Source organism: Streptomyces yongxingensis, from assembly GCF_055597465.1.
In genome coordinates this window covers 8,099,774-8,557,646 of sequence record NZ_CM145717.1, presented here as the reverse complement: position 1 = coordinate 8,557,646, position 457,873 = coordinate 8,099,774, and the positions used below count along the sequence as shown (strand labels likewise).

The following is a 457,873-nucleotide window of genomic DNA, read 5'->3' as shown; positions in this document are numbered from 1 at the left end:
ATCCGTCGGCGGCCAGGCGCAGCAGCTCCTCGTGGCAGTAGGCGAGGTGGTTGTGCTCGTCGTCGGCGATCATGCGCACCGCGCGGCCGAGGTCGGGGTGGTCGCCGAAGGACCTGCGCAACATCATCATCTGGGCGGAGGCACGCTGTTCGGTGACCCGGCTGTGGGCGAGGTAGATCACGATGTCGTGCTCGGTGAGCGGCTCGTCGCGGCGCAGCTTGTCATGGGCGAGGCCGATGCCGCGCGCCTCCAGGAGCATCGTGTAGTCGGTTTCGCGCGGCACCTCCATGGGTTCCAGACCGCGCTTGCGGAGCAGGGCGTTGAAGATCCGGCCGTGTTTGTCCTCGTCGGCGCCATGGCGGGCGATCTTGGGCGCGAGGTCGCGGCGGCTCTCGGGCACGAGGGCGGCGATCCGGCCGTTCTCCCAGCCTCCCTGGGCCTCCCCGCTGGCCGCGACGGAGCAGAAGAGCCGGAACGACTCGTCGTCGTCGAGGATCTCCTGGAACACGCTTTTCGCCGAGAGCATCGCCGCCACCTCCGTGCGCTGGTCGTGCGCAGGAAAAGTCAACGGCCCGGTGGCGGCGGCGGCAACAGCTGGGGCACCCGGCTCGGCCGAACGGGGGACCCTGCCGGGCGCCGCGTCCGCGTAACCCCTGGGCGTCGGAGGCGTTGTGCTGGATGACGGCCGTGGCGGGGAAGACCCCCGAGCCCCCACCACGGCCGCAGAACTTCTCCGGCTTTCCCGTCTTTCTCGGCTTTCCCGGCGTGGCGCCGGGCCGGCTCCTTGAACGCGGCGTGCGGACCGGCTCCTTGAGCGTTACGCGAGTCCGGCCCGCTCCAGGGCCTCGACGCCCGCCCGCAGCCCGGCGAGCCGCTCCTCCAGCGTGAAGCCCGCGGGCGTGAGCGACAGGGTGGTGACCCCGGCCTGCGCGTACGCCTGCATGCGGTCGGCAATGCGCGCGACGGGGCCGAGCAGCGCGGTGGAGTCGATCAGCTCGTGGGGAACGGCCGCGGCGGCGCCCTCCTTGTCCCCGGAGAGGTACTTCTCCTGGATCTCGGCGGCCTCCTTCTCGTACCCCATGCGCTGCGCCAGCTTGTTGTAGAAGTTCTGCTCGGCGCTGCCCATACCGCCCACGTAGAGCGCGGTGTACGGGCGGAACTGGTCGGCGAGGGCGCGGACGTCGTCGCCGAGGGCCATGGGGACGGTGGGCACCACGTCGAAGCCCTCGAGGTCCTTGCCCGCCTTCTCGCGGCCCGCGCGCAGCGAGCCGAGGGTGGTCTCCTCGGCGTGCTCGGGATCGTAGAACAGGACCAGGGCGCCGTCGGCGATCTCGCCGGTCTGCTCCAGGTTCTTCGGGCCGATGGCCGCGATGTACAGCGGGATGTACTCCCGCACCGGGTGCACGGTGAGCTTGAGGGGCTTGCCGGGGCCGTCGGGCAGCGGCAGGGTCCAGTTCCGGCCTTCGTGGGTCAGCCGCTCGCGCGACATCGCCTTGCGGATGATCTCCACGTACTCGCGGGTGCGGGCGAGCGGCTTGTCGAACCGCACCCCGTACCAGCCCTCGGACACCTGGGGCCCCGAGACGCCGAGCCCGAGGCGGAAGCGGCCGCCGGAGAGGGTGTCCAGGGTGGCGGCGGTCATCGCCGTCATGGCGGGGGTGCGGGCCGGGATCTGGAAGATGGCGGAGCCGACGTCGATGCGCTCGGTCTGCGCGGCGACCCACGCGAGCACCGTGGCGGCGTCCGAACCGTAGGCTTCGGCGGCCCAGCAGACGGAATAGCCGAGCCTGTCGGCCTCGCGGGCGACCGCGAGGTTGTCCGCGTCCATTCCGGCGCCCCAGTAGCCGAGGTTGATGCCGAGCCTCATACCGCACCCCTTACTGATCAGTAACGTCGCTGTTCCGGGGACTCTAGCGCGCATGGCCCGGATACGTCAGGGGCGGGTTATCCACAGGCTGCCACGGGCCGCTTTCCGGCCAGTAATCTCGACGTTCATGGAGCTAAGGCACCTCGGTCGCACGGGCCTGCGCGTCTCCCGGCTCGGGCTCGGCACGCTCACTTGGGGGCGGGACACCGACGAACACGACGCCGCGGATCAGCTCAAGGCGTTCTGGGAGGCGGGCGGGACACTTGTCGACACCGCGGATGTGTACGCGGACGGCGGCGCCGAATACCTCCTGGGGCAGCTTCTGGAGGGGCTGCTGCCCCGGCGTGATCTCCAGATCGCGACCAAGGCGGGCAGCGTGCCCGACCCCGACCGCCGCTTCGACGCCTCGCGCGGCCATCTGCTGGCCGCGCTGGACGCCTCCCTGGAGCGGCTGGGCACGGACTATGTCGACCTGTGGCAGGTGCACGCCTTCGACCCGTTCACCCCGCTCGAGGAGACCCTTCAGGCGCTCGACATCGCGGTGAGCAGCGGGCGGGCCCGCTATGTGGGGGTGTCCAACTTCAGCGGCTGGCAGCTCGCGAAGGCCGCCACCTGGCAGCTGGCCTCCTCGGGCGCGCACACCCGGCTGGCCAGCACGCAGATGGAGTATTCGCTGCTCCAGCGCGGTGTGGAGCGCGAGGTGCTGCCCGCCGCGCTCGACCTGGGCGTCGGGCTGCTGCCGTCCTCGCCGCTCGGCCGCGGCGTGCTCACCGGCAAGTACCGCCATACGACGCCCGCCGATTCGCGCGGCGCCTCCGAGCTCGCGGCGTTCGTCGAGCCGTATCTGGACGAGGAGGCGAGCCGGATCGTCGAGGCGGTCGCCATAGCCGCCGACGGCCTGGCGACCACCGCGCTCAATGTGGCCCTGGCCTGGGTCCGCGACCGCCCGGGCGTCACCGCCCCGATCGTCGGCGCGCGCAACGCCCAGCAGCTGAGGGCGGCGTTGTCGGCGGAGACCCTTAGTCTTCCGGACGAGATCTGCCAGGCGCTCGACGATGTGTCCGCGCCCGTGCACCGCTATCCCGATCAGGACTGGAGCACGCTGTGAGTACCGACCGCCTCGCCGGCGATGCCGCACCCGCGCCCGAGGAGGCCGACCCGAGTTCCCCGGAGCCGACGGTGCCGGCGGAGCCGGCGAACACCGGGGCCCGAGCGCCGGGTGACCCGGGCAACTCCGCTACCGCCGGGGCGGATCAGGACCGCGCCCCGGACGCCCGCGGCGAGCCCGGCGTCGCGGGCGCCCCCGCGGGGGCGGACCGGAACGACGCGGGGGCGGCCGCTGTCGCCGGACCCGCCGGGAAGGGCGGGGCCGACGAGGCAGGGGCCCCCGCCGCCGGAGCGAGCTCCCACGGCGCCCGAGGCACCGACGGCGAACAGCCCCCGGCAGGCGGGGCCGATGGGCCCGCAACGGGTGAGCGGGCCCCGTCCGCTGGGCAGGGCGGGTCCGGCGGCCCAGGAGCGCGCCGGGGTTCCGGGGACGCGGAATCGGGTCCAGACGGGGCGAGCGATGGCGCGGGAGCAGGTGCTCCCACCCCCGCCGGACAGGGCGAGTCCGGCGGTGCGGAGCCGAGCCCCCATGCCGAAAGCGCCGACCGGGAGCAGACTCCCGCCGGGCACGGCACCTCCGGCCCAGGAGCGGGCCAGGGCGGCGCCGGGGCGGGCGGCGACGCGGGCCAGGGGGCGGGAGCCGGTGCTTCCGCACCCGCCGGGCAGGACGCGTCCGGCGGTGGTGGCAAGGGGCGGCGGTCGGCGGCGGCTGAGGCGTTGGCTGCCGCCGTGCGGGCCGTGGAGAGCGGTGAGCGGTCGGCGGCGTCGTTCTTCAACGATGCCCCCGCCCCGCGTCCGGCGGCATCCGCCGCCCCCACAGCCCCCGCCGCTCACCGTGAGCGGGCCCGTGCGGCGGCCCCCGCCTCCGCGCCCGCTCCCGTACGTCCGCCGTCGGCCCGTCCGGCGCGTGGGCCGGGGGGCGAGATCCCCGGCAGCGGCGACGTCCGGGAGGTGCTCGCGGCGGGCGGGGCCCCCGAGACGCTGGCCGGGAAGGTCGCCGAAACGCTCGGTGAGCACGCCGCCGAGGCGCTGCGCGAGGATCCCTGGCGGCTGCTTGCCGTGCCCGGCGTACGCCCCGACCAGGCGGACGGATTCGCCCGCTCCCTGCTCGGCCCGGCCTGCGAGCCCGGCGACGAGCGCCGTGCGCTGGCGCTCACCGGCTGGCTGCTGGAGCGTGCCGCCCTCGAGGGGCACACCGCGCTGGAGTCCTCCGCGTTGCGCGAGGCGCTCGCCAAGGCGTCCGTGCCGGACCCGGACGAGGCGCTGCGCGCCGCGATCGCGGAGGGCGCGGTGCTGGTCTTCCAGGACGCGCTCGACGCCCCGGCGGGGGCCCGCCCCCGGGCGGCCGAGGACGAGGACGCCGAGCAGCCGGTGCGGGTGCTGCTGGGGCTGGACCGCTACGCCCTGGCGGAGGAGAGCCTGGCCGACGGCCTCGCCCGGCTGGCGAGCACCTTCGCCCCCGCACAGGACGGCGAGGCGACGACGGGCGATGCCGAGTGGGAGCGCGCGGCCGCCGCCGCGCCGTCCGCCTCCGCCGCGGAGCTCATCCGTACCGTCGCGGCCCACGGCCTGGTCGCCCACAGCGGTGGCGAGGCGGCGCGCGCCGAACCGGCGGCGCTGGTCGCCGCCGCCCGCGCCATGGGGCTGCGGGCCTACGCGGCCGCGCACGCCGAGGACGGCAGGCGGCGGCTGGCCGCGGCACTGAGCGAGGCCCCGGGCACCGGCTCGGAACCAAGCCAGGACGCGACCCCGGACGCCGCCTCGGCGGCCGTCACGGTCGCCGGGCTGCTGGCCGGCGCCGAGGGTCCCGGACGCGACGAGGAGGGCGCGCTGGCGCTCGATCTGCTCGCCGTGCTGGACGCCCCGCAGCTCGATGTGGAAACGGCCGCGATGCTGGTCGAGTCGCTGCCGGACGGCGCCCGTCTGGTGCTGAGCGGGGACCCCGGGGTGCTGTGGTCGGCCGGTCCCGGCCGGGTCTTCGCGGACCTGGTGGCGGCCCGCCGCTGCCCACAGGTCGTCTCCCGCACCCCCGACCCGGGCCCCATCGGCGAGCTGATCTCAGGCATCGGGATCGGCGAGCTCAACCAGGTGGAGGCACCCGGCAAGGAGGTCGTGATCGTGCCCGTGCGGGACGCGGGCGAGGCGGTGCACCGCACCGTGCAGCTCGTCGCCGACTCCGTCCCCCGTGCGATCGGCGTCCCGCCGGAGCAGACCCAGGTGATCACCCCGGGCCACGGCGGCGCGGCCGGCACCCGCGCGCTCAACGCCGCCTTGAAGAACCGCCTCAACCCCGGCCCCGGCCGCTTCGGCGGCTTCGATCCGGGCGACCGCGTGGCATACACCCCGGCCCCGGGCCGTACGGTGCCGGGCACCGTGGTCTCGGCGGACGCCGAGGGGCTGCGTCTGGACTGCGCGGGCACGCCGGTCGTGGTGCCGCGCGAGGAGGTCGGCGAGCTGGTGCGGCACGGCTGGGCCCTCACCGCCCACCAGGCGGCGGGTGCGCGCTGGCCCGCGGCCGTCGTGGTGCTGCCGGGCGACGCCACGGCGGGGCTGACCCGAGCCTGGGTCTACACGGCCTTCGGCCGCGGCGAGCGCCACCTGTCAGTGGTCCACGGCGCGGAGGCGGCACTGCCACGAGCGGTCGCGGAAACCCCCTTCAAGGACCGCACCACACGCCTGCGCGCCCTCCTCCAGGCCCAGGTCCCACCCGCACCCGCCGGCTGACCGACGGGCCCCGGGCCAGGACCCGCCCCGTAATGGACCCCCGGGCCGCCCGACCTCGCGGTCAGACGATCCGGGGCCGTGATCCAGGCCGGGCGATCCGGGGCCGAGTGATCCGGACCGGAGCGGCCCCACACCAAGCGGTCCGGAACCGAGCAGCCCAAAGCGAAACGGTCCCGGACCGAGCGATCCGGGACCGGCGGGTCCGGAGCCGAGCGGTCCCGACTCCCCGACCTCAGCTGCCCGGCTCCAGGACCTCCAGGTCGTCCTCGTCTTCGTCCTCGAGTTCCTCGTCGTCCTCGAGCTCCTCGTCGAAGACCGAGCTCACGTCGAAGCGGCACACGACCATATGCGGATCCGCCTGGTCGAAGGGGGCGGAGAGCCACTCCCCCGGTTCCGGGGGCTCCTCGGCCGCCACCACCCAGAGCGTGGAGTCGCCCTCCTCCAGCCCGAACTCCTTGTGCCGAGAGGCGATCTCGTCCGGCTCGAACTCACCGAAGACCACCCCCAGGGCGCTGTGCACGCTCTCCCCGGCGGCCGCCCCGCCGCCCTGCTTGTCGTTCCCCGTGTCGATGTCCGGATCCAGGTCGGCGATCCGCTGCGCCTGCGAGAGCAGTCGCTGCGGTTCGGCGACGACATAGTCCCTGCGGATCAGCACGCTCAGCGCGCTCGGCTCCTCCGGCCCGGCGTAGGCGGGGAGGCGGTCGTCACCAGGGATCTCGAAGGGCGTCACCTCGTCGTAGGCGTCATAGAGCAGCTCGTCGTAGACCTCGGCTGCCGCGGCCAGTTCGTTGAACGCGGCGTAGACGGCCGGATCGCCTTCCCCCGACCGGCGTTCGACAGCGTCGAGGTGACGATCCAGTGCGGCTTTCACCGCTTCGGCGGCGGCACGTACCTCGGCAGCGGATGGCTGCGCAGCATCAGACATAGTGCAGACGCTATCCGTAGCAGGGCAGTTCCCGCACAATAGATGCGATGCCGGAATACGAATTCTGTGATGTGTATGTGCCGCGCGGCGTTTCCCGCAAGGCCACTACCCGCCTGCTCACCGACCATGCCGAGTACGGACACTGGGAGTTGGATCGCTTGAGACTCAACCCCGACGGCAGCCGCAGAGTGCGATTGCGGCGCCGGATCATCCGCCAGCTTCGGGCGACCTGGTAGCGGACCGGGACATGACCGAGCGGGCCCCGCCGACTGCGGGGCCCGCCCAGAGTGACGCCACGGTCACCCGGTGCATGAGACCCGGTGTGTGATGCGCGGCGTGTGAGGTGCGGTGCACGGTGTGTGGTGCGGTGGGGCCACCACCCGGCACCGGTCAGCGCCCCTCGGCGCGAGGTGTGATCAGCGCTGTGCGGCGCGGGCCCGGCGGTAGAGCACCGTGCCCGCGAGCAGCATGCCCGCGGCGGCCGGGATGGCCAGCTCGACGGGGCCGGCGCCGGTGTGCGCCAGCTGCTCCTTGCTGCCGAGGTTCGCGGACGGGTCGAGGCCGTGGGCTCCCGCGTGCTCGGCCTGGTGGCCCTGCGGGGAGTCTCCGGGCTGTTCCGAGCCACCACCGGGGTTCGAACCCCCCGGGTTGCTCGGCTTCCCGGGGTTACCGGGGTTGCCCGGGTTACCAGGCTGACCCGGGTTTCCGGGGTTCCCCGGGTTGCCAGGGTTACCCGGGTTCCCGGGGTTACCCGGATTGCCAGGGTTCCCGGGGTTCCCCGGATTCCCGGGGTTCCCAGGGTTGCCCGGATTCCCGGGATTCCCCGGGTTGCCAGGCTCTCCCGGCTCCCCCGGGTTCTCCGGTACCGCCGGTACCGTCTCCCCGCAGTCGCCACCGTCACTGCTGTTCCCGGACCCGACCGCGCTGATGTTGTTCCCGCACACATTGACCGGAACGCCGATCGGGGCCTGGACGTTGTTGCCGGAGCCGATGCCCGACGAGCCGCCGCTGCTGCCCTGCGCCTGCGAGCCGCCGGACTGGGCGCCGCCGCCTCCGGACGAGCCGCCCGAGCCGCCGCCGGACCGGTCGCCGCACTGCGCGCCGTTGAAGACGCCGATGACGCTCACCGTGTTTCCGCACAGGTTCACCGGCACATGCACCGGGACCTGGATGTTGTTGCCCGAGACGACGCCCGGCGAGTAGGCGGCGCCACCGTCGGCGCCCGAGCCCGCCGCGTGGGCATAGCCGCCGGTCACGGCGAGAACGCCGCTGGCCGCGGCTACGGTGATCAGGCCCTTTTTCGCAACCTGTCGCATAACTTTCTGCTCCCCTAGCCTTCCGTCCCGGCCGGAGCGCGCGCGGGCGATCTCGCCCGCACCCCCATCCCCGGGCGGCTCCGGAGCGCGCACGCTCCGAAACCGCCCGGGATCACACCCCGGTGGACCGTGACCCGATGTCACGTGATCGATGCGGTAGTTGCCGAAGGCGGGGCACAGCACCCACCCCCTTGTCGGCATCGCGACCCGGTTACGAGCCGCACACACCATGTAACGAGGAGGGAGCAATCAAGCTATCAAGCTACGACACCATTCACCCTTTTTGGTCCCTTCGGTATGTGTGATCGATTAGGCCGATCGTGTCAGCCCCTCAGCGGGCCCAGCAGCCCCCTCAGCAGGCTCAGCCCCTCAGCAGGCTCAGCAGGCTCAGCAGCAGACCCAGTAGGCCCTCAGCAGGCGTCCAGGAACCGGTCCAGCACCCGCACACCGAACTTCAGCCCGTCCACCGGCACCCGCTCGTCGACCCCGTGGAACATCCCGGCGAAGTCCAGCTCCGGGGGCAGCCGCAGCGGCGCGAAGCCGAAGCAGCGGATGCCGAGGTCGTCGAAGGACTTCGCGTCCGTACCGCCCGAGAGGCAGTACGGCACGGCGCGGGCGATCGGGTCCTCGGCCTTCAGCGCCGACTGCATCGCCTCCACCAGCGCCCCGTCGAAGGTGGTCTCCAGCGCCTTGTCCGCGTGCACGTCCTCCCGCTTGACCCGCGGGCCGAGGATGCGGTCGAGGTCGGCCAGGAACTCCTCCTCGAACCCCGGCAGGAAGCGCCCGTCCACATGCGCCGTGGCCTGCCCCGGAATGACGTTGACCTTGTAGCCGGCGCTGAGCATGGTCGGGGCGGCGGTGTTTTGGAGCGTGGCCCCGATGATCTTCGCGATGCCGCCCAGCTTGGCGAGCGTCTCGTCCATGTTCTCCGGGTCGAGCGGGGTGCCGAGGGCGTCGGACAGCTCGTCCAGGAAGGACCGTACGGTCTTGGTGACCCGCACCGGGAACTTGTGCCGCCCGAGCCGCCCGACCGCCTCGGTCAGCTCGGTGATGGCGTTGTCGTTGTTGGTCATCGAGCCGTGACCCGCGGTGCCGTCCACCGTGAGCCGCATCCAGTGCATGCCCTTCTGCGCGGTCTCGATCAGATAGAGCCGCAGCTGCTCGTTGACGGTGAAGGAGAAGCCGCCGACCTCGCCGATCGCCTCCGTCACGCCCTCGAAGAGCTCGGGGTGGTTGTTGACCAGGTGCTTGGCCCCGTAGACCCCGCCCGCCTCCTCATCGGCGAGGAAGGCCAGCACGATGTCGCGCGGGGGCTTGCGGCCGCTGCGCAGCCGCTCCCGCACGACCGCGAGCGTCATCGCGTCCATGTCCTTCATGTCCACCGCGCCCCGGCCCCAGACGCAGTCGTCCACGATCTCGCCGGAGAAGGGGTGGTGGGTCCAGTCCTCGGCATTGGCCGGTACGACGTCGGTGTGGCCGTGGATGAGCAGCGCGGGACGGGACGGATCCTCTCCCTCGATCCGTGCCACGGTCGACGCCCTGCCCTTGTGCGACTCGAAGATCTTGGGCTCGAGCCCCACCTCGGCCAGCTTCTCGGCGACGTACTCGGCGGCCGCGCGCTCACCGGGGCCGGAGTGGTCGCCATAGTTACTGGTGTCGATCCGGATCAGGTCACGGCAGAGGTCGACCACCTCGTCCTCGCCCTTGACCGTCCCGGTCGTCGTCGCGCCCGAAAGCGACTCACTCACGATGCCTCCTCGTCGTTGCGCTGCCGCGGAACGCCCTGCCACGGACCCCGCGGCAGGGGTCACCCGCCCATCCTCCTCCGCTCGCCCGCCCAGCCCAAGGCGGCAATACCGCCGTCATGCCCCCGTCACACAGCCCGCCCACCCGGCCACCCCCGGGGCACCACCGGCCGTGATCGAGCACGTCCCGATGTTTGCTATGGTTTTCCCTGTCGGAACGGCCACGGGCCGACCGGCGGACACCTGGTCCGGGTGGCGGAATGGCAGACGCGCTAGCTTGAGGTGCTAGTGCCCTTTATCGGGCGTGGGGGTTCAAGTCCCCCCTCGGACACAGACCATATTCCCACCTTGTGCGGGTCGAGCTGAGCCTCGGCTCGCACAAGCTGTTTTCCGGGCTCGTAGATCAGCTTGAGCCCGAGCTGCTGGGACATCGGGGGGTGTGGACTCCTGAAGATCGGTGCGGTGGTCGGAGGCTACAACGTGGTGACATCGTCGACGACGCTCCCAGAGGACAAGATGTCCGGGCTGGGACGTCTGTGGCGGTGCCGACGCGATCCAGCCTTGATGCCGGTGTCTCAGGCCCGGGGATCTCTCTCGTTGAGTACGTCGAACTTGCGTACCTCATTGCGCATGTGCGGGCCCCACTTGGTGAAGAGCGCCATGACCTCCGGTGTGGCAAGGTGCCGATCGAGCGCCTCTTGGGACGCCCATTGCTCGAGCACCGTGACGGTTCCGGCCGCCGCGTCCTCCACACAGAACGAGATCAGCACGTTTCCCGGGTTCGCCGCAGCGATCGGGTAGGTCGCCTGCGCCTCGGCGATAAACGTTTCGATGTCGCCGACAGGGACGAAGACCCGGCCGGCAACGATGATGGCCGTCTGCTCGGTGTCCGCGATGGCGGCCGCCTTGTCCTGGAGCGCATTCATTTCTCATCCTTCGTGTTCCGGTGCGGAGCCGGACCGGCCCGCCTCGATGACGCCGTGCGCAGTCTGAGAGCCACGGCGCAGCCCGTGCAAGGTAAACCCTGACATCAGCGTCAGGTGCAAGAGCCAGTTGAGCGGTGCGGAAGTGGTCGGTTGTTCTCCAGTGCGGTTTTGCGATCTATCCAGTGGGTTCGTCGGCGGTTCGGCGGCGGCAGTGGCTGCGCCGGGCTGTTGCCTGATGGCGTCTGCGCCAGCCTGACTCTTGGCGGCCTGGAAGCACTCCTCGACGCTCCAGCGGACACCGGCGACGCGGACCAGTTCGGCCAGCGTCACCGCGATAGGTGACCAGCACAAGCAGAAGGCGAGTTCACCGGTGGTCCGGTTCCGGCGGATCAGCAGACCTGGCTGTTCGCGATGCGTCCCGCGGTGCCGGTGTACTGCCGCCGCACACCTGCCGAGGCGTGGCCCTTCTTTAGAAAGCCGGTCTCGTCGACGACGCGAACTCCGCCGTCGGTGCCGAGGTGTTCGGCGGCGTAGGAGCGGATGTCGTCACGGACGGCGTCGGCGTCCCAGCGGGCATAGCGCAACAGACGCTGCAGGGTCCGGGCCGGGCATGGCCGGCCTGTTCTGCCAGCCGCCAGCAGTTCTCGCGTTCGGCACCCGAGAGCAGTCCGAGCAAATAGGCACGGGCGGTTGCCCGGGGTTCCACGCGCCCGAACCGGCCCGCGATCCGGGCCATGACCTGGTCGACCATCGCCCGCCAGCGGGCAGGTTCTACGCTATGGCCTGCGGCCACCGCACGATCTCCAGGGTCCACACAACCCCCGATGATCACCGGTGGGCATACCCGTTCCCAGCCGGGACCGCGACAAGATCGCGAAACCAGACTGGAGTACTGGCTGATAGGTCCTTGGCCCAGGGGGGGGCGGGCACCACAGGGTGCCCGCCCCGCCGGGAGTTGCGGTATCGGTTGCGACGGGTGCGGTTCGCCAGAGCCGCGCCCATCGCTGTTATGTGGGGTCGAGGCCGTGGCCGCGAAGCCAGGTCAGAGGATCTATCGCATCACCGCCGCCGGGATGCACTTCAAGATGCAGGTGTGGCCCCGACGAATTGCCCGAGCTTCCGGCGTAGGCGATGACCTCTCCCGCCTTGACCTGGCCGGCCCGGATTTTGGCACTGGCAAGGTGGCAGTACCAGGTCTCGGTGCCATCGGGAGCGCTGACGATGACCATGTTTCCGTAGAACGGATTCCATTTGGCTTCGACCGTGCCGTCGGTGACGGCCATCACCGGGGTGTTCATGGGCACGGGGAAGTCGAGTCCGGTATGTCGGCTCGACCACATGGAGCCGGCCGCTCCGAACAGTTCGCCGACTCCTCGCTGTGCAACGGGAAGAGCGAACTTCGGGCGGAGCGCCTCCTTGCGTGCCGCTTCCGCCTTTCTGTGTGCGGCTTCGGCCGCCTTGCGCCTCTGCTCCTGCAGTTGACGTTGCTTGAGATCGATACGTTGCTGCGTACGGCTGGCGCGATCGGCGAAGTCATCTGCGCCACGTGTCACACCGGCGAGTTGCGCGTCGAGCTTGCCGTTGGCGGCCGATGGCTCGATGGCCGGTGCCGTGTCCGGGGCGGCTTGTGCGGCCTTCTCATCCTGGTCGTCGACGCTGACGGAGACGGCCGCCGCCCCTGTGATGGCCATAACGACAGCGGACGGAACGGCGACGGTCAGGAGCGCGGATCGCCGGGCGGACGCGCGGCGATGACGGACGTCGGCTCGGCACGGTCCGGGAGAGGCAGCCCCCGCATCCTCGGTGGCGTCCTGGACATGCCCTGCCTGGCAGGGCGACTCGTCGGCCTGAGCGGAAAGGAAGTTCGGTGATGCAGGAGAGCCGCGGGAAGCATCCCAATCCGCAGAGGTGCCCGTGCTCCACGTCTGCGTCTGCGTCTGCGTCTCGTACTCATCGAGGCATGCTGTGGAGTGGACTCCATCGCGCCATTGGCCGGTGGAGTCCTCCCACTGGGCTATGTGCCCGCTCGGGTCTGCCGGGCCGGGGCCGACCGCGGGTGAGTTCATCCCCTCATGGCCGGGGGCGTCCCACATCGTGGTGGGGCCGTAGCCGTGGGTGTTGTACGACAGCCGATGGGCGGACTCGCCGTAAAGGGCGGCCGTGGTGCCATACATGCTGGGCATCGCGCCGAACAGCGGGTCCTCGTCGTCGTAACCGCTAGGTGTCACACCGCCGTGCTGGGCACCACCGTGGTAGGGATCGTAGATCCCATACGCGGTGTCGGGGGCGTGACCGGTCTCGTCCGGGGCCCAGTCCCCCGACGACTGTCGCTCGTTAACCACTGGCTTCTCTTCTGTCCTGGCAGTAGGAGCACCGGTCGCGACGGTGTTCGAGCGGTACCCGGCATCGGTCATCGTCAACGGGTCTCAGTACTCCAGCGCAGCCATCCCCTCGTGAGCAGGCGCCTGAGGTGGGAGCGTCTCAGAGCGAGGCCGCAGATCCGCCGCACGGCTAATCTACTTAACAATATAGGGGATGATTGAAGCGGGGTGGTTGGGCGGGGACGACCCGCACCGATGCTGCTCTTGCCTGGCCTGGCCGCGATTCCTGGCCCGGTCGGCGAGACGTCGGCCCTCTACCGGTCAGGGCGATGTATCGGGCCTCGTCTCGGCGGTGGTGCACTGTGGCGGATATCGCTGCCGGCTGTGCTCGATGAACCGGTTATAGCGGCCCTGAAGACCCGGTTCATCAGCACCGCGGTAGGCCAGTGCCAGTCCGAGCGGGCGTTTGCCCTTCTGTAGCAGATAGCGGACGACTTCCCTCGGGGACGATCTCGTGATGCGCTTCCCGCGATGAGAGCTTATGTGCGAGGTCCATGCAGTAAGCGGTGCGGGTCGCCTGCCGAGGGAGGCAGGAATCCGTGGGAAATGGCCGGCGCCCGTCGATATCGAGACCGCGCCTGCGGCCACGGCAGCAGTGTCGGCGCGGCCGATATGGCGTTGGGTCGGGGTCAGTGGCCGCCGCTCGACTCGACGGCGAGGCGCTTGGTGAAGGTCTTGCCGCCGTCCTTTGACTCGTACACGCCGTTCTGGGTCGCGGCCAGGATGTGCCCGGTGCCGACGGCGGTGAGGGCCTGGGGCTGTCCGCCGGGGACGGTGGCGAGCTTCTTCCATGTGGCGCCGCCGTCGGTGCTGTGGCTCAACTTGCCGGAGGTATCGATGCCGTAGAGGGCGTTCTTGGCCTTCCAGGAGAGGAAGGCCATCACCGGCTGCTTGCCCTTGGCGAAGGTCGTGCTGCCGTCGGTACTGCGGGCGACGCCTTCCGCGGTGGTGGCGAGGACGAGGTCGGCGTTGTCCGGGTCGACCGCGATATCGAGCGCTTGGAGGGTCGCTCCGTCCTTCCAGGTGGTGCCGTTCTTGCTGGTGCGGAGCAGGCCGCCGGTGGAGTCGTAGCCGTAGACGGTGCCGTGTGCGTAGTCCAGCGCGTGGAAGTCGGACTTCCCCGAGAGGGAGAGCGACTTCCAGGTCCTGCCCGCGTCGGTGCTCTTGATCAGTCCCTTGTTGCCGGGGCCGTCCGTTCCGGAGGCGGGGTGGCCGCTGGCGTAAAAGGTCTTGCCCTGGGCCACCGTGAAGCCCATGAAGTCGTCCTTGCTGCTGCCCACCAGCTTGGGATCGCCCTTGGAATCGGGGGTGTAGATGCCTTCGTGGGTCGCGACGTACAGGCGCTGGTCGGACGGGTCCAGCCCGAGTCCGTGGATGTGACTGACCGTGGTGACGGCGGGGGACGAGTCCGTGTCGCCGTCACCGCTGGAGCAGGCGGCCAGCGTGAGCCCGACGGCGACGGCGGTGGCTGCCTGGACGGCGCGGTGCATCTTCATGAGTCCTCGGGAATCGTGGGGGCGGGCCGAGGCATGACTGCGTGCGGCCCACAAGTAGGGGGAGGGGGCGACCGCCCCGGGCTCCCGGAGTGACCGGCTGAGCCCGGAGCGGTCGGTGTGCGATCGGATCAGAGCTTGTCGAGGATGCCCTGGAGCTGCTTGACCTCGGCGGTCTGGCCCTTGACGACATCGTCGGCGAGCTTCTTCGCGGTGGCGTTCTTGCCGCTCTTCTGCTCGTTCTTGGCCATGTCGATCGCCCCGTTGTGATGGTCGATCATCATCTGCGCGAACATCTTGTCGAAGTCCGTGCCCTTGGCGGCCTTCAGCTCCTTCATGTCCTTGTCGGACATCATCCCGGCCATACCCGAGTCGTCGGAGCCGCTGGAGCCGTGATCCATACCGGGCATGCTGCTGTCGGAGCCGTGGTCCATGCCGGGCATGCTGTCGCCGGACTCGGGCTTGCCCCATGCCTTGAGCCAGGACTTCATCTTCTTGATCTCGGGATCCTGGGCCTTTTCGATGTCCCCGGCGAGGGTCTTGATCTTGGCGTCCTCGGCGCGGTCGTCGGCGAGCTTGGACATCTCGACGGCCTGCTCATGGTGGGGGATCATCATCTGCGCGAACTTCACGTCCGCGTCGTTGAACGTGCCCGGTGCGGGGTTCTCCCCGGTGGTCGCGCTCGCCGAGGCGGAGCTCTTGCTCTTGCTCCCGTGGTCCATGCCACTCATGTCGTCGTCGTTGCCACAGGCGGCGAGGACCAAGCCCGCCGCGGCGACGGTGCTGACGAGTGCGATGCGGCGGACGCGCGGACGGAGCGTGCTGCGCTTGATGGCGGTCATGTCGAAAACCTCGTGGTGTCTGTTCTGTGGAAAGGCTGGCGAACGGGTGGCGTGGGCAGCGCGAGCCGCCCACGGTGGCGTTCGGCCTAGATCCGCAGGACTGACAGTTGAGCGAGGTCAGGCGGTCTGGGCGGAGGGGGATTGGGGCGCAGGGCCGCCACGGCGCCATCGCGAAGCCGTGCCAGCCAGTCCGTCCCGCGGCTCAGGACCGCGCGGAGAAGACCGGCGAGAATCCACGTGCCGAGCACGGCCACGCACAGCGAGGCCATGTCCATCCCCATGGCCGGGGAGTGGGAGGACGCCTTGCCGTCCTGATGGGAATCCGAAGAGTGCGAGGAGACGACAACGGCCTGCGGCGAGGACATGCCGCCGCCTGGGTGGGCGGTCGTGGCCGATGTGTGAGCCGCTCCCATGCTCGTGTCGGCGGCGCTGTCGGGATGACCCATCGAGTGCATCACGAAAATGCCCATCGCGAGCACGACGACGAGCAGCAGGTGCCCGAGGGCACCTGCAGTTCGTACGTATCGGCTCACATGCACGTCGTGGCTCCGTCTGTGGTCGCTTCGCCCTCCGACAGTACCGAAGCGGACCGGATCATGCTGTGCGGGTCGGGCATTGGAGGCAATCTACTAAGCTGTTTGGCAGTAATGGTAACGGCAGAGAGGCTGGCGCATGCGTACGTGGACGCCACGTCAGTGGGTGGTGGCGGTGGCCGTGGCCCTCATCGCCGGTGTCGCGATCGGTGTGCCGACCGGAGTCGTACCCACGCCCTTCTACACCCGGATGACCCCGGTGCTGTGGTGGAACTATCCGGTCTGGGTGGCGTCATCGCTCCTCATGGGGCTCCTGGTGGCGACATACGTGGGCGAGCCTCCGGCCGCGCGGACCGACGGGCCGCGAGGGCGTCGGGCGCTGCTCGCGGGCGTGCTCTCCGCGTTCGCCGTCGGCTGCCCGATCTGCAACAAGCTGGTGGTGCTGGCTCTCGGGGTGAGCGGAGCGCTGTCGTACTGGGCCCCCGCACAGCCGGTCCTGGCCGTGGCCTCGCTGGCGTTGCTCGTACACGCTCTGGTGAGGCGTCTGCGTACGGCCGCCGCGTGCCCCGTGCCGACGGCATCCTCAGGGCGGGGTACGGAAGAGCTCCGGAGCACAGAAGAGCTCCAAGGCTCCGACCACTACGATGAACGCTCACTGGTACCGGAGGGTTCGCGTTTCGGGGGCGAGGGGAGCGATCGTGCGGCAGCTGGGTGAGCTCGAGGCGGAGATCATGCACCGCCTGTGGGCCTGGGGGCGGCCGGCGACCGCACGCGACGTACTGACAGACCTCAGCAAGAAGCGGCCCATCGCCTACAGCACCGTCAAGACCGTGGCCGACATTCTGCACAGCAAGGGCATGCTGAAACGGCACAAGGAGGGGCGGGCCTGGGTGTACGAGCCCACGTGCACCCGGCAGCAGTACACCGCGTCGCAGATGCAGGAAGCCCTCGGCGGCAACCCGGATCCGGCCGGAACCCTGGTCAGTTTCATCGAACAGATCACACCGGAAGAGGCAGACGCACTACGCTCGGCCCTCCGAGCGGCCAAAAAGCGGAGCGATGCGTGATCACAGCTGTGGCGCTGGCCGGATACGCGGCCCTGGTGGGCGCCGCGGCGCCACCTCTGCTCTCCCGAGCCCGGTGGACCCACCGTGCTCCGGTCAGCGCGGTCCTCGCATGGCAGGGACTCATGGCGACGTTCGTCGTCGCCACCGCGCTCACGGTGTACCACCTGGTCCTCACCGAGCAGCATGTGCACGACGGCCTCGTCGGGTTGCTCACCGCCTGCGGGATCGGCGCCGACGCCCCTGCGGCCGGGTCCGCGCCCACGCTCGGGGACGCCCTGGCGCTCGCCGCTCCCGCCGTGATCGTGCTCTTGCCCTTCGGCTGGCTCGTACGGTGCGCCTGGCGGGCGCGCCGGGCGCGGCAGCAGCACCTCGACATGCTCGCCCTGATCGGCGAGCCCGCCCCCGGATACGCCGCCACGGTCGTGGACCACGGGGCCCCGGCCGTCTACTGCCTGCCCGGACGCCATCGCCGTGTCGTCGTCACCCGGGGCGCCCTCGAGGTTCTGTCCGAGGCGCAGATGCGTGCCGTACTGGAGCATGAGCGCGCTCATATCGAGGGCCGGCACCACCTGCTCCACCTGCTCGTCGACGCGTTCTCCCGCGCCTTTCCCGGCCTGCCGCTCGCCCGGCACGCCAAGGAGCAGACCGCGCTGCTGGTGGAGATGATCGCGGACGACAGGGCCCTGCGATGTCACTCCAGGGATGTGCTGGCGACCGCACTGTGTGAGGTGGCGGCCGGCCAGGCGCCGCAAGCGGCTCTGGGTGCCGGTGGGCAGGGGGCCCTCATCCGGCTGCGCCGCGTCCTCACGCCGCAGCCCCGGCCGCATCGTGTGACATGGCTGGGTGTCGTGGCGGCCACTATCGCGGCTCCGCTGCTGCCACTGCTGGTGGCCTGCGGGCCCTGATCTCACCAGCCCCGCCCCACTCCTGTCCCGCACCTCCCGGGAGCCCCGGCCCGCCTTCCTGTCAGCGCCAGGGGCGCCGCTCGAGCAGAGACTCCCGGTTAGTGAGGTGCTGACGACAGCATACTGCTATGCCGCTTAGCAGCCAGTAGCGGGGTAGATCCGCACGGGGCTGCCTCGTCAGGGCGGCGACGATGCGTGTGACGGACGGGGTGCCGTGCTGATCATTGCCGTGCGGGCGTGCGCACCGGCGGGTATTCATGGCGCACCTTCAGGGTGCTTTGCCTGGCGTGATCCAGTCGAATTCTGCTAAGTAGCTTAGCGGCTTCGCTTATGCTGTCCGCATGCAACTCGCTTACCTGCCCAGTCCGGCGCAAGGAGTCGTACACCTGGGGCCGCTGCCTCTGAGGGCGTACGCCTTCTGCATCATCCTGGGCATCTTCGTGGCCGTGTGGCTCACTCGAAGGCGTTGGGCCGCCCTCGGGCGCGACCGCCATGAAGTCGACGACATCGCTATCTGGGCCGTCCCGTTCGGCATCGTCGGCGGCCGTCTGTACCACGTGATCACCAGTCCCGACGCGTACTTCGGCGAAGGCGGCGACCCGTGGAAGGCGCTGCGGCTCTGGGAGTGCGGACTGGGCTCTGGGCCGGCCGGCGATTCGCCATGAAGCAGGGCCAGACCTTCGCCCTCTACGCCGCCGCGTACGCAGTCGGCCGCTTCTGGATCGAGTACCTGCGCATCGACGAGGCCCATACCTTCAGTGGGCTCCGCCTCAACGACTGGACCTCGATCGCTGTCTTCTCCGCAGCCGTCGTCGTCCTCCTCCGTTCGGCGAGGCGAGACGAGGGCGACGACTCGGCGGACTCCGGCACCGTATCCGCACAGCCTGCCCCGGAAGAGAGAGCCGTGGTATGACCAAAGAAGCGCACAAGATCAAGGTGGGCCGACTGCACACCCGCTCCCGGACCTCCCGGATCGTAGGGTGGGCCCTTCTCGTGCTCAGCTTGATCACACTCGTGGTCAATTGGATCGAGGAGTTCACCGATGCCGTGACAATCCTCCCGGGTGGCCATTCACCCTTCTATCTGGCAGGAAGCATTTTCGTCGTTGTCGTCGGGGCATGGCGGGCCGGTGTCTTCGACGCCACATAGGGTCGCGACTACCTCGCAGAGCACAACCCGGTGGATACAGCTGAGGACGGCCGAGCCGAGGCCGACGTTCGCCTCGACGACGAGGTGCCCGGTCCACCGACCGGGCACCCCTGGTGGGCGATGCTGTGTACGCGCCCCTGTTATGTGTGGTGTGCGCGCCTCATGTGAAGGACCGCAGCCGCAGGCTGTTGGTCACCACGAAGACCGAGGAGAACGCCATCGCGGCGCCCGCGATCATCGGGTTGAGCATGCCGGCGGCGGCCAGCGGCAGGGCGGCGACGTTGTAGCCGAAGGCCCAGAAGAGGTTGCCCTTGATGGTGCCCAGGGTCTTCCGGGAGAGCCGGATCGCGTCCGCGGCCACCCGGAGGTCCCCGCGTACGAGGGTGAGGTCGCCCGCTTCGATCGCCGCGTCCGTGCCCGTTCCCATGGCCAGGCCCAGGTCCGCGGTGGCGAGGGCGGCCGCGTCGTTGACACCGTCGCCCACCATCGCGACCGTACGGCCTTCGCCCTGAAGGCGCTTGATCACCTCCACCTTGTCCTGCGGCAGGACCTCGGCGATCACCTCGTCGATGCCGACGGCCCTGGCGACCGATTCGGCGACGGCCTGGTTGTCGCCGGTCAGCAGCACCGGCCTCAGGCCCAGTCTCCGCAGCTCGGCCACCGCCTCGGCGCTGGTCTCCTTGACCGCGTCGGCGACGGTGAGCACCCCCCGCGCCTCGCCGTCCCAGGCGACGGCGACCGCCGTACGCCCCTCGGCCTCCGCGGCGGCCTTGGCCTCGGCCAGCTCCCGGGGCAGTTCGATCGCCCACTCCCGCAGGAGCTGCTCGCGCCCGACGAGCACCGCGTGCCCATCGACGACACCCTGGACTCCGAGACCGGCGACGTTCTCGAAGTTCTCCGGCACGGGGAGGCTTCCGGCTCGCGCGATGGCTCCGGCGGCGATCGCCTGGGCGATCGGGTGTTCGGAGGCGTACTCCAGCGAACCCGCAAGCCGCAGCAGTTCCTCCTCGTCCACCTCCGGCGCGCGGAAGACGTCCTGAAGCCGCATCCGGCCCGTGGTCACGGTCCCGGTCTTGTCGAGGACGACGGTGTCCACGCGGCGGGTGGACTCCAGAACCTCCGGTCCCTTGATCAGGATGCCGAGCTGGGCGCCACGTCCGGTGCCGACCATGAGGGCGGTCGGTGTCGCGAGCCCGAGTGCGCAGGGGCAGGCGATGATCAGCACCGCGACGGCCGCAGTGAAGGCGGCCGTGGCGTCGCCGGTGACGAACAGCCAGGTCAGCAGGGTGCCCAGGGCGATGAGGAGGACGACGGGGACGAACACGCCGGAAATCCGGTCGGCGAGGCGCTGCACCTCGGCCTTGCCGTTCTGGGCGTCCTCGACGAGCTTCGCCATCCGGGCGAGCTGAGTGTCGGCGCCGATCCGGGTGGCCTCGACGACCAGCCGTCCACCGGCGTTCACCGTGGCACCTGTGACGGCCGAGCCGACCGTCACGTCCACCGGTACGGACTCACCGGTCAGCATGGAGGCGTCCACGGCCGAGTTGCCCTCGACGACAGTGCCATCGGTGGCGACCTTCTCGCCGGGCCGTACGACGAAGCGGTCGCCGACGGCCAACTGCCGCACGGGAATGCGTACTTCCTTGCCGTTCCGCAACACCGAGACGTCCCTCGCGCCCAGCTCCAGCAGGGCCTTCAGCGCCGCGCCCGCCTTGCGCTTGGACTTCGCCTCCAGATAGCGCCCGGCGAGGATGAACGTGGTCACACCGGCCGCGGCCTCCAGATAGATGGAGGAGGAGCCGTCGGAGCGGGAAATGGTGAACTCGAATCCGTGGCGCATGCCCGGCATCCCGGCATGCCCGAAGAACAACGCCCATACCGACCAGCCCAGGGCGGCGAGCGTTCCGATCGACACCAGCGTGTCCATGGTCGCGGCACCGTGACGGGCGTTCGTCCAGGCGGCCTTGTGGAAGGGGAACGCGCCCCAGACCACGACCGGAGCCGCCAACGTCAGCGACAGCCACTGCCAGTTGTCGAACTGCAGGGCCGGGATCATCGCCATCAGGACGACGGGCGCGGAGAGTGCCAGTGACACGAGCAGGCGCTGTCGCAGCGACGCCGACTCGTCATCGGCCGCGGCGGGCCCGGATGTCGCTTCCTCTCCGCTCGGGGGCGCGGGAGGCAGCGGCTCCTCGGCGGTGTAGCCGGTCTTCTCGACGGTGGCGATGAGGTCGGTGACCGCGATCCCGTCCGCGTACGAGACCTTCGCCTTCTCCGTGGCGAAGTTGACGGTCGCCGTAACGCCTTCCATGCGGTTGAGCTTCTTCTCGATGCGGGCCGCGCACGAGGCGCACGTCATACCGCCGATGGCGAGTTCGACCTCAGCGGCGGGCGTCAACGTCTTTTCGGGAACCGTGCTGGTCATGAAGGTTCTCCTGGGGAGGGCCGGGACGCACGGCGTCCGTATCAGCGGAGCGATACGTCCCGGCGGGAAGGAATTCGCGTTCCTGAGGGAAGTGGCGGAGTGCGTCAGGCAGTGCCGACGAGCTCGTACCCGGCCTCGTCGACAGCGGCGCGGACGGCCTCCTCGTCGAGCGGAGCACCGGAGGTGACGGTCACCTCACCGGAGGCGGCGACGGCCTTGACCGCGGTGACGCCGTCGAGCGCGGATATCTCCTGCGAGATCGCGCCCTCGCAGTGGCCGCAGGTCATGCCGGACACCTTGTACACGGTGGTGACGCCGACGCTCTGGACGTCGGCCGTGGTGCCGGAGCCGCAGGAACCATCGGAACTGCAGCAGGAGCCGGAGTTCGGTTGTGAGGTCATGGCTTCTCCTCGGGGTGTCGTTGCATGCGGTCGTCTGCCAGGGGGCGCGTTCCCTTGCCCCCCAACGACACTCAATATACCCCCAGGGGGTATCTCTCGCGCCTGTGGTGCTGACCACACTGGATTTTGTTCAGCCGCCGTCCGGCCCCTGGCCGCCCAGGAAATGAGCGGATGGCACGGCGTGCGCGATGAGTCCTTCAAGCTGGGAGCAGCCCGAGGACCGGCCAGTGGCTCAGCCTTCCTCTCGCTCGCCGACCGCCGACCCCGCGCCGCTCGCCGGGGCCGGCTTCCGGGGGTACGCGCACAGGAACCGACGCCGTCAGACGACCATCATCAAGAGCATCGTGGACATGGTTCCGCCCATGCCGATGTGTGCTGCCAGCGCCGCGTCCGGTGCCGCACCGAGCTTGCGACGGCGCCCCTGGCCCGGCCGCTCACCAGTCCGGGTCCTGTCCCACACGGAGATCGTCAAGGAAACCAGAAAGACAATCACCGTGTCCGGCATGGAGAGCAGCCAGCGCCCCCAGTTGCGACCCCGGCCGCCCTCCCGGCTCGCAGCCGAGCCACCCTTGCCGGTGCCCCGAACCCGTGCCCACACGGAGGCGCCGATCGACAGCAGGAAGTAGACAGCCAGCGCCGCCACCGCGAAACGCCACACGGGAGTCGACCCCACAGCTCCCCCGTCATCGGCTGCGGCAGTGCTCATACCGGGCATGTCCATTCCAGGCATGGATCCCATGCCGTCCATGTGGCTCATGTCGGCCGCGTTCCCCATGTTTTCCATCCCCGGCATGTGTGCCATTGAGGAGCCACCCAGCGCGAGAACCGGACCGGACGACGTACTCGTCATGGCGAGCGTCATGATCACCATGCCGGCGCTGCCGACGATGAGGTGCACCCAGTGGCGGCCGTGCTTCCAGCCGCACTCACGCGTGTGCTTGATCGCCATGGTCACGCCGCCGAATCCGAGCACGGCGAACACCACCGCCCACCACATGCCGTAACTCGCGTACCAGGCGACCGTGGCAGGCAAAGCCATGGCGGCCATACACAGACCCATCAGCAGCTCACCCACAGCCGCGAACCGAGTTTCACCGCTGGTGGTCGCCACCCGGACCGCGCTGACGGCCGCTACGAGGACAGACACCACCGCCACGGACCAACTGAGAGTCAGGGTTCCCATTTTCACCTTCCCGAACGTCCAAACGCGGCCGGTCGGTGCTCGTGCACCGGCTCTCCGTGCGGCGCGCTGTCGGCCATCAACTGCTATGGCTCTTAGTACGTTTCGGCGGGGATCAGTGTTCACCGGAAGGGAGCGTTTTAGCGCCGTCCCCCTTCCGGTTGGCTCAGGCGGTCAGCTGCGATCAGGGCGTGGCGCCGAAACGGGCGCCGGGAATGGGGCGCGGTATGGCGGGAGTCGGCTCACGTTCCATGGTCAGCGGCCAGGGTGATGGACAGATCAGCAGAGTCCTGCACGCCAAACGGCCTGCTATGCGCCTTCGTGGTCGAGCAGACTGCGGAGGGCCCTTGGCGGGGCCGATAGAAGAGGGACGCCACCGCGTCGATCGCGGCGAGGACGGTCGGCCTGGCCCGGCCGCCCCCTCATCGAGCGGGACACTCCCCGGACAGCGTCACCTTCAGCCGCAGGCACAGCCCTGCCAGCCGCTTGAGAAGCACGATATCGACCGAACCGAGACCGCAGCCGACAGACCGTGCCGCCGACTCGGTGAGACCGACACCCACAGCACCGACGAGCCGCAGCAGGGCCACAGCTCGGTCCGAGTCTCGGTCGGCACCGTTTGGCTTTTCATGGTCGTACAGCGTCCGGTCAGCCAGGATCGGGCACCGTGGTGCGGCGGGGGAGCCGGGCCCGGACGACGGTGGCGCCCGGCTTGCTGGTCAGCATGACCGTGCCGCCGTGCGCCGCGGTGACGGCACGGACGATCGCCAGTCCCAGTCCGGTGCCGCCCGCGGTCCGCGCCCGCCCCGGGTCGGCGCGGGCGAACCGCTCGAACACCTGGTCCTGGAGCGACTCCGGGACCCCGGGCCCGTCGTCCGCCACGCTGAACTCCACCCAGTCCTCGCCGGCCGGCCTCAGCCGGACCGTGACCCGGGTTCCGACCGGGGTGTGGGTCCGGGCGTTGGCCAGCAGGTTGCCCACCACCTGCTGGAGACGGTGCTCGTCGCCGAGTACCGTCACCGGTTCCTCGGCCAGTTCCAGCGTCCAGCGGTGGCCCGGCCCGGCGGCCCGTGCGTCGCCCGTCGCGTCCAGCACCAGCCGGGTCAGATCGACCGAGCGACGGGCCAGTGGCCGTCCCGCGTCGAGCCGGGCGAGCAGCAGCAGATCGTCCACCAGCGTGGACATCCGCTCCGACTCGGCCTGGATCCGCTCCAGCGCGTGCCGCACGTCATCCGGCACCGGGTCCGGATGGCGCAGCGCCAGTTCGGCGTGGCCGCGGACGGAGGCCACCGGCGTCCGCAGCTCATGGCTGGCGTCGGCGGCGAAGTGCCGCAGCCGCTCCTCGCTCGCGTGGCGACGGGCCAGCGCGTCCCCGACGTGGCCGAGCATGCGGTTGAGCGCGGTGCCCACCTGGCCCACCTCGGTGCGCGGATCGGTGTCCGGCACCGGCGGCGGCATGGCCACCTCACCGCTGGCCAGCGGCAGCTCGGCCACTCCGGCGGCGGTCGCGGTCACCCGCCGCAGCGGGCGCAGCGACAGCCGTACCCACAGCGCCCCGGCCACCCCGGTGGCCAGCAGCGCACTGCCGAACACCACGGTCTCCACGATCTCCAGCCGGTGCACGGTCTCCTCCACCGGACGCAGCGGCAGACCGGTGACCAGGACATCCCCGTCGTCCCCGGGGACCGCGACCACGCGGTAGCCGCCGAGCGCGGACAGCCGCACGCTGTGGCCGTCGCCGTCCACCGGCAGCCCCGCCAGGACCCGCCGGTCGGCGCCGGTCAGCGGTACGGCGGCGTCCGTCTGGTCGCGCACCACCGCCGCGTCGGTCGTCGTGCCGCGCAGCAGCCGGGCGCCGAAGGTGCGGTCCGACTGACCGCGGGTGTCAGGCGCGTTGTCGGCGTCGGGGTGCCGCTCCCCGTGCTCCAGGCTGGCCGGGAACCGGCCTCCGGCCGCCGTGAGCTGCTGGTCCAGTCGGCGCACCAGAAACCCCTCCAGCGCGAACACCGTGGTCAGCCCCACCGCCAGGCTCGCCACCGCCAGTAGCACCACCAGCCCCGCGGTCAGCCGGGCACGCAGCGTACGGGGCGGCCACCAGGACAGCCCCTTGATGAGCGGCCGCCTCATGAAGCCTCCGCCTTCAGCACATAGCCGACCCCGCGCACCGTGTGGATCAGCGGCGCCCGCCCCGCGTCGATCTTCTTGCGCAGATAGCTGATGTACAGCTCGACCACATGGGCCTGGCCGCCGAAGTCGTAGCTCCACACCCGATCCAGGATCTGCGCCTTGGACAGCACCCGCCGGGGGTTGCGCATCAGGAACCGCAGCAGCTCGAACTCGGTGCGGGACAGCTCCACGGCCACGCCCCCGCGGGTCACCTCCCGCGCCTGCTCGTCCATCACGAGATCCTCGACCACCAGCCGGTCGTCGCCCGGCTCCCGCGCCATCCCGGCCCTGCGCAGCAGCCCGCGCAGCCGGGCCAGCACCTCCTCCAGGCTGAACGGCTTGGTCACATAGTCGTCGCCGCCCGCCGTGATCCCCGCGATCCGGTCCTCCACCGCGTCGCGCGCGGTCAGGAACAGCACGCACACATCCGGCAGCTCCGCCCGCATCGCGCGCAGCACCGCGAGCCCGTCGGTGTCCGGCAGCATCCAGTCGAGCACCACCGCGTCCGGGCGGAACGTCCGCGCGGCGTCCAGCGCGGACGCGCCATCGGCGGCGGTACGGACCTCCCAGCCCTCGTAGCGCAGCGCTCCCGACAGCACCTCGGTCAGATCGGGTTCGTCGTCGACGACGAGGACGCGGACCCGGGCGCCGTCAGGTCGCAGCAGAAAACGGCCGGTGGAGTGCGTATCCATGATGCGTCCAGCATCCCTCGCGGTGCGCGGTGCCGAGGCCCGCCCTTCCTCTGAGTTTCCTCTGAATCCGATGAGTTTCCTCTGAATCCGAAGGCGTCGGCTCGGGTTCAGAGGGTCCTCAGAGCTTCGCGGGTGACGCTGACCGGGCACGTCACCGAGAGGACTCCTATGACCAGCACGACGCCACCGGTCCCGGCCGCCACCCGCCCGTCCCGGTCGGCACCGCGCCCGCCCAGCCCCGTCCCGGTGCTCGCACACATGATGATCTGGGGCGGGGCCGCCGCCGTCCTGGCGCTGTGGTGGAGTGACACCCCCTCGGTCGTCGGCGCCGCCGGCTGGCTGACCGGCGCGGGGCGGATCACCGGGCTGCTCGCTGGTTACGCGTGCGCGGTCCTCCTGCTGCTGATGGCGCGCGTACCGCTGCTGGACCACGCCATCGGCACCGACCGGCTGGCCCGCTGGCACGCCCTGGGCGGCCGCTACACGATCTCGCTGGCCTGCGCCCACGTCCTGCTGGTCATCTGGGGGTACGCAGCGGAATCGCACACCGGTGTGGTGGACCAGGCCACCACCCTGGTCCTCCACTACCCGGACCTGCTCAAGGGGACGATCGGTTTTCTCCTGTTCCTCGTCACCGCGGTCGTCTCCGCGCGTGCCGTGCGCCGTCGCGTCCCCTACGAGATCTGGCACCTGCTGCACTTCGCGACCTATCTCGCGGTCTTCCTGGCCTTCGGGCACCAGCTCTCCGACGGGGCCGACTTCACCGGGAACCGACCCGCCCAGGTGGTCTGGTACACCCTCTACATCGCGGTGGCGGCGCTGCTGGCCTGGTACCGGTTCGCCGTCCCGGTGCGCCGGGCGCTGCGCCACCGGCTGTACGTCACCGAGGTCCGGTCCGAGGCTCCGGGCGTCGTATCGGTGTACCTGTCGGGCAGCGGGCTCGAGGGGCTGCGCGCGGAGCCCGGCCAGTTCTTCCGGTGGCGGTTCCTGACCCGCGGCCTGTGGTGGGCCGCCAATCCCTACTCCCTGTCGGCAGCGCCGCACCCCGCGTACCTGCGGATCACGGTCAAGGCGTCCGGTGGCCACAGCGCGGCCCTCGCCCGTCTCCGACCCGGCACCCGGGCATGCGCCGAAGGGCCGTACGGGGCCTTCACCGCACGCCGCCGCCGCGCCCGCAAGACCCTCCTGCTGGGTGGCGGCGTCGGGATCACCCCGCTGCGGACCCTCTTCGAGACGCTGCCCGGCGAGGTGATCCTGATCTACCGGGCCCGGCGCCCCGAGGACCTGGCGCTCCGCGCCGAACTGGACGGCGTGGCCGCCGCGCGGGGGGCGGTCGTCCACTACGTCGTCGACGAGCCAGCCGCCCACTCCTCCCCGCTGACCGCCGGGGCACTGCGCGGTCTGGTACCCGACCTCGCCGAACGGGACGTCTACGTGTGCGGCCCGCCGGGCATGACGCAGGCCGCGTCGCGCGCCCTGCGCGAGGCGGGAGTGCCGCGCCGCCGTGTCCACCACGAGTCATTCGCGTTCTGAGTCCGATCCGCGCCGCCTCCGAAGGAGATCCACCGTGCGCAAGGCCGCCGTGACCACCGTCTCGACCGTGGCAGGTGTGATCCTGCTGCTGTCGCTCAAACCGCACCAGAACCCGGCCCCGGACATGAGGGCATCGCCACCCTCCTCCGGGACACCGGGAGCGTCGTCGTCCTCCGCGCCGACCGGGCACCAGCCCTCGAGCGGCGGCGCCTCCGGCACGTACACCGGCAGCGTGATCAATACCTCGTACGGACCGGTCCAGGTGGCCGTCACGCTCTCGCACGGCAGGATCACCGCCGTCAAGGCGCTCCGGACACCGTCCGACCGGCCCCGCTCCCAGCAGATCGCCGCCGACGCCGTACCGCGGCTGACGCAGGAGGCGCTGAGCGCCCAGAGTGCGCACATCGACGCGGTCTCCGGTGCCACCTACACCAGCGAGGGGTACGCCCGGTCCCTGCAGAGCGCACTGGACCGGGCCGGTGTCTGACGCGTCCGCCCCCGCGCGCGGACCGCGCCACGTCGAGCACGCCATGGGCACGGTGTTCTCCTTCGACCTCCGCGACCCGGCCACCCCGCCCGTCCGCCGGGCCCTGAAGGAGGCCGTCGCCTGGCTGCACCACGTGGACGAGGTCTTCTCGACCTACCGCCCCGACAGCGTGATCAGCCGCCTGGGCCGTGGCGAGCCGGTCCCGGAGCGGTACGGGCCGGAGGTGGCCGAGGTGTTCGCGCTGTGCGACGAGGCGGCACACGCCACCGGCGGCTGGTTCACCCACACCCCCGGCGGCCGGCTCGACCCTTCCGGGATGGTCAAGGGCTGGGCGGTCGAACGGGTTTCGCGGATGCTGTACGCGGCGGGCGCCCACAACACGTGCGTCAACGGCGGCGGCGACATCCAACTGCGCGGCGAAGCCGCCCCCGGCACACCCTGGCGGATCGGCATCGCCCATCCCGCCCGCCCCGGGAAGCCGGCCGCCGTGGTCACCGGTCGCGACCTGGCCGTCGCCACCTCGGGGACGGGCGAGCGCGGCGCGCACGTGCTGAACCCGCACACCGGCCGGCCCGCCACCGCCCTGACCTCGCTCACCCTGACCGGCCGTCACCTCACCCGGACCGACGCCTACGCCACGGCCGCGTTCGCCATGGGTGCCGGGGCCCGTGACTGGGTCGAGGCGCTGGAGGGCCACGAGGGGCTGGGGATCACCGCGGCGGGTGAGATCTGGCGCACCCCCGGCTTTCCCGGGGCCACCTGGGCGGGGCCGTGAGGCCGCGCGGCCACCAGGGCGACGGCCATCCCGATCGCCTCCGGGAAGCCTCGAGGAACACCGCGCCCAGCAGCGCGCCCAGCAGGGCGACGGGGCGCACGCGGATCGCCGTATGGGACCCGTCAAAGGCGCGCTGATCGCCGTATGGGACCCGTCAACGACGGTCGGATCCGGCCAGGGAACGGGGTTTCCTTCTTGCGTTGTCCGTTCGATCCGCTGTTCGCGGATCTCCCCCGACCTCTTTCCAGGAGCTCGCGATGGCCGATGTGGCCTTCGTCGTCGCCACGATCGCGGTGTTCGCGCTGGTGGCCTTTGTCGCCAAAGGGGTGACGAAGCTGTGACCGCCGAAAACGTCGTCGGCCTGATCGTGGCCGTCGCCCTGCTGGGCTATCTCGTCCTCGCCCTGATCTTCCCGGAGAGGTTCTGAGAACAAGCATGGGTCCCGTACTCGCCGGCGTGCTGCAACTGCTCGCCCTCATGGGGGCGCTGGCCCTCGCCTACGTCCCTCTCGGCACCTACATGGCCAGGGTCTACTCCTCGGACAAGCACTGGCGGGTGGAGAAGTGGATCTACAAGGGCATCGGTGCCAACCCCGACGCCGAGATGCGCTGGACCGCGTATCTGCGCGGGGTGCTGGCCTTCTCGGTGGCCGGGGTGCTCTTCCTCTATCTGCTGCAGCGGCTCCAGGGCGGCCTGCCCGGTTCGCTGGGGTTCTCCTCGATCGAGCCCGCGCAGGCGTTCGATACGGCCGCGTCGTTCGTGACGAACACCAACTGGCAGTCGTACGCCGGTGAGCAGGCCATGGGCCACGTCGTGCAGACCGCCGGTCTGGCCGTGCAGAACTTCGTGTCGGCGGCGGTGGGCATCGCCGTCGCGGTGGCGCTGGTGCGCGGCTTCGCGCGCTCGCGCACCGGTGAGCTCGGGAACTTCTGGGCGGATCTGGTGCGCGGCACGGTCCGCGTCCTGGTGCCGGTGGCGGCGGTCGCCGCCGTGGTGCTGGTCGCCTGCGGGGCGATCCAGAACTTCTCCGGCATCCACGAGGTCGGCCAGTTCATGGGCGGTTCGCAGGCGTGGAACGGCGGCGCCGTGGCCTCGCAGGAGGCCATCAAGGAGCTGGGCACCAACGGCGGCGGATACTTCAACGCCAACAGCGCCCACCCGTTCGAGAACCCGACCCCGTTCACCAACCTCTTCGAGATCTTCCTGATCCTGGTCATCCCGCTGGCGCTGACCCGCACCTTCGGCGTCATGGTCGGCTCGGTCAAGCAGGGCTACGCGATCCTGGCGACCATGGTCACCATCTGGGTCGGCTTCGTCGCCCTGCTGATGTGGACCGAGTTCGCCCACCACGGCCCGGCGCTGCAGGCCGCCGGTGGTGCGATGGAGGGCAAGGAGACCCGCTTCGGGGTCGGCGCCTCGGCGCTCTTCGGGGTGTCGACCACGCTCACCTCGACCGGAGCGGTGGACTCCTTCCACTCCTCCTTCACCGGCCTGGGCGGCGGCATCACCATGCTCGGCATGATGCTGGGCGAGATCGCGCCCGGCGGTGTGGGCTCCGGCCTCTACGGGATGCTGATCATGGCGATCATCGCGGTGTTCATCGCCGGGCTGATGGTCGGCCGTACGCCCGAGTACCTGGGCAAGAAGATCGGTTCCCGCGAGATCAAGCTGGCGGCCTGCTACATCCTGGTCACCCCGGCGCTGGTGCTGATCTTCACCGCCGCCTCCGTGGCCCTGCCGACGCCGCCGCACTCGATGCGGGGCTCCGGTGCGCACGGCTTCTCCGAGGTGCTGTACGCCTTCACCTCCGCCTCGAACAACAACGGCTCGGCCTTCGCGGGCCTGAACGCGAACACCGACTGGTACAACACCACGACCGGGCTCGCGATGCTGCTCGGCCGCTTCGTGCCCATGGTCTTCGTGCTGGCGCTGGCCGGCTCGCTCGCCGGGCAGCAGCCGGTGCCGGCCACCGCGGGCACGCTGCGCACCGAGAAGCCGCTGTTCACCGGGTTGCTGGTGGGCGCGATCCTGATCATCACCGGTCTGACGTACTTCCCGGCACTGGCGCTGGGGCCGCTGGCCGAGGGGCTGGCGTGATGACCACCCGCACAGAAAACCACGAGGACTCCATGTCCACTGTCACTCCGACCAGGGCGCCGCACAGCGGCGTTCCCAGCGGGCACACCTCGGCCGAGAGCGGTGTCGGCGCGGGCCTCTTCGATCCCCAGCAGTTGCTCAGGTCGCTGCCGGACGCCTTCCGCAAGCTGGATCCGCGGGTGATGGTGAAGTCGCCCGTGATGTTCGTCGTGCTGATCGGGTCCGTACTGACCACCGCGTTCTCGTGTCAGGACCCGGGCGACTGGTTCGGCTGGGCGATCAGCGCCTGGCTGTGGCTGACCGTGATCTTCGCCAATCTGGCGGAGGCGGTCGCCGAGGGCCGTGGCAAGGCGCAGGCCGACACCCTGCGCAAGGCGAAGACCGACACCGTCGCGCGCCGGCTGCTGGGGGACGGCTCGGAGGAGCGGATCCCCGGCACCGGGCTGACCATCGGTGACCTGGTGGTCTGCGAGGCGGGCGAGGTCATCCCCGGCGACGGCGACGTCGTGGAGGGCGTCGCCTCGGTCGACGAGTCGGCGATCACCGGCGAGTCGGCGCCGGTGATCCGGGAGTCCGGCGGCGACCGTTCCGCCGTGACCGGCGGGACGAAGGTGCTGTCCGACCGCATCGTCGTCAGGATCACCGCCAAGCCTGGCGAGACCTTCATCGACCGGATGATCAACCTGGTCGAGGGCGCCGCGCGGCAGAAGACGCCCAACGAGATCGCGCTGAACATCCTGCTCGCCTCGCTGACCATCGCGTTCCTGCTCGCCTGCGCCACGCTGCCGCCGTTCGCGGATTACGCGGGCACGCGTCTGACGATGGTGGTGCTGGTGGCGCTGCTGGTCTGTCTGATCCCGACGACGATCGGCGCCCTGCTGTCGGCGATCGGCATCGCGGGCATGGACCGGCTGGTGCAGCGCAATGTGCTGGCGATGTCGGGCCGGGCGGTCGAGGCCGCCGGTGACGTCTCCACGCTGCTGCTGGACAAGACCGGCACCATCACCCTCGGCGACCGGCAGGCGGCGGAGTTCGTGCCGGTGCGCGGCACCACCGCGGCCGAGGTGGCGGACGCCGCCCAGCTGTCCTCGCTGGCCGACGAGACCCCCGAGGGCCGGTCCGTCGTCGTCCTGGCGAAGGAGGCGTACGGACTGCGCGAGCGCCACCAGGGCGAGCTGGTGGGCGCCGAGTGGATCGGGTTCACCGCGCAGACCCGGATGTCGGGTGTGGACGTCGGCGAGCGGAAGATCCGCAAGGGGGCGACCGGTTCGGTCATCGCCTGGGTGAGGGAGCGGGGCGGCACGGTCGCCGAGGACGCGGACCGGATCGCCCACCGGATCTCTGAGGCGGGTGGCACCCCGCTGCTGGTGGCGGTGCACGACACCGGCGGGGCCCGGGTCCTGGGCGTCATCCACCTCAAGGACGTGGTCAAGGAGGGCATGCGGGAGCGGTTCGACGAGCTGCGCCGCATGGGCATCAAGACCGTCATGATCACGGGTGACAACCCGCTGACGGCCAAGGCGATCGCCGAGGAGGCGGGCGTCGACGACTTCCTCGCCGAGGCCACGCCCGAGGACAAGATGGCCCTGATCAAGCGCGAGCAGGCGGGCGGCAAGCTGGTCGCGATGACCGGTGACGGCACCAACGACGCCCCGGCGCTGGCGCAGGCGGACGTCGGGGTGGCGATGAACACGGGGACGTCGGCCGCCAAGGAGGCCGGCAACATGGTCGACCTCGACTCCAACCCGACCAAGCTGATCGAGATCGTGGAGATCGGCAAGCAGTTGCTGATCACCCGGGGCGCGCTGACCACCTTCTCCATCGCCAACGACGTCGCGAAGTACTTCGCGATCATCCCGGCGCTGTTCGCGGCGGTCTACCCGGGCCTGGACAAGCTGAACATCATGCGGTTGTCCTCGCCGGACTCGGCGATCCTCTCCGCGGTCGTCTTCAACGCGCTGATCATCATCGCGCTGGTGCCGCTCGCCCTGAAGGGCGTGCGCTACCGGCCGATGAGCGCGGACCGGATGCTGCGGCGCAACCTCGGGATCTACGGTCTCGGCGGCCTGATCGCGCCCTTCATCGGCATCAAGATCATCGACCTGCTCATCTCCCTCATCCCCGGGATCGGCTGATCGCCATGAACCATTCCGTCACGAACACCGTCCGGCTGTTCGGCGCCGGGCTCCGCGCCCTCCTGATGCTGACCCTGGTGACGGGCGTCGTCTACCCGCTGGTGGTCACCGGCGTCGCCCAGGGGCTGTTCCACGACAAGGCGAACGGCTCCGAGATCACGGCGCACGGCAAGGTCGTCGGCTCCTCGCTGATCGGGCAGTCGTACGACCTGCCGCTGAAGAAGGGCCAGGAGACCCCGGACCCCGATCTGAAGTGGTTCCAGGGACGCCCTGCGAACGGCCTCGGCAGCAACAGCGTCAACACCCAGTACGCGCTGCTGCTGTCCGGAGCCACCAACCTCTCCGCCGACAGCAAGGACCTCCTCCGGCAGGTCCGGGACGCCAAGGCCGCGGTCGTCAGGAACAACTCGGTGCCCGGCTACACCGTCGAGCCGTCCCAGGTCCCCGCCGACGCGGTGACGTCCTCCGGCTCCGGGCTGGACCCGGACATCTCCCCGCAGTACGCGAAGATCCAGGTCCACCGGGTCGCGGAGCGGAACGGGCTGTCCGTCGCCCAGGTGGAGAAGCTGGTGAAGGACACGACCGAGGGGCGCACGGCCGGGTTCATCGGCGAGCCGCGGGTGAACGTCCTCGAGCTGAACGTCGCGCTCAAGGGTCTCGTGGCCCAGCGCTGAGGTTCGGGCGCCGAGGTTCGCGTGCCGAGGAGTGGTAGCTGTCGGCCGGAGGATTCTCCGGCCGACAGCTCCCGCCTGCGGCGGGTTGTTTCCCCTCCCCACCCCTTCCCACAACTGGGGCTCCGCCCCCAGACCCCGGGGTCCAGGGGCGGAGCCGCACTTACGCGGGGGAACCGCTGCGCGGCCGCTCCGGCAGCACGGCGCGGTCGGGCGGAGGCGCGGCGTCCGTGGTGGTCTTGGTGGTCTTGGTGGTCTTGGCTGTGGTGAGGTCCTCGATGCGGTCGGCGAATCCCGGCTCCGGCAGCGGGAGGTCGATGTCGGGGTCGTCGGTGAAGTCGACGGCCTCGGCGACGTAGTGGATGACCGCCCTGGTGGCGGGCGGGACCTCCTGCCCCCTCTTCAGGCCGTGCAGGATGCGGAGGGCGGCGGCCATCTCGTGGTCGGTGGCGGTCCAGTCCTCCACGGTGTCGGTGACCGGCGGGACGTCGTTGCCCGCCTGCTCGTGCCACCACTCGAGCCACGCGTGCGCCTGGCCGTCCTCGCCCAGGGCCATGTGGTGGAGGTAGAGGCAGTACGCGGCGGCGGGGTCGCCGGCGCCGGCGGCGAACTGCCACCAGAACTGGGCGTGGTCCTCATGCCCGGCCAACTGGAGCACGCATCCCAGGACCCGGGAGCCGGGCGGTTCGAGGATGCGGCGGGTGAGGAAGTCCCGCAGTTGGGTCAGGGCGCCGGGGCGGGCGATGATCGCCTCGCACAGGGTGTGCAGGTCCTGCGCCATCCGCTCGTCCACGCCCGGCGCCGCGGCTCCGGTGGCCGCGGCGGTCCGCCGGCCCTGTTGTGGGGGGCGCTCCTGGGGCGGGGTGCCACCGGGGTTGGCGTGGCGGGCGGCGAGCCGGGCCTCGGCGGCCTCGAAGTCGATGGGAGGGGTGGGGTTGAGCAGGGCCCGCGCGAGGATGCGGTCAATGGGTGAGGTCATCGGTTGTCCTTGGCCAGGAGTTGTTGCAGACGGCGGCGGGCGTAGCGGGCGGTGGAGCGGACGCCGGCCTCGGTGATGCCGAGGTGGGTCGCGGTCTCGGCGACGCTGTAGCCGCGGCAGTGGAGCAGGATGACCACGTCCTGCTGGCGCTCGGGGAGTTTCTTGATCGCCTGATAGAGGTTCAGGCTCTCCTCCAGTGCGGCGATGGGGTCGACCGCGTCCTTGAGGATCGCGGTCTCGAAGGTCGCGTTGTCCAGGAGGGCGGGGCCCCGGTTGCGGGCCCGCGCGAGGTCGATGACCCGGTTCTTCATGACCTTCCAGGCGTAGGCGGCCGGGTTCTCCATGGTCAGCACCTTGGGCCAGCAGCGCAGGAGTTGTTCGAAGGCGGCGTCGACGGCCTCTTCGGCGTCCGCGTGGTTGCCGAGGTAGACCATGGCCCGGTCGATGTACGCCTTCCGGTGGAGTTGGTGGAAGGCACGGAAGTCGGCGGGGAGTCCGGCGGTCATCGAGGTGATCTCGCGCGAGCGCGGGAAGTCGTTGGTCACCGCTCCCCTCCCTCCTGGTTGTTGCGATGCAGTTCCGATACGCCGACGCGGACTCCCATCGCGGCCGCGCGGCGCAGGAGGGCGATGGCGTCACTGCCGAATACCCGGGTGACGAGTACGGCGGTGACGACGTTCACCACGGTTTGAAGATTCACCGGACTTCGCTGTCCTTCTGTTCGTCGTACGAGGGTGGCCCCCACACGCCCCGCGAGTGCGCCGTGTTGCGCCCTCTGTTCAGATAGCGCGCACCAACGCCGGTTCGTGCATCGGATGAGCCTAAAATCTTACGGAACGCAGCGATCCAATTACGCAAATATGAAAATCCCATCGCCCGATTGGGGTGTGCGGTCCGACCCCGTACCACCCGCGCCGCCCCGCGGCGTCGTACGCGAGCGGCGGGCTACGGGGTGTCCGGCGGACCACGCGGCGGAGCCGCATATCGGCGCTTCCCTCTCCCCGCCCCTTCCCGCTACAGGGGCTCCGCCCCTGGACCCCAGGGGTCGACGAGCCGACCGTCACCGTCGTGACCACCTGCGCCGTCGGGCTGACCGCGGTTCGGCAGACCGGTGCGGCGGACGACCGCACACATCCGGGCCGCCCGGCCGGGGTCCGGGGCGGAGCCCCCGCGTGGCGGAGCCGCGTATCGACGGTGCGGGGAGGGGAGCAGCCCGTCGCGGGCGGCACGGTCCGTCAGAAGGGCCCTAGCCGGTGAGCGTCTGGGTGCCGAGCACGGTGAGCAGGGCGAGGCGTTCGGCGTCCTCGGTGCCGGGCTCGGCGGTGTAGACCACGATGCGCAGATCGCTGCCCGCCACGGTGAGCACATCGCAGTCCAGCGTCAGCGGGCCCACCCGTGGATGGTCGATGGTCTTGCGCGATGCCTCGTGGTGGCCGACCGCGCCGGAGTCCCACAGTTCGGCGAACCGCTCGCTGTTCGCGCGCAGCTCCGCGACCAGCCGCCGCAGCCGCTGGTCGGCCGGGTAGCGGGCGGCGGCCGTACGGAGATCGGCGACCAGCGCGGCCTGGAACTCGCTCCGGGCCTCGGCCGTCTGCCGGGACCCGCTGTCCTGGCTGACGAAGTGCCGCCAGACTCCGTTGCGCTCGTTGCCGCGCCACCGGGACGGATCGCCCCTCAGGGCCACATACGGCGGATTGGCCATGAGCAGCGTCCAGGAGGCGTCGCTCACGGCCACGGGCGTTCCGGTCAGCCGGTCCAGCAGCCGCTGGACGCTCGGGGTGATGTACGCCGGGACCGTCTCCGGGCCCGGTGGGACCAGCCCGGCCAGCCGGAAGAGGTGGGCGCGCTCGGCCGCCGACAGCCGCAGCGCCCTGGCCAGGGCCTCGACGACCTGGGTCGAGGGGTGGGACGCCCGGCCCTGTTCGAGGCGGGTGATGTAGTCGACGGAGATCCCGGCGAGCAGGGCCAGCTCCTCACGGCGCAGCCCGGCCGCGCGCCGCTGCCCGCCGGCCGGCAGCCCGGCGGCCTCCGGCGGGACCCGGTCCCGCCAGCGCCGTACCGCCTGCCCGAACTCCGTGGTCGCCATGGTCACCAGTGTGCACCTCGGCCGGGGGACGAGCCTGGTACCCGCGGTCCCAGGAAGACGGAGCACCTGGCTGCCCGCGCGGCCCCGGATGCAGCCTGGGGGCATGACGACAACACTTATCACCGGAGCGAACAAGGGTCTCGGCTTCGAGACCGCCCGCCGACTGATCGCCGCGGGTCACACCGTCTACCTGGGCAGCCGGGACGCCGACCGCGGACGCCGCGCCGCCGAGCGGCTGGGGGCGCGGCTGGTCGTCCTCGATGTCACCGATGACGCGTCCGTGGCCGCCGCCGCCAAGACCATCGAGGCCGACGGCGGACTGGATGTACTGATCAACAACGCCGGTATCGAGGCGCGGACGCCGGACGGCGGCGTGATCGGCGCCGCAGAGGTCACCGCCGAGATGATGCGGGAGGTCTTCGAGACGAACGTCTTCGGCGTGGTGCGGGTCACCCACGCCTTCCTGCCGCTGCTGCGGCGGTCCGCCGCCCCGGTCGTGGTCAATGTCAGCAGCGGGCTGGCCTCGCTGGAGCGGGTCTCCACCCCGGACACCCCCATGCACGCCTACCCGGGGGTCGCCTATCCGGCGTCGAAGGCCACGGTCAACATGGTCACCGTGCAGTACGCGAAGGCGTTCCCGGAGATGCGGATCAACGCCGTGGAGCCCGGCTACACCGCGACGGACCTCAACGCGCACACCGGTCACCAGACCGTCGAGGAGGGCGCCGAGATCATCGTCCGGATGGCGCAGGTGGGCCCGGACGGCCCGACGGGAGGCTACTTCGACATCGAGGGCCCCCTCCCCTGGTAGCGGGCGGCGGGCTCGCCGGCGCCGCCGCGCTCACCGCGCCCCGCTGTCCCGGGTGCGCCACAGCCACCTGATGTCGCGGGCGAAGGACCAGCCGAGCAGGGTCAGGGCCAGCAGGGCGGCGCCGAAGGCCGCCGGATACGGGAGCACATCGGCGCCGACGACCAGCAGCAGGACGCCCTGGAGCGCGGCCACCGTCTTGCGGGCCGTGCTCGGGGGCAGCTGGCCGTTCAGCCAGGGCAGCACCCATGCCGCGGCCACGAAGGCGTAGCGCATGGCGCCGATCAGCAGCACCCAGGGGCCGAGGAGGGTGGCCACATAGATGCTGAGCACCAGGATGAGGACGGCGTCGACCTCCATGTCGAACCGCGCGCCCAGGGAGGACGAGGTGCCGGTGCGGCGCGCCACCTGTCCGTCGACCGCGTCGAGGATCAGCGCCACCGCGGTGAGGGACACCAGGGCGGTGACCGGCGTCGGGCTCTCGAAGGAGTCGGCGACCAGCGCGGTCACCCCGCCGACGAGCGTGGCCCGCGCCAGGGTGACGCGGTTGGCCGCGCCGAAGGAGGCGAGCCAGGACCGCTGGAGGGCGCGGGTGAGCACCGCCCAGGTGGCGACCGCGAAGGCCAGGCCGGTCAGCCAGCCCGCGGGTCCCAGGTCGATCGCCGTGCCGAGCAGGACGAGCAACAGCAGCTGCGCGGCCGCGCCCGCGGCCGTCTCGTTGCGCACCAGCGTCGTGTTGTAGGGATTGTTCAGGGCCACCGTGCACCCTCCGGGCTGTGTGGCGGAGTGGATGGGTGCCGCGTACCGTGTTCGCGGCTTCATGGTCATCCGTACGTGGGCCACCGTCCGATTGTTCAGCCCCTCAGGAGAACGTCGTATGACGCGCACCGCCCGTGCCTTCTGGCTCCGCTCCCCCGGCCATGGCGAGATACGGGAGGTGGACCTGGACGAACCCGGGCCCGAGGACGTGGTGGTGCGCACGCTGTGCTCCGGGGTGAGCCGCGGTACGGAGACCCTGGTCTTCCGCGGTGGCGTACCGGAGAGCCAGCACACCGCGATGCGCGCGCCGTTCCAGGACGGCGAGTTCCCGGGGCCGGTGAAGTACGGCTATCTCAATGTGGGCCTGGTCGAGGAGGGGCCGGCGTCCCTGCGGGGGCGCGCCGTCTTCAGCCTGTATCCGCATCAGACCCGCTATGTGGTCCCGGCGAGCGCGGTGACCCCGGTGCCGGAGGGCGTGCCCGCGCCGCGCGCGGTGCTGGCGGGGACGGTGGAGACCGCGGTGAACGCCGCGTGGGACGCCGCGCCCCTGCTGGGCGACCGGATCGCGGTGGTGGGGGCGGGGATGGTGGGCGCCTCCGTCGCGGCGGTGCTGTCCCGGTTCCCCGCCGTACGGGTGCAGTTGGTGGACGCCGAGCCGGCGCGCGCGGAGGTCGCGCGGGCGCTCGGGGTGGACTTCGCGCTCCCCGGGGAGGCGGCGGGCGACCTCGATCTGGTGGTGCACGCCAGCGCCACCGAGCAGGGGCTCGCCCGCTCGCTGGAGCTCCTCGCCCCGGAGGGCACCGTGCTGGAGCTGAGCTGGTACGGGGACCGGCGGATCGGCCTGCCGCTGGGCGAGGCGTTCCACTCCCGGCGGCTGACGGTGCGCAGCAGCCAGGTGGGGACGGTGTCTCCGGCCCGGGGCGCCCGCCGTTCCTACGGCGACCGGATGGCGCTGGCACTCGAGCTGCTCGCCGATCCGGCCTTCGACGCCCTCGTCACCGGCGAATGCGGTTTCGAGGAGCTTCCCGAGGTGCTTCCGAGGCTCGCCTCGGGCGAGATTCCGGGGCTGTGCCACCGGGTTCGCTACGACGCGGAATCTGCCGTGTCATCCGTCTGAACACGGGGAACGCGACGGCCGTACTAGAGGGCGTGCCCCGGCCGAGGGCCCGACGCGCCGTATCTGGAGGGTCATCCGTTGTTCAGCATCACCGTTCGCGATCACATCATGATCGCTCACAGTTTTCGCGGCGAGGTCTTCGGACCCGCGCAGCGGTTGCACGGGGCGACGTTCCTCGTGGACGCCACCTTCCGCCGTGCCGAGTTGGACGACGACAACATCGTCGTCGACATCGGCCTGGCCACCCGTGAGCTGGGGGAGGTGTGCGGCGCGCTCAGCTATCGCAACCTCGACGAGGAACCCGACTTCAAGGGGATCAACACCTCCACCGAGTTCCTCGCCAAGGTGATCGCCGACCGCCTCGCGACACGGGTGCGCTCGGGGGCGCTGGGCGAGGGCGCCCGCGGGCTGTCCGGGATCACCGTCACGTTGCACGAGTCGCATGTCGCCTGGGCGAGTTACGAGCGTGGCCTATGAGCCCGGCCGCACCGCGTACGGTGCACTTCGTGATGCCCGGCGGGGTGGCCGACCCGGCCGCGCCGAGCGGCGGCAACGTCTACGACCGGCGGATCTGCCGGGATCTGCCCGGCTCCGGCTGGCGGGTCGAGGAGCACGCCATCGCGGGCGACTGGCCCCAGCCGGGCCCGGCCGCCCGCGCCGAGCTGACCCGCCTCCTGACCGCGCTGGCGGACGGCACGCTCGTCCTGCTCGACGGGCTGGTGGCCTGCGCGCTCCCGTACATCGTCGTCCCGCAGGCCCAGCGGCTGCGGCTGTCGGTGCTGGTGCATCTGCCGCTGGGCGACGAGACGGGGCTGGCCCCCGGCCGGGCCGAGGATCTGAGGGCGCTGGAGGGCCGGACGCTGCGCGCGGTGCGGACGGTGGTGGCCACCAGCGCCTGGGCGGCCGGGCGGCTGGTGGATCTGCACGGGCTGGTCCCGGACCGGGTCCATGTGGCGGCGCCCGGCGCCGACATCGCGCCGCTCGCCTCCTCCGGCGGCGATGGCTCACGGCTGCTGTGCGTGGCCTCGGTGACCCCGCGCAAGGGGCAGCTCCGGCTGGTCGAGGCGCTCGCGCGGATCGATGATCTGCCCTGGGCCTGCGACTGTGTGGGCTCCCTGGAGCAGGACCCGGAGTACGCCGCCCGGCTCCGGGAGCTGGTCGAGAAGCTGGGCGTGGCCGACCGGGTGCATCTGCTCGGCCCGAGGACCGGCGCCGAGCTGGACGCCGGCTACGCGTCCGCCGACGCGGTGGTGCTCGCCTCGTACGCCGAGACCTACGGCATGGCGGTGACCGAGGCGCTCGCCCGGGGGATCCCGGTGCTGGCCATGGCCGTCGGCGGGGTCCCGGAGGCGGTCGGGCAGGCACCCGACGGCAGGGTGCCGGGCATCCTCATCGACCCGGACGACCCCGACGCGCTCACGGCGGCGCTGCGCCGCTGGCTGGGCGACCCCGGTGCGCGCCGCCGGCTCACCGCCGCCGCGCACGAGCGGCGCACCGCGCTGGCCGGGTGGGAGAACACCACCCGCAATCTGGCCGGTGCGCTGGAACAGCTCCGAGACGAACCGCGGAGGGCCGCGTGAAGACGACCGACGTACCGCGTTACACCCCCGACTGGCTGGAGCTGCGGGAGGTCGCCGACGCGGCGGCCCGCTCCCCCGAACTCCTCGAGGCGCTCGGCCCCCGGCTGTCCGGCCCGCCGCTGGTGATCCACGACCTGGGCTGCGGCACCGGCTCCATGGGGCGCTGGCTGGCTCCCCGGCTGGGCGGCCCGCAGTTGTGGATCCTGCACGACCGCGACCCCGATCTGCTGGACCGGGCGGCGGTGCGGATGCCCCGGGCGGCCACCGACGGCAGCCGCATCACCGTCGCGACGGCGCGCGGCGACCTCTCCCGGCTGACCGCGAGCACGCTGGACGGCGCCTCGCTGGTGACGGCGTCCGCGCTGCTGGACGTGCTCACCCCCGAGGAGGTGGACGGGATCGCCGCGGCCTGCGCCGAGGCGGAGTGCCCGGCGCTGCTGGCGCTGTCCGTGGTGGGGCGGGTCGAGCTCACCCCGGCCGACCCGATGGACGCGGAGATCACCGAGGCGTTCAACGCCCATCAGCGGCGCGGCGGCCTGGTGGGCCCCGACGCGATGGCGGTGGCCTCCGAGGCGTTCGCCCGGCACGGCGCGACGGTACGCACCCACGCCAGCCCGTGGGTGCTGGGCGCCGAGCACTCCGCGCTGACGGCCGAGTGGCTGCGGGGCTGGGTGGGCGCGGCCGTGGAGCAGCGGCCGGAGCTCGGCGCGCACGCCGAGGCGTATCTGCGCCGCCGGCTGGCGATGGCCGCGGCGGGCGCGCTGCGGGTGGTGGTGCACCACCACGATCTGCTGGCGCTGCCCGCGCCCCGCACGCTGGGGGCGGCCGCGTGACCGCCGCGCTGCGGGCCCGGCTCGGGGCGGCCGCGGGCGTCGCGATCCTCGGGGTGGTGCTGTGGCGGCTGGGCACCGGGGCCTTCGTCGAGGCCCTGCGCACCATCGACGGGCTCACCCTGCTGGCGGCGGTCGGCCTCGGCCTGCTCACCACGGTCTTCAGCGCCTGGCGCTGGTGTCTGGTGGCGCGGGGGCTGCGGATCCGGCTGCCGCTGGGCCCGGCCGTCGCCGACTACTACCGCGCGCTGTTCCTCAACGCCGCGCTGCCCGGCGGGGTGCTCGGCGATGTGCACCGCGCGGTGCGGCACGGGCGGGACGCGGGGGATGTCGGCCGGGGCGTGCGCGCGGTGGTGCTGGAGCGGGTCGCGGGCCAGGTGGTGCTGATCGCGGTGGGGGTGGCGGTCCTGCTGGCCCACCCCTCGCCGGTCCTGGAGCACACCGGTCGGCTGATCGGCGGGCTGACCACGGCATGGGTACTGGCCGCGGTGGGCGTCCTGTCGCTGCTCCTCATGGTGGCTTTGGTGGCCGTCCGGCGCCGCCGCCGCGCGGCGCCGGTGGCCGGGCGGCGGCGGGGCGCGGTCCGCGGCGCGCTCCTCGAGGCGCGCCGCGGGCTGCTGGCCCGGGGCAACTGGCCGGGGGTGGTGATCTCCTCGGTGGTGGTGCTGGCCGGGCATCTGACGACGTTCGTCCTGGCCGCGCGGGTGGCGGGGTCAGACGCTCCGCTGACCGAGCTGGTGCCCCTGATGGTGCTCGCCCTGATCGCCATGGCCCTGCCGCTGAACGTCGGCGGCTGGGGCCCCCGCGAGGGCGTGACCGCCTGGGCCTTCGGCGCCGCGGGCCTGGGCGCGGGCCAGGGGCTGACCGTGGCCGTGGTCTACGGGGTGCTCACCTTCGCCGCGAGCCTCCCCGGTGTCGTGGTGCTGGCCGTCCAGTGGTGCGGCCGGCTGCGGGGCCGACAGGTCGAGTTCGAAGAGGGTGTCCTCGCCGAGGGTGTCGCGGCGGACCGGCGGGCGGAGCGCGTCCCGCATGACCGTCGTCCCGTCGAAGCGCAGCCCGGGGATGCCGTCGCCGAGCAGGACCGGGGCCACGGTGACGTAGAGCCGGTGCAGCGCCCCCGCGTGCAGGAAGCGCGACACGGTGACCCCGCCGCCCTCGACGAGTATCCGGCCGAGCCCGCGCCGCCGAAGCGCCCGCACCAGGTGGTGGGGGGCAAAGGCGTCCGGGTCGTCAAGCGCCAGCACGTCCACGCCGTCCGGCGGCGCCGGCCGGCGCTCACCGGTGGTGCCCACCACCCACAGGGTCGGAGCTGAGCCATCGGTGAACACCCGTCGGTCGAGCGGCACCCGTCCGCGCGGATCGAGAACGACCCGCACCGGGTGGGCGCCCGCGCAGGCGCGCACGGTCAGTTGGGGGTCGTCCGCGACGGCGGTGCCGGCCCCGACGACCACCGCGTCGGCGAGGGCGCGCAGCCGGTGGAGATGGCGGCGGTCCTCCTCGCCGGTGACGTAGTCGGCGTCGCCGGTGCGGGTGGCGATGAAGCCGTCCAGGCTCTGGCCGAGCTGAGCGATGGTCAGCCACGGCCCGGCCAGGCACAGCGGGAGGTAGCGGTCGACCAGGAGCCGGGCCTCCGGCGAGGCGGCCTCGCTCCACCGCCACCGGCCGTCCGGGCCCCGGACCAGACCGGCGGCCCCGGTGTCCGCCTCGGTCCGGACGGAGCGCAGCCGCTCCCATGCCTCTTCCGTCTCCAGGAAGGTCATCACGCCTCCTCCTCGGCACCGACCAGGGAAAGATACTCGGCGAAGCAATCGACGAGCCCGGCCAGAAGTTCCTTTCCCTTGCCCGCAGACGCCCTGGACGGACGGCCGATGACCCCGGACTCGGTATAGGCGGACATACCGAGGGTGAGCAGATGTTTCCGATCGTCGGATATCCAGTCGGAGGTTTCATGGCCGGGCCGTACGAGTTCCGGATGGGCATGCAGGAGGATCGATGTCTCCAGTTCACCCGCGTGCATATCACTGTTGGCCGGGGTCTCCACTCCGGCGCGTGTCCTGGCGGCATCCCAGTCCGCCGATCCGGGGAATAGCGCCATGCGGAAGTCAGTGCCCGCGGATTCCTGAACGATGTTGCGCAGTACGTAATTTCCGCCGTGTCCGTTCACCAGAATCAGACCGCGTATACCGGAGCGCCTGAGTGAGTCCGCGATATCGCGGACGACGGCGTGGAGGGTGGCCGCGGAAATCGACACCGTCCCTGGCCAGGCGGCGTGTTCATGGGAGCAGGAGACCGTCACCGGGGGCAGTTGGAGCACCGGATACGCGGCCGCGATCTCCCCTGCGACCGTGCAGGCGATGACCGTGTCGGTCACCAGCGGGAGAAATGCGCCGTGTTGTTCGAAGCTGCCTACGGGAAGAACGGCGACATCGGCCCGGTCGGCCCGCACTTCCTCCGTCGTCCGTGTCGGCAACACCATGCCGGCCTGCGGGCGCGTTCCCGAACCGCTCATATCTCGTGGACCTTTCATGTGTCGGCCGGACAGCTTGTTGCTGCGGCTTTCTCATTCTCCTGTACAAGGGCGGTGGTTTTCCAGATAAGATCGGGACATGACAGAAAGTGATGGCGTGTTCGATGTCGACACGCGCACCTCGGGTGTCGAACGAGTGGTGAATGTCCGGCTGGCCACGAAGCATGGCGACTTTCTCGCGATCGGCTATCGGGACCTCGTGCGCGGCGATGAACAAATAGCGCTGGTATACGGCGATGTCGGCGGGGAGGAAGCGCTTACCCGGCTGCATTCCGAGTGCCTCACCGGAGACGCGTTCGGCTCCCGTCACTGCGAGTGCGGCGACCAGCTCTCCGCGGCGCTGAAGGCGATCGTGGCCGAAGGCCGGGGCGTCCTGGTGTATCTGAGGGGCCATGAGGGGCGCGGCATCGGGCTGCTCGCCAAGCTCCAGGCGATGAAGCTCCAGTCCGAGGGGCTGGACACCGTCGAGGCCAACCTCGCCCTCGGCCTGCCGGCGGACGCCCGCGACTACAAGGTGGCGGCGGATGTCCTGCACGACCTCGAGGTGCGCTCCGTGCGGCTGCTGTCCAACAACCCCCAGAAGCGGGACGCGTTGCTGCGGCACGGCGTCCGGGTCAGCGAGCAGGTGCCGCTGCTGATGACTCCGCACAAGGAGAACCTCCCGTATCTGCTCACCAAGCGGGACCGCATGGACCACTATCTGCCCCATCTGGAAGCCGTGATCCAGCGCACCTGAAGGAGTCCCGGGCCCCGGGCCGCGGCCTGGTCCACCGGTGTCGGCCGGGCGTGGGCCGCGGCCCGTATCGGTACGGAGTTTCGGCGTGACCATACCGCCGAACGGGCGATCAGCGCCTATATGTCCGAGAATGGGGGTGCCGCGTGACGTTCCGAAGGACGACGATCAAGGGTAGGGACCATGGACCTCGAGATCGAGCTCCGGGTGGACGGGACCGAGCACCGCCTCACCGTCGACACCCGTACGACGCTGCTGGACGCCCTGCGCGAACGACTGGGGAACACCAGCCCCAAGAAGGGCTGCGACCACGGACAGTGCGGCGCCTGCACCCTGCTGCTCGACGGCCGCCGGATCCTCGGCTGCCTCGCGCTCGCCGTCGCCCACCAGGGCGCGGACATCGTCACGGCGGCCGGGCTCACCGACGGTGAGCTGCATCCGCTCCAGCGGTCGTTCATCGCCCATGACGCCTTCCAGTGCGGCTACTGCACACCCGGTCAGATCGTCTCGGCGGCCGGGATGCTCCAGGAGGCCGGGAAGGGCTGGCCCAGCGCCGTGGCCAAGGACCCGGGCGCCACCGATGTGGTGCTCGACGACGAGGAGATCGCCGAGCGGATGAGCGGCAATCTGTGCCGCTGCGCCGCGTACGCGAACATCGTCCCGGCGATCGCGGAGGTGGCTCACCGATGAAGCCCTTTCGCTACGAACGCGCCGATGAGGTGCCGGCGGCCGTCGCCACCCTGGTGCGGGAGGCCGAGGCGGCCTATCTGGCCGGGGGCACCAATCTGGTCGATCTGATGCGTCTTGAGGTGACGACCCCGGAGGTGCTGATCGACGTCCGGCGGCTGACCTCGGACCGGATCGAGGAGCTGCCCGACGGGGGGCTGCGGATCGGCGCGGCGGTGCCCAACAGCGATCTGGCCGCCGACCTGCGGGTCCGGCGGCGCTATCCGGTGCTCTCCCAGGCGCTGCTCTCGGGCGCCTCGGGCCAGCTGCGCAACCTCGCCACCACCGGCGGGAACCTGCTCCAGCGCACCCGCTGCCCGTACTTCCAGAACGTCACCACCCCCTGCAACAAGCGCGTACCGGGCTCGGGCTGCTCGGCGGTGGAGGGCTATCAGCGCGATATGGCGATCCTGGGCGCCTCCCCCGCCTGTGTGGCCACCCACCCCTCCGACATGGCCGTCGCGCTGGCCGCGCTGGACGCCGTGGTGACGGTGGCCGGTCCGGCCGCCGAGCGGCGGATCCCGCTGACCGAGCTGCACCGGCTGCCGGAGGACGCCCCCGACCGCGACACGGTCCTGGAGCGCGGTGAGCTGATCACCGGGGTGGAGCTGCCGCCCCCGCACTCCGCGGCCCGCTCCCGCTACCGCAAGGTGCGCGACCGCGCCTCGTACGCCTTCGCGCTGGTCTCGGTCGCCGCCGCGCTGGAGGTCACCGACGGGGCGGTACGGGACGTAGCGATCGCGCTGGGCGGGGTGGCGCACAAGCCCTGGCGGGCCACCACGGCCGAGGCGGTGCTGCGCGGCGCGCCCGCCACGCGGGAGAGCTTCGTGGACGCGGCCGCCGCCGAGCTGGCCGGGGCGCGGCCGCTGCCGGGCAACGCCTTCAAGGTCCCGCTCGCCCGCAACACGATGGTCAGCACCCTGCTGGAGCTGCTTCAGGAGGCGCGATGAGCGACGTCACGGCCCGCCCCCGCGCCATCGGCGTCCCGATGGACCGTATCGACGGTGCGCAGAAGGTCACCGGCACCGCCACCTATGCCTATGAATGGCCCCTGGACCGGCCCGTCTATCTGTATCCGCTGCAGTCCACGATCGCCGCCGGGCGGGTCACCGGGGTGGACAGCGCGCTCGCGGAGGCGGAGCCGGGAGTGCTGGCGGTGCTCAGCCATCCAGGCGCGCCCGCGCTGACCCGCCCGGACGATCCGGAGCTCGCGGTGCTCCAGTCCGACGAGGTCGCCTGGCGCGGCCAGTTCATCGGGGCGGTGGTCGCCGAGAGCCTGGAGACCGCGCGCCGCGCGGCGGGGCTCGTCCGCGTGGACTACGAGAGCCGGCCCCCCGATGTGGTGCTGCGCGCCGACCGCGACGACCTCTACTCCCCGGTGCACGCCGCGGCCTTCGGCTCGGGCGGCGGAGAGCTCCAGGACGGCTCGCCCGCCGACAGTGCGCTGGGGGACGTCGATACGGCGCTGGCGGCGTCGCCCACCATGGTGGACGCCACGTACTCCACGCCGATGTACCACAACAACCCGATGGAGCCGCACACCGCCGTGGTCACCTGGCTGGACGGTGAGCTGATCGTGCGCTGCTCCACCCAGGGCGCCTCCATGAGCCAGGCCCTGATCTCCGGGGTGCTGGGTCTTGAACCGGGGCGGGTGCGGGTGATCTCCCCGCATGTCGGGGGCGCGTTCGGCTCGAAGGTCTACCCCCACTCGTACGCCGTGCTCGCGGCGATGGCGGCCCGGAGGGTCCGGCGGCCGGTCAAGTTCTCCCTGACCCGGCAGCAGATGTTCGCCCTGGTCGGCTACCGCCCGGCGTCGATCCAGCGGATCCGGCTGGGCGCGGGCCGGGACGGCAGGCTGACCGCGCTCTCCCACGAGGTGATCGAGCAGACCGCCAAGGCCAAGGGGTACGCGGAGCAGGTGGCCGTCTGCTCCCGGATGATGTACGCGGCGCCGCACCGGCGCACCACCCACCGGCTGGCCCCGCTGGATGTCCCGGTGCCCACGATCATGCGGGCGCCGGGCGAGGCGCAGGGGATGTACGCGCTGGAGTCGGCCATGGACGAGATGGCGATCGCCTGCGGTCTCGACCCGGTGGAGTTCCGGATCCGCAATGAGCCGGAGGTGCACCCGGAGTCCGGGCTGCCGTTCTCCAGCCGCCATCTGACGGACTGTCTGCGCGAGGGCGCCCGCCGGGCCGGCTGGGACCACCGCGACCCGGTCCCCCGTTCACACCGCGAGGGGCGCTGGCTGGTGGGCACCGGCGTGGCCGCCTCGACGTACCCCTCCCCCCGCTTCCCCGGCAACGCGGCCACGATCCGGCTCGCCCCGGACGGCCACTACACGGTGCGGATCGCCGCCGCCGATCTGGGCACCGGCACCTGGACGGCGCTCACCCAGATCGCCGCGGACGCGCTGAGCGTACCCGTAGGGCAGGTGGAGATGCGGATCGGGGACACGGCGCTGCCGGCCGCGTCGGTCGCCGGTTTCTCGGCGGGCATCAACAGCTGGGGCACCGCGATCTGGGAGGCGGCCGACCGGCTGCGGGCCCGGCTCCAGGCCGAGCACGGCGGCATCGCGCCGCCGGAGGGGCTGGAGGTCACCGCGGAGCTGTCCGGCGGCAATCCGGAGGCCGAGCGCTATGCGATGCACAGCTTCGGCGCCCAGTTCGCCGAGGTCCGGGTGGACGAGGACACCGGCGAGGTGCGGGTGGCGCGGCTGCTGGGGATGTTCGACGTGGGCCGGGTCGTCAACCCCAAGACGGCCCGCTCCCAGCTGATCGGCGGAATGACCCAGGGGATCTCGATGGCGCTGTACGAACACAGCGTGCTGGACCCGCGGTTCGGCCATGTGGTCAACCAGGACTTCGCCCAGTACCACATCGCCTCCGCCGCCGATGTGCACTCGGTCGAGGCCCACTGGCTGGACGAGTCCGATCCGTACACCAACCCCATGGGGGCCAAGGGCCTCGGTGAGGTGGGCATCACGGGCACCGCCGCGGCCATCGGCAACGCCGTGCACCACGCGACCGGTGTCCGGATCCGCGAACTTCCCATCACCTTGGACAAGTTGGTGTCCTAGCCGTGCCCGATCCACCGATCCTGGTGACCGGCGCCGCGGGGAACGTCGGGGCCGTCGGCCGCACCGTGGTGGAGGAGCTGCGCCGGCGCGAGCTGCCCGTGCGCACCATGGTCCACCGCGAGGACGAGCGGGCCGAGGCCCTGCGCGCCACGGGCGCCGAGGTGGTGGCGGGCGATCTGACCCGCGCCCCGGATGTGGTCCGCGTACTGGACGGCTGTCGGCGGATGTACTTCGGCATGAGCGTCTCGCCGACGTACCTGGAGGCCACGATGACCACGGCGGCGGTCGCCCGCGACTACGCGCGGCTGGACGCGCTGGTCAACATGTCGCAGATGACGGTCTCCCAGATGGACCTCACCAGCACCTCGGAGTCGACGCAGCAGCGGGAGCACTGGCTGGCCGAGCAGGCGCTCAACTGGTCCGGGCTGCCCGTCACCCACCTCAGACCCACCGTCTTCCTGGAGAATCCGCTGTTCTCGGCCTTCGCCTACCGCTCCATCGCGGAGGAGGGCACGATCCGGCTGCCGTTCGGCGCCGGGCGCACCTCTCCGGTCGCGGCGCGGGACGTCGCCGCGGTGGTGGCGGAGATCCTGGTGAACCCCTCCTCGCACATCGGCAGGACCTACCATCTGACCGGCCCCGCCTCCGTCGACATGACCACCATGGCCGACGAGTTCGCCGACGCACTCGGCCGGCCGGTCGCTTATGTGGACGTCTCCTACGAAGCCTGGGTCAACCACGACCTGAAGGCGCTGGGCCTGCCCGACCACCTCTTCGACCACCTCGCCACGATGGCGCGGCTGCACGCGGAGAACCGCTACGACCGCTGGACCGACGACATCGAGACGATCACGGGAAGGCCCGCGACCGGGGTGCGGGAATTCGTCCGCGAGCACCTCGGGCTGTTCACGAACGCGGCCGGGAGCGGTGGTGCGCCGTGGTGACCCCTGCCCGGCCCCCGCCGCAGCACACCACCCGCCTGACCCCGCGCCGCCCCTGTCCCTGGTCGACCGCCGCCGCGCGACTCGTTACGGAGTGTCCGGGGGACCACGCGCGGGAGCCGCGTATCGATGCTTTCCCCTCCCCGCCCCTTCCCGATACCAGGGGCTCCGCCCCTGAACCCCCGGGGTGCGGGGCGCAGCCCCGGCTGCGGGGTCCAGGGGCGCAGCCCAGATCGCGGGAACGGGGGCAGAGCCCCAGCCGCGAGGCCAGGGGCGGAGCCCCCGGCTGCGGGGGCCAGGGGCGGAGCCCCGGTTTCGGGGGCTGGGGCGGAGCCCCAGGAATCGGGAAGGGGCGGGGAGGGGAGCAGGCCGCCGGAGGCCCCACGATCCGCCGGACACCTCTCGGCACACTCCCGTGCATACACCCCTAAGGGAGTAAATTTTCCCCATGGGCATGGACGTGGCCATCGCCGCACGGATACGCATGATCACCGAAGCGGGTGACGGGCTGAGCGGCCCCGATCTGCTCGGATTCGCGCTCGACCACGCCGTGACGCAGACCGGCGGTCTCGGCGGCATGGTGCATCTGCGCGGCCCCGGCACCCGATCGCCGCTCCTCGCGGCGGTGCACGGGCTGATCCGTACGGTCGCCCGGGACTGGGAGGAGGTCGAGCCGACCGGCGGCAGCGCCCCGGCCCGCGCGATGGCCCAGGGCGCACCGGTGTGGGCGCCGGCCCTCGGCGCCGGGGGTGGCACCGGCCCGGCGCTGCCCGCCGGAAGCGGACTGCTGGCGGTTCCGCTGATCACTCCGGAGGAGGTCACCGGCGCGCTGTCGGTGCTGATGGTCCCGGCCGAGCGGCCCGCACCGGAGCGGCGGGCGGCCGTCGAGGCGCTGGCCGCGTGGGCCGCCCCGCGGCTGCGGGGGGACCCTCCCGACCGGGGCCGGGGCCGAGGCCGGGGCCGGGACCGGGACGGCACCGGCACGTTGATGGCGGACGACCAGGTGAGCCAGGCGCTCTGGCATATGAGCGACGCGTTCTTCGCGGTGGACAGCGAGTGGCGCGTCACCTTCGTCAACGGCGAGGCGGAGCGGCTGCTCGGCGCCGCTCGGACGACTCTCGGCCGGACCCTGTGGGACGCCTTCGCGCGGCTGAGCGTCGACGACGCGGAGCCGGGCCTGCGGAGCCGCTACCGGCGGGCCGCCGAGAGCGGCACCCCGGTCGGGTTCGAGGTGCGCTGGCCCACCGATCAGCGCTGGTACTCCATGCGGCTGGTCCCGGTGCCGAACGGTCTGACGGTCTACGCCGCCGACATCACCGCGAGCCGGGCGCGAGAGGCGGAGCGGGCCGCGGCCGAGCGCGCGGCGGCCGAGCGCACCGCGCGGATCGGCGAGCTGACCGACGCCCTCGCGCAGGCGCTGACGATGCGCGACGTGGTGAACGCCATCGCCGACCGGGTGCTGCCGCCGTTCGGCGCCTCGGGGATCGTGGTGCAGCTCATCGAGGGCAGCGTGATCCGGATCGCCGGGTCCGTCGGCTATCCGCAGCCCTTCCTGGAGTCGATCGACGGGGCCTCGATCCATGATGTGTCGCCGGTCGCGGAGGTGTACCAGACCGGGGCGCCGGCCTTCGTCGAGTCGGCCGAGGAGTACACCGCGCGCTATCCCGCCATGGCCGGGCGGCCCGCCGCGGCGCACAAGCAGGCATGGGCCTTTCTGCCGTTGATCGTCTCCGGCCGGAGCATCGGTTGCTCGGTGGTCGCCTTCGCCGAGCCGCGCCGGCTCGACGCGGAGGAGCGGGCCCTGCTCACCGCGCTCAGCGGACTGATGGGGCAGGCCATCGAGCGCGCCCGGCTGTACGACATGGAGCACACCCGGGCCAAGGAGCTCCAGCGGGGGCTGCTGCCACGTGCTCTGCCGTCGCTGTCCTCGGTCACCACCGCCGCGCGCTATCTGCCCGCCAGCGAGGGCATCGACGTGGGCGGTGACTGGTACGACGTGATCCCGCTGTCCGGCGCCCGGGTGGCCCTGGTCATCGGCGATGTGATGGGTCACGGGCTGTCCGAGGCGGCCACCATGGGCCGGCTGCGCACCGCCGTGAACACCCTGGCCGAATTGGAGTTTCCGCCCGCCGAGTTGCTCACCCGCCTCAACGACCTGGTGAGCGACCTGGGGGACGACTTCTACGCGACCTGCCTGTACGCCGTGTACGACCCGGCCGGCGCCACCTGCGTCTTCTCCAGCGCCGGACATCCGCCGCCGGCCGTCGTACGCCCCGGCCACCCGGTCCGCTTCGCCGGCGGCGCCCCCGATCCACCGCTGGGCGCGGCCCAGCCGCCGTTCGAGACCACCGAGGTGAGTCTGGAGGAGGGCAGTCTGCTGGTGCTGTACACCGACGGTCTGGTGGAATCCGCCGCCCAGGACATCGACCGCGGGATGCGGCACCTGGCGAGCGCGCTGTCCAGCGCGGCCCGCGCGCCCGGCCCGGGGGACGCCCGGTGCGACGGGGACCGGGGCGAGAACGCGTCGCTGGAGCGGCTGTGCGACCAGGTGCTGGCCGAGTTGCTGCCGGAGAAGCAGCTCACCGCCGATGACGCGGCGCTGCTCATCGCCCGCACCCATGCGCTCGCCTCCGACCACATCGCCGCATGGCCGCTGTCCGAGGGGCCGATCGCCGCGGGCGAGGCACGCGATCACGTCCGGACCCAGCTCACCCACTGGGACCTGGCTCCGCTCACCTCCATCACGGAGCTGCTGGTCAGCGAGTTGGTCGCGAACGCCATCCGGCACGGCAAGGGCCCCATCGGGCTGCGGCTGCTGCGCGGCGAGGGGCTGATCTGCGAGGTGACCGACTGCTCTTTGACCACACCCCGGATCCGCCATGCCTCGGAGACCGACGAGGGCGGGCGCGGGCTCCAACTGGTCTCGGCCCTCTCCCAGCGCTGGGGCACCCGCTACACGTCCACCGGCAAGTGCATCTGGACCGAACAGCCACTCCCCTGACGCCCCGCGGACGTCAGACACCCTCCCGAAGACAGACGCCCTTCCGAGGACGGACACCCTCCCGAAGACAGACGCCCCGCGGCAGGCAGCGGCTTTCGGGCGCGCCTCAGCCGGACCAGACCCCGCCCCGCGCGGCCTGCCGCGCGTAGTCCGCGAAGTCCCGGGGCGCGCGGCCCAGGACGCGGTGCACGCCGTCCGTCAGGTGCGCGTTGCGCCCGTCCAGCAAGGTGGCGAAGAGTTCGGTCAGGAACGCCCCCAGTTCGTCCGGCAGCCCGTGGTCGCGCACCAGCGCGGCCCCGTAACTCTCGGCCGAGACCGGCGCATAGCGCACCGCGCGGCCCGTCGCCCCGGCGATCTCCGCGGCCGCCTCGGCGAAGGTCAGCAGCCTCGGTCCGGTGATCTCGTAGGTCCGGTCTCCTGGTCCGTCCCCGGTCAGCGCCGCGACCGCGACCTCGGCGATGTCGTCGGCGTCCACGAAGGGCTCCTTGACGTCCCCGGCCGGGAAGACGATCTCGCCGTCGAGCACCCCGTCACGCAGAATGCCCTCGTCGAAGTTCTGGAAGAACCAACTCGCCCGCAGCACGGTGGCCGCCACGCCCGGCACCCGCACCGCCTCCTCGGCGGGCAGCGCCGCCTCCACACCCCGGGCGGAGAGCAGCACCAGCCGCCGGGTGCCGCGCTCGGCCGCCCGTTCGGCGAAGGCGCGGAGGGTGGCGGCGGCGCCCGGGTCGCAGACGTCGGGGTAGTAGGCGACGTACGCGGCGGCGGCCCCGTCCAGCGCGGGCTCCCAGGTGCGCGAGTCCTCCCAGTCGAACGGCGTCTCGCCGGACCGGGAGCCGATCCGCACCGGGTGTCCGGCCCGGCTCAGCCGGTCCGCCACCCGGCGGCCGGTCTTGCCGGTGCCGCCGAGCACCAGGACGGTCGTGTGCTCTGCGGGCTGCGTTTCCGTGTGCTGTGTTTCCGTGGGCTGTGTCGTCATACGGCCAGTCAACTCGCGGACGGTGAGACGGGCCATGGCCGAGAGGCTCTGCCGCATGCGTGAGCGTCTACGCTGTGCGCCATGGACGCGCTGGCGAGTCTGCTGGACGGCCCGCGGGCCCGGGGGGCCTTTCTGCTGCGGGTCGTGATGGAACCACCCTGGGCGGTACGGATCGAGGACCGGGCCCCGCTGTGTGTGATGACCATGGCGCGCGGCGAGGCGTGGATCGTGCCGGACGGGGGCGAGGCGGTGCGGCTGCGCCCGGGGGGCGTGGCGATCGCGCGCGGCCCGGATCCCTACACGGTCGCCGACGCCCCCGCCACCGCGCCCCAGGCGTGGATCCTCCCCGGTGAGGTGTGCCGTACGGCGGACGGCGCCGATCTAGCCGAGTCGATGGCGCTGGGCGTGCGCACCTGGGGCAACAGCCCGGACGGCTCGGCCACGATGCTCATCGGCAGCTATCTGCTGGACGGCGAGATCAGCGGGCGGCTGCTGGACGCGCTGCCCCCGCTGCTGGCGCTGGACGGCGAGGTGTGGGACTGCCCCCTGATGCCCTGGCTCGGCGAGGAGATCGTCAAGGACGAGCCCGGCCAGGAGGCGGTCCTGGACCGGCTGCTGGATCTGCTGCTGATCTCCGTGCTGCGGGCCTGGTTCTCCCGGCCGGAGGCGCGGGCGCCCGGCTGGTACCGGGCGCTGGGCGACCCGGTGGTGGGCCGCGCCCTGCGGCTGCTCCAGAACAACCCGGTCCATCCGTGGACCGTGGCCGGGCTCGCCGCCGAGACGGGTGTCTCGCGGGCGGCGCTGGCCCGCCGCTTCACCGCGCTGGTGGGCGAGCCGCCCATGGCGTATCTGACCAGCTGGCGGCTGGCGCTCGCGGCGGATCTGCTCCGGGACCCGGAGCACACGCTGGCGGCGGTGGCCCGGCGGGTCGGCTACGGCAGCGCGTTCGCCCTCAGCGCCGCCTTCAAGCGCGAGCGCGGCCTCAGCCCCCGTGCCCACCGCGAAGCGGCCCCCGCCGACTGACCCGCACCCCCTCATGGGCAGCGGTCCGTCCCACGGACGCCCGGACACGGCCTCGCCCGCGGCGACAGGGGGCAGGGCACGGCGGCCGACATGGCGCGGACACGGCATCGCCAAGCCGGCCCGTGGCGCCCCGGGCAGACGACCCTCCCCCGAACGGCCGGGCGCGGCCGGACCGGGCGACGACCGCCCCGACCACGGCATGTGCGGGAACCACTCCGCGACCTGGCCCCGGCCCAGGCCCCCGCCGATGACCACGGCGATGCGGCAAATGCGCTGATGGCCCGTCACCGACCCGCCGGGAACGGCGAGAGGGCGCATGCGGTGGCGGCGCGGCGCGGCATGCGGGGGTTGGCGGGCGACACCCGCGGGCCGTGGTGCGGCCGACCGCGCGGCGGGACAGCCGGCACGGCCGGACGCGAACCGCGAGGGGCGCACGCCGGGGCGGCAGGGCGCGGAGGCCCGCTCAGCCCGCGGGGGCGCCGCGCCGCGGCATGCGGCTGACGGGCGGCACCCGCAGGCAGCCGTCCGGGCCGCAGGTGGTGGTGCGGTCGTAGAGGTCCATCAGACGGCGGGCGCCGCGGGCGATGTCGTAGCGGTCGACGGCGTCCGGGACCGGGAAGCGCAGGGGCCCCTGGGCGCCCTGCGCGCGCAGGGCGGCGGCGAGGGCGGCCGGGCCGGGGGCGATACGGCGGGCGCCGGGCGCGGCGCCGTCGGGGAGTTCGTCGAGGGCGGGGCAGACGGTGTGCAGCACCGGCAGCCCGGCCGCGAGCCCCTCCAGTGCCGCGAGGCCGAACGCCTCCTCGGCGGACGGCGAGACCAGGACGTCCATGGCGGCCAGCAGCGCGGGCAGCCCCGCGGGCCGGTCGTCGGCCGGGCCGACCGCGCCGTCGCGCTCCCCCAGCAGCCGGACCCGGTCGGCCACGCCGAGCCGGGCGGCCAGGTCCTCCAGGGCGGGGCGCTCGGGGCCCTCGCCGACCAGCAGCAGCCGGGCGTCCGGCACCTCGGCGACGGCCCGCACCGCCGTGTCGAACCGCTTGTCCGCCACCAGCCGGCCCACCCCGCCCACCACGAAGGCCCGGTCGGGGATGCCGAGGCGGGCGCGGGCGGCCGCCCGGGCGGTCGGCTCGAAGCGGAAGTGACGGGCGTCGATCCCGTTGGGCACCAGATGGATCCGGCGGTTGGGCACGCCCCAGTCGCGCAGCCGGTCCGCCACGGCCGCCGAGACGGCGACGGTCGCCGAGCCCAGCCGCTCGGCGGCGAGATAGCGGGCGCGGAGGGCGCCGTTGAGCGGACGGCCGTCGATCCGCCGCTCGCCCAGGCTGTGTTCGGTGGCGATCACCGCCCGCACCCCGGCCAGCCGGGCGGCGATCCGGCCGAGCACACATGCCCGGTACAGATGGGTGTGCACCAGGTCGTAGCCGCCGGACCGGATGATCCGCACCAGCCTGGGCACGGTGGTGAACTGCCGCTCGCGCCGGCCGTCCAGAGGCAGATGGGTGACCGGGATGCCGTCCGCGCGAATGCCGTGCGCGGTGGCGCCGGGGCCCGAGAGGGCGATGACGTCACAGCGCACCGGCATATGGCGCAGCAGCAGCCGCAGTTGCTGTTCGGCTCCTCCGGCCCCGAGGCGGGAGATGATGTGCAGGACTCTCATCGGGCGACTGCGCCCCATCCTCCGTATTCCGATGGGCTTCGATCGGTGCCGACCCTGCCAGACGGCGGGATGTAAATCACGTAAGACGCGCGCCGCTGGGCCGTCGGAGTGGATGCCTTACGGACCGTCAACAAAGGCGCGCCGAATATCCGATGTGCACGCTCATGCCCCATGGGATTGTTACCTTCTCATCTCGCGCGATGACCTGAAGAATATGGCCCGTATGGGTCATCGTGGCGCGACATTCGGTTCGAGCCAGCCCCGCGGGAGTGCCCAGATGTCTGCACCGACCCCCGTCAGAGATTCCCCCCGGAAAACCACCGCACGCGCCGTAGCCGGGCCGCCGCCCGCGCGTACCGCGTCGGATTCCCGCGTCCCGCACCACCGTCCCGCCCCGGCGTACGAGTACAAGCGGTACAGCGAGCTGGCGGGCCCGCTGACCAAGGCCCCCGCGGACCGCCCCTACCGGGTGCGCTGCCGGAGCCTGCTGGCGCAGGAGCCGCACCGGTTCCGCGCCGCGCTGCTGCTGTGCGCGGCACCGGTGTGCTCGGCGGTGCTGCTGCTGTGGCTGCTGCACCCGGACCACTGGGTGGAGCGCGACTACGCGCCGGGGTGGCAGCGGGCGGCGGACCTCGCGATGCTGGTCTCGATCGCGCTGATCGAGGGGTTTCGCCTGTTCACGGTCGTCTCCAACGCCCATGCCACGCTGGTGGCGCGGGATCCGGTGCCGGTGGTGGCCACGCCTGGGACCCGCGTGGCGTTCCTGACCAGCTTCGTGCCCGGGAAGGAGCCGATCGCGATGGTCCGGGCCACGCTGGAGGGGGCGGTGCGGATCCGGCACACCGGGCCGCTGGACGTCTGGCTGCTCGACGAGGGGGACGACGACGAGGTCAAGGCGCTGTGCGAACGGCTGGGCGTACGGCACTTCTCGCGCAAGGGCATCGAGAAGTGGAATCAGCCGAAGGGCGCTTTCCGGGCGAGGACCAAGCACGGGAATTACAACGCCTGGCTGGACGCGCACGGCGACGGTTATGAATTCATGGCGTGTGTGGACACCGACCATGTGCCGCTGCCCAACTTCCTGGAGCGCATGCTGGGTTACTTCCGGGATCCGGATATCGCCTTCGTCGTCGGTCCGCAGGTCTACGGGAATTACGACACTCCGGTCACCAAGGCCGCCGAAAGCCAGCAGTTCCTTTTTCACGCGCTGATCCAGCGGGCCGGAAACGCCTATGGCGGCCCGATGTTCGTGGGCACCAACAACGCGGTGCGGATCAGCGCGCTGCGCTCGATCGGCGGGCTGTACGACTCGATCACCGAGGACATGGCCACCGGTTTCGAGCTGCACCGCCACCGCAACCCGGCGACCGGGAAGAAGTGGCGCTCGGTCTACACCCCCGATGTGCTCGCTGTCGGCGAGGGGCCGAGCACCTGGACGGACTTCTTCACCCAGCAGATGCGGTGGAGCCGCGGCACCTACGAGACCGTGCTCAAGCAGTTCTGGAAGGGCCCGTTCACCCTGTCGCCGGGCAAGCTGCTGAACTACTCGCTGATGATCGCGTACTACCCGATGACCGCGGTCAACTGGCTCCTCTCCGCGCTGTCGTGCGCGCTGTTCCTGGTGCTGGGCGCCGCCGGGATCCACATCCCGGCCGAGATGTGGATGATGCTCTACAGCGACGCGGCGATGCTCCAGATCGGGCTGTACATCTGGAACCGGCGGCACAACGTCTCCCCGCACGAGCCGGAGGGCTCCGGCGGGCTGGCCGGGATGCTGCTCTCGGCGCTGTCCGCCCCGATCTACGCCAAGTCGCTGTGCGACGCGGTGCTGCGGCGCACCAGCCGGTTCGTGGTCACGCCCAAGGGCGACTCGTCCAGCCCCGACCGGCTCTCCACGTTCCGTATCCATCTGCTGTGGGCGGGGGTCTTCGGCTCCTCGCTGACCGGCTCGTTCTTCCTGGGGCACACCCATGCGGTGATGCGGACCTGGGCGGTGCTCGCCCTGGCCCTGTGTCTGGCTCCGGTGGCGATCTGGTCGGTGGGGCTGCTGCGCCGCGGCCGGAAGCGTCCGGCGCGTGGCACGGTGCCGACGGCGCGCGACGCGGCCAGCCCCTGCGCGACACCGAAGGAGAGGCGCCCCGAAGGGGCGCGGGGCGGTGTCGATGTGGGCTCCGCCGCGGCGGTGTCGATGTGCGGCTCCGCCGCGTGGGCGACCGGCCACAACGGCGCCGCGGCCGATTGACGGCGGGTCAGGGCACGTCCAGCGGAGCGCTCAGTGGCGGTGGGGGGCGTTGCGGGCCAGGTCGAGGGCGTACTTGGTCCACCAGTGACCCGCCGGAGGGCCGCCGTTGCAGGTGCCGTCGGACTCCCCGGGCCGTTTGATCCACAGATAGGCGTCCACGAGGGGGTCCCCGGTGTGGGTGCTGGGCGGCTCGCCCAGCGCCCGCCCCGGCGGGTTGCACCAGGAGTCCCGCGCCCGGATGCCGTGCCGGGCCGCGCCGCGGGCCCGCAGCGGACCGTTGCCGTTGCGGCTGGTGTCGATGATGAAGTGGGCTTTGTCGAGGGCGGTGGAGAGCCGGTGGCCGTACGCCTTGGTGCGCCGGGTCGGCTGGAAGTTGGAGACGTTCAGCGCGAAGCCGTCCGCCTGCTCGATACCGGCCTCGCGCAGCGGCCGCACCAGCCGGGCGGGATTCTTGATCCAGCCCGGGTTCCCCGCGTCCAGATACACCCGGACCTGAGGCAGCGCGGCGAACAGGGCGACCGCGTCGCGGAGCATCTCCAGCCGGGCCTTGCGCAGCCTGCGCGGCACACAGCCGTCGACGAGCTGGGCCACCGCGTCGGGCTCCAGGACGACGATCGCCTTGCGATCGCCGATCCCGAGGGTGAACTGTTCGATCCACCACCGGTAGGCCGTGCGGTTCCGCGCCCCGCCCGCCGAGTACCGCCCGCAGTCGCGGTACGGGATGTGATAGGCCACCAGGACGGGGGTGGACCCGGTTCGCGCCGCCGATTCGGTGATGGAGCGGGCCCGTTCCCGGGGCGGCGCCGGGCCGAACCATTCGGCGACCGGCTGCTGGGCGATCTGCCGGATGAGCGCGGCGTCGCCGTTCTTTCCCTCGTGTTCTCGCTCATGAGCCTGCCGCGCGGCGGGGCTGTCCGGGTTCACCCAGAGCCCGCCGCGCCGCAGCGGGGACTCGAACATGCGGCATCCACTCAACGGGAGCATCACCGCGAGGCATACGGCGACATGCAGCCAAAGCCGCATAACGGTCGTTCTTGCGCCTTTCTCTCGCATGCGACGCATCATGGCACCGGGTGTCACGGGATCGGCGGACGCGGCGTTCGTGGCCACCGGTTTGGGGCCCCACACCCCGGTCCGGGTGGCCGTCCCGGGTGTCCCCGGCGCCCTCGGCGCCCCCGCGCGTCCTCAGCGATCTTGGCGCCCCCGCGCGCCCTCAGCGGTCTCGGCGCTCCCGCGCGTCCTCGTCCGTACGCCACAGGGGGTGCTCCCGGGCCGCCCACGCCCGCTCGACCCGGCCCGTGCGCATCCCGCGCCGGGCCTCCGGATCGGCGAGCGCCTTGCCGATGTGGCCGAGCAGGACGATGCCGATGGCCAGCGCCAGCCAGTCGTGGACGAAGGTCGCGCTGGTGCGCCACACCAGCGGGGCCAGACCGGTGAACCACATCAGCAGCCCGGTTCCCGCCATCACCAGCACCGCCCCCGAGATGTACCCCGCGTACAGCTTCTGCCCGGCGTTGAACTTCCCCGCCGGGCGCTCCTGGGGCCGGTGGTCGCGCCGCAGCGCCGCGCGCAGCCAGCGGCGGTCGTGCGGGCCGAAGCGGTTGAGGCGGGTGAGATCGGCGCGGAAGGCGCGGGAGACGAGGCCGAGCAGGGCCGGGAGGGGCGTCAGGATGCCGGTCCACTCATGGACGGTGACGACGAGCGCGCGCCGGCCGACGAGTTCGGCGAGCGCGGGCAGATAGAGACAGGCCGCGCTGAGCACACACGCGCCCAGCAGGAGGGCCGTGGTGCGGTGGATCCAGCGCTCGGCGGGGCTGAACCGGAGCACCCGGGAGCCGCCGTCCCGGTCGTCGGCCCGCCGCGCCGGCGCCATCGCCTCCTCAGGCGGTGGGGTCATCGTCGCGTCCGTTCGACCTGCCGACCCAGGCGTCGACGTCATAGCCCCGCTCCTCCCAATAGCCGGGCCGCACCTCATCGGTGACGGTGATGCCGGAGAGCCACTTCGCCGACTTGTAGAAGTACATCGGCGCCACATACAGCCGCACCGGCCCGCCGTGGGAGTGGCCGAGCGGCTTGTCCCGCAGCTTCAGCGCCACCAGCACGTCCGGCCGCCGCGCCTGCTCGAGGGTCAGGCTCTCGCTGTACGCGCCGTCGAAGCAGGTGAAGCGGACCGCCTTGGCCTCTCGGCGCACCCCGGCGGCGTCGAGCAGCGCCGACAGCCGCACTCCCTCGAACGGGGTTTCGGGCACCCGCCAGCCGGTGACGCACTGGACGTCGCGCACCAGGCGGGTCTGCGGCAGCGCGCGCAGATCGGCGAGGCGGTACGCGCCGGGCTCGTCGACGAGTCCGTCGACGGTGAGGCGGTAGGAGCCGGCGTCCTTGTGGGGCACGGAGGAGGTGACGGAGTAGTAGCGGAAGCCGCCGCCGTTGGGGAGGAGTCCGGTCACCCCCGTCGGGTCCTTGTCGGCCACCGCGCCCAGGGCGGTCTCCAGCCGGCCCTGCAGCCAGGGGGCCGCGGCCATCGCGCCCGCGCCGAGGCCGAGCATGCCGAGGACGAGGCGCCGGCCGACGGGCGTGCCGTGGCCGTCGGGTCCGGCACCGGTGTTGGGGTCCATGGATCGATGAGAGCACCGGGCGGGGGCGGTGCGCCATCTCCTGCCGGGATTCGTCAGACTTCGGTAAGACTCCGGGGACCGGCGGCGTACGAGGGGTTACGCCGTTACTACCCCACCGCCTCGGCCGCCGCGCGGCCCGCCGTACGGCCCGAGAAGAGGCAGCCGCCCAGGAACGTGCCCTCCAGGGAGCGGTAGCCGTGCACTCCCCCGCCGCCGAAGCCCGCCGCCTCCCCGGCCGCGTAGACACCGGGCAGCGGTTCGCCGCCCTCGGTCAGGACGCGGGAGGAGAGGTCCGTCTCGAGGCCGCCGAGGGTCTTGCGGGTCAGGATGTGCAGCCGCACGGCGATCAGCGGGCCCGCCTTGGGGTCGAGGATCCGGTGCGGGGCGGCGGTGCGGATGAGCCGGTCGGCGATGTACTTGCGGGTCCCGCGCAGGGCGGTGACCTGGAGGTCCTTGGTGTACGGGTTGGCGATCTCGCGGTCCCGGGCGACGATCTCCCGGCGCAGTTCGGCCTCGTCGATGAGCGGCTCCTTGGTGAGCTCGTTCATCCGCCGGACCAGCGCCGGCAGCGACCGCTCGACGATGAAGTCCGCGCCGTGGTCCATGAACGCCTGGACCGGGCCCGGGGCCCCGGCCCGCCCACGGCCGATCACGTCGCGGACGCTCTTGCCGGTGAGGTCCGGGTTCTGCTCGGAGCCGGAGAGCGCGAACTCCTTCTCGATGATCTTCCGGGTGAGCACGAACCAGGTGTAGTCGTAGCCGGTCCGCATGATGTGCTCGAGCGTGCCGAGGGTGTCGAAGCCGGGGAACAGCGGCACCGGCAACCGCTTGCCGCGCGCGTCGAACCACAGGGACGACGGGCCGGGCAGGATGCGGATGCCGTGCCGGGGCCAGATCGGGTCCCAGTTCTGGATGCCCTCGGTGTAGTGCCACATCCGGTCGCGGTTGATGATCCGTCCGCCGGCCCCCTCGGCGATGCCGAGCATATGGCCGTCCACATGGGCCGGAACCCCGGAGATCATCCGCTCGGGCGGGGAGCCGAGCCGCTCGGGCCAGTTGGCGCGGACGAGGTCGTGGTTGCCGCCGATGCCGCCGGAGGTGATGATCACGGCTTGGGCGCGCAGTTCGAAGGCGCCGGTGACCTCGCGGCTACTGGAGGTGCCGCGCTCGGCCCGGCTCGGCTCCAGGATGTCGCCGGTGACGGTGTCGACCGCGCCCGCGCTGCGGGCCAGCCCCGTCACCCGGTGCCGGAAGCGCAGCTCGACCAGGCCGCGGGCGGCGGCCGCCCGCACCCGCCGCTCGAAGGGGGCGACGATACCGGGGCCGGTGCCCCAGGTGATGTGGAAGCGGGGCACGGAGTTGCCGTGCCCGGTCGCGTCGTAGCCGCCGCGCTCGGCCCAGCCGACGAGCGGGAACAGCCGCAGCCCCTGGGCGTGCAGCCAGGACCGCTTCTCGCCCGCCGCGAAGTCCACGTACGCCTCGGCCCAGCGGCGCGGCCAGTGGTCCTCCTCGCGGTCGAACCCGGCCGTGCCCAGCCAGTCCTGCCAGGCGAGTTCGCGGCTGTCGCGGATGCGCAGGCGGCGCTGCTCGGGCGAGTCGACGAGGAAGAGGCCGCCGAAGGACCAGTGGGCCTGGCCGCCGAGCGACTGCTCGGGCTCCTGGTCGAGCAGGATCACCTTACGGCCGGCGTCGGCCAGTTCGGCGGTGGCCGCGAGGCCCGCGAGCCCCGCGCCGACCACGATCACATCCGCGTCGTACGCCATGGTGTGGTGTCCCGTTCTCGTGAGCCCGCCGACGCCCGCCCCGGTGTGCCGACGGTGTGCCGGCGGCGTCATGACCGCGATCCTGCCTACCGGCCAGTACGGCGTCAACCCGGGGCATGGGAGCGGTTTCCGGGCCGGTGCCGACCCGTTCCGGCTCGTCAACTCCCTCCGTGAAACCTGGGCGTGGAACAAAAGGTCACAATCGTTCACCGACATTGGACACGGTTCGGCCAAGCGGGCATCATCATCGACCATGGCTGACCGCTCCGTTGAGCACTCAGGGCCGAGGCCCGATGTCGAACGTCGTGTGGTGAACCCGACGCTCGTGACGCCCGGCCCACAGCCCCTCGAAGCCGGGCCGTCCGCGGACGAGGCACCACAAGTGCTCCGCGGCGAGGTGATCGGACCCCGGCACGCCCGCCGCCGCCCGGTGGACAACCGGCGCAAGGCGGCCGCCGGGGCGATTCTGCTGTCGGCCACCGGCGCGGCCACCGCGCTCTTCATGCTCATGGGCAAGGACGCCCGCCAGGCGACGGCCGCCCCCGGACACGACAGCTCGTCGGCCGCCCCGGACGAGCCGGAGGGCCGTGCCGTCCCGTACGCCGAGTCGGCGGCGGGCGAGACCCCGTTACGCGGCGCGCGCGCCGAGAAGCCCGAGCCGCAGCAGCCCGCAGCCGCGCCGCCGGCGTCGCAGGCCCCGGCGGCCGACACCTCCGCGCAGGACAAGCCCCGGACGCCGCCGTCCGGCAAGGGCCGCTCGACGCCGTCCTGGCCGGGCTGGTCGTCCCGGGGGCCGGGGAGTGACGACGACTGGCAGGACGCGGTGGAGGCGTTCGACCGCTGGGCCGAGCAGCAGGCGAGGCAGCGCGGTGAGGACGGCGGCTCCGGGCCGTACGGGCCGGGGCCGGGCCAGGGCCAGGGCGGCGGTCACGGGGACGGCTACGGCGGCGGGTACGGGAACGGCGGGGGGAACGGCTACGGCGGCGGCTATGGGGGCGAGTACGGGGGCGGCTACGGCGGTGGCCACCGGCGCTGACCGCGCCCACGATCTGCTTGTATGGCGGTATGCCTGATCAGGAACCGCTTTCCGCCGACGAACTGCTGGACATCGTGGACGAGCGGGACCGCGTGGTGGGCCAGGCCCGACGCGGTGACGCCATGGCCCACCGGCTCCGCCACCGCTGCGTCTTCATCCAGGCGCGGGACGCCCAGGGCCGGATCTTCGTCCATCGCCGCACCGCCGAGAAGCTGGTCTTCCCCTCGCTGTACGACATGTTCGTCGGCGGGGTCGTCGGCGCGGGCGAGGGCTACGACGAGGCGGCGCTGCGCGAGGCGGAGGAGGAGCTGGGGGTGCGGGGGCTGCCCGCGCCCGTACCGCTGTTCTCCTTCCTCTACGAGACGCCCGAGCACACGTGGTGGAGCCGGGTCTACGAGGTGCGCTGCGAGCTGCCGGTCGATCCGCAGGCCGAGGAGGTCGCCTGGCACGCGTTTCTCACCGAGGAGGAGCTGACGCGACGGCTGCCGGAGTGGGAGTGGGTGCCGGACGGGTGGGAGGCGTACCGGCGGCTGGTGGAGTGGCGCCGTGAGAAGGTCGGAAAGTGACGGATTCTTCCGGACCCTCGGAGCCTTCCCGCCGTACCGAGCCGCGCGGGGCGGGCCACACCTCAGCGGTCTCGGACGTCCGGCTGTGGTTCGCGCCCGAACGGCTGCGGGCGGAGGGCAGCACCCCCGACTACCGCTTCTCGCTCGCCAACGAACGGACCTTCTTGGCGTGGCTGCGCACCGCGATGGCGCTGGTGGGCGGCGGGTTCGCGGTCGACCAGTTCCTCCCGGAGACCGGCCGCCCGCTGCGGCTCGCGCTGGCGCTCATCCTGCTGGCGGGCGGCGCGCTGTGCGCCCTGCGGGCCATCAGCCACTGGGTGCGCTGCGAGCGGGCCATGCGGCGCGGCGAGGACCTGCCGACGTCCCGCTTCCCGATCGTGCTGGGGCTCGCGGTCGGGGTGGTCGCACTGCTGATGGTGATCGTGGCCGCCTTCGGGTGGGGTGGGTGAGCGGGGAGGTGTGAGGCGATGCCGGAGGGGAAAGGGACCGACGGATCCCGAACGCGGGACCGGGACCCCGGCCTCCAGCCGGAGCGGACGCGGCTGGCGTGGCGGCGTACGACGCTGGCGTGCGCGGTGGCCGCCTCGCTCGCGGGCCGGCAGACGCTGCACAGCGGTATCGACCCGGTCTCGCTCGTGGTCCTGGCCCTGGTGGTGCTGGTCTGGCTGGCCTTCCTGGCCCTGGCCCACCACCGCATCCGGGCCATGCACGCGCCCCGGCCGCCCGCCCTGTCCCCGCGGGCGGCCGCGGCCGCGGTGGTCTGCACGGTCGCCTTGGCCGCCCTGGGAGCGGCGACACTGCGATAGGGCCGGCCGGGCCGGGGGCGGGGCCCGGCCGGCTGGAGCCGGGGGCACGAGTGCGGCCCGGGGACGCCTGCGGCGGGCGAAGCTCCCCGCCCCGCCCCTTCCCGATACGAGGGGCTCCGCCCCTCGACCCCACCGGGCTCCGCCCCGGGCCCAGCCGCGCCGGCGCGCACGCCGGCCCCACGCGGTGCGGCCCATGCGGGATCGGGCGGCGCCTTGGGGGTACGGCTAGCACTCGTAGACGATCTCGCCGTTCAGGATCGTCATGCCGAGTTCGCGAAGGTTGCTGATGTCCTGGGTGGGGTCGGCGTTCAGCACGATCAGGTCGGCACGCTTGCCGGGCGCCACCGCGCCGAGATCGGGGCGGACGCACTGCCGCGCCGCGCCGCTGGTGCCTGCGACAAGCGACTGGACGGGTGTCATCCCCGCCGCCACCATCAGCTCGGCCTCTTCCAGTGTGTTCGCCCCGAACTGACCCCGGCCACTGAAGGTGTCGCTGCCCAGGGCGATGCTCACACCGGCGTCGGCGACCTTCTTGACGTTGCCCCGAGCGTCGGGATGGCTCGCGTCGTGGGCCCAGAGCGTCGGCGTGTAGGTGACGTCGCGCTCAAGCATCAGATCGATGAGCGAGTCATCGGTGATGGGCTCGACCGTCACACCGTGCTCCAGGCCGTCGGCGCCGGCTTCGATCGCTTCGCGCGCCGCGACCTGCTGGGTCGTGTGCACGGTCACCCTGAGACCGCGCTCGTGCCCGGTTTCGATTCCCGCGCGAAGGAAATCGAGGGGGAGCCGCACAAGCTCGACAGCCTCCGGGAAAGCCGGTATGTGCCAGACGTACGTGGGTGAGCCGGAGTGCGCGCACGCACCTTCCGACAGGAGTTTGATCGCGTCCACCTTGCGGTCGGCCAGATGGTGCACCAGATCACGCATCTGCCGCACGCTGTCGATCTCGCCCGTAAACCGTGCGCGGGCCCAGGGATTGCCCCTGAAGACGGTGGCCGCGGGATGTCCGTCCCGTCCGGTGATGCCGCAGCCGGTCGCCAGGAGCCGCGGACCCCGTAGCGTGCCCGCGGCGACCTTGGCCCGCGCGTCCAGGATTCCGCCGGTCGGATCGCCCACCGACTTGATGGTGGTGATCCCGTGCCGGAGGAAGGAGCCAAGCCGTCCGGGAAGCTCGTTCTCCTCGAACAGCCGCATCGATTCCGGATCGGATACCGCGAACACGTCGTAGAAGTGGATGTGTGTGTCGATCAAGCCCGGCATCACCCATCCTTCCGCCGCGTCCACCTCCTTGACACCCCTCAGCGGCTCCGCCGATACGGCGGCGATCTCTCCGCCCATGACGGCGACGTCGTACAGCCCGGCGTGTGCCCTGTGGCCGTCGAAGACGTGTGCACGGCGAATGACGAGGTCGTACGTCGCGGGTTCGCGGACGTCGTCCCTCGTGATCACCTCGGGTTCATAGGTCATCGCTCTCCCTCCTGATCGGGGCCGTTCAAACTGACACCACGGTGGTTACATTTTAGGTATGGGTGACGACGGAGAAGGCACTTCCGTCGCCACTCGGTCAGCGCTTCGCCGGCGCGAGTTCGTGCTCGCCATCCAGCACGTGCCGGAGCAGGCTGGCGATCGTCGTGCGGCCGAGCCGTTCCTCCATGGCCCGTTCCGCGTCCTGGAACTCCACCTCGAGCACGTCGCAGATGTTGCGTCCGACCTCGCACGCGTCGCTGGGCGGATGAGCGTGCCGCGACAGGACTCGCCCGTCCTCGACGGCGGCATAGGCGTCGTAGAGCGTGATCTCCCGTGGGGCACGAGCGAGAGACCAGCCGCCACCGCGACCCTCGGTGGACCACACCAGGCCGGAGTCCCGCAGGCGGCCGAGGACGCGCCGCACGAGAACCGGATTGCTCGCCAGGCTCTCCGCGATCTCCGCAGAGGTCAGTGAGCCTCCACCTCGGTACGCCAGCATGGTGAGCGCGTGAATCGCGACCGCGCTCCTGCTGCTGAGGCCCGCCATCTCACCCTCCTGACTCGAGTGGATCACTCTAACTGAAACCACGGTAGTTACAGTTGTTTCGCCCGTCAATCCGGTACGGGCCGGGGCGGGACCGGCTCCCAGATCGCTCGGCTCAGTCCACCGTGATGGCGATCTTGCCCCTGACGTGGCCCTCCATGCTCAGCCGCTGCGCATCGGCCGTCTTCTGGAGGGGGAAGACCGCGGAGACCTCCACGCCGAGGGCGCCGCGTTCGGCGAGGTCGGTGAGGTCCTGAAGGTCGTCGGGGTCGGGGCGGACGAAGACGTAGCGGCCGCCCAGGCCGAGGACGGCGGGGTCGGCGATGGAGGCCAGGCGGCCCTCGGGGGCGAGGAGTTCGGAGGAGACGGCGAGCGCGTCGCCGCCGACGAGGTCGAGAACGGCGTCCACCCCGTTCGGGGCGAGGACGCGGACCCGGTCGGCGAGCCCGTCCCCGTACGCGGTCGGCTCGGCCCCGAGCGCCCGCAGATACTCGTGGTTGCGCTCCCCCGCCGTGCCGATCACCCGCGCCCCCATGTGCCGGGCCAACTGCACCGCCATCGAGCCGACCCCGCCCGCCCCCGCGTGCACCAGCACCGTGTCGCCCTCGCCGACCCTCAGCGCCCGCACCAGCGACTGGTACGCCGTCAGGCCCGCCAGTGGGATGCCCGCGGCCTGTGTGAAGGAGAGGTTCCGCGGTTTGCGGGCGAGGGTGCGGACGGGCGCGGCCACGTACTCGGCGCAGGTGCCCCGGGAGAGGAAGTCCTCCCGTACGTACCCGATCACCTCGTCACCGGGCTGGAACTCCGTCACCGCCGGGCCGGGCCGCTCCACGACCCCCGCGACGTCCCAGCCGGGGATGACCGGGAAGACCGCGTCCAGGATCGGTTCGAGGTATCCGGCCTGCGCCTTCCAGTCGACGGGGTTCACGGCGGCGGCCTTGACCCTGATCAGCACGGAGTCGGGGCCGACCTTGGGCTCCGGCCGCTCCCCGTACTCCAGGATCTCGGGGCCGCCGTAGCGGCGGTAGCTGATGGCCTTCATGGTGGCGCTCCTCGCGGTCTTCGCGGTTCGTGGCGGGTTCGCGGTTCGTTCGCGGGTTCGCGGCTTCCTTCGTCGGGCTCGCGGTTTCCTTCGTGGGCTCGCGCTTCGTTCACGTGTTCCCCGTCCCGGCGTGTTCTTGCCCGCTCCTCCCCTTCGACGCTCCTGCGCACCCACCGCCACCGCAAATCCGCGCCCCTCCGCACCCCTCCACACCCCATCCGCGCCACCCGCCCCCGCCCGCTACACCGGACCCTGCGCCGCCAGCGGCGGCAGCGCGGCGCGCGGCTCCACCCCGCCGAACCAGAAGCCCAGCAGAAACGCCACGGTGGACTCCAGCAGGCGGGCCCGCTCCAGTCCGCCGGCGTCCAGCGGTACGCAGCCCATGTCGCGGACCAGGGTCCGTACGGCCTCCAGGGCACCCTCGTCGTCCCCGCACAGCGGGACCGCCAGCGGGCCGTCGGCGAAGACCGGCGGGGTCATCCGCCAGACCGCGTCCGCGCAGTGGCAGAACCCCTTCACGACCCGCGCCCCGACGGCCCGCGCGGCGATCCGCTCGGCCATGCCCGGTCCGCCGTCCGTGGCGAGGGTGAAGCGGCCGGGGACGATCGCGTTGGTGCAGTCGATCAGCGCCCGGCCGCTCAGCGTCCCCTCGGCCGCGCCCGCCGCCTCCAGGGCCGCCTCGACGCCCTCGTACGCCACCGCCAGCAGCGTCACCTCGCCGAATCCGGCGACCTCGGGCAAGCTCCCCGCCCGCGCGCCGTGGCCGATCCGGGCGGCCAGCGCCTCCGCCTTCGGCCGCGAGCGGCCGCCGATGAGCAGCTCGTGGCCCGCCCGCGCCCACTGGGTCCCCAGCGCGTCGGCCATATTGCCCGTGCCCAGCACTCCGATCCGCATAGCGGTCTCTCCTCGTTCTCGCCCGTCGTTCTCACTTGCCGAGGGCAGCGACACTAGGAAGTCCGTCGCACACCGCGCGGTGTGCGACGGATGCGCTAGGACAGCCGCCAGGAGGTCATCAGTGAGCGAACCGGCGAGGACATCGCCGCCCACCGCCCCGGACGGATTCATCGCCGACTGCCGGGCGCGGCTGGGCTTCGATCTGCTGGCCCGCACCTGGACCGCCGTCGTGATCTTCGGGCTGCGGGAGGGGCCGCGCCGCCCCGGCGAGCTGCGCGAGGCCATCGGCGGCATCAGCGCCAAGGTCCTCAACGACACCCTGCGCCGCCTGGAGGACGACGGGCTGGTGGAGCGGCACCGGTACGCGGAGGCGCCGCCCCGGGTCGAGTACGGGCTGACCCCGCTCGGAGAGACCCTGCTGGGGCCGATCGAGGCGCTCGGCGCCTGGTCGGTGGAGTACGGGGACGCGGTCGTCGAAGCCCAGGAGCGGGCCGAGCGGCGGCGGGGGCGGTAGCCCCGGCCTGGTGGTCCGGACTGGTCGCCCGAAACCTGGGCCGGCCTGGTAGCCCCACCACCTGCGCCACCGATCCCGTACGCCCGGGAACGGAGTCCCACTGGACTACATACCGACTGGTCGGCATCATGAGGCGGGACGGACGGTCCGCCGTTCCCCGCATACGAGTACGAGAGAGGTTCGATGAACGCAGGCAATCCCCCAGGGCTCGACCTCGAACGGCTCCGCGCCCACCTCGACCGCGAACGCGCGGGGCTGGTGCGCGGGCCGCTGAGTGCCGAGCTGATCGAAGGCGGCCGCTCGAATCTCACCTACACCGTCACCGACGGCACGTCCCGCTGGGTGGTCCGCCGTCCGCCGCTGGGCCATGTGCTCGCCACCGCCCATGACATGGCGCGGGAGCACCGGGTGATCAGCGCCCTGCACCCGACGGCCGTGCCGGTGCCGGAGCCGGTGCTGCTGTGCCAGGACGAATCGGTCATCGGATCGCCCTTCTACGTCATGGAGTTCGTCGAGGGCACCCCGTACCGCACCGCCGAGCAGCTCGCCGGCATCGGCCCGGAGCGCACCCGGGCGGTCGTCCTCTCCCTCGTGGACACGCTCGTGACGCTGCACTCCGTGGACCCGGCCGAGGTCGGGCTCGGCGACTTCGGGCGCCCGGAGGGGTTCCTGGAGCGGCAGCTGCGCCGCTGGGGCAAGCAGCTCGCCGCCTCGCGCAGCCGGGAGCTGGCCGGGATCGACGAGCTGCACACCCGGCTCGCCAAGGCGCTCCCGTCCTCCCCCGCGCCCACGGTCGTCCACGGCGACTACCGCCTCGACAACGTCCTGGTGAACGCCGACGACCGGATCACGGCGATCCTCGACTGGGAGATGTCCACGCTCGGCGATCCACTGACCGACCTCGGACTGATCGTGATGTACAGCGGTCATCCGCAGCTCGCCGACTCCCCCATCTCCTCCACCCGGGGCGCCCCCGGCCACCCCTCCACGGACGAGCTGATCCAGCGCTACGCCGAGGGTTCGGGACGCGATGTCGGCGGCGTCTCCTGGTACACCGCCTTCGCCTACTTCAAGCTCGCGGTGATCCTCGAGGGCATCCACTACCGCTTCACCCTCGGCCAGACCGTCGGCGCGGGTTTCGACCGCATCGGCGACATCGTCCCCGCTTTCATCGACAGCGGCCTCACCACCCTCCAGGAGAGCTGATCCCGTCATGGACTTCGCATTCGACGCCCGGACCGAAGAACTCCGTGCCAAGCTGCTCGCCTTCATGGACGAGCACGTCCACCCGGCGGAGGCGGTCGTGGAGGAGCAGCGGGCCTCTCTGGACTCCCCGTGGCTCACCCCGCCGATCGTCGAGGAGCTCAAGGCCGAGGCCCGCCGCCAGGGGCTGTGGAACCTCTTCCTGCCCGACGCCGAGTACGGCGCGGGGCTGACCAATCTCCAGTACGCCCCGCTCGCGGAGATCACCGGCCGCAGCCCCCAACTGGCCCCCACCGCCCTGAACTGCGCCGCCCCGGACACCGGCAACATGGAGGTGCTCGCCCAGTTCGGCGACGAGCGGCAGCGCAAGCAGTGGCTGGAGCCGCTGCTCGCGGGCGAGATCCGGTCGGCCTTCGCGATGACCGAGCCCGAGGTCGCCTCGTCCGACGCGAGCAACATCGAGACCCGGATCGAGCGCGACGGCGACGAGTACGTCATCACCGGGCGCAAGTGGTACATCTCCGGGGCGATGAACCCCGACTGCAAGATCTTCATCGTGATGGGCAAGACCGACCCGGAGGGCGCCGATGTGCGCCGCCAGCAGTCGATGGTGCTGGTGCCGCGCGACACCCCGGGCGTCGAGGTGCGGCGGGCGATGCGGGTGTACGGATACGAGGACCACTACCACGGCGGCCACGCCGAGGTGGTCTTCGACCGGGCGCGGGTGCCGGTGAGCAACCTCATCGGCGAGGAGGGCGGCGGTTTCGCCATCGCCCAGGCCCGTCTCGGCCCCGGCCGGATCCACCACTGCATGCGGCTGATCGGCATGGCCGAGCGCGGTATCGAGCTGATGTGCCGACGGGCCGTGGACCGTACGGCCTTCGGCAAGGCGCTCGCCCAGCAGGGCCAGGTCCATGAGTGGATCGCGGACGCGCGGGTGGCGGTCGAGCAGCTGCGGCTGCTGGTGCTGAAGACGGCCTGGCTGATGGACACGGTGGGCAATCGCGAGGCGCACACCGAGATCCAGGCCATCAAGATCGCGACTCCGCGCACGGTGGTGGAAATCCTGGACCGGGCGGTGCAGTTGCACGGCGCGGGTGGGGTGAGCCAGGACTTTCCGCTGGCCGAGCTGTGGGCTGCCGCGCGTACGCTTCGGCTGGCCGATGGTCCGGACGAGGTGCATCAGCGGTCGCTGGCGCGGCGGGAGCTGAAGCGGTACGTGTAAGCGGGGCGGTGGCGGGGTTTGTTCCCCACCCCGCCCCTTCCTGTAACCGGGGGGCACCCCCGGCCCCCACCGCAGGGGCTCCGCCCCCGCACCCCCGCCGGGGCTCCGCCCCGGACCCCGCTCCTCAAGCGCCGGAGAGGCTGGAAGATGCTCCCCCCAGCTACCGCTGGGAGGTGCCCCCTGGACGGGCTGGAATTTCCAGCCCGTCCGGCGCTTGAGGACGCTTACGGCCGCAGCGCGCGCATCAGGAGGTCGGCCAGGTGGTCGGCGACCTCCTGGGGGGCCCAGCGGCCACCGGGGCGGTACCAGGTGCCCAGGTGGTGGACCGAGCCGAAGTGGTAGTCCACCACCAGGTCCGCCGGGGTCCGGGAGCTGAACACCCCGGCCCGCTGTCCCTCCTCGATCAGCGCGCGGAACCGCTCGTGGTAGCGGCGCCGCTCGGCGCGCACCTGCTTGTGCTTCTCCGGGCTGAGTTGGTGCATCGACCGGAAGAAGATGGTCGCGTCGTCGAGGTTCTCGATGGTGGTCACCACGACATCGGCCGCAGCGTCCCGCAGCCGCGTCTCCACCGGCGCGTCGGCGTCCGCGAAGGCGTCCAGCCGCTCCTGCTGGAGCCGGAGCACCCGGCCGTAGATCTCGTGGAGCAGATCGTCCTTGGAGCCGAAGTAGTGGTAGAGCGCGCCCTTCGTGACGCCCGCCGCCTCGACGATCTCCTGTACGGACGTCCGGTCGTAGCCCCGCTCCGCGAAGAGGCGGGTGGCAGCGGCCAGCAGCCGCTGTGGCACCGGCTGTCCGTCACCGTCCGTCGCTCTGGCCATGGTCGCCACCCGTTCTCTTCCTCTTCTCTCTCATCCTCGCAGTTCCCGCCGGAGGATCTTGCCACTGGTCGTCTTCGGCAGCTCGGGCAGGATCTCCACCTCGCGGGGGTACTTGTACGCGGCCAGCCGCTCCGCACAGTACGCGGCCAGCTCGTCCGGTGTGACCTCGGCCCCTGATCGGAGGCTCACATACGCCTTGACCGTCTCGCCGCGGTACGCGTCGGGTTTGCCGACGACCGCCGCCTCCCGCACGGCGGGGTGAGTGTAGAGCACGTCCTCGACCTCACGCGGCCACACCTTGAACCCCGAGGCGTTGATCATGTCCTTCTTGCGGTCGACCACGTACAGCCAGCCGCCCTCGTCCATGAAACCGATGTCGCCGGTGCGCAGTTCCCCGTCGGGGAGGGCGGCCGCGGTCGCCTCCGGGCGCCGCCAGTAGCCGGGCACCACCATCGGGCCGCGGACGACGATCTCGCCCTGCTCGCCGAACGGCACGTCCCGGCCCTCGTCGTCCGTGATGCGCACGACGGTGTCGGGGCCGGGGACGCCGACGGCGAGGGTGCCGGACACCGGGTCGACGGGGGCGCGGACCCCGGGCGGGACGCTGGCGCAGGGCGCGGTGCACTCGGTGAGCCCGTAACCGTTGTGCAGATACGGGCCGAAGCCGGTCTGGAACCGCTCGACCAGCGCGGGCGGCAGCGGCGCGCCGCCGGAGGAGATGATCCGGAAGGACGAGAAGTGGTCGCGGGTGGCCCGGGGGTGGGCCATCAGCGCCATGAAGGCGGTGGAGGGGCCCACGGTGTAGAGGGGGCGGTGCTCGGCGAAGGCGTCGAGGACGACGCCGGTCTCGAAGCGGTAGGCCAGGGCCAGGGTGCCGGCTCCGGACATGCACGCGCACAGCTCGCAGACCATGCCGGTGATGTGGAACAGCGGGGCCAGCGCGAAGAGCGTCGAACCGGTGGGCAGCTCATGGAGGATGTGCTGCCGGTCGGCGTTGTAGGAGATGTTGCCGTGGGTGTTGGTGGCGCCCTTGGGGGTGCCGCTGGTCCCGGAGGTGTAGCTGATCAGCGCGATGTCATCGAGGCCCGGGGCGGGGACGGACGGCGGGCGGGCCCCGGCGCGGGCGACGGCGAGGAGGTCCTCGGTGTCCTGGGGGACCGGGATGGGCCGGTCGCGCAGCACCCGCTCGTCATCGCGGGTCTGGAGGTCGCGGGCGTCGGCGGTGAGCGCGATGCGCACCGGGGACGCGGCGGCCGTCTCGCGTATGTAGTCCTCCCAGCCGTGGCGGGAGCAGACCAGGGCGCTCACCTCGGCGTCGCCGAGGATGTGCGCGAGCTCGGCGCCCTTGTACATGGGGTTGACCGGGACGACCGTGCCGCCCGCCTTCCACGCCCCCAGCAGCGCGAGCACGAAGTGCGGGGTGTTCTGGAGCATGATCGCGACGCGGTCGCCGGGCCGGAAGCCGCGCTCGGCGAGATGACCGGCTATGCCGTCGGAGAGCTCGTCGGTCTCCCGGTAGGTCAGCCGTCCGTCGAAGTAGGCGAGCGCCGGATGGTCGGGGGCGGTGCGCACCGCGTCCCGGAACGCGTGCAGCGGACTCGGCCGCGGGATGATCCTCTGGCGCTGTTTCTCAGTGAGCTGAGCGAGCCATGGCTGGTCCTGGTACGTCGTCATCGGGGCGGCCCTGTCTGGACGGGGGTGAGGGTGGTGGGCGGAGGGATACGCAAGATACGGGAGCGACCGGGCGCGGGGTCAGCCCGCCCCGGACGCCGCCTCGAGCCCTTCGAGCTTGCGCTGCAGCTTGTTGATGCCGCCCAGCCAGCGGTCGGTGTCACCGGCGCGGGAGGCGTAGTGGCGGGCCACCTCGGGGTGCGGGAGGATCAGGAAGCGCTCCTCGTCGATGCCCGCGAGGACGGCGTCGGCCACCTGCTCGGGCTCGATCGCGGTGGGCGCCAGCACCAGCTCCCCGGCGGTCCCGGAGGCGGTGAGCATGTCGGTGCGCACCCCCTGCGGGCAGACGGCGTGGACGCCGATGCCGCGGTGGCGGTAGGTGGCCGAGAGCCATTCGGCGAAGGCGAGCGCGGCGTGCTTGGAGACGGCGTACGGCGCCGAGCCGATCATGGTGAGGATCCCGGCGGCGGAGACGGTGGCCACGAAGCGGCCGCTGCCGCGCTCCAGCCACTCGGGCAGCAGCTCCCGGGCGGCCCGCACATGGGCCATCACATTGACGTCCCAGGACTGCTGCCACAGCGCCTCGTCGGCCTCGGGGCCGCCGTCGTGGCCGACGCCCGCGTTGGCGCAGAAGATGTCGATGGCGCCGCCCAGCGCCTCGCGCGCCGCGGGTACGACACCGGAGGCGTCCCCGGGGACCGGGATCCCGCCGATCTCCCCGGCGACGGCGGCGGCCTTGGCGGCGTCGAGATCGTTGACCACGACCTGGGCGCCCTCGGCGGCGAAGCGCCGGGCGAGGGCGGCGCCGATGCCGCCGCCCGCTCCGGTGACCACTACACGCGCCCCACGCACGGTACCCACGATTCGCAGCTCCTCGGATCGGCTCGGCTCGACTTCGATCGGCTTCCGCCCGGCTCGGCTCCTGCCCGGCTCGGCTTCCGCCCAGCGCAGACTAACCAGTCGGTATGTGCCAACGGAAGGGGCACATCCGCCACCTCACGGACGGCCGAGGGGTTACCCGCCGACGGCGGGCGGGTTACCGGCCGGGGCGTTCCTTGCGCATGACGCTGCGCCACCGCGCGTTCTCCCCGGCGAGCGCGCTCCACAGCACATTGAGCGGATGGCCGGCGTCCTGCGCGGTGCGCTCCCCGGCCCGTACGAACACCCCGACCAGCACTTCCAGCTCCGGCCCCATGCCGTCGGCCAGCTCCAGGGTGCGCAGCCCGGCCCCGGCCCGGATCCGTCCGTCGGCCACCGCGTCGCCGATGCCCTCGGTGACCAGCACACAGCCGCGCAGCACCCCGGAGGAGAGCAGCTCAAGACCGTACTGCACGGTGTCGATCTCGGCGGCGATGTGCAGCTCCTGGCGGTAGCGGGCGCCGAACCAGCCGCGCAGGAAGCCGGGTATGAGGCCGTCGGCCGAGACCGCGAGCGGCAGCCGGGGCAGCTCGCTCACCGGGACCGAGGGCCCGGGCAGCTCCTCGGCGTCGAGGTTGGTGACCAGGGAAAGGCCGCTGCGCCGCCACTCCATCACCTCGAAGCCGTCGAGCCGGCCGTCGTGGCCCGCCGTGGTGAGGACGCTGCCGCAGACCAGGTCGAGCTCCTTGGCGTCGAGCCGCTGGAGCAGATCCCGGGTGCGCACATGCTCGACCTTGAGCTCGACGCCCCGGCCGTCGAATTCCTCGGTGACCAACTCCACGGCATTCAGCAGAAAGCCGAGGGTGTAACGGGTCGAGCCGACCACGAGCCGGCTGCCGAGCCGGCGGCGGCAGTCGTGCAGCCCCTCCCGCCAGTCCTCCAGGGTGCCGCGCGCGAGTCCGGCGAGCGACTCCCCGGTCGCGGTGAAGAGCACATTCTGGCTGCGTCCCCGTTTGACCACCAGCGGCTCTCCGCACAGTGCGCCAAAGTTCCGGTTCAGGGTGTCCAGTTGTTTCTGCACACTGGACTGCTCCCGCCCCAGTAGCCGGGCGGCGCCCAGCGCGGTGCCCGCCTCATGGACCGCGAGCAACGTCCTGAGCTGGTCCATCGTGGTGTCCAGCAGCGCCGTCGGGTACTGCCATCGATCCTTTAAGGGCATTCCGGCCTTCCGCTCGAAGAGTATTCGGCACCCCAATGACGTTTCCGTTCGCAGCATAGTGCAGCGCCTTGTCATGAACTGATCCCGAGAACAGCGGCGATATTCTTCCGATGGATATTCGGGAATTCCCTATCGCCGGATGGTGACGGAGCCCGGCATTCCAGGTTCCGCCCGTCCCATTCCGGGTAAGTCGAACGGCTGGCCGATTGTCCGACGGCGACCGTATGCGTGTCGTATGGCCAGCGGTCCGGGCAGTTGGGACGATGCACGCACATCGGACCATCCGAGGGGAAAGAACGATGACGGGGATGAGCGTAAGGCCGTACTGGGAGCTGAGATTCGACGCGGACGGGGACGTCGACACCCGGCAGCGGGACCGGCTGCTGGAACAGGCCGCTCAGCAGGAGCTCACCGATCTGGTGGTGTTCTCGCACGGCTGGAACAACACCCGGACGATGGCCACACGACTGTACGACCGCTTCTTCGCGCCCTTCCCGGGGCTGCTCGGCGAGGCGGGCCCGGCGCGGCCGGGCTATGTGGGAGTGGTGTGGCCGTCGATGCGGTTCGCCGACGAGTCGCTCGGGGGTTTACCCCGGGAACAGGCGCCCGGCGCGCCCCCGGGGCTGGACGCGGAGACCCACCGGGCGCTGGACGCGGTCTTCCCGGGGCGGCAGCAGATCGTGGCGCGCCTCGCGGAGCTGCTGGCCGAGCGGCCGGAACGGCCGGTGGCGCTGGACGAGTTCGCGGTGCTGGTGCGCGGTCTTGTGCGGGTCCGCGGGATGTCCGGCGGCGCGGGGGACGCGGCGGACACGGACGCGGAGGCGGACGAGGACGGCGTACCGGCGATGTTCGGGGAGGACGTGACGGAGGTCTGTGAGCGGTTCGCCGCCGCGCTCACCGAGGCGCGCGGGAAGACCGACGCCGAGGACCGCGCCGTCTTCGACAGCGGGCTCGGCGGGCTCTGGGACGGGGCGCACGAGCTGCTGCGCCAGGGGACGTACTACGTGATGAAGCGGCGGGCCGGCACGGTCGGGCGCGAGGGCCTCGGTCCGGTGCTCGGCGCCCTCGCGGCCCTCCGGCCCGCGCCGCGGCTCCATCTGGTCGGCCACAGCTTCGGCGGCCGGCTGGTGTCGTTCGCGCTGACCGGGCTGCCGGAGGGCGCCGCGGTGGCATCGGTGACCCTGCTCCAGGGGGCGTTCTCGCATTACGCCTTCGCCGGGCGGCTGCCGCACGCCGCCGACCGCGGCGGGGTGCTGCACGACGCCACGCACCGGGTCAGCGGGCCCGTGGTGTCCTGCCATTCGCGCCATGACACCGCGCTGGGGCTGCTGTACCCGGTGGCGTCGCGGGTGTCCTGGGACGATGCCTCGCTGCTGCCGGGCGACATCCGCTGGGGGGCGATCGGGTACGACGGCGTCCAGGCGGTGGAGGGCTGCCCGCGGCTGGAGCTGGCCGAGGCGCTGGACGGCCCGTTCCCGGCCGGGGGCTGTGTGAGCGTCGATGTCTCGGAGGTGGTCCGGCACGGTGTGCCGCCGGCCGGGGCGCACAGCGACATCTGCCATGAGGAGCTGGCCCGGGTGGTGCTGCGCGCGGGCCGGATCGGAGAGGGGTAGCGGACCGGGGCGGGGCCCCGCCGGGTGCGAGGCCCCGCCCCTCATGGCCTCAGCGGTGCGCCGGGAACTCCACGACCTGCTGGAAGGTGGGCCGGTTCTGCCAGCTGATCTTGTCGTGGGTGAGCCCGCCGACCGGCCGGTGGATGATGGCGTCCGCGCACCACTGGTCGCCCGCCGAGCAGTTGTCGTCCCCGGGGTAGACCTGGGCGGCGGTCTTGCCCACGGCCGTCTTCAGGCCGGCCAGCAGGGCGTCACGGCAGGCGCTGAGCTGCCCGCCGCCGCAGTACGGGCGGGCCAGCGGGCCCTTGACGTCCTCGCCGAGGACCGTGCGCAGATCCTTGTCGACATAGGACCACCAGCCGTACTGGAACGAGGACCCGGCGTGCGAGCCGGTGGGGCCGTGTCCGGCCGAGGGCGATTCGTCGACGGTCAGATTGGTGCGCAGCGCGTCATAGAGCCTGTCGCCCAGGCCGGACTTGAACTCGGCCTCGACCAGCAGCGGCCACCAGGCGTCCATGATCCGTACCGCCTCGGCATGCCCGTAGGTGTGCGAGCCGGCGCTGGTCTCACGGCGCTGTGAGCCCGCCGACTGCCAGGAGTCCAGCCGCTGTACGGCCGCGGCAAGCTGGGGGTCGTCGATGGGCTGGGAGCGCACCACCTTCAGCAGCTCCGGCAGCACGTCCTCGCCGCGCAGATCGGTGACGGCGGCCTCGGCCATCGCCCGGGTGAGCGCGGAGCGGGTGACACCGCCCTTGCGGACCAGGGCGCGCACCCGGTCGTCGAGGAGATTGCCGCGGTGCACCGAGCCGTTGCCGAAGCCGGCCGCGCTGTAGTCCTTGGCCAGCTTGTTGTTCCAGCTGATGTAGTAGTCCTGGTCGACGGACTGGGGGTGTTCGGCGGGCGGGGTGGTGGCCGCGGTGTTGTCCTTCGGGTCGAAGTCCCGCCACTCATAGGCGGTTTCGGCCCTCACCGGCAGCGAGGAGTCGACGTCCGCGGCGCGCACCGGGTTGAGCCCGCTGTTGTAGTACCCGGTCTGGCGGGAGTCGGCGTAGAACCAGTTGAAGGTGTAGTTGATGTGCTGCGCCGCGCTCTGGAAGGACTTGGCGTCGGTCACATAGCCGGGGTCGTTGAGCATCTGGAAGCCGATGATGGAGTCGGCCTCGTGGCGGTAGGTGGAGCGCAGCATGGTGTAGGCCACCGGTTTGCCGCCGACGGTCGCGCGGTGGGTCACCAGCCCGTACTTGGTGCGGTAGACCTGCATCCGGTACGAGCCGGCGGCGGTGGAGTCGGCGAGGGTGGGCTTCCAGGCGTTGCGCCGCTCCAGCTTGTCCATCGGCACACAGTCGCCGCGATAGCGGTAGTACGTGGAGTCCTTGGACGGCGCGGAGCCGTCCGGGGAGCACAGCTCGACCGCGTAGGTGTCGGTGATGTCCTGGGCGGAGGTGGTGGCGCTCCAGGCGTAGTCCTGGCCCCGGCCGAGCTGGACGTACATCCCGACCCCCGCGAAGGAGGCGCCGCGGGCGCTGATCCCCGGGCCCTGGATCTCCTGGAGCATCAGGAGCTGCGGGGCGAAGTAGCCGGTCTGGGGGCCGAAGACGGCCACCGGGTGGCCGCTCGCGGTGTACTTGCCGGAGACCACGAGCGCGTTGGACATGCCCTTCTTACGGCTGAACAGATCGCGGGGCAGCACGCCGTCGTCGTAGATGCCGCGCAGCGGCTCCAGCGACGGCTTGGGGGGCTTGACCTGGGTGCGGGCCTTGGCGCGGGCCTTGGTGGCGGCGCCCTCGCGGTCGTAGACGAGCTGTTCGGGGGTGACCGAGCCGGCGTCGGGCAGGGCGGTGCCCTGAGCATGCGCGGGCTTCCCGGCGTACGGGAAGCTGCCGTCGCGTACGGTCAGCACCGCCTCCGGGTCGTTGCGCTCCCGGAAGGACTCCCACACCTTGGTGCCCTCGGCGAGGCCGTACTTCTGCTGGGCGGCGAGCAGCGAGAGCGCGCCCTCCACCTCACCGCCCCCGCCGTTGCCGAAGAGCGCGCCGACGACGGAGGCGAGGGCGATCAGGTCGGTGAGTTTGAACGGCTGGATCTCACCGGCGTTGGTGATCGCGTCGATATGGCCGGTGAGCACGTACTCCCCGGGGAAGTACCGGCCGTCCTTGGACTTCTTGGCGTAGGCGTTGATGCCGTCGACATACGCCTGGGCGTCGGCCAGCGCCTGGCGGCCGCGCTCTCCGCCGTGGGCGAGGATGTAGTCGATCTGCGCCTGGTAGTCCTCTTCGGTGTACGGCGCCTGGCGGAAGAAGTCCTGCTCCAGGCCCTGGTTGGCGGGGGCGCCGCCGGCGAAGGGGGTCAGCTCGCCGCGGCCCACGTGACGGAAGAGGTCCATCAGCCACAGCCGGTCCTGGGCGGCGGCGTATCCGGCGCCGAACTCGGTGCCCTCGCGGGTGGTGCCCTGGATGTGCGGGACGCCGGTCTTCTTGTCGCGGGTGATCGTGACGTCGTCGCGCGGCTTGGTCACCGAGGCGACCTGGTCGGCGGGGACTCCGAAGGAGGAGTCGTTGAAGAAGCTGTTCAGCTTGTCGTCGGTGAGGGTGGGGTAGCCGCTCGCCAGGTTGCCGTACGGGCCGAGCTGGTCGGCGCTGTGCTCGGGATGGGTGCCCAGCACCCGGTTGGCGAGGATGTCGGCGAGGGTGGCGTTGCCGGTGGCGCCCGGCGGGAGGATGTCGGAGCACTGGCCCCGGCAGTAGTCGGTGGCGGCCGCCGGGGCGGGCTCCGCCCGGGCCGGCTGGGGCACCGGGGCCGCGAGGGCGATGCCGAGGCCGAGCGCGGCGGCCGCGGCGAGCACGGTACTGGTGAGCTTGCGGGTCCTGGTGGGCCTGGGGGTTCGTCGTCGCATGTGCGCTCCTCCCGATTGCCGTCGGACGGAGGTTACCGGCGGTATTAGCGAGCCGGAAGATGAGCGGGCGTCAACTTCTTTCCGCTTGGGGACGGATGAGGACTGCCCGCGAAGATCCAGGGAATTCGATGGATCCGGATCGCGCTGCGTTACGTCCATTCGACAACGAGTCGGGTCCGCAATCGCGGAGGTGGTAGGAAGTGGCCGGTTTCAGAGCACTCGCCCGAGAGGTTCGCAATCCACGCAGACACATCACCGCTCGGCGCACATCGCTGCGCAAATGCCTGGAACGGTTCGCGCCGTACGGGCACCGGGCGACCTGGCACCATCTGTGCACCCGCTCCGGGATCACCCCGGAGGATCGCAGGCCGGACCCCCTACGGCTGCTCACCGCCCTTGAGGAGCTCGAGGAGGCCCGCACCCTGTGGCTCGCGTACGAGGCGGACTTCGCCGCCCGGCGCAGGCAGGAGAAACTTCTCGGCATCCGGCAGCCGAGCGCTGTCGACGACTGGCATCTGCGCACCTGGGGCGGATGCGACATCATTCCCTGCGAGAGCCCCTCGGCCCATCCCGACGACCGCCTCGCGGATGTGCTGCGACGGCTGATCGCGGCGATGGAGTCGGGCCCGGGGGCGGCCTGCCCGGTGTGCGCGCGGGCGGGCCTGGTCTGGCGCGAGGACCTGGACCGCTACCCCTCGGCCGGGCCGGTCTGCGCGGACTGCGGCATCGTGGTGCCGCTGCCGCTGCTGACCACCGAAGCCCTGGCGGCGGCCCGGCGCGCGGTCCGGATGAGCCGGTACGCCACCGTATGACACCCGGCCGCCCCGGCCGGGAGCGCGCTCGTCGGAGCCTTTGAGCACCGGACGACCGGCGAGCGCGCCGGAATCACCTGAGACTGCCGTCGATCGCTGACGCATGCCGATGGCCGCGTCGGCGCGGGCCGCGTTGACAGCGCCCAGGTCAGCCAAGCATGCTGAGCAGTCGCTTAGTGAGTGGTTGCCCGGGAGGCACGCATGGCAGAGCCCAGGATCTTCACCTCGCCCGATGAACTGCGGTCCGCGGTCGGCGAGGAACTCGGCCCCAGCGACTGGCTGGAGATCGACCAGAAGCGCATCGATCTGTTCGCCGACGCGACCGGCGACCACCAGTGGATCCATGTGGACCCGGAGAAGGCGGCCGCCGGTCCATTCGGCACCACGATCGCGCACGGCTATCTGACGCTGTCCCTGCTGCCGTCGTTCACCCCGCGGCTGCTGCGGGTCGAGGGTGTGCGGATGGGCATCAACTACGGGGTCAACAAGGTCCGCTTCCCCTCCCCCGTGCCGGTCGGCTCCCGGCTGCGCGCCACCGGCCGGATCGTGGAGGTGGCCGAGGTCAAGGACGGCGTGCAGATGACGCTGACGGTGACCGTGGAGCGGGAGGGCGGCGACAAGCCGGTGTGCGTGGCGGAGTCGGTCGTCCGCTTCTACGGCTGACGGCCCTGACCGCCGCCGGCCCCCACCATGCGCAGCACCAGACCCGCGTAGAGGTCGCCGACCTCGTCGGGGGTGCTGCGCCCGCCGGCGTTGAACCAGCGGGCGACGTCGATGCACAGGGACAGCACCGCGACCGTGGTGCCGCGGACGTCGGGGACGTCGAAGACGCCCGCCTTCACCCCGTCCTCGATGATCGAGCGCACCGCCCCGTCCGTGGCCTTGCGGACCGCGATGACCTCGGCGTGGTGCTCCTCCGCGAGCGCGCCGAGCTCGTACTGCACCACGCGCGCGGTCGTGTGGTGCTCGGCGTGCCAGCGGACGAAGGCGCGGACGGCGTCGGCCAGCCGCTCGGCGGGGGTGCCCTCGCTGTCCCGCGCCCGCTCCACGATCGTCAGGGCCCGCTCATGGCCGACCTTGCTGATCTGGTAGAGCAGCTCTTCCTTGGTCTTGTAGTGGATGTAGAGGGCGGCCGGGCTCATTCCGGCGCGGCTGGCGATGTCCCGGGTGGTGGTGGCGTGGTAGCCACGCTCCGCGAAGGCGTGCACGGCGGCGCTCACCAGCCGCCGGGCGGCGTCGGGGGTGATGTCGCCCCAGGGCTCGGCCTTGCCTCCGGTGTTCTTCGGCTCCGCGTCCATGGCGCACACCCTACACGGAGAGTGAGCAAGCGCTTAGCCGAGGCCGCGGCGGACGCTCAGCGGGCCGCCGCCGTCTCGGTGCCCACCCGGCCGGGGAACTCCGCGCCCAGCAGCCGCAGCAGCGGGGTCGCCTTCACCGCCGTCTCCTCGAACTCCTCGTCCGGGTCGGACAGCGCCACGATCGCCCCGCCCACCCCGTAGCGGACCCGGTCCGGGGTGACCACCAGGGTGCGGATCACGATGCTCAGATCGCACGCCCCGGAGAGCGAGAAGTAGCCGATGGCGCCGGAGTACACCCCGCGCGGCCCGGCCTCCAGATCGTCGATGATCCGCATGGTGCGGATCTTGGGCGCGCCGGTCATCGACCCGCCGGGGAAGGCGGCGCGCACGCTCTCGACCGCGGAGCCGGACGGCCGCAGGGTGGCGCGTACGGTGCTGACCAGTTGATGGACCGTCGCATAGGTCTCGACGTCGAATATCCTGGGCACCCGCACCGAGCCGATCTCCGCGGTGCGGCCGAGGTCGTTGCGCACCAGATCGACGATCATCAGGTTCTCGGAGCGGTCCTTCTCGCTGGTGGCGAGGTCCACCCGCAGCAGCTCGTCCTCGGCCGGGGAGCCGCCGCGCGGCCGGGTGCCCTTGATCGGCTGGGACTCCACGGTGCCGTCCCGGAAGACCCGTACGAAGCGCTCGGGCGAGGTGCTCAGCACGGACAGCGGGCCGAAGCGGAGCAGGGCGGCGAACGGCGCGGGGCTGAGCCGGCGCAGATACTGGTACGCGGCCCACGGGTCCACCGGGCCGTCGGCCTCGGCCATGTTCGTCAGGCACACCTCGTAGGTCTCCCCCGCGGCGATCAGCTCCTGGCAGGTGGCGATCATCTCCAGGTAGCGCTCGCGGTCGTGGCGCAGCCGTACCTCGTCCGGGCCGGTGGTGAGCGGGGTGGGGCGGGGCTCCCGCCCGGCCAGCTCCGCCAGCCGGTCGGCGGTCTCGCGCAGCCATGCCCGGGCCTGCTCCTCGCCGCCCCGCTTCTCGCCCTCCTCCGCCAGGGCGAGGAGGTAGGTGGTCGAGGTCTCGTGGTCGAACACCACGGCGCGGTCCGCGAAGACCATCGCGGCGTCGGGCTCCGAGGAGCGGTGGGTCCGCTCGCCGCCGCATTCGGCCTTGAGCTCGTACCCGAGGTATCCGGTCCAGCCGAGGGCGAAGTCGAAGGGCAGCGCGGGCAGTTGGACCCGGGCGCCGCGCAGGTCGCGCTCGATCCAGGTCAGGAACTCCTCGTGCAGCACCTCGCGGGTGCCGCCCGCGGTGACGGTGACCGTGCCCGCCCAGGTGTCGGCGGTGGCCACCCGGGCCAGCGGCCCGGAGGCGTCCCCCATCATCGAGAACCGTCCGCGCTCGCCCCCGGTGGCGCTGCTGTCCAGCCAGAAGGCGTGTCCGTCGGCGCGGAAGAGCCGGTCGAAGACCACCTCGTCGGACCAGCGGGTGGGCAGGGTCTCCACCAGCACCCGCAGGGACCGCGGGGTGGCGCGCGGCGCGGCGGTAGGCTCGGCGCCGCCGCGCGGGGAGCGTGTGCCGCGCCGCCGCGCCGCCGGTTCCACTCCCCGGCGGGTCTGCCAGGACCGGGTGAGGTCGGCGAAGTTGCCCAGCAGCAGCCGGCCGTGCTCGGTGCAGATGGACTCGGGGTGGAACTGCACGCCCCACAGGGGCCGTTCGCGGTGGGCGATCCCCATCAGCACACCGTCCTCGGTCCAGGCGGTGGCCCGCAGCTCCTCGGGCAGGTCGGTGACGGTGAGCGAGTGGTAGCGGACGACGTCGAAGGGGCTGGGCAGTCCGGTGAAGAGGCCGGTGCCGTCGTGGGTCACCCGGGACAGCCGCCCGTGCCGGGGCTCCGGCGCCCGGACCACCCGGGCGCCGCTCAGCAGGCCCACCCCCTGGTGGCCCAGGCAGACGCCGAGCAGTGGCAGGGCGCCGTCGAGGACGATGTCGCGGCAGACGCCGAAGTCGGCCGCGCGCTCGGGGCTGCCGGGTCCGGGGGAGATGACGACGTTGTCGAAGTCCCGCAGCATCTCGGGCTTCCAGCCGGGGTCGTCGTGCCGGATCACCTCGGGCTCCTGGCCGCCCACCTCGGCCAGGTAGTGGAACAGGTTGTAGGTGAACGAGTCGTAGTTGTCTACCAGCAGCGTGCGCATCGAAACCTCGAACCTATCGGAACTTAAGGATGACCGGCACGGTTCACCCCGCGCGGAGCAGCGAGGTGAACGCGTGGACCGTTTCGGCGGCCTGCTCGGGGTTCAGCCGGGGGTCACAGGGGGACCGGAACCGGGGGAACGCGGCGGTCCCGGCGTCCGCGGCCTCCGCGACGCACTCGGTGACCGGTTCCGGCGTCAGCTCCAGGTGCAGCCCGCCGGGCCACTGACGGCGGTCCCGCAGGATCCGGTGGAACGCGGCCATCTCGTCGCGGATCGCCCACAGGGTTCTGGTCTTGTGACCGCTTCCGGAGCGGATGGTGTTGCCGTGCATGGGATCGCTCAGCCAGACCACCGGGATCCCGGTCTCCGCGACCGCCTCCACCAGCGGCGGCAGCAGCCGGCCGATCCGGTCCGCGCCCATGCGCACGATGAAGGCCAGCCGGCCGGGCCGGTGCTCGGGGTTGAGCAGCCGGGCCAGCTCCACGAGGTCCGCGGGGGTCGCGGAGGGCCCGACCTTGACGCCGACCGGGTTGCGGATCGAGACGGCCAGCCGGATGTGCGGTCCCGCGGGGTCCCTGGTCCGCTCGCCGATCCAGCCGAAGTGGAGGGAGGAGGCGAAGCCGCCGCCGTCGGCGGCCGCCCGGATCAGGGGCAATTCGTAGGGGAGCAGCAGCAGTTCATGGGAGGCGTGGATCCGCTCCGCGTCGTCGTGGGCCGTCTGTTCGTTCCGCATCGTGGACAGCACGGCGGCCGCGGTGTCGTAGGCGGTGAGCAGCCGGTCCGGGTCGGGGATCCGGGCGTGCGGATCGGCGGCGGCGCCGTTGACCGCGTCTCCCCGGTAGACGGGTAACCGGCTCCCGTCGGCGAGCATGTCGTACGGCGCCGATCTGGGCTTGGCGTACTGGCCCGCGATCCGGCCCATCGTCACCACCGGAAGGCCGAGACCGGTGCGGATCACCGTGGACAGCTCGCGCAGCTGCCCCAGTTTGCGCCGCACCACCCGCGGTGCGGCGTCGGTGAACAGCTCGGCGCAGTCCCCGCCCTGGAGGACGGCGGCCTCGCCGCGCTGCACCGCGGCCATCCGCCGGGTGAGCTGCTCGGTCTCCTCCGGGGGGATCAGCGCGGGGCGGCCGCTCAGGGCGTGCCGGATCTCCTCGAGCCGGTCCGGGTCGGGCCACGGCGGCTGCTGAGCGGTCACCTTCTCCGCGGTCGGGCCGGGAGCGGTCATGTAGGAAGCCTCCACTGGTCGGGCCGGACACATCCTGCTGAAGCGCCGAGGCGGCGCGGGACACCCGTGAGGACCCCCGAACCGGCGGGCCGGACGGGTCGACGGAACCGAGGAAACAGACGCATCCGCTCCCGATCGCAAAACCGCGACCAGCGGAGATAGAAATGATGGATATGCGTCCATCACTCCTTCGAGTGAATTCACTCGAAGAGTTACCAGCGGTTACTACCGGAATTTCCGGCTCAGAGCCCCCGTTGCGCAGTCGACGACACGGTCGATTCAACGCGGCAGGGAGCTTAGCAATGGGGTGTAACCGTAAGCGACAGTTCCGCCGATATTTCGGAATGTGACGAAGGTCACATACGCAAGACTTGCACTCAGACTCGCCTTCTATAGTGTTTTCGGCCTGCGCTTATCCGACGGGGGAACTGCATCGGACGGCGTAGAACTCACATGAGACTTACGGGGGTAAGTGAATGTCTCTTCCATCGCATCGTCTCCGAGCGCCGGCTTCCGGAGACCGTCCTTGACGCCCTGCCTCCCGGTAGTGGCTTTTTCGGCATTTCCCCAGGTCAGCAAGGCCATCACGGCTGTGTGAGCAATTGCTGACCGCTGGGCCGCCGATCCTTCGACAGCCATCCGAAAACGCCAGGACAAAGCCATGCCCGCCCTACGGCGACATGGCCGCACAGTGACGCGCCCATTCTCATCCGAAGCGCAAGCCGGCGTTGGAGCAATACGTCATGCACTTCAGCACGAAGACTTCCCAGTCCGACACGAGAGCGCCCCGCAAACGCGTCATCCTCGCCGAACCCCGAGGTTTCTGCGCGGGCGTCCGCCGCGCCATTGCCATGGTGGAGCGGGCGCTTGAGGTATACGGCCCGCCTATTTATGTTCGAAAACAGATCGTCCACAACCACTACGTCGTCAGCCTCCTGGAGCGCAAGGGCGCACGCTTCGTGGAATCGGAATACGACGTTCCCGAAGGGGCCGTGTGCCTCTTTTCCGCACACGGTGTGTCGCCCGCCGTCCGCGCCGGTGCGTCCACAAGAAATCTGCAGGTCATCGACGCCACCTGCCCACTGGTGGCCAAGGTGCACCAACAGGCGCGCCGGGTGGTCCGGGACGGCCGGGTACTGCTGCTCGTGGGGCACGCGGAACACGAGGAAACGGAAGGGACTCGCGGGGAGGCTCCGCGGGAGACCCTGGTCGTGGAGACCGTCGAGGACGTCGAACGGCTGGACCTGCCCCGGGACACCCCGGTGGCCTATCTGACCCAGACCACCCTGTCGGTCGACGAGACCGCCGGCATCGTCCGCGCCCTCACCGAGCGGTTCGACGACATCGCTGGCCCCGGGACCGACACCATCTGCTACGCCAGCCAGAACCGGCAGAACGGCATCAAGTCCCTCGCCCGGCAGGCCGATCTGGTGCTGGTGGTCGGCTCGGAGAACTCCAGCAACTCCCAGCGGATGGTCGATGTCGCCCGCGACGCCGGAACCCCCGCCCAACTGGTCCCGGACGTCTCCCGGCTGGACAGCGGCTGGCTGGAGGGCGTGACCACCGTCGGCGTCAGCTCCGGCGCCAGCGTCCCCGAAGCCCTCGTCCACCAACTCCTCGACCGGCTGGCCGAGTTCGGCCATGACCAGGTCGACATCGAGTCCACGGCCGTCGAGGACGTGGTCTTCTCCATGCCCCTGCAGCTCACCGACGGCATCCGGTCCGACGACCGGGAACGGCTCGACGACGCCTGGTCGAAGGTCCCATCGGACGCACCGGCCGGAACCCCTAGGAGGACGAAGTGACGGTCCATACGATGGCGACCCCCCGCCCCGCCTCGGCCCCGGCCACCACCGCCCGCCGGACGCTGACGAGCCTGCTGCCCCGGGTCGAGGAGCGGCTGCACTCCTTCCTGTCCGCCGAGTACGAGCGCTGGCACGGTCTCGACCCCCGCTCCAGCGTCCCCATCGACGCGATCGCCGACCTGGTCAACGCGGGCGGCAAGCGCATGCGCCCGGCGTTCTGCCTGAGCGGCTATCTGGCCGCCGGCGGCGATCCGGAGGACGGCCGGGTCATCCCCGTCGCCGCCGCGCTGGAGCTGCTGCACGCCTGTGCGCTGATCCACGACGATGTGATGGACGAGTCCGCGGTGCGCCGTGGCGCGCCGACCGTGCACACCAGCCAGGCCGTGCTGCACCGCGAGCGCGGATGGCGGGGCACGGCGGAGCGCTTCGGGGAGAACGTGGCGATCCTCGCGGGCGATCTGGCCCTGGTCTACTCCGACGAGATCATGGCCGAGGTGGAGCCCGCGGTGGCCGCCGAGTGGCATCTGCTGCGCTCGGAGCTGATCGTCGGCCAGTACATGGACGTGGCGGCGTCCGTGGAATTCGAGCCGGACCCGGAGACCTCGCGGTGGATCGCCATCGCCAAGTCCGGCCGCTACACCATCCACCGCCCGCTGGTCCTGGGCGCCGCGGTGGCCGGCCGCGCCGACGCGGCGCCGGCCTTCGAGAGTTACGGGGCCGCGCTCGGTGAGGCGTTCCAGCTCCGGGACGACCTCCTGGACGCCTTCGGGGACGCCGAGGTCACCGGCAAGCCGAGCGGCCTGGACTTCGAGCAGCACAAGATGACGCTGCTGATGGCCCTGGCCATCCAGCGCGACGCGCACATCCGCGAGCTGGTGCCCGCTCGGCTGCGGGGCGCCGACCACCTGCGGGAGCTGCTGATCGAGACGGGTGTGCGCGACGACGTCGAGAAGCACATCGACGGGCTCGTCGAGCGGGCCTGCCGCGCCATCGCCGAGGCCCCGCTGGAGCCGGAGTGGCGGGAGGAACTGGCCGCCATGGCCCACGAGGTCGCCTACCGGAGCGCCTGAGGCCACCGATGGACACCGACAGCGACCGCACCCGGCGGCACCGAAGCTTCAGGGAGCAAGCCCGGATGACACTGCTGGAGACCATCCACGATCCCGCCGACATCAAGCACCTGGACGCCGGCCAGCTCACCGAACTCGCCCGTGAGATCAGGCACTTCCTCATCGACAAGGTGCTGCGGACCGGCGGGCACCTGGGGCCCAATCTGGGCACCGTCGAACTCACCATCGCCCTGCACCGCGTCTTCGACTCCCCCAGGGACCGCATCCTGTGGGACACCGGGCACCAGGCGTATGTGCACAAGATCCTGACCGGCCGCCGGGAGGGCTTCGACCGGCTCCGGCAGAAAGGGGGCCTGTCCGGTTACCCCAGCCGGGCGGAGTCCGAGCACGACACCATCGAGAACAGCCACGCCTCCACCGTGCTGTCCTACGCCGACGGCCTCGCCAAGGGGTTCCGGCTGCGGGGCGAGACCGACCGCGCGGTGGTGGCCGTCATCGGGGACGGGGCGCTGACCGGCGGCATGGCCTGGGAGGCGCTGAACAACATCTCCGGCGCCCCCGACCGTCCCGTCGTCATCGTGGTGAACGACAACGGCCGTTCCTACGCGCCCACCACGGGCGGCCTCGCCACCTATCTGGCGGGCCTGCGCACCTCCCCCGACTACGAGCGGTTCCTGGAGTGGTCCAAGCACCAGTTGCGGCAGACCCCGAAGCTCTACGAGGCGCTGCACGCGGTCAAGGCGGGGCTGAAGGACATGCTGGCCCCGCAGGGCCTCTTCGCCGACCTGGGCCTGAAGTACCTCGGGCCGGTCGACGGACACGACATCGCGGCGGTGGAGGCCGCCCTGCGGCAGGCCGCCGGGTTCGGCGGGCCGGTCGTGGTGCACTGTCTGACCCGTAAGGGCCACGGCTACCGGCGCGCGGAGGACGACGAGCGCGACCACCACCACGCGGTCGGCGTCAGCGACCCGGCCACCGGCGAACCGCTGGGTTCCCCGGGCCCGTCCTGGACCTCGGTCTTCGGCGCGGAGCTGGTCGCGATCGGCCGTGAGCGCCCCGAGGTGGTGGCGGTGACGGCGGCGATGCTCCAGCCCACCGGGCTCGCGGCGTACGCCGAGGAGTTCCCCGACCGGGTCTTCGACGTCGGCATCGCCGAGCAGCACGCGGTCACCTCGGCCGCGGGGCTCGCCATGGCGGGGATGGTGCCGGTGGTGGCCGTGTACTCCACGTTCCTGGGCCGCGGCTTCGACCAACTGCTGATGGATGTGGCGATGCACTCCTGCCCGGTGGTGTTCGTCCTGGACCGGGCCGGGGTCACCGGCGACGACGGGGCCTCCCACAACGGCATGTGGGATCTGTCGGTGCTCGGGATCGTGCCCGGCCTGCGGGTCGCGGCGCCCCGCGACGGAGCCTCCCTGCGCAGCGCGCTGCGCGAGGCGGTGGCGCTCACCGACGGCCCCAGCGCCATCCGGTTCCCCAAGGGCCCGGTGGGGCCCGACATCCCCGCCGTCGACCAGCACGACGGCATCGATGTGCTGCACCGCTCCCCCGGCGACGACGTCCTGCTGGTGTCCGTGGGCGCCATGGCCGCGACGGCGTGCGAGGCGGCGCACCGGCTCACCGAGGAGGGCCTGGGCGTCACCGTGGTGGACCCCGGCTGGCTCAAACCGGTCAGCCCGTCCCTGATCAAGCTGGCGGAGCAGTACCGGCTCGTGGTGACCGTCGAGGACAACCTGCGCGTGGGCGGCTACGGCTCCCTGCTCGCCCAGGAGTTGCGCGACGCCGGTGTCCCGGCCCCGGTCTCCGGTTTCGGGCTTCCGCAGCGCTTCCTGGACCACGGCAAACGCGCCGACATCCTCGCCGAATGCGGCCTGAGCCCCGAAAACCTGGCCCGCTCGATCCGGACGCGGATCGCGGCCGACCGTACGCCGGGCGTCCGGCGCCTTGAGGAGGATTCCCGATGACCGTCGATCTCGGCCTGCCCGCCGCGCCGCCACCGGTGCTCGGCAAGCGCCGTGTCACCCGTCAGCTCCGCGTCGGCCCGGTGGGGGTCGGCAGCGACTTCCCCGTCTCCGTGCAGTCCATGACGACCACCGTCACCGCCGATGTCAACGCCACCCTCCAGCAGATCGCCGAGCTGACCGCGACCGGCTGTGACATCGTCCGGGTGGCCTGCCCCAGCCAGGACGACGCCGACGCGCTGCCGCGGATCGCCCGCAAGTCCAAGATCCCGGTGATCGCCGACATCCACTTCCAGCCCAAGTACGTGTTCGCCGCCATCGAGGCGGGGTGCGCGGCGGTGCGGGTGAACCCGGGGAACATCAAGAAGTTCGACGACAAGGTCAAGGAGATCGCCCGCGCCGCGAAGGACCACGGCACCCCGATCCGCATCGGGGTGAACGCCGGCTCGCTGGACGCGCGGCTGATGGCCAAGCACGGCAAGGCCACCCCCGAGGCGCTGGTGGAGTCGGCGCTGTGGGAGGCGGAGCTCTTCGCCGAGCACGACTTCCACGATCTGAAGATCTCGGTGAAGCACAACGACCCGGTGGTCATGGTGCGCGCCTATGAGCTGCTCGCCGAGTCCTGCGACTATCCGCTGCACCTGGGGGTGACCGAGGCGGGCCCCGCCTTCCAGGGCACCGTCAAGTCCGCGGTGGCCTTCGGCGCGCTGCTGCGGCAGGGCATCGGCGACACCATCCGGGTGTCGCTGTCGGCGCCTCCGATGGAGGAGGTGAAGGTCGGCACCCAGATCCTGCAGTCGCTCAATCTGCGGCCGCGCAAGCTGGAGATCGTCTCCTGCCCCTCCTGCGGCCGGGCCCAGGTGGATGTGTACAAGCTGGCCGACCAGGTCACCGCCGGTCTCGAGGGCATGGAAGTGCCGCTGCGGGTCGCGGTGATGGGGTGTGTGGTGAACGGCCCCGGGGAGGCGCGGGAGGCCGATCTCGGTGTGGCCTCGGGCAATGGCAAGGGCCAGATCTTCGTCAAGGGGAAGGTCATCAAGACGGTCCCCGAGAGCAAGATCGTGGAGACCCTGATCGAGGAGGCCATGCGCCTCGCCGAGGAGGCGGGCCCGCAGGACACCCCCGAGTCCCCCACCGTCAGCGTGGGATGAGGGGGCATCCGTGAAGCGCCTGACAACGCGGGTGGCGATCGTCGGGGCGGGCCCCGGCGGGCTGCTGCTCTCCCATCTGCTCCAGCTCTCCGGGGTGGACTCGATCGTGCTGGAGCGGCGGAGCCGGGCTCACGTGGAGCGGCGGGTGCGGGCCGGGCTGCTGGAGGGCGGCACCGTGGACTTCCTGCGCGAGGCCGGTCTGGCGGACCGGCTGGACCGCGAGGGGCTGGTCCACGAGGGCTTCGTCTTCCGGTTCGGCTCTCGTGCCCACCGGATGCCCTTCACCGAGCTGACCGGCCGGACCGTCCACATGTACGGCCAGCAGGAGCTGGTGAAGGACCTGATCCGGGCCCGGACGGAGGCCGGGGCCCGGCTGTGGTTCGACGTGCCCGACGTCGAGCTGCGGGGCCTGGAGACGGACGCACCGGCCGTGCGCTGCACGGTGGCGGGCGAACCGGTGGAGATCGCCTGTGACTTCGTCGCGGGCTGCGACGGATTCCACGGGGTCTCCCGCCGGTCCGTGCCGCCCGGCGCGCTGACGACCTACGAGCGCGCGTATCCGTACGCCTGGCTCGGGGTGCTGGCCCAGGCCCCGCCCGCCGCCGAGGAGCTGATCTACGCGGTGCACGGCCGCGGCTTCGCGCTGCACAGCATGCGCTCCCCCGCGGTGAGCCGGCTCTATCTCCAGGTGGAGGCCGGTGAGTCGGTGGAGAACTGGCCCGATGAGCGGATCTGGAAGGAGCTGCACACCCGTCTGGACATCGACGGCGCCCCGGAGCTGGCCGAGGGCCCGGTCCTGGAGAAGAGCTGTGTGGCGCTGCGTGGCTTCGTCACCGAGCCGATGAGCTACGGGCGGCTGTTCCTGGCCGGTGACGCCGCGCACATCGTGCCGCCGACCGCGGCCAAGGGGCTCAACCTCGCCGTGGCGGACGTCAAGGTGCTCGCCGCGGCCCTCCGGGAGTTCTACGAAACCGGCGACCGCGGCCCGCTGGACGGCTATTCGGCCGCCTGTCTGCCCGGGGTCTGGCAGGCGCAGGAGTTCTCCGACTGGATGTCGCGGCTGCTGCACCGGCCGGCGGAGGGCCGGGTGTTCGACGGGCGGCTGCAGTACGCCCGGCTCGAGGCCGTGGTGCGCTCCCCCGCCGCCGCGCGCGATTTCGCCGAGAACTATGTGGGCCTGGCGCGGGAGCGGACCCCGGCCCGGGGAGGACGGCCGTGACCTCGCTGACGAGCGAGAGCCGGACGACGGCGCGCACCCGCCGCGGCGGGGACGTGGCGCGCGGTCTGTTCCGGCTGTCGAAGATCTTCGTGTACCAGAACTACTTCGGCTGGGGCATGGCCTGGCTCACACTGAGCCCGCAGGCGCGCGACCGCCCGGGGACCACCGCCGCGATGCTGCTGTTCCTGCTCGGCTCCATGGGCATCGTCACCTGCACCTGCGCCACCGATGACCTGGTGGGCTTCCGCAACGGCAGCGACGCCCGCAACTACAAGGCCGGCGACACGGGGCGCGACATCCGCGGCAAGCCGCTGCTCAGCGGGGCGGTCACCGAGCGCGAGGCGGTGCGGTTCATCGCCTGTGCGGCCTCGGTCGCGGTGCTGGCGGGGATCGGCGCGTTCTGGGCGCTGGACTGGCGGGCCCCGGCCGTGGCCTACCTCCTCTACGGGGTCGGGTTCTTCTTCAGCGTGCAGTACTCGGCCGGGCTGCGGCTGAGCTATCACCAGGGCGGTGCGGAGACCCTGCTGTGCCTGGCCACCACGGCCGGGCTGCTGGCCCCGTACCTGGCGGTGGAGCGGCACTGGTCGTCCCCCGCGGTGCTGGTGGGCCTGTTGCTGGGGCTCTGGCTGGTCATGGTGAGCAGCTACTCCAACGTCAACGACGCGGACGGGGACCGCTCGGTGGGCCGCCGGACGCTGGCCGCGTCGACCGGGCCGCGGGTCTACAAGACCGCCATGGCCGTCTTCTTCCTGGCCTCGGCCACGCTGATCTGCGTCCTGGGCCTGGCCACCCGGTGGCCGTGGTGGACCCTGCTGACCCTGCTGCCCGCCACCGCTCTCCACGCGGCCCAACTGCGCGAGGGCCCGCTGCGGGGGCGCTGGCTGAGCGCCCGCAAGCTCGGGCTCTACGCCTACGACCTGGGCTTCCTGGGCCTACTGGCGCCCGCGCTGTACGTCCTGTCCTAAGGGGTGTCCGACGGTACGCGTACGCCTGCGGCGTGCTGCTCCCCTCCCCGCCCCTTCCCTCAACTGGGGCTCCGCCCCAGACCCCGCTCCTCAAGCGCCGGAGGGGCTGATTTCAGCCCGTCAGGGGGCACCTCCCAGCGGTAGCTGGGGGAGCTTGAGGACACGCCCGAAGGGCGTCCGGGGTCCGGGGGCGGAGCCCCTGGTAACGGGAAGGGGCGGGGAGGGGAAAGACCCGCCGGACACCCCCTGGCCATACCCCCCGTCCCAGCCCTACGCACCCCTATCCAAGGAGATGAGCATGGCGGCGCGTTCTCAACGGCCCGTCAACGTCGGCCGGTTGTTCCACTGGGCCGCCGAACAGGGCAGGCCGACGGTCATGCATCTGGACCGGCCCTTCGACATCGCCCCGGACTCCGGCACCCGCTTCGACGTGCCCGCCCTGGCGGCCATGGTGGAGGACGCCGCGGGCTGGCTGCACGGGGCGGGGCTGCGCCACGGCGACCGGCTCGCCATCGTCAAGGAGAACCACTACGACTTCATCCTGCTCGCCGCGGCCGCCGCCCGGCTCGGGGCGCTGCCGGTGATGATCGCGCCCATCCGGTCGGAGGCGCATATCCGCACCCTGCTCACCAGGATCTCCCCGAAGGTGCTGGTGATGGGCACGACGGTGCTGGAGCGGATGACCGCCGCCGGGATCGCGCTCGACGAGCCGGGGATGGCGCTGGTGGCCGTCGGCGAGGACCGCCCCGGGCTGCCCGGGGATACGCTGCGCATCGACGATGTGCGCGGCGGCGCCCGGCCGCCGGTGCGGTTCCGCGGCCGCCATGAGCCCATGCTGGTCACCCACACCTCGGGCACCACCGGCGTGCCGAAGCTGGTGGTGCACTCGCCCGCCACCACGCTCGCGGCGGTGCCGTTCCGCATCGAGTCCTACCGGCTCCCGCTGATGACCTCCCGGCCGGCGGACGTGGTGGCCAGCGGGATCTCCTTCGCCCACAACCGCAATCTGTCCTGGACAGGCGGGACGCTGTTCCGCGGGCCGCGGAAGATGGTGATCCTCTCCGATCCGGGTCTGGAGAACGTGGCGCGCATGCTGGCCGCGCACCCGCCCACCTCGCTGGAGGCATGTCCGAACGTCTTCCAGTACTGGGAGGAGCTGGCCGACACCCGGCCCGAACTCTTCGCCGGGGTAAGGCGGTTCATCAGCACCTTCGACGCGGTGCACCCCAGGACGGTCCGCAAGTTCCTCGGCGCCTCCCGGGTCCGGCTGCCGCTGTGGGCCTGGGGCGTGGGGCAGTCGGAGATCGCGGGCATCGCCGCCGGGGTGGCCACCCGCTCCATGGTCCGCCCGGGGAAGCCCCGGGCGCACGACGCCACCAATGTCGGGTTCCCGCCCCTGGTCCGGGTCAAGGTCGTGGACCCGGAGACCGGCCGCAAACGCCCCCGGGGGAAGCCGGGGCTGCTGATGGTCAGGACCAGGTCGCGGTGTCTGACCTATCTGGGCGAGGACGACCGGCACCGCGCCAAGGACCAGGGCCGCTGGTGGAACACCGGCGACCTGGGCGAGTACGCGGGCTACGGCCGCATCCGGCTGATCGACCGCGAGGTCGACATGATCCCCGGGATGAGCAGCATCGAGCTGGAGTCCACCCTGCTCGACCGGCTGGACCGGGCCTCCGAGGTGATCGTGCTCGGGGTCCCCGGGCAGCTGCCGATCCCGGTGCTGTGCATGCGCGACGACGTCCTGGACCCCCAGGAGTGGGACCGGGCCTGCCGTGGCCTGCCCGAGATGGACAAGCCCCGGCTCGTGCCCTGGGACGAGCTGCCGCGCACCGCCACCTGGAAGGTGCGCCGGGGGGAGCTGCGCGAACAGCTGCTGGGCAACAGCGACACCTACGGCACCGGCCAGTGGACCTGACCACCTGACCGCCTGACCGCCTGACCAGCACCCGCGTCACATGACGCAACGCATCGAGACGACCGCATCCACCGTGAACGAGGGGTAATTAGCCGTGTGGTTCCCGCCCGCTCTCATCGACCTCCCGAACGTCGCCCCGGTGACGCTCCCGGAGGCGGACCGGCCGAGTTGGCTGTTCTGGATCCTGATGGGCCCGTGCGCATCGGGCTGGCTGGTGGCGTACGGACTCGCCATCTACCGCGCCAAACTGGACAAGCGGGTGGGGATTCCCGTCTTCGTGGTCGAGGTCAACCTCGCCTGGGAGTTCACCCTCTCCCTCGTCCTGGACCAGGCCGATGTGCAACGCCCGATCAATCTGAGCTGGTTCCTGGTCGACTGCTTCATCCTCCGGCAGACGCTGGCCTACGGCTGGAAGGACTATCCCGGCATGAGCCGGCGGGCCTTCCGGTGGATGGTCTTCGGCGTCATCGGCTGGTCCGCGGTCTTCCACATCATGACGACCTATGAGCTCAAGGACGCCACCGGCATCTACACCGGCACCGGGCTGAACGTGTTCCTGAGCCTGTCCTTCATCTTCATGCTGAACCGCCGCGGCTCCTCGCTCGGACAGTCGATGTACGTGGCGCTCGCCAAGGGCATCGGATCGTTCTTCGCGGGCTGGACGGTGCTGGTGATGTACCCGGGCCACCACCTGTTCATCTTCCTCTTCCTGTCCGTCTGGACCATCGACGCCACCTACTGCGTGCTGCTGTACCGCAAGGTCCGCGAGGAGGGCCGCTCGCCGTGGGCCTGGAACCGGGGCCCGGCCGAGGTCCCCGACGACTCCGGGGTTCTGACAGCCGTTCGGTGAGCCACGCGGCCCGGGGATGTCACATCCGGGAGGGGCTCGGCGTCTGGGATGCCATGACGGGATTCCAGACGCGGTGCGTTTGAGGAAGGAAGAGGGAATGCTGGACAGACTGGCCGGTTTCGTCGTGCGGAAGCGCCTGGCGGTGTTGGTCGTCGGCCTGCTGCTCGCCGTGGTCGGCGGGGTGGCGAGTACGACGTTGTTCGACAAGCTGACGGCGGGCGGTTTCGACGACCCGAAGTCGGAGTCATCGCGGGCGATCACCGCGCTGGACAAGAGGTTCGGGCAGGGACTGCCCAATCTCACGCTGCTGGTGACGTCGGAGGGGCGGGTGGACGACCCGTCCGTGACGGCGGCGGGCACCGAGCTCACCCGGAAGCTGGGCAAGGAACCCGGAGTGGCGAACGTCAGCTCCTACTGGACCACCGGGAAGGCCCCGCAGCTTCGCGGCAAGAGCGGTCACAAAGCCCTGATCATGGGCACGGTCACCGGGGACGACACCACGTCGCAGAAGCGCGTCGCCGAACTGGCGGACCGCTATGAGGGCTCGCGGGACGGGCTGGAGGTGACGTTCGGCGGCTATACGAAGTTCCAGCGGGAGCTGCTGGAGCAGGGCCAGAAGGACGCCACCACCGGCGAGACGGTCGCCATCCCGATCACCCTGGTCGCGCTGGTGTTCATCTTCGGCAGCGCGGTGGCCGCGGCGCTGCCGCTGGCCGTCGCCCTGGTGGCGATGATGCTGACGATGGGTCTGACGTGGATCCTGGCGAGCGTCACGACGGTCGGCTCGCTCGCGGCGAGCGTGGTGACCCTGCTCGGTCTGGGCCTGGCCATCGACTACAGCCTGCTGATGGTCAGCCGCTACCGCGAGGAGCTGCGGTCGGGGCTCGCCCCGCAGGACGCCATCCGGGCGACGCTGACCTCCGCCGGGCGCACCGTGACCTTCTCGGCGCTGACCGTGGCCGTCTCGTCCCTGGCCATGGCCTGGTTCCCGCTCCAGGCGGTGCGGTCCATGGGCTATGCGGGGGCGCTCACGGCGCTGCTGTCCGGCGCGTCCTCGCTCATCGTGCTGCCGGCGCTGCTCGCCCTGCTCGGCGACCGGATCGAGAAGGGGCGGGTGTTCCGCAGGCGGCGGACCGCGGCGGCCGGTGCGACGGCCGGTGGGGCGGGTTCCGAGGCCGCCGCCCGGAGTGTGGAGAGCGGCTTCTGGCACCGGCTGGCCACCACCGTGATGCGGCGCCCGGTGCCGATCGTGACCATCGTGACCGCGTTCCTGCTGCTGCTCGGCGCGCCGTTCCTCGGCATCAACCTCGGCATGCCGGACGAGCGGGTGATGCCCGCGTCCTCGTCGGCACGTCAGGTGGCCGACACCGTGCGCGCCGAGTTCGACAGCAGCGAGCAGAACGCGCTCCAGGTCGTGGCGCCCGAGGGGGGCTCCGACCGGGCGGCCGTCGGCGCGTACGCGAAGCAACTGTCGCGGTTGCCGCACGTGGCGGCGGTGCGCACCGTCACCGGCGGCTACGCGGAGGGCCGCCGGGCCGCCCCGCCCGACCAGCGGTACGCGCGCTTCGCCTCGGGTGACGCCGTCTACTTCTCCGTGGTGCCGGAGACGGCCAGCGCGGACGACGCGGACCGGCTGGTCGGCGAGATCCGCTCGCAGAAGGCGCCGTTCGAGGCGCTGGTGGGCGGGGCCGCGGCCACCAACCACGACGCCGCCGCGGCGCTGGAGAAGTGGCTTCCGTACGCCCTGGGCACCGTGCTGCTGACCATGCTGGTGCTGCTGTTCCTGGTGACCGGAAGCGTCATGCTGCCGTTCCTCGCGCTGGTGCTCAGCGCGCTGAGCCTGACGGCCACCTTCGGCGCGCTGGTGTGGGTCTTCCAGGACGGCCATCTCGCGGGGTTGTTCGGCGACTTCACCCCGACCGGCAACATCGCCGCCACGATCCCGGTGATGCTCTTCGGCCTCGCCTTCGGGCTCGCGATGGACTACCAGGTCTTCCTGCTGTCCCGGATGCGCGAGGAGTACGAGCTGACCGGCTCGCCGACGGCCGCCGTCGCCCAGGGGCTGGAGCGCACCGGGCGGATCGTGACGGCGGCGGCGGTGGCGATCTCGGTGGTCTTCCTGGCGTTCACCGTCTCCGGCATCTCGCTGGTGAAGGCGTACGGGGTCGGGCTGCCGCTGGCCGTGCTGATGGACGCGACGCTCATCCGCGGGGCCGTGCTGCCCGCCGCGATGCGGCTGGGCGGGCGCGCCACGTGGTGGGCGCCGGCGCCGCTGCGGCGGCTGCACAGCCGGTACGGCCTGCGCGAGGAGCCCTCGGCGCCGGCGCCCCGCCACGACGGCGACCGGGCCCTCACCGGCTGACCGACCCACCACGCATGGCCGCTCACGGGTCCGCCGCCCACCACCCGGGCGGCGGACCCGCCGCATGCGGCCCCTTACGCCGGGCGGCCGCACGGCAGCCCTCTCACGGCAGCCCTCTCACGGTCGCCCCACACGGCCGTCTCACGCAGGTCGTCTACGGGGCGTCCGGTGGGTCTTTCCCCTCCCCGCCCCTTCCCGATACCAGGGGCTCCGCCCCTGGACCCCGGGGTCCGAGGCGGACCCCCGCCACGCGGCGGAGCCGCACATCGATGCTGCGGGAAGGGGCGAGGCCCGGCCTCGGGTCTGGGCGAAGCCCTGCCACGCGGCGGAGCCGCATATCAATGCTGCGGGAAGGGGCGAAGCCCAGGCCCCGGGTCGGAGCCCCGCACCGGAGCCTGGGACGGAGCCCCGCACCGGGGTCTGGGGCGGAGCCCCGCACCGGGGTCTGGGGCGGAGCCCCGGTTTTGGGAAGGGGCGGGGAGGGGAGCAGGCCGCCGCAGGCGGCGCGATCCGCCGGGCGCCCCCTCATGCGGGCCGTCCTACAGCGGTTCCGCTTCCGTCGTGGCGTACTCCTCGCGCAGGGCGTCCAGGACGGGGTGCTCCGGGTCGAACTCCACCCCGTCGATCGACCGGATCGGCCGTACGCCCACCCCCGCGTTGAGGGCGAAGGCCGCACGCAGTTCACCGAGCCGCTCGCGGTCGATCCGCTCGGTGTGCTGCGGTCCGCCGTGGCCGCGGCGGAGCAGTTCCTGGGTGACGCCGGGCAGGCACGCGGCGTCCGGCCACAGCAGGCGAGCGCCGTCGAAGAACCCCACGTTCCAGGTCGCGCCCTCGGACACCGCGCCCCGCTCGTCCGTCAGCAGCACATCGTCGTAGCCGTCGAGCTGGGCCAGGCGGCGCAGCCGCAACAGGCCGAACAGCCCGACGTGTTTGACCTCCGGCAGGTCGCGGTGGTGCGGTGCGGTGCGCACGCTCAGCGGCGGCAGCGAAGGGGCCGCGGCGGGCCGGGTGGTGACCAGGATCCGCGGCGTGGCCTCGGCCCCGGGCCGCTCGAGACCGAGGTCGGGGTCGTACACGGTCACCCGGACGGTGAGCGGCCCCGCGGTGTCCGCGACCGCGCGCCGGGCCAGTTCGCGGATCCGGTCGCGGTCCGGGTCGGTGCCGAACAGCACACCGCAGTCCCGTACCAGCCGGTCCAGATGGAGGGACAGCCCGCGTACCCGACCGTCCTCCACCCGCATGGTGGTGAAGTGGCCGTAGTTGGTCATGGCCAGCGCCGTCAGCTCGCGGATGCCCGCCGGTTCCCCGTTCAGCTCTGTCATCGGGCCAGTCTTCCAGCCGGGGGGTGGACGGACTCGGCGAGTCGCCCGAGCTTGTCGGGGTTGATCAGGCCGTAGATGCCGCGCACCCGCTCACCGTCGGGCGCGGGGTCGAACACCGCGGCCGCGTACAGCGTTCCGCCGATGAACAGGACCACCCCGGGGCCCCCGTTGATCTGCACCGGGCGCGCGTGGAAGGTGGGCAGTTGAGCGCTGACGGCGGCCACCAGGCGGGCCACCTTCTCCCGGCCCTCGATCACCCGGAGGGCGGCGCGGCGCTTGCCCCCGCCGTCGCTCCACATGACCACTTCCGGGGCCAGGACGTCCATCAGGGCGTCGAGGTCACCGCCGATGGCCGCGTCGAGGAACCGCTCGGTGACGATGCGCTGGGTGGAGCGGTCGAGGTCGTAGCGCGGCCGGCGGGCCTCGACGCGCTCCTTGGCGCGGTGGGCGAGCTGGCGGACGGCGGCCGGGCTGCGGCCCAGGATCGCGGCGATCTCCGCGTGGTCGTACGCGAACGCCTCGCGCAGCACGAACACCGCGCGCTGCAGGGGGGTGAGGGTCTCCAGGACCACCAGCATCGCCAGGGACACCGATTCGGTGCGGATCGCGGTGTCGGGGGTGTCCGGTCCGGTCAGCACGGGCTCGGGCAGCCAGGGACCGATATAGCTCTCCCGGCTGCGGCGGGCCCGGCGCATCTGGCTGAGCGCGTGGTTGACGGCGATCCGCACCAGATAGGCCCGGGGGTTGGCGATCTCCTTGTCCTGGACCGACGCCCAGGACAGCCAGGTCTCCTGCACCACGTCCTCGGTGTCGGCGACCGTGCCGAGCATGTTGTAGACGATGGAGAAGAGCAGCTCACGGTGGTGGAGGAAGTCCTCGCTCCCCGCATCCGGCACCGGTCTGTCCTGCGGTCCCGCGCGGTCCTTCCACGGCGATACGGGGGTGTCCATTGCACTGATGGTAGGCGGCACGCCCCTCCGGCCACCGCATAGGATCGGCTCATGCCCGATCTCGTATCCGTCAACTACCGCAAGTACGACGGCACTCTGCACTGGAACCTGCGGATGCGCAGGCTGGGCGAGGACGACCACGGCGTCTGGCTGGGGCTGCCGGGCGGCGCCGTCATGCGCAAGGGGTACGGTCCGATGGTGCCGATCGCCTGCGCGCATGTGATCCTCATCCCGCGCGGCGCGTGGTGGACCGCGGCGTTCAACGCCCCGCCGCGGGAGACCGAGATCTACTGCGACATCGCCACGCCTGCCGAGTGGCTCTCCTCCCACGAGGTCACGATGGTGGACCTGGACCTCGATGTGATCCGCAAGCGGACGGACGGCTCGACCCTGATGGACGACGAGGACGAGTTCGCCGAGCACCAGGTGCGGTACGGCTATCCGGCGGACGTCATAGCGGAGGCCGAGGCGGCGGGGCGGTGGCTGATGGACGCGGTCGACGGGCGCGCCGAACCGTTCGGGGACGCCGCCAGGGCGTGGCTGGCCATGGTCGACGGCGAGCGGCCCTGAGACCGTCTCGCGGTCGGCTCACCGGGGTGGCCGCCCCGTGCTCACCGGGGTGGCCGCCCCGTGCCCCGCGAGGCCGACGACGACTCCTCCGTACGCCCCTTGGCAGGCCGCTTCTCCGGCACCGGCCGGTCCTCGTCGGGATCCGCGGCCGGGCGACCGCGCAGCGGCCGGACGGCTGTCGCCGCCGATATCAGGAGCAGTCCGCCCAGCATGACGAAGGGGGCGGCGGTGCCCGCGAGCCCCGCCAGCACACCGGCGGAGGCGGGCGCGGCCACCTGGCCGAGCCGGTTGCCGGTGAGCCGCAGCGCGAGGGCCGTGCTGCGCGCCCCCTCGGGGGCCGCCTGGACGACGGTCGTCATCGACAGCGGCTGCCCGACGCCGAGGCAGAAGCCGAGCCCGGCCAGCAGCAGCCCGAGCGCCCAGGCGGGCACCGGCAGGGCGATGCCCGCGCACAGCAGCGCGGCCCCCAGACAGCTCACGGCCATCAGCACGGTGCGGCCCATCAGCCGGATCATCGGGGTCATGGCGAGCCGGCAGGCCACGGTGGCGGCGGCGCGCAGGCTGAGCAGCACACCGACGACCGCGGGCGAGATGCCGCGCTGTTCGCCGACGACCGGCAGATAGGCGGTGAGGATGTCGGTGGCGGAGAGCACCGCGAGGCTGATGAAGATGCCGGAGGCGACCCCTCGGGTGGTCAGGATGGACCGTACCGAGACCTTGTGGGCCGGTGCCTCCTTGGCGGGCCCGGCCGCCGTTCCGTCCGGGCGGCGCTCGATGCGCCACAGCGAGGTGACGGAGAAGGCCGCGAGGGCGGCGGCGACGAACAGCGCGGCGGCGCTGGTGCGGCCCATCGCCCCGTCGTGTTCGGAGACCACCAGACCGGCCGCGATGGGCCCGATGAGCTGGCCGAGCGAGGCGCCGATGGTGAAGTGGCCGAAGTTGCGGTCCTGGTCCTCGGGCGCGCTCTGGCGGGCCACGATGGACTGGGCGCCGATGACGAACGCCAGATGGCCGAGGCCCATCACCCCGCTCCACGCGGCCATCGCGGGCAGCGATCCGGCCGTGCCGCTGAACGCACAGCCGGTGGCGATGAGGGCGACCCCGATGGGCAGCAGCGGGGCGCACCGCCCGTGGTCGGTGCGCCGCCCGAGGGGTACGGCGGCGAACAGCGGCAGCAGGGCGTAGATACCGGCGATCACACCGATGGCGCGGGCGTCGGCACCGAGCGCCAGCGCCCGGTAGGAGACGGCCGGCCGCGCCATGCTCACCGCCCCCTGGGTGAACGAGAAGGCGATGACCAGGCGCAGCAGCCAGCCCCTACCGGGCTCCGAGATCTTCACGGGTCAGATGATGCCGAACGCGAGACCCGCGGCGAGCACCACCAGCGAGGTGAGCGCCGCCCATTTCACGGTGAACCGGGTGTGGTCGCCGAATTCGACCTTCGCCATGCCGACGAGCACGTAGACGGCGGGGACCAGCGGGCTCGACATGTGCAGGGCCTGTCCGACGAGCGAGGCGCGGGCGATCTCCAGCGCGGAGACCCCGTGCGCGGCCCCGGCCTCGGCGAGGATCGGCACGATGCCGAAGTAGAAGCCGTCGTTGGACATGAAGTAGGTGAGCGGGAGGGACAGCACACCGGTGACGATGGCCATGTGCGGGCCCATGCCCTCGGGGACGCCGTCGACCAGCCAGCGGGCCATGTGCTCGACCATGCCGGTGCCGGTGAGGACGCCGGTGAAGACGGCCGCGGCGAAGACCATTCCGGAGACGTTGACGACGTTCTCGGCGTGCGCGGCCACCCGCGCCTTCTGGTCGTTCATGTTCGGGAAGTTGACGGTGAGCGCGACGGCGGCGGCGAGCAGGAAGAGGACCGGGATCGGCATGGTCTCGGTCACCATCAGGGCGAGCAGCGCGACGGTCAGGGCCGCGTTGAACCAGTAGAGCTTGGGGCGCAGGGTGGCGCGGTGGGGGTCGAGCCCCTTGAACTCGTCGGCGTCCTCGTCGGAGGCGTCCGAGGAGCCAGCGCCGTCCGAGGAGCCGGAGCCGTCCGAGGACTGGGCCTCCGCGTCGGTGCCGGAGCCCGCGCCGCCGCCGGTCAGCACGGCCTTGCCGCCCTTACGGCCCTTGGCCCCCTTGCCGCCGGAGCCCGCGCCGACCAGCACCTGCTCGGGGTCGCCCGCGGTGACCTCGTCCAGCGTCAGCACGCCAAGGCGCTTGCGCTCCCGCAGACCCAGGCCGTAGGAGAGGGCGATCACGAAGAGCAGACCGACCGCGAGGGCCGGGATCATCGGCACGAAGATGTCGCTGGCGTCGACCTTGAGCGCGGCGGCGGCGCGGGCGGTCGGGCCGCCCCAGGGCAGTGTGTTCATCACGCCGTTGGCCATGGCCGCGACACCGGTCATCACCACGAGGCTCATCTTCAGCCGCCGGTAGAGCGGCACCATGGCCGACACGGTGATCATGAAGGTGGTGGAGCCGTCGCCGTCGAGCGAGACGATCGCCGCGAGGATCGCGGTGCCGACCACCACCCGCATCGGGTCCGCCTTGCAGAACCGCAGGATGAGCCGGACGATCGGGTCGAAGAGGCCGACGTCGATCATCACCCCGAAGTAGATGATCGCGAACATCAGCATGGCGGCCGTGGGTGCCAGATCGCCGACGCCCTTGAGGACGTAGTCCCCGAGGTGCGCCCCCTTCCCGACAAGCACACAGAACAGCGCGGGGATGAGCACCAGGGCACCCATCGGGGACATCTTCTTCATCATGATCAGGACAAGGAATGTCGCGATCATGACGAAGCCGAGGATGGTCAGCATAGTTGGCTACCTCACGTTCGCCTTTGAACTCCCCCAGATTTGGCGGTCGAGGCGACGTTAGGTGCCGCAACTTTCCGTTAACAAGGTCTTGACGCGTGAGCAATAAGCGCAAAACCCCAGGTCAGTGCCGTAGCGAGGGTGATACGCGCACCGGGTGGCCATTGAGCACCGCCGTCCCCGAGAGCGGATCCAGCCGTGAGCCGTCGAAGAGCTGGTTGACATTGACCCCGGGACGGGCCCCGGCCACGGAGAGCCGGACGCCGGGGCGGGAGTGGCCCCAGCCGTGCGGCAGGCTCACCACTCCGGCCCGTACCGCGTCCGTCACCTCGACCGGCACCTCCAGCTCCCCGCCCTCGCCCTTGACCCGGGCCAGACCGCCGTCCGTAAGGCCCAGCCGGGTGGCGTCCTCGGGGTGCACCTGGAGCGTGCAGCGGTTGCTGCCGCCCATCAGGGCCGGGACGTTGTGCATCCAGCTGTTGTTGGAGCGCAGATGGCGGCGGCCGACCAGCAGCAGCCCCGAGGGCCGGTCGGCCAGCGATCGGCGCAGCCGCTCCACATCGGCGGCCAGCGGCTCCGGGCACAGCTCCACCGTGCCGCTGCGGGTCTTCAGCAGCCCTGGCAGGCGCGGCCGCAGCGGGCCCAGGTCGATGCCGTGCGGATGGGCGAGCAGCTTCGCCAGGCTCAGCCCGCCGGGGTCGGCGCCGAAGCCGTCGCCGTACGGGCCCAGTCGCAGCATCATGTCCAGCCGGCGCTCGGGGCCGTCCACCCCGGTCAGCAGCGCGGCCAGCTCGCCGGGCTCGCGTCCGTGCACCGGGGAGGACGGGTCGGCGACCTCCTTGCCGAGGGTCCCCTGGATCGCCATCGCGTCCACCGTCTCCGGGTCGGCGCCGCCGTTCCCGCTCACGCACAGCACCAGCCGCGCCAGGATGGCGCTCTCGCTCGGCCGGTCCGCCTCCAGCGGGATCGCCGGGCGGGTGTAGCGGACCTGGTTGCGCACGGCCAGGCCGTTGAAGGCGTAGTCGAAGTGGGGGCTGCGGCTGGGCGGCGGCGGGGGCAGCACCACATGGGCGTGGCGCGAGGTCTCGTTGAGGTACGGATCGACGCTGACCATGAAGTCGAGCCCGGCCAGCGCCCGGTCCAGGCGGTCGCCGTCCGGCGCGGAGAGCACGGGGTTGGCCGCGAGCGCCAGCACCGCCCGTATCCGCCCCTCGCCCGGGGTCTCGATCTCCTCGGCCAGCGCGACGGCGGGCAGTTCGCCCTTGGCCTCGGGGTATCCGCTGACCCGGCTGTGCCAGCGGCCGAGCGCGAACCCCTTCCCGGGCCGCGCCGGGCGCTCCCGGCGGCCGGTCGCGGCGAGCGGGAACATCATGCCGCCGGGCCGGTCCAACTGCCCGATGAGCACGTTGACCACATCGACCAGCCAGCTCGTGAGGGTGCCGAACTCGACGGTGGTGGAGCCCACCCGCCCGTACACCACGCCCTGGGACGCGGCGGCCAGCTCGCGGGTGAGGGCGCGGATCTCCTCGGCGGGCACATCGCACGCCTCGGCCACCGCCTCCGGCGGGAAGTCCGCGGCCAGCCGCCGCACCTCCGCCACCCCGCTGATGTGCTCCGCGAGCGGGCCCGGGGCCACCAGGTCCTCGGCGAACAGCACCTGCACCATGGCGAAGAGCAGCAGGGCGTCGGTGCCGGGCCGGATCGCCACATGGCGGTCGGCCAGCGCGGCGGTACGGGTGCGCCGGGGGTCGACCACCACCAGCCGGCCACCGCGCCGCCGCAGCGCCCGCAGCCGCCCGGGGAAGTCGGGGGCGGTGCACAGACTGCCGTTGGAGTCCAGCGGGTTGGCGCCGAGCATCAGCAGATGGTCCGTACGGTCCAGATCGGGCACCGGAAGCGCGTTGGCGTCGCCGTACAGCAGCCCGCTGGAGACGTGCTTGGGCATCTGGTCGAGGGTGCTGGCGCTGAAGACGTTACGGGTGCGCAGCGCGCCGAGCAGCAGCGGCGGATAGAGCCCGCCGGCCACGGTATGCACATTGGGGTTGCCGAGCACGACCCCCACGGACTGCGGCCCGTGCTCCCGCAAGCGAGGGGCCAGCCCCTCCTCAACGGCGGCGAACGCCTCGTCCCAGCCGGTCTCCACGAGGCGCCCGGCACGGCGGACGAGGGGGCGCCGCAGCCGGTCGGGGTCGGCGTCGAGCTGCCCGAACGCGGCGCCCTTGGGGCAGATGAAGCCGCGGCTGAAGACGTCCTCGCGATCGCCGCGCGCCCCGGTCACCCTCCCCTCGTCGATGGTGAGGGTCAGCCCGCAGGTGGCCTCGCAGAGCGGGCAGATACGCGGGGCAGTGCTCATCGGTCTCTCCCAGGGACGGCGGCGAGGCCGCGATGACGCGCCGGACCCGCTCACCATACCGACTGGTAGGCATGCCGGGGAGGGATCGACGGGAACTCCCGATCGACCGGACCTCCCGATCGACGGGAACTCCCGGTCGGCCGGACCCCCCGGTCGACCGGACCTCGCAGTGGACCCCGGATCAGTCCAGGACCCGGGCCAGATAAGCCCGCAGCAGCTCCTTCGTCTCCGCCACGATCGCCGGGTCGCCCTCCGGGTCCACCCGGAACGCCAGCCGCAGCAGCGCGTCCGCCGCCTCGACCGCGAGCAGGAAGGCCACCCGCAGCCGCTCCTCGGTCGCCTCGTCCCCGCCCGTCCCCAGCCGGTCGGCGAGCAGCGTCCGCAGCCGGTCGGCGACCAGATGGTTGGGCTGCTCCGGCGGCGCGGTGGCCGGGACGGGATGCCCGAACTCGATGAGCGCGAAGCCCGGCGCCCCGCGCTTCATCGCCAGATACTCGTCCACGACGACGTCCATCGCCTCCCGCCAGCCGCCGCCCCCGTCCGGCCCGGAGCCGGAGGCCGCGTCCGAGGCGGCCAGCCGCCGGGTGATCCGCGCGGCGTACTCGTCCAGATTGCGGTGGGCCAGGGCCTCGGCCATCGCCCGCTTGTTGGAGAAGAAGCGGTAGACCGAGCCGATGGGCACGTTGGCGCGCTCGGCGACGGCCCGGGTGCTCAGCTCTTCGTAACTGATCTCGTCGAGGAGTTCGGCACACGCGTCGAGGATCCGGCCGAGGCGCTCGGCGCTGCGGCGCTGGACCGGATGGCGGCGGAGGGGCGGTATGGGCACGCCACCATCCTGCCCGATCATTGACGAGCCCGGGTTTCGATTCCTATCGTCTGACAGAGGAATCAAGTGAGAACCAGTGGTGTGCGGCGGAGCGGTGGGAGCGCGCGATGGGCGACGGCACGGGGATCCAGCACGGCGATCAGCACGGCGATCAGCGAGGACACGACCAGGGGATCGAGCGGGCGCGCAAGACGGCCGAAGAGCTGGTCTACGCCTCCGGTTTCGGCAATGAGCACAGCAGCGAGGCCGTGCCCGGCGCACTGCCCATCGGCCGCAACTCCCCCCAGCGCGCACCGTTCGGGCTCTACGCGGAGCAGTTGAGCGGCAGCGCGTTCACCGAGCCGCGCGCCACCAACCGGCGCTCCTGGCTGTACCGGATCCGGCCCTCCGCCGCGCATCCGCCGTTCACCCGCATCGACAGCGGCGCGCTGCGCGCGGCGCCCTTCACCGAGGCCGCGCCCGACCCCAACCGACTGCGCTGGGACCCGCTGCCGGACCCGCCGGAGGGCACCGACTTCCTGGCCGGGCTGTGGACGCTGGGCGGCAACGGCGACGCCACCCAGCGCGCGGGAATGGCCATCCACCTCTACGCCGCCAACGCGCCCATGACCGACCGGGTGTTCAGCGACGCGGACGGCGAGCTGCTGATCGTCCCCGAGCGGGGCGGGCTGCTGCTGCACACCGAGTTCGGCCTGCTGCGCGCCGAGCCGGGGCATGTGGCGCTGATCCCGCGCGGGGTGCGGTTCCGGGTGGAGCCGCTGGAGCCGTCCGTGCGCGGCTATGTGTGCGAGAACTACGGCCGCCCCTTCACCCTCCCCGACCTCGGCCCGATCGGCGCCAACGGGCTGGCGAACCCCCGGGACTTCCTCGCCCCGGTCGCCGCGTACGAGGACGTGGAGCGCCCGGTGCGGGTGGTCAACAAGTTCTGCGGCCATCTGTGGGCCGCCACCTACGACCACTCGCCGCTGGACGTGGTCGCCTGGCACGGCACCCATGTGCCGTACGTGTACGACCTGCGCCGCTTCAACGTGCTCGGCACCATCAGCTACGACCACCCGGACCCGTCCATCTTCACGGTGCTCACCTCGCCCTCCGACACCCCCGGGCTCGCGGGCGTGGACTTCGTCGTCTTCGCCCCGCGCTGGCTGGTCGGGGAGGACACCTTCCGGCCGCCGTACTTCCACCGCAATGTGATGAGCGAGTACATGGGGCTGATCGAGGGCGCGTACGACGCGAAGACCGGCGGCGCCGGGGGCTTCGTACCCGGCGGTGGCTCGCTGCACAACATGATGTCCGCGCACGGCCCGGACCACGAGACCTATCTGCGGGCGAGCGCGGCCGAGCTGGTGCCGCACAAGCTGGACGACGGGCTGGCCTTCATGTTCGAGACGCGCTGGCCGGTCACGGCCACCCGGCAGGCGCTGGAGGCGGACCACCTCCAGGGGCGCTATGACGACGTATGGCAGGGTCTGGAACGCCATTTCCGCCCCTGAACGCCGCCGTTGCCGCCGTTGACCGGAGACCGAGTGACCACCTTCGCCCCCGACTCCCTCGCCCTCAACCGCAAGTTGCCGCTGTGGTACCAGGTCTCGCAGTCGCTGCGGGCCTCGATACTCGGGCGGGCCCCGCACGATCCGCTGCGGCTGCCGACCGAGGACCGGCTCGCCGAGCACTACGGGGTCAGCGTGCTCACCATGCGGCAGGCGCTCAAGGAGCTGGAGACCGAGGGGCTGATCAGCCGCCACCGGCGCCGCGGCACCTTCATCGAGCCGAGCGCGCGGCGGGCCGCGCCGGTGCGGCTGCTGGGGTCGGTGGACGCGATCGTGGCCCAGCAGTCGGGTGAGCGGACGACGGTGCTGGAGCACGGCCCGGCGCCGGTGCCGGCGGCGCTCGCGGAGTACTTCCCCGACCTGGACGAGGCGACCGCCTACCGCCGGCTGCGCCGGGACGGCCACAGCGGCGAGCCCACCAACTGGGCGGAGAACCTGGTCCGCCCCGAGCTGGCCGACCGCATCGACCTCGCGGACCTCACCCGCTGGCCGATGACCAAGGTGCTGCGGGACGCGGTGGGAGTGCGGATCAGCCGGATCACGGACACGGTGGAGGCCCGCCTCGCCGACCCCGAGACCTCCCGGCTGCTCCAGGTCCCGCTGCTCAGCCCGATCCTGCACTACACGGGGGTGACCTACGACGAGAGCGGCCGCGTGGTGGACGTGGCCCGCATCCACTACCGGGGCGACCGCTTCTCGTTCTCGGTCACGGTGGAGGCGGACTAGCGGGGGTCCGGCGGGGTCTTGGCGCCTGCGGCGGGCTGTCCCCTCCCCGCCCCTTCCCGCTACCAGGGGCTCCGCCCCTGGACCCCCGGGTCCGGGGCGGAGCCCTGCCGGGTGGCGGAGCCCTGCCGGGTGGCGGAGCCCTGCCGGGTGGCGGAGCCCTGCCGGGTGGCGGAGCCCTGCCGGGTGGCGGAGCCCTGCCGGGTGGCGGAGCCCCGCCGGGTGGCGGAGCCCTGCCGGGTGGCGGAGCCCCGCCGGGCGGCCGAGCCCCGCCGGGCGGCCGAGCCGCATATCGATGCCGCGGAAAGATGCGGAGCCCCGGCCCGGGGCCTGGGGCGGAGCCCCAGTTTCGGGAAGGGGCGGGGAGGGGAACCCCAGCCGGGCCGCACAGTCCCAGGTGTGCCGTGGCCACGGCGACCGGAGCCACCGAGCGGCGGCGGACGACGACGTCGGGCAGCCCCCTGGAAGGACAGGGCCGCATCGATACCATGCCGGGCGTGGGAGAACGTGAGGCGCCACCGCTGGGGGACCTGATGCCGTGGGCCGTGGGGCCGCTGCGGCTCGGGCGGGCCTGGGCCATGGCACCGGACGCGCCCTCGCTCGGGGCGCGCTGGGAGCGGCTGACCCGGGCCGAGGACGAGGCGGCGCGGGCCGCGCTGTTCCGGCCGACCCGCGCCCGTACGTTGCACAGCTCCGTACCGCAGTTGCCCGGCCAGGCCACCTCCACCGTCCGGCTGGCGCGCGAGGACGGGCCGTGTCCCGAGCCGGTGCGGATCGCGCACGGACCCTTCGACCAGCAGTGGCTGATACCGGATCACCGGCTGATCGACGCCGCCCGCCCCGAGCTGTGGCGGGTGGCCGACGACCGGCAGATCCATGTCATCGAGGCCGCCGGACCGGACCCGGACCCGGTGCTCACCTTCTCCGCGGCGCTGCCGGACGGCCACTCCCCCGCGGGCCGCCCCGGCCGGATCCGTCCGCTCTACCGCCGCCCCGGCGGACAGGAGCCCAATCTCGCACCCGGGCTGCTGGACCACCTCACCACGCGGCTCGGCCACCCGGTGACCGCCGAGGACTTCCTGGCGTGGACCGCCGCCACGGCGCGCGGCGCGCCGTGCGCCGTACCCCTGACCGCCGACCCGGAGCTGTGGGAAGCGGGCGTGGAGCTGGGCCGCCGTGCGCTGTGGCTGCATACGCGCGGGGCGCACAGTGGTGAACGCCCGCGCATGCCGGGTGGCCGGCGCCCCTATGTCCGCGCCGCGCTTCCGTCGAGCGGACTGCCGGGCTCCCTGGACTACGACCCGGACGAGGAGGCCCTGCTGCTGGGCGAGGGCCGTATCTCCCCCGTCCCTCAGGCCGCGTGGGACTTCCAGGCGGGCGGGGTACGGGTGCTGGAGACCTGGTTCGAGCAGCGCACCGCCCCGCGGGAGCCGGGGACGCTGGAGGCGATCGGCCCGGCGGGCTGGCCGTCCGCGTGGACCTCGGAGCTGCTGGAGCTGATCACCGTGCTGGCGCTGCTCGCCGAGCTGCGCCCGGAGCTGCGGGCCCTCGCCGACCGGGTGGCGGACGGCGCGCTGATCGACTCGGCGGAGCTACGGGGGGCGGGGGTGCTGCCGGTGCCCGGCGCGGCCCGGCGCCCGGCGTCCGTACTGGACCACCACGAGGAGGGCCCGGAGGGGCAGTTCGCCCTGCTCTGAGCCCGGCTACCCGCCCGGGGCCCGCCCGGCCTGGTCCTGCCCGGGCTGGTCCCGTCTTCTCCGGGCCCGCCCGCTCGGGGCCTGTCTTCCGTGGGCTCGCTTGCCCTGGGCTTGCCTTCTCCGGGCCCGCCCGCTCTCAGCCCGCGTCCCTCACAACCGAGCGGGCTCCGCATCCGAGCTGCCTCTGGAACCGGGCGCGCCCGCCGTCGGGCGCGCCCCTCGGCCACGGCCGCACAGCGGCCATGGCGGCCGGTCGTGGCCTCTCGTCGGCATCCCACGGCGACAGCGGCGTGGGGTGGATCACAGCACGGACTCACCGGCTGGAGCGAACCGGTTGACCCCGTGCCTGCCCGGGATGACGACGAAGACGCCTACGGGCCGGCCGGGTCAGCCGTGGTTGCCGAACAGTGAACGGCGCAGCCGGCGCAGCGGCGCGAACAGCGACACCCGCGCACCCCGGCTGTTCTTCGCGCGCGCGTGATCGCGCGCGGTCAGCTCCTGCATCAGCACCGCCGCGCTCTCCGCCTCCCGCTGCGGGACGGCAGGGCCGCCCATCACCGCGAGATGGCGCTCGAGGCGCGCACTGGACGCACCGCTTCCGCAGTTGATCGCAGGCACTCGTGGCCTGCTCCGTACCGTTATCTGCTCCATGACACTCCCCACCCGTACGAGGGCACCCGCCCCGGGCAGAGTAACCCTACCTCCCCGAGCCGTCACCCACGCATCCCAGGTTCCGGATTCACCACCGCGTCAAGGGTGTTGACGATACCTATCACGCGCAAACAAATTCCCGGGCCGACCAATCCATCCGTTCGCCGGGTCCGAATAGCCGCATGAAGGACTGCTCCGACAAGCGTGCGAAGGACCTACAGGATGACCGCAATCACCAAGAGCTTGGCCGCGCTGGTCAGCTGCGCACTGGCCGCCGGCGGGCTCACGGCCGCCGGGGTGGCCGTACTGCAGCCCGGGACGGCGCAGGCTTCGAGCCACCGCGAGGCGCCGCTGATCTCCGGTCAGCCGCAGTACGACGCCACGGACGTCTACGCGTTCGTCAGCCCGGACAAGCCGGACACGACCACCATGGTCGTCAATGTGCTGCCGTTCCAGGACCCCGCGGGCGGCCCCAACTTCTACAAGTTCGCCCATGACGCCCGCTACGACCTGCACGTCGACAACAACGGCGACGGCCAGGGCGATCTGCTCTTCCGGTGGACCTTCAAGGACCACCTCAAGAACGGCGACACGTTCCTCTACAACACCGGGCCGGTGAACTCGCTCGAGGACGCGACCCTCAACTTCACCCAGACCTACGACCTCGAAGTCATCAAGCTGAAGCACCAGAAGGCCGTCGCCCGCGCCAAGCTGGGCAGCGATCTGCCGGTCGCGCCGTCGAACGTCGGCAAGGCGTCCATGCCCGACTACCAAAAGCTCCGCGACCAGTCGGTGCGGAAGATCGGCTACAGCGGGGGCTCGACCGCCTTCGCCGGTCAGGCCGACGACCCGTTCTTCCTCGATCTGCGCGTCTTCGACCTGCTGTACGGCGGTGACATGTCCGAGGTCGGCAATGACACCCTCAAGGGCTACAACGTCCAGTCGATGGCCCTCCAGGTGCCGACGTCGGCGCTGACCGAGTCCAAGGACCAGCCGGTGATCGGCGTCTGGGCCACCACCCACCGCCAGACCGCCGACGGCGACTGGACCCAGGTCTCCCGGCTCGGCAGCCCGCTGGTCAACGAGGTGGTCATCCCGCGCAAGGACAAGGACAAGTTCAACGCCTCCTCGCCGTGGGACGACGGGCAGTTCCTGAAGTTCGTCCAGGACCCCGAACTCCCCAAGCTGGTCGAGCAGATCTACAAGATCAAGGCGCCGGACACCCCGCGCGACGACCTGGTGCAGGCGTTCCTCACCGGTGTGCCCAAGCTCAACCAGCCGCCGAACGTCCGCCCCGCCGAGGAGCTCCGGCTCAACACGTCCATAGAACCCAACGGCAGCCCCAAGCGGCTGGGCGTGCTGGACGGTGACAACGCGGGCTTCCCCAACGGCCGCAGGCTCTCCGACGACGTCCTGGACATCGCGCTCCAGGCCATGGAGGGCGAGCTGCTCGGCAAGAAGAACGACCTGGGCGACGCGGTGGACGAGAACGACCAGAAGTTCGGCGGCTCCTTCCCGTATCTGGCGCTGCCCAGCTCCGGCTCGGACGCCAAGGCCGTCTCGAAGAGCGCCGGGCAGTCGCTGCTGAACGGCGGCTCGGGCGTCGGCTCCTCCTCCGACGACAACATGATGCTGGCCGGGTCCGCGGCGGCCGGTGGCGGGGCCGTGCTGCTGCTGGGCCTCGGATTCCTCTGGATGCGGTCGCGCCGTCGGGCTCCGCGCGTGCGCCGGCACTGAACCGCGGGTGCCACCGGGCCCGTACCACCGGGCGCGGCCCCGCCGAAACCCGCGCGGCGGCCGCGCCCAGGCTCCTCCTCACCCGTTTGTCCCTTCCGTCCGTCCGTTCCGCGCGTTCGTAGCTCAGCGAAAGGCAGCTGTCGCCATGGCTCTTCGGCCATCCCTCCCCCCTACGGCCCGGACCGCGGCCGTGGTGTTCGCGCTCGCGGCGGGGCTGACCGCCGCCTCGATCGTGATCGACGCCTCGGACGGGCCGGGCGGGTCCGGCGGCCAGGACGCCGCCCGCGCGGTGCACCCGGCCGCCGCGCGGTACGAGCAGCTCAGCGGCGACGGCCTCGCCCGGCAGATCGACGCGATGCAGACCCATCTGCGCGCCGAGCCGAAGGACGCGGAGAGCTGGGCCGGCCTCGGCTCGGCCTATGTCGAACAGGCCAGGACCAGCGGAGATCCCACCCGCTATCCGCAGGCGGGCAAGGCGTTCGCCCGGTCCCTGTCCCTCGAGCCGCGCGACAACGACGTGGCGCTCGCCGGGCGCGCCTCGCTCGCCGCCGCCCGCCATGACTTCCGGGGCGCGCTGCGCGACGCCGACAAGGCCCTGAAGGTGAACTCCTACAGCCAGGGGGCGCTGGCCGTCCGGGTGGACGCCCTCGTCGAACTGGGCCGCTACAAGGACGCGTACACGGCCGCCGAGAAGGCCGACTCCCTGCGCCCCGGCATCCCCGTCTTCACCCGCCTCGCCTACGTCCACGAACTGCGCGGCGACCCGGCCGGGGCGCGCCGGGTGCTGCTGCGCGCCCGGGACTCCGCCACCTCTCCCAGCGATATCGCCTACGTCTCGACGGCGCTCGGCCAACTGGCCTGGAACCAGGGCTCGTACGACACGGCGCGGCGCGCGTACGGCACCGCGTTGCGCGCCGTTCCCGGCTATCTCCCGGCGCTGGAGGGCCGGGGCCGCACATCGGTCGCGGACGGCCGCCAGAAGGCGGGGATCCGCGATCTGGAGGCGGTCGTACGGCGCTATCCGCTGCCCGCCGAGCTCGCGGCGCTGGGCGAGGCGTACGAGGCGCGGGGCGACCACTCCAAGGCGCGCGGGCAGTACTCGGTGGTCGACACCTGGATCGCGCTCGCACGGGCCAACGGGGTGGCGACCGACCTGGACAGCGCGCTGGTCGCGGCCGACCACGGCGATGTGAAGGAGGCGCTGAAGGCGGCCCGCGCCGAGTGGGACCGGCGCCGGACCGTGCACACCGCCGACGCGCTGGCGTGGGCCCTGCACCGCAACGGCAAGGACGAGGAGGCCCTGGAGTACGCCGAGCGCGCCGCCGAGCCGGGCTACCGCAACGCGGCGTTCCTCTACCACCGGGGCGTCATCGAGAAGTCCCTCGGCGACGACGGATCGGCGCGCCGCCACCTGAAGGCCGCGCTCGACCTCAACCCGGGCTTCTCCCCCACGGGCGCGAGGGCGGCGAAGGCGGCACTGAAGGAGCTGGAGGCGGCCCGATGACGATTCCCCACCCCACCCCTCCCCGCCCCGGGAACCAGCCCCCGGCCCCCGGCCCGGGGCTCCGCCGCCGAAGCCGCGGCGGCGAGACCCGGAACCCTGGGCAGGGCACCCGTTGGCGGCTCGCGGCCCCTTCTCCGACCGGGGACGACAAGCTCCCGGGGCCCGGCCGCCGAAACCCCGCCGATGAAACCGAGAGTCCCGGGCAGCGCAGCCGATGGCGGCTCGCCGGGCGGCGCACGCGTCGGTGGTTGGCGGGCGTTGGGGTGCTGGTGGGGGCCGTTGGGATCGTGGTGTTGCCTGCGGGGAGTGCCGAGGCGCATCCGCTCGGGAACTTCACCGTCAACCGTTACGACGGGCTCGTGGTCACCCCCGGGACGCTGCGGGTCGACCATGTCGAGGACCTCGCCGAGATCCCCGCCGCCCAGGCGAAGCCGGAGATCGACCGCGACGGCGACGACGTGCTGTCCGGGCGGGAGTTGGGCGCGTGGGCGGCGCGGCGGTGCGCGAGCGCGGCGGAGGGGGCGCGGCTGACGGTCGACGGGCGCGAGGTGCCCGTACGCGCCGGGCGCGCGCAGGCCCGTCAGCGCCCCGGCCAGGCCGGGCTGCCGACGCTGCGGGTGGAGTGCCGCCTCAGGGCCGCGCTGGGTCACGGCGAACGGGCCACGGTCGCGTATCGCCCGCGCGACATCGGTACGGGCCCCGGCTGGCGGGAGGTGACGGCGCGGGGCGACCGTATGACGCTCACCGATGCCGACGTCCCCGAGACCTCCGCCTCCCACCGGCTGGTCCGCTACCCGGCGGGGCAGCTCTCCTCGCCGCCCGACCAGCGGTCGGCCGCGCTGAAGGTCACGGCGGGCGGCCCCGCGCTCGCGAGCGCGGCGGAGTCCGACCGGGACGACGCGGTGGGCTCGTCGGTGCTGCCGCGCGGAGTGGACCGGTGGACGCAGGCGCTCACCTCGATGGTGGCGCGCCATGACATCACCTTCGGCTTCGCCCTTACCGCCTTCGCCACGGCCGTTCTGCTGGGCGCGATGCACGCCCTGGCCCCCGGCCACGGCAAGACGATGATGGCGGCCGCCGCCGCGGCGGGCGGGCGCAGCGCGCTGCGCGACGTACTGGCGCTGGGCGCGTCGGTGACGGTCACCCACACCTTGGGGGTGTTCGCGCTGGGGCTGCTGGTCACGGCGGGTTCGGCGGCCGCCCCCTCGGTGATCTCGTGGCTGGGCATCGCGAGCGGTGTGCTGGTGGCGGTGGCCGGGGCGGGTCTGCTCCGCAAGGCGCTGCGCCGCCGTCGGCACATGCACGCCCACCAGCACGGCCACGACCACGAACACGGCCATGCGCATACACACGACCACGCCCACGCCCACGCCCACACCCACGACCACGGCGACGGTCACACCCACACCCACGAGGTGCGCCCCACCCTGCGCGGCACGCTGCTGCTCGGCTTCGCCGGGGGCATGGTCCCCAGCCCCTCCGCCGTCATCGTGCTCGTCGGCGCGGCCGCGCTGGGCCAGGCGTGGTTCGGCTTCGTCCTGGTGGTGGCGTACGGGCTCGGGCTGGCGCTGACGCTCACGCTGGCCGGGTTCGCCGCGGTGCGCCTGGGCGTGCGGGCCACGGAGCGGCTGGCGGCGCGCAAGGGGTCCGGGGGCCGGATCGACCGGCTGCTGGGGGCGGTGCGCCGCGCCTCGCCCGTCGGAACCGCCGCCGTCGTCCTCGCCCTGGGGTGCGGATTGGTGCTGAGGGGGGCGGCAACCACGCTCGGCTGAGGTCCATTCAGCCCGAATTACCCGGTTGAGGCGGACGACCCGCGAGGAGGCCCCGGCGGACGGGGCCTCCTCCCCTGCGAGTGGTGGCGCGCCCGGATCAGGCGGCTGAGCTGAAGACCGGGAGGTAGCCACCGGACTGGCCGGCGGCGGTGGGGTGGTAGGACTCGTCGATGGGGATGGTGACGCTATTCAGCCAGGCGCTGCCGGAGCAGATCTCGTGCCCGGTGAAGGTCGTGGTGACGTCGCCGAAGCTGAAGCCGTGGTCCGCGGCGCGCTTGGCGGTGACGGAGTTGAGGGCATCGGCGCCGCTGTTGATCGCGGAGCGCTCGGCCTCGCTGAGGCCCACGACGCAGGAGCCGCCCAGCTTGTAGAACCGCGGGTAGCCGAGGACGACGACATGCGCGGAGGGGGCCTTGGCGCTGATGGCGTTGTAGACCTGGTCCAGCTTGCCGGGCAGGGTGTTCTGGACGAAGCTCTTGGCGCTGTTCACCGCGTTGATGCAGGTGGACTCGGACTGCAGCACGCAGGTGGTCATGATGTCGGCGAAGCCCGCGTCATTGCCGCCGATGGAGATGGAGACGAGGCCGGTGCCGGAGTTCAGCGGGCCGAGCTGGTTGTTCAGCACATCGCCGGTCTTGGCGCCGGAGCAGGCGGTGAAGTTGAAGCTCGAGGGGGCGTGCGAGGCGGCCCAGAGCGCGGGGTACGCCTTGGTGCTGCGCTTGCAGCTGCCGCTGGCGCCGTCGTAGCCGCCCGCGCCGACGCCGGATGAGTAGGAGTCGCCCAGCGCCACATAGGCGGGGCCCGCGCTGTTCTCGGTGGCCTGGGCTGTGCCGGCCCCGGTGAGGGCGAGGACGGCACCGACGACGAACGCACCCATCGTCGCCGTGAGTCTGGACAGTTTCATTCGATCTCCCTAGCAGGATCACTGCTGTGCCGATGTGAGGCGTGATAGCCCGAAAAATGGGCAATCGCGTTCGAAACCGTCAGTCACGTCGCGGGGATCGATTACAGCGGCGTGACATGAATATGTCATCCCGCTCAACCGGCCGATCTATGCGGGTAGTTGGCAAAAATCTTTCGATACGCGGCTGATACACCCATAGGTCGGACGGTTCCGGATGAGTCACCACGCGACACTCGGGATGAGTCATCACACGACGCCCGAACACCCCCGGCGCACGACTGGCGCGCCCGGCGCGACCAGCCCTGATGAGGGGTTCAACCGCCCGCCCGTCCACGGCGCGCGCGCACACCTTCCCCGTCTTGACGGCATCCCTCGGCTGCGCGACATTGAAGCCCGGCATCCGGCGCTTCGGGGGGCAAAGTCGCCAATGCATACCATCACTGACAACAGACCGGCGGGCGGGGATTCGCTGCCGGTGATCGTGGGCGCCGCGGTCGGCATCGCGGGCCTCGGCGCGGCACTCGCGCTGGCCGACGTCCACTCACCGCTGCGGGCACCGTTCACGCTGTTCTTCCTGCTCGCGGCGCCCGCGCTGGCCATAGGCAGCGCCCTGCGCGGGCTGGACGCGCTGATCCGCCCGGTGCTGGCGGTGGCGGGCGCGCTCGCGCTGGATCTGCTGGTGGCGGAGGCGATGCTGGCGCTGCGGATGTGGTCGGCGCGCGGCGGGGTGGTGGCAGTGGGGGCCGTGAGCCTGCTGATCCTGGTGCCGACGCTCTTCACCCGCCTCGCGCGGCGGCGGCGTATGACACGACGTCAGGACTGAACAACCTGGGCATCGGCGTGTATCGCCCGGACGAGGATGCCGACGCCGAGCAACGCGCCGGTCCGCCGGGGCCTCTTTTGCCATAACCTGGCCAACCCGCCCCGTTCGCTTCCCCAGCGCCCCACAACGGGTGAGAGTATCCGTGAACGCCCCCATTCCGGTGGGCTTCCGTGGAACAGCTCGGTAAACGGCCACAAACCTTGGTGCGCCCTCGCCCCCGGTCCTGGATCATGGGGGCGGGTGCGCTGACCGACGCACCGGCCCCCCGTTCTCTGGAGGCAGACCCTGCCTACGACACCTGCCGAAAAGTCCCTTCCCATCCGGCTGAACGTCGATGACAGCGATTCGCCGTCGGATGTCGTCGACGCGCTCTTCCTGGGGCGCTTCGCGACCGGCGAGCAGCCGTACGCCCGCAGTCACTCCGTCGACCGGGTGAGGTCGGGCGCCACGCTGCTGCCGCCGTCCGCGACCGTGCTGCGCGCGGCCCGTGACGACGACCGCAGCGCGACGCTCGCCGAGGGCGACGGCTGGACCCTGCTGATCTCCCGGTGGAACCGGGGGGCGGATGTGACCGTGACCGCCGTCGACGACGCCCTGGCCGAGAAGGTGCTGCACCAGGCCGTGGAGGGCGCGGAGGACGAGCCGGAGCCGCAGCCGGAGAACGTGGCGATGGGATTCTGGTACGTCTCGCCGCGGCGCGGCCCGCACCGCACCACGCGGCAGATCTCGGCCGGGACCTGGGAGGAGATCCGCGGCAACTACACGACGCCGGTGGCCGAGGCCATGGACGGGCTGATGAAGGTCACCCCGGACGACATCGCAGGCCGTCTCCTACTGCTGCACGGCCCGCCCGGCACCGGCAAGACCTCGGCGCTGCGCACCCTGGCCCGCTCCTGGCGGGACTGGTGCCAGGTGGACTGCGTCCTGGATCCGGAGCGGCTCTTCACCGACGTGGGCTATCTGATGGACATCGCGATCGGCGAGGACGACGGCACGGCCAAGGGGCGCTGGCGGCTGCTGCTCCTGGAGGACTGCGACGAGCTGATCCGCGGCGAGGCCAAGCACACCGCCGGTCAGGCGCTGTCCCGGCTGCTGAACCTGACGGACGGTCTGCTCGGCCAGGGGCGCAATGTGCTGGTCGGGGTGACCACCAACGAGGACCTGGAGCGGCTGCATCCGGCGGTGGTCCGGCCCGGCCGGTGTCTGGCCCGGATCGAGGTCGGCAAGCTGACGCGGGCGGAGGCGGTCACCTGGCTCGACGGAGAGGTCGACGACCGGGAGGGGGTGATCGGGCGGGACGGGGCGACGCTCGCGGAGCTGTACGCGCTGCGGCGCGGCACCCGGCCGCCCGCCGTGCCGTCGCAGTCGGGGGAGTCGAACGCGGGGCTGTACCTCTGAGACGCCGTACGCCGAGGGGGGCACGCCGAGGGGGCTGCCCGACTGCCCGGCTGCTCGGCCGCCCGGCCGCTCAGGCGTACCGCTCCCGCAGTCGCATATCAGCCGTACAGCTCCCGCAGCCGTACGGACAGGCAGGTCACACAGCCCTCCATCTTCTCGAACTCGCTGATGTCCACCGGCACCGGCTCATAGCCGAGGTCGGCGAACAGCTCGGCGCTGCGCGGCGCGCTCGCCGCCATCAGCAGCTTGCCGCCGCCGAGCAGCACCACATGGGCGCCGGACTCCTCGGGGACGGGGAGGAAGCGGGGGAACGCGGCCGGGTCGTCCACCAGCGGCGGGTAGCCGATGACGGTGCCGTCCGGCAGCGCGGTGACCGCCGACTTCAGGTGGAGCACCTTGCTGACCGGTACGGCCACCACCCGCGCGCCCAGCGGCTCCAGCGCGGCGCGAAGCTGGCGGATGCCGTCGCCGTTGGTGCGTCCGCCGCGTCCCACGTAGAGGGTGTCGCCGATCTTCAGGACGTCCCCGCCGTCCAGCGTCCCCGGCTCGCGGATCCGGTTCAGCGAGCAGCCGAGGTCGGTCACGGCCTCCTCGGCGGTCGCGGTCTCGGGCCTGCGGGACTCGGCTCCGGGGCGGCCGATCACCGCGACGTTCCGGTGGACGACCATGGTGTCCTCGACGAACACCCCGTCCGGGCAGTCGTCCAGCGCGGGCAGCTCCACCGTCTCCCAGCCGTGCGCGCGCAGCGCCACGACGTAGACCTCCCACTGCCGCAGCGCCAGTGCCGGGTCGACCGGGGTGCGGTCGATATGGGTGACGAGCCCGTCGGCGAGGCGGGGGCTGGGGCGCCGGACGAGGGCTTTGCGGCTGGTCGTACGGCCGGTCATGGGGTGGGGCAGCGCGCTGGTCATGGGGGACAGCATGTCAGGCCGGGGCACTGCCGGAGCCGGCGGCGGGGTCGCCGACGCGGCCGCCCGGCCGGGTCACCGACAGGCTCACCGGTCGGCGTCGCCGTAGACCGCGCGCAGGGCGTCCTCGGCGGTGGCGAGGGCGGCCGCGCGGTCCAGGCCCAGCCGCCGCGCCCGCTGGGCGTAGGTCTGGGCGGCCTCGGCGGCCCGGCGCAGGGCCGCGTCGCCCGCCGCCGCGATGAAGGTGCCGTGGCGGCCGCGGGTCTCGATCACACCGTCCGCCTCCAGGGCCCGGTACGCCTTGGCGACGGTGTTCGCCGCCAGCCCCAGCTCCTCGGCGAAGCCGCGTACGGTGGGCAGCTTGTAGCCCACGGGGAGCGCGCCGGAGCGGGCCAGCTCGGCGATCTGCGCGCGGATCTGCTCGAAGGGGGCGGTCGCCGCGTCCTGGTCGACGGTGATCTGCAAGGCCACGTTGGGGCTCCTGGGGCATGGGTGGGGGACGGTGTTTGTGGCACCCATTGTGTGCCAGGCCGAGGGGAACCGCATGGTCCCGGTGATCTAGCCCACGAGCTGCGGAAATTGGCGGGCGGGCCGGGCTGACAGGCCGTAACCTGCGCAACCATGACCATGACTGTGCGCGATTTCCGGGCCACCGACGCGGAGGCCGTGGCGGCGGCGCGGCGCTCCGCCTTCCCCCATCGGGTGACCACGCCCCGGACGGTGGTCTGGGAGTCGCAGAGCGCGCCCGTCGAACAGCACTACCGGCTGCTGGTCGCCGAGGCGGACGGGCAGGTGGTGGGCTCGTGCGAGGTGGGCGTCCTCCACGACAGCGTCGAACCGGGCCTGGCCTTCGCCCATACGACGGTGGGCGCGGGGGCTCGGGGGCGGGGCGCGGGTTCGGCGCTGGTGACCGCCGCGGAGGAGTATCTGTCCGGGCTGGGCACGGCGAAGATCTTCGCCTGGACACTGGACGAGGCGTCTTCGGTGACCTTCGCGGAGCGGCGCGGCTACCGGCGCTGCCGCTGCTCCCGCGTCCAGCGGCTGGACCTGACGACGGCGGCGCTGCCGCCGCTGCGCGCGGGCGGTCTCCCGGACGGGGTGGAGCTGCGCACGGCGGCGGACTTCGCGGACGATCCGCGTCCGCTGTACGAGGCGGATGTGGAGTGCACGGAGGACGAGCCGGGCGATGTGGCCACGGCCGCGCCGCCGTACGCCGAGTGGCTGGCCCTGACCTGGGAGCATCCCGCGCTGGACCGCGAGCTGACGTCGGTCGCGGTGGTGGACGGCACGGTGGCCGCCTACAGCGTGGCCCACACCGACGGCCGGGGCCGCTACTGGTCCGGGATGACCGGCACCCTCCGCGCCTTCCGCGGCCGCGGCCTGGCCAAGCTGGCCAAGAACGACTCCCTCCACCGCGCCCGCTCGGCGGGCTGCCGGGAGGCGTTCACCGGCAACGACGACGACAACGGCCCGATGCTCGCGGTCAACAAGTGGTTCGGCTATGAACCGGCGGCCACGGAGTGGCGCTACGTACGGGAGCTCTCGGCGTAACCGCGTCAGCGCGCGTCAGCGCGGTGTGCCCAGTCCCGCGATGAGCAGCCCGACGAGATGACGTGCGTCGTAGCGGGGGTTGTCGCCGGCGCCCGCGCAGAGGCTGCCGACGCCGCGCATCAGCTCGTAGGCGTCCTGACCGGAGCGGATCTCGCCCGAGGCGACCGCGGCGTCGAGCAGCCGGGTGCAGACGGGCAGGAGCCGGTCGATGAAGTAGGAGTGCAAGGGGTCGAAGCAGGGGTCGTCGGACTGGAGCACGGCGGCGAGGCCGTGCTTGGTGACCAGGAAGTCGACAAAGAGGTCGACCCACTGCCCCAGGGCGGTGTGCGGCGTCTCGCCGCTCGCCAGCAGGGCGGGACCGGCCTCCGCGAGGGCCTCGACCTGGTGCCGGTAGACGGCGACGATGAGGTCGGCCCGGGTCGGGAAGTGGCGGTAGATCGTGGCCGTCCCGACACCGGCCTTGGCCGCGATGTCGCGTATCGGCGCTTCCACGCCCGAGCTGACGAACACCGCGGCGGCGGCCTCGAGCAGCGCCTTCTCGTTGCGCCGCGCGTCCGCCCGCTTGGGCCGGGCCGCGCGCCCGGCGTCTGAATCGTTGTCGTTCACCGCACCCTTCCCTTCGCGGCCGAGTCTAACGAAACGGGACAACGTCCCATAACCTCCGACCGTCAGAGCGGGGTCAGCCGGCCAGGCCCCTCGGGGGCGTAGGCGATGGGGTCGTCCGGCTCATGCCAGTGGAGGGCGAAGCGGTGCCCCGCGCGATACGCCTCGAGGCCGGCGCGGCAGTACGCCACCATGTCGTCCGGCAACGCGTCCAGCGGGAACCAGCCCAGCTCGGAACACTTCTCCGGCTCCCGATTCACCGGCTCGCTCCCGCCCTCCCCCCGCTCCCCCAGCTCCGCCTCGAAGAACCACCCCGTCCGGGCGTCCCCGGTCGGCGCCTTGTGCTGCAGCACGAGCACGACCCGCACCTCATCCGGGCCGAGGCTGATCCCGATCTCCTCGGCCGCCTCCCGAAGCATCGCGGCACGCACGTCCTCGCCGTCCTCCACATGCCCGGACGGGGCATGCAGCAGCCCATCCGCATAGCCCGTGTTCGCGCGTCGGGCGAGGAGGACATCGGCGCCCCGGCGCAGGATCAGATGCACGTCGACGATCTCCCGATGCCGCCGAACCGGCGCGAGGTCCGCCGCGGCGGTGTCCCCGTAAGCGGTGGTCGAGCTCTCTGCACACATGCCGCGATGGTCGCACCCACCACTGACAACGCCTGTCTCAGGGGCTCCGGCGCAGCACGAGCGTGACGAAGCCCAGCGTGCCGCGGTAGCCGGACAGCCACTGGGAGCGGTGCTCGGCGGCGGCCTTGTAGGTGTCCAGGGCGTCGGGCTCCTCGTGGTGGTCCAGGGCCCAGCGGGAGAGGGAACCGGTCCAGGACCACTCGTAGTCGTCCCACTCCCCGGCCGTGCTGACGTGGCCGTAGACCGGCGTCCAGCCGTCCGCGACGACACGGTCCACGGTCGTCGCGAGATCCGCGTAGTCGTCCCAGGTGGCGCCCAGCGCGGAGAGGGCGGCGGCGTCGGGTTCGCGCTCCCAGAAGCCGTCGCCCACGAGGAGATGTCCGTCCGGGGTGAGGAGTTCGCGCGCCGCCGCGAGGGTGGGCAGCAGACCGCCGAAGGCGTGCGCGGCGCCGACGCTCAGGACCACGTCGAAGCGGTGCGCCGAGGCGAAGACCGCGGCGTCCATCTCATGGAGGATCAGCCGGTCCCCGACCCCGGCTTCCTCCGCGCCCTCGCGTGCCTGCTCCAGGGCCGCGGTGTGGATGTCCACCCCCTCGGCGCGCATCCACGGATAGCGGACCAGCAGCCGCCGCAGCCATTCGCCACCACCGCAGCCGAGGTCGAGGGCGCGGTCGGCCTCGTCCGCCACCGCCCGGTCGAGCAGCCGGGCCACCGACTCGTCGGCGACCGGGGCGGCGATCGGATGGTCGGCGTGGGCGAGATGGGATCTCCGTTGACGGTCCATCCGCACAGCGTGGCAAGGCCCCACCCCCTTCCGCAGCCCCTTTTCCGGGCTTGGTTCTCCCCCGGCTACCGCTGGGAGGTGCCCCCGCGGGGACGGCTGGGGGACGTCCGACGGACCGTGACGCCTGTGGCGGGCCGCTCCCCTCCCCGTTCGCACCCATGGCATCGGCTCCTCGCGAGCCCACCGGGACGCGGGGCGGGCCCGGATGAGCCGGTGTGACCGGGCCCGCGGGAGACAACGGTCCCGGTACCGGCCGGGACCCGGTATCGGGAATGCCGGGCCCTGGCCGGTGCGCGAGGGTCCTCTCATCCCAGCCCGGTGAGCCAGTCCGTGATGTGGCCCGCGGCGGCGGGGGCGTGCTGGTTGACGAGGGTGAAGTGGTTGCCCGGAGTGGTGAGGGTGGTGGTGATGTGGGGAAGGGCCGTCTGCCAGTCGTGCGGCACCGGGTCCGCCCCGGGTGATGCGGGGAGCGGGTCCGAGGCGCGCAGGAGCAGGGTCGGGAAGGGCGTGGGTGCGGGGGTCCAGGTGTGGATGAGCTGTTCCATCCAGGCATAGGCGGACAGGTCGGTGGCGGTGAAGCCGTCGGCGTGGTGCTCGCGCTCGTACAGTCCGTGCCACAGATGGGGTTGGAGTGCGCGGGCGGCAGGGGATTCCAGGATGTAGGTGTCCAGGAGGACGACGGCCCGTACGGGCGTTCCGTGGTCCGCGAGATGGCGGGCGGTCTGGTGAGCGAGGATGCCGCCGGACGAGGTGCCCAGGAGGATCACCGGGTCGGTGGTGTCACCGCCGGTGCTCGCGGCCACGGCGTGGGCCAGCCCTTCGACGAGGGCTTCGCGGGTGGCGGGCAGTGGCTCGTCGGTGCGGAAGCCGGGGGGCGTCAGGCAGGAGACGGCCCAGGTGTCGGGGAGCGCCCCGGCCAGGGTGAAGTAGGTGTCGGGTCCGGTCAGGGGCACGATGGGGGCCACGCAGATCAGACGGGTGTTTGACGTGCCGGTGGTGAGCCGGTCCAGGGCGGGCGGGATGGGCCCGGTGCTCTTCGGCCGGAGGGCGGCGAGGTCGAGAAGCAGGGTTTCGGCCTCGTTCCGGCGGCCCGTCCGCACGGCGTCGCGGTGGAGGCGGGCGACCAGGTCGGGCGTCGGGGCCGCGCCGGTGCCGTGGTCCTCCGTCGGCGCCGCGGCGAGGTGGTCGAGGAGATGGCCGGCCAGGTCGGCCGGGGTGGGGTGGGTGAGGACTACGGTGCTGGGCAGGGTCGTGCCCATCGCGGCGGCAAGCCGGTTGCGCAGGTCGATGGCGGCGAGCGAGTCCATGCCGTTGTCGCGGAAGGCGGAGTGTTCCTCGATCGCCTCGCCGGATGAGTGGCCGAGGGCCACCGCGGCCTCGCTCCGCACCAGGTCGAGGAGGAGCCGCCGCGCTTCCGCGGGCGGCAGGCTCCGCAGCCGTGCCGTGAAGTCGCCGTGTCCGCCCGTGGGTTGGGGCTCGGTGAGCTTGGCCGCCTCCGGCAGCTCGCTGAAGAACGGGCGGGGCGCGGCCTCGGTGATGACAGGGAGATAGCGGTCCCAGTCGATGTCGGCGACCGTCAGCGCGGTCTCCTGTTCATGCAGCGCCTGGGCGAGCGCGGCCAGCGCCAGGTCGCCGTCGAGGAAGGACATTCCGCTGCGCAGGAGTTGCTCACGGTCGTGCTCGCTCATCCGCCCGCGCGCCTCCTCCCAGGGGCCGAAGGAGATCGCCGTCGCGCGGGCGCCCCGGGCGCGGCGCTGGGAGGCCAGCGCTTCCAGATACGCGTTGGCCGCCGCCTGTGCCGCGTGGTGGCCGATGCCCCAGACACCGGAGACCGAGGAGAACAGCACGAAGGCGTCCAGGCCGGTGTCGTCGAGCAGTTGGTCGAGGTGCGCGGCGCCCGCCACCTTCGTGTGGAGCGCGTCGGCGAAGTGATCGGGGCTCGCCGTGGAGAGCGGTCCCAGCGGGCTTGTCCCCGCCGTGTGCACCACGGCGCGTACCGGATGGCCTTCTGCCGAGAGCCGGTCGAGTACCCCGGCCACGGCCTTTCTGTCGGTCAGCTCGCACCGCACCACCTCGGCGGTCGTCCCCTGGGCGGTCAGTTCCGCCATCAGTTCGGCCGCGCCCGGTGCCTCGGAGCCACGCCGGTTCATCAGCACCAGGCGCTCCGCGCCCTGGTGGGCCAGCCATCGGGCGACCCGGCTGCCCAGCGCCCCGGTGCCGCCGGTGACCAGGATCGTGCCGCGGGACGTCCAGGTGCCGGGCGAGTCGGCTCGTGCCGGTGCCCGCACCAGTCGCCGGACGAGGACGCCCGAGGAGCGCACCGCCGCCTGGTCCTCCCCTGGATCCGCCGAGAGCAGCGCGGCGAACCGGCCGGCCGCCTCGGGGTCGAGCCGCTCCGGGAGGTCGGCCGGCCCGCCGCGCAGCGACGGTGCCTCCACGGCCGCGGTCCTGGCGAGTCCGAGGACCATCGCCTGCCGCGGGTCGCGGACCGGGTCGGCCGGGCCGGTGGAGACCGCGCCGCGGGTCACCGTCCACAGCGGCACCTCGGCCCCGGCCGCCATCAGCGCCTGGACCAGCGACACGCTGAGGGCCGTACCGGCGGGCAACGCGGGTTCGCCGCTGTCCGCGTCCTCCGCCGCCGCGAGCAGCGACACCACTCCGGCCACCCGGTCGAGGCCGATGTCGGCGAGCTGTGCGGCCATCGCCGGTGGGCCGGTGCGGGTCCCGTCGAGCACCACACGGCGCGCCTGGGCACCGTGTGCGGTCAGCGCGGCCACCACATCCGTGTCGTCGATGGAGTCGGTGGTGAGTACCAGCCAGGTTCCGGTGAGTGAGGGGTCCGCGGGGACGCGCAGGGGTGTCCACACCGTCCGGTAGCGCCGCATGCCGGCCAACGTGTGCTCGTCCTGCCGCCTGCGCCACGCCGACAGCGCCGGGAGCACCGAGTCGAGCGCGCCCTTGCTCTCGGGTTCGAGGCCGATCAGCGTGGCGACCGCGGCGCTGTCTCCCTGGTCCACGGCGGTCCACAGCGGCTCGTCGGCACCTTCGGCGGTGCCGGCCCGCGAGGTGGACGGGGTGAGCGGGGCTGTCCAGTACGACTCGTGCTGGAAGGCGTAGGTGGGCAGGTCCACCGTGCGGCCGCCGGGGAGCACCCTGGCCCAGTCGACGGGCACGCCGTGGGCGTACGCCTCCCCGAGCGAGCGCAGGACCCGGTCCCATCCGCCGTCGTCCCGGCGCAGGGTGCCCAGGGTGACCGCCGGGCTGCCCGCGTTCTCGATGAGCTCGCTGGTGCCGACCGCGAGCACCGGATGCGGGCCGACCTCGATCATGACCCCGTAGCCCTCGCGCAGGAGACCGGTCATCGTCTCGGCGTAGGACACGGTCTGCCGCAGGTTCCGGCACCAGTACCGGGCGTCCAGCTCTACGGTGTCGAGACGGCCCCCGGTCACCGTGGAGTAGAACGGCACCTCCGAGGGGCGGGGCCGCACCGGAGCCAGCAGCTCCAGCAACTCGGCCTCGATCTCGTCGATATGCGCCGAGTGGGCGGCGAAGTCCACCCCGGCCAGCCTCCAGCGCATGATCCTGGCGCCGGACAGACCGCGCTCGACCTGGTCCAGAGCGGCCGGATCGCCGGATAGCGTCACCGTCTTCGGTCCGTTGACCGCGGCGATGCACACCGCGCCGGACACCTCGTCCAGCAGCTCCCGGATCCGCTCCGGCGATGCCATCGCCGACATCATCGCGCCGCGTCCGGACAGGCGTTCGTGGATGAGCCGGCTGCGCAGCGCCACCACGCGGGCGCCGTCGTCCAGCGACAGCCCGCCGCTGACGCAGGCGGCGGCGACCTCGCCCTGGGAGTGGCCGACGACGGCGGCGGGCTCGACGCCGAAAGAGCGCCACAGGGCGGCGAGCGAGACCATGACCGTCCACAGCACGGGCTGCAGCACATCGGGGCGCTTCTCGATCGGCGGAGCGCCGGGCTCACCGCGGATCACATCGGTGGGCGACCAGTCGAGGTACGGGGCCAGGGCCGCCTCGCAGTCGGCGACGCGCGCGGCGAAGACGGGGGAGACATCGAGCAGTTCGGCCGCCATCCGGGCCCAGGCCGCGTCCTGTCCGGGGAAGACGAAGACCACCGGGCCGCGCTCGGGCGCCGTCCCGCGCACCACTCCGGGATCGGAGGTGCCCTCGGCCAGGGCCGCCAGGCTTCCGCGCAGCGCCGCCGGGTCCTCGCCGACCAGCACCGCCCGATGCTCGAACGCGGCACGGGTGGTGGCCAGGGAATGCCCGATGTCCACCGGGTGCGTCCCTGGGTGGGCGTCCAGATGTGCGAGCAGTTTCGCGGCCTGGGCGCGCAGCGCTCCGGCCGACTTGCCCGCCAGCGGCCATGCCACCGGCCCGTCCCACACCGGATCCGGGACCGGGCCGGTGGGCACCGGGGCCTGCTCCAGTACGGCGTGGGCGTTGGTCCCGCTCATGCCGAACGCGGAGACCGCGGCCCGCCGCGGACGGCCGAGGTCGGGCCACGGTGCCTCCTCGGTCAGCAGCTCGACCGCGCCCGAGTCCCAGGCGATACGGGAGGACGGCTCGGCGGCGTGCAGCGTCTTCGGCAGCCGGCCGTGGCGCAGCGCCATCACCATCTTGATGACACCCGCGACACCGGCGGCCACCTGGGTGTGTCCGATGTTGGACTTGACCGAGCCGACCAGCAGCGGCGGGTTGCCGCCCCGGTCCTGGCCGTAGGTGGCCAGCAGCGCGTGCGCTTCGATCGGATCGCCCAGTGCGGTGCCGGTTCCGTGTGCCTCGACCACGTCGACGTCGGACGCCGAAAGGCCGCTGTTGGCGAGGGCCTGGCGGATGACCCGCTGCTGCGCCGGTCCGCTCGGCGCGGTCAGCCCGTTGGAGGCACCGTCGGAGTTCACCGCCGACCCGCGGACCACCGCCAGCACGTGGTGGCCGTGGCGGACCGCGTCCGAGAGCTTCTCCAGCACCAGGAGACCGGCGCCTTCGGCGATGCCCATGCCGTCCGCCGACTCGGCGAACGCCTTGCACCGCCCATCGGGCGCCATGACCCGGTGCCTGCTCAGCGAGACCAGGAGGTCCGGGCCGGTCAGCACCGTGGCACCGCCCGCGAGGGCCAGGGTGCTCTCCCCCGAGCGCAGCGACTGGCACGCCATGTGCAGCGCGACCAGGGACGCCGAGCAGGCGGTGTCCACCGTCACGGCCGGCCCGTGGAAGTCGAACAGATAGGCCAGACGGCCCGAGAGCACGCTGGGGATGGTGCCGGTGAGCTGGTATCCGTCGGAGTCCGCCGACACCCCGGTGCCGTAACTCTGGGCGGTCGCCGAGACGAAGGTGCCGGTCATGCTGGACCGCAGGGACGCGGGGTCGATCCCGGCGCGTTCGAACGCCTCCCAGGTGAGCTCCAGCAGTATCCGCTGCTGCGGGTCCATCGAGACCGCCTCACGCGGGGAGATGCCGAAGAACGCCGCGTCGAACTCTGCCACGCCGTCGACGAAGCCTCCCGCCGCCGAGTAGGTCGTGCCCGTCCGCTCCGGGTCGGGGTGGTACGCGCCCGTGTCCCAGCCGCGGTCGGCGGGCAGCGGGGAGATGGCGTCCGTGCCCTCGGTCAGCAACTCCCACAGTTGCTCGGGCGAGCGCACCCCGCCGGGAAAACGGCAGCTCATTCCGATGATCGCGATCGGCTCCGGATCGACTGCCCCGGCTGCCGGGCCGCCCGCCGTGATCGGGGCCGGTAGGGCGCTCTTCCGCCGCTCGTCGGCCTCGCCGCCCAGCTCGGTCCACAAATGGCCGGCCAGGGCCTCGGGCGTCGGGTGGTCGTAGATCAGGGTCGAGGGCAGGCTCAGGCCCGTCCGCTTCCGCAGGCTGTTGCGCAACTGGCCGGCGGTCAGGGAGTCGAAGCCCATGTCCTTGAACGTCCGCCCGCCCCCGGCCGCCGCCGGCCCCGCGAGCCCGAGCACCGAACCCACCTGCTCCCGCACCAGCTGGAGCAGGGTGTCCCGGGTCCGGTCGGCCGTCAGCCCGGCCGTCGGGCCGGAGCCGCCCCCGGTGGCGGCCCGGCGGACGGCGCCGGTGGGGACCAGGCCGCGGAGGACGGCGGGCACGGTGCCACGCGCCCGCAGGGCGGCCCGGTCGACGCGGGTGGCGACGAGGGACGCCTCGCCCACCGCACCCGCGGTGTCGAAGCAGGCCAGTCCCTCCTCGACGGTGAGCGTCGGCAGCCCGTCCCCGGCGATCCTGCGCAGCTGAGCGGCGCTCAGCCCGGCGGACATACCGCCGCTCCGCGGCCAGAGCCCCCAGCCGATGGACAGGGCCGGGAGCCCCGCCGCGGTCCGCCGCCGCGCCAGTGCGTCCAGGAACGCGTTGGCCGCGGTATAACCGGCCTGCCCCGCGTTGCCGAGGACCCCGAACACCGACGAGAACATCACGAACGCGGTCAGACCGTGGTCACGGGTCAGTTCATGCAGATGCCAGGCGCCGTCCAGTTTCGGGCGGAAGACCGTGTCCAGCCGGTCCGGGGTCAGCGCCCCGATCAACCCGTCGTCGAGCACACCGGCGGCGTGCACCACACCGGTCAGCGGATGCTCGGCCGGGATCGCCGCCAGCAGGGCGGCCACGGCCGCGCGGTCGGAGACGTCGCAGGCGGCGGTGGTCACCCGCGCGCCCTGCCCGGCCAGTTCGGCCACCAGCGCGTCGGCGCCGTCGGTGTCGGCGCCGCGACGGCCGGCCAGCACCAGGTGGCGCACCCCGTGCGCGGTGACCAGGTGCCGGGCCACCAGCGCGCCGAGACCGCCGAGACCGCCGGTGACCAGCACGGTGCCGTCACCACCCCATACGGTGCCCGGCGCGGCCGGGTCCGGGGCATCGACGGAAGTCAAGCGAGGCATCAGCAACTCACCGGCGCGCACCGCCAGTTCGGGCTCGCCGCAGTCCAGCGCCGCACGCAGCGTCCCGGCGGCCGCCGGCAGCGGATCCCCGGTGTCCGCGGGGTCCAGGTCGAGCAGGACGAACCGGTCGGGGCTCTCCTGCCGGGCCGACCGCACCAGCCCCCACACCGCGGCCGCCACCACGTCAGGGGCCGTGCCGGCGGTGGTGGCCACCGCGCCACGGGTCACGAACACCACCCGGGCGGGCCGACTCCCGCCGGTCTCGTCCGCGTCGTCGTCGTTCAGGTGTCGCCGCACCGTGTCGAGCACGGACGCGGTGACCGCACGGACCGCCTCCGGCACCGCCACACCGGCCGGTGGGGTGACCGGGACCAGCACCGCCTCCCCGGCGCCCACCGGTCCGTGCCCACCGGTGTCCGGCACCGGGGCCGGCAGCCAGTCCAGGCGCAGCAACGGCCGCGACGCCATGGCTGCCGGGGTGTGGACGTCCGGCGTACGCAGCGTCAGCGTGCGCGCCGACACCACCGGATGGCCCGCGGTGTCCACCGCGCTCAGCGTGACCGTGTCCTCGCCCGTCGCGCGCGTCCGCACCCGCAGCACCGACGCGCCCACGGCGTGCAGGGACACCCCGGACCAGGTCGACACCTCGGAGCGAGCCGACGCCGGCCGCCCGCCGTCCGGGCCGTCGGACCCGGTCGACGACGCGATGTGCAGCGCCGCCTCCAGCAGCGCGGGGTGGAGGCGGAAGGCATCGGCGTCCTCGGCGATGTGCTCGGGGAGGGCGATCTCGGCCAGCACCTCGTCACCGGCCCGCCAGACCGCCCGGACGGCCCGGAACGCCGGCCCGTGGGCGAGCCCCGTATCGCGCCGCCGCTCGGAGAAGCCATCGAGGTCGACGGGTACGGCGTCCGCGGGCGGCCACGCCGACCCGGCATCGGTACCGGCGCCGGGCGTGCCCGGCGCGAGCATGCCGGTGGCGTGCCGCGTCCATGGCGCGTCCGGTGTGCCGGCGGGCCGCGCGTAGATGCCCAGGGTGCGTCGGCCGCCGTCGCCGGGGCCACCGAGGGCGACCTGGATCCGCACCCCTTCGTCGTCCTGCCCGGGCAGCACCAGCGGGGCGGCCAGGGTGAGTTCCTCGATGAGACCACAGCCGACCTCGTCGCCCGCGCGCACCGCCAGCTCGACGAATCCGGCGCCGGGGAAGGTCACCTGCCCGGCCACCACATGGTCGGCCAGCCACGGCTGCGCCGCCACCGACAGCAGGCCGGTGCACAGCAGACCACCGGTTTCGGGCAGCTCCACGACCGCGCCGAGCAGCGGATGCTGCACACCGCCGAGCCCTGCCGGGACCGCGCCCGCCGAGGTGGTGACGACGGGCGCGGTCCAGTACCGCTCCCGCTGGAACGCGTAGGTGGGCAGCGCGACCCGGCGCGCACCGGTGCCGGTGAACAGTTCGGCCCACCGGACCGGTACGCCCCGCACATACAGCCGGGCGGCCGCCGCCAGCGCGGTGAACTCCTCGCCGCGGTCCTTGCCCAGCAGTGGCACGGCCTCCACGCGCGCCACATCGGGCAGGGCGTCCTGCGCCAGCACCGACAGCGTGGCGTCCGGGCCCAGTTCGAGGAAGGTGTGCGCACCGGCTCGTGCCGCGGCGCCGACCGCGTCGGCGAACCGCACCGTCAGCCCGACGTGCCGCACCCAGTAGTCGCGGGTACGGATCCGCTCCGCGTCGATCCGCTCACCGGTGACGGTCGAGAAGATCGGGATGCGCGGCTCGCCGAAGTCCAGGCCCTCGACGACCGCGCGGAAGTCGTCCAGCATCGGGGTCATCAGCGGGGAGTGGAAGGCGTGGCTGACCCGCAGCCGGGTGGCCTTGCGGCCGTCGGCCGCGAACCGGTCCGCGATGGCCTCGACCGCGTCGGCCTCCCCCGACACCACCACCGCCTCGGGGCCGTTGACCGCGGCGAGTCCCACGCGGTCCTCGAAGCCGGTGAGAGCCGCCGCCACCTCGTCCTCGGTGGCCCGCAGCGCGACCATGGCGCCGCCTTCCGGCAGCGCCTGCATCAGCCGTCCGCGGGCGGCGACGAGTGTGCACGCGTCGGGCAGGGACAGCACCCCGGCCACATGGGCCGCCGCGATCTCGCCGACCGAATGCCCGACCAGCAGATCCGGCGCCGTCCCCCACGACTCCACCAGCCGGTACAGGGCCACTTCCAGTGCGAACAGGGCGGGCTGGGCGTATTCGGTGCGGTTCAGCAGCTCCGCGTCGTCGCCGAACACCACCTCTCGCAGCGGTCGTTCCAGTTCGCCGTCCAGCAGCGCGCAGACCTCGTCCCACGCGGCCGCGAACACCGGGAACCGGCCGTGCAGTTCGCGCCCCATGCCCAGTCGTTGGGCGCCCTGGCCGGCGAACAGCAGCGCCAGCGGGCCGGGGTCGCCCGCCATGCCCCCGGCCACCTTGACGGGCCGCGCATCGCCGTCCGGCGTGCGGTCCGTCGCGGCCAGGAGGACCGCCCGGTGCTCCAGCTCGGAGCGGGTCGTCGCCAGCGAGTAGCCGATGTCCGCGGCCGCCGCGCCGGTGTCGGCCACGAACGCGGCCAGCCGGTCCAGTTGCGCCTCCAGCGCCGCCTCGCTACGAGCCGACACCGGCCACGGCACCACGTCCGGCCCGGCCTGCGACCGCGGCGCGCCCGAGGGCCGCTCGGCGGTCTCGTCGGGCTCCTCCCGCGGCGGCTGCTCGATGATCACATGCGCGTTGGTGCCGCTGATCCCGAACGACGACACGCCCGCGCGGCGCGGCCGCTCGACCGGTGGCCACAGGGTGGGCCCGGTGAGCAGCTCCACGGCGCCGGCCTCCCAGTCCACCTGTGACGACGGCGCGTCCACATGCAACGTGCGCGGCAGTACGCCGTGCCGCATCGCCAGGATCATCTTGATGACGCCCGCGACACCGGCGGCGGCCTGCGTATGCCCGATGTTGGACTTGAGCGACCCCAGCAGCAGCGGGCGGTCCGGGTCCCGGCCCTGCCCGTAGGCGGCGAGCAGCGCCTGGGCCTCGATCGGGTCACCCAGCCGGGTGCCGGTGCCGTGCCCCTCCACCGCGTCCACGTCCGACGGCACCAGACCGGCACCGGCCAGGGCCTGGCCGATCACCTGCCGCTGTGAGATTCCGCTGGGCGCGGTCAGACCGTTCGACGCACCGTCGGAGTTGACCGCCGAGCCGCGTAGTACGGCCAGTACCCGGTGGCCGGCCCGGGTCGCGTCGGAGAGCCGTTCCAGCACCAGAACGCCCACGCCCTCGGACCAGCCGGTGCCGTCCGCGGCCTCCGCGTACGCCTTGCAGCGGCCGTCGGGCGACAGACCGCCCTGCCGGGCGAACTCCACGAAGATGCCGGGCTCCGACATGACGGTGACACCGCCGGCCAGCGCCAGGGAGCACTCGCCGTTGCGCAGCGCCTGCGCCGCCAGGTGCATCGCCACCAGCGACGACGAGCACGCCGTGTCCACGGTCAGCGCGGGCCCGCGCAGCCCCAGGGCGTAGGCGATCCGGCCGGACAGCACGCTCGGCGAGGTGCCGGTGAGCAGATATCCCTCCGCGGCGCCGGAGCTGTCCTTGAGCCGCGGACCGTAGTCCTGGGCCATCGCGCCCATGAACACGCCGGTCCGGCTGCCGTGCAGTGCCGACGGGGCGATCTCGGCCCGTTCGACCGCCTCCCAGCTCATCTCCAGCGCCAGCCGCTGCTGGGGGTCCATCGCTTCCGCCTCACGCGGCGAGATCCCGAACAGCGCCGCGTCGAACCGGTCCGCGTCATAGAGGAATCCGCCCGGCCTGCCGGTCGCCGTCATCTCCGGCGCCCATCCCCGGTTGGCGGGCATGTCGGAGACGGCGTCCACTTCGCCGGACACCAGGTCCCACAGCCCCTCCGGCGAGTTCACCCCGCCCGGGTAGCGGCAGGCCATGCCCACGATGACCACCGGGTCGTCCGCCGGGACGGCGCGGGGAGCCTGCGCGGCGCCGCCGGTCAGCGGGCCGGTGAGCTCCGTGGCCAGATGGTCCGCGCACGCGTCGGGCGTGGGATGGTCGAACAGCACGGTGTTGGGCACCCGCAGCCCGGTCGCGGCCTTCAGCCGGGTCGCCAGCTCCACCGTCATCGCCGAGTCGAAGCCCAACTCCTTGAAGGACCGCGCCGGGTCCACTCGCTCCGCGGAGGCGAAACCCAGCACCACGGCCGTCTCCGTGCGCACCAGCCGCCCCAGGTCGGGGCGGGTCCACACGGCGCCGGATTCCGCACGCTCCGGCTCCGGCTCCGGGTCCGGGCCGGTGGCGTGTCCGGTCACGGCCGCCGGAACGGCCGGAGCGGCGTCCGGCGCCGCGGCGCCCCCGGCGGCCTCCGGGAGCCAGTAGCGCTCCCGCTGGAATCCGTACGTCGGCAGGGCCACCCGCCGGGCGTCGGCCCCGGCGAACGGCCGCGCCCAGTCGACCGGCACCCCGCGCACGTACACCTCGGCCAGACAGCTCAGGAACCGGTCCATCCCGCCCAGTTCCCGCCGCAGCGTGCCCACGGCGATCGCCCGGACGTCGGCCGCGTCGATGGCCTCCTGCACCGCGGGGGTCAGCACCGGGTGCGAGCTGACCTCGACGAAGACCCGGTGGCCCGCTCCGAGCAGCGCCCGGACGGCCGGTTCGAAGGCGACGGTCTGCCGCAGATTGCGGTACCAGTACCCGGCGTCCATGCCGGTGGTGTCCAGCCACTCACCGGTCACCGTGGAGAAGAACGGCACCTCGGCCCGGCGCGGGGCGATGCCCTCCAGCGCGGCCGACAGCTCCTCGCGCACCCGCTCCACCTGCGCCGAGTGCGAGGCGTAGTCCACCGCGATCCGCCGCACCCGCACATCCGCGCCCGCGAGTTCCTCGAACAGCTCGTCCAGCGTCTCCAGCTCGCCGGAGACCACCACCGAGCCGGGCCCGTTCACCGCCGCGATCGACACCCGGCCGTCCCAGCGGCCCAGCCGCGCCTCGGCCTCGGCCCGCGGCAGCGCCACCGACAGCATGCCGCCCGCCCCCGAGAGGCGGCGTGCGATGGCCTGGCTGCGCAGTGCCACCACGCGGGCCGCGTCCTCCAGCGACAGCGCTCCGGACACGCACGCCGCCGCGATCTCCCCCTGCGAATGGCCCAGCACCGCGTCCGGGACCACCCCGTGCGCCCGCCACACCGCCGCGAGGGAGACCATCACCGCCCAGGAGGCGGGCTGGACCACATCGACCCGTTCCAGCGACGGGGCGCCCTCGGCCTGTCGCAGCACCTCCGGCAGCGACCAGTCCACATGGGGCGCGAGCGCGGCTGCGCACTCGGCCAGCCGCTCGGCGAAGACCGGGGACTCCGCCATCATCCGGACGCCCATGCCCGCCCATTGCGAACCCTGGCCGGGGAAGACGAACACCCTCCGGCCCTCGATGTCGGCCACTCCCCGCACCACGCCCGGCGCGGACTCGCCGTCGGCCAGCGCGGTCAGCGCGCCCAGGGCCTCCGGCCGGTCCGGCGCGAGGACGACGGCGCGGTGGTCGAACGCGGTTCGCGTGGTGGCCAGGGAGAAGCCCACGTCCACCGGATGGAGCCGCTCGTTCTCCGCCAGATGGGAGGCGAGGCGGGCGGCCTGCGCGCGCAGCGCGTCCCGGGTCCGGCCCGACAGCGGCCACGGCACGGCGCCACCCGCCACCAGGGCACCGTCCGCCGTGCCCGCGCCCGGGTCCGTCGCCGCTGCCCGGTCCTCGGGCGTCGGCTCGGTGGCGGACACCACCAGATGACAGTTGGTGCCGCCCATGCCGAACGACGACACTCCGGCCAGGGCGCGGCCGTCGCGGTAGGGCCACGGGCGGGTGGCTGACACCACGTCCAGGTGCCACTCGTCGAAGCGGATCCGCGAATTGGGCTGCTCGAAGTTCAGGCTGGCCGGAAGCTCGCCGTTCCGCAGCGACAGCACGACCTTCAGGAGGCCCACAATGCCCGCGGCGCCCTCCAGGTGCCCCACGTTCGTCTTCGCCGAGCCGACCAGCAGCGGGCTGTCCGCGGGACGGTCCGCTCCGTACACCGCGCCGAGCGCCTCCGCCTCCACCGGATCGCCCACCCGGGTGCCCGTCCCGTGCAGCTCCACATACTGGACCGCCGCCGGGTCGACCCCCGCACGCCGGCACGCCGCCGCCAGCACCGCTGCCTGCCCCTCGGGGTCGGGGGTGGTCAGGCCCGCGCCGGGGCCGTCGTTGCCCACCGCGCTGCCTTCGATGACGCAAGTGATCTCGTCCCCGTCGGCCAGCGCCCTCGCCAGTGGCTTGAGCAGCACCATCCCCGCGCCCTCGCCGCGGACATACCCGTTGGCGCGCTCGTCGAAGGTGAAGCAGCGGCCGTCCGGGGACAGCGCGCCGAGCCGGGCCGCCGCCAGCGCGCTGTCCCGTACCAGGTTGAGGTGCACACCGCCGGCCAGTGCCATGGCCGACTCCCCGCGCCGCAGGCTCTCGCAGGCCAGATGCACCGCGACCAGCGACGACGACTGGCCGGTGTCCACCACCAGGCTCGGCCCCCGCAGGCCCAGGAAGTAGGACACCCGGTTCGCGATCACGCTGCGGTTCAGTCCGGTCAGGGTGTGGTGAGCGATCGCCGCGGGTCCCCTGCGCCGGTCCAGTACGCCGTAGTCGTCCGCGGTCACACCGATGAACACGCCGGTGTCGTCGCCCCGTACCCCGGCCGGCAGGACGCCCGCGTCCTCCAGGGCCTCCCAGGCCAGCTCCAGCGCGAGCCGCTGCTGTGGGTCCATCGCCCGCGCCTCACGCGGCGAGATCCCGAAGAACTCGGGGTCGAAACGGTCGACTTCGTCCAGGAAGGCGCCCCACCCGGTCTCGCCGGAGTCCGCCGCCTCGTCGTCGCCCCAGCGGCCCGGGGGCACCTGTGACACCGCGCTCATCCCGCCGGTCAGCAACTGCCAGAACCGCGCGGGATCCTGCGCGGACGGCAGCCGGCAGGACAGCCCCACTACCGCGATGGCGGTGTCAAGCCGCTGGATTCGGCCGGCGGATATGGACTCAGGTCGGCTCACGGTGCCGCTCCCCCACTCGTGGTCCTCACGGGCTGGGCAGGAGAAGGCAAGTGCTGGCACGCGCCGGATCTCCGAGAATCCGGCGACACCGGACTGCCGTTCAAGCCGTGATCAACAATGTGCAAAATAGTACATGTATGGTCGGCAGAAATCCCTAGAGTCTCCTGCGCGCGATGCCACTCTCCCTTTGGGGCTATTCGTCGCCCGTTTCCCCTGCCATGGATGCATTCCGTGTCATTACCGTCACCTTAGGCACGCGAAGGTTGCTGGGAATTCACCTAGACCTCCGGTGTTTGAAAGTCCGGGCGATCGCCTATCGTTGGGCGGGGTCGGCCGAAAAGAGCTGCCGAACGTCAAGCTGCCCGCTGCCCGACAGCCGACAGCGCGTCCGTCGGGACGCAGACGTGACAACACAAGCGCGAGGGTGAGGAAATGCGGCCCAGGATCGATCCGCAGGACGCGGACGACTTCGCCGTCACACCGGCGGGCCAGGTCTACCTCCAGGAGGTCAGCCGGTCACTGAACGGGATCCTCGCGGACCGGCCGCCGCCGAACGTCCACCGGACCATCGCCAACCACCCGACGCTGCTGCCCGCGATGCAGCCGCTGATGTCGCATGTGGCGGGCGACATCCTCCCGCCGCGCGAGCGCGAGCTCGTCATCCTGCGGACGGCGTGGCGTTCACAGGCGTCGTACATCTGGGCGCATCACCATGCCGCAGGACTCTTCGTCGGGCTGACCGAGACGGAGATCGCCCGCGCCGCCTCGGAGGACGCCACCGGCTGGACGCCCTTCGAGGCCGCCCTCCTCAAGGCGGTCGACGAGCTCCACACCAAGTCGGCGATCTCGGACAGCATCTGGAAGCAGCTCGCCGAGCAGTACAGCGAGGAGCAGATCCTCGAACTGCTGGCCCTCGCCGGAACCTACAAAACCCTGGCGTTCATCCTGAATTCCTGCCTGGTACCGGTCGACAGCTGGATGGAGCGTCCGGCGCTGCTGCCGGCGGACCCGGGACAGATGACCTCCGGCAGGCATGCCCGCCCGCGCGAGTCGCTTCCGGGATCGGGCGCCGAGACATGGAACCGACGCATCGTGTTGCAGAACGACACCGGGCTCTCTCAGCTCACCCCCTCGGCGGCCCACCCCGAGCCACCACTTCATGAGATCCTCGTCCGCTATCCGGACCTGATATCCACGGCCACGCAGGCCCGCGAGGCCGGCTCCCCGCTCCTGCTGATTCGCAGGAATTCCTCGGACATCATGCCGGACACGGACGGCTACTCCTTCAGCGCCACCCATCTGTTCGCCGATTCCACGGGTGTCCCGATTCTCGCCGAAGTGGTGGAACCGCACGACACCTGGAACGCGCACAGCGCCCTGTCCAAAATTCTCGACTACGCAGGCAGCGGGGCCCGGCACTGGCCGCTCCACATACTGCAGCGCTCCCTCGAGTACACCGCGCAATTGCAGGACGCCACCGCGGACGGTTTGCTGGCGGAGATGGGCTATCCGGTCGACCAGGGCTCGTTCCTCCGCACGATCGAGGCGAATCTGGCCCTGGGCAGGCTCCGTATGGTCATTGTGGCCAGTCAATTCCCGCCCGAATTCAACCGGGTCATCTCGTTCCTCGGCCAGCAGCTCCGCCCCGCCGAGGTGTACGGCGTCGAACTGCGCCGCTTCTCCGACGGGTCCCAGGCGGCGTACATACCGAGGGTGGTTATCTGAGCGGGGAAGCCCCCGCGGACGGCTGAGGCGGGCCGGGGCCGACGGCGCGGCCCGCCTTCACTCACCCACCGGCCCGTTCACTCGCCCGCGGGCGACTTCTTGCGGATCAGCGTGATGCCGTCCGCCATGGGGACCAGCGACATCTCCACCCGCGGATCGTCGTGGACCAACGTGTTGAACGCGCGGATCCCGGCGGTGTCGACATCCCTGGCCTCGGGGTCCACGACCTTGCCGAAGAACAGGGTGTTGTCGACCACGATCAGGCCGCGGTCGCCGAGGAGCGTCAGCGCCATCTCGTAGTAGTGCGGGTAGCCCTGCTTGTCGGCGTCGATGAACACGAAGTCGAACGTGCCGGGGCCCTCCTCCGCGAGGATCGCCTTCAGGGTGTCGGCCGCGTCACCGACGCGCAGGTCGATCCGCCCCTCGACGCCCGCCCTGGCCCAGTAGTCGGCGCCGATGCTCGCCCAGCGGTCGGTGATGTCACAGGTGACCAGCCGTCCGCCGGGCGCGAGCGCACGGGCCAGGCACAGGGTGCTGTACCCGGTGAACGTGCCGATCTCCAGGATCCTTTTCGCCGGGGTGAGTCCGGCCAGCAGCGTCAGCAGCTGGCCCTCCTCGGGCATGACCTGCATCGCGGTGCCCGCGGGAAGCTCCGCCGTCGTCTCGCGCAGCTGCCGCAGGACCGCGTCCTCCCGCAGGGAGAACTCCCGGATGTACTCCGAGAGCGCGGCCGGGAGACCTACCTGGTTCGCCATGCGTCATCCATCTTCTCTGGTCTTCTCACATCGGAACCGGCCGGGAGGTGTGCCTCCCGGCCGGCGAGGGCTCAGACGCCCTGGAGGCTGACGGCGTGCAGCTCCATCGTGGGCGGCGGGTCGGACGGCGCCGGGGACAGATGCAGCCGCTGGATGTCCTCCTGCGCGGGCGCGGGCAGTCCGGCCCGGCAGTCGCACGGCTCGTCGGTGAAACCGGCGAAGCGGTAGGCGATCTCCATCATCCGGTTGCGCTCGGTCCGCCGGAAGTCGGCGGCCAGATGGACACCCGCCTGGGCGGCCTGGTCGCCGAGCCAGCGGAGGATCGCCGAACCGGCGCCGAACGACACCACACGACACGAGGTGGCCAGCAGCTTGAGATGCCAGACGCCTTCGTGCTTCTCCAGCAGTTGGAGACCGACCGCGCCATGCGGCCCGAACCGGTCGGTGAGCGTGGTCACCAGCACCTCATGGCGGGGATCGGCCAGCAGCGCACGCAGATCGGTGATGGAGTAGTGCACACCGGTGGCGTTCATCTGGCTGGTGCGCAGCGTCAGCTCCTCTACCCGGGAGAGCTCCTCCTCGGTGGCGCGTCCGATGCGCATCACCAGTTCCAGCGAGCGCAGGAAGTCTTCGCTCGGTCCCTGGAACTCCGCCTCGGCCGCCTTCCGCTGGAATCCGGCCTGGTACATCTGCCGACGGCGGCGCGCGTCCACGGTCACCGTCGCCGGGTTGAACTCCGGCAGAGCGGAGAGATCGGACAGCTGCTCGGCGTCATAGCAGCGGACCTCGGGCAGGTGGAACTGGACCTCCGCCCGCTCCGTCGGCTGGTCGTCGATGAAGGCGATCGTGCCGAGCGCGAAGTTGAGCTCGGTGGCGATCTCCCGCACCGAATCGGACTTCGGACCCCAGCCGATGCGCGGCAGCACGAAGTACTCGGCGACGCCCAGCGCCTCCAGTTGCTTCCACGCCAGGTCGTGGTCGTTCTTGCTGGCCACGGACTGCAGGATGCCGCGGCTGTCCAGCTCGGCGATGAGTTCTCTGACCGGGGCGGGGAGCGTCACCGTCCCGTCCTCCAGCAACGTGCCCTGCCACAGCGTGTTGTCGAGGTCCCACACCAGACACTTCACGATCGAGGTCTGTTCAGCCACGGCTCTTCCTTGTCTCGGTTCGCCAACTCATGTCGCGGGCATCGACACGGCGTGGTCGGCGAGGATCAGCTGACAGATCTCCGTACTGCCCTCGATGAGTTCCATGAGCTTCGCGTCGCGATACGCGCGCTCGACCACATGGCCCTCGTGCGCGGCCGCCGAGCCCAGGACCTGCACCGCCGTGGCGGCGCCCTGCGCGGCCTGGACCGCGCTCACCTGCTTGGCGAGTACGGTGGCGACGACCATCTCGGGAGAGCCGTCGTCCCAGCACCGGCTGGCGTGTTCACACACCCGGGTGGCGATCTGCTCGGAGGTCAGCAGATTCGCCAGGTGACGGGCGACAAGCTGGTGCTCCGCGAGCCGCTTTCCGAACTGCGTCCGGGTGCGGGCATGGCCACGGGCGGCGTCGAGACAGGCCCGCAGGATGCCGACGCAGCCCCAGGCGACCGAGATCCGCCCGTACGCCAGCGCGGTGGTCACCAGGAGCATCAGTGGCTGTCCACCGCCGAGCACGGCGGTGGCGGGCAGCCGCACCTCGTCGAGCCGTACATCCGCATGGCCCGCGGCCCGGCAGCCGGACGGTTGCGCCACCCTGGTCACGGTGACGCCCGGAGCCGAGGTGGGCACCACCACGGCGGCCGCACCTGAGCCATGGCGGCCGACGACGACGATCATGTCGGCGTAGTGGGCCGCGGTCGTCCAGACCTTCTGGCCGCGGACGATGACGGTGTCATCGTCCCGTTCGATGGTCGTGGTCATCGCCGACAGATCGCTGCCCGCCTCCGGCTCGCTGAACGCGACGGCGGCGAGCTGACCCCCGGCCAGTTTCGGCAGGTACTCGGCGTGTTGTCGCGCGCTGCCCAGGCGCTGAATGGTCCATGCGGCCATGCCCTGCGAGGTCATCACGCTCCGCAGGGAGCTGCACCGGCTGCCCACGAACGCGGTGAACTCGCCGTTCGCCGTGCTGCTCGCGCCGAGTCCGCCGGACGCCTGCGGCACCCCGGCGCACAGCAGGCCGCGAGCGGACAGCGTGCGCAGGACGTCGTCGGGGATCAGACCGGTCCGGTCCCACTCCGCGGCCCGGTCACCGACGAGGTCGTCGACGAGGTCACGGGCGCCGGCGAGCGGCTCAGTCATCGGCGGGCTTCTCGGCGCCGCGCAACCGCACCACCAGAGCGGTCATGGCCTCGATGGTGCGGAAGTTGTCCCGCTTGAGGTCGTCCCCCAGGATCTGTACGGAGAATGCCTGTTCCAGATGGACGACGAGCTCCATCGCGAACATCGACGACACCAGCCCGGACCCGAAGAGGTCCTGGTCGGCGGGGACCTCCGCCTTCACCCGCTCCGAGACGAACGCGGTGATCGCCTGCTCGGTCGCCTCGGCGGTGACTGCCTGGTCCATACTCACGAAAGCACCTCTCCATAGTTGTAGAACCCGCGCCCTGTCTTACGCCCCAGATCACCGCGGCGCACCTTCTCCATCAGAAGTTCACAGGGCTCGAAAGTGGAATTTCCGGTCCGCTCGGCAAGCAGCCGAAGAGCGTCCGCGAGGTTGTCGAGTCCGATCAGATCGGCGGTGCGCAGCGGACCGGTCGGATGACCGAGGCAGCCGTGCATCAGCTGGTCCACGGCCTCGACGCTCGCGGTGCCCTCGGCCACGATGCGCGCCGCTTCATTGATCATGGGGTGCAGCAGCCTGCTGGTGACGAAGCCGGGCGCGTCACGCACGACGACCGTCTTCCTCCCCAGCCGGCCCAGCAGGGACAGGATCGCGGCCATGGCGTCCTCGCCGGTCTGCGGGCCGCGCACCACTTCCACCATCTCGATGAGATAGGACGGATTCATGAAGTGCACCCCGGCCAGTTCCGCGGGCCGCCACACCGACTTCGCCAGTTCGGCGATGGGAATTCCCGAGGTGTTGGTGATCAGCGGGACCCCGGCGGGGACCGTGCCGGAAAGGTCCGCCATGACCCGCGCCTTGAGCGAGGCGTCCTCGGTGATCGCCTCGATCACCACATCGGCGTCCGCGACGTCGCCGCTGGAGAGCGTCGTGGTCAAGGTCCCGGTGGCCTGGGAGGCGGGGAAGGCGCCCATGAACTGCCCGTGCCGCAACAGCTGGGCGATTTCCGCCCGGGCGCTCTCCAGCACGTCACCCGAGACATCGACCAGCACGACATCGACCCCACGACCCAGCGCGAGTGCGGTGATGTTGCGTCCCATGACCCCGGCACCGACGACAGCGATCGTGTCCGATGCGGAACCTGCCATCTCCTGCCTCCAATCGTCACTCAGATGAGCGCGCCCCCTGCTACGCGCACACCAAGTGAATGCCAACGAGAACGGCAGGCCCCTGTTTCCATGGCACTTTCAGGTAAAAATACTAGGAGTGCGCGGCCGAAGTACGAGGAGGAAGCGCATCCGCATGGGCGAGCCGGAGGAAGAAACGGGCGGACCCCGGCGCGTCCGGCGGCGCCGGGCGACGGCGGGCGACGGCGGGCGACGGGGCCGTGATGGCCGACGTCGCCGCCGTTTCGGGGTGCTGCCCGGCAGGCTCAGGGGTAGAGGCCGGCCCGGAAGGTGAACGAGACGAGTTGCGCCCGATCTCGTGCGCCGACCTTCGTCATGGCCCGCACCGCATGCGTCTTCACGGTGAACGGTGACACGGACATCTGGGCCGCGATCTCGTCGTTGCCGAGACCACTCGCGATGAGAACGACCACGTCCCGTTCCCTGGGTGTCAGAGCGTCGAAGCGGCGCAGCAGTTCCCGGTCGATCACCGGGGGCGGGCTGTGGGTCATATGACCGATGAGCGCGGCCGTCGCGGCGGCCGACAGCGCACCGCCACCGCCGACGACCTCATTGATTCCGGCGACGAGTTCAGCAGGGCTCATGGTCTTGCTCAGAAAGCCGTTGGCGCCCGCGCGAAGGGCGGCGAGAACGATGTCGTCCTGGTCAAAAGTGGTCAGCACGATCACCCGCAGCTTTTCGGGTGGGTGCTCCTTGCGGATCCGGCGAGTGGCTTCGACACCGTCGATGCCGGGCATCCGGATGTCCATCAGGACCAGGTCGACGGGGTGGTCCCGGAGGAACGGGACGACCTGGAGTCCATCGGAGAGATCACCCGCGACAACGAGACCCGGGTCGAGCCGAAGCATCGTTCGGATGCCCGCCCTCATGTCGTCCTGGTCGTCGACGATCAGGATCTGCGTCATCGGACGACGGCTCCCAGGGGGCTGAACTCCGCATGGACCCGGAATCGTCCGTCGTCGCTGTCAATCGTCAGCCGCCCGCTGGAGGACTCGACGCGTTCGCGCATCCCCACGAGTCCGAGTCCGCTGCCCGCGTCGGAGCCACGGAGTGAAGGACCGACGCGGTTCTCCACGGTGACGCAGATCCTGCCGTCGCGCTCGCGCACATCCACCGTCGCCGTCCCCTCTCCATGCCGGTAGGCATTCGTGAGTGCTTCTTGAACAACCCGGTAGACCGTCACGCCGACACTGGGCTCCACGAAACCGGCGGGGACGTCGATCGAGGGCCGGACGTCGAGGCCGATGCTCTCGAAAGAGGCGATCAGTCCTTCCAGGCCGCTGAGCGACGGGGTCGGCCGGAGCGCCTCGTCGCCGGAAGTGTCGTCTCCGAGGCGGAGGAGCGCGAGGATCCGTTGCGTTTCGACGACGACGGTGCGGGCGCTGGACCTGGCCGAGACGAGGGCCTGCCGGGAAGATTCGGCGCCTTCGGGCAGCCCGATCTCCGCGGCACCGAGGTGCAGGCTCAGCATCGCGACTTGGTGGCCGATGACATCGTGGAGGTCCCGGGCGATGCGGAGCCGTTCTTCGGTCACTCGTCGGGTGGCTTCGATCTCGCGGGTGGCGATGGCGCTTTCGGCCCGTTCCTCCAGGATCCACCAGTGGTCCCGATGGATGCGGAGCGCGGCCCCTGTCGCACCTCCCGCTATCGCCGAGAAGAGGGCGGCGGCTCCCACGACCGCGCCGCCACGGAATCCTCCCAGCGTCATGAACGCCCCCAGGAAGAACGCCGCCACGATGCCGGTTCCGGCCAGCGGCTGCTTGCCCCTGAGGGTGACCGAGAACAGCACGAGCACCGCCATCATCCACACCGACAGGGGGTCGTGGCCCACCGCCGTGACGGCGAAGGATGCCGCGCTCGTCACGACCAGCCCTGCCCACGGCTTCCACCATGAGAGGGCGACACCGCCCCCGGCGAGGAATACCGAGAGGGCCGTCGGCCAATCCGACCCTCTCAGTACCACGGCCACGATCTGCCCGGTGAACACGAGCGCGGCCACGGAATAGGCGACTCGGTGCAGCACCTCGGGGCGGCGTACCCACAGGGGTGCCGCAGGCCCGTCTTGATTGTTCCGCGCCTTGACCATGGCCTGATTCTCGTTCCCGTGTGCTGCGGCCGTGTACTTCGAACGAAGTAGACGGCGAACCTGCTTCGGCCGATGGCGGCGGAAGAACTCATTCGATCGAAATGGATGGCGGAACTACTTCGATCGAAGTACGCGGCCCCTCCCGAGGCCGCTGAGACTCGTCATCGAGGCGACCGCCTCACACCATCTCGATCACGACGGGACGCCCGATGACTCCGACCACCGTAACTCCGACCACGACGACGCCCACGCCCTCCGGGCTCCGATCGCTCTACCTGATCCGAGTCGCCTTCTCCCTGATCTGGGTGGCGCTCGTCCTCACGACCTCCGCCTCGCTCGTGTCGACGGACAGGCCCACAGTGATCGCGGCCGTGCTGCTGATCATCTACCCCCTGTGGGACGTCATCGCCACGCTCCTCGAGCGTCGTATGACCGGCGCCGGCTCCACGAACCGCGTCAGCACCATCAACATGGCCCTCGGTCTCGCCACCACCGCCGGAATGATCACCGCCGTCTTCTCCACCATCGGGAAGACCCTTCTCGTGTTCGGCATCTGGGCCCTCCTTTCCGGAGCGATCCAGCTCGCCGTGGCGATCCGCCGCAGGCATGCCGTCGGCGCCCAGTGGCCCATGATCATCAGCGGCGGACAGTCCGTACTCGCCGGTGCCACCGTCGCCGCCACGTCCGCCTCGGCGACGAGCAGCCTGTCCACCGTCGCCGGATACGCGGCCTTCGGTGCCTTCTGGTTCCTTGTCTCGGTCATCGCCCTGAGCATCCGCGGCCGACGCGTGGGCCGGGCCGGCACCACCATATAGGCATTTTTCGGGTGGCAGATATTTTGCCATGGTAGCTGCGGCGGAATCCCTCCAGTAGATTCCCGCTGGTGCGCACACAGGAAGGGCCGTGAAAATCCAGCGGTTATTTCCTGTTCTCCGTGCGCGACGTCAGTGGAAACCCATAGGTGTGATGGAGATCGTGGCAATGCGGAGACGAGCGATGAATCTGATGGCGGCCGCAGTATGCGCCAGTGCCGTCGTGGTGGGTGCCGGTCTTCCGGCGAATGCTGCGGAGCCCGAGCCGGAAGTTATTCCGATAGATCTCCTACTGGCCGGATCCTATGCGGATCCGGTCCGGGATGCGATGGGCATCTGGAACAAGGCCGTCCCCGGAATCAAGTTCGTCGAGCAGAACACCCCGGCGGCTTTACGGGTCAAGGAATACACGACCGCGAACGGCACCGGCTCCCACTCCTTCGTCAACGGCTTGGGCAGGGGCTGGGTCTACCTCGAAACCGGGGATGCCCAGAAGTACAAGCCGTCCCGCATCGCCGTGCATGAGCTGGGCCACATTCTGTCGCTCAGCGACCTTGGGCCGGGCAGCGTCTGCTCCAAGGTGATGTCCGGCGCCTGGGCCGGCCCCGAGTGCACCAACGATCAGCCGGACGCGGAAGAAGCCGCCGAAGTCGCGGATTTCTTCGCCGCGCACGATGTCGGTGACCCGGTACCGGGCTGGGGCGCCCCCTCGGAGGGCTGAACGCGTCGTCCATGCGGCTGGTCCCAGGTCCGCACGGTCGCGGTGGCGCGGGCAGCGGCAGGGTGGGAACTGGGACGGAGGGGGCCTGATGCAGAGCACGTCCGCATAGCACAAGAGCACCAACGAGGCGGCACCTCGAAATACGATTGTCGACAACCAGGTGCGCTGCCACAATCGCGGGCGTGATCACTGCTGAGACGCCGGACTGCCTGATCGTGACGGGGATGCCGGGGGCCGGGAAGTCGACGGTGACCAGGCTGGTCGCCGAGCGCCTGCCACGCTCCGCCCGGCTCGACGGCGACTTCGTCAGCAGGCTGATCGTCAGCGGTCGCGTCGGGGCCCTGGGCGAGCCTGCTGACGAGGCAGCGCGCCAAGTGGAGCTGTGCAATCGCAATCTGTGCACGCTGGCGAACAACTTCTCCGACGCCGGCTTCACGCCTGTGATCGACTGGGTGATACCCGACCGCAAGCAGCTGGACTTCTTCGTCTCTCTCCTCCCGGCTCGGCAGGTCTTGTTCGTCGTTCTCGCACCGGGCATCGAGGTATGCCGGTACCGCAACACCATCCGGGATCCACAAGAGCGGTTCGACTTCGACGGCTATGAAGATCTCGATGCCGACATGAAGCGCGAGCTCGGCGATGCGGGCTGGTGGTTCGACACCTCGGCCCTCACTCCCGAGGAGACCGCCGATCGCGTCATCCGGGAGGCTCGCCATCGCGCTCCGGTGAACTGACACACTGAGCGAGCCCGAAGGGTCAGCGCAGCAGCAACTGAAGTCCGCCCAGCACCGTCGCCGCGATGACCAGCCGCTCGAAGAGCCGCTGATTGATCCGGTCCACGCAACGCTTACCGATGTACGCACCGGGCAGGACGAAGAGCGCCAGCAGGAGGTCCAGCAGCAGGGAGCGGCCGTCTATCAGGCCGAGGCTGACGCTGAAGGGCACCTTGGCGACGTTGACGATCAGGAAGAACCAGGCCGAGGTGCCCAGGAAGCCCAGCTTCCGGAAACCGGCGGAGAGCAGGTAGAGCGACATCACCGGGCCGCCCGCGTTGGCCACCATCGTGGTGAAGCCGCCGAGCACCCCGTACGAACCGGCCTTGAGCCGTGCGCCCGCCCCGTCGGCGGCCGGGACCTCCGGGGCCGCCGCCCGGGCGGCCGCACGGCGCCGCCATACCGTGACGCCCGCCATCAGCAGCAGGATCGCCCCGATGGACGTCCGCACCTCCGCGTCCCCGGCCCACAGCATGAACACCGTCCCCACCACGACCCCGACCGCGACGGCCGGGAACAGCCGGAGCAGGGTCCCCCAGTGCGCATGCCGTCGGTAGGTGCCCACGGCGAGCACATCGCCGACGATCAGCAGGGGCAGCAGCACACCGGTCGACTCCCGGGCCGGGAGCACGGCCGCGAAGATCGCGAGGCTGACGGTATTGGCGCCGCTGACGGCGGTCTTCGAGAAGCCGACGAGTATGGAGGCGGTGGCGAGCGCGAGGAATTCCCAGAGGGCAAGGCTGTACATGCCAAGGAATTCTGCCTGGTACGGCAGCCACGGTGGAGAGTATGGTGTCTGGTATGGCGACGAAAAAGGTGACAGTCACCATCCCCGAGGAGCTTCTCGACGAAATCCGGGCAGACGCGGCGGAGCGCGGTCTGTCCGCGTATGTCGCTGACGCGCTACGAGTCAAGCGCGACCGTGACCGGCTCGTGGAGCTGGTGGACTGGCTACAGGAAGAGTACGGACCGGTCTCCGAGGAGGAGAGCGCTGCCGCCTTGGCCGAACTGGATGAGATCGACGCCGAACATGACCGTCGTAGGGCGCAGCACGGCGGCGTCGGGGAAGCCGCGTGACGAAGCGGGTCCAGCAGCCCAAGCGGCTGCGCGTGTTCGTGCTCGACTCCGAAGCCCTCTCACAAGCGGTGCGCGGTGAGCGCCGCATGATCGCTCTGCTGGATCTGGCGGCCAAGGGGGAGGTCGAGGTGGTCACCTCCCCCATGACCGTGATCGAAGCGCACGACGGCAGAATCACCGAGCGCCGGTGGGACTGGGTACTGTCCCGTCTGCAAGTAGCTGACCTGGGCAGAGATCAGGCCCGGGCCGCCCGTCGGTTGCTGGCCGACGCCGGGCTCCACGGCCACAAGTACGCCATCGACGCTGTGCTGGCCGTCGTGGCGAAGGAACGAAGGGGCCAGGTCACCGTTTTCACGTCGGACGTGGATGACTTGGAGCGGCTCCTCCCGCCAACGGTGGTCGTCCGCAAGGTCTAGCGGACACCTGGCTCATCGAGTGCGACGCCGCCTGCGGGCGGGCCCGCTGTCAGAGGGGCGGGTGATACTGGCCGCATGAGCAGCCAGGAGTTCGTGCGGGCCGGGGCCGGGCTCGGGCATGGGCTCGGGGAGATGGTGGTGTCCGCCGTGGGGTATCGCTCCCGAGGGATACCGCCGACGTTGCACCGGGGGCTGCCCTCGCCCTATCTGACGCTGATCTTCTCCCTGGAGGGACCCGTCGTCGGCGGCGTCACGCCCGAGCAGGCGCGGGGCCCCGGCGCCTCGCGTACGGAGATCGTCGTAGGCGGTCTGCATCAGCGACCGGCGTATATCGTCCAGCCCGGGAGCGAGGCCGGAGTGCAGCTCGCGGTGCACCCGCTGGCGGCGCGCACGTTGCTGGGGCTTCCGGCCGGGGCGCTCACCTCCGACCTGGTCACCTCCGGGGCGGACGTGCTGGGAAAGCGGGCCGCCGACATGCGGGAGCGGCTGTGCGAACAGCGATCGTGGGCGGATCGGTTCGCCACGCTCGGCGCGTATCTGCGGGAGCGCGCGGCAGCGGGCGAGGACGGAACACCGGTGCGGAGCGAGGTCGCCGAGGCGTGGGCCTGGCTGGCCCGGCATCGGGGGGCCGGGACGCTGAAGGGCCTGGCCGAGCATGTGTCGTTCAGCCCGCGCCGTCTGACCAGCGTGTTCCGGGCCGAGACGGGGCTGAGCCCCAAGCAGGCGGCCCGGCTGATGCGCTTCCAGCACGCCAGGAACACGGTGGTCCGGGCCGTCGCGGCGGGCCGGGCGCCGGAGCTGGCCCGGGTCGCCGCCGACTGCGGCTACTTCGACCACTCCCACCTGGTGCGCGACTTCCGCCAGTACACCGGGGTGAGCCCCACCGCCTGGCTGGCCGAAGAGTGCCGGAATATCCAAGCCGGAGGCCACCTCTACGGCGAAGAGTAGATCCCATGAACACCGCACCGAACCAGCAGCAGACACAGCAGCCACAGCAGCCGCAATCCCGTGAACCCGCCATCTGGCCCACGCTCCAGGCCCATGACGCCCTCGCCCTGATCGACTTCCTGGTCGACACGGTCGGCTTCCTGCGCACGGCCGTCTACCAGGACGGCGACCGCGTGGCCCACGCCCAGCTCGACTGGCCCGAGGGCGGCGGCATCATGCTCGGCTCGTACGACCCGGAGACCAAGACCTGGTGCCTGGAGCCGGGCACCTTCGGGGCGTACGTCGTCACCGACCACGTCGACGCGCTGTACGAGCGGCTCACGGCGGCCGGTGTGCGGGTGCTCCGGCCGATCGAGGACCAGCCGTACGGCAGCCGTGAGTTCGCCATCGCCGACCCGGAGGGCAACAAGTGGTCCTTCGGCACCTATCGGGGCGATCCCCGTCCCGCCCACGGCTGACGCGCGGCTATTCGTCCAGGTAGTGGAAGCCCGGCCAGGGGTGCATCAGGAAGTCGTGGTGCGAGATGTTCCACGCGTACGCACCCGCCATCGCGAAGGCCACGCGGTCGCCCACCCGTAGCTCCGCGACCGGGGTCCGGCCGGCCAGGACGTCCTTGGGGGTGCAGAGCTGACCGACCAGCGTGACCGGCTCGTCCCGTACGGCCGGGCGCGCCCAGGGCCGGGTCCAGGTGTCCACGGTGTCCGCGGGGAGCACCTGGAAGGGCTGGTCGTGCTGTTTGGTGGCGGGGGTGCGGATGTGGTGGGTGCCGCCGCGCACCACCACGAACGCCTCGCCGCCGCTGTGCTTGATGTCCAGCACCTCGGTGACGTACCAGCCGCAGTAGACGGTCAGCGCCCGGCCGGGCTCGATCCGCAGGGTGAGCTCGGGATGGCGCAGGGCGAGGTCCGCCATGCCCTGGCCGTAGGCGGCCCAGTCGAAGCGGCGGTCGGGATGGGCGTAGTCCACGCCCATCCCGCCGCCGACGTTCACCTCGGTGATCCCCAGGCCGTGGCGTTCGGACAGCTTCCGCGCCCAGTCGGCGATCGCGGCGGCCACGGCCGCCTGGGCGGGCGCGTCGAGGCCGCTGGCGAGGTGGGCATGGATGCCGCGCAGGCGGAGGGGACCACCCGCGCCGCCCGGGGAGAGCAGGGGGAGGCAGCGCTCCACGGCCTCGGGGTCGAGCCCGAAGGGGCTGGGGCGGCCGCCCATGGCGAGCGCCGCGCCGCCCAACTCGTCACCGGCCGAAGGGAGATTGACGCGCAGGAGGACGTCCACGGTGTCGATCGCCGCGTCCTCCGCCGCCCCGGCCAGCAGCCGCAGCTCCTGCTCGCTCTCCACGTGGAACCGCTCCACGCCCAGCGTCAGCGCCCGCCGCAGCTCCCCCTCGGTCTTGCCCGGCCCGCCGAAGGCCAGCGGCATCCCGGGCACGGCCGCGCGGACATGCTCCACCTCACCGCCGGAGGCGACCTCGTAGCCGGTGACGTGGGGTGCGAGGGCCTGGAGGATCGCGGGCGCCGGGTTGGCCTTCGCGGCGTAGTACAGCTCCAGGCCCGGCGGCAGCGCGTCCCGTACGGCCCGCGCGTGCGCGCGGAGCGCGGCCAGGTCGTAGACGTAGGCGGGCAGGTCGTCACCGGTGAGCTCGGTGGCGAGGGTACGGACGGCGGAGGTGATCAACGGCTGCTCCCGGGGTGCATGACGTGGGCCGCCTCGGACAGCAGGGCGGAGGCGAGCGGACTGGCGATACGGACATAGCCCGCGTGGCGGTCGGCCCGACGGCCCCAGCGGGTGAGGAGGTTGGCCTTGGCGGGCAGCGGCACGCCCGCCACGAGGGCGCGCAGCGCGGGCGGGTGTTCATGGGCCGCCGAGCGCTCGCACAGCACCCGGCGGACCGCCGACCACAGCGCGGGCTCCAGCCCGGGGCAGCGGTCGGCGAGGGCGGCCACCATCTCGGCGATGTGGTTGACCAGCAGGCAGTACACCACCCGGTCCCAGCCGCGCTCCCGGTCGTACGTCAGCGGGCGGGCCACCGCCTCGGGCAGCGCGGCGAGCGCGGCGGTGTGGTGCTCGGGCACCAGCTTGGTGCCCTCCAGATCGCGGAAGAGCACCTGGCGCGGGGTGCCGTCGGCGGGGTCGACGCCGATGACGACGTTCTGGAGGTGGGGTTCGAGGACCACGCCGTGGTCGAAGTAGGCGGCCAGCACGGGCGGTACGAGCAGCTCCAGATACGCCTGCCACCAGGCGGAGAGCCGGTCGGGGCCGGCGTCGGGGAGGAGCCGGGAGATCTGGGCGCCGCTGGTCGGGTACTCATCGGCGACGGCCGCCGCGAGCAGCGCGGTCAGCCCCGGCCGCAGGCGGGCGGCCAGCCCCTCGCGGACGATCACCCCGAAGCCCTCGATCAGTTGACGTTCGCCGCTGCCGTTGACGTCCGTGCCGCCGGGGTCCAGCGTCCGGTACGCGGGTTCGCGCAGCAGCTCACAGCCGGGGAACCGGGCGGCGAGATCGGTGGCGACCGGCTCCAGCAGCCGGGTCAGGGCGACCGCGCCGGACAGCTCGTAGTCGGCGTTCTTGCGCAGGCAGTTGGTGATCCGCACGTTGAGGCTGAACTTGAGGAAGTCCCGGCCGTCGTAGAGCGTGCGGACCGACGCGGTGGGCGCGAACTCCGCGCCGCCGGGCCCGAGGTCCAGCACCTCGCCCCGGGCGATGGCCGCCCGCAGCAGCCGGTGCTCGCGCAGCATCGCGTACTGCCAGGGGTGCGCTGGCAGCAGCCGGTAGCCCTCGGGGACGGCGCCCTGCCGGTCCAGCGCGGCGAGCGCCCCGGGCCGCGCGGACTCCTCGCGCACGTACTCCTGGCGTACGGCGAGGTGGTGCAGCGGGAAGCGGGCCCCGGCCTCGGGGGCGAACCGCGACCAGGAGTCGGCGCTGCCGGTGCGGGCCTTGGGGGTGGGGTGGAAGCGGTGTCCGAAGAGGAGGGACTGCTCGGAGGCGAGGTAGAGGTCCTGGGCGCTGTCACTCACGGTGCTCCGGTCCGCTACGGCGCTCCGGTCCTCCAGGGCCCTCAGCGCCTCCAAGGCGGCCGTCATCCCCGCGTGGCTGGAGGCGACCTGGCCCAGGAACTCGTCGTTGTGCACCCCCGTGCGCAGGTGCAGCTCCCGGTGGATCCGCTCGGCCAGCCCGCGCCAGGACACCTCGGCCCACGTGCCGTCGCGCTCCTCACTGACCGGCCCGGTGAAGCGGTGCGCCCCGATGAGCGAGGTGCGCCGCAGTCCGACGCGCAGCAGCACCCCGCAGCGCGGCAGCCTCAGCCGCAGCCATCCATCGGCCACGACGGTCTGGTGCTCCGGCCCCGACACCTCACGGAGCAGACAGTTGAGGAGGGTGTGGGCGGTGGCGTGGTCGGCGGAGGCCACGGTCGCGGCGGGCGAGGAGGTCATGGGCATGGGGCGGCTCCAGCGGGTGCGGAGGAGAGAGGTACGGAGGGAGTGCGAGGTTCGGGGGGTTCGGTTCGAGGGCGGCGGGCCGATCGGGCGCGGCGGTCATCTGCCGCTTCCCCGCAGCAGGTAGTTGGGCCCGGTGACGTAGTGCTTGTTGATGTCCGCGGCGCCCGAGCGCTCCTTGGTGAACAAGGTGCCGGCGGTGACCATCGCCTTGACCGGCAGCCGGTCCGCGTCCAGCACCCGTCTGCGCAGCAGCCCGGCGGCCGCGCCGGGCCGGGTGACGGCGAGCCGGTCGACGGCGTCGGTGAGCCGGTCGCGCAGCCGCCGCAGCAGGGTGTCGAGCGGGGCCCGGCCGAGGCGGGCGAGCTCGAAGACGGGGGCGGCGGCGCAGAGATGGACGGTGATGGTGGTGAACACATCGGCCACCGGCCCGTCCCCGGACGTCAGGATCCTGCGGTCGTCGAATCCGCACAGGTCGGCGGCCGGTCCTCCGCCGATCATGGCGGCGAGGCGTATCGCGTGGACGCGGGGGCCGTCGTGGTCCTTGATGAGCAGCCGGAGCCGGGGCACCGCGCCACCGTCCTCAAGAACCAGCGAGGTGTTCTGCTGGTGGGACTCCAGCGCGATGCCGTACGCGAAGAGGGTGGTGTGGAAGTCGAACAGCAGCGTGAGGTAGTCGTCGAGCAGGGCGAGGACATCCCCGCCGTAGTGGCGTTCGGCGAGCCCGTCGATGACGAGCGTGCCGTCCGGGGCGGGCGCGAGCAGTCCGGCCAGCGGCACGATGGTGGCGTTCTCCAGGCCGGGTGGGTAGCGGCGGACGAGCGTGGCGAGCAGCTCGTGTCCGGCGTGGAGGTGGGTGGTCTCGTCGGCGAGCAGCACGGTGGCGCCGAACCTCGGCTCCCGCTCGATCACGGCCTCCACGAGCCGCTGCGCCACCTCGCCGTCGATCAGCGTGCCGGGTTTGACGGACCGCCGGTTGCGCTGCCCCAGGGTGGAGGTGGTGAGGGGCAGTTTGAGGTGGACGAGGGGGTCGTCGGCGACGGCCACGGTCCGCATGGAGAGGGTGGGCCGGACGTCCAGCAGGGGGCGCTCGGCGAGCCGGGCGGCGGCGTGGAGCCCGGCCGCGCGGAGGGCGTTCTCCAGCGGGGGTCCGAGGGTGAGCGGATGCACGGGGAGCAGGAGCTGCCCGTCGCCCGGCCCTGGCCCGAGTTCCCCGGGCGCAGGCCACCAGTCGGGCAGCCGCGCCGGATCCCCGCACACCGCCTCGCGCGGGAGGACGAGCCAGCGCAGCGGGAAGGTGGGGTGGAACTCGGGTGCGTGCGCCCGTAATTGCTCCTCGGTGAAGACGGACCGCCCCCGGCTGGTCGGATAGACCGGATGGTCGCGGAAGGCGGCGAGCGTGTCATACGCGAGGGCCCCGGCCATCCCGTCCCACCCCTTCTCGTACCGCGCGCCCAACTCGGCGACGACGCGGGGCCGAACGCGGCGGTGCAGCCGCATGGCGTCGAGCGCCTGCCGACATTCGCCCACGAATACGTCGTAGAGCGCCCGGTCCTCGTCCGGCACGGCCTCCCGCAGCCGCCCGAGGACGGCATCGAGGCCGGTGAGCACGGTCCGGGGCGGACGACCGGCCGGGCCACCCGGACCGGGCACACAGAGCAGCCGGGCCGGGCGGCGGGTGCGGATGTCGCATTGGAAGCCTTCGGGTTCCACCGGCAGCAGCACGCTTTCGCCCCCCTCGAGCCCCGCGCTCCCCTCGAGCCCCCCGAGCGCGATGCGCAGCCAGTCGCCGTCGGCGCGCCGCACCGGGACGGCGTGGCTGCGCAGCTTGTAGGCGTCCTCTCGGAGGAGCGTGTCGAGCACCCGTCCGAGAAGCTCCGCTTCCTCGGTCACACGATCTCCCATCGGTGGGCCGCGAGGAACCGCGCCACCGCCGCGTCGATCCGCCCCTGGTCGGTGCCGGTGGCCCGGAGTACGCCGAGGAAGTCGCGGTTGGTGCGGTGGAGCGGGTGCTCCTCGCCGATCCCGCGCAGCGGCCGGTAGTCCAGCCGTACGCCGTCGCGCTCGGTCACACTGGCCGGAGGGGCGGAGGCGAGCCGCCCGGCGCGGTCGGCCATGACGTACTCCATGCGAACCCTGCCGTCGGTGCGCGCGCCGAGGTCGTCCGGCAGCGGCTCGCCCAGGTGCGTACGGAGGATGTACTCGAAGAGGGGGATGCCGAGGAGTTCGGCGAGGACGAGGTCGCACTGGTCGCCTATGGCACGGTAGTTGACCTCGATGAGCCGGGCCCGGTCTCCCTGGACGACGTACTCGGTGTGGCACACGCCGAAGCCGACGCCCAGCGCGCGCAGTTGCGCCAGCACCTGATCGGTGTGCGGCTGCGGCGGCGGGGCGGGCAGCAGGCGCAGCCGTTCCTCGATGAAGTGCGGGGGCGGCGAGAGCTCGGTGCGGAAGGCGCCGAGGACGTGGAGGGTGCGGCCGTCGCCGAGGGTCTCGAGGGTGCGCAGCTCGCCGTCCAGGAACTCCTCCACGACCAGGGCCGCGCCCGGCCGCCGCTCCCGTATCTCGGCGCAGCGCCGGACGAGTTCGTCCGCGTCGGCGACGAGGACGACGTCCTCGCTGGCCACGCCCTCGCGCGGTTTGACCACGCAGGGGTAGGGCGCGTCGAGCCCGGCGAGGGTGGCGGGGTCCTGCCCGGTGGCGAGCTCGGCGGACCAGACGGGGTCGGCGACGTCCGGACCCGCGGCGGCGAGGGCGCGGCGCAGCTCGGCCTTGTTCTTGGTGCGCAGCGCGGCGCGCCAGTCCTTGCCCGGGAGGCCGAAGTACTGGGCGGCGAGGGCGGCCTGGGCCTGGAGGTGGTCGCTGTTGGTGAAGACGGCGCGGGGGCGGGGGCCGTCGGCGGCGATACGGCCGATGACCTCGGCGAAGTCCCGTACGTCGCAGGGGACGATGTCGAGGGCGGGGAGGCGGTGCGGGGCCGCGCCTCCTTCTTCCCGTCGACCATAGGCACGCTCATGGGCCCCGGGCTGGTCGGTGAGGAGGGTGACCGCCAGGCCGAGCCGGGCCGCCGCGGGGAGGAAGCCCTCGGTGACGGAGTCGGTGGGGTTGAGGGCGAGGAGGTGGAGGCGGGGCGGCCGCGGGGCGGGGGCGGCCGGGGCCGCCGAGGAGCCACGGAGGGCAGGGGAGGAGAACGGCCGTGACGCCGCATCGAGATCATTCTCGTTCACGGCCCGAGATTAGGTTAGGCATGCCTAAGACCGCTAATTCGACGTTCCGGTCCGCCCGTTTGGCCCTGATTGGCCGTCACGATCGTCAACGCCCGGCGTCAACGGGGTAGCCCGATACGGCGATGCCGGACCCGGCGCGCGGCGAGCCGCTCGTCGGGGTCCTGGGCGCGGAGGGCGGCGAGTTCGGCGCCGAGGAGCCGGCCGAGACGACTGAGGAAGACGTCGGGCGCGCGGGAGGCGTCCTCGGCCCCGAAGGCTCCCCCGGCCCCGGAGGCGTCCCCGGCCCCCGAGGCGTCCTCCTCAACGATGCGGTCGACGATGCCCTGGGCGAGGAGGTCGGCGGAGCGTACGCCCTGGCGGGCGGCGACCTCGTAGGCCCGCTCCGTGGTGCGGTGGAGGATCGCGGACGCGCCCTCGGGCGGCAGCGGCGACAGCCAGGCGTGGCGCGCCGCCACGACCCGGTCGGCGGGCAGCAGCGCGAGCGCGGCGCCACCGGCGCCCTGGCCGAGCAGCAGACAGAGGGTGGGCGCGGGCAGGGTCACCATGTCGGCGAGGCACCGCGCTATCTCCGCCGCGAGCCCGCCCTCCTCGGCCTCGCGGCTGAGCGCGGCGCCCCCGGTGTCGATGACGGTGAGCAGCGGCAGCCCGAGCTCGGCGGCGATCCGCATCCCGCGCCGCGCGGTCCGCAACCCGGCCGGCCCCAGCGCCTGCCCTTGCCCCGGCCCCTCGGCGGTCTCGCCCTTGCGGGCGCTGCGCCGGTTGTGCCCGAGAACGACGCAGGGCGTCCCCCCGACCCGGGCGAGCGCGAGCAACAACCCGGGGTCGTGCTCCCCGGCCCCCGTACCACTGAGCGGACTCACATCCTCGGCGGCCACCCGCAACAAATCCCGCACTCCGGGCCGCTCCACCCGCCGCGAAGCCCGTATCGACACTTCCGCGGTCGGCACGACCGCCCCGCCCTCGGGCGCCCCGGTGGGCCCGGTCTGATCGTGGGCGGCCGCCCGTGCCGCCGAGGTGGGCGCGGACACGGCGTCGCCCGCGCACAGCACCCTCAGTACTCGGGCCGCCACGCCCGACAGGCGGCTGAGCGGGAGGACCGCGTCGATCAGGCCGTGGTTCATCAGGTTCTCGGCGTTCTGGACGCCGGGCGGGAACTCCTCGCCGTAGAGGGCCTCGTGCACGCGTGGGCCCATGAAGCCGATGAGGGCGCCCGGCTCGGCGGCGGTGACGTGGCCCAGGGAGCCCCAGGAGGCGAGGACGCCGCCGGTGGTGGGGTGGCGGAGGTGGACGAGGTACGGCAGGCCCGCCGCCTTGTGGTCCGTGATCGCCGCGGCCACCTTCACCATCTGCAGAAACGCGACCGTACCCTCCTGCATCCGGGTGCCGCCCGACGCCGGTGCCGCCAGCAGCGGCAGCCGCTCCGCCGTGGCCCGCTCCACGGCCCGTACCAGCCGCTCCCCCGCGGCGACCCCTATCGAACCCGCCAGGAAGCGGAACTCGCAGGCGATCAGCGCCACCCTGCGCCCCTCGATACGGCCCTCACCGGTGATGACCGACTCGTCCAGCCCGGTGCGCTCCCGTGCCCGCTCCAGGTCGGCCCGGTACTCGGGGTCGTCCGTCGTGATCTCCACCGGTTCGTCCCAGCCGTGCCAACTGCCGGGGTCGACGATGGCCTCGATCAGCTCGCGGGCCGACGGGCGGGAGGCGCGGGAGGCGCCCGAGGCGCGGGGCGAGTTCGTACCGGTCATGTGTGTCACCCTTCCACGCCACCGGCCCCTCGCAATCATCGGCGATCACCTCGGGTGGATCACCTCGGGCACCCCCGCGACCGGGCCAGTCTCAGCTACACCTGAGCTGCTCCTTAACGGCGCCATAAGACCGGCGAGAAGGCCCGTGGGCGGGGCTAGCGTGCTGCGCGTCACCCCCCACACCCAAGGAGTTCCCGACGATGACCGCTCGTGCGACCGCCTCCCGCAGAACCGCCCGGATCGCCGTGCTCGGCATGGTGCCGCTCGCCCTCACCGCGCTGAGCGCCGACCCGGCCTCCGCGCACGGTTCGATGCAGGACCCGGTCAGCCGGGTGTCGGCGTGTTTCGCGGAGGGGCCGGAGAGCCCGGACTCGGCGGCCTGCAAGGCGGCCGTCGCGGCAGGCGGCACCCAGGCGCTCTACGACTGGAACGAGGTCAACATCCCGGACGCCGCCGGGCGCCACAAGCAGATCATCCCGGACGGAAAGCTGTGCAGCGCGGGCCGCGACAAGTACAAGGGCCTGGACCTGCCGCGTGCCGACTGGCCCGCCACCGCCATGACGGCCGGTGAGCACACCTTCACCTACCGGGCCACCGCGCCCCACCGGGGCAGCTTCGAGCTGTACATCACCAAGGACGGCTACGACCCGACGAAGCCGCTGACCTGGGCGGATCTGGAGGCGGAGCCGTTCGCCAAGGTCACCGACCCCACCCTGCGGGACGGGAGTTACGTCTTCTCCGGGAAGGTGCCGGGCAAGTCCGGCCGCCATCTGATCTACAGCGTCTGGCAGCGCTCGGACAGCCCGGAGGCGTTCTACACCTGCTCGGACGTGACCTTCGGCGGAGGCGGGGCCGGGGCCGCGAAGGGGGCGGAGACGAACGCGGGTTCCGCACCCACCGCCGCCGCGCCCGATGACGCCCAGATAGCGAAGGGCGCCGAGAAGTCCACGGTCGATCACCACGGCCATGGCGGTGACAGCGGCGCCGAGGCCAACCACCAGCCGAAGGCGGCGGACGAGAAGGGCGCGGAGGCGAACCGCCCCGAGGCCAAGAGCGCCGAGGTCAAGAGCGCCGAAGCCATGGCCGCGAGCACCGGGCCGGAGGGCTCTCAGGGCTCGCAGGGCGGGAGCGCCGCCGACGGGCAGCGCCTCGCCGAGACCGGGGGCGACGGATCCACCGGCCCCATGGCCATCGGCGGCGCCGCGGTCCTCGCCACCGGCGCGGCCGTGCTGTTCGCCGTCGCCAACCGCCGCAAGACCGTACGGCGGGGCCGCGGCTGAGGCCGTAGGGCGCCGCTGACGCCGTAGGCGTCCGCGGCCGATCGGACGGAGTCGGTTCCGGGGAGGATGACGGCATCCCCGGGACCGGCTCTTCCGTCGATCAGAAGGCAGGCGGCTTCACATCGTGCCGGATCCATACGTTGGGTTCCACATAGACGGCATGATCACGTGCGGTGTCACAGTGCACCGGGACGACGGCCCCTGGTACGTCGACGTCACCGTCGCTGTTGAACGGCAGGCCGGTCCACTGCCGCCACTGAGCCAGTGAGCCGCTGACCGTCATCGACGCCGGGGCGATCCTCTGGATGCTGCCACCAGCCTTGACGTGTACGCGTAGCCAGGGGTCGGCCGGAAAACCGTCGTCACCCTGCCGACGGACGTAGTCGGTCATGGCGACGCGCGGTTCGAGGTGCTTCGCCGTGGGACGGACCGGAGCCAACAGCACGTTGTGCCCCTGTCGGCCAACGGCATCCCGCAGCGCGGCCAACATGCCGTAGGACAGGCCACGGCCGAGATAGTCGGTATCCACCGTGATCTCCAGCGCACTGACCGCTGTCGGTGAATGCCCACGGCGCTGGTCGCGGAACGCCCAGGCGAGTACCTGATCCCAGCCCTTGTCCGGCGTCTCCTCACGGCCGTCGAGGTCGGCGTTGAACGGCACGCTCAGCCCACGGGCGACGACGCGGTCACCGTCCGTTGCCACCACGCAGTACCGAGGGAACTCCTCCGCCACCCGGCTCAGCAAGGCTTCCCCCACCGGATCGTGCGGTATGAAGGCCGGCCACGTCTCAGCGATCTCGTACATACGGGAAAGCAACGACGGACGCTCGGCAAAGGTGGTGATCACAATGCTGTCTATCTCTGTCACGGCGGGGACACTGCCACAGGAACATCCCTCCTGGCCAGCGGTTTTGTCCCACTGGCGCCCTTTGACCCGTGACTTCAAGGTGGCGAAGGCTCACTCCAGCGGGCGCCCCTACGGCGTCTCCTCGGCCAGCGCCGCGTCCAGCGCCGCCGTCAGCCGCCGGACCCGCGCCTGGAGATCCACCGCCTCCTCCAGGCCGAGGCCGCCGGCCTCGATCGCCGCCAGGGGTACGCCCTGGGCGCGCTCCTTCAGCGCCGCCCCCTCCGCCGTGAGCCGGACCGTCACCGAGCGCTCGTCGTGCGCGCTGCGCTCGCGCTGGACGAGTCCGGCCGACTGCATCCGCTTGAGCAGGGGCGAGAGGGTGCCGGAGTCCAGCCGCAGATACTCCCCCAGACGCTTGACCGGCATCTCCCCGTGCTCCCAGAGCACCAGCATGGCCAGGTACTGCGGATAGGTCAGCCCCGTGTCGCGCAGCACCCGGCGGTAGAGGCCGTCGAAGGCGCGGGAGGCGGCGTGCAGGGTGAAGCAGAGCTGCCGGTCGAGCCGGAGCAGTTCGTCGGAGGGGCGCGGCTCGGGGGTGGTGGTGCGGTCGGCAGTGCTGTCGGTGGTGCGGTCGGACTGGTGTGACATGCCTCCAGCGTACCCTTTAGTTGTGCGCAACTTAATTGTGTGCTCTACTTCTGTCCGGAGGCGGGGCACCCCGAGCCCCCACCTCCCTCCGACTGCCGGAACACGACCGGAAACACGAAAGGGATGGTCTTCATGGACGCGCTCTACACCGCGGTGGCCACGGCCAACGGACGCGACGGCCGGGCCGTGAGCTCCGACGGACAGCTCGACCTGCCGCTGGCCATGCCGCCCGCCCTCGGCGGCGACGGCAAGGGCACCAACCCCGAGCAGCTCTTCGCCGCGGGCTACGCCGCCTGCTTCGCGTCCGCGCTCGGCCTCGTCGGCCGCCAGGCCAAGGTCGACACCAAGGACATCTCCGTCACCGCCGAGGTCGGCATCGGCAAGGACGCGGCGGACGACGGCTTCGGGCTCAAGGTGACGCTGCGCGTCGAGCTGCCGGGCGAGCTGGAGAACGAGACCGGCCGCAAGCTGGTCGAGCAGGCGCACCAGGTGTGCCCGTACTCCAAGGCGACGCGGGGCAACATCGAGGTCGAGCTCATCGCCGAGTAACGGGCGACGGGCGACGCGCCCTGCTCGTACACACCGAGGCAGGGCGCGCCATGACGGAGACGCCTCATCCGTCCGCTGTCAAGCGTCAGTCGTCCGACGCACACGTCGTCGGCGTGGCGTGTTCCGGATCGAGGGCGTTGACGGCCTCGTGGAAGGCCAGACCGTCGGTCAGCCCGATGGTCACGTGCTCGGAGATGTCGGTCGCGCACAGGTCCTGGATCACCACGTTCTTGACGTTGGGACCGGAGAGGAACTGTGCCCGGTAAGGCGTGGCGACCTCGTCGTACTTGGTCGAGATGACCGTGTAGCGCACTCCGGGGACGGTGTCGCCGCCCTCGTTGAGGCGCCGCAGGAAGTCCGAGCCGACCACCTGGTCCATCAGCCCCGGGGCGCCCTTGGCGATGATGTCGCCGGCCCCGGGGAAGTAGTCCAGCAGCTTCGTCAGCCCGGACAGCGTGGTGCCGTGGTTGGTGGGGGCGATGCCGACCAGGGCGTTCACCTTCGGCGCGCCACCGAGGAACTTGAGGTAGTAGCGGGGCATCATCCCGCCCTGCGAATGCCCGACCATGTCGACCTTGGCGGCGCCGGTGGCGGCGAGCACCCGGTCCACATAGGCGGACAGTTGCTTGGCGGACTGGTCGATCGGCCCCAGACCGTGGAACAGCGGGACGAGGGGCAGTTGGCCGTAGTCGAGGGAGAAGACGCAGTAACCGCGCTGGACCAGGTAGGGGGCGAAGCCCAGCCAGTTGTCGACGGAGTTGCCGAAGGTGCCGTGCACCAGGACGACGGGGCGGGGGTGTTGGGCCGACGGCTTGCAGGAGTAGTTGTTCCAGCCGCTGCTCACCGCCTCCGACGCGGTGTCCGTGGCGAGCGCGGCGGTGGGGGTCGCCGCGGTCGCCGCGACCGCGAGGGCCAGGGCGGGCAGTAAGCTGCGGGTCTTGGTCTTCCGGAATCGCCGGATACGCCTCCAGGGCAGCATCACATGAACTCCTCGCTGGTGGGGGAGAGAGTCGCGCTGACGGTGCGCTTGCGCTGCGCCCTGCGATCCGGATCACAAGAGTGGTGCGCTCACTCGAAATTACGCGCGAGTAGCAAAGCCATCCAGCCATTCGTCAGTGAAGGAACGTTTACACGCTTTTCACGTGACGCCCAGGAATGCGCCGGGTTACGCGAAGTGGGAAAACCAGGGGGACTGGTGGGACCTGCGGTCTACGCGACGTCGAGGAACCCGGCGGGCCGGACCGCGGAGCTGCCGAAGCGGGCGCGGGCCCGGTCGGCGGCGGCTTCCAGCCGGCGTGACTTCTCGTCCGCGGGGTCGAACGTGAGCTGGTGGGAGGCGAGTCCGGCGTCCGTCAGCCCCTCGACGCGCAGCGCCACGGACCGCACCCGGGCCCGCTGCAGCCCGAGCGCGTCGTGCAGCGCGTACGCGGCGGCGGTCAGCTCCGGGGTGTGCGCGGTCGGCTCGGTCAGGGTGCGGGTGCGGGTGGTCGTGGAGCGGTCGGCGTAGCGGACGGTGAGGCTGATCGCGGCCGCCACCTGCCCGCTCGTCCGCAGCCGGACGCCGAGCCCGTCGGCGAGGGTGAGCAGCGCGCGGCGACGGCGGACGGGGTCCAACTCGTCGCGGCGGAAGCGGTGTTCGGCGCCCATCGCACGGGCGGGGGCGTTCGGGGTGACCGGCGCCGGGTCGATACCGCGCGCCCAGGCGTGGACGCGGCGCGCGGTCGCCGCGCCGAGGATCCGCTGGAGGGTGGACAGCGGCGCGGCGGCGATCCGCGCGGCGCTGTCCAGCCCGTACGCGCTCAGGGCGCGCGCGGTCGCGGGCCCCACCCCGGGCAGGGCGATGGGCGGCTTGCGGGCCAGGAACGCGGCGACGGCGTCCGGATCGCCGGGAACGGTACGGACGGCCCCGGACTCCTGAGCCCCCTGGGCCTCCTGGGCCTCCTGGGCGGCCATGCGCGCGAGCAGGGGGTTGGCGGCGACGCCGACGGTGCAGTCCACGCCGTACCGGGCCAGCGCCCGGACCCGTACGATCTCGGCCAGCCCCGCCGCGTCCCGCCCGAAGTACCGCAGCGCGCCCCGCACATCCGCGAGCGCGGCATCGGGCGGCAGCGCCTCGACGACGGGTGTCAGCTCGCCGAGCAGGGTGAGCAGCCCCTGGTAGACGTCCTCCCCGGGCACGGGGTGGAACCGCACGTACAGCACATGCGGCACGTCGCCCTCCCGCTCCGGGCCCACGGCCCGGCCGCCGCCCGGCAGGGCCATGTCCATCAGACGGGTCGGGAAGGGGTGCCGGCCTGCGGTCATCCCGCGCTCCCCGGGCTGGCGTGCCACAGTTTGCGGCCGGTGGCGGCCTGGTCGCCCGCGGGCCGGAGGTCGGCCCAGGGGTGCATGGCGTAGCCGGTGGGCATCTCGATGCGGCGGCCGGAGTCCGCTTCGGCCGCCTCCGGGCCCGCCCCCGCCAGTTCGGCGGCGACCGCCCCGAGGCCGCCCTCCTTCCTGAGCTGGGCCAGCTCGGCGAGGTTCCACACGGCCGAGCCGACGATGCTGAGGCTGCGCGGGCCGCGCCGCTGGACCACGCCGCGCACGAGCAGCAGCCAGGAGTGGAAGACGGTGTGCGCGCACGCCGCGTGGCTGTCGTCGAAGAAGGCGCAGTCGACCAGCCCCGTACCGTCGTCGAGCGTGGTGAAGATGACCCGGCGCCCGGAGCGGATCGGCGGGGTCTGGGTGGCGGCCTTGGCGCCGGCGACGAGCACGACCTCCCCGTGCGGCGCGTCGCGCAGCCGCTTCGCGGGGATCGCGCCCAGCTCCTCCAGGAAGTCCCGGTGGTCGCCCATCAGATGGCGGGAGACGTCCATGCCGAGGATGCCGAGTTCGGCGCCGAGGCGTTCGTTCGCGTCGAGGTCGGGGAGCCCGGCGGGGGCGGCGGGGCCGGTTTCGGCCAGCGGAAGCTGACCCTCCGCGTTGTGCCGGGCGGCGCCCCGCTGCTGCCGGTGCAGCTCGGCGATCCGCAGCAGCAGATCGCGGCGGCTCGCGCCGAACGCGTCCAACGCGCCGACCTGGGCCAGCCGTTCGGCGACCGGCCGCCCGGGGTGGGCGCGCAGCCACAGGTCCTGGAGCGAGGAGTACGGCTGTCCGGCCGCGATCCGCTCGGTCTCGGCCTCGCTGATGCCATGGACGTCGCTCAGTGCCAGCCGGATACCGACGTCCCCTTTGTGACGGCTGTCACGAGAATCACCAGACGTCAGTTCGATTCGATAGGCGGCCCCCGATCGGTTCACGTCCAGCGGCAGGATCGGCACCCCGCGCCGCCGCGCGTCCGCCAGCAGCAGCCGCTTCGGGTACATCCCGGGGTCATGGGTGAGCAGCCCGGCGTAGAAGGCGGCCGGATGGTGCGCCTTGAGCCAGGCGGACTGATACGTCGGGACCGCGAAGGCGACGGCATGCGCCTTGCAGAAGCCGTACGAGCCGAACGCCTCGACGATCTCCCAGGTGCGCAGCCGCACCTCCGGCGCGTAGCCCCGCTTCTCCGCCTCCGCGTGGAACCAGGCCCGTACCCGCCCCTGCCGCTCGGGGTCGGACAGGGCGCGCCGCGCCTCGTCGGCGAGGTCCCGTTCACATCCGGTCATGATCGACACGATCTTGATGATCTGCTCGTGGAAGACCACGACCCCGTACGTCTCGCGCAGCGCGTCCTCCAGATCCGGATGCGGATAGCGCGGGGGCTTGCGGCCGTGCCGGGCATCGATGAAGGGCCGGACCATGTCGGCGGCGACCGGGCCGGGCCGGAAAAGCGATATGTCGACCACGAGATCGTGGAAGGAGGTGGGCTGCAGCCGGCCGAGGAGATCGCGCTGGCCGGGCGATTCGATCTGGAAGCAGCCGAGGGTCTCGGTGGAGCGGATCAGGTCGTAGGTGGCCGAATCGCCGGGCCGCACCTGTTCGGGGTCGTCGATGTCCACGACCCGGCCGGTGGCCCGCCGGATCTCCGCGACCGCGTGCGCCATCGCGGACTGCATCCGCACCCCGAGGACATCCAGCTTGAGCAGTCCGAGCTCCTCCACGTCGTCCTTGTCGAACTGCGACATGGGGAAGCCCTCGCCGCTGGTCGGCACGATGGGCGTACGGGCCAGCAGCCCGGCGTCCGAGAGCAGCACCCCGCAGGGGTGCATGGCGATGCCACGGGGCAGCCCGTCGAGCGCCTCGACCAGCTCCCAGAACCTGCCGAAACGTTCCTGCGCGGCGGTCGCCTCTCGTAGCTCCCGCAGCTCGGGCAGTTCCGCGAGCGCCGCGCGGGCATCGCGGGCGCGGATGTGCGGGAAGGACTTGGCGAGCCGGTCCACCTCGGCCGGGTCCATGCCGAGCGCCGCGCCCACGTCCCGTACGGCGTGGCGCACCCGGTAGGTCTCGGGCATCGAGACGGTCGCGACCCGCTCCGCCCCGAACCGCTCGAAGATCGCGCGATAGACGTCGAGCCGGCGCGCCGACTCCACGTCGATGTCGATATCGGGCAGCGCGGCCCGCCGCACCGACAGGAAGCGCTCCATCAGCAGGCCGTGGGCCACGGGGTCGGCATGGGCGATGCCCAGCAGATGGTTGACGAACGATCCGGCGCCGGAGCCCCGGGCGGCCACCCGGATGCCCAGCTCCCGGGTGTCGTCGACGACCTGCGCGACGGTGAGGAAGTACGAGGCGAAGCCGAGCCGTTCGATGGTGCGCAGCTCGTCCTCCAGCCGCTCCCAGCGCGCCCGGTCGGGGTCGTACCCCCGCAGCACCATGGCGGCGGCGCAGCGCGACCGCAGCACCCGCTCGGCGCTCCGCCGCCCGGCCCCGACCAGCCGGGGCTCGGGGAAGTGGACGCTGCCCAGGCCGATGTGGTCCTCGGGGTCGACCAGACACCCGGCGGCGGTGCGCCGGGTCTCCTCCAGCAGCCGGTGCGCGGCGTCCCGCCGCATCCCCGCCGCCTCCACGATCCGCTCGGCCGCCGCCGCCATGTCCCGGGGGCCCTTGAGCCAGCGCTCACCGCTGTCGAGCGCCCCGGGGGTGCGCGGGTCGATGGGGACGAGCCGGCGGGCCGCGTCCAGGACGTCGGCGACCGGCCCCTCCCCCGGATCGGCGTAGCGGACGGCGTTGCTCAGCACGGCCGGGACGCCCTGCTCGGCGGCGAAGCCGACGGTACGGGCGGCGAGCCGCAGCGAGCCCGGACCGGTGCCGGTGCGGCCGTGCCATACGGCCTCCAGGCGCAGCGCGTCGCCGAAGAGTTCACGCCAGGGGGCGATCAGCCGGGCGGCCCGGTCGGGGCGCCCGGCGGCCAGGGCCCGGCCGACGTCGGAGTCCGGGCCGAGCAGCACCGTCAGCGGGGCGAGCGCGCCGGGGTCGCTCACCAGATCGCGCCAGTGCAGCAGGGGCGGTCCTTCGCCGTTCGTCCGGGCGGTTCCGGGGTGGGCGAGCCCGGCATGGGCGGCCGAGACCAGCCCGCACAGCGCGGCCCAGCCGGGCGCGCCGTCGCGGGCGAGGAAGACCACCCGGGGCGCGGACTCGTCGATGAACGCCCCGCCGCGCACCGGCGTACGGCGCCGGGCGGTGCGCCCCGGATCCGGGGCCTCCGCCCGTACGGCGAGGTCCACCCCGAACAGCGGCCGCACCCCCGCGCGCTCACATGCCCGGGCGAACCGCACCGCTCCGGCGAGGCCGTCGCGGTCGGTCAGCGCGATCGCGTCCATACCGCGCTCGGCGGCACGCCGCGCCAGCCGCTCCGGGTGCGCGGCCCCGTACCGCATGGAGAACCCGGACGCGGTGTGCAGATGCGTGAAGCCTGGCATCCGCACCTCCCGCTGCTCACACCCCCTGACCGACCCTGCATGTCCCACGCCCCACCATAACCCCATTCTCGAACAGGCGTGCGAGTCGGTTTCGATGACCCACCCCTCTCCACCATAAGCACCCAAAACGCCCTTTAATCCCGCGTGTCGCCTTGTGCACGCGGCACGCGGAAGCCGGTGGGTCGCATCAGTAGGCGGGCCACCGACCCATGCGTATGCTGATCACCATGACGGAGGGATCCCTGCTCGATCTGCTACGGGAGCAGCGCACCGGCGCGCTCGTCACCCTCAAGCGGGACGGACGGCCGCAGCTGTCCAATGTCGCCTTCACCTATGACCCCGCGACGCGCCTCATCCGGATCTCCGTCACCGACGACCGCGCCAAGACCCGCAATCTGCGCCGCGATCCACGCGCGAGCTTCTACGTCACCAGCGGGGACCACTACTCCTATCTGGTGGCCGAGGGCGATGCCGAGCTGACGCCGGTCGCCGCCGATCCCCACGACGCCACCGCCGATGAGCTGGTGGAGGTCTACCGCGCGATCCAGGGCGAGCACCCGGACTGGGAGGAGTTCCGCGCGGCGATGGTGGCCGAGCGGCGGCTGGTGGTGCGGTTGCGCGCGGAGCGCGGCTACGGCTGGGGGCACCGGACCGGGTCCCTGAGCGGAGACCTCGACTGACCCCACTCCGTCTCGGAGGGCTCGGCCGACCCCACTCCGCCGGTCGGCTTGCCCTGGCAGGTTCTCGCCCTAGCGCGGTGCGCGACAGCCCTCACCCCAGAGGCATCACGAACATCACCCGATCTCGCTCACCTGAGCGCTCTTGAATCGATTTGAGCGCCTCAGCGCCTGGCTGAGCACACCATCCGCAGGAGCGTGAGAGGGCGGACGGGACCCCCGAGGGGCGCGATGCGCGCGGCGCCGCGCACCCGGTCGCCACGCGGCGTTCCGCACCCGGACATCCACCGCACGCGACAATAAGCCACCGAACGACTACTTGTAGCGACCGGAAGTGCTCGATCGACGTGCGTTCCTGACGCGCACCGCGTAGAACTCCGTCCGGTATCTGCAACGACGAGCAAGGGAGTGTTCGAAATGCGGAAGACTACTGGGGCGATCGGGCTGGGAGCCGCACTGGCCGTGAGCGCCGTGCTGGGGATCGGCACGAGCGGCGCGGCGCACGCCGAGCCCGCCAAGCCGAAGAGCCTGTACCCGCCGTCCGCGCTGGTCCTGACCGTCGGCTGGGGGGCCGACGCGGCCACCACCGAGGTCCAGCGGGCGGTGACTCTGAGCTGTCGCCCCACCCCCACCGGTACCCACCCGGCCCCCACTCAGGCATGCGCCGAACTCCGCTCCGTGGGCGGCCTGTTCGGTCAGCTCCGGACCGGGGCGGAGCCCGGCCGGGTGTGCACCAAGGAATGGCACCCCATCACCGTGACCGCCGAGGGGATCTGGGACGGCCGCCGGGTGTCGTACGAGCACACCTTCGCGAACAACTGCTTCAAGAGCGCGGCCCCGACGGCGGTCTTCGAGTTCTGACGGGCTGACCGGAAAGGGGAAGGCCCCCGGACACCGTCCACGGGTGTCCGGGGGCCTGCTCTCGTTCACACGGGAGCGGACCGCGGGAGCGAAACGCTCACCAGGTGAGCCAGGTCGGCCAGATCAGCCGATCTCGGCGCCGAACGCCTGCAGCGCCTCCGGCACCGGCTGGAAGAAGGTCTCGCCGCCCGAGGAGCAGTCACCGCTGCCGCCGGAGGTCAGGCCCAGCGCCGTGTCGCCCGCGAAGAGCGCGCCGCCGCTGTCGCCGGGCTCGGCGCAGACGTTGGTCTGGATCAGCCCTTCGACCGACCCTTCCTGGTAGTTGACGGTCGCGTTGAGGCCGGTGACCTCGCCGTCGTGCACCTGGGTGGTGGAGCCGCTGCGCGTCACCTTCTGGCCGACGGTGGCGTCACCGGCCTTGGCTATCGCCTGGGTGCTGCCGTTGTAGAGGTCGACCGCGCTCGGGTGGTCGGTGTCCTTGGTGTACTTGACCAGGCCGTAGTCGTTGCCGGGGAACTCGCTGCCCGCGTTGGTCCCGATCTCCCCGCCGCCCTGCGAGTCCGACCAGCTGCTGATGGCCTCGGTGCAGTGACCGGCGGTCAGGAAGTACGGCTCGCCGCCCTTGACGACGTTGAACCCGAGCGAGCAGCGCCCACCGTCGCCCCAGATGGCGTCGCCACCCGCGATGAAGGTGGAGAACTTCCCGGCCGAGCGCTTCACCTCGACCTTGTCGCCGAGCGCGTCGGCGACCTTGTTGAGGGTGGCCATCCGGGTGCCCTTGACGGAGCTGTCCGCGGTGACGACGACCTTGTTGCTTCTGGGGTCCACCGACCACGAGGTGCCGGGGATGGTGGCCTTCTCCTTCAGCGTCTGACGCGCCTTGCTCAGCTCGGCCAGGGTGTGCGTGACCACCTTGGCCTCGGCCCCGGCCTCCCGGACCTTGTCCACGACGCCCTTGTTGACGACGTTGACGACGAGCTTCTTGGCCTTGGCGTCGTAGTACGAACCCGCCGTGTCGCTCTTGAGCGAGGAGGTGAGGGTGCTGGCGAGCTTTCCGGCGGCGCCGACCGAGAGGGTGTCGGGCTGGGGCTCACCGGGGGCGGCGTTGGCGCTCTGCAGGGTGATCCCCGTGGCGACCAGGGCCGCTATGCCGGCTCCGGCGATGGCGACACGACGCTTGGGTATGCGGCGGTGCTTCAACTCTCTGCCTTCCAGTGGGGGGTTGGGCCCGTCGGCAGTGGGGTGCCAGGGCCCGGAGGGCGTAACGGCATAGCGCTTCTCCCCACTCGGGGGCGCGTCCATGCCAATTTGCGCCGCCGAGTATTCCCATCACCACCGGGCGCGCACAAGGGCGCGTTCACGTCATGGGCGTGAAATTTACACTGCGGACTCATGTCCGGACATGGCGGTGCCCGCACACCTTCGAGGTGTACGGGCACCGAATCAGGTATCCGGACGAGCCGTCAAACCGGGCGGATCACCTCATGGAATCGCCTCGCGGGATGTCCTGCCGGATATCACCTTCCACGGCTCATCGCTCGACCCTGTGCGGCTCCGGCTCGCGCTCGGTGAGCGTCGGCATCGCCTGCCGAGCGGGCTGGGCCGACTGCGCGGGCGCGGCCTCCCGCTCCGGCGCGGCGGCCGGACCGGCGGCCGGGGCGCCGCCCTCCGCGCCACCGTCCGTCCGGGCCGCCGCCGGGATCTCCTGCTGGCCCTTCTCCAGGAAGCGCAGCAGTTCGACCGGGATGGGCAGCACCAGTGTGGAGTTCTTCTCGGCGGCGACCGCCATCACCGTCTGCAGCAGCCGCAGCTGGAGCGCCGAGGGGGTGTCGGCCATCTGGGAAGCGGCCTCGGCCAGCTTCTTCGACGCCTGCAGCTCCGCGTCCGCGTTGATCACCCGGGCGCGGCGCTCCCGGTCGGCCTCCGCCTGGCGGGCCATCGACCGCTTCATGGTCTCCGGCAGCGACACGTCCTTGATCTCCACCCGGTCGATATGGACGCCCCATCCGACGGCCGGGCTGTCGATCATGAGCTCCAGGCCCTGGTTGAGCTTCTCCCGGTTGGAGAGCAGATCGTCCAGATCGCTCTTCCCGATGATCGACCGCAGTGAGGTCTGGGCCATCTGGGAGACGGCGAAGCGGTAGTCCTCCACCGCGACCAGCGCCTCGGCCGCGTCCACGACCTTGAAGTAGACGACGGCGTCGACCCGAACGGTCACATTGTCCCGGGTGATGCCCTCCTGGGCGGGGACGGGCATCGTCACGATCTGCATGTTGACCTTGTAGAGCCGGTCGACGAACGGAGCGATCATGGTGAACCCCGGCCCCCGGATATCCGAGCGGAGCCTCCCGAGCCGGAAGACCACCCCCCGCTCGTACTGCTTGACCACCCGGGCCGCGGCCAGTACGCCTAGGGCGCCGAGGCAAGCCAGTACCACTATCAATGTCACGAGCGCATCGACCATCACGGCCACCTGCCGTCCGTATCGCGAACAATGCCCCTCGTGGGGTACTGATGTCCACGATAGTCCGCTCGTCGAACAGTGGGGAGGGCTGTGGAAAACCCCCGTCAGGCGCGCGGAATGGCCTTCCCCGCCGACGCGGAGAGCCCCCGTCCGGCAGCACGGACGGGGGCTCTCGCTCAGCCTGGCGCGGAGCTGATCAACGGAGGAACGGCGCCGATCAGTAGACGCTCACGCCGTACGCGTTCAGCGCCTCGACGACCGGCTGGAAGAACGTGGTGCCACCGGAGGTGCAGTTGCCGCTGCCACCGGAGGTGAGGCCGAGGGCGGTGGAGCCGGCGTAGAGCGGACCGCCGCTGTCGCCGGGCTCGGCGCAGACCGTGGTCTGGATCATGCCGTAGACGATGTCGCCGTTGCCGTAGTTGACCGTGGCGTTCAGCGCGGTGACCCGGCCGCTGTGGATGCCGGTGGTGGAGCCGCGCCGGGTGACCGTCTGGCCCACGGTCGGGTTGGCGGCCGAGGTGATGTCCTGGCTGCCGACGGTGCCCTGGGGGGTGACCGAGCCGCTGTACCGGACCAGACCGTAGTCGTTGGTCGGGAAGCTGGAGCCGGCCGTCGGGCCGATGGTGGTGGTGTGGCCGGAGTTCGACCACCAGGTGCCGGCGCCGTCGGTGCAGTGACCGGCGGTGACGAAGTAGTTGGCCCCACTGCTGTTGCGCACGTTGAAGCCGAGGGAGCAGCGCCAGCTACTCGCGTAGATCGCGTCGCCGCCCGAGATCAGCTTCTGAATCTTGCCGGGGGTGCGCTTGACCTCGATCGCGTCGGCGTTCGCGCCGGCGGTGTTCTTGATCTTGGCTATCTCACTCTGGGACACCGAGCTGTCGGCGGTGACCACGAGCTTGTTGGTCCCCTTCTCGACATACCAGGCGGTGCCCGCGACATCGGCCTCGAGGACGGCGCTGCTCGCCGACTTGGCCTCGGCCGCGCTGAAGGTGCGGGCGCCGTCGCTACCGGCGTAGGCGGCGGGGGCGGCGAGTGCCGTTCCGGCCACCAGGGCGGAGGTCGCGGCGATCAGGGCGATACGTCTCGCCTGCTTGCCGTGGGGGGCGTTGCGCTTGATCCTCAACTCTTCCTCCGGGGGAATCGGGGGTCCGCTTGGGTGGGCAGGCCCGTGAGGCGCAGTCAATGAGCACGCCGATATGACCGATTCGGCGTGCCCCTGACAAGCGCTTCCGGAAGTATTCGTGGCTCCGGGCGCAGCGCGCAAGAGGACAATTCGGAACAGTCGCCGGGCACACGCCACATAGCCCCGGCGGGTTCAGGCCGCCGGGGCTTGTGCTCCCATCCCCTTGGGTATCCAGTCAGACGGACGCGCGGGCGATCGGGTTCCGCTATGGCGCGGACGTATCGCGTCCCGGCGGCCGGGCCGCCGCGCGGCCGCTCAGCCCCGCTCCCCCGGATGCCGAAGTCCCAGGTGGTCGCGGAGTGTCGGACCGGTGTACGCGGTGCGGAACACCCCGCGCTCCTGGAGCAGCGGCACCACCCGGTCCACGAAGTCATCGAGCCCGCCGGGGGTCAGATGGGGCACGAGGATGAAGCCGTCGGCGGCGTCGGCGGCGACGAATTCCGCCATCTCCGCCGCGACCGCCTCCGGGGTGCCGATGAACGACTGACGCCCGGTCGCCTCGATGACGGTCTGCCGGATGGACAGCCCTTTCTCCTCCGACAGCGCCCGCCACTTGGCGGCGACGGCCAGCGGATCGCCATGCCGCACCCGGCCCTGGACAAGCTGGGACTCGGGGTCGGGGTCGATGTCCGGAAGCGGCCCGTCCGGGTCGTAGCCGGACAGGTCCACACCCCAGATCTGCTCCAGGGTGAGGATCGCGGTCTGCGGCGAGACCTGCTGCCGCCGGATCTCCGCGGCCTTCTCCTGGGCGTCGGCCGGGGTGTCGCCGAGCACCACGGTCACCCCGGGCATGATCTTCAGCTCCCCGGGGGCGCGCCCGTACCGCGCGAGCCGCCGCTTGACGTCGGCGTAGAAGGCGCGCCCGGCCTCCAGTGAGCCGTGCCGGGTGAAGATGATGTCCGCGGTGGAGGCGGCGAACTCCCGGCCCTCGTCGGAGTCCCCGGCCTGGATCACCACCGGATGGCCCTGTGGCGAGCGTGGCACGCCGAACTCGCCCTCGATGGTGAAGTGCCGGCCGCTGTGGGCGAACGGGCGCGGCGTGCCGTCCGGGGTCCAGGAGTCCCACAGCTCACGGGCGGCGGCGACGAACTCGGCGGCCCGGGTGTAGCGGTCGGCCCGGTCCAGGAAGCCGCCGCGCCGGAAGTTCTCGCCGGTGAAGGCGTCGGAGGAGGTCACCACGTTCCAGGCGGCGCGGCCCCCGCTGAGATGGTCCAGGGAGGCGAACCGGCGGGCCAGTTCGTACGGTTCGTTGAACGTGGCGTTGACGGTGGCGGCCAGCCCCAGCCGTTCGGTGACGGCGGCGAGCGCGTTCAGCACGGTGATCGACTCGGGCCTGCCGACCACGTCGAGGTCGTGGATCCGGCCGTTGTGCTCGCGCAGCCGCAGCCCCTCGGCGAGGAAGAAGAAGTCGAACAGCCCGCGCTCGGCGGTGCGCGCGAGGTGTTCGAAGGAGGAGAAGTCGATCTGGCTCCCGAGAGCGGGGGCGCGCGAAGCGCGTCGGCCAGGGGTGGTGGTCGGGCCGGCGGTCGGGACCGTCCATACCGTGGTGTTGTTGACGCCCGGGAAGTGGGCCGCGAGATGGATCTGCTGGGGCTGCGAGGTCATCGGGCGGCCTCCCCCTCCAGGGCGTAGCGGTTGGCCGGGCGGGAGAGGCCCAGGTGGTCGCGGAGTGTCGCACCGGGGTAGGAGGTGCGGAACAGCCCCCGGTGCTGGAGCGGCGCCACGGTGCCGTTGACGAAACGTTCCAGGTCATGGCGTGGGGCGACGGGAGTGATGTGGAAGCCGTCCACGGCGTCGGCGGTGTGCCAGCCGGTGATCAGCTCGGCGAGTTCCACCGGTCCCCCGCGGTACAGCGGCGGGCCGCCGGGCGTGTCGGTCAGCGGGACCGGCGCGCCGCCCGTGGACGGGGAGGCCCCGGGCGTGCCCTCCCCGTCGGCCAGGTCCACGGCGACGGCGGCGAGCACGGTGAGCGCGCCGGGCTCCCGGCCGTGCGCCACCGCCCGCCGCCGCAGCTCGTCGCGGATGCGGCCCGCCTCCTCCGGGGAGGTGGCGCGGATGTACACCACATCGGCGTGCCGGGCCGCGGTCTGCCAGGTCACCGGGTCGGTGGCGGCGACGGCCACCACCGGGTGGCCCTGCGGGGGCCGGGGCACGATGGCCGGGCCGCGCACCGTGAAGTGGGCGCCCTCGAAGTCCACGTAGTGCAGCTTGTCGCGGTCGATGAAGCGGCCGGTGGCGGTGTCGCGGATCTCGGCGTCGTCCTCCCAGCTGTCCCACAGCCGGGCCACCACATCGGCCACCTCCCCCGCCTCGGCCCACAGCTCCCCGGCGGGGGCGGCGGGGCGGCGGCCCACCAGCCGTGCCTCCGCCTCCGTCGTCGACACCTCGACCCGCCAGCCGGCCCGGCCGCGGCTCACCCAGTCCAAGGTGGCCACGGACGAGGAGACATGGAACGGCTCGGTGTGGGTGGTGGTGACCGTCGGCACCAGGCCGATCCGCCCGGTGGCGGGCGCGACACGCGCGAGGACGGCGAGCGCGTCGAGCCTGCCCCGGCCCGGCCCCGGAGGGCCGAAGCTGTCGTCCAGGGTGATGAAGTCGAGCGCGCCGTCCTCGGCGAGTCGGGCGAGCTCCACGTAGTACGGCGCCTGGTACTGCCCGTCGCCGTCGATGGCGGCGGCCAGGTGCAGGGTGCCGGTCGGTACGGCCATGGTCGGGGCCTTCCTCGTTCTTCGGGGGTCAGCGGGTCACGGCTTGGGCAGTCCGGGCGGGTTGATCTCGGACTTCTTCACCGCCTCGCTGGAGAGCCCCCACCGCTTCAGGACCTTGGCGTACGAACCGTCCCGGATCACGTGGTCCAGGGCCGCGGCATAGGCGTCGACCAGCCCGCTGCCCTTCTTGGTGGTGGCCGCGATCTTGCCCTGCACCTGGTCGCCACCGCCCGAGAAGCGGCCGATGATCTGGGTCTGGCCGGCCGAGGCGACGTGGTAGGCGGAAGTGGGGTTCGGGCCGAAGTAGGCGTCGATACGGCCCGACTGGAGGGCGAGGTAGTAGTCGGTGTCCTTCTGGAAGTACTTGATGTCCACGGGCTTGCGGCCCGCCTTCTCGTTCTGCTTGCTCCAGTCGACCAGGATCTTCTCCTGGTTGGTGCCGGAGGCGACCGAGACGGTCTTGCCCGCCACGTCCTTCGGCCCCTTGACCCGCCAGGAGGTGCCCTTCTTGGCCTCGAAGGCGAGGTCGTCCAGCCGGTAGGTGGCGAAGTCGTACTTCTCCTTGCGCTCCTCGGTGACCGTCACATTGGAGAACACGCCGTCGAACTTGGAGCTGTCCAGGCCGACGAAGAGGTTCTCCCAGGAGACCGGCTGGAAGTCGATCTTGAGCCCGAGGGTGTCGGCCACCAGCGTGGCGATGTCGATCTCGGAGCCGATCCGGGTCTTGTCGTCGGTCGCGTAGAAGCCGAGCGGGGCGGAGGCGTCGGCGCTGCCGCCGATGCGCAGGGTGCCGCGCTCCCGGATCGCGGCCGGGACCTTCGCCGCGATCGAGTCGACCTTCTTCCCTCTGACGCGGTGCTGGTCCGGGCTGATGTTGATGGCGTTCTTCGAGCCCTTGGAGCCCACCGACTCCTGGACATCGCCGTCGCCGCAGCCGCCGAGCAGGGCGGAGGCGGTGAGCGCGGCGACGGCGGTGACGAGGGTGCGGCGGGTCTTCACGGGGGTGCTCCTTGCGTAGGTGGACATCGGTGGTGTGGTGGAAACCTGTGATCTGGTGGCGATGGGGGATCTGGTGAACATCGGTGGTCTCGTGAACATCGATGGCCTCAGAGGACCTTGGAGAGGAACGCCTTGGTGCGCTCGTGGCGCGGCGCGTCGAGCACCTCGGCGGGCGCACCCCGCTCGACGATCCGGCCGCCGTCCATGAAGACGACGGTGTCGGCGACCTCCCGCGCGAAGCCGATCTCATGGGTGACGACGATCATCGTGGTGCCCTGATGGGCCAGGTCCTTGATGACGTCGAGGACCTCGCCGACCAGTTCGGGGTCGAGGGCGGAGGTCGGCTCGTCGAAGAGCAGCAGCTCGGGCTCCAGGGCGAGGGCGCGGGCGATCGCCACCCGCTGCTGCTGTCCGCCGGAGAGCTGCCGGGGGTACGCGGCCGCCTTGTCGGCCAGACCGACCCGGGCGAGCAGCGTCTCGGCCGCGCGCACCGCCTCCTTCCTGGGGCGGCGCAACGCCGAGACCGGTGCCTCGACGATGTTCTCCAGCACCGTCAGATGCGGGAAGAGGTTGAAGTTCTGGAAGACGAAGCCGATCCGGGTGCGCTGCTTGAGGATCTCGCGTTCGCGCAGCTCGTAGAGGCGGTCGCCCTGGCGGCGGTAGCCGACCAGCGAGCCGCCCACGCTGATCCAGCCGCTGTCCACCTTCTCCAGGTGGTTGATGGCGCGCAGCAGGGTGGACTTGCCGGAGCCGGAGGGGCCGAGGACGACGGCCACCTCCCCGGAGCGCACCTCCAGGTCGATGCCGCGCAGCACCTGGAGCGACCCGAAGCTCTTGTGGACGGAGCGGATGTCGACCATGGCGGTCATCGGGTGGCTCCCCGCGAGAAGTGGCGCTCGACGTAGTACTGCGCGATCGAGAGCACGGTGGTCAGGATGATGTACCAGACGGTCGCGACCATCAGCAGCGGCACGACCCGGCCGTTGCGCCCGTAGATGACCTGCACCTGGTAGAAGAGCTCGCCGATCGCCATGACGGAGACGATCGAGGTGCCCTTGAAGAGCGAGATGACCTCGTTGGCGGCGTTCGGCAGGATCGACCGCATCGCCTGCGGGAGCACGATCCGGCGCAGCTGCCGCAGCCGGGGGATGCCGAGCGCGGCCGCCGCCTCCAGCTGTCCGCCGTCCACGGCGAGGACGCCGCCGCGCACGATCTCCGCCGCGTAGGCCGCCTGGTGGAGGGCGAGTCCGAGCACCGCCGCGCTCATCGCCCCGACCAGACCCGCGGTGTCGAAGGAGAAGAAGCCGGGGCCGAACGGGATGCCGAAGTCCAGCCGCTTGTAGAGATAGGTGAGGTTGAACCAGAACAGCAGCTGGACGATGAGCGGGATGGAGCGGAACGCCCAGATGTAGGTGAAGGCGACCGACTTCAGGAAGGGGCTCTGGGACAGCCGCATGAAGGCGAGGACGATGCCGAGGGCGAAGCCGAGCGCGGTGCCGTAGAAGGTGAGCTGGATGGTGATCCAGACCGCCTTGAGGATGGTCCGGGTGGTGAAGAAGTCGGCGAAGACGCCCCACTCCCAGCCGGGGTTGGTGATCAGGCCGTGGGCGCACTGGGCCACCAGGACTGCGGTGACGACGACGGCGGCCCAGCGCCAGGGGTGGCGTACCGGGACGACCTTGAGGGCGGAGTAGTCCTCGCGTTCGGCGCCGCTTGCGGCGGCCTTGCCGACGGGTGGATCGGACGTCAGGGACATGGAGGGTCCTTCGGGGGAGAGCTGAGGGCTGTGCGGGGGATGGTTTCCGGGGGGGGCGCTCAGGCGGTGAGACTCAAGCGGCGAAGCTCAAGCGGTGACGCTCAAGCGGCGAAGCTCAGGCGGTAAGGCTCAAGCGGTGAGGCTCAGGCGGTGAAGCTCAGGCGGTGGCCGTGGCGCGACAGGAAAGCTCGCGCAGACAGAGCAGCAGGGCGCGCGCGGTGGCGTCGTTCTGCCGGAACGCGGGCGCGTTGGTACGGGGCCGGGCGAAGGCGCCCGAGGCGCGGGCGTCGGTGTGCGGGCCGAGTGCGAAGCGGCGCGGATGCGGGCGGCCTGCCCGGTCCAGGATCCGGGCGTCGGCGGGGCTGACGGCGAGCAGTCCGGCCGGGGTGGCGGCGGCGCCGTCGCGGTGCAAGGAGCGCAGCAGGGTGTCCCGGGAGCGGTCCACGGTCGGCTCCGGGAGCCGGGCCTCGACCAGCGCACGGGCCTCGACGGCGTGTCCGGGCACGCTGGCGGAGCTCGCCCGGAACACTCCGCGCACCGGATCGGTGGTGACGGTCGTCTCGGCGCCGAGGAAGCGGACCACTCCGGCGCGGGAGAGCGCGAGCAGTTGCTCCAGCCGTGGCCCCGGCGGGCCGGAGGCGAGGAAGCTGAAGAAGCCGTGCCACCAGCCGCCGATGTCGCCGAGCCGGATCAGCTGGCCGTAGACGGAGAGCAGGGCGAGGAAGACGGCCAGGTCGGGGCTGTGCGCGGGGTCGTGGCGGCGGGCGAGGTCGGCCTCGATATGGCCGCGCAGCGCCTGCTGCAGGGCCTCGGGGTCGCCGAACCGCAGCCCGGCCAGGGGGCGGTCGAGAGTGTCGAGGTCGAGCCGGTCGGCCGGGTCGGGGACGGCCGCGGCGACCAGGACGTCCAGGTCGGGGCTGCCGGGCGGGCAGGCGGCGTACTTCTCCTCGAACGCGGACCACTCCCCGGCCACCCGCTCCGGATGGGCGGTGAACAGCCGGTGGTAGTGGGCGAACCCCAGCTCCTTGACGATCAGCGGCCAGACGTCGCGCCGGAAGTCCGGCCGCCCGGGGCGGGAGAGCAACGCATCGACCTCGGCGGGGCCGAAGAAGCGCGGCACCGGGGGCCGCTCACCGCTCAGCGAGTAGCCGATCTTGGCGTGGTACGGCACGCCGCGCCGCGAACCGGCGTACAGCACGGGCTCGCGGCCGGAGGGCCGGTAGGCCAACTCGCCGTCCGGGCCGCGCTCATAGCGTCCGCCGCGCCCCTCGGTGAGCAGCACCATCAGATCGACGAAGGCGAGGCCCAGGCCGCGTACGATCACCGGCTCGCCGGGGCGCAGCGCGCTCACGTCGCTGTCGGCGGTGAACTCCGGTGGGAGGTGGACCAGTTGGTGCTCGGCGGCGAACGCGGTGAGGGCCCGCTGCTCGGCGTCGGGTTCGGCGTCGAGGTGGCCGAGGGCGAGGACCACGGCGTCGGCGGTGAGCGGCGCGGTCCGCCCCTCCAGCCACACCTGCTGCCGTCCGTCGCGCGGCCCGGTGACGCGGACGGCCCGGTCCCGGTGCTCATGGACGGTGGTGCCGGGCGGCAGATCGGCCACCGACCGCTCGTACACCCAGCGCAGATAAGCGCTCTGGAGGCGCCTGGTGGCGAAGCTCCGCCCGGTCAGGGCGGCGGCCTCGGCGGCGAGTTCGGGCGGCAGGGCGTGCGGCGGCTCCGCTCCGCGGATCTCGCGGGCCCATTCGGCGAGGGAGGGGCCGGGGCGTATCGGCCCTTCGCGCTCCACCGACTCGTCGGTGAACATGGTGACGTCCTCGGCCATGGAGTTCATCCACAGCAGCGGGGACTGGTCGGGGCGCCAGATGCGGCCGCCGCCGGGCGGATGCGGGTCGACCAGGTGCAGCTCGAACGGGGCGCCGTCGCCGTACAGCTCGGGAGCGTTGGCGGCGATGCGCTCGATCAGACCGGTGGCACGCGGGCCCGCGCCGACGATGACGATCGTGGCGGGTGACGCGACCGTGGCGGGTGACGCGACCGTGGCGGGTGAGACCACCGTGGCCGGTGACGCGACCGTGGCGGGTGATCGGAAGGGGTGGTCCGGATGCGCGGGATGGTCCGGGTTCGCGGACATGCGGAGGCTCCGTGAGTTCTGAAGTGAACACACGCATGGCCTTCACACACGCCGAGCCCCTCAGCTCGACAACGGCCGGGCCCCTCAGCCCGGCATGCCGACCTCTCGGCCCGGCATGGCCCTGAGGTTAAGACGCTCCCACGGTGCGCTGTCAAGACTGTCCGAACTGTGAGCGGTGCGTCTCACCGCGGTTGACGGGGAAGCGGAAGGCTGCTCCACTTGCCCCATGGACTCAAGGCAGCGACTGGTCACGCGCGACCACATCGACTTCGGTCGGGTGTGGTCGTCGTCCTGTTCGGGCTGACCGCCCGCCTCCGCTGCCGTAGGGGGACTCCCTCCCCCAGCGCTCCGAGGCTTCGCCAGCGCCCGCCGGATTCCCTCCCCCGGTGTGGCCGCAGCACATCCGCGTCGTCACGCGCTTTCGGCCTTCCCACACACGCCAGTGCTCCACCCCTCCCCTCTGCCCGTCCTTCGGCTACGGGTGTCCGGCGGGTCTTTCCCCTCCCCGCCCCTTCCCGATACCAGGGGCTCCGCCCCTGGACCCCGGGCCCCGCCATGCGGCGAAGCCGCATGGCGATGCCGCGGGAAGGGGCGAAGCCCCGGTCCGGCGTCTGGGGCGGATGCCCCAGTTTCGGGGCCTGGGGCGAAGCTCCGGCCCGGAGTCTGGGCCGGAGCCCCGGTTTCGGGGTCCGGGGCGGATGCCCAGTTTCGGAGTCCGGGACAGAGTCCCGGCCCGGCCGGGGCGGATGCCCCGGTTTCGGGGTCCGGGAAAAGCTCCGGCCGGGAGTCTGGGACGGAGCCACGGTTTCGGAGCCTGAGGCGGATGCCCCGGCCCGGGATCTGAGGCAGAGCCACGGCCCGGAGTCCTGGGGCAGAGCCCCGGCCCGGAGTCCTGGGGCAGAGCCCCGGTCCGGGGTCTGGGGCGGAGCCCCGGTCCGGGGTCTGGGGCGGAGCCCCGGTCCGGGGTCTGGGGCGGAGCCCCGGCCCGGAGTCCTGGGACAGAGCCACGGCCCGGGATCTGGGGCGGAGCCCCGGTCCGGGGTCTGGGGCGGAGCCCCAGTTTCGGGAAGGGGCGGGGAGGGGAGGGGCCCGCCGCAGGCGGCACGATCCGTCGGACGCCCCGCAGCCCTTAGCAGTCGCAGCCGCAGTCACAACCATCACAGCAGTCGCAGCTACAGCAGTCACCACAGTTGCCGCAGCAGTCACAACAATCGCAGCAGTCATCGCACTTATGGCACAGGCCCTCGCGCGGCTGCCCGGTCCACGGGTCGTGGTACGGGTCGCGGCAGCACACCTGGCAGGTGCAGCAGAGCCCGGTCCACACCAGACAGCCCGCGATCAGCCCCCGCCGGCGACCGTGCGGCGGCTCCGGGGGCGCGCCGCCGGGACCGCCCGGGTTGATCCACGGCGACTGTGGCGGCCCGTAGGCGGACTCCGGTGCGCCCGGGGCGCCCGCGCCCTGGCCGCCGGTGTGCGCACAGCCGGTGGTGCCGAAGGCGCGGTCGACCGCGCGCCCCAGCTCATGGACCAGCAGTACGTGGGCGAGGCGCCCGGAGCCCTTGCCAGCGAATTCGGTGTCCTTGAGCGCCAGCCGCACCCCGTGCACCGCGTCGTCGCACAGCCTGCGGACCTCGGCCAGGTCGGTCCCGGTGGCCGCGATCGGGTTCCAGGCCCCGGTCTCGGCGTCCTCGTCCAGGTCCTCCACCGCGTCCAGCAGATGCGCCAGCCGCCCGAAGAGCCGGCCCGCCTCCTCCAGCGGCGCCCGGTTGCCGGGCCGCCCGGCCAGGACGGCGGTGTGCCCGAAGGCCGCGGCGGTCGCGGTCTCGGTGGGCTCGGTGACGGTCAGCAGGGAGGTGCCGGGGCCCGCGAGGGACTCCAACTCCTCCTGTCGGCCGACCGCGTCGAGCAGCAGCGCGGTGTCGAAGCCGAGCGCGGCGCCACTGCGCTCCCCCGCCCGGTCCCACCGCCCGGCCACCCGGCGGGCGGCCGCGGCGACCGGCCGCCGGGCCAACGCCCCGTCGCCGTCGGCCACATGGTCGCGTACCTTCGCCGAGGCCAGGACCAGCGAGACGGTGGCCGCGAGGCGCGCCCCCTCGCCCTGGGCGACCGACGCCGTCCGCATCCCGCGCAGCGGACAGGGCCCGGCGGTCCGCCGCCAGCCCTCCGACCGTCCGGCCTGGGCCTCCACCAGCACCGATATCACCAAGCCGTCGTAATTGGTGGCGATGCGGGCGAACTGCCCGTGGTCACCCCGCAACGCGAGGCACAGCCCGCACAAATGCGCCATCCACTCGGTGCGCAGGTTTTCCGACAGCCGATGCCGGCAAGGCCGGATAATGCCAAACACCACGATCCCCGTTCACCCGTACGTCCCCGACGTCACCCGTCCGGCAGCGGCGGAGTCTACCCACCGCGCCGTCAGCCCCCATAAGCAGGTGGAACTCTGATATGGCGCCAGCCGTTGTGCACCAGTAACGTCACGAATCCCCTGTGCGGCCGCAATCCACGTGGCAGACCATCCGCATCATGGACGACCATAGAGGGGCGGACAGTACACACCATCAGGGAGAGGAGGCGTCCATGGGATCGGTACGCAAGGCAAGTGCCTGGCTTGGCCTCGTCGACGACAGCGATGACGAGCGCTACTACGACGACGACTACGCCGAGGGGTCCGAGCCCGGCGACTCCTGGATGACCGACCCGCGAGCGCGGGTGGCCGACGAGACCGCGCGGGACCAGGGCACCCGGATCGCCACGGTCACCCCGGACGGTTTCCGGGACGCCCGCGGCATCGGCGAGCTGTTCCGGGAGGGCGTACCGGTCATCGTCAATCTCACGACGATGGAGTCCGCCGATGCCAAGCGCGTGGTGGATTTCATGGCCGGGCTGATCTTCGGGCTGCGGGGCTCGATCGACCGGGTGGCCAACCGCGTCTTCCTCCTCACCCCGGCCGACTACCAGATCGTCAGCGGTCAGTCCGGCCACGCCACGGGCTTTTTCAACCAGAGCTAGGCCCTGTCCGGGCCTGGCCCCCGGGGCCGCTCACCGGAAGGCGTCGATTCCGGTGAGCGCCTTGCCCAGCACCAGTTGGTGCATTTCGACGGTGCCCTCATAGGTGAGCACGGACTCCAGATTCGTGGCGTGCCGCATCACCGGATACTCCAGCGAGATCCCGTTGGCGCCCAGAATCGTCCGGGCCGTACGGCAGATCTCGATCGCCTCCCGCACATTGTTCAGCTTGCCGAAGCTGACCTGCTCGGGGCGGAGCCGCCCCGCCTCCAAGCGCCGCCCCAGATGGTGGGCGAGCAGCACCCCCTTGTGGAGTTCCAGCGCCATATCGGCCAGCTTGGCCTGGGTGAGCTGGAAGCCGCCGATCGGCCGGCCGAACTGCTCGCGCTCGCGCGCGTAGTCCAGCGCCGACTCGAAGGCGGAGCGGGCCGCGCCCATCGATCCCCAGATGATGCCGTAGCGGGCGTGGCTCAGACAGCTCAGCGGCCCGCGCAGCCCGGTGACCTCGGGCAGCACCGCGTCGGCGGGCAGCCGCACCTCGTCCAGGACCAGCTCGCTGGTGACCGAGGCGCGCAGCGACCACTTGTGCTTGATGTCGGGGGCCGAGAAGCCGGGCGCGTCGCTGGGGACGACGAAGCCGCGGATGCCCTCGTCGGTGCGGGCCCACACCACGGCGACCCCGGCCACCGAGCCATTGGTGATCCACATCTTGCGGCCGGTGAGCACCCAGTCCGAGCCGTCCCGCTTGGCGTAGGTGCGCATCCCGGCCGGGTCGGAGCCGTGGTCGGGCTCGGTCAGCCCGAAGCAGCCGATGACCTCGCCCGCGGCCATCCGGGGCAGCCACCGCTCCTTCTGCTCCTCGGAGCCGAAGCGGTGGATGGCGTACATGGACAGGGAGCCCTGCACCGAGATCAGGGAGCGGATCCCGGAGTCGGCGGCCTCCAGCTCCAGACAGGCCAGGCCGTACTGGATCGGGCCGGCGCCCGCGCAGCCGTAGCCGGTGAGGGACATCCCGAGCGCGCCGAGGGAGCCGAGCTCCCGGGCCAGTTCGCGGATGCCGGGCACCTCGCCGCGCTCGTACCAGTCGGCGATGTGCGGCAGCACGCGGTCGGCGGCCCACTGCCGCATGGTGTCGCGGACCGCGAGGTCCTCGGGCTCGAGGAGATCGTCGAGCCCCAGCGGGTCGCGCGGATCGAACGACGGCAGGGTGCCAGCGGACATGGGTGGCGGCCTCCGGTGGATGCGGTTCCGGGTACGCCGGGCGCGTACCGGCCGCCGGGGCGTGTCCTCCCGCCCGGCGGCCGGGGTGATCAGCCCGGCCGCTCCGACGCTACGACCGGGTAACCCCTGGCGTCCAGACCTGCTCACGCCGGGTCATCGGGGGCCGGGCGGCGCGCGGGCAGTACGAAGCCGGGCCTCACACGGCAGGGCCCCCGCCTCACGGAAGGGCCCCCGCCCCACGGGAAGGGCCTCGCCCCTGGATCGGGGGTCTGGGGCGGAGCCCCAGTTGTGGGAAGGGGCGGGGAGGGGAAAGAACCGAGAACCGGCGGACACCCCTTAGGACCCAGCCCAGCCCGGACCGGACCAGCCCGGACCGGCCCGGGTCGGTCAGGACTCGGCGGCGACGGTGGCGCGGTCGAGGCGGGCCGGGGCGGCCGTGCCGTCCGGGTCCTGCTGGTCCGCCGGGTCCTGCTGGTCCGCCGGGCCCTGCTGGTCCGCCGGGCCCTGCTGGTCCGCCGGGCCCTGGCTGGACTCCTCGTCGTCGGCGGCGCACTCCATGGTCTTGGGCAGCCGCAGCGCGGCCAGCGCGCCGAGCAGCAGCAGCCCGGCGCTGACCGCGAGCGTAACGTGCAGACCGTGGACGAAGGCGGCGCGGGAGGCCGAGCGCAGGGCCTCCCCGGCGTGGCCGCCGAGCCGGTCGGAGACCTTGTACGCGGCGCCCAGCGACTGGCTCGCGTCGGAGCTGGCGGAGGCGGGGACGCCGGGCACCGAGGAGACGCCGGGCTTGTAGGCGGCGTTCATGACGCTGCCGAGGAGGGCGATGCCGATACCGGCGCCGAGCTGGTAGGAGGTCTCGCCGATGGCGGCCGCGCCGCCCGCGGAACCGGCCGACGCCTCGTTGAGCATGGACTCGTACGCGCTGAAGAGCGTGGTCTCCAGGCCGAAGCCCAGGACGATGAAGCCGCCGACGAGCACCGCGGGCCGGTCGGACTGGCCCATGGCGGTGAGCGAGAGCACGGCGAGGGCGGTGAGCGCGAAGCCGACCGCGACCATGACCCGCGGGCCGAGCCACTGGAGCATCCGGGACCCCACGAGCCCGGCGGCCATGGCGGCGAAGGTGAGCGGCAGCAGCCGCAGACCCGTCTCGAGCGGGGAGAGCCCGAGCACGAGCTGGAGGTACTGGGCGGCTATGAGCTCCAGGCCGACGAGCGCCAGCAGGGCGAGCACGATACAGCCGACGGAGATCGAGAAGGCGGGCCGGGCGAACAGCTTGAGGTCCACCAGCGGATGCGTACGGCGGCGCTGGCGGCGGACGAAGAGCACCAGCAGCACCGCCCCGACCAGCACCGGGGCGGCGGTCACGGCGTCCAGCGGCCCCGCGCCGCTGCCCACCCGCTTGACGCCGAGGACGACGCAGAACAGCCCGCACGCGGCCATGACCGCGCCCAGCACGTCCCAGGGGCCGTTCTTGTCGCCGGTGGACTCCGGCAGCAGCCAGCGGCCGACGGGCAGCGCCACGATCATCAGGGGCAGGTTGACCAGGAAGACCGAGCCCCACCAGAAGTTCTCCACCAGGAAGCCGCCGAGCAGCGGGCCGACGGCCGCGCCGACGGCGGCGACCGCGCTCCAGATGCCTATCGCCAGCGCCCGCTCCCGGCGGTCCGGGAAGACCTGGCGCAGTATCGACAGGGTGGCCGGCATGATCATCGCGCCGCCGACGCCCAGCAGGGCGCGGGCCACGATGAGGATCTGGGGGTTGGGGGCGAAGGCGGCGATCGCGGAGGCGGCGCCGAAGAGCGCGTAGCCGAGCAGCAGCACGCGTCGTCTGCCGACGCGGTCGCCGAGGGTGCCGAAGAGGATCAGCAGCGAGGCGCAGACCAGTGGGTAGACGTCCACGATCCACAGCAGTTCGATCGCGCCGGGGCGCAGATCCTCGGTCACGGCCGGGACCGCGACATGGAGCACGGTCGCGTCCACGGCGACGAGCAGCAGGCTGACGCAGAGCACGAGGAGCACGACCCAGCGGTTGGCCCCGCCGCTCGCCTCGGTGCCGCGCCATTGCCGGGGAACGCCCGCCGTCCGCCGATTGCCGGCCGTGGTCGTCCCGGACATGTACGCACCTCCCTGGGTCTTGCGCTCGCGGTCCGCCGTCGTGAGGGCGGTACGTCACGTCGTAGGGACGTCCGGGTGGCCCCGGTGGCGAAGGCGCGAGTGAGAGGTCAGGGTACGCGAGTCCCCGCGCGAGCCGTGTGCCGCAGGTCATGTTGGGACCGGACCGCGGATGATTACGGAGGCGTACGTTCCAGACTTCCCCTTTTGTCCCCCTGCCCCTCTGCCGTCCCTCCTGTGTCTTCCCGGCGGCCCACCCGCGTCCCACCGGTGGTCGTCTTCGGTTCGTCTTCGGTTCGTCCTCCGTTGTTGCGCGGCCCCCCGACGTAGTTGTCCACAGCCCCCGCGGCCCTCCGCGCAGGGTTGTCCACAGGCCCCGCGGGCGGCCCGGATCATCCTTGATAATCGTCGCCGTGACTGATCTCGCCCAGGCCGGCACCGCGCCGCTCAGCGACGACGGCCGACCGGGCCGCGCCGCTGGTCGCGCGCTGCGCCGGGCCGCTCCAGCACTGCTCGCATATGCGGGGACGCGCCTGCTCGGGCTGGTGGTTCTCGCGATCTGGGGAGCCTTCGCGGACAAGAGCCCGCACCAGTTGCTCTCCGCGCGCTGGGACTCGCTGTGGTACACCCGCATCGCCGAGGAGGGGTACGGCTACACGCTCCATCTGCCCGACGGCGCGGTCCACTCCAACCTGGCGTTCTTCCCCCTGCTCCCGGCGCTGGAGCGAGCGATATCGGCCATAGCCCCGCTGGACGCGGCCGACGCCGGTCTGCTGGTGAGCTCGGTCACGTCCCTGTTCGCCGCCTGGGGGATCTTCGCGATCGGGGACCTGCTGTACGGACGGCGGGTGGGCGTCACGCTGGCCGTGCTGTGGGGTGTGCTGCCGGTCGGGATCGTGCAGTCGATGGCGTATTCGGAGTCCCTCTTCACGGCGCTGGCCGCCTGGGGGGTCTACGCGGCGCTCACCCGGCGGTGGCTGTGGGCGGGGCTGTGCGCGGCACTGGCGGGTCTCACCCGGCCGGTGGGGGCGGCGGTCGTCGCGGCGGTCTGGGTGGCGGCCGCGGCGGAGCTGCTGCCGGGCGGGCGCCGGCGCCAGGCGTGGCGCACATCGAGGGGGCTGCTCGCGGGGGTCGTGCTGGCGCCGCTGGGCTGGCTGGGCTATGTGGTGTGGGTCGCCCTCCGCACCGGAAGCGTCACCGGCTACTTCGACGTGCAGAACGGCTGGGGAAACGGCTTCGACGGCGGTCTGGCCTTCGCGGGCTTCATCGGGGGGCTGCTGATCGAGCCGCCCTTCGTGGGCGGGCTCGGGCTGCTGCTCGGCGTCGGAGCGCTGATCTGGCTCGCGGTGCGCTGTGTGCGGCAGCGCCAGCCGCTGCCGCTGCTGGCCTACGGCGGGGCGGTGCTCGTCCTGGCGCTGGCCGCGAAGGGGTACTTCGGCTCCAAGCCCCGGCTGCTGATACCGGCCTTCCCGCTGCTGCTGCCGATCGCGGTCGCCCTGGCCCGGCTGCGCCCGGTGCGCACCGCGCTGGTCCTGGGGTCGGCGGGGCTCGCCTCGGCGGTGTACGGGGCCTTCTGGCTGCATGGCTCCGGACCGCCCTGATCCGGCCACCGCCGTGATCCGGCCACCCCGACCGGCGCGGTGGAGCCCCGCGGACGATCACTCCCGGCCACCCGGCGACGCCAGGGGAAACTTCGGGGAACGCTTTGGCTAATAGGCGATAAACACACCCTGTAAGAATTCCATAAAGTCCCTGAGACACGCCCATTGGAAGGCCGTGAGCAGAAAAGCCCCGGGGCCTCGCGCATTCCTTGGAAAGGCGCGGCCAAAAGGCGTGGACGAGACGCACTCCACATCACATCGTCATCACAAAGCGACCTGATCGACTGAACCCGCCTGTCACGCAATGTAACGTCGATTAGGTGCGTACCGAAGACAGGCTCCCCGCGACCGAGGAGCGAAGGCCCGATCTCGCGCGACCGCGCATGACCCGAACACGCTTCTGGCTGCTCGGGACCACGCTGGCGGTCTACGCGGCGACCGTGATCGGCGTGCTCACCACGTCATGGCTGGTGAAGCTCGACTGGCAGGTCATGCTCTTCCGGCCCTACAAGCAGTGGCCCGAGTTCCACACCTTCCTGGACTACTTCGTGGTCATGGGCCAGCGCGGGCCCACCGCCGTGGCGGTCGCCGCCTGGCTGGGGTGGTGCTGCTACCGGCAGCGCACCCTGCGCCCGCTGCTGGTGCTGGGCACCTCCCTGCTGCTGCTGAACGCCACCGTGGGCGCCGTGAAGATCGGCTTCGGCCGGCTCGGTCCGCACTACGCGACCACCGTCGGATCCAATGAGATGTGGCACACCGGCGATATATTTCCTTCGGGTCACACCGCGAACGCCGTGGTCACCTGGGGTGTGCTGGCCTATCTGGCGACCACCCCCGTGGCCCGCAGGGTCGCCTCGCTGATCGCCGCGGGCTTCGCCTTCGGCGTCGGCATGACCACCGTCTACCTCGGCACCCACTGGCTGAGCGATGTGGTGCTGGGCTGGGCCGCCGGGGTGCTGGTGCTGCTGGCACTGCCCTGGCTGGAGCCCGCCATGGCCCGCGCCGAGGTGCTGCTGCTGACCCTGTGGCGCCGGTTGCGCGAGCGCCGGGCGCCCGTGCCGGTGCCGTCCGGGCGGCCGGTCGCCGGGACCCCGCTGGCCACCCCGCGCACCGCCCGCGACGACGAGCTGCCCACCCGCGAGACCGTGGCGGTGGTCCGGCCCGGCGCCGCCACCGGCCGGAGCCCCGACGGGCGGCCCCTCCACCCGGTCCGCCAGCACACGGTGCGCTCCGAGCGCACCCCGGTCACCCCGGTCGGCAGCCGTCGGCCGCCGCACGCCGACCGGGTGCCGCGCGCCACGGCACCCTTCGGCCCCTCCGGCGCCTCCCGGGGCCGGACGGCCACCGGAGGCTGAGCCGCCCACCGGGCCGCGGGGGGCGGTACGCACCCCCTCCCCCGCGCCGGGCCGGTCGCACCACGGCCCCGGAACGCTCCGGCGAGAGCGTTCCGGGGCCGTGGCCGTCTCCGCGCCGGGCGCACCGGCCCGTCGGCGCGTCGGCACGCGGCGGCGCGGACTCGAGCCGGTCGGCCGGTCAGCCGCATCCCGTCAGCCGCGCCAACAGCGCTTCACGGTGCCGTCGTCCACCTCGAAGTCGATCCGCCCCCGCAGATACTCCATGGTGATGATCGCACCCGGCGGAAGCGTCCGTACGGTGCTCCAGCCGCGTGCGCGCGCCCTTTCCTCGGCGGTGCCGGCATCGAGGCCCACATAGCTGTCGAGGTCGTCGTCGGGTTCGGCCGGAAGGTTCGGTACAGGTCCCATGAGAGCCACGGTAGGTGGCTCCCTACAGGTGGCAAACCCAGAGTTGTCATGAACCGCCACAGGACTACCACCGCCCCATCCCTCTCACGGCCGCCATTCGTCACACTTGTGTCACAGAAAACACGCCCGGGTTTGTGAGCGACTTCATCACTCTTCCGGGGCTTGTGTTGACGCCTCGAAGACGATTGCGAGTTTCCGTCGATATCCCGCGCCAAACGGCCGGCTCCGGTATGGGCGGCGGCGCGCGGGCGAGATCTGTCGAACAATTCCCGCGGCGACCGGAAAAGCACGGCCCGGACCCCTCCGGAGCGCACAATTCCGCCACAAATCGCCGGGGGCCGAAGCCCGAGGTTTACACCCACCCGGGCGCGGTACCCGCCGCCACCGGAGCCAACATGACTGACAGATCCGATGAGACCCCCGAGAAGACGGCGGCCGGCGATCCGAGCCCGCTGGCGCTCCTGCGTGCCGCCCGTGAGCAGCTCGTCGAGCTGACGGGCCTGCACCCCGAGTCCCTCCCCCGTCTGGAGCGGACCGACGACGGGTGGCTGCTGGAGGCCGAGGTGACGGAGCTGGCCCGGGTGCCGGAGACGATGAGCCTGATGGCCCTCTACGAGGTGACCCTCGACCCGGACGGCCTGCTGACCGGCTACCGACGCCTGCGCCGCTATGAGCGCGGCCGGAGCGACCGCCGCTGACGTCGGCGGGGGACTGGACGCCACCGGATACGAGAGGAACACACCCGACATGACCACTGTTGTCCCGGCACAGCAATCCAGGGGCGGGGGCGGCACAAGCGGCCTGTACGACGTCCTGGAACTCATACTCGACCGAGGGCTGGTGATCGACGCGTTCATCCGAGTCTCCCTGGTCGGCATCGAAATACTCAAGATCGACGTTCGGATCGTGGTCGCGAGCGTCGACACCTATCTGCGGTTCGCCGAGGCGTGCAACCGCCTCGACCTGGAGTCGGGCCCGAACAAGTCCCCCGGACTGCCCGAGGTCGTCGAGGGCATCACCGAGAACGGTGCGCGGGGGAAGACCAAGGGCGCCCTCTCCGGCGCCGGCGACACCGTCTCCAAGGCCGCCCAGACCGTGGCCGACGCGATCCGGCCGTCGGAGGAGGAAGCGGAGGAGGAGCCGCGCCGGCGCCGTCCGGCCCGTAAGGCGACGCCACGGAAGTCCGAGGAGTCCTCATGACCACGTATGTCTACGGCATCGCCCGGGGCGAGGTCCCGGACCTGGGCGATCGACTGCTGGGCATCGGCGACCCCCCGCTGCCGGTCCGGGCGCTGAACGAGGGCGAGCTGGCCGCGATCGTCAGCGACTGCCCGCCGGAGCTCAAGCCCCGGCGCCGCGATCTGCTGGCCCACCAGCATGTGCTGGCCGAGGTGAGCGGCTCCCGCGCGGTGCTGCCGATGCGCTTCGGCAGCGTCTCCTCCAGCGACGACGACGTCCGCAGCGTGCTGGCCGAGCACGCCGACCGCTACCAGGACCAGCTGAACCGGCTGACCGACCGGGTGGAGTACAACGTCAAGGCCGTGCACGACGAGGACGCGGTGCTCCACCAGGTGCTCGCCGAGGAGCCGGAGCTGCGGATGATGGCGGAGGCCAACCGGGCGGCGGGCGGCGGCACCTATGAGGATCGGGTGCGCTTCGGCGAGCTGATGGCGGGCGCGGTACGGGCCCGTGAGGTGCGGGACGCCAAGCTCGTGGAGGAGGCGCTGGCGCCGACCGCCGAGGAGGTGCGGCCCGGCCCGGAGAGCGGCGGCTGGTTCGTGAGCCTGTCGCTGCTGCTCGGCAAGGACGCCGCCGATCCGCTGTTGTCGGCGGCCGCCGATCTGGAGCGGGCCCATCCCTGGCTGAAGCTGCGGATCAACGGTCCGCTGCCGCCGTACAGCTTCGTCGAGTCCTGATGCTGATGATCGGCTGGGTGCTGAGGCAGGTCGTCGCCGCGGCGGAGCGGGAGTACTACGACCCGGCCAACATCCAGCGCGCCCTGGCCGAGCTGGAGACCCAGCTCGACCAAGGCGTGATCGACGAACGGGAGTTCGAGCGGCAGGAGGACGTGCTGCTCGACCGGTTGGAGGAGGCACGCCAGTGGGCGAACGGGACTCTGTGACCACCCGGGGCGGTGTGGCCCCGACGGCCGGCGCCTACGGCTCACCGGCGTCGTCGCTCGGCTCCTCGGGGTCGTACGGGCTGGCCGGGCGGGGTGAGGGCGGGGCGAACCTCGCCGACATCCTGGAGCGGGTGCTCGACAAGGGCGTGGTGATCGCGGGCGATATCCGCATCAATCTGCTCGACATCGAACTTCTCACGATCAAGCTGCGGCTGATCGTGGCCTCGGTCGACAAGGCGAAGGAGATGGGCATCGACTGGTGGGAGCACGACCCCTCGCTCTCCTCACGCGCCCGTACCGGGGTGGACGGCGGCGAGAAGGCCGAGGTCACCCACCGGGAGAGCGCCGAGGTCACCAGTCGGAGCGGCCGCGAGGACGCCGAGGTGACCAGCGGGGAGAACCGGGAGACCACCGAATGACCGACGGACTGCGGTACGCCTACGCGGTCGTGCGCGACACCGGTGCGCCGGAGGCCGACCTGGACGCCCTCACCGCTCTGGAGGGGGTGACCGGCGTCGCGGGCGAATCGGTGTACGCCGTGCGCCATCTGGGGCTCGCCGTGCTGGCGGGCGCCGTACCGGCCGAGGATTTCGACGAGGGCCCGCTGCGGGAGCGGCTGGAGGACATGGCCTGGCTGGAGAAGGTGGCCCGGTCCCATCAGCGGGTGGTCGACACCGCCGGTGCCGAGTCCTGTGTCATACCGGTCCGGCTGGCCACCGTGTGCCACGGCGACGAGGGGCTGCGGCGGATGCTCGCCACCGGCCGGGAGCGGTTCGCCTCGGCGCTGGACCGGCTGGAGGGCCGGGTCGAATGGGGCGTCAAGGCGTATGCCACACAGCCCGCCGCCGAGCAGGCGGCCGCCAGGACCGCGCACGCCGCGGCCGCCCCGAGCGCCCCGAACTCCCCTGGCGCCATGTCCGGCCGCGACTATCTGCGCCGCCGCAAGGCCCAGCGGCAGGCCGCCGAGCGGCGCTGGGGCGATACGGAGGAGGGCGCGCGGCTGGTGCACGACACCCTCAGCGGGCTGGCCGAGCAGTCCCGGCTGCATCCGCCGCAGGACCCCAAGCTGTCGGGGATCTCCGACCGCAATGTGCTGAACGCCGCGTATCTGGTGCGGCGCGAGGACGGCGCCGACTTCGCCGAGCGGGTCGGCGAGCTGGCCGGGCGGACGCCCGCGCTGCGGGTGGAGCTGACCGGCCCCTGGGCGCCGTACTCCTTCACCGCCATGGACGAGACCTCGGGCGCGGAAGGGGAGACCGAGAGCGCGGGGGCGGACGGATGACGATGGCCCCCGGGAGTCCCCTGGCCCATCAGCAGATCGCCCTGGTGGACGTGTTGGACCGGCTGCTGGCGGGCGGCGTGGTGATCACCGGTGATCTGACCCTGCGGATCGCCGACGTCGATCTGGTCCGCATCGATCTGCGCGCGCTCATCAGCTCGGTCAACGCCAATGTGCCGTCCCCCTGGGAGGAACCGTGAGCCGCAAGCTGGAGCTGGACCAGGACACCGTCGAGCGCGATCTGATGAAGCTGGTGCTCACCGTCGTGGAGCTGCTGCGCCAGCTCATGGAGCGGCAGGCGCTGCGCCGGGTGGACCAGGGCGATCTGACGGAGGACCAGGAGGAGCGGATCGGGCTGACGCTGATGCTCCTGGAGGACCGGATGGGCACGCTCTGCGACCGCTACGGCATCGCGCCCTCCGATCTCAATCTGGACCTTGGGCCACTCGGTCCGCTGCTGCCCCCGAGGGAGTGACGCTCGGGGCAGCTCCCCGGATCACGGCGCCCACCGGGTGATCATGGCGATACCCGCCCAGGACACGGAGGAGTCCCGATGGCGACAGAGACCGCGCGGGCCGCCGGTCCGGTACGGGAGACGCGGCAGGGCAGCGTGCTGGTGGACTGGCTCACCACCACCGACCACAAGAAGATCGGGCATCTGTATCTGATCTCGTCGTTCGGCTTCTTCCTGGTCGGCGGCGTGCTGGCGCTGGTGATGCGCGCCGAGCTGGCCCGTCCGGGCCTCCAGATCGTCTCGCAGGAGGAGTTCAACCAGGCGTTCACCCTGCATGGCACGATCATGCTGCTGCTGTTCGCGACCCCGGCGTTCGCGGGGTTCGCCAACGAGATCATGCCGCTCCAGATCGGCGCGCCCGATGTGGCCTTCCCGCGCCTCAACATGCTGTCGTACTGGCTGTACCTGTTCGGCGGGCTGATCGTGGTGGCCGGTCTGCTGGTGCCGGGGGGCGCCGCGGACTTCGGCTGGACCGCCTACGCCCCGCTCAACAGCCCGATCCGCTCCCCCGGTATCGGGGCCGATATGTGGATCATGGGGCTGGCGCTGGCGGGCTTCGGGACGATCCTGGGCGCGGTGAACTTCCTGACCACCATCATGGCGATGCGCGCGCCGGGCATGACGATGTTCCGGATGCCGATCTTCACCTGGAACACCCTCTTCACCTCGATCATGATCCTGATGGCGTTCCCGGTGCTGGCGGCGGCGCTGCTGGCGCTGGAGGCGGACCGGCGGTTCGGGGCGGTGGTCTTCGATCCCCGGTACGGCGGGCCGCTGCTGTGGCAGCACCTCTTCTGGTTCTTCGGCCATCCCGAGGTCTACATCATCGCGCTGCCGTTCTTCGGCATCATCAGCGAGATCATCCCGGTCTTCTCACGCAAGCCGATCTTCGGCTATGTGACGCTGATCGGCGCGACCATGGCCATCACCGGGCTGTCGATGGTCGTCTGGGCCCACCACATGTTCGCCACCGGATCGGTTCTGCTGCCCTTCTTCTCCCTGATGTCGTTTCTGATCGCGGTGCCGACCGGGGTGAAGTTCTTCAACTGGATCGGCACCATGCTGGGCGGCTCGGTGTCCCTGGAGGCGCCGATGCTGTGGGCGGTCGGGTTCCTGGTGAGCTTCCTCTTCGGGGGGCTCACCGGCGTCATCCTGGCCTCACCGCCGCTGGACTTCCATGTCACGGACACCTACTTCGTCGTGGGCCACTTCCACTACGTGGTCTTCGGGACGGTCGTCTTCGCGATGTTCGCCGGGTTCTACTTCTGGTGGCCCAAGTTCACCGGGAAACTGCTGGAGGAGCGGCTCGCCAAGATCCACTTCTGGACGCTGTTCACCGGCTTCCACACCACCTTCCTGGTGCAGCACTGGCTGGGCGTGGAGGGGATGCCGCGCCGCTACGCCGACTATCTGGCGGCGGACGGCTTCACCGCGCTCAACACCATCTCCACGATCGGCTCCTTCCTGCTGGGCATGTCGACCCTGCCGTTCCTCTACAACGTCTGGAAGACGGCCAAGTACGGCGAGAAGGTGGAGGTCGACGACCCCTGGGGGTTCGGCCGCTCCCTGGAGTGGGCGACCTCCTGTCCCCCGCCCCGGCACAACTTCACCACGCTGCCCAGGATCCGCTCCGAGTCGCCGGCCTTCGATCTGAACCATCCCGAGGTGGCGAGCCTGACGCAGGAGAAGGACCAGCGGCCGACGTCGCGGGGCTCGGTCAGCCCAGGGCCCGATCCAGCCGATTCCTGAGTTCCCGGATGTGGTCGTTCAGCTCCACCGGCTCGCGCACCTCGAAGTCGAAGCCGCTCAAGCCGATATGCATCACCAGCACATCGAGGCTGTGGGCGCCGGTGTGCAGCAGACAGCTGTGCTCGTCCACGGCCTCCAGCACCCCCACCGTGGCCGTGAAGCGCTCGGCCGCCCGCTCGGCGGGCACCCGCAGCAGCACGGTGGCCCGCTGGGCGTAGACGGAGGTGGTGATGCCCCGGGCCACATAGGCGGCGATGTCGTCGGCGGGCGGGCGGCGCGGGGGGAAGCGGGGGCCGTGCGGCGGGGTCGGGGTGATCCGGTCGACCCGGTACGTACGCCAGTCGGCGCGTTCCACATCCCAGGCGACCAGGTACCAGCGGCGCTGTGCGGCGACCAGCCGGTGCGGTTCGGCGGTGCGGCGGGTGACCGCACCGCCGTGGTCGCGGTACTCGAAGCGCAGCTGATGGCAGTCCCGGCAAGCGGCGGCCAGCTCGGTCAGCACCCCGGGGTCCACCCCGGGGCCGCCGCTCCAGCCCGACAGCGGCACGGTGAAGGCGGTCAGCGCGCCCACCCGGCGGCGCAGCCGGTCCGGCAGCACCTGCTCCAGCTTGGCGAGGGCCCGCACCGAGGTCTCCTCGATGCCCTCGACCCCGCCGCCCGTCGCCTGGCGCAGCCGCACCGCCACCGCCACCGCCTCCTCGTCGTCCAGCAGCAGCGGCGGCAGCTGGGCACCCGCGCCGAGCTGATAGCCGCCGCCGGTGCCCGGCGCGGAGTGCACCGGATAGCCGAGCTCGCGCAGCCGGTCGACATCGCGGCGCACGGTGCGCGGGGTGACCCCGAGCCGGTCGGCGAGGTCAGCGCCGGACCATTCGCGGTGGGCCTGCAGCAGGGAGAGCAGGCGGAGCAGTCGGGCCGAGGTCTCCAGCATGCGGCCGAGTCTGCCACCGATCGAGGACGGCCTTCGTCCTCAAGGCTGTCCTCGGTTCTCCCTCAGGATCCCGGGCTCAGACGAGCGCCTCGATCCGCACCGCGAGATCGTTGTCCCGGGTGTAGTACGGCCGGGCGAGTGCCTCCCCGCGCGGACCGGCCACCGTGCGCGGCGGATAGGTGAAGATCTCCTTCTTGTCCGCGACATCGTCCAGGATCCGGGCGAGCCGCGCCGGGGCCATGGTCTGGTCCGCGGGGCGCAGCCACAGGTCCCAGACGTCCGCACCGCCGTCCCAGGTCCGCGCGAGCTCGGCGTAGGAGAGCGTGAAGGAGAAGTCCGAACCCTCCACCTCCAGCGGTGCCGTCCGCACCGGGGCCTCACCCCCGCGGCAGCGGGCCTCGACCACCGCGTCGGCCAGCCACTCGGACGGGTACGCGACGCGGTAGAGCCGCCCCCGCACCTCCATCGTGTCGTCCTCCAGCCGGATCTCCCCGGCCTCGGCGTGGGGCGCCCGCCGCCAGCTGCGCAGCGAGAGATTGCCGTGCTTGGTGGCGTACGGGATGCGGACGGACAGCGGGGAGGTGCTCGGCCCGGGGCGGCGGTCCACGAGCGAGCGCAGATCGTTCAGTCCCGGGGCGAGCCGCCGCGGCTCGGCGTCCCGGTAGGCCACATGGACGTCCCAGCGGCCCTCGGGCAGGGCGACGGTGCTGGGCAGGGCGGCCTGGAGCCGGCCGTCCGCGGTGGGGCCAAGCGGCAGCCGCACCTCCCCGTCGGGGGCGTCCCTCCCGCCCCTGCGGAACAGCACCAGCGCCCCGCTCCAGTCGTCGTGGCCGCCCGGGCCGGGGCGGGCCCAGTCGGCGATGTGGAAGGTGAGCCCACCGGCGGAGTCCGCCACGCAGTCGGCACGGGCGGGGGCGGCCTCGGCGGCCTCACTCATTCTGTCCTCCTCGACGTGCTGCGTTGCCTGTGCTGGTGCACTCATGCGACACGCACCTTCCGCAGGGAGTCCTTGGCGGCGAACGCGCCACCGATCAGGGAGCCACGGGCGCGGTGCAGGGAGCCCCGCAGGCCGCTGCGGCCGATCAGCTCGGAGAACAGCGTCTCGTAGCGCCCGGCCACCCGCGAGGGGTCGAAGCGGGCCGAGTCCTTCAGCGCCGCCTGCCCCATCTGCTGGCGCAGCTCGTCGTTGTTGATGAGGTCGAGCAGCGCGGCGGCGATGGCGTCGGTGTCGCCGGTGGGGACGAGACGGCCGTCCACACCGTTGTCGATGATCTCCGCGGGCCCGTGCGGGCAGTCGGTGGACACCACGGGAAGGCCGCAGCGCATGGCCTCCACGATGGTCATGCCGAACGACTCCAGGCTGGAGGTGACGGCGGCTATGGAGCCCTTGGCCCACTCGGGGTCGAGCGGATTGGCCGGGCCCATCAGGAAGACGTTGTTGTAGAGGCCGAGCTGGTCGATGAGGGCACGCAGCTTGGCATGCTGGGCGCCGCCACCGTAGATCCGCAGCCGCCAGTCGGGGCGGGCCTCGCTGACCTTCGCGAAGGCGCGTATCAGCAGGTCGTAGCGTTTCACCGGGGCCAGTCGGCCGGCCGCGACCACCCACTTGCCGGTGCCGTCGGCGGGCTCCAGACCGGGCGCGGGCACGCTGTTGGGGACCGCCTCGACCCGCACGCCGGGCAGCCGCATCTGGCCGCGGTAGGTCCGGGCGTCGGCCTCGGTCACGGTGGTCACCGCGTCCAGCCGGGGGTAGACGGCGCGCAGGGCCCGCTTCAGTCCCTTGGAGTGGGTGCTGAGCGTCAGATGCTCCTGGCCGACCCGTACCGGACCGCGGCGGGCCTCCCGGGCGATGTGGACATTGAGCCCGGGCCGGGTTCCGACAACGATATCGGCCTCGAGCGAGCGCAGATGATCCGCGATACGACGGTCGGTGAGCGCGCTGTACTGCTTGTAGCGGCCCTCGGTCACGGGGAAGACCTGCGCCGGGCGGCTGTGGTCCGGGTCGCCGCCGTCGTAGGACGGGCTGCTCTTCCGGAGGTCCACGAGATGGCTGAGCCGCACCTGCGGGCCGGGGTCGAAGATCGGCTGGTCGCGGTGGCGGAAGACCGACACGATCTCCACATCGTGCTGCTCCCCCAGGGTGCGGGCGAGGTTGTACGTGGTCCGGATCGTCCCGCCGATCCCGTACGCGTTGTGAATAAGGAAAGAGATGTGCATCCGGCCCCGTATCCCACTGCTTCCCCGCGGACGGGTGTGTCGTCCGCCTACCACGATGTAAGACGGTGAAAAGTGGCACAGGGTTGGGTTTCATCACCTTCTTGTGCCCCAACAGATGTGAAATCGGTAGGGAGTCGGGGGAACTTTTCGGCCCGACGGTGCATCAGAGCGCGGGGTGGCCGGGCGCGTGACCCCCGCCCCGCATGGCCCGTTGTCTACGTATGGGCCGGGAACCACCCGGCCCACCCACCGAGACCGAGGAGCCACCCGTGCCGCGCATGCTCGACGTCAGCGATGACGTACGCGCCGAGATCGGCGACGAAGAAGCCGACCGGCTGCTCGCCGGGGACAACGCCCCGGGCGCTTACGACTGCACGTCCTGCCGCACCCCCGGCAACACCGAGCAGGAGCGGACCAGCACCGTGCTCTTCGTGGGGCAGGAGACGGCGGTGCTGGCCTTCGCGCACGCCACCTGCGTGCCCTCCCAGGTCGTCCCGGTCTCGGAAGACCAATTGCGCGGTGCGGTGCGGTCCATCACGGGTGAGGACACCGCGCCACCGACCGCCGAGGCGTCGTACGCGCCGCCGGTGCCGGCCGCGTCGCATGCCTCCACGTCGTACTTTCCCGGCCCGGCGGCCCCGCCCCCGGCCCCTGCCCCATCGCCCGCCCCGGTCCCGTCTCCGGTGTCGTCCGTCGCCGTGTCGCACGCCCCGGCCCCGTCCGGCGACACCCCGGCCCCGTCCGGCCACGCGCCGGTGCCGCAGCAGGCGGTGCTCGGTGTGACCAGCGGGGTGGTGCTGGTCGGTCAGGAGGCGTGCGCGGCGCTGGTGGTGGAGCCGACCGCGCCGATCTTCCGCCCCGGTTCGATCAGCCATGGCGACGAATTCCTGCAGCTCCTCAGCGAGCAGGGGTTCGCCCCGGTGGTCGATCTGGGCCGGCCGCCCGCGCCCAACCCCGGCTGGTCGGTGCTGCTGGCCATGGGACGGCTGCACGCGGTGCTGATGCCGGCGCCGGGCGGCGGCCGCCCGGTGGCCTGGTGGCAGGCGCACAGCCCGATGCCGCTCAGCGAGGGCTGGCGCAGCGCCGTCGGCCGTTCCCAGAAGGTGCTGGTCTACGCCGCGGCCGCGGGCACGATCGGCACCCAGCCGCGCGAGGACCAACTGCGCGCGGCGCTGGACCGGGCCGCCGCACGCGGCGCCCTGGTCGGCGCGTCGATGCCGCTCGCGGGCACATGACCGCCATGGCCGCCGCCGTCCCGGACCTCCCCCCGGACCTCACCGACCCTTGGTGGGCAGCCCATTCGCCACCGATGCCGCATCCGACGGGCGGCCGGGTCGTTGGCACATACGTGCACGCATACGACCTCTCCTACCGTTCCCCCTCATACGGCTGCATTCCGGCCATGCGCCCCGCGCTGGAGGCAGCGCACGATCCCTGGCGCCACTCCGCCACACCGATCTACGACGCGTTGTACGCGGAGTACCGCAGGCTGTTCCGGGCGCTGCCCGGTGACCGCTCGGACGAGGAGAACATGGAGTTCGTGGCGTTCGCCGCCATCGGCCAGCCCCGGGGCCTCGTCAGCGGCTACGGCCGCCCGGACGGGCACGGCGGCTCCTGGCACACCGACGAGCTGTACTACCGCGGCTATGTCCCCGCGCTCCCGCCCGGCCGCGGCGAGGAGCGGGGGCACACGTACTGACGCGAGTGCCGTCGCGCGCGTCCGGCGGGCCGGAACCCGACCCGCCGCTGAGCGCGGCGAACTCAGCCGACCCGCCCCGCCGGACGGCGAGTCCGCGGCGCGAGCCCCCCGGCGCGGCCGCCGCTCCGTCTGGCGACGGCGCCGCCGTTGCGTCCCGCGACCGCGCCGCCGCTACTTCTTCCCGCCGCTACTTCTTACGGCCGCGCTTCTCGCGCACCCGCACCGAGATCTGCAGCGGCGTCCCCTCGAAGCCGAACTCCTCGCGCAGCCGCCGCTCGATGAAGCGGCGGTAGCCCGCCTCCAGGAAGCCCGAGGCGAAGAGCACGAACCGCGGCGGCCGGGTCCCGGCCTGCGTCCCGAAGAGGATCCGCGGCTGCTTGCCGCCCCGGATCGGATGCGGATGGGAGGCGACGATCTCGCCGAGGAAGGAGTTGAGCCGCCCGGTCGGGACGCGGGTCTCCCAGCCGGCCAGCGCCGTCTCGATCGCCGGGACCAGCTTCTCCATGTGGCGGCCGGTGCGGGCCGAGACATTGACCCGCGGCGCCCACTGGATCTGCCCCAGCTCGGTCTCGATCTCGCGCTCGAGGTAGTAGCGGCGCTCCTCGTCCAGGGTGTCCCACTTGTTGTACGCGATGACGAGCGCGCGCCCGGCCTCGACGGCCATCGAGAGGATCCGCTGGTCCTGGACGCTGATGGACTCGCTCGCGTCGATCAGTACCACCGCGACCTCCGCCTTCTCCACGGCGGCCGCGGTGCGCAGCGAGGCGTAGTAGTCGGCGCCCTCCTGGAGGTGGACCCGGCGGCGGATACCGGCGGTGTCGACGAACTTCCAGGTGATGCCGCCGAGTTCGATCATCTCGTCGACCGGGTCGCGGGTGGTGCCCGCCATCTCGTTGACGACCACCCGCTCCTCTCCCGCGACCTTGTTGAGCAGCGAGGACTTGCCCACGTTCGGGCGGCCGATCAGGGCGATCCGGCGCGGTCCGCCGAGCGTGGCCCCGAAGGTCTGGGCCGGGGCCTCGGGCAGCGCCTCCAGGACCGCGTCGAGCATGTCGCCGGTGCCGCGGCCGTGCAGCGCGGAGACCGCGTACGGCTCGCCGAGGCCGAGCGACCACAGCATCGCGGCATCGGCCTCGCCGCTGGGCCCGTCGACCTTGTTGGCGCACAGCACCACGGGCTTTCCGGCCCGGCGCAGCAGCTTGACCACGGCCTCGTCGGTGTCGGTGGCGCCCACCGTGGCGTCCACGACGAAGACCACCGCGTCGGCGGCCTCGATCGCGAACTCGGCCTGGGCGGCCACGGACGCGTCGATGCCGAGCACGTCCTGCTCCCAGCCGCCGGTGTCGACCACCTTGAAGCGGCGGCCGGACCACTCGGCCTCGTAGGTCACCCGGTCGCGGGTGACGCCGGGGCGGTCCTCCACGACCGCCTCCCGGCGGCCGAGGATGCGGTTCACCAGGGTGGACTTGCCGACGTTGGGGCGGCCGACGACGGCCAGCACCGGCAGCGGGCCATGCCCCGCCGCGGCCAGGTCGCCCTCGACCTCCGCCGGGTCGAAGCCCTCTTGCGCGGCGAGCTCCATGAACTCCGCGTACTCGGCGTCGCCAAGCTCCCCGTGCTCGTCGCCGCCGCTGTGGATCTGGTCGTTCATGAAGATTTCCTCGTCGTCCCTCAGTACCGCGCACCGCCCCTGGGGGCTCGCGGGTCTATGTCTGTTCCGGGCGGCCGGTGAGCCGCCTGGCGGTATCCAGATGCGTGGCCAGCCGCTTCTGGATGCGCTCGGTGGCCTGGTCCAGGGCCGCCCGCGTCCGCCTGCCGCTGCCGTCCCCCGCCTCGAACGGGTCGCCGAACACCACGTCGACCCTGCTGCGCAGCCGGGGCAGCGCCCTGGACCGGCCGTCGTCGCGCGGGGTGGCGGTGCCGAACACCGCCACCGGCACGATCGGCGCGCCGGAGCGCACCGCGAAGTACGCGAGCCCCGAGCGCAGCGAGGCGAAGTCGCCGTCGCCCCGGGTCCCCTCCGGGAAGATCCCGAGCACCCCGCCGCGTTCCAGCACCCCCAGCGCCTGGCCGATCGCGGCGCGGTCGGCGCTCGTACGGTCCACCTTGAGCTGCCCGAGGGCGAGCAGGAACGGGTCCAGCGGGCCGACGAACGCCTCCTTCTTGACCAGGAAGTGCACCGGCCGCGGCGACGTCCCGATCAGCATCGGGCCGTCGATGTTGTGGGAGTGGTTCCCCGCGAGGATGACGGGCCCGGCGGACGGGATCCGCCACGCGCCCAGCACCCGCGGCCGCCACAGCCCGTACATCAGACCGATGCCGATCCGGCGCGCCACGGCGGCCCCGGAGGGGCTGGGCAAGGTCCCGTCGGTGGCGCTCACGCGGCCGTCCGCTTCTCCTCGACGAGAGTGACCACGCACTCGATGACCTGGTCGAGGGTGAGCTCGGAGGTGTCCACCTCGACCGCGTCGTCCGCCTTGGCCAGCGGCGAGGTCTTGCGGCCGGAGTCCAGGGCGTCCCGCTTGGCCAGCGCGGCCTGGGTGGCGGCCAGGTCGGCGGCCTCCTTGCCCTTCAGCTCACCGCTGCGGCGGGCCGCCCGGACCTCCGGGGAGGCGGTCAGGAAGATCTTGAGGTCGGCGTCCGGGAGGACCGTGGTGCCGATGTCGCGGCCCTCGACCACGATGCCGCGCGGCGCCTCGGCGGCGATGGTCCGCTGGAGCTCGGTGATCACGGCCCGCACCTCGGGCACCGCGCTGACCGCGCTGACCCGCGAGGTGACCTCCTGGGTGCGGATCGGCCCGGAGACGTCGGTGCCGTCGACGGTGATCGTCGGGTTGGCCGGGTCGGTGCCGGAGACGATGGCGGGCTTGCCCGCGGCGTCGGCCACGGCCACGGCGTCCTCGACGTCGATGCCGTTGGCCACCATCCACCAGGTGATCGCCCGGTACTGGGCGCCGGTGTCCAGGTAGCCCAGGCCCAGCTTGGCGGCGACGGCCTTCGAGGTACTGGACTTGCCCGTGCCTGCGGGCCCGTCGATCGCGACAATCACTGCTGCCGGGGCGGTCCGGGCGGCGGTTTCCACGGTGACAGACACCTTTCGTGTGCACGGGGCTGAGTTGAACGGGCCATGTGAGCCTCGGACAAGGTTACTGGCTTCCTCCGGGCGGCTACGCACCGCTGGGCCCCGGCCCCAGCCCCGGGGTCGTGGGCGGTGGGCGGTCCGCTCCGCCGCTACTGCCGGATGGACCATCCCCGCTCCCGCAGGGCCTGGGTGAGCCCCGGGGCCACCGAGGGCTCGACCACCAGCTGGATCAGACCGGCCTGCTGCCCGGTGGCGTGCTCGATCCGGACGTCCTCGATGTTGACACCCGCCCGGCCCGCGTCGGCGAAGATCCGGGCCAGCTCGCCCGGCTGGTCGCCGATGAGCACCGTCACGGTCTCATAGACGGCAGAGGCCGCGCCGTGCTTGCCCGGCACCCGCTCGCGTCCGGCGTTGCCCCGGCGCAGCACGTCCTCGATCCCGGCCGCGCCGTCGCCGCGCTTGGCCTCGTCGGCGGACTGGAGCGCGCGCAGCGCCCGTACCGTCTCGTCGAGATCGGCGGCGACGGCGGCGAGCACATCGGCCACCGGGCCGGGGTTGGCGGAGAGGATGTCGATCCACATGGCGGGGTCGGAGGCCGCGATCCGGGTGACGTCGCGGATGCCCTGCCCGCACAGCCGCACCGCCGTCTCATCGGCGTCCTGGAGCCGCGCGGCGACCATGCTGGACAGCAGGTGGGGGGTGTGCGAGACGAGCGCCACCGCCCGGTCGTGGGCCTCGTCCTCCATCACCACGGGCACCGCCCGGCACAGCGCGACCAGCTCGAGCGCGAGGTTGAGCACCTCGGTGTCGGTGCCGCCGGTGGGTGTGAGCACCCAGGGCCGCCCCTCGAAGAGGTCGGCGGTGGCGGCCAGCGGCCCTGAGCGCTCCCGGCCCGCCATCGGGTGCGTGCCGATGTAGCGGGTCAGATCGCAGCCGAGGGCCTCCAGCTCACGGCGCGGGCCGCCCTTGACGCTCGCGACGTCCAGGACGCCGCGGGCCAGCCCGCGGCGCAGCACATCGGCCACCGTCGCCGCCACGTACGCCGGGGGCACGGCGACGATCGCCAGGTCCACGGGCCCCTCGGGCTGCCCTTGCGTCCCGGCGCCGCGCGCCTCGGCGGTGCGCGCCTGGGCCGCGTCGTGGTCGGAGAGGTGCACCTGGACGCCACGGCCGGCCAGGGCCAGCGCGGCGGAGGTGCCGATCAGGCCGGTGCCGATGACGAGGGCGGTTCTCATTGGGCGATGTCCTTGCGGAGGGAAGCGGCGGCGCCGAGGTAGACATGGGCGACGTCGGACTTGGACAGGGAGGTCTCGACATGCGCCAGGATGCGGACGACGCGCGGCATGGCCCCTTGTATGTCCAGCTCCTGGGCGCAGATCAGCGGTACGTCGGTGATGCCCAGCTTGCGGGCGGCGACCGCCGGGAAGTCGCTGTGCAGATCGGGGGTGGCCGTGAACCACACGCTGATCAGGTCGTCGGGGTCGAGGGCGTTCCGCTCCAGGATGGCGGTCAGCAACGCGGAGACCTGCTCACGCATGTGCTCCGGCTCGTCCCGGTCCAGCTGGACGGCCCCGCGGACCGCTCGTACCGCCACGTCTCGCTCCCCTGTGCGCGCTGTGCCTGTCGTGCGTCGGGCGCGGCCGCGTCATTCGGCCACGCTCCCGATCAGCGTAACGAGCGGGTCCGACAGGCTCCCGGGGCGACCGCTGGGCGAGACGCGACGGCCACGGACGACGCGGCGGCCCGCTGACGGCCGGGGCCGTCAGCGATCCACGGCCACGGTCAGAGGTCGACCTCGCGCATGAGCATGCCGACCTCGGTGTTGGTCAGCCGGCGCAGCCAGCCGGACTTCTGGTCGCCGAGCGCGATCGGGCCGAAGGCCGTCCGCACCAGCTTGTCGACCGGGAAGCCGGCCTCGGCGAGCATCCGCCGCACGATGTGCTTGCGGCCCTCGTGCAGGCTCACCTCGACCAGATAGTTCTTGCCGGTGTTCTGCACCACCCGGAAGTGGTCGGCGCGGGCGTAGCCGTCCTCCAACTGGATACCGTTCTTGAGCTGCTTGCCCAGGTCGCGCGGGAGCGGGCCCTGGATGGCGGCGAGATAGGTCTTCCGCACGCCGTAGCGGGGGTGGGTGAGGCGGTGGGCCAGCTCGCCGTGGTTGGTGAGCAGGATGATGCCCTCGGTCTCGGTGTCGAGGCGGCCGACGTGGAAGAGCCGGGTCTCGCGGTTGGTCACGTAGTCGCCCAGGCACTGGCGGCCGTCGGGGTCCTCCATGGTGGAGACGACACCGGCGGGCTTGTTCAGCGCGAAGAAGAGGTACGACTGCGTGGCCACGGTCAGCCCGTCGACCTTGATCTCGTCCTTCTCGGGGTCGACGCGCAGCCCCTGCTCGGTCACGATCTTGCCGTTGACCTCGACCCGGGCCTGGTCGATCAGGTCCTCACAGGCGCGGCGCGAGCCCATGCCGGCGCGGGCGAGGACCTTCTGGAGCCGCTCACCCTCCGGCTCGCCGAACGTCTTGGGCAGCTTGACCCGCGGCTTGTCGTGGCGGGCGCGGTTGCGCTCCTCTATCTGCGCCTCGTACTCGCGCGGACGGGCCGGGCCCGGCTTGCGGCCACGGCCGCCGCCACCGCCCTTGGGACCGCCGCCCTTGGGGCCGCCGCCCTGGGAGCCCGTCCTGGGGCCGCCCTGGGAGCCCTGGGAGCCCTTGGGGCCGCCCTGGGAGCCCTTGGGGCCCCCCTTGGGACCCGCCTTGGGACCGCCGCCCACGTCGTAGCGGCGCTCTTCGGGGCGGGGGCGGCCGGCGCGCTGCTGCTGCTCGTCGCGCCGGTTCCCCGCGCCCCGGTAGTTCTTGCCGCCGCTACCGCTGCCCCTGCTGTTCCTGCCGCTGCTTCGCATCAAGTTTCCGTCTGAGAGTGGCCGCTGTCGGCTCGGTGTGCTACGTCGTCGTGCGTTCTGTGTCGTCCTGCGCGTCATCGGCGTCGATGGCGTCCGGATCGAACGACGGCACGCCCTCCTGGGACTCGCCCTCGACCGCGTCCGCCTCGGGGAGGAACGGCGCGAGCTCCGGGAGCTCGTCCAGCCCCCGCAGGCCCATCCGCTCCAGGAAGTAGTTCGTCGTCCTGTACAGGATCGCACCTGTTTCGGGTTCCATGCCCGCCTCCTCGACCAGGCCCCGCTGGAGGAGGGTCCGCATCACGCCATCGCAGTTGACGCCGCGGACGGCCGAGACGCGGGAACGGCTGACCGGCTGACGGTACGCGACCACCGCGAGGGTTTCCAAAGCGGCCTGGGTGAGCCGGGCCTGCTGGCCGTCCAGGACGAACCCCTCGACGGCGGCGGCGTAGGCCGGGCGCGTGTAGTAGCGCCAGCCGCCCGCGACCAGCCGCAGCTCGAAGCCCCGGCCCTGCGTCGCGTACTCGTCGGCCAGCTCGCGCAGCGCGTCCGCGACGGCGCGGCGCGGCCGCTGGAGGACCTTGGCGAGGTGCTCCTCGGTGGCGGGCTCGTCGACGACCATGAGGACGGCCTCCAGGGCGGGCTTGAGGTCCAGCTCGGCGACCTCGGAGAGCCCGGCGGGTGTCGGCTGCTCGCTCAACTCGCTACCTCCTCCTTCTCCTTCTCGGGCTCCTTACGGGGCTTGGCCTCCTGGTCGAACTCGTCGGTGACCAGTGGCCGCTGACCCGCCTCGCCCGTCCAGCGGACCATGAGCGACCCGAGCGCCTCCGGCTGGTCCAGGAGGACCGCGCGCTCGCGGTAGAGCTCCAGGAGCGCCAGGAAGCGCGCGACGACCGTAAGGACGTCGGGAGCGTCCTCGGTGAGCGCGGCGAAGGTGGCCTCCCCCAGCTCCCGCAGCCGCGCGACCACCACCTCGGCCTGCTCCCGGACGCTGACCAGCGGGGTGTGGATGTGGTCGACGTAGACCTGCGGCTTGGGCTTGGGCTGCATCGCCTTGACGGCCAGCCTGGCGAAGCCCTCGGGACCGATGCTGATGACGACGTCGGGGAGCAGCTCGGCGTGGTGCGGCTCCAGGCCGACGGTACGGGGGTGCCGGGCGGCCTCGGCGGTCAGCCGGTCGTTGAAGATGTCCGCGATCTGCTTGTACGCGCGGTACTGGAGCAGCCGGGCGAAGAGCAGATCGCGGGCCTCCAGCAGCGCCAGGTCCGCCTCGTCCTCGACCTCGGCGGCGGGCAGCAGCCGGGCCGCCTTGAGGTCCAGCAGGGTCGCCGCGACGACGAGGAACTCGGTGGTCTGGTCGAGGTCCCAGTCCGGCCCCATGGCGCGGATATGGGCCATGAACTCGTCGGTGACCTTGGAGAGGGCCACTTCGGTGACGTCCAGTTTGTGCTTGGAGATCAGTTGGAGGAGGAGGTCGAAGGGCCCCTCGAAGTTGTCCAGCCGCACGGTGAAGCGATTGCCACCGTCCTCGGCCGGCCCCTCGCCCTGACCGCCCCCACCGCTCGCCGCGGCCCCGTCACCCGCCTCGGTCCCACCGCCGGCACCGGCCCCGCTAGTCGCCTCGGTCCCGTCACCCGTATCAGCCTCGTTGGCCGCCGCACCGGCCGCCTCACCGCCGTGCCCGCCCGCGGGGGCCACCACATCGAGGGTGGCCCGCGCGTGCACCGGCTCCGGCTCGTCCGCCGACGCCCCCTTACGGCCGCGCCCACCGCCCGCGCCCCGCCGCGCGTCCGGGGCAGCGGCCCCGGCCGTCGCCGGGGACGGCTCGGGCTCGGCGTCCGGCGCCGTGAGTTCCTCCGAGGCGGCCTCACGCGCCCCGGGCGAGGCGGACGGTCCAGCGGTGGCCTCGGGCGCCGCCTGGGCGCCGTCCAGCCGCTCTCCGGCCGCCGGAGGCGAGGTGGGCTCGGCCGTCGCCGTCGCAGCGGCGGCCTCCGCCGCCGTGCGCGGGACGGGCTCGCTGCCCGGTGCGAGGCGCTCCTCTTCGGTGGTGTCCGGTTCGGTGGTGTCCGGCCGCGGGGCCGGGGCCTCCGAGGCGGGGGGCGGCGCGTCGCGATCCCGCGTGGGCGCGGTGGACCGGTCCGGACCCGTCGCGGCCGACGCCGTGCCGGGGCCCCGGCCGAGGGTCCGGCGGGAGGGGCGGGGCGGCGGGGTGGGGGTGTCGTTCGTCGGCATCGCGGTCCAGGGTGCTCAGGGCCGGGCGGGGCAGCCCGTACGACCGGGCAGGCTATCGCCCGGCCCGGTCAACGGCCGCGGAGGCGGCGCACCAGGATGCTCGCGTCGCCGCGCGACTCGAGGTCGGCGAGGACGACCGCGACCGCCTCGCGGACGATCCGGCCGCGGTCGACGGCGAGCCCATGCTCGCCGCGGAGCACCAGACGCGCGTGCTCGAGGTCCATCAGCTCCTCGGCGGAGACGTAGACCGTGATCTTCTCGTCGTGGCGCTCGCGCCCGCTGGGCCTGCGGTTCGCCGTACGGGCGCGGCGGCGGGCCGGGCCGTTCTGCTCGGCCGCGGCCGAACCGCCCTGGGCCTGGCGGCCCTTGGACCGGTCCCCGGTGGAGGGGCGGCGCTCGCCGATCGCGTCCTGGGAGGCCGCCTCCCGTCCCGTGTGTTCGCCCGAGCCGGACTGCTCACCGTCCGCGCGCTGCTCCTGCCCTTCGCGCGGCTCGGCGCCCGCGTCGGGATCGGCGGCGGGCGGGGGCACCCGAGGGCCCTCGCCGTTCGCCTGGCGGCGCCCGGCGGCGGGAGAGGAGGACTGGAGGCCCATCCCTCCCGTGGTGCGGAACAGTTCGTCGGCTCCCGGCAGACTCACTCGGCGTGACACCGGGCGAGCACCTCCCTGGCGAGCTGGCGATAGGCGGCGGCACCGACGGAGTTGGACGCGTACGTGGTGATCGGCTCACCCGCGACCGTGGTCTCGGGGAAGCGGACCGTACGGCCGATGACCGTGTGGTAGACGTGATCGTCGAACGCCTCGACCACGCGGGCGAGGACCTCACGGCTGTGCACGGTACGCGAGTCGTACATCGTGGCGAGGATGCCGTCCAGCTCCAGGTCGGGGTTGAGCCGCTCCTGGACCTTCTCGATCGTCTCCGTGAGCAACGCCACACCGCGCAGCGCGAAGAACTCGCACTCCAGCGGCACGATCACCTTGTGCGCGGCGGTCAGCGCGTTGACGGTGAGCAGACCGAGCGAGGGCTGGCAGTCGATGACGATGTAGTCGTAGTCGGCCATCAGCGGCTTGAGCGCGCGCTGGAGGGTCGACTCCCGGGCGACCTCGCTCACCAGCTGCACCTCGGCGGCCGACAAGTCGATATTGCTGGGCAGCAGGTCCATGTTGGGCACGGCCGTCTTCAGCAGCACCTCGTCGGCCGACATGCCCCGCTCCATGAGCAGGTTGTAGACCGTGAGGTCGAGCTCCATCGGGTTGACCCCGAGGCCGACCGACAGGGCGCCCTGCGGGTCGAAGTCGACGAGCAGGACCCGGCGGCCGTATTCGGCCAGGGCCGCGCCCAGGTTGATGGTGGAGGTGGTCTTGCCGACCCCGCCCTTCTGGTTGCACATCGCGATGATCTTCGCGGGACCGTGGTCGGTCAGCGGCCCGGGGATCGGGAAGTACGGCAGCGGACGCCCGGTGGGGCCGATCCGCTCGCGGCGCTGGCGGGCAGCGTCGGGCGCGAGCGTGGCCGCGTATTCGGGATCTGGCTCGTACTCCGCGTCCGGGTCGTAGAAGTGCCCGTCGGGGAGGTCGTCGTAGTCGGCGAAGCGGGCGGGATCCGTGCCCCCCTGGTCGCCGGCCATGGCGTTCACGTGATGGCCGTCCATGCTGTGGCTCTGGTGGGCTGTCGTCGGGCTCTGGTGGGTTGCGAAGGTACGGACAGCGACGGAGCCGACAGCCTCGAGCCCCGAGGGACCCTGGCCCCGCGCAGCCGATCCTGGTTGACCACCCCCGGGAGAAAATGTCGACTCATTCACAAGTCGTCCTACCTCCTTGGTGACCAGGAAATTTCTCTATAGGTCAGCGTGACACCATGCCGACGGTTGGCGACTCTATGGCGTGTCGGCGGTCCGCAGCAACACAATCCACCGGACACGGCACGATGTGTCGGCAATCGAACACCCCGATGTCAAGGGCGTGTGAACGGCGCCGCGGAGATTTCACCACCACATAAAGCGTCTGAATAGTTGCATTTAGGGCGAGTTGGCCGAACGGTGGTCCGCATGCGATACGGGGCACAGCGGACACACCTTCGGCCGGGCCTCGTCCTTCGACAAGACCCGGCCGGATGCCCGATGTTGACATGTGGTTGACGGTCCGGGTTGACCGTCCGGCAACCGGAGTTAACGGGCCCCCGGCGGCCGGGGCCGGTGAACTCCGGACGTCATTCAGCCGATCAGCGAGGCCAGTTCGACGACGGGCAGCTCGTGGGCCTCGGCGACCGGGCCGTAGACGACCTGACCCTCATGGGTGTTGAGCCCCTTGGCCAGCGCGGCGTCCCGGCGCAGCGCGTCCCGCCAGCCGCGGTTGGCCAGCTCCACGATGTACGGGAGCGTGGCGTTGGTGAGCGCGTGGGTGGAGGTGTTCGGCACCGCGCCGGGCATGTTGGCCACGCAGTAGAAGACCGAGTTGTGGACCTCGAAGGTCGGCTCGGCATGGGTGGTGGGACGGGAGTCCTCGAAGCAGCCGCCCTGGTCGATCGCGATGTCGACAAGGACACTTCCCGGCTTCATCCGGGACACCAGCTCGTTGGTGACCAGCTTGGGCGCCTTGGCGCCCGGGATGAGCACCGCGCCGATGACCAGGTCGGCGTCGAGGACGGCCTTCTCCAGCTCATAGGCGTTGGAGGCGATGGTCTGCACCCGGTTGCCGAAGATCCGGTCGGCCTCGCGCAGCTTGTTGATGTCCTTGTCGAGAAGGGTGACGTGGAAGCCCATGCCGATGGCGATCTGAGCGGCGTTCCACCCGGAGACGCCACCGCCGATGACGACGGCCCGCCCGGCGGCCACACCCGGGACCCCGCCGGGCAGCACACCGCGGCCGCCGGCCGAGCGCATCAGGTGGTACGCGCCGACCTGCGGCGCGATCCGGCCCGCGACCTCGGACATCGGCGCGAGCAGCGGCAGGGCGCGGTTCGCGGTCTCGACGGTCTCGTAGGCGATGGCGGTGGTGCCGGACTCCAGAAGCGCGTCGGTGCAGGCCCGGGAGGCGGCCAGGTGCAGATAGGTGAAGAGCGTCTGGTCCTTGCGCAGCCGGTGGTACTCCTCCGCGATGGGCTCCTTGACCTTCAGCAGCAGGTCGGCGGTGGCCCAGACCTCGTCGGCGGTGCCGAGGACGTGCGCACCGGCGGCGGTGTACTCCTCGTCCGTGATGGACGAGCCGAGGCCCGCACTCCGCTCGATGACGACCTCATGGCCGCCTCGGACCAGCTCGTGCACACCGGCGGGGGTGATGGCCACGCGGAACTCGTTGTTCTTGACCTCGCGGGGGATACCGACCTTCACGTCGATCACGGTCCTTGAATGGGGGAAAGGAACATATCGCCACAGCCCGCCACGGGCCGACACACCATCGACCATAGACAGGCAAACCGGAACGCGCGTCCGCATGCCGGAGACGACCGCAACAATCGCGGTACAGCCAGTCTAATGAAGGACGTCGCGCTGTCTAGCCTTGCAATGCATCAATCTTTTGGGAGACCACTACTGATTTCGTAGGTCGGCAGCGTTTCAGTCCCCACTCTGAGGTGACGGACCGGTGTCCTCCGCCTCGCCCGCCTCGATCCTCCGGGCGGTGCGTCGCAGCGACCGCGCCACCGCGGGGTCCCCGCCGAGCCGATCCACCGCGTCCGCCGCATGGCGCGCCAGCTCGGCGTGCAGTCCGGTGTCACCGCAGGTCCGAGCGGCCGCGGCGGTCTCCGCCCAGGTGCGCAGCGCCTCCCTCGGCCGTCCCGAGCGCTCCTGGGCCTCCGCGGTGCCGCTGAGCGCCCGGGCGTACCCCGGCCGGTCGCCCGCCCGGCGGCAGGCGGCCGCGGCGGCGCGCCAGTCGCGCAGCGCCTCGCCCCACCGCCCGGCGTAGCCGTGGACCGTGCCGAGCCGTGCGTACAGCCGGGCCGCCGCGGGCGTGTCGCGGCGGCTCAGCCGCAGCTCCAGGGCGCGTCCGTACCAGTCGGCCGCCCGGTGCCAGTCCTCCAGCGCCTGGTAGGTGCCGCCGATCGACTCCAGCGCACGGCCGGTTGTATACGGATCGCCCGAGGCGCGAGCGGCCTCCAGGGCGCTCTTGTAGCGGGCGAGGGCCTTGTCCACCCGGCCCGCACCGCCGTCCAGATCGCCGAGGTTCAGCAGCGCGGCCGCCCGCTCCACCGGCAGATCGCGGCGCCGGGCCACGTCCAGCACCAGCTGATGCAGCCCGTACAGCTCCACCGCCGCGCCCTCGAAGCCCCGGTGGGCGGTCAGGGCGTGGGTCAGCGCGGCCACCAACCGCCGTGCCAGGGTGTCGAGCTGACCGGTCTCCACGGCCATCCGGGCGGCCTCGATCAGCGTGGGCAGCCGCTCCTCCAGCCAGCCGGCCGCCTCCGCCGACGACGAAAACCGCAGCGGCTTCGGCATCCCGGCCAGCTTCTTCCGACCCGGCGAACCGGCGGGCTCGGCGGCCAGCCGGCAGGCGTGCAGCTGCCGTACGGCACGCTCCAGCATCCGCGCCCGCGCCAGCTCCACCTCCGCCGGGCGCTCCTCGGCAGCCAGCCGCTCCCGCAGCAGCGGATCGAGACAGCCGGGCACCAGGTAGCGGCCCGTGCCGCGCGGGCGCAGCATCCCGTACGCGGCGAAGCCCTCCAGCGCCGCCTCGCCGTCCGCCACCGAGCAGCCGGCCAGCGCGGAGGCGATCTGGGCGTCGGCCGATCCGCCGGGCGCCAGCACCAGCAGCCGCAGCATCCGGGCGGCGGCGGACGGCAGCGCGGCGTAGGCCAGCCGGAAGGCGCGGATCAGCGGGCGGGCGCCGTGATCGAGGTCGCCCTCGTCCGGCGGCAGTTCGCGCAGCCGGGCCAGGGCGTCGGCGACCGACGCCTGGGGGCGGGCGGCGAGCCAGCCGCCGACCAGGACGAGCGCCGCGGGCTGGCCCGCGCACTCCTCGACCAGGGACTGCGCGGCCACCGGATCGCAGGTGATCCGGGTGGGCCCGGTGTACTGCGCCAGCAGCCCGACCGCCGCGCTCACATCCAGCCCGCCCACGGTGCACGGCCGCACATCCGGCACCCCGGTCAGCGGGCCGCGCGAGACGGCGACCACCAAACAGCCGGGCTCGTCGGGCAGCAGCGCGTCCACCTGCTCGGCCCCGGCCACGTCATCGAGCAGCAGCAGCACCCGCTTGCCGTCGAGCGCCTCGCGCAGCGCCTCGCTCAGATCGTCCTCGTCCGCGCCCGGCGGGGCGCTCACGCCGAGCCGTCCGAGCAGCTCACGGGCGGTGCGCTCGGTGGGCACGGGGTCGCCGGCGGAGGTGGTCAGCCGGGCGCTCAGCACCCCGTCGGGGTAGTCGTCGGCGAGCCGCCGGGCGAGTTCCTCGGCCAGCGCCGTACGGCCCCAGCCGGGGCGGCCCGCGATCAGCAACACCCGGCTGCGGGCGGCCTTACGGCCGGCGAGGGTGTCCAGGCCCGCGCGCTCGATATCGGCCCGCAGCGAGAGCAGCTCCCGCCGCCGCCCGGCGAACCCCCGCCCCACCGAGGCGGCCGCCGCGAACAGCACGGCCCGGGTCGCCCCGCTCCACACCCCGCCGTCACTGGCGCCCGCGGCGGAGCGCCGTTGCCGCGGTGGGGTGCCGGAGGAGAAGGTCTCATCTTCCGGCGGGCGGCCGGGAGCGGATTCCGACGGGCGGTCGGGAGCGGACGAAGCGGATGAAGCGGACGCGGCGGGCGGCGGCTGCCGCTTCCCTGGGGCCGCCGGCTCCCCATCGGTGTCGACCGCCTGCTCCGCCACGGGCCCACTCCCGTCCACCTGCGCGTACGAGCCCCTTCGGCTCACTATGAGCGTAGTTCACTCCGCGTCAGGTACCCGGCACTCGCGGCCCACAGCACGGACCGAAAATCACTCCATCGGATCTTCACCGAGGCCGAGCGGGGCCCATGCGCCCCATCAGTGGTTCAGGCGTCGAAGGGCCGGGCGGGCCAGGAGGCGTCGGCGGGCCGGAGGGCGTCGAGGCCGTCGCCGGAGAGCGCCGCCCGCAGCGCCAGCGCGCCCGTCGCGAGGCAGGTGTTGTGCAGCTCGCCCGCGAGGGCGCCGCGCACCAGCTCCTCCAGGGACACCCGGGCGAGCTCCATGTCGGCCTCCTCCTCGGCGACCTCGAACCGCTCGCCCTCGGCCGCGGAGATCTCCCGGGCCAGGAAGATCCGCACGGCCTCGTCACAGCCGCCGGGCGAGGTGTAGAGGTCGATGAGGACCCGCCAGTCCTCGGCCTTGACGTGCGCCTCCTCGTACAGCTCCCGCTGGGCGGCGTGCAGCGGGTTCTCACCGGGGACGTCCAGGAGACCGGCCGGGATCTCCCACAGCCGCTGGCGGACCGGGTGCCGGTACTGCCGCAGCACGATCACGCGGTCGTCCCTGTCCAGGGCGAGGACGGCGACGGAGCCGGGGTGGACCTGGTAGTCGCGCTTGACCCGACTCCCGTCGGGCATCTCCACCTCGTCCGTGCGCACGCTCGTCTTGTTGCCGGTGAACGGCGTCGCGGTGGCGGTGACCGGCCATTCCTCGGGGGTGTCCTGGATGCGCATGCTTGCCTCAGCGTCCTTTCCGCGTGCGGTTGACGGGGCGGTGGGCCGCGCCGGCCGCCCGCCCCGTGCCAACCGTAACGGTCAGGCGCTCGCGCCCCGCGTCTGAGCTGCCACCTGTCGCTCGACCGCCGCCTTCACCAGGCCCACGAAGAGCGGGTGCGGGCGGGTCGGGCGGGAGCGCAGCTCGGGGTGGGCCTGGGTGCCGACCAGATAGGGGTGGACCTCGCGCGGGTACTCCACGTACTCCACCAGCTTGTTGTCCGGAGAGGTGCCGGAGAAGACGATCCCGGCCTTCTTCTCCAGCTCACCGCGGTAGGAGTTGTTGACCTCGTAGCGGTGGCGGTGGCGCTCCTCGACATACGGCTGGTTGTCGTAGACCTCGCGGACGATCGAGCCCTCGGCCAGCTTGGCCGGGTACATGCCCAGCCGCATGGTGCCGCCCATGTCGCCCTCGCCAGCGACGATGTCGAGCTGCTCGGCCATGGTGGAGATCACCGGGTCGGTGGTGGCGGGCTCGAACTCGGTGGAGTTGGCGCCCTCGATGCCCGCGAGGTTGCGCGCGGCCTCGATGACGATGCACTGGAGTCCCAGGCAGAGACCCAGCACCGGGATCTTGTTCTCCCGGGCGTAGGTGATCGCGCCGACCTTACCGATGACACCGCGGTCGCCGAAGCCACCGGGGATGCAGACCGCGTCCACGCCGTCGAGCTGCTCCCGGGCGCCGGCCGCCGTCTTGCAGTCGTCGGAGGTGACCCACTTGATCTTCACGCGGGCGTTGTTGGCGAAGCCGCCGGCGCGCAGCGCCTCGGTGACCGAGAGATAGGCGTCGGGCAGGTCGATGTACTTGCCGACGAGCGCCACGGTGACCTCGTGGTCGGGCTCGTGGACCCGCTTCAGCAGGTCGTCCCACTGGGTCCAGTCCACGTCGCGGAAGGGCAGGTCCAGCTTGCGGACCACATAGGCGTCCAGGCCCTCGGAGTGCAGCACCTTGGGGATGTCGTAGATCGACTTGGCGTCGATGGCGGCGACCACGGCGGCGTCGTCCACGTCACACATCAGCGAGACCTTGCGCTTGATGGAGGTGGGGACCTCGCGGTCGGCTCGCAGCACGATCGCGTCCGGCTGGATGCCGATGTTGCGCAGCGCGGCCACCGAGTGCTGGGTGGGCTTGGTCTTCAGCTCGCCGGACGGGCCGATGTAGGGCAGCAGGGAGATGTGCACCACGAACACGTTGTCCCGGCCGACCTCGTGCCGGACCTGGCGGACGGCCTCCAGGAAGGGCAGCGACTCGATGTCGCCGACGGTGCCGCCGACCTCGGTGATGACGACGTCCACCTCGTCGGTGGCCATGCGCCGGATGCGGTGCTTGATCTCGTTGGTGATGTGCGGGATGACCTGCACCGTGTCCCCGAGGTACTCACCGCGCCGCTCCTTGGCGATTACGGTGGAGTAGACCTGTCCGGTGGTCACATTGGCCGAGCCGTCGAGGTCGACGTCGAGGAAGCGCTCGTAGTGGCCGATGTCCAGATCGGTCTCGGCGCCGTCGTTGGTGACGAACACCTCACCGTGCTGGAAGGGGTTCATCGTGCCCGGGTCGACATTCAGATACGGATCGAGCTTCTGCATGGTGACGCGCAGACCGCGCGCCTTCAGCAGCGCCCCCAGACTGGAGGCGGTAAGGCCCTTGCCGAGTGAGGAGGCGACACCCCCGGTGACGAAGAGGTGCTTGGTCGTCATGGGCTTAGCGGCAATGGCCAAGAGGGGGCTCCCGTGGTCGCGTCGTGAGGGTGCGTACGGCAGCCGCTCCGGGTACCGGGGGCGCCGCCGCTGAGGTTCGGGGGTTTGTGCCCGCCGCTCCACGGGCTACCAGGGTATCAGCGCCCCGGAGCGGTCGCTGCTGACCTGGTTCCCGCGTTCGGTCTGCGCAACCGCCCGAACACCATGCGTGACCTGGCCACCCGATCGGCCGTGAGATGCGAGCCACGATGTGGACGGGCTCAAGCGGATCACCGTTGTCCGTCGTATCCTCATCGGACGCACGCATGCGAGCCACCCCGGCACGGCACCACCAGCACGCCCCCGGAACAAGAGCTCGTCAGAATTTTCCGAGACCGTAAGAAACGCCCTCCGGGGTGATACGGCCGTTCGAATGGGGAATGCACGTGGCCGGGCGTATCGAGGATTACGCACTGATTGGTGATATGCAGACGGCCGCCCTCGTCTGCAGAGACGGGACGGTCGACTGGCTGTGCCTGCCGCGGTTCGACTCCCATGCCGTCTTCGCCGGTCTGCTGGGCACCGAGGAACACGGCTTCTGGCGGCTGGGGCCCGCCACCCCCGCGGGGAGCCGGCCGCCCGCCGCGGACCGCCGCCGCTACCGCGGCGACTCCCTGGTCCTGGAGTCGGAGTGGGACACTCCGCGCGGCACGGTCCGTGTGATCGACTTCATGCCGCCCCGTGACGGCGCCCCGCAACTGGTGCGGATCGTCGAGGGGGTCAGCGGCCGGGTGCCGATGCGCTCGGCGCTGCGGATGCGGTTCTCCTACGGCTGGGTCGTGCCGTGGGTGCACCGGGTGGACACCCGTACCGTCGCCGTCGCCGGTCCGGACTCGGTGTGGCTGGACACCGAGGCCGACACCTACGGCAAGGACCTCACCACCTACTCCGACTTCACGGTGGGCCCCGGCGACCGGATCGCCTTCACCATCAGCTGGCAGCCCTCGCACAACGAGCCGCCCGCCCTGCCCGAGCCGGAGGCCGCGCTGGAGGCCACCGAGGCGTTCTGGCGGGAGTGGGTCGAGCACTGCACCTACCACGGCCCCTACCGGGACGCGGTGGTCCGCTCGCTGATCACGCTCAAGGCGCTGACCTACGCCCCCACCGGCGGTATCGTCGCGGCGCCCACCACCTCCCTCCCCGAGGAGATCGGCGGCGTCCGGAACTGGGACTACCGCTTCACCTGGCTGCGGGACGCGGCGATCACCCTCTCCTCGCTGCTGCGCACCGGCTACCGCGAGGAGGCCCGCGCCTGGCGCGAATGGCTGCTGCGCGCGGTCGCGGGCGACCCGGAGAACCTCCAGATCATGTACGGCATCGCGGGCGAGCGGGAGTTGGCCGAGGCCGAGCTGACCTGGCTGCCCGGCTATGAGAACTCCCAGCCGGTCCGGGTCGGCAACGGCGCGGCGGGCCAGCTCCAGCTCGATGTCTACGGCGAGGTCACCGAGGCGCTGCACCTGGCCCATATGACGGGCCTGGCGCGCAACGACTACGCGAGCGTGCTCCAGCTGAAGCTGATCCGCTACCTCGAGGAGCACTGGGACGAGCCGGACGAGGGCATCTGGGAGGTGCGCGGGCCGCGCCGCCACTTCGTGCACTCCAAGGTGATGGCCTGGGTCGCGGTCGACCGCACCGTCAAGCTGATCGAATCCGGCGATGTGGACGGACCGTTGGAGCGCTGGCGGGAGCTGCGCGACGAGATCCACCGGGACGTCTGCGAGCGGGGCTACGACGCCGAGCGGAACACCTTCACCCAGTCCTACGGCTCCAAGGAGCTGGACGCCTCGCTGCTGCTCATCCCGCAGATGGGCTTCCTGCCGCCGGACGACAAGCGCGTCATCGGCACGATCGAGGCGATCCAGCGGGAGCTGTCGACCGAGGACGGCTTCGTCATGCGCTATCCCACCGCGGGCGAGGACGCCGGGGTGGACGGTCTCGAGGGCGACGAAGGGGCCTTCCTGGCCTGCTCGTTCTGGCTCGCCGACGACCTGGCGATGATCGGCCGGGTGGACGAGGCCCGCAAGCTCTTCGAGAAGCTGCTCGGGCTCCGCAACGACCTCGGGCTGCTGGCCGAGGAGTGGGACCCGCGCAACCAGCGCCAGGTGGGCAACTTCCCGCAGGCGTTCAGCCATGTGCCGCTGATCGACACCGCGCTGCGGCTGACGGCGTCCGGCGCGTACGGAGGCTGACCCCCGGCCCGGGCCCTGGAGGCCCGGGCCACCCCTCGTCTCCGGGCTGGGCCCGGGCCCAGCCGCTCGGCGCGCGCGTGGGCGCGACCGGCCACGACGCAGCCGCGGGCGAACGACCGCACCTCGCGGCACTTCCCGCGGAGCGCTTAGCGTGGCGGCATGGAACCACAGGGAACGATCACCGTGGCGCGGGCCCTCGGGCTTCCCGCCCTGCGCCGCGGGCTCCCCGAGGTGGTGTCCGGGCAGGAGCTGCTGGACCGCCCGGTGCGCTGGGTGCACGCGGGCGAGGCACCGAACATCGCCGCGCTGCTCAAGGGCGGTGAGCTGCTGCTGACCACCGGTCTCGGGGTCGGTCCGCGCCCCGCCGAGCAGCGCGCCTTCGTCCGCCGGCTCGCCGAGCGGGGCATCGCGGCGCTGGTGGTGGAGTTGGGGGCCCGGTTCCGCACCCTGCCGGGGCCGGTCGTGGACACCGCGCGCTCCTGCGGGCTGCCTCTGGTGCAGCTCCATCGCGAGGTGCCGTTCGTGACGGTCACCGAGGAGATCCACACCGAGATCGTCAATGAGCACTACGCCCTGCTGCGCCAGGCCGATGTGGTGCACCGGCAGGCCACCGAGGTGCTGCTGCGCGGCGGCGGGGTGCCGGAGATCCTGCGCCACTTCGCCGCCTTCGCGGCCAACCCGGTCTTCCTGGAGACCCCCGACGGACAACTGCTGTACGCGGCCGGGCCGGGCGGTACGCCCCCGGCGGGCGCGGCCGATCCGCTCCAGGTGTGGGAGGGGCTGCGGGCGCCGCGCGCGGCCGAGCGGCCCGAGCCGCCGGCGGGCAGCGTGATCGCGGACATCCCGGGCGGCGGGCCCGGCCCCGGCGCCGTACGGGCGCGGCTGACCGTCCTCCCGGTGGCCGGGCCGCTGGGCCCGGTGCACCGGATCGCCGCCGAGCGGACGGCGGACCTGCTGGCGGTGGTGCTGCTGCGGGCGCGCCAGGAGGAGGAGCTGGCGGCGCGCGGGCGCGGGGACTTCCTCACCGATCTCGCCGAGGGCCGGATCGAGGCGTCGGACGCCCCCGCCCAGGCCAGGGTGCTGGGCTTCCGTCCGGGTCCGGGCGGGCCGCTGCTGCCGGTGGTGATGCGGCTGGCGGAGGATCCGCGGCCGCTGGCCGGGGGCGGGGAGAGCTGGGCGGCGCTGGCCCACGCCCTGCAGGAGGAGCTGGCCGGGGCCGGGGTGCCGGTGCTGCTCGGCGTACGGCTTCCGGAGGGGCGGGTTCCGCTGCTGGCGGGGCTGCGCGGCGCGACCGAGCGGAGCGCGGTGGCCGAACGGATCGCGACGGCGCTGCGGGCCGGTGTGGAGCGGGCCTGGCCGGACCGGGCCGGTGCCCGGCCGCCGGTGGTGATCGCCGGGCTCGCGGTCGGCTGGGACGCGGCCGGAGCCGAGCTGCGGCATGCGGCGGAGGCGGCGAACGCGGCGTGCGGATCGCCACCCGACCGGGGCTGGTACGACGTACGCAGCCTGGATGTCGACCTGTTGCTGTGGCGACTGCGCGAGCACGGCGATCTGGCCGCCTTCGTGGACCGGGTGATCGGTCCGCTGCTCGCCCACGACCGCACCGCCCGCCCGCCGCTGGTGCCGACGCTGCAGACGTATCTGCGGCATGCGGGGCGCAAGGCGGAGACGGCCCGCGCACTGCACCTCAACCGCCAGACGCTGTACGACCGGCTGGCCCGGATCGCGTCGCTGCTGGGCAGCGACCTGGAGGATCCCCAGACGGTGCTCGCCCTGGGGGTGGCCCTCCAGGCCCGCCGCCATGTGCGGTGACGCGGTGGCGGGCCGCCCCGCCTGACGCGGGTGCGGCCCGCCCCGCCTGCCCGGGTCCCCGCCCGGCGTCCCCCCGTGCCGCCGGGCGGGGAGTGGCTCCCTCGCCGTCCGCCGCGCCGCCCTCGCCGCGCGCCGCGAACGCCTCCCCGCCCGGCCACCCTGTGCCGAACCACGGCCGCCCCCTGCCCGGCCCGGCGGATCTTTCCCCTCCCCGCCCCTTCCCACAGCATCGATATACGGCTTCGCCCCGGACCCCGGGGTCCAGGGCGAAGCCCCGATGGGGTCTGGGGCGGAGCCCCAGTTTCGGGAAGGGGCGGGGAGGGGAACAGCCCGCCGCAGGCGTCACAACCCGTCGGACACCCCCTAGAACGGGGTCAGCGTGAGGGTGATCCCCTTGGGCGCGGTGTCCTGGATGTAGGACGCGAACTCGGCCACGTCGTCGAAGGCGAAGCCGTACGCCTTGCCGTCCACGGTCGCCGCGTGCATGGCCTTGGCGTAGTGGTTGGTGACGTCCTCGCCGTAGAAGGCCGCCGGGTCGGTGGTCGGCTGGGCGTCGGCGTTGTGCAGCGTGGTGCGGTTGAAGCCCGCGCCGAGGATCGCCGCGACCGGGCCCGTGGTCCCGTCGTTGGGCGCGGCCAGGGCGCCGTCGCAGAACAGCACGTCCTTGGTGGAGGGCTTGTCGAAGGAGACCGAGGCCGGGCCGGTGAAGGAGAACTTCCCGCCGCTCACCCGGCCGGTGAAGGTGCCCGCGTTGGTGGTGACCTTGAGGTCCTTCGATCCGTAGGCGTCCCAGACCTGGTCGATGTACGACGCGAAGTAGTCTTCCGCGAACACCCCCGCGCCCATGCCGTGGCCCGGAGCGATCACCCGCAGATTGTCGCCGACGATCAGCTTCTTGAAGGCGTCGACCCCGGCGAGGTCGGAGAAGACCTTGGCGCGGGCGCCGTCCTTCAGGGTGCCGGTCGTCTGGTCCTGGGCGCCGGTGAGGTGGATCGACAGCGGGACGCTGAACATGTCCACCATGGTGGTGTTGCAGAACATCCCCGAGGAGTTGTACGTGAACTCCGCGCAGTCGTGCATGATGTCGTAGTTCGGGTCGCCGGACACCCAGCCCGCCGGGTACTGCAGCGCGGCCTTGCCCGCCCCGTCCTCGACCACCTTGAGCTTGAGCTTGGAGCCCAGCGACACATAGATCCGGCCGGACATCTGAGGCAGGTTCAGCTTGGTGTCACCGCTTCCGGCCAGCGGGATCGCGTAGTCGGTGAAGCCGTCCGAGCCGTTGTCGGAGAGGGCGACGGGGGCGATGTCGCCGTCAGGGGTGACGTGGACCTGCCGGTCACCCTCGTTGCCGACGATGTAGAGCCATACCGACCCGTTGTCGTACTGCCCCGTCTTGTTCACGACGGTCAGGGGCAGGGAGGCGGCGGCCTTCGCGCTCGGCGCGGCGCCGGCGCGGCCGCCGGCGAAGGCGAGACCGGTTCCCGCCGCGGCGGCGGAGGCGGCGATTCCACCCAGCAGCTTCCTGCGACTGATCATGATGATGGTGCTCCTCGGCGTAGTGGGGGTTGCCGGGAAATGGCGTGGGGGGTGACGGGAGGCGCGAATTTGAGAGCGCTCTCCCGTTCCTCTGCCCAGCACCCTGCCGATCAACGACCGGGCCCGTCAACCCCTTCACGCAGAAAGGTCTGCACCAACTCATCGTAGACGCTGAGGACATGGGCGACGGTGTCGTCCTCCGTCGGCCAGCCCGCCGTCCGTGCCCGTCCCGCCGCGGCGAGCTCCACCCGGCGCACCGGATCGGCGAGCAGCCCGGTCACGGCGTCGGCCAGGGCCTCGGGGTCGCCGTAGGGGACGAGTTCGGCCGCCTCCCCCACCAGCTCCGGCACCCCGCCGACCGCCGTGGCCACCAGGGGCACCCCCGCGTGCAACGCCTCCTGGGCCAGCAGCGACCGCGCCTCCCAGCGGCTGGAGAGCACCGCGACATCGGCCGCGGAGAGCAGCTGCGGCACGTCCTCGCGGCGGCCGAGCAGCCGCACCGGAAGCCCCTCGGTGTCGATCCGGCGCTGGAGCACCGCACGGTCCGGCCCCTCCCCCGCCACCACCAGCAGCGGCCGCGGATCCAGCACGCGCCAGCGCCGCGCCGCGTCCAGCAGCGGGCCGTGACCGGCCGTCGCCTCCAGCCGCCCCGCCGTGACCAGCAACGGCCCCTCCACCACGCCCAGTTCGGCCCGTGCCTTCTGACGGCGGCCGTCGGCGGTCTCCGGCGGCCGGCGCGGGGCGGGCACCGCGACCGGGGCCAGCCGGGCGTCGCGCGCACCGCGGGCCCGGGCCCGGTCCACCAGATCCGAGGAGGCCCCGAGCACGATCGCGGCGGCCCGTGCCACCCGACGCTCCATCAGCCGCACCAGACGGGCCCGCGCGCCCTCGGCGTCCACGCGGGTGTGCCAGGTGACGATCAGGGGTACGTTCCGGCCACGCAGCGCCACCGCGGCCAGCAGCCCCGAGCGCAGCCCGTGGGCGTGCACCAGGGCCGCTCCCAGGGTGGCCCTGCGCAGCGACGCCATGCTTCCGGCGTCCGTCAGGGCGTCGAGCCCGGTGAACCGCGCTCCCGTCTGGGTGAAGCCGTAGCCCCGCTCGGCGCTCCAGGGCCCGCACACGGTCACCCGCAGCCCGCGCGCCACCAGCCCGGCCGACAGCGACCGCACATGCACTCCGCTGCCCGAACTCCCGGCGCCCAGCACCTGGACGGCGTGCAGCGACGACTGCCCGTGCGGCGGGACCGGGGTGTTGCTCACGGTGCTGCTCACGCGGGCGGAGCTCCTGAGACGGTGTCGGGGCGACGGGGGACGGTGCGGACGCGCTCCGCCCAAGAATGCCAGCACTCGCCGAACCCTCGTCGCAACGCTCCCAGGTGACGCCTGCCCCGAACTCGCCCGCGCGTCCGCGGTACCACCCGTTCGGGTGAAGGGTCGGTGAAGCGTCGCGTGCGGATTCGGGTGAAGGGTCGCGTGCGGATTCGGGTGAAGCGTCGCGCAAGGGGCCGCGTGAAGCGTCGTCCGAAGGGTCAGCGTCCCGCGCGGGCCGCCTCCAGGAGCTCTTCCGCATGCGCCCGCGCGAGTTCGGAGTCCTCCTGCCCCGCGAGCATCCGCGACAGCTCCCGTACGCGGTCCTCGCCCTCCATGGCCTTCACACCGCTGCGGGTCACCGACCCGTCGTTGGTCTTCTCGACCACCAGATGCCGGTCGGCGAAGGCCGCGACCTGCGGCAGATGGGTGACCACCACGACCTGCGCGGAGCGGGCGAGCCGGGCCAGCCGGCGGCCCACCTCGACCGCCGCCTTACCACCGACGCCCGCGTCCACCTCGTCGAAGAGATAGGTCGGTACGGGGTCGGAGCCCGCGAAGACGACCTCGACCGCGAGCATCACCCGGGACAGCTCACCTCCGGAGGCGCCCTTGGCGATCGGCCGGGGCGGGGCACCCGGGTGGGGCGCGAGCAGCAGCTCGACCTCGTCGGCGCCGTGCGGCCCGAAGACCACCGAGCGGCCGCCCACCTCGATGCCGTCCCCCTCCGTCTCGGTCTGGCGGATCGCGAAGGTGACCCGGGCATGCGGCATCGCCAGGGAGGCCAGCTCGGCGGTGACCGCCTCCGCGAACCGCCCCGCCGCCTCCGTACGGGCGTCGGTGAGCGTCTGCGCCAGCTCGCCCAGTTCGGCGCGGAGCGCGTCGTGCTCGGCGGTCAGCTCGCCGATGCGGTCGTCGTCGCCGTCGAGTTCGGCCAGCCGCGCGGCGCCCTGCTCGGCCCAGGCCAGCACGTCCGCGATGGTCTCGCCGTACTTGCGGGTGAGCTGGGACAGCGCGGCGCGGCGCTCCTCGACGGCCGCCAGGCGGATCGGGTCGGCGTCCAGGTTGTCGGCGTACCCCGCGAGGTCTCCGGCCACATCGGACAGCAGGATGCCCACTTCGCCGATCCGGTCGGCGAGCCCGGCGAGGGCCTGGTCATGGGAGCGCACGGCCTCCACGGCGCGATGGGCGCCCCCGACCAGGGTGGCCGCGTCCACGCCCTCCGGGTCCTCCGGGTTCCCGGCGAGGGCGGCGTGCGCGACGGCGGCGGCGGACGCCAGGGCCTCGGCGTGGCCCAGCCGTTCGGCCTCGGCCGCCAGTTCCTCGTCCTCCCCGGGGCGGGGCTCGGCGGCCGCGACCTCCTCGAGGCCGAAGCGCAGCAGATCCGCCTCCTGCGCCCGCTCGCGGGCCCGTGTGGTCAGCTCCTCCAGCTCGGCCGAGACGGCGCGCAGCCGGCGGTAGGCCCCCGCGTACTTCTCCAGGGGCCCGGCCACCGCGGCGCCCGCGTACCGGTCCAGCGCCTGCCGCTGCCGGGCGGGCCGCAGCAGGCCCTGCTGATCGGTCTGTCCGTGCACGGCCACGAGATCGTCGGCCAGCTCGCCCAGCAGGCCCACGGGGACCGAGCGGCCGCCCACGTGGGCGCGCGACCGCCCTTCGGCGGAGAGCGTACGGCTGATCAGCAGCACGCCGTCGTCGAGTTCGGCCCCCGCTTCCTCCGCCCTTACGGCCGCCGCCGAGCGGGCGTCGACCGTAAGGCGGCCCTCGACGACCGCCGCCTTGGCCCCGATCCGCACCAGGGCGGCGTCGGCGCGGCCGCCCAGCAGCAGCCCGAGGCTGGTGACGACCATGGTCTTGCCCGCGCCGGTCTCACCGGTCACCGCGGTGAAGCCGGGCGACAGCTCGACGACCGCGTCGTCGATGACGCCCAGCGCACGTATCCGCATCTCCTCCAGCACGTGCAAGACCATACGAGGTTTGGTCGGTGCGATGCGACGAAGGGGCGCCACTTATGGGGTCCACCCGCACATCTGCCCGGTGCGAGCGCCTCCGGCGGTGAGCCCCCGCCCCGCCCCTTCCCACAGCGTCAATACGCGGCTCCGCCACGTGGATGGAAGCCCCGCCCCCTCGCACCCCCACCGGGGCTCCGCCCCGGACCCCGCTCCTCAATCGCCGGAGGGGCTGGGAAACGGGGCTCCGCCGCGTGGCCGGGGCTCCGCCCCTGGGCCCCGGGGCCTGGGGCAGAGCCCCGACCCTCCGAGGTCTGGGGCGCAGCCCCGGCCCTCCCGGGTCTGGAGGCGTAACCCCGGCCCTCCATGGTCTGGGACGCAACCCCGATCCTCCAGGGTCTGGGGCACAGCCCCGACCCTCCAGTGCCTGGAGGCGTAACCCCAGCCCTCCCGGGCCTAGGACACAACCCCGACCCTCCCGGGCCTAGGACACAACCCCGACCCTCCCGGGCCAGCGGACACAACCCCCGACCCTCCCGGGTCCAGGACGCAACCCCGACCCTCCAGTGCCTGGAGGCGTAACCCCAGCCCTCCCGGGCCTAGGACGCAACCCCGACCCTCCAGAGGTCTGGGGCACAGCCCCGGCACTCCCGGGTCTAGGGCACAGCCTCGCCCCTCCAGGGCCAGGGGGCACAACCCCCACCCTCCCGCGCCAGGGGGCACAACCGCCACCCTCCCAGGCCAGGGACAGAGCCCCGGTCCTCCCCGGGTCTGGGGCAGAGCCTCGGCCCGCCCAGGCCAGGGACAGAGCCCCGGTCCTCCCCGGGTCTGGGGCAGAGCCTCGGCCCGCCCACGCCTGGGGCAGAGCCCCGGCCCGCCCATGCCTGGGGCAGAGCCCCGGTCCGCCGGGGTCTGGGGCAGAGCCCCAGGTTCGGGAAGGGGCGGGGAGGGGAACAGCCCGCCGCAGGCGGCAAGACCCGTCGGACATCCCCTAGTGCGGCGCGCCTCGCCACCCCGCGACCGGAAGCGCGAACTTGGCGACCAAGCGGTCCGTGAAGGACGCGTGGTGGAGCCGGGCCAGCCGGACCGGGACCGCGCCCCGGCGCACCTCGACCCGCGCGCCCGCCGGAAGCTCCACCGTGCGGCGGCCGTCGCACCACAGCACCCCGTGCGGGGTCTGCGGCTGCACCTCGACCGCGAGCACCGACTTCGGCGAGGTCACCAGCGGCTTGGCGAACAGCGCATGGGCGCTGATCGGCACCATCAGCAGCGCCTCCACCTCGGGCCACACCACCGGCCCGCCCGCCGAGAAGGCGTACGCCGTCGAGCCGGTCGGGGTCGCGCAGACCACGCCGTCGCCGCCGAACCGCGAGACCGGGCGGTTGTCGACCTCCGTGACCACCTCGAGCAGCCGCTCACGCGCGGCCTTCTCGACCGACGCCTCGTTCAGCGCCCAGTCCGTGTGCACGATGTGCCCGTCGTTGCGAACCAGCACATCGATCGTCATGCGCTCCTCGACCTCGTACTGCCGGGTCACCACCCGGTCCACGACCTTGTCGAGGTCGTCCCGCTCGGCCTCGGCCAGGAAGCCCACCCGGCCGAGGTTCACGCCGAGCATCGGCACGCCCGAGACCCGGGCGAACTCCGCTCCGCGCAGCAGGGTCCCGTCCCCGCCGAGGACGACCAGCAGCTCACAGCCGTCCAGCACGTCACGCTCCGCGTCGACGCGCTCGACAGCGGGGGGCAGCGGCAGGTCCGCCGCCTCGGCGGCGAGCACCCGTACCCCGATTCCGCTGCGCAGCAGCCCCTGGACAACCAGTTCGGCGCTGCGGATGGCCGCCGGGCGGCCGGTGTGCGCGAGGAGGAAGACAGTGCGGTCCGCCGTCGCCTCGGCCGCCGGCGTCATCGGCTCGACCGCCGGTCCCGCCACCGCGTCCCCGGCCCCGGGCTCGGGCACTGCTTCCTTCTGCTGCGCTGCTTCTGAAGTGGTCAACTGGGCCCCTCCGCCACTGCACGGTCAACATCCGCCGGGTCCAGTGCCGGCGCCCCGGCGCGCATCCACAAAAAGTACTCGACGTTACCCGACGGCCCCGGGAGCGGGCTGGCCGTTACGCCCAGCACACCCAGTCCCAGCTCCGCCGCCCGCCCGGCCACCGTGCGCACCGCCTCGGCGCGCAGTTCGGCGCTGCGGACCACGCCCCCGCTGCCCAGCCGCTCCTTGCCGACCTCGAACTGTGGTTTGACCATCAGCACCAGATCGGCGTCGGGCGCCGCGCACCGCACGAGGGCGGGCAGGACGAGCCCGAGCGGAATGAAGGAGAGATCACCGACCACCAGGTCCACCGATTTCCCCCCAATCCGCTCAAGTGTCAGCTCGCGTACGTTTGTACGGTCGTAAACGCTGACGCGTTCATCGCTCTGGAGCGACCAGGCGAGCTGCCCGTAGCCGACGTCGACGGCGAGCACCTGAGCGGCGCCCGCGCGCAGCAGGACGTCCGTGAAGCCTCCGGTGGACGCGCCCGCGTCCAGCGCCCGCCGCCCGGCGACCTTCAGCCCCGCCCCGGCTCCCGTGGCCGGGCGGACCCCGGGGTTCTGCCCCGCGCCCGCGCCCTTCCGGTACTCCTCGCTGAAGGCGTACAGCGCGCCCGCCAGCTTGTGGCCGCCGCGCGAGACATAGTCCGGATCGCTGTCGTCCTCGATCACGACGACGGCCGCGCTGGTCTCCACCTGGGTGGCCGGTTTGGTCGCCACCGCCCCGCCGACGGTGACCCGGCCCGCGGCGATCAACTGGCTGGCGTGCTCACGCGAACGCGCCAGCTTGCGGCGCACCAGCTCCGCGTCGAGTCGTGCGCGTCGTGGACGGGTCACTGCCACGGGTGGTTCAGCTCCTGAGGTCGTTTACTAAGCGGACGGGGGCCGCGGGCCGGGCGGCGGTGGTCCGGGCCGCCGGTCGAGTGCGGTCAGCGTGTCGCGCAGGCCCCGGTGGACATCCTCGTACACCTCCAGGTGTCCGCTCGTCCCGAGGTGGTCGGCGTCGGCCAGCCGGGCCAGCCGGGCGTCCACCTCGGCGACGCCGGTGGGCGTACGGTCCACGCCGAGCGGGGCCGGATCGGCGGGGCCGGGCGGCTCCGGCACGGCCTCGGAAACCGGCTCCGGCACGACGACCTCGGACACCGGCTCCGGCACGACGTCCTCGGCCCCCTCGGACACCGGCTCCGGCGCGGCCTCCCGGGCCCCCTCGGGCGCCCGCTCCGGCGCGGCCTCCTGGGGCCGCTCCGCAGCCGGACCGGGCTGTGGGCCGGGCCACCCGGCCGGCATCGGCTCACTCATGGCCCCGACGCTACCGCGAATCCCTCGTTCTCCGGCGTACGAGACCTGGGGTAACGTCGTCCGCGATGGCGACCTTGGAACAGTGCCGCAGCGCACTCGACAAACTGGCGGAGAACCTCGCGACCGCGAACGGGGACCTCCGCAGCGCTGCCGCGCTCGATCGCTCGGTCAGCTGCTGGATCACCGACCTGGACACCACCTTCGTCGGCCGTCTCGTGGACAGCCGGATCGAGGATGTGACGACCGAGTCGGGCCCCCCGGCCGAGCGTGCGCAGATCCGGCTGGCGATGACCGGGGACGACCTGGTGGCCCTGGTCGACGGCGAGCTGCACTTCGCACGGGCCTGGGGCAGCGGACGGATCAAGCTCGAGGCCGGGCTGCGCGACCTGCTGCGGCTGCGGAAGCTGATCTAGGGCAGGCGCCCCGCCCCGGGCCGGGGCAAGAGCCCCGCCCCGAGCCCCTGCTCCGGCCCGGGCGCCCCCACCCCGAGCCGGTCGTCAGGACTCACTCACCGCGGCGGTCGCCAGAGGCGCCTCCACCCGTGCCGTACGGGACCGGCGGGCAGCCGGGATGACCAACGGTGTCCCCGTCTCCGGGTCGTCGATCACCTGACAGCGCAGCCCGAAGACCCGCTCCACCAGCTCCGCCGTGACCACGTCACCCGGCGCCCCCTCCGCGACGACCTCCCCGCCCCGCATCGCGATCAGATGGGTGGCGTAACGGGCGGCGTGGTTCAGGTCGTGCAGCACCGCGACGAGGGTGCGGCCCTGCTCCTCGTGGAGCTGGGCGCACAGATCCAGCACATCGATCTGGTGCTGGATGTCCAGATAGGTCGTGGGCTCGTCGAGGAGCAGCAGCGGGGTCTGCTGGGCGATGGCCATCGCGATCCACACCCGCTGGCGCTGGCCGCCGGACAATTCGTCGACATAGCGATCCGCGAGCTCCGCCACACCGGTCGCCGCCATCGATTCGTCGACGATCCGCTCGTCCGTCTCCGACCACTGCCGCAGCAGTCCCTGGTGCGGATAGCGGCCGCGGGCGACCAGGTCGGCGACGGTGATCCCGTCCGGGGCGATCGACGACTGGGGCAGCAGCCCGAGGGTGCGGGCCACCTTCTTGGCGGGCAGTGAGCCGATCGACTGCCCGTCCAGCAGCACCGATCCGGCCGCCGGCTTGAGCATCCGGGACAGGGCACGCAGCAGGGTCGACTTCCCGCAGGCGTTCGGCCCGACGATGACCGTGAAGGAGTGGTCGGGGATGGTCACGGACAGCTCCTCGGCGACCGTGCGCCGGTCGTAGGCGAGGGTCAGTCCCTCCGCCATGAGCCGCTGCCGCCGGTCCTGGGTGCCGCTCGTGCGGGAAGCCACGGTCTGCCGGGTGTCCTTGTCCATGTCGTCTTCCGTCCGGGTCGTGTCCACAGTCGTCATATCCGCCCCGCCCTGCGCTCGGTCACCAGCAGCCACAGCAGATAGGCGCCGCCCAGCATCCCGGTGAGCACCCCCACCGGCAGCTGATCGGCCCCGAAGGCGCGCTGGGCGGCCCAGTCGGCGGTGACCAGCAGCGCGGCGCCCATCCAGGCCGCGGGGAGCAGGTTCGGGCCCGGCGAGCGGGTGAGCCTGCGGGCCAGCTGCGGGGCGACGAGCGCCACGAAGGCGACGGGCCCGGCGGCGGCCGTGGCGGACGCGACCAGCAGCACGGCCGCGCCCATCAGCACCATCCGCGTCCGCTCCACCCGCACCCCGAGGGCGTAGGCACTGTCGTCGCCCATCTCCAGCATCCGCAGGTTCCGCGCCTGCCCGAGGGCCACGGGCATGAGCACCGCGCAGACGGCCAGCAGCGGCCAGACCTGGTCCCAGTCGCGGCCGTTCAGCGAGCCGGTCAGCCACATCACCGCACGGGCCGCGTCCTCCTGGCGGGCCTGGGTGAGCAGATAGCCGTTGACGGCGGTGAACGTCGCGGAGGTGCCGATGCCCACGAGGACCAGCCGATAGCCGTGGACGCCCTGCCGCCAGGCCAGCGCGTAGACGGCCAGTCCGGTCAGCACCCCGCCGAGGACGGCCCCGGTGGCGACCACGTTCGGATCGCCCTTGACCAGCACGATGGCCGTGAGCGCCCCGGCCGCCGCCCCCTGGCCGAGGCCGATCACATCCGGGCTGCCCAGCGGATTGCGGGAGATGGACTGGAAGATCGCCCCGCCCAGCCCCAAGGCCGCGCCGACCAGCAGCCCCACCAGCACCCGCGGCAGCCGCAGATCGTTGACGATGAAGTCCTGGGCCACGGTGCCGTTGCCGAGGAGCGTGCGCACCACATCGGCGGGGGCGATGGGGAAGTCGCCGGTGCCGATCAGCACGACGCTCATCACCAGCGCCGCGGCGATCAGCAGCAGCCCCACGACCGCGCCGCGGACATCCAGGCGCAGCGAGAGACCGGCGGTGCGCAGCGTGACCCCGCGCGTCCCGGACTTGGCGGTGCGCTTGCTCGCGTTCACAGTTGGGCCATCCTTCGGCGACGAACGAGGTAGATGAAGAGGGGCCCGCCGATGAAGGTGGTGACGACGCCGACCTGGAGCTCCGCGGGCCGGGTGACCAACCGCCCGATCACATCGGCGCCCAGCAGCAGAACGGGCGAGAGCACCGCGGCGTACGGCAGGATCCAGCGCATATCGGGCCCGGTCAGCGCGCGGACCAGATGCGGCACGATCAGCCCGACGAACGCGATCGGCCCGCAGGCGGCGGTCGCGGCCCCGCACAGCAGGGTGACCGCGATCATCGAGAGCGCCCGGGTCCGGTTGAGGTTGCTGCCGAGTGCGCGGGCGGTGTCGTCGCCGAGCGCCACGGCGTTCAGCGAACGGCCCAGCAGAACCGCCAGCACCACGCCGACCAGGAGGAACGGGGCCACCTGCCGGACCACCGTCATATTGGCGGAGGCGAGTGAACCCACCGTCCAGAAGCGCATCTTGTCGAGCGCCGCGGTGTCCAGCAGCTCCACGGCGTTGACGTATCCGTAGAGCGCCGCGTACACCGCCATCCCGGCGAGCGCGAGCCGCACCGGGGTGGCGGTCCGGCTGCCGCCGAGCGCGTACACCAGCACGGACACGACGGCGGTGCCGAGGAACGCGAACCACACATAGCCGGTGAGGGAGGTGACGCCGAGGAAGCTGATGGCCGAGACGACGGCGGCGGACGCGCCCGCGTTCAGCCCCAGCAGCCCGGGGTCGGCGAGCGGGTTGCGGGTGAGGGCCTGGATGACCGCGCCCGCGAGGCCGAGGCCGACGCCGACGAGCAGCCCGAGGATGGTGCGCGGCAGCCGTACGTCCCGGATCACCACATCGGTGTCGCTGCCGGTGTAGTGGAACAGCCCGTGCCACACCTGGCCCAGCGGAATCGGTTTGGCGCCGATCGCGATGGACGCCGCGGCGATCGCCAGCAGCACGCCCAGCGAGACGACCAATCCGGTCGCACGGCGCGCGGTGCGCCGCCGGGGCGGCGCGCTCGCTGTCTCGGTCCCGGCTTTCGCCGGACTGACCAGGGTCACGCGGAACTCCACCTCACAGCACGGCCGATCAGGACTCAGGTTAAGTTAGGTTACCCTAAGTCCCATTGGCCGCATCCATGCGGGCTTTCCGGAGCGCGAGTTCGGCCGCACGGCCCCGCGTCGGCACGGAGCCTCAACCCCGTCGGCACGGAGACTCGGCCGCGTAGGCGCGAAGCCTCTGTCGGTCCGGTCCGAAAGCGGCGAACCGCGTCCACTCGAGCCCCGGTCGGCTCATGCCCCGTCGGCTCGGGAACCCAGCCGCATCGGCTCACGGCCCCCGTCTGCGCGAGAGCCCGTGCCCCGTCGGCTCACAACCCCAGCCGCGCCAGAGCCTTCCCCGCGTCCGCGCCGCTCACACCGTCCCCCGCCTCGGACCACGCCGCCGCGCACAGCGCCCGCAACCCGTCCAGCGGCTCATCGCCCCCGCCCTCCAGCACCAGCGCGCCGTTCTCGGCCCGCGCCGCCCAGCCCCCGCACCGGAAGCCGCCCGACGCCCCGTCGCGCGCCACCTCCGGCTGCGGGGTGAGCAGCCCCCGCAAGTCGCGGTCCACATACGACGGCCGGTGCCCGGGCTCGGCGGCCAGCAGCTGAGCGGGCGTGGTCACCCCGGTCAGCACCAGCAGCGAGTCCACCCCGCCCGCGTACGCCCCCTCGATATCGGTGTCCAGCCGGTCCCCGACCACCAGCGGCCGCCGGGCGCCGGTCCGCAGGATCGTCTCCCGGTGCATCGGCGGCAGCGGCTTCCCCGCGGCCTGCGGGGACGTGCCCGCCACGATGCGCACGACCTCCACCGCCGCGCCGTTGCCCGGGGCGATGCCCCGTCCGCTGGGAATCGTCAGATCCAGGTTGGAGGCGAACCACGGCACCCCGCGCGCCACCGCGTACCCCGCCTCCATCAGCCGCGCCCAGGGCATGTCCGGCCCGCCGTACCCCTGCGCCACCGCCGCCGGGTCGTCGTCCGCCGAGTCCACCGGTGTCAGCCCGCGCTCGCGCAGCGCCACCCGCAGCCCCTCCCCGCCGATCACCAGCACCCGCGCCCCCTCCGGCAACTGCTCGGAGATCAGCCGGGCGACCGCCTGCGCGGAGGTGATCACATCGTCGGGGGTGGCGGGCATCCCGAGCCGGGTCAGATGCTCGGCCACCGCCTCCGGCGTCCGCAGCGCGTTATTGGTCACATACGCCAGCCGCATCCCGCCGTCCCGTGCGGTGACCAGCGACTCCACGGCATGGTCAATGGCCTCGCCGCCCGCGTACACCACCCCGTCGAGGTCCAGCAGGGCCGTGTCGTACGCCTCGTTCAGCGACTGCCGGCTGGACTCGGGCCGGGTGCGGACGGGCTGGTTCATGAGGGCCACTCCTCGCAGATCTGTGCGCTTCTCCCCCGATCATCGCGTATCGCCGCGCGGGGCATAACATTCACTGATGAGCATTCCAGGGCCTGGCGGACAAGGTCTGCAGCTCACCCCCTTCCGGGGGCTGCGCTATGTCCCGGAGCGGGTCGGCAGTCTCGCCGCCGTCACCTCACCGCCCTACGACGTGGTGGTCAGGCCCGAGGGCCTGCGCGAGCTCGAGACGGCGGACCCGTACAACATCGTCCGGCTGATCCTGCCGCAGGCCGGGACCCCGGAGGCCCGGCACCGCAAGGCCGCCGAGACGCTGCGCCGCTGGCAGGCGGACGGAGTGCTCGCCCCGGACCCCGAACCCGCGCTCTACGTCTACGAGCAGCGCGACGGCCCGACCCTCCAGCGCGGGCTGATCGGCGCGCTGCGGCTGAGTTCCCGCGACGAGGGCATCGTCCTGCCCCACGAGGAGGTCATGCCGCATGTCGTCGAGGACCGAGCCGATCTGATGCGCGCCACCGCCGCCCATCTGGAGCCACTGCTGCTCGCCTACCGCGGCAACGGGAACGGGACTTCGGGAAACGGGGCCTCAGGGAACGGAGCCGCCGGGCAGGGCACCGGCGGGCAGGGCACCGGCGGGCAGGGCACCGGCGGGGCGGCGCAGGTCATCGAACGCACCATCCTGCGCGAGCCGTTGCTCTCCACGACCACCGAGGACGGCGTGGACCACCATCTGTGGCGGGTCACCGACCCCGCCGACCTCGTGGAGGTCTCCACCGACCTCCGCCACCACCAGGCCCTCATCGCCGACGGCCACCACCGCTGGGCCACCTATCTGCGGCTGCGCGAGGAGCGACGGGAGCCCGGCCCCTGGGACTTCGGGCTCGTCCTGCTCGTCGACACCGCCCGCTATCCGCTCCGGGTCCGGGCCATCCACCGGCTGCTCCGCCGGCTGTCCCCGGACGAGGCGCTCCCGGCGGTGCGGCGCGCCTTCCGGGTGCGGACGATCGACGGCCCGCTGCCGCGCGCCCTGGAGACGCTCGCCGAGGCGGCCGCGGCGGCGCGCGCCGAGCCCGGAGCGCCGAACGCCTTCCTGCTGGCCGGGGACGGCCGCTTCCACCTCCTGGACCGGCCGGACCCGGATCTGCTGGCCCGTACGGTCCCGGACGGACGGCCGGAGGCATGGCGGACGCTGGACGCGACGGTGCTCCACCACACCCTGCTGGACCACCTGTGGAACGTCCCGGACACGCCCGAGCACATCGGCTACCTCCACGACCCGGCGGCGGCCGTCGAGCAGGCGGAGCGACTGGGCGGCACGGCGGTGCTGATGCATCCGGTGCGCGAGGACGTCGTGCACGAGCTGGCGCGGCAGGGCATCGCGATGCCGCACAAGTCGACGTCCTTCGGGCCGAAGCCGGCGACGGGGCTGGTGCTGCGGAGCCTGACGCTGGGCTGAGCCCTTCGGGCGCGGAGCTCAGGGCGCGGACATGCGAGCGGACATGCGAAGGGGGCGGGATCCCGGTCCGGGGTCCCGCCCCCTCACGTCAGGGCATCAGCGGTCGTCGCCGTCCTCGTCGGGCCCGGCCGCCTCCGCCTGGCCCTCGGACGTCGCCTCGGCCACCGGCTCGGAGTCGTCGGCGTCGTCGGCCTCGGCCTCGGGCTCGACCATGTCCTCGTCGGACGGGAGCTCGTCGACCTCCGAGACCTCCGGCTCCTCGGCCTTCGACTCCTCGACGGGCTGGGAGGCGTCGTCGGCCGCCGCCTCCTCGGGGTCAAGGGCGTCCACGAACTCGACCCCGTCCAGCTCGGCGAGCCGGTCCGACGCGTCCGTACTCCCGCCCTGATCCGCCTCGAGCGCCTTGGCGAACCACTCGCGGGCCTCGTCCTCGCGGCCGACCGCCAGCAGCGCGTCGGCGTACGCGTAGCGCAGCCGGGCGGTCCAGGGCTGGATGGAGTTGGAGGCCAACTCCGGGCTCTGCAAGGTGACGACGGCGGCGTCGGCCTGGCCCATGTCGCGCCGGGCACCGGCGGCCACCATCCGCATCTCGACCTGACCGGCCCGGTCCAGCTTCTGCACCTCCGGCTCACCGGCCATGGCCAGCGCCCGCTCGGGACGGCCCATCCCGCGCTCGCAGTCGGCCATCACCGGCCACAGCTCGGAGTTGCCGGTCATCCGGCGCGCGGCACGGAACTCCGCGAGCGCCTCGGCGTACTTCCCGACGGCGTACGAGGCGAAGCCCGCGGCCTCGCGCACGGCGGCCACCCGGGAGGCGAGCCGCAGGGCGACGCGCGAGTACTGGTACGCCCGCTCGGGGTCTTCGTCCAGCAGCTTGGCCACCATGACGAGGTTCTTGGCGACGTCCTCGGCGAGGGTCTTCGGCAGGCTCATCAGCTCCTGCCGCACGCCCTTGTCGATCTCCTCGCCGGTGATGTCCTCGGGGATCGGCAGCCGCTTGATGGGCTCGCGGTCGCGGTCCCTGCCGCGCTCTTCGCGGCGCCCGTAGCCGCCGCTGCGATCGTCACGGCGCTTGAACCCACCGCCGCCGCCGGAGCGCCGGTCGTCGCGGCCCCGTCCCTGACCGTACGGACGACGCGGCCCACGGTCGTCGCGACCGCCCCGGAAGCCACCGTCGCGGTCATCACGGCGAGGCCCACGCGCCCGGTCGTCCCGGCGGTCGTCCCGCCGGTCATCGCGCCGGTAGCCACCACGGTCGTCATCGCGACGGTACGAAGGCCGCTCATCACGACGGTCATCGCGCCGGAACCCACCACGGTCATCATCACGACGCGACGAAGGCCGCTCATCACGACGCTCGGAGCCGCCGCCCCGGCTGCCGCGGTCATCGTCACGACGGTACGAAGGCCGCTCATCACGACGCTCATCCCGCCGGAACCCACCACGGTCATCATCACGACGCGACGAAGGCCGGACATCACGACGCTCGGAGCCGCCGCCCCGGCCGCCACGGTCACGATCACGGTCATCTCGGCGGAACCCACCACGGTCGTCACGACGCTCGTCGCGGCGCTCATCCCGGCGGTCATCGCGCCGGTAGCCACCACGGTCATCGTCCCGGCGGAAGCCCGGCCGATCGTCACGGTCCCGGCGGAAACCGCCTGGGCGGAAGCCACCGTCGCGGTCATCACGGCGAGGCCCACGCGACCGCTCGTCACGACGGTCATCCCGCCGATCGTCTCGGCGCTCGTAACGCCCGGCGGGGCGGCCACCCCGGTCATCGCGGCGCCCATAGCCGCCGGGGCGGCCTCCTCGCTCATCGTCCCGACGCGGGCCACGCGACCGGTCGTCCCGGCGCTCGTCCCGGCGCTCGTCCCGGCGGTCATCGCGGCGGAAGCCACCACGGTCGTCATCGCGGCGGAACCCGCCACGGTCATCATCGCGACGCGGCCCGCGCGGCCGCTCATCGCGGCGGTCGTCACGCCGGAAACCACCACGAGCGCCGTCGCGGCGCGGCCCGGAGCCGCGGGCCTCCCGCCGGTCGCCGGCGTCCCGGCCCCGCGGCTCGCGGCCCGACCGGTCGTCGGGAGAGTTGGTGGACATCGGCGTGACTCCTGTCTTCATGTACTTCAGCCATTCTCCCGCATCAGTCAAACCGATGCGGGCCCAGCAAAAACAAAAGAACCCTTGGTCCCAGCATGCACGCTGGGACCAAGGGTCCTCCAAAGATTGTTCGGCGGCGTCCTACTCTCCCACAGGGTCCCCCCTGCAGTACCATCGGCGCTGAAAGGCTTAGCTTCCGGGTTCGGAATGTAACCGGGCGTTTCCCTAACGCAATGACCACCGAAACCCTATCGGGTTCTAGCGAACAAGCACACTCTTCAATTAAGTCAAGTGGAACTGATTCACCGGTGCGACTGTTCGCAACCCGGGAACCACACAGTGGACGCGAGCACCTGAGGACAAGCCCTCGGCCTATTAGTACCAGTCAACTCCACCGGTCACCCGGCTTCCATATCTGGCCTATCAACCCAGTCGTCTACTGGGAGCCTTAACCCATCACGTGGGTGGGAGCCCTCATCTCGAAGCAGGCTTCCCGCTTAGATGCTTTCAGCGGTTATCCCTCCCGAACGTAGCCAACCAGCCATGCCCTTGGCAGAACAACTGGCACACCAGAGGTTCGTCCGTCCCGGTCCTCTCGTACTAGGGACAGCCCTTCTCAAGACTCCTACGCGCACAGCGGATAGGGACCGAACTGTCTCACGACGTTCTAAACCCAGCTCGCGTACCGCTTTAATGGGCGAACAGCCCAACCCTTGGGACCGACTCCAGCCCCAGGATGCGACGAGCCGACATCGAGGTGCCAAACCATCCCGTCGATATGGACTCTTGGGGAAGATCAGCCTGTTATCCCCGGGGTACCTTTTATCCGTTGAGCGACGGCGCTTCCACAAGCCACCGCCGGATCACTAGTCCCGACTTTCGTCCCTGCTCGACCCGTCGGTCTCACAGTCAAGCTCCCTTGTGCACTTACACTCAACACCTGATTGCCAACCAGGCTGAGGGAACCTTTGGGCGCCTCCGTTACCCTTTAGGAGGCAACCGCCCCAGTTAAACTACCCACCAGACACTGTCCCTGATCCGGATCACGGACCCAGGTTAGACATCCAGCACGACCAGAGTGGTATTTCAACAACGACTCCACACTAACTGGCGTCAATGCTTCACAGTCTCCCACCTATCCTACACAAGCCGAACCGAACACCAATATCAAGCTATAGTAAAGGTCCCGGGGTCTTTCCGTCCTGCTGCGCGAAACGAGCATCTTTACTCGTAATGCAATTTCACCGGGCCTATGGTTGAGACAGTCGAGAAGTCGTTACGCCATTCGTGCAGGTCGGAACTTACCCGACAAGGAATTTCGCTACCTTAGGATGGTTATAGTTACCACCGCCGTTTACTGGCGCTTAAGTTCTCAGCTTCGCGGGATCGAAACCCCACTAACCGGTCCCCTTAACGTTCCAGCACCGGGCAGGCGTCAGTCCGTATACATCGCCTTACGGCTTCGCACGGACCTGTGTTTTTAGTAAACAGTCGCTTCTCGCTGGTCTCTGCGGCCACCACCAGCTCAAGGAGAAAATCCCATCACCAGCAATGGCCCCCCTTCTCCCGAAGTTACGGGGGCATTTTGCCGAGTTCCTTAACCATAGTTCACCCGAACGCCTCGGTATTCTCTACCTGACCACCTGAGTCGGTTTAGGGTACGGGCCGCCATGAAACTCGCTAGAGGCTTTTCTCGACAGCATAGGATCATCCACTTCACCACAATCGGCTCGGCATCAGGTCTCACCCTTAAATGAGGGACGGATTTACCTACCCCTCGGGCTACACCCTTACCCCGGGACAACCACCGCCCGGGCTGGACTACCTTCCTGCGTCACCCCATCACTCACCTACTACAAGTCTGGTCCGGCGGCTCCACCACTCCCCTTCACCCGAAGGATCCAGGGCGGCTTCACGGCCTTAGCATCGCCTGATTCAGCGTTGACGCTTCAAAGCGGGTACCGGAATATCAACCGGTTGTCCATCGACTACGCCTGTCGGCCTCGCCTTAGGTCCCGACTTACCCTGGGCAGATCAGCTTGACCCAGGAACCCTTAGTCAATCGGCGCACACGTTTCTCACGTGTGTATCGCTACTCATGCCTGCATTCTCACTCGTGAACCATCCACAACTCGCTTACACGGCTGCTTCACCCGGCACACGACGCTCCCCTACCCATCACAGCCCCCGTTAGGGGTCATGCTGCAATGACACGACTTCGGCGGTACGCTTGAGCCCCGCTACATTGTCGGCGCGGAATCACTTGACCAGTGAGCTATTACGCACTCTTTCAAGGATGGCTGCTTCTAAGCCAACCTCCTGGTTGTCTCTGCGACTCCACATCCTTTCCCACTTAGCGTACGCTTAGGGGCCTTAGTCGATGCTCTGGGCTGTTTCCCTCTCGACCATGGAGCTTATCCCCCACAGTCTCACTGCCGCGCTCTCACTTACCGGCATTCGGAGTTTGGCTAAGGTCAGTAACCCGGTAGGGCCCATCGCCTATCCAGTGCTCTACCTCCGGCAAGAAACACACGACGCTGCACCTAAATGCATTTCGGGGAGAACCAGCTATCACGGAGTTTGATTGGCCTTTCACCCCTAACCACAGGTCATCCCCCAGGTTTTCAACCCTGGTGGGTTCGGTCCTCCACGAAGTCTTACCTCCGCTTCAACCTGCCCATGGCTAGATCACTCCGCTTCGGGTCTTGAGCGCGCTACTAAACCGCCCTATTCGGACTCGCTTTCGCTACGGCTTCCCCACACGGGTTAACCTCGCAACACACCGCAAACTCGCAGGCTCATTCTTCAAAAGGCACGCAGTCACGACCGTGCTCCAAAGAACACGGCGACGCTCCCACGGCTTGTAGGCACACGGTTTCAGGTACTATTTCACTCCGCTCCCGCGGTACTTTTCACCATTCCCTCACGGTACTATCCGCTATCGGTCACCAGGGAATATTTAGGCTTAGCGGGTGGTCCCGCCAGATTCACACGGGATTTCTCGGGCCCCGTGCTACTTGGGTATCGCACAAGCAAGTTGCTGACATTTCAGCTACGGGGGTCTTACCCTCTACGCCGGGCCTTTCGCATGCCCTTCGCCTACATCAACAATTTCTGACTCACCCAGCCGCCGGCAGACGACTGAAGTACGAACCCACAACCCCGCATGCGCAACCCCTGCCGGGTATCACACACATACGGTTTAGCCTCATCCAGTTTCGCTCGCCACTACTCCCGGAATCACGGTTGTTTTCTCTTCCTGCGGGTACTGAGATGTTTCACTTCCCCGCGTTCCCTCCACATACCCTATGTGTTCAGGTATGGGTGACAGCCCATGACGACTGCCGGGTTTCCCCATTCGGACACCCCCGGATCACAGCTCGGTTGACAGCTCCCCGGGGCCTATCGCGGCCTCCCACGTCCTTCATCGGTTCCTGGTGCCAAGGCATCCACCGTGCGCCCTTAAAAACTTGGCCACAGATGCTCGCGTCCACTGTGCAGTTCTCAAGCAACGACCAGTCATCCACCACCTACATGGACTCCGGCCTGTCGAGGGGATTCATTCCCTCAGACACCCAACAGCGTGCCCGGCACTCTCAACCCTCCATCTCACGTTCCACGCCGAAGCAGTACTAGCGACCAGAGCAGGTCAAGTGTGCCGAATAGTCAACGTTCCACCCATGAGCAACCGTGCAAGACACTTGCTTGCAGTCGGCCATGTGCTCCTTAGAAAGGAGGTGATCCAGCCGCACCTTCCGGTACGGCTACCTTGTTACGACTTCGTCCCAATCGCCAGTCCCACCTTCGACGGCTCCCTCCACAAGGGTTGGGCCACCGGCTTCGGGTGTTACCGACTTTCGTGACGTGACGGGCGGTGTGTACAAGGCCCGGGAACGTATTCACCGCAGCAATGCTGATCTGCGATTACTAGCGACTCCGACTTCATGGGGTCGAGTTGCAGACCCCAATCCGAACTGAGACCGGCTTTTTGAGATTCGCTCCACCTCACGGCTTCGCAGCTCATTGTACCGGCCATTGTAGCACGTGTGCAGCCCAAGACATAAGGGGCATGATGACTTGACGTCGTCCCCACCTTCCTCCGAGTTGACCCCGGCAGTCTCCTGTGAGTCCCCATCACCCCGAAAGGCATGCTGGCAACACAGAACAAGGGTTGCGCTCGTTGCGGGACTTAACCCAACATCTCACGACACGAGCTGACGACAGCCATGCACCACCTGTACACCGACCACAAGGGGGACCCTGTCTCCAGGGTTTTCCGGCGTATGTCAAGCCTTGGTAAGGTTCTTCGCGTTGCGTCGAATTAAGCCACATGCTCCGCCGCTTGTGCGGGCCCCCGTCAATTCCTTTGAGTTTTAGCCTTGCGGCCGTACTCCCCAGGCGGGGAACTTAATGCGTTAGCTGCGGCACGGACAACGTGGAATGTCGCCCACACCTAGTTCCCAACGTTTACGGCGTGGACTACCAGGGTATCTAATCCTGTTCGCTCCCCACGCTTTCGCTCCTCAGCGTCAGTATCGGCCCAGAGATCCGCCTTCGCCACCGGTGTTCCTCCTGATATCTGCGCATTTCACCGCTACACCAGGAATTCCGATCTCCCCTACCGAACTCTAGCCTGCCCGTATCGAATGCAGACCCGGGGTTAAGCCCCGGGCTTTCACATCCGACGCGACAAGCCGCCTACGAGCTCTTTACGCCCAATAATTCCGGACAACGCTTGCGCCCTACGTATTACCGCGGCTGCTGGCACGTAGTTAGCCGGCGCTTCTTCTGCAGGTACCGTCACTTGCGCTTCTTCCCTGCTGAAAGAGGTTTACAACCCGAAGGCCGTCATCCCTCACGCGGCGTCGCTGCATCAGGCTTGCGCCCATTGTGCAATATTCCCCACTGCTGCCTCCCGTAGGAGTCTGGGCCGTGTCTCAGTCCCAGTGTGGCCGGTCGCCCTCTCAGGCCGGCTACCCGTCGTCGCCTTGGTAGGCCATCACCCCACCAACAAGCTGATAGGCCGCGGGCTCATCCTGCACCGCCGGAGCTTTCCACCACCAGACCATGCGGTCGGTAGTCATATCCGGTATTAGACCCCGTTTCCAGGGCTTGTCCCAGAGTGCAGGGCAGATTGCCCACGTGTTACTCACCCGTTCGCCACTAATCCCCGGCCGAAACCGGTTCATCGTTCGACTTGCATGTGTTAAGCACGCCGCCAGCGTTCGTCCTGAGCCAGGATCAAACTCTCCGTGAATGCTTCCGGGCTATCCCGGCAACACATCACGAGAGCGGAACGGAACCGGAGGAATAACCCGGACCGTCCACAGCGTCCTCGCTGTTGTGTTTCTTCAAAGGAACCTCGTCCAAGAAGGACGGGGTATCAACATATCTGGCGTTGACTTTTGGCACGCTGTTGAGTTCTCAAGGAACGGACGCTTCCTTCGAAACCGTTTCACCGGCTTCTCCGGGCGCTTCCCTTCGGTGTTTCCAACCTTACCAGATCCGATTTCCGGTCGTTTCCGATCCGAATTCCGTTTCCGGCCCCCTGCTGGAGCGGGGTCTTTCGCGCCTTCCGGCGTGTCCACTACTTTAGCGAATTTCCCTCTCGGCTCCTAATCGGGGCCCCGGGCTTTGATTTCGCGCAGCGAAATAGGACCCGGTTGGGGAATCGTCATAGTGGTTGGCCGCTCCGGGGCTGCGATGACTCGATCCTGGGATCGTGACGACAGCGCTGCCCGTCTCAAGCGGCTCGGGCTACGTTAGGCGTCCCGTCCAGCAGAGTCAAGTTCCGACCTGACGGCGCGTCGAATTCCGGCGACGCGGGGTATGGGCCCGGTAGGGGCTCACCGAGGGATCGCCGTCGATCCAGAAGCGCCACGGATGGGTCGCGCCCTCGCCGCCCACACCGGTGCGCGGACCGCTGAGCACCTGCTCGGGCCGGGCGGGGTGGCCGGTGAGTATGGAGAGCGGGGCATCGGGGCTCCCGCACACATCGCTGCCGTCCAGTCTGCGGTCCACGCCCAGGGCCGTGGCCAGCCGGGCCGGGCCCTTGGCCAACTCATGGTCGTTGCGCGCCTTCGGCCTGCGCTGATGGGCCCACTCATGGCCGTGCAGCACCTCGCCCGCGCGCAGCAGCACCCCGCTGGCGTGGCCCTCCGGCCCGCAGACGAGGTTGAGGCAGTGCCACATGCCATAGGTGAAGTAGACATACGCATGCCCCGGGGGGCCGAACATCACGGCGTTGCGCTCGGTGCGGCCTCGGTAGGCGTGCGAGCCGGGGTCGGCCGGGCCCGCGTACGCCTCGACCTCGGTCAGGCGCAATTCGATCGGTCCGTCCGGGGTACGCCGGACCAGGACGCGGCCCAGGAGGTCGGGTGCGACCTCGAGGACGGGTCGGTCGAAGAAGGCACGGTCGAGGGGGGTGCGGTCAGGTCCTGCTGTCACGCGCCCCGAGCGTAGTGGAACAGATATGAACCGGTGGTTGGAGGCGGCACCGGTCCGCTGGAAGGGTATGAGCCGCGGAACCGTCCATGGCTGTTTCGCGTTCCTAGGTGTCAACAGTGATCGAGTGCGATCAAGTCAAGACGCAGTCGCGTCCTTGAGAGGGAGAACATGGGCTTCAAGAAGCTGCTCGCGAGTCTGGGTGCCGGTGGCGCTTCGGTGGAGACGGTGCTGACCGAGGAGAACGTCGTCCCGGGCGGCATTGTGCAGGGCGAGGTCCGGATCCAGGGCGGCTCGGTCGTGCAGCAGATCGAGGGACTCTCGGTCGGCCTGCAGGCGCGGGTCGAGGTGGAGGGCAACGACCAGGAGTACAAGCAGGACGTGGAGTTCACCCGGCAGCGTCTTGGCGGTGCGTTCGAGGTGCAGCCGGGCGCGGTGCACGCGGTGCAGTTCGGCCTGGAGATTCCGTGGGAGACCCCGATCACCATGTTCATGGGCCGCCATCTGACCGGCATGAACGTGGGGGTGACCACGGAGCTGGCGATCGCGCGCGCGGTGGACTCGGGCGACCTGGACCCGGTCAATGTGCATCCGCTCCCCGCCCAGCAGGCGATCCTGGACGCCTTCGGCTCCCTCGGCTTCCGGTTCAAGAGCGCCGATCTGGAGCGCGGCCACATCCGTGGCACCCGCCAGCGGCTGCCGTTCTACCAGGAGATCGAGTTCTACGCGCCGGAGCAGTACCGGGGCCTGAACCAGGTGGAGTTGTCCTTCGTCGCGGACGACCGCGAGATGGACGTGGTGCTGGAGATGGACAAGAAGCCGGGGCTGTTCTCCGAGGGCAGTGACACCTACCGGTCGTTCACGATGAACCTGGCCACCTTCCAGGACACCGACTGGGCCGCGTATCTGAACCAGTGGCTCGCCCAGGTCGGCGGCAAGCGCAACTGGTTCTGAGGTTTCCCTCCCCGGACCGGACTTCCGCGCGGGGCGTGCACCGAGGGCAGCTCGGCGCACGCCCCGCGTTCGCGCGTAAGGGCCCCGCGGTCCCTGGCAGAGGCCGTCCTCGTACCTCAGGGGCCGTCGTCGTAGCGCACCACCAGGGGGCGTCCCTGCGCCGCCCAGTACGCCTCCGCGTCGGCCAGGATGTCGGCCGCGATCGCGGCGGCGTCGGGGTCCGCGTCGCGGAAGGCCGGCCAGCCCTGGATGTCCAGCAGACAGCCGCTGGGCTCGCCGCCCTCGGCCCACCAGGACAGATCGGTGACGCAGTCGGCGAGGGCATCCCAATTCCGCCCGTACCAGTCGGGGAAGCGCAGGTCCCGGGCGCAGCGGGCGAGGAAGCCGTCCTTGTCCGTCACGCCGTCGAGGCGCAGGTGGAGGGCGAGGGTGGGGCCGGTCATGGGCGCCATGGTGCCAGCCCGCCGGGTACCGGTCTCGTTAGGCTGGCCGCGCAGATGATCCACTGCGACTACGAGGAGGTTCTCGACGTGTCCGAGCAGAACCGGCCCCCGCTCCCCCACGACTTCCATCCGCCGGTGCCGTCGTTCACGGTGGTGAGCGACGATGTGGCACCGGGCGGCACGCTCAAGTCCGCCCAGGTGCACGCGGAGGGGAACACCTCTCCGCAACTGCGCTGGGAGGGTTTCCCGGAGGGGACGAAGAGCTTCGCCGTCACCTGCTTCGACCCGGACGCGCCGACGGGCAGCGGGTTCTGGCACTGGGTGGTGTTCGACATCCCGGCCACGGTCACCGAGCTTCCGGCGGGTGCGGGCAGCGGTGGCTTCACGGGCCTGCCCGAGGGTGCCGTCCAGGCGCGCAACGACTACGGGACCCGTGACTTCGGCGGGGCCGCGCCGCCGCCCGGGGACGGTCCGCACCGCTATGTGTTCACCGTCTACGCGGTGGACGCGGAGAAGCTGGGCCCGAACGCGGACGCCTCGCCCGCGGTGGTCGGCTTCAACCTGCGGTTCCACACGCTGGGGCGGGCCCAGTTGATCGGGGAGTACGAGGTGCCGGCCGCGGGCTGACGCGGCGAAATTGCGTTGTTCTCGGCCAGGCTCCCGGCCAGAGTTGATCCCGGTCCCGCCGATCTCCGGCGCGGGACCGGGACACCGGGATGCGGGGGTGGTCGGGATGCGCGAGACGCTGGTTCTGAACGCGAGCTTCGAGCCGCTGGCGACGGTCACACTGCGGCGCGCCGTGGTGCTGGTTCTCCAGGACAAGGCCGTCGTCGAACACGCCCACCCGGGGCTTCGGGTGCGGGCCGCGGACGTCGATCTGCCGCTGCCGCGGGTGATCCGGCTGTGCCGTTACGTACGGGTGCCGTTCCGAAGACGTGCCCCGTGGTCGCGGCGCGGGGTGCTGGTCCGGGACCAGCACCGGTGCGCGTACTGCGGCCGCCGGGCGACGACCGTGGACCATGTGGTGCCGCGGTCGCGCGGGGGCGGGGACACCTGGCTGAATACGGTCGCCTCGTGCGCCGAGGACAACCACCGTAAGGCGGACCGGACTCCGGAGCAGGCGGGGATGCGGCTGCTCAAGGCGCCGTTCGAGCCGACGCCTTCGGATGCGCTGCTGCTGGCGCTGGGGGCCGCGGAGCGGGACGGTCTGCCGGAGTGGCTGGCGCTGCCTGCTTGAGGCAGGGGCCGGGCCGGGGGGCAGGGGCCGGGCCCGGGCCCGGGCCCGGCTCACAGCCGCCTGGCAGGAGGCCGCTGGAGGGCCGCCTCGCCGCCGTCCGTTCAGTCGATCGTGGGCTGTTCGCGGCGCGGGGCGGGCTCCTTACCGGTGCCGCTGGGGGTGCCGCCGCCGTTTCCGCCGCCGGTCAACGGGCCGAAGTTGCCCATGGCCCCGCCGAGCCCCTTGAGGGCGTCGCCGATCTCGCTGGGCACGATCCAGAGCTTGTTGGCGTCGCCCTCGGCGATCTTCGGCAGCATCTGGAGGTACTGGTACGAGAGCAGCTTCTGGTCCGGGTCTCCGGCGTGGATGGATTCGAAGACCGTACGGATGGCCTGGGCCTCGCCCTCGGCGCGCAGCGCGGCGGCCTTGGACTCACCCTCGGCCCTCAGGATCGCGGACTGCTTCTCACCCTCGGCCCGCAGGATCTCGGACTGCCGGACACCCTCGGCCTGGAGGATCGCGGCGCGCTTGTCACGGTCGGCGCGCATCTGCTTCTCCATCGAGTCCTGGATGGAGGTGGGCGGCTCGATGGCCTTGAGCTCGACGCGGTTGACGCGGATGCCCCACTTGCCGGTGGCCTCGTCGAGGACGCCGCGCAGCGCCGCGTTGATCTCCTCGCGGGAGGTCAGGGTGCGCTCGAGGTCCATGCCACCGATGATGTTCCGCAGGGTGGTGACGGTCAGCTGCTCGATCGCCTGGATGTAGCTGGCCACTTCGTAGGTGGCGGCGCGGGCGTCGGTCACCTGGTAGTAGATGACGGTGTCGATGTTCACCACCAGGTTGTCCTGGGTGATCACCGGCTGCGGGGGGAAGGGCACGACCTGTTCACGGAGGTCGACGCGGTTGCGGATCGAGTCGATGAACGGGACGACGATGTTGAGGCCCGCGTTGAGGGTGCGTGTGTAGCGTCCGAAGCGCTCCACGATGGCGGCACTGGCCTGCGGGATGACCTGGATCGTCTTGATCAGTGCGATGAAGACCAGCACCACGAGGATGATCAGGACGATGATGATCGGTTCCACAGCGGCTCCCCGTGCCCTTCATGCGGCGATTCGGATGGTCGGGATGATCAAGTCTGGCGGTTCCCGAGGGTGGAGTCTGTCAGATCCGTGGTCGACTCCGCAGCTCAACCGGGGCGCCCTCAACTCTTGGTAGGACACTCCCGGTACGGCGTCTACATGACGACGGCCGTCGCACCGTCGATCTCCACCACGTCGACCTGCTGCCCTGGTTCGTACGCCTGGTCGGGGTCGAGCGAGCGCGCGGACCACACTTCGCCCGCGAGTTTGATCCGGCCGCCTCCGCCGTCGTCGACGCGCTCGAGGACGACGGCCTGGCGGCCTTTCAGCGCCTCGATGCCGCTGCGCAGCTCGGGCTGCTGTTGGCGGCTGCGGACCGCCATCGGGCGCACGACGGCGACCAGTGCCACGGAGACGGCGCAGAAGACGACGACCTGGAGCACGATGCCGCCGCCGAGCGCGTCGGTGATGGCACCGGCCACGGCGCCGACCGCGACCATCCCGAATTCGGGCATCGCGGTCAGCACGAGCGGGATGCCCAGTCCTACGGCGGCGATCAGCCACCACACCCATGGATCCACATGGTCATGGTAGTTGCCCCAAGTCGCCGGGGACAGGGCGCGGATCACCTGCCGGTGGCACGGTGGGCGCAGGGGGCGGACATCAGGTCAGCGGCAGGCCCTGGGCGGTCCAGCGGTCGCCGTTGCGCTCGACGACCAGCGGGAGTCCGAAGCAGCGGGAGAGGTTGCGGGAGGTCAGTTCGGTCTCGACCGGGCCCGCGGTGAGCACCTTCCCCTGGCGGATCATCAGAACATGAGTGAAGCCGGGGGGGATTTCCTCGACGTGATGTGTCACCATGATCATCGACGGGGCGAGCGGGTCGCGGGCGAGCCGTCCGAGGCGGCGGACGAGATCCTCGCGGCCACCGAGGTCGAGTCCGGCCGCGGGCTCGTCGAGGAGCAGCAGCTCGGGGTCGGTCATCATGGCGCGGGCGATGAGGGTGCGCTTGCGCTCTCCCTCGGAGAGGGTGCCGAACCTCCGGTCGAGGTACTCGGTCATGCCGAGGCGGTCGAGGAAAGCGCGGGCGCGGGTCTCGTCGACCGCGTCGTAGTCCTCCTGCCAGTGGGCCGTCATGCCGTACGCGGCGGTGAGGACGGTCTGCAGGACGGTCTGGCTGCGGGGCAACTTCTCGGCCATGGCGATGCCCGCCATGCCGATGCGCGGGCGCAGCTCGAAGACGTCGACGCCGCCTAGCCGCTCGCCGAGGATGCGGGCGCTTCCGGCGCTCGGGAAGAGATAGCTGGAGGCGAGGTTGAGGAGGGTGGTCTTACCGGCGCCGTTGGGCCCGAGGATGACCCAGCGCTCGCCTTCTTTGATCGACCAGGAGACCTCGTCCACCAGAGCCCGCCCATCGCGGACCACCGATACGTCCAGCAGCTCCAGAACCTCGCTCATGAGCGCGTTGTCTCCCATTGCAGTCTCGAGTCGTGCGTGCGCCTGTGGGCGCAGCCCCCTGAGGAAAACCTACGCCACACGTTGTCGGTGGCAGTCCTTAGGCTGGTTCCATGCTCGATGAACCACGTTCAGGGCGCCTCGCAGCATGGGGAAATGCCCTTCTCGCCGGACTTGTCTCCCCCGATGAGGCGGCGCACCGCATCGCGGGTGAGGACGCGTCGCACCGGGTGGCCGCGCTTCCGGGGGAGTCCGGGCAGGTGGGGCTCACATTGGCGCTGGGGCGGCTGCGGGCGCTCGGGGCCAAGGGGCTGCGGGTGGCGCTGCCCATAGCGGGGCATCCCCTGGGGCTGAGCGGTCCGCCGGAGTTCAACGCCCACGCGCTCGAGGCGGGCGAGGCGGTGATCGCCACCGGGGCGGCGCTCGGTCTGGTGCCCGAGGTGTCGGCGGCCGGGCCCGAGGGCGATCAGCACATCGAGGTGGTGTGGCGGTGCCAGGCCGTGCGGGAGGCGCCGCCGGCCGATGTGCCGTCGCTGAGCGAGGCCGAGCGGGAGCTGGCGGAGGCGCTGCGGGAGGCCACGGAGGTGCTCTCGCGGCTGAACGTGGCGGGGTCGGGCCCGGTGGCCGAGGCGGCTCTGGAGGCGTATCGGGCGCGGGCCGAGCGGGGTCGCGAGGTGCTGGCCCCGGGCTATCCGCCGCGGGCCATACGGGTGCTGGAGCTGGCGCAGCGGGTGGGTGCGCTGGTGGACATCGCGTATATGGCGGGCGGGGACGGCCGGGAGCACGGCGGGGCGGTGAGCGCGTCGGAGATCACGGCGCGGGCCGAGGCGCTGCGGCCGGTGGAGCGCACCTCGCGGCGGGCCCAGGTGGCGGCGTACAACGCGTATGTGGAGGAGCGGGAGCGGGGCGGTCCCTGACCTTCCCGGGAGGGTGTCGCGGGGCTCGGAGGCCGGCATGGGGCCGGCCCCGGAGGCGGGTGCCTCCGGGGCCGGCCGGTGGTGCGTCGGGATATCCGCCAGGGGGTTGGTCAGCGGACGCAGGGGACGCCGAGCGCCGGGTTCATGGACCCGATGACCGAAATGGTGTTGCTGCAGACGTTCACGGGCACGTGGATGGGCGCCTGAATGTTGTTGCCGGAAACGGCACCCGGGGACGTCATCGCCCCACCGTCGGCCTGGGGGCCCTGGGCGGAGGCGACACCGGCACCGGCGACGGCGAGTCCGCCGGCCACAATCGTGAGGGCAGCGAACCTCTTGATGTTCTTCACTTCTCAAGACCCTTCATTCATCAGCGCATCACCGCGGCGGTCCGCCGCGGTACGCCGTGAAGAACGGCCCGGCCCATGGCGAGTTGCGCTGTTCGAGTGATCGCCACACGTTGGTGTGATTTCACGGAGAAACGCTGTTCATGCTCCGACCCCGTGTCGTACCGCCCATAGGGCGGCCTGAGTGCGATCGGCGAGATCCAATTTCATAAGAATGTTGGACACATGGGTCTTCACGGTCTTTTCGGACAGCACCAGCGCGCGGGCGATCTCCCGGTTGGACCGGCCATCCGCTATCAGCGCCAGCACCTCGCGTTCGCGCTCGGTGAGCGACCCGCCGCGCCCCTGGCCGCCGCCGTCCTCCTGGGAGAGCAGCGCGAGGGCCACCTCGGGCTGGAGCAGCACATGCCCGGAGTGGACGGACCGGATGGCGCGGGCGAGCGCCTCGGGGTCCACGTCCTTGTAGACATAGCCCGCGGCGCCCGCGCGCAGGGCGGGGACCACGGTGCGCTTCTCGGTGAAGCTCGTCACCACCAGCACCCGGGCGGGGTTGTCGAGGCCGCGCAGGGTGCGCAGCGCCTCGATCCCGTCCAGGCCGGGCATCTTCACGTCCATGAGGACGACGTCGGGGCGCAGCTCCTCGGCGCGGGCGACGCCCTCCTCGCCGTCCGACGCCTCGCCGACCACCTCGATGTCGTCCTGGACCTGGAGGAAGGTCCGCAGGCCGCGCCGCACCACCTGGTGGTCGTCGACGAGCAGCACCCGAATCCGTCCCGGCTCAGCCACCGGGCACCTCCATCTCGATCACGGTGCCCTTGCCGGGCTCCGACTCCACCGTCAGACCGCCGCCGACGCCGCCGGCCCGGTCCCGCATCGACACCAGCCCGAGGTGGCGCCCGGCGCGCCGTACGGCCGAGGGGTCGAATCCCCTGCCGTCGTCGGCGACGCGGAGCCGGGCGCCCTGGCCGTGCCGGGCGAGGGTGACGTCCACCCTCCGCGCGTCGGCGTGGCGCAGCGCGTTGTGCAGGGCCTCCTGGGCCACCCGCAGCACCGCCTCCTCCTGGGCGGCGGGCAGCGCCCGCACGCCGTGTGAGGCGAAGGTGACACGCGCGGAGTGGGCCCGGTCGAGCACCTGGACCTGGGTCCTGAGGGTCGCCACGAGGCCGTCCTCGTCGAGGGCGGCGGGGCGCAGCTCCACGACGGCGGAGCGCAGCTCGTCGGCGGCCTCGGCGGCGAGCAGCGCGATCTGCTGGAGCTCGTCCTTGGCCCGGCCGGGGTCGCGGTCCACCAGGGCCGTGGCCGCCTGGGCGGTCAGCCGCAGCGAGAAGAGCTTCTGGGAGACCGCGTCGTGCAGCTCATGGGCGAGCCTGGCCCGCTCCCCCGCGATGGTGAGTTCGCGGCTGCGCTCGTAGAGCCGGGCGTTGGTCAGGGCGATGGCGGCGTGCTGGGCCAGGATGGACAGCAGTTCCTCGTCCTCGGCGGTGAAACCGCAGCCGCCCTCGGGCTTGGGGCATCGCTTGTTGGCGAGGAATACCGCGCCGAGAACTTCATCGCCGTCGGCAATGGGAAGTCCCAAGAAATCCGACATAATGGGATGAGCTGATGGCCATCCCTCAAAACGGGCATCCAGCCGCACATCGGCGAGTCGCTGCGGAGTGGCCTCCTTGAGCATGGCGGCGAGAATGCCGTGCTGCCGGGGCAGCGGCCCGATGGCCTTCCACTGCTCCTCACTCACCCCATCTACTACGAACTGGGCGAAACCCCCGTGATCATCCGGAACCCCCAGAGCGGCATACTCCGCATCGAGCAGCTCACGGGCGGACACAACGATGGTCTTTAGGACATCACGGACTTCCAGATGTCGGTTCATGGCGAGCAGTGCGGCGCTCACCCGGCTCAGCCCGGCCTCGGCTCCGCCGCTCCGTCCTTTCGTCATGGGCATTACCGTACCCACCGCCATCCGGTGGGCATATCAGCCGGTCGGCGGCCACCTGATAAGACCTGAGCCCTAGGTCGAACGGCGCACACGAGGCCCCCAAAGGGGCTGTTACAGGGGTGGAAAAAACAAACACCCTGAGCATTTGCGTGGGCACAGCGCGCAATATGAGAAGCTCCGCGATGTGAGCCCGGACACACGACCTAAATCACGTACGAACGTGCTTAGTGGATGTTTCATAGGCGACTGAGCGGGGATGACGGCCGTCCGCGTGGGCATGAACGGCCTACTTATCCACTAAGCAGCATCGTATGTCACGCCTTTGCGACAGCTTTTTGCGGCAGCTAAGAATTTCACCCAGTCGCACGGCGCCGTAGATCCAGGAACGGCGCTCTGCGCGCCGATTTGGCCTGCGACTCAAGCGATTGGAAGAGGTCTACTCCGCCATGCCCCTGCCCAACATCCCCGGTTACAACCGTCTCACCAAGACGCACAAGTACTCCGCCGCCGGAATCGCGGCCGCCGGTGCGGCCGCCATAGCCTTCGCGGTCGTCCCCGGTGGTGACGCCGGCGCCAAGACCACGGCCCAGGACCTGCCGAACAAGCCGGTCGCCCTCACCGCTCAGAAGGCCGACGCGCAGGAGCACCGCGAGGTCCTGACCAAGCAGTCCGCCCTCGCCGCCAAGCAGGCCAAGGAAGAAGCCGCGAAGAAGGCCGCGGCGAAGAAGGCCGCGGCGGAGGCCGCCGCGAAGAAGGCGGCGGAAGAGGCCGCCGCGAAGAAGGCCGCCGAGGCCAAGGCCGCCAAGGAGCGCGCCGTCAAGCAGGCCGCGAGCCGCTCCGCCACGCGTATCGAGACGGTCGCCGCCGAGAAGAAGACCTACCCGGACAACCTCGACGGCTGGATCCGCGAATCCCTCGACATCATGAAGCAGAAGGGCATCCCCGGCTCCTACGAGGGCATCCACCGCAACATCATCCGGGAGTCCGGCGGCAACCCGCGCGCCATCAACCTGTGGGACATCAACGCCCGGAACGGCGTGCCTTCCAAGGGTCTGCTCCAGGTGATAGCCCCGACCTTCCAGGCGTACCACGTCGAGGGCACCTCCTGGGACCCGTACGACCCGGTCGCGAACATCACCGCCGCCTGCAACTACGCGGCCGACCGGTACGGCTCGATGGACAACGTGAACGGCCCGTACTGAGCCTGAACGGCCCGTCAAGAACCCGGCGTTGCGGACGCGACGCCGAAGGGCGACGGCACCCCCTGTGTGCGAGGGGTGCCGTCGCCCTTTTCCGACGCTGTGCTTTTCGCGGCCGTGCTTTCCGTGACCGTGTTTTCGTGACGGCGTTTTCGTGACCGCTTCGGCGGCTACTTGCGCATGACCTCCGGCTCATGGCGGCGCAGCAGCCGTGCGACCGCGATGCCGCACACGATGCCCAGGACGATCAGCGCGACCATGTCGATGCCCCACTGGGTGGTGGTGTGCTCCCACAGCGGGTCGGTGTCCAGGGGCTTCTTGCTGTCCCACGGCGCCATCATGTGACCGGCGCCCGGGCCGAGGTCCAGCGTGGCTCCGGCCGCGCCGATGGCCCAGCGGGACGGCATCAGCCAGGCGAACTGCTCCACACCCGGCGATCCGAAGATCTTGAACAGCACACCGGTGAAGACCACCTGGATGATCGCGAACATGACCAGCAGCGGCATGGTCTTCTCTGCGGTCTTCACCAGGGACGAGATGACCAGGCCCACCATCATCGAGGTGAAGCCGATCGCGATGACGGCCACGCAGAGCTCGGCGGCCGGCGGCATCAGCAGGCCCTCTTCGGGCAGCTTGCGCGTCGAGAGACCGATGGCGGAGATGATGACGCCCTGGCATGCGGTGATCACGCCGAGCACGATCACCTTGGACATCAGATACGCGGAGCGGGACAGGCCGACCGCCCGTTCCCGTTCGTAGATGACCCGTTCCTTGATCAGTTCTCGTACGGAGTTGGCCGCGCCGGTGAAGCACATGCCGACCACCAGGATCAGCAACACCGTCCCGGCGGCCTGGTTGAAACTGCCCTTCGGGGCCATCTGGAGGCCGAACTTCGCCGGGATGACGACGCTCACCGACCCCAGCACGGCGGGCAGGATCACCATCAGCCCCATGAAGCCCTTGTCGGAGCCGATCACCGACAGATAGCGGCGGATCAGCGTCCACAGCTGCGAACCCCAGCTCTGCGGCTTCTGCATCCGGGTCGGCGGCGCCTGGACGTGGACGGACTGCGGGGCGACGGAATCCAGGTCCGCGGCGTACATCTGGTAGTGCTGCGAACCGCGCCAGCGGCCCGCCCAGTCGTAGTCGCGGTAGTTCTCGAACGCCGAGAAGACATCCGCCCAGCTGTCGTAGCCGAAGAAGTTGAGCGCCTCGTCCGGCGGGCCGAAGTAGGCCACCGAACCGCCCGGCGCCATCACCAGGAGCTTGTCGCACAGCGCCAGCTCGGCGACCGAGTGGGTGACCACCAGCACCGTACGGCCGTCGTCGGCCAGACCGCGCAGCAGCTGCATGACATCGCGGTCCATGCCCGGGTCGAGACCGGAGGTCGGCTCGTCCAGGAAGATCAGCGACGGCTTGGTGAGCAGCTCCAGCGCGACCGAGACCCGCTTGCGCTGACCGCCGGAGAGGGCGGTGACCTTCTTCTCCCGGTGGATGTCCAGCTTGAGCTCGCGCAGCACCTCGTCGATCCGGGCCTCGCGCTCGGCCTCGGCGGTGTCACCGGGGAAGCGGAGCTTGGCGGCGTAGCGCAGGGCCTTCTGGACGGTCAGCTCCTTGTGCAGGATGTCGTCCTGGGGCACCAGACCGATGCGCTGGCGCAGCTCGGCGAACTGCTTGTAGAGGTTCCGGTTGTCGTAGAGGACATCGCCCTGGTTGGCCGGGCGGTAGCCGGTGAGCGCCTTCAGCAGCGTGGACTTACCGGAGCCGGACGGGCCGATGACCGCGACGAGGGACTTCTCCGGGACGCCGAAGGAGACGTCCTTGAGGATCTGCTTGCCGCCGTCGACCGTCACCGTCAGATGGCGGGCCGAGAAGGAGACCTCACCGGTGTCGACGAACTCCTCGAGGCGGTCGCCGACCAGCCGGAAGGTGGAGTGACCGACGCCGACGGTGTCGGTGGGGCCGATGATCTGCTGCCGGACCGGCTGACCGTTGACATAGGTGCCGTTGTGGCTGCCGAGGTCACGTATCTCGAAGCGGCCGTCGGGCAGCGCCCGGAACTCGGCGTGGTGGCGCGAGACCTGCAGATCGGAGACGACCAGGTCGTTCTCCAGCGCACGACCGATGCGCATCACCCGGCCGGCGGCCAGTTGGTGGAAGGTGGTCGGGCTGCGGTCGCCCTGGGCGGTCGCGGTGCCGGCACCGGCCGGGCCGGAGCCGGGGCCGGGGCCGCTCTGCGCGAGGTGGCTCTGCGGTGCCTGGGGCTGCGGCTGCTGGTGTGGCTGGGGGGCCTGCTGCGGCTGCTGATGGGGCGCCTGCTGCTGCGGGATGAACGGCTGCTGCTGATGCGGGACCTGGGGCTGCTGCTGCCAGCCTTGCGGCTGCCCGTGAGGCTGCGCCTGGGGCTGCCCGTGCGGCGGCTGCCCGCCCTGCTGCGGCCAGCCCCCAGGGCCGGGCTGCTGCGGCGGCTGCTGGGCGGGGGGCTGCTGGGCCTGGTGAGCCTGCTGGCCCTGCTGGGGCATGCCCATCGCCGCCTGCCCGCCGTACACGCCCGCGGCACCCGTCGAGGGGGCGCCGCCGCCGGAGACGCTGAGCCGGGGGCCATCGGTGGCATTGCCGAGATGGACGGCCGAACCAGGGCCGATTTCCACCTGTTGGATTCTCTGGCCCTGCACATAGGTGCCATTGGTGGAACCCTGATCCTCAATGATCCAACTGCGCCCGCCCCAGCGCACCGTGGCATGTCGCCAGGAGACCCTGGCGTCGTCCAGCACCATGTCGCCCTGCGGGTCACGCCCCAGGCTGTACGACCTGGATGGATCAAGTGTCCAGGTCTGTCCGTTCAATTCCAGTACGAGTTCCGGCACTCCGCGCCCCACTAGTTGTCCCCCGAGTTACCCCCTGACACAGGGAGTCTAGGGATGGCGAACATCGTGAGGAACTATTTCAGGCTCAGTCCCTTCACCGGAAGTCGGGTTTTGACAAGACCACATCTCGGGCGTCATTGACTCATCCGAAAGGCCCTCGGAAAGTGGTAAGCGCCGACGGATAGTGCGGATCATGGTTTATCCGGGCAACTCGCGACGATCGGGGGGTCGGCGGTATGAGCGCGAGCGGCGGCGTACGAGTGCCCTGGGGACCCGCGCTGCTCGCCGCGATCGCCCCGGTGAGCTGGGCGTTCTTGGCCATGGTGGGGATCGCCGCGCTCGGTCTGCACCTGATCGGCGCGGACGGGGCGGGCGCGCTCGGGCCGATGACCGCCGCGGCGACGGTGCTCGCGGTCGGCGGTTCCGTCACTCCGTCCGGCGATGTGGGCGCCTTCGGACTGGAGGGCGCGCAGGCCCGCGCCGCCATCGATATCGCGCCACTCGGGGTGAGCCTGGTCGGCGCGCTGCTGCTGGGATGGCTGTTCGTACGGTCGTTGCGGGGCGCGGGGGCGGTGATCGGACGGGCCGAACTCGCCGCGCGGGCCGGCCTGGTGGCCGTGCTCTTCCTGCTGCTGCTCGCCGGGCTGACCTGGGTGGGCAACGATACGGTCACGATCGACGGCGCCACGCTCGTCCATCGCGGCCTCGGCACCGAGCGAGCCGAGCACGATCTGCTGAGCCGGCTCCCCGAGCAGCTCGGCGATATCGCGGACATCGGCGGCGGGCTGCTGCCGGACCGGCTGTCCGACCTCGTCGCGGCCAAGGCGTCCGTCGGCTTCACCGTGGCCCCCGGCCGCTCGCTGCTGGGCGGCCTGGTGTGGGTCGTCGCCGTCCTGCTGCTCGCGCTGCTCGCCTCGCGTCGTACCCCGCTGCCGCCCGGCGGGCGGGCGCTGCACCGCACGGTCCGGCCGGCGGTGTCCGCCCTGTGCGGGGTGCTGGTGCTCGCGGTCGGCGCGGGCCTGGTGGCCGGGGTCTACGCGGCGATCGGGGACGACCATCCGCGGCTGGTGCTCGGGTCGGCGCTGCTCGGCGCCCCCAACGGGGTATGGATCGGCGTACCGCTGGGGCTGTTCGTCCCCTGGTACGGCAGGGCGAGCGGCGCGCTGCGGCATGTGCTGCCCGACCCGGTGGACGACCTGCTCGCCGGGCCGGGCGGGGAGCGGCTCACGGTGGGGCGGCTGGCCGAGCTCGACGGCCGGGTCTGGCTGCTGGTGGTCGCGAGTGTGCTGCTGATGCTCGCCGCCGGGGTGCTCACCGCGGCCCGTACGCCCGTGGCGGGCTCCCGGCCGCTCGCCTTCGCGGGGTGGTGCGCGCTGCGCCTGGGCGTGGTCACGGCGCTCGCGCTGCCGCTGCTGGTGGGGCTGACCCGGGTCTCGGCGGGGGCGAGCCTGTCCGTGCTCGGCTTCGACGCCTTCGGGGCGGGAATCGAGCTGTACGGGAACGCCGCGCTCGCGCCGGCGCTGGGCGCGGGGTGGGGCGCGGCGGCGGGGGCCGTGGGAGCGCTGGCGGCATGGGCGACGGGCGCGGCGGGGCGCCGGGTGGTGGCGCTCGCGCGGCTGGACGAGGCGGACGGCGGCCCCGGCGGGCCCCGGGGGCCGAGCGGGCGTGGCGTATGACGTCGCCGATCATGCGAGGGGTGACATCACGGCGACCGGGACATGAACGTATCCCCTCGGCCGGCCGTCCACGGTGCGGGCTGCCGCGCGCATCGCGGAGGCGGCCGGATACGGTGGGAAGACCATGAGCGCATCGCGGATCCCCCCTGTCGCCACCGTCCCGGACGATGACGTCCCCACCCTCCTTGTCAAGATCTTCGGCAAGGACCGCCCCGGTATCACCGCCGGGCTCTGCGACACCCTCGCCGCCTACGGCGTCCACATAGTCGACATAGAGCAGGTCGTCACCCGGGGCCGCATCGTGCTGTGCGTCCTGGTCACGGCGCCCAAGGCCGACGGGGCGGAGGGTGATCTGCGGGCCACCGTGCACGGCTGGGCGGAGTCGATGCGGCTCCAGGCCGAGATCATCTCCGGCCGGGGCGACAACCGGCCGCGTGGCACGGGCCGGTCGCATGTCACCGTGCTGGGGAATCCGCTGACCGCCGAGTCGACGGCCGCCATCGCCTCCCGGATCACCGGCACCGGCGGCAATATCGACCGGATCTTCCGGCTGGCGAAGTACCCGGTGACGGCCGTGGAGTTCGAGGTGTCCGGCGCCGAGACGGAGCCGCTGCGCACCGCCCTGGCCACCGAGGCCGCCGACATCGGCGTCGATGTGGCCGTGGTCGCGTCGGGGCTGCAGCGCCGGGCGCAGCGGCTGGTGGTCATGGATGTGGACTCCACCCTGATCCAGGACGAGGTGATCGAGCTCTTCGCCGCGCATGCCGGGTGTCAGGCCGAGGTCGCCGAGGTCACGGCCCGGGCGATGCGCGGTGAGCTGGACTTCGAGCAGTCGCTGCACGCGCGGGTCGCGTTGCTGGCGGGGATCGACGAGTCCGTGGTGGAGAAGGTGCGCGCCGAGGTCCGGCTCACCCCCGGCGCCCGTACGCTGATCCGCACGCTGAAGCGGCTCGGCTATCAGGTGGGCGTGGTCTCCGGCGGCTTTACGCAGGTCACCGACGACCTCAAGGAGCGTCTTGGCCTGGACTTCGCCTCCGCCAACACCCTGGAGGTCGTGGACGGCAAGCTGACCGGCCGGGTGATCGGCGAGGTGGTGGACCGGGCGGGCAAGGCCCGGCTGCTGCGTCGCTTCGCGGCCGAGGCGGGGGTGCCGCTGGTGCAGACGGTCGCGATCGGCGACGGGGCGAACGACCTGGACATGCTGAACGCGGCGGGGCTGGGGGTCGCCTTCAACGCCAAGCCGGTGGTCCGGGAGGCCGCGCACACCGCCGTGAACGTGCCGTTCCTGGACGCCGTGCTGTATCTGCTGGGCGTGACCCGCGAAGAGGTCGAGGCGGCGGACGCGCACGTGGACTGACGAGCCCGGCCCGGAACGCGCACCGGCCCCCGCTCCCCCGTACGACTACGACGACGGCGGAGCGGGGGCCGGTGCGTTGGGACCTGGGGTCACGCCCGGGGCGGCCCGCCCGGCGGATCAGCCGGGGCGGCTCAGCCGGGGCTGGAGACCGGGCGGCTCAGCCGGGATCAGGGCCCCGGCGGCTCACTCGTGGGGCGCCCAGAAGCTGGTCAGCCGCCCGCAGCCGACCTCGACCGACTTCCACGAGCCGCTGAACGTCACGACCGCGAACGCGGAGGTGGGGAAGGCTCCGCGGTCCATGCGCTCCTTGGCGCCCTCGTCGGCCTCGCCCGCCAGCGCGTCGGCGAGACCGTGCATCCCGGGGTTGTGACCGACGACCAGCAGGTCGGTGATGTCGTCCGAAGTCTCGTTGATCACCTCGATGAGCTGACCGACCGGGGCGTCGTACAGCCGCTCCTCGTAGACGGTCTTGGGGCGCTGCGGCAGCTCGTGGACCACCAGCTTCCAGGTCTCACGGGTGCGCAGTGCGGTGGAGCAGAGGGTGAGTTCGGGGGTGAGACCGGCCTCCGCGATCCGGCGCCCGGCGAGCGGGGCGTCATTGCGGCCGCGCTCCGCGAGCGGGCGCTCATGGTCGGCCACCTGGGGCCAGTCGGCCTTGGCGTGTCGAAGGAGGACAATCCTGCGGGGCACATCGACGCTCATGCGTCCCAGCTTCGCATGAATCGGTGCACGAGGCGCAGGGTGTTGGAACGACCTCGTCAAACGTGAGCACACCCGCGATATGGCGGACACAACTGATCGCCACCGCCTACGGTGGTCACGGTGCCGCCTCTCCGAAGGTCCGCCGCACCAACTCCACGACCTGCGAGACCGGCCCGGAGCCGCCGCTGTCGGCGTGGGCGTCGGTGGGTCCGGTCAGCAGGAGCAGCAGCGCCGCGAAGGCCACGGCCGGGAGGGCGACGGCCCACCACGGCAGCCGGGTGTCCATGCCGCTGTCCACCGGGTGCGCGGGCCGGGTACGGGTGCGGGCGGACATGGGATCGCCTCCGGGGTCGCCGAACGTGTCGATGGTTCGACGGTACGGAGCGGGCGGGGCGTCTCCCATCCGGTGAGCCACCCAGTTACCCCTGAGCCCTGCCCCCTAGGGGATGGTGGGGCCGGCCCCACCATCCGGCCGGCACACCAGGTCAGGGCGAGGCGATGGTGGCGATCACGCCGATGATCACGGTGATGCCCAGCATCACGCCGAAGATGACGAGGAGCTTCTTCTGGCCGTTCGGGGGGTTCTCATCGAGCACTGGCATGGCACCAGTGTCCCATCCCCGGTGCGCGAGACCGCTCAGCCCTCGCCCTCGGCCGACATCGCGCTCGTCAGGCTTGGTCCTCGTCAAGCTTCGTCCTCGTCAGGCTCTGTGCTCGTCAGGCTTCGTCCTCGAGGTGGCGGTCGCGTCCGGCCAGTACGCCCGCGACGATCTGCGGCACCATGAACCCGGCCATCAGCGCGAGCGGCTGCCCCCAGCCGCCGCTGTGCTGGTAGAGCACGCCGACCAGCAGCGGGCCCGGGATGGACAGCAGATAGCCGACGCTCTGCGCGAAGGCCGACAGCCGGACGACGCCCGCGTTGGTCCTCGTCCGCATGCCGATCATGGTGAGGGCGAGCGGGAAGGCGCAGTTGGCGATGCCGAGCAGCACGGCCCACGCCCAGGCGCCCTCGGCCGGGGCCAGCCACAGCCCGGCGTAACCCGTGAGCCCGAAGACGCCGAGGATGACGACCAGGACGCCCTGGTGCCGCAGCCGGGCGGCGATCCGCGGCAGGACGAAGGCGAGCGGCACGCCCATCGCCATCATCACGGCCAGCAGCAGACCCGAGGTGGAGGCGGAGACCCCCGCGTCCCGGAAGATCTGCGGCATCCAGCCCATGGAGATGTACGCGGCGGTGGCCTGGAAGCCGAAGAAGACGGCCATCGCCCAGGCGAGGGGGGAGCGGGTGATGCGCATCGCGGGGGCGTCGGCCGGGGCCGCGGCAGTCTCGGCCGGGGCAGGCGCGTCCCTCTCCGTACCGCCCGCCCCCGGGCCGCTCGCACCGGCGCGGGCGAGGAACAGCCAGGGCACCAGCGCCACCGCGGCGAGCAGCGCCCACGCGCCGAGTCCGGTCCGCCAGGAGCCGCCCAGTGCGTCGGTCATCGGCACGGTGGCCGCCGCGGCGGCGGCCGTGCCCAGCGACAGGCCCATCGAGTACAGCCCGGTCATCGAGCCGACCCGGTCCGGGAACCAGCGCTTGACGATCACCGGCATCAGGATGTTGCTCACCGCGATCCCGGCCAGGGCGAGCGCGCTGGCGGCCAGGAAGACCACGGTCCCGCCGGCGAAGGGGCGCAGCAGCAGACCGGTGGCGATGGCGGCGAGCCCGGCGCAGACGATGGCCCCCGGCCCCCAGCGCCGGGCCAGCCGGGGCGCGGTGAGCCCGAAGAGCGCGAAGCAGGCCGCGGGCACGGAGGTGAGCACTCCGGCGACGGTGCCGCTCATCCCGAGGTCGTCGCGGACCTCCTCGAGCAGCGGACCGAGGCTGGTGACGGCGGGGCGGAGATTGAGCGCGGCGAGCATGAGCCCTGCCGCCATGACGCGGCCGCGCCAGGGCGAGGCCGGGCGGCGCGGTCCTCCGTGTTCCGCCGGGCGGGGCGCGGAGGCAGTGGTCTCGTGCGTCGCGAGGTCGTCGGACGGGGGCGTATGCATGCCGACCATCATAGAATCATGGGATGAATGCCCGTCCAGTGGATAGCGACCACCCGGTAACGGCCGGACGGCATCATGGAAGGGTCGTCCGCTTGCCCACCTCGGGCCGCATCCCTATCTGCCGCACGCACAGGAGAGTCATGCCGCTGACCTCGCCCCGGCGCTCCGCCCTCGCCGACCAGGTGATCGCCCAGTTGCGCGCCCAGATCACCTCGGGCGAGTGGCCGGTGGGCTCGCGGATTCCGACCGAGCCCGAGCTGGTCGAGCAGCTCGGGGTCGCGCGCAACACCGTACGGGAGGCCGTGCGCGCCCTCGCGCACAACGGGCTGCTGGACATCCGCCAGGGCTCGGGCACGTACGTCCTGGCGACCAGCGAGCTGGCCGGGGTGATGCACCGCCGCTTCGCCGGCGCCGACCCCCGTCATGTGGCCGAGCTGCGCAGCGCCCTGGAGACCAAGGCGGCCCATCTGGCCGCGGAGCGCCGCACCGAACAGGACCTCAAGCAGCTCGACGCCCAGCTGGACCGGCGCGAGCGGGCCTGGGAGGCGGGCGACCCGGACGCCTTCGTCGAGGCGGACGCCACCTTGCACATGGCGGTCGTGGCCGCCGCGCACAACGATGTGCTGGCCGAGCTGTACGCGGACCTGGGCGCGGTCGTACGGGACTTCCTGCGCGCGGACGTCGACAGCGGGATGGGCCCGGACACGTATGTGGACCACGGACGGCTGGTGGAGGCGATCCGGGAGGGGGACGGGGAGCGGGCGGCGGCCGAGGCCAGCACCCACCCGTTCGGCTGCCGTTTCCGGGGCCGCTGAGCGAGGTCGACCGGCAGATCGGGCCACGGGCGGACGCATGCGTGACAGCCCCGCGCTCAGCGGTGGCTCACCCACGCCTTCCGTATCTCCTTCCAGCAGCGTTCGGCGAGCCGCACATACTGCGCCGGGCCGACCTGCACCGGGCGGGCGTCCATGTCCGGATCCCACCAGCGGGCGCATTCGACATGCAGCTGCACCCGGTCGGCGCCCGGATTGGGGTTGAAGCAGTTGGCGGTGGCGTGCGAGCCGCGCACCGTGGTGCTGCAGGCGGCCTCGCGCGGCCGGGGCCGGTCCTGCGCGGCGGAGTTGGAGGCGGCGATGATCAGACCCACCGTGGCGACGAGCAGCACCGCGGCCGCGACACGGCGGGTCGTACGCATGCGGGACCTCCTCGGCCGTGCCGCTGGCGCCGGCGCTCCGGTGAGTCGGTTCGACGTGACAGGCGTATCGGGGGCTCGGGAGTATCGGGCGTATCAGGCGTTACGGGGTGTATGACTCCACAGTGCGCGTGCCCGCCACCCGTACGCGCGTCCTGCTCCCCCGAACGGGTGAACGCGAACACGGAACGGCCGCCGCCCGGACCCGCGGTGCGCGGGAGCGGGACGGCGGCCGTCACGTGGAAACGCCGTGGGCGCGGCCGTGGGCTCAGGTACCCGTCATGTGCACTCAGGCACCCATCATGTGCACACCGCCGTCGACATGCACGATCTCGCCCGTGGTGCGCGGGAACCAGTCGGACAGCAGGGCCACGACGCCGCGGCCGGCCGGCTCCGGGTCGGTCAGGTCCCAGCCGATCGGGGCCCGGTGGTTCCACACGTCCGCGAGATCCTCGAAGCCGGGGATGGACTTCGCGGCCATGGACTTGATGGGCCCGGCGGAGACCAGGTTGCAGCGCACGTTCTTCTCGCCCAGGTCACGGGCGAGGTAGCGGTTGGTGGACTCCAACGCGGCCTTGGCCACGCCCATCCAGTCGTACTTCGGCCAGGCGAACTGCGCGTCGAAGGTCAGGCCGACGATCGAGCCGCCGCGCGGCATGACCGGCAGGCACGCCATGGTGAGCGCCTTGAGGGAGTAGGCCGAGACGTGCACGGCCGTGCCGACGTCCTCCCAGGTGCCCTCGAGGAAGTTGAACGCGCCCTGCGGGCCGAAGGCGATGGAGTGCACCACGCCGTCGAGGTCGACGCCCTCGCCCAGGTGCTCGCGCACCTTGTCGGCCAGGCCGTCCAGCTGCTCCTGGTTCTGCACGTCCAGCTCGATGACCGGGGCGGGCTTGGGCAGCCGCTTGGCGATCCGCTCGACGAGGGAGACCCGGCCGAAGCCGGTGAGGATGACCTCGGCGCCCTCCTCCTGGGCCAGCTTGGCGGCGTGGAAGGCGATGGACGCCTCGGTGATGACGCCCGTGACCAGGATGCGCTTACCGGCGAGAATTCCACTCATGACGTTCAGTGACCCATGCCCAATCCGCCGTCGACGGGGATGACGGCTCCAGTGATGTACGCGGCCTCGTCGGAGGCCAGGAAGCGGACCGAGGCGGCGATCTCCTCGGGCTGCGCGTAACGCGCGAGCGGTACCTGCTTCACGATGTTCTCGCGCTGGTCGTCGCTGAGCGCGCGCGTCATGTCCGTGTCGACGAAACCGGGCGCGACCACATTGACGGTGATGTTGCGCGAGCCCAGCTCACGGGCGAGGGAGCGGGCGAAGCCGACCAGGCCCGCCTTGGACGCGGCGTAGTTCGCCTGACCGGCCGAACCCATCAGCCCGACGACCGACGAGATCAGCACCACGCGCCCCTTACGGGCCCGCAGCATCCCCCGGTTGGCCCGCTTGACCACGCGGAACGTGCCGGTGAGGTTGGTCTCGAGGACGGCGGCGAAGTCCTCCTCGGTCATCCGCATCAGCAGCTGGTCGCGGGTGACCCCGGCGTTGGCCACCAGGACCTCCACCGTGCCGTGCTTCTCCTCGATCTCCTTGTACGCCTGCTCGACCTGCTCCGGCTCGGTGATGTCGCACTTGACCGCGAGGAAGCCGGCCGGCGGCTCACCGGACCGGTAGGTGATGGCGACCTTGTCGCCAGCGTCGGCGAAGGCACGGGCGATGGCGAGGCCGATGCCGCGGTTGCCTCCGGTGACGAGAACCGAGCGGCTCAAGGGACCACCTTCTCTTGTCGATCTCTGTCGATTTTCGTACGGGACGTCACGGCGCGTGCCGACCCCTACCCTCGCAAACTATCGGTCCCCGGCCCTCGAGGAGGAATCGGGCACCCACAGGGGCGTGTGCTCCTCCCTGTCGACTTCCTACAGAAACCCAGTGGTCACCGACCTCCACCGGACTCCGGCTCGGCCCCTCCCCCACCCGGCCGCTCCCTCACCACCGGACGGCCGTGAAGTCGATCGGCCGGGGCCGCAGCAGCCCCGTGCGCTCCGCCAGCGCCCGCAACCGCCGGGGCATCTCGTCGGCGTCCAGATGACACCGGTCCCCGTGGCCCGGCAGGACCCACTCGCAACGCAGCCGTCCGGCCACCCTCGTCAGCGAGGCGGCCAGCTCCTCGATGGAGTGCCAGGTCACGCTCTCCGCCACGGCCAGATCTCCGAGCGCGCGCGACCAGTAGAAGCTGTCACCGCTGAAGCAGTACCGGTCGTCCGCGAGGTAGAGCACACTGCCCCGGGTGTGGCCCGGCAGCGGATGGGCCGTGACCCCCGGGCCGATCTCCACGGGCTCCAGGCCCCGGATCACCTGGTCCGCGTCGGGCGCCGCGTCCAGGTCGCCCTCGTGGATCCACAACCGGGCACCGAAGTGGTCCGCGTAGCGACGGCCGTGTGCGGCGTGGTCGCGGTGGGTCAGCAGCACATCGGTGACGGGGCCCGAGGCCGCGTAACGCCCGGCCAGCTCCCGGCTCCAGCGCGGTGTGTCGATCATCATCGCCGTGCCGGACGGCCGCGGCAGCAGATAGGAGTTGGCCCCGGCGGTGTGCTGGGAGTTGTGGCCGCAGATCAGCACACCGTCGTCCAGCGCCATGGGGAACGGGTCGAGCGCCCGGTCCGGCTGCCCGGACACCGGGCGGATCGAGCGGGTGGGGCAGGCGAAGACGGCCGCGTGCAGGCGCCGCGTCTCCGCCTCGTCGCGCGGCTGACGCACGACCTCCGACCGCCCGCCGACCTCGCTGATCAGCTCGGGTGCGAACTGCCGGGCGACATCGCAGTTGGTACAGCGGTCGTCCACGTACCAGTCATCCATGACCGGGCTCCTTCCGGGAATGCGGCCCTCGCCTGGACCGCCCTTCCAGGGATAGCCAGCCACGGACAAAACCGGTAGACCCTGCCGATCTTGCACTTCCGGTCCCCGATCTCTCTCACGGCCCGTGCATCTGTTGACTGGATTGGTTCAGACCTTTAGGTTCGCCGCCCTTTTCCATCACGCCCAGTCGCGTGGCGGTCACCAGTGGTGTCAGTCGCCTGTGCGAAGATGGCCCGCATGTTTGGGGGAGGGGACAGCAGACCGCCTGGTCAGGCGGGCAAACAGACGCTGGCGGACCTCGTCCGCCAGGAGACCGCCGCGCGGATGACGGAGCGGGAGAAGTGGGCGGCGCTGCGGAATGCGCGGCTGTACTTCCAGCGCCCGGAGGAGCCGGGCTTCCTGGTCTCGGAGACCGCGGAAGGCGGCCCGCTCGTACCGGTCTTCACCTCGCTCGAAGGGTTCGCGCGCTTCGCGGGGGCGTGCGGATGGGCGTCCACGACCGTCGAGGACGTGGTGGGCCTGCTGCCCGAGGGCGTACGGGCGCTGGTGGATCCGCTGGGCGAGCACCCCTTCCTGCTGGACGCGCGGACACTGCGCGACGCGGACGGAGAACCGGAAGCGGAAGGCCAGGAAGCACACGGCCACGAGGAGGGGGGCTGAGCGTGGCGGATCCTGATGCCCGGAATGCGAACCGCGCCCCCAGCGAGGGCGGCGAACACGGCAAGTACGGCGGCACCGAGGGTGCCGACGGCTACAAGATCGAGATCGCGTCGGTGAAGGGCCTGATCGCCCCGCTGGAGGAGTCGGTCATCGGGGCCCGGGCCGTGAAGAACGGCCAGGAGAAGCTGACGGCCCATCTCCAGCACTGCGGCGCCCCCGAAATCCTGGAATCGGGCAAGGGATTCCTCAGGGCGTGGGGCTTCGGCATGGGTGAGCTGGCCGATCACGCGGACGCGGTGGTGGAGCGGCTGTACGAGGCGATAGCCGGGTACATGCTGGCGGACCTGATGCGGATCAAGGACTTCTGGCCCTCGGACGAGAACATGGCCAAGCTCCCCTCGGGCGCGGCGGGCAAGTGGTCCTGGGAGCACGTGGGCGCGCCGGAGATGGAGAAGCGCCCGGAGGATACGGCGCTGTCGAAGTTCGCGCGCACATTGCAGAGCGAGTACGGGGACGAGTCCTGATGGGCGATCCGGACGCGGGGCGGGCCCCGCAGTTACGGATACCGGCGGACGCCGGGCCCAAGGATCTGATCCCCGGCAATCCGGACGACATCGACGACCTGGTGCTGGAGCTGCGCGCGTACGCGGGTGCCTTCCAGGACGGCAAGGACAAGCTGCGGCCGCTGGAGCTGGCGGACTGGTCGGGAAAGGGCGCGAGCGAGTTCCGGAAGGCGGTCGACCGGCTGCCGAAGGAACTGACCTCGGGCCACGACCAGTTCACCCATGCGGCGAGCGCGCTGGCGGCGTACGCCACCAAGCTGCGGTCGGTGCAGAAGCGCTGTGAGCCGATCATCGAGGACGCGGACGCGGCGCGGGCGGCCTCCAAGGCGCACCACAAGAAGGTCGAGTCGTACAACGACGCGGTGAAGCGCGGCGACGAGCAGTTGCCGGAGAAGCCTTCCGAGACCGATCCGGGCATCGCCGCGATGGAGGGGTGTGTCGGTCGGCTGGACAAGCTGATCGAGGAGTTGCAGCTGGTCGTCGACGCGTCGAAGAAGAAGATCGACAAGGCGGCGGAGAAGGCCCCGGACAAGCCGAGCAATTGGCGGAAGGCCGGGGACAGCCTCAAGGACGGGCTGTGGAAGGTCCACCACGGCATCCTGGGCGTGGCCGAGCTCCCCGCCTCGCTCCTCGAGGGCGACGCCCAGGGCTTCGCGATGCAGCTGGCCGGCATGGTGGACGGCGCGGCGTACGCGGCCCAGCACCCCAAGGAGTTCGCGAAGGCGGTCACCAACTGGGACATGTGGTCCAAGGACCCGCTGCGCGCGGCGGGCGAGATGACCCCGTCGCTGCTGCTCGCGCTGGCCACGGGCGGCGCGAGCGCGCTGCGCAAGGGGCTCCAGACGGGCAGGACCGCCGCCCAGCGGCTGGCGGCCCGCAAGAAGGCCCTGGGCCGGGACGGCGAGGCGTCCGGGCGGGCGGACAGCGAGGGCACGCACGACCGCCACACCCACGACAGGGACTGCGAGGACGACCCGGTCGACGTCGCGACCGGCGAGATGGTCATGTCGGCCACGGATGTGTCCCTGCCCGGGGCGCTCCCCCTGGTCCTGGAGCGCACCTTCGTCTCCGGCCACACCTGCGGCGGCTGGTTCGGCCGCACCTGGGCGGCCACGCTCGACCAGCGGCTGGAACTGGACGCGGACGGGATCGTGTTCGTCACGGCCGACGGCATGGTGCTGCGCTACGGGGTGCCGACGCCCGGGGAGGACACGTTTCCGGCGCGGGGCCCGCGCTGGCCGCTGCGCTGGGACGGCGCGGCGGGCGGCACGATGCGGATCGAGATACCGGAGCGGGGGCGCACCCTGCGCTTCGACCCGCTGGGCGGCCTGGGTGGCAACGAGCTCCCCCTGACGGTGATCGAGGACCGCAACGGCCGGTCCATCACCTTCAGCTACGACGAGGACGGCACCCCGCGCGAGGTGGCGCACTCCGGCGGGTACCGCATCGCGATCGACACCGATCCGGAGCTGATGCGCGTCACCGGGCTGCGCCTGCTGGGCGTGGGTGACGCCGAGGGAGGGACCGCGCTGGTCTCCTTCGGCTACAACGGCGTGGGCGACCTGACCGAGGTCTTCAACTCCGCCGGCCAGCCGATGCGGTTCACCTACGACGACCAGCACCGCGTCACGTCCTGGACCGACCGCAACGGCACCAGCTTCGGGTACGTCTATGACCACCGGGGCCGGGTGCTGCGCACCATCGGCTCGGACGACATGATGACCGGCCGCTTCCACTACGACGAGGCGTCCCGCACCACCGTCTACACGGATTCGCTCGGCCACCGCGTCACGTATGTCTTCGACGAGGCGTACCGGGCGGTGGCCCGCACCGATGCCCTGGGCCACACCACCCGCACCGAATGGGACCCGGAGACGCGCCGCCTGCCGCTGTCGGTGACGGACCCGCTGGGCCACACCACCCGCTACGCGTACGACGACTCCGGCAACCTGATACGCGTCGACCGCCCGGACGGCACGGTGGCCACGGCCACGTACGACGCGTACGGCCGGCCGCTGGAGGTCCGGGAGCCGGACGGTGCCGTGTGGCGCCACGTCTACGACGACCGGGGCAACCGGGTCCGGACGACGGACCCGATGGGCGCGGAGACGCACTACACGTATGACGAGTCGGGGAGCCTGACCTCGGTCACGGACGCGCTGGGCCACACCACGCATGTCGTATGCGACGCGGCGGGCCTGCCGATCGAGGTCACCGACGCGTTGGGCGACACGACCACGGTCCGCCGGGGCACCCATGGCCGCATCACCCGCGTCACCGACCCCCTGGGCCATGTCACCCGCCAAGGCTGGACCATCGAGGGCAAGCCCGCCTGGCGCATCCGGCCGGACGGCAGCCGCGAGACCTGGGCCTGGGACGCCGAGGGCAATCTCGTCGAACACACCGACCCGGCGGGCAACACCACCCGCCACACCCACACCCACTTCGACCTCCCGGCGACGCGGACCGACCCGGACGGGGCGAGGTACGCCTTCGAGTACGACACCGAACTGCGCCTGACCGGGGTCACGAACCCGCAGGGCCGGACGTGGACGTACACGTACGACGGGGCGGGGCGAGTCGTTTCGGAAACGGACTTCAACGGCCGCACGCTCAGCTACGAGCACGATGCGGCGGGCCGCCTGATATCCCGGGCGAACGGCGCGGGCGAAGCGCTGGCCTACACGCGTGACGCGCTGGGCCGTACGGTCGCCACGCGCACGGCGGACGGCACGGAGACGACGTTCGCGTACGACGCGGCGAGCCGTCTGACCCGGGCGGCGAACCCGGACACGGAACTGAGCCGCACGTATGACGCGCGGGGTCGGGTCCTGACGGAGACGGTGAGCGGTCGTACGACGTCGTACGCGTACGACGCGGCGGGCAACCGCACCGAGCGGAGCACGCCGAGCGGCCTGCGGTCGGCGTGGACGTATGACGCGACCGGCCGCCCGCTGTCCCTCACCACGGCGGACAATGCGCTGCACTTCGCGTACGACGCTGCGGGCCGCGAGACGACACGCAGGTTCGGCGACGATGTGACCCTGACGCAGGCGTGGGACGCGCTGGACCGTCTGACGACACAGGCCCTGACCCACGCTTCCGGCGCGGCGCGGCTCTTGCAGCACCGGGCGTACGCCTACCGCCCGGACGACCACCTCACCGAAATCCGCGAGCTGACCTCCGGGACCCGTCGCTTCGACCTCGACCCGGTCGGCCGCGTGACGGCGGTCCACGCCCACGGCTGGACCGAGACCTACGCCTACGACGCGGCGGGCAACCTGACGCACGCCACGGCCCCGGGCCATGAGTCGCCCGGCGACCGCGAGTTCACCGGCACGCTGATCCACCGCGCGGGCCGCACCACGTACGAACACGACGCCCAGGGCCGCCTCGTCCGCCGCACCCGCAAACTCCTGAACGGCCAGACCCGGACCTGGACCTACACCTGGAACGCGGAAGACCGCCTGACGGACGCGACAACGCCGGACGGCGAGCGGTGGCACTACACGTACGACCCGTTGGGCCGCCGCACGGCGAAACAACGCGTTGCGAAGGACGGCACGGCCGCCGACCGAATCGACTTCGCGTGGGACGGCACGAGGCTGGCCGAACAGACGGCGGCTGATGGCACGACGCTGACCTGGGACTACGCCCCAAACACCCACCGCCCCCTGTCCCAAACCGAGCACCACGGATCCGAGACCCGCTTCCACGCGATCATCACCGACCTGGTCGGCACCCCGACGGAACTGGTCACCCCTGACGGGGAATTGGCCTGGCAACACCGCACCACCCTCTGGGGCACCCCCCTCCCCGCCCCACCCGGCTCAGCCGACTGCCCCCTCCGCTTCCCCGGCCAATACGCCGACCCGGAAACCGGCCTCCACTACAACTACTTCCGCCACTACGACCCGGAAACGGCGCGGTACGCCTCAACCGACCCGCTGGGCCTCGAGCCTGCACCGCACCATCATCTTTATGCCGTCAACCCTGTTGAGTGGCTGGATCCTCTTGGGCTGCAATCATGCTTCGGATCTTCGAAAACAGCAACTGAGCTCAGGAACAGTCGAGGTGCCGTAACGGGAGGCTCGCGTCTCAGAGACGTTGACGGCGATTGGCTCAGAGGAAGTTCAGGAAACGCCGGAAGGATACCCGGCCAAGTCGCTCAAGCCCTCCAAGGAAGACACTTCGACAGCTTTGATAAATTCCGCGAGGCATTCTGGACCGAGGTGTCCAACGATCCTTCGCTAGCTTCGCAGTTCAGCCCTTCAAACCAGACTCTCATGTCGCAAGGGAAGGCGCCGTTTGTGGCAGACGATCAGAGCGTCGGCGGGAATAAGCGGTACGTCCTTCACCATGCGACTCCCATTCAACGCGGCGGTGGGGTGTACGACCTTGATAACATCATCGTGACCACGCCGCAGTACCACAGGGAAGTACTGGACCCTGGATATCACCAAGGCTAGTCAGGTTATCGGTCAGCACGAGAGAGAGGCCAAATGACACGAGATGAACTGATCAATCTGGTCGAGAGAATTATGGCTGGAGAGGGCACAGAAAGCGAGCACGACGACCTCGTTGCCCTCCTCGAAAGGAACGTCCCACATCCTCGAGTGCTGGGCCTGATTTACTATTCGGACCCACCGCTCACCGCAGAAGAGGTCGTTGATAAAGCGCTCGCTTATCGACCAATCGAACTGTGAAACCGGCTGACGTGTCAGCCGAGGTTGGTTCGGCATCGAGTTTGCCTAGTCGGTAGGCGACCTGAAGCAACGGGGTCCTCATCGCCGCCCGCTCGCGCCCCGGCCCCAAGGGCAATTACCGCGCCCCACCCCGCCCGTCATGGTTCACTGCGGACGGACACCACGCGACGTACACGACGAAGAGGAGCCGCCCGTGACGCACGAGATTGATCCGTCCTTCCTCGCGCTGCCGCTCAGGGCGCTCGCGGATGCGGCGCTCGCGCGCGCCCGCGCGCTCGGGGCCGGGCATGCGGACTTTCGGTTGGAGCGGGTGCGGAGCGCCGCATGGCGGTTGCGGGACGGCAGGACGGCCGGGGCATCCGACACCACCGATCTGGGGTATGCGGTGCGGGTGGTGCACGGCGGGGCGTGGGGGTTCGCGTCCGGGGTGGATCTGAGCATGGACGCCGCCGCGCGGGTGGCCTCGCAGGCGGTGGCGATGGCGAAGCTGTCGGCCAAGGTGATCGAGGCGGCGGGGTCCGACGAGCGCGTGGAGTTGGCGGACGAGCCGGTGCACGCCGACAAGACCTGGGTGTCCTCGTATGAGGTCAACCCGTTCGATGTGGCCGACTCCGACAAGACCGGACTGCTCGCCGAGTGGAGCGAGCGGCTGCTCGCGGCCGATGGGGTCGCGCACGCGGACGCGTCGCTGCTGACCGTGCAGGAGAACAAGTTCTACGCGGACACGGCGGGCACCACGACCACCCAGCAGCGGGTGCGCCTCCATCCGCAGCTGACCGCGGTCGCCGTGGACCCGGCGAGCGGGGAGTTCGACTCGATGCGCACCCTGGCTCCGCCGGTCGGGCGCGGCTGGGAGTATCTGACCGGCGGGCCCGGCGGACCCGGCGGGCCCGGCCCTGGCGGCTGGGACTGGGACGCGGAGCTGGCGGAGATCCCGGAACTGCTGGCCGAGAAGATGCGCGCGCCATCCGTCGAGCCCGGGTCGTACGACCTGGTGGTGGACCCGTCCAATCTGTGGCTGACCATCCACGAGTCGATCGGCCACGCCACCGAGCTGGACCGCGCGCTCGGCTACGAGGCGGCGTACGCGGGCACCTCCTTCGCCACCTTCGACCAGCTCGGAAAGTTGACGTACGGCTCCGAGGTCATGAACGTGACCGGGGACCGGACCGCCGAGCACGGGCTGGCCACCATCGGGTACGACGACGAGGGCGTGGCCGCCCAGTCCTGGGACCTGGTGAAGGGCGGCACCCTCGTCGGCTATCAGCTGGACCGCCGGATCGCCCGGCTGACCGGCTTCGAGCGGTCGAACGGCTGCGCCTTCGCCGATTCGCCGGGCCATGTGCCGGTGCAGCGGATGGCGAACGTATCCCTCCAGCCCGCCCCCGGCGGCCCCTCGACACAGGAGCTGATCGGGGATGTCGAGAACGGCCTGTACCTGGTCGGCGACCGCTCGTGGTCGATCGATATGCAGCGGTACAACTTCCAGTTCACGGCACAAAGGGCGTATCGCATCAGGAACGGCGCCCTCGCCGGGCAGGTGCGCGACTTCGCCTACCAGGCCACCACCACCGACTTCTGGGGTTCGATGACGGCCGTGGGCGGCCCGCGGACGTATGTCCTGGGCGGCGCCTTCAACTGCGGCAAGGCCCAGCCCGGACAGATCGCGGCGGTCTCGCACGGCTGCCCGTCGGCGCTGTTCCGCGGCGTCAACATCCTCAACACCACCCAGGAGGCCGGACGATGAGCGTGAAGCCCCATGAGATCGTCGAGCGCGCCCTGGAGCTGTCCCGCGCGGACGGCTGTGTGGTGATCGCCAACGAGACCTCGACGGCCAATCTGCGCTGGGCGGGCAACGCCCTGACGACCAATGGCGTCACCCGCGGCCGCACCCTGACCGTCGTGGCCACCGTGAACGGCGGGCAGGGCACCGCCTCGGGCGTGGTGTCCCGGTCCGCGGTCACCGCCGAGGAGCTGGAGCCGCTGGTCCGGGCCGCCGAGGCGGCCGCGCGGGAGGCGGAGCCGGCCGAGGACGCCCAGCCGCTGGTGGAGCGGGATCCGGGCGCGGCGGTCTCCCCCGGCTTCACCGACTCCCCCGCCGTGACCTCCTCCGAGGTGTTCGCCGACTTCGCCCCCGCCCTCGGCGAGTCCTTCGCCCGGGCCCGCGCGGGCGGCCGGGAGCTGTACGGATTCGCCCACCATGAGCTGGTCTCCAGCTATCTCGGCAGCTCCACCGGACTGCGGCTGCGCCATGACCAGCCCACCGGCACGCTGGAGGTCAACGCCAAGTCCCCGGACCGGACGCGTTCGGCCTGGGCCGGGCGGGCCACCCGCGACTTCACCGATGTGGACCCGGCCGCGATCGACGCCGAACTCGCCCAGCGGCTCGCCTGGGCCGAGCGCAGGATCGAGCTGCCGGCCGGCCGCTACGAGACGCTGCTGCCCCCGAGCGCCGTGGCCGATCTGCTGATCGACCAGTTGTGGTCGTCCTCGGCGCGGGACGCGGCGGAGGGCCGTACGGTCTTCAGCAAGCCGGGCGGTGGCACCCGGGTCGGCGAGAAGCTGTCCGAGCTGCCCTTCACGCTGCGCAGCGACCCGGCCGAGCCGGGTCTTGAGGCGGCGCCGTTCGTGATCGCGCACTCCTCCGGGGACGACGCGTCGGTCTTCGACAACGGTCTGCCGCTGTCCGCCACCGACTGGGTCCGTGACGGGGTGCTCCAGCAGTTGATCACCACCCGGCACACCTCCGCCCTCACCGGGCTGCCGCTCGCCCCCGCGGTCGACAACCTCATCGCGGACGCGGGCGGCACCCGCTCGCTGGAGGAGATGGTCGCCTCCACCGAGCGCGGGCTGCTGCTGACCTGCCTGTGGTACATCCGCGAGGTCGACCCGGCCACGCTGCTGCTCACCGGGCTGACCAGGGACGGCGTCTATCTCGTGGAGAACGGCGAGGTGGTCGGCGAGGTGAACAACTTCCGGTTCAACGAGTCGCCGGTGGACCTGCTCGCCCGCGCCACCGAGGCCGGGCGCACCGAGCGGACGCTGGCGCGGGAGTGGAGCGACTACTTCAACCGCGCCGCGGTGCCGCCGCTGCGCATTCCGGACTTCAATATGAGCTCGGTCAGCAAGGGGGTGTGAGGAGCCGAATAGACTGGTCCCCGCCCATCCGAAGCGACCGTTTCGAATCCCTCCATATCCGTTTCGTCTATCCCCAGGAACGCCATGACACGCCTCGGCGAATCCGTCGCCCGCGCCAGCGAGCTCCTCAGCCAGGACCTCTCCTCCGACAAGATCGTCGAGCGGCTGCTCGAGGAGACGGGCTCGCGGCGCTATATCGACCTGACGGACCTCTCGCCGACGGAGCAGGCCGAGCTGATCGCGTCCCGTACGGTCGAGATCCTGCCCGGCGTGGCGGAGCTGGCCAAGCGGATCGAGGAGCGCCGTGGCGCCGGCCAGGGCCTGGCCATCAAGCTGGGCATCGACCCGACGGCCGCCGATGTGCACCTCGGCCATGTGGTGCCGATGATCATCCTCAACCGCTTCCAGCGCATGGGGCATGACGTCACCCTGCTGATCGGCGACTTCACGGCCAAGATCGGCGACCCGTCGGGCCGTACGGCGGAGCGCCCGCCGCTGACCGACGAGGACATCGCCCGGAACCTCGCGGGCTACCAGGACCAGGTCCGCCCCTTCTTCGACTTCGAGAAGGTCAACTTCCGGCAGAACAGCGAGTGGCTGGCGCCGTACACCTTCCCGGAGCTGCTGGGGCTGCTCTCCCAGGTGCCGGTCTCCCAGCTGCTGCAGCGCGAGGACTTCCGCAACCGGCTGGCCGCCGGCTCCGGGCTGACCATGTCCGAACTGCTCTACCCGATCGCGCAGGCCCTCGACTCGGTGGCCCTGGAGTGCGATGTGGAGCTGGGGGGCGCGGACCAGCTGCTCAATCTGCAGATGGGCCGCAAGCTGATGGAGCTGCGCGGGCAGCGGCCGCAGCTGGTGGTCACGATGCCGCTGATCGAGGGCACGGACGGCACCGGCGCCAAGATGTCCAAGTCCAAGGGCAACTATGTGGCGCTCTCCGCGACCGCCGACGATGTCTTCGGCAAGATCATGTCGATTCCGGACCGGCTGATGAAGCCGTACCTGGAGGCATGGACCGAGTGGACGGACGCGGAGATCGCCACCGCGATCACCCGGGTCGAGGAGCGGTCACTGCACCCGATGGACCTGAAGAAGGTCCTGGCGGGCGAGGTCGTGGCGGCGCTGTACGGCCTCGAGAAGGCGATGGCGGCCCGCGCCGGCTTCGTCGCCCAGTTCTCCAAGAAGAGCTTCACCGACGTCGAGACGCCGGTGGTCGACGCCGGGGAGCACGGCACCGAGTCCATCGCGACCGTGCTGAGCAAGGTGCTGGAGTTCCAGCCCAGCGCCTCGGCCGCCCGCCGGGTCGCCAAGCAGAACGGTCTGCGGCTGGTGATCGAGACCGAGGGCGGCCAGGAGTCGGTGGTGCTGCCCGAGGCCCAGGCGGTGCGCCCGCTGGCCGAGGTGGTCGCGGAGACGCTGGCGTCCGCCGGGCTCACGGGGGCCTCCGGCGCGGTCTACCTCAAGGCCGGGCGGAAGATCGCCCAGGTGCGCGGGATGTAGTCCGCCCGCCCCACGGCGGGAGCCCCACCACGGGGCCCACAACCGTACGGAAGCGGCGGCCGGTGCGCGTCCACCACGCGCACCGGCCGCCGCCGTCGTCGTACCAGCCGTTGTACCGGCCGCCGCCGTCGCGCACCGGATCACACCGCCGTCGCGCCGCTCAGGTCGCCCTGCGTCTGCGTCCGCCACCGCGGATCGAGTGCCACAGCGGAGTGCCCAGGGCGACGATCGCTACGGCCCCCGCCAGCTGCAGCAGATGCCGGATCCAGTCGAAGCCTCCGGTGTGCCTGACCCCGATCCAGCCGGCCACCGCATTGCCCAGCATGCCGCCGAGGATGCCGTAGACGCAGGTCAGCCAGAGCGGAATGGCCTGTTTGCCGGGCAGGATCGCCCTGGCGATCACCCCAAGGATCAGACCCACGACGATCGCCCATAGCCAGTTCATGTCGCCTCCCTGACACGCGGCGAGGGGATGCACATCCCTTCCAGTGTTCGGCCACTTCGAGTACGGCGCACGCCGGAGGGCCGGTACGCACGACGGCGCACCCGGAGACGGCACCCATCAGGGTGCCCCGGTCTCGAACCGACAGCAGGTGCGGCGTAACGTTGAGTACGTCCCAGAGCGGGGGAAGCCCGCTCGGCCATCAGGTGGTGGAACGTGATGCGGAAGCACGGCGATACGGAGGTCTTCCGGATCACCGGAGCGCGGCAGGGGCTGGCCGACGACGTACGCGGCCGGCAGCGCCGCTATGTGATCTCGATGTCGGTCCGGACCGTCGCGGTCGTGCTGGCGGCGGTGTTGTGGAACGTGGAGCGCCATGTGGCCATCGTGGCCCTGGTACTCGGCGCAGTGCTGCCCTACATCGCGGTCGTGATAGCCAACGCGGGCCGGGAGAACGCCACTTCGCTGCCCACCACCTTCATCCCGACCCCGCCCCGTCCGATGCTGATCGCCGGGCGCGGAGAGCAGCCGAGCGACCCCCCTGGGGCGGAATCCGTCCCGGAGGACGTCGGACATATCAGCGAGCCTGGACGCGGTGAGCGTGGCTGACCTGCCGCGTTTCCGTAAGCTCAAGAAAACCTCAGATCAATAGTGCGGTACCGGTGCACCGGGCCCCATCCCTCGTGACATACTGCGTACGCGCTCCGCATCCCCCGTCGGAGCGACGGACCGACGCCGGGCGGCTCCCCCCGTGGCTGCCCGGCGTCGTCATGTCCGGCGTGCATTTCGTAGAGTCTGCGGTGTGAACACCCGCGAGACCGCCGCCGAGACCGACCCCGTGATCTGCTCCGCCAAGGGCTGCCACGCCCCCGCCGTATGGGTGCTGGCCTGGAACAACCCCAAGATCCACACCCCGGAGCGGCGCAAGACCTGGCTCGCCTGCGAGGAACACCGCGAATATCTCTCGGAGTTCCTCGGAGTGCGGGGCTTCCTCAAGGACGTGGTGCCGCTGGAGGAATGGTCGGCCACCGAAAACCAGTGATCAGCCCCCGATCGCCGACATCGGCCGGTCCGGCTGGAGGAACGACGGGTCATCGAGCCCGGATCCGGCCTTCTTGCCCCACATGGCCAGCCGCCACAGCCGGGCGATCTCCTCGTCCGGGGCGCCGGAGCGCAGCGCTCCGCGCAGATCGGACTCCTCGCGCGCGAAGAGGCAGGTGCGCACCTGCCCGTCGGCGGTCAGCCGGGTGCGGTCGCAGGCGCGGCAGAACGGGCGGGTGACGGATGCGATGACGCCGACCCGGGCCGGGCCGCCGTCGACCAGCCAGCGCTCGGCGGGCGCGGAGCCGCGCTCCTCCTCGCCTTCGGCGGTGAGGGTGAAGCGGGTACGCAGGCTCGCCAGGATGTCCCCGGCGGTGATCATGCCGTCGCGCTTCCAGCCGTGCTGGGCGTCGAGCGGCATTTGCTCGATGAAGCGCAGCTCATAGCCGTTTTCCAGGGCCCAGGCGAGCAGCTCCGGCGCCTCGTCGTCGTTGAGCCCCGGCATCAGCACGGCGTTGACCTTCACCGGGGTGAGCCCGGCGGTGTGCGCCGCGTCGAGGCCGCGCAGCACATCGCCATGGCGCTTGCGCCGGGTGAGGGCCTGGAAGACCTCCGGACGCAGGGTGTCGAGCGAGACATTGACCCGGTCCAGGCCCGCGTCGCGCAGGGCCTGGGCGGTGCGCTCCAACCCGATGCCGTTGGTGGTGAGCGACATCCGGGGGCGCGGGTCGAGGTCCGCACAGCGCTCCACGATGCCGACCAGACCGGGGCGCAGCAGTGGCTCACCGCCGGTGAAGCGGACCTCGGTGACCCCGAGCTCGGTGACGGCGATCCGGATCAGCCGGACTATCTCGTCGTCGGTGAGCAGATCCGGTTTGGCGAGCCACTGCAGGCCCTCTTCCGGCATGCAATAGGCGCAGCGCAGATTGCAGCGATCGGTCAGGGAGACACGCAGGTCGGTGGCTACGCGACCATAGGTGTCGATCAGCATGGTGGCGGCCCCTCCACGGTTGGCGTGCGTGCACTGCTCAATTCTCTCGCAGCGTACGCGACGGGTGTGACATGGAGGGGCCGCGCGGGCGGGAGGGGCTGGTCAGTGGGCTCCGTGCCCGGTGAGCGAGCGCACCTCCAGCTCGGCGTACTTCTCCTTGTCAGGCTGCTCCTTGGAGACGACGGTACCCAGCCAGCCGAGCAGGAAGCCCAGCGGGATGGAGATCAGTCCGGGGTTCTCCAGCGGGAACCAGTGGAAGTCCACGTCCGGGAACATCGAGGTCTCCTTGCCCGAGACGACGGGCGAGAAGAGCACCAGGACGACCGAGGAGATCAGTCCGCCGTAGATGGACCACAGCGCGCCCTGGGTGGTGAACCGCTTCCAGAACAGGCTGTAGAGGATGGTCGGGAGGTTGGCGGAGGCGGCGACCGCGAAGGCGAGCGCCACGAGTCCGGCGACGTTGAGATCTCGTGCGAAGACCCCGAGGACGACGGCGACGGTGCCGATGCCGACGGTGGCCCAGCGCGCCGCCGAGATCTCCTCCTTCTGGGTCGCCTCGCCCTTGCGGATGACGTTGGCGTACAGGTCGTGGGCGAAGGACGACGAGGAGGCGAGGGTGAGCCCGGCGACCACGGCGAGGATCGTCGCGAACGCCACCGCGGAGATCACCGCGAGCAGGATGGCGCCGCCCGTGGAGTCCGGTCCGCCGCCGATCTCCTCGGCGAGCAGTGGGGCCGCTGTGTTGCCCGACTTGTTGGAGGCGATGATGTCGTCGCGCCCCAGCAGCGCGGCGGCGCCGAAGCCCAGCGCGATGGTCATCAGGTAGAAGAGGCCGATGATGCCGATGGCCCAGTTGACCGAGTTACGGGCGGCCCGGGCGGTGGGCACGGTGTAGAACCGGATGAGGATGTGCGGCAGGCCCGCGGTGCCCAGGACCAGGGCGATGCCGAGCGAGATGAAGTCCAGCTTGGTGGTGGCGTTGACCCCGTACTTCAGCCCCGGCTCCAGGAAAGACTGCCCGATGCCGCTGTTCTTGGCCGCCTCGCCCAGCAGGTCGGAGATGTTGAAGTTGAACTTCAGCAGCACCAGGAAGGTGATCAGCAGCGTGCCCGCGATCAGCAGCACGGCCTTGACCATCTGCACCCAGGTGGTGCCCTTCATACCGCCGATGGTGACGTAGAGGATCATCACGACGCCGACGAGGACGACGATGAGGATCTTCCCGGCCTCGCTGGTGATGCCCAGCAGCAGGGAGACCAGCACCCCCGCGCCCGCCATCTGGGCCAGCAGGTAGAAGATCGAGACGACGATGGTGGAGACGCCCGCGGCGGTGCGCACCGGGCGCTGGCGCATCCGGTAGGCGAGCACGTCGCCCATCGTGTAGCGGCCGGAGTTGCGCAGCGGCTCGGCGACCAGCAGCAGGGCGACCAGCCAGGCGACGAGGAAGCCGATCGAGTACAGGAAGCCGTCGTAGCCGGAGAGCGCGATGGCGCCGGCGATGCCGAGGAAGGACGCGGCGGACATGTAGTCGCCGGAGATGGCCAGGCCGTTCTGGAAGCCGGTGAACTGGCGGCCGCCGGCGTAGAAGTCGGTGGCGTCCTTGGTCTGCCGGCCCGCCCAGACGGTGATGGCCAGGGTCGCCAGGACGAAGACCGCGAAGAGCGTGACGATCAGCGGCCGGTTGTCCGAGGCGCTCGCGGCCGCGAGCAGGTGGGGGCTCATGAGCGCTCCTCCAGACGGGACTTGATGGCCTGGGCGCGGGGGTCCAGCTTGGCGGCGGCGTGCCGGGAGTACCACCAGGCGATGAGGAAGGTGGTCAGGAACTGGGCCAGCCCGAACACCAGGGCCACGTTGATGTGGCCCACGACCTTGGTGCCCATGAAGCCGTCCGCGTAGTTGGACAGCAGGACATAGAGCAGGTACCAGCTGACGAACGCGATGGTGAGCGGGAAGGCGAACGAGCGGTGGGCACCGCGCAGTTCGCCGAACTCCGCGCTCGCTTGCACCTCGGCGTAGGGAGAACGGTCAAGTTGCCGCTGATCGTCGGGGCGATCGTTGGCCGGTGCGGTATCCACGGTCTCTCCTGGTGAGTGGGCGGGAATGCATACGGCGGCGAGTGATCCAGATCACGCATGGTAGGGCGGCGCGGACCCGTACGACAGGGTCCGGTTGATTGAAAGACGGATAAGAATTCGGGGGAGGGATCGGCTCCGGGTACTGTGGCGGGTTTTCTTCCGGAATGCATTGATGTCCGACCTTGATCAGCGATAGCTTCCTTCGTCATGTACCCGCTCAGCCTTGGACGGCGTTCGGGCGGCCCGTACGGATGAAGTGGAGACTCCATGGCTCATCTGAGATCGGCTCCTCCAAGACCCGGACGGCGGGCTTTTGACGGCCCGTCGGCTTCGCACCACCCCTTCACCACTCCCCGCCGCCTCTGCCCCGGTCCCGCGGCGTCCCGGGGCATCGAGGCGGCGCGCGGGATCCGCGCCACGAGGGCGCGCACATTCGCTTGTGCGGATGACCCCGGCCGGACCGCCGCCGTTGACGCGGCCCGCCGGCCCGCCGCCCGCGCCCGGGGGCTTCGCGTCCCCCGAGTGGCGCGCTGAGCGCGCGTCCGCACCCCCGGTCCGGAACGCTGGCGATCCAGCCCGGTCCGCCCGCCCAGAGCCTTCTCATCCACCTCGAGAGAACCGTCGAGAGAACCGGAGTACCCATGACGCCGCGCCGCACCTCCCTGCCGCTGCGCACCGCCGCGATACCCGCCGCCATGGCGCTCACCACCGCGCTGGCCTTCCTGCCCACCACCGCCACCGCGCTCGGACGGGACGGCCACGCCGCCGCGGCCGCCACGGCCGACGGTCCGTCCCTGAGCTATGTCGTCAACACCCGCCCGGGGCAGGACCCGTCCCGGATCCGCAAGGCCATCGCCCAGGCCGGCGGCACGGTCGTCGTGTCCTACGACCGGATCGGCGTCATCGTCGTCCACTCCGCCAACCCGGACTTCGCCAAGACCGTCCGCGGGGTCCGCGGCGTCGCCTCCGCCGGGAACACCCGCACCGCCCCGCTGCCCGCCCAGTCCACCGACGACATCGACACGCCGAAGCTGCTGAGCGAGAAGCAGCGGCAGGCGGTGGCGGCGAAGGCGAAGGCCGGGCAGGACCCGCTGGAGCCGCTGCAGTGGGATCTGCCGGCGATCAAGGCGGACAAGGCGCATGAGAAGAGCCTGGGCAGCCGTAAGGTCACCGTCGGGGTCATCGACACCGGTGTGGACGACACCCACCCCGATCTGGCGCCGAACTTCGACCGTAAGGCGTCCGTCAACTGTGTGACGGGCAAGCCGGACACCGCCGACGGCGCCTGGCGGCCGAGCGCCGAGGAGTCCCCGCACGGGACGCATGTGGCGGGTGAGATCGCCGCCGCGAAGAACGGCGTCGGCGTCACCGGCGTGGCCCCGGGCGTCAAGGTCTCCGGGATCAAGGTGTCCACGACGGGCGGGTTCTTCTACACCGAGGCGGTCGTCTGCGGCTTCGTCTGGGCGGCCGAGCACGGCGTGGACGTCACCAACAACAGCTATTACACCGACCCGTGGTACTTCAACTGCACCACCGACCCGGACCAGAAGGCCCTGGTCGAAGCGGTGCGCCGGGCCTCGTCGTACGCCGAGCGCCGGGGCGTGGTCAATGTGGCCGCGGCGGGCAACGAGAACTACGACCTGACCTCGGACACCATCACCGACTCCTCCAGCCCCAACGACACCACCCCCGGTGACCGGGAGGTGGACCCGAGCGTCTGCCTGGACATCCCGACCCAGCTACCGGGTGTCGTCACGGTCGCCTCGACCGGCGCCAAGGGGCTCAAGTCCTCGTTCTCCAACTACGGCCTGGGGGTCATCGACATCGCGGCCCCCGGCGGCGACAGCACCGCGTACCAGAAGCCGGAGCCCCCGGCCACCAGCGGCCTGATCTACAACACGCTGCCGGGCGGGAAGTACGGCTACATGGCGGGCACGTCGATGGCCTCGCCGCATGTGGCCGGTGTCGCGGCGCTCATCAAGAGCACCCATCCGCACGCCTCCCCCCGGCAGGTGAAGGCGCTGCTCAAGGCCGAGGCCGATGACCTGGCCTGCCCGACGCCGTACGACATCGACGGCGACGGCACGGTCGACGCGGTGTGCGAGGGCGGCAAGCGGTACAACGGCTTCTACGGCGCCGGGCTCGCGGACGCCCTGGACGCCGTCGAGAAGTGACCGGCTGACACAATGCACGGGCCGCCGGGGCGGAGCAGCCGCCCGGCGGCCCGTACGTGTTCCCCATGTAACCGCGAGAGGTCCCCGTTCCCGTGCACCACGACGACTCCTGGGGGCCGCTGCCCGCGCGGCCGGCCTTCTCGCTGCTGATCCGGTTCGTGCTGACGGTGCTGGTGCTGCCGCTGTGGTGGGCGCTGATCGTGGTGATCTTCCTCGGCTTCATCGCCTTCGGGATCGTGGCCGAGATCCTTACGGTGATCCCCGGGTTCGAGCAGGGGTTCCTCGGCCTGATCGACAAGTTCGGGGACAGCGTGAAGGTGTGGCCCGCCTGGTGCGTGACGCTCCCGGAGCTGCGGCACGAGGGCGACGCGGCCTTCTACCGGGCCCGGGTCGACAAGCGCATCGCCTCCTGGACCGCCAAGGAACTGGCCGCCCAGAAGGCGAAGAAGGCCCCGCCGCCGGGCCCGCACGACATCCCCGTGCGCGAGTACCGCGGGGTGGGCGCGGGCTATGCGGTCGGGGCGGCGCGCGCCCGGGGCTGGGAGCTGAGCCATGACCGCCCCTCGGACCCGCTGCGCATGGTCCGGCTCAGGCGGCTGCCGGTCACGGGCTGAGGAGGGTCACGGCCTTACGGGCGTCACGGACTGACGAGGGTCACGGCCTTACGGGTACCACGGCCTCACGCGTCACGGCCATACGGGCGTCACGGGCTGACGAGCGCCCGTTCCGGTGCGGGGCGCGGGACCGCGTCGCGCGTCGCCCCCGCCGCCAGCAGCCACTGGGCGGCTATGTAGGTGGCCATGATCCAGAACTGGGGCACCGGCGGCCGTGGCCAGTCCGCGAGCCCCGCCGCGATCAGGGTGTCGGAGAGCATGAACAGCGCCCCGCCGAGCCCGGTCCGCATACCCACCCCGAGCGCGGCCAGCGCCATGACCGTCAGCAACAGGCTGTAGCCCGCGACGGGAAGCCGCAGATGCGCCGCGAGGCCGGGCCACAGCAGCGCCACCGTGCCCAGCCACGCGGCCCCGTACCCGGCGGCCGACCAGGGCTGCGTACGGTGCCGCCCGGCGCGGGCGAACAGCGCCAGATAGCAGAGGTGCCCGGCCGCGAAGCACCCCATTCCGGCCAGGAACGCGGCCTCGCCGCCGATCTGCAGCAGCACATCGCCCCCGCAGCCGCACAGCAGCGCGGCCGGGAGCGGCCACGGCCCGCCGCGCGCCAGGGCCCATACGGCGAGCACGGGCATCAGGGCGGGCTTGGTGAGGTGGCCGACGGTGGTGGCGTCCACGAGCAGCGCGCCCAGGTGAACGGCGGTCAGCAGCCCGAAGAGGGCCCGCAGGACCGTCGTCGCGCGCCCGGCGGCGGCCGTCACCGCACGCTCTCGCCGACCGGCTCCGGCCGCCCGGCGTCCGGGGAACCGGACTCCGGGGAACCGGACTCCGGGGAACCGGACTCCGGGGTCGGCGCGGGCTGCCAGCCCGGCCCCCGGAAGACCCGGCCCGCCCGCTCGCGCCAGTCCCGCGCCGCCGCGATGTCGCGGGCGATGGCCGCGTACTCGTGCGTGGCCACACGCAGCGGGTTGTAGGTGTTGATGTTCTTCGTCAGGCCGTAGACGGGCCGCTCGGTCTCGGGGACGAAGGACCCGAAGAGCCGGTCCCAGACGATGAGGATGCCCCCGAAGTTGCGGTCCAGATAGCCGCCTTGGGAGGCATGGTGGACGCGGTGGTGCGAGGGCGTGTTGAAGACGAACTCGATGGGGCGCGGCAGGGTGCCGATCCGCTCGGTGTGGATCCAGAACTGGTAGACGAGGTTCACCGACGAGCAGAACGCCACCGCCGCCGGGTGCACCCCGAGCGCGATCATCGGCACGTAGAACGGCCAGACGGTCCAGGTGGTCCACGGCTGCCGCAGGGCGGTGGTGAAGTTGAACTTGCGGCTGGAGTGGTGCACCACATGGCACGCCCACAGGATGCGGATGACGTGGTGCCCGCGGTGCGACCAGTAGTAGAAGAAGTCCTGGGCGAGCAGCATCAGCGGCAGCGTCCACCACACCACCGGCACCCGCGGCGGGGTGAGTTCGTAGATGGCGGCGTAGATCGCCACGATCGGGATCTTCCACAGCAGATCGAAGACCAAGCTGCCGAGCCCCATGGTGACGCTGGTCGCGGCGTCCTTCGCCGCGTAGCCCTCCGCGTCCTCGTCGGGATGGAAGCGGTAGCTCACCATCTCCACGACGGCGAGCAGGACAAAGGCCGGTATCGACCACATCACGGCATTGGGCAGGTGCGGCATGTCCGCAACATAGAACCGCCCGTAAGGCCACCGCCAGGGGTAGTTACCAACAAGTATGGTAGATGCGGTGTCAACAACAGGTCTCGCCTGGGATCGCATGGCCGATTAAGCTCCCCGCCTGTGCGCAGAGCCAGAGAACCGTTCCGGATCGGCGGCATAGCCCTCACCTGCCTGCTGTCGACGCTCACCACGGGGTGCTCCTCCGGGTCGGGCGGCGATGACTCCCCCTCAACCCTGATGGGCGCGGTGGGGCACATCTCGACCGCGGGAGCGAAGGGGGCCCAGGTCTCCTATCTCGACGCCGCCCGGGTGCGCTCCCTGGAGAAGGGCGACTCCCAGCGATTCCGCGCCGTCGGCCAGGCGGGCAGTCCGCTGCTGACGGGCTACCGCTTCAACGCCCATGCCTATGGCCTCGATCCGGCCATGATCGACACCGATGTGACCAATGGATACGCCGGGCACTGGCAGGGCTCCTTCGACGCGGACCGCGTCACCGCCAAGCTCAAGGCGGGCGGGTTCGCCCGGCGCACGTGGCACGGCGAGACGGTCTGGACGAAGGACGGGATCACCCTCCAGGTCTCCAAGGACGAGATCTCCTTCGGCTACGCCGGTAAGGACCTGTCGGCGGTGCGCCCCGCCAAGGGCAAGTCCGTGGCGGATGACCCGGTTTACCGGGCGCTGGACGACTGTCTGGGCGATGTCTACCGCGTCGACTTCGGCGGGAAGAACCCCAAGGACCCGGTGCGCCTCTCGGCCACCGGACAGCTCGCGAAGTCCGCGAAGCAGACATCTGGTGCCATCTGCGCCCTCACCGACGGGAAACGGACCGCCGAACGGGCCGCCGACCGCCTGAAGTCCGTCATCCACCAGCGGGCCCCGCGCTTCGACGGCGCCAAGGTGACGGTTCTCACGGGGGATTCGCCCGGGGTGAAGGTGACGGTTCCCGACCGCCCGAGCGACAAGCGCGCCGGCCGCCTCCTCATCAGCGACATCGATCTGCAGCTGGCCCTGTCCAGGCTCTGACCCGACGCCCGGGCCCGACGCACGGACTCGACGCACGGACCCGACGCCCCGTCAACCCCGGGACGGCGGACGTCCCGACCGGCCCGCCCGTCAGGGTTGTCGGTGACGGCCCGTATCCTCATGGACCATGCTCGAAGACCCCACGGCAGCCGCCCCGCACCCCGCCCCGCCGTCCTCCTGGCCGGCCACCTATCCGCAGGGGTACGCGGTCGTCGACGTGGAGACCACCGGCCTCGCCCGCGACGACCGGATCGTCTCCGCGGCGGTCTATCAGCTCGACGCCCGGGGCGCGGTGCAGGACCACTGGTACACACTGGTCAATCCGCAGCGCGATCCCGGCCCGGTGTGGATCCACGGCCTCACCGAGGAGATGCTCGCGGGCGCCCCGCGCTTCCCCGAGATCGCCGCCGAGCTCTCCGAGCGCCTGGCCGACCGCGTCCTGGTGGCGCACAACGCCGCCTTCGACTGGTCGATGCTCGCCCGCGAGTACGCCCGCACCCGCGGCGCCGCGCCCGTGCGGCAGCGGCTGTGCACCATCGCCCTCTCCAAGGAGCTGGGCCTGCCGCTGCCCAACCACAAGCTGGAGACCCTCGCCGCGCACTACGGAGTGGTCCAGCGGCGCGCCCACCACGCCCTGGACGACGCGCGGGTGCTCGCCGAGACCTTCCGGCCCAGCCTCCACCGGGCCGCCGAGACCGGGCTGCGGCTGCCGCTGCTGGCCTGCCAGCCGCTCACCGAGTGGTCCGACGGCCCGGCCATCGGCCGCCAGCGGTCGTACCGGCAGACCTGGCGCCCCAGCCGCAAGCGCCCCGCCTGCCCCTACCCCAACCCCGGGCGCTACGAGCCGGGCGGACAGCTCGTCCAGGGCATGCGGGTGGCGTTCTCCGGGGATACCTCCGTGGACCGCGAGCTGCTGGAGGACCGGGCGGTCGAAGCCGGGCTGCACGTGGCCACCAGCGTCTCCCGGCTCACCAGCGTGCTGGTCACCAACGATCCCGAGTCGCCGACGTCCAAGACCGCCAAGGCCCGCTCCTTCGGCACGCCCATCATCGACGAGGCGGCCTTCATGCAGCTCCTCCAGGACGTCACCCCCGCGCCGCCGACAAACAGGTGAAGTCGGCGCGACGCGCCCGCCCGCCGCTCGCCCGCCACCGCGCGGGCCCGCAGGCTGAGGCGCATGGCACGTTGTGAGGTCTGCGGAAACGACTACCGGATGACATTCGAAGTGCACGCACAGGGCAATGTGCACGTCTTCGACTGCTTCCAGTGCGCCATCCACCGCATGGCGCCCATTTGCGAGCACTGCCGGGCCCAGATCATCGGGCAGGGCGTGGAGGCCGACGGCCACTTCTACTGCTGTGCGCACTGCGCGCGGGCGGAAGGGAAGGTGGGCATCGTCGACCATGTGTGAACCCGGCCACCTGCGTGGATTGTCCTGGAGCGCCCCCAGCGGCCGAGGGACAATCCACGCCGAGTAGGGTCGAGGATGTGTACCGCTTCCTGTTGACCCGGCAGTGGGTGATCCTCACACTCGTGGCCCTGGCCCTGATCCCGACGATGATCAGGCTGGGTTTCTGGCAGCTGCACCGCCATGAGCACCGGGTCGCGCAGAACCAGCTCATCGGGGACAACCTCGACGCCCCGGCCGTCTCCGTCGAGAAGCTCACCGCCCCCGGCCGTACGGTCCCCCGCGACGACACCTGGCGCACGGTGACCGCCACCGGCACCTACGACACCGCCCATGAGGTCGTCGTCCGGCAGCGCACCGGCTCCGACGAGCAGTCCATCGGCTACTTCGTCCTCACCCCGCTGCTGCTCCCGGACGACCGCGCGGTCCTGGTCAACCGGGGCTGGATCCCGGCGGGCACGGACCTCACCAAGTTCCCCAAGGTCCCGGCCGCCCCCTCCGGCAAGGTCACCGTCACCGGCCGGCTGAAGGCCGACGAGACCACCGGCAACAGCGGCATCAAGGACAAGCAGGGGCTGCCGCCCCGCCAGGTCTCGCTGATCAACAGCGAGCAGCAGGCGAAGGCGCTGTCCCGGCCCGTCCTCGGCGGCTATGTCGAGCTCACCTCGTCCTCCCCCAAGGGCGACAAGCAGCCCCAGCCGGTCGCCGCGCCCAACCACAGCGACATCGGCCCGCACATGGCGTACGCCGTCCAGTGGTGGCTGTTCTCCGCCGGTGTGCCCATCGGCTGGTTCGTGCTGGCCCGCCGCGAGCGCCGGGACCGCGCCGCCGAGGCCGCGAAGGCGGCGGCCACGCCGGAGAAGGTCCCCGCCACGGCCGCCACGGACTAGCCCTTCCCGCTACCAGGGACTTCGCCCCTGGACCCCGGGTCTGGGGCGGAGCCCCGGTCCTCTGGATCCTGGACGGGCAGGGCCTAGGATCCCGTTTCCCCGGGAAAGCGCCCGGACATGGCCCAGCGCATCGACGACTACGCCCTCATCGGCGACCACCAGACGGCGGCCCTGATCAGCCGCCATGGCTCGATCGACTGGCTGTGCCTGCCCCGCTTCGACTCCCCTGCCTGCTTCGCCGCGCTCCTCGGCGACCGCGACAACGGCCACTGGCGGCTCGCCCCCAGGGGCGCGGGCGCCTGCACCCGCCGCCGCTACCTCGACGACTCCCTCGTCCTGGAGTCGGTCTGGGAGACGGAGACGGGCACGGTCAAGGTCATCGACTTCATGCCGCAGCGCGACCGCGCCCCCGACGTCGTCCGCATCGTCGAGGGCGTCTCCGGCAGCGTCGAGATGCTCGGCGTCCTGCGGCTCCGCTTCGACTACGGACGGGTCGTCCCCTGGATGCGCCGCGCCGACGGCCACCGGATCGCGATCGCCGGGCCGGACTCCGTATGGCTGCGCTCGGAGCCCGAGGTCCGCACCTACGGCGAGGAGTTCAGCACCCGCTCCGAGTTCACCGTCTCGGCCGGGGACCGGGTGGCCTTCGTGCTCACCTGGCACCCCTCCCACGAGCCCCGCCCCCGGCTCGTCGACCCGTACCACTCCCTCCGCGCCAGTCTGGAGGACTGGCGCGGCTGGGCCGCCCGGTGCCGCTACGAGGGCCCGTACCGGGACGCCGTCATGCGCTCCCTGATCACCCTGAAGGCGCTCACCTACGCCCCGAGCGGCGGGATCGTCGCGGCCCCCACCACCTCGCTGCCCGAGCGCCCGGGCGGGGTCCGCAACTGGGACTACCGCTATTGCTGGCTGCGCGACTCCACGCTCACCCTGAACGCCCTGCTCCGTGCCGGCTACCACGAGGAGGCCGTCGCCTGGCGCGACTGGCTGCTGCGGGCGATCGCCGGCGACCCGGCCGAGCTGCAGATCATGTACGGCCTGGCGGGCGAGCGCCGGGTCCATGAGCAGGAGCTGTCCTGGCTGGAGGGGTACGAGCGCTCGACCCCGGTCCGGGTCGGCAACGACGCGGTCGACCAGCGCCAGCTCGACATCTACGGCGAGGTGCTCGACACCCTCCACCTCGCCCGCGCCTCCGGGCTGCCCGCGGAACCGCACACCTGGAAGATCCAGACCGCACTGATGGACTTCCTGGAGTCGGCCTGGCGCGATCCCGACGAGGGGCTGTGGGAGGTCCGCGGACCCCGCCGCCACTTCGTCCACTCCAAGGTCATGGCCTGGGTGGCCGCCGACCGCGCCGTCCGCGCGATGGAGGCCGACCCGGGGCTGAGCGGGGACGCGAACCGCTGGCGCGCGATGCGCGACGCCGTCCACCGCGAGGTCTGCGCGAAGGGCTACGACCCCGAGCGGTCCACCTTCACCCAGTCCTACGGCTCGGCGGAGCTGGACGCCGCGACCCTGCTCATCCCGCGCGTGGGCTTCCTCCCCGCCACCGACCCCCGCGTCCTCGGCACCATCGACGCGGTCCGCCGCGAGCTCAGCGAGGACGGCCTGATCCGCCGCTACACCGCCGACGGCGACGTGGACGGCCTCCCCGGCTCCGAGGGCGCCTTCCTCGCCTGCTCCTTCTGGCTCGCCGACGCCCTCCGGCTGGCCGGCCGCCACAAGGACGCCCGGGTGCTCTTCGAACGCCTCCTCGCGCTCCGCAACGACGTCGGGCTGCTCGCCGAGGAGTACGACCCGGCGACCGACCGGCAGCTCGGCAACTTCCCGCAGGCGTTCAGCCATATCGGACTGGTGGGGACCGCCCTCACCCTCGCGGAAGGGCCCAGGGCAGACTGACCCCATGGATCTTGGACTCAAAGACCGGGTGTACATCGTCACCGGGGCCACCCGCGGGCTGGGGCTCGCGGCCGCCCGTGAGCTGATCGCCGACGGTGCGAAGACCGTCATCACCGGCCGCGACGCCGATACGGCGGCCGCCGTCGCCGCCGACCTCGGGCCGAACGCGGTCGGGGTCGCCGCCGACAACGCCGACCCCGAGGCGGCGGCCCGCCTCGTCGCCACCGCCCGGGAGCGCTTCGGCGGCTTCGACGGCGTCCTCATCAGCGTGGGCGGCCCGCCGGCCGGGCTGACCGCCGACATCACCGACGCCCAGTGGCAGGCCGCCTTCGACTCCGTCTTCCTCGGCGCCGTCCGCCTCGCCCGTGCCGCCGCCGAGCAGCTCCCCTCCGGGGGCGTGATCGGCTTCGTCCTCTCCGGCTCCGTCCGCGAGCCGATCCCCGGCCTCACCGTCTCCAACGGCCTGCGCCCCGGCCTCGCTGGCTTCGCCAAGTCCCTCTCCCTCGAGGTCGGCCCCCGCGGCATCCGCGTCGTGGGCCTCCTCCCGGCCCGCATCGACACGGACCGCGTCCGCGAGCTCGACTCCCTCTCCGGCGACGCGGAGGCCGCGCGGGAGCGGAACGCGGCGGCGATTCCGCTGCGGCGGTACGGGACGCCCGAGGAATTCGGCAAGGCCGCGGCGTTCTTGCTCTCGCCCGCGGCGTCGTATCTGACCGGGCTGATGCTTCCGGTGGACGGCGGGGCCCTCCACAACATCTGAGGGGGCGCCTCCGGCGAAAGGGCCCCCGCCCCGCCCCTTCCCGAAACCATGGGGCTCCGCCCCCCCGGCCCCCACCGGGGCTCCGCCCCGGACCCCGCTCCTCGAACGCCGGAGAGGCTGACGTCCGGGCGACCCCACACCCAGCCCGGTACCCGCCCCGCCGATGACACCGACCCGCCACGGGTCGTGGGGGCGGGGCCGCTGCGTTTCGGGAAGGGGCGGGGTGGGGAATGCCCGCCGGAGGCGCTCACGGGCCGTTACCGCGCCCGCTCCGCCCCGTGCCGGGCCACCCTCAGCCGCACCTCCGCCGGGAGGGCTTCCAGGCCCGCCGAAGTGCGGGCGCGCTCCAGGGCCTCCGCCCGGACCGCGTCCAGAGTCGACAGCGGGTCCGCCCGCGCGTCCAGCGCCAAGCCCATCCGCGCCTCCGGCGTCGTCCGGCGGCCCCGTAGCAGGACGTGGGCGCGCTCCACGCCGTCCAGCGACTCCGCGTCCGACACGAGGGCGGCCTCCAGGGCGCGGCCGCGCAGCAGGGCGCCCTCGCCGTCGCCCGTTTCCACGAGCACTTCCTGGAGCCGACGCCGTCGCAGCTGGACCAGGAACCAGCACAGCGAAAGCACGAACAGAACCGCGAGCGCCACGATGACCGCCGGCCACCACCACCCGGTGTCCCGCCACCGCGTGCGGTCCGCCCGGCTGAGCAGCACATCGTCGCGGCCGTCGAACGGCGGCCACCCGGCCAGGACCACCGCGCCCGCACCGGCCAGCACCAGACCCACGAGCCCCAGCAGCACCCGGTTGACGACACTCAGCATGGCGCGCTCACCCCTTCGACTTCGCCGAGCGCCGGACGTGGACGGAGAGGGCGGGCGGCCTGGCCAGGCCCAGTTGGCGGATGCCCTCGTGGAGGGCGGCGTCCAGATCCGCGCGTACCTCGTCGAGGTCGCGGAAGTGGGCCAGCGCGCGAGCCCTGATCCGCCGTCGGCCGACGTCCACGCGGGCCGACCGGACACCGGGCACCTCCATCGCCCGGTCGCGCAGCACCAGCCCCGCCGACGTTCGGTCGATTCCCGCTCGAACGCCAGCCCCGGCCCCGGCCTCGGACCCCGGCTCCGGCGCTCGCATCGGCAGCAGCCCTCGCAGCCCCGGCGCCATCGCGAGGACCACCATCCACACCCCCAGCACGGCCAGCAGCGCCGCCCCGCCCACGATCCACGCGTTGCCCAGCGGCCGCGCGGCGAGTTCATCGGCGAGCCAGTCCCGCCACCGCATGGCGCGCCGCCCCGAGCGCACGGCCGCCACGTCGTACAGCAGCAGCCCGCTGACGGCGGCGATGACCAGGGCGACGATCCCGGCCGGCACCCGCCGCTCGGACCAGAAGCGCCGGACCCGCCCGGGCGGATCCCCGTCTCCGGCACCGGAACCGGCACCCGCCCCCGCCCTCGCGCCGTACGCCGACGCCGAGGTGGACTGACGCATCTTCTGGTCCGCGTTCATCGCACCCTGTCCCTCCCCCGACGCGCCCCGCGCTCCGGGCGCTCCCACCGCGGCACATGCAGCCGTTCGACCGTCACCGCGACCTCGGGCACCTCCATGCCCGTCAACTCGCCTACCCGTTCGATCACCTGGCGACGCACCGCACCGCAGTGCGCGCCGATGTCCGAGGGATAGCCGAGTTCGACGGCGACCCGGACGCGCGCGACGCCCCCGCGCACCGCTGCGACCGCGTACGGCCGCGCACCGACGACATCGCCGAGGGCGACCTCACCGGCCCCCGCACCGGCACCGGCGCCCGCGCCCGTATCCGTATCCGTACCGGCATCCGCGGCGCCGCCGTCCCGCAACGCCTCCCGCGCCGCCTGCGAGGCGATCTTCGCGACGACCCGGTCCGCGATCCGCGTCGCACCCCGCTCACCCGGCTCCACCACGGCACGTCCTTACGGTCGTCATGGCGCTCACCGCGGTCGTCCGTCACGGCCACGGGAACGGAAGAAGTCGCCCGGCTCCAGATCACCGTCCAGGAACCGGCCGACGATGAACCCGACGGCTCCCAACGCCGCCACCAGCAGAAAGGCCCCGAAACCACCGAAATAACCTGCGAAAGCCAGCGCCATTCCCGCGATCATCCCGACCACGGCCATGCTCATCGTGTGCTCCTTCGCTGGAGCCAACCGGAACCGCTGCCGGCCTACTGGAGCCGCGGCTCCGGCGATTCCTCTTCCTCGTCCGGCAACTTCACATCGCTGACCGCGATATTGACCTCGACGACCTCGAGGCCGGTCATCCGCTCGACCGCCGCGATCACGTTCTCCCGTACCGCCCTCGCGACATCGGCGATGGAGACGCCGTAGTCCACCACGATCTCCAGGTCGAGGGCCGTCTGTACCTCCCCCACCTCCGCCTTCACCCCACGGGTGACCGACCGGCCGCCGGGCACCCGGTCCCGTACGACCCCGAAGGTACGCGCGAGACCTCCGCCCATCGCATGGACGCCGACCACATCGCGGGCCGCCATACCCGCGATCTTCTCGACGACGCCATCGGCGATGGTGGTGCGCCCCCGCTCGGCCGGGTCGCCTCCGCCCCGCCGGGGCCGATCGGTGGCGGCGGCCGCCGGGGCGTTGCCGGTCCCGGCGCCCGGCGTCCTGGGCGTACCGGCGGCGGGTTCCGTGGCGGGGTTCTCGGGTCGGTTCCGTGGTGCGGTCTCGGACATCACCGATCGTCCCTTCCGAGGCGAAGAGCGGTAGCAGCGGTTTCCGCTCGCTCTACTTGCCACCTTAATCGGGCCTTCCCCGAACCGCTTCGGAGATGCGGCACTCGCGCGATCGATACGGCAGGCTGAGAGCGGTAAGGCTTACGTCCGTACGGCGGTAAGGGGTGACACGGTGGTCATGGACCGGCTCGCGCAGACCGTAAGGGAGCAATTGCGGCTCGGCCGGCTGCTGCCCCTGGGCGCGCGCGAGGACGGCTCCTGGATCACCGAACGCGCGGCGGGCGACGTGCTCGGGCGGGCCGCCGCCGAGGTCCCCGCCGCGCACCTGGGAGCGCTGCGGATCGGGCCCGCCGACCCCGACACCGCGGGGACGCCCGCGGTTCCGCCCCCGCCGAGCGCGCTGCCGCCGGGGCCCCTGCGCATCTCGGCGGAGTGCGGGGCGACGCTGGAGGAACCGCTTCCGGCGACGGCGGACCGGCTGCGCGAGGTCCTGCTCGACGCGGCGACGGACCGGCTCGGCCTGCTGGTGGAGGCGGTGGACGTACGGGTGACGGAGGTACTGGACGAGCTCCCGGCCCCGCCCCCGGAGACCCCGCGACCCCACCGGACCGAAAGCCCCGACCCCGACCTCGACCCCGCCACCGCGGCCGTCGCCCGCACCGCCGCCTCCGTGCCCGGCGTCGCCCGGCTCGCGCCGGTACTGGGCTCGCCCCGGGCCGTGCGGATCGAGGGGACGCACATCCGGATCGAACTGGCCGTCGCGGCGGGCCACCGCGCCGTGGATGTGGCGAGGGCGGTACGAACGGCGGTGGCAGAGGCCGCCCCGGCCCGGGGAGACCAGCCACCCCCGGCCCCGGCAGACCGGCCGCCCACGGTGGCCGTCCTCGTCACGGCCGTGGAGCCCTGACCCGAGCCCACCCCTGACCGGTCACTCCTCGGCGTACTTCCGCAGCCCCTCGACCGTGCGCTCCAGCTCCGCGACCCGGTCCGCGAGCTGCTCGGTCCGCGCCTCGAGCCGGCGGTTCTTGCGGTGCATCTCCAGGAACACATTGACCTTCGTCCGCAGCAGCCAGGGGTCGAAGGGCTTGGTCAGGAAGTCGGCGGCGCCGATCGCATAGCCCCGGTAGGCGTAGTCGGAGTCGGCGTCGGTCCCGGTCAGCAGGATGATCGGGACGTCCTTGGTCTGGTCGAGCCGCTTGATGTTGGCGGCGGTCTCGAAGCCGTCCATGCCCGGCATCAGCACGTCGAGCAGAACGACGGCGAAGTCCTGCCGCAGCATCGCCTTCAGCGCCTCCTCGCCGGAGCGGGCGCGGACGAGCTGCTGATCGAGCGGGCCGAGGACGGCCTCCAGCGCGATCAGGTTCTCCTCCATGTCGTCGACGATGAGGATTCCGGCCTTCTCGGACACGCTCGTAGTCATCTCTCCCCCTGCCTCGGCCTCGGCGGACCGGTCTCGGCAGGCGCGGCGCCCTCTCCGGACACGTCCTCTCCGGGTACGTCCTCTCCGGGTACGTCCTCTCCGGACACGGCGGTCTCACCGTCAGACGTGGCGTCACCACTCCCAGGCTCGCCCGCCTCCCCCGACTCGCCCGCTTCCCCGGACTCGTCCGTCTCCCCCACCTCACGGTCCGGATCGAGCAGATCGAGGATCGCCGACATCAGCCGGTCGACGTCCACGGGCTTGGGGACATAGCCGTTGGCGCCGCTGTCGATGGCCTTCTCCCGGTCGCCGGGCATGACCTTCGCGGTCAGGGCGAGGATCGGCACATCGGCGAGACGCGGCGTGCCGCGGATGGCCCGGATCGTCTCGTACCCGTCCATCTCGGGCATCATCACGTCCATCAGGACCAGCGAGACGTCCGGGTTGCGGTGCAGCACCTCCAGCCCCTCACGGCCGTTCTCCGCGTACTTCACCGTCATGCCGACCCGGCCCAGCACATGGGTGAGCGCGAAGACGTTCCGGATGTCGTCGTCGACGATCAGGATGCGGCGGCCCTTCAGCACCTGGCCGGGGCGTCCGCGCTGCCACTCCTTGAGCCGGGTGGTCCCCGGCCAGCCGTCGTCGTGGTCCTCGCCCTCGTCCCCGGTCTCCCCCTTGCTCGCGGCCTCGGCCTCCGCCCCGCCGCCCGGGGCCCGGGTGGCGAGCCGGCCGGCGACCAGGCTGTCCGCCTCGCCGAAGACCCCGCTCGGGGCGTGGTCGGCGGTGTCCGGCAGCGTCTCGTCCGAGGCGGGGGCGACCGCCGGGACGGTGGAGCCGGTGGCCCTGGGGTCCGAGGGGTCGGGTGCCGGGGCAACGCCGCTGTAGTGCGCGGGGACGTAGAGGGTGAAGCGGGAGCCGACGCCCAGTTCGCTCTCGGCCACGATCCGGCCGCCGAGCATTCCGGCGATCTCCCGGCTGATGGACAGGCCGAGGCCCGTCCCGCCGTACTTCCGGCTGGTGGTGCCGTCGGACTGCTGGAACGCCTCGAAGATCACCGGCAGCTTCTCCGGCGGTATGCCGATACCGGTGTCGGTGACGGAGAACGCGATGACGGCGCCCGCGGCCCGCAGCGTCTCCTCCTCGAACCGCGCTCCCGGGGTGCGCTCGACGCGCAGCGTCACCCCGCCCGACGAGGTGAACTTCAGGGCGTTGGAGAGCAGATTGCGCAGGATCTGCTGGAGCCGCTGCTCATCGGAGAACATCTCGCGCGGTACGTCCTCGCCGACCGCGATCTCGAACGACAGGCCCCGGTCGACGGCGAGCGGCCGGAAGGTGGCGTTCACATAGTCGAGGATCTTGACCAGCGGCAGCTTCTTCGGACGGACGTCCATCCGGCCCGCCTCGATCTTCGACAGATCCAGGATGTCGTTGATCAGCTGGAGCAGATCGGAGCCGGAGCGGTGGATGGTGGCGGCGAACTGCACCTCCTGGGCGGACAGCCGGTCCTCGGGGTTGTCGGCGAGCAGCCGGGCCAGGATGAGCAGCGAGTTCAGCGGGGTGCGCAGCTCGTGCGACATATTGGCCAGGAACTCGGACTTGTACTGGGAGGCGGTCGCCAGCAGCGCGGCCTTCTCCTCCAGCTCCGCGTTGGAGCGCTGGAGCTCGTTCGAGCGCTGGCGCAGCTCGGTGGTGAGCCGCTGGGACTCGGAGAGCAGCGACTCGGTGCGGGCGTTGGCGATGATGGTGTTGATCGAGACGCCGATGGTGTTGACGAACTGGTCGATGAAGGCCAGGTGGACCTCGCTGAACCGGCTGAACGAGGCCAGCTCGATCACTCCGAGCACCTGGTCCTCGTAGAGGATCGGCAGGATCATCACGCTGGCCGGGAGCGCGGAGCCCAGCCCGGAGTCGATGGTGATGTAGTCGGGCGGGACGTCGTTGATGAGGATCCGCTTCTTCTCCACCGCCGCCTGGGCGACCAGCCCGCGGCCCCGGACGCCGGCCCGCGGCGTCCGGCCGTCGCCCCCGGCCGCGTCCTGATCGGTGCCGTATCCGGCGATGAGCTCGAGCCCCTCATCGGGCCTGGCACCGGCCGCTCTGAGGAAGAACGCCCCGAACTGCGCGTTGACCAGCGGGGTCAGCTCGCTCAGGATCAGATCGGCGACCTCGACCAGATCGCGGTGGCCCTGCATCAGGGAGGCGATACGGGCCAGGTTGGACTCCAGCCAGTCCTTCGCGCGGGTGGTCTCGCGGAGGTTGGCGACCATCAGATTGACGTTGTTCTTCAGCTCGGCGACCTCGCCCTGGGCCTCGACCGAGATGGACCCGGACATATCGCCCTGGGCGACGGCGGACGCGACCTCGGCGATCGCGCGCACCTGGGTGGTCAGGTTGAGGGCGAGCTCGTTCACGCCGGTGGTCAGCCGCTTCCAGGTGCCGTAGACGCCCTCGACCCGGGCCTGGCCGCCCAGACGGCCCTCGCTGCCGACCTCGCGGGCCACCCGCGTCACCTCGTCGGAGAACGAGGAGAGCGTGTCGACCATGGTGTTGATGGTGGTCTTCAGCTCGAGGATCTCGCCACGTGCGTCGACGTCGATCTTCTTGCTCAGATCGCCCTCCGCCACGGCGGTCGCCACCTGGGCGATGTTGCGGACCTGGGACGTCAGGTTGGACGCCATGAAGTTCACGTTGTCCGTAAGGTCCTTCCAGACCCCGGACACGCCCGGCACCCCGGCCCGGCCGCCGAGCTGGCCCTCGGTGCCGACCTCGCGGGCCACCCGGGTGACCTCGTCGGCGAACGAGCGGAGCTGCTGGACCATGGTGTTCACGGTGTCCTTGAGCTCCAGGATCTCACCCCGGGCATCGACCGTGATCTTCTTCGACAGATCGCCGTTGGCGACCGCCGTGGTCACCTGGGCGATGTTGCGGACCTGGGAGGTCAGATTCAGGGCCATGAAGTTGACGTTCTCGGTGAGGTCCCGCCATACCCCGGACACGCCGCGCACCTGGGCCTGACCGCCGAGGTTGCCCTCGGTGCCCACCTCGCGGGCCACCCGCGTCACCTCGTCGGCGAAGGACGACAGCCGGTCCACCATGGTGTTGATCGTCGACTTCACCTCCAGGATCTCGCCCTTGGCCTCCACCGTGATCGTCTTGCTCAGATCGCCCTCCGCCACGGCGGTCGCCACCTGGGCGATGTTGCGGACCTGGGACGTCAGGTTGTCCGCCATGAAGTTGACGTTCTCCGTAAGGTCCTTCCAGACCCCGGAGACGCCGCGGACCTGGGCCCGGCCACCCAGACGGCCCTCGGTGCCCACCTCGCGGGCCACCCGCGTCACCTCGTCGGCGAAGGCGGAGAGCTGGTCGACCATGGTGTTGATCGTCGACTTGAGCTGGAGGATCTCGCCCTTCGCATCCACGGTGATCTTCTGCGAGAGATCACCGGTGGCGACGGCCGTGGTCACCTGGGCGATGTTGCGGACCTGGGAGGTCAGGTTGGACGCCATGAAGTTCACGTTGTCCGTAAGGTCCTTCCAGACCCCGGACACGCCCGGCACCCCGGCCCGGCCGCCCAGCTCGCCCTCGGTGCCCACCTCGCGGGCCACCCGCGTCACCTCGTCGGCGAACGCGCCCAGCTGGTCGACCATGGTGTTCACGGTCAGCTTGAGCTCCAGCAGCTCACCGGTGGCCTCGACCGTCACCTGGCGGGTGAGGTCACCGCGCGCGACCGCCGTGGTCACCTCGGCGATGTCGCGGACCTGCGCGGTGAGCCGGGAGGCCATGGTGTTGACGGCCTCCGTCACCATGCGCCAGTCGCCGGAGAGCCCCTGCACCTTGGCGCGGCCGCCCAGCCGCCCCTCGGTGCCGACTTCGCGGGCGATACGGGTCAGCTCGCCGGTGAACAGCGAGAGCTGGTCCACCGTGCGGTTCACCCCGCGTCCCAGCCGCCGCAGATCGCCGCGCAGCTGGCGGTTGCCGTCGTGCAGATCCACCCGCTGGGTCAGATCGCCGGACGCGACCGCGTCGAGCACCCGCGTGGCGTTGGACACCGGGCCGACCAGGGCGTCCACCAGTTGATTGGCCGCGTCCACATTGGTGGCCCAGGCCCCCTGGCCGGGGCTCGCGGTGATCCGCTCGTCCAGCCTGCCCTGGCGCACCACCTCGCGGCGCACCCGGTGCAGCTCCCCGGACAGATGCGCGTTGCGCACCACGAGCTGGTTGAAGACCCCGGCCATCTCGCCGACCAGGCCCTCGGCCGAGGCGTCCGCACGAACGGAGAAATCGCCGTCACACAAGGTGTTCATCGCCGCCAGCAGCGACCGCAACTCGGCCGCGGACGCGGTCTCCTCACCGCGCGCCGGGCCGGACGGCCGAGCGGATTCCGGACATTCCACGGGCGGGGCCGGGGACGTGTCGGTGGTGATCGGGTCGAGAGCCATGCGTCGTCCCTTAAAGATCATTCATATCCCCCTGTCTGTCATAATATGGCACCTAGATGGCCTAAACCGCCCGTATTGCCCTGGAGCCGTACGTGGGAGCCTTGTTTCCTCTCGCGCGTGAGTCCGTCTCGCGGACGACGCTGCCCGGAAGCGTGCGCGCGCCCGCCGCGGCACGCGCCTTCGTCCGTACGGCGCTCACGGGACGGAGCGCGGCGGAGGCGTTCGCCCCGATCACCCTCGACCAGCGGTCGGTCGACGACGCGGTGCTGCTGGTGAGCGAGCTGGTCACCAATGCCGTACTGCACGCGGGCACCCGGGTCGAGGTGGTCTGCCGGCTCCAGCCCGGTGACGGCGCCACCGGGGAGGACTTCGGGTCGGCGGGCGGCCCCTTCGGGCCCGAGGAGACGAGTGGTCCGGACGATGTGCCCGGGGACGTGCCGAGGCGGCCGGGGATCGTCATCGAGGTGGCCGACCTCCACCCCGCCAGTACGGTCTACGGAGGGCCGGAGACCCAGCGCCGGGGCCGCGGCCGCGGGCTCCAGCTGATCGGGGCGCTCGCCGAGTCCTGGGGCGTGACCTATCACCGCACCCGTAAGGCGGTCTGGTTCCGGCTGGACGCCGAGCGGGCGGGCACCGAGTTCGACGCCGTCCCCACCAGCGCGCTCGGGCGCGAACTGCGGTTCGCCGAGACCCTGGCCCCCATTCGGCCGCGTGAGCAGCGCGATCCGACCGCGGATTGGGTGGACCGCGGCGGACCGTCCTTCCTCGCCGAGGCCAGCGAACTGCTCACCGGTCAGCTTGACGAGAACATGGTGGCCGCCCTCGCCGGGCAGCTCCTGGTGCCACGGCTGGCCGACTGGTGCGCGGTCTGGCTGACCACCGAGAGCGGTGGGCTGCAGCTCGCTCGCGTCTGGCACAGCAATGAGCGCAGCATCGGCGAGCTCCGCAAGTCGCTGGAGCGGCATCCGCCGCCGACCGGGCTCGGCTCGACGGGCACCTCCTGGCCCTGGCCCGGGGTCGCGGACAGCCAGGGGTTGGGCGGATCGGCGGTGTGCTTCCCGCTGATCGCACACGGCCGCAGCCATGGCGTCCTGCTGCTCGGCCGGGCGGGCGTGCCACGCATGGCGGAGGGCGTGGTGCGGCTCTCGGAGGACGTGGCGCGGCGGGTGGCCCAGGCGGTGGCCACGGCCCGGCAGTACACCCGTCAGGCCACGATCAGCCGGGCGCTCCAGCGCCGCCAGCTGCCCATGTCGCTCGCCCACATCCCGGGTGTGGACACGGCGATCGTCTACGAGCCGCACGGCGAGGGGCAGACCGTCGGCGGTGACTTCTACGATCTGTTCCCCATGGGCGACCGCCGCTGGTGCTTCCTGCTGGGCGACGTCCAGGGCAGCGATCCCGAGGCGATGTCGGTCACCGGGCTGGCCCGCCATCTGGTGCGGCTGCTGGCCCGCGAGGGCCATGGGGTGGAGTCGGTGCTCAACCGGCTGAACCAGGCGCTGGTGGAGGAGGAGACGGAGGCGGCGGAGATCGACGGCGAGCAGTCCCGGCCGCGCTTCCTGAGCCTGCTCTACGGGGAGCTGGAGCCGGACCCGGCCGGGGGCGGCGCCCGCTGCACCCTGGCGAGCGCCGGCCATCCGCTGCCGCTGCGGCTGACCACCCAGGGCGCGGTGGCGCCCGCCGCCAGCCCCCAGATGCTGCTCGGCATCGACGAGAACCCGGACTTCCACGCCGACACGCTGGCCCTGGAGCCCGGCGAGACGCTGCTGTGCGTCACCGACGGGGTGACCGAACGGCGCAACGGCCTCCGACAGCTGGATGACGACGACGGTCTGTCGGACATCCTGCGGGGGTGTGTGGGGCTGGGCGCCAAGGCGGTCGCGGAGCGGGTGCGACGCGCCACGCATGACTTCAGCCCCGAGCCGATCGACGACGATCTGGCGGTGCTGGTACTGGAGGCGGTGCCGACGGTGGAGCCGCAGCGGATGCCCTGACGGGGGCACCGCAGACGATCGACGGCAGGTCAGGGCACGTCAGCGGAGCACTTCCGCGGAGCGCTCAGTCCGTCAGCCCCGCCAGGTCGCGCAGCCGGCGGGCCTGGGCGGCGCGCTCGGCGGCACGCTGCTCCTCGTACGTGCGGTCCACGGCGCCCCGCAGCAGCGCCTTGGTCTCGATCACGGCGTCGCGGGGCGCGGCGAGCAAGGCCGCCGCCAGGTCCTGGACCGCGCCGTCGAGCTCGGCGGCGGGCACCACGAGATTGGCGAGCCCGGTCCGCTCGGCCTCCTCGGCGTGGACGAAGCGCCCGGTCGCGCAGATCTCCAGCGCCCTGGCGTATCCCACCAGCCCGACCAGCGGATGGGTGCCGGTGAGGTCCGGCACCAGCCCGAGGCTGGTCTCACGCATGGCGAACTGTGCGTCGTCCGCGCAGACCCGCAGGTCACAGGCGAGCGCAAGCTGGAAACCGGCCCCGACGGCATGGCCCTGGACGGCGGCGATCGACACGATGTCGTTCCGCCGCCACCAGGTGAACGCGTCCTGGTACCCGGCGATGGTCGCGTCCAGCTCGCTGTCGGCACCGCGCGCCATGTCGAGGAACGACGGCTCGCCGTCGAACCCCTCGGGCGTGAACGCCTGACGGTCCAGACCCGCCGAGAAGGACTTGCCCTCGGCGCGCAGCACCACGATGCGCACGGTGCCCGGCACCAGCTTTCCGGCCTCGGCCAGCGCCCGCCACATGGCGGGCGACTGGGCGTTGCGCTTCGCCGGGTTGTTCAGGGTCACCGTGGCGACCGTGTCATCGACGGTGAGCGATACGCCGTCCTTGTCGAGCAGGGTCACAGGGGCCTCCGGTCGGGTGCGGTCAGTACAAGTGACTGCACAGTAACCACCCGGCCGAACCGACGATCAGCCGGGTGGCACCCCTGTCCCTGCCTGCTGATGGTGATGGAGCATGCGGGCGATCAGGCCGAGGCGGCCTTCTTGCCTCGCGTCGCACCGCCGCGTCCCCGTAGGGAAACTCCGGATTCGCTGAGCATCCGGTGGACGAATCCGTAGGAACGGCCGGTCTCCTCGGCCAGCGCCCGGATGCTCGCCCCGGAGTCGTACTTCTTCTTCAGGTCTGCCGCGAGCTTTTCGCGCGCGGCGCCGGTCACCCGGCTGCCCTTCTTCAGAGTCTCGGCCACCCGTGCCTCCTCATGGGAAGTGCGCTCTGGACTCTCATGATCACCCCTACAGGGCTTCCTGGCCACCCATTCGGCAAGGTCTGTGGATGAAGGATTGCCGGAAATCGCGGCACGACGGCCTTCGGAAGCAAGGATTCCGGCGCTGTTCAACCTGACACTCTTTCGTGTTCACCGACGAAAAGGCAGGTCAGGGCATACGTGAACTACGTCGCAGAGATCCGGGACCGGCGCACGGCACGTGGTGTGCGCCGGTGGCCCACGACGCGCCGCGATACCAGCCGTTCTCACTCAGATGATGGATCACGCCTAGGCCGAATGATCTACAAGAAGGGGATCGGACCGGAGGAACCGGACTCTTGGGGCGGCGTCCGGAACGCCGCCCCCGCCCCTCCGCCGGGCCTGCCCCACCCGCCGTCGGGCCTCGTCAGGCGAGCGCGACGAGGTCCGCGTACTCCTGGCCCCACAGGTCCTCGACACCGTCCGGAAGCAGAATGATCCGCTCCGGCTGCAGCGCGTCGACGGCGCCCTCGTCGTGGGTCACCAGGACCACCGCACCGGCGAAGGTGCGCAGCGCACCGAGGATCTCCTCACGGCTGGCCGGGTCGAGGTTGTTGGTGGGCTCGTCCAGGAGCAGCACATTGGCCGAGGAGACCACCAGGGTGGCCAGCGCCAGCCGGGTCTTCTCACCACCGGAGAGCACCCCGGCCGGCTTGTCCACGTCGTCGCCGGAGAACAGGAAGGACCCGAGCGTCTTACGGATGTCGACGAGGTCGAGATCCGGGGCGGCGGAACGCATGTTCTCCAGGACGGTGCGGTCCGGGTCGAGCGTCTCGTGCTCCTGCGCGTAGTAGCCCAGCTTCAGGCCGTGGCCGGGGGTCACCTGGCCGGTGTCCGGCTTCTCGACCCCGGCCAGCAGCCGCAGCAGGGTCGTCTTACCGGCGCCGTTCAGCCCGAGGATGACGACCCGGGACCCCTTGTCGACGGCCAGGTTGACATCGGTGAAGATCTCCAGGGAGCCGTACGACTTGGACAGCCCCTCCGCCGTCAGCGGGGTCTTGCCGCACGGGGCCGGGTCGGGGAAGCGCAGCTTGGCGACCTTGTCGGACTGCCGGGCCTCCTCCAGACCGGCCAGCAGCTTCTCGGCGCGGCGGGCCATGTTCTGCGCGGCCACGGTCTTGGTCGCCTTGGCGCGCATCTTGTCGGCCTGCGCGTTGAGCGCCGCGGCCTTCTTCTCGGCGTTGGCGCGCTCGCGCTTGCGGCGCTTCTCGTCGGCCTCGCGCTGGGCCTGGTACAGCTTCCAGCCCATGTTGTAGATGTCGATCACCGAGCGGTTGGCGTCGAGGTAGAAGACCTTGTTGACCACCGTCTCGACGAGGTCGGCATCGTGGGAGATGACGAGGAAGCCGCCGCTGTAGGTCTTGAGGTAGTCCCGCAGCCAGGTGATCGAGTCGGCGTCGAGGTGGTTGGTCGGCTCGTCCAGCAGCAGGATGTCGGAGTCCGAGAAGAGGATCCGGGCCAGCTCGACCCGGCGCCGCTGACCGCCGGAGAGCGTATGGAGCGGCTGGCCGAGCACCCGGTCGGGCAGGCCGAGGCTGGCGGCGATGGTCGCGGCCTCCGCCTCGGCGGCGTATCCGCCCTTGGTGAGGAACTCGGTCTCCAGGCGCTCGTACTTCTTCATCGCGCGCTCGCGGGTGGCGCCCTTCCCGTTGGCCATCCGGTCCTCGTTCTCGCGCATCTTGCGGAGCACGGAGTCGAGCTCGCGGGCCGAGAGGATGCGGTCGCGGGCGAGGACGTCGAGGTCGCCGGTGCGCGGGTCCTGCGGGAGGTAGCCGACCTGACCGGAGCGGGTGATGGTGCCGCCGGCCGGGATGCCCTCACCGGCCAGGCACTTGGTGAGCGTGGTCTTGCCCGCGCCGTTGCGGCCGACGAGACCGATGCGGTCGCCCTTGGCGATGCGGAAGGAGGCGGACTCGATGAGGACGCGGGCGCCGGCACGCAGCTCGACGCCGGAGGCGGTGATCACGGGAATTACTCCTGGGCAGGGTGGACGGCGGACGGGACGGACGAGGGCGGCCGACGCCGTCTAATGCACGAGGAGAATTGCCATGCGGCTAGTTTAGCGGGGCGGGCAAGTCGTTTTTCCCCCGGCTTTCCCCGCCGCCGCTCCCCTCAGGCCCCGCCCGTGTGCACCTGGAAGGCCGCCCGGCGCACCGCCTTGGCCAGGGCCGGATCGGGGTGGGCCGCGGCCAGCGCCACCAGGACCTGCACGGTGCGGGGGTGCCCCACGGCCCGTACCTCGGCCAGCAGCGCGGGCACGGTGCCCTGGACGGCGGACTCCAGGTGGCGGACGAGCAGCGGGCTCTCCCCATGGTCGGAGATGGCCGCGGCGGTGTCCACCCACAGCCAGGTGGCCTCCTCGCGGGTGAGCGCGTCCAGCGCCTCGTCCGGGTCGGCGCCCTCGTGCTCGGCGAGCCACAAAAGCGCGTACGGCCGCAGACACGATTCGTCGACGACCGCCCGTACGTTGGGCTCGGCGGGCGCCCCGACGACGCGCAGCGCCTCGAAGGCGAGCCCGCGCAGCAGCGCGTCGTCGCCGCGCGCCGCGTCGATGAGCTCGATGACGGCGCTGCCGACGGGGCGGGCCGCCAGCCAGGCCCGGTATTCGGCGCGGGCGGGGCCCGGGGTCAGGCCCGCACAGCCGCGCAGCATGTCGGCGGCGGGCTGCTCGATGTTCCCGGCCGGGCTCTGGGCGGCGACGCAGATCTGCTCCAGCTTGACCCACACCGCCCAGTTGCCGAGCGCGGTCAGCTCGGCCTCCCGGCGGTCGCCCTTGGCGTCGTCGGACCCGCTCCCGGCGCCCCCCGGCCCCTCCGGGCCGTCCTGGGGTTCCTCCCGCACCGTGAGCGCCCCGACGGACGAGAGGGCGTCCAGGGCCCAGTCGAGCAGCCCCTCCAGCGTGGCGGCGTCCTCGGCGTCCTTGGTGTCCTCGGTGGCCTCGGTGTCGTCGGCACTCGCGGCGCCCCCGGCGCCATCGGCGGGCTCCCGGGGCTCCGTGGCCTCCTGGGGGACCTCGCACCGCTCGGTGCGCAGTTCGGCGACCCGCTGCCGGAGCATGTCCAGCAGGGCGGAGATCTGCACGGGGCCGGCCGAGAGCTGGAGCAGGGAGAGCAGCTGGGGTACGGCCTCGACGACCTCCGCGACCGCCGTCGGCTCGGCCGTCTCGGGAGCGGGACAGGCCAGGGACCACGCGTCCAGGAGCGCGACCCAGCCCCGCAGCACCGCGCTGTCGTCCCGGTCCCACGCCTGGAGCCGCCAGCCGGGGCGGGTGGTGCCCGCGTGGTGCTCGATGAGGCCGATGAGGCGGGCGCGGTCCCAGTCGGTCCGCACCTCCCGCTCGCTCACCCCGAGCGCCTCGGCGGCGCGGGCGGCGGCCTCGTCGGACAGCGCGCCGGGAGCGCCGTGCTCGGCCGCGGCCCAGTGGGCGATCGCCACGGCCCCGGTGAGCCCCGCCCTGGCCTGCCGGGCCAGCTCCGACGGGGGCGGAGTGCCCTCCGGCGGACGGGGCGCCGGTCTTGAGCCGCGGTTCACCGCGGGCCGGCGGGCCGTGGCCATCGGCCGGTTGCGGACAAGTCGGAGCCGGGAGTCGCGCGGAGTACGGGACGTCACGGAAGCAGTCTCGCCGTTGACGGCCCGAAAGCCCAATCGGCACCCGTCCGGCGGTCGCCGCGAAGGGTTCACGCCATCTTACGGACGCTTCCGCCGCCGCCCCGCGAACGCCTCCCGCGCCGCCCCGCACGCGCTTTCGCGAACGCCTTACGGGGCGCTACAGGAGGTCGGGCGGCGCGGGAGGTCGCCTTACGGGCGCTACAGGAGCGGTACCAGAAAGCGCCGAAGCGCCTCCTCGTACGCCTCGGGGTCCGCGTTCCACATGGCCGCGTGCGGGGCCTGCCGCACCGTGTGAAGGGTCACCAGATCGCGTCGGCGGTCGACGAGTTCGCGCGAGACGTGCCAGGGCGCGAGGGTGTCGTCGGGGCCGTGGGCGACGAGCGTGGGCACGGACAGCCGCTCCGGGTCGGCCACCTCCGGGAGCCTGCTGTCGTGGAGTCCGGTGCGCCCCTCGGCGGCGCGCAGGGCGAGCGGGAGCAGTGGCGCGGGGATGCCGCGGGCCGCGGCGAGGGCGCGCAGGGTGGCCTGCCAGTCGAGCACCGGGGAGTCCAGGACGAGACCGATGACGCGGTGCCGCAGCGCGGAGTTGGCGGCGGCGTGGAGGGCCATCGAGGCGCCGATGGACCAGCCGTGCAGCACGACCCCGGTCGCCCCGTACCCCACCGCGTAGCGGATGGCCGCGTCCAGGTCGCGCCACTCGGTGTCGCCGAGGTGGGATATGCCGTCCTCGGAGCGCGGGGCGCCGGGGTCCCCGCGGTAGGCGAGGTCGAGCACCGGCACCCGCAGCTGCCGCAGGAAGGGCATGACGACCATAGGGTGCTCACGGGTGGTGCCGAGGCCATGGGTGGTGATCACCCATGTGGAACGTTCGCCCGGGATGAACCAGGCGGGCAGCGGACCGAGTTCGCCGGGCACGTCCACGTCGGCGTGGTCGATGCCGAGCGCGTCCCGCGGGTTGCCGATGTGCACCTGGGGGGTCAGCCGCACCCGGGTGCCGGGGGTGAGCTCGCCGTGGGTGACCCGCTCCAGGCGGCGTACGACGCAGTCGGCGGGGTGCGGGGCGTCCTCGATGACGGGGCCGACGACGGCGTGGCAGGAGCGGCCGGTGAGGCCGTAGGTGCCGGGGCGCAGCGAGGCGAGCGAGCGGGTCAGGGTGATCTGGCCGGCCGCGGTCGCGTGGACGGTCAGCGGCGCCTCGTTCGGCAGCGGGCGGTTGGCGGCCGGTTTCAGCGCAGCGCTGGTGGCGTACCGTCCGGCCGCCACCGCGGCCACGCCGACACTCAGCAGGGTGGTGGCGGCCGCGACCGCCGTTGTTCGCAGACGCATCCCTCCCAGTGTGGTCGGGGAGGCAGCCCCCGGCCAGCGGGCGTACCCGGCCGGGTGACCGCCCGGCCGGGGTCCGGGGGCGTGCCGGGCGGGCTCAGCCCTTCTGGCCGTAGCCGCTCAGCTTCTCGGCGGCGCGCCGCATCTCGTCCGGCGGGATCAGGGACGGGGTGCGGCCGGGGACGGAGACCGCGGTGAGCCAGACCTGGCACATCCATTCGAGCTGGGCGGTGCGGTCGTACGCCTGGTCCAGGGTGGCTCCGTGGACGACGGTGCCGTGGTTGCGCAGCAGGCAGCCGCTGCGGTCGCGCAGCGCCTCGAGCATGGCGTCGGCCAGTTCGTCCGTGCCGTAGAGCGCGTAGGGCGCGACGCGGACCGGGCCGCCGAGGGCGGCGGTCATGTAGTGGATCGCGGGGAGCTCGTCGACGAGCGTGGAGACGGCCGTGGCGTGGACGGCGTGGGTGTGGACCACGGCCCCGGCGTCGGTCTCCCGGTAGATCGCGAGGTGCATGGGCAGCTCGCTGGTGGGCTTCAGCGTGCCGAGGACCTGCTGTCCGTCCAGGTCGACGGCGACGGCGTCCCTGGGGCCGAGCCGGTCGTAGGGGACGCCGCTCGGGGTCACCAGGACGGTGTCGCCGACCCGGGCCGAGACATTGCCCGACGTGCCGACGACCAGGCCGTCGGCGGTGGTCCTGCGGGCCGTACTCACCACCTGCGTCCATGCCTGCCGCAGGGGATGGGTCAGCCGCGGCTGCGGCTGCCGCGTGGATCGCGACTGGGTCACCTGCCCTCACCTCCGAGGCCCGATCCTTCCAGGCGGCCGCCGGCCGCGCGGCGGCGGGACCGGAACGGGCACGGCGGGCGACTACGGCCGCGCTTCGTGGGCACCCGATCGCGGGCGGGTGAACGTGGGGGAACGGCGGGCGGCCGCGTGGCCGGTCCCGGGGCCCGCTCCGGCGGCTCTCGATAGCGCCTCAACTCCCGTACGACATGGGAACGTAGGCTGGAATTCACAGGGCCTTGGTGATCCCGCAACCATGTCACCCCGATGCCCTGCTCAGTTCATCTCCCGTTCACCCTGTTTCCTTACGTTCACCGTGCCACTAACGACCTTCGAACTGATTGACCGGGTGTATGGAACACATCACGCTTCTCATCGGGATCGTGATCGTCACGGCCTTGGTGTTCGACTTCACGAACGGCTTTCACGACACGGCTAACGCCATGGCCACCACCATCTCCACGGGAGCACTCGGGCCCAGGGTGGCGGTGGCGATGTCGGCCGTCCTCAATCTCGTCGGCGCGTTCCTGTCCGTGGAGGTGGCCAAGACCATCTCCGGCGGGATCATCGACGAGGGATCCGGTATCCAGCCAGAAGTGATCTTCGCGGGACTCGTCGGCGCGATCCTGTGGAATCTGGTGACGTGGCTCGCCGGACTCCCCTCCAGTTCGTCACACGCCCTGTTCGGCGGTCTGATCGGCGCCACCGTGGTCTCCGTCGGCCTGGACGGGGTCAACGGCGACGCGATCGTCATGAAGGTCCTGATCCCCGCCGTCGCCGCGCCGATCGTGGCCGGGATCGCCACGCTGGCCGCCACCCGGCTCACCTACCGGCTCGGCCGCGACCGCTCCCCCGAGGACACCGCGAAGGGCTACCGCGCGGGGCAGATCGCCTCGGCCGCCCTGGTCTCCCTGGCCCACGGCACCAACGACGCCCAGAAGACGATGGGCGTGATCACCCTGGCGCTGGTCACCGGGAACGTGGTGGCGCCCGACTCCGACCCGCCGCTGTGGGTCATCGTCTCGGCGGGCCTGGCCATCGCGCTCGGCACCTACCTGGGCGGCTGGCGCATCATCCGCACCATGGGCAAGGGCATCACCGACATCCAGCCGCCGCAGGGCTTCGCCGCCCAGACCGGCGCCGCGACCGTCATCCTCGCCTCCTCCCACATCGGCTTCGCGCTGTCCACCACCCAGGTCTGCTCCGGCGCCGTCATGGGCGCGGGTGTCGGCCGTAAGGGCGCCGTGGTGCGCTGGTCGACCGCGGGCCGCATGGTGGTCGCCTGGGTGCTGACCCTCCCGGCCGCGGGTCTGGTGGCGGGCGCCGCCGCGCTCCTGGCCGACCAGGGGAACGCGGGAATCACGGCGGTGGCCGTGCTCGCCGTCCTGGCCTGCGGGGCGATCTGGATGCTGTCGCGCCGCAAGCCCGTGGACCACACCAACGTCAACGAGGTCGGCAGCCAGGAGCCGGTGGGCGCCGTCACGGCCGCCCTGCGGTCCGTGGCCCCGCCGCCCGCCGGTACGGCGAGCGCCGCCCCCGAGGACGGCACCTCGGAGAACACGCCCGAGCAGATCCCCACCCCCGCCGCCGCGAGCAGCAGCACCCGTTAAGGAGCCAGGAAACATGAGCATCGACTGGGCGGCACTCGGCCAGGTCTTCGGCGTCAGCCTCGCGGTGACGGTCGGCATGGTGGGCGTCTTCACCCTGGGCATCGTCGGCACCTCCCGTAAGGCGGCACCGGAGCAGGGCGGCACGGCCGCCACCGTGCCCGGGGGCGCGGTGGGCACTTCCGCGCTCGCGCGCACCGGCGCGTACGCCTGCTTCGCGGTGTGCGCGGCGGTCGTGGCGTACGGCATCTATCTGATCGTCGCCTGAGGACGCCGCTTCCTCGAACCACCCACCGGCCGCCGGATGGTGGCGCTGACCAGCGCCGACCGTCCGGTGGCCGTCCTGTGAGGGGCGGTTGTCTGTGGGGCTCGGCACACTCGGGCGTCATGGGTCATATGCGAGTTGACGGCCATTCGCGGCCCATGGTGGACTTCCCGAGCCAAACGGCGGCAGGAGAGGAAGCCGGTGAGAATCCGGCGCGGTCCCGCCACTGTCACCGGGGAGCACCTTCCCATCGCCTGTATGGGGTCACGGCTCGTCCGTACGGTTCGTCGCGTACGCGGGCTGGAAGACCGGGAAGGCCGCGGATCCGGGAGCCAGGAGACTCTCACCGCCGGTCACGTCGAACCAGGGCGAGGACCCTGAGTGAGGACATACCGCCATGCCCGGCATCGCCACGCCGCCAGCCCTCCCTGTCCGCTCCGGCTCTTCCGGACCCTCCGGCCCTTCTGTCCGGGTATCGCCGCGCCGAGGCGTGACGGCGGCCTGACGGATGCGTGCCGATCACGCCTCGTTCGCGTGCGGCGTGGCCCTCGGCTTCCTCGGCGACCTCGCCACGGGTGATCCGCGCCGCGGCCATCCGGTGGCCGCGTTCGGGCGCGCCGCCGCGGCCGCCGAGCGCCGGCTGTGGCGCGACCACCGGGGCTACGGGGCCCTGCACACCGCGTTGTGCGCGGGCGGCGCGGCCGCCGGTGCCGCGCTGCTGACCCGCGCCGTACGGGGCCGCGGCGGCCGCCGTGGCGCGGAGGTCGCGCTGACCGCCGCCGCCACCTGGGCCGTGCTGGGCGGCACGAGCCTGGGCCGTGAGGCACGGGCCGTCGGCGGGGCGCTGGCCGCCGGGGACCTCGAGGTCGCCCGGGAGCGGCTGCCGCATCTGTGCGGCCGCGATCCGCAGGGGCTGGACGGGCCGCAGATCGCCCGCGCGGTCGTCGAATCGGTCGCCGAGAACACCTCCGACGCGGTCGTGGGCGCGCTGGTGTGGGGCGCCGTGGGCGGCGTGCCGGGGCTCATAGGGTTCCGCGCCGTCAACACCCTGGACGCCATGGTGGGCCACAAGTCTCCGCGCCACCGGCGGTTCGGCTGGGCGGCGGCCCGGCTGGACGATGTGGCCGGCTGGCCCGGTGCGCGCCTTACGGCGGCCCTGGCGACGCTCGCGGGCCCCGATCCGCGCGGTGCGTGGCGCGCCTGGCGGCGCGACGGCCGACGCCATCCGAGCCCCAACGCGGGCCCGGTGGAGGCGTCCTTCGCGGGCGCGCTCGGCGTCCGGCTGGGCGGCACCCTCGCGTACGGCGGCCGGGTCGAGCACCGGCCGGTGCTCAACTCCGGCGGGCGGCCGGTGGAGTCGGCGGACATCGAGCGGGCGATACGGCTGTCGCGGCGCGTCGGCGTCCTGGCGCTCGGGGTGTCCATAGCGGCCCGGCCGGTCCTGAGTGCGTTGACGGGGCGGCCCCGGGCCTTGGGAAGGGGCGGTCGATGAGCGGGATACACGGTAAGGGCGGCACGGACGGTTCCGGGGCACGCGGCGGGGGGCTGCTCGTCGCGGGCACGACCTCCGACGCGGGCAAGAGCGTGGTGACGGCCGGGATCTGCCGGTGGCTCGCCCGTAAGGGCGTCAGCGTGGCGCCCTTCAAGGCGCAGAACATGTCGCTCAACTCCTTCGTCACCCGGGAGGGGGCGGAGATCGGGCGGGCGCAGGCCATGCAGGCGGCCGCCGCGCGCGTCGAGCCGAGCGCGCTGATGAACCCGGTCCTGCTGAAGCCGGGCAGCGACCGCAGCAGCCAAGTGGTGCTGCTGGGCAAGCCCGTGGGCGAGCTGAGCGCGCGCGGGTACTTCGGCGGGCCCGGAGCCCCCTCGCCCGGCGAGCAGCTCTCCGCGGGGCGTGAGGCCCTGCTGGGGACGGTCACGGAGTGCCTGGAGGAGCTGCGGCGCACCCATGACGCGGTGATCTGCGAGGGCGCGGGCAGTCCGGCCGAGATCAATCTGCGCCGCACCGACATCGTCAACATGGGGCTGGCGCGCGCCGCCGGGCTTCCGGTCGTGGTGGTCGGGGACATCGACCGCGGTGGCGTCTTCGCGTCCTTCTTCGGCACGACCGCGCTGCTGTCCGCGGCGGACCAACGGCATGTGGCCGCCTATCTGGTGAACAAGTTCCGCGGCGATGTGAGCCTTCTGGAGCCCGGTCTGGAGATGCTGCGCGACCTCACCGGGCGCCCGACCGTGGGGGTGCTCCCGTTCGCCCACGGACTGGGGATCGACGAGGAGGACGGGCTGCGGGTGTCGCTGCGCGGCGCGGTGCGGGAGAGCGTCGTGGCGCCTCCTTACGGCGCGGACGTCCTGCGGATCGCGGTGGCCGCCGTGCCGCTGATGTCCAACTTCACGGACGTGGACGCGCTGGCGGCCGAGCCGGGCGTGATCGTGCGGTTCGTGGACCGGCCCGAGGAGCTGGCCGACGCCGATCTGGTGGTGCTGCCGGGCACCCGGGGCACCATAAGGGCGCTGGAGTGGCTGCGTGAGCGCGGGCTGGCCGACGCGATCGCCCGGCGGGCCGCCGAGGGCCGTCCGGTGCTGGGCGTCTGCGGCGGCTTCCAGGCGCTCGGGGAGCGCATCGAGGACGAGGTCGAGTCGAAGGCCGGGACGGTCGCCGGGCTCGGGCTGCTGCCGGTGCGGGTGCGGTTCGCGGCCGAGAAGACCCTGGCCCGGCCGGTGGGCGAGGCGCTCGGCGAGCGGGTGGAGGGCTACGAGATCCACCACGGGGTCGCCGAGCTGCTGGACGGGGCCGAGGAGCCCTTCCTGGACGGCTGCCGGGTGGGCTCGGTGTGGGGCACGCACTGGCACGGCTCGCTGGAGAGCGACGGCTTCCGGCGGGCGTTTCTGCGGCGGGTGGCCACCGCGGCGGGCCGGGCGTTCGTACCGGCGCCGGACACCCGCTTCGGCGAGCTGCGCGAGGAGCAGCTCGACCGCCTCGGCGACCTGATCGAGGAGCACGCCGACACGGACGCGCTGCTGCGGCTCATCGAGGAGGGCGTCCCGGAGGGGCTGCCGTTCGTCCCCCCGGGGGTGCCAGGGGCGATGACGTGACGAACCCCCGCCCCCACACCGGACCGCTCCGCCCACGCACCCCAGGAGGTATCGCCGCGTGACCACCACCTACCCCTTCAGCGCGATCGTCGGCATGGACGGCCTGCGGCTCGCCCTGCTCCTCAACGCCGTCTCGCCCGCCGTGGGCGGTGTCCTGGTGCGCGGCGAGAAGGGCACGGCCAAGAGCACCGCCGTAAGAGCGATCGCCTCGCTGCTGCCCGAGGTGGACGTGGTGGCCGGGTGCCGGTTCTCCTGCGATCCGGCCGCGCCCGACCCGTCCTGCCCGGACGGGCCCCATGAGCCGGGCACGGGCGAGGCGCGCCCCGCGCGGATGGTCGAACTCCCTGTGGGCGCCTCCGAGGACCGGCTGGTGGGCGCGCTCGACATCGAGCGGGCGCTGTCGGACGGCGTGAAGGCGTTCGAGCCCGGGCTCCTCGCGGACGCCCACCGCGGGGTGCTCTACGTCGACGAGGTCAATCTGCTCCACGACCACCTGATCGACCTGCTGCTCGACGCGGCCGCCATGGGCGCCTCCTATGTGGAGCGCGAGGGGGTGTCCGTACGGCACGCGGCGCGCTTCCTCCTGGTGGGCACCATGAACCCCGAAGAGGGCGAGCTGCGGCCGCAGTTGCTGGACCGCTTCGGTCTCACGGTGGAGGTCGCGGCGTCCCGCGACACCGAGGAGCGGGTCGAGGTGGTGCGGCGGCGGCTGGCGTACGACGAGGACCCCGAGGGGTTCGCGGCGCGCTGGGCGGCGGACGAGGAGGCCCTGCGGGAGCGCATCGCGACGGCCCGCGCCCTGCTGCCGCGGGTGGCTCTCGGCGACCGCGCGCTGCGGCAGATCGCGGCGGTGTGCGCCGGGTTCGAGGTGGACGGGATGCGCGCGGACATCGTGACGGCCCGTACCGCGACCGCGCTGGCCGCCTGGGCGGGGCGCACCGACGTCAGGACCGAGGACGTACGGGGGGCGGCGCTGCTGTCGCTCCCCCACCGCCGGCGGCGGGCGCCGTTCGACGCACCGGGGCTCGACGAGGACAAACTGGACGAGATCCTGCGGCGGTTCGAGGAGGACGACCCGGAGCCGGACCCGGACCCGGGCCCCGAGGACGGGCCGGGCGGCTCCGGACCGGACGACCCGGGCGGCCCCGAAGGCGGACCGCAGGAGGGCGCGGGCGACGGGACACGGGAGCAGCAGGCGCCGCCCGCCGAACCCGGGCCGTCCGTCCCCGACCAGCGCGCGGGTGAGCACGAGGCGGCCGATCGCGAGCCCGACTCCGCCCCGGCCGATCACGACGGCGGGGCGGGCGAAGCGGACGGCGGTGCGGGCGGGGCCGGCGGTGAGCGGGCGGCCGTGGGCGCCGCCGAACCGTTCCGGACCCGGCGGCTCGACGTCCCCGGCCTGGGCGAGGGCGCCGCAGGGCGTCGCTCGCGCGCCCGCAGCGCGCACGGCCGCACCACCGGAGCGCGCCGCCCGCGGGGGACGCTCTCCGCGCTGCATCTGTCGGCCACCGTCCGGGCGGCCGCCCCGCATCAACTGGCGCGCGGACGGCGCGGGCCCGGGCTGCTGGTGCGCCGGGACGATCTGCGCGAGGCGGTGCGCGAGGGCCGGGAGGGCAATCTCGTGCTGTTCGTGGTGGACGCGTCGGGCTCGATGGCCGCGCGCAAGCGGATGAGCGCGATCAAGGGCGCGGTGCTGTCGCTGCTGCTCGACGCCTACCAACGGCGGGACAAGGTCGGGCTGATCACCTTCCGGGGGGCGGACGCCGCGCTGGCGCTGCCGCCCACCTCGTCGGTGGACGCGGCCGCCGCCCGGCTGGAGCGGCTGCCGACGGGCGGCCGTACGCCGCTGGCGGCCGGGCTGTTGAAGGCCCGGGAGGTGCTGCGGGTGGAGCGGCTGCGGGATCCCGCACGCCGTCCGCTGCTGGTCGTGGTGACCGACGGCCGGGCCACGGAGGCGCGGCGGTCCGGCGGGCCCACGCCGGTCGAGCGGGCCGGGCGCGCGGCGCGGATGCTCGCGGGCGACGGGGTCGCCTCGGTGGTCGTGGACTGCGAGTCGGGGCCGGTGCGGCTGGGGCTCGCGGGCGCGCTCGCCCGCGAACTGCGGGGCACTCCGGTGACACTCGACGAGCTGCGCGCGGACAGCGTGACCGCGCTGGTGCGCGATGTACGAACCGTTTCGAACCCTCGGAGGGCCGCCTGATGCCGCAAGGACAACCGACCGTCGTGCCGGACGACGGGCTGACCACCCGCCAGCGCCGCAACCGTCCGCTGGTGCTCGTCCACACCGGTCAGGGCAAGGGCAAGTCGACCGCGGCGTTCGGGCTGGCGCTGCGGGCGTGGAACCAAAACTGGCCGGTCGGTGTATTCCAGTTTGTAAAGTCCGCGAAATGGCGGGTCGGTGAGGAGCGTGCGCTGCGCGTCCTCGGCGACTCGGGCGAAGGGGGGACCGTCGCATGGCACAAGATGGGCGAGGGCTGGTCGTGGGTCCAGCGCGACATGGCTTCCAGCGAGGAGGCCGCACGCGAGGGCTGGGAGCAGGTCAAGCGCGATCTCGCGGCGGAGACATACCGGCTCTATGTGCTGGACGAGTTCGCGTATCCGATGCACTGGGGCTGGGTGGACCCCGACGAGGTGGTGGCGGTGCTGCGGGACCGGCCCGGGACGCAGCACGTCGTCATCACGGGGCGTAACGCACCGGCGCCGCTTCTGGACTTCGCCGATCTGGTCACCGACATGTCCAAGGTCAAGCATCCGATGGACGCCGGTCAGAAGGGCCAGCGAGGCATCGAGTGGTGAGTGTCCCGCGCCTGGTGATCGCGGCGCCCGCCTCCGGCAGCGGGAAGACGACGGTCACGGCGGGGCTGATGGCCGCCTTCGCGGAGCGCGGTCTGGATGTGTCCCCGCACAAGGTCGGCCCGGACTACATCGACCCTGGCTATCACGCGCTGGCGATCTCCTCGGCCGCCTCTTCGGGCGCCTTGGGGGCGGGCCGGTCACGGGCCGGGGGCGCGCGCCCGGGCCGGAATCTGGACGCCTATCTGTGCGGTCCGGACCGGATCGCGCCGCTGTTCCTGCATGGGGCGGCGGGCTGCGATCTGGCCCTGGTCGAGGGGGTGATGGGCCTGTTCGACGGGGCGGCCGGGCAGGGCGAGCTGGCCTCGACGGCACATGTGGCCAAGCTGCTGCGGGCGCCGGTGGTGCTGGTGGTGGACGCGTCGTCGCAGTCGCGGTCGGTGGCGGCGCTGGTGCATGGCTTCGCCTCCTGGGACCCCGAGGTGCGGGTCGCGGGGGTGATCCTCAACAAGGTCGCTTCGGACCGTCACGAGGCGATGCTGCGCGAGGCGCTGGAGGGGTGCGGGGTGCCGGTGTTCGGCGCGCTGCGCCGGACGCGGGCGGTGCGGGCCCCGAGCCGCCATCTGGGTCTGGTGCCGGTGGCCGAGCGCCATGCGGAGGCGGTCGATTCGGCGGCCGCGCTGGCGGCGCGGGTGCGGGAGGGCTGCGATCTGGACGGGCTGCTGGCGCTGGCGCGCAGCGCACCGCCGCTGTCCGGGCGGGCCTGGGATCCGGAGGAGGAGATACACCGGGCCGTCGCTTCCGGTGCCGGGGGCCGGGGCAGCCGGTCGGCGCAGCCGGTGGTCGCCGTGGCGGGCGGGGCCGCCTTCACCTTCTCGTACGCGGAGCACGCCGAGCTGCTCACGGCGGCCGGGGCGCGGGTCGTCCCCTTCGACCCGCTGCGGGACGAGCGCCTCCCCGAGGGCACCGGCGGTCTGGTGATCGGCGGCGGCTTCCCGGAGGTCTACGCCCCCGAGCTGTCCGCGAACGAGCCGCTGCGCGCGGCCGTCGCCGGGCTCGCCGCGTCCGGCGCGCCCATCGCCGCCGAATGTGCCGGGCTGCTGTATCTGGCGCATTCGCTGGACGGGGAGCCGATGTGCGGGGTGCTGGCCGCGAAGGCACGGATGTCGGAACGTCTGACGCTGGGCTACCGTGAGGCCGTGGCCGTCTCCGACACCTCACTCGCCGCCGCGGGGACGCGGGTGCGCGGCCATGAGTTCCACCGCACGACCATCATGCCCGGAGCGGGGCCGGAGCCCGCCTGGGGGCTCGTCCACCCGGAGCGTCGTACCGAAGGGTTCGCACAGGGAGATGTGCACGCCTCCTATCTGCATGTGCACTGGGCCTCGGTCCCCGGGGCGGCGGCCCGGTTCGTCGACAGATGTGCGTCCCCTGCCGGTTGAGCCGAGGCGGTGAGCTGACGTGGAGGTCATCGGCCGGGGCACGGCATCTTTCCGGCCCGGGGCATCGCTTGTCGTCGGGGTCGGGGCCGGCCGGGGCGTATCCGCCGGCGAGGTGCTCGGGCTGGTCGAGGCCACCCTGGCCGAGGCGGGCCTTTCCCCGTGCGGCGTCGCCGAGTTGGCCACGGTCGAGGCCAAGGCCGGGGAGGCCGGACTGCTGACGGCGGCCGAACGGCTGGGGGTGACGCTGTGCGGATACCCCGCGGAGGCGCTGGCCGCGGTGGAGGTGCCGAACCCGTCCGCGGCGCCGCTCACCGCCGTGGGCACGGCCGGGGTCGCCGAGGCGGCCGCGCTGCTGGCCGCCGGTCCCGGTGGCGAACTGCTCGTCGCCAAGCGGAAGTCCACGCCGCACGGCCGCCCCGGGAAGGCCACCTGTGCCGTCGCTCGTCGCCCGGCGGCGGTCAAATCCGGGCAGGGCGGGCAGCGAAGACCTGCCGTCGACCGCCCCGACGCAGGTCAGTAACGTCTCGGGGCGGAGCAGCCCGCCCCCCGCTGACCGTGAGACCCGCACCACCTGCACCAAGGAGACCTCGTGACGACCCCGCCCGCCCTGCTCATCGCAGGCATCGGCACGCGAGACGAAAGGCATGCCGCCGCCTTCCAGGCATTCGTCAGGGAGTTGGCCGCACGCCACCCGGACCTGCCCGTGGCGGGTGGCCTCACCGGACCGGGCAGCCACCCGCTGTCCGACGCGGTCACCCGGCTCGTCGGGGAAGGGGTGACCCGCTTCGCGGTCGTCCCGATGACGCTGGTCCCGGCGGCTCCCCCGAGAGACGGCATCGCCGCCGCGCTGGCCCAGGAGGCGGAGCGGCACGCCGACGCCTCGTTCGCCTCCGCCCGGCCGCTCGGCCCGCACCGCACGCTGCTGAGCCTGCTGGAGCGGCGGCTCGACGAGGCGCTGGGCGATCGGCCCCGGCTGCCCTCGGACCGCGCGGAGACGACCGTGCTGCTGGTGGGCGACGGTTCACCGCTCCCCGAGGCCAACGCCGAGGTGCACCGCGCGGCCCGGCTGCTGTGGGAGGGCCGTGGCTTCGCGGGCGTCGAGGTGGCCTTCGCCTCGCTCGCCGCCCCGGATGTGGCCTCCGGCCTGGACCGCTGCGCCAAGCTGGGGGCGCGGCGGGTCGTGGTGCTGCCGTACTTCCTGTTCGAGGGTGACGCCCTGGAGCGGGTGCGGCAGCAAGCGGAGGGCTGGGGGCTCGCCTACCCCGAGGTCGAGGTGGTCTCGGCCGATGTCATCGGCCCGGCGCGGGAGTTGGCCGACCTGGTCATGGATCGCTACGAGGAGGTGGCCGACACCAGCGAGCGCGCCGGGTTCAGCGATGAGGCCCATGCCTTCGCGCATCCCGATGCCCACGCCGATGTCCGCTGAGCCGTCGGCGGACCTGCCCGCTGCCCCGCCCGACGACGGTGGGTCCGCCGGGTTCGATCTGCGGCATCACGGGGACGCGGAGGTGCGGGGTGCCGACGCCGCCCTGACGGACCTCGCGGTCAATGTCCGGGCCGGTACGCCTCCGGACTGGCTCAAGGCCCATATCGCCGCGTCCCTCGACGGGTTGGCCGCCTATCCGGACGGGCGGGCGGCACGGGAGGCGGTCGCCGCGCGCCATGGGCTTCCGGTCGGCCGGGTGCTGCTGACGGCGGGCGCCGCGGAGGCGTTCGTCCTGCTCGCCCGTGCCCTGCCGGCCCGACGGCCGGTGGTGGTGCATCCGCAGTTCACCGAGCCGGAGGCGGCGCTGCGGGATGCGGGGCACACGGTGGAGCGCGTGGTCCTCGATGAGCGGGGCGGCTTCCGGCTGTCCCCGGACGCCGTGCCGGAGGACGCCGATCTGGTGGTGATCGGCAACCCCACCAACCCCACATCCGTGCTGCACCCGGCCGACGCCGTGGCCGGGCTCGCCCGGCCGGGGCGGACACTGGTGGTGGACGAGGCGTTCATGGACGCCGTCCCGGGTGAGTCGGAGTCGCTGGCGGCCCGCACCGATGTGCCGGGGCTCGTGGTGCTGCGCAGCCTCACCAAGACCTGGGGCCTGGCGGGGCTGCGGATCGGCTACGTACTGGCGGAGCCGGACACCATCGCGGCGCTGGAGCGGGTCCAGCCGCTGTGGCCGGTGTCCAGCCCGGCCCTGGCGGCGGCCGAGGCGTGCTGCACCCCGTCCGCCCTCGCCGAGGCGGCCCGGGCCGCGGACCGTACGGCCGCCGACCGGGCCCATCTGGCCGACCGGCTGGCCGAGTTGGCGGAGTTGGCCGAGATGCGGGTGTGCGGCCCGGCGGCCGGGCCGTTTCTGCTGATCCGTGTGCCGGGCGCGGCGGCGGTCCGCACCCGGCTGCGCGAGCTGGGCTTCGCCGTCCGCCGCGGTGACACGTTCCCGGGCCTCGGCCCGGAGTGGCTCCGGCTCGCCGTCCGCGACCGCGCCACGACGGATCGCTTCGTCATCGCCTTGGCGAAGGCGATAGCGGACACGGCCGCCTGACCGCGCCGCCCGACCGCGCCCCGCGCGGCGTCGGCGCGAGGAGCGCGGAGCGCGATCAACTACGGCTCGCCCGTGCCCTCATGACCGGACCCTGCGCCCGAGCGCGCCCGGACGTCGGGCCGGGGTCGTGGGTGCCGGACCCGGGCCCGACGTCCGGGCCCGGCGCCCACGACCCGGCCCGACGTCCGGGCGCGCTCGGGCGCAGGGTCCGGCCCGGTGCCCACGACCCGGCCCGGTGCCCACGACCGGGGTCGGAGTCCGTCCCCCGGCCCGGCACTCGCACCCCGGCGCCGGCCCCGGACACCAGCGCCCAGGGCCGAAATCCGTCACCGGACCGGCACTCGCGCCCCGGTCCCTGGCCCCGGCACCCGCACCCCGGCGCCGGAATCCGTTGCCGGACCGGCGCCCGCGGCGCCGGGCCCGACGTCCGCGCCCATGCGCATCTGCCCATGCCCGACGTCCGCACCCATGCGCACAGCCGCCCCGGCCCTGGCACCCGCACCGGGTGGCGCGGGTGCCGGGTGGCGCCGGTGCCGGGTGGCGCCGGTGCCGGGTGGCGCCGGTGCCGGACTCAACGCAGTGGCGCCGGTGCCGGACCCAACGAACCAGCGTCAGGCGGCGTCGCCGCGGGTGGTGGCGGCTCGGCGGCGGCGGGCCAGGACGACGGCGCCGCCGCCCACGGCGAGCAGGAGGGCGCCACCGGCCACCAGGTACGGCGTGGCCGAGCTGCCGCCGGTCTCGGCCAGGTGCTCCGGCTTGGGCTCGGGCTTGGTCTGGGAGCCCACGCTCGGGCTGGGCTCGACCGCCGCGGCCACGGGCGACTCACAGGTCGCCCGGGCGAGGGTGACCTGCCCCTCGACCTCCGAGACGTTCAGCTTGAGCGGGTTCACGGAGACCTTCAGGTTGAGGGCCGTGGCCGCCGCCGTGCGCGAGGTGGTGGCCGTCCGCGACAGGTCGAGCCGGACCTGGCCGAGCGACGGCACATCGACGGTGGTGGTGCCGCTCGTGCGCAGGGTGACCTTCTGACCGAGCACACTGACGCTGCCGAGCAGGTTGGAGTGGGCGGTCGGCCGCTTCCCGACGGCACACACCGCCTTCGAGGTCACCTGCTCGACCGTGAGCAGCGGCACCGCGGCCAGGCCCGGGACATGGACCTGGGCGTTGACGAGGTTGGAGTACCCCTCGGCGCGCTGCTTGTCCGCCGCGGCCCGGGCGGTGGCCACATCGGCCCGCAGGACATTGAACGGCCGGCCCCCGTCCACGCCGTCCAAGGCCGCGCTGAGCGCCGTCTTACTGGCGGTCGCGGGCGCGTGCACATCGTTCAGCGCGACCGAGAGCGGAGCCCTGACGGTCTTGTTGAGCAGGGAGACATCGAGGTCGGTGCGGAGCACGACCGCACCCGCCTTACCGGTGGTCACACCGGTGTCGGCCTGCGCGGTCGCCGCGGGCAGCAGGCCCAGGACGGAGACCGCGGCAGCGGCAGTGGCGGCCGCCAGACGGCGGGTGGGCATGCCGAAGTAGGTGTTACTGGAACAGGACACGTGAGTTGACCCCCACAGGAGACATGGAGCCGCCGGCGCCTGCCGCGGGGGACTCCACGGGCGCCGACGGCCTCGACCACGCCATATTTGCGCACCGAGGGTAAACAGGCAGACACATGGTGTCCGTTCATCCCAATGGGTGTGGTTCGCCGCCCAGTTCGAACCACGTTCCCTTCAGGCACCCCCCGCCCCACCTGTCCCCCGCCCGTCTCAGCCCCGCCCGCCCCGTCAGCCGACCACCCGTCCCCGGAGCACCACCCGCCGCGGCGTCGTCAGCACCCGCACATCGGCGCACGGATCCGCGTCGTAGACGACGAGATCGGCGGAGGCGCCCTCGGTGAGCCCCGGCCGCCCGAGCCAGTCCCGCGCTCCCCAGGTCGCCGCCGAGAGCGCGTCCCGCACCGGGATGCCCGCCTTCACCAGCTCGGCGACCTCCTGCCCGACCAGCCCATGGGCCAGGCCGCCGCCCGCGTCCGTGCCGGTGTAGATCGGGATGCCCGCGTCGTAGGCCGCCCGTACGGTCTCGTACCGGCGCGCGTGCAACCGCCGCATATGGTCGGCCCAGCGGGGGAACTTCGCCTCGCCGCCCAGCGCCAGCCGGGGGAAGGTGGCGATGTTGACCAGGGTCGGGACGATCGCCACGCCCCGCTCGGCGAACAGCGGGATGGTCTCCTCGGTGAGCCCGGTGGCGTGCTCGACGCAGTCGATCCCCGCCTCGACCAGCGGGGCGAGGCTCTCCTCGGCGAAGCAGTGCGCCGTGACCCGCGCACCCAGCCGGTGCGCCTCCGCGATGGCCTCCTCGACCGCGCCGCGCGGCCAGCAGAACCCCAGGTCGCCGGTCTCCCGGTCGAGCCAGTCGCCGACCAGCTTGACCCAGCCGTCGCCGCGCCGCGCCTCCGCGGCCACATAGGCGACCAGGTCCTCGGGCTCGATCTCATGCGCGTAGTTGCGGATGTAGCGCTTGGTGCGGGCGATATGGCGACCCGCCCGGATGATGCGGGGCAGGTCCTCGCGGTCGTCGATCCAGCGGGTGTCGGCCGGCGATCCGGCGTCCCGCAGCAGCAGCGCCCCGGCGTCCCGGTCGGTCAGCGCCTGTTTCTCGCTCGTCGAGTCGTCCACCGCCCCATGGGCGTCGAGTCCGACATGGCAGTGGGCGTCGACGAGTCCGGGCAGCACCCAGCCCTCGATCAGCCGGATGTCCCTGGCCCCGGACGGCCGCTCGAAGGTGATCCTGCCGTCGACCACCCACAGCTCGTCCCTCACGTCCCCGGCAGCGTCGCCGGTGTCCGGTCCGACCAGGACCCGGCCCTTGATGTGGAGCACCGCGCTATCCCTCATGCAACGCACTGTACGAGACCGGAGCAGGGCGTTGACCGGCCAATTCCCATCAGCGGCAACGGCGCCACTCGAACAACACGCAGAGCGCTGCTACGCTCACGCAACCCACCGGACGAGCGGCAGTGAGGAGGTCCTCGTGAGCGCTCCCGCCGATGACCCGGCCGCCGCGGGCACCGCGCGAGCCGTACGGATGGACGCGACGCGCATGGCGGACACGCCACGGGATCCGGGGGACCCGGGGGACGTATTCCCGCAGGCGCCCGACGCACCGGAGGGCCCCGACGGCTTACCGGCCGACGCCTTATCCGCAAACGCGCTGCCGGCCGACGTCCTGTCCGCCGACGCCTTACCGGCCGACCCACAAGCCGAGTTCCGGGACTTCTTCGAGCGGCACCACGCCGAGCTGGCCCGCCTCGCCCATCTGCTGCTCGGCAGCTCCGACGGGGCGGACGACCTGGCGGCCGACGCGCTGGTGGCGGTCTGGCACCAGTGGGACCGGGTGCGGGCCGCCGACCACCCGGCCGCGTACGCCCGGGGCGTGGTGGCCAACCTGGCCCGTTCCCGGATCCGCAGCCTGGTGCGCGAGCGGCGCCGGGTGGCGCTCTTCTCCTCGCAGCGCCCCGACCGCGTGGACGACCCGGATGTGTCCGCCGTGGTGGATGTGCAGGCGGCGCTGGTCCGGCTGCCGTTCCGCAAGCGGGCGTGTGTGGTGCTGCGCCACGCCTTCGACCTCTCCGAGCGGGAGACGGCCCGTACGCTGGGCATTTCGGTGGGCACGGTCAAGAGTCAGACCTCACGCGGCATCGCCGAGCTGGAGCGGCTGCTCGGCCCTCCGGACGGGGAGGACGAACTGCCGACGGCGACCGAGGCAGAACGGACAGGGCGGACGGTACGAACGCTCCGCTCCGGAAACACCAGCCACACCGGCCACACAGGCCCAGCCCGCCACTCCGGTCACGTGGGCCACGCCGGGCACGCAGGAGGGGGCAGTTGATGATCGAGCATCGCGAGCGCCCCGAGGGCCGCGATGTCGTCGCCGAGCTGCGTACGGCCGCCGCCTCCCATGAGCCGGACCGGATCCGGATGCTGGCCCGGGTCACGGCGGGCATGGCGGCCGACGACCGGCGCCGCGCCCTGCGGACGAGCCCGCGCTGGACCCGGGTGGTGGGCCCGGTCGCCGGGCTGGCCGCGGCGGTGGCCGCGACGGGGATCGCGGTGGTGGCCACGGACGGTGCCGAGCGGCCGCAGACGGTGCGCACCTCGAGCGAGCCCGCCGCACCCCCGGCGGGCGCGGGCGCCGGTGCGGACAGCGCGAGCGCGGACGCGGACCGGCGGCCCGGGGACGAGCCGGACGCCGGGTCGCAAGGCGATGCTGAGCGGCACACGCCGAGCGCCTATCCCACCGCGGCGGGTCCAAACCACCTCGCCGAGCCGACCGTGCGGTCCAAGGGCGCCATCAACGCCCATTCCAATCCGTACTGGGCACAGAGCGACATCACGCTCACCATCGGGAGGCCGCTGACCTCGCTCACGGTTGAGCTGCGGGTCGCGGACACCGGGGGTGTGCGGTCCACCGGGTCCTGGAGCTCGCTGCCGACCGGCGATGTGACCACCGCCACCCATGTCGAGGACGGTGTGCTGGTCTACCGCTGGACGCTCCGGAAGGGGGCGACCGTGCCCGCGGGCCGGTATGTCTTCGCGGGGCAGTACAACCACGCCGAGGGCGACCGGGACACCGGCCGGGACGCGTACGCGGCCTCGGGCAACGGCGCCTCCGGGGCCTTCGCGGTGCGGGGCGACTTCCCTCAGTTCACCGTGGGAGATTGAATTCATGGCAGCGTGGCCAGAAATTCCCCGCGTTTTTCCGCTACTGCTTCCAGATTCGTCTTCCCGCTTTTGTGATTCCTAAACACAAAATTTTTCACGGGATCCCTATCCCGTAATTCAAGACAGTCACCACCCAGTTACGCACATGTGACAGACCCCACACGCGATGCGCTTTGCCCCAGTAACTCCCGCACAAATCACCGTCTTTCGGCGAGCGGCCGCGCGCACGCGCGCTCCCGCGTGATAACACATCGACCCTCCTCCGCGTAACCCCCCACCACGATGCATTTTCTGATTCTGCTGGGTAAATTGAATTTGCATGACCGCCGCACAAGCAGACCTTGTCCGTAGCGAATTGGATTTGCCGGAGGGCCTTACCCTCGACACCCCGCGCGTCGAGGACGGAGCCGCGATCTGGCGAATCGCTCGCGACTCCAAAGCCCTGGACCTCAACTCCTCCTACAGCTACCTCCTGTGGTGCCGCGACTTCGCCGCCACATCCGTAGTGGCGCGCGACGCCGACGGCGGACCGGTCGGCTTCATCACCGGCTATGTCCGCCCCGAGCGCCCCGAGACCCTGGTCGTCTGGCAGGTCGCCGTCGACCACGCCTGGCGAGGCCGCGGACTGGCCGCCACCCTGCTCGACGGGCTGGTCAAGCGGGTCACCGCGACGGGCGTCCGCGGCATCGAGACGACGATCACCCCGGACAACACCGCCTCGAACCGGCTGTTCACCTCGTTCGCCGAGCGGCACGAAGCCCCGCTCGAGCGTGAGGTGCTCTTCCACGGCGGTCTGTTCCCCGACGGTGCGCACGAGCCCGAGGTGCTCTACCGCATCGGTCCGCTCGGCCCGCTCGGGCCGCGCGCTGACCGGACCTGAACCCCGATCCCGGTTCACCCCCGATCCCTCACCCCCTCCTCACCCCCCTCACACCCCTCTCCCAGGAGAACGCTGTGACCATCACCCCGCCCGCCCTGAGCGTCTTCGAGGCCCTGGAGTCGGAGGTGCGCAGCTACTGCCGTGGCTGGCCCGCCGTCTTCGACCGTGCGCAGGGCAGCCACATGTACGACGAGGACGGCCACACCTACCTCGACTTCTTCGCCGGGGCCGGGTCGCTCAACTACGGCCACAACAACCCCGTGCTGAAACGGGCGCTGATCGACTACATCGAGCGTGACGGCGTCACCCACGGCCTGGACATGTCCACCACGGCCAAGCGCGCGTTCCTCGAGTCGTTCCAGAACAACGTCCTGCGGCCGCGCGACCTGCCCTACAAGGTCATGTTCCCGGGCCCGACCGGCACCAACGCCGTCGAGGCCGCGCTCAAACTGGCCCGTAAGGTCAAGGGCCGCGAGGCGATCGTCTCCTTCACCAACGCCTTCCACGGCATGTCGCTGGGGTCGCTGGCCGTGACCGGCAACGCCTTCAAGCGCGCCGGTGCGGGCATCCCGCTGGTCCACGGCACCCCGATGCCGTTCGACAACTACTTCGACGGCACGATCCCGGACTTCCTGTGGTTCGAGCGGCTGCTGGAGGACCAGGGCTCCGGCCTCAACCAGCCCGCCGCCGTGATCGTCGAGACCGTGCAGGGCGAGGGCGGCATCAACGTGGCCCGGCCCGAGTGGCTGCGCGCCCTGGCCGAACTGTGCGAGCGCCAGGACATGCTGCTGATCGTCGACGACATCCAGATGGGCTGCGGCCGTACCGGCGCCTTCTTCTCCTTCGAGGAAGCGGGCATCACCCCGGACATCGTGACCGTCTCCAAGTCCATCAGCGGCTACGGCCTGCCGATGTCGCTCACCCTCTTCAAGCCCGAGCTGGACATCTGGGAGCCCGGCGAGCACAACGGCACCTTCCGCGGCAACAACCCGGCGTTCGTCACCGCCGCCGCCACCCTGGACACCTACTGGGCGGACGGCCAGATGGAGAAGCAGACCCTCGCCCGCGGCGAGCAGGTCGAGCAGGCCCTGCGCGCCATCTGCGAGGAGCAGTCCGGCACCCACTTCCGCGGCCGTGGCCTGGTGTGGGGCCTGGAGTTCGAGGACAAGCCGCGCGCCTCGGCCGTCTGCAAGCGCGCCTTCGAACTCGGTCTGCTGGTCGAGACCTCCGGCCCCGAGAGCGAGGTCGTCAAGCTGCTGCCCGCGCTGACGATCTCCCCCGAAGACCTGGACGAGGGGCTGCGGACCCTCGCCCGCGCGGTCCGCGAGACCGCATAACCCTCCCGCACCGCAGAGAAGAGAGAGGCAAGAACTCACCGTGATCGTCCGATCCTTCAAGGACATCGAGGACACCGAGAGGCACATCAAGTCCAAGTCCGGCACCTGGGAGAGCAAGCGCATCGTGCTCGCCCGGGAGGGCGTCGGCTTCTCGCTCCACGAGACCATCCTCTACGCGGGTACCGAGACGTCGATGTGGTACGCCAACCACATCGAGGCGGTGCTGTGTGTCGAGGGTGAGGCCGAGCTCACCAACGACGAGACCGGTGAAAAGCACTGGATCACGCCCGGCACCATGTATCTGCTGGACGGGCACGAGAAGCACACCATGCGCCCCAAGACGGACTTCCGGTGCGTCTGTGTCTTCAACCCGCCGATCACCGGACGGGAGGACCATGATGAGAACGGCGTATACCCGCTGATCACCGAGACCGAGGAGGCATGATCCGATGACCACGGTCACTGACCTGTACCCGACCCGCGGGACCGTGGAGGTGGCCACACCACGCGTGGACCCGGTGGTGTGGTCCGAGCCCGGGGCTCCGGGACCGCTGCAACCGTCCGAGCTGAGCGATTTCGATCGCGACGGCTTCCTGGCGATCGACGAGCTGATCACTCCGGCTGAGGTGGCGGAGTACCGCACCGAACTGGAGCGGCTGATCGCCGACCCGGACGTGCGCGCCGACGAACGCTCGATCATCGAGCCGCAGTCGCAGGACGTACGGTCGGTGTTCGAGGTGCACCGGATCAGCGAGGTCTTCGCCAAGCTGGTGCGCGACCCGCGGGTCGTGGGCCGCGCCCGGCAGATCCTCGGCTCGGACGTGTACGTCCACCAGAGCCGGATCAACGTCAAGCCGGGCTTCGGCGCCTCGGGCTTCTACTGGCACTCGGACTTCGAGACCTGGCACGCCGAGGACGGGCTGCCGAACATGCGGACCGTGTCGGTCTCGATCGCGCTCACCGAGAACTACGCGTACAACGGCAGCCTGATGATCATGCCGGGGTCGCACCGCACCTTCCTGGGCTGCGCGGGCGCGACGCCGAAGGACAACTACAAGAAGTCGCTGCAGATGCAGGACGCGGGCACCCCGTCCGACGAGGCGCTCAGCGGCTTCGCCGACAAGCACGGCATCAAGCTGTTCACCGGGCAGCCCGGGTCGGCTGTCTGGTTCGACTGCAACTGCATGCACGGGTCCGGCGACAACATCACGCCGCACTCCCGCAGCAATGTGTTCATCGTGTTCAACAGCGTGGAGAACACGGCGGTCGAGCCGTTCGCCGCGCCGGTCCGCCGGCCGGAGTTCATCGGCGCGAGGGACTTCACGCCCGTGCGGTGATGACCGCCGTGCGATGACGTGACGTCCGTGATCTGAGGGAAGCCGGAGTGCCCCGGCTTCCCTCAGGTTTTTTGTCCCCGGCTTCCCTCGGGTTTTTGTGCCGCGAGTCCCCCGTACCGGGACCGGCTCAGCCGGACAGCTTCTCCAGCAGCCGGTCCACATCGGCCGCGGTGTTGTACAGGTGGAAGGAGGCGCGGAGGTTGCCGGCCCGCGCCGAGACATGCACGTCCGCCTCCGCCAGCCGGGACGCGGCGTCGCCCAGGCCCGGTACGGAGACGATGGCCGAGCCGGGGGCGGCCACGGGCCGGTGGCCGAGCGCGATGACCCCGGCCCGGAAGCGGTCGGCGAGCGCGCGGTCATGGGCGGCGATGGCCTCGGTGCCCAGCTCCTCGACCAGCGCGAGGGAGTGCCGGGCCGCGACGTACGCGTACACGCTCGGGCTCTCGTCGAAGCGCCGTGCGGAGTGGGCGAGTTCCTCCACCGGGCCGTAGCAGCTGTCCCAGGGCTTCTCGCCGGCGACCCAGCCCGCGAAGACGGGGCTGAGGTCGCCGAGGTCCTCGGGCACGGTCAGGAAGGCGGCCCCACGCGGGCACATCAGCCACTTGTAGGCCACGCAGACCGTGTAGTCGGCCTCGGCGGCGTTCACCGGGAACCAGCCGGCCGCCTGGCTGATGTCCACCAGCGTGCGGGCCCCGTGGGTCCGGGCGGCCTCCCGGATGGCGTCGAGGTCGGCGATCCGCCCGTCCGCCGACTGGACCGCGCTCACGGCCACCAGCGCCGTACCGGGCCGTACCGCCTCGGCGATCTCCTCCAGCGGCACGATGCGCAGCTTGAGGTCGCCGCGGACGGCGAAGGGGTTGACCAGGGAGCTGAAGTCGCCGTCGGCCACCAGGACTTCGGCCCCGGGCGGCAGCGAGGTCGCGATCATCCCCGCGTACACGGCGACCGAGCTGCCGGCCGCGACGCGCCGGGCCGGTACGCCGACGAGCCGGGCGTAGGCGGCACGGCTCGCCTCGACCGCCTCGAAGGACACGTCGACGATGGGCTGTCCGGCGGCCGAGCCGTCGAGGACCGCCTTCACGGCGGCTACGGAGCGTGCGGGGATCAGACCGCTGGACGCGGTGGTGAGATACGTCGTATGTGGCGCGAATTCGGCGCCCGCCAGGCTCTCCATGTCCATCCACTATGGGACGGGCTCACCCCGGCGTCTATCGCGTTTCCGTGTCGGATGCCTTCAAGTGATCCTTATACATACCCGCTGACCTGCGGCGATTCTCATGTAGCCACGGGCGTACGAACGCGGCCGCCGGGCCCACGGGTCAGATCCGCGGGTCCGGCGGCCGATTCGCCGTTCCGGGGGGTCAGCCGCGCTGCTCCCGGACGCCGTTGATCCGCCGCGGCAGCTCCAGCGGGTTCTCGTCGCGCAGCTCCGGCGGCAGCAGGGCGGCCGGGGTGTCCTGGTACGCGACCGGCCGCAGCCAGCGCTCGATGGCGGTGCCGCCGACCGAGGTGGAGGTGGAGGTGGTGGCCGGGTAGGGGCCGCCGTGGTGCTGGGCCGGGGCGACCGCGACGCCGGTCGGCCAGCCGTTGACCAGGACCCGGCCGGCCAGCGGGGTGAGCTCGGCGATCAGCTCACCGGCCCGGCCCTCGGTGCCCTCGCCCTCGGCGGCGGAGAGGTGGACGGTGGCGGTGAGGTTGCCCGGGAGCCGGCCGAGCACCGCGCTGATCTCGTCGTCGCTCTCGTAGCGCGCCACAACGGTTACCGGGCCGAAGCACTCCTCCAGCAGCACATCGTGCGGGCCGCCCTCGGCGAGCCGCCGCGCCGGGACGGTCAGGAAGCCCGCGCTGACCGTGTGCTCACCGCCGGAGCCGGGGGTGACCGGAGCCTCCACGTCCGCCAGCTCGACGCGCTCCTTGATCCCGGCGACGAAGTTGTCCCGCATCCGGTGGTCGAGCAGGACCCCGGCGTCGGTGTTGCTGACCGCGTCGGTGAGGGACTTCAGGAGGCCGTCGCCCGCCGGGCCGGCCGGGGCCAGCACAAAGCCGGGCTTGGTGCAGAACTGACCGACGCCCAGCGTCATGGAGCCCGCGAGCCCCGCGCCGATCTGGTCGCCGCGCTCGGCGGCCGCGGCCTCGGTGACCACGACCGGGTTGAGGCTGCCCAGTTCGCCGTGGAAGGGGATCGGCACCGGCCGGGAGGCCGCCGCGTCGTGCAGGGCACGGCCGCCGCGGACCGAGCCGGTGAACCCGGCGGCCGCGATCAGCGGATGCTTGACCAGCTCAAGACCCGCGTCGAAGCCGTGCACCACGGCGATCACATCGGCGGGCACACCGACCCGCTCGGCGGCGCGGCGCAGTGCGGAGGCGGCCACCTCGGAGGTGGCGGGGTGGTCGGGGTGGGCCTTGACGACGACCGGGCAGCCCGCGGCGAGGGCGCTCGCGGTGTCCCCGCCGGGCACGGAGAAGGCGAGCGGGAAGTTGCTGGCGGCGTAGACGGCGACGACGCCGAGCGGCAGCTTGTAGCGGCGCAGATCGGGCCAGGGCGGGGTCTGGGTGGCGTCGGCGTGGTCGATGCGGACGTCGAGGAAGGCGCCCTCGTCCACGATGGTCGCGAACGACCGCAGCTGGTAGGTGGTGCGGGCGAGTTCGCCGGTGAGCCGGGCGGGGCCGAGTGCGGTCTCCGCGTCGGCGGCCTCGACCAGCTGGTCACGGGCCTCGTCGAGCAGATCGGCGGCGGTGCGCAGCAGGGCGGCGCGCACCGCACGGTCGGCCAGGGAGCCGCGGGCGGCGTGGGCCGCGCGCACCACGCGGTCGACCTCCTCCGCCGTGGCTTCGACCGCTACCTGCTCGCGCTGCTTTCCGGTTCGGGGGTCGACGCTCCACACTGGTGCTGACACCGCGGATTCCTCCTGCTGTGGTGTTACCGCTGCTTGCGTCCCACACATCGACGGTGTTCGATATGCTGAACGCTGTCCCGGGTGATGAATTTCCCCTGGGACTCTATGGCTGGTCGAACAGAGGGGTCAAGGCGATGTCAGCTGCCGAGACAGGCGGGGCCCAGGTCAAATCGGCGGTCCGCACGGTCGAACTGCTGGAGTTCTTCGCCGGGCGGCCCGGGATGCACAGCCTCGCCGCGGTCCAGGAGGCCGTGGGCTATCCCAAGTCGAGTCTCTACATGCTGCTGCGCACCCTGGTGGAGCTCGGCTGGGTGGAGACGGACGCCACCGGCACCCGCTACGGCATCGGGGTGCGCGCCCTCCTCGTCGGCACCTCCTACATCGACGGCGACGAGGTCGTGGCCGCCGCCCGCCCCACCCTGGACCGGCTCTCGGACGACACCACCGAGACCATCCACCTCGCCCGGCTCGACGGCACCAATGTCGTCTATCTCGCCACCCGGCAGTCGCAGCACTATCTGCGCCCCTTCACCCGCGTCGGCCGCCGGCTGCCCGCCCACTCCACCTCACTGGGCAAGGCGCTGCTGGCCACGTACTCCGACGAGCAGGTGCGCAAGCTGCTGCCGGAGACGCTGAGCCAGCTCACCGAGCACACCATCACCGACCGCGAGAAGCTGATCGAGGAGCTGCACCTCATCCGCGAGCAGGGGTACGCGGTGGACCGCGAGGAGAACACCCTGGGCCTGCGCTGCTTCGGCATCGCCATCCCGTACCGCACCCCCTCGCGCGACGCCATCAGCTGCTCGGTGCCGGTGGCCCGGCTCACCCCCACCCATGAGCAGATGATCAAGGACGCCCTGTTCGACGCCCGGGACCGGCTCACCCTCGCGACGCGCCGCCTCTGACCCACGGGAGGACGGCCCCCTCCGCCGCGCGGCGGAGGGGGATCGTCGGGCGGGGTGACGCGCGGCGCCCGCGGCGCCGGGAGGCTGGTGGCCATGACCCAGACCCTCCCCGGCACGCGTTCCGCCCCCGCCCGCGTCCCCGGTGACTCCGCCGCGCGGATCCTGCGGGCCGTCGCGATCCTCGCCTGTCTCCCCTACATCGGTCTCAAGGTCGCCTGGGTGGCGGGCAGTCACGTCGGCATCCCCGAGGGCAGCGAGCTGCGCGACCCGGGCCGGCAGACGCTGATGGCCGTCGTCAACGGCCTGTCGGTGCTCATGGACGCGGCCGTGGTCGTTCTCGCCCTGCTGCTCACCCGCCCCTGGGGGCTGCGGGCACCGGCCTGGCTGACGGCCCTGCCCGCATGGGCTGCCTGCGGTCTGCTCGCGCCCATCATGGCCGGATTCCCGGCCCAGTTGGCGGCCAGGGCGCTGGGCTTCGACGGCGGGGACGGGGGCCGGTCGTCCGGATCGGGCGGGACGTTCCTGGCCGAGTGGGTCTTCGGGATGGTCTACGGGGGGTTCATCGTGCAGGGGCTGGCCCTGGGCGGCCTGTTCGTGCTGTACGCGCGCCGCCGCTGGGGCCATCTGTGGCGCGGCCGGATCGCCGATCTGCCCGCCCAGGGGCCGGACCGTGCCCTCCGGCGCCCGGTCGCCGTCGTCATCGCCCTGCTCACCGCGGTGCCCGCCGCCGTCCATCTGCTGTGGGCCGCGGGCTCGGACACCGGGCTGAACCGGGAGCGGGCCGAGGACCGCGGCGGCGACTTCGCCGTCCTGGAGGGCGTGTACGTGCTGTTCGCGCTGGTCACCGTCGTCGGCGTGCTCATGGTCGCCTTCCGCGCCGGGCGCCCGGTGCGCCTCGCCCTGCCGCTGGGCCTGGCCTGGGTCGGCTCGGCGGCGCTGGCCTGCTGGGGCGGCTGGCTCCTGATGACCGGGCTGACCGCCCAGAGCGCCGCCAAGGAGCCGACCGCGCTGATGAATCTGACCTACGCTGTGCAGATGACCGTCGGATTGCTCGTCCTCACGGCCGGCGGGCGCTTCTTCCGCGAGCGCGGCTCCGCGGGCCGCGCGGCGGAACGCCCCGCCCGGTGACCGGGGCGTGGTGGCGGCGGGCGGTCCGTGCGGTGGTCGGCCGCCGGGCCCAGCTGCGCTGGGTCCATCTGGTGCTCGGCGGCGCCCTGCTGATGCCGTACTACCTGCTGACCGCCGTGGTCCTCGCGATGCTGGTCCGGGGCGCCGATCCCTTCACCTCGCTGCGCTGGCAGCTGGTCACCTTCGCCTCGGCCCTGCCGCTGGCCGCGCCGACCGCGCTCCTGCCGCTCGTACGCCCCCTGGAGGCCACCGCCGCGCGCTCGCTGTGCGGACTGCCGGAGTCCGCGGAACTCGCGGCCGGGCCCGCCGGGTCGTGGGACGCGCGCGCCCGCACATCGCTCTGGTACGGGCTGCACCTGGCCATCGGCGGGCTGGTCAGCGGGCTCTTCCTGTCCCTGCTGCCCGCCTCGGCGCTGCTGGTCGCGCTCCCGTTCACCGACGATGCGTACGCCGACGGCCTGGACTGGCCGCACGCCTTCGCCTCGGCCCCCGCCGCGCCGGCGCCCCTGGCCGGGGTGGCGCTGCTGGCCCTGCTCATGGGGACCGCCGCGGCCGCCGGGGCGCTGCTGGCCCGCTGTGCGCCCGCGCTGCTCGGCCCGGCCCCCGCCGAGCGGCTCGCCGCCGCCGAGCGGCGGGCCGCCCGGCTGGCCTCCCGCAACCGGCTCGCCCGCGAGCTGCACGACTCGGTCGGCCATGCGCTGAGCGCGGTGACCCTCCAGGCGAGCGCGGCCCGTAAGGTCCTCGACTCCGATCCGGACTTCGCCCGGGAGGCGCTGGCGGCCATCGAGGAGACCACCCGGGACGCGGTTGGCGAACTCGACAGCGTGCTGGGCCTGTTACGGGAAGGGGAGGATGCCCCGGCCCCCGCCCCCTCCCCCACCCTCATGGATCTGGACGGGCTGCTCGCCCGCACCCGGGCCGCGGGCGTCGCCGTGGAACTGACGGCCCCGGGCACGCTGGACCGGCTGCCGCCCGTGGTCTCCCGCGAGGCGTACCGCATCGTCCAGGAGGGGCTCAGCAACGCGCTGCGCCACGCGGGCCGGGTGCCGGTGCGGCTCCGGATCGCCGAGGACCGGAAGAAGGTGGAGATCACGATGGAGAACCCGGTGGACGGAACCACCCGGGCACGGACCGCCGGCGGCGGCCGCGGGCTGCGCGGTATCGCCGAGCGGGTCACCCTGCTGCGCGGCACCTGTGCCTGGGACACCGTGGACGGCGTCTGGCGGCTGACGGTCCGGCTCCCGGTGGAGGCCACCCGGTGAGCACCCCGCCGTCTCCCTTGCGCATCGTGCTCGTCGACGACGAGCGGATGGTGCGCACCGCGCTGCGCGCGATCCTCTCCAGCGAGCCGGACCTGGAGGTCGTGGGCGAGGCCGGAAGCGGCGCCGAGGCCGTGCCGGTGGTCCGTGAACTGCGCCCGGACGTGGTGCTGATGGACGTCCGGATGCCCGATGTGGACGGCATCCGCGCCACCGAGCGGATCCTGGGCACCGTGCCGGACCCGCCGCGCGTCATCGTGGTGACGACGTTCGAGAACGACGCTTATGTGTACGACGCGCTGCGCGCCGGGGCCAGCGGCTTCCTGCTCAAGCGGGCCCGCGCGGCGGAGCTGGTGGACGCGGTGCGGGTGGTGGCGCGCAGCGATTCGCTGCTGTTCCCGGCCGCGGTGCGGGCGCTGGCCGCCGAGCACGCCGCCGCCCGCGGCCCGGACCGCGAGGCGACGGCGCGGGCGCTGCGCGACCGGCTCTCCGAGCGGGAGGCCGTGGTGCTGCGGCTGATGACCGACGGGCTGTCCAACTCCGAGATCGCGGCCCGGATGGCGGTGGGCCCGGCGACCGTCAAGACGCATGTGGGGGCGGTGCTCACCAAGCTGGGGGTGCGGGACCGCACCCAGGCGGTGATCGCCGCGTACGAGAGCGGTTTCGTCACACCGGGCTGACATCGGGCGGCCGGGGTGGTCTGCTGTGACGGGTCGGCGGCCGAACGGGCGGACGAGCAGGAGGAGCAGAGGCATGGAGTACGTACGGCTGGGCGCGTCGGGCGTCAAGGTGTCGCGGATCTGCCTGGGCATGATGAGCTACGGCAGCCCCGAGCACCGGCCCTGGCAACTGGACATCGACGACGCGCGGCCGATCGTGCGGCGCGCGGCCGAGGAGGGGGTGACCTTCTTCGACACCGCCGACATGTACTCGGTGGGCCGCAGCGAGGAGATCACCGGTGAGCTGCTGCGGGAGCTCTTCCCCAGCCGCGACGACTACGTCCTGGCCACGAAGGTCTACCACCCGATGGGCGAGGGCCCCAACGACCGCGGTCTGTCCCGCAAGCACATCATGGCGGGCATCGACGCCTCGCTGCGGCGGCTGGGCACCGACCACGTGGACCTCTACCAGATCCACCGCTTCGACCACGAGACGCCGCTCGAGGAGACGATGGAGGCGCTGCACGATGTGGTGCGGGCCGGAAAGGCCCGGTACATCGGCGCGTCCTCCATGTACGCCTGGCAGTTCGCCAAGGCCCAGCACATCGCCGAGGCGCACGGCTGGACCCGGTTCGTCTCGATGCAGAACCACTACAACCTGCTCTACCGCGAGGAGGAGCGGGAGATGAACCCGCTCTGCCTGGACCAGGGCGTGGGCGTCATCCCCTGGAGCCCGCTGGCGCGCGGGCTGCTGGCGGGCACCCGCGACCGGGACCGCACCGGGCAGACGGTCCGGGCGGGCAACGATCCGCTGGTGGAGAGGTGGTACGCGGACGCGGACTTCTCCATCGTGGACGCCACCCGCGCGATCGCCGAGGAGCGCGGGGTGTCCCCCGCCCAGGTCGCGCTGGCCTGGCTGCTCAGCAGGCCCGCGGTCACCGCGCCGATCGTCGGCGCCACGAAGACCCGCCACCTGGAGGACGCGGTCGCGGCGGTCGGGCTGACGCTCGACGAGAAGGAGGTGGCCCGCCTGGAGGCCCCCTACCGCCCGCGCCCCATCATGGGCCACAGCTGACGGGGCGGGGCGGCTTCCGGGGCGGCTCCAGGGCGGAACCGCCGCGGCTCAGGTGAGCAGTTGCTCGAGGGGGTCGATCGCGAAGTAGACCACGAACAGCGCGGCCGTCCCCCACAGCAGCCAGTGCACCTCCCGCGCCTTGCCCAGCACCGTCTTGATCACCACATAGGAGATGAACCCGGCGCCGATCCCGTTGCTGATGGAGTAGCTGAACGGCATCAGCGCGATGGTGAGGAACGCCGGGACGGCGATGTCGACGCGCTCCCAGTCGATGGACCGCACCTGGCTCATCAGCAGGAAGCCGACCGCGATCAGCGCCGGGGCGGCGGCCTGGGCGGGCACCACGGTGGCCAGCGGGGTCAGGAAGAGCGCGAGCCCGAACAGTGCTCCGGTGACCACGCTGGCGAAGCCGGTGCGCGCGCCCTCACCGACCCCGGCCGCGGACTCGATGTAGCTGGTGTTGGACGAGGCGGACGCGGCGCCGCCGAGTGCGGCCGCCGCACCGTCGATGAGCAGCACCCGCCCCAGCCCCGGCACCCTGCCCTCGGCGTCCAGCAGCCCGGCCTCGTTGGTCACCCCGACGACCGTGCCCATGGTGTCGAAGAAGTCGGACAGGATGAGGGTGAAGATCAGCAGGACGATGGTGACCACACCGACCTGCTGGAACGCCCCGAAGAGGCTGAAGGAGCCGAGCAGCCCGAAGTCCGGGGTGTCGACGACGCTGTCGGGGAGGGCGGGCACGGTCAGCCCCCATGCCTCCGGCCGGATGTCGGCGATCTCGTTGATGACGATCGCGAGCACGGTCGAGACGACGATGCTGATGAGCAGCGCGCCCTTGGCCTTGCGCGCCATCAGCGCGACGGTCAGCAGCACCCCCACGCAGAAGACCAGCACCGGCCAGCCGGTGAGCCGCCCGTCCGAGCCGAGTTGCACGGGCGTGGCGCCGGTGGGGCCCGGGATGCGGGAGACGAACCCGGCGTCGATGAAGCCGATGAAGGCGATGAACAGCCCGATCCCCACGCTGATGGCCTGCTTCAGCGGCTGCGGGATGGCGTGCATCACCGCCTCGCGCAGCCCGGTCACCACCAGCGCGCAGATGATCAGGCCCTCCAGCACCACCAGACCCATGGCATCGGGCCAGCTCATCTGCGGGGCGATCTGGAAGGCGACGACCGCGTTGAGCCCGAGGCCCGCGGCGAGGGCGAGCGGCAGATTGCCGCCGATGCCCATGAGGACGGTCATCACGGCGGCCACCAGGGCGGTGGCGGTGGCGAGTTGGGTACCGGAGAGCTGCTCGCCGAACTTGTCCTTCGCCCCGCCCAGGATGATCGGGTTCAGGACGAGGATGTACGCCATCGTGAAGAAGGTGGCGAGCCCGCCCCGGACCTCCCGGCCGAGGGTCGAGCCGCGCTCGGATATTCGGAAGTAGCGGTCGAGCAGGGGGAGTCCGGGCCCTGGTGGGGCCGGGGCCTTGTCCGTGATCTGTCTCGCCATGGTCGCGCTCCTCGGGGGACGGCGGGCGGGTCGGCGGCGTGCCGGATCAGGGGATTGTGCCCGCCAGGAGCGCGATACAGGTTTTCCCGGGGTTTCAGTTCATCGGCGAACCGATCTCGGTGCGGTCCATGACCACGAGGAAGCCGGTGAGCGGCAGCGAGCCGTTCGGCCGCCGGGGGCCGAAGGCCGTGGTGGGGTCGGTGGTGACCAGCGGCGGGGTGGCCCGGCCACCCGGCGCCCAGTTGTTGTCGCGGGAGACGGCGAGGAGGCCGGTGTCGGCGCTGCCGCGGCCGTTGGAGAGCGCGAGGTTGCGGGTCAGCCGGGCGTGGGAACCGGCGACGGCGTAGCCCTTGCCCCAGTTGTCGAAGGAGGTGGTGCGCTGGAGCCGGAGGGCTCCGGTGTTGCCGCCCGCGTCGAAGCCGCTCTTGGTGTTGGCCCAGGCGGCGGAGGACCGTACGACATGGGCGGGCGTGGGGGCGTCGCGGCGGTCGGCGCCGAGCTGGAAGCCGCTGCCGTCGCCCTTGAAGTAGGGGATGTGCCAGCGGTTCCGGCCGTTTCCGAAGGCCCAGGAGTGCTCGATGGTGACGGGGTCGGCCCACATCCACAGGTCGAGGCCGTCGTCGCTGTTGTGGAACAGCCGGGACCCGGTGACCACATTGCCGGTGCCGGAGCCGTGGGTGATGGCTATGCCGTCGGCTCGCTGGCCGCCGGTGGCGTCGTCGTGGTTGGCGTAGGAGTCCAGGTTCCGGATGACGTTGCCGTTGGTGTCGTCGCCGCGGAGGGTGAGCCCGGTGTCGCCGTTGCCGTGGGTGCTGAGGTTCTGGAAGACGTTGCGCGCGCAGGAGGTGCAGACCAGGCCGCCGCCCGGGGCGTTGCGCAGTTCGATCCCCGAGACCGTCCAGTAGTCGGCGTTGAGGGAGACCAGCGAGGAGCCCTCGCCCAGCCGGGAGCCGTCGAGCCGGACCTTCTCCGCCCGGTACGACCGCAGTCGGACGCGCTCGCGGGGGGTGCCGCTGACGGAGCTGCGCAGGGTCCTGGAGGGGTAGTACGTGCCGCCGCGGACCTCGATGGTGGTGCCCGCCTTGGCGGTGGAGAACGCCTTCTCCAGGCTTCGGTAGGGGGACTTGAGGGTGCCGGTGTTGCCGTCGCTGCCGTTGGTGGCCACGTACAGGGTGGTGGGCACGGCGCTCGCGCCCTCCGGCGAAGCCGTCAGATACACCCCGGCCACGGCCGACGCCACGATCACGGCGCTGCCCAACGGCAGCGTGCGGTCCTTGCGACGGCGGTGACGGCCCCGTTTGCGTCTCAGCCCCATGGCAACTCCTGTTCCGCGTCGAGAGAACGGGCCGGAGGATCCGGGCCGGCCCGCTCCATGTCGTAGTTGCCGCCAGTCCAGATTAGGTTGCCGGGCTCCCGAGGATTCTTAGATTACGAAATCCCGATCGCATCGCGATAGCTTGCGACAACTCTTGATCATTTTGTGGCCGAGGATGTTCGAACGCGACGGAGATGGTGTCGGTCTGTTGCCTCATGGGCGATATACCTTGCCCGGTTCCGCGACGGCCGGGGCCATCAGCTGGGAGACCGTCACCACCGTGTAGCCCTCCTTCTTCAGCTTCGCCAGGATGCCCGGCACCGCCGGCACCGTGCCCTTGTAGATGTCGTGCAGCAGGATGATCCCGTCGCGCTTCGTCTGGTCCAGCACCCGCTTCTCGATCAGCGCGGAGTCGTTCGTCTGGTAGTCCTTCGCCGTCACGCTCCACAGCACCTGCGCCACACCCAGCTCCCGGCAGATCTTGGAGACCCGCTCGTCCGTACGCCCCTGCGGCGGGCGCATCAGCAGCGGCGTACGGCCGGTGAGCTTCTTGACGGCGGTCTGGACGCGGGTGATCTCCGTGCGGACCTCATCGGAGTCGGTCTTGGTCAGGATCTTGTGCGACCAGGTGTGGTTGGCCAGTTCATGCCCCTCGTCCGCGATACGGCGCACCAGGTCCGGGTGACGGTCGATGTGCTTCCTGCCGAGCATGAAGAAGGTCGCGTGGGCCTTCTCGCGCTTGAGGATCTCCAGCAGCCGGGGGGTGTTCTCGCTGGGGCCCGCGTCGAAGGTGAGGGCGACGCATTTGGCGACGGCGCAGTCGACCGAGCCGTTCGCCCCGTCGCCCTTCTTGAGCACGTCCGGCTTGGAGGCGGCTGGTGTCGAGCCGTCTGCGTCCGACGCCGCGTGCTCCCGGGCGCTGCGCGGTGAGGTGGTGTCGTACGACGCCCCACACCCGCTGAGGCCCAGCGTCAGACAGACGGCACCGACGAGACTGACGCACAGCCCGGATATTCGACCTTTTCGCCCCATTGATGTCACCGAAGTCCTCTTGTGGCCAATACTGGTCGCGATGCCGCCAACGCCTACCTAAATACGTAAAGTTGGTGGCACGCAGTGAGAGCACTATACACAGCACGTATACATAGAGTTCATAGTCGGACGGGAAAGAGAGGCCGGGCGGGGCCAGTAACGCCCGGCCTCCCTGCTCGGGGGTGGCGGGCCGTCAGGGCCGACGGCCCGCGCCCGCGCCCCCGTCCACGACACCGGGCACCGCGCGCGGCGCGTCGACCCGAGGGCGCAGCGTCGGCGTCCAGCCCGCGTCATCGCCCAACGGCTCCCCGGGGACGCCCGCGTTGTGGAGGGCGAGGAGGTCGGCCGGGCGACCGCCGAGGACGTTGTTCCGCGCGGTCAGCGCCGTGCCGTTCCACTTCTTGATGATCTTCGCGGGGTCGACGGAGGAGGGCGTCGTGAAGGCGTTGGCCTCGGCGACGAGCTGGGACTCGACGCCCACGCCCCAGCTGTAGACATATCCGCTCTTCGGCGCGACGAAGTGGTTGTTGTAGACGTCCACCTTGCCGAACCGCACCCGCGGCGCTCGCTCCACGATGTTCTTGAACAGGTTGTGGTGGAGGGTGACCCGGAGCCTGCCGCGGTCCGTCGCGCCCGCGCCGTCGCTGTTGCCGATCATCAGCGTCTTGTCGTGGTCGGCGAAGACGTTCCAGGACGCGGTGACGAGATCGGCGCCGCGCACCACGTCCAGCTCACCGTCGTGCTGCTGGTAGAGCCGGCCGTAGTAGCTGGGCTGGGCGCTGTCGGGGCGGCGGCCGTCGGTGAAGGTGTTGTGGTCGATCCAGACGTGGGTGGAGCCGTACACCACCAGGTTGTCGTACTCGGAGTTCCAGTTGCCGTCGTCGCCGTCGGTCGGATCCCAGGCGGGGAAGCAGTCGAAGGCGTCCTCGAAGGTGAGATCGCGGACGATGACGTTGTCCGCGCCCCGGACCTGGAGGCCGGCGCCCAGGAGCCGGGCGGAGCGGCCGAGGCCCACGATGGTGGTGTTGGAGCCCACCGTCAGCTCGACCCGTTCGGCCTGCCGGGCGGCGGAGGCGGCGCGGGCGTCCTCCTGGGGGCCGGACGGCTCGGCCTTGCCCCAGGTCGCCGGGTCGTAGGCGGTGAGATAGGCGTCCAGGGAGTAGCCGTCGGTCGCGTAGTCCGCGCAGGACAACGGCCTTCCGGTGGCGTCGGTGTTGGCGTCGATCGTGCCCTTGACGTAGATGATCTTCGGCGTGGGATCGGCGTCGTTCAGCGCCTCGGCCAGTTCCGCCCGGTTGGTGACCGTGAAGGTGTGCGCCCGGTCGGCCCTGGCGCCGCCGGTCGTACCGCCGTCGGCGGACGCCCAGCCGTCGCCCGCGGGGAGGGCGGTACGGACGAGGGCCGACGGCGCATGCGCCGAGGCGGGAGCGGTGGCCAACGCGCCGAGGGCGAACGCGGCACAGCCGAGCACGGTGGCGACGCGGGCATGGCTTCTGGGCATGACGGCTCCTGTGGGCGAAGAGACAAAGCGACAAAGGGAGGGCGGTGAACCGGGAGGTGCCGGGCGATCCAGGGGGGAACCGGGGGTTGCCGGGCGATCCAGGGGGTGAACCGGGTGGTCGGGCGGCCGGCCGGTGATCCAGGAGCTACCAGGTGATCGAGCTGTCCGGAATCGCTTCGTCCAGACGCCGGACGTCGCGCGGGCCCAGCACCCGCTCCTCCCGCAGTCCGCGGGCGACGAGGCGGGCGACCTCGATCGCGCCGTGCGGCTGGAAGTGGGTGTTGTCCGCCAGCCCGTCAGGATGGTTGGGCCACTCCCCCGGGCCGAGCCAGTCGAAGTAGTCCTTGGTGGCCTCGGGCCCGAGCCGCTGCCACAGCGCGATGCTGGTGGCCTGGACATCGATCAGGGGCACCCGCTCGGTGCGGGCGAGCCGCCGTACGGCGTCGGGGTAGGCACCGTGGGTGGGCTGGGCGGTGCCCGCCGCGTCGAAGCGGCGGCGCTCGACGGAGGTCAGCAGGACCGGATGGGCGCCGCGGTCGCGCGCCCCCTGGAGATAGCTCCGCAGATACTCCGGATAGGTGGTCCGCGGATCGGTGCCGCGCGCCGGGTCCTCGGTCTTCTCGTCGTTGTGGCCGAACTGCACGAGGAGAAGATCGCCGGGGCGGATGGCGGCCAGGATGGGGGTGAGCAGGCCCTCGTCGTAGAAGCTCTTGGAACTGCGGCCGTTGACGGCGTGGTTGGCCACCGCGAACCGGTCGTCCCGCAGGAAGACCGGCAGGGCCATCCCCCAGCCGGTCTCGGGGGCGGCCGAGGGGAGCTTGGTCGCGGCGGTGGAGTCGCCCGCGATGTAGACGGTCGTACGGCGGCCGGGACGGGGACGGCGACGTGCCTCGGCCGTGCCGGTGGCGGCGAAGGTGAGGGGCAGCGCGGCGAGGGAAGCGGCCGCGTGTCTGCGGGTCAGGGACACGGCGAGATGCCTTTCGTCCGGGGAGCGGGGCGTGACGGGTGCCGGGACGGCCGCCGCTGTGGCGCGGCCGCCCCGATGCGCGCGGCTCGTACGGCTGTCCAGCCATGGCGGCCGGTCCGGCTAGCCCTGGTGCTTCTTCCAGTCCGCCTGTGCCGCGTTGAGTTCCTTCGCGACCTTGTCGCAGAACGCCTTGGCGGTCATCCGGCCGAGCAGCACCTTCTGGAAGCTGGGCTCGTTGTCGGCCTTGCTGATGTTGTTCCAGTCCGGGAGGTAGTACGGGAGCTGGACGACCTTGGTCCGCGGATCGTTGAGCGACTCCAGCGCGGCCTTGGTCGGCGGGGCCTTCGCGATCCAGTCGTCGTCCGCGGCGCCGACGTTGGCGGGGATCGCGCCGACGTCCTCGTTCCAGAGGCTGTTCATCTCCGGGGAGGCCGCGAACTCGATGAACTTCCAGGCCGCCGCCTTGTTCTTGCTCGCCTTGAACAGCCCGAGGCCGTCGACCGGGTTGGAGACGATGGTGCGCGCCGCGCCCTGCCGGGACGGCGGCAGCGGTATGCCCGCGATCTTGTCCTTGCCGAGCAGCCGTACGTGGTCCACATAGCTGCCGAGGTTGTGCTGGAGCATCCCGATGTCGCCCTGGTCGAACTGGGCGACCATCTTGGCGAAGTCGTTGTTGAGGTCCGCGGCGGGGGTGACCTTCTTGAAGAGGGCGATGTACTTCTCGAGCGCCGCGACGTTCCTCGGGTCGTTGAGGGTGGTCTTGTCCCCGCCCTCGCCGCTCCAGAAGGACGGGATGCCGGACTGGGCGTACATCATGTCCAGCGCCTGGGCGATCGAGCCCGCGCCGCCGCGCAGGGTGAAGCCGAACCTGTTCCGGCCCTTGTCGGTCAGCTCGTCGGCGGCCTTGTAGAAGTTCTCCCAGCTGTCGGGCGCGGGCAGCTTCGCCGCCTTGAAGAGGTCGGTGCGGTACCAGAGGGTGCCCTGGTTGGCGGAGGTCGGGACGGAGTACAGCTCCTTGTCGTCACCTCCGGCCGCGCGGACGCTCTCGACCATGTTCTTGATCAGCTTGCCCTTGAGGGCGCTGTCGCCGATGCGGTCGGTCACGGGGTCGAGGGCGCCCTGGGCGACCAGATTGGCCAGGTACGCGGTGCCCACGCCGCCGACGTCGGGCAGGCTGTCGCCGCCGCTCTGGATGGCGGTGTCGTACTTCGACTGCACGTTGGCGATCGGGATCGGGACGTACTTGACCGTGATGTCGGGGTACTTGTCCTCGAACTTGGCGATGATCTGCTTCCAGATCTTGGTGCGGGGGCCGCCGTTGTTGTCCCAGAAGGTGATGGTGCCCTTACCGGAGCCTTCCTCGCCGGTGGTCGAGCCGTCGTCACCGCAGGCGGTGGCTGTCAGGGCGAGGGTCAGGACCGCGGCCAGGGCGGCCGCGGTGCGGGTCGCTCTGCGGCGCGTTGGTTTCATGGTTCGTCTCCTTGTGGGTTCATTTGCGAGTAGTGGTCACTTGGGGTCGCGCCGTCTTGGCTGAGGGCAGTGGCCTCATACGGCCGCGCCCTTGTCGGAGAGGTGGCCTGCCAGGCGGGCCGCGGCGGGCTGGGTGAGGCGGGTGTCGGCTGTCGCGGTGACGATGCGGCGGGTGATCGTGTCGGCGGGGGCTATGGGCAGGGGGCGCCGCCAGGTGAGGGCCGAGCCGACGCCCGGGTGGTCGCCGGTGCCGACCCACCACGGGTCGGCCCGGGTGTCGCCGGTCGCGCCGACGAAGACCAGGGTCCAGTCGTCGGTGGCCAGCGCCAGCCAGTCCGCGGGCCGTCCGTGCACCGCCGCCTCGCCCTCGCCGTCGGCGCTGAAGACCCGCGCGGGCTCGGGGCGCCGGGGGACGCGCCAGAAGAAGCCGCCCGCGTGGCCCGCCCCGCCGAGGGCGATCTCCTCGCCCGTCACATTGGTGAGGGCGGAGGTGAAGTCCAGCGCCCAGCACTCCGTTCCGAGGGCCCGTACGGCCACCGTGCGCCGTTCCAGCAGCAGCTGCCGCCCGCCGGCCGTCCACGACAGCTCTTCCACGAACCCGTCGGGGTCGCGCAGCAGCCAGCTCAGGTGGCGCTGGCTGCCCTGGTGGTCCCGTCGGCCCGGGCCGCCCCGGAAGTTCCATCCGGCCACCTCCGGGATGGCCATCGACACCCCCAGGTGGGCCGGGTCCTCGGCGGGCCGCAGCCCGGTGACGGTGACACCGCCGAGGGTGCGCACGGGATGCAGATACGGGCGCGGCGCGACCGTGCCCGGCAGTTCGGGGCGGTGCACATATGTCCCGACGACCCGGTGCTCATGGCGCAGCAGGGTGCACGGGGGACGGCGGGTGAGGGAGGGAGTCAGCGGGTTGGAGGCGGTCAGGGGGTCCGAGGGGGTCAGGGATGTCATGGGTGCGGGACCTCCGTGGGGGGAGCGGCCCAGGGGGCGCGTAGTTCGGAGTACAGGGCGAGGCGCTCGGCGCCGGCGGTGACCAGTCGGTCGATGCCGGTCACCACGCGCCGCTTGGCCGCTCGCGCGGTGACGTCCGCACCGGGCTCGGTGCGCCAGGCGTCGGCGGGCAGCGGGACCGGTGCGGGGGCGGTGCGGACCGCCTCGACGACGCGCATGAAGGCGCCGGTGCGGTCCGGGGGAACGAGCAGTTCGGTGCCGTCGCGGAGATGCGCGACGAGGTTGTCCAGCAGATCGGTGCGCGCGTGGTCGGTGGTCTCGGGTGGCGCTCCGTCGCGTTCGACACGGACCCGGTCCAGCTTGTACCAGAAGGTGATCCGGCCCCGGTCGCCGTGGACGACCACATACGGCTCACCGGGCTCCTCCGCGCACAGGGTGACGGCGGCGGCCACGGTGGTGCCGCGGGTGGTGCGGATCCGTACGCAGGAGGTGTCGTCGGCCTCGATGGCGTTGGCCCGGTACAGCTCCAGCTCGATACCGGCCACGTCCTCGGCCCGGCCGGCGTCGGCGAGGTGCAGGGCGGTGGCGATGGCGTGGGCGAGGGGGTTGGTGAGGACGCCGTCCACGACGTCGCGGCCGTCGAGGGCGCGGTGTCCGGCCCAGGGGGCGCGGGTGTAGTAGTCCTCGCCGCGGGCCCATGCCCCGGCCGCGCCGATGCCGCGGATCGCCCCTATGCGGCCGTCGGCGACGAGCTTCCGGATGGCGGGCAGGGCATGGGAGCCGAGCGACTGGAAGCCGATCTGGCAGGCGGTTCCGTATCCGCGCAGCCCTTCGCTCATCCGGGTGAACTCGGCGTACGAGGGCGTGGGCGGCTTCTCCAGCAGAAGGTGCGCACCGCGCTCGGCGGCGGTGAGGGCGAGGTCGGCGTGGGTGTGGATCGGGGTGCAGATGACGGCGATCCGGGCGCCGGTGCGGGTCATGAGCGCGGCGAGGTCGGCGGACTGCTCGGGCTCGCCGAGCCCGTCGCCCAGTTCCTCCCGGGTGAGCGGCGCGAGTTCGCACACCCCGGCGAGGCGCACCTTTCCCTCGGCGGTCAGCCGCCGGATGTTGTCCAGATGCCAGCGCCCGTGCCCGCGGGCGCCCGCGAGGACGACCGGTATCGGCTCCCACGGTTCCCGCGGTTCCCGCCGCTCCCTCAGTTCCTTCGGTTCCGGGGCCGTGCCCATGCTCGGACCTCCTTGTCCGGCTCGTTTCGCGCATGCTCGTTCCGACGACCCAACGGGTCAGGTTTCGGTCAGCCCTTGACCGCCCCCGCGCTGAAGCCGGTGATCAGCCACTTCTGGATGAAGGCGAAGACGATGACCACGGGCACCGCGGCGATCACCCCGCCCGCCGCGAGCGCGCCCAGGTCGACGCTGTCCGCCCCGATGAGGGTGTTGAGGCCCACCGGGATCGTCTGCTTGTCCTGGGAGCTGAGGAACATCAGCGCGAACAGGAAGTGGTTCCAGCTGTGCACGAAGGCGAAGGAGCCGACCGCGATCAGCCCGGGGCGCAGCAGCGGCAGCACCACCGCGCAGAAGGCCCGGAAGCGGCCGCAGCCGTCGACCCACGCCTGCTCCTCGAGCGACACCGGCACGTTCTTGATGAAGCCGCTGATGAGGATGATCGACAGGGGCAGTTGGAAGACCGTCTCCGCGATGACCACGCTCCCCAGCGAGTTGATCATCTGCAGGTTCTTGAAGATCTCGAAGAGCGGCACCAGCATCAGCGCGCCCGGGATGAACTGCGAGGCCAGCAGCGCCAGCATGAAGCCCTTTTTGATCCGGAACTCGAAGCGGGCCAGGGCATAGCCCCCGGCCAGCGCGACCGCCGTCGTCATCACCAGTGAGGCGACGCCGACGATCATGCTGTTCTGGAAGAAGATCCCGAAGCTGCGCTCGTTCCAGACCTTCTGGAAGTGCTCACCGGTGATCGGCCAGGGGACCAGCGCGTTCGAGCCCGCGGGGCGCAGCGCGAACAGCAGCATCCAATAGAAGGGGACGAGGGTGAACAGCAGGTACAGGCCCAGCGGCAGATAGATCTGCCAGCGCGGTACGCCCTGGTCGGACCCGCGCCGGCGCTTCCCGCGGGCGGTGGGCGGCGGGGCGGCCGCGGCGGCGGGCAGGGTGCCCTGTTCGGCGAGTGCGGCGGTCACTTGGTCTCGCCTCCGAACTTGCTCAGGCGCAGATAGAGGATCGAGCAGAAGAGGAGGATCACGAAGGCGACGGTGGTCAGCGCGGAGGCGTAGCCGAAGTCATGGCCGTTGATCCCGGTGTTGGCGACGTACAGCGGGAGGGTGGTGGTCTGCCCGGCCGGTCCGCCGCCGGTGAGGGTGTAGAGCAGATCGACGTTGTTGAACTCCCAGACGCCGCGCAGCAGCGTGGAGAGGATGATCGCGTCCTTCAGATGCGGCAGGGTGATGTGGAGGAACCGCCGCGCCCGGCCCGCGCCGTCGACCGAGGCCGCCTCGTAGAGGTCCCTGGGGATGGACTGGAGGTCGGCGAGGAGGAGGATCGCGAAGAACGGGACGCCGCGCCAGAGTTCGGCGACGACGGCGGCCCAGAAGACGGTCCCGGTGTCCGAGAGCACCGAGGTGCCGTAGGTGCCTACTCCCGCGTCCGCGAGATAGCGGCTGATGCCGGTGGAGGGGTTGTAGAGCAGCATCCAGATGGTGGTGGTCAGCACCCCGGACACGGCCCAGGGCGAGAAGACCAGGGCGCGGGCGAGGCCGCGGCCGAGGAAGGTCTGGTTCACCAGCAGGGCGAGCGCGAGGCCGAGCAGGAGTTGCGCCAGCACCTCGGTGACGACCCATTTGCCGCTGAAGACGAGCGTGTCCCAGAACTGCGGGTCGTCGGTGAAGATCCGGGTGAAGTTGTCCAGGCCCGCGTAGCCGTTCCGCCAGGGCTTGGTGACGTTGTAGTTCCGCAGGCTGTAGTACAGGACGCTGAGCATCGGATAGGCGATGAAGCCCAGCATCAGCAGCCCGGCGGGGGCGATCAGCAGATACGGGAGGCGGCGGGCCGGTCCTCCCGTACGGCGCCGGGTGACCCGGGGTGGTTTCGCCACGGCGTGGGCCATGACTGCTTCTCCGTTCTCAACAGGTGCGCGGGCGGACGGTCTCGGAGGGGGCAGGGTCTGGTGAAGCGCTTCCGTGAAGCGCTTACCGAATGTCGTTCGGGATCTCGTACAAAATTTTTCGTGCCGGGAGGTGGCGTCAGCCCGCGTAGGGTTCGGGCACCGCCCCCGGGCGGGCCAGGAAGCGGAAGTCGCAACCGGTGTCGGCCTGGGTCATCTGCTCCTGGTAGAGCGCGCCGTAGCCGCGCTCGTAGCGGGGCGGCGGGGCCGTCCACCGCGCCCGGCGCCGTTCCAGCTCGGCGTCGTCCACCTCCAGCCGCAGCACCCGCGCCGCGACGTCCAGGGTGATCGGATCGCCGTCGCGGACGAGCGCGAGCGGGCCGCCGACATACGACTCGGGCGCGATGTGCAGCACACAGGCCCCGTAACTGGTGCCGCTCATCCGGGCGTCGGAGATCCGCACCATGTCCCGCACCCCCTGCTTGAGCAGATGGTCGGGGATCGGCAGCATCCCGTACTCGGGCATTCCGGGGCCGCCGAGGGGACCCGCGTTGCGCAGCACCAGCACACTGTCCTCGGTGATGCCGAGTCCGGGGTCGTTGATGGTGGCCTGCATCGTCCTGTAGTCGTCGAAGACCACGGCCGGGCCGGTGTGTTCCAGCAGCCGGGGCTCGGCCGCGATGTGCTTGATGACGGCGCCGTCGGGGCACAGATTGCCGCGCAGCACCGCCACTCCGCCCTCCTCGGCCAGCGGGCGGTCGCGGTCCCGGATCACCTCGGGGTTGTGCACCAGGGCGCCGTCGAGCTGTTCGCGCAGTGTGGGGTGGGCGACGGTGGGGCGGTCCAGGTGCAGGACGTCCGTCAGCCGGGAGAGGAAGCCCGGGAGCCCGCCCGCGAAGTGGAAGTCCTCCATCAAGTACCGGCCGCCGGGCCGCAGATCGGCCAGCACGGGGACGGTACGGGCGATCCGGTCGAAGTCGTCGAGGGTGAGCCGCACCCCGGACCGGCCCGCCATGGCGATCAGATGGATCACCGCGTTGGTGGAGCCGCCGAGGGCGAGCACGGTCGCGACCGCGTCCTCGTACGCCTCCCGGGTGAGGATCTCCGAGAGCCTGAGGTCCTGCCAGGCCAGCTCGACCACGCGTAACCCGGAGGCGGCGGCCATCCGGTCGTGCCCGGAGTCCACGGCCGGGATGGACGAGGCGCCGGGCACGGTCACGCCCAGCGCCTCGGCGGCGGCCGTCAGCGTGGAGGCGGTGCCCATCGTCATGCAGTGGCCGGGGGAACGGGCCAGCCCCCGCTCCAGCTCGGAGATCTCGCAGTCGCCGATCAGCCCGGCCCGCTTGTCGTCCCAGTACTTCCACATGTCGGTGCCCGAGCCCAGCACCTCGTCGCGCCAGTGGCCCGGCAGCATCGGCCCGGCCGGGACGAAGACCGCCGGGAGGTCGGCGCTGGCCGCGCCCATCAGCAGCGCCGGGGTGGACTTGTCGCAGCCGCCCAGCAGCACGGCGCCGTCGACCGGGTACGAACGCAGCAGCTCCTCGGTCTCCATGGCGAGGAGGTTGCGGTAGAGCATGGGGGTGGGCTTCTGGAAGGTCTCGGAGAGCGTGGAGACCGGGAACTCCAGCGGGAAGCCGCCCGCCTGCCAGACCCCGCGCTTGACCGCCTGGGCGCGGTCGCGCAGGTGCACATGGCAGGGGTTGATGTCGCTCCAGGTGTTGAGGATCGCGATGACCGGCTTGCCCAGGTGCTCCTCGGGGAGATAGCCGAGCTGGCGGGTGCGGGCCCGGTGGCTGAAGGAGCGCAGGCCGTCGGTGCCGTACCACTGGTGGCTGCGCAGCTCGTCGGGGCGCTTGCGCGTTCTCCGCCGGGTACTCACACCGACCACCCCTCGACGATCGCGGCGACTTCCGCGCGCCTCGGTTCGGGCAGCGGCTTGCTCGGGGCACGGACGTCGCGCCGGCATAAGCCCATCGCGGCAAGCGCTTCCTTGACCACCGTGACGTTGTTGGCGGACTGCCGCTCGGCCCTGAGGTCCTCGAACCGCCGGATCTGCTCCCACACCTTCATCGCGCCCGGGTAGTCCCCCGCGCGCAGCGCGCCCAGCATGTTGAGCGAGACGTTGGGGGCCACGTTGACCAGGCCCGAGGTGAAGCCGGTGGCGCCGACCGCCCAGTACGAGGGCGCGTACAGCTCGGCGAGCCCGGCCACCCAGACGAACCGGTCAAGACCGGCGTCGCGCGCCACGGCGGCGAAGCGGGTGGCGTCGTGGACCGCGTACTTGACCCCGATGACATTGGGGCACGCCTCGCCGAGCCGGGCGATCGCCGCCCCCTCGATGAGCGGATTGCGCAGATACGGCACCACGCCGAGTTCGGGGACGGCCTCGGCGATGGTGCGGTGGTAGTCGATCCAGCCGTCCTGGGCGACGTACGGATGCACCGGCTGATGGACCATCACCATGTCGGCCCCGGCGCCACGGGCGTGGCGGGCGGCCTCGACCGCGGTGGCCGCGTCATGGCCGACGCCGACGAGCACGGCGGCCCGCCCGGCGGCCTCATCGACGGTCAGCTCGGTGACCAGCCGCCGCTCTTCGAGGGTGAGGGCGTAGAACTCCCCGGTGTTGCCGTTCGGGGTGACGGCCTTGACCCCGCCGTCGAGGAGCCGGCGGAGCAGGGCGCGATAGGCGGCACGGTCCACGGCGCCTTCGGCGTCGTACGGGGTCACCGGGATCGCCACGACGTCCGCGAGCGCCGTCCTCAGCGGTGAGTAGTCCATACGAACCCTTTCTCTCGATGGTCGGCATCGGGACGAGCTGTTCGGATGGTGCCGCGTGCTGGGGCCTAGCGGCCGGGGCCGCCGGGCGCTACTCCCCGTCCGGGAAGGCGCGCCGGACGAAGGAGGCGATGTGCTCGTGCAGTGCGCGGGCCGCGCCGTCGGCGTCGCCGTCGAGCGCGCGGGCGAGGATCTCCCGGTGCTCACGGGCCTCCCGCTCCCAGGAGGGCACCGCCTGCCAGGCGATGGCGGACACCAGCGCGGCCTGGTCACGCAGTTCGTCGAGCATCCGGGTCAGCAGGGGGTTGCCGCAGGGCAGATACAGCGCCCGGTGGAAGTCGCGGTTGGCGAGCGACCGCCCGGCCGGATCGGCGGCCGCGTCCGACCGCTCCAGCGCGGCCCCGGCGGCCTCCAGCCCGGCCCGCGCGGCCACGGTCCGGCGCAGCGCCTCGGGCTCCAGGAGCAGCCGCACATCGTAGACGGCGTGCGCCATCGCGGTGTCCACGGTCCTGACCGTGGCGCCCTTGTACTCGCTCATCACCACGAGCCCCCGGCCCGCGAGCGTCTTGAGCGCCTCCCGCACAGGCGTCTTGGACACCCCGAACTGCGCGGCCAGCTCGGCCTCCACCAACGCCTGTCCGGGTCGCAACCTCCCGGTGAGAATCGCGTGCTTGACCGCCTCCAGCACGTACTGGGTGCGGGAGGGGATCGGGCTCGGGGCAATGTCCATGGATGCTCTCAGATCTCGCGTATCGCGTCTCATATATGACATACGAAGTACGACGCGATGAAATTAGGGCGGCCCCGGGGGTTCGTCAACGGTTCTGACAAAACTCGCGCATGACGGTCAATCGCCCGCCGACGGCCCCTGTGCACGCGTCCGCTGCCGATAGCGTGGCCCGGATGAGGGTGGGATCCGCGGCCACGCGGCTGATCATGCCGCGCGGCAACTCCGCGTCCGGCAAGTCCGCCGCCGCCGGGCTGCGCGCCCGCTACGGACGCGGCCTGGCGCTGGTGACCCAGGACAATCCGCGCGCTGGACGCCCTCTGCCGCGACCACCTGGGCCGCACCCATGCCTACTACCTCGACGTCCCGTCCGCCGGGACGCTGCGGCGGCACGCCACGAAGCCGCAGGCGGACGAGTACGGCGAGCGGGAGATGCGCGACTCGTACCGGCCGCTGGACCTGCTGCCGGGCGGTTCACGGGGTGGGGGTGTTGGGTGATGACTTCGGGGAGGGCGGGTTCGTGCAGGGGGCGGAGGAGGAGGCAGCCGAGGGCGGGGAGGTCAAGGCGCTCCGCCGGCTCTGGAAGTGCCTCGACCTGCCGTCGACCGTCCGCGGCGGAGCCGCACATGGACACGGCCCCGCACCCCTTCTCCGTCTCGCGAGCTGGGCTCAGCTCAGCTCGGCCAGGGCCGTACGGACGGCCGCCAGGTCCTGGTCCGAGGCCAGACCGGCGTGGTACAGACGGAGCTCGTCCGCGCCCAGCTCCACCGCGTGGGCCGCGTCCCGGGCCAGCGTCGCCGGGCTGCCGCCCATCCCCGCCACCACCGTGAAGTTGGCGGCGAGCACGGTCCGTTCGGTCCGGTACGGGACGAACGGCGGAAGGACCCCGGAGCGTGCTGCCTCGCCCCCCGTGCACGGCAGTACGACCCCGTCGGCCTGGGCCAGCACATCGGCCGGGTCCACGCCCACGTTGGCGCCGAGCCGGTGCGGGGCCGGGTCGGCGTGCAGCAGGACCTGGAAGTCCTCGTCCGCCGCGGCCCTTACGGCGGCCACGGCCTCGGCCCGCAGACCGCTCGCGATCCGGTCGCGCCAGGCCGCGAAGAGCGCGGCGTGATCGGCGCCGAGCAGCTTCTCGACCTCGGCCCACTCCCCCGCTCGGTCACCGCCGTCCGCGGTGGCCTCGCCCGCCCACACCGGCCGCAGGGCGCGCACGACGAGCTCGCGCAGCTCCTCGGGGTCGGCGCCCAGCTCGGCGTAGCCCGCCGCGCAGCTCTCGCAGAAGCACAGCGACATCAGATACTGGCCGGCGCCGCCCAGCGGCACCCCGCCGATCTTGTCGTGGGCGTGCAGATGGGCGAGCCCGTACCAGCCGCAGGACTCCAGCTCGGTGCCGCGGGCACCGGGCCGTACGGCGGCCTCGGCGGCCAGGTCCACCAGATAGTCGCGCACCTCGGGGCGGGCGATGCACGGCGCCCACGGGTAGCGGTCGCCGTAGGCGTTGCGCACGGCGATCCGCGGATGCTCCTCGCCCAGCCGGGTGTTGTGCGCGAGCACCACCCAGGCGTGGACCTCGAGACCGGCGTCGGCCAGCGCGGCGGCCGCCTCGCCGTACGGATCGTCGCCCGGCACCCATGACTGCTCGTACGGCCGCAGCTCGCGCCCCTCCCAGCGCTCGGCGCTCGGCGGGTAGAGCACGGCCGCGTGGCGGGCGGTGACGATGCGGTGGCCGGGGTGACGCGGGGTCAGGGCCCGGGTCGAGTGGTAGGCGGAGGCCAGCGTCACCTGCTGGACGCCGAGGTCGGCGATGCGGCGCGCGGCGTCCGGGTCCCCGACGACGTCCCAGGGGTAGACGAAGGCGGAAGCCTTCACCGCGCCTCCCCGTCCCCGTCCTTGTCCGCGTCCCCGACCAGCGCCATGCCGCGCTCGATCAGCTCGGCCAGCTCCTTGATGTGGGTGGGGCTGGCCTCGCTCAGCGGCGGCCGCACCTCGCCGACGTCCAGCCCGCGCAGCCGGACCCCGGCCTTGACCAGCGAGACCGCATAGCCGCGGCCCTGGTTGCGGAGCTCGACCAGCGGCCGGTAGAAGCCGTCCAGGAGCTTGTTGACGGTCTCGTCGTCGCCCGTCATGAGCGCCTTGTGGAAGGCGAGGGCGATCTCGGGGACGAAGCAGAAGACGGCGGAGGAGTAGAGCGTCACGCCGATGCCGCGGTAGGCGAGGCCGGTCAGCTCGGCGGTCGGCAGCCCGTTGAAGTAGCGGAAGTCCTCGTCGGGGGCGTCCGCCCGCACCGCACTCACGACGCGCTGCATCAGGTCGAGGTCGCCGATGCCGTCCTTGAGACCGATGATGCCGGGCACCTTGGCGAGCCGGGCCACGGAGTCCGGGGTCAGGACGGCGTTGTCCCGCTGGTAGACGATGATGTCGAGGTCGGTCGCGCCCGCGAGGGCGCTGTAGTGGCGGATCAGCCCCTCCTGATCGGCCACGACCAGATACGGCGGCATGGCGAGCAGCCCGTCCGCACCGGCCCGCTCGGCCAGCTTGGCGTACTGGATCGCCAGCGCGGTCCCGTACCCGGCGCCCGCGACCACCGGCACCCGCCCGGCGGCCTCCTCCACGGCGACCACGACGCAGTCGTGGAACTCCTCGGGCGTCAGGGCGTGGAACTCGCCCGTGCCGCAGCACGCGAAGACGGCGCCCGCCCCCGCCTCGATCCCGGCGCGGACGTGCGCGCGGTAGATCTCCAGGTCCAGGGCGCCATCGGGACCGTAGGCGGTCACGGGGAAGAACAGCAGTCCGTCAAGGCGCTCGGCGAGTGAAGCTGAGGTCACGGGCTTCTCCCTGTCGTGTACACCGACCCGCCGTCACCCACCGGCGCAGCGTGCACGTTTCTGATCGTCATCTACATTCGTGAACAAGCTCACCGTAAGGCAGCCATCGACCGCCGGTCAAGGGCGCCAACGGGGTGACGCCACTCACCCGACGGTGAATTCCCCGGCAGCCCGCCACCCTTGACGACCCATGCGCCGATCCTTACGGTGTCCATGAATCTGAACCACATATATGAATAAAAACCGCATACGCAAGAACCCCTGCGCGACAACCCCATAACGCGATACCCCTTACGGAGGATCCGCCCATGCCCGCTCCCCGCACCGTCCTCCTCACCGGCGCCGCCGGCGGCATGGGCACCTTGATGCGCGAGCTGCTGCCGCCGTACGGATACCGGCTGCGGCTGCTCGACCAGCTCCCCATCGAGGGCGAGCCGGACGCGATCACCGCGGATCTGTCCGACCGGGACGCCCTGCGCGAGGCCGTGCGGGGCGTTGACGCGATCATCCATCTCGCGGGTATCTCCCTGGAAGCCCCGTTCGAGAAGATCCTGCGGGCCAATATCGAGGGCACGTACAACGTGTACGAGGCGGCGCGCGAGGCGGGCGTCCGCCGGATCGTCTTCGCCTCCAGCAACCACGCCGTGGGCTTCACCCCCCGCCCGGTGGGGGACGACCCGCTCATCCCGCTCGACACCCCGCGCCGCCCCGACACCTACTACGGGCTCTCGAAGGCGTTCGGCGAGGACCTGGCCTCGTTCTACTGGGACAAGCACGGCATCGAGACGGTCGCCATCCGCATCGGCTCCTGCTTCCCCGAGCCGACGACGGTCCGCATGCTGTCCATCTGGATGAGCCCGGCGGACGGCGCCCGGCTGCTCCACGCCGCCCTTACGGCGGAGAACGTGGGCTGCACGACGGTCTACGGCAGCTCGGCCAACACCCGCCTGTGGTGGGACCTCTCCTCGGCCCGCGCCCTGGGGTACGAGCCGAGGGACGACTCCGAGCCGTACGCCGCGAAGCTGATCGCCGAACAGGGCGAACTGGAGCCGGGCAACCCCGACCACGAGTACCTCGGCGGCGCGTTCTGCACCAACCCGCCCATCTGGCCGCGCTGAGGCCCGACCCAGCCGCTGAGCGCCGAGCGGTCAGCCCGCCGTCCTGGCCCACTCCTCCACCGTCGTGACCTCGGCCTGCGACGGAAACACCTTCTCGATGAGCAGCCGGTGGACCTCCGGGTCCGGGTCGTAGCAGGCGTCGGACAGCACCGTGAGCCGGAAGTCCAGGTCGGCGGCCTGGCGCAGGGTGGACAGGACGACGCCGCCGGTCGCGACGCCGGTCAGGACGAGATGGGTGATCTCGCCGGACCGCAGCACCACATCCAGGTCGCTGCCGGCGAACGCGCTGACCCGCCGCTTGGTGACCACGACCTCGTCCGGCCGGGGCGCCACCCCGGCGTGGATGGCGATCTTGGGGTCGTCCTCGGTGTAGAGGCCCGGCGGCAGGGAGCCAACGATCTTGTTGCGGGCCGAGGCTTCGGGGCGGCCGGAGCGGAAGCCGATGACGACGTACACGACGGGGATCCCGGCGTTACGGGCCGCGTCGACCGCACGGCTCACGCGCGGCACATAGTCGGGGTCCTGGACGTGGGCCACGATGCCCTCCTGGACGTCCATCACGAGCAGGGCCGTCTTGTTCGGGTGCGTGTTCACGCTCTCGTTGTCGTTCACGTTCATGAAGCCTTTCGCTGTGTCGGTTGGTGCGCGGAAGCGGAAGAGGGATCGTCGGACCCGATACCGCCCAGCGAGCGGTCCACGAGCGTCAGCGCCAGACAGAGACCGGTGATGGCGAGCATGAACCAGGCCAGGCCGTGCAGCCCGCCGGTATCGGCACGGGCACCGAAGAAGGCGCCGTTGGCGCTGGAGGCGACGATCGCGCCGAGGTAGAAGAAGGTGCGGAGCAGCCCCGCCGAGGAGCCCATCCGCTCCGGATCGGCCTGGTGGTAGACCGAGTTCTGCAGGGCGAGGTTCATCAGCCCCTGCGGTACGCCGAAGACGAGCGCGACGACGATCAGCAGCCATATCGCACTGTCCGGCTGGAGCGGGAGCAGCAGGGCGCAGCCGACGATCTGCCCCACGGCCCCCACCAGCAGCTTGCCGCGTACGGCGGAGCGGCGGCCGGTGGCGCTGGACACCGCGATCCCGGTCAGGAACAGGGGCAGTTGGGCGAGCCCCGCCTGTGAGGCCGTCAGCCCCCGGCCGTCCTGGAGCCACTGCGTGTAGCCGTACAGAAAGACGTACGAGACGACGGAGACGAGGAGCGCGCGGGCGTAGGTGAGCAGCAGGGGCGGATTGCCGCCGAACACCCGCAGATCGATGAACGGCTCCGCCGCCCGCAGCTCCCGCACCGCGAACCCGGCCGCCGCCACCGCCATCAGCACCGGCAGGTACCACCGATCGGCCCGGGGCTCCATCAGGAACAGCAGCAGCGAGACGAGCGTCGCGGCGAACAGCCCCATGCCGATCAGGTCCAGCCGGACGCGCTCATCGGTGCGCTCCGCCAGGGGCCGCTCCTTCGGCAGACGCCGTACGCCGAGGATCAGACCGGCCACCGCCAGCGGGATGTTGACGGCGAGGGTCGTACGCCAGCCGCCCAGCCCGATCAGCAGCCCGCCCAGGGGCGGCCCGATGACCGCGATGGTCTGACTGGCGACCGCGAGCGTGGCGAGGATCCCGGCGGGGCTCTCCTGACCGGTCCGCCGGGCCTCCCCGCGGATGAGGTACATCGCGGCCGGATAGCCCGCGCAGGTGCCGAACCCGAGCACCACCCGGGCGACGATCAGCGTCCCCAGGTTCGGGGCGAGCAGACCGATCAGCCCCGCGATCCCCGTCAGCGTCGCCCCGGCGAGGAAGAGGCGGCGCGGCCCGTAGAGATCGATCAGCCGGCCCATGACCGGCTGGCCTATCGAGGTGGCCAGATAGAGCGCGGAGACCAGCCAGGCCGTCTGCGACGGCGGCGCCCCGAACGCGGCGCCGATCGGCACCAACGACACCGAGATGATCGAGGAGTTGACCGGGTTCAGTACCGAACCCAGGATCATCGGCGCGAGCAGCCTCCGGTCGAACGCGCTCCCCGCGTCCGACCTGCCCTTTCGTCGCGTCAGCCGCTCGATCATGCGCGGCTGAGCCGGTCCAGCAGGGCCAGCGCCTCGAGGATGGTCTCCCGTTCCGCTTCCGTATAGCCGCTCTCCAGGGCCCGGGCGAGCCATTCCTCGCCCGCCCGCCGCTTGTCGTCCAGGAACGCGCTGCCGGTCTCGCTCACCGAGACCAACTGCCGCCGCCCGTCACCGGGATCGGGGCGCCGCTGGATCAGCCCGCGCTCGTCCAGCGCGGCGAGCGTGGCCGCCATCGACTGCGGCCGTACGCGCTCGGCCGCCGCCAGCGCGCTGGCCGAGGCGGGGCCCTCCTTGCTGAGCCTGCTGAGCGCGGACGTCTGCGAGGGGGTGAGTTCCTCGAGGTCGTACGTCTCCTTGATCCGCCGCCGCAGCCGGCCGATCACCACACGGATCTCATGCGCGGCGCGCACGGCGGACGCGGACATGCCGCCAGGGGTCTCTGCCATGCCCCGCACGGTATTTCCTTCAGCCCAGGCTGTCCAGTTCAAACTGAACAGCTTGAACTGTCTATCTACTCGGCGAAGGCATCGACCCCCGTGAGCTCGGCCGACAGCGCCCACAGCCGCGCGGCCCGCTCCGGATCAGTGGCCCAGGCGCTCACCCCACTGCCCAGTTCGACCCCCTCCGACGCGGGCTCGGCGATGTCGCAGTCCTCGCAGTACACCCCGCCCATGCCCGCGAGCCGCGGCGAGGTCGCCGCCCAGACCTGGGTGGCCGCCCCCTCCTCGGGTGCCTTCCAGCCGACGTTGGTGGGACTGGCCTCGATCGTCTCACTCAGCTCCGCCAGCTCCTCCGGGGACATGTGGCGCCCCAGCTGGGTGGCGATCGTGCCGGGATGCACGGAGAACGCCCGCACACCGGTGTTCCGCCCCAGCGCGTCGAGGTGCAGCGCGAACAGGGCGTTGGCCGTCTTCGCCTGCCCATACGCCTGCCACTTGTCGTAGGCGTGTCGCTCGAAGTGGGGGTCGTCCCAGTGGATGTCCGAGAGCTGGTGCCCATTGGAGGAGACCGACACCACGCGTGCGCCACCGCCACGCGCGATGGCGGGCCACAACCGGTTGACCAGGGCGTAGTGGCCCAGGTGGTTGATCGCGAACTGGGCTTCCCAGCCGGGGCCCACCCGGGTTTCGGGCGCGGCCATGATCCCGGCGTTGTTGATCAGGATGTCGATATCGCGACCGGACGCGAGGAACTCCTCCGCGAAGGCCCGGACGCCGTCCAGGTCCGCGAGGTCCATCTCGGCGACCTCCACGCCCTCGATCCCGCCGAGCGCTTCGACGGCGGCCGAACGCCGCCGCGCGGGCACGACGACGTGCGCCCCCGCACCGGCGAGAGCCCGCGTCGTCTCCAGCCCGAGCCCCGAATAACCGCCGGTCACGAGCGCGAGCTTTCCGGACAGGTCGATGCCCGTGAGGACGTCGCTCGTCGTACTGCGCGCCCCGAAACCGGAACCGATCGCATGCTGTTGGGTCGTCATGCGGGGAACGTACGGCTTCGAGCGCGCTCAAGGGCAAGCAACGCGCTCGAGCGACGCGCTCGGGTCAGGCCGCCCGGGCCCGCTCCAGCGCCCGCCGGGCCAGCTCACGCGCGGAGCCGACCGGATCGGGGACCACCGACAGCCCGTTCAGCACCGTGGCCCCCTCGTGGAGCAGCAGCAGCTCGTCCGCCGGCTCGTCGGGGGCCGCCGCGCCCGCCTCCTCGCACAGTTGCCGCAGATAGCCCCGCAGCCAGCGCTTCTGGTCGGCGATCACCTGCCGGGCCGGATGCCCGGCGTCCGGCAGTTCGGCCGCCGCGTTGACGAAGCCGCAGCCGCGCGGGTTCTCGCGGCGCACCCACTCGGCGAGCGCGTCGAACGTGGCCAGGGCGCGATCCGCCGGGGGCGCCTTCTCGACCTCGGCGGTCAGCCACGCCCGCCACCGCTCATCGCGCTCCCGCAGATAGGCGGCGACCAGCGCCTCCTTGGAGCCGAAGCGGTCGTACAGCGTCTTCTTGGTGACTCCGGCGCGCTTGGCGATCAGATCCACGCCGACCGCGTGGATCCCCTGCCCGTAGAACAACTCGGCGGCGGTGTCGAGGATGCGGCGCCCGGCGGGGGTGAGCACGTCTCCGCGCGTTTCCATGCCCTGATCTCCTCCTGGGGTTGACGGAGGGGTATACCGATCTGTTTAGTCTAGTGGGTGAGGGAGTAAACAGACCGGTATACCCGCGCCCGACATCCGTAGCCGACCAGAGCGAGGACCCCCATGCCCGTCAGCGCCGCCGTCACCGCCATCGGCCTCGTCGTGATGTGGAGCTCCGGCTTCATCGGAGCCGAGCTCGGCACGCGGGAGGCCACCGCCGACACCCTGCTGATGTGGCGCTTCCTCGCGGCGGCGGCGGTCCTGGGCGGCGCCTGGGCGCTGCTGAGGCGCCGCAGACTGCGCCCGCGCGCCGTGGCCGAGCAGGCGGTGATCGGAGCGCTTTCGCAGGGCGGCTATCTCGGCGGGATCGTCTGGGCGGTCGGGCTCGGCGTGCCGTCCGGCACCGCCGCGCTGATCGCCGCGTTGCAGCCGCTCGCGGCGGGCGCGCTGGCCGGGCGGCTGCTCGGGGAGACGGTCAGCCCGCGCCAGTGGGCGGGGCTGGCCATCGGCCTCGGCGGGGTCGCGCTCGTCGTCCAGGGCGATCTGTCGGCGGGCCCGGCCGCCCCGGCCTGGGCGTACGGGCTGCCCTTCGCCGCCATGGCGGCGCTGCTGGCCGCGAGCTTCCTGGAACGCAGGGTGCGGGCGCCGCTCGAGCCCGTGGACGCCATACCGCTGCACTGCCTGGTGAGCGCCGTCCTGTTCACCGGGGTCGCCGTGGCCGGAGGACATGCCGCGCCCCCGGCGGGCGGGGGCTTCTGGACCGCGGTGGTCTGGACGGTGCTGCTCTCCACGGTCGGCGGCTACGGCTTCTACTGGCTGAGCCTGCGCCGCAACGGCGTCACCCGCACCAGTGCGCTGATCTACCTCACGCCCCCGACCACGCTGGTGTGGTCGTACGCGATGTTCGGGGACGCGCCCGGGTGGACGGCCCTCGCGGGCATGGCGGTGTGCGTGATCGGGGTGACGGCGGCCACCGCGCGCCGCCGCCCCGACCGATCAGCGCAGCTCGCGGAGGATCCAGTCGGTGATCGAGCGGTGTCGCGGGTGCCAGCCGAGTAGCTCGCGGGCGCGGCGCGCCCGTACGCGGCTGTTGGAGCCCAGGGCGTGCCGGGCGAACCGGGGGTCCCAGACGTTGTCCGGCGCGTCGGGGTCCCAGGGGCGGGGGCCGGGCAGGCCGAGGGAGCGGGCGATGGCCTCGGTGATCGCGCCGAACGACGCCTCTCCGTTCTCCACGAAGCAGAAGGTGCCCGGAGGCGTCTTCTCCAGCGCGAGGAGGTACAGGTCGGCCACGTCGTCGACATGGACGGTGGACCAGATGTTGCGGCCGGGGCCGACATGGCGGACCACTCCCCCGGCACGGGCCTGCCGGACCAGTGCGGCGATCAGGACGCTGTCCCGGGCCAGGCCCCGCCCGTGCCCGTAGATCAGGCTGTCGCACAGCACCGCCGAGCGTACGCCCCGCTCGGCCGCGCCCAGGACCAGGCGGTCGATGGCGACCCGGGCCTTGCGGATGGGGTGGTCGGGCTCCCAGGCCGATCCCGGGTCGAGGACGTCCTCGCCGTGGACCGCCTCGGACGCCTCGCCCTCCGTGCCGGTGCCGACCGTGCTGGAGCCGCTGGTGTGGATCAGCGGCTTGCCCGATCCGGCCAGCGCGGCGATGAGCGTCTCCACGGCCGCACGGTGGTCGCTGTCGGCCGCGTTGACCACGGCGTCGGCGCGGCGGGCGTGCGCGGCGAGGAGGTCCGCGTCGTCGAGCGAACCCACCACGGGCTCGATGCCCAGCCGGGCGAGTGGTTCGGCCTTGGCCGGGTCACGGGTCAGACCGCTGACGTGGTGGCCTGCCCGGCGGAGGCGGACGGCGACGGTGCCGCCGATGTAACCACTTGCGCCGGTGAGGAAGACATGCATGGGAGGGGTGCCTCTCTGACGGGGGTCAGAGCGCAGAATCGACCGGGACTCGAGGGACCCCCAACGGGGTTTGCCGCGACGGCAAAGGCCGTCAGCAGCACTGCCACGTGAACAGGGCCTTCTCGAAGCGGCCCGCGGCGAGGTCCTCGGGGCGGATCAGCCAGTACAGCGCGCCGCTGTCGCCCCACATCATGTCCGCGTCCTCATCGGAGTCGAACTGCGCGAGCAGCACCCAGCGCCCCGCCTCCTCCTCGAGCCGTGGGTCCTCCCAGGACACCTCCCGCCCGCCCAGCGCGCCGTGGGCCACCACGATCTCCACCGCGCCCTGCACGGACTGGGCATGGCCGCCGATCTGATGGGCGACACCACTCTGGTGGCCCCATATCGCCCTCGTGAACGCGTCCGGGAACGCGTCCTCGCCGAACGCCGCGGTCAGCGCGGGCAGATCGAAGTCGGGGGCGCTCGGGCCGACCCGGACGGTCAGCGGCACCTCCGGGTACGGGGTGAGACCGGCCGGTGCGGGCCGTTCGGGCGCGTCGGCGGGCGCGGGCGGGAGGTGGAGCACCCGGGCACCGGCCCAGGTGTCCGGGTCGGCGGTGTCGACCAGCGCGTCGTCGTCCTCGTCGCCGTAATAGAAGAAGGCCAGGCGGCCGTCGGCGGGCAGTGGTATGTCCAGCTCCTCCCGATGCAGCGCGGCGCAGTCCACCTCCGCGACGAACGCCAGCGGGCCGTGCCCCTCCCACACCGGCCAGTCCGTGCCCTCGGGCAGCCGGGGGAGTCCGCCGAGCCGGCCGACGACCGGATCGGCCGCCCCGGCCCGGCGGAGGTGGGCGGCCGGGCGCAGCAGCCCGATCCAGCGGTCGGCGAGGTCGGCGGGCAGGTGAGTGCGGGCCAGGGTGTGCAGCGCGTCGGGCTCGGTCGTCATGCGGACCATGATGGCGGGGGCCACCGACAGCGGAACGGGGCCGACGCCGGACCGGGCCGACCACGGCGGGGCAGGTCACGGGAGAAGTCACTCCCCAGGTCAAGGAACCGTAAAGCGGGGACGTTCGTTACCCCGGGCATGACCGCTATGACACCCGGCTCGAACCTCCCCCTCTCCGTCGCGCGCGTGGCGGTTGACGTCACCGCTCCGGTGCGGCTCGACGTATCGGGCCTGCTGCTCACCGCCAACGGCAAAGTGCGTTCCGACGACGACTTCGTCTTCTACAACCAGCCCACCGGACCGGGCGTGACCCACCGCGCCGGGACGACGGGCGCGGGCGACACCATCACGGTGGACACCGCCGCCGTCCCCGCCGACATCGAGAAGATCGTGGTGACCGCGAGCCTGGACGCGCCCGGGGCGACGTTCGCGGGCACCGAGCCGACCGCCACCGTGCGCGGCGCGGACGACGGCGCGGTGATCGCCACGTTCACCCCGCCGCGGCTGGGCAACGAGACCGCGCTGGTGACCGTGGAGGTGTACCGGCGCAATGGGGCGTGGAAGGTGCGCGCGGTCGGGCAGGGGTACGCCAACGGCCTGGCGGGCATCGCCACCGACTTCGGCGTGACGGTCGAGGAGCCCGCCGCCCCCGCCACCCCCGCCGCTCAGACGCCGCCCCCGCCGAGCGGTCCGCCCGCCGGTTTCCAGCCCCCGCCGCCGATGCCGTCCGCTCCCCCGGCCGCGGCGCCCGCCGCCGCCCCGCCCGCCGCCGCGGCGGCCCCGGCCACCGGGAAGATCAACCTGGACAAGGGCCGGGTCAGCCTGCAGAAGAACCAGACGGTGTCCCTGGTCAAGGGCGGCCGCCCACTGCTCAGCTCGGTGAAGATGGGCCTCGGCTGGGAGCCCGCCTTCCGCGGCAAGGACATCGACCTGGACGCCTCCGTGATCGCCTTCGGTGTCGACCGCAAGAAGATCGACGCCTGCTTCTTCGGCAAGCTGGCCATCCTCAACGGCGCCATCCAGCACTCCGGCGACAACCTCACCGGTGAGGGCGGGGGCGACGACGAGTCCATCACCGTCCACCTCGGCGGCCTCCCGCCCGAGGTCACCGGCCTGGTCTTCACGGTCAACTCCTTCTCCGGCCAGAAGTTCACCGATGTGGCCAAGGCGTACTGCCGCCTGCTCGACGCCCAGACCGGCGAGGAGCTGGTCCGCTTCGACCTCACCCACGCCGAGCCGCGCACGGGCGTGATGATGGCGAAGCTGATCAAGCAGTTCTCGGGTGAGTGGGAGATGACCGCGATGGGCGAGTACGTGGACTCGCGCACCGTCCGAGGCATGGCCAAGCCCGCCGGCAAGGCCCTGTGAACCAACCCGCCGCCGCATGTCAGGCGTCTCCGGACACGGATTATTGAACCGATCGCGCCGACCGGTCCGAGGAAGCCGCGCTGCTCCTGCGTCACTGCGGCTGCCCGGCCCGGGCCCACGGCTCGGCATGCGCGAGCGAACCCGGGCCGGAGGCCGACAGCCCCGCCACGCGCGCCAGGCGGCGGTAGGAGTCCAGGAGGGCCTCGCGGTCGTAGGTGCTCGTCGTGACCAGCACCTCGTCGGCGTCGCTGCGCTCGATCAGCTCGTCGAGCGCGGCGGCGACCTCGTCCTCCGTGCCGTACAGCTGACCGCGCAGGCCGCGCTCGTAGAAGCCGCGCTCCTTCTCGGTCATCTCCCGGGCCTCGATCTCCGAGGCCGGGGCCAGGGGCGGGAAGACGCCGTGGGTGCGGGAGTGGGCCATCGACCATGCCTCGGGGAGCAGCAGCCCGCGGGCCTCCTCCATGGTGTCGGCGACCGCGACATTGCCCGAGACGACGACGTACGGGGCGGAGGACCACGCCGAGGGACGGAAGCCCGCGCGGTAGCGGTCGATCGCGCGCAGCATCTCGTCCCGGCCCCGCAGATCGCCGATCACCAGGGACAGTCCGGCCCGCGCCGCCAGATCCGCGCCGGCGCCGGTGGCCAGGACGAAGACGGGCAGCCGCAGCCCCTCCGCCGGGTGGGCGTGGACCTGGGGGTGCGCGTCCTGCTCGCCGGTGAACCAGCCGAGCAGCTCGTCCAGTTGGGCGCCGAAGTCCCGCGCGGCGTCCTTCTCGGCGCCCAGGGCGCGGCGGATGCCGTCGGTGAAGCCGACGGAGCGGCCCAGGCCCATGTCGATCCGGCCCGGGAAGAGGGATTCGAGCACCCCGAACTGTTCCGCCACGACCAGCGGGCGGTGGTTCGGCAGCATCACGCCGCCCGTGCCCACGCGGATGCGGACCGTCGCCGCCGCGACGGCGGACGCCAGCACCGTGGGCGCCGAACCGGCGACGCCGGGCACGCTGTGGTGCTCGGAGACCCAGAAGCGGTGGTAGCCGAGCGCCTCGGCGGCTTGCGCGAACCGTACGGTGTCGCGCAGCGCCTGCGACCGCTCCCGCCCCTGGCGGGTGCGGGAGCGGTCCAGGATGGAGAAGGGGGTGGTGCGCAGGCGTGAGGTCACGCCCACGTCAACGCATGCCCCGGCCGGGACGATTCCCCCGGGCCATGGGCATCAGCGCTGGCGGCGCCAGGGGCCGGTGATCGCGAGCATGATGCCCGGCACCTGGATGTTGGCGTACAGCGTCGATCCGTCGGGCGAGAAGACCACACCGGTGAACTCGCTGAACTCCGGCTCCTCCGCGGTGCCGATGTTCAGGTCGTTGCGCGCGATCGGGTACGTCCGGCCGTCCTCGGTCGCGCCGAAGAGGTGCTGGATGCCCTCGCCGTCCTCGGCGATGACCAGACCGCCGTACGGCGAGACGGTGATGTTGTCCGGGCCGTCGAAGGCGCCGTCCTTCGACGGGTCGGGGTTGACGCCCAGCAGCACCTTGAGGGTGAGGGTGCGGCGCTTGGGGTCGTAGAACCAGACCTGGCCGTCGTGCTGGGCCGGGCTCTCCTCACGGGCGTACGAGGAGACGATGTACGCGCCGCCGTCCGCCCACCACATGCCCTCCAGCTTGCGGGCCCGGGTGATCTCGCCGTCCTTGAACTGCTTGCGCACCGACACCGACTTCGCGTCGCGGTCCGGCACCGGAACCCAGTCCACGCCGTAGACCGTGCCGGTCTTGGTGGCGCGGGACAGGTCGTCCACGAAGCTGCCGCCCGAGTCGTAGCACTTGGGCGCCTGGAGCACGCCCGCGTCGTCCGTGAGCGTGTCGAGCTTGCCGCGGCCGTGCTCGAAGCCGTGCGGCGGGACCCAGCGGTAGAGCAGGCCGTTCGGGCCTGAGGCGTCCTCGGTGAGGTAGAGGTGGCCGCGCTTGGGGTCCACGACGACGGCCTCGTGGGCGTACCGGCCCAGGGCCTTGATCGGCTTCGGGTCGCGGTTGGCCTTGCGGTCGTGCGGGTCGACCTCGAAGACGTAGCCGTGGTCCTTGGTCATGCCGTTCTGGCCGGCCTTGTCCTCGGTCTCCTCACAGGTCAGCCAGGTGCCCCAGGGGGTGCGGCCACCGGCGCAGTTGGTGGCGGTGCCCGCGATGCCCACCCACTCGGTGACGTGGTCGCCGTGCTTGGAGACCTCGACGACGGTGCAGCCGCCGGAGGCCGCCGGGTCGTAGACCAGCCCCTCGGTCAGCGGGACCGGGTGCGGCCACTTGCTGCGGGGGCCGGCCAGCTCGTGGTTGTTGACCAGCAGCGTCGCACCGCGCGGGCCCTCGAAGGTGGCGGTGCCGTCGTGGTTGGACGGGGTGGACTCGCCGGACTCCAGCTTCGTCTCACCGGTACGGGTGATGATCTTGTAGCGGAAGCCCTTGGGGAGGGCCAGGATGCCCTTGGGGTCCGCGATGAGCGGACCGTAGCCGAGCGACGAGCCGCCGCCCTCGGTGCCCGCGACGCCCTCCTCGGTCGCCTCAGCGGCGAGCGCGCCGGGTGCGGTGGCGAGCACCCCCGCACTTCCGACCAGGGCGAACCCGGCCCCGGTGTACGCGGAACGCCTCGCGAAATCTCTTCGGCTGAGCGACATGTCTTCTCCCCAACGCAGGATGGTGTCCTCCGGACTGCGGCCATACGCTCCCGTCCCCGGCCGAACATCAGTTGAACGGCGTGCGACATCAACGGACGAATGGCCGCCGATCCCGTATACGGCGCGCAAAGCGATATGGCTCTACGCGCTCAACTCCCGAGACGGGGCCGGCCCCGCCCGCGCCCGCACCCGCGTCCGGGCGTGCCCGACGGACCACGCGGCGGAGCCGCACAGCGGTGCTTTCCCCTCCCCGCCCCTTCCCGATACCAGGGGCATTGCCCCTGGACCCCGGGGCCTGGCGCGGAGCCTCGCCACGCGGCGAAGCCCGGGACCTGGGGCAGAGCCCCGCCACACAGCGAAACCCGGGACCAGGGGCAGAGCCCCGCCACACAGCGAAACCCGGGACCAGGGGCAGAGCCCCGCCACACAGCGAAACCCGGGGCCCGGGGCAGAGCCCCGCCACACAGCGAAGCCCGGGGCCCGGGGCCCGGGGCAGAGCCCCGCCACACAGCGAAGCCCGGGGCCCGGGGCCCGGGGCAGAGCCCCGCCACACGACGAAACCCGGGGCCTGGGGCAGAGCCCCAGTTTCGGGAAGGGGCGGGTAGGGGAACAGCCCGCCGCTCGCCGGGGGAGGCGAGCCCCCCGGCGGCACGCCCGCGGCTGTTCCAGGCGCCCGCGGCTGTTCCAGGGGCGCGGTTACGCCCTGGAACGGGCCTTGAAGGCGGCCTTGCGGGCCTCCTTGGCGGCCTTCTTGTCCGGATGCAGGCGGCCCATCGCCTCCAGCACGTCCGCCGTCGCCGGGTGGTCCACCCGCCAGGCCGAGTCGAAGAAGCCGCCGGACTGGTCGACCAGGCCCCGCACCAGATCGCGCAGCTCCGCGGAGTCGCCCTCGGAGGCGAGCTGGGCCGCGAGGGTGTCCACGGTGAGCCAGAAGACCATCTCCTCCGACGGTTCCGGCACGCCCGTCACCCCGTGCTCGGCCAGCCAGACGCGGGCCAGCCCGCCCAGGTGGCGGTCGTCGAGCACCTCACGCAGGGCGGGCTCGGCCTCGGCCCCGGCCAGCGAGAGCGTCTGCTGGCAGGTGAGGCGGCGCAGCGGCGCGTCCTCGTCGTCGCCGCGGGCGGCGGCCAGCAGCTCGCGGGCGGCCTCCTCGGGCGTACGGCGGGCCAGCCACTGCTCGGCCTCGGCGTGCGCGGCGGGCTCGGGGTGGCCGGGGAGGGCGTCCAGCAGGATGTCGGCGCCCTTGTCGGCCAGGTCGCCGACGGCCGGGGCGTCGATGCCCGCCTCGAGCATCCGGGCCCGTACGGCGTAGACGCCGAGCGGGGTGAGCCGCACCATGCCGTAGCGGGAGACGTCCTCGTCCTCGAGCTCCTGGGCCGACTCCGGCTCCTGGATCCGGCCCTCGCCGTCGACCTCCTGGATCAGCGCCTCATCCACCGGCTGGTAGTCGACGAGGCCGGTCGGGGCGAGCAGCCGGAACTGGTCGTCCAGCCGCACCATCGCCTCGGAGACCTCTTCGAGGACGTCGTCGGTGGGCTCGTCCATGTCCTCGGGGACGAGCATGGAGGCGGCGAGCGCGGGCAGCGGTACGGGGGCCACGGCGGCCTCCTCGTCCAAGGCGGTCAGCAGATAGAGGTTGCCCAGCACCCCGTCGAGGAACTCGGCCTCCTCCTCCGGGTTCCAGTCGAGCGCGTCGAGGTCGAGCTCACCGCTCTCACCGATCTGGGCGGCGATGTCGCTCAGATCGGGGGCGGCGGCGTCGGCCAGCACCGTCTCGAAACCGTCGAGCCAGATGTCCAGGATGTCGCGGGGGCCGCCCTCGGTGATCAGCCGCAGCTCCTCACCGCTGGTCGCGACGGCGGAGAACTCGTCCTCGGCCGTCGCCTCGCCGGCCGCGTCAACACCGGCACCCTCGCCGTCGCCGTCGGCCCCCGTCGGCTCCTCGATCTCGACCAGCCCGGTGTCCACCGCGAGCTGCCACGCCTGCGCCGCGTGCAGCGGTCCGTCCTCGTCCCCCGCGAGCTCCAGCAGCTCGGTCGCCTCCCGCAGCTCGCCCTCCGGCAGCGCCCCGCCCGACGCCACCGGCTTCCCCTGCTCGGCCCAGCGGGCGAGCCGGACCGCGCGGGCGAGCAGCGGCGCGGCGAGTGCGTCCCGCGCGAGTTCCGCATCGGTGCGAAGCCGCACGGGCGGCATGGTGGGGCGCTCTTCTGGCATGGGCGGACGTCACTCCTCGAGGGCACGGAAGTCGCGGGCGCGGAGGTCGCGGGCGCGAATGCGGGGCTATGCGGCTGTGGGGCCATGGGTCCACGGGACCGTGAAGCCATGGGGGTACGGCGATGCGGGGCGTACCGGCGCGGGTGCGCGGATACGGCCCGGACCCCAGCGTAGACGGAACGGGACGGCACTTTCGTCCCGATGTGGTCCGCGCCCCGTCCCGCGCCCCTCCCGTGCCACATCACGCGCCGTATCCCGTGCCACGCATGCGGTGAATTCGGCCGACGGACTGAAGGGAACCGGCCACGGCGAAGGGCTGGGCCGTGGCCCTCGTTCATGTCCCCGTCCCGCTTCCGCCATGCCCGGGCCACCCGTCCTCCCTTGACAACTTCCGTGGCGAGGAAAGAGATTGACGCGCGTAGAGGCACATTCCTCGCCGTTCACTCCTGTCCGGAGGCCACCACCATGTCCCTTCGCGCCCCGCGCGGGCCCGTCGCCCTCACCGCCGTCGCCGCCTCCGCCCTCGCGGCCGGGCTGCTCGCCGTGCCCTCGTCGGCCTCCGCCGCCGAGGTCCGCATCCATGACATCCAGGGCAGCACCCGGATATCCCCGCTCGCCGGACAGCAGGTGAGCGACGTCCCCGGAACGGTCACGGCGATACGCGCCTTCGGCTCCTCGCGCGGCTTCTGGATCCAGGACACCCGGCCCGACAAGGACGCGGCCACCAGCGAGGCGATCTTCGTCTTCACCGGGTCGACCACGCCCTCGGTCGCCGTGGGCGACTCGGTGCTGGTCTCGGGGACGGTGTCCGAGTACTACCCGGGCGGCAAGGACGCCGGTGGGCAGTCGCTCACCGAGCTCTCCAAGGCGACCTGGACGGTCCGGTCCTCCGGCAACGCGCTGCCCGCCGCCTACCGGCTCAACCCCTCCACGATCCCCGACCGCTACACCCCGGACGCCGGTGGCGACTCCATCGAGGGGCTGACGCTGCGGCCGCGCTCCTACGCCCTGGACCGCTACGAGTCGCTGGAGGGCATGCGGGTCTCGGTCGAGAACGCCCCCGTGGTCGGCGCGACCAACACCTACAAGGAGCTGTGGGTCACCGCCGAGCCCCGCCACCAGCGCACCGCGCGCGGCGGCGCCCTCTACGGCTCGTACCGCGACCCGAACGCGGGCCGGGTGAAGGTGGTCTCGCTCCTCCCCTACGCCCAGCACCCCTTCCCCGTGGCGGACGTCGGCGACGCGCTGACCGGCACCACGGCGGGGCCGCTGGACTACGACAACTTCGGCGGCTACACGATCGCGGCCACCGCGATGGGCGAACTGGCCGACCACGGCCCGCAGCGGGAGACCACCCGCGAGCAGAAGGCGGACGAACTCTCCATCGCCACCTACAACGTGGAGAACCTCTCCCCCAAGACCGCCCAGTCGAAGTTCGACCGGCTGGCCACCGGGTTGGTGGAGCACCTCGCCTCGCCGGACATCGTCGCCCTGGAGGAGGTCCAGGACGACAACGGCGCGACGAACGACTCGGTGGTCAGCGCCGACGCCACGCTGAAGAAGCTCACCGACGCGATCAAGGCGGCGGGCGGTCCCGCGTACGAGTGGCGGCAGATCGACCCGGTGGACGACCAGGACGGCGGCCAGCCGGGCGGGAACATCCGCGTGGCGTTCCTCTACAACCCGGAGCGGGTCTCCTTCACCGACATCCCCGGCGGCGACTCCACCACCCCCGTGAAGGTCGAGAAGAAGGACGGCCAGGCCACGCTGTCGGCCTCCCCCGGCCGTATCGACCCGGCCAACGGCGTCTGGAAGGACAGCCGCAAGCCGCTGGTCGGGCAGTTCTCCTTCCAGGGCCGCCCGGTCTTCGTGGTCGCGAACCACTTCAACTCCAAGGGCGGCGACCAGGGCCTGGACAGCCGCTTCCAGCCCCCGGCCCGCTCCTCGGAGACCCAGCGCACCGGGCAGGCCACGGCGGTCAACACCTTCGTCAAGGCGCTGCTGAACGCCGACCCGAAGGCGTCGGTGGTCGTCGCGGGGGACCTCAACGACTACCAGTTCTCGCCCGCGCTGGCCGACCTCACCAAGGACGGTGTGCTGACGGACCTGGTGACCCGGCTGCCGAAGGACGAGCGCTACGGCTATGTCTACAACGGCAATTCGCAGGTGCTGGACCACATCCTGACCAGCCGCGCGCTGCGCCGCGCCGACTACGACATCGTGCACATCAACGCCGAGTTCTCGGACCAGTCCAGCGACCACGACCCGCAGGTGGTGCGGGTGCGCCCCTGAGGAAACCTTTCCTGGGCGGGGGGCCTGCCCCCGCCCGTTGTGGGCGATCGTCCTGCGGGGCGGGACCGGTGGGCACAACGCCACCCACCGGCCCGCACCCAGCGACGAAACCCAAAGGGCGCGCCCAGCGTCAGTTGTGGCTGTGCAGCGCCTCGTTCAGCCCGCCCCACGAGCCGGTGCGGGGCAGCGCCTCGACCGTGCCGGTGATGGAGTTGCGGCGGAAGAGGAGGTTGTTGACCCCGGAGAGCTCCAGGGCCTTGGCGATCTTGCCGTCCGGGAGCGTGACGCGGGTGCCCGCCGTCACGTACAGCCCCGCCTCGACGATGCAGTCGTCGCCGAGCGAGATGCCCAGGCCCGCCTCGGCGCCGAGCAGGCAGCGCTCGCCGATGGTGATCGTCTGCTTGCCGCCGCCGGAGAGGGTGCCCATGATCGAGGCGCCGCCGCCGACGTCGGAGCCGTCGCCGACCACGACGCCCGCGCTGATCCGGCCCTCGACCATGGAGGTGCCGAGCGTCCCGGCGTTGAAGTTGACGAAGCCCTCGTGCATGACCGTGGTCCCGGGGGCGAGGTGGGCGCCGAGGCGGACCCGGTCGGCGTCGCCGATGCGGACGCCGGCGGGGACGACGTAGTCGGTCATCCGGGGGAACTTGTCGACACTGGTGACCGAGAGCTGGAGCCCCTCGGCGCGGGCGGCGAGCCGGGCCCGCTCCACCTGGTCGGCGGCGACGGGGCCGAGCGAGGTCCAGGCGACGTTGGCGAGCAGGCCGAACTGGCCGTCCAGGCTCAGGCCGTGCGGCTTGACCAGCCGGTGGCTGAGCAGATGCAGCCGCAGATAGACGTCGTGAGCGTCCTGCGGCTTCTCGTCCAGCGAGGCGATGACCGTGCGGACGGCGACGACCTCGACGCCGCGTCGCGGGTCCGGTCCGACCGCCTTGAGGGCGGTCTCGCCCAGCAGCCGCGTGGTGCGCTCGGCATCGAGCCGCTCGGTCCCGGCCGGGCCGGGCTCGGCGGTCAGCTCGGGGGCCGGGAACCAGGTGTCCAGGACGGTGCCGTCCTCGGTGAGGGTGGCGAGACCGGCGGCGACGGCGCCGGTGGGGGCGGTGGTGGGTGCATCGGTCATGGTCGGAACGCTAACCGGAGCCGGGCCCGGGAGGCGAACCGGTCTCAGCGAACGGTCCCGCACGGTCCGCCGTGCGGGCGCGGCGAGCGGTCGGCCCGTCGTGCGGTCTCAGCGAGCGGTCGGCCCGTCGTCGCCGTCCCCGCCCATGACCCGCGCCAGCGCCGCGCGGGTGCCCTCCCGGTCGTACGGGCGGTCCGCCAGCAGCACCTGCAGGGTCAGCCCGTCGATCAGAGCCACCACCGCGCGCGCCGTGGCCGCGTCGGGCACCAGCCGCGTCAGCAAGCGGGCCATCTCGTCCAGGCACTCGGCGGCGAGCGGTCGCAGCCCCTCATGGCGCAGCGCGGCGAAGTACAGCTCGTACTCCAGCTCCATCCGCGCCCGGTCGCCCGTGATCTGGTCCTCCAGCCACCGGGCCAGCTCGTCCGCGGGCGGTGCGGCCGGATCGACGCCCTCCACCCAGCGCTTCACCTCCGCCAGCCACTCCGCGTTGATCTGGCGGAGCGCCGCGATCAGCAGGTCGTCGAGGGTCGCGAAATGGTAGGTCGTCGAGCCCAGCGGCACATCGGCCGCGGCGGCCACGGCCCGGTGGGCGAGCCCCGCGATGCCGCGCTCGCGGACCACGGCGGCCGCGGCGTCGATGATCCGCTGCCGCCGCTCGGGGTCGTAGCGGCGGCCCATCAGTGGGCGCCGTTCAGGTTGAGCACCACCACCCCGGCGATGACCAGCAGCACGCCCAGCACCTTCGCGGCGGTCATCGCCTCCCCCAGGAAGAGCATGCCGATCGCGGCGATGACGGCGGTCCCGGCCCCGGACCATATGGCGTAGGCGGTGCTGACGGAGATGGACTTGAGCGTGTGGGCGAGCAGCACGAAGGAGAGCAGATAGCCCGCGCCGGTGGCCAGCGAGGGCCAGAGCCTGCTGAAGCCTTCGCTGTACTTCATCGAGGTGGTCGCCAGGATCTCGGCCAGGATGGCCCCGGAGAGCGTCACATATGCCATGCGTACGAGCGTACACAACGATGCGTACGGGCGTACACAACCGGATTGCGGGGGTCCGGACATACGAGTGGCCCCCGCGCCGAAGCGCGGGGGCCACTCGAAAAACCTGGGAGGAGCTGTCAGACGTTGAAGCCGAGCGCGCGCAGCTGCTCACGTCCATCGTCGGTGATCTTGTCCGGGCCCCACGGCGGCATCCAGACCCAGTTGATCCGCAGCTCGTTCACGATGCCGTCGGTGGCGGACTTGGCCTGGTCCTCGATGACATCGGTCAGCGGACAGGCCGCCGAGGTGAGCGTCATGTCGATGGTGGCGATATTGCCGTCGTCGACATGGATGCCGTAGACCAGACCGAGGTTGACCACGTCGATGCCCAGCTCGGGGTCCACGACGTCGTACAGGGCCTCGCGGACCTCTTCCTCGCTGGCGGGCTTGGTGGTGGTGGTCACGTTCTCACTCATGCGGTCTTCCCTCCAGCGGTCTCGCCCAGCGCCTGCGCCGTGGCGTCCTTCCACGCCATCCAGCTCAGCAGGGCGCATTTCACACGGGCCGGGTACTTGGAGACACCGGCGAACGCGATCGCGTCCTCCAGCACCTCCTCCATGGCGTCGTCCGGCTCGGCCTTGCCCTTGGACTGCATCAGCTCCAGGAAGGTCTCCTGGATTCTGCGGGCCTCGGCGAGCTCCTTGCCCACCAGCAGCTCATTGAGCACCGAGGCGCTGGCCTGGCTGATGGAACAGCCCTGACCCTCGTAGCTCACGTCCTCGATGGTGTCGCCGTCAAGCCGCACCCGGAGCGTGATCTCGTCACCGCAGGTGGGATTGACGTGGTGTACCTCTGCGTCGCCGTTCCTCAGCCCCCGGCCATGGGGGTTCTTGTAGTGGTCCAGGATCACGTCCTGGTACATCGAATCCAGCTTCACGCGGCACGCCCCTACCCGAAGAAGTTCCGTACGTGCTCCAGGCCCTCCACCAAGGCGTCGACCTCGGCCGGCGTGGAGTACAGATAGAACGACGCTCGGGTGGTCGCCGGAATTCCGTAGCGCAGGCACACGGGGCGGGCGCAGTGGTGGCCGACCCGGACCGCGATCCCCTGCTCGTCCAGCACCTGGCCCACATCGTGGGGGTGGATGTCGCCGAGCGTGAAGGAGATCGTGGCACCGCGCTCCTCGGCGGTGGTGGGGCCGATGATGCGCAGGTCCGGCACCTCCAGGAGCCTGCCGACCGCGTAGTGCGTGAGGGCGTGCTCATGGCGGGTGATGTTGTCCATGCCGATCGAGGTGAGGTAGTCCACGGCCGCGCCGAGGCCGACGGCCTGGGCGATCGGGGGCGTACCGGCCTCGAACTTGTGCGGCGCCGGGGCGTAGGTGGACGAGTGCATCGAGACGGTCTCGATCATCTCGCCGCCGCCGAGGAACGGAGGCAGGTCCTCCAGCAGCTCCTGGCGGCCCCACAGCACCCCGATACCGGTCGGGCCGCACATCTTGTGGCCGGTGAAGGCCACGAAGTCGGCCTGGAGCGCCTGCACGTCCAGCAGCATGTGCGGGGCGGCCTGGGAGGCGTCGATCACCACGAGGGCGCCGACGTCCTGGGCGCGGCGGACGATCGCCTCGACCGGGTTGACCGTGCCGAGGATGTTGGAGACCAGCACGAACGAGACGACCTTGGTCTTCTCGGTGATGATCTGCTCTATCTCCGACAGGTCGAGGCGGCCGTCCTCGGTGAGGCCGAACCACTTCAGCTTCGCGCCGGTGCGCTGCGAGAGCAGCTGCCACGGAACGATGTTGGAGTGGTGCTCCATCTCGGTGATGACGATCTCGGTGTCCTGGTCCACCCGGTAGGGCTCATCGGCCCAGCCGAGCATGTTGGCGACCAGGTTCAGCGACTCCGACGCGTTCTTGGTGAAGATCACCTCGTCGCGGCTGGGAGCGTTGATGAAGGCGGCGACCTTGTCTCGGGCGCCCTCGTACAGCGCCGTGGCCTCCTCGGCGAGCACATGGACGCCCCGGTGCACATTGGCGTTGGAGCGCTCGTAGTAGTCGTTCAGCACGTCCAGCACCTGGCGCGGCTTCTGCGAGGTCGCCGCGTTGTCCAGGTAGACGAGCCGCTGGCCGTCGTGGACGACCCGGTCCAGGATCGGGAAATCCTTGCGGATCGCCTCGGTGTCGAGGAGGCCCGGCAACTGTGTCACTCGGACGCGCCTCCCTTCACGTACGCCTCGTAGCCCTCTTCTTCCAGCTTGTCGGCGAGCTCGGGACCGCCGGACTCGGCGATCCGGCCCGCCGCGAAGACGTGGACGTGGTCGGGCTTGATGTACCGCAGGATGCGGGTGTAGTGGGTGATCAGCAGGGTGCCCACCTGGCCGGACTCGCGGACCCGGTTGACGCCCTCGGAGACCACCCGCAGCGCGTCCACGTCGAGGCCGGAGTCGGTCTCGTCGAGGATCGCGATGGCCGGCTTCAGCAGCTCGAGCTGGAGGATCTCGTGGCGCTTCTTCTCACCGCCGGAGAAGCCCTCGTTCACGTTCCGCTCGGCGAAGGAGGGGTCGATGTGGAGGCGCTCCATGGCCTCCTTGACCTCCTTGACCCAGGTGCGGAGCTTGGGCGCCTCGCCGCGGATCGCGGTCGCGGAGGTGCGCAGGAAGTTGGAGACCGAGACGCCGGGGACCTCGACCGGGTACTGCATGGCGAGGAAGACACCGGCGCGGGCGCGCTCGTCGACGGACATCGCGAGCACGTCCTCGCCGTCCAGCGTCACGGTGCCGCCGGTGACCGTGTACTTCGGGTGACCGGCGAGCGAGTAGGCCAGGGTGGACTTGCCGGAGCCGTTGGGGCCCATGATGGCGTGCGTCTCGCCCTGCTTCACGGTCAGGTCGACACCGCGCAGGATCTCGCGGGGACCGCCCTCGGCGTCGACGGAAACGTGCAGGTCGTGGATCTCAAGCGTGGCCATGGGTGCCTCAGGACTCCTGGGTGACGGAGACGAGCACATCGTCCCCTTCGATCTTTACGGGGTATACGGGGACCGGGCGCGTCGCGGGGAGGCCGGACGGCTTGCCGGTGCGCAGGTCGAAGCTGGAGCCGTGCAGCCAGCACTCGATCTGGCAGTCCTCCACCTCGCCCTCGGACAGCGAGACGTTCGCGTGCGAGCAGATGTCGTTGACCGCGAACACCTCGCCCTCGGTGCGTACCAGAGCGACCGGCACGCCCTCGAGCTCGACCCGCTTGGGGGTGTCTTCCTCGAGTTCGTCCAGCGCACAGGCGCGTACGAAGGTCGGGGTCATCCTACGGACGCCTCCAGCTCGGCCTCGATCTTGTCGATGAGCCGCTCCTCCAGCTCGGGGAGCCCGATCTGCTGGACGAGCTCGGCGAAGAAGCCGCGGACCACCAGACGGCGGGCCTCGTCGGCCGGGATGCCGCGGGCCATCAGGTAGAACAGCTGCTCGTCCTCGAAGCGGCCGGTCGCGCTCGCGTGACCGGCGCCGACGATCTCACCGGTCTCGATCTCCAGGTTCGGCACCGAGTCGACGCGGGCGCCGTCGGTGAGGACCAGGTTGCGGTTGAGCTCGTAGGTGTCGGTGCCCTCCGCGGCGGCCCGGATCAGCACATCGCCGATCCACACCGCGTGCGCCTCCGCGCCCTGCAGCGCGCCCTTGTAGGCCACGTTGCTGCGGCAGTGCGGGGTGTCGTGGTCGATGAAGAGCCGGTGCTCCTGGTGCTGGCCGTTGTCGGTGAAGTACAGGCCGTAGAGCTCGGCCTCACCGCCCGGGGCGCCGTAGACGACCCGCGGGTGGAGCCGCACCAGGTCGCCGCCGAAGGTGACGACCACGGACTTGAAGGTGGCGTCCCGGCCGACCAGCGCGGTGTGCTGACCGGCGTGGACCGCGGTGTCGCCCCAGTCCTGGATCGAGACCACGGTGAGCTTGGCGCCGTCGCCGATCAGGTACTCCACATTGGCGGCGACCGTGGCGTCACCGGTGTGGTCGATGACCACGACCGCCTCGGCGAAGGCGCCGATCTCGATCACCTGGTGGCCGAAGGCGGTGCCGCCCTCGCCGTGCACGGCGATCCGCACCGGCTCGGTGAGCACCGTCTCCTTGGGCACCGAGACGACCGACGCCTTCTCGAAGGAGCTGTACGCCTGCGCCGCCACCCGGTCCACCGGCTTGCCGGCCTTCCCCAGGCGCGCGTCGTCACGGCCCACGGTCTCGACCGTGACGCCCGCGGGGGCGATCACCTCGACCTTGACGCCGCCGTCGGCGACGGCCGTGCCGTCGTGGAGACCGCGCAGCCGCTCCAGCGGGGTGAACCGCCACTCCTCCTCGCGGCCATGGGGCACCGGGAAGTCGGCCACGTCGTACGACGCGAGCGCGCTCACCCGGGCATCGGTGGGCTGGCCCACCTGGATGACGCCGTCCGTGGTGGATCCGGCCGGGATGGTTTCAGCCATGGCTGTCGTACTGCTCTCTTTCTGCCTGATGGGCCTAATGGGGTGCCCGGGCGGAGGACTTCAGCCCTCCGCCGGGCGGGGAGGGAGGTGGCGTCAGCCGACCGCGCCCTCCATCTGCAGCTCGATCAGCCGGTTGAGCTCCAGCGCGTACTCCATGGGCAGCTCGCGCGCGATCGGCTCGACGAAGCCGCGCACGATCATCGCCATGGCCTCGTCCTCGGACAGACCGCGGCTCATCAGGTAGAAGAGCTGGTCGTCGCTGACCTTGGAGACGGTCGCCTCATGGCCCATGGACACGTCGTCCTCGCGGACGTCCACATACGGGTAGGTGTCCGAGCGGGAGATCGTGTCGACGAGCAGGGCGTCGCACAGCACATTGGACTTGGAGCCCTCGGCGCCCTCGCCGATCTCGATCAGACCGCGGTAGGAGGTGCGGCCACCGCCGCGCGCCACCGACTTGGAGACGATGTTCGACGAGGTGTGGGGGGCCATGTGGACCATCTTGGCGCCGGCGTCCTGGTGCTGGCCCTCGCCCGCGAAGGCGATGGACAGGGTCTCGCCCTTGGCGTGCTCACCCATCAGGTAGACGGCGGGGTACTTCATGGTCACCTTGGAGCCGATGTTCCCGTCGACCCACTCCATGGTCGCGCCCTCGTAGGCCACGGCGCGCTTGGTGACCAGGTTGTAGACGTTGTTCGACCAGTTCTGGATGGTCGTGTAGCGGCAGCGGGCGCCCTTCTTGACGATGATCTCGACGACCGCGGAGTGCAGCGAGTCCGACTTGTAGATCGGCGCGGTGCAGCCCTCGACGTAGTGGACGTAGGCGTCCTCGTCGACGATGATCAGCGTCCGCTCGAACTGGCCCATGTTCTCGGTGTTGATGCGGAAGTACGCCTGGAGCGGGATCTCCACGTGCACGCCCTTCGGCACGTAGATGAACGAGCCGCCGGACCAGACCGCCGTGTTCAGCGAGGCGAACTTGTTGTCACCCGCCGGGATCACGGTGCCGAAGTACTCCTTGAAGAGCTCCGGGTGCTCCTTGAGCGCGGTGTCGGTGTCCAGGAAGATGACGCCCTGCTCCTCCAGGTCCTCACGGATCTGGTGGTAGACGACCTCGGACTCGTACTGGGCCGCGACACCCGCGACGAGGCGCTGCTTCTCGGCCTCCGGGATGCCCAGCTTGTCGTACGTGTTCTTGATGTCCTCGGGCAGGTCCTCCCAGGAGGCGGCCTGCTGCTCGGTGGAGCGGACGAAGTACTTGATGTTGTCGAAGTCGATACCCGACAGGTCCGAGCCCCAGGTGGGCATGGGCTTCTTGTCGAAGAGCCGCAGGCCCTTCAGGCGGAGCTTGAGCATCCACTCCGGCTCGGACTTCTTCGCCGAGATGTCGCGTACGACCTCCTCGGAGAGGCCGCGCTTGGCCGAGGCGCCGGCCACGTCGGAGTCGGCCCAGCCGTACTCGTAGTTGCCCAGGCCCTCGAGCTCGGGGTGAGCGGTCTCCGTGGGGAGAGTCATTCGGGGTTCCTCCCGGCCGTGCTGGCAGATGCGGTGGTGGTCTTGGTGGTGCTGGTGTCGGTCTTCTCGACCTTGCCGGTCTTCGGAATGAACGTCGTGCACACCCCGTCGCCATGGGCGATGGTGGCCAGACGCTGCACATGGGTTCCGAGCAGCTGGGAGAAGACCTCGGTCTCCGCCTCACACAGCTGCGGATATCGCTCGGCTGCGTGGGCGACCGGGCAGTGGTGCTGGCAGAGCTGTTCGCCGACCGGCGCGCTGCGCGCCGTAGCAGCGTACCCGTCCGCGGAGAGTGCTCCGGCGAGCGCTTCGGTGCGGCGGCCGGGGGCGGCGGCCTCGACGGCGCCGCGGTACCCCTCCGCCTGGGCGGCGAGCCTGGCGCGGGCGAACGCCGCGACCGCGGCACGCCCCGCCTCGCCGCCTCCGGCACTCTGCTCGATCCAGCGGAGAGCGTCGACGGCGAGCTTGTCGTATGCCTGGTCGAAGGCGTCGCGACCGCAGTCGGTGAGCGCGAAGACCTTGGCCGGGCGGCCGCGCCCCCGCGCCCCGTACACCCTCTTCTCTCGGGGCTCGACGACGCCGTCGGCGACGAGGGTGTCCAGGTGGCGGCGGACGGCCGCCTGGGTCAGCTCCAGCCGCACGGCGAGTTCCGCCGCGGTGGAGGGACCGTGGTCGAGGATGGAGCGCGCCACCCGGTTGCGGGTGCCGTGCTGCTCTTCCGGCGCGGACGCGGGCGTGCCAGACCGCGCGGCCACTTCGGCCGCGCGTTCGTTCGAAGCCTCGCTCGCGTATTTCACAACGCCATTGTTGCGTAATTCTCCGGTGAGGTACAACCGGGGAGTTCGCCGGTTCCGGTGGGGTACATCACTTAGGTCTACCTAAGTCCGAGACGGGGGTTCACCTGCGGCGACACGTCCGGGTCCGGTCGGCGGGCGCCGCGGCTTCCGGCCCTGCCGCCCACGGACGGCCCTGGCATTCGTAGACTGCCGGGCATGCGAGAAGAGCCCGCGGTCGACATCGTCGGCCTGGTCAAGCGGTACGGCCCGAAGACCGCGGTCGACGGGCTCGATCTGTCCGTCGGCCGGGGGACCGTGACCGCCGTACTGGGCCCCAACGGAGCCGGTAAGACCACCACCGTCGAGACCTGTGAGGGGTACCGCCGCCCCGACGCCGGGACGGTCCGGATATTCGGGCTCGACCCGGTCGCGGACGCCCCGGCGCTGCGCCCCCGGGTCGGGGTGATGCTCCAGTCCGGAGGCGTTTATTCCGGCGCGCGCGCAGAAGAGATGCTGCGCCACACCGCCTCCCTCCACGCACATCCGGTGGATGTGAATCTGCTGATCGAGCGGCTCGGCCTCGGCTCCTGCGGCCGGACCACCTACCGGCGGCTCTCCGGGGGCCAGCAGCAGCGGCTCGCGCTCGCCATGGCCGTCGTCGGCCGCCCCGAGCTGGTCTTCCTCGACGAGCCGACCGCCGGACTCGATCCGCAGGCCCGCCGCGCCACCTGGGACCTCATCCGCGATCTGCGGGACGACGGGGTCACCGTGATGCTGACGACCCACTACATGGACGAGGCCGAGCAGCTCGCCGACGATGTGGCGATCATCGACGGCGGCAAGGTGATCGCCCGGGGCACCCCGGAGGAGCTGTGCCGGGGCGGCGCCGAGAACACCCTGCGCTTCATCGGCCGCCCCGCGCTCGACCTGGCCTCGCTGCTCAAGGCGCTGCCCGCCGACTCCACGGCCGCCGAGCTGACGCCCGGCTCGTACCGCGTCACCGGCAAGGTCAACCCCCAGATGCTGGCCACCGTCACCTCCTGGTGCGCGCAGAACGGGGTGATGCCGGACCGGATCTCGGTCGAACGGCACACCCTCGAGGACGTCTTCCTGGAGCTCACCGGTAAGGAGCTGCGAGCGTGACCGCCACGGGCACTTTTCTCCCCAAGCCGGGGGCGGCCCCGCTGCCGCGGATGATCCGGGCGCAGGCCGCGCTGGAGACCCGGATGCTGCTGCGCAACGGCGAGCAGCTGCTGCTGACCGTCGTCATCCCGTCCCTGGTGCTGGTGCTCTTCAGCACCGTCGACATCGTCGACACCGGCGCCGACGGCAGCACGGTGGACTTCCTGGCGCCCGGTGTGCTGGCGCTCGCCGTACTGTCCACGGCGTTCACCGGACAGGCCATCGCCACCGGCTTCGAGCGGCGCTACGGCGTGCTCAAGCGGCTCGCGGTCTCACCGCTGCCGCGGTGGGGGCTGATGGCCGCCAAGACCTGTGCGGTGCTGGTCACCGAGGTGATGCAGATCGTGCTGCTGACCGCGATCGCGCTGGCGCTCGGCTGGTCGCCGCACGGCGACCCGCTCTCCGTGGCGCTGCTGCTGATCCTGGGCACCGCGGCGTTCTCCGGCCTCGGGCTGCTGATGGCGGGCACCCTGAAGGCCGAGGCGACCCTGGCCGCCGCCAATCTGGTCTTCCTGCTGCTGCTCGTGGCCGGTGGCGTCATCGTGTCGCTGGACAAGTTCCCGGGCGCCGTGCGGAGCGCGCTGGAGCTGCTGCCGATCTCGGCGCTCTCGGGCGGGCTGCGGGACGTCCTCCAGGACGGGGCCGGGATGCCGTGGCGGGATCTGGGGATCCTGGCGGTCTGGGCGGTGCTGGGGCTGGGCGCGGCGGCCCGCTTCTTCCGCTGGGAGTAAGCCCGAGTTCTGCCGGGAGCAGTCCGCGCCGACCCTCGCGACCTGCGGCTTTACCGGAACACAACCCCTCGTGAAAAGCTGCACAAGCGGCGGCCTACGATGGGCGGGTGCCGAATTCGCTGAATCCGTTCGAGCTGATCGCCCGGCGCTGGCAGCCCTCCGCGCGCTTCGTGGAGCGGGCCGCGCTGGCCACCGTGGTGATGGCCGTGGTCATCGTGGTGACCGGGGGCGCGGTCCGGCTCACCCAGTCCGGCCTGGGCTGTGACACCTGGCCCAAGTGCACCCCGTCCAGCCTGACGCCCACCGCCGACATGGGCATCAACGGCGTCATCGAGTTCACCAACCGCATGCTGACGTACGTCCTGTGCGTCTTCGTCGGTGTGCTGATCATCGCCGCCCGGGCCCGTACGCCGGTGCGCCGATCCCTCACCCGGCTGGGCTGGACCCAGTTCTGGATCGTGATGGGCAACGCCGTCGTCGGCGGCATCGTGGTCCTCACCGGACTCAACCCGTACATCGTCAGCTCGCACTTCCTGCTGTCCTCCGCGCTCCTCACGGTCGCGATGGTGGTCTGGCAGCGGGCTCGCGAGGGTGACGGCGAGCCACGCGACCTCATCGCCCGCCCGGTGCGCCAGCTGACCTGGCTGTTGGTCGGCGCGACCCTCGCGCTGATCCTGATCGGAACGGTGGTCACCGGCGCGGGCCCGCACGCCGGTGACGCCCGTAAGGTGCACCGCATCCCGCTGAACTGGCAGGAGATCACCCAGCTGCACGTGGACTTCGTCTACATCGTGCTGGGCCTCACCGTCGCCCTGTGGTTCACCCTGCGGGCCGTGAAGGCCCCCGCCGCCCAGCGCCGTACGGTCCTGGAGCTCCTGGTCGTGCTGCTCGCGCAGGGCGTGGTCGGGTACGTGCAGTACTTCACCCATCTGCCCGAGGTCGTCGTCGGCATCCACATGCTCGGCTCCTGCCTGGTGTGGATCGCGGTGCTGCGGGTGCTGCTCGCCCAGCGCGAGCGCGCCGCGCTTCCGGCGGCCGGGCCCGCCCCCACCGGCGACCACGAGGCCGTTCAGCCCGAGCCGGCCGCGTCCAGCCGGTAGACCCGGCGCGCGGTCCCGGCCGCGACCAGCCCGGCGATCCGCTGGGCCTCGGCCCGGGTGCAGATCCCCTCGCCGACCCACTCGTCCGCCAGCCGGGCCATGGCCTGACCGAACAGCCGGGACGCGGTCACATACAGCTCGGGCAGCGCCCGCGCGCCCGTCGAGAACAGCAGCTTGCCGAACGGCGCCTCGCCCAGGGTCTCCCCGGGCCGCGGCCCGGCGTCCGCGTAGACGTGCGGGAAGGCCGCGGCGAGCTGGGCCGCCCGCCGGTGGTGCGGCCGGTCCGGCAGCAGCACCAGATCGGTGCCGAAGCCCGCCGTGGCGCGCAGGAAGCCGATGAGCGACTGCGGATCGGCGCAGTGCAGCTGCACCGGAAGGCCGGTCGCCACGGCGCTCCACAGCAGATGCTGGGCGAGCGCGGGGTCGGGGGCGCGGCCCGGGGCCGGGCGCACGGTGAGCGCGAGCCAGCGGGCGGCGGCGCGCCGCACCTCGCGCGGGTCGGGCGGGATCTCGTCGCAGAAGGCGATCCCCATGGCGAAGGCGGTCGCGTGCTGGGCCGCCGCGTACAGCGCCTCCGCGGTGTTGCCGATGAAGGCGTCGACCGTGCCGGAGGTGTCGGCGACCTGCTCGGCCAGCGGCTCCAGCCGGATCACCTCGAGGACCGTGCCGTCGGCGGCCGCGGCCAGCTCGTCCGGGGTGCTGAGGTCGTCCCGGGCGCCGGACTCCAGCAGGAAGGTGCCGATGCCGGCGCCGCGCAGCAGCAGCCGCGCGGCGCGGTAGGCGCCCAGCTCACGGCGGCGGGCGAGATAGCTGACGGGCGCGCAGTGGGGCTCCATGCCCAGCAGCGGGGGGCACCAGCGGCGCACCGCGAGGCCGGTCCAGCTGTCGAAGAAGGTGGTGCCGGCCGGGGCCGCGCCCGACCCGGCGGCGGCCGCCAGATGGGTTTCGAACGAGCCGACTCCGAGCTCGCCGTCGACCGTGCCGTGGCTGTGCTGGTCGACCAGCGGCGGCAGGGTGATCGGCCCCGCCGCCGGGCCCGGCCCGTCGCGGGGGACCGGACCGGTCGGCGAGCCCACGGTGTCCGGGGAGTCCGTCGCCTCGTGCATCGCCGCCCGCCTCCTCGCCCTCCGGCATCGATGGGCTTAACGGACGGAAGGGGCGCGAGGTGTCGCCGGACCCGCGTCCAGGCGTTCTACGAGGCGGCTGCCGGAGGGTTGCCGGGTCCGCCGAGCTGGATGCCCGCCATGCGCGTCCACTCGTACGGACCGGTGCGGACCTTGGCGGCGAGCTCGCCGTCGAAGTCGTCCCTGACGGTCAGCCCGGCGATCTCGGCGGCGCGCCGCGCGCTGTCCCGGGAGGGGGCCACGAGTACGCCCCATTCGCCGTCGGCGCCGACGAGGGCGATCCGGACGGCGCCGCGCCCGATGTGGGCGATCTGCCCCTCGGCGCCGCCGTGGCTCCCGGCGAAGGCCGTGATCTGGCGGGCGAGCCGCTCGGCCCGCTTCTCGTCCTTGGAGGGCTTGGACGGCTTGGCCGGTGCTTCCGGCGCGGAAGGCTGGGCGGCCGACTCGCCGCTCTCGGGCGTCTCCGGCTGGGTGGTGTCTGCCATACAGGCGATGCTACCCGCCGGTAATCACCGCAGGAAAGGGTCCACGGCCACGGCGACGAACAGCAGCGACACATAGGTGATCGACCAGTGGAACAGCCGCATCTCCTTGAGCTTCGCACCCGTGATCCCGGCCCTGGCGCGCGCCTGGAGACCGTGCGCCTCCTTGAGCCAGAACCCGCCCAGTACAGCCGCGACGGCCGGGTAGAACCAGCCGGTGTAGCCCAGCGGCCACAGCAGCAGCGAGACGCCGACCATGGCCCAGCTGTAGAGGACGATCTGGCGCGCGACCGCCTTGTTGCCCGCGATCACCGGCAGCATCGGCACGCTGGCCCGCTCGTAGTCGTCCTTGACCTTCATCGACAGCGGCCAGTAGTGCGGCGGCGTCCAGAAGAAGATGACGAGGAAGAGGATGACCGCGGCCCAGGAGACCTCGTTGGTCACCGAGGACCAGCCGATGAGCACGGGCATGCAGCCCGCGATGCCGCCCCAGACGATGTTCTGCGAGGTGCGGCGCTTGAGCCACATCGTGTAGACGACGACGTAGAAGACCAGCGCACCGAGCGACAGCATCGCGGACAGCGGGTTGACCAGCGCCCAGAACCAGGCCGTCGACCCCGCCGCGAGCGCGAAGGCGAAGACGAGGCATTCCCGCGGCGAGACCATGCCGGTCACGAGCGGGCGCTGCGCGGTGCGCTCCATCAGCGCGTCGATGTCCCGGTCGTAATACATGTTGAACGCGGCGGCGCCACCGGCCGACAGATAACCACCGACACAGGTGGCGACCACCAGCCACAGGTCCGGGACGCCCTGGGCGGCCAGGAACATGACCGGCACCGTCGTCATCAGCAGCAGTTCGATGACGCGCGGCTTGGTCAGCGCCACGAACGCCTTGACACGGGCCCCGAACGGCCGGTGACCGGAGCTCGTTTCGCTCGTCTCGAGCACCCCCGCAGGACGGGATTCGACGGCCGTCACGCACACCCCTGGTGGAAGCAAGAACAAGCAAGCACCGGACATGAAGAGCCGGTAAAGACTTGCGCGTACCACGCCACTCTAGACGTAGCGGATGCGCCGCCCGCCGCCGGGGTCCCTCGTGTTGGAGGGGCACGGCAAGGCGCCCGTAAGACGGCCACGCCGGGGGGACGACGGGCCCGGCAGAGCCCCGGAACGGCGCCCTCCGTAGGGCCCGGGACGCCTTCCGGACAGACCCCGGAGGGAATGCGGCAACCTCGGAATTCGTTCCTTATGCCGTTGAGTGGAACTCGAAAAGATGACCGTTGTTCCAGGGGTAGGCTCGACAACGCCGGTGTACATACGGTCACCGGATTTCGACATTGTGGAGAGGAGCCCTGACTCAGGGTGAGCACCAAGCCGACTACCACAGACCTCGAGTGGACCGATCTGGACCAGCGAGCCGTCGACACGGCCCGGGTCCTGGCCATGGACTCCGTACAGAAGGTCGGTAACGGCCACCCTGGCACGGCCATGAGCCTCGCGCCCGCCGCGTACCTGCTCTTCCAGAAGCTGATGCGGCACGACCCCTCCGACGCGGGCTGGGCGGGCCGGGACCGCTTCGTCCTCTCCCCCGGGCACACCAGCCTGACCCTCTACGTCCAGCTGTACCTGGCGGGCTTCGGTCTTGAACTCGACGATCTGCGGTCGTTCCGCACCTGGGGCAGCAAGACCCCGGGCCACCCCGAGTTCGGCCACACCACCGGTGTCGAGACCACCACCGGCCCGCTGGGCCAGGGCATCGCCAACGCGGTGGGCATGGCGATGGCCGCCCGCTACGAGCGTGGCCTGTTCGACCCGGAGGCGCCCCAGGGCGCCTCTCCGTTCGACCACACCATCTGGGCGATCGTCTCCGACGGCGACCTGGAGGAGGGCATCTCCGCCGAGGCGTCCTCGCTGGCCGGCCACCAGAAGCTGGGCAACATCGTCGCCCTGTACGACGACAACCACATCTCGATCGAGGGCGACACCGCGACCGCGCTCTCCGAGGACGTGCTGAAGCGCTACGAGGCGTACGGCTGGCACGTCCAGCGCATCGAGCAGGCCGAGAGCGGCGACTTCGACGTCCACGCGCTGTACGCGGCGCTCAAGGCGGCGCAGGCCGAGACCGAGCGCCCCTCGATCATCGCGGCCCGCACGATCATCGCCTGGCCCGCCCCGAACGCGCAGAACACCGAGGCGTCCCACGGCTCGGCGCTCGGCGCCGACGAGGTCGCCGCCACCAAGCGCGTCCTCGGCTTCGACCCCGAGCAGCACTTCGCGGTCGACACGGACGTCATCAACCACACCCGCGCCCTGGTCGAGCGCGGCCGGGAGGCCCACGCCGCCTGGGACAAGAAGCTCCAGGAGTGGCGGAACGCCAACGCCGAGCGGGCCGCCCTGTTCGACCGGATCACCGCGGGCGAGCTGCCCGAGGGCTGGGAGAGCGCGCTGCCGGTCTTCGAGCCGGGCAAGGACGTCGCCACCCGTAAGGCGTCCGGCCAGGTGCTCAAGGCGCTCGGCGGGGTGCTCCCCGAGCTGTGGGGCGGCTCCGCCGACCTCGCGGGCTCCAACAACACCACGATCGACGCGTCCTCGTCCTTCCTCCCGAAGGGCAACCCGCTGCCGGAGGCCGACCCCTACGGCCGCACGATCCACTTCGGCATCCGCGAGCACGCCATGGGCTCGACCATGAACGGCATCGCGCTGCACGGCAACACCCGTGTCTACGGCGGTACCTTCCTGGTCTTCTCCGACTACATGCGCCCGGCCGTCCGGCTCGCCGCGCTGATGAAGCTGCCGGTCACCTACGTGTGGACGCACGACTCCATCGGCCTCGGCGAGGACGGCCCGACCCACCAGCCGGTGGAGCACCTGTCCGCGCTGCGCGCCATCCCGGGGCTGAACGTGGTCCGCCCGGCCGACGCCAACGAGACGGCCATCGCCTGGCGGGAGATCACCCGCCGCCACACCGCGAACCCGGCTCCGCACGGCCTGGCGCTGACCCGGCAGAACGTGCCGACCTACGAGGCCGACGAGAACGCCGCCAAGGGCGGCTACGTCCTCTTCGAGGCCGAGGGCGGCCGGCCTCAGGTCATCCTCATCGGCACCGGTTCCGAGGTGCAGCTCGCCGTGGAGGCGCGCGAGCAGCTCCAGGCCGCCGGAATTCCCACCCGCGTCGTGTCAATGCCCTCGGTCGAGTGGTTCGAGGAGCAGGACAAGGGGTACCGGGAGACAGTGCTGCCGCCGTCCGTCAAGGCCCGTGTGGCCGTCGAGGCGGGTATCGGCCTGACCTGGTACCGCTACGTCGGCGAGGCCGGCCGCATCGTCTCGCTGGAGCACTTCGGCGCCTCGGCCGACTACAAGGTGCTCTTCCGGGAGTTCGGCCTCACCGCCGAGGCCGTGGTCACCGCCGCCCGCGAGTCCCTCGACGCCGCCGGGCGCTGACCCCCACAGACGACCAAGTGCGACGAGTAGGAGAACACACCCCATGACAGACGCACTCAAGCGGCTGGCCGACGAAGGCGTCGCGATCTGGCTCGACGACCTCTCCCGCAAGAGGATCACCTCCGGCAATCTGGCCGAGCTGATCGACCAGCAGCATGTCGTAGGCGTCACCACCAACCCGTCGATCTTCCAGAAGGCGATCTCCGGCGGCGACGGCTACCAGCAGCAGGTGGCCGACCTCGCCGTCCGCGGGCTCACCGTCGAGGAAGCCGTCCGCATGATCACCACGGCGGACGTCCGCGACGCGGCCGACATCCTCCGGCCGGTGTACGAGGCGACGGGCGGCCAGGACGGCCGGGTCTCCATCGAGGTCGACCCGCGCCTGGCCCACAACACGGCCGCCACCATCGCCGAGGCCAAGCAACTGGCCTGGCTGGTGGACCGGCCCAACACCTTCATCAAGATCCCGGCCACCGAGGCGGGGCTGCCCGCGATCACCGAGGTGATCGGCCTGGGCATCAGCGTCAATGTCACGCTGATCTTCTCCCTGGAGCGGTACCGCGCGGTCATGGACGCCTTCCTGGCCGGTCTGGAGAAGGCCAAGGCCGCGGGTCTTGACCTGCAGAAGATCCACTCGGTGGCGTCCTTCTTCGTCTCCCGCGTGGACACCGAGATCGACAAGCGCATCGACAAGATCGGCACCGATGAGGCCAAGGCGCTCCGCGGCAAGGCCGCCGTCGCCAACGCGCGCCTCGCCTACCAGGCGTACGAAGAGGTCTTCAGCTCCGACCGCTGGGCCGTCCTGGACCGGGCGAACGCCAACAAGCAGCGTCCGCTGTGGGCCTCGACCGGTGTCAAGGACCCGGCGTACAAGGACACCATGTACGTCGTGGATCTGGTCGCCCCCGGCACCGTCAACACCATGCCGGAGGCCACCCTGGAGGCCGTCGCCGACCACGGCGAGATCCGCGGAGACGCCGTGCGCGGCACGTACGAGCAGGCCAAGGCCGACCTCGACGCGCTGGCCGGGATCGGGATCTCCTACGACGACGTCGTCCAGGTGCTGGAGGACGAGGGCGTCGAGAAGTTCGAGTCCTCCTGGAACGACCTGCTGAAGTCCACCGAGGCGGAGCTCAAGCGCCTCGCACCCTCGGAGGCGTGAAACCGTGAGCAGCAGCAATCCGCTGCGTGACCCACGAGACCGGCGGCTCCCGCGCATCGCGGGGCCGTCCGGCCTCGTGATCTTCGGCGTCACGGGCGACCTGTCCCGTAAGAAGCTGATGCCCGCCATCTACGACCTGGCCAACCGCGGCCTGCTGCCCCCGGGCTTCTCACTCGTCGGCTTCGCCCGCCGCGACTGGGAGAACGAGGACTTCGCCCAGGTCGTGCACGACGCGGTCAAGGAACACGCGCGGACCCCGTTCCGCGAGGAGGTCTGGCAGCAGCTGGCCGAGGGGTTCCGCTTCGTCCCCGGCGTGTTCGACGACGACGAGGCGTTCGTCCAACTGCGGGCGACCATAGAGGAGCTCGACAAGGCGCGCGGCACCGGCGGCAACTTCGCCTTCTACCTGTCGGTCCCGCCGAAGTTTTTCCCCACCGTCGTCCAGCAGCTCAAGAAGCACGGGCTGTCGCACGGGCAGGGCGACTCCTGGCGGCGCGCGGTCATCGAGAAGCCCTTCGGCCACGACCTGAAGAGCGCCCAGGATCTCAACCAGGTCGTCCACGAGGTCTTCCGGCCCAGTGACGTCTTCCGGATCGACCACTACCTGGGCAAGGAGACGGTCCAGAACATCCTGGCGCTGCGCTTCGCCAACACGATGTTCGAGCCGATCTGGAACCGGTCGTACGTCGACCATGTACAGATCACGATGGCCGAGGACATCGGCATCGGCGGACGCGCGGGCTACTACGACGGCATCGGCGCGGCCCGCGACGTCATCCAGAACCACCTGCTGCAGCTCCTCGCGCTGACCGCCATGGAGGAGCCCGCCTCCTTCGACGCGTCCTCCCTGGTCACCGAGAAGCTGAAGGCGCTCAGGGCGGTCAAGCTGCCCAAGGACCTGGGCAAGCACACGGTGCGCGCGCAGTACGCCCCCGGCTGGCAGGGCGGTGAGGAGGTGCACGGCTACCTCGAGGAGGAGGGCATCGACCCCCACTCGAAGACCGACACCTACGCCGCGATCAAGCTGGAGATCGACAACCGCCGCTGGGCGGGTGTCCCCTTCTACCTGCGCACCGGCAAGCGGCTGGGGCGGCGGGTCACCGAGATCGCGGTGGTCTTCCAGCGCGCCCCGCACTCCCCCTTCGATGCCACCGACACCCAGGAGCTGGGGCAGAACGCCCTGGTCATCCGGGTGCAGCCGGACGAGGGCGTCACCATCCGGTTCGGCTCCAAGGTGCCCGGCACCTCCATGGAGATCCGGGACGTGACGATGGACTTCCAGTACGGCGAGTCCTTCACCGAATCCAGCCCCGAGGCGTACGAGCGGCTGCTGCTCGACGTCCTCCTCGGCGAGGCGAACCTCTTCCCCCGCCATGAGGAGGTCGAGCAGTCCTGGCGGATCCTGGACCCGATCGAGGAATACTGGGACCAGCACGGCAGGCCCGAGCAGTACACCTCCGGGACCTGGGGGCCGAAAGCCGCGGACGAGATGCTCGCACGAGACGGACGGAGCTGGCGGCGGCCATGAACATCGATCTCACGGACACCACGTCCAGCCGGATCAACTCCGCTCTGGTCCAGGCACGCCGGGCCACCGGTACCCCGGCCGTGGGCATGGTGCTCACCCTCGTCATCGTCACCGACGAGGGCAACCACTACGACGCGCTGCGGGCGGCGAGCGAGGCGTCCAAGGAACACCCCTCGCGCACCCTGGTCGTCATCAAGCGGCCGGGCCGGTCGCCGCGCGACCGCAAGATGGCCCGGATGGACGCCGAGGTACGGGTCGGCGGCGAGACCGGCACCGGCGAGACGGTGCTGCTGCGGCTGCACGGCGAACTCGCCAACCACGCCTACTCGGTGGTCCTGCCGCTGCTGCTGCCGGACGCCCCGGTGGTGGTGTGGTGGCCGGAGGACGCCCCGGAGCACCCCGCCGAGGACCTGCTCGGGCAGCTGGCCCAGCGCCGGATCACCGACGCCCAGGCCACCGAGGACCCGGTCGCGGCCCTCGGGCTGCGGGCCGCCACTTACACCCCGGGCGACACCGATCTGGCGTGGACCCGGATCACCCCGTGGCGCAGCGTCCTGGCCGCGGCCCTGGACCAGCGGCACTCCCCGATCACCTCCGCGGTCGTCGAGGGCGAGGCGTACAACCCGAGCAGCGAGCTGCTCGCGCTGTGGCTCGCCCAGCGGCTGGAGGTCCCGGTGGACCGGCAGGTCTCGGAGGGCCCCGGGCTGACCGCGGTACGGCTGGAGACGGCCGACGGCGTGATCTGCCTGGACCGGGCGAACGGCTCGCTGGCCGAGCTGGCGATGCCGGGCCAGCCCGACCGGCATGTGGCGCTGCAGCGGCGTGAGATGTCGGAGCTGATCGCCGAGGAGCTGCGCCGGCTGGATCCCGACGAGAGCTACGAGTCGTCGGTGAAGTTCGGCGTGAGCAAGCTGGGCAAGGGCGGCGTGGGGACGCTGGAGCGGGACGCCAAGGCCGCCCCGGCGACCCAGGTGGTGCCGCCGGGCCGTCCTCCGCTGCCGCACCGGGATCCGGAGACGCCGTCGGAACACGCGCCGGGGTCGCCGAAGAACCCGCCGCAGGCACCGGCGCAGCCGCCGGTTCCCAAGCCCCACCCCCCGAAGTCCCAGGAGCGGAAGGCGGACGGGAAGGCGGACACATGACCGCACCACAGGTGGTCGTCCACCGCGACAAGGAGCTGATGGCCCAGGCCGCGGCGGCCCGGCTGATCACGAAGATCGTGGACGCCCAGGCCGCCCGCGGCTCGGCCTCGGTCGTCCTGACCGGCGGGCGCAACGGCAACGGCCTGCTGGCCGCGCTCGCCGCCTCCCCGGCGCGCGACGCGGTCGACTGGTCGCGGCTGGACCTGTGGTGGGGCGATGAGCGGTTCCTGCCCGACGGCCATGCGGACCGCAATGTCACGCAGGCCCGCGAGGCGCTGCTGGACGCGGTGGAGCTGGACCCGGCGCGGGTGCACGCGATGCCCGCGTCCGACGGGCCCCACGGCGGCGATGTGGACGCGGCGGCCGAGGCGTACGCGGCCGAGCTGGCCCGGGCCGCGCGGCCGGAGAACCACGGCGCGGCGCCGTCGTTCGACGTGACTCTGCTGGGCGTCGGCCCGGACACCCATGTGGCCTCGCTCTTCCCCGAGCTGCCCGCCGTCCGGGAGACCGAGCGGATGGTGGTCGGGGTGCGTGGCGCGCCCAAGCCGCCGCCGGTACGGATCTCGCTGACCCTGCCCGCGATCCGCGCGGCACGGGAGGTGTGGCTGCTGGCGGCCGGTGAGGACAAGGCGAAGGCGGTCACGATAGCCCTGTCGGGCGCCGGGGAGCTGCAGGCTCCGGCGGCGGGCGCGCGCGGCCGGGGCCGGACGCTGTGGCTGCTGGACCGGGCCGCGGCGGCGGGGCTGCCGCGCGAGCTGTATCCCCCGGCGTCGCCGTAACCCTCGTACCGCACACGGTCCCCCGGGCGCTTCGGTCGCCCGGGGGATCGTTCATGTCTGCCGTAAGGGCCTCAGCGGCCGCGCAGCGAGCGGTAGGTGGCGACCAGGTGCTCGGTGGAGGCGTCCAGGCCGGGCACCTCGGCGCCCTCGGTCAGGGCGGGCTCGACGCGCTTGGCGAGCACCTTGCCCAGCTCCACTCCCCACTGGTCGAAGGAGTCGATGTTCCACACCGCGCCCTGGACGAAGACCTTGTGCTCATAGAGGGCGACCAGCTGGCCCAGCACCGACGGGGTCAGCTCCTGGGCGAGGATCGTGGTGGTGGGGCGGTTGCCGTCGAAGGTCTTGTGCGGCACGAGCTCCTCGGGCACCCCCTCGGCGGCGACCTCCTCGGCGGTCTTGCCGAAGGCCAGCGCCTGGCCCTGGGCGAAGAGGTTGGCCATCAGCAGGTCGTGGTGGGGCTCCAGGCCGGGCGGCAGATCCTTCACCGGCCGCGCGAAGCCGATCAGATCGGCCGGGACCAGCTTGGTGCCCTGGTGGAGCAGCTGGTAGTAGGCGTGCTGGCCGTTGGTGCCGGGGGTGCCCCAGACGATGGGGCCGGTCTGCCAGCCCACGCGGTTGCCGTCCCGGTCCACATGCTTGCCGTTGGACTCCATGTCCAGCTGCTGCAGATAGTCGGTGAACCGCGACAGATAGTGGCTGTACGGCAGGACGGCATGCGCCTGGGCGCCGTGGAAGTTGTCGTACCAGATGCCCAGCAGGCCCATCAGCAGCGGGACGTTCCGCTCCGGCGGGGCGGTGGAGAAGTGCTCGTCGACCAGGTGGAAGCCGGCCAGCATCTCGCGGAAGCAGTCCGGGCCGATGGCGACCATCAGGGAGAGGCCGATGGCCGAGTCGTAGGAGTAGCGCCCGCCGACCCAGTCCCAGAACCCGAACATGTTGTCCGTGTCGATGCCGAACTCGGCGACCTTCTCGGCGTTGGTCGACACCGCCACGAAGTGCTTGGCGACGGCCTCCTGACCGGCCCGGAGCCCGGTCAGCAGCCAGTCGCGGGCGGAGACGGCGTTGGTGATGGTCTCGATGGTGGTGAAGGTCTTGGAGGCGACGATGAACAGCGTCTCGGCGGGGTCCAGGTCGCGCACCGCCTCGTGCAGATCCGCGCCGTCCACATTGGAGACGAACCGGAACGTCATCGAGCGGTCGCTGTAGGGGCGCAGCGCCTCGTAGGCCATCTTCGGGCCCAGATCGGAGCCGCCGATGCCGATGTTGACGATGTTCTTGATCTGCTTGCCGGTGTGGCCGGTCCAGTCGCCGGACCTGACGCGGTCGGCGAAGACGGCCATCTTGGCGAGCACGGCGTGCACTTCACCGACGACGTCCTGCCCGTCCGCCTTGATCTCCGCGGAGTGCGGTGCGCGCAGCGCGATGTGCAGCACCGAGCGGTTCTCGGTGGTGTTGATCCGCTCGCCGCGGAACATGGCGTCGCGCAGCTCGGCCACCTTGGTGGCGCTCGCCAGTTCGCGCAGCAGCCGCAGGGTCTCGTCGGTCACCAGGTGCTTGGAGTAGTCGACGTGGAGATCGCCGACCTGAAGGGTGAGACGGCGCCCGCGCTCCGGGTCGCCCGCGAACAGGTCGCGCAGATGCGCGTCGCCCAGCTCCTCGCGGTGTGCGGCCAGCGCCTGCCATTCCGGCAGCTGGTCCAGCCTGGTGCGGCCTTCCATGTTCATCTCGGACATCAGCCCACTTCTCGTCGGTACCTGGCCCCCGTGGCCACCAACCTAATTGATGACGGGCCGCATTCCCGGAACGAGGGCCGCCACCCCGCAGACGAAGAGCGCGGCGGCCCCCAGCGCGGGGGTGTTCAGCCCCCACGCCTCGGCCATCACCCCGCCCAGCAGCGCGCCGAGCGGGGTGCCCGCGATCGACAGGGTGCGGAAGGCGGAGCTCACCCGCCCGAGTGCCCCGTCGGGGCTGCGCTGCTGCATCATCGTCACCTCGGTGACGTTCCAGACGATCCCCGCGAAGCCGAAGAGGCCCATGGCGGCGACCGCGACCGGCAGGCTCCGTATCGCCCCGAGGGCGACCAGGGCGCCGATCTGGGCGGTGCCGCACACCACGAGGGCACGGGCGCGCCCCAGCTTCTCGGTGAGCCGGGCGGCCACCAGGCCCCCGGCCACGCTGCCGATCCCGTAGACCGTGATGACGGCCGCGTAGCCGGTGTTCCCGGCGTCCAGCCAGCGGGTGATGTGCAGCACCAGGGTGGCGATGAGCGCGCCGATGCCGATGTTGCACAGCGTGGTGGAGGCGCACAGTGCCCGCAGTGTGCGGTCCCGCCACAGCACGGCCAGGCCCTCGGCGATATCGCGCCGCAGCGACCCGCCCGGCGGGCGCGGGGCCCGCTCAGGGGGTGTCGCCCCCAGCGAGGCGACCAGCGCGGCGGCGGCGAGATAGGTGGCCGCGTCCGCCGCGTACGGCATCGCGGCGCCGAGGCCGAGCAGCACCGGCACCAGCGGGGCGCCCACGAACCGGCCCATGACCTCCTGCCCGGTCATCAGCCGGGCGTTGGCCCGGCCCAGCGCCTCCTGCCCCACCACGGACGGCAGCAGCGCCGTGGCGGCGTTGTCGAACAGGGTCTGCAGCGTGGTGAGGGCGAAGGCGAGGGCGAGCAGCAGCCCGATGGTGGCCCGGTCCAGCCACACCGCGACGGCGAACCCCGCCATCAGGACGGCCCGCACGCCGTCCACCGCCCACATCGCCCGCCGCTGGTCCACCCGGTCCGCGATCGCCCCGCCGATCAGCCCGAACAGCAGCCAGGGCAGGAAGCCGCAGGCGGTCACGAGCGAGACCAGCACCGGCGAATCGGTCAGCGAGACGGCCAGCAGCGGCAGCGCCGCACCCCGCAGCGCGTCCCCGAACCGGGAGACGACCGCGGCCGCCCACAGCCGCCCGAACCCCCCGCGCCACGCGGGCCCCGCCGGTTTCCCGGCGCCCAGCTCACCGGCGTCCACCGCGGCCATGACGATCCCCCCTCCGCCCCCTGCGTCGGCCCCCACCCGGCGAGACGGCTCCCCCCGGTGATCCAGCACCCCACGACCGTAGCCCGCACCACTGACAACGGCCCGGCCGCGCACCCCTCGCAGGAGGTGCCCGGCCGGGCCGTCGTACCGCGTTGTGTGTCTAGATCTCGCCCCGGAGCTTGGCGAGTGCCTCGGCGAGGATCGCCTCGCCGTCGGCGTCGCTGCGCCGCTCCCGTACGTACGCCAGGTGCGTCTTGTACGGCTCGGTGCGCGGCGGGTCCGGCGGGTTGTCCCGGTCCTTGCCGGCCGGGAAGCCGCAGCGGGGGCAGTCCCACGTGTCAGGGATCTGCGCGTCGCTGGCGAAGCTCGGCACGGTCTCATGCCCGTTCGAGCACCAGAAGGAGATGCGCAGGCGCGGCGCCGATTCGCCTCGCTCGGCTTCTCCCATCGGCCCCGCCCCGACCCGACTTCCACGGATCGCGTTGCCACTTGCCACGGTCGTAACTCCCTGCGTGATGGTGCCGCGAAGCCTCGATTGGCAGCTTCGCCGCCCGGCGCCCCAGTCTACGTAAGGCCCAACGCGCGTCCAGTGAGAGGAGTTACACCCGTCACCGCGGACGCCATGCCATCATAGGCCGCATATGGGCCCCGCTGACGACGGTACGTCAGTTATCGGGCGTCAGCCGGGCCCCGTACGGGCCCCGCCGGACCCTCAGTCGAGCTTCATCAGCAGCCCGAGCACGACGATGCAGACGAACCACAGCAGCCCGACCACCACGGTGATGCGGTCCAGGTTGCGCTCGGCGACCGAGGAGCCGCCCACCGAGGACTGCATGCCGCCACCGAACATGTCGGACAGGCCGCCGCCCTTCCCCTTGTGCATGAGCACCAACATCATCAACAGGAGGCTGAAGATGATGAGGGCGATCGAGAACCCCATGATCACGGCTGGACCAACCTTCTCGGGCTTGTACGGACGTCGGGGGCCGGACGGTGCGATTCCCACCGCCTCGACCCCCGACAGGGTACGACGACGCGCGCGCTAGGGCCTACTCACTGGTCGCGGAAACGAACGATCTTGACGAATTCGTCCGCGTCCAGCGAGGCGCCGCCGATCAGGGCGCCGTCCACGTCCGGCTGGGCCATGATCGCGGCGACGTTCCCGGACTTCACCGAGCCGCCGTACTGGATCCTGACCTTGTCGGCGACCTCCTGCCCGTAGAGCTCGGCGAGCCGGCCGCGGATGGCCCCGCAGACCTCCTGGGCGTCCTCGGGGGTCGCGACCTCGCCGGTGCCGATCGCCCAGACCGGCTCGTAGGCGATCACGACGGTCTCGGCCTGCTCGGCCGGGACGTCCTTCAGGCCGCCGTCCACCTGGGCGAGGGTGTGCGCGACCTGGTTGCCCGCCTTACGGACGTCGAGGCCCTCGCCGACGCACAGGATCGGGGTGAGGTCGTTGCGGAAGGCCGCCTTGACCTTGGCGTTGCACAGCTCGTCGGTCTCGTCGTGGTACTGGCGCCGCTCCGAGTGCCCGACGACGGCGTAGGTGCACTTGAGCTTGGCCAGCATCGGGCCGGAGATCTCGCCGGTGTAGGCGCCGGAGTCATGCGCCGAGATGTCCTGGGCGCCGTACTTGATCTTCAGCTTGTCGCCGTCGACCAGGGTCTGCACGGACCGCAGATCGACGAAGGGCGGCAGCACCGCGACCTCCACGGCCTCGTAGTCCTTGTCGGCGAGCCCGAAGGCGAGCTTCTGGACGTGGGCGATGGCCTCGAGGTGGTTGAGGTTCATCTTCCAGTTGCCCGCCATCAGCGGCATACGGTCACTCACGGTGTTCAGTCCTCCAGTGCGGCGAGGCCGGGGAGCGTCTTGCCCTCGAGGTATTCGAGGCTCGCTCCACCGCCGGTCGAGATGTGGCCGAAAGCGTTCTCGTCGAAGCCCAGGATGCGTACGGCCGCGGCGGAGTCGCCGCCGCCGACCACGGTGAAGGCCGGGCAGTCCACGAGCGCCTGGGCCACGGCCCGGGTGCCCTCGGCGTAGTCGGGGTGCTCGAAGACGCCCATGGGGCCGTTCCAGAAGACGGTGGCCGCGTCGGCCAGCTTCGAGGCGTACAGCTTGCGGGTCTCCGGGCCGATGTCCAGCCCCTGGAGGTCGGCCGGGATCGCGTCCGCGGCGACGAGCCGCGGGTGCGCGGGGGCCTTGGTCTTCAGGTCCGGGAATTCGGGCGCGGCCGTGACATCGACCGGGAGCACGAACTCCACACCGCGCTCCTCGGCCCGGCGCAGATAGTCCTGGACCGCCGGGACCTGGTCCTCCTGCAGCAGCGAGCCGCCGACCTCGTGGCCCTGGGCCTTGAGGAAGGTGTAGGCCATACCGCCGCCGATCAGGATGCGGTCGGCCTTCTCCAGGAGGTGGTCGATCACGCCGAGCTTGTCGGAGACCTTGGCGCCGCCGAGGACCACCGCGTAGGGCCGCTTGACGTCCTCGGTGAGCTTCTTCAGGACCGTGAGTTCGGCGGCGATCAGGTCGCCCGCGGCGTGCGGCAGCCGCGCCGGGAGGTCGTACACCGAGGCGTGCTTGCGGTGGACCGCGCCGAAGCCGTCGCCCACGTAGAGGTCGGCGAGGGCGGCGAGCCGGTCGGCGAAGGCGCCGCGCTCGGCGTCGTCCTTAGCTGTCTCACCGGCGTTGAAGCGCAGGTTCTCCAGCAGCGCGACCTCGCCGTCGCCGAGCCCCGCCACGGTGGTCCGGGCGCTCTCGTCCACGGTGCCGGTCGCGAAGGCGACCTGCTTGCCGAGGAGTTCACCGAGCCGCCGGGCGACCGGGGCGAGCGAGTACTGGGGGTCCGGGGCGCCCTTGGGGCGGCCCAGGTGCGAGGCGACGATCACCTTGGCGCCCCGGTCCAGGAGCTTGGTGATCGTCGGGACGGCGGCGCGGATCCGGCCGTCGTCGGTGATCGTCTCGCCGTCGAGCGGGACGTTCAGATCGGCGCGGACGAAGACCCGCTGCCCGGCGACCTGAAGATCGTCAATCGTCTTCACAGGGATGACTCCTTGATCATGGATCGGGGCCCGTTACGACGGCGTCGTAGCGGGCCCCGTTCCCTAGCTCATCGGGACAGCGGTCAGAGCCGGCCGCCGACGAAGACGGTCAGGTCGACGAGGCGGTTGGAGTAGCCCCACTCGTTGTCGTACCAGCCGACGACCTTGACCTGCTTGCCCTGGACCATGGTCAGGGAGGAGTCGAAGGTGCAGGACGCGGGCCAGTTGACGATGTCCGAGGAGACGATCGGGTCCTCGGTGTACTCGAGGATGCCCTTGAGCTGACCCTCGGCGGCCTTCTGGAAGGCGGTGTTGATCTCGTCCTTGGTGACCTCGCGGTCGAGCTCCAGGACGAGGTCGGTGACCGAGCCGGTCGGGACCGGGACGCGCATCGCGATGCCGTCCAGCTTGCCCTTGAGCTGCGGGAGGACCAGCGCGGTGGCCTTGGCGGCACCGGTGGAGGTCGGGATGATGTTCTCGGCCGCCGCGCGGGCGCGACGCAGGTCCTTGTGCGGGAAGTCCAGGATGCGCTGGTCGTTGGTGTACGCGTGGACCGTCGTCATCATGCCCTTGACGATGCCGAAGCTCTCGTCGAGGACCTTGGCCATCGGCGCCACACAGTTGGTGGTGCAGGAGGCGTTGGAGATGACGTGGTGGTTCGCCGGGTCGTACTTGTCCTGGTTGACGCCCATCACGATGGTGATGTCCTCGTTCTTGGCGGGCGCGGAGATCAGGACCTTCTTGGCACCGGCGGCGAGGTGCTTGGCGGCGTCCTCGCGCTTGGTGAAGATGCCGGTGGACTCCACCACGATGTCGGCGCCGAGCTCGCCCCACGGAAGGGCGGCCGGGTCACGCTCGGCCATCGTCTTGAAGGTCTGGTTGCCCACCGTGATGGTGTCCTCGGTGTGGCTGACCTCGTGCTTCAGCCGACCGAGAATGGAGTCGTACTTGAGCAAGTGGACCAGGGTGGCGTTGTCGGTCAGGTCGTTGACACCGACGATCTCGATGTCCGCGCCCTGCTCAAGGAGCGCGCGGAAGTAGTTGCGACCGATGCGGCCGAAGCCGTTGATGCCTACGCGGATCGTCACGAACCGATCTCCTCGTTGGTGTGCCGGTCTGGACGCCGGCGAACGTGTATGGGATGTCCCCGACCGCCTCCGACCCTACCGCTATCACGGGACGTACGTGACATTGGCATCGGCGGCCCATGACCACCGGAAAGTGGTACGGACCGCCGATTCAGTCACGATGTGTCACGCGCTGTCAACGACGCAGCGCACGTAGCGCGTCGCCCACCAGCCGGGCCCTCTGGGCGGCGTCCGGGACGTGCTCCAGGCCGAATCCCAGCAGCACGGTGTCCCGCGTGGTGACGCCCGCGACGGTGTGGAAGAGCTCCCGGGAGCGGGACCAGTCCCCGGCGTTCGCCGGGCTGCCCTCCGGTGCCCCCGGCAGCGTCCAGGGGCCGAGCGCGGTCTCGAAGCCCTCGGAGTCCTGGGCCGTGCCGCCGACGGTGAACTCGGTGCCGTCCACGAAGGCGCCCCGGCCGCCGGTGCCCGGGTCCGTGACGTACGAGAGCGCCAGCTCGACCTTCTTGCCCGCGTAACCGCTCAGGTCCAGCGAGACCGGCCGCCATCCCTCCGAGGAGCCCGTCAGGCTGTTCCAGGAGCCCGTGCTGCCCCGCGCGGCGCAGCCGTTGTCGCCGGGGGTCAGGTAGTGCTTCAGGAACGGGTGCAGGTTCAGCAGGAAGCCCGCCTCGCACTCGGTGGGCACCTTGGTGGAGGAGCCGCCGTTCGCGTCGGGGAGGGTGGTCCAGTCGTCCTGGCCCGCGGTGCGCGCCTCGATGATCACATGGTCGTAGCCGGGCTCGGTGTCATAGCTGAGCCGGAAGTCCAGGGCCGGTTTGCCGGCGGCGGACACACCGGTGAGGTCCACCGTGCGGGACAGCCGCATCCAGGAGTTGTCGCGGTGGCCCGCGGCCGCCATCCAGTCGCCCTCATAAGGCTGGTACGGGGTGCGCGCGTTCGGGTACTCCCCCGCGCCCGCGCTGCGGAACTGGGGGAATTCCTCGGGCGGCAGCACATCGGAGGTGACGGTGTAGGCGCCCGCGGCGTCCAGGGGGTTGCCCGGGGCGTCGCCGAGGTTCGCGCCGGCGCCCGCGAGCTCGCCGGCGCCCTGGAAGGCGGTGGGCGACTTCAGGGTGAGCCGGCTGTCGGCCCCCAGGTAGTACTGGCTGAAGTCGTCGGTGTCGGCTGGTCCCACCTCGGAGCTGCCGCCCGCCCGTTCACCGGTGGTGATCAGCTTGCCGCCTTCGTTGAGGAAGTCGCGCACCGCGAGCAGGGTCGGGCCGCCGGGCCGCTCGGCGCCGGTGTACCAGAGCACGGTCTTGAAGTGGCCGAGCACTCCGAGCGCGGACGGCGCCCCCTGGGTGGCCACGTCCCAGACGGCCGCCTTACGGCCGTTGTCGGCCAGCGCCCGGGTGTACGCGGCGGTGTGCCGGGCCGCAGAGGTGCCGCCCTCCTCGGCGATCACCAGCGTGTCGGCGCGGGGCCGCTTCGCCACGGCGTAGGTGAACGGCTCGCTCGCGGTCCGCTTGCCGCTCTTCGTACGGCCGGTGAACCAGACCTTGACCTTCTGCCCGGGGTCCGCGCCCTTGACGGCGGCGCGGTACTGGTCGAAGCGGATGTTGTCCTCACCGCCGTAGGTCTCGCCGCCCCGCCACGCCTTCAGCGGCGCGGTGTGGGTACGGCCCCCGTTCACGCGGTAGTTGAGCTTCTTGTCGCGAACGCTTCTGCGGACGGTGACGGAGACGTCCTGGTCGGCACCGCGTGCGTACGACGTGGTGAAGGCGTCCGGGGTGAAGTCGGGCGCGGTGAGACCGACGGACGAGGACGGCCGGTCGGGGTGTTCGGCGGTCTCGGCGACGGAGAGCGCGAACGGGATGTTCTTGGTGAACTCCTGAGCGATCAGCTTCTCGTCGTCCGGGAAGGTGAAGACGGACGCGCAGTCGCGCGGCTGCCAGGCGTCGTTCGGGTCGACGTCGGAGGCGGTCTGACACGTCGACATCTCCGGGGTGAACATCATCATCCCGTTGACGTTCGCCGCGTGGCCGTCGGCCTCGCCGTTGGTGGTGTACAGCTCGGAGGAGACCTGCGGGTGGTAGCCGGGGATCGCGGAGTGCTCCGGGGTGCCGGCGAGGGACGTGTAGAGGACGTCGTCCGGGGTCGGGGTGGCGACCTGCCAGCCGACGCCGTAGAGCAGCAGTTCGGCGGCCGAGTGGTAGTTGATGCCGTAGGTGAAGCCGATGCGCTTCTCGAAGGCGTCCAGCGCCCTGGTCTCCGGCTCGGAGGCGGGGGCCGGACCCCGGTAGGTCTCATCGGCCGGATCGGCGGACGAACCCTCGTTGTCGTAGCCCCACTTGTAGCGGAAGTTGCGGTTGAGGTCGACGCCGTCGCCCGAGGTGATCTTGCCGTCGCCGTTGTTGTCGCGCAGGTTCTTGCGCCACTGGCGGTTGGCCGGGCTCTGATGCGTGTAGTCGTAGCCGTCAGGGTTGGCGGACAGCACGAACCACAGCTCCGTGCGGTCCACGATCCTGGTGACGCGGTCGTCCTTGCCGTAGTTGTCGAGGTAGTAGTGCATCAGCCGGCGGGTCATCTCCGGCGTGATCCACTCACGGGCGTGCTGATTGGACATGTAGAGCACCGACGGCTTGCTGCCGTCGCGGGTCTTCGCGGCGCCCTTGCTCAGCTTGAGGGCGAGGATGTCCTTGCCCTGGCCGGTCTTGCCGATGCTGACGACCTTGGTGAGGCCGGGGTGCGCCCGGCCGGTCTCGACGATCTCCTGTTTCAGCCCGCCCTCGCCGCTGTAGGGGCGGAAGACGCCGTCACCGGCCGCCTTCAGGCGGTCGCGGCTCTGTGCGGAGATCTTCTTCTCGGTGATCCGCACGCCCTTGCCGCGCAGTGCGGCGGCCTGCTCGGCGGTGAGGTAGAGCTCGACCGGGCCGGTGCCCTTCTCGGGCACCCGCCGCCCCAGCTCGGTGCCGTCCGCCCCGGCGCGGAGCAGCAGCGGAATCTGATCCTTGGTGACCTGGGCGGTCCATACGGACAGCCCGTCACCGGCGGAGTCCGCCTGCGGTTGCGCGGGGGCCGCGGGTGCCGCGGCCAGTCCCCCCAGGAGCAGCGCGGCCAGTGCCACCACCGCGCCGCTCGATCTCACCGTGCGTCTGAGCTTCATGAGCCCCCCTGGCTTTCGTGTGAAGACACGCGGGTGCGCAGCGCTCCAGACTTGTCACGACACATGGTCATGTCAACAGCGGCGCGCGGAACCGCTGTCCCATGCCCCGGAACGCACTACGCCCCGGGATCGCTCATGTGATCCGGGGGCGTGGGGTGCGGCTCTCGTACGGCTTGTCGGGCCGTCAGCTGATGGGGGGCCGTCAGGTCGTAGGGCTGCAGCTGATGGGCACGTCAGCTCGCAGGGCGGTCAGCTCGCGGGACGGTCAGCTCGTGCGGCCGTCAGCTCATAGGACCGGTCAGCCGACCATGCCCTCGGCCATCTCCTCGGTCAGGCTGGACTCGGTGCCGGGGATGCCCAGGTCCTGGGCGCGCTTGTCGGCCATGGCCAGCAGCCGGCGGATACGGCCCGCGACGGCGTCCTTGGTCAGCGGCGGGTCGGCGAGGGCGCCCAGCTCCTCCAGGGACGCCTGCTTGTGCTCCATGCGCAGCCGCCCGGCCGCGGCGAGGTGCTCGGGCACCTCCTCGCCCAGGATCTCCAGGGCGCGCTGCACCCTGGCCCCGGCCGCGACGGCGGCGCGGGCCGAGCGGCGCAGATTGGCGTCGTCGAAGTTGGCGAGGCGGTTGGCGGTGGCCCGCACCTCGCGGCGCATCCTCCGCTCCTCCCAGGCGAGGACCGACTCATGCGCCCCCAGTCGCGTCAACAGCGCGCCGATGGCATCACCGTCCCGGACGACCACCCGGTCCACCCCGCGCACCTCGCGCGCCTTGGCGGCGATCTGCAGCCGGCGGGCGGCGCCGACCAGGGCGAGCGCGGCCTCCGGACCGGGGCAGGTCACCTCCAGGGAGGACGAGCGGCCGGGTTCGGTGAGCGAGCCATGGGCGAGGAACGCCCCGCGCCAGGCGGCCTCGGCGTCGCAGGTGGCCCCGGAGACGACCTGCGGCGGCAGCCCGCGGATCGGCCGGCCGCGGCCGTCGACCAGGCCGGTCTGCCGCGCCAGCTGGTCACCGCCCGCCACCACCCGCACCACGTACCGGCTGCCGCGGCGCAGCCCGCCGGGGGCCATCACCACCAGATCCGAGGAGTGGCCGAAGATCTCCAGGATGTCCTTGCGGACCCTGCGGGCCGCGATCCCGGTGTCCAGCTCCGCCTCGATCACGATGCGCCCGCTGACCAGGTGCAGCCCGCCCGCGAACCGCAGGATCGCCGAGACCTCCGCTTTCCGGCAGCAGGTCCGGGTGACGGGGAGCCGGGAGATTTCGTCCTTCACCGCTGCCGTCATCGCCATGGGCCGATCCTTCCATGCATCCGAAAAATACGGTCGTACGCGGCCGCCAGAAGCTCCGGGTCATGCTTCGGGGCACCGTCGGTCGCGGCCACCGGCGCCAGCTCGACCGTGCCGCCCAGCCGCTTGGCTGCGTCGCACAGACTGCTCTGGTCGGGGACGGCGGCCTCGTCGGCCAGCACCACGTCGAAGGCGAGTTTAGGGGCGTGTCGGGCCAAAACCTCCAAATGACGCTGCGGGGAGAAGCCATCGGTTTCTCCCGGCTGAGGGGCGAGGTTCAGCGAGAGCACCCGCCGGGCCTTGGTCTCGGTGAGCGCCTTGAGCAGTTCGGGGACCAGCAGGTGCGGGATCACGGAGGAGAACCAGGAGCCGGGCCCCAGCACCACCCAGTCGGCGTCCATGACCGCCTCGACGGCCTCGGGGACGGCCGGCGGATCGTGCGGCACCAGATGGACCGACTGCACCTCGCCGGGGGTGAGCGCCACGGTGGCCTGCCCGGCGACGGTGGAGACCTCGTCCGGGCGCGCCGGGTCATGGCCCCGGACGTACGCCTGGAGCTCCAGGGGGACGGCCGACATGGGCAGCACCCGGCCGTGGGCGCCCAGCAGCTTGCCGACCAGGTCGAGCGCCTTCACATGGTCGCCGAGCTGCTCCCACAGGGCGACGATCAGCACATTGCCGACCGCGTGGCCGTGCAGATCGCCCTCGCTGGCGAAGCGGTGCTGGATGACCCGCGCCCAGGTCTGGCCCCAGTCGTCGTCGCCGCACAGCGCGGCCAGGGCCTTGCGCAGATCGCCGGGCGGCAGCACGCCCAGCTCGTCGCGGAGGCGTCCGCTGGAGCCCCCGTCGTCGGCCACGGTGACGACGGCGGTCAGATCGCCGGTGATCCGGCGCAGCGCGGCGAGCGACGCCGACAGGCCCATGCCGCCGCCGAGGGCGACGACCTTGGGCTGTGCGCCCCGGTTCGCCCGCGCCCCGACCAGCCGCCGCAGCCGATTGCTCCGAATGGTCACTCGCGCCCCATGTCCCGGTGGACGATGACGGTCTCCACTCCCTCGGCGGCCAGCCGCGGGGCGAGCCGCTCGGACATCGCGACGCTGCGGTGCTTGCCGCCGGTGCAGCCGACGGCGATGGTCACATAGCGCTTGCCCTCGCGGCGGTAGCCCGCGGCGATGAGCTGGAGCAGCTCCGCGTAGCGGTCCAGGAACTCCTTGGCGCCGGGCTGGTTGAAGACATAGCTGGAGACCTCCTCGTTGAGCCCGGTGAAGGGGCGCAGCTCGGGGACCCAGTGCGGATTGGGCAGGAAGCGGCAGTCCACCACCAGATCGGCGTCGACCGGCAGGCCGTACTTGTAGCCGAACGACATCACGGTGGCCCGCAGCTCGGGCTCCTCCTCGCCCGCGAACTGGGCGTCCATCTTGGCGCGCAGCTCATGGACGTTGAGGCTGGAGGTGTCGATCACCAGATCGGCGTCCCCGCGCAGCTCGCGCAGCAGATCGCGCTCGGCGGCGATGCCGTCCACGATCCGGCCGTCGCCCTGGAGGGGGTGCGGGCGGCGCACGGACTCGAAGCGGCGCACCAGGGCCTCGTCGGACGCCTCCAGGAACAGCACGCGCCGCTTGACGTTCTTGGCGGCGAGGTCGGCGAGGGACTCGCGGAGGTTGTCGAAGAAGCGGCGGCCGCGGACGTCCACCACCACGGCGATCCGGGCCACATTGCCCTGGGAGCGGGCGCCCAGGTCGACCATGGTGGGGATCAGCGCGGGCGGCAGGTTGTCCACGACGAACCAGCCGAGGTCCTCCAGACATTTGGCGGCGGTGCTGCGGCCCGCGCCCGACATTCCAGAGATGATCACCAGCTCGGGGATGGCCGCCGCCTCGGCGGACTCGCCCGACGTGCCCGTATTCACCTGCGCTCCGTCTCCATGGTTCTCGTGCTCGGTCATGGTCTGGTCCCCCCGTTCGACGACGCCGCGCCGGCGGCCTCGTCCTCAATGATCTCTCCTGTGGCGGTGTTCACGGCGGGCGCGGCCGGGGCGGACCCGGCGAGCGCCGCGGCGACCGTCTCGGCCGTCTTACGGCCGACGCCGGGCACCTCGCAGATCTGCTCGATCGTCGCGGCGCGCAGCCGCTTGACCGAGCCGAAGTGCTTGAGCAGGGCCTGCTTACGGCTGTCGCCGAGGCCCGGAACGGTGTCCAGCGGCCCGGCCTTCAGCGACTTGGCGCGCTTGCTGCGCTGGTAGGTGATGGCGAAGCGGTGGGCCTCGTCGCGGACCCGCTGGAGGAGGTAGAGCCCCTCGCTGCTGCGGGGCAGCACCACCGGGTCCTCCTCGTCCGGCAGCCACACCTCCTCGAGCCGCTTGGCGAGACCGCAGACGGCGACGTCGTCGACGCCGAGCTCGTCCAGCGCCCGCTTTGCGGCGGCCACCTGCGGCTTACCGCCGTCGACCACGACGAGCTGGGGCGGGTAGGCGAACCGCTTGGGCCTGCCCTCCTCGTCGGTCGGGCCGGAGGGCCCCTGGTCGGGTCCGTCGGGTCCGTCGATGGGCTGCCCGGCGGTCCCGGCGGTCCCGGGAGTCTCGACGGCCCCGGGAGTCTCGACGGCCCCGGGAGTCTCGGTGGCCTCGGAAGTCCCAACGGCCCCGGATGTCTCGGTGGCCACGGGAACCCCGGAAGCCCCGGCGGCTTCCTCCTGCCACTCCCCCGTCTTCTGCTTCTCCTGCAGATAGCGGCGGAAGCGGCGGCTCACGACCTCGTGCATGGAGCGGACATCGTCCTGCCCGGCGAAGCTCTTGATCTGGAAGCGGCGGTACTCACTCTTCCGGGGGAGCCCGTCCTCGAAGACCACCATGGAGGCCACCACGTCATCGCCCTGGAGATGGGAGATGTCGAAGCACTCCACGCGCAGCGGAGCGGAGTCCAGCCCCAATGCCTCGGCGATCTCCTCCAGCGCCCGGGAGCGGGTGGTGAGGTCGGAGGCGCGCTTGGTCTTGTGCAGCGCGAGCGCCTGCTGGGCGTTGCGCTGGACGGTCTCCATGAGGTCCTTCTTGTCGCCGCGCTGCGGGATGCGCAGATCGACCCGGGATCCCCGGCGCCCGGCGAGCCACTGGGTGACCGGCTCGGCCGGTTCCGGCACGGCGGGCACCAGGACCTCCTTGGGGACCGCGTCGCCGCGCTCCTCCCCGTACAGCTGCTGGAGGGCGTGCTCGACCAGCCCGGCGGTGTCGACGGCCTCGACCTTGTCGGTGACCCAGCCGCGCTGACCGCGCACCCGGCCGCCGCGCACGTGGAAGATCTGGACGGCCGCCTCCAGCTCGTCCTCGGCGACCGCTATCAGGTCGGCGTCGGTGGCGTCGGCGAGCACCACCGCGTTCTTCTCCATGGCGCGCTTGAGCGCCCCTATGTCGTCACGGAGCCGGGCCGCCTTCTCGTACTCCATCTCCTCCGCGGCCTCGTGCATCCGCTGCTCCAGGCGGCGCAGATAGGTGCCGGTGCGCCCGGCCATGAAGTCGCAGAACTCCTCGGCCAGTTGGCGGTGCTCCTCGGCGGTGACACGGCCGACGCAGGGGGCCGAGCACTTGCCGATGTAGCCGAGCAGACAGGGGCGGCCGATCTGGGCGGAGCGCTTGAACACCCCGGCGGAGCAGGTCCGGACGGGGAACACGCGCAGCATCAGGTCGACGGTCTCGCGGATGGCCCAGGCGTGGGCGTACGGGCCGAAGTAGCGCACGCCCTTCTTCTTGGCGCCGCGCATCACCTGGACCCGGGGGAACTCCTCGTTGAGGGTCACGGCGAGGGAGGGGTAGCTCTTGTCGTCGCGGTACTTGACGTTGAACCGGGGGTCGAACTCCTTGATCCAGGAGTACTCGAGCTGCAGGGCCTCGACCTCGGTGGAGACCACGGTCCACTCCACGGCGGCGGCCGTGGTGACCATGGTGCGGGTCCGCGGGTGGAGGTTCGACAGGTCCTGGAAGTACGACGAGAGCCGCTGGCGCAGGCTCTTCGCCTTTCCAACGTAGATCACCCGGCCGTGCTCGTCACGGAACTTGTAGACCCCCGGCGAGTCGGGGATCTGTCCCGGCTTGGGGCGGTAGCTGCTCGGGTCGGCCATGGTCACCACCCTACTTGCGGGGAGTGACACATCCGGTGCCCTCGGGACGCGGTTCGGTGAGGTCCAGTGGGATTCGGGGATTCCGCGGCCCGCCCGGGCGCGCGCCGGGCGGCCGGGCGGGCATCGTCCGCCCAGACGTCGCCGGCATCGTCCGCCCGGACGTCGCCCGCTCAGGAGCCGCCGACGTAATCCGCTCAGTCCTCGGGGCCCGCGACGAGCCGTCCGCCCTTCGCGGTGACCGGGACCGACGGCAGGGGCTTGTCCGCGGGTCCCTGGACGACCTTGCCGGTGCGGGCGTCGAACTGGCTGCCGTGGCAGGAGCAGTTGATCTTGCCGCCCTCGACCGTGTCGACGACGCATCCGGCGTGGGTGCACACCGCACTGAACGCCGTGAACTCGCCCTTGGCGGGCTGGGCGACCACCACCCGCTGCTCGCGGTAGATCTTGGCGCCGCCGACCGGCACGCCACCGGCCGGACCGAGCTCGACGGGGGCGGTGGGCGTCGGGGACGCCTGCTTGCCCGATCCGTCCGGCGAGCAGGCCGCCGCCCCGAGCCCGGCGGCTCCGGCCAGTGCGGCGCAGCACAGCACGGTTCGGCGGGAGGCGGGCTGGCTGGACATCTGCGGCTCCTGGGGGTGTGACGGCCCTCCGACCATACCGGCACAGATCCTTCCGTTCGCCGCCGCCCCCGGAGAGGGCGTAAACGCTTGCGCAAACGTTTACGCCGGACGCCCGATGCGATACGTTACGTGCCCCCAGCAGGGCCCGGCAGCCCGACGGCCCCGACTCCCCCGTGGACCGGCTCCCCCTCGGACCGCCCCCGACGACGATCTCCAACGTTAAGGACCGCAGCGGATGGCAACCATGGTCGATGTCGCCCGTCGCGCCGGGGTGTCCGTGGCCACCGTCTCGCATGTGCTCAACGAGACCCGGCCGGTCCGCCCCGGCACCCGTAAGGCCGTGCTGGACGCCATCGACGACCTCGGGTACATCCCCAACACGCTGGCGCGCTCCCTGGTGACCGCGCGCACCCGCTCGATCGGCCTGGCCGTCTCGGCGATCAGCAATCCGTACTTCACCGAGCTCCTCCAGGGCGTCGAAGCCAGCGCCCTGGAGCGGGGCTATGGTCTGCTGATCGCCGATCCGCACGACGACCCCGAGCATGAGCTCACCGTCGTCCGGCTGCTCCATGAGCGGCGGGTGGACGGTGTGATCGTCGCCCCGTCGGCCGAGCCCGCCGGGCTGCTGGAGTATCTGGCCCGCCGTGAGATCCCCGCCGTATTCCTCGACCGGCTGGTCGGCGACGCCCATGACCAGGTGTGCGCCGAGAACGCCCGCCCGGTCGAACAGTTGGTCGACCATCTCGCCGATCTCGGCCACACCCGCATCGGACTGGTCGCGGGACTGCCGGGGCTGAGCACCACCACCGAGCGGATCGCGGGCTACCGGGCCGGTCTTGAGCGGCACGGGCTGCCGTTCCGCCCCGGGCTGCTGGCCGGGGGCCACTCCGAGGCGCGGGGCGCGGCGGACGCCGTCCACCGGCTGCTGGCCTCCCCCGAGCCGCCCACCGCGATCATCACCGCGAACAACGCGATGACCATCGGTGCGCTGCGCGCCCTGCGGACGGCGGGGCTGAGCGTGCCGGACGATCTCGCGCTGGTCTGCTTCGACGACTTCTCCTGGGCGGATGTCTTCTCCCCCGGGCTCACCGCGATCTCCCAGCCCAGCCGGGAGGTCGGCGCCACCGCCGTCCGGCTGCTGCTCGAGCGGCTGGAGAACCCGGGGCGGCCGCCGCGCACCGTCCGGCTGCCCTGCGCCTTCGTCCACCGCACCTCGTGCGGCTGTGTGGCCGAAGCCCTCGACCGACCGCTCCCCGGAAACCCCGGACTCGCCGGAAAGGACCCCGTCTCGTGATCGTCGTCGCCGGAGAAGCCCTGATCGACCTCGTGCCCGAGCGCACGTCGAGCGCCGCGGCGGGTGACCGGCTGCCCGCGCTGCGGCCGGCGCGCGGCGGCGGCCCGTACAACACCGCGCTGGCGCTGGGGCGGCTCGGCTCGCCCACCGCGTTCTGCTCCCGGGTCTCCACGGACGGCTTCGGCGAGGCGCTGCTGGAGGGCCTGCGGAAGGACGGCGTGGACACCGCGCTGGTGCAGCGCGGTGAGGAGCCCACGACCCTGGCCGTCGCCTCCATCGGGGCCGATGGCTCGGCCGGGTACGGCTTCTATGTGCAGGGCACCGCGGACCGGCTCTTCACCCTGCCGCCGTCCCTTCCCGAGGGGGTGAGCGCGCTGTCGCTGGGCACCTGCTCACTGGTGCTGGAGCCGGGCGCGAGCGCGTACGAGGAGCTGCTGCGGCGCGAGGCCGCACGCGGGGTCTTCACCACGCTGGATCCCAATATCCGCACCGGTCTGATCCCCGACGCCGACGCCTACCGGGCCCGCTTCCGCGGCTGGCTGCCCCATGTCGGCCTGCTGAAGCTGTCCATAGAGGACGCGAGGTGGCTGGCCGACTCGGAGGACGCGGGGGATGTCGAGAGGGCCGTGGGCGCGTGGCTGGCGGCGGGCCCGGCGGCCGTGGTGCTCACCCACGGCGGGGAGGGGCTGAGCGTACGGCGGCAGGACGGCTCGGTGATCTCGGTGCCGGGCGAGCGGGTGGACATCGTGGACACCATCGGGGCGGGCGACACCGTGAACGCCGCGCTGCTGCACCGGCTGGCGGGGCACCAGGCGCTGTCGGCGCCCGCGCTGGCCAAGCTGGACGAGGCGGCCTGGCGGGATGTGCTGGGCTTCGCCGCCCGCGCCGCCGCGATCACCTGCTCCCGCGCGGGCGCGGAGCCGCCCTACGCGTCCGAGCTGGCCTGAGCCCGCCGTTACGCCCGCGCTCGCGCCGCGCCCGGGTCGGTCCGGGCGCGGCGCAGGCACAGGAGCATGGGGCTACTTCGCGGCCGCCCGCTTGGAGGCGACCGTGGTCTTGGCCGCCGCCTTCTTGGCCACGGTCTTCTTCGCCGCGGTCTTCTTGGCCGCCGTGGACTTGGCGGCGGCCTTCTTGGCGGGCGCCTTCTTGGCGGTCGCGCCGCCCTTGCGCGCGGCGGGCACCGTGGCGTCGCTCACCCGGTCGCCCAGCATGTCCCGCAGGAACTTCCCGGTGTGGCTGACCGGGATCGAGGCCACGTCCTCCGGGGTGCCCTCGGCGATCACCAGACCGCCGCCGCTGCCGCCCTCGGGGCCCATGTCCACGACCCAGTCGGCCGTCTTGATCACATCGAGGTTGTGCTCGATGACGATCACCGTGTTGCCCTTGTCGACCAGTCCGGAGAGCACGCTGATCAGCTTGCTGATGTCCTCGAAGTGCAGACCGGTGGTCGGCTCGTCCAGCACGTACACCGTGCGGCCGGTCGACCGCTTCTGGAGCTCGCTCGCCAGTTTGACGCGCTGGGCCTCACCACCGGAGAGGGTCGGCGCGGGCTGCCCGAGCCGGACATAGCCCAGCCCGACCTCGTTGAGGGTGCGCAGATGGCGGGCGATGGTGGGCACCGCCTCGAAGAAGTCCAGGGCCTCCTCGATGGGCATGTCCAGCACCTCGGCGATGGACTTGCCCTTGTAGTGCACCTCCAGGGTCTCCCGGTTGTAGCGCGCGCCGTGGCAGACCTCGCACGGCACATACACATCCGGCAGGAAGTTCATCTCGATCTTGATGGTCCCGTCACCGGAGCAGTTCTCGCAGCGGCCGCCCTTGACGTTGAAGGAGAACCGCCCGGGCTGGTATCCGCGGACCTTGGCCTCCATGGTCTCCGCGAACAGCTTGCGCACATGGTCGAAGACGCCGGTGTACGTGGCCGGGTTCGAGCGCGGGGTGCGGCCGATGGGCGACTGGTCGACATGCACCACCTTGTCGACCAGATCGTCGCCGGCGACCCGGGTGTGCCGCCCGGGAACCGCCCGCGCGCCGTTCAGCTCGCGGGCCAGATGGGTGTAGAGGATGTCGTTGACCAGCGTGGACTTACCCGATCCCGAGACACCGGTGACGGCGGTGAGCACCCCGAGCGGGAAGGACACGTCGATGTCCTGGAGGTTGTTCTCCCGGGCGCCGTGGACCGTGAGGCGCCGCTTGGGGTCCACGGGCCGGCGCGCCGCCGGCAGCGGGATGGCCCTCTTGCCGGACAGATAGTGCCCGGTCACCGACTCCTGGTTGACCAGCAGCTCGCTCAGCGGCCCGCTGTGCACCACCTTGCCGCCGTGCTCGCCCGCGCCCGGGCCGATGTCCACCACCCAGTCCGAGGTCTTGATGGTGTCCTCGTCGTGCTCCACGACGATCAGGGTGTTGCCGAGGTCGCGCAGCCGCACCAGCGTCTCGATCAGCCGGTGGTTGTCGCGCTGGTGCAGGCCGATGGACGGCTCGTCCAGCACGTAGAGCACACCGACCAGACCGGAGCCGATCTGGGTGGCCAGCCGGATGCGCTGGGCCTCGCCGCCGGAGAGGGTGCCCGCGGCGCGGTTGAGCGAGAGATAGTCCAGGCCGACGTCGACCAGGAACCGCAGCCGCTCGTTGACCTCCTTGAGGACCCGCTCGGCGATGGTCTTCTCGCGCGCGCTCAGCTCCATGCCGCGCAGGAACTCGGCGCATTCGCTGATCGACATCGCCGAGACATCCGCGATGGACTTGTCCTGCACGGTGACGGCCAGGACGATCGGCTTCAGGCGGGTGCCCTCACAGGTGGGGCAGGGCACCTCGCGCATATAGCCCTCGAACCGCTCCCGGCTGGCGTCGCTCTCCGCCTCCGAGTGGCGCCGCTTCACATAGGGCAGCGCGCCCTCGAAGGCCGTGGTGTACGCCCGCTGGCGGCCGTAGCGATTGCGGTAGCGGACCTCGATCTGGGTCCGGTGCCCGTTGAGCAGCGCCTTCTTGGCGCGCTGCGGAAGCCCGGCCCAGGGGACGTCCGTACGGAAGCCGAGCGCGTCGGCGAGCGCGCCGACCAGGCGGCCGAAGTAGTCCTTGGTGTGGCCGTGGGACCAGGGGTGGATGGCGCCCTCGTCCAGCGACTTCTCCTCGTCCGGGACGATCAGCTCCGGGTCGACCTCCATCCGGGTGCCGATGCCGGTGCACTCCGGGCAGGCGCCGAAGGGCGAGTTGAAGGAGAAGGTGCGCGGCTCCAGCTCCTCGAAGGACAGGTCGTCGTACGGGCAGTAGAGATGCTCGGAGAACATCCGCTCCCGCTGCGGGTCGTCCTCCTCCAGGTCCACGAAGTCGAGGATCACCATGCCGCCGGAGAGGCCGAGGGCGGTCTCCACCGAGTCGGTCAGCCGGCGCTTGGCGCTGTCCTTGACGGTGAGGCGGTCCACGACCACCTCGATCGTGTGCTTCTCCTGCTTCTTCAGCTTCGGCGGGTCGGACAGCTGGATGGTGGCGCCGTCCACCCGGGCGCGGCTGTAGCCCTTGGTCTGGAGATCGGAGAAGAGGTCGACGAACTCCCCCTTGCGCTCACGCACCAGCGGGGAGAGCACCTGGAAGCGGCTGCCCTCGGGGAGCTCCAGCACCCGGTCCACGATCGCCTGCGGCGACTGGCGGGCGATCGGACGGCCGCACTCGGGGCAGTGCGGCTTGCCGATACGGGCGAACAGCAGCCGGAGGTAGTCATAGACCTCGGTGATGGTACCGACCGTCGAGCGCGGGTTCCGCGAGGTCGACTTCTGGTCGATCGACACCGCGGGGGACAGGCCCTCGATGAAGTCCACATCGGGCTTGTCCATCTGCCCCAGGAACTGGCGGGCGTAGGAGGAGAGCGACTCGACGTACCGGCGCTGCCCCTCGGCGAAGATCGTGTCGAACGCGAGGGACGACTTGCCCGACCCGGACAGCCCGGTGAAGACGATGAGCGAGTCGCGAGGAAGGTCGAGTGAGACGTTCTTGAGGTTGTGCTCGCGAGCGCCACGAACGATGAGACGGTCGGCCACGCCGGTCGGCACCTTTCTTGAGAGAGACGGGGTGCGCCGAGCCCGCTCGCGGGGCGGTCCTGCCGGTCGGAGCAGAGGCGCAGCGGAGCGAAACCCCCAAACCCAGGGTATGGGGGCACGACGACGATGTCTTAAGGATGCAGCACACCGAGCCTATAGCACGCACATTCGATTTGCGGGACACGGGAGCCGACTTCACCCGATCGTGTGGTGCGCACTACGGTCGGGTCATGACTGACTACGCCGGGGCCGACTACGCCCGGGACGCCGCCGCCGTACAGGAGGCGACGGACCGGCTGCTGACCGCCGTCGCCGCCCTCGACGAGCCATCCCTCGCCCGTCCGTCGGAGCTCCCGGGCTGGACCCGCGGCCATGTCCTGGCCCACCTGGCCCGCAACGCGGACGCCCTGGTGAACCTCCTCACCTGGGCCCGGACCGGTGAAGAGACTCCGATGTACCCCGACGCGGAGACGCGCGACGCCGACATCCGGCGGGACGCCGCCCGGCCGCTCGCCGTCCACCTGGACGACCTGCGCACCAGCGCCACCCGCTTCGACGCGGCGGTCGCCGCGCTGCCCCCGGAGCGCCTGCCGTACGAGGTGACCCTGCGCGGCGGTGTCCGGGAGCCGGCCGCCGCGCTGCCGCTGCGCCGCCTCACCGAGGTCGAGCTGCACCACGTCGATCTCGGCATCGGCCGCACCGTGGCGGACCTGCCCGCCACGTTCGTCGAGAGCCAGCTCACCGTGCTCATTGACACAAGGTTCGCCGGGCGCCCGGATATTCCCCCGCTGCGGCTGGCCACCGGGCCCGGCGCAGCGGATGTCCGGCACACCGGCCGGCCCGCCGCCCCCGGGGAGTCCCCGGTCACCGTCACCGGCTCCTCCGCCGCCCTGCTGGGCTGGCTCACCGGCCGTACGGACGGCGCCGGTCTGTCCTGCCCCGACGGTCCCTTGCCCGTCCTGCCCGCACTAGGCTGAGGCCATGACCTACAGCGGAGTGGTGACGGTCGGCGGACCGGCCGACGTGCATGAACTGCCCGATCTCATGATCTCGAAGGTCGCGGTGGGCCCCATGGCCAACAACGCCTATCTGCTGCGCTGCCGGGCCACCGACGAACAACTGCTGATCGACGCCGCCGCGGAGCCGCACACCCTGCTCTCCCTCATCGGTGACAGCGGGATCGCGTCCCTGGTGACCACCCACCGCCACCCCGACCACTGGGGCGCGCTGCGCGAGGTGATGGAGGCCACCGGCGCCCGTACCTACGCGGGCCGCTACGACGCGGAGGGCATCCCGGCGCGCACCGATGTCCTGGTCGAGGACGGCGACACGCTGCGGGTCGGCCGGGTCGAGCTGACCGCCCGCCATCTGGTCGGCCACACTCCGGGCAGCATCGCCCTGATCTACGACGATCCGCACGGCCATCCGCACGTGTTCACCGGCGACTGCCTGTTCCCGGGCGGAGTCGGTAACACCCGTAAGGATCCCAAGGCGTTCGAGAGCCTGATCAACGACGTCGAGACCAAGCTCTTCGACCAGCTCTCCGACGAGACCTGGGTCTACCCCGGCCACGGCGACGACACCACCCTCGGCGCCGAGCGTCCGCACCTCGGGGAGTGGCGCGAGCGCGGCTGGTAGCGGCGCTCGCACGGCCCCGGAGCGCCGCGCGCCTCCGTACGCCCCGTGACCCCCGGCGGGCCGGGGCGGTTGTCGCGTCATGCAGCACGACCGCTCTCCGCAGCATGACCGCCCACCGTCCATGGCCCGCCTCGCCGCCGCGTCCCTGGCCGGCACCGCGATCGAGTTCTACGACTTCTTCGCCTACGGCACGGCCGCGGCGCTCGTCCTCGGCCCGCTGTTCTTCCCCACCTTCTCGCCGTTGGCCGGCACCCTCGCCGCCTTCGGCACCTTCGCCGTCGGTTTCGTCTCCCGGCCGCTGGGCTCGATGCTCTTCGGGCCCCTCGGCGACCGCCACGGGCGCCGTCCGGTGCTCATCGCCTCCCTGCTGCTCACCGGTCTCGCGACCGTCGCCGTGGGCTTCGTCCCGACCTATGACTCGATCGGCATCGCCGCCCCCGTCCTGCTGCTCGTGCTGCGCTTCCTGCAGGGGCTGGGGCTGGGCGGCGAATGGGGCGGCGCGGTGCTGCTGACCGTCGAGCACGCGCCCGCGCGGCGGCGCGGGCTGTGGTCGGGCTTTCCACAAGTGGGCCCGTCCGTCGGCTTTCTGCTGGCCAACGGCACGATGCTGGCCCTGTCGGCCACGCTCGGCGACGGCGAGTTCCGGTCCTGGGGATGGCGGGTGCCGTTCTGGGGCGCGGGGCTGCTGGCGGGCGCCGGGCTGCTGCTGCGGGCCCAACTGACCGAGACCCCGCGGTTCCGGGAGCTGGCCGAGCGCGGCGAGCAGGCCGCCGCGCCGCTGGCCGAGGTGGTGCGCGGCCACTGGCGGCTCGTCCTGCTGACCGCGGGCGGGCTCGCGGTGGGCTATGCGGTCTTCTACGCGGTCACGACCTGGTCCCTGGCGTACGGCACGGAGCGGCTCGGGGTGGCCCGCACCACCCTGCTGGGCTGCATCATGGCGGCCGTGGCGGTCCTGGGCGCCCTGACGCCCCTGGCGGCCCATCTCGGCGACCGCTTCGGGCGGCGGCCGATGTGCCTGGTGGGCTGTGTGGCCGTCGTGGTGTGGATGTTTCCGTTGGTGGCGCTGTTGCGCACCGGTGAGCCGCCGCTGATGTTCCTCGGCTTCCTGGGCGCGCTGCTCGCCTTCATCACCATGTTCGCGGTGACCTCGGCCTATCTGCCCGAGCTGTTCGAGGCGCGGGTGCGCTGTACGGGGGCGGCGCTCGGCTACAACCTCGCGGGTGTCCTGGGCGGGGCGCTCACGCCGGTCGTCGCGACGGCGGTGTCCCACGGCGACGGCCCGCCCTGGGGCGTCGCCGCGTATCTGACCGCCGTGGCGCTGCTGAGCCTGGGCTGCTTCGCGCTGTTGCCGGAGACACGGCCGACGGCCGACCGTCCCGATGGTGGACGGTCGGCCGTACGGCCTCTGGAGGCCGGGGAGGCGGCTGTGTGAGCCCGTCTCCCGGATCCGGGACGGACAGTCGTCGGACGCCGTCGGGCGCTCTCGGGCGCCGTCAGGGCGGTGACGCCGCGGGCGCCGTCAGACGTCGACGCTGTCCTTGTCCCGGGACCGGTCCTCCCCGCTCCCCGCCTCCGCCAGGGCCTGTTTCTTCGAGGCGTACAGACTGGTGGCCGTGGTGACGGCGAGCACCGCGCAGATGACGCCGAGCGAGACCGGGATGCTGATCTCCGGGACGTGCACCCCGGACTCGTGCAGCGCGTGCAGCACCAGCTTGACGCCGATGAAGCCGAGGATGATCGACAGCCCGTACGAGAGGTGGACCAGCTTCTTGAGCAGGCCGCCGATGAGGAAGTACAGCTGGCGCAGGCCCATCAGCGCGAAGGCGTTGGCGGTGAAGACGATGTACGGGTCCTGGGTGAGGCCGAAGATCGCGGGTATCGAGTCCAGCGCGAAGAGGACGTCCGTGGTGCCGATCGCCAGCATGACGATCAGCATCGGAGTCATCAGCCGCTTGCCGTTCTCCACGATGAACAGCTTGGTGCCGTGGTACTGGTCGGTGGACGGGAATCGCTTCTCGACCGCCTTGAGCAGCCGGTTCTCCTCGAACTCCTCTTCCTCCTCGTCGGCCCGCGCCTCCTGGATGAGCTTCCAGGCGGTCCAGATGAGGAAGGCGCCGAAGATGTAGAAGACCCAGGCGAAGGTCGAGACGATCGCGGCGCCGGCGGCGATGAAGACCGCGCGCAGCACCAGGGCGATGAGCACACCCACCATCAGCACGCGCTGCTGGTAGATCGTCGGCACGGCGAACTTCGCCATGATCAGGACGAAGACGAAGAGGTTGTCGACGCTCAGCGACTTCTCGGTGATGAAGCCCGCGAAGAACTCGCCGGAGGGCTGGCCGCCCGCGAAGACCAGCAGCCCGAGCCCGAAGAGCCCGGCGAGGGCGACCCAGACGGCGGTCCAGATCCCGGCCTCCTTGAGGGAGACCTCATGCGGTTTGCGGCCGCCTATGAAGAAGTCGACGGCGATCAGGGCGCAGAGGCCGATGATCGTCAGCCCCCACATGGTCACGGAAACGTCCACGATTCCTCCGGCATTCGTACGGCAGTCTCAGCGTCGTCGCTGCCGGAGGTCTCTTCCGCCCATGGACCGCGCCATGGACCGGTGTCCCGGGATTCCGTCCGGCCTCCTGGTGCCGGACGGAATCCGTGGTGACGGGAACACCGCTAAGGAGTACTCCCCTCCGCGTAAAAGAGAGTACAGGAATCCCCATGAGAGAGTAAAGAAAAAGGCAAAAGCGCTGGTCAGAGCCCCGGTCAACCTCGGTCAGCCCTGGTCAGCCGCCATATGACTGGCGGGCCCGCGCGGCCCTCAGAGCCTGCGCGGCCCTCCCCGCCTCTCCCAGCACCTGGCCCAGCACCCGGCTGCCCGGCGGCACCATCGACGGCTCGTACGTCCACGCATGGCCCACCCAGGGGTCGGCGAGGTGGTCGTCGGCCACCGGCGTGAGCCGCAGCAGCGACCGCCACAGCGGATCCAGCACTGGACCGTAGGCCCGCGCGTCCTCGCGGTCGGCGACCATCATCAGATGCACGCCCACCGAGGGCCCCTCGTCCGCCAGATAGCGCAGCTGGGTGACGGCCCGGTCGTCGAAGCCGTGCGGGAAGTCATGGACGATCAGCAACTGCTCGGCGGTGTCCATATCCGGCGGCAGGGCGTCCGTCGCCCGGCTGCGGATCGCCATCTGCACCAGGTCGACACGCTGGATCAGCGCGGCGAGCACCGCCGAGACCCCCTGGGCCCCGGCCGCCGGCGGCTCGGCCAGCACACCCGACCCCACCAGCGGCGCGAACGAGCCCGCGGCCGAACCCGCCGGGTCGATCACCTGCACCGCGAACTCCCCCGCCGGATAGACGGCCAGCATCCGCGCCGCGATCGCCACCGCCGCGTCCGCCGCCAGCCTGCGCAGCTCACCCGAGTCGGCCGGCCCGTCGAACGAGCCCGAACGCCCGGCGTCGATCCACAGCCCCCGCTCCAGCGGCAGCCGCACCAGCATGGGGATGCGCAGATCGGCGCGCTCCGGGAGGTGCAGGTCGCCCAGGCGCAGGGCCATCGGGACCTCCATCGGCACCTGGTACGCCTGCCACACCGGGCTGTCCCAGCGGGCGTAGGCGGGCGGCAGCGCGGGCTCCACCACCTCGGCCTCGGCGATGAGCTGCGCCAGATCGCGATCGAGGGCGGTCCGGGCCTGCTCGACGAGGTCGGTGTGCTTGGCGCGCGCCTCGGCGCGGGCGGAGTCGGCGCCCGGACCGACCCGGGTGCGCGGGTCGGAGAGCACCCGGTCCAGCTCCTGCTCCATACGGGACTCGGCGAAGTCCACGGCGCTGCGGTAGGCCGCGGTCGTCCGGGCCAGGTCCTCGAACATCCCCCAGACCTGGTTGTAGAGCCGTTCGTCCATGGACCAGCCGGAGGCGTCGCCCGCGACCGGCTGGGCGGGCTGTCCGGGCGCGGCGGGCGGCACCGCGGGCGGGGGCGTGGGCGGCGCGGCCGTACGGCGGCCCGGGTGCTGGTAGTCGATGGACCCTCCGGCGGCGGGCGTGCCCTGCGGCTGCTGCGGCGGGGTCTGCGGCTGGGCCGGGGCCGGGTCGGTGCCGCCGCCCGCGGCCGCCGTGCGCACCCGGCCGTCGCCCTCGGTGCGGGGCGGGGGCTGGGCGACCGAGCGGGCCATGCCGCGGGCCACCGCCTCGTTGATCCGTGCCGCGAGATCGGCGCCCTGCTCCAGCCCCTGGTCGAGCAGCATGGCGGCCAGCCCGCCCGCGTACCCCTGGCCGATGGCGCGCACCTTCCAGGCGCCCTGCCTGCGGTAGAGCTCCAGAGCCGCCACCGCGGACTCCGAGTCCAGATCGGTGATGGTGTAGCCGGCGATCTCGGTGCCGTCGAGGCCGGTGACGGCGACGAACGGCGCGGCCATGGCGCCGAACCGGGCCGGTCCGCCGACGCCCGTCGGCAACGCGAGCAGCACGGTGACCCGGTGGATGTGCTCGGGCATCGCGTCGAGGTCCACGGCGAGCCGGTGGGCGGCCGCCGCCTGTTTGGGCACCTCTATCCCGGCCAGCTGGGGCGAGGCGGGATGCGCGACCCATTCGGCGCCGTGCACCGTGCCGCGCTCATCGCCGAGTGTCGCCCCGGCCACGATCGGATTGCCCGCAGAGATCCGGATCTCCAAACGGGTCTGGGGCAGCGGGTGGTTCTGCCCTCGGACCAGCTCGGCCGTCATGGCTGCGTCCCCTCGTTGTGTTCCGCTGTGTGCCGTACGTGTGAGTGGTGGTGCGGTGGTGCGGTGAGCGCGTCGGCCCGGCGAGCTCTGCTCAACCGGGCCGACGCGCTCACCTGGGCGGTACGCCTTGACAGACGCGGTAACGCCTTTACAGATGCGGCAGGATGTGCGGCATCAGGTCCTGGAAGGTGCGGCCGTTGGCCGGCTCGCCGACCGCCTTCATCTGCCAGGAGCCGCCCGCGCGCTGCACCGTGGCCATGATCTGGGCGGTGTACTGCCCGCCGCCGGTGAGGGTGTAGCGGGCGAGCTCCTGGCCGTTGGTCTCGTCCACCAGCCGGCAGAACGCGTTCTGCACCTCGGCGAAGGTCTGACCGGTGAAGGAGTTCACCGTGAAGACGATCTGGTCGATGTGGACGGGCACCCGCTGGAGGTCGACCAGGATGGCCTCGTCGTCGCCGCCCTGCCCGGCGCCGCCCACGAGGTTGTCACCGGTGTGACGGACCGAGCCGTCGTCGCTGACCAGGTGGCGGAAGAAGACGACATCGGTCGGCTGCTTGTCCGCGAAGAGGACGGCCGACGCGTCGAGGTCGATCTCCCGCGTACGGGAGCCGAACAGCCCGCGGCGGGGCGCCGCCTGCCAGCCCAGCCCCATCCGCACCGCGGTCAGGGTGCCCCCGTCGGCCTTCTGCAGGCTGATGGCCTGTCCCTTGGACATGTTGACCGTCACGCGCTGTCCCTACTCTCGTCTCTCGATTCCCCGTGGCCGCCGCGGGCGTGCGGCCGTGGCCGCGCCGTACGCACGGCCCTTCCGAAAACCCTATGCACTGCCGCCGGGGCTCCGGCCGGACGAGCGGACTTTTGTGTCGGTCTTGCAACACAGGGAACCCACGGGCGCCCCGGTGAGGACCCGGGGCGCCCGGTGATCAGGAAACTCCGGCCTCCCGCATCTGCCGCAGCTCCTTCTTCAACTCCGACACCTCGTCGCGCAGTCGGGCCGCCACCTCGAACTGCAGCTCCGCCGCCGCGGCCCGCATGCGGTCGGTCATCTCCTCGATCTGCTCGGCGAGCTCGGCCGCGGGCCGGTCGGTCAGCACCGCCTCCTTGGCCTTGCCCTTGGCGGCCTTGGCCTTGCCGCCCTTGGCCGCCTTGCCACCGGCCGCCGGCTCGGCCGCCTTCGCGCCCTTGCCGTCCTTCGTCTTGCGGTAGCCGGTGCCGAGCAGCTCCTCCGTGTCCACGTCCTCGCGGGCGATCTGGGCCACGATGTCGTTGATCTTCTTCCGCAGCGGCTGCGGATCGATCTTGTTGGCCTTGTTGTACGCGATCTGCTTCTCACGGCGGCGGTTGGTCTCGTCGATGGCCTTCTCCATCGCCGGGGTGACCTTGTCGGCGTACATGTGCACCTGACCCGAGACGTTACGGGCGGCACGGCCGATGGTCTGGATCAGCGAGGTGCCCGAGCGCAGGAAGCCCTCCTTGTCGGCGTCGAGGATGGCGACCAGCGAGACCTCCGGAAGGTCGAGGCCCTCCCGCAGCAGGTTGATGCCCACCAGCACGTCGTACTCACCGGCGCGCAGCTCGCGCAGCAGCTCGACCCGGCGCAGGGTGTCCACATCGCTGTGCAGATAGCGCACCTGGATGCCCAGCTCGAGCATGTAGTCGGTGAGGTCCTCGGCCATCTTCTTGGTGAGGGTGGTGACCAGGACGCGCTCGTCCTTCTCGGTGCGGGTGCGGATCTCATGGATGAGATCGTCGATCTGGCCCTCGGTCGGCTTGACGACGACCTCCGGGTCGACCAGGCCGGTCGGGCGGATGATCTGCTCCACGAAGCCGTCGCCGCGGGACATCTCGTACGTCCCCGGAGTGGCGGAGAGATAGACCGTCTGGCCGACGCGCTTCAGGAACTCCTCCCACTTCAGTGGGCGGTTGTCCAGCGCGGAGGGCAGCCGGAAGCCGTGCTCGATCAGGGTCCGCTTGCGGGAGGCGTCGCCCTCGTACATCGCGCCGATCTGCGGCACCGTGACATGCGACTCGTCGATGACCAGGAGGAAGTCCTCCGGGAAGTAGTCCAGCAGGGTGTGCGGCGGGGATCCGGTCTCACGGCCGTCGATGTGCAGCGAGTAGTTCTCGATACCGGAGCAGGTGCCGATCTGCCGCATCATCTCGATGTCGTAGGTGGTGCGCATCCGCAGCCGCTGGGCCTCCAGCAGCTTGCCCTGCTTCTCCATCCGGGCCAGGGTCTCGGTGAGCTCGGCCTCGATCCCGGCGATGGCCTTCTCCATGCGCTCGGGCCCGGCCACATAGTGGCTGGCCGGGAAGACATAGAGCTCCCGGTCGTCGCTGATCACCTCGCCGGTGAGCGGGTGGAGCGTGGAGAGCGCCTCGATCTCGTCGCCGAACATCTCGATGCGGACCGCGAGCTCCTCGTAGACCGGGAAGATCTCGATGGTGTCGCCGCGGACCCGGAAGGTGCCCCGGGTGAACGCCATGTCGTTGCGGTTGTACTGAATATCGACAAAGCGACGCAGTAGCTGATCGCGGTCGATCTCCTCGCCGACCTTGAGCGGCACCATACGGTCCACGTACTCCTGCGGCGTACCGAGGCCGTAGATACACGAGACGGAGGCCACCACGACCACGTCACGCCGGGTGAGCAGCGAGTTCGTCGCCGAGTGGCGCAGCCGCTCCACCTCCTCGTTGATCGAGGAGTCCTTCTCGATGTAGGTGTCCGACTGCGGGACGTACGCCTCGGGCTGGTAGTAGTCGTAGTACGAGACGAAGTACTCGACCGCGTTGTTCGGCAGCAGCTCGCGGAACTCATTGGCCAGCTGGGCGGCCAGGGTCTTGTTCGGAGCCATGACCAGCGTGGGCCGCTGAAGTTTCTCGATCATCCATGCGGTGGTCGCGGACTTGCCGGTGCCGGTCGCGCCGAGCAGGACGACATCCCTCTCCCCCGCGCGGATGCGCCGGTCGAGGTCGGCGATGGCGGTGGGCTGGTCACCGCTGGGCTGATAGGGGCTGACGACCTCGAAGGGCGCCACCTTGCGTTCGAGCTGAGTTACGGGCCGCATGAGTCCCACCGTACGACTCGCCACTGACAACGGCGGAGCGCTCGTCCGCGCCGCTCCCTCCCCGGCCCTCCGGCCGGATTCAAATGATCATTGGCTGGATTCAGATGATCATGCGCGCGATGTCGCCCGTGACACGAATTTTCCGTCCATCCGATATCTATCCTCCGCTACCGCGCGTCTGGGACCCTCTGCCCGTCCATGAGTCGGACGAGAATCAGACGACGCGAGGAGTCCGTATGCAGATCCGCCCGGCCGCCGCGTTAACCGGCGCGCTCATCGGGATGTCCGCGCTCTTCCTCCCCACGGCCACGGCCCAGGCCACCGGCCGGACGACGCACCACCACACGGTCACCGTGGCCCATCGCGGTGCCTCCGCGTACGCCCCCGAGAACACCCTGGCCGCCGTCGACGCCGCCGACGACCTGGGCATCGACTGGGTGGAGAACGACGTCCAGCGCACCAAGGACGGCGAGCTGATCGTCATGCACGACACCACGCTGAGCCGGACCACCGACGTCGAGCAGGTCTTCCCGGACCGCGCGCCCTGGAAGATCTCCGACTTCACCCTCGACGAGATCGAGAAGCTGGACGCCGGAAGCTGGTTCGGCCCCGAGTTCCAGGGCGAGGCGGTGCCCACCCTGGAGGAGTACATGGACCGGGTTTCGGACAACCACCAAAAGCTCCTGCTGGAGCTCAAGGCCCCTGAGCTCTATCCGGGGATCGAGCGCCAGACGCTGCGGGAGCTGCGCAGAGAGGGCTGGCTGGACCACCGGCACAAGCGCCGGCTGATCGTCCAGAGCTTCAGCGCCGACTCCGTGCGGACGGTCCACCGGCTGCGCCCGGACGTCAAGACCGGCTTCCTGGGCACTCCGGCCGTCGCCGATCTGCCGGAGTACGCCGAATTCTCCGACCAGATCAACCCCAGCTACACCACCATCGACGCCGGCTATGTGTCCGCGGTGCGGTCGGTGGACGGGGCGCACGGCAAGCCGCTGGAGGTCTACACCTGGACCGTCAACGACGGCCCGACGGCGGTCTCGGTCGCGGGCATGGGCGTGAACGGCATCATCACCAACAAGCCCGATGTGATCCGGGACGCCCTCGACGACGCCTCATGAGCCACGGCTCCCCTGACGAGGCGCCCCGCCGACCGACCGGCGGGGCGCTGTCGGGGGGCGCTGTCGGTGGGGGGTTCTACGCTGAAGGCGTGACGATCGCAGAGCGGCAGACACAGCCGGAGCGGCGGGAGCAGCCGGACCCGCGGGAGCGGCGGGAGCGGCGGGAGCGCCCGGAGGGGCCGGACGCGCGCGCCTGGGCCTGGGCGGTCCTGGCCACGCCCATCGGCCCGCTGCTGCTCGCGGCCACCGACGAGGGCCTGGTCCAGGTGGTCTTCCACGCGGAGGAGAAGCCGGCCGCCGAGGCCGTCGCCAGGCTCACGCGCCGCCTCGGCGCCGAGCCCACCGCCGTGCCGCCCGCGGCTCCCGCCACCGCGGCCGCCCCGTCCGCGCCTCGCTGCGCCGGGCATCTCGCCGAGGCGATACGGCAGATGGAGAGCTATTTCGCCGGGGACACCAAGGCGTTCACCCTCTCCCTGGACTGGTCCCTGATCACCGGCTTCAACCGCCGGGTGCTGCGCGAACTGGCCGCGCATGTGCCCTATGGCACGGTTGTCGGCTATCAGAACCTCGCCGACCGGGTGGGTGAGCCGGGCGCGGCCCGCGCCGTCGGCGTGGCCATGGGGAGCAATCCACTGCCGGTCGTGGTGCCGTGCCACCGAGTGGTGGAGAGCGGCGGGGGCATCGGCGGTTTCGGCGGCGGGCTGGAGACCAAGCGCACCCTGCTGGCACTGGAAGGCGTTCTTCCGCAACCGCTCTTCTGAATCGTTCTTCCCGGCCGGACGGAAATATCTTGTTCCGGAATTCCGCGGCCGTCTTGTGGTGCTTGTCCGTCACCCTTATCTTAAGAGCGCCCATCGCCCTGGCTTTCTGTCACCAGCCGGGCATGGGGCTCTCTTTGCGTTCGGCCGTACGAACCGTACCGCGCGATAACGCTCTTCCGCTCTTCGGCACTTCCCGCTCCACCGATCGCGCGTGCCACCCGCTCTGCCGGTACTTCCCGCACGTCCGCACCCCCCCGCTCTTCGTCGCTCTTCCTCGCTCTTCCCGCTCCTCGGAAATTCATCGCTCAACTACGTCCCCACAAGTGATCGAATTGGAGAGCCATGTCCGGTGTTCTGCTCGCGGGCGGCGCGGTCGCGGCGCTATTCGCCTCGGCCCTTTCCACCCAGGGTGTTTCCTCGGCCCCTGATGGACCGCCGGAAAAGATCCAGATAAGCGTCAAGACGGTGAACGGCTCTGGCTGCCCCAAGGGCACCACCGCCGTGGCCGTCGCCGCCGACAACTCGGCGTTCACCGTGACCTACAGCGACTATCTCGCCCAGGTCGGCCCCGGCGCGGACCCGACCGACATCCGGAAGAACTGCCAGCTCAGCCTGGGCGTGCATGTGCCGCAGGGGTTCACCTACGCCATCGCCCAGGTCGACTACCGGGGCTATGGCTACCTCGAAAAGGGCGCCAAGGGCACCGAGAAGGCGAGCTACTACTTCCAGGGCTCGGCGGACACCGCGTCGCGGACCCATGACTTCAGCGGTCCGTACAACGACAACTGGCAGACCACCGACAGCACCGACTACAGCGCCCTGGTGTGGGCCCCCTGCGGCCAGGACCGCAACTTCAACGTCAACACCGAGCTGCGGGTCAGCGCCGGCACCTCTCCTGCGGGCACCACCAGCTTCATGGCCATGGACTCGACGGACGGCGGGGTCAACACGGTTTACCACCTCGCCTGGAAGGAATGCCCTTCCGCCGTCCGGTAGCCCGGTAAATCCACCATCGAATGGAGAATCATGCCCGGTGTTCTGTACGCAGGCGGCGTGGTCGCGGCGTTATTCGCCTCGACGCTCACTTCCCAGGCATATGCGCAACCCCCGTTCGACACCGTGCCGCCGGACAAGATCGTGATCACGGTCGCGACCGTCAATGGGTCGGGCTGCCCGGCGGGCACCGCCGCGATCGCCGTCTCCCCGGACAACACGGCCTTCACCGTGACCTACAGCGAGTATCTCGCGCAGGTGGGCAAGGGAGCCAAGCCGACGGACTTCAGAAAGAACTGTCAGCTGAGTCTGGTCACGCATGTGCCACAGGGCTTCTCCTACGCCATCGCCAGTGTCGACTACCGTGGGTTCGCCCATCTGGAAAAGGGCGCGTCGGCCACTCAGAAAGCCTCGTACTACTTCCAGGGGCAGTCGCAGACCTCGTCGAACACGCATAACTACACCGGCGCCTACGACGACAACTGGCAGGCCACCGACGTATCCGATATCGCCACCGTGGTGTGGTCGCCGTGCGGTGAACTCCGCAACTTCAACATCAACACCGAGCTGCGGGTCAACGCCGGAACGTCCAACACCCAGGAAACGACCAGCTTCATCGCCATGGACTCGACGGACGGCGATGTGAGCACCACCTATCACTTCGCCTGGAAGGAATGCCCGCCGACCAAGAAGTGACCCCCGCGCACCAACCCGGACCTGACCACCTGCGCACCGCCTCGAAACGTACCCGGCTACGACTCCGGGCGGTGCCAGGCCGGATGCCGGGGGTCGTCCGTCCGCACCACCACATCCGCCGCCTCACCGGGCCCCACCTCGTCCTCGTAGCGCGCGAAGGCGGGCAGGGTCCAGCGGTCGCCCTCGTCGGTGCGGCGGGCGAGGGCGGACGGGGACAGCCGCAGATGCACCGAGAGGTCGAACGGGAACCAGTGTCCCAGCAGCAGCGCGCCGTGCAGCAACAGCACCCCGCCCGGCGGAAGCTCGGCATACGGGCTGCGCGTGGCCCGGTCGGTCTCCGGATCCCACAGGTCGGGCAGCACCCGCCCGGTGCCGCCCGGCCCCGGTTCCAGCGGATCGAAGACCTCGCGCCACAGGGCGCCGGTGTCCAGCCAGCGGTCGTAGTACGCGTCGGGATCCCGCTTCCCGTACTCGTAGCGCAGCGAGGCGGGCCGCCAGAACCCCGCCGCCGCGACCACCAGGGCCGGACGCCCCCGGACGCGCAGCGCATCCGCCAGATCCCGCGCCAGCTCGCCGGTGGGTGCCGCCGGAGCGCCGTCGACGGCCACTCTCAGCCAGGGGCTGCCGTCCGCCGCCGTCAGCCCGGCGATGCGGTCGGCGGTCGCGTCGGTCAGCCGTTCCCAGGTGATCGCTTCGAGCCGCACGCCCCCATCATGCCGTGGGCCCGGGGGCTGTGGGCTCCAGGGCCCGGGGACTCCGGGAGAGGTACTCTCCGGCCATGGCATCTCAGATAGCGCTGCTCCGCGGCATCAATGTGGGCGGGAACAGGAAGTTCCCCATCGCCCGGCAGCGTGAGCTGATGGCCGAGCTGGGCTTCGAGGACGTCACCGTCCACCTCCAGACCGGCAATATCGTCTTCGCCGACCCCGGCACCCCGCCCGAGCGAACGGCCCGCACGCTCGAGGACCACTTCGCCGCCGGTCTCGGCTTCCCCGTGGACGTCACGGTCCGTACGCGCGACGAGCTGGCCGCGGCGATCGAGGCCAACCCGTATCCGGAGGCCGCGGCCGAGCCCAGGACCCTGCATGTGGTCTTCCTGGCGGCCGTGCCCGCGGACACGGCCGCGCTGGACGCGCTGGATCCGGCCGCCTACGCCCCTGAGGCGTTCCGCCTCATCGGCCGCGAGATCTTCCTGCACTGCCCGGACGGGGTCGGCCGCTCCAAGCTGGCGGCGAAGGTCACCAACGCCCGGCTCGGGGTGCCGGCCACCGCCCGCAACTGGAACACGGTCACCAAGCTGCTCGCGCTGGCCGACGGCTGAGACGTTTCCTCGGCATCAGCCGGAGACACGCCGCATCAACCGGAGACACGCCGAGCCGCGCTCAGCTCCAGCCGTACCGCTGCCGCAGCCGCATCACGACCAGGTCGAAGCGCGGCCGGTCGAGCGCGCACGCCTCGCGCCGCATCCCGTCCGGGTGCACCCGCAGCACCCGGTCAAGATCGACCCATGACTCCCGCCCGGCCCGGTCCCACGGCCCGGAGCCGATCGAGACCCACTCGCGGTCGCCGTCGTGCCGCTTGCTCGACAGCTGCACGGCGAGCAGCGTTCCGGCCCGCTCCCGCGCGACCACCAGCACCGGGCGGTCCTTGCCGCGGCCGTCGTTCTCCTCGTACGGCACCCATGTCCAGACGATCTCGCCGGGGTCCGGGTCGCCGTCCGGATCGGGTGCGTAACTCGTCCGTACCCGCCCGACCTGGCGCGGATGAGCCTCGACGGTGGCGGCCGGGCCGGTGCTTCCGGGAAGCGCCGCGCCGTCCCCCGTCCCGTGCGTTCCGTTGAATGGGCTGATCACGCCCGACACGTTAACCCGTCCGCGAAACCCGATGACATGGCGGCCCCCTCGGCGTGGAAGGGGCATGTACGTGCCCGATGTTCTCGACCCACTGGCGGAGCTCGTCAAACGACGCCATGACCCGGTCGTCGTTCAGACAGTGCGCTCCACGGCGGCCGCGACCATCGCCTACGTCGTCGCCCTCGAGCTCAGCAAGGAACCCGCCCCGCTCACCGCGCCGCTGACGGCCCTCCTCGTCGTCCAGGTCACCCTGTACGCGACCCTCACCAGAAGCCTGCGCAGGGTCGAGGCCGTGGTCGTGGGCGTCCTGATCGCCGTCGCCTTCAGCGTGCTGGTGGGGTTGACCTGGTGGAGTCTGTGCCTGATCATCCTCGCCGCCCAGACCGCCGGTTATCTCACACGCGTGGGCGACTGGGTCCAGGAGGTGGCGATCAGCGCCATGCTGGTCCTGGGCGTGGCGCAGGTGACCACCTACGCCTGGGACCGGGTGCTGGAGACCCTCATCGGCGCCGGTGTGGGGATGGCCTTCAACTTCTTCCTCGCGCCTCCGGTGTGGGTCGAGACGGCCGGCAAGTCCATCGAGGACCTGGCCCGCCGGATGCGTCAGCTGCTGCTGCACATCGGCGAGGAGCTCGGCAGTCACATCGCCGTCGACCGCGCCGCCGCCCGGCTCTACGAGGCCCGCCGCCTCGACCACGACATCTCCCAGGTCGACGCCGCCCTCCGGCAGGCGGAGGACAGCGTGCGGCTCAACCCCCGCGTCAAGGAGGGCCTCCTCTACCGCGTGGTGCTCCGCACCGGCCTGGACACGCTGGAGATCTGCACCGTCATCCTGCGCGTCATGTCCCGCACCCTGACCGACCTCGCCAGGGCGCGGACGGACGAGCCCCTCTTCCCCCCGGACGTGGCGGATGCCCTGAAGGACCTCTTCACCCATCTCGCCGCCGCCGTCGAGAGCTTCGCCGTCCTGGTCACCACCCAGGTCAGCGCCAACGCCGAAGAGGCCGAGTCCCGCCTCTCCAGCGAGCTCGTCAAGGCCCACGCCAGCCGCGACCGCGGCGCCGACCTCCTGCTGCGCCGCGTCCAGGAGCACCCCCGCCAATGGCAGCTGCACGGTGCGCTGCTCGCGGAGATCGACCGTGTCCTCGACGAACTCGACATGGAGCAGCGCTCCAAGCGGCTCATGGAAGAGCTCGACCGCAGCACCCGCGAGAAGCGCGAGCGCTTCCCCTTCCTCCACAAGCTCCGGCGCCCGCTCCGGCGCGGCCGTACGGACGGCTCCGGAGCGGTCTGAGTCCCCCGGGGCGGTCAGCTGAGCGGGTAGCGGTCGCGAGGGAAGACCACGTCGTCGTAGGGCTCGTACAGCTCCACCGAGCGGTGGAACTCGGAGGCGAAGTCGTCGGCGAGTTCGGCGATCGTGCCGCGGCCCTCGGTCAGGGACAGCCAGGACGGCGGGAGGCGGAGGTCGCCGTGGTGGGCGCCGAGGATGTTGCCGCAGATCGAGCCGGTCGAATCGCTGTCGCCCGAGTGGTTGACGGAGAGCAGCAAGGCCGCCTGGACGGGGGTGCGCGGGGGCGCCGGGTCGTAGCTGATCTTGCCGCCGGGGCCGTACAGGATCTGCTGGGCGGGGGTGCGGGCCAGGGCGCTGTAGACCGCGATGGCCAGCGCCTCCTCGGCGACCCAGCCGCCGCCGAGCGACTCGGTCTTCTCGGGCGTCGGATCGCCCTCGGCCGCCAGGTCGACCGCCTTACGGAGGGCGGCGGTGGTCTCCTCGTGACCGGGGTAGCGGGCGAGGAGTTCCAGGGTGCGCAGGGTCGCGCCTTCGAGGGACTCGCCGTCGAGCAGGCAGGCGATCATGGCGGCCAGGGCGCCGGCCGCGTAGTAGCCCGTCGGATGGCCATGGGTGATCTGGGCGCAGCGGGCGGCGAGTTCGAAGCAGTCGCGGGGGTCGAGCCCGGTGAGGCCGAACGGCGCCGAGCGCATCACGGTGCCGCAGCCCTTGGAGCCGGTGTTCACCGGGCCGGGGGTGCCGTCGAGGGGGGCACGCGGGGCGGGGACGTGCTTCGCGGTGAGGCCGGAGAGGCAGGCGTTGCCGGGGGCGCGGCGGGCGTACAGCCAGGGCTGGGTGCGCAGCCAGCCGGAGCGGACCAGGTCCCCGGTGCCCTCGGCGGGCGGCGGCCCGGGGTGGTTCTGGGTGTCCAGCCAGCGCAGATAGGCATGGCGGACGACGGCGGTCTCGGACGCCTCGAGCCCCTTGGACGAGGTTCTGGCGTGGGCTCGTATCAGGCCCTCGGCCGTGAAGAGTGTCATCTGGGTGTCATCGGTGACGCGGCCCACGACTCCGCTGCCGTCCGGGACGAGGGTGGTCACGCCCGCGGGGCCGTGGGTCTCGCGGATCGACCGCAGGGAGAGGAACTCGATGGGATTGCCGAGGGCGTCGCCGATCGCACCGCCCAGCAGGCAGCCGCGGATGCGGGCCCGCTTGGCGGCCGTTTCGTCCCATGACTGGCGGATCACTGGCAGCTCCTCATCGTCCTGGTCCCATGCCGTCTCGTGTGGATGTACACGACATGATCTCAGGTGTCGGTGGGCGTCCTCCGGCGGTAGATTCGAGAGGGCGGAAAGCGGAAGGAAACAGCCGAAAACGGGAGATGCGGTGCCATGCCGATGCGGCTGATCCGAACGGGTGATGAACCGGTGCACGCGCGCAGTCCGCTGCGGATGCGGCTGGGGCTGGCCGCGTGGGGGCTGCTCTGGACGCTCGGCGGTGCGGTGGCCTTCGCGGTCGCGGGCCGGCCGGGGTGGGCGGCGGCGTGCGGGGCGCTCGCCGTCGTCACGCTGATCGACCTCGTCCTGGTCATCCGGCACATCCGGCAGGGGCCGCACTATCAGCCGGGCCGGGATGTGCCGCCGTACGCACCGGTCGCCGAGGACAGGCGGAGCCGCGGTCGGCGGCGGGCTCCATAAGGGGCCCCGGGCTCTGTAAGGGCGGCGGCGGGCTCCGTAAGGGCGGCGCCGCTGAAGCGTGGGCTCCGTAAGGCCGCTGAAGCGTGGGCTCCGTAAGGGCGTCGCCGTCCTGAAGCTCGTGGACGCCGTAAGGCGGGCAGGCCGCTCCGGCGGTGACGGGATATCGACGGCGGGGAGCACCACGTTCCGGGGGATACTGCCCAGTACCTGCTGAGTACCTGCCGCGACAGGGGGCCGTCATGGGGGTGCTGGCGATCGGCATCGCGCTCTGTGCGCTCGGGCTGATGCTCTCCGGGACCGGAGAGCCGTACGGGCGGCGGGAGGCCCGGCGGGGACCGGAGGCCGACCCGTACGACATCGCCCGTCAGCGCGGAGTGGCGCTCGGGCTCGGCGGGGTGGTGCTGCTGGGCGCGGTGGTCCTCGGCGGCTTCGCCCTCTGGCGCTGACCGGGGACACGGGCGCCCGCCGCGCACCGGCGCGTACGGCGGCACGCGGGCCCCGGTGAGCGCCGCGGCTCAGCCCGCGCCCCGCCTATCCGTCCAGGCCGCCCTTTTCGCCGAACCGGGCCGCCTCGACGAAGTCCGGGCGCGGATCGAGCGCCGCGGCCAGCCGGAAGTGGCGGGTGGCCTCGGCCGAGCGGTTGGCCCGCTCCAGGGTGCGGGCCAGGGCGAAGTGGGCGAAGGCGTTGTCCGGCTCGCGCTCCAGGACGAGCTGGAACTCCAGCTCCGCCGAGCGCAGCTGGGCCGCGCCGAAGAACGCGCGCGCCCGGAGCAGCCGGGCCGCCGTGTTCTCGGGATGGGCGCTGATGACCGAGTCGAGCAGCTTCACGGCGCCCCGTGGATCTCGGGCGGCGAGCAGCTGCTCCGCGGCGCGGAAGTCGATGACGTGGGTCTCGGGCGTGGGCTCGGGCACAGCCGTTTCCTTCCCCGCGTACGTACTCGGTGGTGAGGCGGTGGATGGAGTGAGGGGATGGGATGAACCGTCACGGATGATCGTTCGCTACGGGGTGCACAACAATCACTCCGCACGCCGCATTCCCCGCCACGGGCCCCCGCACGCTCCGCACCGCGCCCCGGCTCGGCGCGCCCCGCCCGGCTCAGCCCCGCAACGCTCCGCGCGCACCGCGCCCCCGCTCAGCCCTCCGCGGTGGCCGCCCGCTGCACCAGATCCGCCCAGACCTTTCTGACCTGCGGCTCCAGCGCCTCGATCGGGCCATTGTTGTCGATCACGACATCGGCGATGGCCAGCCGTTCCGCGCGGGTGGCCTGTGCCGCCATCCGGGCCCGCGCCTCGTCCTCGGCCATGCCGCGCAGCCGCACCAGCCGGTCGAGCTGGGTCTCGGGCGTGGCGTCCACGACCATGACCAGGTCGTAGAGCGGCGCCAGCTTGTTCTCGGCCAGGAGGGGGACGTCGTGGACGACCACGGCGTCCGGCGCGGCCGCCGCCTGGAGTTCGGCGGAGCGGTCCCGGACCAGCGGGTGGATGATCGCGTTCAGCGCGCTCAGCCGCTCCGGGTCGTTGAAGACGATCCCGCCGAGCCCGGGCCGGTCCAGACGGCCGTCGGCGGTCAGCACCTCGGGGCCGAACTCGGCGACGACGGCGGTCAGTCCCGGCGTGCCCGGCTCGACCACCTCACGAGCGATCCGATCCGAGTCGATCAGCACCGCTCCCAATGAGGTCAGGATCCGTGAGACCTCGCTCTTGCCCGCGCCGATTCCGCCCGTGAGCCCCAGGTTCAGCATGGGGCCCACGCTATACGGCGCGCCGGTGGGGTCATCGGTCAGGCTCCGCCGTCGCCCTCGCGCTCGGCGAGGAACCGTTCGAACTCCGCGCCCAGTTCATCCGCCGAGGGCAGCTCGGCCGGCTCCGCGACCAGGTTGCCGCGGCTCTCGGCCCCGGCCACCGCGTCGTACTGGTGCTCGAGGCCCCGTACGAGCGCGACCAGCTCCTCGTCGCCCTCCGAGATCTGCCGCTCGATCTCCTCCTGCGTCCTGAGGGCCTCGTTGCGCAGGGCGTGCGTCGGCCCCGGCAGCACCAGACCCGTGGCCGCGGTGATGGCCTCCAGCGCGGTGAGCGCCGCGTCCGGATAGGCCGACCGGGCCAGATAGTGCGGCACATGCGCGGCCACGCCGAGCACATCGCGGCCCGCCTCGGCGAGCCGGTACTCGATCAGGGATTCGGCGCTGCCGGGCACTTGGGCCTCGTCGAAGTAGCCCCGGTGACCGGGCATCAGGTCGGTGCGATTGCCATGCGGGGTGATGCCGACCGGCCGGGTGTGCGGCACGCCCATCGGGATGCCGTGGAAGTTCACCGCGAGCCTGACGCCCAGCCGCTCGACCATCTGGCCCACGGCCGCCGCGAACCGCTCCCACTCCACATCCGGCTCCGGGCCGGTGAGCAGCAGGAACGGGGCCGCGGTCGCGTCGCGCACCAGATGCAGCTCAATCTTCGGCGTCTCGTACGCGGTCCACCGGTCGCGCTGGAAGGTGAGCAGCGGGCGCCGGGCCCGGTAGTCGACCAGCCGGTCATGGTCGAAACGCGCCACCACCTTGCGCGGCAGGCCGTCGAGCAGCCGCTCCACGATCTGGTCCCCGGTCTCGCCGGCGTCGATATAGCCGTCGAAGTGGTACAGCAGCACCAGCCCGGCCGAGTCCCGCGAGGCTATCGCGTCGACCTCCGCCAGCCCGCTCGGTTCCCATGCGTACAACTCCTGCGGATCATGCACTGTGACCGCTCCTCCTCGTGTTCGCACCGAAGAACACCGAACGGGGGCGGGGGCATTCCCCGGGCGGAATCTTCGATGGCCGAGCGGCTCTGAACCCCGTCTCCGAGGGGACCACTTGGGCGACGTTCCCAACGGCCCACCGGGGCGAACGGGAGCGGCCCGATCTCGACGTCGGCGCACGTCGCGGGGTTGACGCGCATATGTGGCGCGCCTATCTTCGCCAGCCGTCAGCGGTTCATCATGTCATCCGGCGTTCACTGACCAGAACCCAGCGTGTTCACCTCTGACCACGGCACAGGAAGGCAGCCTCCTATGCACTCCCCCGGCCGCACTCCCACCCGATTACGCACCCTCCTCACCGCCATCGCCGCCGGACTGATCGCCACCGGCGGGCTGATGGCGGCGGGCATGACCGGGCGGGAGGCCCCCGCCGCCCCCGCCACCCCGATCTCCGTCGATGACACGGACGGGCTCAGGGAGGCCCTCGCCGGGGCCCGGCCCGGCGATACGATCCGGCTCGCCGACGGCAGGTATCACGGCAGTTTCCAGATCACCGCCTCCGGCACCTCCGGCTCGCGGATCACCCTCACCGGCTCCTCGAAGGCGGTCCTCACCGCGAGCTGCGGCTATGGGCTGCGGCTGAACGGCGCCTCGTACTGGACCGTCAGGGGGATCACGGTCCGCGGCGGCAAGGAGGGCATCAGGATCGACGGCGCCCGCGGCGTGACCGTGGACTCCGTTTCGGTCAGTGTGCGGCGCCATGGGCATGCGTAAGGCCCGCTCCCCAGGGGGAGCGGGCCTTACCTGCTCAGCTGGTGCCGACTAGCGGCGGCTGGTCAGCTCTGGCCGCCGGCCAGCTTCTCGCGAAGCGCGGCCAGCGCCTCGTCCGAGGCCAGGGCGCCGGAGTTGTCGGCCGACTCCGAGGAGTACGAACCGCCACCGGCCGCCTGCCCGCCCGGCGCCGGGGCGGCGCTGCCCGCCTCGGCAGCGGCCTGCTCGTCGGCCTCGCGGGACTTGATGACCTGCGCCTGGTGCTGCTCGAAGCGCTGCTGCGCCTCGGCGTACTGGCGCTCCCACTCCTCGCGCTGCTTCTCGTAGCCCTCGAGCCAGTCGTTGGCCTCGGGGTCGAAGCCCTCGGGGTAGATGTAGTTGCCCTGGTCGTCGTAGGACGCGGCCATGCCGTACAGGGTCGGGTCGAACTCGACCGCGGACGGGTCGGCACCGAAGGACTCGTTGGCCTGCTTCAGCGAGAGGCTGATGCGGCGGCGCTCGAGGTCGATGTCGATGACCTTGACGAAGATCTCGTCGTTGACCTGGACGACCTGCTCCGGGATCTCCACGTGGCGCTCGGCCAGCTCGGAGATGTGGACCAGACCCTCGATGCCCTCGTCCACGCGGACGAACGCACCGAACGGCACGAGCTTGGTGACCTTACCCGGGACGACCTGGCCGATCTGGTGGGTCCGGGCGAACTGCTGCCACGGGTCCTCCTGCGTCGCCTTGAGCGACAGGGAGACGCGCTCGCGGTCCATGTCGACGTCCAGGACCTCGACCGTGACCTCCTGGCCGACCTCGACGACCTCGGACGGGTGGTCGATGTGCTTCCAGGACAGCTCCGAGACGTGGACGAGACCGTCGACGCCGCCCAGGTCCACGAACGCACCGAAGTTGACGATGGAGGAGACGACGCCGGAGCGCACCTGGCCCTTCTGGAGGGTGGTGAGGAAGGTCTGGCGGACCTCGCTCTGGGTCTGCTCCAGCCAGGCGCGGCGGGACAGGACCACGTTGTTGCGGTTCTTGTCGAGCTCGATGATCTTCGCCTCGAGCTCCTTGCCCACGTAGGGCTGCAGGTCGCGGACTCGGCGCATCTCCACCAGGGAGGCGGGGAGGAAGCCACGGAGGCCGATGTCGAGGATGAGACCACCCTTGACGACCTCGATGACGGTGCCGGTGACGATCCCGTCCTCTTCCTTGATCTTCTCGATGGTGCCCCAGGCGCGCTCGTACTGGGCGCGCTTCTTCGAGAGGATCAGTCGGCCTTCCTTGTCCTCCTTCTGGAGGACGAGGGCCTCGATCTCGTCGCCGACCGCCACGACCTCATTGGGGTCGACGTCGTGCTTGATCGACAGTTCGCGAGAGGGGATGACGCCTTCGGTCTTGTAACCAATGTCGAGCAGGACCTCGTCCCGGTCGACCTTCACGATGACGCCGTCGACGATGTCGCCGTCGTTGAAGTACTTGATCGTCTCGTCGATCGCGGCGAGGAAGGCTTCCTCGGAACCGATGTCGTTTACCGCCACCTGCGGGGTGGTGCGGGTTGCCTCGGTGCTGCTCGTCATGTGGAAAAGGGCTCCGGTACGGACATGAAGTCGTAGGTACTGCTACGCCGGGGGCCCTTATCGCACTGCCGAAGCCGGACAGCCTTGGAGACGCCGAATCTTTCCGATTACAGGGATCGAAAAGCGCGAGCGCCTCGACAACCGAGGGGACATACAACAGATGCGAGCGCGGCCTGCTCCGTCCGAGGCGCACAGGCCCGCAGCGCAACTTGTAGCATACGGGGGCAGCCGGGCATGGTCAATGCACGAAGAGCGCACGTGGGGATTAACGCCCCGAACCCGGCAAATTGCATGGTCCGTACTGCGACGCGGTTCTCACCGTGCCCCGCAGCCACAGGTCGAAACAGAGAGTACGACGACGCGCGCGATGGTCCAAGAACACGAGCCCAGCACCCCTGGGGAGGCCGCCGAACCGACGGCCACCCGCCGCATCGCCGACACGGCGGAGAGCAGCCGGGCCAACCGGGGGTGGTGGGACCGCAACGCGGACGAGTACCAGGAGGAACACGGCGCCTTCCTGGGCGACGACCGGTTCGTATGGGGCCCCGAGGGGCTGGACGAGGCGGAGGCCGGGCTGCTGGGCCCGGTGGAGGCGCTCAAGGGGCGCGATGTGCTGGAGGTGGGCGCGGGCGCCGCGCAGTGCGCCCGCTGGCTGGCCGCCCAGGGCGCGCGGCCGGTGGCGCTGGACCTCTCCCACCGGCAACTGCGGCACGCGCGGCGGATCGACGCGGAGGCGGCGGTCTCTGGGGCCTCAGCGGTCTCTGGGGCCTCAGCGACCTCTGGCGCCCCCGCGGCTCGGGCAGGTGACGCGGCCGGGGTCGCGCTGGTGCAGGCCGACGCCACGGCCCTGCCCTTCCGGGACGGCTCGTTCGACCTTGCGTGCTCGGCGTACGGGGCGGTGCCGTTCGTGGCCGAGCCGGTGCGGGTGATGCGCGAGGTGCGCCGGGTGCTGCGGCCGGGCGGGCGGTGGGTCTTCTCGGTGACGCATCCGATCCGCTGGGCGTTCCCCGACGAACCGGGGCCCGAGGGGCTGTCCATCGCCGCCTCCTACTTCGACCGCACGCCCTATGTGGAGCAGGACGGGTCGGGCCGGGCCGTCTATGTGGAGCACCACCGGACGCTGGGCGACCGGGTGCGGGACGTGGTGGCCGGGGGCTTCCGGCTGGTCGACCTGATCGAACCGGAGTGGCCCGAGTGGAACCACCAGGAGTGGGGCGGCTGGTCCCCCCTGCGGGGGAACCTCATCCCGGGCACGGCGATCTTCGTGTGCGAGCGGGACTGAGCGGGATCGGGGCGGAGGGGATGACCGTTCCCGCGGACGCGCGCGCCGAGGCCCTGGACCGCCTTCCCGTACGCGACGCCGTGCCCGAGTTGCTGCGCGCGCTCGACGACCGCGGGGTCGCCGTGCTGTGCGCGCCCCCGGGGACCGGTAAGACGACGCTGGTGCCGCTGGTGCTCGCCGGGCTGGTGGGCGGCGGGCCGGTGCGGCGGGTCCTGGTGGCCGAGCCGCGGCGGATCGCGGCGCGGGCCGCCGCGCGGCGGATGGCGTGGCTGCTGGGCGAGCGGCCGGGCGGCAGGGTCGGCTTCACCGTGCGCGGGGAGCGGCAGGCGGGGCCCGGGACCGTGGTCGAGGTGGTCACCACCGGGGTGCTGTTGCAGCGTCTGCAACGCGATCAGGAGCTGGCCGGCGTCGATGTGGTCGTGCTCGACGAATGCCATGAGCGCCATCTGGACGCGGACACGGCCGCCGCCTTCCTGCTGGACGTCCGGGCCGCCCTGCGCCCGAACCTCCGGCTGATCGCCGCCTCGGCGACCACGGACGCGGAGGGCTGGGCGCGGCTGCTCGGCGATGGCGGGGACGGCCCTGGGGAGCCCGCGCCGGTCGTCTCGGCGCCGGGGGTCTCCCATCCGGTGGAAGTGGTGTGGGCGCCGCCCGAGCGCCCCGTAAGGCCACCACACGGGATGCGGGTGGACCCCGCCCTGCTGGACCATGTCGCGGCCGTGGTGCGGCGGGCGCTGCGCGAGCGGGAGGGCGACGTGCTGTGCTTCCTGCCGGGAGTCGGGGAGATCGCCCGGGTGGCCGGGAAGCTGGGCGGGCTCACTGACGCGGAGGTCCTCCAGGTGCACGGGCGGGCGCCCGCCGCCGTCCAGGAGGCGGTGCTCGCGGGCGCGGACGGCGGGCGGCGGCGGGTGGTACTGGCCACCTCGGTCGCCGAGTCGAGCCTGACCGTGCCGGGCGTGCGGATCGTCGTGGACTGCGGGCTGGCGCGTGAGCCCCGGATGGACCACGCACGCGGGCTGAGCGCGCTGACGACCGTAAGGGCGTCACAGGCCGCCGCCCGGCAGCGCGCGGGCCGTGCGGGGCGTGAGGCGCCCGGGGTGGTCTACCGCTGCTGGCCGGAGGCGGAGGACGCCCGGCTGCCGCGTTTCCCGTCCCCGGAGATCGCGGGTGCGGACCTTACGGCCTTCGCGCTCCAGACGGCGTGCTGGGGCGATCCGAACGCCTCTGGGCTGGCCCTGCTCGATCCGCCGCCCGCCGGGGCGATGGCGGCCGCGCGCGAGACGCTCACCGCGATCGGCGCCGTGGACGCCGCCGGACGGGCCACCGAACGCGGCACCCGGATGGCCCGCCTCGGCCTCCACCCCCGCCTCGCGCGGGCGCTCATCGACGGCGCGAAGGAGGTCGGCGCGCGCCGGGCGGCCGAGGTGGTGGCCCTGCTGAGCGAGGAGCCCCCGAGGGAGTACGGCGACGACCTCGCCGCCGCCTGGCGCACCGCCCGCCACGGCGGCGACCCCTACGCCACCCGCTGGCGCCAGGAGGCCCGTCGGCTCGAACACGCCCTGACCGCCGAGGCAAGCGCACGACCGGGCAGGGCCCGGGGCGAAGATGGTCCGGCGCTGGGCGACGGCGGCCCGGCCCGCGGCGGAGACGGTCCGGGGCACGGCGGCGATCCGCGCGGCGGTGATGGTCCGGCGCACAGCAGTGGCGGCGGCCCGGCACATGGCGGTGGCGGCCCGGCACACGGCGGTCGCGGTCCGCACGGCGACGATGCCGTGGCGGGGCTGATGGCCGCGCTGGCGTTCCCGGAGCGGGTGGCTCGGCGGCGCGGCGAGCGGGCGTACCTCATGGCCGCCGGGACGGGCGCGGAACTGGGCGACGGCTCGCGGCTGGGCGGGGCGCCCTGGCTCGCGGTGGCCGTCGCGGACCGTCCGGTGGCCTCCGCGTCGGCGCGGGTGCGGCTCGCGGCGGTGACCGACGAGGACACCGCCCGGACGGCGGCCGCGGCGCTGGCCTCGGAGGGCGAGGAGGTGCGCTGGGCCGACGGGGACGTCCTGGCGCGGCGGGTGGCCCGGCTCGGCGCGATCGAGCTGGTGTCCAGGCCGCTGGCCGACCCCGATCCGGAACTGGTGCGGCGGGCACTGCTGGAGGGGCTGCGCCGCGAGGGCACGGGACTGCTGCGCTGGTCGGCGCAGGCCACGGCGGTCCGGCAGCGGATGGCGTTCCTCCACCGCGAGCTGGGCGGGGCCTGGCCGGACGTCTCCGACGAGGCGCTGCTGGACCGCGCCGACGACTGGCTCGGGACGGAACTGGCGCGGGCCCGCGGACGCGCCGATCTGGGGCGGGTGGACGCCGGACAGGCGCTGGCCCGGCTGATGCCGTGGGCCACCGGCGAGGCGGCGCGGTTCGAGGAGCTGGCGCCGGAGCGGATCGAGGTGCCGAGCGGCTCGCGGGTGCGGGTGGACTACGGCGCGGACCGGCCCGTGCTGGCGGTGAAGCTGCAGGAGCTGTTCGGCTGGCAGGAGGCACCCCGGATCGCGGGCGGCCGGGTGCCGCTGCTGGTACACCTGCTGTCCCCGGCGGGACGTCCGGCCGCGGTCACCGCCGATCTGGGGTCCTTCTGGAAGGACGGCTACCGCTCGGTCCGCGCCGAACTGCGCGGCCGATACCCCAAGCACCCCTGGCCCGAGGACCCCACCACAGCCGAGCCAACCCGCCGCACCAACACCCGCCGCTGAGCGATGCGGCCGAGAGAGCCGCACGACCGCTGCGGCTCAGCGCGTAGCGGGGCACGGTGCGCCACGCGGGCGCGGTGGGACGACGGGACGCAAGAGGAAACCCGGGACGCGGTGAGCCGCGCAGCGTGTCCGTCGGGTGTCAGTCGGCCCAGGCGCGCAATCGGCGGGCCGTCTCGCCGAGGCGGAAGCCGCTGATCTCCCGTATGTCGCGGACCAGCTTGACCATGGCGCCCGGCGGGGGCGCGATCGGCTCTCCGGACTCCTCCATGTACATCTGCGCGCAGGCCGCGCCGATCGTGGCGTTGTAGTCGGAGAACGGCTCGAGGATCAGTGAGGTGTGCAGAAAGGTCGCGGCGCGGGCGGCGGCCTCCTCGTAGTAGGGCTCGCCCGCGAACCGCTCGTAGCGGTGGCGCTCGGTCATGCAGTGCAGCGCACCCCAGTCCCGGACCGGGGTGTTCACCGGGGAGACCTCGACCTGGACGTTCAGCACCCAACCGGCATCGACGTACAGGATCACCGCATGCCGTGCGGGAACTCCCGCTCGAACTCGGCCTTGTACGCCAGGGCGAACTTCACGGCGCCCTCGACGAAGCGCTGCTTCTGACGCCGCCGCACCACGTCCTCGGTCAGTATGTCGTGCGCCAGCCGCTTGATCGCGACGCCCTTCTCCCTCGCCTCGGCACGCAGCTCGGCCAGCTCCTGCTCGGTGAACTCAATCGTGATGCCAGGCATGGGCGGCATGCTAGCCACGCCCTCACCCTGATCACTACCTGCTTGGCCACCACGAGCGAATCGCGGGGACGGATGTTGACGCGACGTCCGCGCCGCTCAGCGCCCCAGCCCGCTCAGCGCTCGCACCCGCTCAGCACTCGCCCCGCTCAGCACTCCAGCCTCAGGGCGAACTGCTCCCCCGCCGGGAACGGCTCGTCCACGGGGTGCGGCCCCACCCATATGAGCGCCTGCTCGAAGGTCATGTACGAGCCGTTGTCGACGCACTGGCCGACCACCACCGCATTGCCGCCGCAGCGCCATGCCGCGTAGTTCCACGGGTGGTCGCCCTTCTCGTCCCGCACCACGGTCTCCGGCTCGCCCAGGCGCTCACTGAAGGCGTCCACGGCGGCGCGCCACCGGCCGTCGAAGCCGGAGCGGCCGGCCTCGCGGTCGAAGACCCAGTCGGGGTCGCCGGAGTGGTACTCGGCGAGCCAGTCGACATTGCCGCTGAGCCCGTCGGCCTGCAACTCCGCGTCGAAGTCGTCCGGTTCGTAGTAGTAACAGAACGGGATCATGCATTCGGTGTCCGCGTCGTCGGGTCCGCCGAACCACTCCGGGAGGACATAGTGCCCGGTGTTGGTCGCGTAGGAGGACGTGCGGGGGCCGTCGGGCACCCAGCCGAAGCGCTTCGCGGCGGCCGCCGTGGCGCCCGGGGTCCATTCCAGGCGCGCCAAGTCGGCGATGTGGCGGATGAGTTCGGGGCCGGGGACGCAGCTGTTCACTGGCATGGTCATACGCTACGGCCCGCCACTGACAACGCGGCCGGCGCCGCCGGGGCCGACGGCGGGCGCGCCGCACGCCCGCGCGCTTCCATCAGCAGCGCGAGCGCGAGCAGGGCCAGCCCCAGGATCAGGAAGCCCCACGGCAGATAGGCCGTGAGCATCAGGACGAGCTGACGCTGGGACTTGACCATGTCCACCGTGTGCCGGATGTAGTCCTCGCGCATCTTCACATGGCCGGAGAAGACGGTCACCCGGTCGCGGTCGCCCAGCAGCGTGCCGCCGCGCAGCTCCTCCTTGTGGATCTCCTGCCCATTGACCGGGGCTCCCGTGGTGGGCTCGACCCAGAACATCCGCTTGGTGCTGTACCAGCGCGAGGTGCCGGCCTTGCGGACGGTCTCGGGGGTGACGCCGTCGACCGGCATGGTCTTGGGCAGCGGCACCTTGGTCCAGGGGATGGTCTGCTCGAAGTAGTAGACCTCCAGGCCCCGGAAGGTGCGGGTGCCCTTGTAGTGGATGGGGGCGGAGGTGCGGGTCTGGGCGTCGAAGTAGCGGTAGTCGCGCTTCTCGGTGAGGAACGGCCACTTGTACTCGACGCCGTCCCGGCGCACCGCGTCCCCGTCGACATGTTCGCCGCCCGCGTGCACCGGGTCCTGGGTGTGGGCGTCGAAGACATAGCGCTCGGGGATCTTGGAGACCATCTTGCCGTCCGGCCCGGCCACATACGACAGGGTGTCCCAGACGACGACATCGCGCCCGGTCGCCTTCCCGACCTTCTTCGCGGCGGGCACATTGCCGCGCAGGGTCTGCACGATGCTGACCTTGGGGACGGTGCGGGGCTTCATGGTGCCGTAGTCGAGCAGGGTGGCCGGACTGGCCTCCATCACCGCCGTCTGGTACTCGCTGGGCGGGATCTTGGCCAGCCGGGGGTAGGCGTACCAGCGCAGCAGCGGCGCGAGGGCGGCGAAGAAGACGGCGAAGGCCAGCAGCACCAGGCTTGCTCTGCGGCGCATGGCGGATGTCCCTCCCTCAGGGGTGCTTGGGGACGGTGGTGAGCAGGGGCTCCGGGGAGGTCTCACCGCTGGGGGCGCCGATGGCCGTCACCGTGAGAACGATGGCGAGGGCGGCGGCGAGTCCGATCGCGGCGGCGGCGAGGGCACGCATACGGGGCCTCCTCGTGGTCGGTACGAGGCGCTGCCTGACGCTTCGTCAGGGATGGGGCACCGTAGCAACGGGGGGCGCAGATGAGAACACGAAGGCGTGAAAGCGTCACACCGCCCCTGGGCCCGGTGGGGGCTCAGGGGCGGTGCGGTGAACCGTGTGAGGGGCGCTTGGCTACGAGGCGGGGGCCTGGGTGACCGTCAGCTCGATGTCCAGGACGGCACCGCCCTCGGCGGTGAGGCGGAGCAGGAAGGTGCCCGTGTGGTCATCGGTGAGGATCTTCGGCAGCGTGAGCCGGCCGAGGTCGTCGGTCTTCAGGGCGGCCAGGGTGCGCACCGGCTTGTCCTTGTCGTCCAGGAAGTAGGGCCCCTTGTCGTTGGGGATCGGGTCCTTCGCCGAGGTGATCATGGTGGCCGTCACCGGCACACCCTCCGTGGCCTTGCCCTTGTTGGTGGCCTTGACGGTGAGCGCGTCGGCGAACGAGGCGCCGGTCTCGGCCGTGAGCTTCTTGTCGCCGATCCGGGCCAGCGCGTCGGCCCGCGGCACGGGCCGGGCCTTGACGGTGGCGGTGAACTCGACCGGGGCGGCCTCCCGCCCCACGGCGGTGGCGCGCACGGTGAAGGTGCCGGTCTTCTCGCCCGCGAGCAGCTTCGGCGCGGTGGCGGTGCCATCGGCGGCGGTCGGCACGGTGGCGGACTTGACCAGGCCGAGGAAGCGCGCGTCGGTGTCACCGAGGATCTCGTACCGCACCTTGGCGCCGGCCACCGGCTTGCCCGCGGTGTCCACGGCCTTGACGCGCGGCGACTGGGCGAACTGGGTGCCCGCGGTGGTGGACAGCTCCTTCGCGCCGACGGTGGTGAGCTTGCTGGTGCCGCTCGGAGTGGACGGCGGAGTGGTGGGGGGCTGTGGGGTCGGGCTCCCGGTGCCGGGGGTGCCCTCGTTCCCACCGGCCGGCGGGGTCGGGGGGGTGGTGTCGGGCTTGTCCTCGGGCTTGGGCAGGGTGCGGGGGCCGTCGTCCTCGCCCTTCCCGGTGTCCTTGCCCTTGTCGCCGTCCTTCCCCGGATTCCTGCCCGAGTCCTTGCCCTTGTCGCCCGAGCCGGGGCCGTTCCCCGAGGGGATCACACCGGTGCCGTCGGGGACCTCATGGGTGCCGCGCTTGTAGTACTCGAACCACGACAGGACGGTGTTCAGATATTCCCGCGAGTGGTTGTAGCCGAGGATCGCGCGGTCCAGGTCGGCCTTGACGGACAGGTCGCGGCCGTCCGCGCAGAGGTAGCTGCCCGCGGCGAGGGCGGCGTCATAGACGTTGTTGGGGTCCTTCTCGCCGTCACCATTGCCGTCCCGGCCCCAGCTGGCCCAGGTGGACGGGATGAACTGCATGGGGCCGACCGCCCGGTCATGCGTACTGTCGCCGTCGTAGGCACCGCCGTCGGTGTCCTTGATCAGGGCGAAGCCGTCGCCGTTGAGGACCGGGCCGAGGATGGGCGAGACGGTGGTGCCGTCGGCGCCCACATTGCCGCCGCGGGCCTGGCCGGACTCGACCTTGCCGATCGCGGCGAGCAGCTCCCAGGGCAGGTTGCAGCCGGGGTTGGACTCCCTCAGGGTCGCTTCCGCCTTCTTGTAGGCGGCGAGGACGCTCGCGGGTATGCCCGCCTCGGGCTTGGTGCTGCTGCCCCCGGGGAGCCCGGGCAGATCGATCGAGGAGCCCGGCTTGTCGGGGGTGACCAGGGGTGGCAGATCGGTGTGGTACGAGGAACCACCGTCTATGGGGGTGTCGTCCGGCGCCGGTGCCTCCCCCGCCCGCTGCTCTTGGTTCCGGTCGCCATGGTCGGAATTGGCGAATCCGGGCGCCTGGGACGCGGTGAGGGCGGCCATCGCGGCCGCCGCCACCGCTGTCGTGGCCGCCCCCTTGCGCAGTCGTCGGCCGATAAGCGGTGCCATCCGTGTGTCCCTCCCGTCGAACACGATGCGCTCCCCCGGCGCGTCAACTCTGGTGACACTACGACAACTTAGGGCCCGCAGCTACCGGTGCAAACACCCCACCGGGCGAACTCTCAGTGAGCCGCGGACTCCCAGTCCGCACCGGAGCCTACCGATACGTCCAGCGGAGCGCTGAGCTGGAAGGCGCCCGTCATCTCCCGGCGCACCAGCTCCTCCACCCGCTCCCGCTCACCGGGCGCGATCTCCAGCACGATTTCGTCGTGGACCTGCAACAGCATCCGCGACGAGAGTTTCTCCTTCGTCAACGCCGCGTCCACCTTGAGCATCGCGATCTTCACGATGTCGGCGGCGGTGCCCTGGATCGGGGCGTTGAGCGCCATCCGCTCGGCCATCTCGCGGCGCTGGCGGTTGTCGCTGGTGAGGTCCGGCAGATAGCGGCGGCGGCCGAGCATGGTCTCCGTATAGCCGGTGGCCCGCGCCTCCTCGACGACCCGCTGGAGGTAGTCGCGCACCCCGCCGAACCGCTCGAAGAAGGTCTCCATCAGCTTGCGGGCCTCGTCGGGGGTGATGCCCAACTGCTGGGAGAGGCCGAACGCCGAGAGGCCGTACGCCAGCCCGTAGGACATGGCCTTGATCTTGCGGCGCATCTCCGGGTCGACCGCCGGCTTGTCGACGGAGAAGACCTGGGAGGCGACCGTGGTGTGCAGGTCCTCACCGGAGGTGAACGCCTCGATCAGGCCCTCGTCCTCGGAGAGATGGGCCATGACGCGCAGCTCGATCTGGCTGTAGTCCGCGGTCATCAGCGACTCGAAGCCGTCGCCGACGACGAAGCCGCGCCGGATCGCCCGGCCCTCGTCGGTGCGCACCGGGATGTTCTGCAGATTGGGGTCGGTGGAGGAGAGCCGGCCGGTGGCCGCCACGGTCTGGTTGAAGGTGGTGTGGATGCGGCCGCCGGGGGCGATGGTCTTGATCAGGCCCTCGACGGTGGAGCGCAGCCGCGCCTGCTCACGGTGACGCAGCATGATCACCGGAAGCTCGTGGTCGGTCTGCGCGGCCAGCCAGGCCAGCGCGTCGGCGTCCGTGGTGTACCCGGTCTTGGTCTTCTTGGTCTTGGGCAGGCCCAGCTCACCGAAGAGCACCTCCTGGAGCTGCTTGGGCGAGCCGAGGTTGAACTCATGGCCCACCGCGGCGTGGGCCTCCTTCACGGCGTGCTGCACGGCGGCCGCGAACTGCTGCTCCATGCGCTCCAGCCAGCCGCGGTCGGCGGCGATGCCCGACCGCTCCATCCGGGCCAGCAGCTCGGAGACGGGCAGCTCCATGTCGTGCAGCAGCCCGGCCGCGCCCACGTCCTTGAGCCGGCCGCCGAAGACCTCGCCCAGGTCCAGGATGGTCCGCGCCTTGATCATCAGGGCGTCCCGCTCGGCCTCTTCATCGGCACCGAAGGCAAGCTGCCCGCTGTCCGCGGCCGCCGCCGGGGACAGCTCACGGCCCAGGTACTCCACCGACAGGGCGTCCAGCTCGAAGGAGCGGCGGCCGGGCTTGACCAGATAGGCGGCGAGGGCGGTGTCCATGCGCACGCCCGCGACGGACCAGCCGTGCTCGGCGAAGACCCGCATGATCCCCTTGGCGTTGTGCAGCACCTTGGGGCGGTCCGGGTCCGCGATCCACTCGGCGAACGCCCGCTCGTCGGCCTCGTCCAGCTGCGAGGGGTCGAAGAAGGCGGCGGGGCCGGAGCCGGTGGCCAGCGCGACCTCGCTGACGCTGCCGCTGCCCAGCGCCCAGGTGTCGACCGTGGCCAGGCCCAGCGGGGCGTCGCGGTGGCTCTCCAGCCAGGGGGCGAGCTCGCCCGCGCCCAGCGCCACTCCGTCGACCGCGACACCCGGCTCGGTGGCCGCGGGCTCGTCCGCCGCCGCGCCCGGGTCGACGGCCATGATCCGGTCGCGGAAGTTCTGGTGGCGGAACTCCAGCGCGTCCAGGATCACTCCGAGCGCCTCCCGGTCGTACGGGGCGCGCTCGAGCCCCTCGGGACCGGTGGTGAGCTCCACGTCCCGCACCAGCTCGGTGAGCTGGCGGTTGAGCTTCACGGACTCCAGGTGGTCGCGGAGCTTCTCGCCGACCTTCCCCTTGACCTCCTCGACCCGCTCGACCAGTTCCTTGAAGGAGCCGAACTGATTGATCCACTTCGCGGCGGTCTTCTCGCCGACGCCCGGGATACCGGGGAGGTTGTCCGACGGGTCGCCGCGCAGGGCCGCGAAGTCGGGGTACTGGCTCGGGGTGAGGCCGTACTTCTCCTGCACCTTCTCGGGGGTGAACCGGGTCAGCTCGGAGACGCCCTTGGTGGGGTAGAGCACCGTGACGTGGTCGGTGACCAGCTGGAAGGAGTCCCGGTCGCCGGTGACGATCAGGACGTCGAAGCCCTGCTCCTCGGCCTGGGTGGCGAGGGTGGCGATCACATCGTCGGCCTCGAAGCCCTCCACCGCGAAGCGCGTGATCTTCATGGCGTCGAGCAGCTCGCCGATCAGCTCGACCTGGCCCTTGAACTCATCGGGGGCCTTGGAGCGGTTCGCCTTGTACTCCGTGAACTGCTCGGAGCGCCAGGTCTTGCGCGAGACGTCGAACGCCACGGCGAGGTGCGTGGGCCGCTCATCACGGAGCGTGTTCGCCAGCATCGAGGTGAAGCCGTAGATCGCGTTGGTGGTCTGGCCGGTGGTCGTGTTGAAGTTCTCCGCCGGCAGCGCGAAGAACGCCCGGTATGCCAGGGAATGCCCGTCCAGCAGGAGCAGGCGGGGACGGTCCTCCCCCGTGCGGTCGGGCGCGGGCGCTGCGGTCTTCTTCGATGCTTTCTCTGCCACGCCCCCGATCCTGCCACGCCCCACCGACAATGCCTCCCGCCCCGGCCACCGGACCGGACCGGGCACAAGGTCGCATCGGTCCGTGCACAAGATCGGACCGCGCCGCACGGCCGGAACGGCCGTACCACCGGGCCGAGCCGGACCAGTCCGGGCCACCGGCGGCCGGGGCGGGCCGGCGCCCCGGCTGTCGGTGGCCCGTGACAGGATCGGACCCACAGGTCCACACACAGGTCCCGCAACGCTCGAGCCCAAGGGGAGCGACATGGCAGCCAAGCCGCCCGCAGGCGATCCGATCCAGGACGCGCCCGAGGTCACACCCCCACAACATGCCGCCGCCGGGCTGCCGGCGGTAGGGCATTCGCTGCGCATCGCCCACCAGCAGATGGGCGTGCGCCGCACCGCGCTCACCCTGCTGCGCGTCAACCAGAAGGACGGCTTCGACTGCCCCGGCTGCGCCTGGCCCGAGCCGGACAAGCGCCACGCGGCCGAGTTCTGTGAGAACGGCGCGAAGGCCGTCGCCGAGGAGGCCACCCTCCGCCGGGTCACCCCCGACTTCTTCGCCGCCCACCCGGTGGCCGACCTCACCACCCGCAGCGGCTACTGGCTCGGCCAGCAGGGCCGGCTGACCCAGCCCATGTACCTCCCCGAGGGCGCCGAGCGGTACGAGCCGGTGACCTGGGACCGGGCCTTCGACATCATCGCCGACGAGCTGACCGCGCTCGACTCCCCCGACGAGGCGGTCTTCTACACCTCGGGCCGCACCAGCAACGAGGCGGCCTTCCTCTACCAGCTCTTCGCCCGCGAGTTCGGCACCAACAACCTGCCCGACTGCTCCAACATGTGCCATGAGTCCTCCGGCTCGGCGCTCACCGAGACCCTCGGCGTCGGTAAGGGCAGCGTGCTGCTGGATGACCTCTACAAGGCCGACCTGATCGTCGTGGCCGGGCAGAACCCGGGCACCAACCACCCGCGCATGCTCTCCGCCCTGGAGAAGGCGAAGGCCAACGGCGCGAAGATCATCTCCATCAACCCGCTGCCCGAGGCCGGTCTCGAGCGGTTCAAGAACCCGCAGAACGCCCGCGGTATCGCCGGTGGCGGCACCGCGCTCACCGATCTCTTCCTGCAGATCCGGATCGGCGGCGACCAGGCCCTCTTCCGCCTCCTCAACAAGCTCATCCTCGAGACAGAGGGAGCCACCGACGAGGAGTTCATCCGCGAGCACACCCATGGCTTCGAGGAGTTCGCCGCCTCGGCCCGCGCCGCGGACTGGGACGAGACGCTGCGCGCCACCGGTCTCGACCGCGCAGACATCGACCGCGCGCTGCGCATGGTCCTCGACTCGAAGCGCACCATCGTGTGCTGGGCGATGGGCCTGACCCAGCACAAGCACTCGGTGCCCACCATCCGTGAGGTCGTCAACTTCCTGCTGCTGCGCGGCAACATCGGCCGCCCCGGCGCCGGGGTCTGCCCGGTGCGCGGCCACAGCAACGTGCAGGGCGACCGCACCATGGGCATCTTCGAGCGCCCCGCCCCGGCCTTCCTGGACGCCCTGGAGCGCGAGTTCGGCTTCGCCCCGCCCCGCGAGCACGGCTTCGACGTCGTCCGGGCCATCCGCGCCCTGCGCGACGGCCAGGCCAAGGTCTTCTTCGCGATGGGCGGCAACTTCGTGGCGGCCTCCCCCGACACCGAGGTCACCGAGGCCGCGATGCGCGCCGCCCGGCTGACCGTCCATGTCTCCACCAAGCTCAACCGCTCCCATGTGGTCACCGGCGCGCGGGCGCTGATCCTGCCCACCCTCGGCCGCACCGAGCGCGATCTCCAGGGCGGCGGCCCGCAGTTCGTCACCGTCGAGGACTCCATGGGCATGGTGCACGCCTCCCGCGGGCGCCTGGAGCCCGCGAGCCCCCATCTGCTCTCCGAGCCGGCCATCGTCTGCCGGCTGGCCCGCCGGGTGCTGGGCCCCGAGAGCCACACCCCGTGGGAGGAGTTCGAGAAGGACTACGCGCGCGTCCGCGACCGCATCGCCGCCGTCATCCCCGGCTTCGAGGACTTCAACGACCGGGTGAGCGCCCCTTCCGGTTTCGCCCTTCCGCACGCCCCGCGCGACAGCCGCAGCTTCCCCACCGCCACCGGTAAGGCCAACTTCACGGCCGCCCCCGTCGAGTACCCCGAGGCGCCCGAGGGCCGGCTGCTGCTGCAGACCCTGCGCTCCCACGACCAGTACAACACCACCATCTACGGCCTGGACGACCGCTACCGCGGCATCAAGAACGGCCGCCGGGTGGTGCTGGTGCACCCCGAGGACGCCCAGGAGCTCGGGCTGGCCGACGGCGCTTACGCCGACCTGGTCAGCGAGTGGAAGGACGGCACCGAGCGGCGCGCCACCGGCTTCCGCGTGATCCACTACCCGACCGCGCGCGGCTGCGCCGCCTCGTACTACCCGGAGACCAACGTCCTGGTCCCGCTGGACGCCACCGCCGACACCAGCAACACCCCGGCGAGCAAGTCCGTCGTCGTCCGTCTGGAACAGACAACCCCGGCCTAAGCGTTTGCTCAGTTGCCTGGTAAGAAGGTGGCCACCACAAGCAAAGGTGGCCACCACAGCAACCGAACGGAGCCTGTCCCGATGGGCGAGCAGACCAGCGTGAAGTTCCCGCAAGAGGTACTCGACGAGTACGCGGCGCTCGGCGTGGATCTTCCCGCGCTGTTCTCCGCCGGACACCTCGGCACCCGCATGGGCGTGCAGATCCTCGAAGCCTCCGCCGAGCGGGTCGTGGGCACCATGCCGGTGGAGGGCAACACCCAGCCGTACGGGCTGCTGCACGGCGGCGCCTCCGCCGTACTGGCCGAGACCCTGGGCTCGGTCGGCTCGATGCTCCACGGCGGCAGCGGGCGGATCGCGGTCGGCGTGGACCTCAACTGCACCCACCACCGGGGCGTCCGCTCGGGCCTGGTCACCGGCGTCGCCACCCCCGTCCACCGGGGCCGCTCCACCGCCACCTACGAGATCGTCATCAGCGATGAGCGGGACCGGCGGGTGTGCACCGCCCGCCTCACCTGCCTGCTGCGCGAGGTCGACGACGCCGGCCGGGCCAAGACGGTCGCCGACATCGCCGAGGCGAAGGACCGCGCCGAGGCGTGAGGCCCGGCACCCTTGCCGTTGTCCCCCTGGGAGGCCAGGTCTACCGTGACTCTCCATGGGGGCAACGACCCGGGCGGGTTCCTGGCCCGCCGCCGTCCGTGGACGCGCTCTCGCGGGATGCGCTCTCGTACTCGCCGTGGCGGTGACCGGATGCGGCGGCTCCGGTTCCGGCCCCTCGGGCGACTCCCACACCTCCCGCAACTCCCGTAGTGCCTCCGCGTCCACGCGCGCCCCGCACAGCCCCACCCCACAGGCCGCCTCCCCCGTGCGGCTGTGCGCCGACCTCATCACCTACTGGGCCGAGCAGGACCTCGCGGGCAGCCAGTGGGCCGGGCTCGACTGGGAGCAGAAGGGGCTCTCCAACGAGCAGTACGAGATCTACGACAACATCGTCCGGGCCGCGCGCGCCGAGCGGAAGCGGCATGGCACCGCGGCGGCCAAAGCGCTGATCAAGCGGCTGGCCGAGCGCCGCTGCGCGGCCGCGAACGGCGCCACCCGCAGCTCCGAGAACTGGCGCCCGCCGACCTGAGCCGCACCCGCCCGACACCGGCCCGACACCATTCCGGAACCCCGCCCACCGCCCCGGGCAGACCCTGGACCCGCGCCGCCAGTCGTAACACTGCGTAACACTGACGCAATATAAGATCGCATTTTCAGCACGCTCGGCAACTCCGAAATCGATCTTCCCGCGCCGATCCGCGCACGCGCCTCCGCGCTTCATTCACAAGCGCACCGCACTCCTTAGCGGAACTGCACCTTCTCAGGATCCGGACCTAATGGTTGGCCCAAATGCGCCCCATTCGTCCCTTCCGTTCCGCTACACGGACATCCCGGGGTGACGCGCGTCATAACAAGACAGTCACATCATCGTCTAGACCTCTGCCCCCGGTCGCGCCCCGCGCTTAGAGTCACAGCCAGTCACGGCCCCGTGGGATGTACGCCGCACCCACACGGCCATTCCAGGTTCATCCGGCGAGGACACGGCACCCCATGAACCCGAGGTGCCGGGCCAGGGAAAGGATTCCTCGTGCGACACCGTTCCTTGCTCATCATGACGACCGCGATCACTGCGGGAGCTCTCACTCTCAGCGCCTGCGGGTCGCGGGACGACAAAAACGACAGTGGCGGCAAGGACAGCAAGACGACCGTGGTCATCGGTGTCGACGCCCCGCTCACCGGCTCGCTGTCCGCTCTCGGCCAGGGCATCAAGAACTCCGTCGACCTCGCGGCGAAGATAGCCAACAAGAACAACGAGGTGGACGGGGTCACCTTCAAGGTCAAGTCCTTCGACGACCAGGCCGTGCCCTCCTCGGGCAAGCAGAACGCGACCTCGATGGTCGACGACGAGGACATCCTCGGCGCGGTGGGGCCGCTCAACTCGGGCGTCGCCCAGTCCATGCAGGGCGTCTTCGACAGAGCCGACCTCGCCCAGGTCTCCCCCGCCAACACCAACCCGGCCCTCAGCCAGGGCGACGACTGGGCCTCGGGCAAGAAGTCGCGCCCCTTCAAGACCTACTTCCGCACCGCGACCACCGACATCATCCAGGGCCGCTTCGCCGCGCAGTACTACTACAAGGACGCGAAGAAGCGGAAGGTCTTCGTCGTCGACGACAAGCAGGCGTACGGCAACGGCCTCGCCACCATCTTCGCCGAGGAGTTCAAGCGCCTCGGCGGCAAGGTCGTCGGCCGGGACCACCTGACCGTCAAGGAGACCGACTTCTCCGGCATCGCCAACAAGGTGAGGTCCTCCGGCGCCGACTCGGTCTACTTCGGCGGCCAGTACCCCGAGGGCGGTCTGCTGTCCGACCAGGTCAAGCAGGCCGGGGCGCAGGTCCCGATCATGGGTGGCGACGGCATCTACGACCCCGCCTTCATCAAGGCGTCGGGCACCAGCAACGACGGTGACCTCGCCACCTCCGTCGGCTACCCGGTCGAGCAGCTCGACTCCGCCAAGACGTTCGTGAAGAACTACGCGGACCAGCACTACAAGGACCCGTACGCGGCCTACGGCGGCTACTCCTACGACGCCGCCTGGTCCATCATCCAGGCCGTCAAGGCCGTGGTCGAGGA

389 protein-coding genes, 1 tRNA gene, 3 rRNA genes, 7 pseudogenes and 1 riboswitch (2 of these 401 cut by a window edge) are annotated in these 457,873 nt (G+C 71.7%); of the genes and pseudogenes, 170 read left to right on the top strand and 230 right to left on the bottom strand.

The features are described 5' to 3' along the window. A protein-coding gene (locus ACZ6TD_RS36750) for a ferritin-like domain-containing protein (RefSeq protein WP_471345024.1) crosses the window boundary here: on the bottom strand, window positions 1-526 show its 5' portion. Its footprint begins 290 nt before the window's first position; only the first 526 of its 816 coding nucleotides appear in the window; its start codon is at window positions 524-526; the stop codon falls past the left edge of the window. Window positions 527-817: 291 nt separating this feature from the next. Continuing rightward, window positions 818-1,867: an LLM class F420-dependent oxidoreductase gene (locus tag ACZ6TD_RS36745; protein WP_471345022.1), complete on the bottom strand. Its 1,050-nt coding sequence runs from the start codon at window positions 1,865-1,867 to the stop codon at window positions 818-820. 127 nt (window positions 1,868-1,994) lie between these two features. Between ACZ6TD_RS36745 and ACZ6TD_RS36740 the strand changes: the two genes are divergently transcribed. Together ACZ6TD_RS36740 and ACZ6TD_RS36735 are read left to right on the top strand one after the other, a co-directional pair. Continuing rightward, the gene (locus ACZ6TD_RS36740) at window positions 1,995-2,975 is read left to right on the top strand and encodes an aldo/keto reductase (protein ID WP_470006600.1); all 981 of its coding nucleotides are present in this window, start codon (window positions 1,995-1,997) and stop codon (window positions 2,973-2,975) included. Further along, window positions 2,972-5,698, top strand: a complete 2,727-nt coding sequence (locus ACZ6TD_RS36735; RefSeq protein ID WP_471345020.1) for a helix-hairpin-helix domain-containing protein — start codon at window positions 2,972-2,974, stop codon at window positions 5,696-5,698. The genes ACZ6TD_RS36740 and ACZ6TD_RS36735 overlap by 4 nt, the downstream gene beginning before the upstream one ends. 232 nt (window positions 5,699-5,930) lie before the next feature. Here ACZ6TD_RS36735 and ACZ6TD_RS36730 read toward each other — a convergent pair whose 3' ends face one another. Next, a complete protein-coding gene (locus tag ACZ6TD_RS36730) occupies window positions 5,931-6,623 on the bottom strand; it encodes a hypothetical protein (RefSeq protein WP_471345018.1) in 693 nt (230 codons plus the stop codon). A gap of 47 nt (window positions 6,624-6,670) precedes the next feature. Here ACZ6TD_RS36730 and ACZ6TD_RS36725 point away from each other — a divergent pair, with 47 nt between their 5' ends. Further along, complete coding sequence (locus ACZ6TD_RS36725) at window positions 6,671-6,859, top strand: DUF5703 family protein (protein WP_014059547.1); 189 nt, start codon at window positions 6,671-6,673, stop codon at window positions 6,857-6,859. Window positions 6,860-7,039: 180 nt separating this feature from the next. Here the strand turns inward: ACZ6TD_RS36725 and ACZ6TD_RS36720 are convergent, their stop codons facing one another. Beyond that, window positions 7,040-7,939: a chaplin family protein gene (locus ACZ6TD_RS36720; protein WP_471345016.1), complete on the bottom strand. Its 900-nt coding sequence runs from the start codon at window positions 7,937-7,939 to the stop codon at window positions 7,040-7,042. Between the two features lie 410 nt (window positions 7,940-8,349). Continuing rightward, the gene (locus ACZ6TD_RS36715) at window positions 8,350-9,687 is read right to left on the bottom strand and encodes a M20/M25/M40 family metallo-hydrolase (RefSeq protein WP_471345014.1); all 1,338 of its coding nucleotides are present in this window, start codon (window positions 9,685-9,687) and stop codon (window positions 8,350-8,352) included. Between the two features lie 243 nt (window positions 9,688-9,930). Between ACZ6TD_RS36715 and ACZ6TD_RS36710 the strand changes: the two genes are divergently transcribed. Further along, window positions 9,931-10,015, top strand: a tRNA-Leu gene (locus ACZ6TD_RS36710). Between the two features lie 244 nt (window positions 10,016-10,259). Here ACZ6TD_RS36710 and ACZ6TD_RS36705 read toward each other — a convergent pair. From ACZ6TD_RS36705 to ACZ6TD_RS36675, 7 genes and pseudogenes are all read right to left on the bottom strand, one after another. Further along, window positions 10,260-10,610, bottom strand: coding sequence for a putative quinol monooxygenase (locus ACZ6TD_RS36705; RefSeq protein ID WP_471345012.1), 351 nt, complete (start codon window positions 10,608-10,610; stop codon window positions 10,260-10,262). Between the two features lie 3 nt (window positions 10,611-10,613). After that, a complete protein-coding gene (locus tag ACZ6TD_RS36700; RefSeq protein WP_471345011.1) occupies window positions 10,614-10,940 on the bottom strand; it encodes a hypothetical protein in 327 nt (108 codons plus the stop codon). Window positions 10,941-11,005: 65 nt separating this feature from the next. Beyond that, window positions 11,006-11,346, bottom strand: a pseudogene (locus tag ACZ6TD_RS36695) (transposase); the annotation flags it as partial. A 271-nt stretch (window positions 11,347-11,617) separates the two neighbouring features. Further along, window positions 11,618-13,024 carry a M23 family metallopeptidase gene (locus ACZ6TD_RS36690; protein WP_471358373.1) on the bottom strand — a complete coding sequence of 469 codons (1,407 nt, stop codon included), beginning with the start codon at window positions 13,022-13,024 and terminating at the stop codon, window positions 11,618-11,620. Window positions 13,025-13,620: 596 nt separating this feature from the next. Continuing rightward, window positions 13,621-14,481, bottom strand: coding sequence for a F510_1955 family glycosylhydrolase (locus ACZ6TD_RS36685; RefSeq protein WP_471358371.1), 861 nt, complete (start codon window positions 14,479-14,481; stop codon window positions 13,621-13,623). Between the two features lie 134 nt (window positions 14,482-14,615). After that, window positions 14,616-15,326 (bottom strand): DUF305 domain-containing protein, encoded by a 711-nt coding sequence (locus tag ACZ6TD_RS36680; RefSeq protein WP_413098327.1) that lies wholly within the window; start codon window positions 15,324-15,326, stop codon window positions 14,616-14,618. A gap of 86 nt (window positions 15,327-15,412) precedes the next feature. Beyond that, window positions 15,413-15,865, bottom strand: coding sequence for a DUF6153 family protein (locus tag ACZ6TD_RS36675; RefSeq protein WP_471345008.1), 453 nt, complete (start codon window positions 15,863-15,865; stop codon window positions 15,413-15,415). A gap of 133 nt (window positions 15,866-15,998) precedes the next feature. On the opposite strand from ACZ6TD_RS36675, the gene ACZ6TD_RS36670 reads away from it, so the two are divergent. The 5 genes and pseudogenes from ACZ6TD_RS36670 to ACZ6TD_RS36650 all read left to right on the top strand — a co-directional run bounded on the left by ACZ6TD_RS36670 (window position 15,999) and on the right by ACZ6TD_RS36650 (window position 18,980). Then, window positions 15,999-16,574, top strand: a complete 576-nt coding sequence (locus tag ACZ6TD_RS36670; protein ID WP_471345006.1) for a hypothetical protein — start codon at window positions 15,999-16,001, stop codon at window positions 16,572-16,574. Further along, window positions 16,558-16,926, top strand: a complete 369-nt coding sequence (locus ACZ6TD_RS36665) for a BlaI/MecI/CopY family transcriptional regulator (protein ID WP_262706053.1) — start codon at window positions 16,558-16,560, stop codon at window positions 16,924-16,926. Before ACZ6TD_RS36670 ends, ACZ6TD_RS36665 begins: the two co-directional genes overlap by 17 nt. Next, the gene (locus ACZ6TD_RS36660; protein WP_471345004.1) at window positions 16,923-17,831 is read left to right on the top strand and encodes a M56 family metallopeptidase; all 909 of its coding nucleotides are present in this window, start codon (window positions 16,923-16,925) and stop codon (window positions 17,829-17,831) included. The genes ACZ6TD_RS36665 and ACZ6TD_RS36660 overlap by 4 nt, the downstream gene beginning before the upstream one ends. 341 nt (window positions 17,832-18,172) lie before the next feature. Further along, window positions 18,173-18,744: pseudogene (locus ACZ6TD_RS36655) on the top strand (prolipoprotein diacylglyceryl transferase family protein). Beyond that, window positions 18,741-18,980: a hypothetical protein gene (locus ACZ6TD_RS36650; RefSeq protein ID WP_471345002.1), complete on the top strand. Its 240-nt coding sequence runs from the start codon at window positions 18,741-18,743 to the stop codon at window positions 18,978-18,980. The pseudogene ACZ6TD_RS36655 and the gene ACZ6TD_RS36650 overlap by 4 nt, the downstream one beginning before the upstream one ends. 160 nt (window positions 18,981-19,140) lie before the next feature. On the opposite strand, the gene ACZ6TD_RS36645 is transcribed toward ACZ6TD_RS36650, so the two are convergent. The 5 genes from ACZ6TD_RS36645 to ACZ6TD_RS36625 all read right to left on the bottom strand — a co-directional run bounded on the left by ACZ6TD_RS36645 (window position 19,141) and on the right by ACZ6TD_RS36625 (window position 25,844). Continuing rightward, the gene (locus tag ACZ6TD_RS36645) at window positions 19,141-21,405 is read right to left on the bottom strand and encodes a heavy metal translocating P-type ATPase (RefSeq protein WP_471344999.1); all 2,265 of its coding nucleotides are present in this window, start codon (window positions 21,403-21,405) and stop codon (window positions 19,141-19,143) included. 104 nt (window positions 21,406-21,509) lie between these two features. After that, on the bottom strand, window positions 21,510-21,806 hold the full coding sequence (locus ACZ6TD_RS36640; protein ID WP_471344997.1) for a heavy-metal-associated domain-containing protein: 297 nt from the start codon (window positions 21,804-21,806) through the stop codon (window positions 21,510-21,512). 319 nt (window positions 21,807-22,125) lie between these two features. Continuing rightward, entirely contained in the window at window positions 22,126-22,917 is a 792-nt protein-coding gene (locus ACZ6TD_RS36635; RefSeq protein WP_471344995.1) for a DUF5134 domain-containing protein, read from the bottom strand. A 717-nt stretch (window positions 22,918-23,634) separates the two neighbouring features. Further along, complete coding sequence (locus ACZ6TD_RS36630) at window positions 23,635-25,113, bottom strand: sensor histidine kinase (RefSeq protein WP_471344993.1); 1,479 nt, start codon at window positions 25,111-25,113, stop codon at window positions 23,635-23,637. Continuing rightward, on the bottom strand, window positions 25,110-25,844 hold the full coding sequence (locus ACZ6TD_RS36625; protein WP_471344991.1) for a response regulator transcription factor: 735 nt from the start codon (window positions 25,842-25,844) through the stop codon (window positions 25,110-25,112). The genes ACZ6TD_RS36630 and ACZ6TD_RS36625 overlap by 4 nt, the downstream gene beginning before the upstream one ends. Before the next feature lie 168 nt (window positions 25,845-26,012). Between ACZ6TD_RS36625 and ACZ6TD_RS36620 the strand changes: the two genes are divergently transcribed. From ACZ6TD_RS36620 to ACZ6TD_RS36585, 8 genes are all read left to right on the top strand, one after another. Further along, a complete protein-coding gene (locus ACZ6TD_RS36620) occupies window positions 26,013-27,377 on the top strand; it encodes a ferredoxin reductase family protein (RefSeq protein ID WP_471344989.1) in 1,365 nt (454 codons plus the stop codon). A gap of 34 nt (window positions 27,378-27,411) precedes the next feature. Beyond that, entirely contained in the window at window positions 27,412-27,864 is a 453-nt protein-coding gene (locus ACZ6TD_RS36615) for an FMN-binding protein (RefSeq protein WP_471344987.1), read from the top strand. A 43-nt stretch (window positions 27,865-27,907) separates the two neighbouring features. Next, complete coding sequence (locus ACZ6TD_RS36610) at window positions 27,908-28,639, top strand: FAD:protein FMN transferase (protein ID WP_471358369.1); 732 nt, start codon at window positions 27,908-27,910, stop codon at window positions 28,637-28,639. A 200-nt stretch (window positions 28,640-28,839) separates the two neighbouring features. Further along, window positions 28,840-28,980, top strand: a complete 141-nt coding sequence (locus ACZ6TD_RS36605; RefSeq protein ID WP_452882138.1) for a hypothetical protein — start codon at window positions 28,840-28,842, stop codon at window positions 28,978-28,980. After that, window positions 28,977-29,066, top strand: a complete 90-nt coding sequence (gene kdpF / locus ACZ6TD_RS36600) for a K(+)-transporting ATPase subunit F (protein ID WP_018566520.1) — start codon at window positions 28,977-28,979, stop codon at window positions 29,064-29,066. Before ACZ6TD_RS36605 ends, kdpF begins: the two co-directional genes overlap by 4 nt. Before the next feature lie 8 nt (window positions 29,067-29,074). After that, on the top strand, window positions 29,075-30,736 hold the full coding sequence (gene kdpA / locus ACZ6TD_RS36595; RefSeq protein ID WP_471344985.1) for a potassium-transporting ATPase subunit KdpA: 1,662 nt from the start codon (window positions 29,075-29,077) through the stop codon (window positions 30,734-30,736). After that, window positions 30,736-32,871, top strand: a complete 2,136-nt coding sequence (kdpB, locus tag ACZ6TD_RS36590) for a potassium-transporting ATPase subunit KdpB (RefSeq protein WP_471344983.1) — start codon at window positions 30,736-30,738, stop codon at window positions 32,869-32,871. Before kdpA ends, kdpB begins: the two co-directional genes overlap by 1 nt. A gap of 5 nt (window positions 32,872-32,876) precedes the next feature. Further along, a complete protein-coding gene (locus ACZ6TD_RS36585) occupies window positions 32,877-33,545 on the top strand; it encodes a potassium-transporting ATPase subunit C (RefSeq protein WP_471344981.1) in 669 nt (222 codons plus the stop codon). Window positions 33,546-33,705: 160 nt separating this feature from the next. On the opposite strand, the gene ACZ6TD_RS36580 is transcribed toward ACZ6TD_RS36585, so the two are convergent. The 4 genes from ACZ6TD_RS36580 to ACZ6TD_RS36565 form a co-directional block, all read right to left on the bottom strand. Next, on the bottom strand, window positions 33,706-34,521 hold the full coding sequence (locus ACZ6TD_RS36580; RefSeq protein WP_471344980.1) for a hypothetical protein: 816 nt from the start codon (window positions 34,519-34,521) through the stop codon (window positions 33,706-33,708). After that, window positions 34,518-35,066 (bottom strand): sigma-70 family RNA polymerase sigma factor, encoded by a 549-nt coding sequence (locus ACZ6TD_RS36575; protein WP_078956986.1) that lies wholly within the window; start codon window positions 35,064-35,066, stop codon window positions 34,518-34,520. The genes ACZ6TD_RS36580 and ACZ6TD_RS36575 overlap by 4 nt, the downstream gene beginning before the upstream one ends. Continuing rightward, on the bottom strand, window positions 35,063-35,221 hold the full coding sequence (locus tag ACZ6TD_RS36570; RefSeq protein ID WP_167396636.1) for a hypothetical protein: 159 nt from the start codon (window positions 35,219-35,221) through the stop codon (window positions 35,063-35,065). The genes ACZ6TD_RS36575 and ACZ6TD_RS36570 overlap by 4 nt, the downstream gene beginning before the upstream one ends. A gap of 546 nt (window positions 35,222-35,767) precedes the next feature. After that, a complete protein-coding gene (locus tag ACZ6TD_RS36565; RefSeq protein ID WP_471344978.1) occupies window positions 35,768-36,607 on the bottom strand; it encodes a helix-turn-helix transcriptional regulator in 840 nt (279 codons plus the stop codon). A gap of 103 nt (window positions 36,608-36,710) precedes the next feature. Here ACZ6TD_RS36565 and ACZ6TD_RS36560 point away from each other — a divergent pair, with 103 nt between their 5' ends. Beyond that, entirely contained in the window at window positions 36,711-37,418 is a 708-nt protein-coding gene (locus tag ACZ6TD_RS36560) for an SDR family oxidoreductase (RefSeq protein ID WP_471344976.1), read from the top strand. Window positions 37,419-37,448: 30 nt separating this feature from the next. Here ACZ6TD_RS36560 and ACZ6TD_RS36555 read toward each other — a convergent pair whose 3' ends face one another. Then, window positions 37,449-38,174, bottom strand: coding sequence for a CDP-alcohol phosphatidyltransferase family protein (locus tag ACZ6TD_RS36555; protein ID WP_471344974.1), 726 nt, complete (start codon window positions 38,172-38,174; stop codon window positions 37,449-37,451). A 118-nt stretch (window positions 38,175-38,292) separates the two neighbouring features. Between ACZ6TD_RS36555 and ACZ6TD_RS36550 the strand changes: the two genes are divergently transcribed. The 5 genes and pseudogenes from ACZ6TD_RS36550 to ACZ6TD_RS36530 form a co-directional block, all read left to right on the top strand. Beyond that, window positions 38,293-39,291: a zinc-dependent alcohol dehydrogenase gene (locus ACZ6TD_RS36550; protein ID WP_471344972.1), complete on the top strand. Its 999-nt coding sequence runs from the start codon at window positions 38,293-38,295 to the stop codon at window positions 39,289-39,291. Between the two features lie 78 nt (window positions 39,292-39,369). Then, window positions 39,370-39,768 (top strand): 6-pyruvoyl trahydropterin synthase family protein, encoded by a 399-nt coding sequence (locus ACZ6TD_RS36545; RefSeq protein WP_471344970.1) that lies wholly within the window; start codon window positions 39,370-39,372, stop codon window positions 39,766-39,768. Next, window positions 39,765-40,871, top strand: a complete 1,107-nt coding sequence (locus ACZ6TD_RS36540) for a glycosyltransferase family 4 protein (RefSeq protein WP_471344968.1) — start codon at window positions 39,765-39,767, stop codon at window positions 40,869-40,871. The genes ACZ6TD_RS36545 and ACZ6TD_RS36540 overlap by 4 nt, the downstream gene beginning before the upstream one ends. Next, window positions 40,799-41,704, top strand: coding sequence for a class I SAM-dependent methyltransferase (locus ACZ6TD_RS36535; protein WP_471344967.1), 906 nt, complete (start codon window positions 40,799-40,801; stop codon window positions 41,702-41,704). The genes ACZ6TD_RS36540 and ACZ6TD_RS36535 overlap by 73 nt, the downstream gene beginning before the upstream one ends. Next, a pseudogene (locus ACZ6TD_RS36530) lies at window positions 41,701-42,546 on the top strand (lysylphosphatidylglycerol synthase transmembrane domain-containing protein); the annotation flags it as partial. The gene ACZ6TD_RS36535 and the pseudogene ACZ6TD_RS36530, both read left to right, overlap by 4 nt. Before the next feature lie 279 nt (window positions 42,547-42,825). On the opposite strand, the pseudogene ACZ6TD_RS36525 reads toward ACZ6TD_RS36530, so the two are convergent. After that, window positions 42,826-43,461, bottom strand: a pseudogene (locus ACZ6TD_RS36525) (RibD family protein); the annotation flags it as partial. Next, the gene (locus ACZ6TD_RS36520; RefSeq protein ID WP_471344966.1) at window positions 43,461-44,210 is read right to left on the bottom strand and encodes a creatininase family protein; all 750 of its coding nucleotides are present in this window, start codon (window positions 44,208-44,210) and stop codon (window positions 43,461-43,463) included. The pseudogene ACZ6TD_RS36525 and the gene ACZ6TD_RS36520, both read right to left, overlap by 1 nt. Before the next feature lie 97 nt (window positions 44,211-44,307). Between ACZ6TD_RS36520 and ribA the strand changes: the two genes are divergently transcribed. The 6 genes from ribA to ACZ6TD_RS36490 all read left to right on the top strand — a co-directional run bounded on the left by ribA (window position 44,308) and on the right by ACZ6TD_RS36490 (window position 52,708). Beyond that, window positions 44,308-44,964 (top strand): GTP cyclohydrolase II, encoded by a 657-nt coding sequence (ribA, locus tag ACZ6TD_RS36515; protein ID WP_037950114.1) that lies wholly within the window; start codon window positions 44,308-44,310, stop codon window positions 44,962-44,964. 180 nt (window positions 44,965-45,144) lie between these two features. Beyond that, window positions 45,145-45,651: a (2Fe-2S)-binding protein gene (locus tag ACZ6TD_RS36510; protein ID WP_471344963.1), complete on the top strand. Its 507-nt coding sequence runs from the start codon at window positions 45,145-45,147 to the stop codon at window positions 45,649-45,651. Continuing rightward, window positions 45,648-46,637 carry an FAD binding domain-containing protein gene (locus tag ACZ6TD_RS36505; RefSeq protein ID WP_471344962.1) on the top strand — a complete coding sequence of 330 codons (990 nt, stop codon included), beginning with the start codon at window positions 45,648-45,650 and terminating at the stop codon, window positions 46,635-46,637. Before ACZ6TD_RS36510 ends, ACZ6TD_RS36505 begins: the two co-directional genes overlap by 4 nt. Next, on the top strand, window positions 46,634-48,766 hold the full coding sequence (locus ACZ6TD_RS36500) for a xanthine dehydrogenase family protein molybdopterin-binding subunit (RefSeq protein ID WP_471344960.1): 2,133 nt from the start codon (window positions 46,634-46,636) through the stop codon (window positions 48,764-48,766). The genes ACZ6TD_RS36505 and ACZ6TD_RS36500 overlap by 4 nt, the downstream gene beginning before the upstream one ends. 2 nt (window positions 48,767-48,768) lie before the next feature. Beyond that, window positions 48,769-49,710: an NAD(P)H-binding protein gene (locus ACZ6TD_RS36495; protein ID WP_471344959.1), complete on the top strand. Its 942-nt coding sequence runs from the start codon at window positions 48,769-48,771 to the stop codon at window positions 49,708-49,710. 445 nt (window positions 49,711-50,155) lie between these two features. Next, the gene (locus ACZ6TD_RS36490) at window positions 50,156-52,708 is read left to right on the top strand and encodes a SpoIIE family protein phosphatase (protein WP_471344957.1); all 2,553 of its coding nucleotides are present in this window, start codon (window positions 50,156-50,158) and stop codon (window positions 52,706-52,708) included. Between the two features lie 106 nt (window positions 52,709-52,814). On the opposite strand, the gene ACZ6TD_RS36485 is transcribed toward ACZ6TD_RS36490, so the two are convergent. Beyond that, on the bottom strand, window positions 52,815-53,687 hold the full coding sequence (locus ACZ6TD_RS36485) for a Rossmann-fold NAD(P)-binding domain-containing protein (protein ID WP_471344955.1): 873 nt from the start codon (window positions 53,685-53,687) through the stop codon (window positions 52,815-52,817). Window positions 53,688-53,768: 81 nt separating this feature from the next. Here ACZ6TD_RS36485 and ACZ6TD_RS36480 point away from each other — a divergent pair, with 81 nt between their 5' ends. Next, window positions 53,769-54,710 carry an AraC family transcriptional regulator gene (locus ACZ6TD_RS36480; RefSeq protein WP_471344953.1) on the top strand — a complete coding sequence of 314 codons (942 nt, stop codon included), beginning with the start codon at window positions 53,769-53,771 and terminating at the stop codon, window positions 54,708-54,710. A gap of 463 nt (window positions 54,711-55,173) precedes the next feature. Here the strand turns inward: ACZ6TD_RS36480 and ACZ6TD_RS36475 are convergent, their stop codons facing one another. Beyond that, a complete protein-coding gene (locus ACZ6TD_RS36475; protein ID WP_471344951.1) occupies window positions 55,174-56,364 on the bottom strand; it encodes a glycosyltransferase in 1,191 nt (396 codons plus the stop codon). Between the two features lie 277 nt (window positions 56,365-56,641). Here ACZ6TD_RS36475 and ACZ6TD_RS36470 point away from each other — a divergent pair, with 277 nt between their 5' ends. Then, a complete protein-coding gene (locus ACZ6TD_RS36470; RefSeq protein WP_471344950.1) occupies window positions 56,642-58,606 on the top strand; it encodes a glycosyltransferase family 2 protein in 1,965 nt (654 codons plus the stop codon). Between the two features lie 30 nt (window positions 58,607-58,636). Here the strand turns inward: ACZ6TD_RS36470 and ACZ6TD_RS36465 are convergent, their stop codons facing one another. From ACZ6TD_RS36465 to ACZ6TD_RS36450, 4 genes are all read right to left on the bottom strand, one after another. After that, a complete protein-coding gene (locus ACZ6TD_RS36465) occupies window positions 58,637-59,659 on the bottom strand; it encodes a glycoside hydrolase family 6 protein (RefSeq protein ID WP_471344948.1) in 1,023 nt (340 codons plus the stop codon). Window positions 59,660-59,819: 160 nt separating this feature from the next. Then, the gene (locus ACZ6TD_RS36460) at window positions 59,820-60,503 is read right to left on the bottom strand and encodes a cytochrome b/b6 domain-containing protein (protein ID WP_471344946.1); all 684 of its coding nucleotides are present in this window, start codon (window positions 60,501-60,503) and stop codon (window positions 59,820-59,822) included. Beyond that, on the bottom strand, window positions 60,487-61,221 hold the full coding sequence (locus ACZ6TD_RS36455; RefSeq protein WP_471344945.1) for a molybdopterin-dependent oxidoreductase: 735 nt from the start codon (window positions 61,219-61,221) through the stop codon (window positions 60,487-60,489). The genes ACZ6TD_RS36460 and ACZ6TD_RS36455 overlap by 17 nt, the downstream gene beginning before the upstream one ends. A gap of 107 nt (window positions 61,222-61,328) precedes the next feature. Further along, window positions 61,329-62,984, bottom strand: a complete 1,656-nt coding sequence (locus ACZ6TD_RS36450; RefSeq protein ID WP_471358366.1) for an FAD-binding dehydrogenase — start codon at window positions 62,982-62,984, stop codon at window positions 61,329-61,331. Window positions 62,985-63,294: 310 nt separating this feature from the next. On the opposite strand from ACZ6TD_RS36450, the gene ACZ6TD_RS36445 reads away from it, so the two are divergent. The 4 genes from ACZ6TD_RS36445 to ACZ6TD_RS36430 all read left to right on the top strand — a co-directional run bounded on the left by ACZ6TD_RS36445 (window position 63,295) and on the right by ACZ6TD_RS36430 (window position 65,392). Further along, a complete protein-coding gene (locus tag ACZ6TD_RS36445; protein WP_471344943.1) occupies window positions 63,295-64,020 on the top strand; it encodes a hypothetical protein in 726 nt (241 codons plus the stop codon). A gap of 29 nt (window positions 64,021-64,049) precedes the next feature. Then, entirely contained in the window at window positions 64,050-64,586 is a 537-nt protein-coding gene (locus ACZ6TD_RS36440; RefSeq protein WP_471344941.1) for an NUDIX domain-containing protein, read from the top strand. A gap of 83 nt (window positions 64,587-64,669) precedes the next feature. After that, entirely contained in the window at window positions 64,670-65,035 is a 366-nt protein-coding gene (locus ACZ6TD_RS36435) for a YidH family protein (protein WP_471358364.1), read from the top strand. An 18-nt stretch (window positions 65,036-65,053) separates the two neighbouring features. Continuing rightward, a complete protein-coding gene (locus ACZ6TD_RS36430; protein ID WP_471344939.1) occupies window positions 65,054-65,392 on the top strand; it encodes a DUF202 domain-containing protein in 339 nt (112 codons plus the stop codon). A 225-nt stretch (window positions 65,393-65,617) separates the two neighbouring features. Here ACZ6TD_RS36430 and ACZ6TD_RS36425 read toward each other — a convergent pair whose 3' ends face one another. From ACZ6TD_RS36425 to ACZ6TD_RS36410, 4 genes are all read right to left on the bottom strand, one after another. After that, entirely contained in the window at window positions 65,618-66,859 is a 1,242-nt protein-coding gene (locus ACZ6TD_RS36425) for an amidohydrolase family protein (RefSeq protein ID WP_471344937.1), read from the bottom strand. 97 nt (window positions 66,860-66,956) lie between these two features. After that, entirely contained in the window at window positions 66,957-67,406 is a 450-nt protein-coding gene (locus tag ACZ6TD_RS36420; RefSeq protein ID WP_471344935.1) for an Rrf2 family transcriptional regulator, read from the bottom strand. Between the two features lie 112 nt (window positions 67,407-67,518). Next, the gene (locus tag ACZ6TD_RS36415) at window positions 67,519-68,445 is read right to left on the bottom strand and encodes an NADP-dependent oxidoreductase (protein WP_471344933.1); all 927 of its coding nucleotides are present in this window, start codon (window positions 68,443-68,445) and stop codon (window positions 67,519-67,521) included. Between the two features lie 240 nt (window positions 68,446-68,685). Beyond that, window positions 68,686-69,339 (bottom strand): NADPH-dependent F420 reductase, encoded by a 654-nt coding sequence (locus ACZ6TD_RS36410; RefSeq protein ID WP_471344932.1) that lies wholly within the window; start codon window positions 69,337-69,339, stop codon window positions 68,686-68,688. A 121-nt stretch (window positions 69,340-69,460) separates the two neighbouring features. Between ACZ6TD_RS36410 and ACZ6TD_RS36405 the strand changes: the two genes are divergently transcribed. The 3 genes from ACZ6TD_RS36405 to ACZ6TD_RS36395 all read left to right on the top strand — a co-directional run bounded on the left by ACZ6TD_RS36405 (window position 69,461) and on the right by ACZ6TD_RS36395 (window position 72,281). Beyond that, window positions 69,461-69,853, top strand: coding sequence for a winged helix-turn-helix transcriptional regulator (locus ACZ6TD_RS36405; RefSeq protein ID WP_471344929.1), 393 nt, complete (start codon window positions 69,461-69,463; stop codon window positions 69,851-69,853). Between the two features lie 183 nt (window positions 69,854-70,036). Next, window positions 70,037-71,059: a phosphotransferase family protein gene (locus tag ACZ6TD_RS36400; protein ID WP_471344927.1), complete on the top strand. Its 1,023-nt coding sequence runs from the start codon at window positions 70,037-70,039 to the stop codon at window positions 71,057-71,059. Between the two features lie 7 nt (window positions 71,060-71,066). Continuing rightward, entirely contained in the window at window positions 71,067-72,281 is a 1,215-nt protein-coding gene (locus ACZ6TD_RS36395) for an acyl-CoA dehydrogenase family protein (protein WP_471344925.1), read from the top strand. A 224-nt stretch (window positions 72,282-72,505) separates the two neighbouring features. Here the strand turns inward: ACZ6TD_RS36395 and ACZ6TD_RS36390 are convergent, their stop codons facing one another. From ACZ6TD_RS36390 to ACZ6TD_RS36375, 4 genes are all read right to left on the bottom strand, one after another. Beyond that, window positions 72,506-73,099: a TetR/AcrR family transcriptional regulator gene (locus ACZ6TD_RS36390; RefSeq protein WP_162001814.1), complete on the bottom strand. Its 594-nt coding sequence runs from the start codon at window positions 73,097-73,099 to the stop codon at window positions 72,506-72,508. A 30-nt stretch (window positions 73,100-73,129) separates the two neighbouring features. After that, complete coding sequence (locus ACZ6TD_RS36385; RefSeq protein WP_471344923.1) at window positions 73,130-74,773, bottom strand: class I adenylate-forming enzyme family protein; 1,644 nt, start codon at window positions 74,771-74,773, stop codon at window positions 73,130-73,132. A gap of 78 nt (window positions 74,774-74,851) precedes the next feature. Beyond that, window positions 74,852-75,631: an SDR family oxidoreductase gene (locus ACZ6TD_RS36380; protein ID WP_471344921.1), complete on the bottom strand. Its 780-nt coding sequence runs from the start codon at window positions 75,629-75,631 to the stop codon at window positions 74,852-74,854. Between the two features lie 175 nt (window positions 75,632-75,806). Continuing rightward, window positions 75,807-76,847, bottom strand: a complete 1,041-nt coding sequence (locus ACZ6TD_RS36375; protein ID WP_471344919.1) for a LysR family transcriptional regulator — start codon at window positions 76,845-76,847, stop codon at window positions 75,807-75,809. Window positions 76,848-77,146: 299 nt separating this feature from the next. On the opposite strand from ACZ6TD_RS36375, the gene ACZ6TD_RS36370 reads away from it, so the two are divergent. After that, the gene (locus ACZ6TD_RS36370) at window positions 77,147-78,460 is read left to right on the top strand and encodes a serine-threonine protein kinase (protein WP_471344918.1); all 1,314 of its coding nucleotides are present in this window, start codon (window positions 77,147-77,149) and stop codon (window positions 78,458-78,460) included. 49 nt (window positions 78,461-78,509) lie between these two features. On the opposite strand, the gene ACZ6TD_RS36365 is transcribed toward ACZ6TD_RS36370, so the two are convergent. Next, complete coding sequence (locus ACZ6TD_RS36365) at window positions 78,510-81,353, bottom strand: penicillin acylase family protein (protein WP_471344917.1); 2,844 nt, start codon at window positions 81,351-81,353, stop codon at window positions 78,510-78,512. Between the two features lie 200 nt (window positions 81,354-81,553). Between ACZ6TD_RS36365 and ACZ6TD_RS36360 the strand changes: the two genes are divergently transcribed. Both ACZ6TD_RS36360 and ACZ6TD_RS36355 read left to right on the top strand, forming a co-directional pair. Then, the gene (locus tag ACZ6TD_RS36360; RefSeq protein ID WP_471344915.1) at window positions 81,554-82,165 is read left to right on the top strand and encodes a hypothetical protein; all 612 of its coding nucleotides are present in this window, start codon (window positions 81,554-81,556) and stop codon (window positions 82,163-82,165) included. A 201-nt stretch (window positions 82,166-82,366) separates the two neighbouring features. Further along, complete coding sequence (locus tag ACZ6TD_RS36355; protein ID WP_471344913.1) at window positions 82,367-82,828, top strand: MaoC family dehydratase; 462 nt, start codon at window positions 82,367-82,369, stop codon at window positions 82,826-82,828. Here ACZ6TD_RS36355 and ACZ6TD_RS36350 read toward each other — a convergent pair. The 3 genes from ACZ6TD_RS36350 to ACZ6TD_RS36340 are packed head-to-tail and all read right to left on the bottom strand — an operon-like array spanning window position 82,819 to window position 86,877. Further along, entirely contained in the window at window positions 82,819-83,463 is a 645-nt protein-coding gene (locus ACZ6TD_RS36350; protein WP_471344912.1) for a TetR family transcriptional regulator, read from the bottom strand. The two genes, ACZ6TD_RS36355 and ACZ6TD_RS36350, sit on opposite strands and share 10 nt — an antisense overlap. A 56-nt stretch (window positions 83,464-83,519) precedes the next feature. After that, window positions 83,520-85,649, bottom strand: coding sequence for an aminodeoxychorismate synthase component I (gene pabB / locus ACZ6TD_RS36345; protein WP_471344910.1), 2,130 nt, complete (start codon window positions 85,647-85,649; stop codon window positions 83,520-83,522). 43 nt (window positions 85,650-85,692) lie between these two features. After that, window positions 85,693-86,877 (bottom strand): 3-deoxy-7-phosphoheptulonate synthase, encoded by a 1,185-nt coding sequence (locus ACZ6TD_RS36340; protein WP_471344908.1) that lies wholly within the window; start codon window positions 86,875-86,877, stop codon window positions 85,693-85,695. A gap of 743 nt (window positions 86,878-87,620) precedes the next feature. Here ACZ6TD_RS36340 and ispH point away from each other — a divergent pair. The 9 genes from ispH (at window position 87,621) to ACZ6TD_RS36295 (ending at window position 100,178) form a co-directional block, all read left to right on the top strand. Beyond that, on the top strand, window positions 87,621-88,682 hold the full coding sequence (gene ispH, locus ACZ6TD_RS36335) for a 4-hydroxy-3-methylbut-2-enyl diphosphate reductase (protein WP_471344907.1): 1,062 nt from the start codon (window positions 87,621-87,623) through the stop codon (window positions 88,680-88,682). Between the two features lie 11 nt (window positions 88,683-88,693). Then, window positions 88,694-89,752, top strand: a complete 1,059-nt coding sequence (locus ACZ6TD_RS36330; RefSeq protein ID WP_471344905.1) for a polyprenyl synthetase family protein — start codon at window positions 88,694-88,696, stop codon at window positions 89,750-89,752. A 65-nt stretch (window positions 89,753-89,817) separates the two neighbouring features. Further along, window positions 89,818-91,716 (top strand): 1-deoxy-D-xylulose-5-phosphate synthase, encoded by a 1,899-nt coding sequence (gene dxs, locus ACZ6TD_RS36325; RefSeq protein WP_471344903.1) that lies wholly within the window; start codon window positions 89,818-89,820, stop codon window positions 91,714-91,716. Continuing rightward, the gene (gene ispG / locus ACZ6TD_RS36320; protein ID WP_471344901.1) at window positions 91,713-92,864 is read left to right on the top strand and encodes a flavodoxin-dependent (E)-4-hydroxy-3-methylbut-2-enyl-diphosphate synthase; all 1,152 of its coding nucleotides are present in this window, start codon (window positions 91,713-91,715) and stop codon (window positions 92,862-92,864) included. The genes dxs and ispG overlap by 4 nt, the downstream gene beginning before the upstream one ends. Before the next feature lie 10 nt (window positions 92,865-92,874). Further along, window positions 92,875-94,083: a 4-hydroxybenzoate 3-monooxygenase gene (locus tag ACZ6TD_RS36315; RefSeq protein ID WP_471344900.1), complete on the top strand. Its 1,209-nt coding sequence runs from the start codon at window positions 92,875-92,877 to the stop codon at window positions 94,081-94,083. Beyond that, window positions 94,080-95,048 carry a UbiA family prenyltransferase gene (locus ACZ6TD_RS36310; RefSeq protein WP_471344898.1) on the top strand — a complete coding sequence of 323 codons (969 nt, stop codon included), beginning with the start codon at window positions 94,080-94,082 and terminating at the stop codon, window positions 95,046-95,048. Before ACZ6TD_RS36315 ends, ACZ6TD_RS36310 begins: the two co-directional genes overlap by 4 nt. Before the next feature lie 298 nt (window positions 95,049-95,346). Continuing rightward, window positions 95,347-96,966 carry a class I adenylate-forming enzyme family protein gene (locus ACZ6TD_RS36305; protein WP_471344896.1) on the top strand — a complete coding sequence of 540 codons (1,620 nt, stop codon included), beginning with the start codon at window positions 95,347-95,349 and terminating at the stop codon, window positions 96,964-96,966. A 94-nt stretch (window positions 96,967-97,060) separates the two neighbouring features. Next, window positions 97,061-97,816 (top strand): transmembrane-type terpene cyclase, encoded by a 756-nt coding sequence (locus ACZ6TD_RS36300; protein WP_470006417.1) that lies wholly within the window; start codon window positions 97,061-97,063, stop codon window positions 97,814-97,816. A 97-nt stretch (window positions 97,817-97,913) separates the two neighbouring features. Next, window positions 97,914-100,178 carry an MMPL family transporter gene (locus ACZ6TD_RS36295; protein WP_471344894.1) on the top strand — a complete coding sequence of 755 codons (2,265 nt, stop codon included), beginning with the start codon at window positions 97,914-97,916 and terminating at the stop codon, window positions 100,176-100,178. A 539-nt stretch (window positions 100,179-100,717) separates the two neighbouring features. Here the strand turns inward: ACZ6TD_RS36295 and ACZ6TD_RS36290 are convergent. Further along, window positions 100,718-101,500: an aminotransferase class IV family protein gene (locus ACZ6TD_RS36290; RefSeq protein WP_471344892.1), complete on the bottom strand. Its 783-nt coding sequence runs from the start codon at window positions 101,498-101,500 to the stop codon at window positions 100,718-100,720. After that, entirely contained in the window at window positions 101,497-102,450 is a 954-nt protein-coding gene (gene sigJ, locus ACZ6TD_RS36285; protein ID WP_471344890.1) for an RNA polymerase sigma factor SigJ, read from the bottom strand. Before sigJ ends, ACZ6TD_RS36290 begins: the two co-directional genes overlap by 4 nt. 51 nt (window positions 102,451-102,501) lie before the next feature. Between sigJ and ACZ6TD_RS36280 the strand changes: the two genes are divergently transcribed. Next, window positions 102,502-103,020, top strand: coding sequence for a DUF402 domain-containing protein (locus ACZ6TD_RS36280; protein ID WP_471344889.1), 519 nt, complete (start codon window positions 102,502-102,504; stop codon window positions 103,018-103,020). 41 nt (window positions 103,021-103,061) lie between these two features. Here the strand turns inward: ACZ6TD_RS36280 and ACZ6TD_RS36275 are convergent, their stop codons facing one another. From ACZ6TD_RS36275 to ACZ6TD_RS36260, 4 genes are all read right to left on the bottom strand, one after another. Continuing rightward, window positions 103,062-104,360, bottom strand: a complete 1,299-nt coding sequence (locus ACZ6TD_RS36275; RefSeq protein ID WP_471344887.1) for an MFS transporter — start codon at window positions 104,358-104,360, stop codon at window positions 103,062-103,064. Between the two features lie 3 nt (window positions 104,361-104,363). Continuing rightward, window positions 104,364-105,836, bottom strand: a complete 1,473-nt coding sequence (locus ACZ6TD_RS36270; protein WP_471344885.1) for a CitMHS family transporter — start codon at window positions 105,834-105,836, stop codon at window positions 104,364-104,366. Window positions 105,837-105,957: 121 nt separating this feature from the next. Further along, window positions 105,958-108,186, bottom strand: coding sequence for a molybdopterin oxidoreductase family protein (locus ACZ6TD_RS36265; RefSeq protein WP_471344884.1), 2,229 nt, complete (start codon window positions 108,184-108,186; stop codon window positions 105,958-105,960). Window positions 108,187-108,367: 181 nt separating this feature from the next. Then, complete coding sequence (locus tag ACZ6TD_RS36260; RefSeq protein ID WP_471344883.1) at window positions 108,368-109,033, bottom strand: TetR/AcrR family transcriptional regulator; 666 nt, start codon at window positions 109,031-109,033, stop codon at window positions 108,368-108,370. Between the two features lie 86 nt (window positions 109,034-109,119). Between ACZ6TD_RS36260 and hmgA the strand changes: the two genes are divergently transcribed. From hmgA to ACZ6TD_RS36245, 3 genes are all read left to right on the top strand, one after another. Next, window positions 109,120-110,505 (top strand): homogentisate 1,2-dioxygenase, encoded by a 1,386-nt coding sequence (gene hmgA, locus ACZ6TD_RS36255; RefSeq protein ID WP_471344881.1) that lies wholly within the window; start codon window positions 109,120-109,122, stop codon window positions 110,503-110,505. A gap of 33 nt (window positions 110,506-110,538) precedes the next feature. Beyond that, window positions 110,539-111,288, top strand: a complete 750-nt coding sequence (locus ACZ6TD_RS36250; protein ID WP_471344879.1) for a GntR family transcriptional regulator — start codon at window positions 110,539-110,541, stop codon at window positions 111,286-111,288. A 485-nt stretch (window positions 111,289-111,773) separates the two neighbouring features. After that, entirely contained in the window at window positions 111,774-112,982 is a 1,209-nt protein-coding gene (locus tag ACZ6TD_RS36245) for a type ISP restriction/modification enzyme (RefSeq protein WP_471358362.1), read from the top strand. A 387-nt stretch (window positions 112,983-113,369) separates the two neighbouring features. Here the strand turns inward: ACZ6TD_RS36245 and ACZ6TD_RS36240 are convergent, their stop codons facing one another. Further along, window positions 113,370-113,633 carry a hypothetical protein gene (locus ACZ6TD_RS36240; RefSeq protein ID WP_256652592.1) on the bottom strand — a complete coding sequence of 88 codons (264 nt, stop codon included), beginning with the start codon at window positions 113,631-113,633 and terminating at the stop codon, window positions 113,370-113,372. Window positions 113,634-113,855: 222 nt separating this feature from the next. Between ACZ6TD_RS36240 and ACZ6TD_RS36235 the strand changes: the two genes are divergently transcribed. From ACZ6TD_RS36235 to ACZ6TD_RS36225, 3 genes are all read left to right on the top strand, one after another. After that, entirely contained in the window at window positions 113,856-115,370 is a 1,515-nt protein-coding gene (locus ACZ6TD_RS36235; protein ID WP_471344877.1) for a DUF4331 domain-containing protein, read from the top strand. Window positions 115,371-115,515: 145 nt separating this feature from the next. Beyond that, a complete protein-coding gene (locus tag ACZ6TD_RS36230; protein ID WP_471344876.1) occupies window positions 115,516-116,874 on the top strand; it encodes a tetratricopeptide repeat protein in 1,359 nt (452 codons plus the stop codon). Continuing rightward, window positions 116,871-118,646, top strand: a complete 1,776-nt coding sequence (locus ACZ6TD_RS36225; protein ID WP_471344874.1) for a nickel transporter — start codon at window positions 116,871-116,873, stop codon at window positions 118,644-118,646. The genes ACZ6TD_RS36230 and ACZ6TD_RS36225 overlap by 4 nt, the downstream gene beginning before the upstream one ends. A 97-nt stretch (window positions 118,647-118,743) precedes the next feature. On the opposite strand, the gene ACZ6TD_RS36220 is transcribed toward ACZ6TD_RS36225, so the two are convergent. Then, complete coding sequence (locus tag ACZ6TD_RS36220; RefSeq protein WP_471344872.1) at window positions 118,744-119,550, bottom strand: SGNH/GDSL hydrolase family protein; 807 nt, start codon at window positions 119,548-119,550, stop codon at window positions 118,744-118,746. 427 nt (window positions 119,551-119,977) lie between these two features. Between ACZ6TD_RS36220 and ACZ6TD_RS36215 the strand changes: the two genes are divergently transcribed. Then, window positions 119,978-120,373 carry a hypothetical protein gene (locus tag ACZ6TD_RS36215; RefSeq protein WP_471344871.1) on the top strand — a complete coding sequence of 132 codons (396 nt, stop codon included), beginning with the start codon at window positions 119,978-119,980 and terminating at the stop codon, window positions 120,371-120,373. A gap of 285 nt (window positions 120,374-120,658) precedes the next feature. Next, a complete protein-coding gene (locus tag ACZ6TD_RS36210) occupies window positions 120,659-121,771 on the top strand; it encodes a DUF5925 domain-containing protein (protein WP_471358359.1) in 1,113 nt (370 codons plus the stop codon). A gap of 98 nt (window positions 121,772-121,869) precedes the next feature. On the opposite strand, the gene ddaH is transcribed toward ACZ6TD_RS36210, so the two are convergent. Beyond that, on the bottom strand, window positions 121,870-122,658 hold the full coding sequence (gene ddaH, locus ACZ6TD_RS36205) for a dimethylargininase (RefSeq protein WP_471358357.1): 789 nt from the start codon (window positions 122,656-122,658) through the stop codon (window positions 121,870-121,872). A 108-nt stretch (window positions 122,659-122,766) separates the two neighbouring features. Further along, entirely contained in the window at window positions 122,767-123,150 is a 384-nt protein-coding gene (locus ACZ6TD_RS36200; RefSeq protein ID WP_471344869.1) for a GntR family transcriptional regulator, read from the bottom strand. A gap of 150 nt (window positions 123,151-123,300) precedes the next feature. Here ACZ6TD_RS36200 and ACZ6TD_RS36195 point away from each other — a divergent pair, with 150 nt between their 5' ends. Beyond that, window positions 123,301-124,230: a GNAT family N-acetyltransferase gene (locus ACZ6TD_RS36195; RefSeq protein ID WP_471344866.1), complete on the top strand. Its 930-nt coding sequence runs from the start codon at window positions 123,301-123,303 to the stop codon at window positions 124,228-124,230. A 15-nt stretch (window positions 124,231-124,245) separates the two neighbouring features. Here ACZ6TD_RS36195 and ACZ6TD_RS36190 read toward each other — a convergent pair whose 3' ends face one another. The 4 genes and pseudogenes from ACZ6TD_RS36190 to ACZ6TD_RS36175 form a co-directional block, all read right to left on the bottom strand. After that, the gene (locus tag ACZ6TD_RS36190) at window positions 124,246-124,836 is read right to left on the bottom strand and encodes a TetR/AcrR family transcriptional regulator (RefSeq protein ID WP_471344865.1); all 591 of its coding nucleotides are present in this window, start codon (window positions 124,834-124,836) and stop codon (window positions 124,246-124,248) included. Window positions 124,837-124,898: 62 nt separating this feature from the next. Further along, window positions 124,899-125,408: pseudogene (locus ACZ6TD_RS36185) on the bottom strand (NUDIX hydrolase); the annotation flags it as partial. A gap of 94 nt (window positions 125,409-125,502) precedes the next feature. Continuing rightward, window positions 125,503-126,249: an SAM-dependent methyltransferase gene (locus ACZ6TD_RS36180; RefSeq protein ID WP_471344863.1), complete on the bottom strand. Its 747-nt coding sequence runs from the start codon at window positions 126,247-126,249 to the stop codon at window positions 125,503-125,505. 305 nt (window positions 126,250-126,554) lie between these two features. Next, entirely contained in the window at window positions 126,555-140,246 is a 13,692-nt protein-coding gene (locus ACZ6TD_RS36175; RefSeq protein ID WP_471344861.1) for a type I polyketide synthase, read from the bottom strand. Between the two features lie 432 nt (window positions 140,247-140,678). Here ACZ6TD_RS36175 and ACZ6TD_RS36170 point away from each other — a divergent pair, with 432 nt between their 5' ends. Next, window positions 140,679-141,971 (top strand): carboxymuconolactone decarboxylase family protein, encoded by a 1,293-nt coding sequence (locus tag ACZ6TD_RS36170; protein WP_471344859.1) that lies wholly within the window; start codon window positions 140,679-140,681, stop codon window positions 141,969-141,971. A gap of 77 nt (window positions 141,972-142,048) precedes the next feature. Here the strand turns inward: ACZ6TD_RS36170 and ACZ6TD_RS36165 are convergent, their stop codons facing one another. From ACZ6TD_RS36165 to ACZ6TD_RS36135, 7 genes are all read right to left on the bottom strand, one after another. Then, on the bottom strand, window positions 142,049-142,726 hold the full coding sequence (locus ACZ6TD_RS36165; protein WP_471344858.1) for an O-methyltransferase: 678 nt from the start codon (window positions 142,724-142,726) through the stop codon (window positions 142,049-142,051). A 71-nt stretch (window positions 142,727-142,797) separates the two neighbouring features. Further along, the gene (locus ACZ6TD_RS36160) at window positions 142,798-143,874 is read right to left on the bottom strand and encodes an HAD-IIIC family phosphatase (protein ID WP_471344856.1); all 1,077 of its coding nucleotides are present in this window, start codon (window positions 143,872-143,874) and stop codon (window positions 142,798-142,800) included. A gap of 27 nt (window positions 143,875-143,901) precedes the next feature. Next, complete coding sequence (locus ACZ6TD_RS36155) at window positions 143,902-145,011, bottom strand: acyl-CoA dehydrogenase family protein (protein WP_471344855.1); 1,110 nt, start codon at window positions 145,009-145,011, stop codon at window positions 143,902-143,904. Next, window positions 145,004-145,276, bottom strand: coding sequence for an acyl carrier protein (locus tag ACZ6TD_RS36150; RefSeq protein WP_020872445.1), 273 nt, complete (start codon window positions 145,274-145,276; stop codon window positions 145,004-145,006). Before ACZ6TD_RS36150 ends, ACZ6TD_RS36155 begins: the two co-directional genes overlap by 8 nt. A 2-nt stretch (window positions 145,277-145,278) precedes the next feature. Further along, window positions 145,279-146,142, bottom strand: a complete 864-nt coding sequence (locus ACZ6TD_RS36145; RefSeq protein WP_471344853.1) for a 3-hydroxyacyl-CoA dehydrogenase family protein — start codon at window positions 146,140-146,142, stop codon at window positions 145,279-145,281. Window positions 146,143-146,426: 284 nt separating this feature from the next. Next, window positions 146,427-147,086, bottom strand: a complete 660-nt coding sequence (locus tag ACZ6TD_RS36140) for a response regulator transcription factor (protein ID WP_471344852.1) — start codon at window positions 147,084-147,086, stop codon at window positions 146,427-146,429. Then, window positions 147,083-148,267 carry a sensor histidine kinase gene (locus ACZ6TD_RS36135; protein WP_471344850.1) on the bottom strand — a complete coding sequence of 395 codons (1,185 nt, stop codon included), beginning with the start codon at window positions 148,265-148,267 and terminating at the stop codon, window positions 147,083-147,085. The genes ACZ6TD_RS36140 and ACZ6TD_RS36135 overlap by 4 nt, the downstream gene beginning before the upstream one ends. Before the next feature lie 209 nt (window positions 148,268-148,476). On the opposite strand from ACZ6TD_RS36135, the gene ACZ6TD_RS36130 reads away from it, so the two are divergent. The 3 genes from ACZ6TD_RS36130 to ACZ6TD_RS36120 all read left to right on the top strand — a co-directional run bounded on the left by ACZ6TD_RS36130 (window position 148,477) and on the right by ACZ6TD_RS36120 (window position 150,534). Further along, window positions 148,477-149,082 (top strand): DUF308 domain-containing protein, encoded by a 606-nt coding sequence (locus ACZ6TD_RS36130; RefSeq protein WP_471344848.1) that lies wholly within the window; start codon window positions 148,477-148,479, stop codon window positions 149,080-149,082. A 151-nt stretch (window positions 149,083-149,233) separates the two neighbouring features. Continuing rightward, window positions 149,234-149,800, top strand: a complete 567-nt coding sequence (locus ACZ6TD_RS36125; protein WP_471358356.1) for a snapalysin family zinc-dependent metalloprotease — start codon at window positions 149,234-149,236, stop codon at window positions 149,798-149,800. A gap of 182 nt (window positions 149,801-149,982) precedes the next feature. Further along, entirely contained in the window at window positions 149,983-150,534 is a 552-nt protein-coding gene (locus tag ACZ6TD_RS36120; RefSeq protein ID WP_471344847.1) for an AAA family ATPase, read from the top strand. A 22-nt stretch (window positions 150,535-150,556) separates the two neighbouring features. On the opposite strand, the gene ACZ6TD_RS36115 is transcribed toward ACZ6TD_RS36120, so the two are convergent. Beyond that, window positions 150,557-151,321: a TSUP family transporter gene (locus ACZ6TD_RS36115; protein WP_471344845.1), complete on the bottom strand. Its 765-nt coding sequence runs from the start codon at window positions 151,319-151,321 to the stop codon at window positions 150,557-150,559. A 53-nt stretch (window positions 151,322-151,374) separates the two neighbouring features. Here ACZ6TD_RS36115 and ACZ6TD_RS36110 point away from each other — a divergent pair, with 53 nt between their 5' ends. From ACZ6TD_RS36110 to ACZ6TD_RS36095, 4 genes are all read left to right on the top strand, one after another. Beyond that, window positions 151,375-151,650, top strand: coding sequence for a ribbon-helix-helix domain-containing protein (locus ACZ6TD_RS36110; protein WP_044582127.1), 276 nt, complete (start codon window positions 151,375-151,377; stop codon window positions 151,648-151,650). Further along, window positions 151,647-152,066 carry a PIN domain-containing protein gene (locus ACZ6TD_RS36105; RefSeq protein ID WP_471344843.1) on the top strand — a complete coding sequence of 140 codons (420 nt, stop codon included), beginning with the start codon at window positions 151,647-151,649 and terminating at the stop codon, window positions 152,064-152,066. The genes ACZ6TD_RS36110 and ACZ6TD_RS36105 overlap by 4 nt, the downstream gene beginning before the upstream one ends. A 75-nt stretch (window positions 152,067-152,141) precedes the next feature. Beyond that, a complete protein-coding gene (locus ACZ6TD_RS36100; protein WP_471344841.1) occupies window positions 152,142-153,014 on the top strand; it encodes an AraC family transcriptional regulator in 873 nt (290 codons plus the stop codon). A 5-nt stretch (window positions 153,015-153,019) separates the two neighbouring features. Continuing rightward, window positions 153,020-153,472, top strand: a complete 453-nt coding sequence (locus ACZ6TD_RS36095) for a VOC family protein (RefSeq protein ID WP_471344840.1) — start codon at window positions 153,020-153,022, stop codon at window positions 153,470-153,472. Between the two features lie 7 nt (window positions 153,473-153,479). Here the strand turns inward: ACZ6TD_RS36095 and ACZ6TD_RS36090 are convergent, their stop codons facing one another. The 5 genes from ACZ6TD_RS36090 to ACZ6TD_RS36070 form a co-directional block, all read right to left on the bottom strand. Beyond that, window positions 153,480-154,688: a type III PLP-dependent enzyme gene (locus tag ACZ6TD_RS36090; RefSeq protein WP_471344838.1), complete on the bottom strand. Its 1,209-nt coding sequence runs from the start codon at window positions 154,686-154,688 to the stop codon at window positions 153,480-153,482. Beyond that, window positions 154,685-156,451 carry an IucA/IucC family protein gene (locus ACZ6TD_RS36085; RefSeq protein ID WP_471344836.1) on the bottom strand — a complete coding sequence of 589 codons (1,767 nt, stop codon included), beginning with the start codon at window positions 156,449-156,451 and terminating at the stop codon, window positions 154,685-154,687. Before ACZ6TD_RS36085 ends, ACZ6TD_RS36090 begins: the two co-directional genes overlap by 4 nt. Window positions 156,452-156,547: 96 nt before the next feature. Continuing rightward, window positions 156,548-158,353: an IucA/IucC family protein gene (locus ACZ6TD_RS36080; protein ID WP_471344834.1), complete on the bottom strand. Its 1,806-nt coding sequence runs from the start codon at window positions 158,351-158,353 to the stop codon at window positions 156,548-156,550. Continuing rightward, complete coding sequence (locus tag ACZ6TD_RS36075; RefSeq protein WP_471344832.1) at window positions 158,338-159,675, bottom strand: ATP-grasp domain-containing protein; 1,338 nt, start codon at window positions 159,673-159,675, stop codon at window positions 158,338-158,340. Before ACZ6TD_RS36075 ends, ACZ6TD_RS36080 begins: the two co-directional genes overlap by 16 nt. A gap of 98 nt (window positions 159,676-159,773) precedes the next feature. Further along, a complete protein-coding gene (locus tag ACZ6TD_RS36070; RefSeq protein ID WP_471344830.1) occupies window positions 159,774-161,423 on the bottom strand; it encodes a carboxyl transferase domain-containing protein in 1,650 nt (549 codons plus the stop codon). A 200-nt stretch (window positions 161,424-161,623) separates the two neighbouring features. Between ACZ6TD_RS36070 and ACZ6TD_RS36065 the strand changes: the two genes are divergently transcribed. Further along, the gene (locus tag ACZ6TD_RS36065; protein ID WP_471344828.1) at window positions 161,624-162,703 is read left to right on the top strand and encodes a lytic polysaccharide monooxygenase auxiliary activity family 9 protein; all 1,080 of its coding nucleotides are present in this window, start codon (window positions 161,624-161,626) and stop codon (window positions 162,701-162,703) included. Window positions 162,704-162,803: 100 nt separating this feature from the next. On the opposite strand, the gene ACZ6TD_RS36060 is transcribed toward ACZ6TD_RS36065, so the two are convergent. Both ACZ6TD_RS36060 and ACZ6TD_RS36055 read right to left on the bottom strand, forming a co-directional pair. Continuing rightward, window positions 162,804-163,571, bottom strand: coding sequence for an N-acetyltransferase (locus ACZ6TD_RS36060; RefSeq protein WP_471344826.1), 768 nt, complete (start codon window positions 163,569-163,571; stop codon window positions 162,804-162,806). A 108-nt stretch (window positions 163,572-163,679) separates the two neighbouring features. Beyond that, entirely contained in the window at window positions 163,680-164,198 is a 519-nt protein-coding gene (locus tag ACZ6TD_RS36055; protein ID WP_471344825.1) for a MarR family winged helix-turn-helix transcriptional regulator, read from the bottom strand. Window positions 164,199-164,330: 132 nt separating this feature from the next. On the opposite strand from ACZ6TD_RS36055, the gene ACZ6TD_RS36050 reads away from it, so the two are divergent. Next, window positions 164,331-164,747, top strand: a complete 417-nt coding sequence (locus tag ACZ6TD_RS36050) for an organic hydroperoxide resistance protein (RefSeq protein WP_471344823.1) — start codon at window positions 164,331-164,333, stop codon at window positions 164,745-164,747. Between the two features lie 85 nt (window positions 164,748-164,832). Here the strand turns inward: ACZ6TD_RS36050 and ACZ6TD_RS36045 are convergent, their stop codons facing one another. The 3 genes from ACZ6TD_RS36045 to ACZ6TD_RS36035 all read right to left on the bottom strand — a co-directional run bounded on the left by ACZ6TD_RS36045 (window position 164,833) and on the right by ACZ6TD_RS36035 (window position 170,566). Further along, window positions 164,833-165,726 carry an esterase/lipase family protein gene (locus tag ACZ6TD_RS36045; RefSeq protein ID WP_471344821.1) on the bottom strand — a complete coding sequence of 298 codons (894 nt, stop codon included), beginning with the start codon at window positions 165,724-165,726 and terminating at the stop codon, window positions 164,833-164,835. Window positions 165,727-165,956: 230 nt separating this feature from the next. Further along, window positions 165,957-167,051, bottom strand: a complete 1,095-nt coding sequence (locus ACZ6TD_RS36040) for a DNA polymerase Y family protein (RefSeq protein WP_471344819.1) — start codon at window positions 167,049-167,051, stop codon at window positions 165,957-165,959. Then, window positions 167,048-170,566, bottom strand: a complete 3,519-nt coding sequence (locus ACZ6TD_RS36035) for a DNA polymerase III subunit alpha (protein ID WP_471344817.1) — start codon at window positions 170,564-170,566, stop codon at window positions 167,048-167,050. The genes ACZ6TD_RS36040 and ACZ6TD_RS36035 overlap by 4 nt, the downstream gene beginning before the upstream one ends. A 227-nt stretch (window positions 170,567-170,793) precedes the next feature. Between ACZ6TD_RS36035 and ACZ6TD_RS36030 the strand changes: the two genes are divergently transcribed. Beyond that, the gene (locus ACZ6TD_RS36030; RefSeq protein ID WP_471344816.1) at window positions 170,794-171,246 is read left to right on the top strand and encodes a PPOX class F420-dependent oxidoreductase; all 453 of its coding nucleotides are present in this window, start codon (window positions 170,794-170,796) and stop codon (window positions 171,244-171,246) included. A gap of 414 nt (window positions 171,247-171,660) precedes the next feature. Beyond that, window positions 171,661-172,104: a subtilase-type protease inhibitor gene (locus ACZ6TD_RS36025; protein ID WP_471344814.1), complete on the top strand. Its 444-nt coding sequence runs from the start codon at window positions 171,661-171,663 to the stop codon at window positions 172,102-172,104. Between the two features lie 123 nt (window positions 172,105-172,227). On the opposite strand, the gene ACZ6TD_RS36020 is transcribed toward ACZ6TD_RS36025, so the two are convergent. The 10 genes from ACZ6TD_RS36020 to ACZ6TD_RS35975 form a co-directional block, all read right to left on the bottom strand. Continuing rightward, window positions 172,228-173,304 (bottom strand): S1 family peptidase, encoded by a 1,077-nt coding sequence (locus tag ACZ6TD_RS36020; protein WP_471344812.1) that lies wholly within the window; start codon window positions 173,302-173,304, stop codon window positions 172,228-172,230. A 331-nt stretch (window positions 173,305-173,635) separates the two neighbouring features. Next, window positions 173,636-174,568 (bottom strand): slipin family protein, encoded by a 933-nt coding sequence (locus ACZ6TD_RS36015; RefSeq protein ID WP_471344810.1) that lies wholly within the window; start codon window positions 174,566-174,568, stop codon window positions 173,636-173,638. A 217-nt stretch (window positions 174,569-174,785) separates the two neighbouring features. Beyond that, on the bottom strand, window positions 174,786-175,691 hold the full coding sequence (locus tag ACZ6TD_RS36010) for a S1 family peptidase (RefSeq protein WP_471344808.1): 906 nt from the start codon (window positions 175,689-175,691) through the stop codon (window positions 174,786-174,788). A gap of 315 nt (window positions 175,692-176,006) precedes the next feature. After that, the gene (locus ACZ6TD_RS36005) at window positions 176,007-177,356 is read right to left on the bottom strand and encodes an NtaA/DmoA family FMN-dependent monooxygenase (RefSeq protein ID WP_471344807.1); all 1,350 of its coding nucleotides are present in this window, start codon (window positions 177,354-177,356) and stop codon (window positions 176,007-176,009) included. After that, window positions 177,353-178,459, bottom strand: a complete 1,107-nt coding sequence (locus ACZ6TD_RS36000; RefSeq protein ID WP_471344805.1) for an LLM class flavin-dependent oxidoreductase — start codon at window positions 178,457-178,459, stop codon at window positions 177,353-177,355. The genes ACZ6TD_RS36005 and ACZ6TD_RS36000 overlap by 4 nt, the downstream gene beginning before the upstream one ends. Window positions 178,460-178,495: 36 nt before the next feature. Beyond that, a complete protein-coding gene (locus ACZ6TD_RS35995; protein WP_471344804.1) occupies window positions 178,496-179,485 on the bottom strand; it encodes an ABC transporter substrate-binding protein in 990 nt (329 codons plus the stop codon). An 80-nt stretch (window positions 179,486-179,565) separates the two neighbouring features. Beyond that, the gene (locus ACZ6TD_RS35990) at window positions 179,566-180,318 is read right to left on the bottom strand and encodes an amino acid ABC transporter ATP-binding protein (protein WP_471358355.1); all 753 of its coding nucleotides are present in this window, start codon (window positions 180,316-180,318) and stop codon (window positions 179,566-179,568) included. 5 nt (window positions 180,319-180,323) lie between these two features. After that, window positions 180,324-181,214, bottom strand: a complete 891-nt coding sequence (locus tag ACZ6TD_RS35985) for an amino acid ABC transporter permease (RefSeq protein WP_471344802.1) — start codon at window positions 181,212-181,214, stop codon at window positions 180,324-180,326. Between the two features lie 157 nt (window positions 181,215-181,371). Further along, on the bottom strand, window positions 181,372-183,345 hold the full coding sequence (locus ACZ6TD_RS35980; RefSeq protein WP_471344800.1) for an FAD/NAD(P)-binding protein: 1,974 nt from the start codon (window positions 183,343-183,345) through the stop codon (window positions 181,372-181,374). Window positions 183,346-184,474: 1,129 nt separating this feature from the next. Next, a complete protein-coding gene (locus ACZ6TD_RS35975; RefSeq protein WP_471358352.1) occupies window positions 184,475-185,692 on the bottom strand; it encodes a DUF5685 family protein in 1,218 nt (405 codons plus the stop codon). A 233-nt stretch (window positions 185,693-185,925) separates the two neighbouring features. Between ACZ6TD_RS35975 and ACZ6TD_RS35970 the strand changes: the two genes are divergently transcribed. Beyond that, window positions 185,926-186,357, top strand: a complete 432-nt coding sequence (locus ACZ6TD_RS35970) for a cell division protein SepF (protein WP_470006318.1) — start codon at window positions 185,926-185,928, stop codon at window positions 186,355-186,357. 30 nt (window positions 186,358-186,387) lie between these two features. On the opposite strand, the gene ACZ6TD_RS35965 is transcribed toward ACZ6TD_RS35970, so the two are convergent. After that, entirely contained in the window at window positions 186,388-187,575 is a 1,188-nt protein-coding gene (locus ACZ6TD_RS35965) for an acyl-CoA dehydrogenase family protein (protein WP_471344799.1), read from the bottom strand. Window positions 187,576-187,962: 387 nt separating this feature from the next. Beyond that, entirely contained in the window at window positions 187,963-189,687 is a 1,725-nt protein-coding gene (locus tag ACZ6TD_RS35960) for an MFS transporter (RefSeq protein WP_471344798.1), read from the bottom strand. Between the two features lie 410 nt (window positions 189,688-190,097). Here ACZ6TD_RS35960 and ACZ6TD_RS35955 point away from each other — a divergent pair, with 410 nt between their 5' ends. Next, window positions 190,098-191,285, top strand: a complete 1,188-nt coding sequence (locus ACZ6TD_RS35955) for a hypothetical protein (protein ID WP_471344797.1) — start codon at window positions 190,098-190,100, stop codon at window positions 191,283-191,285. A 320-nt stretch (window positions 191,286-191,605) separates the two neighbouring features. Next, window positions 191,606-192,640, top strand: coding sequence for a phosphatase PAP2 family protein (locus ACZ6TD_RS35950; protein WP_471344795.1), 1,035 nt, complete (start codon window positions 191,606-191,608; stop codon window positions 192,638-192,640). Window positions 192,641-192,832: 192 nt separating this feature from the next. Here the strand turns inward: ACZ6TD_RS35950 and ACZ6TD_RS35945 are convergent, their stop codons facing one another. Beyond that, on the bottom strand, window positions 192,833-193,048 hold the full coding sequence (locus ACZ6TD_RS35945) for an I78 family peptidase inhibitor (RefSeq protein WP_262705124.1): 216 nt from the start codon (window positions 193,046-193,048) through the stop codon (window positions 192,833-192,835). Window positions 193,049-193,443: 395 nt separating this feature from the next. Here ACZ6TD_RS35945 and gvpO point away from each other — a divergent pair, with 395 nt between their 5' ends. From gvpO to ctaD, 9 genes are all read left to right on the top strand, one after another. After that, window positions 193,444-193,746, top strand: coding sequence for a gas vesicle protein GvpO (gvpO, locus tag ACZ6TD_RS35940; RefSeq protein WP_020872397.1), 303 nt, complete (start codon window positions 193,444-193,446; stop codon window positions 193,744-193,746). Between the two features lie 49 nt (window positions 193,747-193,795). Beyond that, window positions 193,796-194,248, top strand: coding sequence for a gas vesicle structural protein GvpA (locus ACZ6TD_RS35935; RefSeq protein ID WP_471344793.1), 453 nt, complete (start codon window positions 193,796-193,798; stop codon window positions 194,246-194,248). After that, a complete protein-coding gene (locus ACZ6TD_RS35930) occupies window positions 194,245-194,964 on the top strand; it encodes a GvpL/GvpF family gas vesicle protein (protein WP_470006305.1) in 720 nt (239 codons plus the stop codon). Before ACZ6TD_RS35935 ends, ACZ6TD_RS35930 begins: the two co-directional genes overlap by 4 nt. 17 nt (window positions 194,965-194,981) lie before the next feature. Beyond that, the gene (locus tag ACZ6TD_RS35925) at window positions 194,982-195,170 is read left to right on the top strand and encodes a gas vesicle protein GvpG (protein WP_471344792.1); all 189 of its coding nucleotides are present in this window, start codon (window positions 194,982-194,984) and stop codon (window positions 195,168-195,170) included. An 80-nt stretch (window positions 195,171-195,250) separates the two neighbouring features. Further along, window positions 195,251-195,589: a gas vesicle protein gene (locus tag ACZ6TD_RS35920; protein WP_471358349.1), complete on the top strand. Its 339-nt coding sequence runs from the start codon at window positions 195,251-195,253 to the stop codon at window positions 195,587-195,589. Continuing rightward, the gene (locus tag ACZ6TD_RS35915; RefSeq protein ID WP_471344791.1) at window positions 195,586-196,452 is read left to right on the top strand and encodes a GvpL/GvpF family gas vesicle protein; all 867 of its coding nucleotides are present in this window, start codon (window positions 195,586-195,588) and stop codon (window positions 196,450-196,452) included. The genes ACZ6TD_RS35920 and ACZ6TD_RS35915 overlap by 4 nt, the downstream gene beginning before the upstream one ends. Then, entirely contained in the window at window positions 196,449-196,649 is a 201-nt protein-coding gene (locus ACZ6TD_RS35910) for a gas vesicle protein (RefSeq protein ID WP_471344790.1), read from the top strand. Before ACZ6TD_RS35915 ends, ACZ6TD_RS35910 begins: the two co-directional genes overlap by 4 nt. A 44-nt stretch (window positions 196,650-196,693) precedes the next feature. After that, complete coding sequence (locus tag ACZ6TD_RS35905; protein WP_233361791.1) at window positions 196,694-196,924, top strand: gas vesicle protein K; 231 nt, start codon at window positions 196,694-196,696, stop codon at window positions 196,922-196,924. A 78-nt stretch (window positions 196,925-197,002) separates the two neighbouring features. Beyond that, entirely contained in the window at window positions 197,003-198,712 is a 1,710-nt protein-coding gene (ctaD, locus tag ACZ6TD_RS35900; RefSeq protein ID WP_471344788.1) for an aa3-type cytochrome oxidase subunit I, read from the top strand. Here the strand turns inward: ctaD and ACZ6TD_RS35895 are convergent. The 3 genes from ACZ6TD_RS35895 to ACZ6TD_RS35885 all read right to left on the bottom strand — a co-directional run bounded on the left by ACZ6TD_RS35895 (window position 198,681) and on the right by ACZ6TD_RS35885 (window position 201,857). Further along, window positions 198,681-199,640 (bottom strand): helix-turn-helix transcriptional regulator, encoded by a 960-nt coding sequence (locus ACZ6TD_RS35895; protein WP_471344786.1) that lies wholly within the window; start codon window positions 199,638-199,640, stop codon window positions 198,681-198,683. The genes ctaD and ACZ6TD_RS35895 overlap by 32 nt on opposite strands. A gap of 76 nt (window positions 199,641-199,716) precedes the next feature. Further along, window positions 199,717-200,577 carry a hypothetical protein gene (locus tag ACZ6TD_RS35890; RefSeq protein ID WP_471358346.1) on the bottom strand — a complete coding sequence of 287 codons (861 nt, stop codon included), beginning with the start codon at window positions 200,575-200,577 and terminating at the stop codon, window positions 199,717-199,719. Window positions 200,578-200,618: 41 nt separating this feature from the next. Further along, on the bottom strand, window positions 200,619-201,857 hold the full coding sequence (locus tag ACZ6TD_RS35885) for a glycosyltransferase family 4 protein (protein ID WP_471344785.1): 1,239 nt from the start codon (window positions 201,855-201,857) through the stop codon (window positions 200,619-200,621). 269 nt (window positions 201,858-202,126) lie between these two features. Between ACZ6TD_RS35885 and ACZ6TD_RS35880 the strand changes: the two genes are divergently transcribed. Continuing rightward, window positions 202,127-203,092: a hypothetical protein gene (locus ACZ6TD_RS35880; protein WP_471344784.1), complete on the top strand. Its 966-nt coding sequence runs from the start codon at window positions 202,127-202,129 to the stop codon at window positions 203,090-203,092. A gap of 167 nt (window positions 203,093-203,259) precedes the next feature. Beyond that, complete coding sequence (locus ACZ6TD_RS35875) at window positions 203,260-203,556, top strand: hypothetical protein (protein ID WP_471344782.1); 297 nt, start codon at window positions 203,260-203,262, stop codon at window positions 203,554-203,556. 187 nt (window positions 203,557-203,743) lie between these two features. On the opposite strand, the gene der is transcribed toward ACZ6TD_RS35875, so the two are convergent. The 14 genes from der to ACZ6TD_RS35805 all read right to left on the bottom strand — a co-directional run bounded on the left by der (window position 203,744) and on the right by ACZ6TD_RS35805 (window position 220,087). Further along, entirely contained in the window at window positions 203,744-205,207 is a 1,464-nt protein-coding gene (der, locus tag ACZ6TD_RS35870) for a ribosome biogenesis GTPase Der (RefSeq protein WP_471344780.1), read from the bottom strand. Window positions 205,208-205,262: 55 nt separating this feature from the next. Then, complete coding sequence (locus tag ACZ6TD_RS35865; protein WP_471344778.1) at window positions 205,263-205,976, bottom strand: lysophospholipid acyltransferase family protein; 714 nt, start codon at window positions 205,974-205,976, stop codon at window positions 205,263-205,265. Continuing rightward, window positions 205,934-206,638 (bottom strand): (d)CMP kinase, encoded by a 705-nt coding sequence (gene cmk / locus ACZ6TD_RS35860; protein WP_471344776.1) that lies wholly within the window; start codon window positions 206,636-206,638, stop codon window positions 205,934-205,936. Before cmk ends, ACZ6TD_RS35865 begins: the two co-directional genes overlap by 43 nt. A 149-nt stretch (window positions 206,639-206,787) precedes the next feature. Beyond that, window positions 206,788-207,873, bottom strand: a complete 1,086-nt coding sequence (locus tag ACZ6TD_RS35855) for a prephenate dehydrogenase (protein WP_471344774.1) — start codon at window positions 207,871-207,873, stop codon at window positions 206,788-206,790. Then, complete coding sequence (gene aroH, locus ACZ6TD_RS35850; protein WP_470006285.1) at window positions 207,870-208,232, bottom strand: chorismate mutase; 363 nt, start codon at window positions 208,230-208,232, stop codon at window positions 207,870-207,872. The genes ACZ6TD_RS35855 and aroH overlap by 4 nt, the downstream gene beginning before the upstream one ends. Window positions 208,233-208,420: 188 nt before the next feature. Next, the gene (locus ACZ6TD_RS35845; RefSeq protein ID WP_471344772.1) at window positions 208,421-209,536 is read right to left on the bottom strand and encodes a pseudouridine synthase; all 1,116 of its coding nucleotides are present in this window, start codon (window positions 209,534-209,536) and stop codon (window positions 208,421-208,423) included. Window positions 209,537-209,576: 40 nt separating this feature from the next. Continuing rightward, window positions 209,577-210,233 (bottom strand): SMC-Scp complex subunit ScpB, encoded by a 657-nt coding sequence (scpB, locus tag ACZ6TD_RS35840; protein WP_471344770.1) that lies wholly within the window; start codon window positions 210,231-210,233, stop codon window positions 209,577-209,579. Then, the gene (locus ACZ6TD_RS35835; RefSeq protein WP_471344768.1) at window positions 210,230-211,765 is read right to left on the bottom strand and encodes a segregation and condensation protein A; all 1,536 of its coding nucleotides are present in this window, start codon (window positions 211,763-211,765) and stop codon (window positions 210,230-210,232) included. The genes scpB and ACZ6TD_RS35835 overlap by 4 nt, the downstream gene beginning before the upstream one ends. A gap of 68 nt (window positions 211,766-211,833) precedes the next feature. Then, window positions 211,834-212,415 (bottom strand): hypothetical protein, encoded by a 582-nt coding sequence (locus tag ACZ6TD_RS35830; protein ID WP_471344766.1) that lies wholly within the window; start codon window positions 212,413-212,415, stop codon window positions 211,834-211,836. Next, window positions 212,400-213,416 carry a ParA family protein gene (locus ACZ6TD_RS35825; protein ID WP_020872375.1) on the bottom strand — a complete coding sequence of 339 codons (1,017 nt, stop codon included), beginning with the start codon at window positions 213,414-213,416 and terminating at the stop codon, window positions 212,400-212,402. The genes ACZ6TD_RS35830 and ACZ6TD_RS35825 overlap by 16 nt, the downstream gene beginning before the upstream one ends. A gap of 561 nt (window positions 213,417-213,977) precedes the next feature. After that, complete coding sequence (gene ald / locus ACZ6TD_RS35820; protein WP_471358343.1) at window positions 213,978-215,093, bottom strand: alanine dehydrogenase; 1,116 nt, start codon at window positions 215,091-215,093, stop codon at window positions 213,978-213,980. A gap of 225 nt (window positions 215,094-215,318) precedes the next feature. Continuing rightward, the gene (locus ACZ6TD_RS35815) at window positions 215,319-217,559 is read right to left on the bottom strand and encodes a tetratricopeptide repeat protein (RefSeq protein WP_471344765.1); all 2,241 of its coding nucleotides are present in this window, start codon (window positions 217,557-217,559) and stop codon (window positions 215,319-215,321) included. Between the two features lie 164 nt (window positions 217,560-217,723). Next, window positions 217,724-218,350 (bottom strand): NUDIX domain-containing protein, encoded by a 627-nt coding sequence (locus tag ACZ6TD_RS35810; protein WP_471344764.1) that lies wholly within the window; start codon window positions 218,348-218,350, stop codon window positions 217,724-217,726. 81 nt (window positions 218,351-218,431) lie between these two features. Next, window positions 218,432-220,087, bottom strand: coding sequence for a CTP synthase (locus tag ACZ6TD_RS35805; RefSeq protein ID WP_471344762.1), 1,656 nt, complete (start codon window positions 220,085-220,087; stop codon window positions 218,432-218,434). A gap of 419 nt (window positions 220,088-220,506) precedes the next feature. On the opposite strand from ACZ6TD_RS35805, the gene ACZ6TD_RS35800 reads away from it, so the two are divergent. Together ACZ6TD_RS35800 and ACZ6TD_RS35795 are read left to right on the top strand one after the other, a co-directional pair. Further along, window positions 220,507-222,315: a glycoside hydrolase family 15 protein gene (locus ACZ6TD_RS35800; RefSeq protein WP_471344761.1), complete on the top strand. Its 1,809-nt coding sequence runs from the start codon at window positions 220,507-220,509 to the stop codon at window positions 222,313-222,315. Between the two features lie 159 nt (window positions 222,316-222,474). Beyond that, entirely contained in the window at window positions 222,475-224,127 is a 1,653-nt protein-coding gene (locus ACZ6TD_RS35795) for a PucR family transcriptional regulator (RefSeq protein ID WP_471344759.1), read from the top strand. A 363-nt stretch (window positions 224,128-224,490) separates the two neighbouring features. Here the strand turns inward: ACZ6TD_RS35795 and ACZ6TD_RS35790 are convergent, their stop codons facing one another. The 6 genes from ACZ6TD_RS35790 to ACZ6TD_RS35765 all read right to left on the bottom strand — a co-directional run bounded on the left by ACZ6TD_RS35790 (window position 224,491) and on the right by ACZ6TD_RS35765 (window position 232,234). Beyond that, complete coding sequence (locus ACZ6TD_RS35790) at window positions 224,491-225,663, bottom strand: glycoside hydrolase family 64 protein (protein WP_471344757.1); 1,173 nt, start codon at window positions 225,661-225,663, stop codon at window positions 224,491-224,493. A gap of 110 nt (window positions 225,664-225,773) precedes the next feature. After that, on the bottom strand, window positions 225,774-226,934 hold the full coding sequence (locus ACZ6TD_RS35785; protein WP_471344755.1) for a glycosyltransferase family 4 protein: 1,161 nt from the start codon (window positions 226,932-226,934) through the stop codon (window positions 225,774-225,776). A 257-nt stretch (window positions 226,935-227,191) separates the two neighbouring features. After that, window positions 227,192-228,937, bottom strand: coding sequence for a DNA repair protein RecN (gene recN, locus ACZ6TD_RS35780; RefSeq protein ID WP_471344753.1), 1,746 nt, complete (start codon window positions 228,935-228,937; stop codon window positions 227,192-227,194). Window positions 228,938-229,907: 970 nt separating this feature from the next. After that, window positions 229,908-230,822: an NAD kinase gene (locus ACZ6TD_RS35775; protein WP_471358341.1), complete on the bottom strand. Its 915-nt coding sequence runs from the start codon at window positions 230,820-230,822 to the stop codon at window positions 229,908-229,910. Between the two features lie 83 nt (window positions 230,823-230,905). Continuing rightward, window positions 230,906-231,784 carry a TlyA family RNA methyltransferase gene (locus ACZ6TD_RS35770; protein ID WP_471358339.1) on the bottom strand — a complete coding sequence of 293 codons (879 nt, stop codon included), beginning with the start codon at window positions 231,782-231,784 and terminating at the stop codon, window positions 230,906-230,908. Window positions 231,785-231,817: 33 nt separating this feature from the next. Then, window positions 231,818-232,234 (bottom strand): hypothetical protein, encoded by a 417-nt coding sequence (locus ACZ6TD_RS35765; RefSeq protein WP_471358337.1) that lies wholly within the window; start codon window positions 232,232-232,234, stop codon window positions 231,818-231,820. Window positions 232,235-232,311: 77 nt separating this feature from the next. Between ACZ6TD_RS35765 and ACZ6TD_RS35760 the strand changes: the two genes are divergently transcribed. Next, entirely contained in the window at window positions 232,312-232,659 is a 348-nt protein-coding gene (locus ACZ6TD_RS35760) for a sterol-binding protein (RefSeq protein ID WP_471344752.1), read from the top strand. Between the two features lie 84 nt (window positions 232,660-232,743). Here the strand turns inward: ACZ6TD_RS35760 and ACZ6TD_RS35755 are convergent, their stop codons facing one another. From ACZ6TD_RS35755 to ACZ6TD_RS35740, 4 genes are all read right to left on the bottom strand, one after another. Continuing rightward, complete coding sequence (locus ACZ6TD_RS35755; protein ID WP_471358335.1) at window positions 232,744-233,637, bottom strand: ABC transporter ATP-binding protein; 894 nt, start codon at window positions 233,635-233,637, stop codon at window positions 232,744-232,746. Window positions 233,638-233,669: 32 nt separating this feature from the next. Next, window positions 233,670-234,734: a FecCD family ABC transporter permease gene (locus ACZ6TD_RS35750; protein ID WP_471344751.1), complete on the bottom strand. Its 1,065-nt coding sequence runs from the start codon at window positions 234,732-234,734 to the stop codon at window positions 233,670-233,672. Next, window positions 234,731-235,780, bottom strand: coding sequence for a FecCD family ABC transporter permease (locus tag ACZ6TD_RS35745; RefSeq protein WP_471344749.1), 1,050 nt, complete (start codon window positions 235,778-235,780; stop codon window positions 234,731-234,733). The genes ACZ6TD_RS35750 and ACZ6TD_RS35745 overlap by 4 nt, the downstream gene beginning before the upstream one ends. 308 nt (window positions 235,781-236,088) lie before the next feature. Beyond that, a complete protein-coding gene (locus ACZ6TD_RS35740; protein WP_471344748.1) occupies window positions 236,089-237,126 on the bottom strand; it encodes an HAD hydrolase-like protein in 1,038 nt (345 codons plus the stop codon). 76 nt (window positions 237,127-237,202) lie between these two features. Between ACZ6TD_RS35740 and ACZ6TD_RS35735 the strand changes: the two genes are divergently transcribed. Beyond that, a complete protein-coding gene (locus ACZ6TD_RS35735; RefSeq protein WP_471344746.1) occupies window positions 237,203-238,579 on the top strand; it encodes a DUF1015 family protein in 1,377 nt (458 codons plus the stop codon). A 96-nt stretch (window positions 238,580-238,675) separates the two neighbouring features. Here the strand turns inward: ACZ6TD_RS35735 and ACZ6TD_RS35730 are convergent, their stop codons facing one another. The 6 genes and pseudogenes from ACZ6TD_RS35730 to ACZ6TD_RS35705 form a co-directional block, all read right to left on the bottom strand. Further along, window positions 238,676-239,527, bottom strand: coding sequence for a tetratricopeptide repeat protein (locus tag ACZ6TD_RS35730; protein WP_471358331.1), 852 nt, complete (start codon window positions 239,525-239,527; stop codon window positions 238,676-238,678). A gap of 108 nt (window positions 239,528-239,635) precedes the next feature. Then, window positions 239,636-240,682 (bottom strand): annotated as a pseudogene (locus ACZ6TD_RS35725) (hypothetical protein); the annotation flags it as partial. A 128-nt stretch (window positions 240,683-240,810) separates the two neighbouring features. Further along, window positions 240,811-240,927, bottom strand: a 5S ribosomal RNA gene (gene rrf / locus ACZ6TD_RS35720). Between the two features lie 110 nt (window positions 240,928-241,037). Beyond that, window positions 241,038-244,158, bottom strand: a 23S ribosomal RNA gene (locus ACZ6TD_RS35715). A 254-nt stretch (window positions 244,159-244,412) separates the two neighbouring features. Further along, window positions 244,413-245,939: ribosomal RNA gene (locus ACZ6TD_RS35710) — 16S ribosomal RNA — on the bottom strand. The 16S, 23S and 5S rRNA genes sit together here, the layout of an rRNA operon. Window positions 245,940-246,466: 527 nt before the next feature. Beyond that, window positions 246,467-247,129: a DNA-3-methyladenine glycosylase gene (locus tag ACZ6TD_RS35705; protein ID WP_471344744.1), complete on the bottom strand. Its 663-nt coding sequence runs from the start codon at window positions 247,127-247,129 to the stop codon at window positions 246,467-246,469. A gap of 168 nt (window positions 247,130-247,297) precedes the next feature. On the opposite strand from ACZ6TD_RS35705, the gene ACZ6TD_RS35700 reads away from it, so the two are divergent. Next, the gene (locus ACZ6TD_RS35700; RefSeq protein ID WP_470005000.1) at window positions 247,298-248,080 is read left to right on the top strand and encodes a sporulation protein; all 783 of its coding nucleotides are present in this window, start codon (window positions 247,298-247,300) and stop codon (window positions 248,078-248,080) included. A 116-nt stretch (window positions 248,081-248,196) separates the two neighbouring features. Here ACZ6TD_RS35700 and ACZ6TD_RS35695 read toward each other — a convergent pair whose 3' ends face one another. After that, a complete protein-coding gene (locus ACZ6TD_RS35695; RefSeq protein WP_020872352.1) occupies window positions 248,197-248,523 on the bottom strand; it encodes a barstar family protein in 327 nt (108 codons plus the stop codon). Between the two features lie 87 nt (window positions 248,524-248,610). Here ACZ6TD_RS35695 and ACZ6TD_RS35690 point away from each other — a divergent pair, with 87 nt between their 5' ends. Together ACZ6TD_RS35690 and ACZ6TD_RS35685 are read left to right on the top strand one after the other, a co-directional pair. Next, entirely contained in the window at window positions 248,611-249,150 is a 540-nt protein-coding gene (locus ACZ6TD_RS35690) for a YbhB/YbcL family Raf kinase inhibitor-like protein (RefSeq protein ID WP_471358329.1), read from the top strand. A 106-nt stretch (window positions 249,151-249,256) separates the two neighbouring features. Continuing rightward, window positions 249,257-249,760 (top strand): HNH endonuclease, encoded by a 504-nt coding sequence (locus ACZ6TD_RS35685; protein WP_037963497.1) that lies wholly within the window; start codon window positions 249,257-249,259, stop codon window positions 249,758-249,760. A gap of 101 nt (window positions 249,761-249,861) precedes the next feature. Here ACZ6TD_RS35685 and ACZ6TD_RS35680 read toward each other — a convergent pair whose 3' ends face one another. From ACZ6TD_RS35680 to ACZ6TD_RS35670, 3 genes are all read right to left on the bottom strand, one after another. Further along, a complete protein-coding gene (locus ACZ6TD_RS35680; protein ID WP_044577455.1) occupies window positions 249,862-250,821 on the bottom strand; it encodes an SPFH domain-containing protein in 960 nt (319 codons plus the stop codon). Window positions 250,822-250,973: 152 nt separating this feature from the next. Next, on the bottom strand, window positions 250,974-251,399 hold the full coding sequence (locus tag ACZ6TD_RS35675; RefSeq protein ID WP_471344741.1) for an NfeD family protein: 426 nt from the start codon (window positions 251,397-251,399) through the stop codon (window positions 250,974-250,976). Window positions 251,400-251,481: 82 nt separating this feature from the next. Then, a complete protein-coding gene (locus tag ACZ6TD_RS35670) occupies window positions 251,482-252,273 on the bottom strand; it encodes an ABC transporter ATP-binding protein (RefSeq protein ID WP_471344739.1) in 792 nt (263 codons plus the stop codon). Between the two features lie 110 nt (window positions 252,274-252,383). Here ACZ6TD_RS35670 and ACZ6TD_RS35665 point away from each other — a divergent pair, with 110 nt between their 5' ends. Further along, entirely contained in the window at window positions 252,384-253,187 is an 804-nt protein-coding gene (locus tag ACZ6TD_RS35665; protein WP_471344737.1) for a hypothetical protein, read from the top strand. 110 nt (window positions 253,188-253,297) lie between these two features. Here ACZ6TD_RS35665 and ACZ6TD_RS35660 read toward each other — a convergent pair whose 3' ends face one another. From ACZ6TD_RS35660 to ACZ6TD_RS35650, 3 genes are all read right to left on the bottom strand, one after another. Continuing rightward, window positions 253,298-253,537, bottom strand: coding sequence for a chaplin (locus ACZ6TD_RS35660; RefSeq protein ID WP_471344736.1), 240 nt, complete (start codon window positions 253,535-253,537; stop codon window positions 253,298-253,300). Window positions 253,538-253,675: 138 nt separating this feature from the next. Further along, a complete protein-coding gene (locus ACZ6TD_RS35655) occupies window positions 253,676-254,320 on the bottom strand; it encodes a response regulator (RefSeq protein ID WP_471344734.1) in 645 nt (214 codons plus the stop codon). Continuing rightward, window positions 254,313-255,476, bottom strand: a complete 1,164-nt coding sequence (locus ACZ6TD_RS35650) for a GAF domain-containing sensor histidine kinase (protein WP_471344733.1) — start codon at window positions 255,474-255,476, stop codon at window positions 254,313-254,315. Before ACZ6TD_RS35650 ends, ACZ6TD_RS35655 begins: the two co-directional genes overlap by 8 nt. Before the next feature lie 440 nt (window positions 255,477-255,916). Here ACZ6TD_RS35650 and ACZ6TD_RS35645 point away from each other — a divergent pair, with 440 nt between their 5' ends. After that, window positions 255,917-256,672, top strand: coding sequence for a transglycosylase SLT domain-containing protein (locus ACZ6TD_RS35645; protein ID WP_471344732.1), 756 nt, complete (start codon window positions 255,917-255,919; stop codon window positions 256,670-256,672). Window positions 256,673-256,839: 167 nt separating this feature from the next. Here the strand turns inward: ACZ6TD_RS35645 and ACZ6TD_RS35640 are convergent, their stop codons facing one another. Next, window positions 256,840-259,548 (bottom strand): ABC transporter ATP-binding protein/permease, encoded by a 2,709-nt coding sequence (locus tag ACZ6TD_RS35640; protein ID WP_471344730.1) that lies wholly within the window; start codon window positions 259,546-259,548, stop codon window positions 256,840-256,842. A gap of 224 nt (window positions 259,549-259,772) precedes the next feature. Here ACZ6TD_RS35640 and ACZ6TD_RS35635 point away from each other — a divergent pair, with 224 nt between their 5' ends. Further along, on the top strand, window positions 259,773-261,212 hold the full coding sequence (locus ACZ6TD_RS35635; protein ID WP_471344728.1) for a streptophobe family protein: 1,440 nt from the start codon (window positions 259,773-259,775) through the stop codon (window positions 261,210-261,212). Between the two features lie 124 nt (window positions 261,213-261,336). After that, entirely contained in the window at window positions 261,337-262,569 is a 1,233-nt protein-coding gene (gene serB, locus ACZ6TD_RS35630; protein WP_471344726.1) for a phosphoserine phosphatase SerB, read from the top strand. 183 nt (window positions 262,570-262,752) lie between these two features. On the opposite strand, the gene ACZ6TD_RS35625 is transcribed toward serB, so the two are convergent. The 4 genes from ACZ6TD_RS35625 to ACZ6TD_RS35610 form a co-directional block, all read right to left on the bottom strand. Next, a complete protein-coding gene (locus ACZ6TD_RS35625; RefSeq protein ID WP_471344725.1) occupies window positions 262,753-263,271 on the bottom strand; it encodes a SixA phosphatase family protein in 519 nt (172 codons plus the stop codon). A gap of 115 nt (window positions 263,272-263,386) precedes the next feature. Beyond that, window positions 263,387-263,605: a hypothetical protein gene (locus tag ACZ6TD_RS35620; protein ID WP_198271108.1), complete on the bottom strand. Its 219-nt coding sequence runs from the start codon at window positions 263,603-263,605 to the stop codon at window positions 263,387-263,389. 151 nt (window positions 263,606-263,756) lie between these two features. Continuing rightward, window positions 263,757-263,873, bottom strand: a complete 117-nt coding sequence (locus ACZ6TD_RS35615; RefSeq protein ID WP_251983317.1) for an SGM_5486 family transporter-associated protein — start codon at window positions 263,871-263,873, stop codon at window positions 263,757-263,759. Between the two features lie 115 nt (window positions 263,874-263,988). Then, a complete protein-coding gene (locus ACZ6TD_RS35610) occupies window positions 263,989-265,302 on the bottom strand; it encodes a CynX/NimT family MFS transporter (RefSeq protein ID WP_471344723.1) in 1,314 nt (437 codons plus the stop codon). 140 nt (window positions 265,303-265,442) lie between these two features. On the opposite strand from ACZ6TD_RS35610, the gene ACZ6TD_RS35605 reads away from it, so the two are divergent. Further along, window positions 265,443-266,117 carry a FadR/GntR family transcriptional regulator gene (locus ACZ6TD_RS35605; RefSeq protein ID WP_470005012.1) on the top strand — a complete coding sequence of 225 codons (675 nt, stop codon included), beginning with the start codon at window positions 265,443-265,445 and terminating at the stop codon, window positions 266,115-266,117. Between the two features lie 56 nt (window positions 266,118-266,173). Here ACZ6TD_RS35605 and ACZ6TD_RS35600 read toward each other — a convergent pair whose 3' ends face one another. The 4 genes from ACZ6TD_RS35600 to ACZ6TD_RS35585 all read right to left on the bottom strand — a co-directional run bounded on the left by ACZ6TD_RS35600 (window position 266,174) and on the right by ACZ6TD_RS35585 (window position 269,351). Continuing rightward, complete coding sequence (locus tag ACZ6TD_RS35600; protein WP_471344721.1) at window positions 266,174-266,497, bottom strand: hypothetical protein; 324 nt, start codon at window positions 266,495-266,497, stop codon at window positions 266,174-266,176. Window positions 266,498-266,783: 286 nt separating this feature from the next. Next, the gene (fabI, locus tag ACZ6TD_RS35595) at window positions 266,784-267,554 is read right to left on the bottom strand and encodes an enoyl-ACP reductase FabI (protein ID WP_471344719.1); all 771 of its coding nucleotides are present in this window, start codon (window positions 267,552-267,554) and stop codon (window positions 266,784-266,786) included. A 5-nt stretch (window positions 267,555-267,559) separates the two neighbouring features. Further along, complete coding sequence (fabG, locus tag ACZ6TD_RS35590) at window positions 267,560-268,264, bottom strand: 3-oxoacyl-[acyl-carrier-protein] reductase (protein ID WP_137977391.1); 705 nt, start codon at window positions 268,262-268,264, stop codon at window positions 267,560-267,562. A gap of 217 nt (window positions 268,265-268,481) precedes the next feature. Then, complete coding sequence (locus ACZ6TD_RS35585) at window positions 268,482-269,351, bottom strand: 4Fe-4S domain-containing protein (protein WP_471344718.1); 870 nt, start codon at window positions 269,349-269,351, stop codon at window positions 268,482-268,484. Between the two features lie 237 nt (window positions 269,352-269,588). On the opposite strand from ACZ6TD_RS35585, the gene ACZ6TD_RS35580 reads away from it, so the two are divergent. From ACZ6TD_RS35580 to tyrS, 7 genes are all read left to right on the top strand, one after another. Then, window positions 269,589-270,011 carry an SseB family protein gene (locus ACZ6TD_RS35580; RefSeq protein WP_471344716.1) on the top strand — a complete coding sequence of 141 codons (423 nt, stop codon included), beginning with the start codon at window positions 269,589-269,591 and terminating at the stop codon, window positions 270,009-270,011. 2 nt (window positions 270,012-270,013) lie between these two features. After that, a complete protein-coding gene (locus ACZ6TD_RS35575) occupies window positions 270,014-270,535 on the top strand; it encodes a hypothetical protein (RefSeq protein ID WP_471344715.1) in 522 nt (173 codons plus the stop codon). Continuing rightward, window positions 270,535-275,043 carry a putative T7SS-secreted protein gene (locus ACZ6TD_RS35570; protein WP_471344713.1) on the top strand — a complete coding sequence of 1,503 codons (4,509 nt, stop codon included), beginning with the start codon at window positions 270,535-270,537 and terminating at the stop codon, window positions 275,041-275,043. The genes ACZ6TD_RS35575 and ACZ6TD_RS35570 overlap by 1 nt, the downstream gene beginning before the upstream one ends. Window positions 275,044-275,076: 33 nt before the next feature. Then, on the top strand, window positions 275,077-275,280 hold the full coding sequence (locus ACZ6TD_RS35565; RefSeq protein WP_471344712.1) for a bacteriocin immunity protein: 204 nt from the start codon (window positions 275,077-275,079) through the stop codon (window positions 275,278-275,280). Window positions 275,281-275,473: 193 nt separating this feature from the next. Next, window positions 275,474-277,027, top strand: a complete 1,554-nt coding sequence (locus ACZ6TD_RS35560; RefSeq protein ID WP_471344711.1) for a TldD/PmbA family protein — start codon at window positions 275,474-275,476, stop codon at window positions 277,025-277,027. After that, window positions 277,024-278,418 carry a metallopeptidase TldD-related protein gene (locus tag ACZ6TD_RS35555; RefSeq protein ID WP_471344709.1) on the top strand — a complete coding sequence of 465 codons (1,395 nt, stop codon included), beginning with the start codon at window positions 277,024-277,026 and terminating at the stop codon, window positions 278,416-278,418. Before ACZ6TD_RS35560 ends, ACZ6TD_RS35555 begins: the two co-directional genes overlap by 4 nt. An 84-nt stretch (window positions 278,419-278,502) precedes the next feature. After that, window positions 278,503-279,918: a tyrosine--tRNA ligase gene (tyrS, locus tag ACZ6TD_RS35550; RefSeq protein WP_471344707.1), complete on the top strand. Its 1,416-nt coding sequence runs from the start codon at window positions 278,503-278,505 to the stop codon at window positions 279,916-279,918. 160 nt (window positions 279,919-280,078) lie between these two features. Here the strand turns inward: tyrS and ACZ6TD_RS35545 are convergent, their stop codons facing one another. Then, window positions 280,079-280,363, bottom strand: a complete 285-nt coding sequence (locus tag ACZ6TD_RS35545; protein WP_471344706.1) for a GlsB/YeaQ/YmgE family stress response membrane protein — start codon at window positions 280,361-280,363, stop codon at window positions 280,079-280,081. A 216-nt stretch (window positions 280,364-280,579) separates the two neighbouring features. Between ACZ6TD_RS35545 and ACZ6TD_RS35540 the strand changes: the two genes are divergently transcribed. Further along, on the top strand, window positions 280,580-280,969 hold the full coding sequence (locus tag ACZ6TD_RS35540) for a DUF3099 domain-containing protein (RefSeq protein ID WP_471358326.1): 390 nt from the start codon (window positions 280,580-280,582) through the stop codon (window positions 280,967-280,969). Window positions 280,970-281,162: 193 nt separating this feature from the next. Beyond that, window positions 281,163-281,402, top strand: coding sequence for a hypothetical protein (locus ACZ6TD_RS35535; protein ID WP_471344705.1), 240 nt, complete (start codon window positions 281,163-281,165; stop codon window positions 281,400-281,402). Here the strand turns inward: ACZ6TD_RS35535 and moaA are convergent, their stop codons facing one another. The 3 genes from moaA to ACZ6TD_RS35520 all read right to left on the bottom strand — a co-directional run bounded on the left by moaA (window position 281,403) and on the right by ACZ6TD_RS35520 (window position 284,467). Further along, window positions 281,403-282,392, bottom strand: a complete 990-nt coding sequence (moaA, locus tag ACZ6TD_RS35530) for a GTP 3',8-cyclase MoaA (RefSeq protein WP_471344703.1) — start codon at window positions 282,390-282,392, stop codon at window positions 281,403-281,405. Between the two features lie 102 nt (window positions 282,393-282,494). Then, window positions 282,495-284,114, bottom strand: a complete 1,620-nt coding sequence (locus ACZ6TD_RS35525) for a solute symporter family protein (protein WP_471344701.1) — start codon at window positions 284,112-284,114, stop codon at window positions 282,495-282,497. Continuing rightward, a complete protein-coding gene (locus tag ACZ6TD_RS35520; protein ID WP_471344700.1) occupies window positions 284,111-284,467 on the bottom strand; it encodes a DUF485 domain-containing protein in 357 nt (118 codons plus the stop codon). The genes ACZ6TD_RS35525 and ACZ6TD_RS35520 overlap by 4 nt, the downstream gene beginning before the upstream one ends. Window positions 284,468-285,108: 641 nt before the next feature. Between ACZ6TD_RS35520 and ACZ6TD_RS35515 the strand changes: the two genes are divergently transcribed. Together ACZ6TD_RS35515 and ACZ6TD_RS35510 are read left to right on the top strand one after the other, a co-directional pair. Beyond that, the gene (locus ACZ6TD_RS35515; protein ID WP_471344698.1) at window positions 285,109-286,641 is read left to right on the top strand and encodes a S8 family peptidase; all 1,533 of its coding nucleotides are present in this window, start codon (window positions 285,109-285,111) and stop codon (window positions 286,639-286,641) included. A gap of 92 nt (window positions 286,642-286,733) precedes the next feature. Beyond that, a complete protein-coding gene (locus ACZ6TD_RS35510; RefSeq protein ID WP_471344696.1) occupies window positions 286,734-287,255 on the top strand; it encodes a hypothetical protein in 522 nt (173 codons plus the stop codon). A gap of 89 nt (window positions 287,256-287,344) precedes the next feature. Here the strand turns inward: ACZ6TD_RS35510 and ACZ6TD_RS35505 are convergent, their stop codons facing one another. Further along, the gene (locus ACZ6TD_RS35505) at window positions 287,345-288,013 is read right to left on the bottom strand and encodes a lysoplasmalogenase (protein ID WP_471344694.1); all 669 of its coding nucleotides are present in this window, start codon (window positions 288,011-288,013) and stop codon (window positions 287,345-287,347) included. Next, on the bottom strand, window positions 288,010-288,933 hold the full coding sequence (locus tag ACZ6TD_RS35500) for a sterol desaturase family protein (protein ID WP_471344692.1): 924 nt from the start codon (window positions 288,931-288,933) through the stop codon (window positions 288,010-288,012). The genes ACZ6TD_RS35505 and ACZ6TD_RS35500 overlap by 4 nt, the downstream gene beginning before the upstream one ends. Window positions 288,934-289,053: 120 nt before the next feature. Here ACZ6TD_RS35500 and ACZ6TD_RS35495 point away from each other — a divergent pair, with 120 nt between their 5' ends. The 6 genes from ACZ6TD_RS35495 (at window position 289,054) to ACZ6TD_RS35470 (ending at window position 294,913) form a co-directional block, all read left to right on the top strand. Then, a complete protein-coding gene (locus ACZ6TD_RS35495; RefSeq protein ID WP_471344690.1) occupies window positions 289,054-289,956 on the top strand; it encodes a hypothetical protein in 903 nt (300 codons plus the stop codon). Between the two features lie 127 nt (window positions 289,957-290,083). Beyond that, window positions 290,084-291,070 carry a DEDDh family exonuclease gene (locus ACZ6TD_RS35490; RefSeq protein ID WP_471344689.1) on the top strand — a complete coding sequence of 329 codons (987 nt, stop codon included), beginning with the start codon at window positions 290,084-290,086 and terminating at the stop codon, window positions 291,068-291,070. A gap of 63 nt (window positions 291,071-291,133) precedes the next feature. Beyond that, entirely contained in the window at window positions 291,134-291,367 is a 234-nt protein-coding gene (locus ACZ6TD_RS35485) for a hypothetical protein (RefSeq protein ID WP_201853613.1), read from the top strand. 77 nt (window positions 291,368-291,444) lie between these two features. Beyond that, complete coding sequence (locus ACZ6TD_RS35480; RefSeq protein ID WP_471344688.1) at window positions 291,445-292,254, top strand: SURF1 family cytochrome oxidase biogenesis protein; 810 nt, start codon at window positions 291,445-291,447, stop codon at window positions 292,252-292,254. A 117-nt stretch (window positions 292,255-292,371) separates the two neighbouring features. Beyond that, complete coding sequence (locus ACZ6TD_RS35475) at window positions 292,372-294,153, top strand: glycoside hydrolase family 15 protein (protein ID WP_471344687.1); 1,782 nt, start codon at window positions 292,372-292,374, stop codon at window positions 294,151-294,153. Window positions 294,154-294,157: 4 nt separating this feature from the next. After that, complete coding sequence (locus ACZ6TD_RS35470; protein ID WP_471344686.1) at window positions 294,158-294,913, top strand: SDR family oxidoreductase; 756 nt, start codon at window positions 294,158-294,160, stop codon at window positions 294,911-294,913. Window positions 294,914-295,170: 257 nt separating this feature from the next. On the opposite strand, the gene amaP is transcribed toward ACZ6TD_RS35470, so the two are convergent. From amaP to ACZ6TD_RS35445, 5 genes are read right to left on the bottom strand one after another with little or no spacing between them, the layout of a single operon-like run. Further along, window positions 295,171-295,725 carry an alkaline shock response membrane anchor protein AmaP gene (gene amaP / locus ACZ6TD_RS35465; RefSeq protein WP_471344684.1) on the bottom strand — a complete coding sequence of 185 codons (555 nt, stop codon included), beginning with the start codon at window positions 295,723-295,725 and terminating at the stop codon, window positions 295,171-295,173. Window positions 295,726-295,732: 7 nt separating this feature from the next. Continuing rightward, entirely contained in the window at window positions 295,733-296,407 is a 675-nt protein-coding gene (locus ACZ6TD_RS35460) for a DUF6286 domain-containing protein (protein WP_471344682.1), read from the bottom strand. Further along, complete coding sequence (locus ACZ6TD_RS35455) at window positions 296,404-296,835, bottom strand: Asp23/Gls24 family envelope stress response protein (RefSeq protein ID WP_471358323.1); 432 nt, start codon at window positions 296,833-296,835, stop codon at window positions 296,404-296,406. The genes ACZ6TD_RS35460 and ACZ6TD_RS35455 overlap by 4 nt, the downstream gene beginning before the upstream one ends. 30 nt (window positions 296,836-296,865) lie before the next feature. Next, window positions 296,866-297,057 carry a hypothetical protein gene (locus tag ACZ6TD_RS35450; protein ID WP_020872298.1) on the bottom strand — a complete coding sequence of 64 codons (192 nt, stop codon included), beginning with the start codon at window positions 297,055-297,057 and terminating at the stop codon, window positions 296,866-296,868. 41 nt (window positions 297,058-297,098) lie between these two features. Further along, window positions 297,099-297,623: an Asp23/Gls24 family envelope stress response protein gene (locus tag ACZ6TD_RS35445; RefSeq protein WP_471344680.1), complete on the bottom strand. Its 525-nt coding sequence runs from the start codon at window positions 297,621-297,623 to the stop codon at window positions 297,099-297,101. A gap of 178 nt (window positions 297,624-297,801) precedes the next feature. Between ACZ6TD_RS35445 and ACZ6TD_RS35440 the strand changes: the two genes are divergently transcribed. Beyond that, window positions 297,802-298,530, top strand: coding sequence for a hypothetical protein (locus ACZ6TD_RS35440; protein ID WP_471344678.1), 729 nt, complete (start codon window positions 297,802-297,804; stop codon window positions 298,528-298,530). Window positions 298,531-298,551: 21 nt separating this feature from the next. Here ACZ6TD_RS35440 and ACZ6TD_RS35435 read toward each other — a convergent pair whose 3' ends face one another. Both ACZ6TD_RS35435 and ACZ6TD_RS35430 read right to left on the bottom strand, forming a co-directional pair. Continuing rightward, window positions 298,552-299,043, bottom strand: coding sequence for a response regulator (locus tag ACZ6TD_RS35435; RefSeq protein ID WP_471344677.1), 492 nt, complete (start codon window positions 299,041-299,043; stop codon window positions 298,552-298,554). Continuing rightward, window positions 299,040-303,482: a HAMP domain-containing protein gene (locus ACZ6TD_RS35430; protein ID WP_471344675.1), complete on the bottom strand. Its 4,443-nt coding sequence runs from the start codon at window positions 303,480-303,482 to the stop codon at window positions 299,040-299,042. The genes ACZ6TD_RS35435 and ACZ6TD_RS35430 overlap by 4 nt, the downstream gene beginning before the upstream one ends. Before the next feature lie 92 nt (window positions 303,483-303,574). On the opposite strand from ACZ6TD_RS35430, the gene ACZ6TD_RS35425 reads away from it, so the two are divergent. Continuing rightward, window positions 303,575-305,476 (top strand): SpoIIE family protein phosphatase, encoded by a 1,902-nt coding sequence (locus ACZ6TD_RS35425; protein WP_471344673.1) that lies wholly within the window; start codon window positions 303,575-303,577, stop codon window positions 305,474-305,476. 64 nt (window positions 305,477-305,540) lie between these two features. Here the strand turns inward: ACZ6TD_RS35425 and ACZ6TD_RS35420 are convergent, their stop codons facing one another. The 6 genes from ACZ6TD_RS35420 to ACZ6TD_RS35395 form a co-directional block, all read right to left on the bottom strand. Beyond that, window positions 305,541-306,320 (bottom strand): enoyl-CoA hydratase/isomerase family protein, encoded by a 780-nt coding sequence (locus ACZ6TD_RS35420; protein WP_471344671.1) that lies wholly within the window; start codon window positions 306,318-306,320, stop codon window positions 305,541-305,543. Window positions 306,321-306,442: 122 nt separating this feature from the next. Continuing rightward, a complete protein-coding gene (locus tag ACZ6TD_RS35415) occupies window positions 306,443-306,664 on the bottom strand; it encodes a helix-turn-helix domain-containing protein (RefSeq protein ID WP_009718933.1) in 222 nt (73 codons plus the stop codon). Window positions 306,665-307,088: 424 nt separating this feature from the next. Further along, window positions 307,089-308,687, bottom strand: coding sequence for an ABC-F family ATP-binding cassette domain-containing protein (locus tag ACZ6TD_RS35410; protein ID WP_471344669.1), 1,599 nt, complete (start codon window positions 308,685-308,687; stop codon window positions 307,089-307,091). Window positions 308,688-308,833: 146 nt separating this feature from the next. Continuing rightward, window positions 308,834-310,330 (bottom strand): hypothetical protein, encoded by a 1,497-nt coding sequence (locus ACZ6TD_RS35405; protein WP_471344668.1) that lies wholly within the window; start codon window positions 310,328-310,330, stop codon window positions 308,834-308,836. Between the two features lie 198 nt (window positions 310,331-310,528). Then, window positions 310,529-311,656 carry an alpha/beta hydrolase gene (locus ACZ6TD_RS35400; protein WP_471344666.1) on the bottom strand — a complete coding sequence of 376 codons (1,128 nt, stop codon included), beginning with the start codon at window positions 311,654-311,656 and terminating at the stop codon, window positions 310,529-310,531. A gap of 94 nt (window positions 311,657-311,750) precedes the next feature. Beyond that, window positions 311,751-312,437 (bottom strand): class II aldolase/adducin family protein, encoded by a 687-nt coding sequence (locus ACZ6TD_RS35395; protein ID WP_471344664.1) that lies wholly within the window; start codon window positions 312,435-312,437, stop codon window positions 311,751-311,753. Window positions 312,438-312,787: 350 nt separating this feature from the next. Here ACZ6TD_RS35395 and ACZ6TD_RS35390 point away from each other — a divergent pair, with 350 nt between their 5' ends. The 10 genes and pseudogenes from ACZ6TD_RS35390 to cobC all read left to right on the top strand — a co-directional run bounded on the left by ACZ6TD_RS35390 (window position 312,788) and on the right by cobC (window position 324,162). Then, the gene (locus ACZ6TD_RS35390) at window positions 312,788-314,044 is read left to right on the top strand and encodes an inorganic phosphate transporter (protein WP_471344662.1); all 1,257 of its coding nucleotides are present in this window, start codon (window positions 312,788-312,790) and stop codon (window positions 314,042-314,044) included. Between the two features lie 13 nt (window positions 314,045-314,057). Continuing rightward, window positions 314,058-314,309 carry a hypothetical protein gene (locus ACZ6TD_RS35385; RefSeq protein ID WP_471344661.1) on the top strand — a complete coding sequence of 84 codons (252 nt, stop codon included), beginning with the start codon at window positions 314,058-314,060 and terminating at the stop codon, window positions 314,307-314,309. A gap of 142 nt (window positions 314,310-314,451) precedes the next feature. Continuing rightward, window positions 314,452-314,668: riboswitch (cobalamin riboswitch) on the top strand. 146 nt (window positions 314,669-314,814) lie between these two features. Next, entirely contained in the window at window positions 314,815-315,798 is a 984-nt protein-coding gene (locus ACZ6TD_RS35380; protein WP_471344659.1) for a cobalamin biosynthesis protein, read from the top strand. Beyond that, window positions 315,795-317,399: a cobyric acid synthase gene (locus ACZ6TD_RS35375; protein WP_471344658.1), complete on the top strand. Its 1,605-nt coding sequence runs from the start codon at window positions 315,795-315,797 to the stop codon at window positions 317,397-317,399. Before ACZ6TD_RS35380 ends, ACZ6TD_RS35375 begins: the two co-directional genes overlap by 4 nt. A 58-nt stretch (window positions 317,400-317,457) precedes the next feature. Next, the gene (locus tag ACZ6TD_RS35370; RefSeq protein ID WP_471344656.1) at window positions 317,458-319,599 is read left to right on the top strand and encodes a putative cobaltochelatase; all 2,142 of its coding nucleotides are present in this window, start codon (window positions 317,458-317,460) and stop codon (window positions 319,597-319,599) included. Further along, window positions 319,599-320,195 carry a cob(I)yrinic acid a,c-diamide adenosyltransferase gene (gene cobO, locus ACZ6TD_RS35365; protein ID WP_138911243.1) on the top strand — a complete coding sequence of 199 codons (597 nt, stop codon included), beginning with the start codon at window positions 319,599-319,601 and terminating at the stop codon, window positions 320,193-320,195. The genes ACZ6TD_RS35370 and cobO overlap by 1 nt, the downstream gene beginning before the upstream one ends. After that, on the top strand, window positions 320,189-321,634 hold the full coding sequence (locus tag ACZ6TD_RS35360; RefSeq protein WP_471344654.1) for a cobyrinate a,c-diamide synthase: 1,446 nt from the start codon (window positions 320,189-320,191) through the stop codon (window positions 321,632-321,634). Before cobO ends, ACZ6TD_RS35360 begins: the two co-directional genes overlap by 7 nt. A 43-nt stretch (window positions 321,635-321,677) precedes the next feature. Beyond that, window positions 321,678-322,085: pseudogene (locus ACZ6TD_RS35355) on the top strand (cobalamin biosynthesis protein); the annotation flags it as partial. Window positions 322,086-322,223: 138 nt separating this feature from the next. Beyond that, on the top strand, window positions 322,224-323,060 hold the full coding sequence (locus ACZ6TD_RS35350; protein ID WP_471344652.1) for a sirohydrochlorin chelatase: 837 nt from the start codon (window positions 322,224-322,226) through the stop codon (window positions 323,058-323,060). Further along, a complete protein-coding gene (gene cobC, locus ACZ6TD_RS35345; protein WP_471344650.1) occupies window positions 323,050-324,162 on the top strand; it encodes an Rv2231c family pyridoxal phosphate-dependent protein CobC in 1,113 nt (370 codons plus the stop codon). The genes ACZ6TD_RS35350 and cobC overlap by 11 nt, the downstream gene beginning before the upstream one ends. Before the next feature lie 611 nt (window positions 324,163-324,773). On the opposite strand, the gene ACZ6TD_RS35340 is transcribed toward cobC, so the two are convergent. Together ACZ6TD_RS35340 and ACZ6TD_RS35335 are read right to left on the bottom strand one after the other, a co-directional pair. Continuing rightward, window positions 324,774-325,673: an SCO1860 family LAETG-anchored protein gene (locus ACZ6TD_RS35340; RefSeq protein ID WP_471358321.1), complete on the bottom strand. Its 900-nt coding sequence runs from the start codon at window positions 325,671-325,673 to the stop codon at window positions 324,774-324,776. 258 nt (window positions 325,674-325,931) lie between these two features. Beyond that, the gene (locus ACZ6TD_RS35335) at window positions 325,932-327,041 is read right to left on the bottom strand and encodes an amidohydrolase family protein (RefSeq protein ID WP_471344648.1); all 1,110 of its coding nucleotides are present in this window, start codon (window positions 327,039-327,041) and stop codon (window positions 325,932-325,934) included. Window positions 327,042-327,372: 331 nt separating this feature from the next. Between ACZ6TD_RS35335 and ACZ6TD_RS35330 the strand changes: the two genes are divergently transcribed. From ACZ6TD_RS35330 to thpD, 6 genes are all read left to right on the top strand, one after another. Further along, the gene (locus ACZ6TD_RS35330) at window positions 327,373-328,035 is read left to right on the top strand and encodes a SigE family RNA polymerase sigma factor (protein ID WP_471358319.1); all 663 of its coding nucleotides are present in this window, start codon (window positions 327,373-327,375) and stop codon (window positions 328,033-328,035) included. Beyond that, window positions 328,035-328,868 (top strand): hypothetical protein, encoded by an 834-nt coding sequence (locus tag ACZ6TD_RS35325; protein WP_471344647.1) that lies wholly within the window; start codon window positions 328,035-328,037, stop codon window positions 328,866-328,868. Before ACZ6TD_RS35330 ends, ACZ6TD_RS35325 begins: the two co-directional genes overlap by 1 nt. Window positions 328,869-329,187: 319 nt before the next feature. Next, a complete protein-coding gene (gene ectA / locus ACZ6TD_RS35320) occupies window positions 329,188-329,748 on the top strand; it encodes a diaminobutyrate acetyltransferase (protein WP_471344645.1) in 561 nt (186 codons plus the stop codon). Between the two features lie 74 nt (window positions 329,749-329,822). Continuing rightward, window positions 329,823-331,085 carry a diaminobutyrate--2-oxoglutarate transaminase gene (gene ectB / locus ACZ6TD_RS35315; RefSeq protein WP_471344643.1) on the top strand — a complete coding sequence of 421 codons (1,263 nt, stop codon included), beginning with the start codon at window positions 329,823-329,825 and terminating at the stop codon, window positions 331,083-331,085. Window positions 331,086-331,125: 40 nt separating this feature from the next. Further along, entirely contained in the window at window positions 331,126-331,530 is a 405-nt protein-coding gene (locus tag ACZ6TD_RS35310) for an ectoine synthase (RefSeq protein WP_137977423.1), read from the top strand. A gap of 4 nt (window positions 331,531-331,534) precedes the next feature. Further along, window positions 331,535-332,422, top strand: a complete 888-nt coding sequence (gene thpD / locus ACZ6TD_RS35305) for an ectoine hydroxylase (RefSeq protein WP_471344642.1) — start codon at window positions 331,535-331,537, stop codon at window positions 332,420-332,422. Between the two features lie 127 nt (window positions 332,423-332,549). Here thpD and ACZ6TD_RS35300 read toward each other — a convergent pair whose 3' ends face one another. Both ACZ6TD_RS35300 and ACZ6TD_RS35295 read right to left on the bottom strand, forming a co-directional pair. Then, on the bottom strand, window positions 332,550-333,596 hold the full coding sequence (locus ACZ6TD_RS35300; protein WP_471344640.1) for an aminotransferase class V-fold PLP-dependent enzyme: 1,047 nt from the start codon (window positions 333,594-333,596) through the stop codon (window positions 332,550-332,552). A 187-nt stretch (window positions 333,597-333,783) separates the two neighbouring features. Then, window positions 333,784-335,367, bottom strand: coding sequence for an aldehyde dehydrogenase (NADP(+)) (locus tag ACZ6TD_RS35295; protein ID WP_471344638.1), 1,584 nt, complete (start codon window positions 335,365-335,367; stop codon window positions 333,784-333,786). Window positions 335,368-335,453: 86 nt separating this feature from the next. Here ACZ6TD_RS35295 and ACZ6TD_RS35290 point away from each other — a divergent pair, with 86 nt between their 5' ends. The 5 genes from ACZ6TD_RS35290 to ACZ6TD_RS35270 all read left to right on the top strand — a co-directional run bounded on the left by ACZ6TD_RS35290 (window position 335,454) and on the right by ACZ6TD_RS35270 (window position 340,345). Continuing rightward, a complete protein-coding gene (locus tag ACZ6TD_RS35290) occupies window positions 335,454-336,224 on the top strand; it encodes an IclR family transcriptional regulator (protein ID WP_020872266.1) in 771 nt (256 codons plus the stop codon). A gap of 93 nt (window positions 336,225-336,317) precedes the next feature. Continuing rightward, a complete protein-coding gene (locus tag ACZ6TD_RS35285) occupies window positions 336,318-337,352 on the top strand; it encodes a hypothetical protein (protein WP_471344637.1) in 1,035 nt (344 codons plus the stop codon). Beyond that, a complete protein-coding gene (locus tag ACZ6TD_RS35280) occupies window positions 337,349-338,614 on the top strand; it encodes a sensor histidine kinase (protein ID WP_471344636.1) in 1,266 nt (421 codons plus the stop codon). Before ACZ6TD_RS35285 ends, ACZ6TD_RS35280 begins: the two co-directional genes overlap by 4 nt. Before the next feature lie 47 nt (window positions 338,615-338,661). Next, complete coding sequence (locus ACZ6TD_RS35275) at window positions 338,662-339,291, top strand: response regulator (RefSeq protein WP_471358316.1); 630 nt, start codon at window positions 338,662-338,664, stop codon at window positions 339,289-339,291. A 73-nt stretch (window positions 339,292-339,364) separates the two neighbouring features. Beyond that, window positions 339,365-340,345: an aldo/keto reductase gene (locus ACZ6TD_RS35270; protein ID WP_471344635.1), complete on the top strand. Its 981-nt coding sequence runs from the start codon at window positions 339,365-339,367 to the stop codon at window positions 340,343-340,345. 48 nt (window positions 340,346-340,393) lie between these two features. On the opposite strand, the gene ACZ6TD_RS35265 is transcribed toward ACZ6TD_RS35270, so the two are convergent. The 15 genes from ACZ6TD_RS35265 to ACZ6TD_RS35195 form a co-directional block, all read right to left on the bottom strand. Beyond that, window positions 340,394-341,839, bottom strand: coding sequence for an NCS2 family permease (locus ACZ6TD_RS35265; protein ID WP_471344633.1), 1,446 nt, complete (start codon window positions 341,837-341,839; stop codon window positions 340,394-340,396). 94 nt (window positions 341,840-341,933) lie between these two features. Continuing rightward, on the bottom strand, window positions 341,934-343,154 hold the full coding sequence (locus ACZ6TD_RS35260; RefSeq protein WP_471344631.1) for a right-handed parallel beta-helix repeat-containing protein: 1,221 nt from the start codon (window positions 343,152-343,154) through the stop codon (window positions 341,934-341,936). Window positions 343,155-343,367: 213 nt separating this feature from the next. Next, window positions 343,368-344,186, bottom strand: a complete 819-nt coding sequence (locus ACZ6TD_RS35255; protein WP_471344629.1) for a polysaccharide deacetylase family protein — start codon at window positions 344,184-344,186, stop codon at window positions 343,368-343,370. A 193-nt stretch (window positions 344,187-344,379) separates the two neighbouring features. Beyond that, window positions 344,380-345,687, bottom strand: coding sequence for a pectate lyase family protein (locus ACZ6TD_RS35250; protein WP_471344628.1), 1,308 nt, complete (start codon window positions 345,685-345,687; stop codon window positions 344,380-344,382). Between the two features lie 145 nt (window positions 345,688-345,832). Further along, window positions 345,833-346,654 carry a rhamnogalacturonan acetylesterase gene (locus tag ACZ6TD_RS35245; RefSeq protein ID WP_471344627.1) on the bottom strand — a complete coding sequence of 274 codons (822 nt, stop codon included), beginning with the start codon at window positions 346,652-346,654 and terminating at the stop codon, window positions 345,833-345,835. Window positions 346,655-346,774: 120 nt separating this feature from the next. Beyond that, window positions 346,775-348,124, bottom strand: a complete 1,350-nt coding sequence (locus ACZ6TD_RS35240; protein WP_471344626.1) for an ABC transporter substrate-binding protein — start codon at window positions 348,122-348,124, stop codon at window positions 346,775-346,777. A 75-nt stretch (window positions 348,125-348,199) separates the two neighbouring features. Next, complete coding sequence (locus tag ACZ6TD_RS35235) at window positions 348,200-349,072, bottom strand: DUF6807 domain-containing protein (protein ID WP_471344625.1); 873 nt, start codon at window positions 349,070-349,072, stop codon at window positions 348,200-348,202. Further along, window positions 349,069-350,298: a Gfo/Idh/MocA family protein gene (locus ACZ6TD_RS35230; RefSeq protein WP_471344624.1), complete on the bottom strand. Its 1,230-nt coding sequence runs from the start codon at window positions 350,296-350,298 to the stop codon at window positions 349,069-349,071. The genes ACZ6TD_RS35235 and ACZ6TD_RS35230 overlap by 4 nt, the downstream gene beginning before the upstream one ends. Window positions 350,299-350,366: 68 nt before the next feature. After that, window positions 350,367-351,266, bottom strand: a complete 900-nt coding sequence (locus tag ACZ6TD_RS35225; protein ID WP_471344623.1) for a carbohydrate ABC transporter permease — start codon at window positions 351,264-351,266, stop codon at window positions 350,367-350,369. After that, the gene (locus tag ACZ6TD_RS35220; RefSeq protein WP_471344622.1) at window positions 351,263-352,189 is read right to left on the bottom strand and encodes a carbohydrate ABC transporter permease; all 927 of its coding nucleotides are present in this window, start codon (window positions 352,187-352,189) and stop codon (window positions 351,263-351,265) included. Before ACZ6TD_RS35220 ends, ACZ6TD_RS35225 begins: the two co-directional genes overlap by 4 nt. A 136-nt stretch (window positions 352,190-352,325) precedes the next feature. Continuing rightward, complete coding sequence (araD, locus tag ACZ6TD_RS35215) at window positions 352,326-354,065, bottom strand: L-arabinonate dehydratase (RefSeq protein ID WP_471344621.1); 1,740 nt, start codon at window positions 354,063-354,065, stop codon at window positions 352,326-352,328. Then, a complete protein-coding gene (locus tag ACZ6TD_RS35210; RefSeq protein ID WP_471344620.1) occupies window positions 354,062-354,964 on the bottom strand; it encodes a dihydrodipicolinate synthase family protein in 903 nt (300 codons plus the stop codon). Before ACZ6TD_RS35210 ends, araD begins: the two co-directional genes overlap by 4 nt. Window positions 354,965-355,052: 88 nt before the next feature. Continuing rightward, complete coding sequence (locus ACZ6TD_RS35205) at window positions 355,053-355,691, bottom strand: GntR family transcriptional regulator (RefSeq protein WP_471344618.1); 639 nt, start codon at window positions 355,689-355,691, stop codon at window positions 355,053-355,055. Between the two features lie 666 nt (window positions 355,692-356,357). Then, window positions 356,358-357,557, bottom strand: a complete 1,200-nt coding sequence (locus ACZ6TD_RS35200) for a hypothetical protein (RefSeq protein ID WP_471344617.1) — start codon at window positions 357,555-357,557, stop codon at window positions 356,358-356,360. Then, a complete protein-coding gene (locus ACZ6TD_RS35195; protein WP_471344616.1) occupies window positions 357,554-358,513 on the bottom strand; it encodes a 5-dehydro-4-deoxyglucarate dehydratase in 960 nt (319 codons plus the stop codon). The genes ACZ6TD_RS35200 and ACZ6TD_RS35195 overlap by 4 nt, the downstream gene beginning before the upstream one ends. Window positions 358,514-358,821: 308 nt before the next feature. Here ACZ6TD_RS35195 and ACZ6TD_RS35190 point away from each other — a divergent pair, with 308 nt between their 5' ends. Then, window positions 358,822-359,631: an NAD-dependent epimerase/dehydratase family protein gene (locus tag ACZ6TD_RS35190; RefSeq protein ID WP_471344615.1), complete on the top strand. Its 810-nt coding sequence runs from the start codon at window positions 358,822-358,824 to the stop codon at window positions 359,629-359,631. Between the two features lie 30 nt (window positions 359,632-359,661). Here ACZ6TD_RS35190 and ACZ6TD_RS35185 read toward each other — a convergent pair whose 3' ends face one another. From ACZ6TD_RS35185 to ACZ6TD_RS35165, 5 genes are all read right to left on the bottom strand, one after another. After that, window positions 359,662-360,189 carry a cysteine hydrolase family protein gene (locus ACZ6TD_RS35185; protein WP_471358314.1) on the bottom strand — a complete coding sequence of 176 codons (528 nt, stop codon included), beginning with the start codon at window positions 360,187-360,189 and terminating at the stop codon, window positions 359,662-359,664. A 56-nt stretch (window positions 360,190-360,245) separates the two neighbouring features. Continuing rightward, entirely contained in the window at window positions 360,246-361,688 is a 1,443-nt protein-coding gene (locus tag ACZ6TD_RS35180) for an MFS transporter (protein ID WP_471344614.1), read from the bottom strand. Then, window positions 361,685-362,113, bottom strand: coding sequence for a MarR family winged helix-turn-helix transcriptional regulator (locus ACZ6TD_RS35175; protein ID WP_470005577.1), 429 nt, complete (start codon window positions 362,111-362,113; stop codon window positions 361,685-361,687). Before ACZ6TD_RS35175 ends, ACZ6TD_RS35180 begins: the two co-directional genes overlap by 4 nt. Window positions 362,114-362,199: 86 nt before the next feature. Beyond that, complete coding sequence (locus ACZ6TD_RS35170) at window positions 362,200-363,165, bottom strand: SDR family NAD(P)-dependent oxidoreductase (protein ID WP_471344613.1); 966 nt, start codon at window positions 363,163-363,165, stop codon at window positions 362,200-362,202. 64 nt (window positions 363,166-363,229) lie between these two features. Then, window positions 363,230-363,808 carry a TetR/AcrR family transcriptional regulator gene (locus ACZ6TD_RS35165; protein WP_471344612.1) on the bottom strand — a complete coding sequence of 193 codons (579 nt, stop codon included), beginning with the start codon at window positions 363,806-363,808 and terminating at the stop codon, window positions 363,230-363,232. Between the two features lie 123 nt (window positions 363,809-363,931). Between ACZ6TD_RS35165 and ACZ6TD_RS35160 the strand changes: the two genes are divergently transcribed. Next, complete coding sequence (locus ACZ6TD_RS35160) at window positions 363,932-364,867, top strand: DMT family transporter (protein ID WP_471344610.1); 936 nt, start codon at window positions 363,932-363,934, stop codon at window positions 364,865-364,867. Here the strand turns inward: ACZ6TD_RS35160 and ACZ6TD_RS35155 are convergent. Together ACZ6TD_RS35155 and ACZ6TD_RS35150 are read right to left on the bottom strand one after the other, a co-directional pair. After that, complete coding sequence (locus ACZ6TD_RS35155) at window positions 364,805-365,716, bottom strand: NAD-dependent epimerase/dehydratase family protein (protein WP_471344608.1); 912 nt, start codon at window positions 365,714-365,716, stop codon at window positions 364,805-364,807. The two genes, ACZ6TD_RS35160 and ACZ6TD_RS35155, sit on opposite strands and share 63 nt — an antisense overlap. 91 nt (window positions 365,717-365,807) lie before the next feature. Beyond that, window positions 365,808-366,641 (bottom strand): YwqG family protein, encoded by an 834-nt coding sequence (locus ACZ6TD_RS35150; protein WP_471344607.1) that lies wholly within the window; start codon window positions 366,639-366,641, stop codon window positions 365,808-365,810. Window positions 366,642-366,788: 147 nt separating this feature from the next. Between ACZ6TD_RS35150 and ACZ6TD_RS35145 the strand changes: the two genes are divergently transcribed. Next, on the top strand, window positions 366,789-368,009 hold the full coding sequence (locus tag ACZ6TD_RS35145; protein ID WP_471358309.1) for a TerD family protein: 1,221 nt from the start codon (window positions 366,789-366,791) through the stop codon (window positions 368,007-368,009). 91 nt (window positions 368,010-368,100) lie between these two features. Here the strand turns inward: ACZ6TD_RS35145 and ACZ6TD_RS35140 are convergent, their stop codons facing one another. From ACZ6TD_RS35140 to ACZ6TD_RS35130, 3 genes are all read right to left on the bottom strand, one after another. Next, window positions 368,101-369,168 (bottom strand): LLM class flavin-dependent oxidoreductase, encoded by a 1,068-nt coding sequence (locus tag ACZ6TD_RS35140; RefSeq protein ID WP_471344606.1) that lies wholly within the window; start codon window positions 369,166-369,168, stop codon window positions 368,101-368,103. A 51-nt stretch (window positions 369,169-369,219) separates the two neighbouring features. Next, complete coding sequence (locus tag ACZ6TD_RS35135) at window positions 369,220-370,665, bottom strand: alkaline phosphatase PhoX (RefSeq protein ID WP_471344604.1); 1,446 nt, start codon at window positions 370,663-370,665, stop codon at window positions 369,220-369,222. Between the two features lie 696 nt (window positions 370,666-371,361). Then, a complete protein-coding gene (locus ACZ6TD_RS35130) occupies window positions 371,362-372,879 on the bottom strand; it encodes a hypothetical protein (RefSeq protein WP_471344602.1) in 1,518 nt (505 codons plus the stop codon). A gap of 465 nt (window positions 372,880-373,344) precedes the next feature. Here ACZ6TD_RS35130 and ACZ6TD_RS35125 point away from each other — a divergent pair, with 465 nt between their 5' ends. Further along, window positions 373,345-375,171 (top strand): endonuclease/exonuclease/phosphatase family protein, encoded by a 1,827-nt coding sequence (locus ACZ6TD_RS35125; RefSeq protein ID WP_471344601.1) that lies wholly within the window; start codon window positions 373,345-373,347, stop codon window positions 375,169-375,171. Window positions 375,172-375,301: 130 nt separating this feature from the next. Here ACZ6TD_RS35125 and dapD read toward each other — a convergent pair whose 3' ends face one another. The 11 genes from dapD to ACZ6TD_RS35070 all read right to left on the bottom strand — a co-directional run bounded on the left by dapD (window position 375,302) and on the right by ACZ6TD_RS35070 (window position 384,046). After that, the gene (gene dapD / locus ACZ6TD_RS35120) at window positions 375,302-376,291 is read right to left on the bottom strand and encodes a 2,3,4,5-tetrahydropyridine-2,6-dicarboxylate N-succinyltransferase (RefSeq protein WP_471344600.1); all 990 of its coding nucleotides are present in this window, start codon (window positions 376,289-376,291) and stop codon (window positions 375,302-375,304) included. A gap of 108 nt (window positions 376,292-376,399) precedes the next feature. Then, window positions 376,400-376,969: a TetR/AcrR family transcriptional regulator gene (locus ACZ6TD_RS35115; RefSeq protein WP_471344598.1), complete on the bottom strand. Its 570-nt coding sequence runs from the start codon at window positions 376,967-376,969 to the stop codon at window positions 376,400-376,402. After that, window positions 376,969-377,289, bottom strand: a complete 321-nt coding sequence (locus tag ACZ6TD_RS35110) for a DMT family transporter (protein WP_137977453.1) — start codon at window positions 377,287-377,289, stop codon at window positions 376,969-376,971. Before ACZ6TD_RS35110 ends, ACZ6TD_RS35115 begins: the two co-directional genes overlap by 1 nt. A gap of 119 nt (window positions 377,290-377,408) precedes the next feature. After that, window positions 377,409-377,747 carry a metal-sulfur cluster assembly factor gene (locus ACZ6TD_RS35105; RefSeq protein ID WP_044577227.1) on the bottom strand — a complete coding sequence of 113 codons (339 nt, stop codon included), beginning with the start codon at window positions 377,745-377,747 and terminating at the stop codon, window positions 377,409-377,411. After that, window positions 377,744-378,208 (bottom strand): Fe-S cluster assembly sulfur transfer protein SufU, encoded by a 465-nt coding sequence (gene sufU / locus ACZ6TD_RS35100; protein WP_037949640.1) that lies wholly within the window; start codon window positions 378,206-378,208, stop codon window positions 377,744-377,746. Before sufU ends, ACZ6TD_RS35105 begins: the two co-directional genes overlap by 4 nt. A gap of 11 nt (window positions 378,209-378,219) precedes the next feature. Further along, window positions 378,220-379,476 carry a cysteine desulfurase gene (locus ACZ6TD_RS35095; RefSeq protein ID WP_137977454.1) on the bottom strand — a complete coding sequence of 419 codons (1,257 nt, stop codon included), beginning with the start codon at window positions 379,474-379,476 and terminating at the stop codon, window positions 378,220-378,222. Next, window positions 379,473-380,237, bottom strand: coding sequence for a Fe-S cluster assembly ATPase SufC (sufC, locus tag ACZ6TD_RS35090; protein WP_471344596.1), 765 nt, complete (start codon window positions 380,235-380,237; stop codon window positions 379,473-379,475). The genes ACZ6TD_RS35095 and sufC overlap by 4 nt, the downstream gene beginning before the upstream one ends. A gap of 7 nt (window positions 380,238-380,244) precedes the next feature. Then, on the bottom strand, window positions 380,245-380,568 hold the full coding sequence (locus ACZ6TD_RS35085; protein ID WP_262702696.1) for a bifunctional 3-phenylpropionate/cinnamic acid dioxygenase ferredoxin subunit: 324 nt from the start codon (window positions 380,566-380,568) through the stop codon (window positions 380,245-380,247). Next, window positions 380,565-381,734, bottom strand: coding sequence for a Fe-S cluster assembly protein SufD (sufD, locus tag ACZ6TD_RS35080; protein ID WP_471344595.1), 1,170 nt, complete (start codon window positions 381,732-381,734; stop codon window positions 380,565-380,567). Before sufD ends, ACZ6TD_RS35085 begins: the two co-directional genes overlap by 4 nt. A gap of 93 nt (window positions 381,735-381,827) precedes the next feature. Then, window positions 381,828-383,249, bottom strand: coding sequence for a Fe-S cluster assembly protein SufB (gene sufB / locus ACZ6TD_RS35075; protein WP_037949650.1), 1,422 nt, complete (start codon window positions 383,247-383,249; stop codon window positions 381,828-381,830). Next, entirely contained in the window at window positions 383,246-384,046 is an 801-nt protein-coding gene (locus ACZ6TD_RS35070) for a helix-turn-helix transcriptional regulator (protein ID WP_471344593.1), read from the bottom strand. The genes sufB and ACZ6TD_RS35070 overlap by 4 nt, the downstream gene beginning before the upstream one ends. A 195-nt stretch (window positions 384,047-384,241) precedes the next feature. Between ACZ6TD_RS35070 and ACZ6TD_RS35065 the strand changes: the two genes are divergently transcribed. From ACZ6TD_RS35065 to ACZ6TD_RS35055, 3 genes are all read left to right on the top strand, one after another. Then, window positions 384,242-385,168, top strand: coding sequence for an ABC transporter ATP-binding protein (locus ACZ6TD_RS35065; protein ID WP_471344592.1), 927 nt, complete (start codon window positions 384,242-384,244; stop codon window positions 385,166-385,168). Beyond that, a complete protein-coding gene (locus ACZ6TD_RS35060; protein ID WP_471344591.1) occupies window positions 385,165-385,938 on the top strand; it encodes an ABC transporter permease in 774 nt (257 codons plus the stop codon). The genes ACZ6TD_RS35065 and ACZ6TD_RS35060 overlap by 4 nt, the downstream gene beginning before the upstream one ends. Window positions 385,939-386,045: 107 nt before the next feature. After that, window positions 386,046-387,038 (top strand): COX15/CtaA family protein, encoded by a 993-nt coding sequence (locus tag ACZ6TD_RS35055; protein WP_471344590.1) that lies wholly within the window; start codon window positions 386,046-386,048, stop codon window positions 387,036-387,038. On the opposite strand, the gene ACZ6TD_RS35050 is transcribed toward ACZ6TD_RS35055, so the two are convergent. The 3 genes from ACZ6TD_RS35050 to ACZ6TD_RS35040 all read right to left on the bottom strand — a co-directional run bounded on the left by ACZ6TD_RS35050 (window position 387,008) and on the right by ACZ6TD_RS35040 (window position 389,622). Continuing rightward, window positions 387,008-388,144: an amidohydrolase gene (locus ACZ6TD_RS35050; protein WP_471344588.1), complete on the bottom strand. Its 1,137-nt coding sequence runs from the start codon at window positions 388,142-388,144 to the stop codon at window positions 387,008-387,010. The genes ACZ6TD_RS35055 and ACZ6TD_RS35050 overlap by 31 nt on opposite strands. A gap of 86 nt (window positions 388,145-388,230) precedes the next feature. Next, entirely contained in the window at window positions 388,231-388,647 is a 417-nt protein-coding gene (locus tag ACZ6TD_RS35045; protein WP_471344587.1) for a hypothetical protein, read from the bottom strand. A gap of 24 nt (window positions 388,648-388,671) precedes the next feature. Beyond that, window positions 388,672-389,622, bottom strand: a complete 951-nt coding sequence (locus ACZ6TD_RS35040) for a heme o synthase (RefSeq protein ID WP_471344586.1) — start codon at window positions 389,620-389,622, stop codon at window positions 388,672-388,674. Window positions 389,623-390,006: 384 nt separating this feature from the next. On the opposite strand from ACZ6TD_RS35040, the gene tkt reads away from it, so the two are divergent. Genes tkt through pgl form a run of 5 tightly spaced genes read left to right on the top strand, consistent with a single transcriptional unit; the run spans window position 390,007 to window position 396,696 of the window. Continuing rightward, window positions 390,007-392,085, top strand: a complete 2,079-nt coding sequence (tkt, locus tag ACZ6TD_RS35035) for a transketolase (RefSeq protein WP_191065715.1) — start codon at window positions 390,007-390,009, stop codon at window positions 392,083-392,085. A gap of 43 nt (window positions 392,086-392,128) precedes the next feature. Then, complete coding sequence (tal, locus tag ACZ6TD_RS35030) at window positions 392,129-393,247, top strand: transaldolase (protein WP_471344583.1); 1,119 nt, start codon at window positions 392,129-392,131, stop codon at window positions 393,245-393,247. Between the two features lie 4 nt (window positions 393,248-393,251). Continuing rightward, a complete protein-coding gene (zwf, locus tag ACZ6TD_RS35025) occupies window positions 393,252-394,775 on the top strand; it encodes a glucose-6-phosphate dehydrogenase (RefSeq protein WP_413810192.1) in 1,524 nt (507 codons plus the stop codon). After that, window positions 394,772-395,917, top strand: a complete 1,146-nt coding sequence (opcA, locus tag ACZ6TD_RS35020; protein ID WP_471344582.1) for a glucose-6-phosphate dehydrogenase assembly protein OpcA — start codon at window positions 394,772-394,774, stop codon at window positions 395,915-395,917. The genes zwf and opcA overlap by 4 nt, the downstream gene beginning before the upstream one ends. Continuing rightward, window positions 395,914-396,696, top strand: a complete 783-nt coding sequence (pgl, locus tag ACZ6TD_RS35015) for a 6-phosphogluconolactonase (protein ID WP_471344580.1) — start codon at window positions 395,914-395,916, stop codon at window positions 396,694-396,696. Before opcA ends, pgl begins: the two co-directional genes overlap by 4 nt. 71 nt (window positions 396,697-396,767) lie before the next feature. Here pgl and pgi read toward each other — a convergent pair whose 3' ends face one another. The 13 genes from pgi to ACZ6TD_RS34950 all read right to left on the bottom strand — a co-directional run bounded on the left by pgi (window position 396,768) and on the right by ACZ6TD_RS34950 (window position 412,993). After that, complete coding sequence (pgi, locus tag ACZ6TD_RS35010; protein ID WP_471358306.1) at window positions 396,768-398,420, bottom strand: glucose-6-phosphate isomerase; 1,653 nt, start codon at window positions 398,418-398,420, stop codon at window positions 396,768-396,770. Window positions 398,421-398,471: 51 nt separating this feature from the next. Then, entirely contained in the window at window positions 398,472-399,710 is a 1,239-nt protein-coding gene (locus tag ACZ6TD_RS35005) for an MFS transporter (RefSeq protein WP_471344578.1), read from the bottom strand. Between the two features lie 160 nt (window positions 399,711-399,870). After that, on the bottom strand, window positions 399,871-400,158 hold the full coding sequence (locus ACZ6TD_RS35000; RefSeq protein ID WP_020872210.1) for an RNA polymerase-binding protein RbpA: 288 nt from the start codon (window positions 400,156-400,158) through the stop codon (window positions 399,871-399,873). Window positions 400,159-400,422: 264 nt separating this feature from the next. Continuing rightward, window positions 400,423-400,650 (bottom strand): preprotein translocase subunit SecG, encoded by a 228-nt coding sequence (secG, locus tag ACZ6TD_RS34995; protein ID WP_014059875.1) that lies wholly within the window; start codon window positions 400,648-400,650, stop codon window positions 400,423-400,425. Between the two features lie 113 nt (window positions 400,651-400,763). After that, window positions 400,764-401,540: a triose-phosphate isomerase gene (gene tpiA / locus ACZ6TD_RS34990; protein ID WP_470005137.1), complete on the bottom strand. Its 777-nt coding sequence runs from the start codon at window positions 401,538-401,540 to the stop codon at window positions 400,764-400,766. 5 nt (window positions 401,541-401,545) lie between these two features. Further along, window positions 401,546-402,748: a phosphoglycerate kinase gene (locus ACZ6TD_RS34985; RefSeq protein ID WP_471344576.1), complete on the bottom strand. Its 1,203-nt coding sequence runs from the start codon at window positions 402,746-402,748 to the stop codon at window positions 401,546-401,548. A gap of 83 nt (window positions 402,749-402,831) precedes the next feature. Next, a complete protein-coding gene (gene gap / locus ACZ6TD_RS34980) occupies window positions 402,832-403,836 on the bottom strand; it encodes a type I glyceraldehyde-3-phosphate dehydrogenase (protein WP_037949670.1) in 1,005 nt (334 codons plus the stop codon). 175 nt (window positions 403,837-404,011) lie between these two features. Next, the gene (locus ACZ6TD_RS34975) at window positions 404,012-406,978 is read right to left on the bottom strand and encodes a M14 family metallopeptidase (protein ID WP_471344573.1); all 2,967 of its coding nucleotides are present in this window, start codon (window positions 406,976-406,978) and stop codon (window positions 404,012-404,014) included. A gap of 298 nt (window positions 406,979-407,276) precedes the next feature. Continuing rightward, on the bottom strand, window positions 407,277-408,266 hold the full coding sequence (gene whiA / locus ACZ6TD_RS34970) for a DNA-binding protein WhiA (protein ID WP_065958444.1): 990 nt from the start codon (window positions 408,264-408,266) through the stop codon (window positions 407,277-407,279). Then, a complete protein-coding gene (locus tag ACZ6TD_RS34965) occupies window positions 408,257-409,276 on the bottom strand; it encodes a gluconeogenesis factor YvcK family protein (protein ID WP_471344571.1) in 1,020 nt (339 codons plus the stop codon). The genes whiA and ACZ6TD_RS34965 overlap by 10 nt, the downstream gene beginning before the upstream one ends. Beyond that, window positions 409,273-410,208: an RNase adapter RapZ gene (gene rapZ / locus ACZ6TD_RS34960; protein ID WP_137977472.1), complete on the bottom strand. Its 936-nt coding sequence runs from the start codon at window positions 410,206-410,208 to the stop codon at window positions 409,273-409,275. Before rapZ ends, ACZ6TD_RS34965 begins: the two co-directional genes overlap by 4 nt. After that, window positions 410,205-412,373 (bottom strand): excinuclease ABC subunit UvrC, encoded by a 2,169-nt coding sequence (gene uvrC, locus ACZ6TD_RS34955; protein WP_471344570.1) that lies wholly within the window; start codon window positions 412,371-412,373, stop codon window positions 410,205-410,207. Before uvrC ends, rapZ begins: the two co-directional genes overlap by 4 nt. A 194-nt stretch (window positions 412,374-412,567) precedes the next feature. After that, window positions 412,568-412,993, bottom strand: a complete 426-nt coding sequence (locus ACZ6TD_RS34950; protein ID WP_471344568.1) for a Rieske (2Fe-2S) protein — start codon at window positions 412,991-412,993, stop codon at window positions 412,568-412,570. A gap of 235 nt (window positions 412,994-413,228) precedes the next feature. Between ACZ6TD_RS34950 and ACZ6TD_RS34945 the strand changes: the two genes are divergently transcribed. Further along, window positions 413,229-414,287 (top strand): LacI family DNA-binding transcriptional regulator, encoded by a 1,059-nt coding sequence (locus tag ACZ6TD_RS34945; protein ID WP_471344566.1) that lies wholly within the window; start codon window positions 413,229-413,231, stop codon window positions 414,285-414,287. Then, window positions 414,284-415,234: a carbohydrate kinase family protein gene (locus tag ACZ6TD_RS34940; RefSeq protein WP_471344565.1), complete on the top strand. Its 951-nt coding sequence runs from the start codon at window positions 414,284-414,286 to the stop codon at window positions 415,232-415,234. Before ACZ6TD_RS34945 ends, ACZ6TD_RS34940 begins: the two co-directional genes overlap by 4 nt. A gap of 72 nt (window positions 415,235-415,306) precedes the next feature. Here ACZ6TD_RS34940 and uvrA read toward each other — a convergent pair whose 3' ends face one another. After that, complete coding sequence (gene uvrA, locus ACZ6TD_RS34935; protein ID WP_471344563.1) at window positions 415,307-418,324, bottom strand: excinuclease ABC subunit UvrA; 3,018 nt, start codon at window positions 418,322-418,324, stop codon at window positions 415,307-415,309. Between the two features lie 230 nt (window positions 418,325-418,554). Between uvrA and ACZ6TD_RS34930 the strand changes: the two genes are divergently transcribed. The 3 genes from ACZ6TD_RS34930 (at window position 418,555) to ACZ6TD_RS34920 (ending at window position 421,394) form a co-directional block, all read left to right on the top strand. Continuing rightward, window positions 418,555-419,301: a maleylpyruvate isomerase family mycothiol-dependent enzyme gene (locus ACZ6TD_RS34930; protein ID WP_471344562.1), complete on the top strand. Its 747-nt coding sequence runs from the start codon at window positions 418,555-418,557 to the stop codon at window positions 419,299-419,301. Between the two features lie 4 nt (window positions 419,302-419,305). Next, entirely contained in the window at window positions 419,306-419,962 is a 657-nt protein-coding gene (locus ACZ6TD_RS34925) for an MBL fold metallo-hydrolase (RefSeq protein ID WP_471344560.1), read from the top strand. 121 nt (window positions 419,963-420,083) lie between these two features. Next, on the top strand, window positions 420,084-421,394 hold the full coding sequence (locus ACZ6TD_RS34920) for an MFS transporter (RefSeq protein ID WP_471344558.1): 1,311 nt from the start codon (window positions 420,084-420,086) through the stop codon (window positions 421,392-421,394). Window positions 421,395-421,481: 87 nt separating this feature from the next. Here the strand turns inward: ACZ6TD_RS34920 and ACZ6TD_RS34915 are convergent, their stop codons facing one another. From ACZ6TD_RS34915 to uvrB, 4 genes are all read right to left on the bottom strand, one after another. Beyond that, entirely contained in the window at window positions 421,482-422,486 is a 1,005-nt protein-coding gene (locus ACZ6TD_RS34915) for a TerC family protein (RefSeq protein WP_471344556.1), read from the bottom strand. 253 nt (window positions 422,487-422,739) lie between these two features. After that, window positions 422,740-424,680, bottom strand: coding sequence for a TerD family protein (locus ACZ6TD_RS34910; protein ID WP_471344555.1), 1,941 nt, complete (start codon window positions 424,678-424,680; stop codon window positions 422,740-422,742). A 148-nt stretch (window positions 424,681-424,828) separates the two neighbouring features. Further along, entirely contained in the window at window positions 424,829-425,407 is a 579-nt protein-coding gene (locus tag ACZ6TD_RS34905) for a TerD family protein (RefSeq protein ID WP_210949447.1), read from the bottom strand. A 196-nt stretch (window positions 425,408-425,603) separates the two neighbouring features. Continuing rightward, the gene (gene uvrB / locus ACZ6TD_RS34900) at window positions 425,604-427,748 is read right to left on the bottom strand and encodes an excinuclease ABC subunit UvrB (RefSeq protein WP_471344553.1); all 2,145 of its coding nucleotides are present in this window, start codon (window positions 427,746-427,748) and stop codon (window positions 425,604-425,606) included. 236 nt (window positions 427,749-427,984) lie between these two features. Here uvrB and ACZ6TD_RS34895 point away from each other — a divergent pair, with 236 nt between their 5' ends. From ACZ6TD_RS34895 to ACZ6TD_RS34880, 4 genes are all read left to right on the top strand, one after another. Continuing rightward, entirely contained in the window at window positions 427,985-428,866 is an 882-nt protein-coding gene (locus ACZ6TD_RS34895; RefSeq protein WP_471344552.1) for a glycerophosphodiester phosphodiesterase, read from the top strand. A gap of 95 nt (window positions 428,867-428,961) precedes the next feature. Further along, entirely contained in the window at window positions 428,962-429,627 is a 666-nt protein-coding gene (locus tag ACZ6TD_RS34890) for a methylated-DNA--[protein]-cysteine S-methyltransferase (protein WP_471358301.1), read from the top strand. Between the two features lie 342 nt (window positions 429,628-429,969). After that, a complete protein-coding gene (locus ACZ6TD_RS34885) occupies window positions 429,970-430,623 on the top strand; it encodes a DUF4360 domain-containing protein (protein WP_471344550.1) in 654 nt (217 codons plus the stop codon). 30 nt (window positions 430,624-430,653) lie between these two features. Further along, window positions 430,654-431,316, top strand: coding sequence for a DUF4360 domain-containing protein (locus ACZ6TD_RS34880; protein ID WP_471344548.1), 663 nt, complete (start codon window positions 430,654-430,656; stop codon window positions 431,314-431,316). Window positions 431,317-431,372: 56 nt separating this feature from the next. On the opposite strand, the gene ACZ6TD_RS34875 is transcribed toward ACZ6TD_RS34880, so the two are convergent. After that, window positions 431,373-432,020 carry a nucleoside/nucleotide kinase family protein gene (locus tag ACZ6TD_RS34875; RefSeq protein ID WP_471344546.1) on the bottom strand — a complete coding sequence of 216 codons (648 nt, stop codon included), beginning with the start codon at window positions 432,018-432,020 and terminating at the stop codon, window positions 431,373-431,375. Window positions 432,021-432,094: 74 nt separating this feature from the next. Here ACZ6TD_RS34875 and ACZ6TD_RS34870 point away from each other — a divergent pair, with 74 nt between their 5' ends. Next, complete coding sequence (locus ACZ6TD_RS34870) at window positions 432,095-432,637, top strand: DUF1697 domain-containing protein (protein ID WP_471344545.1); 543 nt, start codon at window positions 432,095-432,097, stop codon at window positions 432,635-432,637. Window positions 432,638-432,698: 61 nt separating this feature from the next. Here the strand turns inward: ACZ6TD_RS34870 and ACZ6TD_RS34865 are convergent, their stop codons facing one another. After that, window positions 432,699-433,169, bottom strand: a complete 471-nt coding sequence (locus tag ACZ6TD_RS34865; protein WP_471344543.1) for a type II toxin-antitoxin system PemK/MazF family toxin — start codon at window positions 433,167-433,169, stop codon at window positions 432,699-432,701. Window positions 433,170-433,239: 70 nt separating this feature from the next. On the opposite strand from ACZ6TD_RS34865, the gene ACZ6TD_RS34860 reads away from it, so the two are divergent. Next, entirely contained in the window at window positions 433,240-434,463 is a 1,224-nt protein-coding gene (locus ACZ6TD_RS34860; RefSeq protein WP_471344542.1) for an FUSC family protein, read from the top strand. A gap of 14 nt (window positions 434,464-434,477) precedes the next feature. Here ACZ6TD_RS34860 and ACZ6TD_RS34855 read toward each other — a convergent pair whose 3' ends face one another. Next, on the bottom strand, window positions 434,478-435,686 hold the full coding sequence (locus tag ACZ6TD_RS34855) for an ADP-ribosylglycohydrolase family protein (RefSeq protein WP_471344541.1): 1,209 nt from the start codon (window positions 435,684-435,686) through the stop codon (window positions 434,478-434,480). 144 nt (window positions 435,687-435,830) lie between these two features. On the opposite strand from ACZ6TD_RS34855, the gene ACZ6TD_RS34850 reads away from it, so the two are divergent. Together ACZ6TD_RS34850 and ACZ6TD_RS34845 are read left to right on the top strand one after the other, a co-directional pair. Continuing rightward, window positions 435,831-436,136, top strand: coding sequence for a DUF6343 family protein (locus ACZ6TD_RS34850; protein WP_471344539.1), 306 nt, complete (start codon window positions 435,831-435,833; stop codon window positions 436,134-436,136). A gap of 239 nt (window positions 436,137-436,375) precedes the next feature. Next, window positions 436,376-436,582: a hypothetical protein gene (locus ACZ6TD_RS34845; protein WP_201853434.1), complete on the top strand. Its 207-nt coding sequence runs from the start codon at window positions 436,376-436,378 to the stop codon at window positions 436,580-436,582. Window positions 436,583-436,667: 85 nt separating this feature from the next. Here ACZ6TD_RS34845 and ACZ6TD_RS34840 read toward each other — a convergent pair whose 3' ends face one another. From ACZ6TD_RS34840 to ACZ6TD_RS34830, 3 genes are all read right to left on the bottom strand, one after another. Then, a complete protein-coding gene (locus ACZ6TD_RS34840) occupies window positions 436,668-437,048 on the bottom strand; it encodes a tetratricopeptide repeat protein (RefSeq protein WP_471344538.1) in 381 nt (126 codons plus the stop codon). A 221-nt stretch (window positions 437,049-437,269) separates the two neighbouring features. Then, a complete protein-coding gene (gene coaE / locus ACZ6TD_RS34835; RefSeq protein ID WP_471344537.1) occupies window positions 437,270-437,878 on the bottom strand; it encodes a dephospho-CoA kinase in 609 nt (202 codons plus the stop codon). A 38-nt stretch (window positions 437,879-437,916) separates the two neighbouring features. Further along, window positions 437,917-438,861 (bottom strand): PAC2 family protein, encoded by a 945-nt coding sequence (locus ACZ6TD_RS34830; protein ID WP_191067809.1) that lies wholly within the window; start codon window positions 438,859-438,861, stop codon window positions 437,917-437,919. A gap of 312 nt (window positions 438,862-439,173) precedes the next feature. Between ACZ6TD_RS34830 and ACZ6TD_RS34825 the strand changes: the two genes are divergently transcribed. Continuing rightward, entirely contained in the window at window positions 439,174-439,635 is a 462-nt protein-coding gene (locus tag ACZ6TD_RS34825; protein ID WP_471344535.1) for a hypothetical protein, read from the top strand. Window positions 439,636-439,697: 62 nt separating this feature from the next. On the opposite strand, the gene rpsA is transcribed toward ACZ6TD_RS34825, so the two are convergent. Further along, complete coding sequence (rpsA, locus tag ACZ6TD_RS34820) at window positions 439,698-441,200, bottom strand: 30S ribosomal protein S1 (RefSeq protein ID WP_093702973.1); 1,503 nt, start codon at window positions 441,198-441,200, stop codon at window positions 439,698-439,700. Window positions 441,201-441,567: 367 nt separating this feature from the next. Here rpsA and ACZ6TD_RS34815 point away from each other — a divergent pair, with 367 nt between their 5' ends. Both ACZ6TD_RS34815 and ACZ6TD_RS34810 read left to right on the top strand, forming a co-directional pair. Further along, the gene (locus ACZ6TD_RS34815; protein WP_471344534.1) at window positions 441,568-442,482 is read left to right on the top strand and encodes a class I SAM-dependent methyltransferase; all 915 of its coding nucleotides are present in this window, start codon (window positions 441,568-441,570) and stop codon (window positions 442,480-442,482) included. A gap of 20 nt (window positions 442,483-442,502) precedes the next feature. Beyond that, complete coding sequence (locus tag ACZ6TD_RS34810; protein ID WP_471344532.1) at window positions 442,503-445,217, top strand: ATP-dependent RNA helicase; 2,715 nt, start codon at window positions 442,503-442,505, stop codon at window positions 445,215-445,217. Window positions 445,218-445,356: 139 nt separating this feature from the next. Here the strand turns inward: ACZ6TD_RS34810 and ACZ6TD_RS34805 are convergent, their stop codons facing one another. From ACZ6TD_RS34805 to polA, 7 genes are all read right to left on the bottom strand, one after another. Continuing rightward, window positions 445,357-445,707 (bottom strand): hypothetical protein, encoded by a 351-nt coding sequence (locus ACZ6TD_RS34805; protein WP_241787596.1) that lies wholly within the window; start codon window positions 445,705-445,707, stop codon window positions 445,357-445,359. A gap of 23 nt (window positions 445,708-445,730) precedes the next feature. Next, the gene (locus tag ACZ6TD_RS34800) at window positions 445,731-445,949 is read right to left on the bottom strand and encodes a hypothetical protein (RefSeq protein ID WP_020872172.1); all 219 of its coding nucleotides are present in this window, start codon (window positions 445,947-445,949) and stop codon (window positions 445,731-445,733) included. Window positions 445,950-446,095: 146 nt separating this feature from the next. Next, complete coding sequence (locus ACZ6TD_RS34795; protein ID WP_471344530.1) at window positions 446,096-446,716, bottom strand: hypothetical protein; 621 nt, start codon at window positions 446,714-446,716, stop codon at window positions 446,096-446,098. Window positions 446,717-446,718: 2 nt separating this feature from the next. Beyond that, window positions 446,719-447,720, bottom strand: a complete 1,002-nt coding sequence (gene pgfA / locus ACZ6TD_RS34790; protein ID WP_471344529.1) for a cell envelope lipid trafficking protein PgfA — start codon at window positions 447,718-447,720, stop codon at window positions 446,719-446,721. Between the two features lie 16 nt (window positions 447,721-447,736). Next, entirely contained in the window at window positions 447,737-447,871 is a 135-nt protein-coding gene (locus ACZ6TD_RS34785; RefSeq protein WP_198269355.1) for an SPW_0924 family protein, read from the bottom strand. Window positions 447,872-448,042: 171 nt separating this feature from the next. Continuing rightward, a complete protein-coding gene (locus ACZ6TD_RS34780) occupies window positions 448,043-449,809 on the bottom strand; it encodes a lytic transglycosylase domain-containing protein (protein ID WP_471344527.1) in 1,767 nt (588 codons plus the stop codon). Window positions 449,810-449,922: 113 nt separating this feature from the next. After that, entirely contained in the window at window positions 449,923-452,661 is a 2,739-nt protein-coding gene (polA, locus tag ACZ6TD_RS34775; protein WP_471344526.1) for a DNA polymerase I, read from the bottom strand. 262 nt (window positions 452,662-452,923) lie between these two features. On the opposite strand from polA, the gene ACZ6TD_RS34770 reads away from it, so the two are divergent. From ACZ6TD_RS34770 to ACZ6TD_RS34755, 4 genes are all read left to right on the top strand, one after another. Next, window positions 452,924-455,206: an FdhF/YdeP family oxidoreductase gene (locus ACZ6TD_RS34770; RefSeq protein WP_471344525.1), complete on the top strand. Its 2,283-nt coding sequence runs from the start codon at window positions 452,924-452,926 to the stop codon at window positions 455,204-455,206. 81 nt (window positions 455,207-455,287) lie between these two features. Next, a complete protein-coding gene (locus ACZ6TD_RS34765; protein WP_471344524.1) occupies window positions 455,288-455,803 on the top strand; it encodes a hotdog fold thioesterase in 516 nt (171 codons plus the stop codon). Between the two features lie 55 nt (window positions 455,804-455,858). Then, window positions 455,859-456,332, top strand: coding sequence for a hypothetical protein (locus tag ACZ6TD_RS34760; protein WP_471344522.1), 474 nt, complete (start codon window positions 455,859-455,861; stop codon window positions 456,330-456,332). A gap of 522 nt (window positions 456,333-456,854) precedes the next feature. Next, window positions 456,855-457,873, top strand: the 5' portion of a protein-coding gene (locus tag ACZ6TD_RS34755) for a branched-chain amino acid ABC transporter substrate-binding protein (protein WP_471344521.1). Its footprint extends 190 nt past the window's final position; 1,019 of the gene's 1,209 nt are visible here — the first part of the coding sequence; its start codon is at window positions 456,855-456,857; its stop codon lies beyond the right edge, outside the window.

Coding starts and splice junctions, on each gene's coding strand:
- ACZ6TD_RS36745 (WP_471345022.1), bottom strand. CDS start 1,867: ATGAGGCTCGGCATCAACCTCGGCTACTGGGGCGCCGGAATGGACGCG.
- ACZ6TD_RS36740 (WP_470006600.1), top strand. CDS start 1,995: ATGGAGCTAAGGCACCTCGGTCGCACGGGCCTGCGCGTCTCCCGGCTC.
- ACZ6TD_RS36730 (WP_471345018.1), bottom strand. CDS start 6,623: ATGTCTGATGCTGCGCAGCCATCCGCTGCCGAGGTACGTGCCGCCGCC.
- ACZ6TD_RS36725 (WP_014059547.1), top strand. CDS start 6,671: ATGCCGGAATACGAATTCTGTGATGTGTATGTGCCGCGCGGCGTTTCC.
- ACZ6TD_RS36720 (WP_471345016.1), bottom strand. CDS start 7,939: ATGCGACAGGTTGCGAAAAAGGGCCTGATCACCGTAGCCGCGGCCAGC.
- ACZ6TD_RS36705 (WP_471345012.1), bottom strand. CDS start 10,610: ATGAATGCGCTCCAGGACAAGGCGGCCGCCATCGCGGACACCGAGCAG.
- ACZ6TD_RS36690 (WP_471358373.1), bottom strand. CDS start 13,024: ATGACCGATGCCGGGTACCGCTCGAACACCGTCGCGACCGGTGCTCCT.
- ACZ6TD_RS36685 (WP_471358371.1), bottom strand. CDS start 14,481: ATGCACCGCGCCGTCCAGGCAGCCACCGCCGTCGCCGTCGGGCTCACG.
- ACZ6TD_RS36680 (WP_413098327.1), bottom strand. CDS start 15,326: ATGACCGCCATCAAGCGCAGCACGCTCCGTCCGCGCGTCCGCCGCATC.
- ACZ6TD_RS36670 (WP_471345006.1), top strand. CDS start 15,999: ATGCGTACGTGGACGCCACGTCAGTGGGTGGTGGCGGTGGCCGTGGCC.
- ACZ6TD_RS36650 (WP_471345002.1), top strand. CDS start 18,741: ATGACCAAAGAAGCGCACAAGATCAAGGTGGGCCGACTGCACACCCGC.
- ACZ6TD_RS36645 (WP_471344999.1), bottom strand. CDS start 21,405: ATGACCAGCACGGTTCCCGAAAAGACGTTGACGCCCGCCGCTGAGGTC.
- ACZ6TD_RS36640 (WP_471344997.1), bottom strand. CDS start 21,806: ATGACCTCACAACCGAACTCCGGCTCCTGCTGCAGTTCCGATGGTTCC.
- ACZ6TD_RS36630 (WP_471344993.1), bottom strand. CDS start 25,113: ATGAGGCGGCCGCTCATCAAGGGGCTGTCCTGGTGGCCGCCCCGTACG.
- ACZ6TD_RS36625 (WP_471344991.1), bottom strand. CDS start 25,844: ATGGATACGCACTCCACCGGCCGTTTTCTGCTGCGACCTGACGGCGCC.
- ACZ6TD_RS36620 (WP_471344989.1), top strand. CDS start 26,013: ATGACCAGCACGACGCCACCGGTCCCGGCCGCCACCCGCCCGTCCCGG.
- ACZ6TD_RS36610 (WP_471358369.1), top strand. CDS start 27,908: ATGGGCACGGTGTTCTCCTTCGACCTCCGCGACCCGGCCACCCCGCCC.
- kdpA (WP_471344985.1), top strand. CDS start 29,075: ATGGGTCCCGTACTCGCCGGCGTGCTGCAACTGCTCGCCCTCATGGGG.
- kdpB (WP_471344983.1), top strand. CDS start 30,736: ATGACCACCCGCACAGAAAACCACGAGGACTCCATGTCCACTGTCACT.
- ACZ6TD_RS36585 (WP_471344981.1), top strand. CDS start 32,877: ATGAACCATTCCGTCACGAACACCGTCCGGCTGTTCGGCGCCGGGCTC.
- ACZ6TD_RS36580 (WP_471344980.1), bottom strand. CDS start 34,521: ATGACCTCACCCATTGACCGCATCCTCGCGCGGGCCCTGCTCAACCCC.
- ACZ6TD_RS36565 (WP_471344978.1), bottom strand. CDS start 36,607: ATGGCGACCACGGAGTTCGGGCAGGCGGTACGGCGCTGGCGGGACCGG.
- ACZ6TD_RS36560 (WP_471344976.1), top strand. CDS start 36,711: ATGACGACAACACTTATCACCGGAGCGAACAAGGGTCTCGGCTTCGAG.
- ACZ6TD_RS36550 (WP_471344972.1), top strand. CDS start 38,293: ATGACGCGCACCGCCCGTGCCTTCTGGCTCCGCTCCCCCGGCCATGGC.
- ACZ6TD_RS36540 (WP_471344968.1), top strand. CDS start 39,765: ATGAGCCCGGCCGCACCGCGTACGGTGCACTTCGTGATGCCCGGCGGG.
- ACZ6TD_RS36520 (WP_471344966.1), bottom strand. CDS start 44,210: ATGAGCGGTTCGGGAACGCGCCCGCAGGCCGGCATGGTGTTGCCGACA.
- ribA (WP_037950114.1), top strand. CDS start 44,308: ATGACAGAAAGTGATGGCGTGTTCGATGTCGACACGCGCACCTCGGGT.
- ACZ6TD_RS36510 (WP_471344963.1), top strand. CDS start 45,145: ATGGACCTCGAGATCGAGCTCCGGGTGGACGGGACCGAGCACCGCCTC.
- ACZ6TD_RS36505 (WP_471344962.1), top strand. CDS start 45,648: ATGAAGCCCTTTCGCTACGAACGCGCCGATGAGGTGCCGGCGGCCGTC.
- ACZ6TD_RS36500 (WP_471344960.1), top strand. CDS start 46,634: ATGAGCGACGTCACGGCCCGCCCCCGCGCCATCGGCGTCCCGATGGAC.
- ACZ6TD_RS36490 (WP_471344957.1), top strand. CDS start 50,156: ATGGGCATGGACGTGGCCATCGCCGCACGGATACGCATGATCACCGAA.
- ACZ6TD_RS36485 (WP_471344955.1), bottom strand. CDS start 53,687: ATGACGACACAGCCCACGGAAACACAGCACACGGAAACGCAGCCCGCA.
- ACZ6TD_RS36480 (WP_471344953.1), top strand. CDS start 53,769: ATGGACGCGCTGGCGAGTCTGCTGGACGGCCCGCGGGCCCGGGGGGCC.
- ACZ6TD_RS36475 (WP_471344951.1), bottom strand. CDS start 56,364: ATGAGAGTCCTGCACATCATCTCCCGCCTCGGGGCCGGAGGAGCCGAA.
- ACZ6TD_RS36470 (WP_471344950.1), top strand. CDS start 56,642: ATGTCTGCACCGACCCCCGTCAGAGATTCCCCCCGGAAAACCACCGCA.
- ACZ6TD_RS36465 (WP_471344948.1), bottom strand. CDS start 59,659: ATGCGAGAGAAAGGCGCAAGAACGACCGTTATGCGGCTTTGGCTGCAT.
- ACZ6TD_RS36460 (WP_471344946.1), bottom strand. CDS start 60,503: ATGACCCCACCGCCTGAGGAGGCGATGGCGCCGGCGCGGCGGGCCGAC.
- ACZ6TD_RS36455 (WP_471344945.1), bottom strand. CDS start 61,221: ATGGACCCCAACACCGGTGCCGGACCCGACGGCCACGGCACGCCCGTC.
- ACZ6TD_RS36450 (WP_471358366.1), bottom strand. CDS start 62,984: ATGGCGTACGACGCGGATGTGATCGTGGTCGGCGCGGGGCTCGCGGGC.
- ACZ6TD_RS36440 (WP_471344941.1), top strand. CDS start 64,050: ATGCCTGATCAGGAACCGCTTTCCGCCGACGAACTGCTGGACATCGTG.
- ACZ6TD_RS36430 (WP_471344939.1), top strand. CDS start 65,054: ATGCCGGAGGGGAAAGGGACCGACGGATCCCGAACGCGGGACCGGGAC.
- ACZ6TD_RS36425 (WP_471344937.1), bottom strand. CDS start 66,859: ATGACCTATGAACCCGAGGTGATCACGAGGGACGACGTCCGCGAACCC.
- ACZ6TD_RS36420 (WP_471344935.1), bottom strand. CDS start 67,406: ATGGCGGGCCTCAGCAGCAGGAGCGCGGTCGCGATTCACGCGCTCACC.
- ACZ6TD_RS36415 (WP_471344933.1), bottom strand. CDS start 68,445: ATGAAGGCCATCAGCTACCGCCGCTACGGCGGCCCCGAGATCCTGGAG.
- ACZ6TD_RS36410 (WP_471344932.1), bottom strand. CDS start 69,339: ATGCGGATCGGAGTGCTGGGCACGGGCAATATGGCCGACGCGCTGGGG.
- ACZ6TD_RS36400 (WP_471344927.1), top strand. CDS start 70,037: ATGAACGCAGGCAATCCCCCAGGGCTCGACCTCGAACGGCTCCGCGCC.
- ACZ6TD_RS36395 (WP_471344925.1), top strand. CDS start 71,067: ATGGACTTCGCATTCGACGCCCGGACCGAAGAACTCCGTGCCAAGCTG.
- ACZ6TD_RS36390 (WP_162001814.1), bottom strand. CDS start 73,099: ATGGCCAGAGCGACGGACGGTGACGGACAGCCGGTGCCACAGCGGCTG.
- ACZ6TD_RS36385 (WP_471344923.1), bottom strand. CDS start 74,773: ATGACGACGTACCAGGACCAGCCATGGCTCGCTCAGCTCACTGAGAAA.
- ACZ6TD_RS36375 (WP_471344919.1), bottom strand. CDS start 76,847: ATGCCCTTAAAGGATCGATGGCAGTACCCGACGGCGCTGCTGGACACC.
- ACZ6TD_RS36370 (WP_471344918.1), top strand. CDS start 77,147: ATGACGGGGATGAGCGTAAGGCCGTACTGGGAGCTGAGATTCGACGCG.
- ACZ6TD_RS36365 (WP_471344917.1), bottom strand. CDS start 81,353: ATGCGACGACGAACCCCCAGGCCCACCAGGACCCGCAAGCTCACCAGT.
- ACZ6TD_RS36355 (WP_471344913.1), top strand. CDS start 82,367: ATGGCAGAGCCCAGGATCTTCACCTCGCCCGATGAACTGCGGTCCGCG.
- ACZ6TD_RS36350 (WP_471344912.1), bottom strand. CDS start 83,463: ATGGACGCGGAGCCGAAGAACACCGGAGGCAAGGCCGAGCCCTGGGGC.
- pabB (WP_471344910.1), bottom strand. CDS start 85,649: ATGCGCACGCTGCTGGTAGACAACTACGACTCGTTCACCTACAACCTG.
- ACZ6TD_RS36340 (WP_471344908.1), bottom strand. CDS start 86,877: ATGACCGCTCCCGGCCCGACCGCGGAGAAGGTGACCGCTCAGCAGCCG.
- ispH (WP_471344907.1), top strand. CDS start 87,621: ATGCACTTCAGCACGAAGACTTCCCAGTCCGACACGAGAGCGCCCCGC.
- ACZ6TD_RS36330 (WP_471344905.1), top strand. CDS start 88,694: ATGGCGACCCCCCGCCCCGCCTCGGCCCCGGCCACCACCGCCCGCCGG.
- dxs (WP_471344903.1), top strand. CDS start 89,818: ATGACACTGCTGGAGACCATCCACGATCCCGCCGACATCAAGCACCTG.
- ispG (WP_471344901.1), top strand. CDS start 91,713: ATGACCGTCGATCTCGGCCTGCCCGCCGCGCCGCCACCGGTGCTCGGC.
- ACZ6TD_RS36305 (WP_471344896.1), top strand. CDS start 95,347: ATGGCGGCGCGTTCTCAACGGCCCGTCAACGTCGGCCGGTTGTTCCAC.
- ACZ6TD_RS36295 (WP_471344894.1), top strand. CDS start 97,914: ATGCTGGACAGACTGGCCGGTTTCGTCGTGCGGAAGCGCCTGGCGGTG.
- ACZ6TD_RS36290 (WP_471344892.1), bottom strand. CDS start 101,500: ATGACAGAGCTGAACGGGGAACCGGCGGGCATCCGCGAGCTGACGGCG.
- sigJ (WP_471344890.1), bottom strand. CDS start 102,450: ATGGACACCCCCGTATCGCCGTGGAAGGACCGCGCGGGACCGCAGGAC.
- ACZ6TD_RS36280 (WP_471344889.1), top strand. CDS start 102,502: ATGCCCGATCTCGTATCCGTCAACTACCGCAAGTACGACGGCACTCTG.
- ACZ6TD_RS36270 (WP_471344885.1), bottom strand. CDS start 105,836: ATGCTGACCATCCTCGGCTTCGTCATGATCGCGACATTCCTTGTCCTG.
- ACZ6TD_RS36265 (WP_471344884.1), bottom strand. CDS start 108,186: ATGAGCACTGCCCCGCGTATCTGCCCGCTCTGCGAGGCCACCTGCGGG.
- ACZ6TD_RS36260 (WP_471344883.1), bottom strand. CDS start 109,033: ATGATCGGGCAGGATGGTGGCGTGCCCATACCGCCCCTCCGCCGCCAT.
- hmgA (WP_471344881.1), top strand. CDS start 109,120: ATGGGCGACGGCACGGGGATCCAGCACGGCGATCAGCACGGCGATCAG.
- ACZ6TD_RS36245 (WP_471358362.1), top strand. CDS start 111,774: ATGCCGGGCGTGGGAGAACGTGAGGCGCCACCGCTGGGGGACCTGATG.
- ACZ6TD_RS36240 (WP_256652592.1), bottom strand. CDS start 113,633: ATGGAGCAGATAACGGTACGGAGCAGGCCACGAGTGCCTGCGATCAAC.
- ACZ6TD_RS36235 (WP_471344877.1), top strand. CDS start 113,856: ATGACCGCAATCACCAAGAGCTTGGCCGCGCTGGTCAGCTGCGCACTG.
- ACZ6TD_RS36230 (WP_471344876.1), top strand. CDS start 115,516: ATGGCTCTTCGGCCATCCCTCCCCCCTACGGCCCGGACCGCGGCCGTG.
- ACZ6TD_RS36225 (WP_471344874.1), top strand. CDS start 116,871: ATGACGATTCCCCACCCCACCCCTCCCCGCCCCGGGAACCAGCCCCCG.
- ACZ6TD_RS36220 (WP_471344872.1), bottom strand. CDS start 119,550: ATGAAACTGTCCAGACTCACGGCGACGATGGGTGCGTTCGTCGTCGGT.
- ACZ6TD_RS36215 (WP_471344871.1), top strand. CDS start 119,978: ATGCATACCATCACTGACAACAGACCGGCGGGCGGGGATTCGCTGCCG.
- ddaH (WP_471358357.1), bottom strand. CDS start 122,658: ATGACCGGCCGTACGACCAGCCGCAAAGCCCTCGTCCGGCGCCCCAGC.
- ACZ6TD_RS36195 (WP_471344866.1), top strand. CDS start 123,301: ATGACCATGACTGTGCGCGATTTCCGGGCCACCGACGCGGAGGCCGTG.
- ACZ6TD_RS36180 (WP_471344863.1), bottom strand. CDS start 126,249: ATGGACCGTCAACGGAGATCCCATCTCGCCCACGCCGACCATCCGATC.
- ACZ6TD_RS36170 (WP_471344859.1), top strand. CDS start 140,679: ATGCGGCCCAGGATCGATCCGCAGGACGCGGACGACTTCGCCGTCACA.
- ACZ6TD_RS36165 (WP_471344858.1), bottom strand. CDS start 142,726: ATGGCGAACCAGGTAGGTCTCCCGGCCGCGCTCTCGGAGTACATCCGG.
- ACZ6TD_RS36155 (WP_471344855.1), bottom strand. CDS start 145,011: ATGACTGAGCCGCTCGCCGGCGCCCGTGACCTCGTCGACGACCTCGTC.
- ACZ6TD_RS36150 (WP_020872445.1), bottom strand. CDS start 145,276: ATGGACCAGGCAGTCACCGCCGAGGCGACCGAGCAGGCGATCACCGCG.
- ACZ6TD_RS36145 (WP_471344853.1), bottom strand. CDS start 146,142: ATGGCAGGTTCCGCATCGGACACGATCGCTGTCGTCGGTGCCGGGGTC.
- ACZ6TD_RS36140 (WP_471344852.1), bottom strand. CDS start 147,086: ATGACGCAGATCCTGATCGTCGACGACCAGGACGACATGAGGGCGGGC.
- ACZ6TD_RS36135 (WP_471344850.1), bottom strand. CDS start 148,267: ATGGTCAAGGCGCGGAACAATCAAGACGGGCCTGCGGCACCCCTGTGG.
- ACZ6TD_RS36130 (WP_471344848.1), top strand. CDS start 148,477: ATGACTCCGACCACCGTAACTCCGACCACGACGACGCCCACGCCCTCC.
- ACZ6TD_RS36125 (WP_471358356.1), top strand. CDS start 149,234: ATGGAGATCGTGGCAATGCGGAGACGAGCGATGAATCTGATGGCGGCC.
- ACZ6TD_RS36115 (WP_471344845.1), bottom strand. CDS start 151,321: ATGTACAGCCTTGCCCTCTGGGAATTCCTCGCGCTCGCCACCGCCTCC.
- ACZ6TD_RS36110 (WP_044582127.1), top strand. CDS start 151,375: ATGGCGACGAAAAAGGTGACAGTCACCATCCCCGAGGAGCTTCTCGAC.
- ACZ6TD_RS36100 (WP_471344841.1), top strand. CDS start 152,142: ATGAGCAGCCAGGAGTTCGTGCGGGCCGGGGCCGGGCTCGGGCATGGG.
- ACZ6TD_RS36095 (WP_471344840.1), top strand. CDS start 153,020: ATGAACACCGCACCGAACCAGCAGCAGACACAGCAGCCACAGCAGCCG.
- ACZ6TD_RS36085 (WP_471344836.1), bottom strand. CDS start 156,451: ATGCCCATGACCTCCTCGCCCGCCGCGACCGTGGCCTCCGCCGACCAC.
- ACZ6TD_RS36080 (WP_471344834.1), bottom strand. CDS start 158,353: ATGGGAGATCGTGTGACCGAGGAAGCGGAGCTTCTCGGACGGGTGCTC.
- ACZ6TD_RS36070 (WP_471344830.1), bottom strand. CDS start 161,423: ATGACCGGTACGAACTCGCCCCGCGCCTCGGGCGCCTCCCGCGCCTCC.
- ACZ6TD_RS36065 (WP_471344828.1), top strand. CDS start 161,624: ATGACCGCTCGTGCGACCGCCTCCCGCAGAACCGCCCGGATCGCCGTG.
- ACZ6TD_RS36055 (WP_471344825.1), bottom strand. CDS start 164,198: ATGTCACACCAGTCCGACCGCACCACCGACAGCACTGCCGACCGCACC.
- ACZ6TD_RS36050 (WP_471344823.1), top strand. CDS start 164,331: ATGGACGCGCTCTACACCGCGGTGGCCACGGCCAACGGACGCGACGGC.
- ACZ6TD_RS36045 (WP_471344821.1), bottom strand. CDS start 165,726: ATGCTGCCCTGGAGGCGTATCCGGCGATTCCGGAAGACCAAGACCCGC.
- ACZ6TD_RS36040 (WP_471344819.1), bottom strand. CDS start 167,051: ATGACCGCAGGCCGGCACCCCTTCCCGACCCGTCTGATGGACATGGCC.
- ACZ6TD_RS36035 (WP_471344817.1), bottom strand. CDS start 170,566: ATGCCAGGCTTCACGCATCTGCACACCGCGTCCGGGTTCTCCATGCGG.
- ACZ6TD_RS36030 (WP_471344816.1), top strand. CDS start 170,794: ATGACGGAGGGATCCCTGCTCGATCTGCTACGGGAGCAGCGCACCGGC.
- ACZ6TD_RS36025 (WP_471344814.1), top strand. CDS start 171,661: ATGCGGAAGACTACTGGGGCGATCGGGCTGGGAGCCGCACTGGCCGTG.
- ACZ6TD_RS36015 (WP_471344810.1), bottom strand. CDS start 174,568: ATGGTCGATGCGCTCGTGACATTGATAGTGGTACTGGCTTGCCTCGGC.
- ACZ6TD_RS36005 (WP_471344807.1), bottom strand. CDS start 177,356: ATGACCTCGCAGCCCCAGCAGATCCATCTCGCGGCCCACTTCCCGGGC.
- ACZ6TD_RS36000 (WP_471344805.1), bottom strand. CDS start 178,459: ATGGCCGTACCGACCGGCACCCTGCACCTGGCCGCCGCCATCGACGGC.
- ACZ6TD_RS35995 (WP_471344804.1), bottom strand. CDS start 179,485: ATGTCCACCTACGCAAGGAGCACCCCCGTGAAGACCCGCCGCACCCTC.
- ACZ6TD_RS35990 (WP_471358355.1), bottom strand. CDS start 180,318: ATGGTCGACATCCGCTCCGTCCACAAGAGCTTCGGGTCGCTCCAGGTG.
- ACZ6TD_RS35985 (WP_471344802.1), bottom strand. CDS start 181,214: ATGTCCCTGACGTCCGATCCACCCGTCGGCAAGGCCGCCGCAAGCGGC.
- ACZ6TD_RS35980 (WP_471344800.1), bottom strand. CDS start 183,345: ATGTCCGCGAACCCGGACCATCCCGCGCATCCGGACCACCCCTTCCGA.
- ACZ6TD_RS35970 (WP_470006318.1), top strand. CDS start 185,926: ATGGGATCGGTACGCAAGGCAAGTGCCTGGCTTGGCCTCGTCGACGAC.
- ACZ6TD_RS35965 (WP_471344799.1), bottom strand. CDS start 187,575: ATGTCCGCTGGCACCCTGCCGTCGTTCGATCCGCGCGACCCGCTGGGG.
- ACZ6TD_RS35960 (WP_471344798.1), bottom strand. CDS start 189,687: ATGTCCGGGACGACCACGGCCGGCAATCGGCGGACGGCGGGCGTTCCC.
- ACZ6TD_RS35945 (WP_262705124.1), bottom strand. CDS start 193,048: ATGGGACCTGTACCGAACCTTCCGGCCGAACCCGACGACGACCTCGAC.
- gvpO (WP_020872397.1), top strand. CDS start 193,444: ATGACTGACAGATCCGATGAGACCCCCGAGAAGACGGCGGCCGGCGAT.
- ACZ6TD_RS35935 (WP_471344793.1), top strand. CDS start 193,796: ATGACCACTGTTGTCCCGGCACAGCAATCCAGGGGCGGGGGCGGCACA.
- ACZ6TD_RS35930 (WP_470006305.1), top strand. CDS start 194,245: ATGACCACGTATGTCTACGGCATCGCCCGGGGCGAGGTCCCGGACCTG.
- ACZ6TD_RS35915 (WP_471344791.1), top strand. CDS start 195,586: ATGACCGACGGACTGCGGTACGCCTACGCGGTCGTGCGCGACACCGGT.
- ACZ6TD_RS35910 (WP_471344790.1), top strand. CDS start 196,449: ATGACGATGGCCCCCGGGAGTCCCCTGGCCCATCAGCAGATCGCCCTG.
- ACZ6TD_RS35905 (WP_233361791.1), top strand. CDS start 196,694: ATGAAGCTGGTGCTCACCGTCGTGGAGCTGCTGCGCCAGCTCATGGAG.
- ctaD (WP_471344788.1), top strand. CDS start 197,003: ATGGCGACAGAGACCGCGCGGGCCGCCGGTCCGGTACGGGAGACGCGG.
- ACZ6TD_RS35895 (WP_471344786.1), bottom strand. CDS start 199,640: ATGCTGGAGACCTCGGCCCGACTGCTCCGCCTGCTCTCCCTGCTGCAG.
- ACZ6TD_RS35890 (WP_471358346.1), bottom strand. CDS start 200,577: ATGAGTGAGGCCGCCGAGGCCGCCCCCGCCCGTGCCGACTGCGTGGCG.
- ACZ6TD_RS35885 (WP_471344785.1), bottom strand. CDS start 201,857: ATGCACATCTCTTTCCTTATTCACAACGCGTACGGGATCGGCGGGACG.
- ACZ6TD_RS35875 (WP_471344782.1), top strand. CDS start 203,260: ATGCGCCCCGCGCTGGAGGCAGCGCACGATCCCTGGCGCCACTCCGCC.
- der (WP_471344780.1), bottom strand. CDS start 205,207: ATGAACGACCAGATCCACAGCGGCGGCGACGAGCACGGGGAGCTTGGC.
- ACZ6TD_RS35855 (WP_471344774.1), bottom strand. CDS start 207,873: ATGAGAACCGCCCTCGTCATCGGCACCGGCCTGATCGGCACCTCCGCC.
- ACZ6TD_RS35845 (WP_471344772.1), bottom strand. CDS start 209,536: ATGCGAAGCAGCGGCAGGAACAGCAGGGGCAGCGGTAGCGGCGGCAAG.
- ACZ6TD_RS35835 (WP_471344768.1), bottom strand. CDS start 211,765: ATGCCGACGAACGACACCCCCACCCCGCCGCCCCGCCCCTCCCGCCGG.
- ACZ6TD_RS35825 (WP_020872375.1), bottom strand. CDS start 213,416: ATGGACGGCCATCACGTGAACGCCATGGCCGGCGACCAGGGGGGCACG.
- ACZ6TD_RS35810 (WP_471344764.1), bottom strand. CDS start 218,350: ATGCGCATCCAGGACACCCCCGAGGAATGGCCGGTCACCGCCACCGCG.
- ACZ6TD_RS35805 (WP_471344762.1), bottom strand. CDS start 220,087: ATGACGACCAAGCACCTCTTCGTCACCGGGGGTGTCGCCTCCTCACTC.
- ACZ6TD_RS35800 (WP_471344761.1), top strand. CDS start 220,507: ATGCACGTGGCCGGGCGTATCGAGGATTACGCACTGATTGGTGATATG.
- ACZ6TD_RS35795 (WP_471344759.1), top strand. CDS start 222,475: ATGGAACCACAGGGAACGATCACCGTGGCGCGGGCCCTCGGGCTTCCC.
- ACZ6TD_RS35790 (WP_471344757.1), bottom strand. CDS start 225,663: ATGATCAGTCGCAGGAAGCTGCTGGGTGGAATCGCCGCCTCCGCCGCC.
- recN (WP_471344753.1), bottom strand. CDS start 228,937: ATGGTCTTGCACGTGCTGGAGGAGATGCGGATACGTGCGCTGGGCGTC.
- ACZ6TD_RS35775 (WP_471358341.1), bottom strand. CDS start 230,822: ATGACGCCGGCGGCCGAGGCGACGGCGGACCGCACTGTCTTCCTCCTC.
- ACZ6TD_RS35765 (WP_471358337.1), bottom strand. CDS start 232,234: ATGCCGGCCGGGTGGCCCGGCCCACAGCCCGGTCCGGCTGCGGAGCGG.
- ACZ6TD_RS35760 (WP_471344752.1), top strand. CDS start 232,312: ATGGCGACCTTGGAACAGTGCCGCAGCGCACTCGACAAACTGGCGGAG.
- ACZ6TD_RS35755 (WP_471358335.1), bottom strand. CDS start 233,637: ATGGACAAGGACACCCGGCAGACCGTGGCTTCCCGCACGAGCGGCACC.
- ACZ6TD_RS35740 (WP_471344748.1), bottom strand. CDS start 237,126: ATGAACCAGCCCGTCCGCACCCGGCCCGAGTCCAGCCGGCAGTCGCTG.
- ACZ6TD_RS35735 (WP_471344746.1), top strand. CDS start 237,203: ATGAGCATTCCAGGGCCTGGCGGACAAGGTCTGCAGCTCACCCCCTTC.
- ACZ6TD_RS35700 (WP_470005000.1), top strand. CDS start 247,298: ATGGGCTTCAAGAAGCTGCTCGCGAGTCTGGGTGCCGGTGGCGCTTCG.
- ACZ6TD_RS35695 (WP_020872352.1), bottom strand. CDS start 248,523: ATGACCGGCCCCACCCTCGCCCTCCACCTGCGCCTCGACGGCGTGACG.
- ACZ6TD_RS35685 (WP_037963497.1), top strand. CDS start 249,257: ATGCGCGAGACGCTGGTTCTGAACGCGAGCTTCGAGCCGCTGGCGACG.
- ACZ6TD_RS35670 (WP_471344739.1), bottom strand. CDS start 252,273: ATGAGCGAGGTTCTGGAGCTGCTGGACGTATCGGTGGTCCGCGATGGG.
- ACZ6TD_RS35665 (WP_471344737.1), top strand. CDS start 252,384: ATGCTCGATGAACCACGTTCAGGGCGCCTCGCAGCATGGGGAAATGCC.
- ACZ6TD_RS35650 (WP_471344733.1), bottom strand. CDS start 255,476: ATGCCCATGACGAAAGGACGGAGCGGCGGAGCCGAGGCCGGGCTGAGC.
- ACZ6TD_RS35645 (WP_471344732.1), top strand. CDS start 255,917: ATGCCCCTGCCCAACATCCCCGGTTACAACCGTCTCACCAAGACGCAC.
- ACZ6TD_RS35635 (WP_471344728.1), top strand. CDS start 259,773: ATGAGCGCGAGCGGCGGCGTACGAGTGCCCTGGGGACCCGCGCTGCTC.
- serB (WP_471344726.1), top strand. CDS start 261,337: ATGAGCGCATCGCGGATCCCCCCTGTCGCCACCGTCCCGGACGATGAC.
- ACZ6TD_RS35625 (WP_471344725.1), bottom strand. CDS start 263,271: ATGAGCGTCGATGTGCCCCGCAGGATTGTCCTCCTTCGACACGCCAAG.
- ACZ6TD_RS35620 (WP_198271108.1), bottom strand. CDS start 263,605: ATGTCCGCCCGCACCCGTACCCGGCCCGCGCACCCGGTGGACAGCGGC.
- ACZ6TD_RS35615 (WP_251983317.1), bottom strand. CDS start 263,873: ATGCCAGTGCTCGATGAGAACCCCCCGAACGGCCAGAAGAAGCTCCTC.
- ACZ6TD_RS35610 (WP_471344723.1), bottom strand. CDS start 265,302: ATGCATACGCCCCCGTCCGACGACCTCGCGACGCACGAGACCACTGCC.
- ACZ6TD_RS35605 (WP_470005012.1), top strand. CDS start 265,443: ATGCCGCTGACCTCGCCCCGGCGCTCCGCCCTCGCCGACCAGGTGATC.
- ACZ6TD_RS35600 (WP_471344721.1), bottom strand. CDS start 266,497: ATGCGTACGACCCGCCGTGTCGCGGCCGCGGTGCTGCTCGTCGCCACG.
- fabI (WP_471344719.1), bottom strand. CDS start 267,554: ATGAGTGGAATTCTCGCCGGTAAGCGCATCCTGGTCACGGGCGTCATC.
- ACZ6TD_RS35585 (WP_471344718.1), bottom strand. CDS start 269,351: ATGGATGACTGGTACGTGGACGACCGCTGTACCAACTGCGATGTCGCC.
- ACZ6TD_RS35580 (WP_471344716.1), top strand. CDS start 269,589: ATGTTTGGGGGAGGGGACAGCAGACCGCCTGGTCAGGCGGGCAAACAG.
- ACZ6TD_RS35570 (WP_471344713.1), top strand. CDS start 270,535: ATGGGCGATCCGGACGCGGGGCGGGCCCCGCAGTTACGGATACCGGCG.
- ACZ6TD_RS35565 (WP_471344712.1), top strand. CDS start 275,077: ATGACACGAGATGAACTGATCAATCTGGTCGAGAGAATTATGGCTGGA.
- ACZ6TD_RS35555 (WP_471344709.1), top strand. CDS start 277,024: ATGAGCGTGAAGCCCCATGAGATCGTCGAGCGCGCCCTGGAGCTGTCC.
- tyrS (WP_471344707.1), top strand. CDS start 278,503: ATGACACGCCTCGGCGAATCCGTCGCCCGCGCCAGCGAGCTCCTCAGC.
- ACZ6TD_RS35545 (WP_471344706.1), bottom strand. CDS start 280,363: ATGAACTGGCTATGGGCGATCGTCGTGGGTCTGATCCTTGGGGTGATC.
- ACZ6TD_RS35540 (WP_471358326.1), top strand. CDS start 280,580: ATGCGGAAGCACGGCGATACGGAGGTCTTCCGGATCACCGGAGCGCGG.
- moaA (WP_471344703.1), bottom strand. CDS start 282,392: ATGCTGATCGACACCTATGGTCGCGTAGCCACCGACCTGCGTGTCTCC.
- ACZ6TD_RS35525 (WP_471344701.1), bottom strand. CDS start 284,114: ATGAGCCCCCACCTGCTCGCGGCCGCGAGCGCCTCGGACAACCGGCCG.
- ACZ6TD_RS35515 (WP_471344698.1), top strand. CDS start 285,109: ATGACGCCGCGCCGCACCTCCCTGCCGCTGCGCACCGCCGCGATACCC.
- ACZ6TD_RS35500 (WP_471344692.1), bottom strand. CDS start 288,933: ATGCCGCACCTGCCCAATGCCGTGATGTGGTCGATACCGGCCTTTGTC.
- ACZ6TD_RS35490 (WP_471344689.1), top strand. CDS start 290,084: ATGCTCGAAGACCCCACGGCAGCCGCCCCGCACCCCGCCCCGCCGTCC.
- ACZ6TD_RS35485 (WP_201853613.1), top strand. CDS start 291,134: ATGGCACGTTGTGAGGTCTGCGGAAACGACTACCGGATGACATTCGAA.
- ACZ6TD_RS35475 (WP_471344687.1), top strand. CDS start 292,372: ATGGCCCAGCGCATCGACGACTACGCCCTCATCGGCGACCACCAGACG.
- ACZ6TD_RS35470 (WP_471344686.1), top strand. CDS start 294,158: ATGGATCTTGGACTCAAAGACCGGGTGTACATCGTCACCGGGGCCACC.
- amaP (WP_471344684.1), bottom strand. CDS start 295,725: ATGCTGAGTGTCGTCAACCGGGTGCTGCTGGGGCTCGTGGGTCTGGTG.
- ACZ6TD_RS35460 (WP_471344682.1), bottom strand. CDS start 296,407: ATGAACGCGGACCAGAAGATGCGTCAGTCCACCTCGGCGTCGGCGTAC.
- ACZ6TD_RS35450 (WP_020872298.1), bottom strand. CDS start 297,057: ATGAGCATGGCCGTGGTCGGGATGATCGCGGGAATGGCGCTGGCTTTC.
- ACZ6TD_RS35445 (WP_471344680.1), bottom strand. CDS start 297,623: ATGTCCGAGACCGCACCACGGAACCGACCCGAGAACCCCGCCACGGAA.
- ACZ6TD_RS35440 (WP_471344678.1), top strand. CDS start 297,802: ATGGACCGGCTCGCGCAGACCGTAAGGGAGCAATTGCGGCTCGGCCGG.
- ACZ6TD_RS35435 (WP_471344677.1), bottom strand. CDS start 299,043: ATGACTACGAGCGTGTCCGAGAAGGCCGGAATCCTCATCGTCGACGAC.
- ACZ6TD_RS35430 (WP_471344675.1), bottom strand. CDS start 303,482: ATGGCTCTCGACCCGATCACCACCGACACGTCCCCGGCCCCGCCCGTG.
- ACZ6TD_RS35400 (WP_471344666.1), bottom strand. CDS start 311,656: ATGCGTCTGCGAACAACGGCGGTCGCGGCCGCCACCACCCTGCTGAGT.
- ACZ6TD_RS35390 (WP_471344662.1), top strand. CDS start 312,788: ATGGAACACATCACGCTTCTCATCGGGATCGTGATCGTCACGGCCTTG.
- ACZ6TD_RS35385 (WP_471344661.1), top strand. CDS start 314,058: ATGAGCATCGACTGGGCGGCACTCGGCCAGGTCTTCGGCGTCAGCCTC.
- ACZ6TD_RS35380 (WP_471344659.1), top strand. CDS start 314,815: ATGCGTGCCGATCACGCCTCGTTCGCGTGCGGCGTGGCCCTCGGCTTC.
- ACZ6TD_RS35375 (WP_471344658.1), top strand. CDS start 315,795: ATGAGCGGGATACACGGTAAGGGCGGCACGGACGGTTCCGGGGCACGC.
- cobO (WP_138911243.1), top strand. CDS start 319,599: ATGCCGCAAGGACAACCGACCGTCGTGCCGGACGACGGGCTGACCACC.
- cobC (WP_471344650.1), top strand. CDS start 323,050: ATGTCCGCTGAGCCGTCGGCGGACCTGCCCGCTGCCCCGCCCGACGAC.
- ACZ6TD_RS35340 (WP_471358321.1), bottom strand. CDS start 325,673: ATGCCCACCCGCCGTCTGGCGGCCGCCACTGCCGCTGCCGCGGTCTCC.
- ACZ6TD_RS35335 (WP_471344648.1), bottom strand. CDS start 327,041: ATGAGGGATAGCGCGGTGCTCCACATCAAGGGCCGGGTCCTGGTCGGA.
- ACZ6TD_RS35325 (WP_471344647.1), top strand. CDS start 328,035: ATGATCGAGCATCGCGAGCGCCCCGAGGGCCGCGATGTCGTCGCCGAG.
- ectA (WP_471344645.1), top strand. CDS start 329,188: ATGACCGCCGCACAAGCAGACCTTGTCCGTAGCGAATTGGATTTGCCG.
- thpD (WP_471344642.1), top strand. CDS start 331,535: ATGACCACGGTCACTGACCTGTACCCGACCCGCGGGACCGTGGAGGTG.
- ACZ6TD_RS35300 (WP_471344640.1), bottom strand. CDS start 333,596: ATGGAGAGCCTGGCGGGCGCCGAATTCGCGCCACATACGACGTATCTC.
- ACZ6TD_RS35295 (WP_471344638.1), bottom strand. CDS start 335,367: ATGTGTGGGACGCAAGCAGCGGTAACACCACAGCAGGAGGAATCCGCG.
- ACZ6TD_RS35290 (WP_020872266.1), top strand. CDS start 335,454: ATGTCAGCTGCCGAGACAGGCGGGGCCCAGGTCAAATCGGCGGTCCGC.
- ACZ6TD_RS35285 (WP_471344637.1), top strand. CDS start 336,318: ATGACCCAGACCCTCCCCGGCACGCGTTCCGCCCCCGCCCGCGTCCCC.
- ACZ6TD_RS35275 (WP_471358316.1), top strand. CDS start 338,662: ATGGTGCGCACCGCGCTGCGCGCGATCCTCTCCAGCGAGCCGGACCTG.
- ACZ6TD_RS35270 (WP_471344635.1), top strand. CDS start 339,365: ATGGAGTACGTACGGCTGGGCGCGTCGGGCGTCAAGGTGTCGCGGATC.
- ACZ6TD_RS35265 (WP_471344633.1), bottom strand. CDS start 341,839: ATGGCGAGACAGATCACGGACAAGGCCCCGGCCCCACCAGGGCCCGGA.
- ACZ6TD_RS35260 (WP_471344631.1), bottom strand. CDS start 343,154: ATGGGGCTGAGACGCAAACGGGGCCGTCACCGCCGTCGCAAGGACCGC.
- ACZ6TD_RS35255 (WP_471344629.1), bottom strand. CDS start 344,186: ATGGGGCGAAAAGGTCGAATATCCGGGCTGTGCGTCAGTCTCGTCGGT.
- ACZ6TD_RS35250 (WP_471344628.1), bottom strand. CDS start 345,687: ATGCCCAGAAGCCATGCCCGCGTCGCCACCGTGCTCGGCTGTGCCGCG.
- ACZ6TD_RS35240 (WP_471344626.1), bottom strand. CDS start 348,124: ATGAAACCAACGCGCCGCAGAGCGACCCGCACCGCGGCCGCCCTGGCC.
- ACZ6TD_RS35235 (WP_471344625.1), bottom strand. CDS start 349,072: ATGACATCCCTGACCCCCTCGGACCCCCTGACCGCCTCCAACCCGCTG.
- ACZ6TD_RS35230 (WP_471344624.1), bottom strand. CDS start 350,298: ATGGGCACGGCCCCGGAACCGAAGGAACTGAGGGAGCGGCGGGAACCG.
- ACZ6TD_RS35220 (WP_471344622.1), bottom strand. CDS start 352,189: ATGGCCCACGCCGTGGCGAAACCACCCCGGGTCACCCGGCGCCGTACG.
- ACZ6TD_RS35210 (WP_471344620.1), bottom strand. CDS start 354,964: ATGGACTACTCACCGCTGAGGACGGCGCTCGCGGACGTCGTGGCGATC.
- ACZ6TD_RS35205 (WP_471344618.1), bottom strand. CDS start 355,691: ATGGACATTGCCCCGAGCCCGATCCCCTCCCGCACCCAGTACGTGCTG.
- ACZ6TD_RS35190 (WP_471344615.1), top strand. CDS start 358,822: ATGCCCGCTCCCCGCACCGTCCTCCTCACCGGCGCCGCCGGCGGCATG.
- ACZ6TD_RS35185 (WP_471358314.1), bottom strand. CDS start 360,189: ATGGACGTCCAGGAGGGCATCGTGGCCCACGTCCAGGACCCCGACTAT.
- ACZ6TD_RS35180 (WP_471344614.1), bottom strand. CDS start 361,688: ATGATCGAGCGGCTGACGCGACGAAAGGGCAGGTCGGACGCGGGGAGC.
- ACZ6TD_RS35175 (WP_470005577.1), bottom strand. CDS start 362,113: ATGTCCGCGTCCGCCGTGCGCGCCGCGCATGAGATCCGTGTGGTGATC.
- ACZ6TD_RS35170 (WP_471344613.1), bottom strand. CDS start 363,165: ATGACGACCCAACAGCATGCGATCGGTTCCGGTTTCGGGGCGCGCAGT.
- ACZ6TD_RS35165 (WP_471344612.1), bottom strand. CDS start 363,808: ATGGAAACGCGCGGAGACGTGCTCACCCCCGCCGGGCGCCGCATCCTC.
- ACZ6TD_RS35160 (WP_471344610.1), top strand. CDS start 363,932: ATGCCCGTCAGCGCCGCCGTCACCGCCATCGGCCTCGTCGTGATGTGG.
- ACZ6TD_RS35155 (WP_471344608.1), bottom strand. CDS start 365,716: ATGCATGTCTTCCTCACCGGCGCAAGTGGTTACATCGGCGGCACCGTC.
- ACZ6TD_RS35150 (WP_471344607.1), bottom strand. CDS start 366,641: ATGACGACCGAGCCCGACGCGCTGCACACCCTGGCCCGCACTCACCTG.
- ACZ6TD_RS35145 (WP_471358309.1), top strand. CDS start 366,789: ATGACACCCGGCTCGAACCTCCCCCTCTCCGTCGCGCGCGTGGCGGTT.
- ACZ6TD_RS35135 (WP_471344604.1), bottom strand. CDS start 370,665: ATGTCGCTCAGCCGAAGAGATTTCGCGAGGCGTTCCGCGTACACCGGG.
- ACZ6TD_RS35130 (WP_471344602.1), bottom strand. CDS start 372,879: ATGCCAGAAGAGCGCCCCACCATGCCGCCCGTGCGGCTTCGCACCGAT.
- ACZ6TD_RS35125 (WP_471344601.1), top strand. CDS start 373,345: ATGTCCCTTCGCGCCCCGCGCGGGCCCGTCGCCCTCACCGCCGTCGCC.
- dapD (WP_471344600.1), bottom strand. CDS start 376,291: ATGACCGATGCACCCACCACCGCCCCCACCGGCGCCGTCGCCGCCGGT.
- ACZ6TD_RS35115 (WP_471344598.1), bottom strand. CDS start 376,969: ATGGGCCGCCGCTACGACCCCGAGCGGCGGCAGCGGATCATCGACGCC.
- ACZ6TD_RS35110 (WP_137977453.1), bottom strand. CDS start 377,289: ATGGCATATGTGACGCTCTCCGGGGCCATCCTGGCCGAGATCCTGGCG.
- ACZ6TD_RS35105 (WP_044577227.1), bottom strand. CDS start 377,747: ATGAGTGAGAACGTGACCACCACCACCAAGCCCGCCAGCGAGGAAGAG.
- sufC (WP_471344596.1), bottom strand. CDS start 380,237: ATGGCCACGCTTGAGATCCACGACCTGCACGTTTCCGTCGACGCCGAG.
- ACZ6TD_RS35085 (WP_262702696.1), bottom strand. CDS start 380,568: ATGACCCCGACCTTCGTACGCGCCTGTGCGCTGGACGAACTCGAGGAA.
- sufD (WP_471344595.1), bottom strand. CDS start 381,734: ATGGCTGAAACCATCCCGGCCGGATCCACCACGGACGGCGTCATCCAG.
- sufB (WP_037949650.1), bottom strand. CDS start 383,249: ATGACTCTCCCCACGGAGACCGCTCACCCCGAGCTCGAGGGCCTGGGC.
- ACZ6TD_RS35065 (WP_471344592.1), top strand. CDS start 384,242: ATGCGAGAAGAGCCCGCGGTCGACATCGTCGGCCTGGTCAAGCGGTAC.
- ACZ6TD_RS35050 (WP_471344588.1), bottom strand. CDS start 388,144: ATGCACGAGGCGACGGACTCCCCGGACACCGTGGGCTCGCCGACCGGT.
- ACZ6TD_RS35045 (WP_471344587.1), bottom strand. CDS start 388,647: ATGGCAGACACCACCCAGCCGGAGACGCCCGAGAGCGGCGAGTCGGCC.
- tal (WP_471344583.1), top strand. CDS start 392,129: ATGACAGACGCACTCAAGCGGCTGGCCGACGAAGGCGTCGCGATCTGG.
- opcA (WP_471344582.1), top strand. CDS start 394,772: ATGAACATCGATCTCACGGACACCACGTCCAGCCGGATCAACTCCGCT.
- pgl (WP_471344580.1), top strand. CDS start 395,914: ATGACCGCACCACAGGTGGTCGTCCACCGCGACAAGGAGCTGATGGCC.
- pgi (WP_471358306.1), bottom strand. CDS start 398,420: ATGAACATGGAAGGCCGCACCAGGCTGGACCAGCTGCCGGAATGGCAG.
- ACZ6TD_RS35005 (WP_471344578.1), bottom strand. CDS start 399,710: ATGGCCGCGGTGGACGCCGGTGAGCTGGGCGCCGGGAAACCGGCGGGG.
- ACZ6TD_RS35000 (WP_020872210.1), bottom strand. CDS start 400,158: ATGGGAGAAGCCGAGCGAGGCGAATCGGCGCCGCGCCTGCGCATCTCC.
- secG (WP_014059875.1), bottom strand. CDS start 400,650: ATGGGGTTCTCGATCGCCCTCATCATCTTCAGCCTCCTGTTGATGATG.
- ACZ6TD_RS34975 (WP_471344573.1), bottom strand. CDS start 406,978: ATGAAGCTCAGACGCACGGTGAGATCGAGCGGCGCGGTGGTGGCACTG.
- whiA (WP_065958444.1), bottom strand. CDS start 408,266: ATGGCGATGACGGCAGCGGTGAAGGACGAAATCTCCCGGCTCCCCGTC.
- rapZ (WP_137977472.1), bottom strand. CDS start 410,208: ATGACCGAGCACGAGAACCATGGAGACGGAGCGCAGGTGAATACGGGC.
- uvrC (WP_471344570.1), bottom strand. CDS start 412,373: ATGGCCGACCCGAGCAGCTACCGCCCCAAGCCGGGACAGATCCCCGAC.
- ACZ6TD_RS34950 (WP_471344568.1), bottom strand. CDS start 412,993: ATGTCCAGCCAGCCCGCCTCCCGCCGAACCGTGCTGTGCTGCGCCGCA.
- ACZ6TD_RS34945 (WP_471344566.1), top strand. CDS start 413,229: ATGGCAACCATGGTCGATGTCGCCCGTCGCGCCGGGGTGTCCGTGGCC.
- ACZ6TD_RS34930 (WP_471344562.1), top strand. CDS start 418,555: ATGACTGACTACGCCGGGGCCGACTACGCCCGGGACGCCGCCGCCGTA.
- ACZ6TD_RS34925 (WP_471344560.1), top strand. CDS start 419,306: ATGACCTACAGCGGAGTGGTGACGGTCGGCGGACCGGCCGACGTGCAT.
- ACZ6TD_RS34920 (WP_471344558.1), top strand. CDS start 420,084: ATGGCCCGCCTCGCCGCCGCGTCCCTGGCCGGCACCGCGATCGAGTTC.
- ACZ6TD_RS34910 (WP_471344555.1), bottom strand. CDS start 424,680: ATGACGGCCGAGCTGGTCCGAGGGCAGAACCACCCGCTGCCCCAGACC.
- uvrB (WP_471344553.1), bottom strand. CDS start 427,748: ATGCGGCCCGTAACTCAGCTCGAACGCAAGGTGGCGCCCTTCGAGGTC.
- ACZ6TD_RS34895 (WP_471344552.1), top strand. CDS start 427,985: ATGCAGATCCGCCCGGCCGCCGCGTTAACCGGCGCGCTCATCGGGATG.
- ACZ6TD_RS34885 (WP_471344550.1), top strand. CDS start 429,970: ATGTCCGGTGTTCTGCTCGCGGGCGGCGCGGTCGCGGCGCTATTCGCC.
- ACZ6TD_RS34880 (WP_471344548.1), top strand. CDS start 430,654: ATGCCCGGTGTTCTGTACGCAGGCGGCGTGGTCGCGGCGTTATTCGCC.
- ACZ6TD_RS34870 (WP_471344545.1), top strand. CDS start 432,095: ATGGCATCTCAGATAGCGCTGCTCCGCGGCATCAATGTGGGCGGGAAC.
- ACZ6TD_RS34850 (WP_471344539.1), top strand. CDS start 435,831: ATGCCGATGCGGCTGATCCGAACGGGTGATGAACCGGTGCACGCGCGC.
- ACZ6TD_RS34845 (WP_201853434.1), top strand. CDS start 436,376: ATGGGGGTGCTGGCGATCGGCATCGCGCTCTGTGCGCTCGGGCTGATG.
- coaE (WP_471344537.1), bottom strand. CDS start 437,878: ATGCTGAACCTGGGGCTCACGGGCGGAATCGGCGCGGGCAAGAGCGAG.
- ACZ6TD_RS34825 (WP_471344535.1), top strand. CDS start 439,174: ATGCACTCCCCCGGCCGCACTCCCACCCGATTACGCACCCTCCTCACC.
- rpsA (WP_093702973.1), bottom strand. CDS start 441,200: ATGACGAGCAGCACCGAGGCAACCCGCACCACCCCGCAGGTGGCGGTA.
- ACZ6TD_RS34815 (WP_471344534.1), top strand. CDS start 441,568: ATGGTCCAAGAACACGAGCCCAGCACCCCTGGGGAGGCCGCCGAACCG.
- ACZ6TD_RS34810 (WP_471344532.1), top strand. CDS start 442,503: ATGACCGTTCCCGCGGACGCGCGCGCCGAGGCCCTGGACCGCCTTCCC.
- ACZ6TD_RS34800 (WP_020872172.1), bottom strand. CDS start 445,949: ATGCCTGGCATCACGATTGAGTTCACCGAGCAGGAGCTGGCCGAGCTG.
- ACZ6TD_RS34795 (WP_471344530.1), bottom strand. CDS start 446,716: ATGCCAGTGAACAGCTGCGTCCCCGGCCCCGAACTCATCCGCCACATC.
- pgfA (WP_471344529.1), bottom strand. CDS start 447,720: ATGCGCCGCAGAGCAAGCCTGGTGCTGCTGGCCTTCGCCGTCTTCTTC.
- ACZ6TD_RS34785 (WP_198269355.1), bottom strand. CDS start 447,871: ATGCGTGCCCTCGCCGCCGCCGCGATCGGACTCGCCGCCGCCCTCGCC.
- ACZ6TD_RS34780 (WP_471344527.1), bottom strand. CDS start 449,809: ATGGCACCGCTTATCGGCCGACGACTGCGCAAGGGGGCGGCCACGACA.
- ACZ6TD_RS34770 (WP_471344525.1), top strand. CDS start 452,924: ATGGCAGCCAAGCCGCCCGCAGGCGATCCGATCCAGGACGCGCCCGAG.
- ACZ6TD_RS34765 (WP_471344524.1), top strand. CDS start 455,288: ATGGGCGAGCAGACCAGCGTGAAGTTCCCGCAAGAGGTACTCGACGAG.
- ACZ6TD_RS34760 (WP_471344522.1), top strand. CDS start 455,859: ATGGGGGCAACGACCCGGGCGGGTTCCTGGCCCGCCGCCGTCCGTGGA.